Source organism: Streptomyces sp. NPDC006012, from assembly GCF_042871185.1.
Taxonomy (GTDB): domain Bacteria; phylum Actinomycetota; class Actinomycetes; order Streptomycetales; family Streptomycetaceae; genus Streptomyces.
Window position 1 is genome coordinate 1 of record NZ_JBIAIE010000004.1, and the last position, 452,165, is coordinate 452,165.

The window sequence follows — 452,165 nt, forward strand, 5'->3', positions numbered from 1 at the left end:
CTCCCCTCCACCAACCCCGCAGTCCTCGCCTTCCTGCGCGAACACGAGGACGACCTCGTCCTGTGCGTCCACAACTTCTCCCGCTTCGCCCAGCCCACGGAGCTGGATCTGGGCCGGTTCGGCGGGCGGCACCCGGTCGAGTTGTTCGGCGGGGTGCGCTTCCCGGCGATCGGCCGGCTGCCATATCTGCTGACGCTCGCGGGCCACGGCTTCTACTGGTTCCGGCTGCGCGCGGACGGTCCGCCGGGCGGAGCGTGAGGTGGCGTCGCGGCGCCCGGCGCCGAGCGGGCACCGCGCCCCTTCGAGGCGGTTTCCGCCGCCTCGCCCGGGGCACGCATCATTAACACCCCACCGGTTCGGGCGCCCCCGAGGCGACCACTCACTGGGGAAAGGACGTCACGTCATGGCGGAAACGGTCAGCACGTCCGGCCCGACAAGTCCCGCTCAGCTGCTCGCGTCCCTCGATCCGCTGCTGCGCGAGTGGCTGCCCGGACAGCGCTGGTTCGCGGGGAAGGGACGTCCGGTCACCGGGTTCTCGCCGGTGGCGGTCACCGAACTGCTGCCGCTCGCCCAGCTCCCGGCCCCGCCCGGCCAAGGCGACGCCCCCGCCGCCCGGCTCGGCCTGTACCACCTGCTGCTCCACGTCCACCAGCCGCCGGTACCGGGCGCCGCACCGCATCCCGGCGACTGCTACCAACTCCTCGTCGGCGCGCGCGAGGCACTGCCGCCCCGGCTGGCGCCCGCGCTGATCGGACACGTGGAACACGGCCCGCTCACCGGGCACACGGTGTACGACGCCCTGTACGACCCCCGGCCCGCCGAGCTGCTGCTCAAGGCGCTGCGCACCCGGGCCCGGGTCGGCGGCCTGCGCTTCGAGCGGGATCCGGACCAGGAGATACGCGACGGGCTGGCGGCCCGACTCCTGACCGTCGAGCAGTCCAACTCGTCGGTCGTCTACGGAGACACGTTCATCCTGAAGCTGTTGCGCCGGGTCGTGCCCGGCGTCAACCCCGATCTGGAGATACCGCTGGCCCTGGCCGGTGAGGGCTGCGCCCGGGTGCCCGCGCCGACCGCCTGGCTGCGGGCAAAGGCCGCGGGAGGGGCCGGCGAGTCCTACGTCCTGGCCGTGCTCCAGCCCTTCCTGCGGGGTGCCGCGGACGGCTGGGAGCTGGCGCTGCGCGCACTGGCCAAGGGCGAGGGCTTCGGGGCGCAGGCCCGGGAGCTGGGCCGGGCCACCGCCGACGTGCACCTCGCCCTCGCGCACGCGCTGCCCACGGCCACCCTGGGGCACAGCGGGCTGGAACCGCTGGTCGGCGGCATGGTCCGGCGGCTCGCGGCGGCGGTCCACGCGGTGCCCGCCCTGCGCCCCCACGAACCCGGGCTGCGGTCCGCCTACACCGCGCTGGCCGATCTGGCCGCCGAGGGACGTACCTGGACCGCCCAGCGCGTCCACGGCGATCTGCACCTCGGGCAGTGCCTGCGCGCACCGGACGGGCAGTGGTCGCTGATCGACTTCGAGGGCGAGCCCGCCCGGCCGCTGGCCGAGCGGCGCATGCCGCAGCCCGCGCTGCAGGACGTCGCGGGGATGCTGCGGTCCTTCGACTACGCGGCGCACTCGGCGGGCCCGCCGCACCCGGGCTGGGCCGCGACCTGCCGGGCGGCGTACTGCACCGGGTACGCCGAGGTCGCCGGGCGGGACCCGCGGGCCGACCCCGTACTGCTGCGGGCGTTCGAGACCGACAAGGCGGTCTACGAGGTCCTCTACGAGGCCCGCCACCGGCCCGACTGGCTGCCGGTTCCGCTGTCGGCGGTCCACCGCCTCGCCTCACCCGACCAGCCCTGACCCGCCCCGCGCCGAGGAGGCACCACCCGTGACCGACCGCCCCCCGTCCAGCGCTCCGGGCTCGCCGCCCCCGGAAGACCGGCGGCCCACGGCCGAACGGCCCGCCACGGTCGGCACGGCGACCGTCAGACCGGCGGTGAAGCAGCCCACCGCCGCAAGGGCCGCCGGACGGCCGGGCACCGCCGGCGCCGGGAGCGCCGTGTCCTGCGCCGTCGGCGGCGGCGACCGCGAGCGGCTGCTGAGCGGGACCCATCACGATCCGCACTCCGTGCTCGGGGCGCACCCGCTGGCCGGTGGGGTGGCCGTGCGGGTCCTCAGGCCGTACGCCCGGTCGGTCACCGTCGTCACCGACGGTCTGCGGGCCGGCCTGCACGACGACGGCGAAGGCTTCTTCTCGCTCCTGCTGCCCCTGCGTGAGGTCCCGGCGTACCACCTGGAGGTGAGGTACGAGGACGCCGCCGCCGTCCACCGGACCGAGGACGCCTACCGTTTCCTGCCCGTGCTCGGCGCCCTGGACCTGCATCTGATCCAGGAGGGCCGGCACGAGCAGCTGTGGCGGGCGCTGGGCGCCGAGCCGATGACGCACCAGGGCGTGCGCGGCACCCGCTTCGCGGTGTGGGCGCCGAACGCCCGGGGGGTACGGGTGGCCGGCGGATTCAATTTCTGGGACGGCACCGGGTACCCGATGCGCTCGCTCGGCTCCTCGGGCGTCTGGGAACTGTTCGTGCCCGGCGTCGGCGCGGGCGAACTGTACAAGTTCGAGATCACCCGCCCGGACGGCTCCCGGACCCTGCGCGCCGACCCGCTGGCCCGGCGTACCGAGGTCCCGCCCGCCACCGCCTCGATCGTGGACGCGTCGCACCATGTGTGGGGCGACGACGACTGGCTGGCGCACCGTACGGACGTCCCGGTGCACGAGGCGCCCCTGTCCGTGTACGAGGTCCACCTGCCTTCTTGGCGCCCGGGACTGACGTACCGTCAACTCGCCGACCAGTTACCCGCGTACTGCACCGACCTGGGCTTCACCCATGTGGAGCTGATGCCGGTCGCCGAGCATCCCTTCGGCGGTTCCTGGGGCTACCAGGTCACCGGCTTCTACGCGCCCACGTCCCGGCTGGGGACCCCGGACGACTTCAAGTACCTGGTGGACGCGCTGCACCGGGCAGGCATCGGCGTGATCATGGACTGGGTGCCCGCCCACTTCCCGCGCGACGACTGGGCGCTGGCCGAGTTCGACGGCCGCCCGCTGTACGAGCACGCGGATCCGCGGCGGGCCGCGCACCCCGACTGGGGCACCCTGGAGTTCGACTTCGGCCGCCGCGAGGTGCGCAACTTCCTCGTCGCCAACGCGGTGTTCTGGTGCGAGGAGTTCCACATCGACGGCCTGCGCGTCGACGCCGTGGCCTCCATGCTCTACCTCGACTACTCGCGCGGGCCGGGCCAGTGGGTGCCCAACGAGCACGGCGGCCGGGAGGACCTGGACGCGGTGGCGTTCCTCCAGGAGATGAACGCGACCGTCTACCGGCGCTGTCCCGGCGTCATGACCATCGCCGAGGAGTCGACGGCCTGGGACGGCGTGACCCGGCCCACCCATCACAGGGGGCCGAGCGGGTTCGGCGGTCTCGGGTTCGGGCTGAAGTGGAACATGGGCTGGATGCACGACTCGCTGGAGTACATCCGGCACGAGCCGGTGCACCGCACGTACCACCACCACGAGCTGACGTTCTCGATGGTGTACGCCCACAGCGAGAACTACGTCCTGCCCATCTCCCACGACGAGGTCGTGCACGGCAAGCGCTCACTGGTGTCGAAGATGCCCGGCGACTGGTGGCAGCGGCGCGCGGGCCACCGCGCCTACCTGGCCTACATGTGGGCCCACCCGGGCAAGCAACTCCTTTTCATGGGCCAGGAGTTCGCCCAGGGCGCCGAATGGTCCGAGGCCCACGGCCCCGACTGGTGGCTGCTCGACCCGGCCTACGGCGCCGAGCCCGACCACCGCGGCGTCCGCGACCTGGTCCGCGCCCTCAACACCGGCTACCGCGCCACCCCCGCCCTGTGGCAGCGCGACACCGACCCGGCCGGCTTCCAGTGGATCATCGGCGACACCCCGCAGGGCGCCGCCGACAACGTCCTCGCGTTCCTGCGGCTCGACGCGGAGGGGACGCCCCTGCTCGCGGTGTCCCACTTCTCCCCGGCCGTCCGCCACGACTACCGGCTCGGCGTGCCCGACGACGTCCCCGCCTGGCGGGAGATCCTCAACACGGACGCGGCCCGCTACGGCGGCAGCGGCGTCGGCCACCCGCAACCGCTCACACCCGAGCCACCCGGCCGGCACGGGCGCCCCGCGAGCATCCGGCTGACCCTGCCGCCGCTGGCTACGGTGTGGCTGGGGCCTGTCTGAGCCCCTCCGGCAGCGCCCCCGTGTACAGCACCCCCAGCCGCTGGGTGGCCCGGGTCAGGGCGACGTACAGGTCGCTGGTGCCGTACCGGGCCGGCTCCACCACCAGTACCGAGTCGAACTCCAGGCCCTTGGCCTGGCGCGGGTCCAGCAGGACGACCGTCCGGGTCAGGTCGGGTTCGGCCCCGGCCGTGACCCCGTCGAGCCGGGCGGCGAGCGTCCGGTGCAGGTCGCGGGGTGCGATCACCGCGAGCCGGCCCTCGGCGGGGGTCAGTTCGGCGACCGCCTTCCCGACGGCGCCCGGCAGGTCGTCGGGGACCTGCCGTACCCAGGGCCGTACGCCGGTCGAGCGGACCGAGCGGGGCGGTTCGAAGCCGGGGTGCTCGGCGCGGACCACGGCCGCGGCCAGGTCCATGATCTCGGTCGGGGTGCGGTAGTTGACGCCCAGGCGGGTGTGCGTCCAGCGGTCCGCGACGTACGGCGTAAGGATGTCGGACCAGGAGCCCACGCCCGCCGCCTCCGCCGTCTGGACCGGGTCGCCGACCAGGGTCATCGAACGGGTCGGGCTGCGCCGCATCAGCAGCCGCCAGGCCATCGGCGACAACTCCTGCGCCTCGTCGACGATGATGTGGCCGAACGCCCAGGTCCGGTCGGCCGCGGCCCGCTCGGCGGCGCTGCGGTGGTCGGCCTCCTCCTGCCGTTCGGCGAACCGCTCGGCGTCGATGATGTCGTGCGCGGACAGCACCTCGGAGCCCTCCGGATCGCCGTCCTCCTTGTCGTCGAACTCGAAGGTGCGGGAGGCGTAGGAGACGTCGAGGACGCCCTGTGCGTAGGCGACCTGCTCCTCCCGCTCCTGCTCGGCCCGGGCCCGCAGTTCGCGGTCGTCCACGCCGAGCAGTTCGGCCGCCTCGTCCAGCAGCGGTACGTCCGCCACGGTCCACGCCCGGGTCACCGGACGGCGGATCGCGGCGGCGTCCTCGTCGCTCAGGTACCCCTCGGGGTGGGCGAGGAAGCCGGCGAGCAGCCGCCGCGGGGCCAGCCGGGGCCACAACTGGTCGATGGCCGACCAGACCTCGGGGTTCTCGGCCAGCTCGTCACGGATCTGGGTGATGTCGCCGGGGTCGAGCAGGTTCGTACCGTCGAACGGGTCCGTGCCGATGCGTTCGGCGACCATGTCGGTGAGCGCGTTGAGGATGTGGCCCTCGAAGTGCTCGCGGGCCACGTTGTGCGGCAGCCCGGCGGCCCGGGTGCGTTCGCGGGCGACGTTCACCAGGCCGTCGTCGAGCATCAGGATCTCGCGGTCGTGCTCGATCGCGATCACCGGGTCGGGCAGCGCCTGCCGGTCGCGTACCGCGGCGGCGAGCGCGTCGGCCATCTCGGCGCGGCCCTTGACCGCCGCCGCCTGCGGGGTGTCCTGCGCGGTCGCCCGCACCCCGGGGAACAGTTCGCCGACCGTGGCCAGCAGCACCCCGGTCTCGCCGAGGGAGGGCAGCACCTCGCCGATGTAGCCGAGGAAGGCGGGGTTCGGGCCGACGATCAGGACCGCCCGGCGGGCCAGCAGTTCGCGGTACTCGTACAGCAGGTACGCCGCCCGGTGCAGCGCGACCGCGGTCTTGCCGGTGCCTGGGCCGCCCTCGACCACCAGCACCCCGCGGTACGGCGCCCGGATGATCTCGTCCTGCTCGGCCTGGATGGTCTGCACGATGTCGCCCATGCGGCCGGTGCGCGCGGAGTTGAGCGCCGCCAGCAGCACGGTGTCCCCGGCCGGGTCCTCGTGGCCGGTGCGGGTGGCGTCGCCGAGGTCGAGGATCTCGTCGTGCAGGGAGGTGACCCGGCGGCCGTCGGTGGTGATGTGCCGGCGCCGGCCGAGGCCCATCGGGGTGTGGCCGGTGGCCAGGTAGAAGGGGCGGGCGACGTCGGCACGCCAGTCGATGAGGACCGGCGTGCGCTCGGCGTCGTCGGTGCGCAGTCCGATGCGGCCGATGTGGTGGCTGGTGCCCGAGGCGAGGTCGATGCGGCCGAAGCAGAGCGAGCCGTCCACGGCGTTCAGCGCGGCGAGCAGCCCGGACCGCTCGGCGACCAGGATGTCCCGCTCCAGGCGGGCCTGCATGGGCTTGTCGCCCTGCGCGAGGGCGTCCACGACGGAGGTCTCGGTGTCGCCGCGCAGTGCGTCCACGCGCGCGTACAGTTCGTCGATGAATTCCTGCTCGCGACGCAATTCGTCGTCCGGAAATTCGCTGTTTGACAATTCCACTCCCGGCCGGATATACTGTGCTCAGTGAACTTCTCCGCGACCAAATTTCATGAAGTCGCGAACCACTGAATATACGCAAAGAAATCCCCCGAGCGCAATTGCTCGGGGGATTTCTTTCGTCGGGCCGCGCCGGTCTACAGCACCTCGGACAGCTCCTCCAGGAGCCTGCGCCGGGGGCGTGCCCCGACCATCGCCCGCACCGGCTCACCCGCCCGGAACACCATGAACGTCGGCATCGCCTGCACCTGGTGGGCGAGGGTGGTCGCCGGATTGGCGTCCACGTTCAGCTGCACCACCTTCAGCCGGCCGCTCGTCTCGGCGGCGAGCGCGGCAAGCACCGGCGCCATCTGCCGGCACGGCGGACACCAGTCGGCGGTGAACTCCACCAATACCGGCAGTTCGGATTCGAGCACCTCCGCCGTGAAATCAGCGTCCGTCACCTCGGCCACGCCGGCCGCCCTGCTCATCGTTCCCATCGTCGGTGCACTCCCAGTTCGCACTCGGGTTCCGGGCCACCCGGAACCAGCGCCCCGGCGGCCAGCGCCTCCGCGGACCGCTCCGCCTGCCGCAGTTGCCCGGCGACTTGCTCCCGCACCGTGTGCAACTGGCCGATGAGCGCGTCCAGCTCGTCCAGCTTGCGCCGGTAGACGGCGAGTGAGGCGGGGCACGAGTCGCCCGCCGGGTGCCCGGCCCGCAGGCACTCCACGAACGGCCGGGTCTCCTCCAGGTCGAACCCGAAGTCCTGCAACGTCCGGATCTGCCGGAGCAGCCGGAGGTCCCGCTCGTCGTAGGTGCGGTGCCCGTTGCCGTCGCGGCGCGCGGGCAGCAGCCCCCGTGCCTCGTAGTACCGCAGCGTCCGCGTGGTGGTGTCGGCCCGTGCGGCCAGCTCGCCGATGCGCATGTCCTCGACGGTAGGTCTTGACGTCGGGGTCAAGGCAACTGGCCGGCCCGCCGGAATTCCGGCGGGCCGGGGAGACAGGGGGACCCGTCGGCGGGGAACAGCGGACCGGACGGCCGGAACGGGGGAGGTCCGGCCGCCCGGGGACGGTGGCCGGACGCCCGGCCCGGGTTCAGGCCGGGCCGGGCGTCCGGAGCGGAGGGCACGGGCGGGGCCCGGTACGGAAGGTGGCGGGGCGCAGGTCGGCTACGGAAGGCGGCGGGGCGCAGGGCCCGTGGGCCAAGCGGAGGCCGGGGGCGAAGGACCGGGCACGAGCCCCGCGGACCAGGTGCGGCCCCCGCCCGGCAGACCGGACGCGGCCCCCGTGCGCGGGGCGCGGCGCCCGGCCCGCCGCGGCTGCTACGCCTTGACCAGCTCCTTGTCGCCGCCGCCGTTGCCCGGCTGTTCCGGGAGCTCGCCGAGCGCCGCCGCCTCGGCCTCGTTCAGCAGGGTCTTCTCGTCGAACGGCAGCTCGCCGGCGAGCACCCGGCGGACGCGGTCCTGGTCGATCTCCTTCGTCCAGGTGCCGATCAGAACCGTGGCGACGGCGTTGCCCGCGAAGTTCGTCAGGGCGCGGGCCTCGCTCATGAACCGGTCGATGCCGACGATCAGGCCAACGCCGTCGACCAGCGCGGGCTTGTGCGACTGCAGACCGCCGGCCAGCGTGGCGAGACCGGCACCGGTGACGCCCGCGGCGCCCTTGGAGGCGACCAGCAGGAACAGCAGCAGCGGGATCTGCTCGCCCACCGACATCGGGGTGCCCAGGGCGTCGGCGATGTACAGCGACGCCATGGTCATGTAGATCATCGTGCCGTCGAGGTTGAATGAGTAACCGGTCGGGACGGTGATGCCGACCACCGGCTTGCTGATGCCCAGGTGCTCCATCTTCGCGATGAGGCGCGGCAGCGCGGACTCGGAGGAGGAGGTGGACAGGATCAGCAGGAACTCCCGGGCCAGGTACTTCAGCAGCGTGAAGACGTTCAGCCCGGCGACCACCCGCAGCAGCGCGCCGAGCACCACGAAGACGAACAGGACGCAGGTGACGTAGAAGCCGAGCATCAGCACCGCGAGACTCTTCAGCGCGTCCACGCCGGACGAGCCGACCACCGCGGCGATGGCGCCGAAGGCGCCGATGGGCGCCGCCCACATCACCATGGCGAGGATGCGGAAGACGAGCCGCTGGATGTGTTCGACGCCGCGCAGCACCGGCTGGCCGAGCGGGCCCATCGCCTGCAGCGCGAACCCGGTGAGCAGCGCGATCAGCAGCGTCTGGAGCACCTGGCCCTCGGTGAAGGCGGAGACGAACGTGGTCGGAATGATCGACAGCACGAACTCCACCGGCGGCAGCGCTTCGCTGGACACCTGGTCGTGCCCGGTCGCCCTGACCGCTTCGGTCAGGTGCATCCCGTCGCCCGGGTGCAGCACGTTGCCGACGACGAGGCCGATGCCGAGCGCGACCAGCGACATCACGAGGAAGTAGCCGATCGCGATACCGCCGACCGCGCCGACCTTGGCGGCCTTGCGGACCGAGCCGATGCCCAGCACGATCGTGCAGAAGATGACCGGCGAGATCATCATCTTGATCAGGTTCACGAAGCCCGTGCCGACCGGCTTCAGTTCGACCCCGAAGTCGGGCCAGATGAGCCCCACCGCGATGCCGAGCGCCACCGCGATGATCACGGCGATGTACAGATAATGGGTGCGGTCCCGCTTCACGGCGGGTGCGGCAGGTGCCGTTTCGGGTGCGCTGGCGGCCACGGCTGCCCTCCTTGACGTCTTCGTCGGCATCACCGGCGTGCGGCTCACGTCCGGGGGATACGGGGGATACGAGGAATGCGGTGACTATCTCCCGGCCTGTGAGGCCGGTCACCCTTGCGTTCATTTAGTTCGCGCCGGCCGGGGAGGCACACTGACGCCATGCGTGTCCCCGCTCTGCCCCGTCCCCGCAGCCTGGCCGGCCAGCTGTTCGCCATGCAGGCCGTGCTGATCGCGGTCGTGGTCGCCGGGTACGCGCTGTTCACCTACCTCAACGACCGGGACCAGGCCGAGGACGCGGCGGTCCGGCAGGCCACAGCGGTGGCCCGCTCGATCGCGGACGCGCCCTCGGTACGGGAGGCGATGGGCACGGCGGATCCCACGGCCCTGCTCCAGCCGTACGCGCTCCAGGTCCAGCGGGACACCGGGGTCGACTTCGTGACGATCATGAATCCGAAGGGCATCCGCTGGACCCACCCGGACACCTCGCAGATCGGCGGGAAGTTCCTCGGACACATCGGCCCCGCCCTGGCGGGCCGCTCCTTCACCGAGACGTACACGGGCACGCTCGGCCCGTCCGTGCGGGCCGTCACGCCCGTCCGGGACGGCGAGCGGGTCGTCGGCCTGGTGAGCGCCGGAATCCGGGTCGAGGCGATCAGCCGGCGGGTGCAGGACCAGCTCACGGCCATGGCCGGCGTGGCGGGCTGTGCCCTGGCGCTCGGCGGCGCGGGCACGTACGTGATCAACGCCCGGCTGCGCCGGCACACCCACGGCATGAACGCGACCGAACTGAGCCACATGCACGACTACCACCAGGCCGCGCTGCACGCGGTGCGCGAGGGGCTGCTGATGCTGGACGGCCAGTTCCGGGTGGCCCTCATCAACGACGGCGGGCGGGAGTTGCTGGGCGTCGGCCCCGAGGAAGGGGTGGTGGGCCGGTCGGTGGCCGGTCTCAGGCTGCCCGCGCCGCTCACCGGGGCGCTGCTCGCCTCCGAGCCGCGCGTCGACGAGGTGCATCTGACCGCGGACCGGGTGCTGGTCGTCAACACCTCGCCGGTGTCCTCGGGCGAGCGCCGCGGCACCGTCGTCACCCTCCGGGACGTCACCCAGCTCCAGTCGCTCATGGGCGAGCTGGATTCCGAGCGGGGCTTCACCCAGGCGCTGCGCTCGCAGGCGCACGAGGCGGCGAACCGGCTGCACACGGTGGTCTCCCTGATCGAGCTGGGCCGCGCCGACGAGGCGGTGGAGTTCGCGACGGCCGAGCTGGAACTGGCCCAGGCGCTCACCGACCAGGTGGTGGCCGCGGTCGGCGAACCGGTGCTGGCGGCCCTGCTGCTGGGCAAGACGGCGCAGGCCAACGAGCGGGGCGTGGAACTGGTGGTGGCCCCGGAGAGCCGGCTGGACGACGGCCTGCTCCCGGAGCGTCTGCCGGCCCGCGACCTGGTGACCATCCTCGGCAATCTGATCGACAACGCGGTGGACGCGGCCCAGGGCAGCGTGGGTGCCCGGGTGACGGTCACGGCGTACACGGCGTGCGCGCGGGAGGCGGGCGGCGCCGAACTGGTGCTGCGGGTCTCCGACTCGGGCAGCGGGGTGGATCCCGACCACGCCGAGCTGGTATTCCAACGGGGATTCAGCACCAAGCCGGCCGGGCCGCAGGGCCGCGGGCTCGGCCTGGCCCTGGTGCGGCAGGCGGTCACCCGGCAGGAGGGCACGTTGACGGTGACGGAGAACGTCGAGGGCGGTGCGGACGGTGAGGGCGGTGCGGTGTTCGAGGTACGGCTGCCGCTCGGGACAGCGACGGCGACGGCGACGAGCGGGAACCCCCCGGTAAGCGCCCCAGGGAGAGGTCACGCATGACGGCGCACCAGCCCATCCGGGTCCTCGTGGTGGAGGACGACCCGGTCGCCGCGGACGCGCATGTGCTGTACGTGGGCCGGGTGCCGGGGTTCACCGCCGTCGGCAAGGCGCACACCGGGGCGGAGGCCCGGCGGGTGCTGGAGCGCACCCCGGTGGATCTGCTGCTGCTCGATCTGCACCTGCCGGACGTGCACGGCCTGCAGTTCGCCCGTGCGCTGCGCGCGGCCGGACACCACGCCGACGTGATAGCGGTGACCTCGGCCCGGGATCTGACCGTGGTGCGCGAGGGGGTGTCGCTGGGGGTGGTGCAGTACGTGCTGAAGCCGTTCACCTTCGCGACCCTGCGCGACCGGCTGCTGCGCTACGCCGAGTTCCAGGCGGCGGCCGGCGAGGCCAGCGGGCAGGACGAGGTGGACCGGGCGCTGGCGGTCCTGCGGGCACCGGGGCCGACCGCGCTGCCCAAGGGGCTGAGCGCACCCACCCTTCAGCGGGTCACGGCGGCCCTGCGGGAGCACGCCGACGGTCTGACCGCGACCGGTGTCGCCGAGGCGGCCGGCATCTCCCGCATCACCGCCCGCCGCTACCTGGAGCACCTGGTCGACACCGGCCGGGCCGCCCGCAGCCCGCAGTACGGCACGGTGGGCCGCCCGGAGTTGCAGTACCGGTGGGTCACGGGGCAGTGAGGCGGGCCGCCCGGCGGGCGAGGGCGGCGTGCCCGGTGGAGCCCGCCCGCTCGTAGTCCTCGGCGGCGCGCAGCCAGTGCGCCCGCGCCCGCACCGGGTCGCCCGCGGTCTCGTGGACGAGGGCGAGGGCGTAGCGGGTCTGGCCCGCCTCGTGCCAGTCCTGGAACCGCTCGCAGATCTCCAGGCCGCTCAGGCAGGCGGCGACGGCCTCCTCGGTCCTGCCCGCCGCGTTGAGCGCGACGGCGTAGTTGTGCCAGGCCCGGCCCTCGCGCGGGCAGTCGCCCAACTCCTGGTAGAGGTCCAGCGCACGGCGGAGCGCGTCGAGGGCCTCCGGTGTCCGGGCGGCCTTGCGGAGCGCCGGCGCCAGGTTGTTCCAGGCACCGGCCTCGCTGTACCGGTCGCCCGCCTGCCGCAACAGCTTCAGAGCGCACTGAAAGGCGGCTACGGCCTCATCGGGCCGGCCGGTGGCTTCGAGCACGGCGGCCGGGTTGGAGACGGCCATGCCCTTGCCGCCCGCGTGCCGCAGCTCGTGGTACAGGGCGACGGCCCGCCGGGCCGCCTCGAACGCCTCCCGCAGCCGGCCGCTCCCCCGCAGCATGACGCCCAACTGGTTCCAGGCGTCCGCCTCCCGGCGCCGGTCACCCGCGCGGTGCGCGGCGGCCCGGGCTGCCCGGAACACGCTTGCCCCGTCGTCGAAGTACCGCCTGAACCCGAGGTAGGCGCCGAGCACGGCGGCCAGTTCCACGGCGTCGGACGCGAGGTGCGGTTCGGCGGCCCACCCGGTCGCGGCCACCAGAGCGGTGCGTTCCTCGTCCAGCCAGGCCAATGCCTCGGTACGGTCCCGGAAGGGCGTGGCCGCCGGTTCCCCGGCCCCGTACCGCACGTGCGAGTCCGCCGCCCGGGCCCGCCGGAGGCAGAAGGCCAGCACCCTCGCCCGGCCGTCGGCACGTTCCGCGGCGGTGGCTTCCCCGGACGCGTACTCCCGGACCAGGTCGTGCAGCCGATGGCGTCCGCGGCGGCTCCCCCGTTCCACCAGGTGGGCGCGTTCCACGGCGGACAGCAGGCCCGGCGTGCCATCACCGGCACCGAGGGCGGCGGTGACGGCGTCGAGGTCCGACTCCTCGCCGGGCATGAGGGCGAGCAGGCGCAGCAGCCGTGCCTGCGCCGCGGGCAACCGCCGGTAGGAGAGGCCGAACGCGGCCCGCACGCTGCGCTCCCCGTCGTCCAGCAGGTCGATCCGGCTGCGGCAGTCGGCCAGTTCGGCGGCGAGTTCGTGAACGGGGCGCCCCGGCTCCCCGGACAGCAGGGCCAGGTCCGCCGTGGTCGGCGTGTGGTCGTAGCCGTGCAGGTCGACGAAGAGGGTGCCGCCGGGAAACCCGCCCCGCTCGCACGCCTGGTGCGCCGCCCGCAGCGCCAGCGCGGTCTTGCCGATGCCGCCGAGACCGGAGAGGACGATGACGGGCCCGGAGGCCGCATCGGGCCCCGGGGCCGCATCGGGCCCGGAGGCCGCATCGCCGGTGGCGGCGCGGGGCGAGGGGCCGAGGGCCGCCAGCAGGGCGCGCAGTTCGGGCTCACGGCCGGTGAAGCCGGGCGGCCCGGCGGGCAGGGAGTCGAGTGCGGTGGGGGCGGGTCCGTGCTGGTGCACCGTCTCGACCTTGCCGATGACCGGGCCGTGGAAGTCCGAACGGCCGAGGTCGATGTGGTCCCCGTACTCACCGCGCATCGTGCCCCCGCCCCTCGTCGGTCAGCGGACCACACCGTACGCCCCGCGTCACCCGGATCCGAGGTATCCCGCGTACGACAGGACCTGCCAGCCGAGTCCGAGCACCGCCAGGGCCTCCACGACCGACATCGCGAGCAGGCCGCCGCCAGTGGCTGCGGCGGCCCAGTAGACCGTGAGCCCGGCCAGCGGTACGAGGCAGAAGGCGAGCAGGTCGACGAGGCACTGGAGGGCCTTGCGGGTGCCGCGGCGGGCGTCGGTGCGGTGGGCCGACTCCCAGGCGAACGCCTCGTCGGTGTCCGCGAGCCGGGCGAGCCTGGGGCCGAGGTCCTCGCGGACGTAGGCGCCGATCGCGGAGATCTTCTGGTCGTTGACCAGGTAGGTCCAGCCGAGGACCACGCACACCGGCGGCAGCGCGAGCAGCATGGCGGGCCGCCCGGCCTGGGCCGCCGCGGCGACGACGGCGGCCACCACGGTGAGGGTGACGTACAGCAGGTTGTCCCGGAAGCCGATCCGGGTCTTCTGCTCGTCCTTGACGGTCTGGTACTCGGCGAGCAGCAACTGGCCCACGCTGACGTCTCGTTCCGGCACCGGCGCCCCTTCCCCCGGCAGTACCTTGACAGTGTGCCGCAGACCCCGCCCACCGCTCTCGTCCTGACCGCGCTCGCGCTGGAGTACGCGGCGGTGCGCGTCCATGTGGCCGGGCGCCGGGAACGGGTCCACGCGGGCGGCACCCGGGTCGAGGTGGGGCAGCTGCCCGGGAGTTCCTGGCAGGTGGCCGTGGCCGAGCTGGGCGAGGGCGCCAGGACGGCCGCCGCGCTCACCGCCCCGCTCATCGACTGGCTGCGCCCGCGGGCCGTCCTGTTCGTCGGCGTGGCGGGCGCCCTGAAGGACGACATCGCCCTCGGTGACGTGGTGGTGGGCACCAAGGTGTACGCCGTCCACGGCGGCAAGCAGACGCCCGAGGGCCTGCTGGTCCGGCCGGAGTCCTGGTTCGGCTCCAACGCGCTGGTGCAGGCGGCCCGTTCGGCGGTGCGGGACATGCCCGGCGTCCGCGCCCACTTCAAGCCGGTCGCCACCGGTGACGTGGTCCTGGGCGACGCCGCGTCCGGCCTCACCCGGCGGCTGCACGCGCACTACAACGACGCGGCGGCGATCGAGACGGAGGGGGCGGGGGCGGTCCACGCGGCCCATCTGAGCGGGCAGGTCGACGCGTTGGTCATCCGCGGCATCAGCGACCGCGCCGACGGGGACAAGCAGCGGGCCGACGCCGCGGGCTCCCAGCAGCGGGCGGCCGGGCAGGCGGCGGCCGTCGCGGTGGCGGTGCTGCGCCGGCACGCGCCGGACGACGGCGGCGGCACCGCTCACCCCTCGGATGACTCGGGGGGATCCTACGGCGGCGACCACATCGACTTCCGGGGCGCGACCTTCCACGGACCCGTCATCGGCAAAACGGTCGGCCCCGGCCACCGGGACGACAGACACCGTCGCTGACCGCACAGCGCACGGCGCCGCGACGATCTCGGTGAGCAATCCACCGCACATGCATTGACCTGGCTGGACCATTCCTCCTACCTTCACGGAACCACCAGGCCACAACGCCGTGCGCCCGTAGGAGGTCCTGCCCGTGCGTCCCACCGCTGCCCTCACCGCCCTCCTCTCCGCCGCCCTCGCCGCCACCGCGCTCACCGCGTGCGGCGGCGGATCCGGCAGCAGTCCGGACACCGTGAAGATCAGCTTCAAGCAGTCGACGGACAACTCCGTCAAGGTGATGGACACCTACCTCACCGGCATCAAGAAGCAGTTCGAGAAGCAGTATCCGGGCAAGAAGGTCGAGTTCGTGCCGATCAAGGCCGCGGACTCGGAGTACTACACCAAGCTCCAGCAGATGCTCCGCTCCCCCAAGACCGCGCCCGACCTGGTCTACGAGGACACCTTCCTCATCAACTCCGACATCACCAGCGGGTACTTGAAGCCCCTCGACCCCTACCTCGCCAAGTGGCCGGACTGGAACCAGTTCATCGACACCGCCAAGTCCGCGGCCCGGGGCGAGGACGGCAAGACGTACGGCGTCCCGGACGGCACCGACACCCGGGGACTCTGGTACGACAAGCAGGTGTTCGCGAAGGCCGGACTCCCGGCCGACTGGCAGCCGAAGACCTGGGACGACGTGCTGGCCGCCGCCCGCGCCGTCAAGGCGAAGGTGCCGGGCGTCATCCCGCTCAACGTGTACACGGGCAAGCCGGTCGGCGAGGCCGCCACGATGCAGGGCTTCGAGATGCTGCTGTACGGCACCGGCGACGGCTCCACGGATCCGCTGTACGACACCGCGTCCAAGAAGTGGATCACCGCGGGGCAGGGCTTCAAGGACGCGCTGTCGTTCGTCGAGACCGTCTACAAGGAGAAGCTCGGCCCGGACGTGCCGGATGCCCTCGACCCCAACATCATGACCCGGGTCCGCGGTGAACTCCTGCCCAAGGGCAAGCTCGGCATCGCCCTCGACGGCTCGTGGCTGCCGCAGGACTGGCTGCCGGGCAGCGGCCACGAGTGGCCCGAGTGGTCGAAGCGGCTCGGTCTGGCCGCCATGCCCACGCAAGCCGGCCAGGCCCCGGGCAAGGTGAGCATGTCGGGCGGCTGGACCTGGGCGATCCCCGCCAAGTCGGGCAACCCCGACCTGGCCTTCGACTTCGTCAAGGTGATGCAGACGAAGGCGAACGCGCAGAAGTGGTACATCGCCAACTCCGGCATCGCCGTCCGCAAGGACGTGGCGGCCGACCCCGCGTACGTGTCGGCGCAGCCCGGCATCAAGTTCTTCACCGACCTCGTGTCCAGCACGCACTACCGGCCCGCCTATCCGGCGTACCCGAAGGTCTCCACCGCCGTCCAGGAGGCGATGGAGAGCGTGACGACGGGCGACGCGTCGGTCGACGAGGCGGCGAGCGCGTACGACGACGCGCTGAAGGCCGCGACCGACAACCAGGTCACCGAGAAGTGACCGGCGGCTAACGGCCATGACCACCGCACCGCACCCGGGCCCGGGCCGGGCACCGGCCGCACCGGGCCCCGCGCCCGCCCGACCCGTGGCGCAGTCCCGTCCGCGCGGGCTGCTGCGCCCGCTCGGCCGGGCGCTGCCCGTGGCCCCCGCCCTGGTGGTCCTGCTGCTGTTCCTGGCGGGACCCATCGCCTACTGCGTCTACATCGCCTTCACCGACCTCCAGCTGACCGGCCAGGCGCACTCGTCGTTCGTCGGGTTCGCCAACTTCCGCCAGGCGTTCGGGGACGAGCAGTTCCTGAACGCCGTATGGCTGACGCTGGTGTTCACCGTGCTGTCGTCGCTGGTCGGCCAGAACACCCTGGGGCTTGCGCTGGCCGCGCTGATGCGGCGGGCCTCGAAGCCGGTGCGCACCCTGACCGGGGGCGTGGTGGTCACGGCCTGGGTGCTGCCGGAGGTCGTGGCGGGCTTCCTGCTGTACGCGTTCTTCCGCCGCGAGGGCACCTTGAACGCCCTCCTGGACTGGCTGCACCTGCCGTCCCAGAACTGGCTGTTCACGCTGCCGATCCTGGCCGTGTCGTTCGCGAACGTGTGGCGCGGCACGGCCTTCTCGATGCTGGTCTACTCGGCGGCGCTCGGTGAGATCCCGAAGGAGATCACGGAGGCGGCGGAGGTGGACGGCGCGGGCGGCTGGCGCCGCATGTGGCACATCACGCTCCCGATGATCCGCCGCTCCATCGGCACCAACCTGATGCTCAACACCCTGCAGACGCTGTCGGTGTTCGGGCTGATCTGGGTGATGACGCGGGGCGGTCCGGGCGACCGGAGCCAGACCCTGCCCCTGTTCATGTACGAGCAGGCGTTCCAGAACAGCATGATCGGCTACGGCACCGCGGTGGCCCTGCTGCTGCTCCTGGTCGGTTCTCTGTTCTCCGTGGTCTATCTGCGCCTGCTGCGGACGGAGGTCTGACGCCCCGTGCCCCGCCCCCTCGCCACCCGCCGCACCCGTCACCGGCTGGCCGCCGACGCCGGCCTGCTGGTCGTGGCCGCCGCGTTCGCGCTGCCGCTCCTGTGGGTGGTGCTGTCCGCCCTGGATCCTGACGCCGACCTCAGGGTGAAGGCCCCCGACGGGCTCACCCTGGACAACTTCGACGCCGTCCTGAACGCGGACGTCACCTTCACGCCGCTGCTCAACAGCTTCGTCCTGTGCGGCGGCGCGACGCTGCTGACGGTGGTGTGCGCGGTGCTGGCGGCCTATCCGCTGTCCCGGTTCCGCTCCCGCCTGAACCGCCCGTTCCTGCTGGCGATCCTGTTCGCCACGAGCCTGCCCATCACCGCGATCATGGTCCCGGTCTACGCGCTGTTCGTCCAGGTGAACCTGATCGACACCAGGCAGGGCACGATCCTGTTCTTCGCCGCCTCCCAGCTCCCGTTCGCCATCTGGCTGATGAAGAACTTCATGGACGGCGTGCCGAAAGAACTGGAGGAGGCGGCGTGGACGGACGGCGCGTCCTCGCTCCAGTCGCTCGTGCGGATCGTGCTGCCGCTGATGGGCCCGGGGGTCGCCGTCGTCACCGTGTTCTCGTTCGTGGCGATGTGGGGCAACTTCTTCGTCCCGTTCATGCTGCTGCTCAGCCCGGACCAGTTGCCCGCCTCGGTCAGCATCAACGAGTTCTTCGGCAACCGGGGGATGGTGGCGTACGGGCAGCTGGCCGCGTTCTCGGTGGTCTACTCGACGCCGGTGATCCTGCTGTACGTGCTGGTCGCCCGGCGGCTGGGGGGAGGGTTCGCGCTGGGCGGCGCGGTCAAGGGCTGACACCACACTCATGCACGGCGGCTGGGGCGGCGAAGCTGTGACCGCGGTCTTCCGTCCAGACGCCACGCCAGGACGGAAGACTGACGCGCCCACTCGTTGCACGACTGGGTGGCACGCCGGGATGAACAACGCCCAGCGGTGGGTGAGCGACGACCTGACCCGGGTAGCAACGCAGCTCCTGGAATTCGCCTTCGGGCAGTGGGGGCCGTTTCGTCATGCCCGGGTACGCTCCCGACCATGATTCGCGCTGTGATCTTCGACGTCGGCGAGACGATCACCCGAGATGACCGGTACTGGGCGGCCTGGGCCGACTGGCTCGACGTCCCCCGTCACACTCTCTCAGCCCTCGTCGGCGCCGTAGTCGCGCGCGGAGACGACAACGCCGAAGCACTGCGCCTGCTACGCCCCGGCATCGACATCCCCGCCGAGTACGCCGCCAGGGAAGCTGCCGACCGCGGCGAGTACCTCGACGAGAGCGACCTGTACGACGACGTCCGCCCCGCCTTCTCCGCACTCCGCGAACTCGGCGTTCGCGTCGTCGTCGCAGGCAACCAGACCGCCCGCGCCGGGGAGTTGCTACGCGGACTGGACTTGCCCGCGGACCTCATCACCACGTCCGGCGAACTGGGCGCGGCGAAACCGGCATCGGAGTTCTTCGAACGGGTACTGACGGCGGCCGGCCTGGACGCGGCGACTTCCTTGTACGTCGGCGACCACCCAGCAAACGACGTCGGCCCCGCACATGCCGCCGGGCTGCCCTCCGCGCATCTGCGGCGCGGCCCTTGGGGCAACCTCTGGGCTGGAACCTCGGAGGCGGCCTCGGCGGACTACCGGATCGACAGCCTGCTTGACCTCGTGGGGATCGTCTCTGCCTGACCTCCCTTACGAACCACCTGGGCAGCGATACGGTGGCAGATCCAGGACAGTTCGGGGGCCTACATGTCCGTACGTTCCGTCGGCGAGCGCATCGCCTACTACCGGAGCGTGGCACGCCCGCGAATGACACAGCAGCAGCTCGCCGATGCCGCATGCGTAGCACTGGGCACCATCCGCAAAATTGAACGCGGGGAGCGCGGTGTCAGCACCGACACCCTGGAAGCCATCGCGGACGCGCTCGGCGTCGACCCGGGGCGCCTGCTAGGTGACCGCGAGGTGACCCAGTCGCGAGTCCACGCCGCGCTGCCCGCTCTGTCCGGCGCGATCGCCGCCTACGACCTCCCCGACGACGCCCCTGTCCGCACACTGCCGCAACTGCGCGTGGCTGTCGAGGAGGCGGCCGGGTGGCGCCTGGCCGCGCAGTACACCCGGATCGCCCGGGCGCTCCCCGGCCTGCTACCGGAGCTGCTGCGCGGCTACCACGCAGCAACAGACGGCGAACGTCGTCAGTGGGCGGACCTGTTGGTGCGGGCGGCCCGTTCGGCAGACGCAGTCGCGTACAAGGCCGGCGCCAGGGACCTGTCCGCCCGGATGATCGAGCTGATGCGGTGGGCTGTCCCCGTCGCCGAGGACCCGGTGCTCACGTCGTCCGTCGCCTATGTGCGCACCGAGACGTTCTTCGTCGCCCGTGCGCATGCCACTGGGTTGCGTGCGCTTGAGGAAGCCATCGACGCCGCCCCCGCGCCGGACGGCACTCCGGCGACGGCCGCACGTGGCGCGCTGCACATGCGGGCCGCGGTCATCGCCGGCCGGGCGGGCGACGGGTCTGCGGCTGGCACGCACTTGTCGGAGGCCCGCGCCTTGGGCGACCGGGTCCGTGAGGACGTCTACTGCGGGACCGCGTTCGGCCCGGACTCCGTGCGCGTCCATGAGGTCTCGGTGGCGGTGAGCCTCGGCGACGAGCACGCGGGACGTGCCTTGGACGTCGCCCGCGAGTGGGCGCCTCCACACAGTCTCCCTGCGGAGCGACGGTCGGGGTTCTACATCGAGATGGGCCGCGCACAGCTGTGGGCCGGCCGTCCGGACGATGCGTTCGAGGCGCTGAAGGTCGCGCGGCGGATCGCGCCGCAGCACACCCGGGAGCATCCGTGGGTTCGGCAGGACGCGGCGACGCTGCGTCGGCTGAAGCGTGCGGACGCCGAAGACCTCAGCAACTTCGCGGAGTGGTGCGCGGCCACCTGACTACCCCTCACCGGGGTACTTGTGCCGTGCTGGTAGGGCCACCATCTGTCGCACGCGAATGCCGAGCAGCTGGGACCTGGGATGCCTGACGCACCCCTACCCCCGCCGATGGTCATAGACCGCGAAGTGAATATCGCCCGTCTTCACGGCCTGGCCTGCTTTCACTGCGGATCTGCCGCTGGGCTTTTGCGTAGGCAGGGAGAGTCGTCGTGCGTGGTGCGACTCGTATGTGGCCGGTCGTCACGTGCGAGTGCCGACGTGAGCAGCCCGAAATCCCGGCCGAAGGAAGTCCCGGCGACCGTGCGACTGGTCCCGGGGCGTGGCCGACTGGTGAAGGAGTGACATGCCGTACAGGATCGTCCGGCCGGTATACGGGGTGATCAGATGAGCAGCGCGCTTCAGGAAGTCCCCACCGAGGTTCTTGAGGTCCTGGCACTGCCCGCCCTGGACGGCCTCGCCGACGACAAGGTGCGCGGTGCCGAGTGCCTGTGGTGCGACAAACGGCTGACCGCCGACGCCGCCGTCGACTTCGGCCGGCAGCGCTCCCCCGTGGACGGCTCGTCGGCGGTTTCCGGGATGACCTGGTTCCCCCGGGCCTGCCGCGCCTGCGTCGCCGAACGCGCCCACCACGGCCTGTTCGCACACGCGCCGGCGTGCAGCCTGTGCCGGGCACAGGAAACGGCCGCCGGCTGCATCGTCGGCCGCAGCCTGTACCGACTGGTGAGGGACTGCCGACGATGACCCCGGACAAAAACCCCGCCCGCGTAAGGCCCCGACTCGACGGCTGCATGACCATCCGGGTCTACCAGGTCGACCGTCGCGGGAAGATCACCCGCGACGGCGGAAAGGTTGTCGTCACACCCGCCGCAGAACTGCCACCGCTCACGGACGGCTACCCGCCGTGCCAGTGCCCCCGACACCGAGGAGGCACCCGGTGAGGATCTGCCGCCGCTGCGACCAGCCCATCACCGGCCCGGCCGACGAGGTGTCCCCACTGCGCCCGACCGGCGCCTGCCCGACCGTTTACACCCACCCCGGTGGCCGTTGCCCAATGGTGCCCCAGCAGACCGCACCAACCGCCCCGCGCCCGGTGAGATGCCCCGTCAGAAGACCGACTCCGCCTCGTCCATCCGGTCCTTGGGCACCGTCTTCAGCTCGGTGACCGCCTCGGCGAGCGGCGCCATCACGATGTCGGTGCCGCGCAGCGCGGTCATCCGCCCGAACCGGCCCTGGTGCGCGGCCTCCACCGCGTGCCAGCCGAAGCGGGTGGCGAGCACCCGGTCGTACGCGGTCGGGGTGCCGCCGCGCTGGACGTGCCCGAGGATGACCGGCTTGGCCTCCTTGCCGAGCCGCCGCTCCAGCTCGTACGCCAGGGCCGTGCCGATGCCCTGGAAGCGCTCGTGGCCGTACTGGTCGATCTCGCCCTTGCCGTAGTCCATGGAGCCCTCGACGGGGTGGGCGCCCTCGGCGACGCAGATGACCGCGAACTTCTTGCCGCGGTCGAACCGTTCCTCGACCATCGCGACCAGGTCGCTCGGGTGGAACGGCCGCTCGGGCAGGCAGATGCCGTGGGCGCCGCCGGCCATGCCCGACTCCAGGGCGATCCAGCCCGCGTGCCGGCCCATGACCTCGACGACCATCACCCGCTGGTGGGACTCGGCGGTGGTCTTGAGGCGGTCCATCGCCTCGGTGGCGACGCCGACGGCGGTGTCGAAGCCGAAGGTGCGGTCGGTGGCGGAGATGTCGTTGTCGATCGTCTTCGGGACGCCCACGACCGGCAGGCCGGCGTCGGAAAGCATCCGGGCCGCGGTCAGGGTGCCTTCGCCGCCGATCGGGATCAGCGCGTCGATCCCGAACTCGCCGACCATGTCGGTGGCCCGCTCGCACGCCTCGCGCAGCCGGTCGCGCTCCAGCCGCGAGGAGCCGAGGATGGTGCCGCCGCGGGAGAGGATGCCGCTGACCGCGTCCAGGTCGAGGGTGCGGTAGTGGCCGTCGAGGAGCCCGCGGTAACCGTCCTCGAAGCCGATCACCTCGTCGCCGTAGTGCGTGACCGCGCGGTGCACGACCGACCGGATCACGGCGTTCAGGCCGGGGCAGTCGCCGCCTGCGGTGAGAACTCCGATGCGCATCCTGCTGTGTCTCCTGCTCGCTGTTGACGCCGGTGAGCAAGTCCGATTGTTTCATGGTCCGCAAGGGGGCAGAGCGGTGGCCCTGACAAGCGCATTATCCGCGGCCGAAGGTATTGTCAAGTGGGCGCCGCCCACCCGGACGGGCGGTTTTCTGCGCACCGGCCATATCGGGAGAATCTGCCTATCCGCGCATTTCCGGAATTATCGGAAATGCGCGAAATAAGGGACGGAGGGTACGTGTGACCCGCAGTGTGTACGTGACCGGGATCGACCGCGGCGACGGCCGCCAGGTCGTCGAGCTGGGCGTCATGGAGCTCCTGACCCGGCAGGTCGACCGGGTCGGCGTGTTCCGTCCGCTGGTGCACCACAGGCCCGACCGCCTCTTCGAGTTGCTGCGGGCGCGCTACCGGCTCGCCCAGGACCCGGCGACCGGATACGGCATGGATTACCACGACGCCTCCGCCCTCCAGGCCGAGCACGGCACCGACGACCTGGTGTCCGCCCTCGTCGACCGCTTCCACCTGGTCGCCCGCGACTACGACGTCGTCCTGGTCCTCGGCACCGACTTCGCCGACACCCAGCTGCCGGACGAGCTGTCCCTCAACGCCCGGCTCGCCAACGAGTTCGGCGCCTCGGTGATCCCGGTGGTGGGCGGCCGGGGGCAGAGCACCGAATCCGTCCTGGCCGAGACCCGCAACGCCTTCCGGGCGTACGCCGGGCTGGGCTGCGACGTGCAGGCGATGGTCGCCAACCGGGTGGCCGGCGAGGACCGCGACGAGATCGCCGAGCGGCTCACCGGCCGGCTGCCGGTGCCCTGCTTCGTCCTGCCCGACGATCCCGCCCTGGCGGCGCCGACCGTCGCGCAGATCGGTCGGGTCCTCGACGCCGAGGTGCTGCTCGGCGACGAGACGGGGCTGGCCCGGGACGCGCTCGGCTTCGTCTTCGGCGGTGCCATGCTGCCCAACCTGCTGGCGGCCCTGACCCCGGGCTGTCTCGTGGTGACCCCGGGCGACCGGGCCGACCTGGTCGTCGGCTCGCTCGCCGCGCACAGCGCCGGGACCCCGCCGATAGCCGGTGTGCTGCTCACCCTGGACGAGCGTCCCCCGGACGGGGTCCTCACCCTGGCCGCCCGCCTCGCCCCGGGCACCCCGGTGCTGTCCGTGGCCGGCAACAGCTTCCCCACCGCCGAGCGGCTGTTCTCGCTGGAGGGCAAGCTGAGCGCGGACACCCCGCGCAAGGCGGAGACCGCGCTCGGTCTGTTCGAGCGGTATGCCGACACCGGTGCCCTGCTGGAGCGGGTCTCCGCGCCGAGCAGCGGCCGGGTCACCCCGATGATGTTCGAGCACAAGCTCCTGGAGCAGGCCCGCGCGGACCGGCGCCGGGTGGTCCTGCCGGAGGGCACCGAGGAGCGGGTGCTGCGCGCCGCCGAGGTGCTGCTGCGCCGCGGTGTGTGCGACCTCACCCTGCTCGGGCCCGTCGACCGGATCCGCAGGCAGGCCGCCGACCTCGGCATCGACCTGCGCGAGGCCCAGCTGATCGACCCGGCCGCGTCCGAGCTGCGCGAGGTGTTCGCCGAGCGCTACGCCCGGCTGCGCGCCCACCGGGGCGTCACCGCCGAGCTGGCCTACGACGTCGTCGCCGACGTGAACTACTTCGGCACCCTGATGGTCCAGGAGGGCCTGGCGGACGGCATGGTCTCCGGCTCCGCGCACTCCACGGCGGCCACCATCCGGCCCGCGTTCGAGATCATCAGGACCCGCCCGCAGGCGTCGATCGTCTCGTCGGTCTTCTTCATGTGCCTCGCCGACAAGGTGCTGGTCTACGGCGACTGCGCGGTCAACCCGGATCCGGACGCCGAGCAGCTCGCCGACATCGCGGTCCAGTCGGCGGCCACCGCCCGGCAGTTCGGCGTCCAGCCACGGATCGCGATGCTGTCGTACTCCACCGGTACGTCCGGTGCCGGCGCCGACGTCGACAAGGTGCGCGAGGCCACCCGGCTGGTCCGGGCCCGGCGGCCCGACCTGAAGATCGAGGGGCCGATCCAGTACGACGCGGCCGTGGAACCCACGGTCGCCGCGGCCAAGCTGCCGGACTCCGAGGTGGCCGGGCAGGCGAGCGTGCTGATCTTCCCGGACCTCAACACCGGCAACAACACCTACAAGGCCGTGCAGCGCTCGGCCGGCGCGATCGCCGTCGGACCGGTGCTCCAGGGCCTGCGCAAGCCGGTCAACGACCTGTCCCGGGGCGCGCTCGTCCAGGACATCGTCAACACCGTCGCCATCACGGCGATCCAGGCCCAGCAGACCGTCCCGCCCCCGCACGAGGAGGCAGCCGCCCCGTGACCGCCCATCCCTCGCCCGCCGCCGCCCGGTCCGACGGGCCGCGCCCGGCCGGCCCCGCCTCCCGGGTCCTCGTCCTCAACTCCGGTTCGTCGTCGCTGAAGTACCAGTTGCTGGACATGGCCGACGGCGGCGGCCGGCTCGCCGTCGGCCTGGTGGAGCGCATCGGCGAGCGGACCTCCCGGCTGCGGCACACCTGCCTGGCCACCGGCAGGACGCGGCGGCACGACGGTCCGGTCGCGGACCACGACACCGCTCTCAAGGCCGTAGCCGGGGAACTGTCCCGGGACGGCATGGGCCTGGACTCGCCGGAGCTGGCCGCGATCGGGCACCGCGTGGTGCACGGCGGCCTGTTCTTCACCGAACCCACCGTCATCGACGACTCGGTGGTCACCGAGATCGAGCGGCTGATCCCGCTCGCGCCGCTGCACAACCCCGCGAACCTCACCGGCATCCGCACGGCCCGGGCGCTGCGCCCGGACCTGCCCCAGGTCGCGGTCTTCGACACGGCGTTCCACGCCACGATGCCGGAGTACGCGGCCCGCTACGCGATCGACACGAGGCTCGCGGACCGGTACCGGGTACGGCGCTACGGCTTCCACGGCACCTCGCACGCATACGTCTCCCGGGCCACCGCACGGCTGCTGGGCAGGGCACCGGAGGAGGTCAACGTCATCGTGCTGCACCTGGGCAACGGGGCGTCGGCCTCGGCCGTGCGCGGCGGGCGCTGCGTGGACACCTCGATGGGCCTGACGCCCCTGGAGGGACTGGTGATGGGGACCCGGTCGGGCGACCTGGATCCGGCCGTCATCTTCCATTTGCGACGCGTTGGCGGAATGTCCATGGACGAGATCGACACTCTTCTCAACAAGAGGAGCGGTCTGTTCGGCCTGTGCGGCGACAACGACATGCGGGAGATCCAACGGCGGATCGACGCGGGCGACGCCGGGGCACGGCTCGCCTTCGACATTTACGTGCACCGGCTGAGGAAATACCTCGGCGCCTACTACGCGGTGCTCGGCACGGTGGACGCGGTCGCCTTCACCGCCGGGGTCGGGGAGAACGCGGCACCGGTGCGGGCGGCGGCCGTCGAGGGCCTGGCGGGGCTGGGCCTGGCGGTCGACCCAGAGTCGAACACCGCGCCGGGCGACGGGGCCAGGCTCATCTCACCGGCCGGTGCGCGGGTGGCGGTGGCCGTGGTTCCGACGGACGAGGAATGGGAGATTGCCGCACAGACCTACGCTGTGGTGAGAAAGGGCGACTGAGGAATTCGACCGGCACTCGCCTGAGCGCGAACCCGCCCATTTGTTCCTTCCACCAGACGGAATATTCCGTAGCGAAACAAACCGATAGGATCGCCCCATGCGCCGTTCGAAAATCGTTTGTACTCTCGGCCCTGCGGTCGACTCCCACGAGATGCTCGTCTCCATGATCGAGGCGGGCATGAACGTGGCACGGTTCAACTTCAGCCACGGATCGCACGCCGAGCACCAGGCGCGGTACGACCGCGTCCGCGCCGCGGCCAAGGAGACCAACCGTGCCGTCGGCGTCCTCGCCGACCTCCAGGGCCCCAAGATCCGGCTGGAGACCTTCGCCGAGGGCCCGGTGGAGCTGGAGCGCGGCGACGAGTTCATCATCACGGCCGAGGACGTCCCCGGCGACAAGAACATCTGCGGCACGACGTACAAGGGCCTGCCGGGTGACGTGTCGCGCGGCGACCAGGTGCTGATCAACGACGGCAACGTCGAACTGAAGGTCCTGGACGTCGAGGGCCCCCGGGTGCGCACGATCGTCATCGAGGGCGGCGTGGTCTCCGACCACAAGGGCATCAACCTGCCCGGCGCGGCCGTGAACGTGCCGGCGCTCAGCGACAAGGACATCGACGACCTGCGGTTCGCACTGCGCATGGGCTGCGACATGGTCGCGCTGTCCTTCGTCCGGGACGCCCGGGACGTGGCCGACGTCCACAAGGTGATGGACGAGGAGGGCCGCCGCGTCCCGGTCATCGCCAAGGTGGAGAAGCCGCAGGCGGTCGAGAACATGGAGGACGTCGTGATGGCGTTCGACGGCGTGATGGTCGCCCGTGGCGACCTCGCCGTCGAATACCCGCTGGAGAAGGTCCCCATGGTGCAGAAGCGCCTGATCGAGCTGTGCCGGCGCAACGCCAAGCCGGTGATCGTGGCGACCCAGATGATGGAGTCGATGATCACCAACTCCCGCCCGACCCGCGCCGAGGCGTCCGACGTGGCCAACGCGATCCTGGACGGCGCCGACGCGGTGATGCTGTCCGCCGAGTCGAGCGTGGGCGCGTACCCGGTCGAGACCGTCCGGACGATGTCGCGGATCGTCGCCGCGGCCGACGAGGAACTGCTCTCCAAGGGCCTCCAGCCGCTGGTCCAGGGCAAGAAGCCGCGCACGCAGGGCGGTTCGGTCGCCCGCGCGGCCTGTGAGATCGCGGACTTCCTCGGCGGCAAGGGCCTGATCGCCTTCACCCAGTCCGGCGACACCGCCCGCCGCCTGTGCCGCTACCGCGCGGTCCAGCCGATCATCGCCTTCACCCCGGACGAGTCCACCCGCAACCAGCTGACGCTCAGCTGGGGTGTCGACTCCCACGTCGTCCCGATCGTGGACAGCACCGACGAGATGGTCGACCTGGTCGACCAGGAGGTCGCCAAGCTGGGCCGGTTCGACACGGGTGACACGTTCATCATCACCGCCGGCTCGCCCCCCGGGGTCCCCGGCACCACGAACATGGTCCGCGTCCACCACCTGGGCGGCGAGACCAAGTAACGAGCCCCACAAGGGCTTGGTACGACAGCGAGGGCGTCCCCTGTGACAGAGGGCACCCTCGCTGTTTCTCCGGGGTGCCGGTGGCCGGCTTCCCCGTGGGCCCATGCCGTGCCGTGTCACCGGCCGCGCACAGCACTGTGGCCCGGCCCCGCCTGGGCGGGCGGCCGGGCCACAGCTCGTGCGGCTCCCGAACGGGCTTGCGGAGGCGCTCAGTCGGTGGTGTACACGTGCATGCCGGGCACGTGCAGGCTGCCCCCGAACTGGGCGGCCTGGATCACCTTCACGTTGGTGAAATAGATCAGCGGGATGTTCAGCGGCGGCGGACTGTCCGGGCTGAACGTCACGGGGATCAGACCGAACAGGTTCCCGGAGATGCTCTCCGTGTACATCACCGTGTCACCGTCGCGGATCGTGGACGTCGAACCGGCCGCGGCCTGCACGTGGTAGGTCTTGCCCGCGTCCTTGTCCATAACCGTCTGGTGCAGGTCACCGATGTCGGTACCGCCGGAGATGACGTACTTCAGCACCTTCTTGGTGGTCCCGTTGGCGCACTTCACCTCGACGATGCCCTGGTAGTCGGCGTCTTTCAGGAGCAGCGAACTGGCGTCCAGGTGCCAGGGGTCGTCGGCCACCGGCAGTTTGTTGTCGACCCCGCCCGTGTCGTCACTGGCGAGAGGGCAGTCGTCGGAAGCGCTCGCCGACGGGCTGGGCGAGGCGAGGGAGCCGGCCGCCTCGTCCACCGTGTCCGTGGTGTCCTTCACCGTCTTGGACACCTTGCCGGTGGTGTCCTTGACGGTGTCCCCGACCGACTTGGTGACCTTGTCGACTGTGTCCTTGACGGTGTCGCCGGGCGTCTTGCCTCCCCCGGCGTCCTTGCCGTCGGCGGAATCCGTCGCGGAATCCGTCGCGGACGCCGACGGGGAGGGTGTGGGGCTCGCGCTCGCGCTCGGCGAGGAGTTCGTGCCCTTGGCGCCTCCGGTGAAGATGCCGGTGAGCGTGTCCCCGAGCGAGCCGAGCAGCCCGCCGCCCGCGGACGCCGACGGGCTGGGCGTGGCGGCGCCCGAGCCCGCGGCGCCCGAACCGCTCGCCGACGAGGCCGGCTTGGACGCGGACGGACGAGGGGTGGCCTTGTCGTCGGAACCTGAATCCGACGAAGAAGCCTTGCGCGACCCGTCCTTGGCGCCGCTGGCGGAGGCCGAGGGGCTGGGCGTGGCCTGGTCCGGGGACTTGCTCGCGCTGGGCGAACCGGACGGTGACGGCGAGGCCGAGGCCGAGGCCTCCGGCGACGCCTTCAGGGCCGTGACGCAGTCCTTGTACTCGTCGGCCGTCAGACTCTTCGACGACTTGGCCGACGCGTCGTTGTTGTCGGCGAGGGCGAGCGTGGACGTGAACCCCATGCCCATGATGACCGCCGTCGGCATCGCCACGGACGCTATCGCCTTGCCGGCGGGCATGTGGAACCTGGTGAACAGCGGCTTTCTCGGTGCCGCGTGGCGTGGCCCGGTTCTCGCACGGGACTCGTCCACATCGGTCCCGTGGGTCACCTCGTCAGCCGGCACTGTGCCTCCCGTTCGCGCCGTTGCGCGGGTTCGTTCCTGACAGGTCGTTCACCTCGTGGACCGGGCTCGCCGGACCGGTCGGCACCGCGTCGGCGGCGCCGCCCTCGCCCGTGATCCCCGCCGCGGCCGGCTGCGCTGCCACCGGTGCTCCCGGTCCCCACGACACGGCCATCGCCCCGCCGATCAGCGCGAGCAGGAAGCCGACGACGAAGCCGCCGAAGTTGGAGACGGGGATGGACACCAGTGCCAGCAGGATCGCGGCGACTCCCGCGAAAGTCCGTACGTGCTGCTGGAACCAGAGACTGATGCCCAGCACGACGAGGAGCACGCCGATGATCAGGGATCCGGCTCCCGCGGTGGTGGACATCGCAAGGGTCAGATGCCCGAGCTGGAGATGCGCGTACGGGAAGTACATGATCGGAAAGCCGGCGAGCAGGACGAACAGGCCGCCCCAGAACGGACGGGTCCCCCGCCAGGCGCGGAACTGCAGCCTCCGGCGAGTGAACTGGCCCGGCACGGCAGGAGTCTCGGCGCTCATGGAATACAGCTCCCTGGTACGGCATTGCTGTGGTGGTGATGTGCTCCGCGTGTGAAGACGCGGCCCGAGTGCGGACGGGCGGGGGCGCCTTCGGCTCCCCCGCCCGTCAGTGAGTGCTCAATAGCACTCGATTCCCTCGCCCTTGTCCCTGTGCAGCGACATGTGCAGACCGCTGAGCTTGAAGGTTCCGGCGGTGGTCGCCCACGCCGTCTGCTTCACGCCGACCAGGTCCGCGGACTCGGCCTGCTGGGCGAATCCGTTCGGATTCGCCTGCTCCTTGCCGCCCTTCATGCCCGGGCCCTTGCCTCCCTTGCCCGGGCCCGTGTCGCCGGCCGCCACGCCGATGTCGATGTTGTGGAACGTGGCGTCGGCCTGAAGGTCTTCAATGTCGATGTACAGGTTCTTGGCCTGGACCTGCTTGGACTCTTGCGGGCTGTCCCCCGCCTCCAGCCGCAGGGTGAAGTCGCCGAGCACCGGAATCGGGGTGACGACCGACTGGCACATCTTCTGGATCGTCGCGCTCTTGAACGACGAGACCGCGACGGGGTGACTCACCTTCTCACCAGAGAGGGTGTACCCCGAGTCGACCGCTCCGTACTGCGCGAAGCCCACGCCGTGGAGCGAATCCGCCGTCACCTTGAACGACTGCCCGGACACACTGAACGACGCCGCGAGAGCGCCCTGCCCGAGGGCCACACCTATGCATGCCGTGGCGGCGACGCTGGGCACCATCACCACAGCGAACCGCTTCCATCTGGTCCCGCCACGCACCTGGGACTCCATGTTTCCTCCTTCTCGGACGTACATCTCCTGGCCCGGACTCGCCCCCAGTCGGCGGGTTGGCCGGGCAGGGATGGGAGAAGTGCTACGTCCTCGGGAAGGAGAGCGCCTGCGCTCAGGGACACGTACCGCGCCCGAAATCACCGGCGTTCACCCCCGAGCGACAACCACTGGTCGCGCCTGACACGCATCACGCACAACCTTGCCGGGCAGGCTTCGCCGTGGTGACGAAGACCCCCCTGCCCTGGAGCCGGCGCCACTGCCGCCGACTCTGCTCGGTGGGGACCCAGTTGGTCCCGCGCCGCCGGCCGGCTGCCGGGGTACGGGAATGGACCGAGCGTCGCCGATCGTGGTGCATTCTGGCCGCGTGCACAAGGGGGTTCGTTACTGGCTAGTAACGACCGGATAACCGAAGCACGACTCAGTGATCCCAGAACGCGACACTCAGTCGTACTCAAGGGCAGAACAAAACCATTGACATCCGGGCCAAACCAGACAGACCAACTGCCCTGATTTACTCCGAGTAACAGCGGCCGCGATTGCCAAGATTTGGCAAAACGCGGCCGCCCTGACGTCCCGTCAGCGAATCCTTCACGCGGGCATCACATGCCCTTGCGTTTAGCAACTGGTCAGAGCACGACCCTCGCCCCGTCCGGGGCGCCGGTTCAGAACAGCGCCCGCGCGAGCGCCCTGCGCGCCCCGATGACCCGCGGGTCGTCCGCCCCGACCACCTCGAACAGCTCCAGCAGCCGGCGCCGCACGGCGTCCCGGTCCTCGCCCGCCGTGCGCCGCACGGTCTCGATGAGCCGCCCGAAGGCGTCCTCGACATGGCCGCCGACCAGGTCGAGGTCGGCCGCGGCGATCTGCGCCTGCACATCGGCCGGCTTCTCGGCGGCCTCCTTGCGCACCTGCTGGGGATCGGCGCCCTGCACCCGCTGGAGCAACTCGGCCTGGGCCAGGCCCAGTTTCGCCTCGGTGTTGCCCGGGTCGTCGCTCAGCACGTTCTGGTACGCCCGGACCGCACCGCCGAGGTCCCCCGCGTCCAGCGCCTGGACGGCGGCCTCCAGGAGGGCGTCGTAAGGACCGGCCGGCACCTCGGCCGGCTCGGCCTCGCCCTGCTCGGCGTCCGGGTCGACGCTCAGACCGGTCAGCCCGAAGCGCTCCTCGGCGACCTGCACCAACTGGTCGAGGGTCTGCCGGATCTGCTGCTCCGCGGCGGCCCCCTGGAAGAGGGGCAGCGCCTGTCCCGCCACGACGGCGAAGACGGCAGGGATCCCCTGGATCCCGAACTGCTGCATCAGCATCTGGTTGGCGTCGACGTCGATCTTGGCGAGCAGGAAGCGCCCGTTGTACTCGACGGCGAGCCGCTCCAGGACCGGGCTCAGCTGCTTGCAGGGCTGACACCACTCGGCCCAGAAGTCGATGACGACCGGCACTTCGGCGGAGCGCTGCAGGACATCGCGCTCGAAGCCCGCCTCATCGACGTCGATGACGAGATCGGCCGGGGAGACGGCCCGCGTTCCGCCCTGCCGGGCGGCTTCGGCGCGCGTCTGCTCGGCCTTGGCCTTGGCCTCCTGGGCCGCCTTGACCGCGGCGAGGTCGACGACGCCGCTCATGGACATGTTCCGTGGCTGCATGCGCCTATCCTCCCCCGTTCCCGTGCGTGTGTGAAAAGCGATGTGAAATGCGCCCTGTCCCGGCCCCACGCATCCGCTCGCCGTTCGCGTACGCGTTCGCCCGTGCACGTCCCGCGCCGGCTTTCGCTACGACCCGTAGCGTAATGCCTACCGGGGCCGCGGCGGCACCGCGGCCCGGTGATCTCCCTCACGGCCACACAGAACCCGCCCGTTATGGTCGGGGGATGCAGAGCCGCACCCCCGCCCCCCGCTCGGGCCGCCCGCGCAGCGCTGCCGCGGACGCCGCGATCCTGGCCGCGACCCGGCAGGCGCTGGTCGAGCTGGGCTGGTCGAGGCTCACCCTGGGGGACGTGGCGACGCGGGCCGGGGTTGCGAAGACGACGCTGTACCGGCGCTGGGCGGGCAAGAACGAACTCGTCGTGGACGCGGTGGCCGAACTCTTCGACGAACTCGAAGTGCCCGACCGCGGCAGCCTCGCCGCCGACGTCGAGGGCGTGGTCCGCCAGTTCGCCGCCCTGCTGGAGCTGCCGGCGGCGAAGACCGCTCTGATGGCGGTGGTGTCCGAGGCCACCCAGGACGCGGCGCTGCGCGTCCGGATCCGGGAGGCGATCGTGGACCGGCAGAAACGCCTGGTCGTCGAGGGACGCAGACGCGCCCAGGAGCGCGGCGAGCTGCCGCCCGACGACGGGGAGCCCGGGCCCCAGGTCGACCTGGTCTTCGACATGGTCGCCGGGGCGGTGGTGCACCGGACGCTCGTCTCCTGTGAGCCGGTCGACACCGACTGGGCGTCCCGTTTCACCGCGGTGCTCCTGCGCGGCCTCACGGCAGCGGCGGTCTGAGCAGGCCCGCACGGTCCGACACGGTCCCCGCGCCGGCGGTCTCCGCACCGTGCAGGCGGACGGCGCCGGACCCGGCACACCGCTCGGCGGTTCCACCGCGCGAGCCCGACGGCACCCGGCCGCGTCTCCCTTCCGCACGCCGCCCCCTCGCGAGAAGTTCACCCGCCGCGCGAGGACCACCCCCTTGCCTTCAATGACATGTCTCCGTCACTCTGAGCCTGGCCGTCTACTCGCATAGACAGCGTTCGGCCGGCCCCATCCCGCTCGCGCGTCACCCACCCTTCGCCACAGGAGGACCGAGTCACGTGAGACCCAGACCCCGTCGCGGCGCCGCCGCCGTCTCGATCGCCGCATCCCTCGTCGCCCTCACCGCCGGCCTGGCCGCCCCGTCGGCCGCCGCGGCGGACGGCGGCACCCGCACGCCCGCCTCCGCGGTCACCGCGGCCGAGGACGACGCCGCGCGTGCCGTCGCCGGCTCGCTGTCGCAGCGCGGGTGGAGTGCCCGCGTACGCGAGGCGGCGCTCGGCTCGCAGGAGGTGCCCGTCACCGGCCTCGCCGCCCGGGCCGGCAGCGGCCTGCAAGCCGTCCTGAAGGACGCGGACCGCCGGATCGTCGCCGCCAAGGGCCTCGCCCCCGACACCGGTTCCCTGCTGCGGCTGCGGCTCGGCGCCGACTCCATGCGCGCCGCCCTGTCCGCCGGGCGCACCCCGTGGGTGGCGGCTGCCGGACCGGACGAGGACGCGGCCACCGTCACCGCGTACGACAGCCACGGCCGCGCCCACACGCTCGACGCACGCACGGCGCCCCGGCAGCCGGTGTACGTCATCGACATCGACGGCTCCAAGGCCCTGTCGGCGGGCCTCGACGTGCTCGACCGGGAACTGGCCCGGCAGGGGCTGGCCTCCGGCGCCCCGCGCCCCTCGGCGCGCGCGGCCGGCGCCGGGTTCTGGACCACCAGGATCAATCAGGTGCGGCTCTCCGACGACGAGGAGCCCTGGATCAAGGGCGACGCGGAGATCTACACCCTCGTCACCGGCTTCGGCCAGGACGGCAAGGTGCGCGTCGATCCCGTCGACATGCCGTACCTCGACAACGACGGCGTCACGTACAGCCCGAACCAGATCCTGGTCAACTGGTCGCTGTACAAGTACAACCTGGCCGACGCCGTGATGATGGAGGACGACGGCAGCACCAACTACCAGGAGCTGGCCAAGGCCATCGCCTCGGTCCTGCTCACCATCGCCGACCAGGGCGTGTACATCCCGCTCGTGAACGCCGTGCTGGACGCCCTCCCCGACAACTGGTGGACGGACGACCCGGACTACGTCGACTCCTGGTACACCCTGGCGCGGGGCGACACCGGCACCCGCTACGGCGCCCGCGGCAACGGCTGGATGACCCTGGAACCGTACTTCGTGGAGCAGCTCTGAGCCGAACGGCGGCGCGGCCGGCGGGAAGGTGTCCCGCCGGCCGGGCGGCTGCCCAGGCGAGCAGCATGGGCGACCAGCCGTGGGCAGGCAGCGTGGGTGGGCCGCTCAGAACCCCGCGGGTTCCGTGTACACCCCCCACTCGTCCCGCAGCACGCCGCAGATCTCTCCGAGGGTCGCCTCGGCCCGTACCGCCTCCAGCATCGGCTCGATCATGTTGGCCCCGGAGCGCGCGGCGTCGAGCATCGCGGCCAGCGCGGAGCGCACCGCGGCGTCGTCCCGGGCCGCCTTGCGGGCGCCGAGCACCCGGACCTGTTCCCGCTCCACCTCGTGGCTGACCCGCAGGATCTCCAGGTCGCCGGTGACCGAGCCGGTGTGGACGTTGACGCCCACGACGTTCTTGTCACCCTTCTCCAGGGACTGCTGGTAGCGGAACGCGGACTCCGCGATCTCCCCGGTGAACCAGCCGTCCTCGATCCCGCGCAGGATCCCGGAGGTGACCGGACCGATCGGGTGGCGGCCGTCGGGGTGTGCCCGCAGACCCCGCTCCTTGATCTGCGCGAAGATCTTCTCCGCGTCGGCCTCGATCCGGTCCGTCAGCTGCTCCACGTACCAGGAACCGCCCAGCGGGTCGGCCACGCCCGCGACGCCGGTCTCCTCCATGAGCACCTGCTGGGTGCGCAGCGCGATCTCGGCGGCCTGCTCGCTCGGCAGCGCGAGGGTCTCGTCCAGCGCGTTGGTGTGCAGCGAGTTGGTCCCGCCGAGCACGGCGGCCAGCGCCTCCACGGCCGTACGCACCACGTTGTTGTAGGGCTGCTGGGCGGTCAGCGACACCCCGGCGGTCTGCGTGTGGAAGCGCAGCCACTGGGCCTTGTAGGTCTTCGCGCCGTACACGTCCCGCAGCCACCGGGCCCAGATCCGGCGGGCCGCGCGGAACTTGGCGATCTCCTCGAAGAAATCGACGTGCGCGTCGAAGAAGAAGGACAGGCCCGGCGCGAAGACGTCGACGTCGAGACCGCGCGAGAGCCCCAGCTCCACGTACCCGAACCCGTCCGCCAGCGTGTACGCCAGCTCCTGGGCGGCCGTCGACCCGGCCTCGCGGATGTGATAGCCGGAGACGGACAGCGGCTTGTAGGCGGGGATGCCGGCCGCGCAGTGCTCCATCAGGTCGCCGATCAGCCGCAGGTGCGGCTCCGGCTGGAACAGCCATTCCTTCTGGGCGATGTACTCCTTGAAGATGTCGGTCTGGAGCGTGCCGTTGAGGACGCCCGGATCGACCCCCTGCCGCTCGGCCGCGACCAGGTACATGCAGAAGACGGGTACGGCGGGTCCGCTGATCGTCATCGAGGTCGTGACGTCGCCCAGCGGGATGTCCTTGAACAGGACCTCCATGTCCGCCGCCGAGTCGACGGCCACTCCGCAGTGGCCGACCTCGCCGAGCGAGCGCGGGTCGTCGGAGTCGCGGCCCATCAGCGTGGGCATGTCGAAGGCGACGGAGAGCCCGCCGCCGCCCGCGGCCAAAATCATCTTGTAGCGCTCGTTGGTCTGCTCCGCGTTGCCGAACCCGGCGAACTGGCGGATCGTCCAGGTACGCCCCCGGTAACCGGTGGGATACAGGCCACGGGTGAAGGGGTACTCCCCCGGCCAGCCGATCCGCTCGAACCCGTCGTACGTGTCACCGGGCCGCGGCCCGTACACCGGCTCCACGGGATCGCCGGAGAGCGTGGTGAAATCGGCGTCGCGCTTGCGCGCGGCGTCGTACCGGGCCTGCCAGCGGCTGCGGCCCTCCTCAATGCCGTGAGCGTCCATACCGACAAATTTACTAGGACGTCCTAGTAACTGTCGACGGCTGAGCCGAATGCCACAGGGAACGGCACCCGGGGCCCGCGGGCAACGGCGCAGCCGTGCCGCGGGCCGGCCGGGTCAGGCCTTGGACGCGACCGCCGGCGCGGCAACGGCGCCCCTGGCCTCCAGCTCGCGGCTGATCCTGCGCTCCACGAAGAAGGCCGCCGTGGGCACGGTCCCGGCCAGCAGCACCCACAGCTGCTTGGCGACCGGCCACTTCGCCTTGGAGCCGAGGTCGAAGGCGCAGACCAGGTAGACCACGTACAGCCAGCCGTGTGCGATGGCGACCGTCGTGGTGAACTGTGCGGCGCCGTCGACGTGCAGCAGGTACTTCCCGATCATGCCGAGACACAGCAGGACCAGCAGCACACCCGTGACGTAGGCCAGGACGCGGTAGCGGGTCAGCACGCTCTTTTTCATGGGGCCGAGCGTATCGACCCGATCCGGGAGATCTTGCCCCGGGTCACTCCTCGAAATCGTGCGCGGCCACCCGCAACGGTCTGAGCATGGCGAAGATCTCCGCGCACTCCTCCGCGTCGTACGCGCCGAGCCCGAAGTCCATGGCCATGAGCGCCTCGGTGGCGGCCTCGACGACCTCGCGCCCCTTCTCGGTGATCACGGCGAGCGTGCCGCGCCCGTCGTTCGGGTTGGGCCGCTTGTCCACCAGGCCCGAGCCCACCAGCCGGTCGACGGTGTTCGTCACCGACGTCGGGTGCACCATGAGCCGCTCGCCGATCTTCGACATCGGCAGTTCGCCCGCCTTGGAGAAGGTGAGCAGCACCAGTGCCTCGTAGCGTGCGAACGTCAGCCCGTACGGCTTCACCACCGCGTCGACCTCGGCGAGCAGGATCTGGTGGGCCCGCATGATCGAGGTGATCGCGGACATCGACGGGACGTTGCCCCACCGCTGCTGCCAGAGTTCGTCGGCACGGGCGATGGGGTCGAAGGGGAGGCTGAGAGGCTTGGGCACGCTCTCGACCCTACCGGCCGGTCATATGCCGGTCAGCTCTGTCCCGGCTTTCGGTCGCCCGGTCCGCGGGAGCCGGTGCGCAGCCGTTCAGCGCCTTGGGGCACCGGCCCCGGGGTGGTCCGCCCGCACCCCGCCGCCTCGGCCGCCGGGCCCGCCGGCGCGGTGACCTCGCCCGGCGGGCAGGGGCGAGCCGGGTGCGGCGCGGATGGCACCGGTTCGGCGGCCCGTGCGGCGCAGGTGGTGGCGGTTCAGCGGCCCGCGCGGCGCAGGTGGTGGCGGACGGCGCGCTGGGCGACCGGGCCGAGTTCGTCCAGTGCGGCCATCAGGGCGCCGAGCTGTTCCAGGGCGTCCAGGGCCGCCTGGGCGCCCCGGTCGTCCACCCCTTCGTACAGTTCGATGCCGACGAAGGATGCGGCGACCGCCCGGGCGAGGCCCGCCGGGTCGGTCAGACCGGCGAGCGGGGTGGCCGCCAGGACCCGGGTGAGGACCGCCTCGATCTCGGTGATCCACAGGTCGAGGCCGGCCGCCGTGGCCGGGCCGAGGACCGCGTGGGTCTGGGCGCCGGCCAGCAGCTGTCCGAGCAGCGCGACCTGGCCGCCGGCCCGCTCCTGCTCGTGGATGGCGCGGCCGGTGGCCAGCAGGTCGGTGAGGGAGGTGACGGCGGCGAGGCGGCTGCGGTACCGGGCGACCGCCTGCTCCGCGCCGTAGCGGCAGGCGGCGGCGAGGAGTTCGTCCACCGAGCCGAAGTGGTAGAAGACGAGCGCCTGGTTGACCCCGGCCGCCGCCGCGACCGTACGGGCCGACGTCCCGGCGATGCCCTGTTCGGTGAGGGTCCGCAGCGCGCCCTGGAGGAGCTTGGTCTTCGTCTCCAGGGACTTCGCGGTCTGTGGGCTCATACGCGCGCCGCCCGGCGTACCGGGCGCGGGCCGGGGCGTTGCCGGACCGCCGCGGGGGCCGCCGCGGTCATGACGGGTTCTCCAGGGAGCACAGCAGGCGCGGGGCACGCGCGCGTGCGGGCGGGGTGCGCAGGCAGCGACGGGCGGCGGGGGTGCCGGACAGGGGCGCCTTGAACAGTGCGAGGGACATGGCGACGAGCAGCAGCAGCGGGCACAGGTACGCCACGGCGGGGCCCAGGGCACCGAACGGGCCGCCCGGGGAGCCCGGGGAGCCGAGCGCGAGGCAGGCGGCGCCCACGGTGAGCACGAGGGCCCGGACCAGCAGTTCGGCCAGCCAGTTCCGCAGGGCGCGCTCGGGGGTGATCCCGCGTTCCAGCCACAGCCGCAGCCGGTCGAAGGACCAGGCCGTCGCCCAGGCCAGCAGCGGGCGCAGCAGCAGCCGGTCGGCCCCCGCGCCGAGGGCGCCCCCGCGCGGGCGGTAGTCGAAGCCGGTGAGGAAGCGGACGCCGTCGCCGTCGGGGACGTAGCGGAGGTAGCCGCCGCCCTCGGTGATCGGGGAGAGGGGGTGCGCGGCGGCGAAGCGCAGGGCGGAGGCGCGGGTGCCGTCGGGCCGCTCCTTCTGCCCGGCGGTGACGCTGATGCCGCAGAGCGTGAGGAAGGGCAGCACGCGCGTGGCGTACCGGAACCGCCGGGGTCCGTCCGCGGGGCCCGGAAGAGGGGTGATCCGGGTGATCCGCAGGTCCCAGCGGCGGCGCTGGGCGGGATCCTGCGTACGGTCCCAGAGCGTGTCGAGACCGGCACGTACACGTGTCTCCGCGTAGAGCCCCACCTGAATTCCCCCAAGCCGGACCGCAGTTGACTGACCGCTCGACCACCGGACTGCAACGTACACCCGTTTGAGCGACCGCTCAAACTCCCGGACAGGCGGGCGTACGAGGGGAGATGAAGAACCCCGGCCCTGGAGGAGGCCGGGGTTCTCGTCGGGCCGGGATGCCCTTGGGGGTCGGGGTTCTCGTCGGGCCGGGGTTCTCGTGAAACCGGAATCCGCTGGGCCGGGGGCTGCCGGGCTCAGCCGGCCAGATGGCGTTCCACGGTCTCGACCTTGGAGGTGAGGCCGTCGGTGACGCCGGGCCGGATGTCCGCCTTGAGCACCAGGGAGACGCGCGGCGCACGCTTCTCCACGACCGCGACGGCGCGCTTCACGACGTCCATGACCTCGTCCCACTCCCCTTCGACGGAGGTGAACATGGCGTCGGTGCGGTGGGGCAGCCCGGACGCGCGCACGACGCGGACGGCGTCGGCGACGTACTCCCCGACGTCCTCGCCGACGCCCAGCGGTGTCACGGAGAAGGCGACGATCATGCGTTGACGACCCCTTCCTTGCGGGCGCGGGCGGCGATGACCGCATCCTCGGCCGCCCGGCGCAGCTTGCGCTCGGCGAAGAAGCCGCCGGTGGGCAGGACGGAGAGGACGAAGTAGAGGGCGGCGGTGCCCGGACTCCACTTGGCGCGGTTCCAGGCGTCGGCCCAGAAGATCACGTACAGGATGAACAGGACGCCGTGGATCGCGCCCAGCACGGGCACCGCGTTGAAGTCCGTGGTCCGCTTCAGCACGGAGCAGATGAGCAGGAGGAGGAAGGACACCGCCTCGGGGGCGGAGACCAGGCGGAGGCGGCGGAGGGCGGTGGCGGTCTTGATGTCCACGGGTCACCTTCGGTGGGAGTGGGGTCGGGCGGTTCGTGCGGTGCCGGTTTGTGAACGCAAGCACAAACGTTCACCCATTGTGGCAAACGGTGGAAACACCCTCGGGAGGGGGGCCGCCCGCGGGCACCGGTTCCACCCCGGCGGCGCACCCGCCCGCGGCCCGAACCCCTCCCCCGCCCGGCGCGCGCCCGCTACGGTCGCCGGGTGGCGATGTTTCGACTTGAAGGCAGCAGGGTGCTCGTCGTCGACATGACCGGTGACGCCGTGAAGGCGAAGAACGGGGCGATGGTCGCGTACGACGGGCGGATGAGTTTCAAGAAGCTGACCGGTGGCGGTGAGGGGCTGCGCGGCATGGTGACCCGACGGCTCACCGGTGAGCAGATGACCGTGATGGAGGTGAAGGGGCACGGTACGTGCTGGTTCGCGGACCGGGCCTCGGAGATCAACCTCGTCGATCTCCAGGGGGACAAGCTGTACGTGGAGTCGAGCAATCTGCTCGCGACCGATGCCGGGCTGCGCACGGGGACGACGTTCACCGGCCTGCGGGGCGCCTCGCAGGGCAACGGGCTGTTCACGACCACCGTCGAGGGCCACGGGCAGGCCGCGATCGTCTCGGACGGTCCCGCGGTGGTGCTGCGTGTGAGCCCGCAGTACCCGCTGACCGTCGACCCGGGTGCCTACATCGCCCACCAGGGCGACGTGCGGCAGTCCTTCCAGTCGGGGGTGACCTTCCGCACCTTCCTCGGCGAGGGCGGCGGCGAGGCGTTCCAGATCAAGTTCGAGGGGGACGGCCTGGTGTACGTGCAGCCGAGTGAGCGCAACACCGTCGCAGGGGATGTGTGAGATGGGGCTGCGCGAGGTCAATTCGAAGATGGTGGAGGCCACCGTGGTGCCCGGTCAGCGGCTGTACAGCCAGCGCGGCGCCATGCTCGCCTACCGGGGCGACGTCTCCTTCACGCCCAACATCCAGGGCGGCCAGGGCGGCCTGGTGTCGATGCTCGGCCGCCGGGTGGCGGGCGAGGCCACCCCGCTGATGACCGTGGAGGGCAGCGGCACCGTGTTCTTCGGGCACGGCGGCCACCATGTGCAGGTGATCAACCTCTCCGGCGACACCCTGTACGTGGAGGCGGACCGGCTGCTCGCCTTCGAGGGCACACTCCAGCAGGGGACGATGTTCATGGGCTCCCAGGGCGGGGTCATGGGGATGGTGCGCGGGCAGGTCACCGGGCAGGGGCTGTTCACCACCACGCTCAAGGGGCACGGGGCGGTCGCCGTGATGGCGCACGGCGGGGTGTTCGAGCTGGCGATCACGCCGCAGCGTCCGGTCCACGTGGACCCGCAGGCGTACGTCGCCCACCACGGCGACGTGCGCAACAAGCTGTCCGCCGCGCTGGGCTGGCGCGACATGGTGGGCCGCGGCAGCGGCGAGGCGTTCCAGCTGGAGCTGAGCGGGAACGGCACGGTGTACGTCCAGGCCTCGGAGGAGAAGCTGTGAGCAGGTACGGAGGTCCGGGCTCCGGGCCGGTGGTGTACGACCCGATGACGCTGCCCGCCGACGACAACGTCAACAGCTACACCTTCTGCGTGGAGCTGAAGAACGGGCAGTGGTTCCTGCAGAAGGGGAAGATGATCGCCTACTACGGGGCGATCGAGTTCAACGGCATCGGGCACGGGCGGCTGGACCGGCTGGTGCGCACGTCGTTCCATTCGCCGCTGCACGCGAGCGACTGGGTGGTGGCGGAGGGCTCGGGCAAGATGCTGCTCGCCGACCGGGCCTTCGATGTCAATTCGTTCGACCTGGACGACGGCAATCTGACCATTCGCGCGGGCAACCTGCTTGCGTTTCAGCCAAGTCTTGCGCTCAAACAGTCGATCGTGCCGGGTTTTCTTACTCTCATCGGAACCGGAAAGTTCGTGGCGGCGTCCAACGGTCCGGTGGTGTTCCTGGAGCCCCCGCTCCGGGTGGACCCGCAGGCACTGGTCGGATGGGCCGACTGCCCGTCCCCGTGCCACCACTACGACCACGGGTACCTGACCGGTGTCATGGGCGGCCTGCGGGCGATGACGGGCCTCGGCGGGGCCTCCGGCGAGGAGCACCAGTACGAGTTCGTGGGCGCCGGCACGGTGCTGCTCCAGTCGACCGAGAAACTGATGGCGGAGCAGTTCACGGGGGCCGTTCCGGACGAGCCCGGCGTGCCCGGCGGCGGGACCTCGGGCGGGCACGGACCGGGCCAGGGCGCACCGCGGCTTCCCGGACAGCTGGGGGACCTCCAGCGCCGCTTCGGGTTGTGAGGGATAGTCTGCGGAGTGTGACGTCGAACGCGCGCCCACGGTCACACCATCCCCATTAGTTCGCCTTTCAACCTCTTAGGTAGACTTCATTCATGGAGACCGAGACGGCCACGCGCTGGCTGACCGATGCGGAGCAGTGCGCCTGGCGCACCCACCTGGAGGTCAACAAGCTGTTGACGTACCAGCTCGAAAAGGATCTGCAGCCGTTCGGACTGACGATGAACGACTACGAGATCCTGGTGAATCTGTCCGAGTCCGAGGACGTACGGATGCGGATGAGCGACCTCGCGTCCGCCACCCTCCAGTCCAAGAGCCGGCTCTCGCACCAGATCACCCGCCTGGAGAACGCCGGCCTGGTGCGGCGCGAGAACTGCGAGTCCGACCGGCGGGGGCTGTTCGCCGTGCTGACCGAGCACGGCATGGAGACGATGCAGAAGGTCGCGCCGCACCACGTGGCATCGGTGCGCAGGCACTTCATCGACCTGCTGGCACCGGAGTCCCTGGTGGAGCTGGAGAAGGGGCTGAAGCCGATCGCCGAGCACCTGAGGGGCCAGCGGGGCCGCCCCTGAGCCCGCGGCGGCCGGACGGCGGGCCGGGCCGGTTCAGGTCCTGTCCGCCGCGGTACGCCGGATCGCGCCCAGGGCGGCCACGGCGGTCACCGCGCCCGTCAGCAGGAAGCACATCCCGATCGGCAGCCGCCCGGCGAGCAGCCCGGCGAGCGGCGCACCGCTCGAACTCCCGGCGTTGACAGCCGTGTTCACCCAGGCCCCCGCCTGGGTGCGGCGCCCCGCGGCCGCCGTCTCGTCGGCCAGCAGGTACGCGGTCGTCAGAGCGGGGGCGATGAAGACACCCGCGCAGGCCATGGCCACGGCGAGCGCGCCCAGGCCCGGTGCGAGGCCCGCCGCGGCCACGACCGCGCCGAGGCCCGCCGCGCACCACGGCAGGCGCACCCGGGCGGGGGCCCGCCAGTCGACGGCGCCGTTCAGCAGCCCGCCCAGCGCGCTGCCCGCCGAGAGCGCGGCCAGCATCCAGGGCACCACGGCGTCGTCGTACGCGTGGCGGGTCACGAAGGCCATCACCAGCAGCTCCACCGCGCTCAGCACGAGCCCGACCGCGGCGGCCACCACGACCGGGGCCGGCAGTCCCCGGCGGCCCGCGAACCGGCGGCGCGGCCGGTCCGTGCGGGCGGCGGGCCGGGCCCGCGGGCCGGCCACCGCCGGGGACGCCATGAACACGAGCGTGCCCGCCACGTTCAGCACGGCGCTCAGCAGCACACCACTGGCCGGCGGCGCGTACGGCACCAGCGCCCCGACCAGCACGGGACCGGTCACGAACACCAGTTCCTCGGCGACCCCGTCCAGGCTGTACGCCCGTTGCAGCAGCCGCCGGTCGGCGACGAGTTCGGACCACAGGGCGCGCATCGTGGGCCCGAGCGGCGGCGCGCAGGCGCCCGCGAGCGCGGCAGCCGCACCGATCGCCACCGCCGGCACCCCGGGGCGCCAGGTCAGCACCGCCAGGACGCACAGCAGGACGCCGTACACCGACGCCATGGGGACGAGGGCCCGGCGGGGACCGTGCCGGTCCACCAGGGCGGCCCGCAGCGGCAGCAGAAAGACGGTCGCGGCACCGAACAGGCCCATCACGGCACCCGCGACGACGTACGACCCGGTGGCCCGGGTGACGGAGAGCAGCACCGACAGCGACACCGTGCCGTACGACAGGCGGGCGACGAGGGCGGCGGCAAAGGTACGGCGCGCGTGCGGGACGCGCAGGACGGCGGCGTACGACGGCCGCGGGAGGGAGACGGGGCGCGACGGGGCGGGCGCGGACATGGGTGGGTTCCTCGGAACGAGCATGTGGGGCGGGGGCAACCGGAGCGCCGCGCAGGCCGACGGCCCGAAGGGCCGGGCACGGTACGCGCCGCCGTGGTGCGCGCTACGCCAAGGAGAGGAACATGCGGCTCAACGTACCAGCAGCCCAGGCACCCCGACCACGCGCCCGTGCGGCAACCGGTGGGCACCGAAGCGGCCGGTGCCCGGCCTCGGCCGTCGCGGACATCCCGGTCGGCGGCCCGCGCGGATCGAGCGGATCCGCCCTCGCCGGGCCGCCCGGGGCTCCGCTCCGGGTGAGGCCCGTCACTCGTCCGTGTCCGGCGCCCTGAGCACCGTACGGCCCAGCGCACCGGCATCCACCCGCCCGGAGCCCGCGTCCGCCGCCGCGGCGGCGCTCTCCCCCCGCTCTGCCCCGCACCCTGCGCGGGCAGGACGGCGCGTCAGCTGTCCGTGAGGCCCGCCACCAGTTGGTCCGCGGCGCCGTAGGGGTCCAGCTCGCCCGCGACGATGCGTTCCGCGAGGGCGGTCAGGTGGCGGTCGCCGGAGAGGTCGCCGATGCGTTCGCGCAGGGCCGTGACGGCGATCGTCTCGACCTCGTGGGCGGCGCGGGCCAGCCGGCGTTCGGCCAGCACGCCCCGCTCCTCCGTCCAGGCCCGGTGCTTCTCCAGCGCCTCGACGACCTCGTCGATGCCCTCCGCGCGGGAGGCGACCGTCTTCACGATGGGCGGGCGCCAGTCGCCGGGGCCGCGGGACTCGCCGAGGCCGAGCATGTGGTTCAGCTCCCGGGCCGTGGCGTCGGCGCCGTCCCGGTCGGCCTTGTTGACGACGTACACGTCACCGATCTCCAGGATCCCCGCCTTGGCCGCCTGGATGCCGTCGCCCATCCCGGGGGCGAGCAGGACGACGGACGTGTCGGCCTGGGAGGCGATCTCCACCTCCGACTGGCCGACGCCGACCGTCTCGACGAGGATCACGTCGCAGCCCGCCGCGTCCAGGACCCGGATCGCCTGCGGGGCGGCCCAGGCGAGTCCGCCGAGGTGGCCGCGGGTGGCCATGGAGCGGATGTAGACGCCCGGATCGGAGGCGTGCTCCGACATGCGCACCCGGTCGCCGAGCAGGGCCCCGCCGGAGAACGGGGAGGAGGGGTCGACGGCCAGCACGCCGACCCGCCGGCCCTCCTTGCGGTAGGCCGTCACCAGCGCCGACGTCGTCGTCGACTTGCCGACGCCCGGGGAACCGGTGAGGCCGATCACGTAGGCGCCGCCGGTCAGCGGCGCGAGCGCCGCCATGACCTCCCTGAGCTGCGGGGACGCCCCCTCCACCAGGGAGATCAGCCGGGCCACGGCCCGCGGCCGGCCGTCCCTGGCCTGGGCCACCAGAGAGGAGACGTCCTGCATCACTGCTCCGTTCGCTAGCTCGACGCGCCGGCTGCCTGCTGCCGTACGGGCGGACTTCAGGTCCTCGGTACCCGCACGATCAGCGCGTCACCCTGACCGCCGCCCCCGCACAGGGCGGCGGCGCCGACCCCGCCGCCACGGCGCTTCAGCTCCAGCGCCAGGTGCAGTACGAGCCGGGCACCGGACATGCCGATCGGGTGGCCGAGGGCGATGGCACCCCCGTTGACGTTCACCTTTTCGGTGGATACGCCGAGGTCCTTCATGGACTGGACGGCGACGGCGGCGAACGCCTCGTTGATCTCGATCAGATCGAGGTCCAAGACGTCCAGGCCGTCCTTCTTCAGGGCCTGCCGGATCGCGTTCGACGGCTGCGACTGAAGGCTGTTGTCCGGGCCCGCCACGTTGCCGTGCGCGCCGATCTCCGCGAGCCAGTCGAGGCCCAGTTCCTCGGCCTTGGCCTTGCTCATCACGACGACGGCCGCGGCGCCGTCCGAGATCTGCGAGGAACTGCCGGCGGTGATGGTGCCGTCCGCCGCGAAGGCCGGGCGCAGCCGGCCGAGCGTCTGAACGGTGGTGTCGCCGCGGATGCCCTCGTCCTGGCTGAACAGGACCGGGTCGCCCTTGCGCTGCGGGATCTCCACCGGGGTGATCTCGGCCTCGAAGACGCCGTTCTTCTGGGCGGTGGCGGCCCGCTGGTGGGAGAGGGCGGCGATCTCGTCCTGCGCCGGGCGGCCGATGCCGAGGCGCGTGTTGTGCTTCTCGGTTGACGCGCCCATGGGGATGGCCTCCCACGGGTCGGTCAGGCCGTCGTACGCCATGGCGTCGAGCATTTCGACCGCGCCGTACTTGTAGCCCTCGCGGGACTTCGGGAGCAGGTGGGGGGCGTTGGTCATGGACTCCTGGCCGCCGGCCACCACGATGTCGAACTCACCCGCGCGGATCAGCTGGTCGGCGAGGGCGATGGCGTCGAGTCCGGACAGGCAGACCTTGTTGACGGTGAGCGCCGGCACGCTCATGGGGATGCCGGCCTTGACCGCCGCCTGCCGGGCCGGGATCTGCCCGGCCCCGGCCTGGAGCACCTGCCCCATGATCACGTACTGGACCTGGTCGCCGCCGATCCCCGCACGGTCGAGGGCGGCCTTGATCGCGAAGCCGCCGAGGTCGGCTCCCGAGAAGGACTTGAGCGAGCCGAGCAGCCGTCCCATCGGAGTACGGGCACCTGCGACGATGACGGAGGTCGTGCTGTTCGTTGCGGACATGAGGTGCGATCCCCTTTCAGCTGCACAGAAGCTGAGGAGTGAACGAGGGTTTACATCGAATGTACTGAGGGCCGGTCGCGGCCGTCATCGGCCTTTCGGTGTGATCGCGCGCACGTTGCGTAACCACCTCCGGAGCGCTCCACTGATTCCATGCTGACGCGAATCGACCACATCGGGATTGCCTGTCATGACCTCGACGCAACGGTCGAGTTCTACCGGGCCACGTACGGCTTCGAGGTCTTCCACACCGAGGTCAACGAGGAACAGGGCGTACGCGAGGCCATGCTCAAGATCAACGATACGTCCGACGGCGGCGCTTCGTACCTCCAGCTGCTGGAGCCGGTCCGGGAGGACTCCCCGGTCGGGAAGTGGCTGGCGAAGAACGGCGAGGGCGTGCACCACATCGCCTTCGGCACCGCGGACGTGGACGCGGACGCGGCCGACATCCGGGACAAGGGCGTACGCGTCCTGTACCCGGAGCCACGGCGCGGCTCCATGGGGTCGCGGATCACCTTCCTGCACCCGAAGGACTGCCACGGCGTACTGACGGAACTGGTCACTTCGGCGCCTGTTGAGTCACCTGGGCACTGACCCGCGTACATAAGGGCCGGTAGGGTTGGGACCGGTCGCCCTGGAAGGCGGGGCGGCCCGGTCCTGCCGTCAAAGGTGGCATCTGCCGCGCGACGTCTGGCACGCACGCTCGCCGCGTTGCCAAAGGCCCTGGTAGCTCCGCTACGAGGACCTTCCGGCACCTTGCGGTCGGCTGCACCGGACACCGGGCGGTACGCCCTGTGGGCGTACGATTCCTCCTTTGCCGAAAGGACCACCGGGGTCCGGGTTTCGGGGGGCGAGCGCCGGGGCAGCAGAGCGCGCTCCGCCGTTGATCTGACACCATTCCCCGGGGGCCCCGTCCGGCGGACGGACGGAGCCCGTTCGGAGAAACTTGCGACCAGGGGACGGATGGGACCGCGCAGTGCGGGGCTACGAGAGCCAGGAGCGAGAGCCGGCGGCTGACGTCGACCACCTCTCTCGGTTCGAGGCCGAGATGAAGCGGCTGACGACCGAGCGGGAAAAGGCGATCCAGCACGCCGAGGACCTCGGCTACCAGGTCGAGGTGCTGCGCGCCAAGCTGCACGAGGCGCGGCGCACCATCATGTCCCGGCCGGCCTACGACGGCGGTGACCTCGGCTACCAGGCCGAGCAGCTGCTGCGCAATGCCCAGGTGCAGGCCGACCAGCTGCGCCAGGACGCCGAGCGCGAGCTGAGCCAGGTCCGCGCGCAGACCCAGCGCATCCTCCAGGAGCACGCCGAGCAGGCCGCCCGGCTCCAGGCAGAGCTGCACCAGGAGGCGGTCACCCGCCGCCAGCAGCTGGACCAGGAGCTGGCCGAGCGCCGCCAGACCGTCGAATCGCACGTCAACGAGAACGTGGCGTGGGCGGAGCAGCTGCGCGCCCGTTCCGAGTCGCAGGCCCGCCGGCTGCTCGACGAGTCCCGTGCCGAGTCGGAGCAGGCCATGGCCGCCGCCCGCGCCGAGGCCGAGCGGCTGACCGCCGCGGCCCGGCAGCGGCTCCAGGCCGACACCGAGAGCGCCCGTGCCGAGGCCGAGCAGTTGCTGCGCCGGGCCCGCACCGACGCCGAACGGCTGCTGAACGCCGCGTCCACGCAGGCCCAGGAGGCCACCGACCACGCCGAGCAGCTGCGCACCTCCACCGCGTCCGAGTCGGACACGGCCCGTCGGCAGGCCGGTGAGCTGAGCCGGGCCGCCGAGCAGCGGATGGCCGAGGCCGACACGGCGCTGCGCGAGGCGCGCAGCGAGGCGGAGAAGCTGGTCACCGAGGCGAAGGAGACCGCCGCCAAGGCACTGGCCGGCGCGGAGGCGACCAACGAGCAGCGCACGCGCACCGCCAAGGAGCAGGTCGCGCGGCTGGTCAGCGAGGCCACGAAGGACGCCGAGAACACCAAGGCGGAGGCCGAGCAGGTCGTCGCGGACGCCCGCACCGAGGCCGAGAAGATCGTCGCCGAGGCCGGCGAGAAGGCCCGTACGGCCACCGCCGAGGAGGCGGCCTCCCAGCTGTCCAAGGCGGCGAAGACCGCCGAGGACGTTCTGAACAAGGCGGCCGAGGAGGCCAAGCGGACCACCAAGGCGGCGGCCGAGGAGGCCGAGCGGATCCGCACCGAGGCGGAGACCGAGGCGGACCGGCTGCGCGCCGAGGCGCACGACATCGCCGAGCAGCTCAAGGGCGCGGCGAAGGACGACACCAAGGAGTACCGGGCCAAGACGGTCGAGCTGCAGGAGGAGGCCCGCCGGCTGCGCGGCGAGGCCGAGCAGCTGCGGGCCGACGCGGTCGCCGAGGGCGAGAGCATCCGGGCCGAGGCCCGGCGCGAGGCGGTCCAGCAGATCGAGGAGGCCGCCAGGTCCGCCGAGGAACTGCTGGCCAAGGCCAAGGCGGACGCCGACGAGCTGCGCCAGGCGGCCACGACGGACAGCGAGAAGGTCCGTACGGAGGCCATCGAGCGGGCGACGACGCTGCGCCGGCAGGCCGAGGAGACCCTGGAGCGCACCCGCACCGAGGCCGAGCGGCACCGCGCGGAGGCCGCCGAGCAGGCCGAGAAGGTCACGGCGGAGGCCGAGCGGGCCGCGCGCGAGCTGCGCGAGGAGACCGAGCAGGCGGTCGAGGCCCGGCGCACCGAGGCGGCCCAGGAGCTGACCCGGCTGCACACCGAGGCCGAGGACCGGCTTGCCGCCGCCGAGGAGGCACTGTCCGAGGCCCGCGAGGAGGCCGCCGGCATCCGCCGCGAGGCCGCCGAGGAGGCCGAGCGGCTGCGCACCGAGGCCGCCGAGCGGATCCGTACGCTCCAGCAGCAGGCGGAGGCCGAGGCGGAGCGGCTGCGCACCGAGGCCGCCGCCGACGCCTCGGCGTCCCGCGCGGAGGGCGAGGCCGTCGCCGTACGCCTGCGCTCGGAGGCCGCGGCCGAGGCGGAGCGGCTGAAGACGGAGGCGCAGGACACCGCCGACCGGGTGCGGGCGGAGGCGCAGGCCGCCGCGGAGCGGCTGGCCACGGAGGCGTCCGAGACGCTGGCCGCCGCCCAGGAGGAGGCCGTCCGGCGCCGCCGCGAGGCCGAGGAACTCCTCGGTTCCGCCCGCCAGGAGGCCGACCAGGAACGCGAGCGGGCCCGCGAGCAGAGCGAGGAGCTTTTGGCCTCGGCGCGCAAGCGGGTCGAGGACGCGCAGGCCGAGGCGGTCCGCCTGGTCGAGGAGGCCGACCGGCGTGCCACCGAGATGGTGGCGGCGGCCGAGCAGCACGCCCAGCAGGTCCGGGACTCCGTGGCCGGGCTGCACGAGCAGGCGCAGGAGGAGATCACCGGGCTGCGCTCGGCGGCCGAGCACGCCGCGGAGCGGACCCGGCGGGAGGCCGAGGAGGAGGCGGACCGGGTCCGCGCCGACGCCTACGCCGAGCGGGAGCGGGCCGGGGACGACGCGAGCCGGATGCGCCGCGAGGCCCAGGAGGAGTCCGAGGCGGCCCGCGCGCTCGCCGAGCGGACCACGGCGGAGGCGATCGCCGAGGCGGAGCGGCTGCGTTCGGACGCGTCCGCACACGCCCAGCGGGTGCGCACCGATGCCTCGGAGACCATCGCCGAGGCCGAGCAGGCCGCCGCGCGCACGCGTGCGGAGGCCCGCGAGGACGCCAACCGCATCCGCTCGGACGCGGCGACGCAGGCGGACACGCTGATCACCGAGGCGCGCAGCGAGGCCGAGCGGCTGCAGTCGGAGACCGTCGCCGAGGCGGAGCGGGTGCGGGCCGAGTCGGTCGCCCAGGCCGAGCAGCTGATCTCGGACGCGACCGGGGACGCGGAGCGGCTGCGGGCCGAGGCCGCCGAGACCGTCGGGTCGGCGCAGCAGCACGCCGAGCGGATCCGCAGCGACTCCGAACGGGTCAGGACCGAGGCGGAGGCGGAGGCGGAGCGGCTGGTGTCCAGCGCGCGCGACGAGTCCGACCGGTTGCTGGACGAGGCCCGCAAGGACGCCAACAAGCGGCGCTCCGAGGCGGCCGAGCAGGTCGACACCCTCATCACGGAGACCACGGCGGAGGCCGACAAGCTGCTCACGGAGGCGCAGCAGCAGGCCCACAAGACCACCGCGGACGCGGAGGCGCAGGCCGACACGATGGTGGGCGCGGCCCGCAGCGAGGCCGATCGGCTGGTGTCCGAGGCGACGGTCGAGGGCAACACACTGGTGGAGAAGTCCCGTACGGACGCCGACGAACTGCTGGTCGGTGCCCGCCGGGACGCCACCGCGATCCGGGAGCGCGCGGAGGAGCTGCGCGAGCGGCTCACGGGCGAGATCGAGGAACTGCACGAGCGGGCCCGCCGCGAGGCCGCCGAGACGATGAAATCGACCGGCGACCGCTGCGACGCGCTCATCAAGGCCGCCGAGGAACAGCTCGCCAAGGCGCAGGCGAAGGCCAAGGAGATCGTCTCGGAGGCCAACTCCGAGGCGGGCAAGGTCCGTATCGCCGCCGTCAAGAAGGCAGAGGGTCTGCTCAAGGAGGCCGAGCAGAAGAAGGCCACGCTCGTGAAGGAGGCCGAGGCGCTGAAGGCCGAGGCGATCCGCGAGGCCAGGCGCACGGTCGAGGAGGGCAAGCGCGAGCTGGAGATCCTGGTGCGCCGCCGCGAGGACATCAATGCGGAGATCTCCCGTGTCCAGGACGTCCTGGAGGCGTTGGAGTCCTTCGAGACCCCGTCGGCCGGCAAGGACTCGGGGGTCAAGGCGAGCGCGACGGTGGGTGCTCCCCGATCGGGTGGCAAGTCGTCAGAAGGCTAGCGGACAGGGCCCGTTCCGGTATGTTCTGGGGCCTTTGAGCAAGTCCTTGGCAAGCCGTCCACAGGTTAGCCACTCAAAAGGGGTGTCATTCTCCAGATCAAACACGCATCCGCTCGATGACACACCGCTTGGGCGCCTAGGATTCCACCTATCACCTCACCGGTCTCTTTCGACAGGAACCCCATGAGCGACACTTCCCCCTACGGCTTCGAGCTTGTGCGGCGTGGGTACGACCGCGCTCAGGTGGACGAACGGATCTCCAAACTCGTCTCCGACCGTGACAGCGCGCTCACCCGCATCACCGCTCTGGAAAAGCGCATCGAGGAACTGCACCTCGAAACGCAGAACGCCCAGGCTCAGGTAAGCGACGCCGAGCCGTCGTACGCAGGTCTCGGCGCACGGGTCGAGAAGATCCTCCGTCTCGCCGAGGAGGAGGCCAAGGACCTGCGCGACGAGGCCCGCCGGGCGTCCGAGCAGCACCGCGAGCTGGCCGAGTCCGCGGCCCAGCAGGTGCGCAACGACGCGGAGTCGTTCGCGGCCGAGCGCAAGGCCAAGGCCGAGGACGAGGGCGTCCGGATCGTCGACAAGGCCAAGAGTGACGCCTCGCAGCTGCGCTCCGACGCGCAGAAGGACGCGCAGTCCAAGCGCGAGGAGGCGGACGCCCTCTTCGAGGAGACCCGTGCCAAGGCCGCCCAGGCCGCCGCCGACTTCGAGACGAACCTCGCCAAGCGCCGCGAGCAGTCCGAGCGCGACCTGGCCTCGCGTCAGCAGAAGGCCGAGAAGCGCCTGGCGGAGATCGAGCACCGCGCGGAGCAGCTGCGTCTGGAGGCCGAGAAGCTGCGTACCGACGCGGAGCGCCGCGCCCGCCAGACGGTGGAGACGGCCCAGCGCCAGGCCGAGGACATCGTGGCCGACGCCAACGCCAAGGCCGACCGGATCCGCTCGGAATCCGAGCGCGAGCTGGCGGCGCTCACCAACCGCCGCGACAGCATCAACGCCCAGCTGACGAACGTGCGCGAGATGCTCGCCACGCTCACCGGCGCCGCGGTGGCCGCGGCCGGTTCCCCGACCGACGACGAGCCGATCTCCCGGGGTGTGCCGGCGCAGCAGTCGCGCTGACGCCCGTCTGTACACCGGCTGAACGGTGACGAAGCCCTCTGCCATTCCGGTGGCAGGGGGCTTCGTCGCGTCTTAGCGTGTCCGCATGATTGAGCTGGCGGGGCTGACCAAGCGGTACGGGGACAAGGTCGCGGTGGACGGCCTCACGTTCGCCGTGCGGCCGGGTATCGTCACGGGCTTCCTGGGGCCCAACGGCGCAGGCAAGTCCACGACCATGCGGATGATCCTCGGGCTCGACCACCCCACCGCGGGCGACGTCCGCATCGACGGCAGGCACTACGACCAGCTGACGGACCCCCTCACCTATATCGGGGCGCTGCTGGACGCGAAGGCCACGCACGGCGGACGGAGCGCCTACCACCATCTGCTGTGTCTGGCGCAGAGCAACGGGATCCCGGCCGGCCGGGTGAACGAGGTGCTGGACACCGTGGGGCTGACGGCGGTGGCCCGCAAGAAGGCCAAGGGGTTCTCGCTCGGGATGGGGCAGCGGCTCGGGATCGCGGGCGCCCTGCTCGGCGATCCGCGGATCCTGATGTTCGACGAGCCGGTCAACGGGCTCGACCCCGAGGGCATCCACTGGATCCGGAACCTGATGAAGGCGCTCGCGGCCGAGGGGCGGACGGTGTTCGTCTCCAGCCACCTGATGAGCGAGATGGCGCTGACCGCCGACCACCTCGTGGTCATCGGGCAGGGGCGGCTGCTCGCCGACACCTCCATGGCCGGTTTCATCCAGGAGAACTCGCGGTCGTACGTCCGTATCCGCACCCCGCAGCGCGAGCGGCTGCTCGACGTGCTGCACCAGGCCGGGATCACGGTCGTCCAGGCGGGTGGCGGCGCGCTGGAGGCGGAGGGCGGCAAGGCCGAGCAGATCGGCGAGCTGGCCGCCCGGCACGGGGTCGTGCTGCACGAGCTGAGCCCGCAGCAGGCCTCTCTTGAAGAAGCGTTCATGCAGCTGACGGCGGAGTCGGTGGAGTACCACGCGCACTCCGAGACCACTCCGGTCCCGCGGGACTGGGGTGCCGACTGGAAGGGAGTTTGAGCCATGGCGGCCGCGCAGGTCATCCGGTCCGAGTGGACGAAGATCCGGTCCGTGGCGTCGACGGTGTGGACGCTGTCCCTCGCCGTGGTCGTCACGATCGCCCTCGGCATGCTGATCTCCGCCCTGTCGCGGAGCCAGTTCGACGACATGCCCGCCCGGGAGCGGGTGTCCTTCGACCCCACGTACGTGAGTTTCGCGGGCATGACCCTGGGCCAGCTGGCGCTGATCGTGTTCGGGGTGCTGGTGGTGTCGAACGAGTACAGCACCGGCATGATCCGCACCTCGCTGGCCGCGGTCCCGCGCCGCGGTACGTTCCTGTTCAGCAAGATCGCGGTGGCCGCCGCGCTGGCCCTGGTGGTCGGCATGGCGACGAGCTTCGCCGCGTTCTTCCTCGGGCAGGCGATGCTCGGCTCCCACCGGACGCAGCTCGCCGACCCCGGGGTGCTGCGGGCGGTCGTCGGCGGCGGGCTCTACATGACCCTGATCGCCGTGTTCTCGATGGGCGTCGCCTCGATGCTGCGCTCACCGCTGCTGTCGCTCGGCATCCTGATGCCGTTCTTCTTCCTGATCTCGAACATCCTCGGCAACGTCGACGCCACGAAGAAGATCGGCCGGTTCCTGCCCGACCAGGCCGGCAGCCGGATCATGCAGGTGGTGCCCCGGGTGGACGACAGCCCCCCGTACGGGCCCTGGGGCGGCCTCGGCATCATGGTGCTGTGGGTGCTCGCGGCCCTGATCGGCGGTTACGCCCTGCTGAAGAAACGGGACGCATAGTGCTCGTGGGCCTTTGCAGTCCCTTGAGCGGAACCGTCAGCGCCCGGCTAAGCTCCTAACCCTTACGGGGGCGTTGCCCCGTCGTCCTGAACTGTTCGAGGCAAACCTTCCGATGGGGACCGGAGCATGATCGAGGCTGTCGGCCTGACCAAGCGCTACGGCGACAAGACCGCCGTCCACAACCTTTCCTTCCAGGTGCGGCCCGGGGCCGTCACCGGCTTCCTCGGGCCGAACGGCTCGGGCAAGTCGACGACCATGCGGATGATCCTCGGCCTGGACAATCCCACCGCGGGCTCGGTGACGATCGGCGGCTACCCCTACCGGAAGCTGCCGAACGCTCCCCGCCAGGTGGGCGCGCTGCTCGACGCGAAGGCGGTGCACGGCGGCCGGGCCGCCCGCAGCCACCTGCTCTGCCTGGCCCAGCTGTCCGGCATCCCGGCCCGCCGGGTGGACGAGGTCCTCGGCGTCGTCGGTCTCCAGGACGTGGCCGGCAGGCGGTCCAAGGGCTTCTCGCTGGGCATGGGCCAGCGGCTGGGCATCGCGGCGGCGCTGCTCGGCGACCCGCAGGTGCTGCTGTTCGACGAGCCGGTCAACGGGCTCGACCCCGAGGGCATCCTGTGGGTGCGGAACCTGATGAAGGCGCTCGCCGCGGAGGGGCGGACGGTGTTCGTCTCCAGCCACCTGATGAGCGAGATGGCGCTGACGGCCGACCACCTGATCGTCATCGGGCGCGGACAGCTGCTCGCCGACATGAGCGTGTCGGACTTCATCTCCGCCAACTCCGCCGACTTCGCGCGCGTACGGACGCCGGACACCGAGCCCAAACTGCGCGAGAAGCTGACCTCCGCGCTCACCGAGGCGGGCGGGCAGGTGCTGCCGGAGCAGGACGGCGCGCTGCGCGTCACGGGGCTGCCGCTCCCCCGCATCAGCGAGCTGGCGCACGAGTCCGACGTACGGCTGTGGGAGCTGTCGCCGCACCAGGCGTCGCTCGAAGAGGCGTACATGCGGATGACGCAGGGCGCCGTCGACTACCGCTCCACCACCGACCAGAGGGCGGGGCTCCAGCAGCCGCTGCCGCCCGGGGCGCAGCCGCCGATGCCGGTACCGGGTCAGGGCCAGCCGGGCTGGTACGCGCCGCCGGCGCCCCAGCAGGGCAGCCAGGCGTTCGCGATGCCTCCGGGACCGCAGGGGCCCGGCGGGGCGCCCAACGGGCCGTACGGCGGGCAGGGAGCGCCCGCCGGGCCGTACGGCGCGGCGGGGGGCACGCCCAATCCGTACAGCGCGCCGGCGCCCGCTGCGGGGCACCCGAACCCGTACGCCCAGCCGGCCCCGCAGCCGCCCCAGGCACAGCCGCCGGCGGGTGCGCCGGCCCAGCCCGCCGCCGACCCGACCGAGCCCGAGGACGCCCGATGAGCACCCACCAGCCCCCGATGCCCCAGGCAGTGCCGGACCCGGCCCTGCGGCAGTCGGCGCCCGACGGGTCGTACCCCGGTTACACCTCGCCGATCCCGGTGGTGCGCACGCACCTCGGGCATGCGCTCGCCTCCGAGTGGACGAAGATCAGGTCGGTGCGCTCGACCATGTGGACGCTCGGCGTGTTCGTCGTCCTCGTGGTCGGCATCGGCCTGCTGGCCGGTCTGCTGGTCAGCCGCGCGGCGTCGGACTCGTCCGGCGACAACTCACTGGCCCTCGGCTTCTTCGGACTGCTGCTGGGCACCATGTGCATCATCACGCTGGGCGTGCTGACCACGGCGTCGGAGTACGGCACGGGCATGATCCGTACGACGGTGACGGCCTGCCCCTCCCGAGTGCGGGTGCTGGCCGCGAAGGCGATCGTGTTCTTCCTCCTCGCCTTCGCCATCACCCTGATCTGCACCGTCGTCGTCGCCCTGGCGCAGACGTCCATGCTGGACAGCGTCCCCGGCGCGCAGCGGCCGACCGGTGAGGAATGGCTGAAGGGCACGGTGGGCGTCAGCCTGTACGTCGCGCTGCTCGGGCTGCTCTCGCTCGTCGTCGGGTCGGTCATCCGGCACTCGGCGGGCGCCATCACCATCATGATCGGCGTCCTGCTCGCGCCGCTGGTGATCGCGCTGTTCATGTTCTCGCAGTCGCTGGAGAAGGTGCGCGAGGCGCTGTTCGAGTACTCGATCCCGAACCAGATGGCCGTCTTCTACTCCAACTCGCTGAGCCGTTCCGGCCCGTCGGGCTGGGATCCGCTGTGGATCGCGCTGGGCGTGACAGCGGTCGTGTTCGCGGTGGCGTGCTTGCTACTGGAGAAGCGGGACGTTTAGCTCCGCTGGTGGGGCGGATGGTTTGGGTTCGCCCGGCGGTGGGGCTCGTTGGCGGCTGCTGGTGCGTCGTGGCTTGGCGCGCAGTTCCCCGCGCCCCTGCGGGGGCGTCCGGTGTCGGGGCCCGTACGTAGCGGCGGGCGCGTCAGGGCCCATGGGGCGGTAGGACTCGTAGGCGGCTGCGGGTGCGTCGTGGCTTGGCGCGCAGTTCCCCGCGCCCCTGCGGGGGCGTCCGGTGTCGCAGGTCGTGCCTAGGTGCGGGTACGTCGTGGCCGGGTGTGTGGTCCCCTGGTCAGAATTTCGGGACGTTTCTGGACCGCTGTACCCGTGTGGTGCGGCGGTCCTTCGCGTTCCAGCATGCCTTGTGCCAATGACGGCGGTCGTCGACGCCCGCGTGCTCCGGCCAGGCCACCACGTGCGGGACACCGGAAGCGATCACCTGGTCACAGCCGGGGCAGCGGTACGTCTTGCCCACAGCGCTGGCGCCGGCGACATGGCGCACGTTCCACTCCTCGCCCTGCCAGGACTCCGTGGACTGCCAGCCGCCGTAGCGGTCGGCGCGGTCGTCCTCGGCGCTCCGGCCGGACGAAGCCACACCCTTGGGGTCCTTGGGCCGGTTGCGACGCGGGGACACGGGACACCTCACGGGGCTGTACAGGAAGCAGGGGCCGCATCCAGCCTACGCGGCCCGCGCGGGGGTACGCGAAGGGCGTCAAACCGCATAAGTCACCGTCCAGAACCAGGCATTCTGCAGACAATCCGTACATCCCTCCCCGGGCCGTGTCCTTGGCACGTGTCGGCCGGTTATGCCGGGGTGGGGGAGCTCCGTGTCGGAGCCAGGAAAGCAGGAAACACCATGCACCTTGGAACTTTTGTGCTGGCCGCCCAGTTCCCCGGGCAGGGACAGGGGGAGGCGCTGCACCGGGCGGTCCGTTCGGCGGAGGCCGCCGAGGAAGCGGGGCTCGACGCGGTCTGGCTGGCCGAGCACCACTTCGTGCCGTACGGCACTTGTCCGTCCGCGATCACCCTGGCCGCGCTGCTGCTCGGCCGCACCCGTCGCATCCGGGTCGGCACGGCCGTCAGCGTGCTGCCCACGGCCCATCCGGTCGCCCTCGGCGAGCAGGCCGCGCTGCTCCACGTCACGAGTGGCGGGCGTTTCACCCTGGGCGTGGGCCGTGGCGGCCCTTGGGTGGACCTGGAGGTGTTCGGCTCGGGCCTGGCCGCGTACGAGCAAGGGTTCCCCGAATCACTCGATCTGCTGGTGCGCTGGCTGCGCGAACCGGCGGTCGCGGCCGCGGGCGAGCGGTTCGCCTTCCGCGAGGTGCCCGTGGTGCCCCGCCCGGTGGAGGCCCTGACGGACCTGCCGGGACCCGAGGTCGTGGTGGCCTGCACCTCGCGGGCGAGCGTGCGGCTGGCGGCCGAGCGCGGCCTCGCGATGCTGCTCGGGATGCACGTCGGGGACGAGGAGAAGGCCGAGATGATCGACGCGTGGCGGCAGTACGCGCACGCGGCGGGACGGCCCGCGGACGAGATCGCCGGCGCCGCCCATGTCTCCGCGGGCGTCTGCCAGATCACCGACCGGCGCACCGACGCCGTGGAGACGCTGCTGAAGTCGTTGCCGGGATGGCTGAAACAGGGCCTGGAGGCGCATGTGACCGTGGACGGCCGGAAGCGGGGGATGCGCGATCCCGTCGCCTACACCGAACTCCTCTGCGGGCTGCACCCGGTGGGCACCCCGCGGCTGTGCGCCGACCGGCTCGCGGCCACCTCCGAGCGGACGGGCATCTCCCGCTTCGCCCTGCTCGTCGAGGGTTCGGGCGACCTCGCGACGACGGAGGAGAACGTACGACGGCTGGGCACCGAGGTCCTCCCTCAACTGCGCTGACGCCGTTCTGCTCCCCTGTCGGGCGGGGAGCTTGCCGCCCCGGTACTGGTTGCACCTCCCGCGGGTGGAGCGGCAAGCAGGCAGCTCACATCGTCAGCAGTCCCGCAGTTCGGGCGACTGGTTGAGCAACTGGCCGCGCACCGAGGTGAAGCGGGCCAGCCTCTCGTCGGCCGAGGCGTCCAGCGGGAACACCGCCACGCGATGGCAGTTCTGGAATGCCAGCCGTACACCGAAGTGGCGCTGCAGCGCGCCGCGCATCGCGTCACTCGCGAGCGCACGCAGCAGTTGTCCGCGCGCCTGCTCGTCGGGCGGCGGCGTCTGGTTGTCGGCGAAGTCTCCGCCGTCCACCTTCAGCTGGGCCACCAGGGAGCTGATCATCTCCCATGCGTAAGGCAGGGAGGTCCGGACGCAGTCGACGAATTCGGCTTCGTCGACCTCGCCTCGCTCGGCCTGTTCGAGTAGGGCCGGTGAGACGTCGAGCGACATGGGTTCTCCTCTCGCACCCCCGAACAGCAGGGGTTGCCGGACAGGTAAGGGGAGCACGCGGCAACCGGACACGCTGAGTACACGTGCCGCGACCTCCCGTTCCTACGGTAGGCAACAGACGGTGACGCCACCACCAGAATGCGTACATGGATCGATCTCTTTGAGCACACAATCGGCCACGGATGAACAACTGTTTACACGGGCACGAGGGACGGCCCACCGTGACCCGGCCGGGGAGACGACGGGAGACCGGTGGGCGAATCGCGGGTGGCGGGGCGCGTCCAGTAGCGTTGCCGACCATGCGTCTCGTCATTGCCCGGTGCTCCGTCGACTACGCCGGCCGGCTCACCGCCCACCTCCCCTCGGCTCCCCGTCTGATTCTGGTCAAGGCGGACGGCAGCGTCTCGATCCACGCGGACGACCGGGCCTACAAGCCCCTCAACTGGATGTCGCCGCCCTGCACGCTGAAGGAGGAGACCGGGGACGCCGGGGACGGCGCCGGCGGCGTGTGGACCGTCATCAACAAGGCGGGCGAGAAGCTCATCATCACGATGGAGGAGATCCTCCACGACTCCTCGCACGAACTCGGCGTGGATCCCGGCCTGATCAAGGACGGGGTGGAGGCGCACCTCCAGGAACTGCTCGCCGACCGCATCGAGACGCTCGGCGAGGGCTACACGCTGATCCGCCGCGAGTACATGACGGCCATCGGCCCGGTGGACATCCTGTGCCGGGACGCGGCGGGGCAGACCGTCGCCGTCGAGATCAAGCGGCGCGGTGAGATCGACGGCGTGGAGCAACTCACCCGCTATCTGGAGCTGTTGAACCGCGATCCGCATCTCGCCCCGGTCCGCGGCGTCTTCGCCGCCCAGGAGATCAAGCCCCAGGCCCGGGTCCTCGCCACCGACCGGGGCATCGGCTGCCAGGTGCTGGACTACGACGCCCTGCGCGGCATCGAGGACGACAAGCTGCGGCTGTTCTGAGCCGCAGCGGCGCGGGCCGGATCCGGGGTACGGATCCGGCCCGCGCCGTCTCAGGCGATGTCTTCCCGGCCGCTCGCGACACCGCTCGTCCCCGCCGACGCGGTGGGCGGGGGCCCGCCGGCCGAGTCGGACATGGACGGCGAGGACGGCGGCGGCGGCGAAGTCGGTGGCTCGCTGGTCGGCGGCGGGGTGGACGGTGTCACGGGCGGTTTCGACGTCGACGGCCCGGAGGTCGGCGGTTTCGACGTCGGTGAACTGCTGGTGGACGGCTCGGACGGCGGGTTCGGCGTGTCGTGACCGCCCGAGCCGCCCGTCCCGCCGGGCTGGTCCGAGGCCCCGGTCGTGGCCGACGCCGACGGAGTCGGGGCGTCCGAGGCGCCGGGCGTGCCGCCGGAGCCCGGGCCGCTCGGTGTGGCGGTCGCCGCGCCGGTGGCGCCGCCGCCGTCGTCGTCCGGGGTGCCCGCGCCCGGGGCACCGTCGTCGGTGCCCTGGCCGGCGGACGGGCTGACGTCGATGGTGCCGGACGGGTTGTCGGCGCTGTCGTGGGACGTCATGCCGAGCGTCACCACCGTGCCGAGCACGGCTGCGAGCAGGACACCGGATCCGGCCGCCACGGCGTTGCGGCGGGCCATCCGGCGCAGCCTGCCCCCGCGGGACTCGGTCGCCGGAGCCGGAGCCGGAGCCGGGACCGGGGCGCCGATCCGCTGGGTGACGGCTGTGTCGCCGAACCGCGGTGCGGTGGACGGGAAGGCCGCCTGGACGCCGGCGGACGGCAGGACGGACTCGTCGTGGCGCGCGTCGGGCACCTCCTCGCCCGCGGTGGCTCCGACCGCGGGCACGCCCCCCGTACGGTCGACGACCAGGGCGAGGGCGCGGCGGCCGGCCACGGCACCGCGCTTGTCGGCGAGCGCGCCGCGCAGGCCGATGGACGCCTCCAGTTCGGCGCGGGCCCGGTCGAGTTGTCCGCCGCAGAGCGCGAGGATGCCCAACTCGTGGTGGAAGTAAGCCTGTTCGGCGACGTCACCGGCCAGCCGGGCGGCCTCGGCGCCGGACCGCAGCGCCCGCTCCCAGGCGCCCCAGTGCAGGCCCGAGGCGAAGGCGGGCGCGGCCGCGCGGGCGAGCTGCACGGCGGGGTTCGCCGGGTCCTCGCCGGGTGGCATGCCGACCGGCACCAGGACGGCCAGCGCGGCGAGCACCGCGTCGGCCTCGGCGCAGACCCGCTCGGGCGTGACCGAGGGGTGGCCGGCCCACCAGGAGTAGTGCTGGGCGGCGGCCAGGGCCTCGGTGACGAGGTCGTCGGCGTATCCGGCGGCCTCCAACTGCACCTGCACGCCCGCCGCGAGCCGGTAGCGGGGGCCGGCCGCGGAGACCAGTCCGCAGCCCGCGAGTTCGCCGAGCGCGGCGTCCGCGTGGGTGTCGCCGATCAGGGCGGGCAGGTGCGCCTGGTGCGGCAGCTCGCCGCCGAGCGCGACGGCGAACCGCAGCGTGGTACGCGCCGAGGCGCTCAGCCGGGACGCGAGCAGCGGCGCGGGCGCCGCGGCCTCGCCGAGGGACGGCAGGGGCACCGCGTCGGCGGCGCCGGCGTCCGCGCCGAAGGCCACCGGGCCGCCGCCCGGCTCGCCCGCGGGGCGTACGTTCTCGAAGACCCCGAACTCGTCCACGGCGCCGGTCTCGGCCCGCTGCCGGTCGCGCTGCCGCAGCAGGGCCGCGGCCTGGACGAACCGCAGCGGCAGGCCCTCGGACTCGAACCAGAGGTCGCCCGCCCAGTTGGCCTCTTCCTCGGTCAGGACGCGGCCGGCGGCCCGCTCCAGCAGGTCCGCGCTCGCGGCGCGGTCGAGGCCGGGAAGGAAGACCTCCTCGACGGTGGAGTCGGCGGACGGCGCGGGCACCTCGGGGGTGGCGGCGATCAGGAAGGCGCACTCGGGGGTGGCCACGAGCAGCTCGTCGAGGGCAGCCCCGCCGAACTCGATGTCGTCGAGGACGACCACGGCGCCGATCTCCCCGACCAGGCCGAACAGTTCCTCCCGCTCCGGCCGGTACCGGGGGGCGTCGTACACGGCGTGGAAGAGGTCGTACAGCAGCTCGCCCGCCGTGCGGTGGAAGCCGCTCAGGCGGACCACGCCGTCCGGGGCGAGGTCCGTGCAGTCCTCGGCGACGAGGTCGAGCAGGGCGGTGCGGCCGGACCCGGAGGGCCCGGTGAGGCGTACGGAGCGGCCGCGGGCCAGCAGCCGGACCAGGCGTTCCCGCTCGTCCTGGCGGGCCAGGAGCGGCAGCGTGGGCTGTGCGGGGCCCGGCGGCACGGGCGGCCGGGCGGCGCGGGCGGCCTCGGCCCGCTCGGCGGCGGTGAACTTCACGGGCCGGCCGGGCCGCTCGCCCGGCGGGCAGGGTTCGATCTCGCTGCCGTCGACGGGGTTGACCGTCAGCAGGTGGTCGCCGGAGACGAGCCGTACCGTGCGGACGGGCACGGGTGTGCTCTGGCCGAAGTCCGGAGTAAGGGATTCCCCGCGCGGGCGCGGGCGCGGCGTGAAGCCGTCGCCCCGGCCGTGGTCCTCGGGTCCCGGGTTGATCGGGTCCATAGGTGTCAAGCCCCCAAAAGCGTCGTGTGCCCGTGTCCGGCCCCTCCCGGCCTCCTGCACGCCGCGCTGTCGCTTCTGGTCCGGGCCCGCTTGAGGGTCGCGTGGCAGCGGGCGACCGCACCTTAAACCTTGGCACAGTGTCCACGGCAAGCCGGGGTACCGGACGGCCCGAGACATCACGGTCTCATGAGGATTGCGTACGACGTGGGGTTATGGGGCGTGCGCCCTGGTCCACCCCGTCGGCGGGCGCCGGGCTGCGGCATCACACCCGGGGCAGGGACTCGACCCCGATACCTCCCTCGATGGCCAGGATCCGGTGCAGCCGGGTGGCGACCAGCAGGCGCTGCATCTGGGGCGGAACACCGCGCAGCACCAGGCGCCGGCCGCAGCGGCCGGCCCGCCGGTGCGCCCCCATGATCACCCCGAGCCCGGTGGCGTCCCAGGAGTCGAGTTCGGACAGGTCGAGCACCAGGTCGCCGGCGCCGTCGTCGACGGCCGAGTGCAGGACCGTACGGGCGTCCGCCGCGCTGCGGACGTCGAGGCGGCCCCCGACGACCAGCTCGGCGTGGTCGCCCCTGATGTGCATATGCGCTCCCCGTGAGTGCTGCGGCGTACTCCCATGACAGTGCCAGTGCTGTGCACCGTCTGACTGCTTCAGTGGCATTCAGGTTGCCGTCTGTAAGCGAACCGATACCGAATTCACCCCCGGGGGTGATACCCCAGGGGCTTGTGCGGTCTCAGTGCTGCCACCCGACCGGATGTCAGTAGGTGTAGAAGCCCTGCCCGCTCTTGCGTCCGATGTCACCGGCGTCAACCATCCGGCGCATCAGCTCCGGCGGCGCGAACTTCTCGTCCTGCGACTCGGCGTAGATGTTGCCGGTGGCGTGCAGCAGGATGTCGACGCCGGTGAGGTCCGCCGTGGCGAGCGGGCCCATGGCGTGGCCGAAGCCGAGCCGGCAGGCCAGGTCGATGTCCTCGGCGGTGGCGACCCCGGACTCGTACAGCTTGGTCGCCTCGACGACGAGCGCCGAGATCAGCCGGGTGGTGACGAACCCGGCCACGTCCCGGTTGACGACGATGCAGGTCTTGCCCACGGACTCGGCGAACTCCCGTGCGGTGGCGAGGGTTTCGTCGCTGGTCTTGTAGCCGCGGACGAGTTCGACCAGTTGCATCATCGGCACCGGTGAGAAGAAGTGCACGCCGACCACCCGCTCCGGGCGCTCGGTGACCGCCGCGATCTTGGTGATCGGGATGGCCGAGGTGTTGGAGGCGAGCACGGCCCCGGGACGCACGAGCTTGTCGAGCGCGCGGAAGATCTCGTGCTTGACCTCCAGCTTCTCGAAGACGGCCTCGACGACGAGGTCGGCGTCGGCCGCGGCCTGAAGGTCGGTGGTGGCGGTGATGCGGGCCAGCGCGGCGTCGGCGTCGTGCGCCTCCATCCGGCCCTTGCCCACGAACTTGTCGTACGAGGCCCGGATCGCGTCGGTGCCGCGCTTGAGGGCCTCGTCGGTGACGTCACGCAGGACGACGTCCCAGCCCGCCTGAGCGGCGACCTGGGCGATGCCGGACCCCATGAGGCCGGCCCCGACGACGGCGAGCTTCCCTGCCACTCCGACTCCCCTCACCCGCTGTTCGCGTACGCTTCTCCGGCGGACCCTAGCGCCCCGGAGCCGCTGTGTGACCGGTAAGTAACGCGGGTCACGTCTCACTTGACGGACGTCACACCGGCAGCGGTCAGCGCTCGCCCCGCACGGCGTAGTTGAGCACCTTCTCGCTCAACAGCTCCTCGATGTCGTCGAGGAGGACGAGCACCTCACGTGATACTTCGTCCGGTTTGCGCCCGGTCATCATCTCACGACCGATATGAACGACTGCCGTCTGATGGACCCAGCAGAGCTGACCGGCGATCAGCCCGGGCAGGGGGTCGCCGTCGGCGGCGGCCGTCTCCGCCCGCAGGGTCCCCTCCAGGGCGCCCTGGATCTCCTGTTGCAGGGCCCAGAGCCGGGAGCGCAGCGGCGGCGACTCGTGGATGACCTGCATGAAGCGGCCGTAGCCGGTCATGAGGCCGACCCGGGGTGAGACCGCCTCGACCTCGGCGCGCAGTTCGCGCAGCACGGCGCGGGCGGCGGACTCCCCCGCGTCCCGGCCGCGCACCCAGCGGGCGAGCTGGTCGACGACGTCGGCGGACCGGTCGAAGAACAGGTCCTCCTTGGCCGGGAAGTAGTTGTAGACGGTGTTCACCGAGACGTCGGCCGCCTCGGCCACCTCCGCCATCGTCACCGTCACGAAGCCGCGCTCCAGGAACAGCCCGGTCGCGATGTCCGAGATCCGCTGCCTGGTCTCGCGCTTCTTCCGCTCCCTGAGCCCTTCCGCCATGCCCTCATCGTAGGTGCGCCGGGCACTCACTGGAGTGGCTGTAACTTTGGTGTCATTGCAAAATTGGTGAGGGTCTGTTTTTCTGGGCGGCATGGCAATCATCAGTACGGCCGGGCTGGCCCGTACCTTCCGGACGAAACACGGCCCCGTGGCGGCGGTGCGGGGCATCGACCTCACCGTCCGCCCGGGCGAGATCCTCGGCTTCCTCGGCCCCAACGGCGCGGGCAAGACGACCACCCTGCGGATGCTGACCACGCTGCTGCGGCCGACCGGCGGCGCGGCGACCGTGGCCGGCCACGACCTGGCCACGGACCCGGCCGGGGTGCGGCGGGCCTGCGGGTACGTCGCCCAGACCAGCGGGGTCGACGGGCAGCTCACGGTGCGGGAGGAACTGGTCACCCAGGGCCGTCTGTACCGCCTGCCGAAGTCCCGCGCCGTCGAACGGGCCACGGAACTCGCCCGCGACCTCGACCTCACCGGCCTGCTGGAGCGCCGGACGTCCACGCTCTCCGGCGGCCGGCGGCGCCGCCTGGACATCGCCATGGCCCTCACCCACCGCCCCCGGCTGCTGTTCCTCGACGAGCCGACGACCGGCCTCGACCCGGCCGCCCGCACCGACCTGTGGGACCTGGTCCGCCGGCTGCGCGACGAGCACGGCACGACGGTCTTCCTCACCACCCACTACCTGGACGAGGCGGACGCCCTCGCCGACCGCCTGGTGATCGTCGACCGGGGCGTGGTCGCCGCCGAGGGCACGCCGAGCGCGCTCAAGCTGCGGCACTGCGGCTCCCTCGACGCCACCCTCCAGGACGCCTTCCTCGCCATCACCGGCCGCGGTCCGTCCCCGGCCGCCCCCGCCCCCGTAGCCGTATAGGACCCGCCCGATGCTCCTGAACGACACCGCGCTCATCTACGGACGCTGTCTGCGCCAGTCGCTGCGCTCCCGTTTCGGTCTGCTGTTCGGCATCCTGATGCCGCTGCTGTACCTGGTCTTCTTCGGACCGCTGCTGACCCGGCTGCCGCTGGGGGCGCCGGGCAGCTCCTGGCAGGTGCTGGTCCCCGGCCTGCTGCTGCAACTGGGCCTGTTCGGCTCCCTGTTCGCGGGTTTCGCGATCATCATCGAGAACGGGCAGGGGGTGGTCGAGCGGATGCGGGTGACCCCGGTGAGCCGGCTCGCGCTGCTGCTCGGCCGGGTGCTGCGGGACGCGACCGTCCTCGTCGGCCAGGCGGTGCTGCTGGTGCTCGCCGCGGTGGCGATGGGCCTGCGGGCCCCGCTGCCCGGGGTGCTCATCGGTTTCGCGTTCGTCGCCCTGCTCACCGTCTCGCTCGGCTCGCTGTCCTACGCGTTCGCGATGAAGGTGAGCACGCCGCAGGAGTTCGGCCCGGTGGTCAACGCGGTCTCGATGCCGTCGATGCTGCTGTCCGGTCTGATGCTCCCGATGGCCCTGGCGCCGGGCTGGCTGGACCTGCTCTCCCGCTTCGTCCCGCTCCGCTACCTGGTGGACGCGGTGCGGGACGCCTACGTCGGCTCGTACGCCACGGACCGCATGCTGTACGGCGTCCTGGTCGCGGTCGGCTTCGCCGCGCTCGCCGTGACGGTGGGCACGCGGGTGTTCCGTACGGCTGGAGCGTGACGGCCGGGACGTAACTACGCTGGTCCCATGGTCAATCTGACACGCATCTACACCAGGACCGGCGACCAGGGCACCACGAACCTCGGCGACATGAGCCGGGTCGCCAAGACCGACCTGCGGATCGCCGCGTACGCGGACGCCAACGAGGCAGGCGCGGTGCTCGGCACGGCGATCGCGCTGGGCGGCCTCGACCCGGAGGTCACCGAGGTCCTCACCCGGGTGCAGAACGACCTCTTCGACGTGGGCGCGGACCTGTCGACCCCGGTGGTGGAGGACCCGGAATTCCCGCCGCTGCGGGTCGAGCAGTTCTACGTCGACCGGCTGGAGGCGGACTGCGACCGCTTCAACGAGCGGCTGGCGAAACTGCGCTCCTTCATCCTGCCGGGCGGCACCCCCGGCGCGGCCCTGCTCCACCAGGCATGCACGGTCGTCCGCCGCGCCGAACGCTCGACCTGGGCGGCCCTTGAGGCACACGGCGACCTCATGAACCCGCTCACCGCGACCTACCTCAACCGCCTGTCCGACCTGCTGTTCATCCTGGCCCGCACGGCGAACAAGGAGCGCGGCGACGTGCTGTGGGTCCCGGGCGGAGAACGCTAGGAACACCGCGGGGGCGCTGGGAGCGCCGGGTCCGCCCCGCGAACACCCGAAGGGGCGCGGGGACCCGCGCGACCAGCCCCCCACCCCGACCATGCCGGGGGAGCCCGCCCGGCCGGCGGCCCGTCACGCCCCGTCCCTCCCGGCCGAGCGCCCCGGTTCCCGCTTGGGAAACACCGTGTAGCTGACGGCGATCACCAGGTTGATGCCGATCAGCCACACCATCCTCGACTGCCACGCCCGCAGCGAACCGGTCTCGCCCGCACCGCCGACGTACCAGATCGCGGCCTGCAACAGGGCGATGGCGACGGCGCTGGCGACGATCCACCGCGCCGCCGTCCGCCACTCGTGGACCGCGCGGGCCATGCCGTACTTCGGCGGTTTCACCGGCGGCGGCCCGCCGGCGAAGCGATGGGCGACCCGGGCGTCGGCCCACGTGACCATGGAGTGCCCGAGACCCACCGTGAAGCCGATGTAGACGGCGGCCAGCCCGTGCCGCCAGTCCGGCTGCGCACCGTTCTTCAGGTCGATCGCGGTCACCGCGAACAGGACGACCTCCAGCAGTGGCTCGCACAGCAGCAGGGCCAGCCCGGTGCGCGGCATCCGCAGCACGTAGCGAAAGGCCAGTCCGGCTGCCAGCAGCACCCAGAAGGCCACCTCACAGACGATGATCAACCCGACGATCACGGTTCGCTCCCTTCGGTCACCTCTCAAGGCTCCCGGTCCCGGCCGCCGGTTTCGTCGTCGGCTGCGATGAACTCGTGGTACATCGAAAGATGCAGTCACCGACCCTTCCCCGGGCGCAGGCGCCCGTGCCGCGGACCGTGTTCACTGGAGGGCATGTCCCAGGCCCGCCCCCGCCCGCACCGTGACGACCTGCGCATCGCCGTGGGCGGGCTGGCCGGCGGGCTGCTGCTGTGGGCGTTCGGTGTCTTCAGCCGCGGGGGCTCGCTCGACCTGATCGTGTGGCCCGCGTCCTGGGCACCTCTGGTGCCGCTGGCCGTGATGGCGGCCTGCGCGCCGCTGCGCCGCGTCAGGCCCGGCCTCGGCCTGCTGCTCGGCACCGCCGCGCTGGCCCTGGACCTGCTGACCAGGGGCAGTATCGCCACCATCGTGCTGTACACGGACCTGGTGTACGCGGCCGTCCTGTACGGCTCCCCCGCCGCGGCCCGCCGCATCACCTGGATCACCGGGCTGCTCACCGTGCTCGGCGGTGTGCTGCCCGCCGCGCTCCTGCGCTCCGCGCAGGGGCTGCTCATCGGGGTCGCGGTGGGCGTCGTCGCCTTCGCGCCGGCCACCACCGGCTGGGTGGTGCGCAACCACCGGGACGCGGCCGAGGCGGCGCGGCTGCGGGCGGAGCAGACCGCGCTGCTCGCCGAGAAGGACCGCATCCAGGCGCTGCACGCGGAACGCGCCCGGGTGGCGCGCGAGTTGCACGACCTGGTGGCGGGGCATCTGTCCGCCATCGCCATCCACTCCACCGCGGCCCTGTCGATCGACGATCCCGCCACCTCCAAGGAGGCGCTCGGGGTGATCCGGGAGAACAGCGTCGAGGGGCTGGCCGAGATGCGGCGCCTGATCGGGATACTGCGGGACCACGACGGCGGCGGCGTGTCCGCCACCCCCACGCTCGACGGCCTGGCCGCCCTGGTCGACGGCGCCCGTGCGGGCGGCCTCGACGTCACCCTGGACGCCGACCACGGCCGGGTTCCGGTGCCCGTGGAACTCGCCGCCTACCGGATCGTGCAGGAGTCCCTGACCAACGCGCTCAAACACGCCGGCCCCGGCCTGGTCACGGTCCGCGTCGCCCACCGGGACGGCGCCCTCGACGTGCGGGTGACCAGCCCGTACGGCGGTGCGGACGGCCCGCGCGCCCCCGGTTCCGGCGCCGGTCTGATCGGGATGCGGGAGCGGGCGGCGCTGCTCGGCGGCGGTTTCGGCGCCGGGCCCGACGGCGCCGAGTGGACCGTACGCGCGACCCTTCCCGTGTCCGGAGGAGACCCCGAGTGATCCGTGTCCTGGTGGCCGAGGACCAGTCCGCCGTCCGTGCCGGGCTCGTGCTCATCCTGCGCAGCGCGGCCGACATCGAGGTGGTGGGCGAGGCGGCGGACGGCGACCGGGCGGTCGAACTGGCCCGGCGGCTCCGCCCCGACCTGGTGCTGATGGATGTGCAGATGCCGCGCAGGGACGGGGTGTCGGCGACCCGTGAGATCGTCGCGGAGCGGCTGGCGGACGTGCTCGTGCTGACCACCTTCGACCTCGACGAATACGTGTTCGGGGCGCTGCGCGCCGGGGCGTCGGGGTTCCTGCTGAAGAACGCCGAGGCGGGGGATCTGCTCGCGGCGGTGCGCACGGTGGCGCGCGGGGAGGGCGTCATCGCCCCGGCGGTCACCCGGCGTCTGATCACCGAGTTCGCCGCCCGGTCCCCGAGGGAACCGAAGGCCGATCCCGCGGTGCTGGACGCGCTGACGCGACGGGAGCGGGAAGTTCTGTCCCGGCTGGGCGAGGGGCTGTCCAACGCGGAGATCGCCGAGCGGCTCGACATGGCGGAGGGGACCGTGAAGACGCACGTCAGCCGTCTGCTGGCCAAGCTGGAGCTGCGCAGCCGGGTGCAAGCCGCGGTGCTGGCACAGGAGTTGGGGATCTAGCGACCGGCAGCGGGAGTGGTCCAGACCTATTGACCCGTGGTCCAGACCTTTCTATTCTCGCGGCACTGTGGGCGTGAAGGCTCAGTCACGCCCGCGACACCCACGGTCACCGATTCTGGCGCCCCGGTGGCCACAACAGAAGAGGAGGCGCAGGATGCGCTTCAGACACAGAGCCGCGGCAGGGTTCGCGACGCTGTTACTCCCTCTCGCCGGACTGGTCGGCCTCGCGGGCCCCGCGCAGGCCGCCGACTCCGCGACGGCCACCTACACCAAGGCCTCGGACTGGGGAACCGGCTTCGAGGGCAGGTGGACCGTCAAGAACACCGGTACCGCCTCGATCAGCTCCTGGACCATCGAGTGGGACTTCCCCTCCGGAACGTCCGTCACCTCGTCCTGGGACGCGGACGTCACATCGTCCGGCACCCACTGGACCGCCAAGAACAAGTCCTACAACGGCACCCTCGCCCCCGGCGCCTCGGTCACCTTCGGCTTCAACGGCGCGGGCACCGGCTCCCCGTCCAACTGCAAGCTGAACGGCGGCAGCTGTGACGGCAGCACGGTGCCGGGCGACAACCCGCCGTCCGCGCCGGGCACCCCGACCGCCTCGGGCATCACCGACACCTCGGTGAAGCTGTCCTGGCCGGCCGCGACCGACGACAAGGGCGTCAAGAACTACGACGTGCTGCGCGACGGCACCAAGGTCGCCACCGTGACGGCCACCTCGTACACGGACAGCGGTCTGACCGCGGGCACCGACTACTCGTACACCGTCCAGGCCCGTGACACCGCCGACCAGACCGGCCCGGCCAGTGGCGCGGTCTCCGTGCACACCACCGGCGGCGGCACCAATCCGCCCGTGGGCAACGCGGTCAAGCTCGGCTACTTCACCGAGTGGGGCATCTACGACCGCAACTACAACGTCAAGAACCTGGTGACGTCCGGCTCGGCGTCCAAGATCACGCACATCAACTACGCCTTCGGCAATGTGACGAACGGCCAGTGCGCGATCGGCGACTCCTACGCCGACTACGACAAGGCGTTCACCGCCGACCAGTCCGTCAGCGGGGTCGCCGACACCTGGGACCAGCCGCTGCGCGGCAACTTCAACCAGCTGCGGCAGCTGAAGGCCAAGTATCCGAACATCAAGATCTTGTACTCCTTCGGCGGGTGGACCTGGTCCGGCGGCTTCACCCAGGCCGCGCAGAACCCGGCCGCGTTCGCCGACTCCTGCTACAAGCTGGTGGAGGACCCGCGCTGGGCCGATGTCTTCGACGGCATCGACATCGACTGGGAGTACCCGAACGCCTGCGGTCTGAGCTGCGACGCCAGCGGCCGGGACGCCTTCAAGAACCTGATGTCGGCGCTGCGGGCCAAGTTCGGCTCCAGCTACCTGGTCACCGCGGCCACCACGGCCGACGGTTCCTCCGGCGGCAAGATCGACGCCACCGACTACGCGGGCGCCGCGCAGTACGTCGACTGGTACAACGTGATGACGTACGACTTCTTCGGCACCTGGGACGCCCAGGGTCCGACCGCCCCGCACTCCCCGCTCACCTCGTACAGCGGCATCCCCACCGCCGGCTTCAACACGGCCGACGCGATGGCCAAGTACAAGGCGCAGGGCGTGCCCGCGAAGAAGCTGCTCATCGGTATCGGCTTCTACGGGCGCGGCTGGACCGGCGTCACCCAGGACGCCCCGGGCGGCACGGCCACCGGACCGGCGGCCGGCAAGTACGACCAGGGCATCGAGGACTACAAGGTGCTCAAGACGTCCTGCCCGGCCACCGGCACGATCGCGGGCACGGCCTACGCGAAGTGCGGCAGCAACTGGTGGTCGTACGACACCCCGGCGACCATCGGCACGAAGATGTCGTGGGCCAAGAGCCAGGGTCTGGGCGGCGCGTTCTTCTGGGAGTTCAGCGGTGACACCGGAAACGGTGAACTGGTGAGCGCCATCAACAGCGGACTGTCGTAGAACCGTTCGCGGGTCCGTCGGGTCCCGCGACGTTGACGGTTCCCCCGGACCGCCGTCCGGGGGGACCCCCCGAAAAGCAAAGGGTGAATGTGGCTATGCCACATTCACCCTTTGTCCTGGCGGGGCTGCCTCAAGCCAGGCGAGGAAGCCGGTGAGCGCGTCTTCACTCATGGCCAGTTCGAGGCGGACGCCCCGGTGCATGCAGGCCAGGATGACGGCGTCGGAGAGCAGGGCCAGTTCCTCCTCTCCCTCCGGTACCCGGCGGCCGGCCACCTCGATCGCGGAACGCTCCAGGAGGCGGCGCGGTCGGTAGGCGTAGGAGAAGACGCGGTACCACTCGATGCGGTCGCCGTTGTAGCGGGCGACCCCGTAGCTCCACCCCTTGCCGCTGGTGTCGGATCTCTCCGCCACATCCCAGCGCAGTGAGCAGTCGAACGTACCCCCGGAGCGCTGGATGAGCCGGCGGCGCAGACCGAAGAGGAACAGCCCCACCACTACGAGCGCTACCACGACTCCGCACACAGTCAGAGCGAGGACCATCGGCACCGACCTCCTCGTCTCCTAGGTAACGGAACGGAAAAAACACCCACATCTGCCTCAGCCGCGGCTGGTGCCGGATCGCTCCGGTACCAGCCGCGGCTGAGTAACGTCTTCACACGACGCCCCGGGGCCCTGAGGCCCGGGAGCGTCCCCGGTCAGCGCGCTGTCGCCGCCCGCAGGCGGACGTCCGCGCGCCGCTCGGCGGTGGCGTCGCCCTCCGCCCGGGCACGCTCCAACTCGCGCTCCGCCCGCTGGACATCGATCTCGTCCGACAGCTCGGCGATCTCGGCCAGCAGCGACAGCTTGTCGTCGGCGAAGGAGATGAAACCGCCGTGCACCGCGGCGACGACCGTTCCACCATCACTCGTACGGATGGTCACGGGGCCCGATTCCAGCACACCGAGCAGCGGCTGGTGACCGGGCATGACACCGATGTCGCCGGACGTGGTACGCGCGACGACCAGAGTGGCCTCACCGGACCAGACCTGACGGTCGGCGGCGACCAGCTCGACGTGCAGCTCAGCAGCCAAGGGTGGCTCCTCGGGTCACCACCCGGCTGGGGTGCCGGGTGTTGGGGTCAATTCTAATGGGAGTGGAGAGAGGGGCCGGACACCCCCCTGACGGGATGCGTCCGCGCCCCTCTCGCACCGGCACCGGGCTCAGGAGACGCCCAGCTCCTTCGCATTGGCCTTGAGGTCCTCAAGGCCACCGCACATGAAGAACGCCTGCTCGGGGAAGTGGTCGTACTCGCCGTCGCAGATCGCGTTGAACGCGACGATCGACTCGTCCAGCGGCACGTCCGAGCCGTCCACGCCGGTGAACTGCTTGGCGACGTGGGTGTTCTGGGAGAGGAACCGCTCCACCCGGCGGGCCCGGTGGACGACCAGCTTGTCCTCCTCGCCCAGCTCGTCGATACCGAGAATGGCGATGATGTCCTGGAGGTCCTTGTACTTCTGGAGGATCGTCTTGACGCGCATCGCCGCGCCGTAGTGGTCCGCCGAGATGTAGCGCGGGTCCAGGATCCGGGACGTGGAGTCCAGCGGGTCCACGGCCGGGTAGATGCCCTTCTCCGAGATCGGACGGGAGAGCACCGTCGTCGCGTCGAGGTGGGCGAAGGTGGTGGCCGGGGCCGGGTCGGTCAGGTCGTCCGCGGGGACGTAGATCGCCTGCATCGAGGTGATCGAGTGACCACGGGTCGAGGTGATGCGCTCCTGGAGGAGACCCATCTCGTCGGCCAGGTTCGGCTGGTAGCCCACCGCGGAGGGCATACGGCCGAGCAGGGTCGACACCTCGGAACCCGCCTGGGTGAAGCGGAAGATGTTGTCGATGAAGAACAGCACGTCCTGCTTCTGGACGTCACGGAAGTACTCGGCCATGGTGAGGCCGGCCAGCGCGACGCGCAGACGGGTGCCCGGGGGCTCGTCCATCTGGCCGAAGACCAGCGCGGTCTTGTCGATGACGCCCGAGTCGGACATCTCCTCGATCAGGTCGTTGCCCTCACGGGTGCGCTCGCCGACACCGGCGAACACGGAGACACCGTCGTGGTTGTTGGCGACACGGTAGATCATCTCCTGGATGAGCACCGTCTTGCCGACGCCGGCGCCGCCGAACAGGCCGATCTTGCCGCCCTTGACGTACGGGGTGAGCAGGTCGATGACCTTCACGCCCGTCTCGAACATCTCCGTCTTCGACTCCAGCTCGTCGAAGTTCGGGGCCTTGCGGTGGATCGGCCAGCGCTCGCCGTCGTAGGTCTCGTCGACGTTCAGCACCTCACCGAGGGTGTTGAACACCTTGCCCTTGGTGAAGTCGCCGACGGGGACGGAGATGGCGGAGCCGGTGTCCGTCACCGGGGCCTGGCGGACCAGGCCGTCGGTGGGCTGCATGGAGATGGTACGGACCAGGCCGTCACCCAGGTGCTGGGCGACCTCCAGGGTCAGCGTCTTCTTCTCGCCCTCGTTCGCCGGGTCGGCGACGTCCACGTGCAGGGCGTTGTAGATGTCCGGCATCGCGTCGACGGGGAACTCCACGTCGACGACCGGGCCGATGACCCGGGCGACGCGGCCCGTGGCCGTCGCGGTCTCAACAGTGGTGGTCATTAGCGGTCACTCCCCGCGGTCGCGTCGGCCAGGGCGCTCGCGCCACCGACGATCTCGCTGATTTCCTGGGTGATTTCGGCCTGGCGGGCCGCGTTGGCAAGCCGGGAGAGCGTGTTGATCAGCTCGCCCGCGTTGTCGGTTGCCGACTTCATCGCGCGCCGCGTGGCGGCGTGCTTCGAAGCGGCCGACTGGAGCAGCGCGTTGTAGATACGGCTCTCCACATAGCGCGGCAGCAGGGCGTCGAGGACGTCCTCCGCCGAGGGCTCGAAGTCGAACAGCGGAAGGATCTCGCCCTTGGGCTGCTCCTCCGCGACCTCGTCGAGGCGCAGCGGCAGCAGTCGGGCGTCCAGCGCCGTCTGCGTCATCATCGACACGAACTCGGTGTAGACGATGTGGAGTTCGTCCACCCCGCCGTCCGCCGTCTCCTGCTCGATGGCCTCGATCAGGGGCGCCGCGACCTTCTTGGCGTCCGCGTAGGTCGGCTCGTCGGTGAAGCCGGTCCACGACTCCGTGACCTTGCGCTCACGGAAGTTGTAGTGGGCGAGCCCACGGCGGCCGACGACATACGTGTCGACCTGCTTGCCCTCGCGCTCCAGGCGCTCGGTCAGCTGCTCCGCCGCCTTGATGGCATTGGAGTTGAAGGCGCCGGCCAGGCCGCGGTCGCTCGTCAGGAGCAGGACCGCGACACGGGTCGGGTGGTCCGCCTCCGTGGTGAGCGGGTGCCTGGTGTTCGAACCGGTGCCGACCGCCGTGACCGCGCGGGTCAGTTCCTGCGCGTACGGCGTGGAGGCCACCACCTTGCGCTGCGCCTTGACGACGCGCGAGGCGGCGATCATCTCCATCGCCTTGGTGATCTTCTTGGTCGCGGTGACGGATCGGATGCGACGCTTGTAGACCCGGAGCTGGGCTCCCATGAGTCAGGTCCCTTCCTTACGTCACTTGGCGGCAGCGGCCGGAGCGTCCTCGCCGAGCAGCTTGCCGTCGGAGGTCTCGAACTGCTTCTTGAAGTCCACGATCGCGTCGGCGACGGCCGTCAGCGTGTCGTCCGACATCTTGCCGCCCTCCCGGATGGAGGTCATGAGGCCCTGCTCCTTGCGGTGCAGGTACTCCAGCAGCTCCTTCTCGAAGCGGCGGATGTCGGCGACCGGCACCTCGTCCATCCGGCCGGTGGTGCCGGCCCAGACGGAGACGACCTGGTCCTCGGTGGACATCGGCTGGTACTGGTCCTGCTTCAGCAGCTCGACCATGCGCTGACCGCGCTCCAGCTGAGACTTGGAGGCGGCGTCCAGGTCGGAACCGAAGGCGGCGAACGCCTCCAGCTCACGGAACTGGGCGAGGTCGACGCGGAGCCGGCCGGAGACCTGCTTCATCGCCTTGTGCTGGGCGGAGCCACCGACGCGGGAGACCGAGATACCGACGTTCAGGGCCGGCCGCTGACCGGCGTTGAACAGGTCGGACTCCAGGAAGCACTGGCCGTCGGTGATGGAGATGACGTTGGTCGGGATGAACGCCGACACGTCGTTGGCCTTGGTCTCGACGATCGGCAGACCGGTCATCGAACCGGCACCCATGTCGTCGGAGAGCTTGGCGCAGCGCTCCAGGAGGCGGGAGTGCAGGTAGAAGACGTCGCCCGGGTAGGCCTCGCGGCCCGGCGGACGGCGCAGCAGCAGGGACACGGCGCGGTAGGCGTCGGCCTGCTTCGAGAGGTCGTCGAAGATGATCAGGACGTGCTTGCCCTGGTACATCCAGTGCTGGCCGATGGCCGAGCCGGTGTAGGGCGCCAGGTACTTGAAGCCGGCCGGGTCGGACGCCGGGGCGGCGACGATGGTCGTGTACTCCAGCGCGCCGTTCTCCTCCAGCGCGCGGCGGACCGACGCGATGGTGGAGCCCTTCTGGCCGATGGCGACGTAGATGCAGCGGACCTGCTTGTTCGGGTCGCCGGTGCGCCAGTTGTCACGCTGGTTGATGATCGTGTCGACGGCCAGGGCGGTCTTGCCGGTCTGACGGTCGCCGATGATCAGCTGGCGCTGGCCGCGGCCGATCGGGGTCATCGCGTCGACGGCCTTGTAGCCCGTCTCCATCGGCTCGTGCACGGACTTGCGCTGCATGACCGTGGGGGCCTGCAGTTCGAGTGCGCGACGGCCTTCGGTCTCGACCTCGCCGAGGCCGTCGATCGGGTTGCCGAGCGGGTCGACGACGCGGCCGAGGTAGCCCTCGCCGACCGCGACGGAGAGGACCTCACCGGTGCGCTGCACCGGCTGCCCCTCCTCGACGCCGCTGAACTCACCGAGGACGATGGCACCGATCTCGCGCTCTTCGAGGTTCAGCGCGAGGCCGAGGGTGCCGTCCTCGAACTTCAGCAGTTCGTTGGCCATGGCCGAGGGCAGGCCCTCGACCTTCGCGATGCCGTCGCCGGCAAGGGTGACCGTACCGACCTCCTCGCGCGAGGCCGCGTCCGGCTTGTACGACTGGACGAAGTTCTCCAGCGCGTCCCGGATCTCCTCCGGCCGGATCGTGAGCTCCGCCATCTGGGTTCCCTGCTCTCCTTGTTGGGCCCGAAGTTTCACTTTGGGGGGATGGGGACTCCCCCCATCAGGAGGTGAATCCTCTGTACGGCCCAACCAGGGCCGCCATCAGTACGTACTGCTTATTGAGTTGCTGCTAGCCGGCCATCCGGCGGGCGGCATCCTCCAGCCGGTCGGCGACCGAGCCGTTGATGACCTCGTCCCCGACCTGCACCCGGATACCGCCGACGACCTCAGGGTCCACATCGAGGTTGAGGTGCATCGTGCGGCCGTAGAGCTTCGTCAGGGCGGCGCCCAGGCGCCGCTTCTGCGTGTCACTCAGCGGTACCGCCGAGGTGACGACGGCGACCATGCGGTCCCGGCGCTCGGCGGCGAGCTTGGACAGGGATTCGATTCCCGCTTCCAGGCTACGTCCACGCGGCGCGGTCACCAGGCGCGTCACCAGGCGCTCGGTGGTCGCCTCGGCCCGGCCGCCCAGCAGCCGGCGCAGCAGCTCGGCCTTGGCCGAGGTGCGGGCACTACGGTCGGTGAGCGCGGCGCGCAGCTCCGTGTTGGAGGAGACGATCCGGCCGAACCGGAACAGCTCGTCCTCGACGTTGTCGAGACGGCCGACCCGCTGGGCGGCCGTGAGGTCGGCCACGTCGGCCAGTTCCTCCAGCGCGTCCACCAGGTCGCGCGGCTGCGACCAGCGGGAGCGGACCAGGCCGGACAGCAGATCCGTGGCCGGGCCGCTGAGCTGGCCGCCCACCAGGCGCCGGACCAGCTCGGCCTTGGCCTCGCCGGCCTGCGCCGGGTCGGTGAGGACCCGACGCAGTGACACCTCGCGGTCGAGCAGCGCGGTGGCGGCCGCCAGCTCGTCGGCGAGCTGCGTCGCGTCCACGGACGTGCCGTCCGTCAGCGCGTCGAGCCGCTCACGTGCGGCTGCCAGTGCCTCGCGGCTCGCTCCGTTCATCGCGCGGCCTCGGCCTTCTCGTCAAGCTCGTCGAGGAAGCGGTCGATCACGCGGCTCTGCCGGGCGTGGTCCTCCAGAGACTCACCGACGAGCTTGCCGGCCAATTCGGTGGCGAGCTTGCCGACGTCCTGGCGCAGCGCGGACGAGGCGGCCTTGCGGTCGGCCTCGATCTGCGTGTGACCGGCGGCGACGATCTCCTCGCGCTGCCGCTGGCCCTCGGCCCGCATCTCGGCGATGAGCGAGGCTCCCTGCTCCTGCGCCTCCTGGCGCAGTCGCGCGGCCTCGTGCCGGGCCTCGGCGAGCTGTGCCTTGTACTGCTCAAGGACGCTCTGGGCCTCGGTCTGAGCGGCCTCGGCCTTCTCGATACCGCCCTCGATGGCCTCGCGGCGCTGCTCCAGAACCTTGTTGATGTTCGGAAGAAGCTTCCAGGCGAGGAAGCCGAAGACGATGACGAAGGCGATCAGGCCGATGACGAGCTCGGGGATCGGCGGGACGAGGGGATTTTCGCTCTCCGCCGCCGCCGCAATGAGCAACTGGCTCATGTCAGTGCCTTTCGTCTAGTCGGCTGGTCGTGGATCGCTAGATCACTTGCCGTAGACGAACGGCATGACCAGACCGATGAGGGCGAGCGCCTCACAGAAGGCGAAGCCCAGGATCTGGTTGGCGCGGATCAGGCCGGCCGCCTCGGGCTGGCGGGCCAGGGCCTGGGTGCCGTTGCCGAAGATGATGCCGACGCCGACGCCGGGGCCGATGGCGGCCAGGCCGTAACCGATGGAACCGAGCGAGCCGGAGACGGCGGCAAGGGTCTGGAGCATGCCAGTTCTTCCTTCTTCTTTACGGACCGGTGGGGGTTGGCCACCGGACGATCAGGGGGTTGGGTACGGGTCCTCAGTGGTGCTCGGCGAGGGCGCCCTGGATGTAGGTGCAGGTCAGCAGTACGAAGACGTACGCCTGCAGCGCCTGGATGAACAGCTCGAAGGCCGTCATCACAAGGGTCATGATGAAGCTGACGCCGGCGTAGGCGACGCCGATGCCGTTCAGCAGGTACCAGCTGGCGATGGTGAACAGCAGCAGCAGGGTGTGGCCCGCGAACATGTTCGCGAAGAGTCGCACCGCGTGGGTGAAGGGCCGCACGAGCAGGTTCGAGAAGAACTCGATGAGCATCGCCAGGGGCAACACCGGGCCGAGCGACTTGTCGTAGCCGGTGACGTTCTTGAAGAACCCGACGAACCCGTGCCGCTTGAAGGTCAGCGAGACCCACAGGACATAGACGACCAGGGCCAGGACCGCCGGGTAGGCGATGATAGACGTGACGGGGAACTGGGCGACCGGAATGATCGACCACAGGTTCATCATCCACACGAAGAAGAACAGCGAGACGATGAGCGGTACGTACTTCTCGCCCTCCTTCTTGCCGATCGTCTCGTACACGACACCGCGCCGGATGAAGTCGTAGCCCGACTCGGCCACCATCTGCAGCTTGCCGGGCACGACCTTCGGCTTGCGGAAGGCAGCCCAGAAGAATCCGACGACGATGATCGAACCGAGCAGCGCCAACAGCATCGGCTTGTTGAAGTACAGGTTGCTGTCGGCGTCGCCCCAGAGGGGCTTGAACAGGAACGAGTGCAGGCCCGGAGCGGGGAAGCCACAGCCATCGAAGATGTGGCAGTCGGTCTCGAAGGCGAGCACCTGCGTCGGGTCAGCACTCACCGCGGGCTCCTTCTGCGTGGCGCATGGGTACGGCAACCTCGTTGTGTCGGCGCGGCACACGGCCGCGGTTCGGCACCGGACTGGTGTTACGGATGTGGGGGCGGCTTGGGGGCATCTCGCCTCGCGATTGAGCAGGCGTCAGCTCAAATGCCCGCGCCCGCGATGCCGCAGTTGGCACCGGACGATAGCAGCATCTCTCAGGCGTCTTTATCCCGGCCCTACCTCTCACGACGAGTGACCAGTCGTCTCGGACCGGTCACCGGTCGGAGAAGGGGTCGAATCGGGTTGTACGTAGAGGATCTTGGACTTCATGTGTGCGCGCGTCTGCGCGGCGATCCAGGTGAGCGTGCCGACGACAAGTGTGAGCGCGAAGGCCCGCGGGTTGAACAGCGTCGTGTTCTTGAACGCCGCGACGAACACGAACAGCAGCAGGATCTGCGCCATGTAGAGCATCAGGCCCATGGCCTGGAACAGGTGCGGCAGCGATGCGGCGGTCCGCTGCAGGGCGTAGAGGCCGAGCCCCATGAAAAGAATCACGATGAGTGCCGCGACGACCGCCCCGAGCGCACCCTTGCCACCCGCGACCACCGCACTGACGACGGCGGCGAGCGCGCCGACGGCAGCCGTGGGCACGGCGGCCTGGGCCAGGGTCCGGACGTCATTGGACGGCATGGCGGCAACTCCGCTTTTCACAGGGGGCGTGGGGTGTCGTCATGGACGAGCGTAACCCCGGGCCGAGTGGGTCAGACCTCGCACCGATGGGCTGCGAAAACACGGTCCCTCGGCTCTGTCCGGGGTTCTCGTGAACCGTATCACAAACTATTTGATGAGGTCTTTACCTGGTAGGTGTGCTCGCCGTCACACATGAGAGTGAAGATGCGCGTCTGTGCAAAAACCCGGCGTACTTGTCTGGTATTAGGGGCTTTTGCTCCCCCACGACTTGGCAATGCTCTAGTCAGATTCTTACCTTGAGCGTCAGCGCGACGTACCGGCATTGCGCCTATCCAGGAGGCGCGAACGGGGTCCGACCGCGCTCGCTCCGTTGACCCCGTGCGCACCCACGGTGACCGGAGCGCGCTGTTCGTCCTCGGTCGGAGCCGCCGTCCGGCAGGGCTCGACGGCCTCCCGCGCCGCCCGCCGACGCCGGTAGCGCGGCGGCACGAAGCGCTCGGCCCAGCGCGGGGCGCGGGGCGTGAACCGCGGCAGCAGGAGCAGCCCCAGGCCGATCGCGCTGAGGAAGACCACGCCGAGCACGATCCACATGGACGCGGAGTTCACGGAGTAGGCCAGCGCCCCGAAGCCGATCAGCGCGGACCAGAAGTACATGATCAGCACCGCCCGGCTGTGCGAGTGGCCGATCTGCAGCAGCCGGTGGTGCAGGTGCCCGCGGTCGGCGGCGAACGGCGACTGGCCGTTCCAGGTCCGGCGGACGATCGCCAGCACCAGGTCGGCGGCCGGCAGCGCGATGATCGTCAGGGGCAGCAGCAGCGGGATGTAGACCGGCACCGTCTGGTGCACCGCCGCCTTCTCGGAACCGGTGAACAGGGCCAGCGCGTCCGGGTCGACCTGCCCCGTGATGGAGATCGCACCCGCGGCCAGCACCAGGCCCAGCAGCATCGAGCCGGAGTCGCCCATGAAGATCCGCGCCGGGTGCATGTTGTGCGGCAGGAAGCCCAGGCACATGCCCATCAGGATCGCCGCGAACAGGGTGGCCGGGGCGGCGGCCTCGATGCCGTACGAGTACCAGATCCGGTACGCGTACAGGAAGAACGCGGCGGCGGCGATGCACACCATGCCGGAGGCGAGGCCGTCCAGGCCGTCCACGAAGTTCACCGCGTTGATCGTGATGACGACCAGCGCCACCGTCAGCAGCGTGCCCTGCCACGGGGTCAGCGCGACGTTCCCGACGCCCGGGATCGGCAGCCACAGGATCGTCAGACCCTGCATGACCATCACACCCGCCGCGATCATCTGACCGCCCAGCTTGATCAGGGCGTCGATCTCGAACTTGTCGTCCAGCACGCCGATGAGCCAGATCAGCGCGGCCCCGGACAGCAGCGCACGCGGCTCGTTGGACTTGGTGAAGACCTCGTTGAGGTTGGTCAGGTGATCGGCCACCAGCAGGCCCGCGCACAGGCCGAAGAACATGGCGATCCCGCCGAGACGCGGAGTGGGCTCCCGGTGCACGTCACGGGCCCGGACCTCCGGCATCGCACCGGCCACGATCGCGAACTTCCGTACCGGCCCTGTCAGCAGGTAGGTCACCGCAGCCGTGACACAGAGCGTCAGCAGGTATTCACGCACAGGCTTCCCCACAGGTCTCGCTGGCCATCACAGCCCCACACCCTAGCGAGGGACGCATATGTGTGGGGACTTCCGGGTAGCGACGATGGTTGCACGCATGGCTGTGGAACAGGACACGGTCCTGCACCTACCTTCGCTCAGCCCGGATACGGCGGAAATCTACCGGCAAGCTCGCGGACCTCGTCACGGACCCCGGCCGGATCGAGGTCGCCGCGCAGCACTCCGGCCAGCAGCACACCGATTCTGGCCAGTTCCGCCTCCCTCATGCCCTGGGTGGTCACCGCGGCGGTGCCCAGGCGCAGCCCGCTGGCGTGCCCGTGCGGCAGCACACAGCTGTCGACGACCAGCCCGGCGGCGGCGAGCAGCCCCCGCGCGGCCCGCCCGTCGACGCCGAGCGGCGCCGGGTCGACGGTGATCAGATGGGTGTCCGTGCCACCGGTGGTCACGGCCAGCCCCTCGTCGGCCAGCTCGGCCGCCAGCACCCGTGCGCCCGCGACCACCTGACGGGCGTACGCGGCGAACGCCGGGCCGGCCGCCTCGCCGAACGCGACCGCCTTCGCGGCGACGGCGTTCATCTGGGCGCCGGCCTGGGTGAACGGGAACACCGCCCGGTCGACCCGCTCGGCCAGGTCGGCCCCGCACAGCAGCATCCCGCCACGCGGTCCGCGCAGCACCTTGTGCGTGGTGGCGCAGACGATGTCGGCGTACGGCACCGGGCTGGGCGCCGCCTTCCCCGCGACGAGCCCGATCGGGTGGGCGGCGTCCGCGATGAGGTAGGCGCCGACCTCGTCGGCGACCTCCCGGAAGAAGGCGTAGTCCAGGTGGCGCGGGTAGGCGATCGACCCGCACACGATCGCCTTGGGCCGGTGCGAGCGGGCCAGCGCCCGCACCTGGTCCTGGTCGATGAGCCCGGTCTCCGCGTCCACCCCGTACCCCACGAAGTCGAACCAGCGGCCGGAGAAGTTGGCGGGCGAGCCGTGGGTGAGGTGACCGCCGTAGGACAGCCCCAGGGCGAGGACGGTGTCCCCGGGGCGCAGCAGGGCGGCGTACGCGGCGAGCACGGCGGAGGAGCCGGAGTGCGGCTGGACGTTGGCGTGGGCGGCCCCGAACAGCGCCCTGGCCCGGTCGACCGCCAGCCGCTCGGCGACGTCCACCAGTTCGCAGCCGCCGTGGTAGCGGGCGCCCGGGTAGCCCTCGGCGTACTTGTTGGCGAGCGGTGAGCCCAGCGCCGCCAGCACGGCCGGTGAGGTGAAGTTCTCGGCCGCGCTGAGCTGGAGGGTCGTCGACTGCCGCGCAAGCTCGCCGAGCAGGATCTCGGCCACCTCCGGATCCTGCCGGCGCAGCGCATCGGTCTGTACGAGCGGGTGGGTGACCGGCATCACGGGCTCCCGGCGGTCGGCGGCGACGTACGTCCAATGTAGGCCCGGCGCTCAGGGGGTGCGCGGTCGCTACATCCGGGCGGGAACGCCCGTCAGGGCCGTGACGACGGGGTCCAGGGCCTCGTGTATCTCGTCGCCGATGGACCGGAAGAAGGTCAGGGGGGCGCCGTAGGGGTCGTAGACCTCGTCGGCCTCGGCCGTGGGCGCCAGCAGCCAGCCGCGCAGCGCGGCGGCCGCCCGGACCAGCGCGCGGGCACGCGCGACGAGCCCGTCCTCCAGCGGCGGCAGCGTCGTCGGGTCTATCGCGCGCACCAGCCGGGTGAACTCCTTCAGCGTGAAGGTCCGCAGCCCGGCCGAATGGCCCATGGAGATGACCTGGGCCCGGTGGTCACGGGTCGCGGTCAGCACCAGGTCGGCCCTGATCACGTGCTCGTCGAGGAGTTCCCGGCCGGTGAAACCGGAGGCGTCCGCGCCGAACTCGGCCAGCACGGCTTCCGCGTTGGCCTCCATCGGCGCCCCCTCGTGGCCCCAGGTGCCCGCGCTCTCCACGATCAGCCCGCCGCCCAGGATGCCGAGCCGTTCCATGACGAAATGCCGGGTGAGCCGCTCGGTGATGGGCGAGCGGCACACGTTTCCGGTGCTGACGTGGAGGATGCGGAAGGTGTCGCGGGGAAAGCCGAAGGTCGTCGTCTCCTCCACGCTGTACCCGGTTCCTATGCCGCCCATGGGGGTCCCCCCTGCCCGGGAGCAGCCGGGAGCGGGAGCCCGGGGGAGGTGTCAGGGGTCGTCAATTCGCCACCTCAAGGTCGGGTACGACCTTGCGCAGTTCCTCCGGGGAGAGCGCGCCTTCGCGCAGCAGCACGGGCACGTCGCCGGTGACGTCGACGATCGACGACGGCACGTTACCGGGGGTCGGACCGCCGTCGAGGTAGACGGAGACGGAGTCGCCGAGCATCTGCTGGGCGGCATCGCAGTCCTCCGGCGCTGGGTGGCCGGAGAGGTTGGCCGAGGACACGGCCATCGGGCCGACCTCGGTCAGCAGCTCGATGGCGACCGGGTGCAGCGGCATGCGCACGGCGACCGTGCCCCGGGTCTCGCCGAGGTCCCACTGAAGGGACGGCTGGTGCTTGGCGACCAGGGTGAGGGCGCCCGGCCAGAACGCGTCGACCAGTTCCCACGCCTTCTCGGAGAAGTCCGTGACGAGGCCGTGCAGGGTGTTCGGGGAGCCGATGAGCACGGGCGAGGGCATGGCACGGCCCCGGCCCTTGGCGTCCAGCAGATCGGCCACCGCCTCCGCGGAGAACGCGTCGGCCCCGATGCCGTAGACGGTGTCGGTCGGCAGGACCACAAGCTCGCCCCGGCGGACGGCGGACGCGGCTTCGCGCAGACCCGTCGAACGGTCCGTGGCGTCATTGGTGTCGTATCGCCGTGCCATGTCTAGCGGTCTCCTTCTGTTGTCGCTCGGGTCGCCTCCGGGGTGCCCGCGGCCGGCTCACCCGCTGCGGTGGGTGCAGGCGCCGGGATCACGGCAGGGCCCTGCGGGCGGTCGCGAACCGGGGGCGGTTGTTGAGGTCGGGGTGGTCGGCCGCGTCGGCCCAGCCCCGTTCCTCGGTGAAGATCCACGGCACCTGACCGCCCTGGGTGTCCGCGTGCTCGATGACCACGACGCCGCCGGGACGCAGCAGCCGGTGCGCGGCGCGCTCCAGGCCGCGGATCAGGTCGAGGCCGTCCTCGCCGGAGAACAGGGCCAGGTCCGGGTCGTAGTCGCGGGCCTCGGGGGCGACGTACTCCCACTCGGTGAGCGGGATGTACGGCGGGTTGGAGACGACGAGGTCGACCTGGCCGTCGAGGTCCCGGAAGGCGTCCAGGGCGTCGCCCTGGCGCAGGTCGACCCGGGAGCCCGCCATGTTCCTACGGGTCCACTGGAGGGCGTCCTCGGACAGTTCCACGGCGTGTACGCGCGAGCGCGGCACCTCCTGGGCGAGGGCGAGCGCGATGGCGCCGGAACCGGTGCACAGGTCGACGATGAGGGGCTCGACCACGTCCATCGCGCGCACCGCGTCTATGGCCCAGCCGACCACCGACTCGGTCTCGGGCCGGGGCACGAACACGCCCGGCCCGACCTGGAGCTCCAGATACCGGAAATAGGCCCGCCCGGTGATGTGCTGCAACGGCTCGCGCTGCTCGCGGCGGGCGATGACCTCCCAGTAGCGGGCATCGAAGTCGGCGTCCTTGACGGAGTGCAGCGCGCCGCGCTTCACGCCGTGCACGAACGCGGCGAGTTCCTCCGCGTCGTTGCGCGGCGAGGGCACGCCGGCGTCGGCGAGCCGCTGGGTGGCCTGCGCCACCTCCGCGAGCAGCACGCTGCGGGAGGTCGGGGGTCGCCCCCCAGAAGGTTGCTGCACGCTCGTCCTCCGGTGTTCGGTGCGTCGCCCAGTCGTCCTGAGCGCCTCAGGCGGCGGCCAGTTTCGCCGCCGAGTCCGCGTCGACACATGCCTGGATCACCGCGTCGAGGTCGCCGTCCAGGACCTGGTCCAGGTTGTACGCCTTGAAGCCGACGCGATGGTCCGAGATGCGGTTCTCCGGGAAGTTGTACGTACGGATCTTCTCGGAGCGGTCGACGGTGCGGACCTGGCTGCGCCGGGCGTCGGCGGCTTCCCTCTCCGCCTCCTCCTGCGCTTTGGCGAGCAGCCTGGAGCGCAGGATACGCAGGGCCTGCTCCTTGTTCTGCAACTGGCTCTTCTCGTTCTGGCAGGAGGCGACGACTCCGGTCGGGATGTGCGTGATGCGCACCGCGGAGTCGGTGGTGTTCACGGACTGGCCGCCGGGCCCCGAGGACCGGTAGACGTCGATCCGCAGGTCGTTGGAGTTGATCTCCACGTCCACCTCCTCGGCCTCCGGCGTGACGAGGACACCGGCCGCCGAGGTGTGGATCCGGCCCGCGGACTCGGTGGCGGGCACCCGCTGTACGCGGTGCACTCCGCCCTCGTACTTCAGCCGGGCCCACACGCCCTGTCCCGGCTGGGTCTGCCCGCGGGTCTTCACCGCGACCTGGACGTCCTTGTAGCCGCCCAGCTCGGACTCGGTGGAGTCGATGATCTCGGTCTTCCAGCCGACGCGTTCGGCGTAGCGCAGGTACATACGCAGCAGGTCGCCGGCGAACAGGGCGGACTCGTCGCCGCCCGCGCCCGCCTTGACCTCCAGGATGACGTCCTTGTCGTCGCTGGGGTCGCGCGGGACCAGCAGGAGGCGCAGCTTCTCGGTGAGTTCCTCGCGCTGCTTCTCCAGGTCCTTGACCTCGGCGGCGAACTCCGGGTCGTCGGCGGCCAGTTCACGGGCCGTCTCGATGTCGTCGCCGGACTGCTTCCAGGAGCGGTACGTGGCGACGATGGGAGTCAGCTCGGCGTAGCGCTTGTTGAGCTTGCGCGCGTTGGCCTGGTCGGCGTGGACCGACGGGTCGGCGAGCTGCTTCTCCAGGTCGGCGTGCTCACCGACGAGTTCCTCGACGGCCTCGAACATCTTGGGCTCCTGATACTGCTCGGAAAGCGGGAAGACGGGCGACCAAAAACGCCGGTCCCGGGCGTGCCCCGGTGAGGGGCACGGCCGTGGACCGGCGAATGGGGGCTCGCTACTTCTTGGAGCCGGCGGCAGCCTTGCCGAAGCGGGCCTCGAAGCGGGCCACACGGCCACCGGTGTCGAGGATCTTCTGCTTGCCCGTGTAGAACGGGTGGCACTCGGAGCAGACCTCGGCCCGGACGGTGCCGGACTCGATGGTGCTGCGCGTGGTGAACGACGCGCCGCAGGTGCAGCTGACCTGCGTCTCGACGTACGCGGGGTGAATGTCGCGCTTCAAGGTTTCTCCTAGTTTCCGGGAGGGCGCCGGGTCGCCGCTGCGGGGTGCGTGGGCGTGAACCGGAGCCGGCTCACCAGTCTGCCAGCACTGGGGCCATCCCCCAAAACCGGGGGTGTAGGGGATCTATTCCCCCCTTCCGGCCGGGGGTGCGTCCCAGGGGGTACCGTGCCGGCACCCGGGGCGAGTGGGGGCAAACGTGGCCGGTGCCGTGCCTTCGCCGGGGGCGAGTGGGGCCAAGCGGGCCGGTGCCGTGCGGGCGCCGGGGCGAGCGGAGGCAATCGTGGCCGCGCACGCCGTTCCCCGTGCCCCGCACCCCTCGCCTGCCTTCGGCGGCGGCGGGGTCAGTTGCTGACGACTCCTGCCGCGTCGCCGGTGGCCGTGCCCCGGGTGGCCGTCCTCGGGATGGGCCGGTCCTTCTTGAAGGCGTTCCAGACCAGCTGGGCCTTGGCCTTGTCGAGGAGGACGCGGTTGGGGTTCGCGGGGTCGTACTGGACCGGCATCGTGACCATGGTCATGTGCGACGCGCTGATGCCCTTGAGGCCCGCCGCGAAGCCCACCAGGGAGTTGACCGAACCGAGGTCGGAGTCGGCGGTGACCGCCATGGTGGCGGTGTCGGCGAGGCCGTACAGCTTCGTCGGGTCGGCCAGGACGCCGAGCTGCTTGACCTGGTCGGCCAGGGACTTGATGAAGGCCTGCTGGAGCTGGATGCGGCCGAGGTCGGAGCCGTCGCCGACGCCGTGCCGGGTGCGGACCAGCCCGAGGGCCTCGTCGCCGTTCAGCTTGTGGGTGCCTGCGGACAGGTCGAGATGGCTGTCCGGGTCGTCGATGGCCCGGGTCGTGGTGACGGTGACGCCGCCCAACTCGTCGACGAGCTTCTGGAAGCCACTGAAGTCGACCTCCAGATAGTGGTCCGTCCGGATCCCGGTGACGGACTCGACGGTCTTGACCGCGCAGGTGGCGCCGCCGGTGGAGTAGGCGGAGTTGAACATGGCGTCCGCCTCGGCCGGGTGGACGCCGCCCTTGGCGTCGGTGCACTCGGGGCGGTCGACCAGGGTGTCGCGCGGGATGGAGACCACGGCGGCCTTCCTGTGCCCCTCGTAGACGTGGACGATCATCGCCGTGTCGGAGCGTGCGCTGCCGTCGTCGACGCCGCCGCCGAGCTTCTTGTTGGCACCGGAGCGCGAGTCCGAGCCGAGGACCAGGATGTTCTCGGAGCCGTTGTCGACCTTCACCGGCCGGTCGGTGCCCAGGGCCTGGTTGATGTCGACGCTCTTGATGTTGCCGTTGAGCTTGACGTAGACATAGCCGGCGCCCGCGCCGCCCAGCACCACGACGCCCGCGGCCGTCCAGGCCGTGACCCGCAGGGCCGTGCTGCGCCCGGGGCGCCTGCCCCGGTGGTGCGGACTCTTGCTGCCGGACTCCGGTATACCGGGTCCGGGCGTGCTCTCGGCGGCCATGTGCTCCTCGGTCCTGGTCGGCTCGTTCGGTTGCCCCCTGCCGTCAGGGTCGGTGCGTGATGCCTGTCGCACCATCGTCGCTCCCGCCCGGTCAGACGGCGAAACCCGGGACACGGTTGCACCACGCACTGTGCCCGCCCTGTGAGCGGGCGGGCACAGTACGTAGGGTCACCTGCCGGATCTAGCGGGCCACCTGGGCTTTCAGCCCCAGATGTCGTACTGCTGGTAGCCGGTGCCGACCGTGATCCTTGTGGTGAAGATCTCGCTGGTCGCCTTGCCGGTGCCCCGGTACAGGTAGAGCGTCCCGCCCGGGCTGCGGGTCAGGAAGTCCGCCTTCCCGTCGCCGTTGACGTCGCCGACGGCGTCGAAGACGTTGTAGCCGGTCCAGGCCTTGCGGACCAGGACCCGCGCGGAGAACGCGCCGGTGCCGGCCTTGCCGGTGCCCTTGTACAGGTACAGGTCCCCGGTACGGCTGTTGCGGGCGAGCAGGTCGGCCCTGCCGTCGCCGTTGAAGTCGCCGTGGCCGCGGACCATGTTGAACTGGTTCCAGCCCGGGCCGACCTGCACGCGCGCGCCGAAGGTCCCGTTGCCCTTGCCCGGGTAGATCCACATGGTGCCGCCCGAGTCCACGGAGAGGACGTCGGGCAGGTAGTCACCGGTGACGTCACCGGGCGTGATGATGCGGGCCCGGGTCTTCCAGCCGGTGAAGATCTTTGTCTGGGCCCAGGAGCCGCTGGTCTGTGCGCTGTTGAGCACGAGGTGCTCCCAGTAGACGTCACCGGTGGAGGCCACCCGGTAGACAAGGTCCTGGTAGCCGTCGCGGTTGAGGTCGGCCTGCAGGATGACGTTGACGCCGCTGAAGTCGCCCCAGGAGACGCGGGAAGCGAGCGAGGTGCCCTTGGAGTCCAGCTCGTAGCCGACCTTGGTCGACGACTTGCGGGCGAACAGGTCGGCCTTGTTGTCATAGAGCCGGTTGAACAGGCTCAGGTTGGCGTCGTCGATCTGCGGGTACGCGGCACCAATGTAGGTGCTGACCTTCGTGAAGACGCTGTAGGCACCCTGGGCGACACAGTCCTGCACGCCCCAGGAGACGATGCCCACGATCCGGCCGCCGACCACGAGCGGGCCTCCGGAGTCGCCGTTGCAGGCCGTGGTGGTGCCGGTGTCGCTGCCGGTGGCGGGGGTGCCCGCGCAGACCATGTGGCCCTTGACCAGGTCCGAGCCGTAGGCGCCCGCGCAGGTGGTGTCCGACTGGACGGGCAGCGTGGCCGTCTTCAGGGTCTCGGAGATGTCCTCGGAGGTGGACGAGGTGCGGCCCCAGCCGTACACCTTGGCGCTGGTGCCCGAGGCGTAGGAGGCGGTGTCGCCGTACGTCGTCATCCGGATCGGCGTGGCCTTGACCGGGGCGGCCAGGGTGAGCACGGCGACGTCGTTGTCGGGGACGCCCCTGGTCGACACGGTGTACGACGGGTGGTTCCACTGGCGCAGGACGGCGGAGACGGTGCCGCCGTGGAGATTGGCACTGCCGTCGCTGTTGGCGGTGGGCAGCGAGGCGGTGGCAGTGATGACCACGGACCGGGTGGTGCTCCACTTGAAGCCCTTGACGCAGTGCGCGGCAGTGAGGATCTTCGTGGGCGAGATCACCGAGCCACCGCAGAAGAAGGCGACGTCGTCGCTGGTGCTGGCGGTGCCCTTGGTGTCGTCGTACCAGAGCTGGGCCATCCAGGGCGCCGAGGCGATGGTGGTCGTACCGCCACCGATGATCATCGGCGAGACGGCGGAGCCACTGCTCGACGTCTTCGTCGTGGCGCTCTTGCTGTCGACCGCGGCGACGGCGGCGGCTACGCGCTGCTTCAGAGTGGCCTGCGACGGCGTGCTGACGACCGGCTTGACCGTCGGCGTCGGCTGGGTGGCCGCGCTGGCGGAGGTCGACAGCAGCGTGACGACGGTCGCCGCGCCGGCGACGACGGCCGACAGCCCGAGGCGTATCCGGCGTCTGTGCCGGCCGCGGCCGGACATGGTGGTTGGCAAAGTCCCCCCAGATGAACTGGCGTTGGAAAGAGTGCATAGGCACACCCGTTCCTATCTGCGCCAAAAGGCCGGCCTCCGTCACACACCGACGGAAACCCGCATCCACCACCTGTGAGCCCCTCGCCGAAGGGGATCGAGCGCTCCGAGGGGGCGCGCCGTTGAGCGAGCGGGACTGGCGTGCGAGCGTCCACGAACGGCGCATCCTCCAGGCGCTGCAGGCAGTCCCGGAACCCACCCCCGCCAAGGTCCGCAAGAGCCTGAACGGCCTCGGCCACCTCGACGAACGCATCCACGGCCTCAAGCAGGACGGCAAGGTCACACGCTGCCACCTCGACCTGCGCGAAAAGGACGGCAGGCTCTGCGAGGCGGGTACGGCGGCGGGCAAGGGCTCGGATGTCACTCCGTGCATGGCTCACGCCGCCGGACCGCTCGCAGCCAGGAAGCCGCTGTCCGAAGGGACGTGACCGCCCGCCTTCCGCCGAGATTGGGATTTCGGCCGCGTCGGCGGACCGGATGCCCCGCCAGGCCCGAATGATTCCGAACGATCTGGACCACAGCAATGAACCCATCCACGGTCGCCGCAAACGCAGACGACCCTTTTCGCTTTGACGAAGCGGAGGTAAAGGGGCCGGATTGACACGACTGGAACCACCACACAACACAATTGGAACCACCACACAAAAGGCCGCCCCCCGCGGCTTGCGGGAGGCGGCCTTTTCTTTGTTCTACGACAACGCTCAGTCGCCGTTGCCGGGCGTCGGCGTCGTCTTCTGGATCTGCATCAGGAACTCGACGTTCGACTTCGTCTGCTTCATCTTGTCGAGCAGCAGCTCGATCGCCTGCTGCTGGTCGAGCGCGTGCAGCACCCGGCGCAGCTTCCAGACGACGGCCAGCTCCTCGTTGCCGAGCAGGATCTCTTCCTTACGGGTACCGGACGCGTCCACGTCCACCGCCGGGAAGATGCGCTTGTCGGCGAGCTTCCGGTCGAGCTTGAGCTCCATGTTGCCGGTGCCCTTGAACTCCTCGAAGATCACCTCGTCCATGCGGGACCCGGTGTCGACGAGCGCGGTGGCGAGGATGGTCAGCGAGCCGCCGTCCTCGATGTTGCGCGCCGCACCGAAGAACCGCTTCGGCGGGTACAGCGCGGTCGAGTCCACACCACCGGACAGGATGCGGCCGGAGGCGGGCGCGGCCAGGTTGTACGCGCGGCCCAGACGGGTGATGGAGTCCAGCAGTACGACGACGTCGTGGCCCAGTTCCACCAGGCGCTTGGCCCGCTCGATGGCGAGTTCGGCGACCGTGGTGTGGTCCTCGGCCGGGCGGTCGAAGGTCGAGGAGATGACCTCGCCCTTGACCGACCGCTGCATGTCGGTGACCTCTTCCGGACGCTCGTCGACAAGGACGACCATCAGGTGGCACTCGGGGTTGTTGTGGGTGATCGCGTTGGCGACCGCCTGCATGATCATGGTCTTGCCGGTCTTCGGCGGGGCCACGATCAGACCGCGCTGGCCCTTGCCGATGGGCGAGACGAGGTCGATGATCCGGGTGGTGAGGACGCCGGGGTCGGTCTCCAGGCGGAGCCGGTCCTGCGGGTAGAGCGGGGTCAGCTTGTTGAACTCCGGTCGGCCGCGGCCGTGTTCGGGCGCCATGCCGTTGACGGAGTCCAGGCGGACCAGCGCGTTGAACTTCTCGCGGCGCTCGCCTTCCTTCGGCTGACGGACCGCGCCGGTGATGTGGTCGCCCTTGCGCAGACCGTTCTTGCGGACCTGGGCGAGGGACACGTACACGTCGTTCGGACCCGGAAGGTAACCGGACGTACGGATGAAGGCGTAGTTGTCGAGGATGTCCAGGATGCCCGCGACGGGGATCAGGACGTCGTCCTCGGCGACCTGCGGCTCGGCGGCGATGTCGTCACGGCCCCGACGGCCCCGGCGGTCGCGGTAGCGGCCGCGACGGCCCCGACGGCCGCCCTCGAAGTCGTCGTCGTCCTGCTGACGGTCCTGGCGGTCCTGCCGGTCCTGGCGGCTGCCCTGCTGGTTCTGCTGCCGGTCCTGGCGGTCCTGCCGGTCCTGGCGGCCCTGGCCCTGCTGCTCGTCGCCCTTGCCGCGGCGGTCGCGGTCCCGGCCGCGCTCGCGGCGGTCACGCCGGCCGCGGCCCTCGCCCTCGGCGCCGTCGCCCTGCGCGGTGCCGCCGGACTGCTCGCCCGACGTCGCGGGCCTGGCGGCCGGCGACTCGGCCCTGGCGTCACTCTGCGCCTCGGCGGTCACGGTCTCGGGGCTGCCCGCCTCGGCGGTGACACGGCGCCGGCCGCGCTCGGCGGGGGCGTCGTCGGCGGCCGCCTGCTCGCCCGGTCCGGAGACCTTGGGAGAGGGCTGGCCGGGGATGTCGATCTGCTGCTGGCCCACGGCCTTGTCAGCGGCGGCCCCGTCCGTGGCCTCGGCCTTCTTGCCCGCCTCGTCGCCCGTACGGGTCCGGGACGTGGCCCGGCGCTTCGGCTTGGTCTCGGTGGCGTCCGCATGGGCGGCGGAGGAGCCACCTCCGGCCTGCGCCTCCTTGATGACCTCGATCAGCTGGCTCTTGCGCATGCGCGCCGTGCCCCTGATGCCGAGGCCGGATGCGACCTGCTGCAGCTCGGCCAGCACCATGCCCTCAAGGCCGGTACCGCGGCGCCGCCGGGAGCCAGCACCGCTGGCAGGCGCGGAGGCGTCCGTGGCGGGCGCGGCAGCGGTCTCCTCGACACGTGCGCCCATCAGATCGGTGGTGTCGCTCACGAAGGGTCCTTCCCTGGAGCGGACGTCGGCCTGTCTGGCTCGGCGACCGGTTGTGCTGTCCGGCTTCGGTCCTTGCTGTGTGAACCGTGCCGGGGCGGTGGTCCGCCAAAGCGGCGGAAGAAATATCTGGTGATGGCGCTTCCTTGAGCCGTGGCACCCAGTGTCACGTGGCGGGGTCGCACCGATTCCGGAGCGTGTCCGGCAATCCGCTCAATGTCCACGGGCGACGCACTGCCCAGGTACGACGTACGGAACACGGAATGGCTTGGGAGGCTCCCGGAAGAATGTCTGTCCCGGACGGGGACACGAAGCACCTCGCCATGGTGGGGTCGGGTGCAGACTTGAGGTTAACACTACCGGATCCAACAAACATTCCCCCTCTCCAAATCCGGCAACCGGGTGTCAGGTCGCAAGCGGCAGCACGCTCGCTCCCTGGATGTCGAGGCCCAGCCGGTTGGCGGCCCAGTCCACGCCCGCCAGGGCTTGCACCTTGTCGGCGGTGCCCGCGTCGGCCAGCGCCATGACGGTGGGTCCGGCACCGGAGATCACCGCGGGGATCCCATCGGCGCGCAGCCGCTCCACCAACGCGGCGCTCTCGGGCATGGCCGGTGCGCGGTACTCCTGATGGAGACGGTCCTCAGTGGCGGCGAGCAGCAGCTCGGGGCGCCTGGTCAGCGCCTCGACGAGCAGCGCGGCGCGGCCCGCGTTGGCGGCGGCGTCGACGTGCGGCACGGTGCGCGGGAGCAGACCGCGCGCGGTCTCGGTGAGCAGGGGCTTCGCGGGCACGAAAACCACCGGAACGATGGAATCGTCGGGCTCCAGCCTGATCGCCCGGGCGGCGCCCGCCTCCGTCCAGGAGACCGTGAAACCGCCGAGCAGACAGGCCGCCACGTTGTCGGGGTGGCCCTCGATCTCGGTGGCCAGTTCCAGCAGGACGGCGTCGTCGAGCCGGGCCTCGCCGCCTATGGTCACCGCCCGCGCGGCGACGATGCCGGCGCAGATGGCGGCGGAGGAGGAGCCCAGGCCACGGCCGTGCGGAATGCGGTTGGCGCAGACGATCTCCAGGCCCCGGGGCTGTCCGCCCAGCAGGTCGAAGGCGGTGCGCAGGGCCCGTACGAGGAGGTGGCTCTCGTCGCGTGCGAGTGTCTCGCTGCCCTCACCGGCGATGTCGATGTGCAACCCGGAGTCGGCCACCCGGACGACCACGTCGTCGTAGAGCCCCAGCGCGAGGCCGAGGGCGTCGAAGCCCGGACCGAGATTGGCGCTGGTGGCTGGAACGCGCACCCGGACGGCGGCGGCGCGGAACGCTGGACCGGCCATCGCTCGATGACTCTCCTTGAGCTGCGTGGTTGTCGAATGACATTCGATGCGTGCGTACGTGAGACCCCTCGGGCCGCGAAGAGAACGCGGCACCGCCCTCTGCGGAGGCATATGCGGCAGGCGGGTTCGGTACAGACTATCGAAGGAAGGTTCCGTGGCGACATAGGGCGCACAGGAGGCGCACGATGCGTGTCGCAAGCCCCCTGTGCACCCCTCGTCGGGAGTTCCCAGGTTAGGACGCCGGGCGGACCGGCCCGGCCGGCCCGTGGACGGGCCCCGCGGCCCCGTCCACGCAACAGCCCGCAGCCCCGACCGCAGCCTATTCCCACGGACCGAATCACAGGTGGTCTTCGATGGGTTCCGTCAGTTCCGTCGGTTCCTTCGGATTCGTCGGTTTCCCTCGGTGCGGTCGGTTCGCGGTCCGGACGCAGGGTTCACGGCTCCGGCCGCCCGCTCCTGCGGCCCGGCGTGTGCCGTACGAGGTCAGACGAGCCCCAGCCGCTGGGCCGCGGCCGCCGGGTCGACCGGTACGGTGACCGGCTGCGGGGCACCCGCGACGGCCCAGTCGGGGTCCTTGAGGCCGTTGCCGGTGACCGTACAGACGATGCGCTGGCCGGGGTCGACCCGGCCCTGCTCGGCGGCCTTCAGCAGACCGGCCACCGACGCGGCGGACGCGGGCTCCACGAAGACGCCCTCCTGCGCGGCCAACAGTCGGTAGGCACGCAGGATTTCACGGTCCGTCACCTCGTCGATGGCCCCGCCCGACTCGTCGCGCGCGCGAAGGGCGTGCTGCCAGGACGCGGGGTTGCCGATACGGATGGCGGTGGCGATGGTCGACGGGTCCTTGACGATCTCACCTCGCACGATCGGGGCGCTGCCCGACGCCTGGAAACCCCACATTCGGGGGGTCTTGGCGGACACACCGCCGGCGGCGTACTCCTGGTAGCCCTTCCAGTACGCGGTGATGTTGCCCGCGTTGCCGACCGGCAGCACATGGATGTCCGGGGCGTCGCCCAGCATGTCCACGATCTCGAAGGCGGCCGTCTTCTGCCCCTCGATCCGCACCGGGTTGACCGAATTGACCAGAGCCACCGGGTAGTTGTCGCTCAGCTTGCGGGCGAGCGTCAGACAGTCGTCGAAGTTGCCGTCGACCTGGAGAATCTTCGCGCCGTGCACCAGGGCCTGGCCCATCTTGCCGAGCGCGATCTTCCCCTGCGGGACGAGCACGGCGGAGACCATCCCGGCGCGCACCGCGTACGCCGCCGCCGAGGCGGAGGTGTTGCCGGTGGAGGCGCAGATGACCGCCTGGGCCCCCTCCTCCTTGGCCTTGCTGATGGCCATCGTCATGCCGCGGTCCTTGAAGGAACCCGTCGGATTGGCGCCCTCCACCTTCAGGTGGACCTCACATCCCGTGCGCTCGGAGAGCACCAGCGCGGGCACGAGCGGCGTGCCGCCCTCGCGGAGCGTCACGACCGGCGTGGTGTCGGACACCGGCAACCGGTCCCGGTACTCCTCGATGATTCCGCGCCACTGGTGGGTCATTGCTCGTTACTCCCCTTCAACCCGCATGATGCTGGCGACACCCCGCACGGTGTCGAGCTTGCGCAGCGCCTCGACGGTCCCGGACAGGGAGGCGTCGGACGCGCGATGGGTGACGACGACGAGGGAGGCTTCGCCGTCCGCCCTGCGCCCACCACCCTGTTCGGCGGCGGCCCCGTCGCCACCGCCCTGGTTCCGGCCCTGCTGCCGAACCGTGTCGATCGAGACACCGTGCTCGGCGAACACGGTGGCGACCTGAGCGAGCACACCCGGCTTGTCGGCGACGTCGAGGCTGATGTGGTAGCGCGTGACGACATCGCCCATGGGCGAGACGGGCAGTGCCGCGTACGCCGACTCGCCGGGTCCCGTGGCCCCGCCCAGCCGGTTGCGGCAGACGGCGACCAGGTCGCCGAGGACCGCGGAGGCGGTGGGGGCGCCGCCCGCGCCGGCGCCGTAGAACATGAGCCGCCCGGCGGCGTCCGACTCGACGAACACGGCGTTGTACGCGCCGCGCACGGAGGCAAGCGGGTGGTTCAGCGGAATCATCGCGGGGTGCACGCGCGCGGTGACCGACCCGCCGTCCTGGGCCCGCTCGCAGATGGCGAGCAGTTTGATGGTGCAGCCCATCCGGGTGGCCGAGGCGAAGTCGGCGGCGGTGACCTCGGTCATGCCCTCGCGGTAGACGTCGTCGATGCGTACGCGCGTGTGGAAGGCGATCCCGGCCAGGATGGCGGCCTTCGCCGCGGCGTCGAAGCCCTCGACGTCGGCGGTGGGGTCCGCCTCCGCGTATCCGAGGGCGGTGGCCTCGTCCAGGGCCTCCTGGTAACCGGCGCCCGTGGAGTCCATCTTGTCGAGGATGAAGTTGGTCGTGCCGTTGACGATGCCGAGCACCCGGTTGACCTTGTCCCCGGCGAGCGACTCGCGCAGCGGCCGGATCAGCGGGATGGCACCGGCGACGGCGGCCTCGTAGTAGAGATCCTCGCCGTTGTCCTCGGCGGCGGCGTGCAGTGCGGCGCCGTCCTGGGCGAGCAGCGCCTTGTTGGCGGAGACGACGGACGCGCCGTGCTCGAAGGCCGTGGTGATCAGGGTGCGGGCGGGTTCGATGCCCCCGATCACCTCGACGACGACGTCGATGTCGCCCCGTTTGACCAGGGCCATGGCGTCGGTGGTGACGAGGGCCGGGTCGATGCCCGCACGCACCCGGTCGGCCCGGCGCACGGCCACACCCGCCAGCTCCACCGGGGCTCCGATGCGGGCGGCGAGGTCGTCGGCGTGCGTCGTCATGATGCGCGCCACCTCTGAGCCGACTACCCCACAGCCCAGCAGCGCCACCTTCAGCGGACGCGTACGCATCATCCGACCTCGCTTCCTCATACCGTCGACGGTTGGACCAGTCTCACTCACCGGACGGGACTTTCTACCCTAGGTCCGGATCGTGAGACATCTATTTCATTTTCCCGGGACGGGAAACGGGAGATCTTCCGGCCCGCACCGCCTGTGTCCCGGCGCCACGCCCGCCGGCCCGTGACGCCGCCCTCCGGCGCCGCCGGCCGCCGTCTGCCCGCAGTTGTTCTCCGGCGGACAGAGGGGCACGCACGCCGGGCCCACGACGCAGAGCACCACCTGAGACCCGAGGCGGAACGCGACGCAGGACACGGCCGACACAGGAACACGGCATACGAGATGCCGCAGACCCCACCGTCCAGTGTCACCCGACGTCGAGCCGCAGCAGGTCCTCCTCGGTCTCGCGCCGGACGATCACCCGGGCCTCACCGTCGAGCACCGCGACCACCGGCGGCCTGAGCGCATGGTTGTAGTTGCTGGCCATGGACCGGCAGTAGGCACCCGTCGCCGGGACCGCGATGAGGTCACCCGGTGCCAGGTCGGCGGGCAGGAAGGCGTCCTTGACCACGATGTCACCGCTCTCGCAGTGCTTGCCGACCACCCGGCACAGCATCGGCTCGGCAGCGGATTCCCGGGAGACGAGGGCCACGCTGTACTCGGCGTCGTACAGCGCGGTCCGGATGTTGTCGGACATCCCGCCGTCGACGGAGACGTACGTCCGCAGACCGTCGAGCGGCTTGATGGTGCCGACCTCGTAGAGCGTGAACGCGGTGGGCCCGACGATGGCGCGGCCCGGCTCGACCGAGATGCGCGGGGTGCGCAGCCGCGCGGCATCGCAGGCACCGGAGACGATCTCGGTGAGCGCCTTGGCGATCTCGTGCGGCTCGCGCGGGTCGTCGTCGCTGGTGTACGCGATCCCGAGCCCGCCGCCCAGGTCGATCTCGGGCAGTTCGACGCCGTGCTCGTCCCGGATCTCCTTGAGCAGCCCGACCACCCGGCGGGCGGCGACCTCGAAGCCCGACATGTCGAAGATCTGCGAGCCGATGTGGCTGTGGATGCCGATGACCTCCAGCCCGTCCAGTTGCAGCGCCCGCCGCACCGCCTCGGCGGCCTGCCCGCCGGCCAGCGGGATGCCGAACTTCTGGTCCTCGTGGGCGGTGGCGATGAACTCGTGCGTGTGGGCCTCGACGCCGACGGTCACCCGGATCTGGACCTTCTGCCGCTTGCCCAGGGACTGTGCGATGTGCGCGACCCGCACGATCTCCTGGAACGAGTCGAGGACGATGCGGCCGACGCCGGCGCGCACGGCCCGCTCGATCTCCCCGGCGGACTTGTTGTTGCCGTGGAAGGCGATCCGCTCGGCAGGCATGCCCACGGACAGCGCGGTGGCCAACTCGCCCTCGGAGCACACGTCCAGATTGAGCCCTTCCTCGTGCAGCCAGCGCACCACGGCACGCGACAGGAACGCCTTCCCGGCGTAGAAGACGTCCGCGTCGTGCCCGAAGGCGGTGCGCCAGGCCCGGGCCCGGGCCCGGAAGTCGGCCTCGTCGAGGATGTACGCGGGCGTGCCGAACTCTTCGGCGAGTCGCTTGACGTCGATGCCGCCGACCGTGACCGCACCGTCCGCGTCGCGCCGTACGGTGTGGGCCCACACCTTGGGGTCGAGCGAGTTGAGATCGGCGGGCGGGGCCGCGTAGTGCCCCTCCGGCAGGACGTCGGCGTGCCGGGGCCCGGCGGGATGTGCGGAACGACTCATGACGGTGACTTTCTGTCTCTCAGGCTCAAGGCTTTCTCCGCCGCTTCACCGGGCTCTCGCCGGAAGCGCTCAGAGATGGTCGGGGGCGTCGATGCCGAGCAGGGACAGGCCGCCGGCCAGCACCGTCCCGGTGGCTTCGGCGAGCGCGAGCCGGGCGCGGTGGGCGGCCGAGGGTTTCTCCTCGCCGTGCGGCAGGACGGTGAGCAGGAACGGCAGCGCGACGTCGGCGACGACGACGAGATGCCGCGCGACCCGGTCCGGCGAACGGTGGACGGCGGCGGCGTGCAGGATCCGCGGGTAGTCCGCCAGGGCGGTGAACAGGGGGCGTACGGCAGTGGCCGACGAACGCGGTGAACCGGTGAGGCTTTCCCGCCCATCCGTGCTCACCCCCATCAGCCGGGCCGCCGCCAGGTCACCGGGCTCGGCACTGAACCCGAGACGAGCGGCGTTGCGGGTGAGGGCCCGGGTACGGGCGTGTGCGTACCTGATCCGGAAGAGGGGATTGCCCTCGCGCTGGACCAGGTGGTCGGCGGTGATCCGGGGCAGGTCGTGCGGGGCGGGGTGCAGCAGGGCCCAGCGGGCGGCGTCGGAGCCGAGCGGAGCGGGGTCCTCCGGGGCCGGCACGGGCCGCAGGTTCACTGGCTCGCTGTGCTCGACCTCGGCCCGGCCGCTCTGGGTGGCCACGATCCGCACCAGCGCGTCGGCGACGGCCTCGGCCCGCGCCTCGTACGGCACACGAAGCTCCACGACCTGCCCGGCGAGGCCGTCGCTGTGACCGTAGCCGGTCCCCCGGTCCCGGATCTCCCGCACGAGCGCACCGCCCGCCGCGGCGCCCGGCACCAGGCTGATGTTGATGAACCCGGGCCCAGTGACGACCACGTCCCCCACCCCCTGGGCACCGGCGAGATGGGGTAGCAGAATCTCGGCAACCCGCCGAGCGGGCTTCCCGGCCGACCGGGCGAGCTGCAGGGCGACATTGGTGGCGAAGTCCCCGCACCCCCCCGGCCCCGGCACGGTCACCACGACCTGCTCAGGCACGGTCACACACAGCTCACCCACCTCCACAGCACGACGCACCGCGTGCAACACGGTACGGGAGAGCTCGACGGGGGTCACGGAACAAGGGTAGGGGAGGAAAGAGACGTCCCCAGCCGCCTCGGGGAGGCCGGGGGCGGGATCAGCCGGGTCCGGGATCGGGAATGGGGAAGGTACGGGATCGGGGTCGGGGAACGTACGGGATCGGGACGGCGGAAGGTCGTGGGCGGGGCCGCGGAACGTTCTGGATGGGAGCCGCGGAAGGCCGTGCTCACGGGGTTTCTCTCATACGAACTGGAGGAACCCCCCGTCGCAGTGTCCGCAGTGACCGCCGTAGCCGTCACAACCGCCACCTGGCACCACCACCCGACGCCACCACTACGCGACATCACAGTCACCCGGCACCACGGCTACCCAACACCTCGGCTACCCGGCGCCATCACTACCTGGGGGAACTCCCCCGTCGACAACGACCCGGAGAATTCCCCCTACCCGGAGAACTCCGCATCGGCGGTACGCGCCCCATCCCCGGTATCAAGGCCGTCGGCCAGACGCTCGTCCCCCACGCCACCGCCGGAGCCGGCACCGAGATCATCAGCAAGGGTCTCGCGCCCGGCGCCCTCGGCGGCACGTCCCAGCGCTCCCCCTGCACCTTCGACCGCACTCGCGGACCCCAGCCCTCTCCCCCGCCCCAGCTCAAGCAAGTGGTGTACGAGCCGTACGAGTTCGGCGGGCTCGAAGGGCTTGGCGAGGAAGGCGTCGACTCCGGCGTCGAGCCCGCCATCGATCTCCTGCTCGGTACAGGCGCTGACGATGGCAAGGGGAAGATCATGAGTCCGGGGGTCGGCACGGAGCCGCGCGGCGGTACGCAAACCGTCCAACCGGGGCATCACGACGTCGAGGGTCACGACATCGGGCCGCACCTGATGAATGACATCCAGACACTCGGCACCGTCGGCCGCGGTCACGACCTCGATACCCTCCAGTTCGAGATTGACCCTGATCAGCTGTCGGATGACCTTGTTGTCGTCTACAACAAGCACCCGTCCCGAAGCGCCTGGCACACCTTGAGAGTAGGTCGGGACCGGCCACCGCGTCCGGCTTTTCCCCACTTCCACCCGTGCGAGCGAGCCCTCACCGCCCCCACCCACCGCAAACCCGTTCCTGATCACCCTGGAAGACCTGCTAGTGTTCTATCCGTCGCAGCGAGCAACAGCTCAAAAACCGACACGCCCCCGTAGCTCAGGGGATAGAGCAACGGCCTCCGGAGCCGTGTGCGCAGGTTCGAATCCTGCCGGGGGCACCTTGCATGAGGTGCCCGAAGACCCCGTCACCAGCGGAAACGCTGAGGCCGGGGTCTTGGCGTTTGTGCAGGCGTATGCGGGCCGAAGCGGCCGTATGTCGGGGTCCGTGGACGAGGCGTGGACGGGATCTTGAAGCATTCCCGCAGGTGACGAGACTCATTGGAGTCAAGCGGGCCCGCTCCCCGTTATGGTCGTCCCGGTCTTGCATCGTGCCGCCGGCGGGAGCCTGAGCCCTGACGGCATCGTGCCGTCTTCAGCCGCTGTCCGCGAGCGACCGAATGGACGAGTTGGGGGATCTCGTGGATGTAACCACGCTTGCCGTCGCGCTCATCGGCGTCGGGGGAACACTGGGCGGAACCCTGGGTGGAGCAGTGCTCAGCCAGCGTGTCACCCGGGAGCAGAACCAGCGTGCCGATCGTGAACGGGCGGAGGACCGCCACGACCGCGCGCAGGAAGCCAGACGCGACCTCTACGCCCGGCTGAACACTACGGCTCGTGCCTACCGGGTTGCTGCCCGAGACGCAGTACTGGCAGCCGAGCGCGGCGAAGGCGTCGACCCGGCAGCGCTCGACACCGCCAAGGAAGCATGGGCAGAGCAATACTCCCTGGCACAGATGGCACTGCCGAAGGACGTCCATCAGATCGCCTCGGCCCTCAACAGGGCGCTCGGGGTCGGGTACTCCGTCGTGAAGCAGTTGCCGAGCCGTCCTGACTCAGACGGGTCGTACGAGCGAGCCAAGGATTGGTTCAGCGGGCCACTGTCCGACGGGGTGTATCTGTTGCGAGTCGCCCTCCGCCACGACCTGGGCGTCGAGGTGGAGCCCGACTTCGACGACACTCGCGCTCGGTTGCTTACCACTCTCAACAGGGATCGGAACAGCCTTGCCCGCCAGCTCGCCTCAGAACAGGCCCAGGCCACTAGGCATGCTTGACAGGCAGGGCAAACGGCAAGGCCCCTGGGCGTCACCCCAGAGGCCTCGGGCACGATCAGGTGCCGTCACTCGTACTCGCGAAGCAGGTCCTCGATACGTCGGTTGGCAACGTCCTGCCGTCCGTCGAGACACTTCGCGTACCGGGTCAGCAGGACCTCAACGCTGTTTCCCGCGCGCTCGGCCACCTCGGTCGGGTCAACGCCGGCGTTGAGCCACGTCGACAGCGCCGAGTGGCGGAGGTCGTACGGCCGACTGGCGAGAGGCGAAGCCGCGACGGCTGGCGGCAGTGCGAGGAACCGCGCTTCCTGCCAGACGCGGTAGTACGTCGAGGAGGGGACGACCGCGCCCTTCTCGCTGAAGAACAACCGCCCGTCGTCGGCAGTGCCGAAGGTGGCGAGATGCTCGCGGATGACGGCGACGAGGTGGGGTGGAATGGGCACCCGTCTGACGTCCTCAGTCGGTCGGTTCTTCAGTCCGCGGTCGTCGTGGGTCTCCCCCGAGTCGGTCCACTGCTTGCCGACCGACGGACGAGTCCGGTGGAGCAGCGCCGATCCCCAGCCTTGTTCGGGGAGGTTCAGGTCTGTCTCGACGAGGCCGACCGCTTCAGCCGGCCGGAGACCGCCGAAGTACATCGCAGCGAAGAGACCCACTAGGCGCCGACCACGGGCCCGCCGGTAGCCACCCACGTAGGAGACGGCTGCCAGGAGATTTTGAGCCTGCTCAGGGTTCGCGACAACGCGAGGGTCAACCTGGTTAGAGACCTTCGGTTTCTGCCAACGGACGGCCGTGATCGGGTTTTCTCGCAACTCCCCCAGGTCGACGGCATAGTTCGTGGCGTTGACGAGAGTCCGCCGCTTACGCCGCACGGTTTCGGCTGCCGCGGCCGTGCCGTCGAGCTTGAGTTTCAGCGAGTCCAGCACCGCACGGGCCGTAGCCGGTTCAGCAAGATCGGCGAGAGGTCGCGATGCCTTCGACACCCAGTGAAGGACGTTCCGCACATCGTCCGGAACGTCTCGGTCATCGGGCCCCGGCAGGACGAAGGCCCAGTTGCGGAGCGCCTTGCGGATCACCTGGTCGGGCGGCCGTCCAGCCCTCTCGTCGAGGAGCTCCACTGTCACGCTGGTGAGCGATTCGTTGATGCCGTCGCGTGTATTGGGGGCGGCATGTGGCCACTTCATGGCGAGGTACCTGAGAGCGAAGTCGTACCAGGAGACGGCCGACTTCTTCTGTTCCATGGACCCCGGCAGCCCGGACGCCTCATCGAATTCCTCGCCGTCGCGCATCGCCCGCATGAGCTTCGCGCGATAGTGATCGGCGAGTGCCTTCGTACGGAAGGAGTCGGAGAAGACATTGCCCGTGACAGACCACCGGACGCCGTATGAGGGCGTTTTCGTATCACGCTTTCGTACGGCCCACACCTTCACGTCGAGTGACTTCACGCGGCGGCCTCCAGCTGCCGCAGCCACGTGGTGAAGTCACTCCGCCACACCCGGAGCTCCCCGTTGGGCAGCTTGAACGCGGCCGGCCCGTACCCCAACTCGCGCCAGCGGTAGAACGTCCGTCGAGAGACGTCACCCAGCTCATCCAGGACCTGGCGAACGCTCATCAGCTCGTCGCGACGGGAATCCACGTCGGTTCTCCTTCCGTTCCTGGGGCGGGTTCGAGGGAGGCGGCGAGCCAGGTTTCGGCGGTGCTGAGGCCCGTTCCGGCGAACACCCAGTGGGCGAGGACGAGCGTGGTTTCGTCGTCCTGCGGAACGGGCGGAGCCGCTTGGGCACGGCGCCATTCAGCGCGGGCGTCGCGGAGGGCGCCGAGGGTGGTGGAGTAGCGGCGGGACTTGGTGGAGAAGTGGCCGCGGAATCCGAGCATGTGCGCCCAGGCCCGCAGGCGAAGGTTTTCCAGGTCTTTGCGTGCGCCGAGGGTCCAGGCGGTGCGGATCATGCGCCGGGCGTGGTCGGTGATCCGGGCTCCTGCCAGCTCGGCCAGGAACCTGATCGGTCTGTCCAGGGTGCCGATCGCCGTTTCCGCGCCCTTGGTGGCGTACTTGGCGATGTAGGCGGCGACGGCTCGTTCGGTCAGCTCCTGGCCGTCGTCGAAGTCGGCGGAGCGGATCGGGCGGACGTCGAGCTGACGGCCGAAGACGAACGTGTGTGAACGGTCGTCGATCTCCGGTCCGTCGACGCGCGCCGCGGTGGCAGCCGCACGGATGGCGTCCGTCAGCAGCTCGGTTGTGGCCCAGGCCGGCGGATCCGTGTTGCCGCCCTCCGGCCCGTCGAGGCGGATCACGGCGTGGAAGTGAACGGCGCCGCGTTTCTGGTACTCGGCGACCTTGGCGAAGGAGATGCGGGCGTGGTCGCGGAAGGCGCGTTGGGTGAGCCCGGCCCGCTTGGCGACCTCACGGCGGAGGTAGATCGAGAAGCGCCGCCACAGGGCCCCGGCATGCGCGTTCCAGAGCACGGCCGCTTCGTAGTCGTAGGTGTCCGGGTCGAGGGGCGAGCCCAGGGCGGGGTCCTGGTCGTCGTGGCGGATACCGCAGCGGCAGGCACGCCCGTCGGTCCGGCGGTTGTGGACGGGGCCGAAGCCCGGGGCGGTGAAGGTGGCGAAGACGCGTGGGTGGGTGCCGACCTGTTCGGGGGTGCCTTTGCCACCGCGGAGTCCGGCGGTGATCAGGTGGTAGGTGTCTCGGCGGTAGGTCTCGGCGCAGGCCGCACAGCGTGTGGTGCGACGGTTGTTGCAGCGGACGAGAAGCTGTCCGGCGGGGAGGGTGCCGGAGTCGAGGTGGTGGAGGACTCGGCCGATCTCGCCGGTGGCCGTGTCTACGTCGTATTCGGTGCGGTGGCCGTCGAGGCGGATGGGGTGGGTGCAGCCGCCCAGACCGGAGAGTTGGCGGGCCAGTTCGGGCATGGTGCCGAGGGATGCCAGAAGGGAGAGTTCCGCCAGCGGAGGCGGAGTCTGCCGGGTGATGATGGGAGTTCCTTTCGGCCGTTTCAGCGGTTGGGAGAGACGGCCCCGGGGCGACGGGATGCTTGGCGGCTTGTTGTCGCCCCGGAGGCCGGTCAGCGCTTGTGGGCGCCGTTGAGGAGAGAGCGCAGGACGACGGCGGCGATGGCCACGGACACGGCCGAGATGGCGACGGCCGCCAGGAGGGCGGTCAGGACGACACCGACGACGACCACAGCAGCGACTGCACTGACTCCGACGCCCAGGTACGGGGCGACCGGACGGCCGGCGGAGGGAGCCGGAGCCCGGGTCTGCTGAGGCGTGACGGTCGTGGTCGGCGAGTGCGGGACGTCGGGCAGTTTGGGGCGGAGCATGGCGGATCCTCCTTGTCACTCGTGGGGGCCGTTGACGACGCCGACCCCGGAACGGGTGCCGGACTCGATGGCGGGGGCGAGGAAGGTGTGCGAGAGCCAGAAGCCGAACAGGGCGATCACGACGGCGACCCAGACACGGACGCCGAGGAACTTGATCGCGGCCCAGGCGATGACGCCCAGGACGAAGACGAGCGGGAGCGAGACGGTCACCGGGTTCTCCTCAGCGGGCGGGGCAGCGGTGGGTTCGGGCGGCGAGTTCGGCGGCGGCGCGGCTGTCGTAGTCGGTGGAGAAGCCGCAGCGTGGTGCGGTGCAGGCGGCGGTGTGCTTCTCGCGGCCCCGGCCGTCGTAGTACGTGCCGACCTGGACGGGGCCGATGCGGACGACGTTGCGGAAACGGCGGTTGGCGGTCATCAGCGGATCTCCTTGTCGGTTTCGCCGGTGAAGTCGGTGACGTGCGCGGCGAGCCAGCGCAAGATCTCCTCGCCCTCGTAGGTGTCGGCGGTGAGGATCACGGGTTCGGCGATGAGCACGGCTTCGGTGAGGCGGTTTTGGCGGGTCAGCTCGGCGGCGCGTTGCAGCGCGCGGAGCGTGGACGGACGCACGGGGGAAGTTCCTCCAAGGTCAGGTGAGTTGGGCGGCGATGGCTTCGGCGAGCGCCGGCGTGACGCCGAGACGTGCGCGGAGGGTCGGCGTGTCGATGGGGGTTCCGGTCCGGGCGTGGTGGTCGTCGGCGACCTTGCGGGCGTGGGTGACGAGGGCGGGCGGGACGGGTGTTGCCGGGGGCGGAGTCGGTTCCGCGGCGGGCAGTTCGGCAGTGGGCGGTTCGGTGGCGGGCGGTTCGGATGCCGAAGGAGCCGAGGGAGCCGACGGGGCGGCAGCAGGGTTCTCGTCGGTGACAGGTGCGTCCGGTGCACCCTCCGGTTTCGCTGATCCGTGAGCGAGGAGGGTGCCGCCGAGGAAGGCGATGGCGGGCCATCCGGCGACGAGGATGCGCAGCCAGGCCGGTACGGCGCCCAGGTCGAGCAGTCCGGCCGTGGCGACGTTGGCGCCGAGCGACGCGGTCAGCGCGATGAGGAACCAGCACCAGGCAGGTGCTTTGGCCCCGCCGGAACGGAGCTGCCGCCAGGCCGCCACCAGCAGCAGATCCACCGAGACCGGGTAGGCCCACGCTTTCCAGCCGTGCTGTCCGGCAGCCGAGGCCAGGTCGTGAAGGTGAGCGAAGGACAGCGCGGCGGCGATCAGGGCTTGGACGAGTACGGCGTCCATGCGGACCGGCAGCCGCTTCACGACTCCCCGTCCTGTTCCTGTTCCTCTCCGGTGGCCTGGGCGGCGGCGTAGGTCTCCAGGGCGGTGATGTAGTCGGCGCAGGCAGCAGACAGGGAACGGGCGAAGGACAGGTGATCGGCGATGGGCACCCGGGGGAACGCCGAGACCGCCAGGGAGTGGTCCTCACCGTCCAGGGTGAGGATCGGGGTGCGGGTCGTGCCGTACTGGTTGAGGCGGACGGTGGTGTTGCCGTCCGCGTAGAAGGCCATCGAGGCAGTCACGAGCGTTCCTCTCCGTTTTCGGGCATGGCGGGGTAGGGACGTGGCGCGGGACGACCGCGCCGGCCGTCGGGTCGGTGGGGGTTATTCGGTGACCGGGTAAGGGGAGGTGACCGGTCCGGAGTCCTTCACGGGCACGGGCGGGACGTACGGCCGGAAAGGCGCGAGCGCCGGAACGTCCGGGGTGAGGTGCGCGGACTCTCGGCACGTGGCCGCAGCGTCGGAGAGGGACAGGTACGGGGTCCGGATGCGGGACCAGCCGCCGGAGGTGTCACCGGCGACAGCCAGGCCGGGCCGTTCGGCAGCGATGGCGCAGGCCGCGAAGGGAGCTTCCGGCGCGATGTCGCCCAGCGCCATCTTGGCCGAGGCTTCATCGTTCACACGGTGGCAGACACGGCCGGTGAGCTGGGCCCGGAGCATGGTCGCGCCCTTGCCCAGCTCGGCGCCGAAGCGCTGCCCGCAGACCTCCAGATAGATGCCCGCGGCGCGGCCGAGCTGGGCGAGGCGGATGAGCTGGGTGACCATCTCGTCCCGCCGCTGCTCCTGCTTCCGCGTGGCGACGAGGAACAGTTCGGCCACCTCGTCGATGAACAGGACGATGGGAGCCGGGCGTTCACAGTCGGGCAGGCCCCAGATGTCCGAGGTGATCAGTTCATCGGGGGTGCCAGGTGCGAAACCCTGACGGCTCTTGATCAGGTCGTATCGGTCCTCCATCTCCTTCACGAGTACGGGAAGCAGCTCGGCCGCCTGGTTCTGGTCGGTCGCCAGGGCGGAGAGTCGGGCGGCGAACGGCGCCAGCTCGACCCCGCGCTTGCAGTCGATGCCGGCCAGGACCACGGGCTGAGCCGCCAGCCCGGTCAGCAGGTTGCGCAGGTACATGGACTTGCCGGACAGCGTGGCGCCGAGGACGAGTTCATGCGGTACGGCGCGATAGTCGCGGACGAACGCGGTCGCGTCCTCCCGCAAGGCCACCGGCACCCGCAACAGCCCGCCATCGAACCGGCGGCGGGGCATCCGCACCTTGCGCAAGACGTCGAAGCCGACGAGCCGCAGTTCGACGACCCCCGGCTTGACGTCCCGGACGTACACGGCGTGGACGCCCCAGGCGTGCCTGAGCCGTTCGGCCGAGGCCGCCACGTCCGCCGGTTCCTGGCCCGGAGCCAGCCGCAGCCGGATCCGTAGCCCGGTTGAAGTGGGTCGGATCAGACCCCGGCGAGGCGGGACAGGACGGATCTCCCGCCGGGTGATCGCCTTGACGGCCAGTGCCCGCCAGCGGGACGGCTCGACCGTCAGGCCGCAGGCGTCCATGGTCGAGGAGTAGGAGGCCAGCAGCCGGGCCACCGAGACCGGCAGCCCGACCGTGGACCAGTACGCCGCCGGGTGAGCGTGCCGGGCATAGGCCGCGCCGCCTATCGCAGCGAGCGCCCCGCCCAGTTCGGCCACCGTCGTCAGGTCGGTCACGTCGATCAGCCCGCCTGAGCCATCGGGAAGGCACCCGGAGCAACGGCGGTGGCCCGGTAGGCGATGCCGTGCCGCTGCTGGCCGTTGAACACGCTTTCCCACGGCCGGGCGATCAGCCCCGGCAGCGAAACCGGAGCGCCCACGGTCAGGCCCTCCGTCACACCGCTCTCGGGGATGGTGACCTGGATCAGGGACGACTCGCCCTCGTCGATGAAGACGACGCCGACGGTCATCAGAGCCTCACCGCTCACCGCGTCCTTGGCGATCTCACCGCTCTGCCGGTCGCGCAGCTTCGGCGCCGGGGCTTCGGTCAGCAGGATCGTCGCGGACGAGGCGTCGATACGGATCACACGCACAGGGATGTCTCCTTCAAAGGGTTGGCCAACCTGCCACCTGACAAGTTGACTTAGCAAGTTCGAAGTTAGAGATGCCAGGTTGACTTGTCAAGTGAGAACCGAGGGGAACCGCCCCTGAACGGGGCTCAGTTCAAGCGGTAGGTGTCTTCGAGTTCCTGTCGATCGGCAGGAAGCAGCACGTCAGAGACTTGCAACGCCTGTCCGGCGGCGTCGTACGCGATGACCAGGACACTCAGGACGGGCGTACCCGCCGGCATGCCGAGCAACTCGGCTTCATTGCTCTCCGGCAGCCGGGCCGAGACCCGTTCCGTCACGTTGTCGTAGCGGATCTTCTTCCGGGTCTCCAGATGTTCGCGCGTACTGCCGCTCAGGGACTCGGGATTGTCCAGCCCGGTGCCGTCGACCAGGCCGACGGGAAAGTACGACGAGACCAGTTCGACCGCTTCCCCGTCCTCTTCAACGAGGAACCGGCGTACGTGGACTTTGGCCCGCTTGGGCAACCCGAGTACGGAGGCGACGCGAGCGGGAACCGGGACCTGACCGACCTCGACGAGGCGCCCAGGAGTCTGCGACTCGTCGCGCTCCAGCGCCTCACGACCCCGGCGGTCCTTCTGTTCGACCACGGCCGGGCGCCCGCGCACGATCGTGCCGTATCCCTGCCGGGACTCCAGCCAGCCGTCCCGCTTCAGCAGCTCAAGAGCGCGTACGACGGTCGGGCGGGACATCCCGAAGGACTGCACCAGCTGGTTTTCGCTGGGGACGCGGGTGCCGGGCGGATACGTACCGTCCTCGATGCGGCCCTGGAGCGTCTGGGCCAGGCGTACGTACTTCGGTGGCTCCACTTCATACGCCATGAAAGCCGCCGCCTGTCGAGATTAGCCAAGTCAACTGGTCAACCAGACTAGCGGCTGTGCGATCGCCGCAATAGACGGGGGTCAGATCTCCCTCAGGGCCGCCATGCATTGGCCATCACGAAGGACACAACCGTACCGCCGAGGCGGCTCGGGCCGGAGTGCCACGAGTCGGCGATGGCGTCGACCAGGAGCAGGCCCCGTCCGTGCGCGTCGCTGGCATCCGGACGGCGTAACCGCACACTCGCCGGAAACCCAGGGTTGTGGACCTCCACGCGAAGCGAGGTCCCCTCACGGAACCACTCCACCCGCACGACCCACGATTCGTCCGACCGGCCGTAGAGGATCGCGTTCGTCACCAGTTCGGAGATCATCAGCGCGCAGTCGTCGACCGAGCAGGCCGGCTCATACGGAGCGATGAACTTCCGGAACCAGCGCCGAGCCATCGGCACGGAGTCCGGAAGCGGGTGCAAGGTCATCGCTCCAAGGAACTCCGGGCCGGGCCCGCTGCGCTGGTGAGTGCTGTCGCCCATCCGTGCTCACTCCCTGCCGGTGCCGTCGCAGTCGAGGCACCGTCGCTTTGATGTGGCACGGGCACGGTCGTTGACGGTGGAGAGCGCCAGCGTCGTACGTGAGCCGACGCGCTTCCAACCAGTCCCCCGGCATCCCCGGCAGGCTGAGCGCGCGTCCTGTTCGGGCCGCTTACTCGTCACGCCGTGCCCCCTTCCAGTCAAAGTGGCCTTAGCCACTTACTGGATAGTGGCATTAGCCACTCCCAACGCGCAAGCGGTCCAACGGAACTGGCAAGCCATCAGGTGAGCGGATACCCCTGTTCGAACGCCCAGCGGTTCGGCGGATACGTGGCTTCGGCGAACTCCAGCGGACGGTCCTGGAGATCGAAGACGACGTGATGAACGACCAGGACGGCCGATCCAGGCTCCAGCCGGAGGTCAGCCATCTCCTCGTCCGTCGCGGCGCGAGCACACATGCGGTCCTCGGCGTAACTTCCCTGACGCCCCGTCATGTTCTCGACGTACATCAGGGTGCCCTCCTGAATCCGCCCGGGATCCGTGAGCTTCGGCGCCCTCTGACCGACGTCCGCAGCAAACCACGAGGTGGACAGCGAGAGAGGCCCGTCCTGGTTGTTGGTCACACGCCGCCGATGCACGGCCCTGCGGTCCCTGGCCAGCCCCAACGCCTCAGCGACGTAATCCGGCGCCTCCAGCCAGCCGGCCGACGTGATGACCGCATACTCACCAGGGGTGTAGATCTTCCCCGTCTGCCGGGCCCGCCCGTACAACTCACGTGCCCGCCGGTTGACTTCCAGGCTTCGGACATACGTGCCCGATCCCTGCCGCTTCTCGACGAGACCCTGATGACTCAACGCCTCCAGCGACCGAGCCGCGGTCGGCCTGGACACCTTCCAGTCCGCCGCGAGTTGCCGCTCCGACGGGACCTCGTCGCCCGGCCGCAGGTCCCCCCGAAGGATCTGATCACGGATGAAGTGAGCGATCTGGAGATACTTCGGCTGAGCCTCCTCAATCTGAGGCATGCTCCCTCCCAATCTAAGTGGCTATGGCCTCTAGCCACTATAGGGTGAGTGGCCAACAATCGAACCCGTACGCTGGTCGGCATGACGCGGTTGATCGTCGCAGCAGGAGGAGGGGGCGACGCGGTCGCCGCCGCAATGCTTGACGTCGCCCTGTACGGCGGCGAGGACCAGGCGGTGATCCTCACGTACGCATGGGACCGCTTGCTCGTCGACCCGGTACCGGGCCCCCGCGGCGCCCACGACTTCACCGGCCTCAAGCAGCTCACCCCGTCCGTTTCGACGGTGCCGGCCGAGGCCCGCCCAATCGCACCGGCAGGCTCCACGCTGCCACGGCTCGCAGCAGACCTCCCGCACACCTTTGCGCTGCTCGACCCCCACCACGGCACCGAAGGCGTCACGCGCCAACTGGAAGAACTGATCGCCCTCTTGGAACCGGAGTCGATCGACCTCCTGGACGTGGGCGGCGACATCCTTGCGCGAGGCGACGAGCCGACACTGAAGAGTCCACTCGCCGATGCCCTCACCCTGTCCGCCGCCTGCCAGGTGAACGCGTCCATCCGCCTGTTGATCGCAGGCCCCGGCCTGGACGGCGAACTCTCACCGGACGACCTACGCCCGGTGCTCGGCCCCACCGTCCACACCCTCATGGCAAAGGACGTAGAACCGATCAGCGCGGTACTGGAATGGCACCCCTCCGAGGCAACCGCGATGCTCGCCGCAACAGCCCGAGGAATCCGGGGCACCTGCGAGGTTCGAGACGCCGGCCTCCCCGTTCCGCTGACTGACGAGGGGCCGAGGGTCCATGAGGTCGACCTGGACGACGCGTTGGGCCGCAACACCCTGGCTCGCGCCATCATGACGACCGCCGCCCTGGACGAGGTGGAGGCATACAGCCGGGAAGTCTGCGGCTTCTCAGAGATCGACTACGAGCGCAACAAGGCCGCGTGGCTGATGGACCAGCCGCCGGTGAAGCTCGACGCCGAAGCTGTCCTGTCCCAGCTCGGCCAGTTCGAGGCGGAGGCACGCCGCCGTGGAGTCACCCACACGACATTCCGCCACATCACCGAGGCACTGAACCTCAACGGCTCTCAGCGCAATTCCCTGCGCCGACTACTCATCAGCAGCCGCCCGCAGCAGTACGACACGCCCCTGTGGCGCATCACGACGGAGCCTGAGTAACAACTTTCTCTACGGGTTCAAGGCGGCTCGCTCCGCTCCCCGCGCGCGGCCCGGCCCCCGGCCGGGCCTGCGCTCCTGTCTCCGCCCCGCTCCAGCCCGGCCGGCGCCCGTACCGCGCGCACAGCAATCAGCAGCTTGCCGTCAGAGAAGGGGTACGTCGTGGCTGGGGCGGTCGGCTCCACGGCTTTAGGCAGCCACTTTGGCGCGAGCCTCGAAGATCATGGCCCCACCGTCGTGCTTTACCGGGCAGGTCCACAGACTGCCCGACGCGCCGGAAGCTTACGGGGCCATGATCACTCGCGCCAAAGCAGCTCCAGCCCAAAGCCGCTCCACCGACCGACGTCCCAGCACTCGGGCTACAGTGAGTAACTGTCTGGTCGCCCGCCAAAGAATCGGACGAACGCCGCGTGACTACTACGCAAGGCGCCCTCCTATACACTATCGCGACCACCCACGATCGTTTCGGCAGGGAACCAGTGACGCAGCAAAGCACACTCGATCTCGGTGTTACCTTCAGAGATAACAGGAATCAGGCCGTTCATAGCTGGTACCCCTATGTCGAGGGATTTTCTGCAGACTACGTACGCCAGAAACTCATTCAAAACGAAGGGGTTGCACATATTTACGACCCATTCGGCGGATCAGGCACGGTTCAAGTGGTCGCTTCTCATGCCGGCCTAAATTCCTCTTACTCAGAAATTAACCCTTTCATGTCCTTCGTGGCAGAGACAAAGGTCAACGCAGCGCGCGCAGCCAGGAGAAATCAATCCGAGTTCCAGACGGCGGCAAAGCAATTCCTGAAGCACCTGCAGTCCGACAGCCTCGAACATGAAGCGAAACTGATTGACCTATCGTCGTACCATGAAGCTTTCCCGAAGCGTGATTTCTTTGAAGAAGATCACCTTCGCATGCTACTCGCCATCAAGGATCTGGCCTGTCGGATTAGTGATGGCTGCGTATGGCTTCGTGACCTTCTACTGCTCGCTACTGCTTCCAATGCTGTGGCAAGCTCCCATATGACTCGCCGGGCGGATCTCAGGCGGCGACGGGCAAACGAATACGTTACGCGAGTCGTCAACGTCCAGAGTTTCGTCCACTCTTCCGTTACGCAAATGGTCCGCGACATCAATATGATTCCAGATCGGGCAGCCCCCATGGCCAAACTGTCCGAGGATTGCCGAGACGTTCGCCATGGTGAAGCAAACCAATTCGATCTGGCAATCACGTCACCGCCTTACCTGAATGGAACGAATTACTTCCGAAACACTAAAATTGAGCTGTGGCTCCTCGACTTCATCAAGGCTGAAAAAGAGCTTCCGGGACTGTGTCGAAAAGCCGTTACAGCTGGCATCAACAATGTCAGCAAGATTCGCAACCTGGAGCACACCTACGAAAGTGTCGAGGAGGTGGCATCAGCGCTCGACGTGGCTTCTCCAGACAAAAGGATCCCACTCCTGGTACGTCAATACTTCTCTGACATGACACAAGTATTCCAGGCGGTACAGCACAGCCTAAAGCCCGGTGGACAGTTTGTTTTTGACATTGGGGACTCCAAGTTTTACGGCGTGCATGTCCCCACGGATCGCCTACTTGTCCAGGTAGCTAAGGGCGTCGGGTTCGAAGTTGTATCTGACGAGGTGATTGCCCGCAGATATTCACGCGACCGCAGTGCGCTTCATCAAGTCGAAATCATTTTCCGAAAGGGCTGACTGTGAAGCGCTCTGACCTGAAAGCCGCGATCGACGATTTCCAATCAACACTTCCATACACTGAGGGCACATATGCAAGCCGCTCTTGGGGGCACAAGCTGCATTCCCTTTGCTCCTATCAGGGAAAATTCAAGCCGGCAATGGCCCATTGGCTTGTGAAGTCTTTCGCACCAGAAGGCGGCAGCGTTCTGGATCCCCTCGGCGGAGTGGGAACCGTACCTTTCGAGGCAGCCCTCCTAGGGAGAAGGGCGATCACGAACGACAAGAGTCCGCTCGCAGCTACTGTCGGCGCAGCTAAGATGAGCCCGCCCTCACTCGATGAAGCACTAGAGCAGATTTCCCGGCTGGAAAAGCAGATGCTGACAGTCGATCTCAGCGCCGACGACATCGCTGAAGCTGAATTCGGACTCAATGCATCAGTTTCTGCTTACTATCATCCCGAGACGCTGTTGGAAGTACTGAAGGCGCGTAAAGTCTTCCTGACGGACGGTGTACGAGGCGACGCTTTCATGTGGGCATCTCTGTTGCACGTCCTTCATGGCAATAGGCCGTACGCCCTGTCACGCACCTCCCATCCGATCACCCCATTCAATCCGACAGGCGAATACATCTATAAGTCGCTCATTGAACGATTGCAAAATCGGGTGACTTCTGCTCTTGCCGTACCACTGCCGCAGAACTTCGTACAGGGCGAAGCTCACCATGGTGACTTCAGGGAACTACCCAATAAAGTCACAGATCCGGTCGACGCGATTATCACTAGCCCTCCATTCATCGGGATGCGTTTCGATCGACCCAATTGGTTGAGAATGTGGTTTTGCGGCTGGAGCGCAACAGACTTCCACACCAAGAGTCTAGATTTCCTTGAGCGGCAGCAGAAAAAGTCGACCAATGTCTACGCCGAATTCTTCTCGACCTGTACCCAACTACTCGCACCTGGCGGCGTTATGGCGGTGCACATTGGAAGTGGCGGCCGGGGCGACCTAGTGGGAGATCTGCGGACTCTGGGGAAGGGTTACCTAGATCTCGTTGGGGAGTCGGTCGAAAACGTCGAGCAGGTCGCTAATCACGGCCTCAAAGATAAGGGCCTTACAAAGCACCACCATATGCTGTTTTTCCAACGAGTCTAGGCTTCTGAGAGTAGCGGTGAGCCTCGCTACGCCCGAGGCCCACCGTGCTTCATATCACTCGTCTAGCAGCCTTACAGTCGCAGCACGCGCGAGCAGATCCTCATAAATTTCCGGGCTCAACCGCTGAAGCTGCTCACCCAGATTGATTTCAGGGTGAATCTCCTGAACCTTTCGGGCTACTGAGAAGAAGGTTCTAGGTTCCCAAGTAGTGGCATATCCGATTATTTCATTAGTGATCTTTTCGAGCTGCTCCATGTTCACGCACTTATGAACAAGCTCACCATAAGGGAGTCCACAAATTCGCGAAAGCTCCCGGAGTTGCGACTCACTATAGAAATCTACCGGGAAGCGATCCTTCTTATTGTTATTGCATTCCGCGCATAGACATGTCGCATGTTCGTCGATCGGCCACAGATAGGCCAATGGACGCGTATGGTCTAGTTGCACTTGATTAAGCGAAATTTCCCTTTTGCAATTGAAACAACGCCGATCGAATCTTTCCCAGACTTGGGATTTGAGTCCCTCACCGGTCCGCCTTTTGATTTCTTGAAGGATACTAGACTCCTGCAGGAAAATCTTTCTTTCCCGCGTGATCACCGAAGACTCATGTAGCTGATCTACGGTACGGGATGGGTTGAAATCATCATTGATTCGCCATTTTTTACAGGACCTACACTCGTTCTGATGGCGAGTTCGCTTTGCATTGTGCTTGTGAAAAGCCAGTGATCCCAACTTTTTCATGTTGATCGGTAGAAGACGTCCACAGTAGGAGCACTTCTTCAGGTGCAGCCAACCCCCTTCCTCCGCCACGACTGAAGTAGTCGAGGGTGCCAGGTCTGCGTTGAGCGCGCTCGCGTGATCAAGGTAGTACGTTTCAGGGGCAATAGACCTGCCGGCCTCCAAAATGTCTTCGTGAGTTATCCCATCGGGGATTGCAGCAGGACCAATATCAAGCCCCCACACGTCTAGAGCATCTCCGCCAGTCCAGGACAGTTCCAGAGAAATCGGCCCTTGCTCATCTGCACTCAGCGCGAACCCAACTCGCGTGAAATCTGCAGAGAGGTTGAATACCCCGATCTTGGAAGTGTTGCCCTGGCTAAGCAGCGCCGTTAGCTCCAGAGGAGTCTCGGCGGCAATGTAGGCGCCAAAAGCTGCAAGCGTGCCGTATGCGGTGTCGGCAGTCGGTCCGGCCGTGAAGCTAAGGCGATTTTCCAAGTTCGCCCCAGAGTATACCCTTACACTTCGAACCTGATGAAGTTCCTGATAATCCCTTTTAGAGGCATATGCGTCATCTCGGGTGTGCTTCGCAAGGCGTCTCATGGCGGCTGATCGTAATCACCGTATGGACCATTCGTGGACGAAACTAGTCATCCGCCCGCCTCGTGCGGCTCTGACCTGCTGTCTTGTAGGAATAACACACGCCCTCCGGAGCCGTGTGCGCAGGTTCGAATCCTGCCGGGGGCACTTCGCATGAGGTGCCTAAAGACCCCGCGATCAGCGCGTTTGCTGAGTGCGGGGTCTTGTTGTTTGTGCAGCCGGATGCGGTCGGAAGCAGCCGTTTGCCAGTGATCACGTTGTAATGGCGTGTTGATCTTGAAGGGCCTCGCGGCAGGTCAGTGGGCATTCGGCGACCGCCTGAGCCTAGTCCTGCAGGCCCACATCACCGACGCGTTGATCTCCTCCGGAGACTCCCGTCATCAACCATGCTGCATAGCCACTGCGGCGAACAGAACAGCGGCCGCGCCAAGAACAAGCAGGTGCAGAGATCCTGCGATCCACAGTCGCAGCCCCATCAGCCCGCCGCCCACCACCACCGCTACGCAGCCGCTGATCCATGCCCCACGGCGCGCAGCATGAGCAGTGCGGATGCCGGGGGATCCGAAGTCATCACCCGAGAACATCACATGCATTCCGAGCCAGACGATGAGCATCGCCGACACCGGAAAAAGGGCGACCGCGAGCCCAAGATCCAACCACACCGAACGCCGCTGCATGCCCGTCAGCGTGCCGCCAACGCAGCAGATGCGCCTGAGTACAGGTACTCATCCTGGCCACCAACTGACACACCCTCTCGACCAGCCAGTGATCACACGCGATCGTCCGCACGTAAGTGAACGTACAAAAGCCCCGGACCAGACGGCCCAGGGCTCCCGTTCGTCGGTCATGTGGTTATGTCAGTCCGTGAGGTCGTCCCTCTCCCCCAGCCCCTGCATGATCCGGTCGTTCATCTCCTGCTCCTGGCCGTCGATGCACTTGGCGTAGATCTTCAGAAGGACGTCGACCGAGTGGCCGGCGCGAGCGGGGACCTCCGGCGCCGGGACTCCGGAGTTGAGCCACTGGGACACGCCCGCGTGCCGGAGGTCGTACGGCCGGAAGGCCAGAACCGAGGAGACCTGATCGGGCACGAGCGCCAGTTCCCGAGCCTGCTTCCAGGCGCGGGAGTACGACGACGCGGCGATCACGTTCCCCCGCTCGCTGGAGAACAGCCGGCCGTCCTTCGCCGTACCGAACTCCTTCAGGTGATCCAGGAGCAGACGCACCAGCGGAGGCGGGATAGGAACGATGCGCACCTCTCCGTGGGCCCGTTGCTTGAGCCCGCGCCGATCGTGCGCCTCCCCTGAGTCCGTCCAGGCCTTCCCCGCTGTCGGGCGAGTCTCCGTCAGCTCGATACGTCCCCACCCGGACGCTGGAAGCGTGCAGTCGGAGCGGCGAAAGCCCAGCGCCTCCCCCGGCCGCATGGCCGCGTAGTACAGGCAGCCGAAGAATGCCCGCAGCCGTCGACCGCTCGCCCGGTCGTAGCCGCCCACGTACGTGAGCGCGGTCAGAAGCTCCCGAGTCTGCCCTAGAAACCGCCCACCCGGAGACGGGCCTTTGCGATGTATATCGCGATGCTTCCTTCTCAGCCTCTGTCGGGCAGCTGTCCGTCCAAACTCGCAGGTCGGCCGCCCCATGCGGCACTCGCCGCATTGCCGGGGAGTTTGCGCAGGTGTGGGCCCTCCCCAGCGCCCAGAACATGGGAACGGGGTCTGGTAGACGCTTCCCATGTGGCGCGGATCCTGGCCAGACCCCTGATCATCCGAGCCGGCCGGGCCGGTCGGTCTGGCGGTCATCGGCGTCAGGTGCGGGTGAGGTCGGCCAGGAGTGCGGGCAGCAGGCGCTCCTCCATGACGGTTTGGCCCGACTCCCCCATGGCCTGCGCCAGTCGGGGGTCCCAGGGGCTGGCTGCGGGCGGGCCGCTGAGAGGTGTGGACTGGCCCTGGTCGAGGGCTTCCAGGTAGTCGGCGGTGGTCATGCGCCAGGGGCGGGCCCCGTGGCGTTCCACGGCGGTGGCGGTGATGCGCAGGCCCGCCCAGTCGAAGTCGGCCCGCCAGTAGAGCCGGGCTCCGGCGCGTACCGCGTCGGCGAGCAGTTTGTGACAGGCGGCGGACGGTACGCCCTCGGTGCACACCAGGGCCGCGCTCCCGGCTTCGAGTTCGGCGGCGGCCGCACGCAGGACGGCCGGGTTCTCGCACACGAAGATGTCATCGGCGGCGGGGACGACGGGGTCGGATGCGAGCTGGTGGAGGGTGAGCCGGAACGGGATGCCGAAGTCGGCGGCGTCGCGCAGCCAGTCGCAGACCACCGTGTCGCCCTCGGGGCGGATGCCCAGGACGAGGACCTGGCTGGCGAGGTCGTCGGCGATGGCGCCCGTGCTCTCCCACAGGGCGCGGCGTCCGGCCCTCGCGCGCGGGACGTCGTCGTCTGTGCGCTGGGCGAGGGCGCGTAGGACGAGCTGTTCGAGCGGGGTGCCGGGGACGAGGGCTTTGGTGTCGCCGGTGGCCCATTCGGCGAGGACCGGAAGCGGCAGGATGCGGGAGGGGTCCTCGGGGAGTTTTTCCAGGACACGCACCGCCGCGTCGATCAGGGGTGCGTCCCCGCGTCGCAGCAGGCGGGTCAGGGTGCCGTCGGCGGCGAGGCGGTCCAGCCAGAGGGCGAACCAGCTCTCGGTGGCGAGGCGGCTGGAGTGGGCGGAGGCCAGGACCTGTTCGCGGCGGGTGTCCTCGTCGGCGCGTTCGGCGGGCCGGTCGCGCAGGGGACCTTCCAGGTGTCCGAGTGTCTGGAGCAGGCCGGTGCCGTAGCGGTCGTACAGGTAGGTGTCGAGGGCGGCGAGAGGGACGGTGAGGCGCTTGGCGGTCTCGGGACGGTAGCGGCCGGTGACGCCGATGACGGTACGGCGTTCGGCCTCGCTGGGGGTGGAGAGGCCGATCTCGCCGTCGAGCGCGCCCGAGGTGCGCTCCAGCTTGCGGCGGGCGGTGGCCAGGAGCCGGGTCCAGCCCTCACCGCGCAGGTCCTCGTAGCTGTGCCGCTCAGTCGGCAACGGCGGCCTCCTTCGGCCCGGGTACGCGGCGGGTGCCGGGTGAGCCGAGGGCCTCGGTGAGGTCGCCGATGTCGTCGGCGAGTAGCTGCTCGCCGTCCCAGAGGAGCAGCAGCGCGGAGACGGTGTGGTCGATCGCCGAGTGCGCGAGGTCGTAGTGGGCGGCGGCGGGAACGGAGGCGTGTGCGGCCCACAGGTCGTAGCCGGTCATGAACAGGTCGAGGTCGAACTGCGCGGCCAGCGACAGCAGTTCGCCGCGGCCGGTGTCGTCGACGCCGGCGAACGCCTCGTCCAGGGCGAGCAGTCGCGGGGCGTGCGGGTGTGCGGAGTTGAGCATGGCGTGCGCGGCGGCGAACAGCGGCAGGTGCAGCGAGACGGACTGCTCGCCGCCGGAGAGGCGACTGTGCCGGGCACGGGTGAGCCGCTCCTCGCTTCTGTCGGGGCGTACGAGCTGGAAGGCGAACTGCCGCCAGCGGCGGTAGTCCAGCACCTGGGCCAGCAGTTCGCGGTAGGGCAGGTCGCGCTGGTGGGCGCGGGCGTTCTTGATCTGCGCGGCGAAGTGGGCGCGGATCCGGGCGAGCCCGTCGGGGCCGAGCCGCGCGGCGTCCGCGTCGAGGAGGGTGCAGACGGCGCGCTGCTCGTCGTCGAGGCCGTCGGCTAGCAGCCAGCTCACACCGACCGTCGTACCTGAGGACATCCTGCGTTCGCGCATGTCGGTGTTCATGCGCCTGATGAGGTCGCGGGCGTCGACCGTGCGGTCGTGGATCTGCTGGGCGAGCCGGGTGAGCAGGGCGTCCTCGAGGATGCGCTGCTCGGAATCGCTGAGCAGCTCGGCCTGGTCGCGGCGGTGCTCGGCGATCTTCTCGGCGAAGGAGGCGACGGGCAGCGGGCCTTCCTCGTCGGCGACGCGGACGACGATGACGCCGTCGGTGCCGTCCCATTCGGGCCGGTAGTCCTGTCCGGCGGCGGCGAGCTGGGCCTGCAGGTCGTCCAGGGCCTTTGTCAGGCGGGTGACGGACTGCTTGACGCTGTTCTCGGTGGGGGCGAGGTCGCGGGTCGCGGCCCGGATCGCCTCGTGGACCGATACCGCTGCGGCGGGCAGCTCCTGGCCCGCCCAGTCGGCCTCCTGGGCGGGCCAGTTGAGGCCGGGCGGGCAGCGCAGGATGTCGAGCAGCTCACGAGCCGCGTACGGGGCGAGGCCCCGGGCGGTTTCCTTCTCCTCGGAGGCGGCGACGGAGCGGGCCTCGGCCGCCGCGGTACGCCGGGCCTCGGCCGAGGCGGTGGCGGCGATGGCGGAATGCAGGGCGGCGGTGGCCGTCTCGGCCTCCCGGACCGCGCCGTCGAGGGCGTCTTCGGCCTCCTGCACCTGGCGCATCACCTCCTGCGCCTCCGCGCCGACGGCCTCCTGGAGGGCGTCGAGCCCCGCCGCCTCCTCGGCGTGGCGGCGGCGCGCGGCGCGCTCGGCGCCCAGGGCGGCTTCCTCGTCCTCGGCTGCCGCGGTCAGCCGGTCGGCGGCGGCTTCGGCGGCCTGCGACTGCCGAGCGTGTTCGCGGCGGCGGCCGGCGAGTTCGCGTACCGCCGTCTCGAAGGCGCGGGTGGCGGTCTCGACGGCGTCGACGCGATCAGAGGCGATGCCGTGCTCGGCGGCGGTGCGACGCAGGGTGCGCTCGGCGACCGAGCAGGCGGCCACGGCCTCGTCGTACGAGGCCTGGGCGGCGTCGGCGGCCTCGCGGGTGGCACGCAGCCGCGCCACGGCCTTGTCGAGTTCGCGCAGCGCGGTGGTGATGCCGGTGGTGCGGGGGAGGGCGGCACGGGCGGCGGCGTACGCCTCCAGCCGTGCATCGGTACGAGCCTGGGAACGTGCCAGCTCATCGAGGGCAGCGGCGAGTTCGGCGAGCAGGGCCTCACAGGCCGCGATACGGGCGGCGCGGCGGCGCTCGCGGGCGGTGGCGCCGACGTACTCGGCGTGCTCCTTGATGTGCGCGCCGACGACGACGCCGGCGACGTATCGGCCGTCCGGGGTGATCTGCGCGGTGCCGGAGCCGGGGTCGGAGGTGACGGCGACGGAGCGCAGGACGGCGGTGACGCGCGCGGCGGGGATCGGCGTGCCGTCCTCCGGGCGCAGCAGGTCGGCCAGGCTGGGTCCGTCGACGGGTGTGCGGGCGTGCAGGTAGCCGTCGCTGTGCCCGGCCGGCACGGGGGTGTCCTCGGCGGTGACGAGGGCGTCGAGGAGACCGGAGGCCTCCAGGGCTGCTTCGAGACCGGACTGTTGTTGCTCCGTCAGATGCTCGGCGAAGTCGACGAGTTGCCACAACGGCAGGCCGGCCTCCTGGGCCCGGTCGGCGGTGCGGCCGCGGGCGGCGGGAGGAGCGTCGTCGTGCTCGGCGGCGATGCGGTCGCGCTCGGCCTTGGTCTCGGCGCGGCGGCGTTCGAGGTCGGTGCGCCGACCGCGCAGGGCAGCCAGGGCGTCGCGCAGCTCCTGCACGGCGGGGGCAACGGCCTCGGTGTAGGTGTCGGGGAGGGTGGCTGCTTCCCCTTCGCCGGTGACGTTCTCGCCGGTGCGGTCGAGGGCTTCGGCGAGGCGGTCGACGGTGCCCTCGGAGAGGAGCGGGCCATGGGCCTGCGTCCACTGGGCGAGCGCTTCCTGCGCCGTGGCGCGGGCGGCCTTGACTGCCTGCTCGGCGTCGGTTTCCGCGGTTCCGGCGCCGCTGACCGCCTCCTGGGCGCGGTCGAGGGCGCCGCGGGCGAGGTCGCGGGTCTGCTCGGCGCTGCGGCAGTCCTGCTGGGCGGCGCGTAGGGCCCGCACGCCGTCGTGGCGAGCGGTGGCGAGCGCGGCGGACCGCTCGGCGAGCCGGGCGGGCTCGGCGTCGGCCGGGGTCCAGGCCATGCCCGCGGTGTGGGCGTGGTCGGCGACGGCGGCAGCGTCACGGGAGGCGGCGCCCTCGAGCTCGGTGGCAAGCTGGGCCGCGCGTTCGGCTTCGGCGCGGGCGCGGCCGGTGGCGGCGGTGCGGCGTTCGCGTTCGGCGGTGGCCTGCTGGGCGGTGTGCTCGCAGGTACGCACCAGACGTTCCAGGTCGGCGAGCTGCTCGATGGCCTGGTACGTGGCGGAGGAGCGCAGCTGGTCGAGGCGGGCGCGCAGGGCGGTGAGCGCGGCGTCGGTGGTCTCGGAGCCGGTCTCGGCGGCGGCCTGCTGCTCGCGGGCCGCCGCCAGCTCCGCTACGGCGTTGTCCAGGGCGGCGGTGCGGGCAGTGGTCTCGGTGCGGCGGGCGGTGAGTCGGTCAGCGGCCACGCGGGCGTGGACCCGCAGGTAGGTGGAGTAGCCGGCGAGGAAGGCCCGGGTGGCGTCGTCGGCGGCGGCCAGTCCCTCCAGGGTGCGTTGCACGGACTCCATGTCGTCGAAGGAGCGGGCGGCTTCGGCGATGAGGTCGTCGTCCAGCGGGCGCAGGCCCTCGGTGAGAGTGTCGGAGAGCTTGGCCGGGTCGAGGTTCTTGGCGAGCTGCGGGCGGCGCAGCGTGAGGATGAGGGTGAGCAGTTGCTCGTACCGCTCCCGGCCGAGGCCGAACAGCCGCTGGTCGACGGCGGCGCGGTAGTCGGTCGGGGAGGCGATCAGCTCGTGGCCGAGCTCGGCGGCGAGTTGCTTCTTCGTCATCGGCCGGTCGTCGTCGGTGAGGAGGGAGAAGTCCTCGCCGACGCGGCCGTCGGTGACGAAGTGCCAGCGGGCGGGAGTGTCCCGGTGGCGCTGGGCGTGCAGGCCGATGCCGCAGGTGACGGCCTCGCCACTGGTGCGGTGGGTGAATTCGATCCAGACGTAGCCGAGTGCGCTGTCCTGCCCGCGGAAGAGCAGGTTCGACTTCATCGTGCGGTCCTCGGCCGCGAACGGGTTGAGCCGCTTGGGATCGATACGGCCGTCGAGGACGAACGGGAAGAGCACTTCGAGGGCCTTGGTCTTGCCGGAGCCGTTGGGCCCGCGCAGCACCAGCCAGCCGCCGGCGAAGGAGAACTCCTCGTCCCGGTAGTCCCAGAGGTTGACGATTCCGGCGCGCGTGGGGACGTAACGGGTGGCGGGGGTGGGAGCGGAGGTGCTGGCCGGGGCGGGAGCGGAGGTGCTGGCCGGGGCGGGGGCCGGGGTGCTCACGGCGTCGGTTCCTTCACGGTGTCGTCGGCGGACAGGGTGGGCTGGGCGGCGGGCCGAGGGGCGGGCACACGGGACTTCACGCGGACGCTGACCCCGCGGTAGCGGGCAAGGAGCGGAAGCACGAGCACTCCGCCGTCGACGCGGGCGACCAGCGACAGGGCGGCCAGCAGGTCCAGGACCTGGGCGAGCAGCCGGTCCGGGTCCTCGCGCAGGTCGGCGGCAAAACCCTTGCCGTACTCGCCGATGATCTCCTTCAGCCTGCCGCGCAGCCAGGAGTCGGTGACGAAGGGGTAGCGGGTCTCCTCCGGCTCGTCGCCCTCCTCGTCGGCGGCCTCGTACAGCGTCTCCTCCTCGGGGGCGGAGAGCTCCGAGAGCAGTCCGCGCGCCGGAAGGGCCGCGTCGATGCGGCGGGCCCGGGCGGCGAGGCGTTCGGCGGCCGTCGGGGCGGGCAGCAGATCGGGGGCGTGCCGCCCGGTGCGCCGGGCGGCCTCGCTGATGCGGGCGCCGAGGAGCAGCGCGGCCTGGGCGACCGTGCCGCCACCGGGGAAACGGATGTCGGACAGTCTGCCGGAGGTGTCGACAAGCGCGACGCCCTCGGCACGGCGCTCCACGGCAAGGCCGGTCAGACGCTCCAGATCCTCGGCGAGCGAAGGAGCACGCAGCTGGCCGAGCAACTCTGCCTCGGCGTCGGCGTAGTACGCGACCGGGTTCTCCAGGACGAGACGGCGAGCACGGCGGGCCTGATCGCGGCGCTGCGCGTGGCGGCCCGTGGCCAGGCCCAGCGCGCTGCCGGAATCGAGGAGCGCGGTCACCGAGGTGAGGTGTTGCAGGACTCGGGTGGGCTGGTGGACGGCTATGAGAATCTCGCGGTCGATGTCGTACAGGGCCTCCGCACGCTCGGGGTCGCCGGCCCAGGCGGTGGCGGAGCCGTCGGTGAGGGCGAGGGCGCCGCGCTCGGTGAGCCAGGTGACGGCGTCGACGAAGGCGTCCCGGTCGGTCTTGCGAGTGGTGTCCAGGCCGAGGCCGTCGATGCGCGCGGCGTCGGCGGCGACCGCGTCGGCGAGTTCACCGAGGGCGACCTGCGCACCGTGGCGGCCGAGGGCGGCGAGGGTGAGGACGAGGAAGGCGTAGCGGCGCCGGTCGAAGGGGCGGCCGGCGCGGGTGACGGCGGGCCGCGTCGCGTCCAGGTGGTCCTGCACGCGCAGCAGCCGGGCGGTGTCGGCCGTGGTGACGAGCCGGTAGCCGAGGACCTCCATGAGGTCGGTGCGCAGCTGCTCGGCCCAGCGGCGCACGGTCGGCAGGGCCGTCCGGTCCGGGTACGAGGATGTGATCAGCGGATGCCGCAGGACCAGCCGTACGGATTTCTGGTATTCGGCGAGTTCGAGAGGTGAAACGTGCTCGGCAACACGCTCCCCCGCCCGTCGCCCACCGCCGCCCGGGGCGGAGGTGCTTCGCGCTGCACTCATGCCGTGACCTCCAGTCGCAGCCCGTCCAGGTGCAGGTTGCCGCGGACGGTGTGCACGGTGGTGGAACCCTCGACGGGGGTGAGGGTGAGGCGTACGCCGTGGGCGGAGCCGGAGGCGGCGCGGACGTTGCGGCTGGCCGGGACGCGAGCGGCGAGCGCCACGTCCATCAGCGCCAGCAGGACCCGCGTCTCGGCCTCGTCCAGCACCCTGCCGTGCGCTCCGTCCGCAGCGAGCGAGGCGGCGGCCGTGCGGCGCTCCGCCTGCTGCTTCAGCTGCTCGGCGCGCAGCCGTTCCCGCTGGGCTTCGTTGCGTTCGATACGGCCGGGGCCGTGCAGGCCGGGGCTGCGGCCGGACTGGACCAGGGTGCGCGCCAGCTCGACCGGTTCGGCATCCCACCAGGACGTACGTCCCGGGATCAGCTCGGGGTCTGCGTACGGGACGGCGATGTGGCGGGGCGCGCCGAGCCCGAAGGCGGCCTGAAAGAGGGCGTGCGCGTCCTCGTCGCTCTCGCAGGAGGTGAACCACTGGGCGAGGTGCCGCAGTTGGCTCTCCCGGCTCACCCCGCCGCGGCGGGCCTCGGTGACCCGGCGCAGCAGGGCGAGGACGGAGCGGATGGCGGTGACGGTGGCGTCCTGCAGCCGCTCGGCCTCGCTGTGCTCGCGCTCCGCGAACCAGTGGACGATGCCCTGCCACCGCTGTCGCCAGTCCTCGAGGCGTTCGGCGGGGCTGCGGAAGAGCCGTTCGTCGGCCTCGGCGGCGTGCTCGATCATCCGGTCGACGCCGTTGGCGGCGTTCTTCTCGACGGCCTCGGCGAGCAGCGGGGCGTAGCGGCCGAGTTCGGCGGTGAACTCCCGCATGTGCGCGAGCAGGGCGTCCTTGTGGGCGAGGAACACCTCGGGCCGGGTGTCGTTGGTCCGTGCCAGGTCGCCGAGCATCAGGTAGAACCGGGCGGCGCGCTGCGCCATCTCGCCCAGTACGGAGTCCAGGCGGCCGAGCTTGCGGTACACCTCCTCGGCGTCGCCGGCGGCATTGGCGTCGGCCAGCGCGTGAAGGTCGGCGAGGATGTCGGGGAAGACGAGCCGGGAGAGCTGGGCGTCCTCCAGCCGCGCGCCAAGTACGTCTTCGACGGCCCGGTACGCCCGGTAGCCCGCCTGGGTGAACTGGTAGACGTAGTGGCGGTTGCGGTACTCGGCGAGGTTCGCGGCGCGCGTCCCGTCGTACGACCGGTCGAGGACCTGCCAGTCGGCGAGCGCGTCGAGCAGCGGCTGCACGTCCCCGACGGCCGCCACGCCAGGATGGTCGGCGGCGAGCCGCTTCAGGAGCCCCGCCGCGTCCGAGGCGTGCAGCAGCACCTGGTAGTTGGCCCGCCCCCGGTCGAAAGCACGCAACAGCCACAGATATTCGTGGCGCTTCTCGGCTGCGGCGAAATGGAACAGCCGCAGCCGGTCGTCCAGGGTGAACGCGTCGATACCGAAGGCGTCCTCGTCGGCGGATTCCGGGGCCGCGGACTCGTCGGTCACAGGTGCGAGACTCTCTCGTTCGGTCAGGGACGGCATGAGCGACACCCAGTCTGCAGTACGGGCCACCGTCTCCATCAACGCGCTCCTCGCGCTGTGCTTCCTGTGCTACCGTGCGCCGCCCCGTACTGTGGTCAATCGCCGCCGACCTACCGGTTCAGCCGGACAACCGTCTCGATCGCCAACTGTCCGCCGCCGACCAGCGGTTCCGCCCGCCTCCATACTCCGAGTGCCCCGCCGGGGGCACCCAGTATGAGGTGCCCAAAGACCCCGTCACCAGCGGAAACGCTGAGGTCGGGGGCTTCGCGTTTGTGCAGGCGTATGCCGCTCCGAGAGGGCGCATGTCGGGCCAGGAGAAGCTCTTGAGTCCGTCGAGCCGGGCGTTCGGACAGGTCCGGTGGATCAACCGCGAGCTTTCGCTGTGCTTGTAGCAGGCCAGAGCGGGGACGGATAGGCGGCGACGGAAGCGGCCCTGCACGCGCACGACGGGAGTGCGGCCGCGGCGGGACCACGTACGGGCGGTAGGCGGCGTCACCGAGAATCCGGCCTCGTCCTCGAAGACGAGCCAGGCGTCGAGCGCCGCCACAGAGCACTCCCGCCCCAGCTGCCTGATACGCAGCACTGTGCGGCGGCCCGCACACAAATGGCTGTGGCCGCCACAGAGGGTAATTGTATGAGCGACGGAGAATCCATGGAGGAACAGCGAAGAAGATCTTGCGGATCCGCGCTGCTCAGCCCGGCGACGGCAAGGCCCCGGTGGCCGCCGAACCGGCGAAGCACGGCCGGCCCCAGTACGCTCGGTATGCATGGGTGATCCACGATGACCGCGCCTCCGCTGCCGGGCATACTCGCCGACCTGGCCCCGCTGCTCGACCACTGGGGCTATGCGGCGGTCGGCACCCTGATCTTCCTGGAGGACTTCGGTGTGCCGGTCCCCGGGGAGACCGTGCTGATCGCGGCTGCCGTGTACGCCGGGACCGGCAGACTGAACGTGGTTGCGGTCGCCGTGATCGCAGTGGTCGCCGCCGTACTCGGCGACAACGTCAGCTATGCCATCGGCCGGTACGGCGGCCAGCGTCTCGTGACCCGGTACGGCCGCTACGTGCTGCTCACCCCCGAGCGCGTCGCCAAGGCCTCGGGGTTCTTCACCCGGCACGGCGGCAAGGTCATCACCATCGCCCGCTTCGTCGAGGGCCTGCGTCAGGCCAACGGCATCATCGCCGGGCTCAGCGGGATGCCCTGGCACCGGTTCCTCCTCTTCAACACGCTCGGCGCGGTGCTGTGGGTGGGCGCCTGGGTGACCCTCGGCTACCTGGCCGGCAACCACATCGACACCCTGTATCCGGCCATCCAGCGTTACGAGTTGTTCGTGCTCGCCGCGTTGGCCGTCGTCCTGGCGGTCGTGGTCGGGCGCCATCTGATCCGCCGCCGTGCCCGTACCGCCGCGGCGTCGCCGCCCTCGCCCGCACGGGACGAGCAGGACACCACCTCGGCTCGTTGATCAGCACCTGGGAACCGGACGCGTAGTCGCATGCGGGCCGGTCACGACATGCGCGGGTCCCGCCACCGACGCACGCGGGCCCGGTCACCGACCTGTGCGGGTCGGGTCGGACGCACGCCCGCCGGGTCAGACGTGCGTGAGCAGGCGCTCCAGCGGGCGGGGTACGCGTTCCAGGTCGAGGTGGGCGACCAGTGCCTGTGCGTAGAGGGCCTTGCGGCCGCTGTGCGTGCCCATGAAGCGCCGCAGTTGGTGCTCCACCGGACGTTCCCGCTGGGCCGGCTGGCCCTGGAAGGTGTGGAAGGGGCGGGTCTCGCCCTGGGCCTCGATCACCTGCTGCACGCTCTCGGGCCCGAGGGCGCGGATCAGTTCGTCCTCCAGGTCGGCGACGCACACATGGAACCCCAGTGTCTCCAGGTGGGCGCGCGTGAGTCCGGTCCCGATCCCGACCCGCTCCAGATGACGCCGGAAATGCCGCTCCTCACCGATGTCGCAGAGGCCGGCCAGCGGGAGGCCGAGACCCGGAGGGCCGCACACGTTCAGGAAGCGTCCGATGTTCGTCGCGCCGCCGAGCGGAACGACGGCGATGCCCTCCGCCGCGAGGTCACGGCCGTAGCGCGTGGCCAGCGCTTCGAGCGCGGTCCGGTCGCTGTCCCCCTCGACGAGCACGACCGTCCGCACGCCGCCGGACAGCTCCCGCGCCAGCACGGCGGACGCATTCGCCGCCGCTCCGTCCGCAGCCCATGCGACCAGTGCCAGCCGGAATCGCCTCAACTCGTCCACGCGACCTCGCTTCCCGACGCCATCGTGGCACGGCCGCGATCCCGTACGCACGTACGTTTTCCGGGGGTGGTGCAGCTCTGGGGGCAGCGTCCGCCGGCCGGTCCCTCCGGGGGCAGAGTCCCTGGACACCAGTGACTACGGGATCAGATGCGTACCGTCGTCCTGCCACGCGTGCCACCCGCGGGGTTCCGGGCCGGCGCTTCGGCGGCCTCGGCCGGCGTGACGGTCCGCTAGCGGTCGGCGTCGGGCCGGGCGGTCGCGATGCCCTCCGCGCCGCGGGCAGCGGCCAGTTGGACGGCGAGGGCGCCACCCCGCCGGTGGCACCGTTGATCAGGATCGAGCGGCCGGTCTGCGGTCCCATGGCTTCGACGACGCCGAGCGCGGTCGTGCCCGCGGTCGGCAGCGCCGCCGCGATGTCGGCGGGCATGCCGTCGGGGACACGTTGCAGCGCCCCGTCTTCGGGGTGCTCCGTGACCACCGCGTACTCGGCGAACGTTCCGTGACCCAGGGGCGCGCGAGGAACTTGCCGTGCACGTGCCGTGACCGAGGGGCGCGCGGAGGAACTGGCCGTGCACGTGCCGTGACCCAGGGGCACGCGGAGGAACTGGCCGTGCACGATGTCGCCGGGCGCCGGCCCGCGCACCGCCTCCCCGGCCCGCACCACCCGGCCCGCGCCGTCCACGCCCAGGACGAGCGGGTACACATGCGGCATGCGGCCCTCGAAGCATCCCGCGGCGATGCCCGCGTCGATCGGGTTCACCGACGCCGCCGCCAGACTGCCGCGCCCGGAACCGCCGACGGCCCCCACGCGTGACCGCGGTCACTGGACGTCCGGTGAATCCGGAGGGAACTCTTGGTCATGGGATTCTTTGGACGGCCGTTCGAGTGCGATCCGCTGCCTAGCATGAGGCGATCGGCGTACGGTACGACCCCGGGAGGCTCCGGATGGTGTTGTCCGGCCTCACCTGGAGGTCGTGGCGGGTGTGGAGCGTCGCGGGCGTCGTCCTGGTGTGCCTGGTGGCCGGGGTCCTGGCCGTCACGCACGGGTCACGACCGGCCCACGCGGACTCCGGCCCTCTGCCGCACACCACCGTCGAGGTGTCGTCGAGCGGCTGCGGCCACGGCTGGGACGCGCCCGCGCCCGGTGTCCAGGTGTTCGACCTGCACAACACGACCGGCGGCTCCGCCGAGGTGTTCCTGGAGGATCCGCAGAGCCAGGCCGTCTACGGCGAGGTGGAGGGCATCGGCCCCGGCACGACACGGGAGCTGACCGTCCGGGTCGGCAGGGGTGCGTACGCCTTCAAGTGCATCCCCGACGACGCCGACGCCGTGACCGGGCCGACCGTCCGCATCACCGCGGGCCGCAGCGGTCCGTCGGCGGCCCCGGTCACCGAGCACGATCTGATTCCGCCGGCGCTCGCCTACCAGAAGTGGGTGGGCGGCGGGCTCGCCGACGTGGTGCGGCTCGCGACGAGGCTCCGGGGCGCCATCGACCGGGGGGACCTGGCCGCGGCGCGGACGGCCTGGCTGCCGGCGCACCTTCAGTACGAGCGGCTGGGCGCGGCGTACGACGCCTTCGGTGACGCGGACGCGCAGATCAACGGCACCGGCGCGGGGCTGCCCGGCGGGGTGCACGACAAGGACTTCGCCGGTTTCCACCGCATCGAGTACGGCCTGTGGCACGGCGAGTCCGCCGCCGGGCTGCGTGCTCCGGCCGCCGCCCTGGTGAAGGCGCTCGCGGGACTGCGGGACAGCTGGGCGCAGGCCCGGATGGACCCTGCCCAGCTGGGCCTGCGGGCGCACGAGATCCTGGAGAACACCGTGCAGTTCGAGCTGACCGGCCGCACCGACTACGGCAGCGGCAGCAATCTGGCCACCGCCGGTGCCAACCTGGACGGCACCCGCCAGGTCCTGTCCCGGCTGCGCCCCCTGCTCAGCACCCGGTACGCCGATCTGTCCGGTCTGGACAGCGGGCTGGACCGTGCGGGACACACCCTGGACGGATTCCGGCACGGCGGCGCGTGGACCCCGCTGAACCGGCTGAACCGCGCGCAGCGCGAGGACGTCGACGCTGTCCTCGGTGACCTGGTGGAGCGGCTGGCGTCGGTGGCGACCCTGTGCGATCCGCGGAGGACGGTGTGAGTACGGCCGACGGCACGGACGGAGTCGGCCGGCGCCGGTTCCTGCGCGGGGCGGCGCTCGCGGGTGCGGGGCTGGCCGCGGGGGGCGCCGCCGCGGCCGTCCCGGCGACCGCGTCCGACGCCACCGCCGGGACCGGCACGGAGGCGTCCTCCGTGGTCCCCTTCCACGGTGTCCACCAGCAGTCCGTGATCGCGCCGCCGCGCCGGACCAGTGTGTTCGTCTCCTTCGACGCGACCGCGCAGAGCCGGTCCGAGCTGACCGACGTGCTGCGCACCCTCACCGACCGGGCGCGGCTTTTGACCTCCGGCGGAACTCCCGCGCCGGTGGGTGTCACCGGCCCGCCCGGCGACTCGGGCATCCTCGGCGAGCGCCTGCCGTCCGGCGCGCTGGCGGTGACGGTCGGCGTCGGCGCCTCGCTGTTCGACGACCGGTTCGGGCTGACGGGGCAGCAGCCGCGCCGGCTGACCGCCATGCCCGCCTTCCCCGACGACGACCTGCGCCCCGACTGGTGCCACGGCGACCTCAGCCTGCATCTGCACGCCGACGACCACGACACCGTGCTGCACGCCCTGCGCGACATCGCCCGGCACACCCGCGGCGGCCTGCAGGTCCGCTGGCGGCTGGACGGCTTCAGCAGCCCGCCCCGCCCCACCGGCACCCCGCGCAACCTGCTGGGGTTCAAGGACGGCACGGCCAACCCGCCGACCACCGCCCGCGAGATGGACAGCCTGGTGTGGGTCGGCAAGGGCGCGGGCGAACCCGGCTGGGCGGTCGGCGGCAGCTACCAGGTGGTCCGGATCATCCGCATGCTGGTGGAGTTCTGGGACCGGGTCGCACTGAGCGAGCAGGAGCGGATGTTCGGCCGCTCCCGCGAGTCCGGCGCTCCGCTGGACGGCGACGCGGAGCACGACACCCCCGACTTCGCGGCCGACCCCAAGGGCGACGTCATCCCCCTCGACTCGCACATCCGGCTCGCCAACCCCCGTACCCCGGCCACCACCGACCAGCGGATCCTGCGCCGCCCCTACAACTACGACCTGGGCACGGACGGCAACGGCAACCTCGACATGGGCCTGCTGTTCTGCTGCTACCAGCAGGACGTCGTCCGGCAGTTCGAGACGGTGCAGAGGCGGCTGGCGGGCGAACCCCTCACCGACTACGTCTCACCGTTCGGCGGCGGCTACTTCTATGCGCTGCCCGGGGTGCGGGATGCGGCGGACTGGTACGGACGTGCCCTGCTCACCTGACCTGGTTCGGACAACTGCGAAGCCTGACCAGTCAACAAGCGGTCAAAGTTCGGCTCATTTTCCCTGACCCCTTGTTCACCCGGCCGCCACCACACTTCCGCCGGCCTGCCGCCGGGGCGGCGAAACATGCAGGGCCGTACAGCCACTGAATATTCGCCCGGAGGGTGAACGAGCATGGCCAGCAAGGCAAGCAGAACAACGATCAGGAGCCTGGGGGCGCTGGTGGGGGCCGCCGCTCTCGCCGTCCTCGGCGGCACGGCGCCCACCTGGGCCGCGGTGCCCGCCGGCCACGACCGCGGCAACCACCAGGACCACTCCTCGACGACCACCCCGATCAAGCACGTGGTCGTGCTCTTCGACGAGAACATCTCCTTCGACCACTACTTCGCCACGTACCCGAAGGCCGCCAACACCGACGGCACGACGTTCACGGCGGCGAAGAAGACCCCGAAGGACATCGACACCCTGGCGCACGCCGGGCTGCTGACGCAGAACCCGAACCAGTACGCGCCGAAGCGGCTCTCCCCGTCCCAGGCCATGACCTGCGACCAGAACCACTCCTACGGCGCCGAGCAGCTGGCCGCCGACGGTGGCAAGGCCGACAAGTACGTGGAGAACACCGAGGTCGACAAGTGCAGCGGCGGCCTGTTCGGTGAACCGGGCCTGGTGATGGACTACTACGACGGCAACACCGTCACCGCGCTGTGGAACTACGCCCAGCAGTACACGCTGAACGACCGCTCCTACAGCTCGGTCTACGGCCCCTCCACGCCCGGCGCGCTGAACCTGGTCTCGGGGCAGACGCACGGCGTGGTCTCCATGGACCCGTCCACCGGCACGGAGAACCCCAGGCAGACCTCGACGCCGGACGCGTACGCGGTCAAGTCGCCCGACGCGAAGGGCGTCGGCACGGTCATCAACGACCCGGACCCGGCCTACGACGACTGCTCCGGCAGCGGCCACAAGAGCACCAGCGCGCTGGCCTCGATGCAGGGCCGGAACATCGGCGACCTGCTCAACAAGAAGGACCTGAGCTGGGGCTGGTTCCAGGGCGGCTTCCGCCCGTCCACCGCCTGGGACGGCAAGGGCACCGACTACGCGCAGTGCGGCATCACGCACACCAACCTCGGTGGCGCGTCCGTGGTCGACTACAGCCCGCACCACAACCCGTTCTCGTACTACAAGTCGACGGCCAACCCGCACCACCTGCCGCCGAAGAACGTGGACGAGATCGGCCACAGCGGTCAGGCCAACCACAACTACGACCTGAGCGACTTCGACGCGGCCGCGAAGGCGGGCAGGCTCCCGGCCGTCAGCTTCCTCAAGGCCGGTCAGTACCAGGACGGCCACGCCGGCTACTCGGACCCGGTCGACGAGCAGCACTTCCTGGTCAACGAGATCAACGCCGTCCAGAGCTCGCCGCAGTGGAAGTCCACGGCGATCGTCGTCGCCTACGACGACTCCGACGGCTGGTACGACCACGCCTACGCCGTTCCGCGCAACGGTTCCACGGACACCTCGCTGGGCTCCAACGGCAAGTCCACCGACGGCACGGCCTGCCAGGACGGTCCGAAGGCGGCTGGCGGCTACGCCGACCGCTGCGGCCCCGGCACCCGGCAGCCGCTGCTCGTGATCTCCCCGTACAGCAAGGTCAACAAGGTCGACCACACCAGGACCGACCAGTCCTCCATCACCCGCTTCATCGAGGACAACTGGCGCACGGGCCGGATCGGCGACCACTCGTTCGACGCCGCCGCGGGCTCCCTGAACGGCATGTTCGACTTCCGGCACCCGAACGACAAGCAGGTGCTGCTGAACTCGGACGGTTCCGTCAAGTCCGTCGGCCCCATCCGCGACGTCGCCCCGATCGCCACGAGCATCGACGCGGGCCCGATGCAGAACACGGCGGCGACCACCGACAGCTCCGGTGACACCCTCCCGGTGTACCTCGGCGTGGGCGCGCTGCTGGCCGCCGGCGCCACGGGCACGTACTTCACGCTCCGCCGCAAGCACCGTGTGATCGCCTGACGACGAGCGTCCGGTGACGGACGCGGCCGGCACCGCCCGGCAGCCCGACGCCCCCGGCCGATGCATCGGCCCCTCCCCGGGGGAAAAAGGTCGGCTGCCGGGCGGTGCCTTTCCGTATGCTTCGCCTGCTTCGGCATACGGACGGGAGGGGAGCGGGAATGCCCGGGGACCGGTGGTGGGACAGCACGCTGTTCCGCGGCAGTGCGGCCTTCTACGAGCGCGGCCGGCTGCCGTACGCCCCGGGCTTCGCCCCGGCCCTGGCCGCCGCCCTCGGTCTGGACGGGCGGGGCCGGCTCCTCGACGTGGGCTGCGGGCCGGGCACGGTGCTGCTGGCCATGGCGCCGTACGTCGCCGAGGCGGTCGGCGTCGACCCCGACACGGACATGCTGGCCGAGGCGCGGCGCGGGGCCGAACGCCGCGGGGTGGCCAACGCCCGGTGGGTCGCTGCCCGGGCCGAGGACCTGCCGGCCGGTCTCGGCGGGTTCCGCGCCGCCGTGTTCGCGCAGTCCTTCCACTGGACGGACCGGGACCGGGTCGCCGCGGCCGTCTTCGGGATGCTGGAGCCGGGCGGCGCGTTCGTCGTCGTGAGCGACCTCAAGGACGGCTCCGGGGAGTCGGTGGCGCCGCCGGAACCGCCGTCGCCCGCGCATCCCGCGCCGCCCGGCGCGGAGATCCGTGCACTGGTGCGGCGCTATCTGGGGCCGGTGCGCCGGGCGGGCCGGGGCACGCTGCCGGAGGGCACGCCGGGACGCGAGGACCTGGTGCTGGCGCGGGCCGGGTTCGAGCCCGCCACCCGGCACGTCGTCCCGGGCGGACAGGTCGTCGAGCGCACCGCGGACTCCGTCGTGGCGTGGGTGTTCTCCCGGTCCTCCGCCGCACCGCACCTCTTCGGGGACCGGCTCGCGGAGTTCGAGCGGGACCTCCGGGCGCTGCTGCGGCAGGCGTCGCCCGGCGGCCGTTTCACCGAGTGCCTGCCGTCGACCGAGATCCGGATCTGGCGCACCCCCGCGGCGGGCGCCGCACCGCCGCCCGCTCCCGGGGACCGCCCCGCCCGGCCCTGAGCCGCCCGGCCCCGCGCAGCCGTCGGCCCCTGGAACCTGCCTTGACGGCGCTGACCGGACGGGCCCGGTCAGGAGTGCGGAAGGGCCGGCTCTGGCGGTCCGTCGCATCTTCATCTCCCCATGCGCAAAGATGAGTTGATCGATGTCCGCCGCCGCGTGCCGGTGTCCGGTGCGGGCGGGAGGACGGCGTGGGACGGAGGATCGTGACGTACACAGGAGCGCGCGGACGCGCAAGACAGGGGTCCGCAGTGGTGATCGTCTGTGCGGCACTGCTGGTGGGGTGCTCGGGCGGGGGGAACGACGCAGCCGGGCCGCGGGCCACTGCCGGTGCCTCCGCCTCGGCCTCGGCCGGCGGTGCGGCGGCCGGGTCCGGTCCGGCCGGGTCCGGGGCGGCCTCCGCGGGGTCGGGTGGCGGCAGCGGATCCGGGCAGCAGTCCGCCGGGGACGCGCGCTTCAAGGCCGATCCGGCGCGGCTGCCCACGAACCGGTCGCAGGCCGTGGAACTGCTGGGCGCCGTCACCGCAGGCCCCGACGCCTACGGGCCCGGCTACGAACGGCGCACCCCGTACCAGAGCGAGCCGGCCGGCTGGCCGGTCCTCGGCACCGACTGCGTCTGGCAGCAGCGGACACTTCCCGCCGGCGTGCTCGGCAGCCTCACCCACTACTCCCGGCTCCCGGCCACCGGCGGCAAGGGCGAGGTGCGCACCACCGCGACCGTCACCGTGCACCGCACCACCGCCCAGGCCGACCTGGAGATGTCCGAGACCCTTGAGGAGGCGCTGCGCTGTCCCGACCAGCAGTTGCGCGCCGACGAACAGATCATCGGCCTCAACTCGATCGGCTCCGGCTACGGCACGAACGGGAACACCTCGGCCGACGACGTCCTGCTGGAGGTCGGCAGTTACCGCAATCCCGAGATCGGCAAGGGGGACATGAACTACTTCTGGGACCAGGTCCGGCTCGGGCCGGTGACGATAGCCGTCGCCGTCCAGGGCGGCACCGGATATGCGCAGGGCGATCTGCTGACCGTGCAGGCACGGGCGGTCGCCGCCATGGAGACCGCGGTCCGCGGTGAACTGGGGGCCCGCACATGACCGACCGTTCCCTGCACTCGGGCGATCCCGCCTTCCTGGGCGGGCACCGGCTGCTGGCCCGGCTCGGCGAGGGCGGCATGGGTGTCGTCTACCTCGGCCGCGCCGACTCGGGGGCGCTCGCCGCCGTCAAGGTGATCCAGGCCGAGTACGCGCACGACGACGACTTCCGGGCCCGGTTCCGCCGCGAGGCGGACGCCGCCCGGCGGGTGGACTCCCCCTGGGTGGTCAAGGTCACCGGCGCCGATCCGGACGCCGCCCGGCCCTGGCTGGCGACGGTCTTCGAGCCCGGCCCGTCGCTCGCCGAGGCCGTCGGCCGGCACGGGCCGCTGCCCGCGCGGGCGGTGCGGGTGCTGGGGAAGGCGCTGGCCCGCGCGCTGGCCGCCGTGCACGAAGCCGGTCTGGTGCACCGGGACGTGAAGCCGGGCAACATCCTGCTCGCCGCCGACGGCCCCCGGCTGATCGACTTCGGCATCGCCCGGGCCGGCGGCGCGACCGCGCTGACCGCGTCGGACGTGATCGTCGGCACCCCCGGCTTCCTCTCCCCCGAGCAGGCCACGGGCGGCGGCGACCGGCTCGGTCCGGCGAGCGACGTGTTCTCGCTGGGCTGTGTGCTGGCGTACGCGGCGACGGGCCGGCCGCCGTTCGGCGCCGGCGCGGTGGACGGGCTGCTGTACCGGACCGTCCACGACGAGCCCGATCTCGGCGGGCTGGACGAGGAGTTGGCCGCCGTCCTGCGGCGCTGCCTCGCCAAGGACCCGGCCGACCGGCCCACGCCGGCCGGTGTCGACACGGCCCTGGTGGAGGACGTGCCGTCCGGGACGGCCGACTGGCTGCCCGCCGACGTCGTCCGCATGATCGCCGACCGGTCCGCGGAGATGCTGTCGCTGCCCGAGGTCGGGGCCACGATCGTCGAGGGGCCGGTGCGCGAGGGCGACCCGTCCCGGCGCCGGTTCCTGACCGTCGTCTCCGGCGGCGCGGCCGTTCTCGCCCTCGGCGGTGGTGCCGCGGCCTGGGCCGCGCTGCGCGGCGGCGGGCGGTCTGCGGCGGCGGAGCCCGGCTGGGCGATCGGGGTGCAGGCCGACCTCAGCGGCCCCGGCAAGGCGGCCGGTCTTGCGCAGCGGGACGGCGCCCGGATCGCGGTGGAGGAGTTCAACGCCCGCGCCGACCGGCCGTTCACCCTGCGGTTGACGTCGTCGGACGACCAGGGCCGGGCCGATCGTGCCGGGGCGGCGGCCCAGCGGCTCGTCGACGACACCGACGTCCTCGCGGTGATCGGGGCCGGCACCGACGCGACCACCCAGGCCGCCCTGCCCGTCTACGACGCGGCCCTGCTGCCCGTGCTCGGCATGACCGCCGGACTGAACCTCGTACAGAACACCCGTTCCTTCGTGCGCGGCCGGCCGCTGCACACCGTGGTCGCCATGAAGCTCGCCTTCCACTGGCAGACGACCAGCGCGGCCACACCGGTCGGCGTGCTGCTGGACCGCGGCGGCGCCGACGTCTCCTGGATGACCGTCCAGATGGTCAACTTCCTCGTCCGGCAGTACAAGGGCACGACGTATCCGCGGGTGGTGCCGGCCGGCACCACCGATCTCACCGGCGTACTGGCCGACATGCGGTCCGCGGGCATCAAGGCGTTCGTGTACGCGGGTCCGGTCGACGGAGCGATCCGGGCGGCGAAGGGGATGGCCGGCTTCGACGGGCCGAAGTACGCGGCCGAGCCCGCCCTCGACGCCCGGTTCGCCGCCGAACCGGCCGCCGCCGGCTGGACGGTGGTGGCGAGCGCGATCGGGCCGGGCGCGGCGGACGTCCGCTCGTTCGCCCAGACCTTCCGCGCACGGTACGGCCGCGGCCCCGGCTTCTGGGCCGCCGAGGGCTACGACGCGGCGAACCTGCTGATCCGGCAGCTCACCGCGACGGCGGGCAAGCGCCCCGCCCGCAAGGCGCTCATCGGCCCGCTGGGGAAGGCCCAGTACCGGGGCATCACCCGGGACTTCGCGTTCGCCGCCGCGGACGGGAGCCCGCCGACGCTGAAGACACCGGCCAGCTTCGTGCACCAGGTCCTCGACGGCGCGTTCCACTACCTGGGCCCGGCCCCGGACCAGGCACCACCGCCGAGGACGGCGTGACGGCGGCGCGGTCCGGGGCCCGGTGGTGATGCGGCCGCTGACCGCCGCCGACCCGGAGTCGGTCGGCGGCCACCGGCTGCTGGCCCGGATCGGCGCGGGCGGCATGGGCGTCGTGTATCTCGGCCGTTCCGACGGCGGCGCCCTGGCCGCCGTCAAGGTGATCCGCGCCGAGCACGCCGCCGACCCCGGCTTCCGGGCCCGGTTCCGCCGCGAGGCCGCTGCCGCCGCCCGGGTCGACGGCCGCTGGACGACGCCCGTGACGGCCGCCGACCCGGAGGCCGCCGGACCCTGGATCGCCACCGCCTTCGTCCCCGGGCCCTCGCTCGCCGAGACCGTCGGCGGGTACGGGCCGCTGCCCCCGGCCACCGTGCGGGCGCTCGGTGCCCGGCTCGCGGACGCGCTCGCCGCCGTGCACGCGGCCGGGCTCGTGCACCGCGACGTCAAACCCGGGAACGTCCTGCTCGCCCTCGACGGCCCCCGGCTGATCGACTTCGGCATCGCCCGGGCCAGCGGCGCCACCGCGCTGACCGCGTCGGACGTGATCGTCGGCACCCCCGGCTACCTCTCCCCCGAGCAGGCCCGGGCCCGTGCGGAGGAGGTGGGCCCGCCCAGCGACGTGTTCTCGCTGGGCTGCCTGCTCGGCTACGCGGCGAGCGGGCGCCCGCCGTTCGGCAGTGGCGGCGCGGTGGGCGCGCTGTACCGCACCATCCACGAGGCACCCGATCTCGACGGCGTCCCGGACGACGCGCTGCGCACGCTGATCGCCCGCTGCCTCGCCAAGGACCCGGCCGACCGGCCCACGGTGGCCCAGTTGCGCGCGGACCTGGGCGGGTCCGGGTCCGGCACCGACGACTGGCTGCCGCCCGGTCTGCCCGCGATGATCGCCGAACGTTCGGCGCAGGTCCTGAACCTGCCGGAGCCGGAGCGGCCCGCACCGACGGAACCCGCCTCGCAGCAGCCCGGACCGCCGGAGCGGTCCGTCTCCGGCCGGCGGCGTCTCCTGCTGCTGGGCGCCTCGACGGTAGGTGTGCTGGCCGCGGGCGGTGGCGGGGCCTGGCTGGTCGGCCGGCGGTCCGGGGCGGGGGCGAGCGGCCCCCGGCCCACCCGCACCGTCGCCGTGCAAGCCGATCTGACGGGCCCCGGCAAAGCGCTCGGCACTGCCGTCGTACGGGGTGTGCGGCTCGCCGCCGAGCAGCACAACGCCCGCGCGGACCGCCGCTACGACCTGGCCCTCACCGTCCTCGACGACCGCGGCGAGGCGGACCGGGCCAAGGAGCTGGCCAAGCGGCTGGTCGCGGCCGGCACGGCGTGCGCGGTGGTCGGACCGACGTCCGACGCCACCGCGCTCGCGGTCCGGGACATCTACAACGGCGCCCTGGTGCCGATGGTGACCGCGTGGGCGGGCGCCTACTCCCTCTACGGCATGAACTCGGTCACCGAGCCGGCCGTGTTCCAGGTCAGGCCGCCCGACTACGCGATGGCCCCGCCGCTCGTCCACTATCTCGGCAAGGTCAGCCGGGCCACCCGTACCGCGCTGATCGACGACCGGGCCACGCCCGACTACAGCTGGCAGCTCGCCCAGGCGCTGACGCGGCCGCTGTCGTCCGCCGGTTCGGTCCGCACGTACACGGTGGCCGCGGACGCGGACGACTTCGCTTCCGTGGCCGCGCAGGCGGCCCGGGCGCAGGCCGTCGTCTACTGCGGCAGTTCGCCGCGGCGGGCCGCCGCCTGCGCCCGCGCGCTGCGGTCGGCCGGATTCACCGGTACGCCCGCGGCGAGCGAACCGGTCCTCGGCCCCGGGTTCCTGGACGCGGCGGGCGCGGCGGCGGAGGACTGGGTCTTCGCCACGACGTTCGTGGACCCGGCGCGGATGAAGTCCGCGGCCGGTTTCGTCACTTCGTTCCGGCGGCGGTACGGCGTCCAGGAGGCCGGCCGGGGCGCGGCGGAGGCGTACGACGCGGCCGGTCTCCTCGCCAAGGCGCTGACCGGGATGGGCACGGGCCAGCTGGACACCGGCAGCCTGGCCCACCGGCTGCGCGCGCTGAAGTACCACGGCGTCACCAGGACCTTCGCCTTCCGCGCGGACACCGGCGCGGCGCAGGTGACCACGGGCCTGTTCCTGTGGCGGGTGGCGAACGGCGTTCCGTGGTTCCTCGGGCAGTACGAGGAGGTGCGGGCGGGCTCGGGCTCCGGCGCGGGCTCGGGGGGCAAGGCGTGACGGCCGTGGCCACCCGCCGCCCACCACGACGGCGCCCCGCGAGAGGTGCGGCACCCTGCGAGAGCCGGCGAACGCGGCTCAGGCGGTGTGCCTGCGGGACGCGGCGGTCTTCTTCGCCGTCGTCTTCTTGCACGCCGCCGCGTCCGCGGACGCGGACTTGGCGGACGCCTTCGTCGACGCCGTCGCCTTCTTGGTCCGGGCGGACTTGGCCGCCGGTTTCTTCCCGGCGGAGGCGGTCTTCTTCGCCGCCGCCGTCTTCTTCGCGGCGGCCGTCGTCTTCCGGGCGCCCGTCTCCTTCGGGGCCGCGCGGCCGGTGCGGCGCCGTGGCAGCGAGGTGACCTCGGCGTGCTCCGCCGGGCCGGCCACGGCCTGCCGCGCCCGTGCCCCCGGCTCCGCCGCTTCCTCGCCCCGCGACTCCTTGGCCGCCCGGACGCTGTTCTCCAGCGCGGCCATCAGGTCGAGCACCTTGCCGCCGGCGGCCGGGGCGGGTGCCTCGGGAGGCGACTCACCGGCCGCCTTCGCGGCGATGACCTCCTCCAGTGCCTCCCGGTACTCGTCGTGCAGATCCGCGAGGTCGACCTCGCCCAGGGTGTCCATCAGCGCGTCCGCGAGGTCGAGTTCCTTGTCGCGGACCTGGACGGGTGCCTCCGGGGCGACGCCCTCGGGGGCGCGGACCTCGTCCGGCCACAGCAGCCCGTGCATGGCGATGGCCTCGCCCACCACCCGCAGCATGCCCAGCCGCTCCCGGCCGCGCAGGGCGTACTTGGCGATGGCGACCTTGTTGCTGCGCTTGAGCGCCTCGCGCAGCAGGGTGTACGGCTTGGCGGCCGCGGCGCCGCCGGCCGCGAGGTAGTACGCCGAGCCCATCTGGAGCGGGTCGATCCGGTCGGCCGGTACGAAGGCCACGATGTCGATCGTGCGGGCGGTCGGGATCGGCAGGTGGGCGAGGTCGTCGTCGGAGATCGGGACGACGGTGCCGTCCGCGTCCTCGTACGCCTTGCCGATCTCCGCGCCGCTGACCTCACGGTCCTCCAGTTCGCAGAACTTGCGGTAGCGGATGCGGCCGCCGTCCTCGGTGTGGATCTGGCGGAAGGAGATCGAGTGGCTCTCCGTGGCGTTCACCAGCTTGATCGGGATGCTGACGAGACCGAAGGAGATGGCGCCGTTCCAGATGGATCGCACGTTCCACACCCTTCCTGCGGATTCCGGACGTTCCTGTGCCCGGTGTTCCTGTTTCAGGCGTTCCTGTGCCGGACGCGCCTGTTCCAGGCGGACCGGTTCCGGGCTTTCCTGGTGTTATGACAGTCGATATCTGAGAATGTCATCTTATGACGCCGATCACAGAGGTGGAGGGGCGACGGGTCGCGCTCAGCAACCTGGAGAAGGTGCTGTATCCGGCGACCGGCTTCACCAAGGGCGAGCTGCTGCACTACTACGCGACCACGTCCGCGGCGCTGCTCCCCCACCTCCGCGACCGGCCCGCGTCGTTCCTGCGCTATCCGGACGGGCCGGACGGGCAGGTGTTCTTCGCCAAGAACGTGCCGCCGGGCACGCCCGAGTGGGTGACGACCGCCGAGGTGCCCCGGTCGGAGGGGCCCGCCCGGATGGTGCTGGTGCAGAACCTGCCCTCGCTGATGTGGGCGGCCAACCTCGTCGCCGAGTTCCACACCCCCCAGTGGCTGGCCGGGGCCCCCGAGCGGGCCGACCGGCTGGTGTTCGACCTGGACCCGGGCGCGCCGGCGACGGTGGTGCAGTGCTGCGTGGTCGCCCGGTGGCTGCGGGAGCGGCTTGCGGCGGACGGGATCGAGGCGTACGCGAAGACCTCCGGGGCGAAGGGGCTGCATCTGCTCGCCGCGGTGCGCGGGGCCTCCTCGGAGGGGACCTCCGCATACGCGAAGGGGGTCGCCGTGGAGGCGGAACGGGCGCTGCCGCGACTGGTGGTGCACCGGATGACCCGGAGTCTCAGGCCGGGGAAGGTGTTCGTCGACTGGAGCCAGAACGCGGGCCGCAAGACCACGGCCGCGCCCTACACGCTGCGGGCCCGGACCGAGCCGACCGCGTCCACGCCCCTCACCTGGGGCGAGGTGGCGGACTGCCGGCAGCCGGAGCAGTTGGTGTTCCGGGCCCAGGACGTCGCGGCGCGGCTTTCGGATTTCGGTGACCTGATGGCTCCGCTGCTGGACCCGGCGCACGCCGCGGAGCTGCCCTGACGCAGGCCGGGTGGCTCACACCCGCAGCCAGGTGTTCCGGTCGCGGGCCATCGCGTGCAGGGCCTCCGCGTCCGCCGGTTTCAGCACCCCGCCGAGCCGGGCCAGCGCCCCGACCTCCTCGTCCCGCAGGACACGCACCCCGCGGGGCCGGACGGCGACGGTGACGTCCGCCGGGTCCACCAGGACGAGCACCGGACGGACCTCGGCGGTCAGGGCGTAGGAGGCGCGGTCGGCGTCGGAGCGGACCCGGCGCAGCACCGGGCACGCCTCGCGGCGGCCGAGCGCGACCAGCGGGTCGGTCACCAGGACGCGCTGCTTGCGGGCGTACAGGGTGTGCAGGGCGAAGATCCCGGCCGGTCCGATCAGCAGGTGGTGGATCCGGTCGCCGCCGGGCAGCGGGACGGAGTGCAGGACGTGCCAGCCGGCGCCGTCCAGGCCGTCCGGGCCGTCCAGTACCTCGCCGACCGTCTGCTCGGCCACGAGGGCGCGGCGCCGCGGGTCGGGACGCAGCCGCCGGGCCGGCCCCGGATCCCGGTCGAGGTCCACCAGCAGCGCTTCACCCGGGCGGTTCGGGGCCAGGTCGTCGTCCGGGTGCAGAGAGAGCCGGGCCAGTTCGGCGGGCGTCGGGACGGGCGGCGGGCCCACGCTCACCGGGCCGGTCAGGAACGGCTGCAGCACCGCCAGGACGTCCTGCCTGCGGTCCTCGCTGAGCAGGTTGACCCGGGCGGCCGCCCGGTCGTACCAGGCGATGCTCCTGCCGTCCTGGAGACAGACGTACAGCCGCTCCCGGCCCTGCCGCCGGTCCGGCACCACGCGCAGTCCGCTCATGCGCCATCACCCCTCGACCATGGAACAGGCGCGACGCTCCGGGAGCAAGGAGCAGGTTCCTGCAGCACCGGCCGGCAGCGCCCGCGGACGGGCGGCGCCACGGGCGTCCCGGCCGGCCGAGTAGCCTCTGCCATGTTGCGCCGTTCGGGTGCGCATAAAGGATTTACCGCCACATAAGGTGTATGGGGCCCCTCCGACCCCGAGCCCCAGGAGCACCGTGCCACGCCGTCCCCCCGCTCGCGCCGCCCGTACCGCGCTGACCGTCGCCCTGCTGTCGGTGGCGGCGGCCGCCTGCGGCGACACGGGCGGGCTGCGCGCCGCGGGCCCCACCCCGACCGCCGCCGGCCCGGCCAAGCTCTGGCCCGGCCTGCAGCCGGCGACCAGCCCCGCCTGGCCGTACGACGTGGCGAGCAGGGAGGCGGTACGGGGTGTCACGGTGACCGGGGACGACATCCGCAAGGCGGATCCGGTCGCCGTGGTACGGGCGGAGATCGCCGCGCACCCGGACAGCTACGGCTCGAAGGGCCCGTACCACGAGACGGCGAACCGGATCGCCGACTGTGCCGCGGGCGGGGACCGGAGCCGGTGCCCCCTCCTGCCGGCGTACTACCGCGACCTCACCGGTGACGGCCGCACCGAGTTGGCGCTCGGTTTCCGGCTGTACCCGACGAACCAGACGGCGATCCGCGTCTACACCGTGGAGAACCACCGGCTGGTCCAGGTCCTCGCCGACAACGACGCGATCCTCGGGGTCGAGCTGGCCGGGCGTACCGTGATCGTCCGCTCGCCCGCGGGGATCTCCGGGTACGAGTACCGCACGACCTGGACCTGGCAGCCGCAGCAGCGTGCGCTGGTGTTCGCCCGCGACGAGTTCCTGCGCACCGGCGGCGGCAGACCCGCCCGCACACCGCTGCCGTCACCGGGACCGTCGTCACCGGCGCCATCCGCATCGTCCTCCCAGGGATCCCGATGAGGCGGCCCGCGCTGCCCCCGTGGACCGGGACGCTCGCCGCGAAGGCCGGCGTCTTCATCGCGGTGATGTGCTGCGCGCTGGCCGCGCTGCTGGGCATCCTGGTGCACACCTCGGTGACCAACCAGACCGTCGGCCAGGCCCGGGACGAGGCGCTGGCCCGGCTGACCGACGCGTCCCAGGCGTACCGGTCCGGGGACGCGCTGCCACCGGGCGCCGGCATCGATCCGGCGGGGCTGCCCGAGTCGCTGCGGACCCTGGCGGCGGACGGGCAACGGGGCACGATGGTCACCCGGCTGCACGGACGGCCCACGATGTGGGCGGCGGGACCGGCCGCGGGTGGGCGGGCGCTCGCGGTGGAGGTCGACTACGCACAGCAGGCGAACACCATCGCCGGGCTCGACAACTCGATCCTGTGGTCGTCGGGGCTGGCGATCACGGCGACGCTGGCCGTCGGCGCGTTCGCGGTGACCCGGGTGACCCGGCGGCTGCACGGCACGGCGCAGGTGGCCCGACGGATCAGCGCCGGTGACCTGGACGCACGGGTGAACGACCCGCGGACGAAGGACCCGACGCACCGTCCGGACGAGGTGGCGGCGGTCGCCGCCGCGCTGGACTCGATGGCGTCGTCGCTGCAGGGCAAGCTGGAGAGCGAGCAGCGGTTCACCGCGGACGTGGCGCACGAACTGCGCACCCCGCTGACCGGGCTGCACGCGGCGGCCGAACTGCTGCCGCCGGGCCGCCCGACCGAACTGGTGCGCGACCGGGTCGCGGCGCTGCGGACGCTCACCGAGGACCTGCTGGAGATCTCCCGGCTGGACGCCGGGCGGGAACGGCTGGAGACGGACGCCGAGGAACTGGGGGTGCTGGCCCGGCGGGTGGTGCGGGCGTCGGGGACCGACACCGAGGTGCGGGTGGTCACGGACGTCTGGGTGGAGACCGACCGGCGGCGGCTGGAAAGGGTCCTGGGCAATCTCGTGACCAACGCGCACAAGCACGGGCGGCCGCCCGTGGTGCTGACGGTGGACGGATCGCTCGTCACGGTCCGGGACCACGGCGACGGTTTCCCGGACTACCTGATGGCCCACGGCCCCCAGCGGTTTCGCACGGAGGGCGGGACGACCGGACACGGGCTCGGCCTGACGATCGCGGCGGGCCAGGCGGAGGTGCTGGGCGCGCTCCTGGAGTTCACCAACGACACCGACGGCGGAGCCATCGCCCGTCTGTACCTGCGTCAGCCCCGATAGGCCCGCCGCACCTCTCCCACCGGCCACCCGCAGGGGCGCGCGGAACTGCGCCACCAGCCACCCCGCCCCGCAGGGGCGCGGGGAACCGCGCGACCAGCCGCCCCCGACCCGCGCGCGACACCGGACAGGCCCCTCCAGCCCACCCCGCCGAGCGCCGTCCGGCCGCCCCGCGGCACCGATGGCTCAATGTGACGGGCCGTCCGGAGACGGCACTTCTAGCGTGGCGGTTGACCGATCTGATGATTCGTCGACTTTCATCGTTTTCATCACTTTCACCGCTTTGACCCGCGCTCCCTCTCGGAGGTCCCCATGCGCCTGCGCTCCCCCCTCACCCGCGGCCTCGCCCGCGTCCTCGCCACGGCTGCCGCGTCCGGCGCCCTGATCACCGCGCTCGCCGCCGCACCCGCCACCGCCACCACTGCCGCCGCCCCGCACGGCGGCGACGGCCCGGGCCGTTACCGGGGCGTGGTCACCGCGATCGGCGGGCTGTGGCTGCACGACCGGCCGGGCCGCGACAGCCGCCGCATCGGCTTCGCCCAACAGGGCCAGATCGTCTCGATCTACTGCCAGTACCCCGGCGGCCCGGTGAACGGCAACCGCCTCTGGTACCTCCTCGGAGACCGCACCTGGGCCTGGGGCTCGGCCCGCTACATCCGCCTCCTCGGGCCCACGCCACGCTGGTGCTGACCGTCAAGGCGCACAAGGCTCCCGATTAGGTAGGTTCCGGACATGACGAAGGCCGGAACCTCCGTGGCGGCGGCCAGGACCCCCACCCCCGTCGTCCCCCTCCACCGGCGCCGCGGCATCGAGCTGACCCTCATCGTGCTGGCCGTCCTGCTGTCCGTGTACGGCTACTGCGCCGTCGGTCTCGCGCGCACCGGCGCCGTCCCGCCCGGCGCCGCCGGCTACGGCGCCGGGCTCGGCGTGCTCGCCCTGGGCGCGCACGCCGCGGTCCGGCTCCGGGCCCCCAGCGCCGACCCCCTGCTGCTGCCGATCGGCGTGCTGCTCAACGGCCTCGGCCTGGTGCTGATCTACCGGCTCGACCTGGAGACGCCCGGCGACCGGGCCGCGCCCGCCCAACTCGTGTGGTCCACGCTCGGCGTGGGGCTGTTCATCACCGTGGTCCTGCTGCTGCGCGACCACCGGGTGCTCCAGCGCTACGCCTACGTCAGCGGCGCGGCGGCGCTGGCCCTGCTGATGCTGCCGATCCTCTTCCCGGCGGTGAACGGCGCCCGCATCTGGGTCCGGCTCTCCGGATTCTCCATCCAGCCCGGAGAGTTCGCGAAGGTGCTGCTCGCGGTCTTCTTCGCCGCGTACCTGGCGGCCAACCGGGGCGCGCTCGCCTACGCGGGCCGCCGCGTCTGGTGCGTGCAACTGCCCACCGGACGGGTCCTCGGCCCGATCGTCACCCTCTGGCTGATCAGCGTCGGCGTGCTGGTCCTGGAGCGCGACCTGGGCACCTCGCTGCTGTTCTTCGGCCTGTTCGTGGTCCTGCTGTACGTCGCCACCGGCCGCACCGGCTGGATCGCGGTGGGGCTGCTGCTCGCCGCGGTCGGCGCGGTCGTGGTCGGCTGGCTGGAACCGCACGTGCACACCAGGATCGAGGACTGGCAGCATCCGTTCGCGACGATCGACGCGGGCCGGGGCCCCAACCAACTGGCGCAGTCCCTGTTCGCCTTCGCGGCGGGCGGTGTCCTCGGTTCCGGTCTGGGCCTCGGCCACTCCGTGCTGATCGGCTTCGCCGCCAAGTCGGACTTCATCCTGGCGACGGCGGGCGAGGAGCTGGGGCTCGCCGGTCTTTCGGCGATCTTCCTGCTGTACGGGCTGCTCGTGGAGCGCGGCTACCGGGCCGGCCTCGCCCTGCGCGACCCCTTCGGCCGGCTCCTGGCCACCGGCCTCGCCTCGCTCGTGGCGCTCCAGGTGTTCGTCATCGCGGGCGGGGTGACCGGGCTGATCCCGCTGACCGGCATGGCGATGCCGTTCCTGGCGCAGGGCGGCTCCTCGGTCGTCACCAACTGGACGATCACCGCACTGCTGATCCGGGTCAGCGACTCGGCCCGGCGACCCGGCGACCCGGAGGCGGCCCGATGACCCGGCACATCCGGCACGCCGCCGTGTTCTGCGCCCTGCTGCTCGCGGCGCTCCTGGTGAACGCCGCGCGAGTCCAGGTCGTCGAGGGACCGGGCTACGACGGCAACCCCGCCAACCGCCGTGCCACCATCGCCCGTTACGGGCAGCCGCGCGGCGACATCCTGGTGGCGAGTGCCCCGGTCACCGGCTCCCGGGACACCGGCGAGCAACTGCGGCACGAACGGACCTACCGGGACGGCCCGTTGTACGCCCCGGTCACCGGTTTCGCCTCACAGGTGTACGGGACGACGTTCCTGGAGCACGCGGAGGACGGCATCCTCTCCGGCTCGGACCCGCTGCTGTCGCCGTTCCCGCTGTGGAACGACGTCACCCGGGCACAGAGCGAGCCGGGCAACGTCGTCACCACTCTGGACCGGGCCGCGCAGGAGGCGGCCTACCGGGGGCTGGGCCGGCGCAAGGGCGCGGTGGCCGCCGTGGAGCCGTCCACCGGCCGGATCCTGGCGCTGGTCTCCAGCCCGTCGTACGACCCGGCCGAGCTGTCCGGCAACGACGCGTCGGTGACGGCGGCCTGGAACCGGCTCAACGACGACCCGGACAAGCCGATGCTGAACCGGGCCGTGCGGCAGACCTATCCGCCGGGCTCCACCTTCAAGGTGGTCACCGCCGCGGCGGCGCTGGACGCCGGGGTGATCCAGGACCTGGACCGGCCCACGGACTCCCCCGACCCGTACACGCTGCCCGGCACCCGGACGCGCCTGACGAACGAGGCGGACGGCTGTGCGGACGCCTCGCTGCGCGCGGCCTTCGAGTGGTCGTGCAACACGGTGTTCGCGAAGCTCGGCGTGGACGTCGGGGTCGCGGACATGGTGGCCACGGCACAGGGCTTCGGTTTCAACGACACCGATCTGAAGATCCCCTTCTCGGTGGCGCAGAGCACCTTCGACACCCGGGTCGACAAGGCGCAGCTGGCGCTGTCGTCGATCGGCCAGTACAACACGCGGGCCACTCCGCTGCAGATGGCGATGGTCGCGGCGGCCGTGGCCAACGACGGGCAGGTGCGCACGCCGTACCTGGTGGAGCGGACCACCCGCAAGGGCGGGGAGACGGTGGGTACGGCCGGCCCCCGCGCGATGCGCCAGGCGATGAACCCGGCGACGGCCATGCGGCTGAAGGAGCTGATGACCGGCGTGGTCCGGGAGGGCACCGGTGCCAACGCGGCCATCCCGGGGGCCACCGTGGGCGGCAAAACCGGCACCGCGCAGCACGGCGTCGGCAACGCCGGTGTGCCGTACGCCTGGTTCGTGTCCTGGGCGAAGGCCGACACCGCGCTGGAACCTCAGGTGGCCGTCGCCGTGGTGGTGGAGGACGCCTCCGCCGACCGGGGCGAGATCAGCGGCGCCGGCAACGCGGCGCCGATCGCCAAGGCGGTGATGCAGGCGGTGCTCGGCCGGTGAGCCGGCGACCGCCGGTCCGTCCCTCCGTCGAGTGATCACGACGGGCGGCCGACGCATCCTGCTCGCCGCGCCCGGAACTGCCTGCACCGCCCGGAGGTGCGGGGCCGCCGCGGCCCGGCGCATTCCCGTCGCGGCTCAGCGACGTCTCGCCGCAGCTCGGCGAAGGACCGCCGCAGCTCACCCTTGCCGCGTCCGGTCGGCTCGGTCCCGTACGGCGTGCCGGGCTTGTTGACGCCGGGTCAACAAGTTGTACGCGGGGGATTGACTCGCTTGCTGACAAGCAGTCTCATAAGAGCGAGAGGACTTACCCCGGGTAACGAGGTGACGGAGCCATGACGACCCTGACGGAAGCCGACGCGCTCGACGGACTGCGTGACGCACTCGGCCTGCTCAAGGACCGGGAGCAGGTGGCCGAGCGCCTGCTCGTCTCTTCCGCCAAGCACTCCTTCGATCCCGACAAGGAACTGGACTGGGACGCACCCTTCGAGGAGGGCAAGTGGTTCTGGCCGCCGGAGCTGGTGTCGCTGTACGGCACGCCGCTGTGGCGGCGGATGAGCGAGGAACAGCGGATCCTGCTCTCCCGGCACGAGGCGGCAGCGCTCGCCTCGCTGGGCATCTGGTTCGAGATGATCCTGATGCAGCTGCTGGTCCGGCACATCTACGACAAGGCAGCGACGAGCGCCCATGTGCGCTATGCGCTCACCGAGATCGAGGACGAGTGCCGGCACTCCAAGATGTTCGCCCGGCTGATCTCGCACGGCGGCACGCCCTGGTACCCGGTGGGCCGGGCGCACCTGGCCCTGGGCCGGGTCTTCAAGACCATCTCCACGACCCCGGGTTCCTTCACGGCGACGTTGCTCGGCGAGGAGGTCCTCGACTGGATGCAGCGCCTGACCTTCCCCGACGAGCGGGTACAGCCGCTGATCCGGGGCGTGACCCGGATCCACGTCGTCGAGGAGGCCCGGCACGTGCGCTACGCCCGTGAGGAACTGCGCCGCCAGATGGTGACCGCCCCGAAGTGGTCCCAGGAGTTCACCCGGGTCACTTCGGGTGAGTTCGCCCGGGTGTTCTCGGTGGCCTTCGTCAACCCGGAGGTCTACCCGAACGTGGGGCTGGACAAGCGGGAGGCGATGGCGCAGGTGAAGGCCAGCGGCCACCGCCGCGAGGTGATGCAGACCGGCGCGAAGCGCCTGACGGACTTCCTCGACGACATCGGGGTGCTCCGCGGCGCGGGCCGCAGGCTGTGGCGGTCGTCGGGACTGCTGGCCTGAGCGGTCACCGGGGACGGGATCACCCGCAACCAGCTCGGCCGGAAACGGTTACGCTGCCGGTCATGACCCCGCAGGCCCCCACCCCCGCCTACCGCCGGCTCAGCGTCGAGGAGCGCCGCAGTCAGCTCATCGAATCCGCGCTGTCACTGTTCGCGCACCGCAGGCCCGAGGACGTGTCCCTGGACGACGTGGCGGAGGTGGCGCGAGTCTCCCGGCCGCTGGTCTACCGGTACTTCCCGGGAGGCAAGCAGCAGTTGTACGAGGCCGCCGTCAGGTCCGCCGCGGACGAGCTGGAGCAGTGCTTCGACGAGCCCCGCGAGGGCCCGCGCCTGCTCCGCCTCACCCGCACCCTCGACCGCTACCTCACCTTCGTCGACGAGCACGACACCGGCTTCAGCGCCCTCCTCCAGGGCGGCAGCGTGGTCGAGACCAGGCGCACCACGGCGATCGTGGACGGCGTACGGCGGGCCGCCGCCGTGCACATCTACAACCACCTCGACATCACCGAGCCCGGTCCCCGGATGCGCATGACCGTCCGGATGTGGATCACCGCCGTGGAGGCGGCCTCGCTGATCTGGCTCGACGAGGACAAGCAGCCGCCCCTCGACGAACTGCGCGACTGGCTGGTCGACCAGTTCGTGGCCCTGCTGACGGTGACCGCGGGCCGGGACCCGCAGACGGCGGCGCTCATCGAAGCGCTCGCCGAGGATGGCTGACACTGGTCCCGTGAAGAGTCAGGACACCCCGTTCGAGGGCGGGCCCATGGACGGGCGCGTCCTGCCCGTGCTGCTGGGCCTCACCGGCCATCCCCCGAAGACGTACCGCATCCCGGTGCCGGACGCGCACGGCGGTCCGCCCACCGTCCTGGTGTACCGCCGGGTGCCCCGCGCGCACAGCAAGCGCCTCGGACTCGTGCAGGGCTGGAAGTACGTCCACGACGCCGACCCCGGCCGGACCTCAGGGCGGGGCGGTGCCCGCCATCGGTGGCCCTGGTCCCGCCCGGCGGCCGGCCCTGGTGCCACGCGGTCCGGCACACCGGACGACACCGACGGGTGACATGGTTGCGCCGAACCGCGCACACTCGGCGCGCGGTCCGCGCGCGCACCTCCGATACTCCCGCCACGGGGGCGAAGATATGACAAAACGCCCGCCCGCATCGGAGGTGATGTCGTGTCAGGAAGACTGCTGCGTCTGGTGGGTACGGCCCTGGTGGCGGCCCAGGCCGCCCTGGCGCCGCTACCCGCCGTGGCCGCACCGGACCAGCGGTCCGTGGCCGAGCTGCTGACGGACCTTCAGCGGCTGTACCGGCAGACCGAACAGGCCACCGAGACCTACAACGGCACCGCCGAGCAGCTGAAGCGGCAGCGCGCCGAGGTCGCACGCCTCGACGGGGAGCTGGCCCGCGCCCGGCTCTCCCTGCACGACAGCCGCCGGGACGCCGCGCGGCTCGCCCGGCAGCAGTACCAGAGCAGCACCGGCCTCTCCCCCTACGTACGGCTGCTGCTCGCCCGGGATCCGCAGCAGGTGCTCGACGAGGGGCACGTGATCGGGCAGCTGGCACGGGAGCAGGCGCAGACCGTGGACCTGCTCGAAGGCAGCGAGAAGAAGCAGGACGCCCTGGTCCGCAAGGCGCGCAAGGCCCTCGACGCACAGCTCCGGCTCGCCGAGCGGCAGCAGAAGCAGCGCAACGACGTCCGCACCCGGCTCGCCGGCATCGAGGAACTGCTCGCCTCGCTCAGCGCCGAACAACTCGCCGACCTCGCCCGCGTCGAAGCGGACACAGTCGCCGGCGCCCAGCAGAAGATCGTGACCTCCGGCGCGCTCAGCAGCGCGCGGGCGGCCCCGTCCGAGCAGGGCGACCGTGCGGTGCGCTATGCCATGGACCAACTCGGCAAGCCGTACCAGTGGGGGGCGGAGGGACCCGGGGCGTACGACTGCTCGGGGCTCACCTCGCAGGCGTGGGAGCACGCCGGCACGCCGATCCCGCGGACCAGCCAGGAGCAGTGGGCCCGCCTCGCCCGCGTCCCGCTGAACCAACTGCGCCCCGGCGACCTCGTCGTCTACTTCCCCGACGCCACGCACGTGGCGATGTACCTCGGAGACGGAAAGGTCGTCCAGGCCCCCCGCCCCGGCGACCGGGTCAAGGTCTCCCCGATCGCAAGCAACCCGATCCTCGGCGCGGTCCGCCCGGACCCGGCCGAAAACCCCGCCCGCCCCCGCACCCCGACAGCACGGCCAAAGGTCTAGCCACACGACGAACAGCGCGCGCCCCCGCCACCCCGAAGGGGCGCGGGAAACTGTGCGACAGGCCCCCGCCCACCCGCACGACCAACTACACGCCCACGCCCCAACGGCGTCTAATCCCCCGCGACAGAAGCCAAATACGCCGCTGTCTTCTCCGGCTCGTAGAAGTAGCTCTCGAAGTCCGCCGGATCATCGAACCCGTTGGCGAACCGACGCGCGACCGGCGCGAGCCGCCCGGCCGCCCCGATCAGCTCCAGAACATGACCGGGCGGCGCGGCAAGCATCGTGTTGGTCCACTTGGTGGCGTGCCGCGCCGAACCCCAGTACCGCTCGAAGGCGCGTCGCATCCAGACCTCGTCGAACTCCTGCTCACCGTGTTCGAGGATCGAGTCGAGGTAGGAGGCCGCGCACTTGGACGCCGAGTTGGAACCCTGGCCGGTGAGCGGGTCGTTGGCGACGACCACGTCCCCCACGCCCAGGACGAGACCGCCGCTGGGGAGCCGGCCGACGGGGTTGCGGACGGTGGGCGCGTAACGGCCCGCCAGCACGCCGCCCGCGTCGGTCAGTTCGGCCTTCCTGGCCCGCTCGTACTCCCAGGGCGTGAACTTCTCCATGAGGGCCAGGGTCAGGGACAGGTGCTCGCCCGGATCCCTGACACCGGCGAAGACGTCGAGGGGACCGCCCGGGACTCCTTCCCAGAACAGCATGTCCGCGCGGCCGTGGGGGGTCAGGGACGGGCTGACGATCAGCTCGCCGACGCCGGGGACGAGGTTGCAGTGGGCCGCGTCGAACTCCGGGTGCTCGGGATGCGGGCCCAGGTCGTGGACGTAGGCCACCGCCAGGGCGCGCTGCGGTTCGCGGTAGGGGGAGCGCTGCGGATCACGGGCGAACATGGACACCAGTTCGCCCTTGCCGGCCGCCACCAGCACCAGGTCGTAGAGGCGGGAGAAGTAGTCGAGGTCGCCGACCGCGGCTCCGTGGATGACCAACTGGCCGCCGCGCTGCACGAAGGTCTCCATCCAGCCGGCCATCTTCAGCCGCTGGTCGACGGACTGCGCGTACCCGTCGAGTCTGCCCACCCAGTTGACCGCCCGCTGCGAGGGGCCCGGGTCGAAGGAGCCGGAGGCGGCGACCGAGACGCCGATTCCTTCGATCTTCGGGGCCTGCGCCTCCCAGAAGTTCAGCCGGAGGTCGCGTTCGTGCTGGAGCGCCGTGTGGAACATGCACTGCGTCGACATGACCCGGCCGGAGCGGATCTCGTCGGCGGTCCGGTTGGACATCACGGTGACGTCGTATCCGTGGGACTGGAGCCCGAGCGCGAGCTGAAGCCCGGACTGGCCGGCTCCGACGACGAGTATCTTCCGCATGCGGGGGGATGCCTCCTGGAGAACTACGGTCGGCCTACGACTGCTCGGGGCTTTCCTCAAGCGCGTGGGCGACGAGGGCGAGCAGCGTCTCGATCACCGATATCCGGCGCCGCGCATCCATGATCATGACAGGTACGTGCGCGGGGACGCTCAGCGCCTCCCGTACGTCCTGCGAATCGAACGGCTCGCTGCCCTCGAAGTGGTTGACCGCGACGACATACGGCACCCCGCAGCTCTCGAAGTAGTCCAGCGCCGGGAAGCAGTCCTTGAGCCGGCGGGTGTCGGCGAGCACGACCGCGCCGATCGCGCCGCGCACCAGGTCGTCCCACATGAACCAGAACCGCTGCTGACCCGGCGTGCCGAACAGGTAGAGCACCAGGTCGTCGTCGAGCGTGAGACGGCCGAAGTCCATGGCCACCGTGGTGGTCCGCTTGGCCGGCGTGGCGGAGATGTCGTCCGTGCCCTCGCTCGCCTCGGTCATCAGCGCCTCGGTCTGCAACGGCCTGATCTCCGAGGCACAGGTGACCAGCGTGGTCTTGCCGACGCCGAAACCGCCCGCTATGACGATCTTGGTGGCGGCGGGCGGGCGGGTGCGATCCGTCTGCCAGGGCTTCAATTCCTCGTCGGACTCGACGAGGGGGACGACGCCGACGGCGTCAGAGACGACGGAGTCCACTCAACACCCTTTCCAGCAGGAATCTGTCCGGTCGGCCGGTGCCGTGACCGGTTCCGGTTCCGTACACGCGGATCTTTCCCTGGTCCGCGAGGTCGCTCAGGAGCACGCGGACCACGCCGAGCGGCATCTGCAGCAGCGCGGCGATCTCGGCCACCGTACGCATACGGCGGCACAGTTCGACGATGGCCCGCATCTCCGGCATGATCCGGCTGGTGCGGTCGCCCTGCGTCAGTTCCCTGCGCTCCTCGGCGGACTCCAGGGCCTCGGCGGCCGCCACGAACGTCTCCACGAGCAGGACGTGGCCGAAGCGGGTACGGCCGCCGGTGAGCGAGTAAGGGCGGACCCGAGCGGGTCTGCGGTCGCCTCCGCGGACCGGGAGCGACTTCGCAGCACTGCTCACCTGCTGCTCCCCGCCGCATCGGACTCCAGGGATTTTCGCAGTTCGCTGCGGAGTTCCGGGGTCAGCACATGGCCGGCCCGGCCCACGAACAGCGCCATGTGGTACGCCACCACGCTCATGTCGCAGTCCGCGGCGCCGTGCACGCCGAGCAGCGAGCCGTCGCTGATCGACATCACGAAGAGGCTCCCCTCGTCCATGGCGACCATCGTGTGCTTGACCGCACCGGAGTCCATCAGCTTGGCGGCGCCGAGGGTGAGGCTGCCGATGCCGGAGACGAGCGTGGCGAGGTCGGCGGCGGAGCCCCGCGGGCCGCTGTGGCGGGACTCGCCGGCCTCCCGCGCCTCGGCGCTGTGCGCGGGGTCGGAGGAGAGGAGCAGCAGGCCGTCGGAGGAGACCACCGCGACCGACAGGATGTCCGGCACCTCCTGGATGAGGTTCGCCAGCAGCCACTGCAGGTTACGGGCCTCACGGCTCAGTACGAAGGTGCTGGACGCGGTCAACTGCTTGCCTCCTCGACGGTGCCCCCCGTGGTTTCCTGGGCAGTTCGATCCGCGGGTAGGTCCGCGGGTGTGCTGGTCCCGGATGTCTCCCCGGCCATCTCCGCCGCGACCTCGCGTCGGCCGGCCTCCGCTCCGCGGTGGAAGCCGCCGAGTCTGCGGCGCAGCGCGTCGGCGTCCACGGAACCGGCCTGCCGCCGGGGTGCCTGGGCGGGTGCGGTGACCTTCGGGGTGCGCTTGGGCAGGCCCTTCGCGGTGAGCAGGTCGGGCGTGCGCTCGTGGGCCGCCTCGTCGCCGCTGCCGCCGTCGGTGGCCGGCGCAGGGACTCCGGTGTCCGCCGCGGGGGCGGTGGGAGCCTCGTGGGTGCTGTCGGCCGGCAGGGGGACCCCGGGCGCTTCCGTGGACCCGGAAGCCCCGGGCACGTTCACGGACCGGACGGTTTCCGACGCGTCCACGGACCCGGCCGTTTCCGGCGCCGGCGCAGACCGCACGGTTTCCGGCGCTTCCGCGGGGCCGGCGGTCCCGGGCACGGGGTGGCCCTGTGCCTCGTCGCGCGGTTCCGGTGCCGGGGTGCCCGGCCGGGCCGACGCGGCGGCGACGGCGGCGGGGTCCGGTACCAGCAGCTCCATCGTCGTCTCGGAGAACGTCTCCGGCGAGAGGGCGGGCTCCGGCACGGCGGCGTGCCCCACCGGACCGGTCCGGGGCTCCGTCGCCGCCGGGTGCTCCGGGACCGCCGAGTGCTCCGCCGTCCCCGCGGCCGGGTGCTCCGGGACCGCCGGGTGCTCCACAGTCCCCGCCGCCGAGTGCTCCGGGACCGCCGGGTGCTCCGCCGTCCCTGCGGCCGGGTGCTGCGCCGTCTCCGCCGCCGAGTGCTCCGCAGGCCCGGCGGCCCGGTGTTCCGAGGCCGCAGGCCCGGGCCCGGGCTCCGGCTCTGGCTCTGGCTCGGTCCGCGCGTGCGCGGGGTCGTCCGTGGCGGCCGCCCGGCTCACGGCGCGTTCCGCCAGCGCCACCAGCGGATCGCCGTCCGTCGCCCGGGCGTGCAGCACATTGGAGTTGACCTCGGCGTCCGCCCCGGGCAGCGAGACCGCCTGGGCGCCGTCGGCCGTGCCCGCCGCAGACGGGACCGCCGAGCCCGAAGTGCTCTCCAGCAGGTCCTGGGAGAGCACCACGACCGCGGTCACACCGCCCTGCTTCTGCTCGCGCAGCCGCACCCGGACACCGTGCCGCTGGGCGAGGCGGGCCACGACGTACAGGCCGAGCCCGAGGCCGTCCTCGCCGTCCTGGCCGTACGACATGTTCGGGTCGAATTCGGCGAGGCGGGCGTTGAGCCGGTCCAGGCGGTCGCCGGTCATGCCGATGCCCTCGTCCTGCACCGAGAGCATCACCTCGCCGTTCTCCAGCAGCCAGCCGGAGATCTCCACGGGCACGTCCGGCGGGGAGAACGAGGTGGCGTTCTCCATGAGTTCGGCGAGCAGGTGGGAGATGTCGTCCGCGGCGAAGCCGATCACCTGGGCGTGCGGGGGCAGCGCGGCGATGCGGACCCGCTCGTAGCGCTCGATCTCGCTGACCGCGGCCCGCACCACGTCGACCAGCGGCACCGGCCCCGGGTGGTTCACGACGCGCTCGGAACCGGCGAGGACCAGCAGGTTCTCGCTGTGCCTGCGCATGACCGTGGTGAAGTGGTCGAGCTTGAAGATCGTGGCGAGCCGGTCGGGGTCCTGTTCGCGTTCCTCCAGGCCCTCGATGACGGCGAGCTGGCGCTCGACCAGGCCGAGCGTGCGCAGCGCCAGGTTCACGAACGTGCCGCCGATGCCGGCCCGCAGCTGCTCCGCCTGCGCCTGGGAGACCTGGAGCGCGTCCCGCAGTTCCTGGCGCGCGTCGGCCATCTTCTGGCGCTGCCCGACCAGGTGCTTGCGGTCGGTCTCCAGGGTGGCGACGCGCTCGTGCAGGGCGACGGCGCGGGCGTGCAGGGTGTTGAGGGAGCGGACGGCCCGGGCGAACTCGTCGTTGCGGCCGGTGAAGGTGATCGGCTCCTCGGCGGTCGGGTCCTCCGCCTCGGCCAGCCGTGCCGAGCCGCGGCGCAGCACCGACAGCGGGCGGGTGAGGGTGCGGGCCAGCGCGGTGGCGACGCCGATGGTGACCAGCAGCAGGGCGCCCAGGGCGGCGGTGCGGATCTCCAGGTCGGTGACGTCGTCGTCGCGCAGCCGGGCCAGGTCCTGGGTGCGGCGGTGGTAGAGCGAGGACTCCGCGCCGCGCATCAGCTCGACGCGCGCGGACAGCGCGGCGTCCAGCTTCTTGGTACTGGTGGCCAGTTCGCCGTCGGAGAGCGTGGGCTGGTCGGTGAGGTCGGCCAGGTCCTTGTCGGCCGCGTCGGCCTCGGGTCCGGTGACCGTGGAGTCGTACGTCGTGACGGCCGCTGCGGGCGCCCCCTCGCGGAAGTCGGCGAGGGCGGCGTCGGCGCGCAGCCGGGCCTGCTGGGCGGCCGCGGTGAGGGCGTCGCGCTGCTTCTTGTCGGCGTCGGAGGTGACCGCGGCCGTCGTGGGCAGGCCGGTGATGGGGTCGATCACCGTCTGGGTGGTGCTCGGCACCTTCAGCGCGGCGAGGAGCAGCCCGCGGGTGGCGGCGGACTGCTGGACGGCGGTGTCCAGTTCGGCGAGGGCGTACGCTCCGGAGCCCGCCCGCGGTGGCATCTGCTCGGCCAATTGCTCGGCGAGCCGGTGCAGGTCGGTGATGACGGCGGTGTAGCCCTCGTGGGCGTCCAGCGCGGTGCCCTTGCCGGTGAGCGCGGCCTTGCGGACGGCGGCGATGGTGTCCAGTTCCGAGCGCAGCCCGGCGGGCGTGCCGGTGTCGGCGCGCAACTCCTCGACCTGCTGGTCGACGCGGGCGCCGCGGTCCTCGGACGGGGCCTTGGACTTGGGCCGGCCCGCCGCGACGAAGGAGGTGACCTCGTCGCGCTCGTCGGCGAGCGCGTGCGCGAGGGTCAGCGCGTTCTCGGTGCGTCCGGCTAGGTTCACCAGGTTCTGGGCGTCGCTCAGTTGCCCGGAGGCGGCGACCAGGGACGGGGCGCCGGCCCCGGCGACGGCCGCGGCCACCACGGCCACGGCGAGGATCAGCCGGTTGCGTACGTGGGTCGGGCGACCGGTGCCCACGGGGGTCCGCTCGGCGGCGCCCCCTTCGGAGGCCGGCTGCCTGCCTGTGCGCCGAGGCCGCTTCATCTGCACCGGTGCTCGCATTCTTGAACTCGTGTACCCATGGGCCCGGGTGGCATCCCGCCGTCCCGTTGATCGTCCCGATGCCGAGGTGATGTGTACACCCGGCGCGGACCGTCCGACCCTCCCAGTGCTGGTGGCCGACGGTCGTGCATCACCTGACCCGCCACCCGAAGGAGTGAACCCCGGAGGAGAGTTGACGGGCAAGTTCCTCCGGCATGGGCGGACGGGGGTCGCAGCGGGCCGGTTGGACGCGGACGGCTGGCTTTGGCAGTATTCGCTGCCACGTTTTCCCGGAGCGCGCCATTCCCCCGCAAAACAGGCGCCTGACCTGCGCGGCTGCGCGAATTCGGGGACCGTTGCCACCCTTCCGCAGTCCTTGTGAAGGGCTCGTGCAGACTGGCCGGATGCGTACTGACGTCGTTTCCGAGCCCGGCGACCCCGGCCGGCCCAACGAGGACTTCGCAGGTGTCGGCGTACCGGCCTCGGGCCAGGGTGGCTGGGTGGTCGTCCTGGACGGGGTGACCCCACCCAAGGACGGCACTGGCTGTCTGCATTCGGTCCCCTGGTTCACCGCGCGACTCGGCGGCGTCCTGATTGAACTGACCGTTTCCTACCGAGATCTGACGCTGAGGGAGATTCTCTCCCGGGCGATCGCCAGAACCGCCGACGCGCACGCGGACACCTGTGACCTTTCTCACCCGCGCACCCCGCAGGCGACCGTCGTCCTGGCCCGCTGGTCGGCGGACTCGCTGGAGTACCTGGTGCTGTCCGACTCCACCCTCCTGCTGGAATCCCCGGACGGCACGGTCACCCCGGTCCAGGACGACCGGATCGCCCGGCTGCCCCGTTCGTCCCTGGCCACCGACGCCGTCGCGGACGCCACGGTCCGCAACAAGGAGGGCGGTTTCTTCACGGCCGCCGCCGACCCGTCGGTCGCCGCCCGCGCGGTGACGGGGAGCGTGCCCCGCGACGAGGTCCGCGCCCTGGCCGCGCTGACGGACGGGGCGACACGCTGGGTGGAGAAGTTCCACGAGGGCGACTGGACGGACTGCTTCACTCTGCTGCGGAAAGAGGGCGCGCAGGCGTTGATCGACCGGGTGCGGGCCCTGGAGACGGCCGACCGCGAGGAGCGCAGGCATCTGGGACGCGGCAAGACCCACGACGACGCGACGGCGGTCCACGCCGAACTCCGGCAGCCCCGCACGCCCGCGGCACCGGATCGCGCCCCGCACGACCCGGCGACACCGCCTGCCTCCTCCGCCGCCCCCGCTCCCCCTGCTTCTACTTCTCGATGACCCCGTTCAGCTTGTGGAGCAGCCGGGCCAGTTCGGCCACCTCGCGCGAGTCCCAGTGGGAGAGCTGGCAGACGTACCGGGCCCGGCGCGCCTCGCGCACCCTGGCGACCCTGCGGCGGCCCTCGTCGGTCAGGTTCACCAGCCAGGCCCGGCCGTCCCCGGGGTCGGGCTCGCGGGCGACCAGGCCCAGTTCCTCCAGGGCCCGCAGCTGGCGGGACATGGTCGCCTTGCCGACTCCGATGTAGGCGGCGAGGTCGGTGGCGCGCTGCCGGCCCTGCTCGTCCAGCCGGATCAGCAGGCCGTACGCGGCCGACTCCAGGTCGGGGTGGACCTCGCGGGCCATCTCGCCCTGGCTGGCCCGGGCACGCCGCATCAGGACCGTCATCTCCCGTTCCAGCGACAGGAATTCCTGGTCTGTACCATCCGGCGACACCTGGGCGGGGGCCCGCCGTCCGTCGCCGTTCGCGTCCTCGTGCACGTCAGCACCCCTGATCAATTTCGCGGCCCTGAAAGTTTCTGCCAAGCGTCGCCATCGCCCCAGCTCCGTAAGTATTTCGCAGGCGTAGACCAACGGCAGCCTCCGGGGCCCCTTCCCACGGCCCGGTCTACGTGCGTAGCTTCTTTGCCAGGCCATTACTGGCATGCTCACGCCATACGGCCGAGTCGGTCGTCCGCGGTCCCCCCACCACACTCCTCGGAGGCACGCCAATGCCCGTGCTCAGACCCGGCACCATCCGCCGCAGGCTCACGGCCCCGTCCGTGACCCTGCTGGCCGCCCTGTCCCTCACCCTCCCCCTCACCAGCGCCCAGGCCGCCACCACCCCCGCGCGCGGCTCGGCCCACATGGGCATGGGCGTCCTGGCCCACGACGGCCGGAGCGGCACGCCCAGCACCGGAAACGTCACCCAGACCGAGGGCGTCGACGTCTCCGGCTACCAGGGCAACGTCGCCTGGTCGACGCTGTGGAACAGCGGCGTCAGGTGGGCGTACACGAAGGGAACGGAAGGGACGTACTACACGAATCCCTACTTCACCCAGCAGTACAACGGCTCGTACAACGTCGGCATGATCCGCGGCGCCTACCACTTCGCGACCCCGGACACCACCAGCGGCGCCACCCAGGCCAACTACTTCGTCGACCACGGCGGCGGCTGGTCCAAGGACGGCAAGACCCTCCCGGGCGCCCTGGACATCGAGTGGAACCCGTACGGCGCCGCCTGCTACGGCAAGTCGCAGAGCGCGATGGTGAGCTGGATCGCCGACTTCCTGAACACGTACAAGGCGCGTACGGGCCGCGACGCGGTCATCTACACGGCCACCAGCTGGTGGACCCGGTGCACCGGCAACTACGGCGGCTTCGCGTCCGCCAACCCGCTGTGGATCGCCCGCTACGCCTCCACCGTGGGCACGCTCCCGGCCGGCTGGGGCTTCTACACCATGTGGCAGTACACCTCCACGGGACCGACGGTCGGGGACCACGACAAGTTCAACGGGGCGCTGGACCGGGTGCAGGCACTCGCGAACGGCTGACCTCCGCGGGCAGGTGAAGGCCCGGGTTCCGGACGGAACCCGGGCCTTCCTTCATCCGGTGGCCTCCGTCACGCGGCCACCGGCACCTCGGCCTCCGCGCCGTTCGCGGCCGGCGACAGGGCCAGCTCCAGGACCTGGCGGACGTCCGTGACGGCGTGGACGTCGAGCTTGTCCAGCACCTCCGGCGGCACGTCGTCCAGGTCGGCCTCGTTGCGCTTCGGGATGATCACGGTCGTCACCCCGGCCCGGTGCGCGGCCAGCAGCTTCTGCTTCACACCGCCGATCGGCAGCACCCGGCCGGTGAGGGAGACCTCGCCGGTCATCGCCACATCGGTGCGCACCAGCCGCCCGGACAGCAGCGAGGCCAGTGCCGTGGTCATCGTGACGCCTGCGCTCGGACCGTCCTTCGGCACCGCACCCGCCGGGAAGTGGATGTGCACGCCCCGGTCCTTCAGGTCGCCGACCGGGAGTTCCAGTTCGGCGCCGTGCGAGCGCAGGAAGGACAGGGCGATCTGCGCGCTCTCCTTCATCACGTCGCCCAGTTGCCCGGTCAGGGTCAGGCCCGCCGCGCCCGTCTCCGGGTCGGCGAGGGACGCCTCCACGAACAGGACGTCGCCGCCGGCTCCGGTGACCGCGAGGCCGGTGGCCACGCCCGGCACGGACGTACGGCGCTCCGCCGGGTCCTGGGCGGACTCGGGTACGTGGTGCGGCCGGCCGAGCAGGTCGCGCAGGTCGGCCTCGTGGACGGTGAACGGCAGCTTCCGCTCGCCGAGTTCGTGCTGCGCGGCAACCTTGCGCAGCAGTCGGGCGATGGACCGCTCCAGGGTGCGCACGCCCGCCTCACGGGTGTATTCGCCGGCCAGCTTGCGCAGGGCGCTCTCGTCGAGCGTGACCTCGTCGTCCGCCAGGCCCGCCCGCTCCAGCTGGCGCGGGAGCAGGTGGTCACGGGCGATGACGACCTTCTCGTCCTCGGTGTAGCCGTCGAGCCGGACCAGCTCCATACGGTCGAGCAGGGCCTCCGGGATGGCTTCGAGCACGTTGGCGGTCGCCAGGAAGACGACATCGCTCAGGTCCAGCTCGACCTCCAGGTAGTGGTCCCGGAACGTGTGGTTCTGCGCCGGGTCCAGGACTTCGAGCAGGGCCGCCGCCGGGTCGCCGCGGAAGTCCGAGCCGACCTTGTCGATCTCGTCGAGCAGGACCACCGGGTTCATCGACCCGGCCTCCTTGACGGCGCGGACGATCCGGCCGGGCAGCGCGCCGACGTAGGTGCGCCGGTGACCGCGGATCTCGGCCTCGTCCCGGACGCCGCCGAGGGCGACCCGGACGAACTTGCGGCCCATGGCGTGTGCCACGGACTCGCCCAGCGAGGTCTTGCCGACTCCGGGCGGACCGACCAGCGCCAGCACGGCACCGCCGCGCCGGCCGCCGATCACACCGAGCCCCCGGTCGCTGCGGCGCTTGCGCACCGCCAGGTACTCGGTGATCCGCGCCTTCACGTCCTGAAGGCCCGCGTGCTCGGCGTCCAGGATCGCCTTGGCGCCCTGGATGTCGTACGCGTCCTCGGTCCGCTCGTTCCACGGCAGTTCGAGGACGGTGTCGAGCCAGGTACGGATCCAGGAGCCCTCCGGGGACTGGTCGCTGGACCGCTCCAGCTTGTCGACCTCCTTCAGAGCGGCCTCGCGGACCTTCTCGGGCAGGTCCGCGGCCTCGACCCGGGCACGGTAGTCGTCGGGCTCCTCGCTGTCCTTCTCGCCGTTCAGCTCGCGCAGCTCCTTGCGGACGGCTTCCAGCTGGCGGCGGAGCAGGAACTCGCGCTGCTGCTTGTCGACGCCCTCCTGGACGTCCTTGGCGATGGTCTCGGCCACGTCCTGCTCAGCGAGGTGGTGACGCAGTTGCCCGGTGGCCAGCCGGAGCCGGGCCACCGGGTCGGCGGTCTCCAGCAGTTCGATCTTCTGTTCGATGGACAGGAACGGCGAGTAGCCGGAGTTGTCGGCCAGCGCCGAGACGCCGTCGATGGCCTGCACCCGGTCGACGACCTGCCAGGCGCCGCGCTTGCGCAGCCAGGCGGTCGCGAGGGCCTTGTACTCCTTGGCCAGTTCGGCGACGTGGCCGGGCAGCGGCTCGGGCACCTGCTCGTCGATCCGGGTCCCCTCGACCCACAGCGCGGCCCCCGGTCCGGTGGTCCCCGCGCCGATCTTCACCCGGCTCCGGCCGCGGATCAGCGCGCCGGGGTCGCCGTCGGCCAGCCGTCCCACCTGCTCCACGGTGCCGAGCACACCGGTGCCCGCGTACGTACCGTCGATGCGCGGGACCAGCAGGACCCTGGGCTTTCCGGGTTCCGCCCGGGCGGCGGCCTGGGCGGCCTCCACCGCGGCGCGTACGTCCGGGTCATTGAGGTCCAGCGGAACCACCATCCCGGGCAGCACGACCTCGTCGTCGAGCGGCAGCACGGGCAGGGCGAGCGGTGTGAACGCCGCGGACTCAGCAGCCATGATCTCCCCTTCGGCAGTCAAGTTGAGCTATGCCGACTCAATGCTTGGCGCCGCCGGTATGTTCCCCACCCCCCGTTCGCCCAGAGCGATCAACCTCCCCGGGGCGCGGCAGCGGCGGTGCGCGAGCGGTGCCAGTACCGCACCAGGGGCCAGGTCGCGACGCCGATGACCAGCGAGATCAGGTGGCCCCAGCCGGTCATCGGATCCGTGAACGCGATCAGGCTCTGGGCGATCGTCGCGCCGATCAGGCCCAGCAGGATCCAGCGCAGCCAGGGAGCGACCAGCCCGGCCAGGGCGCCGGTGGCGGCGGCCACGCCGAAGCTGATGCCGTAGTCGAGCCGGTGCACAGAGGTGCCGGGCAGGTGTCCCGCCAGCACCGCGAACCCCACGGGCACCTCGGTCGCCAGGGTGGCCAGGATGTGCCCGAGCAGGAAGACACCGGCCGCGCGCAGGGCGCCGACCCGCCGCTCCAGCGCGGTGAGGACCAGCAGGAAGCCGAACGCGTACGGCGTGAGGACCCCGCCCGCGATCCACAGCGCGCTCGCCACCAGCACACCCATGGGGGCGCGCACCAGGTGGGCCACGTCCGTGCTGGAACCCTGCTGGAGGGCGTGCACGAGGGACGGGTCGGCGACGGCGGAGACCAGCGAGGTCACGGCGAGCACGGCCGCGTAGGCGAGGGTGAAGGGCGTAGCGGCCGGGGAGGGCAGCAGCAGCCAGGGCCTGCGGACGGACGGCAGCCGGACGGGCACGGCTTCGGCGGCCCGTGCCGCCTGCGGTGAACGCCGCTGTTGCGGCATCCCGTCCAGCAGCCCGGCGGTACGGGTGCCGGTGCCCGTACGGGTACAGGTGCCGGTGCCGGTGCCGAGCCGAGCCATGGCGTCCGGCGTCAGAGGCGGACCCGGGGCGTCCGGAGCCCAAGACGGACCGGAGACATCCGAATCCCAGGACGGACCCGGTACGTCCGAAGGCCGGTGCGGACCTGAGACGTCCGGTAGCGGCGTGGGCGGGGCCGTCGTCGCGGCCGCCGCGGTCTCGTCCACCGTGCGGCGCTCCTTCCGTTCCGCCCCACCCTTCGCGCCCCGGTGACCTCTGTCTATGACCGACGCCACCCGGGGCCCGGATTCACAGGAAGTACAGAGCCGCCGGCTGCGCCGAACGGGAACCACGACCGCGGGCCGAACGCTCGATCAGGTGACGCACAGGGGACACGCGGGTGGCGCACGCCCGGGCAGGGGGCCCGCGCGCGAGCGGATCCGCGGCCAGGCAGGGTTCAGCGGGTTCGTCGCGCTGCCCGCGGTGGAGGGGGGCGGCGCGCGGGAGGCCCCTGGCACCCTCCGCCGGTGCGGTCACCGCTGCCGGGCCGGACACGCGGGCGCGGTCCGGGGCACGGGGCGGGTTCGGGCGCGGTCCGGGGCGCCGGGACGGATCGGGCACGTTCCGGGGCGTCGGGCAGGATGGGGCCATGACCGCCGCCCACGACACTCTCGAAACTCCCGAAGTCCTGGACCGCCGCGAGGGCCCGTACGGAGAAGTGGTGCTGCGCCGGCACGGTGCGCTGCTGCAGATCATCGCCAACGGCTGTTTCCTGATGGACACCTCCGACGGCCGCTCGGAGCGGCTGCTCGTGGACGCCGCGCTGGACGCGCTGGACGAGCGGGCGGCGCCCGAGGTGCTGATCGGCGGGCTCGGCGTCGGCTTCTCGCTCGCACACGCCGCCGCGAACCCCCGCTGGGGCCGGATCACGATCGTGGAACGGGAACCCGCGGTCATCGACTGGCACCGCACGGGACCGCTCGCGGAGATGTCCGCCGCGGCCCTGGCCGATCCGCGGACCCACATCGTGCAGACCGACCTGGTGGCGTACGTGCAGGAGACCTCCGCCACGTTCGACGCGCTGTGCCTGGACATCGACAACGGGCCCGGCTGGACGGTCACCGAGGACAACGACGGGCTGTACGCACCGGCCGGACTGGCGGGCTGCGCACGGACGTTGCGGCCCGGCGGGGTGCTCGCCGTCTGGTCGGCCGAACCTTCTCCGGATTTCGAAGGATCCTTGCAGAATGCCGGGTTCCAACAGGTGCGTACCGAAGAGGTCCCCGTTGCCCGGGGCGTTCCGGACGCAGTGCATCTCGCCGTACGACCTGGATAGCGACGGCGCGGTCTGTCACCGTAATGTGCTTCCCTGACGCGGATCATTCAAGCGTCAATCGCAGTCATGGGATCACCCCACGGATTCCGGAAAGCACACTTCAGGGGCGGGCGATGGAGCAGACACATACCTCCCACAACGGCACGGCGACGGCCGGGCCGGGCGCGCAGCGCAGGGTCCTGGTCGTCGAGGACGATCAGACGATCGTCGACGCCATCGCGGCCCGCCTGCGCGCCGAGGGATTCCTCGTGCAGACCGCGGGCGACGGTCCGGCCGCCGTCGACACCGCCGAGGCTTGGCAGCCGGACCTGCTGATCCTCGACATCATGCTGCCCGGCTTCGACGGCCTGGAGGTCTGCCGCCGCGTGCAGGCCCAGCGCCCGGTGCCGGTGCTGATGCTCACCGCGCGGGACGACGAGACCGACATGCTGGTCGGGCTCGGGGTCGGGGCCGACGACTACATGACCAAGCCGTTCTCCATGCGTGAGCTGGCCGCGCGGGTGCACGTGCTGCTGCGCCGGGTGGAGCGGGCCGCGCTGGCCGCGGCGACTCCGCGGTCGGGCATCCTGCGCCTCGGCGAACTGGAGATCGACCACGCGCAGCGCCGGGTGCGGGTGCGCAGCGAGGACGTGCACCTCACCCCGACCGAGTTCGACCTGCTGGTCTGTCTGGCGAACACCCCGCGCGCGGTGCTCTCCCGCGAGCAGCTGCTCGCGGAGGTCTGGGACTGGGCCGACGCCTCCGGCACCCGGACCGTCGACAGCCACATCAAGGCGCTGCGCCGGAAGATCGGCGCCGAGCGAATCCGCACCGTGCACGGCGTGGGCTACGCACTGGAGACGCCGACGCCATGAGCGAGGGGCGGTCGGCCGCACGGAGGAGCGCCGTCGAACCCTGGGGCGGCGTACGCCCCTTCTCGATCAAGACCAAGCTGGGTGCGCTGGTCGTCATCTCGGTGCTGATCACGACAGGTCTGTCGATGATCGCGGTGCACACGAAGACGGAGCTGCGCTTCATCACGGTCTTCTCGATGATCGCCACTTTGCTGATCACTCAGTTCGTGGCGCTGTCCCTCACCGCGCCGCTGGACGAGATGAACGCGGTGGCCCGGTCCATCTCGCACGGCGACTACACGCGCCGGGTGCGCGAGAACCGCCGCGACGAACTGGGCGACCTGGCCCAGGCGATCAACGTCATGGCGGACGAGCTGGAGGCCCAGGACAGTCAGCGCAAGGAGTTGGTGGCGAACGTCTCACACGAGTTGCGCACGCCTATCGCGGGCCTGCGGGCGGTGCTGGAGAACGTCGTGGACGGCATCGCCGAGCCGGACACCGAGACCATGCGCACGGCGCTCAAGCAGACGGAGCGGCTCGGCCGGCTGGTGGAGACCCTGCTCGACCTGTCCCGGCTGGACAACGGGGTCGTGAAGCTGCGCAAGCAGCGGTTCGAGGTGTGGCCGTATCTGTCGGGTGTGCTGAAGGAGGCCAACATGGTCGCCTCCGCGCGCGCGGCCATCGCCTCCGGCTCGGGCAGCCACACCCGGACCGACGTCCATCTGCACCTCGACGTCTCGCCGCCGGAGCTGACCGTGCTCGCCGACCCGGAGCGCATCCACCAGGTCGTCGCCAACCTCATCGACAACGCGGTCAAGCACAGCCCGCCGCACGGCCGGGTCACCCTGAAGGCGCGGCGCGGGACGCATCCCGACTCACTGGACCTGGAGGTCCTCGACGAGGGGCCCGGCATTCCGCGCTCGGAGTGGCACAAGGTCTTCGAGCGGTTCAACCGCGGCGCCGTCAGCCGCCCGCACGGCCCGGGCAGCGACGGCGGTACGGGACTCGGCCTGGCGATCGCCCGCTGGGCGGTCGATCTCCACGGCGGCCGGATCGGAGTGGCCGAATCCGAGCGGGGCTGCCGGATCCTTGTCACTCTTCCGGGAGAGCCTTCTCTCCCAAGTTGACGTAAAGTTCGAAGCGGAACCTCAAGATCCACGCGCCGTCCGTCGGACAGGCGCGTGCGGTCCGGCCAGTCCTGCGCGGATGCGCGCCTCAGGGCGAGGCCCGGGCACCCCATTCGTAGCCGAACTACGCTTGTTTCCCGCCATTTGAAGGCTCGAAACCCGGTTTCTGATGTGACTTACACGACGATGAACCGGTCCGACCTGACCTTCACGGTCGCGGAGGCGTAGCCTTTATTCCCGCTGTCCATCACCTTGTGAAGCGGAAGAGGGCGGTTGCCGCCGTGTCGCCACAGTCAGCCAGTAATTCGAGCTCTCCCAGCCTCCGGCCGGGCGGTTCCACCACGACCGACGAGCCGGTCGGGAAGAATCCCGCAGCCGCGTTCGGGGCCAATGAGTGGCTAGTCGACGAGATCTATCAGCAGTACCTCCAGGACCCGAATTCGGTAGACCGCGCCTGGTGGGATTTCTTCGCCGACTACAAGCCGGGAGCGGCTGCCACCCCGGCCCAGGCGGGTGCTGCGGCCGCGGGGGCCGCAGAGACCACCTCCCCCACGGCTGCCCCGGCGCAGCCCGCCACGCCGGCCGCGCCCGCGGCCGCGGCGCCTGCTCCGGCCGCCCCCAGGCCCGCCGCCCCGGCTCCGGCCCCGGCCGCCCCGAAGCCCGCCGCCGCGGCCCCGGCCCCGGCCGCCAAGCCCGCGGCCGCGCCGGCCACCGCGGCCGCCGAAGGCCCCGAGTACCAGACGCTGCGCGGCCCGTCCGCGGCCGTCGCCAAGAACATGAACGCCTCGCTGGAGCTGCCGACCGCCACCTCGGTCCGCGCGGTCCCGGTGAAGCTGCTGTTCGACAACCGCATCGTCATCAACAACCACCTGAAGCGGGCCCGCGGCGGGAAGATCTCCTTCACGCATCTCATCGGCTACGCGATGGTCCAGGCCATCAAGGCCATGCCGTCGATGAACTGGTCGTTCGGCGAGAAGGACGGCAAGCCGACCCTCGTCAAGCCGCCGCACGTCAACCTCGGCCTCGCCATCGACCTGGTCAAGCCCAACGGCGACCGCCAGCTGGTCGTCGCGGCGATCAAGAAGGCCGAGACGCTGAACTTCTTCGAGTTCTGGCAGGCCTACGAGGACATCGTCCGCCGCGCCCGCGACAACAAGCTGACGATGGACGACTTCACCGGGGTCACCGTCTCCCTGACCAACCCCGGCGGCCTCGGCACCGTCCACTCGGTCCCGCGTCTGATGCCCGGCCAGTCGGTGATCATGGGCGTCGGCTCGATGGACTACCCGGCGGAGTTCCAGGGCACCTCCCAGGACACCCTGAACAAGCTCGGCATCTCGAAGGTCATGACGCTCACGTCGACCTACGACCACCGGGTGATCCAGGGCGCCGCCTCCGGCGAGTTCCTGCGCCAGGTGGCCAACCTGCTGCTGGGCGAGGAGCGCTTCTACGACGAGATCTTCGAGGCGCTGCGCATCCCCTACGAGCCGGTCCGCTGGCTCAAGGACATCGACGCCTCGCACGACGACGACGTCACCAAGGCCGCCCGCGTCTTCGAGCTGATCCACTCCTACCGGGTCCGCGGCCACGTCATGGCCGACACCGACCCGCTGGAGTACCGCCAGCGCAAGCACCCCGACCTGGACATCGTCGAGCACGGCCTCACCCTGTGGGACCTGGAGCGCGAGTTCGCCGTCGGCGGCTTCGCCGGCAAGTCGATGATGAAGCTGCGCGACATCCTCGGCGTGCTGCGCGACTCGTACTGCCGCACCACCGGCATCGAGTTCATGCACATCCAGGACCCGAAGCAGCGCAAGTGGATCCAGGACCGGGTGGAGCGCCCGCACTCCAAGCCGGAGCGCGAGGAGCAGCTGCGCATCCTGCGCCGGCTGAACGCGGCCGAAGCCTTCGAAACCTTCCTGCAGACGAAGTACGTCGGCCAGAAGCGCTTCTCCCTGGAGGGCGGCGAGTCCGTCATCCCGCTGCTCGACGCGGTGCTGGACTCGGCCGCCGAGTCGCGTCTCGACGAGGTCGTCATCGGCATGGCCCACCGCGGCCGGCTCAACGTGCTGGCGAACATCGTCGGCAAGTCGTACGCGCAGATCTTCCGCGAGTTCGAGGGCAACCTCGACCCGAAGTCGATGCACGGCTCCGGCGACGTGAAGTACCACTTGGGCGCCGAGGGCACCTTCACCGGCCTGGACGGCGAGCAGATCAAGGTCTCGCTGGCCGCCAACCCGTCCCACCTGGAGACGGTCGACCCGGTCATCGAGGGCATCGCCCGCGCCAAGCAGGACATCATCAACAAGGGCGGTACGGACTTCACCGTCCTGCCGGTGGCGATCCACGGCGACGCGGCCTTCGCCGGCCAGGGCGTGGTGGCCGAGACCCTGAACATGTCGCAGCTGCGCGGCTACCGCACCGGCGGCACGGTCCACATCGTCATCAACAACCAGGTCGGCTTCACCGCGGCCCCCGAGTCCTCGCGCTCGTCGATGTACGCCACCGACGTGGCCCGCATGATCGAGGCCCCGATCTTCCACGTGAACGGCGACGACCCGGAGGCGGTCGTGCGCGTCGCGCGGCTGGCCTTCGAGTTCCGCCAGGCGTTCAACAAGGACGTGGTGATCGACCTCATCTGCTACCGCCGCCGCGGTCACAACGAGTCGGACAACCCGGCCTTCACCCAGCCGCTGATGTACGACCTGATCGACAAGAAGCGCTCGGTGCGCAAGCTCTACACCGAGTCCCTGATCGGTCGCGGCGACATCACCCTGGAAGAGGCCGAGCAGGCCCTGCAGGACTACCAGGGCCAGCTGGAGAAGGTCTTCACCGAGGTCCGCGAGGCCACCTCGCAGCCGTCGGCGCCCGAGTCCGCGGGCTCGCAGGCGGCCTTCCCGGTCCCGGTCGGCACCGCGATCTCCGCCGAGGTCGTCAAGCGCATCGCCGAGTCCCAGGTCAACATCCCCGAGCACTTCACCGTCCACCCGCGGCTGCTGCCGCAACTGCAGCGCCGGGCGGCGATGGTCGAGGACGGCACGATCGACTGGGGCATGGGCGAGACCCTCGCGATCGGCTCGCTGCTGCTGGAGGGCGTCCCGGTCCGGCTGTCCGGTCAGGACTCCCGCCGCGGCACCTTCGGCCAGCGCCACGCGGTGCTGATCGACCGCGAGACGGGCGAGGACTACACGCCGCTGCTGTACCTGTCCGCGGACCAGGCCCGCTACAACGTCTACGACTCGCTGCTGTCCGAGTACGCGGTGATGGGATTCGAGTACGGCTACTCGCTGACCCGTCCGAACGCACTGGTGCTGTGGGAGGCGCAGTTCGGCGACTTCGCCAACGGCGCCCAGTCGGTCATCGACGAGTACATCTCGGCCGCCGAGCAGAAGTGGGGCCAGACGAGTGGCGTAGTGCTGCTCCTCCCGCACGGCTACGAGGGCCAGGGCCCGGACCACTCCTCGGCCCGCCCGGAGCGCTTCCTGCAGCTGTGCGCCCAGAACAACATGACGGTCGCGATGCCGACGCTCCCGTCGAACTACTTCCACCTGCTGCGCTGGCAGGTGCACAACCCGGACCACAAGCCGCTGGTCGTGTTCACCCCGAAGTCGATGCTGCGGCTCAAGGCGGCGGCGTCGACGGCGGAGGAGTTCACGAGCGGCGAGTTCCGGCCGGTCATCGGCGACGACTCGGTCGACCCGGCCGCCGTGAAGAAGGTCGTCTTCTGCGCGGGCAAGGTCTTCTACGACCTGGACGCCGAGCGCCGCAAGCGCGGGGTGACCGACACGGCGATCATCCGCATCGAGCGCCTGTACCCGCTGCCGGGTGCCGAGCTCCAGGCGGAGGTCAACAAGTACCCGAACGCCGAGAAGTACCTGTGGACCCAGGAGGAGCCGGCGAACCAGGGTGCCTGGCCGTTCATCGCCCTCAACCTGATCGACCACCTGGACCTGGCGGTCGGCGCCGACGTCCCGCACGGTGAGCGACTGCGCCGGATCTCCCGCCCGCACAGCTCGTCCCCGGCGGTCGGCTCGGCCAAGCGCCACCAGGCCGAGCAGGAGCAGCTGGTGCGTGAGGTGTTCGAGGCGTAGGTCTCGCGGCCCGTACGCGGAGGGGCCCGGTACCGGATCGATCCGGTACCGGGCCCCTCGGCATGCGCGCCCGATGCTCAGTTCTGCGGTTCGAAGTCCCAGTACGGCCTGTTGCGGGAGCGGGCCGAGATGGTGTGGATGTGCTGGGCGCCGAGGGTGGCGGCCAGGTCGGAGAGGGCTTCCTGCTCGGTCTTCTCGGCCTGCTGGCGGTCCCTGAGGGCCCGCAGGTCGGCCGCGTGGGCGACCCGCGCGGACAGGGTCAGGGGGTGGGTGCGGCCCAGCGTCTCGGTGGCGCGGGTGATCGTTTCCCTGCTCAGCTGCGTCGCGGACTCCGTCTCACCGACCAGGTTGCGCAGCGCGGAGGCGTTGATGGCGCAGCCCAGGGTGTAAGGGTGGTCGGCACCCACGGCCGCGGTCATGTCGGCGAGGGACTGCTCGATGAGCACGTGCGCGTGCTCGCGCTCACCGACGCTGCGCAGGACCAGGGCGTGGTTGGTGCGGGCTCCGGCGATGAACGGGTGCCCTTCGGGCAGGAGCATCTCGTAGCGGGCGATGATGGACTCGCCGGTCTCCCGGGCCTGGTCGATGTCACCGTGCTCGCGGGCGAAGCAGTTCTGGCTGACGGCGGCGGCCAGCGTGTCCAGGGCCGTGTCGCCGAGCTTGCGCTCGTAGCCCTCCAGGACGCTCGTCAGGAGTTCGCCCGCGTCGGCTCGCTTGCCGCCGCGCAGCCAGCACAGCGCCAGGTTGAGTTCGCCCCGCAGGGTCCCGGGGTTGTCCTTGCCCATGACGATCCGGGACTCGCGCACGTTCTTCGCCTGGACGGACTCGGCTTCGCCGTAGCGGCCGAGGAGTCTCAGGTTGACGGAGTAGGAGACCTCGGAGGACAGGGTCCAGGGGTGCCGGGCCTTCAGCACCAGACGGCGTGCCTCCAGGGTTCTGCGGTCCAGTTCCACGGCCTCCCCGTACTTGCCGAGGAGACGGAGGGTGAAGCCCATGTTGTTCAGGGCGTTGAGGGTCCGGGAGTCCTGGTCGCCCAGCAGTTCCTTGTAGGTGGGGTACAGCCACTGGTCGAGTTCGAGCGTCTCGTCGTAGCGGCCGAGGATGCGCAGGTCCGCGGCGAGTCCGGCGACCGTCCGCAGGTACTCCAGGTCGCGCTCGCCCCGTTCTTCGAGCAGCTGTTCCGCCGCGGCCCGCTCCAGGGCCTCCGTTTCGAGGACCCGGCCCGAGGAGCGCAGCAGGTTGGCGTAGTGGAAGGTGGCCTCCCAGACCCGCGGATGGGACTCGCCGAGCAGCTGCCGCCAGGCGTCCAGGGTCCGCTTGCCCAGCTTGGCCCCGGTGGTGTACTCGCCCGCGAACGACATGTAGCGCAGACAGTTGAGGACCATGCCCTGGACCCGCCGGTCCTTGCTCTTGAGGACGTCGGCGTACTTCAGGTGCGGGAGGATCTCGGCGTAGGTGTCCCAGTTGCGGGTGTCGGTGGGGCGGCCGGGGTCCGCCGCGGCGAGGGCCAGGCGGACCACGTCGATGTACTGCTGGCGGTTCTCGTCCGGCATGTCCTTGTGGACGATCTGGTGGACCATGCGGTGGAGGTAGACGGATTCGCCGGAGGAGGAGCCGCCGTTGGTCTCGTCGGCGGGGAACTCGTGGGACTCCAGGCGCACCACGGAGTACTGGCGCAGCTGGTTGACGGCCTTGTTCCACAGGAGCGGGTCGTCCAGGAGTCCGGAAAGCTCCTCGGGCAGTTCGTCGTGCGGCATCTCCTTCAGGAGGCGTACGGGGATGAAGCCGGGCGCGAAGAAGGTGCACAGCCTCAGCAGGGCGACCGACTCGGGGACGGTCTCGCGGAGTTTGTTCAGCAGTATCGACCACGCGGTCTGGAAGGCGACGGGGAAGTCCGCGGAGATCTTGACCACGTCCTGGTCGATGCCTCCCTCCAGCAGGGCGATGTAGCCGTCGACGGAGAGGGCGGAGTCGTTGAGCCAGCCGGCCGTCTGGTCGAGCAGCAGCGGCAGGTCCTCCAGCGCCTCCGCGAGCTGGTCGGCCTCGGGTTCGGTCAGCCGGGGGGCCCGGCGCCGGATGAAGGCCACGGACTCGTCGCGCGCGTAGACCGGTACTTCGAGGAGTTGGCTGTTGTGCTCGCCCCACTCCGGGTTGCGGGAGGTGATGAGCACGTGGCCCGGGCCGGTCGGGACGAGGTCCCAGATCTGGTCGGGTTCGTCGGCGCCGTCCAGGATCAGCAGCCAGCGGGAGTACGGTTCGCCCCGGCGCAGGGAGTCGCGCACGGCGCGCAGCCGCTCGCCGTACTCGGCGCCGGTCGACAGGCCCAGTTTGGGGGCGAGTTCGGCGAGCAGGCGGCGGTAGGTCACCCGGCGCTCGGCGTTGACCCACCACACGACGTCGTACTCGGAGCCGAACCGGTACACGTACTCGGCGGCGAACTGGGTCTTGCCGACGCCGGACATGCCGTGCAGCGTGAGGACGCCGGCGCCGGGCTCGCTGCCCTGGAGCAGGTGGTAGGCGTCGGTCAGCAGGCCGTCGCGGCCGGTGAAACGCGTGTTGCGGCGGGGCACGCCGCCCCACACCTCGGGCGTGGCCGCGGGGAAGCGCGGGCCGCGGTACGAGGCGTCCGTGACGGGTGCGTCGTCCGGCAGGTCGAGCCGGTCGAACAGGCGCCGTTCGGCCTCGTCCGCGCCCATGTTGGTCAGGTTGGCCGGTGCCAGGACGGCGCTGGCCATGGGCAGCGAGGCGTTGGTGATCGACACGGCGGCGAACCGGGACGCGTTCGGCACGACGACCTCGCGCAGCGCGGCGTTCCACTCCTCGTGGGAGCGCGGGCCCAGTTGGAAGTACCACTCGCTGACCAGGATGAGGATGCGGCCCTCGGCGAGTGCCAGGTCGCGGAGCAGGTTGACCAGCGGTTCCTCCGCCGGTGCGTCCCAGCGCAGGTACACGACGCGCAGGCCCTGCCGCTCCAGTCTGTCCCCGATCCACGCCGCCCAGGCCCGGTTGAACCCCGCGAAGCTGATCGTGACGGTCTGCCTCGCGTTCCCCCGCCCGGTCTGCCTGACCGGGTTACGAGCTTCAGACATGCAGCGGCCTCCAGCGCATAGTCATAGAATCCTAGAACCTCGGCGCGGCTCTGGGGAGTCCGACGACCTCATGAACGAACACCTCGGCTCGTCGATCTTTGCGCAGTACGCGGGGCGAGGACGGCGATTCAGCGATTCGTGGGCGGCGCCAGCGGGTGGCGTTGGGTCCACAGGGCGCGCGCCGCCTTCACATAGGCCTGGGCGCGCGCCGTGTGTCCCCTGGGCGCGGGATGGTCGGCCATGCGCTCGTACGCGACGACCATCTCGTCGACGAACGCCCGGCCCCGCACCGTGAGATGGGGCGAGCCGACGAGGGCCGGCAGCGCCGCCCCGACCTGGGCCCGGTAGCGGGCGTGCTGGATCCACGCGGAGGTGCTGCGCGGCCCGTCCCCCTCCTGCGTCAGCGCACGGCGCTGGAAGAAGTCGGCGAGCCCCAGATGCGCGTACGCGCCCTGGAGCAGTCCGTCGTACGGTCGCGGATCCGGCCGCCACGGCGCGAAGTAGCGTGCGGTGGAGTCGGCTCGGTGCAGGGTCACCATCTCCGCCAGGGCCGCGAGTTTGCAGTGCTGCAACTCGTGCACGAGGGTCGCGGCGAAGGCCACCGGCGTGGCCGGCACGCTGCTCAGCAGCGCGCCGAACGCCTCGTGCCGGGTCGCACTGCAGCTGCCGCGTCCGTCCGGGTCCGGCGGTGACTGGAGCGGGACGAGGCAGCGCAGCAGCGCGAGCGTCTCCGTGAGCCGGTGTTCGCCGCCCGTGCGCAGGACGGAGGCCACCGCGGACCACGCCTGCAGCCAGCGCTTGCGCTCGGTGTCGTCGGGTGCCGCACCCAGCGCGTGGCGACCGGGCCCGGGCGACGGCACGCGGTAGGGGTCGAGGTCCTCCAGGGGCATGGGCCGGGCACCGGGGAGCAGGCCGGGCAGCGCGTACGCCGACGTCCAGGCGGATGCGGCGGACCAGGCTCCGGTGTCGCGCTCCAGATGCACGACCACGTCCCGGGCACCGGGCCGGCGTAGGGTCAGGACACCGTTGTCGTGGACGGCTTCGACCGCCGTCTCGTCGGCGTCCGTGCGCAGGGCGCCCAGGGACGGCAGGGCGAGCAGGCCGTCACGGGGGGTCAGCCGGGTGCTGAAGGCGATCCCGGCGCGCGCGGCGGCCACCGCGGCCAGGGTGCTGAAGTAGGCCAGATCGCGGGCGAGTTCGCGCCGCTCCGCCTCCGTCGTGCCGGCCTTCCCCAGCCCGCGCCGGCAGCGCCCGGCCCACGGTCCCGTCAGCGGCTGGACGAGCCGCGCCCGTGCCGACGAGGGCCGGCCGCGCGCCCGGTCCGCCCGGTCCGCCTCGGCGAGCAGCGCCCAGTCCTGCCGCAGCCGGGTCCGCCCGGCGTCGGAGCACACCTGAGGTCCGGCCGTCTCTGCCGCGTCCAGCACTGCGCGCAGCAGGATCATGCGCCGGGTGTCCTGGTCGCGGACGAGGAGCGCGAGGGTGTCGGCGCCGCCCTCGGTACGGCCGAGTTCGGCGAGGGCCCGGTCGGGGACCTCCGGAAGCATCACGGGGTGCCCCCCTCGGAAGGGACCAGGACCGGACGGGCGGACCCGGCGTCCCGCGCCAGCCGTCCGGCCACGTGTCGGATGAAGATCTGCAGGTCCGCGCAGTACACGGAGGGGTTCCGGAAGCCGTGTCCGGCCCGGTACCGGTGGGCGTAGTGGCCGCCGCCGCACACGTCCAGCAGCGGGCAGGCCCGGCACTGCTGCGCCAGGGACGCCGCGCCCGCCTGCCGGGCGGCCACCCCGGGGTGGCCGAGGGCCTCGTCGAAGGCGTGCCGGAAGACGTCCAGGCCGGTGCGGGAGGCGCCCTCGTAGGCCGATTTGAGGGAGTCGACCTGTTCGATCGTTCCGTCGGTCTCCACCACGAGCGCGTCGAACGGGGCGAGGCCCAGGGACTCGGTGGCCGCGGGCAGGCCCAGCAGCAGCGCGAGGCACTCCTCGAAGAGTCGCACCCGGGTCTCCCGGCGCCCGGCCGTCCACCAGCGGTCGAACACCACGCACAGCCAGCTGCCGTGGCGGGCGCCCGCCCACTGCGGCGGGGGCGCGGACCAGTTGCCGTCGGGCAGCAGCAGGTCCAGTGCGGGCGGACGGAGTTCGAGCAGGGATTCGTACGTCTGAACCGGGTCGAGGGTGGCGTCGACGACGGTGAGGATGCCGGCGTACGACCGCGGGAAGCGCTCGGCCACCAGCCGGGCCCCGCGGACGGCGGCGGGCCAGGACGGGCGTCCGGCGTGGTCGAGTCGACGCGCGTTGTGCGCGGGCAGGCCGCCGTCGAGGCTGATGCCGATCCGGATGCCGTGCCGGTCGAGCACCGCGACGCGTCGCTCCGTCAGCAGCGTGCCGTTGGTCTGGACACTCGCCTGGACCGTGCAGCCGGCGGGGACGCGGGCGCGTACGTCGTCGGTGAAGCGGGCGAGGGTGTCCGCGCCCGCGAGCAGGGGTTCGCCGCCGTGCAGGACGAGGGAGACGGTCGTCAGGCCGTGGGTGCGGGCGTGCTCGGCGATGCGCTGGGCGGTGCGGGCGAGGACCTCGGGCGAGGCGGCGGCCGGGCGGGTGCGCCAGGTGTGGTCGGGGCCCTCGTAGAGGTAGCAGTAGCGGCAGGCGAGGTTGCAGCGCCCGTGCACCTTGACGATGAACTGCCGGAAGTGCGGAGGGGACGCGGACGCCGGAACGGGAGCCGTCTGTCCAGACACCCCGCACCCCCATGCCGTCCACTGGTTGTGGCCCGCATTCCCGGTCCGGGTACCGAGAGAAACCCGGCACGTCCGAAGTTGTCTCTTTCCGCTCGTTCTTCAGCTCACAAGGACCGGTTGAAGCCCCACAACATTTCGTTCGGCCGCTCGGCCCGTTCCCGCAGCTCGTCCAGCACCTCGCGCAGCACCGGGTGCTCGATCGTCCGCAGCTTCTCCAGATCCAGGTCCAGCAGATCCGGCAACGCCTCGTCGACCCCGGCCGGGGCCCCGTTCCGTTCCGTCATCCCTCGGTCCCCTCACTCCAGTTCCGCCAGCCGCTCCGCCGTGTCCCGCGCCGTCGGTCCGCCAACGCTCAGACTGCCGTCGGGAAGCCTGGACCACTCGCCGCGTGCCGCGCGATACGCCTCGCGGGCCGCCCGTGGCCGGGCCGCCGCTTCATAGGACATACCCCGCCAGTGGTGTGCCTGCGCACTCAGTTCCACCGCGTCCTGGCGGCCGCGGTCCGTCCGGGCCGTCTCCTCGGCCTCGTGGGCGGACTCCGCGGCCAGCCGGAAGGCGTCCACGGCGCCGTCCAGCCTGGTGGGGCGGTCCAGGCCGCGATAGGCCTCGTACTGGGCCTGCCCCAGCTCCAGGCGGCAGCGCGCGGCGAGCAGCGGCTCGTCCGCGTCGGCCGCCGCGAGCCCGAAGAGATACTCCGCCTCCCGCAGGTCGACCCGGTCGCCGCGCAGCCGGTACCTGAGGATCAGTGCCCGGCCCAGCAGCAGCAGCCGGAACGCCATGTGCTCGCTGCCCGCCGGCGTCTCGGACCGGCAGTCCCGCAGCACCCGCACCGCCTGGGACAGCGGGTCCCACGAGCGGACGCCGCTCTCCGACCCGGCCCGGCGCAGCAGCGTCTCGCCCCACTCGGCGAGGAGGTCGGAGTGGCCGGCCGCGTCCCTCGGCATGTCCGCGGCGGCGGTCGCGAAGGCGGCGGCGGCGTCCTGGAGCTGGCGCGGGTCGCCCGACTCGGCGTAGCGGGCGGCCCCGATCCGTCCGACGCGGATGTGCAGGGCCGCCCGCTGGGTGCGCCTGTGCGCCAGTGCCAACGCCTCCTCGACGCGGTCCTGGGCCTCGTCCAGGTCGCCGTCCGAGCGCAGCAGGGCGTCGACGAGGTCGAGGACGACCCGTACCCGGTCCCGGACCGGCGGCCCGGCCGTCCCCGCCGCCAGCGCGTCCCGCAGCGAGCGGGCCGCCTGCTCGGCGTAGCCGCGGGCCTGTTCCGGATCGCTCGTGGTGCCGGACAGGCGCAGCAGGATCCGGCCGTGCGCGAGCGGCAGCGCCGCCGGGCGGTCGCGGCGGTCCGGCCAGGCGTCGGCGAACGCCTCCAGCATGCCGACGGCGCCGTGCAGCAGCGCGCTGTCCCCGCCCAGGCGCCACTGCGCGTCCAGGGCGGCGACCCGCTCCAGGGTGAGCCGCAGCGCCTCCTGCGGGTCCAGGCCGGGTGCCGCGCAGGCGACCGCGTACTCCCGGTCCGCGCGGCGCAGCAGGTCGAGGGCGCCGGGCCGGTCGCCGCGGCGCCTGCGGTCGGTGGCCGCGGCGTGCAGCACCCGGGCCAGCGCGGCGCGTTCGTGCAGGGCGTGCGGGTGGGCGACGGCCCGCTCCGCGGCGGCCTCGGCCTCGCGCAGCAGTTCCGCGCCGCCCTGCACCTCCCACAGCCGCAGGGCGCAGCGCGCGTACTCCGCCCACAGCTCGGCGTCGGCCCCGTGCGGCTGCTCGTGCTCGGCGGCGCCGCGCAGCAGTTGTACGGCGTCGATCAGGTCCTGCACCATGCCCTCGTCGTCGAACCGGGCGAGCAGCGAGCGGGCGCGGGAGACCGCCGGGTGGGTGGGCCGCTCCCCGGTGGCGGAGCCGCCGTCCGTGCCGCCGTACATGCGGAACTGGTCGGGCAGCGGCATGAAGCGTTCCAGGACCCGGGCCGCGACCTCGGCGAAGGGCTGCGGGACCAGCGTGGCGTCGCCGTTGTCGCCGTTGTCGCCGTTGTCGCGGTTGAATCCGGCACCGGGTGAGTAGGCCCGTCCGGGGCCCGGCCCGGGCTCGCCGCCGAGCTGGGCGAGGGCCAGGGCGGGGAAGTTCGGTCCGCCCTTGCCGAAGCGCTGCTCGATGTAGGCGGAGCAGTGCTTGAGGACCAGGACGGCCTCGTCCCGGCCGAGCGTGGACAGCAGTGCCTCCAGGACGTCGGGCGGCATCTCGTACCACTGGACGCCGTCCGCACCGTGGTCCTCCCCGGCCCGGGTGACCAGGCCGGAGAGCAGGACCTCGGCGAGTTCGGAGGGCCCGGAGTCGGGCAGCATGGTCCGCTGCACGAGCTGCATCACCGGCAGGCACAGCGGGGCGGCGGCGAGGTAGACGGCGAGGCGGCCGGCGGCCGGGGAGGCGGCGGAGCGGAACCTGCTGACCCGCTCGACCGACGTCGGACGGCGGCCGGGCCTGGCCTGCGGCACGGGCGGCTGGTCCGCGCGCACCCAGCCCACGGCGCCCGCCACCGGACCGGCGCCCGCCCCGGACAGCAGCCGCGCCCACGCGCCGAGCGCCACCGGTTCCGGCGGCAGCACCGGCACCGGGAGGGCGCCGCGCGGGCCACTGAGCGGCGCACCGGACGGGGTGCGCACCCGCAGCGCCCCGGCACCGACCAGGGTCTCGCCACGGATCAGCTCGCCGTAGCTGACGGGAAGCCGGGTGCGGTTCCACAGGCGCTGCGGCAGCGGCTGCAGCACCGCGGCCGGGCCCTGCCGGGCCAGGTGGTGCAGGAGCCGGTGCGCGTGGCCGCTGTGCCACAGCGGTCCCGCGCAGTCGCTGACCAGCAGGGTGATACGGCGCCCCGTGGGGTCGCTCAGCCGGTCGGCGGTGTGCAGCGGGGCCGCGTGCACGTCGGGACTGCGGCTGACGGCGGGTTCGCCCTCCGGGTCCGCGTGCAGATGGCTGATCTGGATGTCCCCGAACGCGCCCAGCTGTCCGAAGACCTGCTGGAGTTCGGCGAACATCCGGTCCCAGACCCGCATCGAGGGCGAGGCGTCGAGGACCAGCTGCAGCCGGGCGTCGCCGCGGGTCACGGCGCGGTGGACGGGCAGGACGAGTCCGCCGGCCCGGGCGCTCAGTTCGGCGGTCGCCGTCTCGTCCAGCTGGGTGCGCAGCGGTGGAGCCGCGCTGCGGTAGCCCTGCAACGGCCGCAGGGCGCGCTGGAGTTCGAGGGGGGCGGGCAGCACGTGGGCGGCGGGCACGCCGACCGGCAGCGCCGTCACGCGGGCGGATCCGCGGGTGCGGTGGACGCCGTCCTGCGGCAACGGGTACAGGGAGACGTGCCGGCCGGGTCCGGCGGTGGCCGGCTGCGGTTCCGGCCGCCGCGGACGATGGTCCGCGTCCGGTGCGGGGACGGGCCGGCCCGACGGGAGGCCGCCGACCGTGCCCGGGGGCCGGGGGCCGGAACCGGCGGCCGGGTCCGCGGCGTCCTCTTCGTCAGCGGAACGTGACCAGCGGGCCAGCCAGAGGGCGTCGCTCAGGCTCTCGGCGTCCGGGTCGAGGCCGATCTCCCGCAACCGGCGGACCAGTTCGGCGACGGGGTCGCCGTCCTGGCCGCTCACCGGCCCCGGACCGGGTCGCGCCGCAGCGTCGGACATCGCCGCCTCACCTCGGACGGTCGAGTCGCTGGATGAGCTGGTCGGCGAGGCGGTCGCGGCTGGGCGGTGCGGCCGCGTCGGTGAGGTAGATGGCGTTCAGCAGTTGGTCGGCGGCGAGGAGTTCACTGCGCGAGCGCTCCAGGAAGTGGCCGATCAGGTCGTCTCCGGCGCGGGCCGCCTCGTCGCCGAGATGCGCCCGGACGAAGGTGGCGAGCCGGTTGTGGTCGGGCCGGTCCAGCTCCAGGTGGATGCAGCGGCGCATCAGCGGGGCCGGGAAGTCCCGTTCCCCGTTGCTGGTGAGCACGACGAACGGGAAGGCGCGGCAGCGCACCCGCCCGTCCCGGACCCGGACCTTCGTGCCGTCCGCGGTGAGCACCTCCGCCTCGCCGTCCGGCAGCCGGTCGGCGATGCGCTGCAGCTCCGGTATCTCGAACTCGCCCTCCTCCAGCACGTTCAGCAGGTCGTTGGGCAGGTCGATGTCGCTCTTGTCGAGTTCGTCGATGAGCAGCACGCGCGGGGTGTCCGAGGGGAGCAGGGCGGTGCCGAGCGGCCCGAGGCGGATGTAGCTGCCGATGGCCTCGACGGCCCCCGGGCTGCCGGCCGCGGCACCGTACCCGCCCTGCGCGGCGATCTGGACGTCCTGGAGCCGGGCGATGGCGTCGTAGTGGTACAGCCCGTCCTGGAGCGCGGAGCGGCTGACGATGGACCAGCGCAGGACGTGGCCGAGCCCCAGCTCGTACGCCACGGAGTGCGCGAGGGTGCTCTTGCCCGCGCCGGGGCTGCCGGTGACGAGCAGGGGGCGGCGCAGATAGAGCGCCGCGTTGATCATCTCCAGCTCCTCGGCGCCCGGCCGGTGGAGTTCGGCCAGGTGGCGGTGGGTGCCCAGCCTGCGGTCCCGGGAGCCGTCGCCGCCGTCCGCCGCCGCGTCCCGGCCGGAGAAGTCCCGCCAGGGCGGCGGCGGTGGCAGCCTGCTCATTCCGTCGTGGGGTTCCCCGGCGCCTCGGTAGATGAGCCACTCACTGGATTCGGTCATGATCCGGTCCTCGCCGTCACTCGGCCCACCCGGGCAGCCCCTTGCGTGTGCGTCACGGTCCGTCGAACGAGCATCACCGTATCGATCCACCGCCAGCCTGGTAAGGGGCCGGGCGGGGCGGGGAGGCCGACGCGCGGGCATCGCATCAGGGCGCCTCCAGCAGATCGCCGGTTCCGGGCAGCGGCTGACGCGGATCGTCGTACAGCAGCGCGATCCCGTCCGCCCAGAAAGCTTCCGTGAGCCCCTCGCGCACCTTCATGCGCAGGCCGTGCACCAGGTCGGGCAGCCGGGCCGCACCGTCCCCGTCGTCGACCGCCTTCTTGGCGCCCCGGTGGAACTCCCCGCACACGGCGTCGGGTTGGCTGCGCCAGCGGCGCCACAGGACCACCCCGAACCCGGCGCCCACGATCCGGCCGAGCGCGGCCGAGTCGTCGTCGTAGCGCCGGTCGCCGAACCGGCACAGCACCGGGACGGTGCGGGGCGCCAGGCCGCGCAGCTCCACCACGGGCGGCACCGGTTCGCGTACGCCGTCGTCGCAGTCGAGCACCTCGGCCTGCGCGTCGCGCGCGTGCAGCCGGTTCCAGCGGTCGAGGCGCTCCTCGTCGCCGTCCACGGCCGGCTCCCCGGACGGACCCGGCGGGTCCGCGCCCCGGTACGGACCCGGCGGCCACGACGACTCGTCGCCGGGCAACTGCTCGCGGTCCGAGCAGCGCAGGACGACCGGGCGCTGCGCGCCCAGCGGAGGGCCGCCCGGCCTCGGCTCCCATTCGTCCACGGCCAGTCCGAGCAGCCGGTGCGGCAGGGCCGCGTGCAGCGCCACGGGACGTCCGGGCTCGTCGCAGCGCCGGAATGCCTCGGCGAGGGGGGCGAGGACGTGCGTCGGCAGGTCGTCCAGGGGCGTCCGCTCGGCCTCGTAAAGCCGCGTGACCTCGCCGTCGGCGCGGGCCACGGAGATCGACCAGTCACAGCGATCGGGCTCCCAGCCCCGCGGCAGCACCTCCAGCAGCACGGTCGGCCCGGCCTCGGCGGCAGGCGCCGGTCCCCCGCCCGGCCAGTCGTGTTCCCCGCCCTCGGACGTCCCGCAGGAGTCGTCGGGCCCACGGAGCCGGCGCTGCCCGAGGTGCTGGGCGCGCTGGCGGGCGAGGCGGCTGCGATAGCCGGGGTCGAGCCCCGTCGAGGAATGCTTCACCCAGTCCCACAGGGACTGTTCGGCCTTCAGGTTGCTGGGCGTGGCGGAGCGCTCGGCGGCCATGACGAGCATCGCGTAGTCGAGGACCAGCTTCAGCGCACCGTCGCCGTCGGCGCTCTCGTAGAGCAGGCCCAGGCCGTCGCGCCAGCCGCGCGGCGCGGGGCTCAGCGACGGGGCCTGGAAGTTCGGCAGGGAGTCGAGGAGGTCCAGCAGCGCCCGGGTGGTGTCGGGCGGCGGCAGTTCGGCGAGCCGCCCGAGCAGTTCCCCGCGCCGGTCCGGGTCGAGCGCGCGGCCGGGCCGGGCGCCGAGTTCGCCCTGGAGGTCGGCCCAGGTGGGACGGCGGGATTCGCTGGGCTGCTGGCGGTCGCGGTGGTAGCGGTCGTGGGCGTGGAAGACGGCGTGGTAGACGTCGTCGTGCTCGGTGCGCACGGCGCCGGGCGGGACCTGGAGCGTCCGCAGGCGTTCGATGCCGGTGGAGGTACCGCCCGACCCGTTGTCGGCACGGGACTTGAGGACACCGATGACTTCGCCGCGCACCGGGTCGATCACGGGGCCGCCGGAGACACCGTTCGGCAGGTCGTTCTGCCCCAGTCTCATCTGCACCCCCGACGACCAGCCCCCGATGGTGCCCTGCACGGAGAGGAACCCGTCCAGGATCTGGAGCCGGCCTCCGGTCACGGTCCAGCCCGCGTAGAACACCCGGCCCTCGCCGTACTGGGCGATGGGCCGCTCGGAGCCGTACACGCAGTCGTGGCCGACGGGTTCACGCAGCCGGACCAGCGCGAGATCCGGGGCGGGCCAGCCGCCGTGGCCGCGCTGCTCGACGTGCTCGGGCAGGGTGGCCGCCACCCGCCCGGGAACGGCGGACGGCCCCTCCCCGGGCCCGCTCTCGTACACCACCGCCACTTCGCCTCCCTCCTCGCCGTGTACCACGTGCGCGCAGGTGAGAACCCAGTTCGGGGCGATGAAGAAACCGCTGCCGAGGAAGGTGTCGGGTTCGTCGAGGTCATACCCGACAGGCGTGCGATGAATGCGCACGGTGGCCGCGATGACGAGTTCACGCAGCGCATGGTGGGCGGCACGGGACCCGCCCGATGCGCCCCAGTCGTGCCGCTCGCTCATGCCCCGCCCCCACCGACCGACCCGTGAGCGCCCTCGTGCAACGGACCGCCGGTGAACGCACCCGGGTCCGGGTGATTGGCGGGGGCGAGTACGGGAAGGGCGGGGAGCGGCGGATTGTGCGGGGGATCCTGCGGGGACCGTCCGTCGGACACGGAGGTGTACGGGACCGGGGCGCCCTGCGGGGGCCGTCCGCCGGGTCCGGACGTGTACGGGACCGGGGCGCCCTGCGGGTCCTGGGCGCCGGCTGCCGGGTCACCCGATCGCCAGGAGCCCCGCGGGGCCGGGCCGCCCCCGGTGGAGGCCCGCGGCTCCGAGGCACCACGCGCGGGAGCCCGCCGGGCGGAGCCTCCGCTTCCGGGATCGCCCGGGAACGGGCCGTCGGCCGTCGGGCCCTGAGGGGCGCCGCTCGGCGAGGCCGGGGTACCGCTCGGCGGGGCCGGAGTGCCACTCGGCGGGGCCGGGTCAGGGTTGTGCGCCGTCGTGGGGTCCGGCGGGCCGTCGCCGGTCCACGTGAGGGTCACCGTGACGGCGGCCTTCGCCTCGCCGTCCGCCAGCAGCCCCACGACCTTGCCCGCCTTCGCGGTCAGCTCGATGCCGAACTGCACGCTCACCTCGTCCGGCCGCACCGCGCGCAGCGGACCGGCCAGCGACCGCGCGACACCGGTCACCAGCGAGTGCAGGCTCTCCACACCCGCCTCCACCCGTTCCGCGAAACCGGTGTCCGTGTACGACAACTCGCCTGTCGGCACGGACAGTTCCTCGGCCCCCGATATCCGGGCCCAGACCGGTGTACCGTCCGGCAGTTCGATCCGCGCTACCCGCGTCACTTCCCGAGCCATGCTGTTTCCCCCGTTCCCCCGAGTCCACACGTTCACACGGGGAAAGACTCCTTCCCCTCACCGGACACCTGAACCCCTCGGGCGGGACGTACCCCCCACCGTGGGGGCTTTCCGGCCTCGTCCGGCGTCCCTGACGTGCGCATCCCGCCCATTCCCCGGCAGCCTAGACGTCTCAGGGGGCTAGGAAGTCGAGCTGGCTCCTCGGTAGTCGGCTTGTAGGCCAGGAAACTGGCGAACTTCCAGTTCAGTTCCTCGTCGGGCTCCTGCACCAGCTGAGCGGTGATGGTGAATTCGGCCTGGTTCAGCAGTTCGGCGAGCTGGTCTGTGGGCAGCCGGTACGACGCGTACGACACGGGGTGGCCGCCATAGGCGTGTGTCGGCCGGCGGTGCCCACCGGTGCCTACGTGGCCAGCGAGGAGGAGATGTCCGCCGGGCGCCAGGGTGCGGTGGAACTCGGCGAACACGACCGGCAGCAGCTCCGGAGGTGTGTGGTGGGTGGAGTAGTACGCCAGGATGCCGCCGAGCGTGTCGTCCTCGATCTCCAGCGCGGTCATGGAGCCCACGGAGAAGCGCAGGTCCGGATAGGCACTTCGGGCCAGTTCGATCATCTTCGGGGACACATCGATGCCGAATGCAGAAACCCCGAGTCCGGCCATGTGCGCCGTCACTCTTCCGGGTCCGCAGCCCAAGTCCGCGACCGGTCCTCGGTCAGATGCCTGCACCAACTCGGCGAAGGCGCTCAGCATCGAGCGTGACAGGGCGTCCAGCTCAGACGGGGTCTTGACGAGGGCGACGTAGTCGTCGGCCACGACGTCGTACGACTCCCGGACCGCGGCAAGGTAGGAAGGCTCAGTCACGCGGTGAATCTAGACGGCCGCACTGACATGACCAGTTGCCCGGGCTTCCGGGTCACGCAGGAGCTGGGAGGAGCGGCGCGAAGGCACGTTGTTCGTCGAACGGCTGCCGGGTCTGCAGGCAGCGGTGGAGCTGTCCGAGGAAGCGGTTGAGCAGGTGGCGTTGGGCAGCGTTGTGCCATTCTCCGTGTTCGCGTCGGCGCCGGTAGTGGGCGTTGGCTCCGGGTGAGGCGGTGAGGGCTGAGAAGGCCCAGAGGAAACCGGCGTGCATGAGCCGGCCGAATGCGTCCTCGACGGCCGGGCGATGCCGGGCGTGCTCGGAGCGGAAGATGTCCCGCAGGCGCGCGGTCTCGGTGTCGAAGCTGCGGGTGCGGCCGCTGCGCTTGAGGGCGGCGCGCAGCTGGGCGAGGGTGAGTTTCGCCGCCTTCGCCGGGGTCGGGGCAAGGGTGCGGACCGTCCGGGCGTCTGCTCTGGTCAGGCCGCCTTCCTTGCCCTGGAAGGCGTGCAGGGTGGCGGGGTAGTACTCGCGCAACAGGGAGCGGACCTGGTTGGCGACCTGCTGGCGGCTCCAGACGGCGTCCTGCCGGGCTCGGGCCAGCACGGTGATGGCCTGGGCGAGTTCGCTGTCGGCGGGCAGTTGCCGGTGGGCGTGCATGTCGGTGCGCAGGATGTTCGTCAGGACCAGGGCGTCGCCCGGGTCGGACTTCTTGCGGCTGACACCGTGTCGGTCGCGGTAGCGGGAGGCGGCCAGCGGATTGATCGCGAAGACCTTGCGGTTGCTGCTGCGCAGGACGGCCACGAGCAGGCCACGACTGGTTTCGATGGCCACGGGTATGGGAGTCTCCGGGCTGTCGCCGTGTTCGGCCAACAGGTCCAGGAGCTTGCTGTAACCGGCCGCGTCATCGCTGATGCGAGCCTTGGCGAGCAGGGTGCCGGTGTCATCGACGACGGTGACGTCGTGGTGGCGCTCCGCCCAGTCGATGCCGCAGAAAACAGTCGAGCCATCCTCCCAGATCCGTTCATTTACGCAGGTCACGAGCACATGCGGGTCGCACAGCGTCCTAATCCCAGGACTCACAGGTCAGCCATCTCAGTAGCCGTTCGCGACACCAGCGCACCCCAGGGGCTCGGGCTGTCTGCAGAGCTCGCGGGCTCGCGGATGAAACAGGAGGTCGGCCCTGGGACGGGCTCGTGCCGTGCCGATCAACGTCCGGCCGACCGCCGGTAATTTCGCGAGCGGGTCTCCAGGACCATGAGGGCCGAAGGCGTTCCGCTGCCCGTTGTCGACCGCTCACCCAGCCCCTTGCGAAGACCGGACCAAGCCGCCTACACCCCGGATTAGGCTGGTACGCAGTCAGTACGCACACGTGACCATGCAGGAGAGCCCACCATGTACTTCACCGACCGCGGCATCGAGGAACTGGAGAAGCGGCGCGGCGAGGAGCAGATCACCTTCGAGTGGCTCGCCGAGCAGTTGCGGACCTTCGTCGACCTGAACCCCGACTTCGAGGTGCCCGTGGAACGCCTGGCCACCTGGCTGGCGCGACTGGACGACGAAGACGACGAGGACGACGAGTAGGCCGAGCAAGCAGGTCAGGCCGGTCAGACCGAGCAGGCCGAGCAAGCAGGTCAGAACCGTCGGAACGGCCGGCCGGTCAGAACGGATCGGCAGTCTCCGGCGCTCCCTCCCGCGGTTTCATCGGTGTCGCGCGCGACACCGATGGCCGCCGTCAGGGGCCGCCGCGCGGCACGGCCGCCCAGCTCACCCGCCCGACCCCGCCCACCAGCACCTCCCCGCACTCCGCAGCTCCCCGCACCCTCGATGCACCCCCACGTCCCCCCGCCCCCGTGCGCCCGCCGGTACCGCGCCCCCTTGTTGCCCCACGCGAGGACCGACCCCGCCCACCGTGGCTCCTCCCCTTCACCGCGGTCGCGCGTCCCACCCCTCATGCCGTCATGGCCGTACCGACGCGTGGGCTCGGACCCGAGGCGGTCGCTCCCCATCGCGTCGACCCCACGGCCGGGACGGCCTCGCACCACCCCGCCCCCTGGGCACGGCACGCATCGTTCCGCTCTCACCGGGCCGGCGGCTCGGACGGAATGCGAGGGTGCCGTCGAGGACCCGCGTGGCGGCTCGGTGAACGAGTGTCTTGACTTTGCGCGACCACGATATATCGTGTTTGAGGGAAGACGCGATATGGCGCGTCGCGTCGCCGTCGAGGAGGTCAGCACCATGTCCGAGTGGTCCGTCGCAGAGCCCACGAAGCTCGTCTTCGACGACCCCGTGCGCGAACTGCACGTACGCATCGTCAACGGAACAGTCAACGTCGTGGGCACGGACGAGGGTTCCGCCCGGCTGGAGGTCTCGCAGATCGAGGGCCCGCCCCTGGTGGTCACCCAGCAGGACGGCAACCTCACGGTGGCGTACGAGGACCTGCCCTGGAAGGGCTTCCTCAAGTGGCTGGACCGCAAGGGCTGGCGGCGCAGCGCGGTCGTCTCCCTCGCCGTCCCCGCGCAGTCCGGCGTGGAGGTGGGCGTGGTCGGCGCCGGCGCCGTGATCTCGGGCATCAGCGGCACATCGGTGGTCAAGGGCGTCACCGGTGACACGACACTCGTCGCCCTCTCCGGCCCGGTCCGGGCCGAGACGGTGTCCGGCAGCCTTGAGGCCCAGGCCGTCACGGGCGACCTGCGCTACCACTCCGTCTCGGGCGACCTGACCGTCGTCGAGGGTGCGGGCTCCTCCGTGCACGCCGAGTCGGTCAGCGGATCGATGATCGTCGACCTCGATCCGGACGGCCCCACCGATGTCCGGCTGATCAGCGTCTCCGGCGAGATCGCCATCCGGCTGCCGCACCCGGCGGACGCGGAGGTGGAGGCGAACACGGCCAGCGGCTCGGTCTCCAACGCCTTCGACGACCTGCGGGTGCACGGCCAGTGGGGCGCCCACAAGATCACCGGCCGCCTCGGCGCGGGCACCGGCAAGCTCCGGGCCACCACGGTCTCCGGCTCGATCGCTCTGCTGCGCCGCCCGCCGAAGGAAGACGAGGACATCGCCAGGGACGACGGCGAAGCGGATCCGGCCGCGTCCCAGCACACGTCGGGGGACAATTCCGCTTCCGGCCCGGCAGCCGACGCGACGAGCGCCCCGGCCGACGGCACGACCGACCAGAAGGTGCTCTGACATGCCTCCCGTCTTCGCCCACGGCCGTCTCCGCCTCTACCTCCTCAAGCTGCTCGACGAGGCGCCGCGCCATGGCTACGAGGTGATCCGTCTCCTTGAGGAGCGCTTCCAGGGGCTGTACGCACCGTCGGCGGGCACCGTCTACCCCCGGCTGGCCAAGCTGGAGGCCGAGGGCCTGGTCACGCACACCACCGAGGGCGGCCGAAAGGTGTACGCCATCACGGACGCGGGCCGCGCCGAACTGGCCGACCGCAGCGGGGAACTGGCCGATCTGGAACTGGAGATCCGCGAGTCGGTCGCGGAACTCGCCGCCGAGATCCGGGCGGACGTGCGCGGCGCGGCGGGCGACCTGCGCCGCGAGATGCGGGCCGCTGCCTCCGAGGCCCGGCGCGGCACCGGAACCCGATCCGCGGACCAGCCCCCCTTCGGGGAGTACGGCGACCTGGGCGACAAGGAGTCCTGGCGGGCGGCCAAGGAGGAGATGCGCCGCGCCAAGCAGGAGTGGAAGGAGCAGGCCAGGCGGGCGAAGGACGAGAGCCGCCGGGCCCGCGAGGAGGCCCAGCGGGCCCGGCACCAGGCCCAGGAGGCCCAGGCCCGGGCGCGCGTGCAGGCCCAGGAGGAGATGCAGCGGATCGCCCGGCGGGTCCAGGAGCGGGTACAGGACCACTTCGGGCGGGGCGACTGGCCCTCCGGGATGCGCGAGGGGCTGAGCGAACTCGCCAAGGAGTTCGGCGAGTTCGGAAAGGACTTCGGGAAGGAGTTCGGCAAGGACTTCGGTTTCGGCCGGTCCGGCCCGGACACGCGCGCGGGCACCGGATCGCGCACGGACGCAGGACCCAAGACCGGGACCCGCGATCCCGCACCCACCCCGGAGTACGAGCAGACTCCGGAGGATTTCCCGGCCGACTACATTCCGGCGTGGGCCCAGGAGGACCCCAGCGGCGACCCGGCCCGTGATCTGGACCGCCTCCTCGACCGCTTCCGCGACGACATCCGGGACGCGGCCCGCGACCACGGCGTCACCGCCGACCAACTGCGGGACACCCGCCGCCATCTGTCGGCGGCGGCGGCTCACATCGGGGTGATCCTTCGCCGCCCCCGCCCCTGACCACACCACCCGCACCCGGCCGCACTACACGCCCCCGTCCCCGCCCGGCTGCCCGCGCCCGTCACTGGCAGGCGGCGCGGGGCCGGAGCCGCACGGACACCCGCACCCGCACCCGGAGGCAACGGAGACTCGAAACCGGATTCCGAAAACGGACGCCCGAAAACGGAAACAGCCGGCCCACTCAGCACCGGAGTTCCCGGGCCGACGCCGAGCCGGAGGACCAACTCCCGGGGAGCGATGGGGTCCGTCAGCCCGCCTTGGCCTCCCCGTCGCCGTACAACACGCGTGTCAGGGACTCGTACGTCACTCCGTGGTCGGCGAGGATCTCGGCGGGCGCTCCGGGGCAGACCGTCAGCGCGATGAGGATGTGCTCGTCGCCGATATGGAGGTCCCGGCGGCCCACGGCGGTGCGCAGGGCCCGTTCCAGGACGTCCTTGGCGCCCCGGCTGAACGGGCGATGGCCCGACGACCACCACCCCCGGTCCCTGCGGTTGCCGGACATCGCTCCGACGCCGTGTGCCTCTTCGACCCGGTGGACGATCTCGGAGACGTCGATTCCGAGCCCGGCCAGCGCGTCGGCGTCCGCACGGGTGAGCCCGCCCCGGCGGCGGGCCTCGTCCAGCCCGCTCCGTACGGCTTCCTTGCGGTCGGCGAGCCCCAGCGCGGCCAGGGCGAAGGAGCCGCGGCTCCCCTCCCGGTCGAGCAGGGCGAGCAACAGGTGGTCGGCCTCGACGGTCCGTGCCCCCTCTCGCTGCCCGTGCTCCACGGCGCCCTGGACGACTTCGCGGGCGTGCCTGGTGAATCGTTCGAACATCACTGCCTCCCGTACTTCTTGTGCACGGCCTGTCTGCTGACCCCGAGTTCGGTGGCGATCTCCTGCCACGACCAGCCCTGATTGCGCGCGTTGCGCACCTGCACGGACTCCAGCTGCTCCAGCAGCCTGCGCAGGGCGACGACGGCCCGCAGCCCGACCCGCGGGTCGCGGTCGCCCGCGCGCTCGGCGAGATTGGTTGCTTCGGTCATGATGTCAACCTACGTTGACATGCCAGCAGCGTCAACCACGATTGACAAACGCCGACGGCCGACCCGGGAGCCGGGTCGGCCGTCGGCAGGGAGGTGAGGCCGCGGTCAGCCGTTGGTGAGCACGATCTTCCCGAACTGGTTTCCTGACTCCAGCCGTTCGAATCCCTCGCGGGCACGGTCCAGCGGCAGCACCTCGTCGATGACGGGGCGGACGCCGGTGGCGGCGCAGAAGGAGAGCAGGTCCTCCAGCTCGTCCTTGGTGCCCATGGTCGAGCCGACGACCTTGAGCTCCAGGAAGAAGATCCGGGTCAGCTCGGCGTGGGAGGGCCGGTCGCCGCTGGTGGCCCCGGAGATGACGATCGTGCCGCCGGGCCGCAGGGACTTGACCGAGTGGGACCAGGTGGCGGCGCCGACGGTCTCGATCACAGCGTCCACGCGCTGCGGCAGCCGCGCGCCCGACTCCACCGCCTCCACGGCGCCCAGCTCCACGGCCCGCTTGCGCTTCGCCTCGTCCCGGCTGGTGGCGAAGACCCGCAGCCCCGCCGCCTTGCCGAGCACGATCGCGGCCGTGGCGACCCCGCCGCCCGCGCCCTGCACGAGAACCGAGTCACCCGGCCGTACCCCGGCGTTGGTGAACAGCATGCGGTACGCCGTCAGCCAGGCCGTGGGCAGACAGGCGGCCTCCTCGAAGGACAGCTCCTTGGGCTTCGGCAGGATGTTCCAGGTGGGGACGGCCACCTGCTCCGCGAAGGTGCCCTGGTAGCGCTCGGTGAGGATGGACCGGGGTTCCTTGGGGCCGACGCCGTGGCCGGTCTGGCCGATGACGGAGTGCAGGACGACCTCGTTGCCCTCCTCGTCGACGCCGGCGGCGTCACAGCCGAGGATCATCGGCAGCCGGTTCTCCGGGAGGCCGACGCCCCGAAGCGACCAGAGGTCGTGATGGTTGAGGGAGGCGGCCCTGACGTCGACGGTGCTCCAGCCGGGGCGGGCCTCGGGGGCCGGGCGCTCCCCCAACTCAAGGCCGGAGAGCGGCTGGTCAGGGTCGATACGGGTGGCGTAGACAGCGAACATGGGCTTGACGATAGGTTCCCCGCCCCATACACGGAACCAGGCAGCGCTGTGACACATGCCTTCTTGCGCGCCGAGACGCCTCGGGGCTCCGCACCCTGCCCGCCGGCCCCGGAACCAGGACCAGGACCAGGACGGACGAGGGCAGGGTGTCCTGCACGCATGCACGTTTCCACCGGCACCCGTCCGACGACACGAACAGCTCACCGGCATCCGCCGACGGGAGCCCGGCGACCGAGTGCGGGCGAGACGGGTGCCGGCGAGAAAAGCCACTCGCCGACACCCGTCCACTGACATGCCCCGACCGACACCCAGGCTCACGCGCCCGCGCGCTGACGCAGCCGCGCGACCTCAGTGGCGGGCGACGCCCTCCGCCCGGGCCGCCGCGGCCACCGCCGCCGTCACCGCGGGGGCGACCCGCTCGTCGAACGGCGAGGGGATGACGTAGTCGGCGGCGAGATCGTCGCCGACGACCGCCGCCAGCGCCTCCGCCGCCGCGAGCTTCATCCCCTCGGTGATCCGGGAGGCCCGCACCTGGAGCGCGCCCGCGAAGATCCCGGGGAAGGCCAGCACGTTGTTGATCTGGTTCGGGAAGTCCGACCGGCCGGTCGCGACGACCGCCGCGTACTTGTGCGCGACGTCCGGGTGCACCTCGGGATCCGGGTTGGCCATCGCGAACACGAAGGCCCCCTTCGCCATCGAGGCCACCGCCGCCTCCGGGACCGTACCGCCGGAGACGCCGATGAAGACGTCCGCGCCCGCCAGCGCGTCCTCCAGGGAACCCGTGAGGCCCGCCTTGTTGGTGAACCCGGCGAGCTCCCGCTTGACCGGCGTCAGGTCGGCCCGGTCGGCCGACACGACGCCCTTGCGGTCGGCCACCGCCACGTCCCCGATCCCGGCCTCGACCAGCATCTTGGCAATGGCGACCCCGGCCGCCCCGGCGCCCGAGATGACCACCCGCAGGTTTCCGATCTCCCGTCGGCTCAGCCGCGCCGCGTTGCGCAGCGCGGCCAGGGTGACGACGGCCGTCCCGTGCTGGTCGTCGTGGAAGACGGGGATGTCCAGCCGTTCCTGGAGCCTGCGCTCGATCTCGAAGCAGCGCGGCGCGGAGATGTCCTCCAGGTTCACCCCGCCGAAGGACGGCGCGAGGCGGACCACGGTCTCCACGATCTCGTCGGCGTCCGTGCAGTCGAGCGCGATCGGCACCGCGTCGACCCCGCCGAACTGCTTGAACAGGATCGCCTTCCCCTCCATCACCGGAAGGGACGCCTGGGGACCGATGTCCCCGAGTCCGAGGACGGCCGTGCCGTCGGTGACGACGGCCACCACGGACGACTTCCACGTGTAGTCGTTGACCAGTTCCGGCCGCTCCGCGATCGCGGTGCACACGCGCGCGACACCGGGCGTGTAGGCGAGGGACAGGTCGTCCTTGTCACGGACCGGCACGGTGGCCTGCACGGCCATCTTGCCGCCGCGGTGAAGTGCGAAGGCCGGGTCGAAGGAATCGAGGGGCCCGGCCCCGCCGTCCTGATCCGCCTTGCTGTCGCTGCGAGGATTGACGATCTCCGCTGCCACTTGTTTACCCCTTAAGTGTTCATGGTGTGAGGGTGAGGGCCACTCCTGGTGAAGAGTGGGCGGGACCGCATACGACCCGGCTGACCTGTGCGTACGGGTCGTACGCGACGAGCGCGCCGCACACGCGCCCGGGAGCCCCGGATGAGGGGTGTAAAGAACCTTCTTACCCGACGGACGGGTCCGACGACGAGTTCACTGGGCAGCGGGCCGTCTCTGGGTACAGGGCCACGCTTCGTGGCGTGGCGCGCCGCACCGCGAAAAGAGACGATCTGAAGAGACGGCCTGAAGAGACCGCCCGACGGGACCGTCGGAAGACACCGCTCGAAGACGACGGCGCAAGCCCGAAATCGACGACCCAAGCCCGAGGACCGCGCCCCAAGCCCGAGGACGACACCTGCCTGCACCGCCCCGACGCCACCGCCCCGGCGGCTCGGGCCGCGGCGGGGGTCCGTCCGTGCGGAGGTCCGCCCGCACGACGACCGGCACCGGCACCGGCACCGGCACGCATTGATCACATGGCGAGACGCGCCGCAGATGTTCCGGACTTGTTCCGGTAGCCACGAAGGATGTCCGTAATCGGTCCGATTCGATGGAGCGACCTGCACGGTTCGAGGATCACCCGTTATCCGATTTTGACATAGTCGGTCGCCTGATTGGCGTAGCCACAGTGGCAAGATGCGTTAACCCACGAGGTCGCGACACCCAAAGGTGTGTGTTCTCGTCGACCCATCGGCATCATCATCCACTAGCCGGAGGAACCCATGGCCGCTCGCCCCACCCGTCGCACAACCGCCGCGCACTCCCGGCTAGCAGCGGCCGGTGCGATAGCGGTCGCAGGCACGCTGCTGCTGGCCGGCTGCGGTGACCAGACCGACAAGGGCGGCGACTCCACCGGTTCCTCCGCCTCGGCACCGCTCGCCGCCAAGCTCCCCAAGGACATCCGGGACGCGGGTGTCATCAAGGTGGGCTCGGACATCGCCTACCCGCCCGTGGAGTACATGCAGGACGGCAAGGCCGTGGGCATCGACCCGGACATCGCGGACGCCCTCGGCAAGCAGCTGGGCGTGAAGTTCGAGTTCCAGAACGGCAAGTTCGACAACCTCGTCGTCGGCATGCAGGCGAACCGGTTCAACGTGATCATGTCCGCGATGAACGACACGAAGGCCCGCCAGGACGGCATCGACTCGAACACCGGCCAGAAGGTCGGCGACGGTGTCGACTTCGTCGACTACTTCACGGCCGGCACCGCGATCCTCGTCCAGAAGGGCAACCCGAAGGGCATCAAGTCGCTGGACGACCTGTGCGGCAAGGTCGTGGCCCTGCAGAAGGCCACCACGTCCGAGGACATCGCCAAGGCGCAGACCAAGAAGTGCACGCAGGACGGCAAGAAGGCGATCACGCTCCAGACCTTCGACACCGACCCCGAGGCCCTGCTCCGCCTCAAGCAGGGCGCGTCCGTGGCGGACCTCAACGACTTCCCGGTCGCGGCCTACAACGCCAAGACCTCCGGTGGCGGCAAGGACTTCGAGGTCATCGGCGACCAGATCGAGGCCGGCCCGTACGGCATCGGCGTCAGCAAGAAGAACACCCAGCTGCGCGACGCCCTCCAGGCCGCCATGGCGGCCATCATCAAGAACGGCGAGTACGGCAAGATCATGGAGAAGTGGAACGTCACGGCGGGCGCCGTGACCGAGGCCAAGATCAACGGCGGTTCCTGAACGTCCGGCAGTACTGAACGAGCGAAGTACTGAAGGACTGAAGGGCAGCCACCGTGTCTGACACCGCCGACAAGATTCCGGCGCCGACCGTTCCGCCGGAGCAGATCAAGGCCATCCCGGTACGCCACTACGGCCGTTGGGTGGCCGGAGTGCTGGTCATCGCCGTCCTGGTGCTGATCGGCATGGCCTTCTCCAACGCGAAGATCAACTACAGCGTCATCCCGAAGTACCTGACGGACGGGACGATCCTCTCCGGGGCCTGGCACACGCTGTACATCTCCGTGCTCGCCATGGCGCTGGGCCTGGTCCTGGGCGTCGTCCTCGCCGTGATGCGGATGTCGTCGAACCCGGTGACCAGCACGGTCGCCTGGTTCTACGTCTGGTTCTTCCGCGGCACCCCGGTCCTGGTCCAACTGCTGCTCTGGTACAACATCTCGCTGGTGTTCCCCATCCTCAACCTGGGGTTCTACAAGGACGAGATGAACCAGGTCATGACGCCGTTCCTGACCGCGCTGCTGGGTCTCGGCCTGAACGAGGCCGCGTACATGTCGGAGATCGTCCGGGCCGGCATCCAGTCGGTGGACCTGGGCCAGACGGAGGCGTCGCACGCGCTGGGCATGACCCAGGGCAAGACGCTGCGGCGGGTGATCCTCCCGCAGGCGATGCGGGTGATCGTGCCGCCGACCGGCAACGAGTACATCAACATGCTGAAGACCTCGTCGCTCGCCTACGCGGTCCAGTTCAACGAACTGATCAAGCGGGCCACGGACATCTCCAGCACCTCGCTGGCCGTCGTCGAGATGTATTTCGTGGCGTCGATCTGGTACCTGATCCTCACCACGGTGTTCAGCATCGCGCAGTACTACGTGGAACGCCGTTACGCCCGCGGTTCGTCCCGCAGCCTGCCGCCGACACCGTTGCAGAGGCTCAGGAAGAACCTCCGCCTGTTCGGTTCGTTCCGTCGCCCGGAGGTGGCCCGATGAGCACTCTCAGCAAGGACACCGGCGGCGGCGCGGCCGGCGGGCCGATGGTCAGGGCCGAGGGCGTGCACAAGTCCTTCGGGCTCTCGCACATCCTCAAGGGCATCGACCTGGAGGTGAACCCGCGCGAGGTGTTCTGCATCATCGGACCCTCCGGCTCGGGCAAGTCCACCTTCCTGCGGTGCATCAACCACCTGGAGAAGATCAGCGCCGGACGGCTCTACGTCGACGGCGACCTCGTCGGCTACCGGCAGCGCGGCGACAAGCTCTACGAACTGAAGGAGCGGGAGGTCGCGGCGCAGCGACGGAACATCGGCATGGTGTTCCAGCGCTTCAACCTCTTCCCGCACATGACGGCGCTGGAGAACGTCATGGAGGCGCCGGTCCAGGTCAAGGGCGAGTCCAAGGCCGTCGCCCGGGAGCGGGCGCAGCGGCTGCTCGACCGGGTGGGGCTCGGCGACCGCACCGGTCACTACCCGGCCCAGCTCTCCGGCGGCCAGCAGCAGCGCGTGGCCATCGCCCGTGCCCTGGCGATGGAGCCCAAGCTGATGCTGTTCGACGAGCCGACCTCGGCCCTCGACCCGGAGCTGGTCGGCGAGGTGCTCGACGTGATGCGGGACCTCGCCGAGGACGGCATGACGATGATCGTCGTCACGCACGAGATGGGCTTCGCCCGTGAGGTCGGGGACTCGCTGGTGTTCATGGACGACGGGGTGGTGGTCGAGTCCGGCCATCCGCGCGACGTCCTGACCGACCCCCAGCACGAGCGCACGAGGGCCTTCCTGTCGAAGGTGCTCTGAGTCCTTCCTGCCGGAGGAGGTGCTCTGACTCCTCGGAGTCCTCTGAATCATCGGAGTCCTCTGAATCATCGGAGTCCTCTGAGTCATCGGAGCCCTCTGAGTCATCGGAGCGCTCCGCCCGAAGGTGCGCCGAGCGCTCCGCCCGAAGGCGGTCACCAGGCTCCAGGGGCTCCGCCGGAAGGCGGTCTCCGTGCTCCAGGCGTGCTCCACGCCGAAGCGGTCACCGGGGGCTGCAGGCAGTTCCTCGCCGAGGTGGTCACCGGGCTCCGAGCGGCGCCGCGCGAAGGCAGTCTCGCGGCCGGCCCCGCGGCGGGTCTCGCAGCCGGTCCCGCGGCGGACGACGACGGGCCGGCGGCACCGCCGGCCCGTCACAGACCGCTGACCGGCATGTCGCTGGCCCGGGCCCCGGGCACACCCGGGGCCCCACCACGGGGCCGGCCCCACCTACGGGCCCCGCCCCCGCCGCCCCGGGTACCGTCCGGCTACTTGAGCGCGAGCAGCAGCGTGTCGGAGGGCGAGCACCACACCGGGCGGGCCTCCGCGAAGCCCTTCTCGCGCAGTACGCGCGCGTGCCACGCAGCCGGCGGCATGTCGCCGTCGGCGTGCTCGCCGTAGATCTCGAAACGGCGGGCCGTCGGTCCGGCCAGGACCGGATCGTTCGCGGCCAGCTGCCACCACTCGGCCCAGTCGAGGGCGCCGGCGCTCTTGGCCTGATCCATGCGGGCGTGCCGCTGAGCGCGCTCGGCGGCGTTGATCCGGGGCGTGGTGTCGTCGATCATGTGGTCCGCGTTCATGAAGACACCGCCGTCGCGCACGAGGTCCGCGACACGACCGTAGAGGGCCGCGAGGGGGTCGCCGTGCAGCCAATGAAGGGCAGTGGCAGTCAGGACCGCGTCGTACGAGTCGTACGGCAGCAGCGACGGCCACTGCGGGTCCTTGAGGTCGGCGGTGACGAGGCTGACCCGTTCGTCGCCCGCGAAGGTGCCCTCGGCGATGGCGAGCAGCGCCGGGTCGAGGTCGACGCCGGTGCTGGTGGCCTGCGGGAAGCGCGTGAGCAGCCGGGCGGTGATGCTGCCGGTGCCGCAGGCGAGGTCGAGCACGCGCGGCGCGGTGCCGACGCAGGTCTCCACCATGTCGAGCATGATCGTGAAGCGTTCCTCGCGGTCGGGCATGTACCACTCCTGCTGCCGGTCCCAGCTCTCCTGCCAGGCCCGCCAGTCGGCGCCTGTGGCGACCGCGTACGCGTCCGTCATCGCAACCCCTCCACCGCGAAGGTCCGTAATACCCTGAAAGGGCGATCGTCTCTTACCCGATCGCATCCCCGACGATAGAGCTCCACCGTAAGGACTACAAGTGGAACTGGCCTATTACTCGGACTACGCCGTGCGCCTCGTCAACAGCGAGGAGCCGCTCCGGGGCAAGGACGCGCTCACCACGGTCGAGGCCGTCCGCGGCCTGTTCGGCGTCAACCAGTCGGCGGGCCGCCGCGCGACCGACGCCGACGTCACCCGCTTCCGCTCGGTGCGGGCCCGGTTGCGCGCCGTCTTCGAGGCCGCCGATCAGGGCGACGAAACACTGGCGGTCGACCTGCTGAACTCGCTGCTGCTGGAATTCCCGGTCAGCCCGCAGATCTCCGGCCACGATCACCGGGACGACGACGGCCGCCCGCTGTGGCACATGCACCTCGCCGACCACCCGTCGAACGCCACCGCGGGCTACGCGGCGACCGCCGCCATGGGACTGGCCTTCCACCTGACCGAGTACGGCGTGGACCGCCTGGGTCTGTGCCAGGCGGCTCCCTGCCGCAACGCCTACCTGGACACCTCGACCAACCGCTCCCGGCGCTACTGCTCGGACCGCTGTGCCACGCGCGCCAACGTGGCCGCCTACCGCGCGCGCAAACGTCTGGAGGCCGACCGGTCCGAGAACACCGGCCTGACCGCCGACCAGGCCCAGCCCACCAGTGCCAGCGGCGAACGCTGATCCTGTCTGCGCGGCCGCAGCCGCAGCCGGACCCGGCCGAGGACCAGTTCCTCCGGCACGACCCCGTAGTCGGTGCTGTCACCGCCCGCGTACGTGTTGTCCCCCAGCACCCACCAGCCGCCCTCGCGGCGTTCCACGGCACGCTTGACGACGAGCAGATCCTGCTGGAAGGGGTGGCGCAGGACCACGATGTCGCCTGGCCTGATCCGGGCGCCGTACCGCAGCACGAGCCAGTCCCCGTGATACAGCGTGGGCACCATGGACGGCCCCGACACCTCGGCCAGCCCGAAGGGCACGGCCCTCCCCCGGTCGATCTCCTGCGACAGCTCCGGCATCGCCGGCACCTCCCCGGTCCGTTCCTCCACCAGTCCCAGTCTGACCCTGGACTTTTGTCCTAAGCCCAAGGGGGCACTCGCGAAATCCCGCTTCTCAGGGAGTAATGTCCCACCTGAGAAGACGATCACGAGGAAGGAATGCTCCATGCTTTCCCGCCTGTTTGCCCCCAAGGTCAAGGTCAGCGCGCACTGCGACCTGCCCTGCGGCGTGTACGACCCGGCCCAGGCCCGCATCGAGGCGGAGTCGGTGAAGGCCGTCCAGGAAAAGATGGCCGGCAACGACGACCCGCACTTCCAGGCGCGTGCCACCGTCATCAAGGAGCAGCGCGCCGAGCTGGCGAAGCACCACGTCTCCGTGCTGTGGAGCGACTACTTCAAGCCGCCGCACTTCGAGAAGTACCCGGAGCTGCACCAGCTGGTCAACGACGCCCTGAAGGCCCTCTCGGCCGCCAAGGCGTCCAAGGACCCGGCGACGGGCCAGAAGGCCCTGGACTACATCGCCCAGATCGACAAGATCTTCTGGGAGACCAAGAAGGCCTGATCTCCTCATGCCTTCCGACCTGCGATTTCTTTGATCGCCTGGTCTCCCTTTCCGCACCCGGTCCCCGGGGCGCCGATCACGGTGTCCTGCTGGGGCCGGGTGCGGTTTTCTGTTCCGCGGCCCGGCCTGGCCCGGCCGCCTACGGTCAGCGCATGCGTGTCCGCTGGACCTACGCCGTCGTCGACCGGCCCGCCGGCTGCCCGCCGTTCGCGTACGACGCCGAGTGCGCCTTCTGGGCCGGACTGACCGGCTGGGAGCCGCCGGCCGGCTCGCTTCCCGAGTTCCGGGTACTGCGGCCGCCGCCGGGTCTGCCCGTCCGGATCCTGCTCCAGCGGCTCGCGGACGAGTGGCCCGCCGCCGCCCATCCCGGCCTGGCCTGGCCTGCGCGGACGTCGCGGCGGCCCGGGCGTGCCCGAGGCACACGGCGCCGCCGTCGTGGCCCACGGTCCGCACGGGACGGTGCTGCGCGACCCGGCGGGCGGCCGGTACTGCCTGACCCGGCGGGATCCGGAGACGGACGGTCCGCCGCCAGGGGTCTCCGCCGCCGCCAGGGGTCAGTGACGAGACAGGCTCGCGTACGCGCAGACCATGACGCCCGGTCCGGTGGGCAGGGACGAGGGCAGACTCGACGGTGCGGCCGGCGGAGCCGACGGCAGGGCGGGGGGCGTGGGCGGGCACCCGCTGTCGTCCCCGTCCGCCGCGGGCGGCGGTGCGGGCGTGGTCCGGGTCCGCTCCCAGACGTAGGGCTCCCGGGGGCCGGTCCCGGCCTGGAGCCAGAGGGTGAGCCCTCCCCCGCCGGCCACGGCCAGCGCCCACAGCGCCATCGCCCAGCGCCAGGTCCGGCGCCGTCCCCCCGGCACCGTCACGCCCAGGGCTCCACGTCCACCACGGCCGCGACCGGCACCGGTCCGTAGACGTGCGGGAACTCCTCGCCGTCCGGCTCCACCGCCTCCCACCGCACCGGTACGCCGAGGAGCGCCGGGTCCACGACCAGGACCACCAGGTCCTCGGGACGGTCGTACGAGCCGTACAGGAAGGCCGCCACGCGCGGGAGTTGGGCGCGGGAGGAGAAGTGGATGAACCCCACCTCCCGCAGCGTGCGGCCGCGGGTGGACATCTCATACGTGCCGCGCTCGCGGGCCGCGTCCCACAGGGCACGTTCCGTGATGTGGAGGATGTACGGGAGTTTCGGCATGGGGTCACGCTACGGCCTCCCCCCGGGCCGCCCGTGCCCGCGAGCGGTGCCCCCGCCGCCCGCCGGGACCGGAACGGCCCGGCGGGGCCCGGATCAGTGCCGCTTCGCGGGGTTCTCCCGCGGTCCGCGGTGGGTTCGCTCGTCGGCGGGACCGGCGCAGGCCGCGCAGTGGGGGTTGTGGCACGGGCCGGGGCCCCACACCGGAACCCAGGCGCCCAGGGTCTTGTGCCGCTTGACGACCGTTTTGACCGGCTGTCCGCAGACGGGACAGGTGTGTTCCTCGCTGTCCATGCCGACAGCGTAGGGCGGGCCCGGGACCGGCGCCCGCTGTGGCGGGTCCGGGGCCCGCCTGCTCCCGTCGCGCCCGGCCCTGCGGGAGTAGATCGACGGGAGTGGACGGGAGAAGACTGGTCCCGCGCGCCGCTGAGTGCACGGGACCGGCCGGGCCGGAGCCGTCGGGGGACGTGCGGGGTCAGGAGCCGCACACTCCCGTGCTGGCTCGGGGGCCTTTTCGCAGGCGGGCCGGTGCGCCTCAGCTGCTGCGCCGGGTGACGAACTCGGCCAGCGCGAGCAGGCCCCCGGCCGCCTCCGGATCGGGAACCGCGCGGACCAGTTCCTGCATCGCCCGGGACATCCGGTCGGCCGCCTGGACCTGGGCCCAGTCCCGGCCGCCCGCACGCTCCACGGCCTGCGCGGTCCGCTCCAGATCCTGCTCGTCGTACGGCCGTCCGTACAGCTCGGCCAGCTCGGCCGCCGCCGGGGTGCCGGACGTCAGGGCCGCGACCACCGGCAGGGACTTCTTGCGGACGGCTAGGTCGGCGCCGGCCGACTTGCCGGTGCGCTCCGGGTCACCCCATATCCCGATGACGTCGTCGATCAGCTGGAAGGCGAGCCCGGCCTGACGTCCGAACGCGTCCAGCGCCGCGACCACTTCGTCGTCCGCGCCCGCGTAGAGCCCGCCGACAGCGCAGGCGCAACCGATCAGCGCGCCGGTCTTGGCCTCGGCCATGACGAGCACCTCGTCGAGGCGGACCTCGTCGGGGGCGCGCTGCTCCATCGCCGTGTCCGCGTGCTGGCCCTCGCACAGCTCGACCACGCAGTCCGCGAGCCGGGCGGCGGCGGCCCGGGCCGCCGGATGCGGGTCCTCGGCGAGCAGCCGCAGGGCCAGTGCCTGCAAGGCGTCCCCGGCGAGGATCGCGTCGGGGACGCCGAACACCGTCCATGCCGTGGGCCGGTGCCTGCGTGAGGTGTCCCGGTCCATCACGTCGTCGTGCAGCAGGGTGAAGTTGTGCACCAGCTCCACCGCCGCGGCGGCCCGCAGGACCGCCGTGCGCGCCCCGGATCCGCCGAGTGCCGAGGCCGCGGTGAGGACCAGCGCGGGCCGGATGGCCTTGCCCGCGTTGCCCGCCGCCGGCGTGCCGTCCGCGTGCTCCCAGCCGAAGTGGTAGCGCGCGATCCGGCCCATGGCGCCGGGCAGCGACTCGACAGCGGCCCGCAGTTCGGGGTCGACCGACCCCCGGGCCCGGTCCAGGATGGCCGTGGCCTCGTGTCCGTCGGCCGCGGGCCCGCCCTCCCGGCCGCCACGCCGTGGCCGGTCCCCCGGCGCCGACGGGTCACCGGGCCGGGGCTCTCCGGCAGGGCACTGCTTCGCCTCCGTCACGAACTCGGCCATGGCTCCCCCTCGCGGAGTCCGCGGACAGTGGCGGTGCCACCCCGGCTGGGCTGGTGTCCCGAGGGTGTTCCCGCCCGGGTGGGCGGGAACACGGCCGCAAAGTGCGGAAACGTCACCTCCACCGGCCGATCTCGACGTTCTCCATGACGCCGAGCGCGTCCGGTACCAGGACCGCCGCCGAGTAGTAGGCCGTCACCAGGTAGTTGATGATGGCCTGCTCGTTGATGCCCATGAAGCGGACCGACAGGCTCGGCTCGATCTCGTCCGGGATACCGGACTGCCGCAGGCCGATGACGCCCTGGTCGTCCTCGCCGGTACGCATGGCGATGATCGAGGTCGTCCGCGCCTCACTGATCGGGATCTTGTTGCACGGGTAGACCGGCACCCCGCGCCAGGTCGGGATGCGGTTGCCGCCGATGTCCACGGTCTCCGGGACGAGCCCGCGCTTGTTCAGTTCGCGGCCGAACGCGGAGATCGCGCGCGGGTGGGCGAGGAACAGCTTGGTGCCGCGCCGCCGGCTGAGCAGCTCGTCCATGTCGTCCGGGCCCGGTACGCCGTCGTGCGGCTGGATCCGCTGGTCGTACTCGCAGTTGTGCAGCAGGCCGAACTCGCGGTTGTTGACCAGTTCGTGCTCCTGGCGCTCCTTCAACGCCTCCACGGTGAGCCGCAACTGCTGCTCGGTCTGGTTCATCGGCTGGTTGTACAGGTCGGCCACGCGGCTGTGGATGCGCAGCACCGTCTGGGCGATGCTCAGCTCGTACTCACGTGGCTTCGCCTCGTAGTCGACGAAGGTGTGCGGGATGTCCGGCTCGCCGGTGTGGCCCGCCGCGAGGTCGACCGCCTTCTCGCCGTATTTGTTGGTGCGCTGGGCGGGGATGGCACGCAACTGCCGCAGGTGCTCGCGCAGGGAGTCCGAGCGCTCCGCGACCTGTTCGAAGTCCTGACGGGACAGCATCAGCACGGTGCACGTCGTGCCCGCGCGGGCCGTGTACTCCCAGATGGCGTCCGGGTCGAGCAGCGCCTGGTCGCCGAAGTAGGCGCCGTCGGCGAGGACCCCGAGGACCGCGTCGTCGCCGTACGGACCCGTGCCCAGCTTCTCCACCCTGCCGTGCGCCAGCAGGTACACCTCGTCGGTCTGGCTGCCGAACGAGGCGATCACCTCGCCGGGGGCGAAGTCCCGCTGACGGCAGCGCTGGGCCAGTTCGGAGAGGACGTCACCGTCCTCGTACGCCCGCAGGGCCGGCAGTTCGCCCAGTTCGGCAGGGATCACCTCGACGCGGTCGCCGGTCTTCACAAAGGTGATGCGGCCGTCTCCGACCGCGTACGTCAGCCGCCGGTTCACGCGGTACGTGCCACCCTGCACATTCACCCAGGGAAGCGTCCGCAGCAGCCAGCGGGAGCTGATCTCCTGCATCTGGGGCGCGGACTTGGTGGTGGTGGCCAGGTTCCGCGCTGCCGCCGTGTCCAGAGACTGCTGCGGCCTGCCCTGATCCGTGCGGACCTCTTCGCCTACCGACATAGAGAATTGCCCTCCCAGTCTGCACCGGCACCGAACTGCGCCGGGCATCGGCCTTGCTCGCGACCAGCCTCCAGCACGGAGGGTTGCCACACCATTACCCGAAAGAGCGGGAATGGATCATCGCATTAGTGGGCAGAAGGAGGGCTCTTTCACGCCGGGCGGCGCCGGGCGTGCACGGTGTCCGGATCAACTCGGCACCCGGACCGAGGCGATGTCCGGATCGGCGTGATGCTCGGTTGGACTCGGCGCCCGGATCAACTCGGTGTCCGAATCGAGTCGCACACCACCCGAACGAAGTAGCCAAGACGCCTGATGTCACTAAAACTTACCGTAGCCGATCGGTCGCAACAAGTGACTGCAGGCCCGGTGTGAAGGAGGCGTCCATGGCCTCACCCATGTCCGCGACCCGTTTTCGGGACACTCTGAGAGCCGCGGGTGTCACGGTCGTCGAAGTCGGCGACTGGAAACATCACAATCGCAACCACAAGGGGCCGTGGGGGCCCGTCCACGGGGTGATGATCCACCACACGGTGACCCGGGGCAGCGCCCTGACCGTGGACATCTGCCGGGACGGGCACGCCGAACTGCCGGGCCCGCTGTGCCACGCCGTGATCACCAAGGACGGCCGGGTCCATCTCGTCGGCTACGGCCGCGCCAACCACGCGGGGCTCGGCGACGACGACGTGCTGCGCGCGGTGATCGCCGAGCAGCCGCTGCCCGCCGACCACGAGTCCGACACCGACGGCAACCGCTATTTCTACGGCTTCGAGTGCGAGAACCTCGGCGACGGGAAGGATCCGTGGCCCGCGGCCCAGCTGCGGGCGATCGAGAAGGTGTCCGCGGCGATCTGCCGCCACCACGGCTGGACGGAACGTTCCGTCATCGGCCATCTGGAGTGGCAGCCGGGCAAGGTGGACCCCCGTGGCTTCACCATGGGCTGGCTGCGAAAACGCGTCCGGGAACGCCTGAAGGGCTGACCGCCCGAAGCGCCTGAACGAACGGCCGGCGGGGCCGCCCCGGATCCCGGCTCCCCGGTCCCGGTCCCGCGTCCCTCAGTCCTGTCTTCCCCCGTCCCCCGCGTTCCTCCGGGGCCGCTGTCCGGCGCCCGGCGACAATGGTGCGATGGTCGGTCGTGTGTCTCTCGCTGCTCGTCTTCCGTCGCCCACCGAGGCCGTCGGTGACCGCCGGTTCGCCCGGCACGGTGTCCGGCTGCTGCTCAAGCGCGACGACCTGATCCACCCCGAGCTGACCGGCAACAAATGGCGCAAGCTGGGACCGAATCTGGCCGCGGCGAAGGGGCGGACGATCGTCACCTTCGGCGGGGCCTACTCCAACCACCTGCGGGCCACGGCCGCCGCGGGCCGCCTGCTCGGCCTGCCCACGGTCGGCGTGGTCCGCGGCGACGAACTGGCCGGCCGTCCCCTGAACCCCTCCCTGGCGCGGTGCGCGGCCGACGGTATGCGTCTGCACTTCGTCGACAGATCGACGTACCGCGGGAAGACGGACCCGCGCACCCTCGGCGCCCTGCTGCACGCGACGGGCGCCGAGGACGCGTACGTCGTCCCGGAGGGCGGCAGCAACGCCGAAGCCGTGCGCGGCTGCCAGGCCCTGGGGGAGGAACTGCGCGGCCACGCCGACGTCGTCGCGGTCGCCTGCGGCACCGGCGGCACGCTGGCCGGGCTCGCCGCCGGACTCGCGCCCGGACAGCGTGCCCTGGGCATACCGGTCCTCAGAGGCGGGTTCCTGGCCGCCGAGGTGCACGCCCTCCAGGAGGGCGCCTTCGGTGCCCGCCGCGGCTCCTGGTCGCTCGACGACCGCTTCCACTGCGGCGGCTACGCCCGCACCAGCCCCGAACTCGACGCCTTCGCCGAGGACTTCGAGCAGCGTCACGGCCTGCCGGTGGAACGTCTGTATGTCGCCAAGTTGCTCCATGGGCTGCTCGCCCTGACGGAGGAGGGCGCCTTCCCGCCCGGTACGACCGTCGCGGCCGTGATCACAGGCCGGCCCTTCCCCGAACCGTAGGCGGTCCGCCGCGGCCGGGGCATGACGGAGCGGCCGGCCACGGCGGCACCTGGCCAGTCAAGGCGGCACCGTGGCCGGTCACGCGTTCTCCGCGGCCTCTGCGGCGCCACCGAGCCACCCCGCCCGGCGGCCCGGCGGCGGCTAGGCCGCCTCCCGGTACGCCGCCGCCTCCTCCAGGTCCAGCCTGCGCAGCAGCGTGCGCAGCATCTCGTCGTCGATGTAGCGGCCGTCCCGCAGCCGTACGAAGACGTCGCGTTCGGCGCTGATCATCTCCCGGGAGAGCCTGCGGTAGGTGTCGTCGCTGCTCTCCCCGGTCACCGGGTTGACCGCGCCGAGCCGTTCCCAGACGGCGTTGCGGCGGCGTTCCAGGACCGCGCGGAGGCGGTCGGCGAGCGGCGGCGGCAGTGCGTTGCGCTCGTCGGAGAGCAGTTCGTCGAGGCGTGCCTCCGCGGCCCGGGACGCCTGCGCCTGGGCGTTGGCCTCGGTCAAGGTCTCCGCCTGCGGGTCGCGGCCGGGGAAGTCCAGCAACCGGATCAGCGGGGGCAGCGACAGGCCCTGCACCACCAGCGTCCCGATGACCGTCGTGAAGGTCAGGAAGAGGATCAGGTTGCGCTGCGGGAAGGGGTGTCCGCCGTGCACGGTGAGCGGGATCGAGAAGGCGATGGCCAGCGACACCACACCGCGCATCCCGGCCCACGCCGTGACCATCGCGCCCCGCCAGGTGGGTTTCGGCTCGCGCTGCCGGATCCGCGCGGACAGCAGCGGCGGCAGGAACGCCGCCGGATACACCCATACGAACCGGGCGGCGACCACCAGCAGGAAGAGGACGGCCGCGTACCCCGCGGCCGCGACGCCCTCGTACGCGCCGAGCCCGCTGAGGACGACCGGCAGTTGCAGTCCGATCAGGGCGAAGACCGCCGACTCCAGTACGAAGGCGACCATCCGCCAGACCGCGTCCTCCTGGAGCCGGGTGGCGAAGTCGACCTCCCACGCGCGGTGTCCCAGATAGAGCGCGACCACCACGACCGCGAGCACCCCGGAGGCGTGCACCTGCTCGGCGACGCTGTAGGCGACGAACGGGATCAGCAGGGAGAGCGTGTTCTGCAGCAGGGGTTCCTTCAGATGCGTACGCAACCAGTGCAGCGGCGCCATCAGCACCAGGCCGATGCCGACGCCGCCGACGGCCGCGAGCAGGAACTCGCCGATCCCGCCGAGCCAGGTGGCGCCCTCGCCGACGGCCGCCGCGAGGGCCACCCGGTACGCGGTGATCGCGGTGGCGTCGTTCAGCAGGGACTCGCCCTGGAGGATGGTGGTGATCCGGGCGGGCAGCCCGACCCGGCGCGCGACCGCCGTCGCCGCGACCGCGTCCGGCGGCGCCACCACCGCGCCCAGCACCAGGGCGGCGGTCAGCGGCATGCCGGGCACGATCAGATAGACCGCCCAGCCGACGACGAACGTCGCGAACAGCACGTACCCCACCGAGAGCAGCGCCACGGGCCGCAGCTGCGCCCGCAGGTCGAGGTACGAGCTGTCGCTCGCCGAGGTGTACAGCAGCGGGGGCAGCAGGAGCGGAAGGACGACATCGGGGGCGAGGGTGTACCCGGGCACCCCGGGTACGTACGAAACCGCCAGGCCGACCGCGACCAGCAGCAGCGGCGCGGGCACCGCGGTGCGCCGGGCCGCCCCGGCCACCGCCGCACTGCCCGCCACCAGCAACAGCAGCGGCATCACGTCCATGTCCTCGCCCCGCCCTCGTATTCCGCGCGGCCAGCCGCACACCCGTCGTAATCTGGCAATCATGAAACAGTGCACGCACGCCGACGCGCTGCCGCACCCGGAGCCGGGCCCCCAGAGCGGGACCTGCCCGGAGTGTCTCGCACAGGGCACGCATCCGGTGCAACTGCGGCTCTGCCTGAGCTGTGGCCACGTCGGCTGCTGCGACTCGTCGCCGGGGAGACACGCGACGGAGCACCACGAGCGGTCCGGCCATCCGGTGATGCGGACCTTCGAGCCGGGCGAGGACTGGCGCTGGTGCTTCGTCGACCACGTCCTCGTGTGACACTGCATGTCGACGGCCGGTTCGGACGGTTCGGCCGTCTGACGCCTGGGTACGTCAACCCGGCGCGCGCTCTTCCCATTTGGGCCCGCAGCCCCCTAGACACGGAGCGTATTCACAGCTTACCGTGAGTGACGCCAGGGGGTTGGGGTCGCGGGGACAGAATGTTCCGAGCGCGATAGCGTCACCGCTGAACCAGGAACCGCGTTACCCCCGAGGGGCGTCCCTCGGCCCTGTAAAGCTTGTACCACCTTGGAGGTGAGGGTGTCCCAGATCGCAGGCGAACCCGCGACCCAGGACTTCGTGGAAGTCCGGCTGCCGGCTGCGGGTGCCTACCTGTCGGTGCTGCGGACGGCCACGGCCGGACTCGCCGCCCGCTTGGACTTCACCCTGGACGAGATCGAGGATCTGCGCATCGCGGTGGACGAGGCATGCGCGATCCTGCTGCAGCAGGCCGTGCCCGGCTCGGTGCTCAGCTGCGTCTTCCGCCTCGTCGACGACTCGCTGGAGGTCACGGTGTCGGCGCCGACCACGGACGGGAACGCGCCCTCGCGGGACACCTTCGCCTGGACCGTGCTGTCGGCTCTGGCGGGCAAGGTCTCGTCGGCCGTCGACGAGGACAAGACCGTGTCGATCAGCCTGTACAAACAGCGCGGCGCGGGACCCGGGCCGGCGTGAGGAACGGGGACGGGCCGATGCGGGACGAGGAGCGCGGCACACGGGAGCTGCCCGCCACGGGCGAGGTCGCCCCGAGCGGATCTCGGCGCACGGCGGACGGCATCGACGGCATCCCCGAACAGGCCAGGCCGCATCCGGAGGACCACTCCGAGCAGGCCGGCCGGGACGGTGCCATGCAGAGCGCGCCTTCGGCGGGACGGACCGGGGTCGCCTCTCCGGTCCGGGCGGAGGCCAGGGCTCGGGGAAAGAACACGGGCGGGACGATGAGCGAGCACGAGCGATACTCCGGGGACGACGCGCCGGGCGCCCAGGGCGTTTCCCGCACGCAGCACGATCCTCAGGACCGCAGCGGGGCGCGCGCCATGTTCGTCGAGCTGCGCGGGCTCAAGGACGGCAGTCCCGAGTACGCGGAGCTGCGCAACCGGCTGGTCCGGATGCACCTGCCGCTCGTCGAGCACCTTGCGCGCCGGTTCCGCAATCGCGGCGAGCCGCTGGACGACCTCACCCAGGTCGCGACCATCGGCCTGATCAAATCCGTGGACCGGTTCGATCCGGAGCGCGGGGTGGAATTCTCGACGTACGCGACGCCCACGGTCGTCGGCGAGATCAAACGGCACTTCCGGGACAAGGGCTGGGCGGTGCGCGTCCCGCGGCGGCTGCAGGAGCTGCGGCTCGCGCTCACCACAGCGACGGCGGAGCTGTCGCAGCAGCACGGCCGCTCCCCCACCGTGCACGAGCTGGCCGAGAAGCTGGCGATCTCGGAGGAAGAGGTCCTGGAGGGGCTGGAATCGGCCAACGCCTACTCCACGCTCTCCCTGGACGTCCCCGACACCGACGACGAGTCCCCCGCGGTGGCCGACACGCTCGGGGCGGAGGACGAGGCGCTGGAGGGTGTCGAGTACCGCGAGTCGCTCAAACCCCTGCTCGAAGACCTCCCGCCGCGCGAGAAGCGGATCCTTCTCCTTCGGTTCTTCGGCAACATGACCCAGTCGCAGATCGCGCAGGAGGTCGGCATCTCCCAGATGCACGTCTCCCGCCTGCTGGCCCGGACGCTGGCCCAGCTCCGGGAGAAGCTGCTCGTGGAGGAGTAGGCCCGCGGGCACTCTCGCCGACGGCGGGAGCCGGTCGTACGGTCGCGGCGGCGGCCCTCAGTGGAAACGGGCCCGAGCCCGAAGGCGCAACCCGCCGGGGAACAGGGCCCGCCCCTCGGCGGCCTCCACCGCGCCACCAGGTCCGGCCACCCACCCGTGCACCGATCCCGTACGGCTCCCCGCCGCGGCCTCCCCGGACAGAACCCTCAGGGCTCCTCCCGGCGGCCCGGGCCGCGGATCCCGAGGGCCTGTGTGGTCTCGGAGTTGATCAGCAGGACCAGCGCCGCCACCGCCACCACCGCGAGGACGATGCCCGCCGGGATGGCCACGCTGTCGGCCGTGAGCAGGCTGTAGGCGATGGGCAGGGCCATGAGTTGGGTGATCACGGCGGGCCCCCGGCTCCAACTGCGGCGCAGCAGCAGCCCGCGCGCCGCGAGCAGCGGCAGCAGGGCCAGCACGATCAGGGTGATGCCCAGCGTGACGGCCCCCTGCCGGTCGTCCGGGGTACCGACGAGCCCGCGGACCAACGTCCACACGCCCCCGGCCAGCAGCGCGGCCCCCTCCAGTGCGGACACCGCCGCCGCCCAGGTCAGCCGGCGCGGACGGGGGCCGTCGGCGGCCACGGGGTCCGGGGTGGGGGTCTGCTCACTGCTCACCCCAGCAGGGTAGCCGTCGCCGTACCGCGCCCGGTGTCCAGGCCCGCGCCGCCGCCTCTTACCGGATCCCTACCTCGCTCTGGGCCCGGTACCACCCAGTAGGTACGCTGCACCCCATGCGTGCACTACTCGTGGTCAATCCGGCGGCAACCACCACAAGCGCACGTACGCGTGACGTACTGATCCACGCTCTGGCCAGTCAGATGAAGCTGGAGGCGGTCACCACCGAGTACCGGGGGCACGCGCGCGACCTCGGCCGGCAGGCCGCGGACAGCAACGACATCGACCTGGTCGTGGCGCTCGGCGGCGACGGCACCGTCAACGAGGTCGTCAACGGCCTGCTGCACGACGGCCCCGACCCCGAGCGGCTGCCGGGCCTCGCGGTGGTCCCCGGCGGATCCACCAACGTCTTCGCCCGTGCGCTCGGCCTGCCCAATGACCCGGTCGAGGCCACCGGCGCCCTGCTGGACGCCGTGACCATGGGGCGCCGGCGTGTCGTAGGGCTCGGGCTCGCCGCGGGCACCCCGGGCACCGAGGACGAGTCGGTCCCGGCCCGCTGGTTCACCTTCAACGCGGGGCTCGGTTTCGACGCGGGCGTCGTGGGCCGGGTCGAGCAGCAGCGCGAACTCGGCAAGACCTCGACCCACGCCCTGTATGTGCGCCAGGTGCTGCGGCAGTTCCTCGGAGATTCGAATCGCAGGCGCGGCACGATCACGCTGGAACGCGAAGGCGCGGACCCGATCAGGGATCTTGTCGTGGCGATAGTGTCCAACACGTCTCCCTGGACGTATCTCGGCAATCGCCCGATGTATACGTCGCCTAAGGCTGCGTTCGACAAAGGCATCGACGTATTGGGGCTCAGCCGCCTGTCCGCGGCCTCGGTTGCCCGCTATGGCACCCAGTTGCTCACTTCGTCCCCCGAGCGCGGACCCCAGGGCAAGCATGCCGTGTCCCTGCACGACATGGACCGCTTCACCTTGCAATCGAAGGTGCCACTGCCCCTTCAGATGGACGGCGACCATCTCGGACTGCGTACGAGCGTGACGTTCACAGGCGTACGCCGGGCACTGCGTGTGATTGTGTGAGCGGAATGGGCCAAAGTCCTTTCACTCGAACGTTTAGGCCAGGCTCCACCCCATGGAAGTACGGCTGTGACCTAGTCGACACCGAGGAATCAAAAAAAACTTTTCGGAAGGGGTTGTATCCGCCGCTGAGGTTTGCGAGTCTCTACGTGGCGATCGGGACGGCTTGAAACACCAGCCTCCATTGATCACCGGAACCCCTCTTCACACCACAGGACCACGCCAGGGAACCTGGCGGTCGGCCCTTCACTTGTTGAGGGATTCGTGAAAGCGTTCACATTCACAAGCAATCCGCACGTCATATCAAGAGAGGTAGCAGCCATGGACTGGCGTCACAACGCCGTTTGCCGCGAGGAAGACCCCGAGCTGTTCTTCCCCATCGGCAACACCGGTCCTGCGCTGCTGCAGATCGAGGAAGCCAAGGCCGTCTGCCGTCGCTGCCCGGTTATCGAGCAGTGTCTGCAGTGGGCGCTTGAGTCCGGTCAGGACTCCGGCGTCTGGGGTGGTCTCAGCGAGGACGAGCGCCGCGCCATGAAGCGCCGCGCCGCTCGCAACCGGGCCCGTCAGGCCTCCGCCTGACACTCCCACCCCGTAGGACGGCCTGAGCTTGGCGGCGCGTGCAGCGAGTACGCATCTCCCGCCCCCGAGCCGCAGCGCGCAGTACCCCCGATGCGCTTGAGAACCACCGCAACGAGCAAATGGCCTCGGACCCGACCAGGGTCCGGGGTCTTTTGCTGTGCGGGGCGGGGCCGCTGCCCGGCCCGGTGATGACGCCCGGGCCCGTCGGCTCCCGGCCCGCGAACGCGCCGTCCGCCGCTACTTCTGCGCCGGTACCGGAATGTCCAGAATCACCCGCGTCCCCCGTTCGGGCGCAGGCACCATATCGAACGTACCGCCCAACTCTCCCTCGACCAGGGTTCGTACGATCTGCAGACCGAGGTTGCCCGAGCGGTGCGGGTCGAAGCCCTCGGGGAGACCGACGCCGTCGTCCTGGACGGTGACGAGCAGCCGGGCCTCCTTGGGGGAGCCGCCGCGGACCGCCGACACCTCGACCGTTCCGGTGTCGCCCTCGCGGAAGCCGTGTTCGACGGCGTTCTGCAGGGCCTCGGTGAGGACCATCGACAGCGGGGTCGCCACCTCCGCGTCGAGGATGCCGAAGTGTCCGGTGCGTCTGCCGGTCACCTTGCCCGGCGATATCTCGGCGACCATCGCGAGCACGCGGTCGGCGATCTCGTCGAACTCGACGCGCTCGTCCAGGTTCTGGGAGAGCGTCTCGTGCACGATCGCGATGGACCCGACCCGCCGCACCGCCTCCTCCAGCGCCTCCCGGCCGCGCTCCGACTCGATGCGCCGGGCCTGCAGGCGCAGCAGCGCGGCGACCGTCTGGAGGTTGTTCTTCACCCGGTGGTGGATCTCCCGGATGGTCGCGTCCTTGGTCATCAACTCGCGTTCGCGGCGCCGCAGTTCGGTGACGTCCCGGAGCAGCACCAGCGAACCGACCCGGACGCCCTTCGGTTTGAGCGGGATCGCCCGGAACTGGATCACCCCGTCGCCCGACTCGATCTCGAACTCACGGGGCGCCCACCCGCTGGCGACCTTGGCCAGCGCCTCGTCCACCGGTCCCCGGGTCGGCGCGAGATCGGCGGTGGTGCGGCCGAGGTGGTGGCCGAGCAGGTCGGCGGCGAGGCCGAGCCGGTGGTAGGCGGAGAGGGCGTTCGGGGAGGCGTACTGGACGACGCCGTCCGCGTCGAGCCGGATCAGGCCGTCGCCGACCCGCGGCGAGGCGTCCATGTCGACCTGCTGGTCCGGGAACGGGAAGGAGCCCGCCGCGATCATCTGCGCCAGGTCGGAGGCGCTCTGCAGATAGGTCAGCTCAAGACGGCTCGGGGTGCGCACGGTCAGCAGGTTGGTGTTGCGGGCGATGACGCCGAGGACCCGTGACGCCCGGCGCACCGGGATCGACTCGACCCGGACCGGGACCTCCTCGCGCCACTCCGGGTCGCCCTCGCGCACGATCCGGCCCTCGTCCAGCGCCACGTCCAGCATGGGCCGCCGGCCGCGCGGGACGAGGTGGCCGACCATGTCGTCCTGGTAGGAGGTCGGCCCGGTGTTCGGACGCATCTGGGCGACCGAGACGTACCGGGTGCCGTCCTCGGTGGGAACCCACAGCACCAGGTCGGCGAAGGAGAGGTCGGAGAGCAGTTGCCACTCCGAGACCAGCAGGTGCAGCCATTCGAGATCGGAGTCGTCGAGGGCCGTGTGCTGACGTACGAGTTCGTTCATGGAGGGCACATCTGCGAGCGTACCCGGCGGTCTGTCGGCCCCGGAAACACCCGCGGGCCGCGGCGCCTGAGAGGGACCCTCAACCCTCCCGGCACCGCAGCCCGGAGCAACAACGGCCGCGGGGTGTGCGGTCCCGGCCGGCCGAAGGATGAGGAGCCGGGGCAGTCAGGGCAGAGAGCACCGGTTCCTCGGTCCGCCTTCCTGTGCGGGGAAGGCGGAAGTCTTCGGTTGTGCCGTACGGTCCTGCCGTACGCCGTACCTGGTTCATTGTGGACTAGACCACGTGGGTGTGTCCATGTGTCGGAGACTGTTCGTCAGCGGCGTTTCGCAGCCTGGCCCGGCCCGGTCGGGAACGGGGCCGGCCGGCCGGGGCGATTTCGGCCGCTGCCCCCACCCCCGGCTCACGGGCGGCGGCGCGTCCCTTTTAGGCTCCCCTGAGGGGCGGCGGCCGTACCGGGTCGCTGCTAGATTGGTCTAAACCACATGCACCCCCCAGCCCTCTTCAGAACGGCAGGCCCAGCGTGGAAGTTGTCATCGTCCCGGACGCCGCGGCCGGCGGCGAACTGATCGCCGAGGCCATGGCCCAACTCCTCGGGCACAAGCCCGACGCCGTGCTCGGCGTGGCCACCGGCTCGACCCCGCTGCCCGTCTACCAGGCGCTGACGGCGAAGGTGCGCTCCGGCGCCGTGGACACCTCGCGGGCCCGGATAGCACAGCTCGACGAGTACGTAGGGCTGCCGGCCGATCACCCGGAGTCCTACCGTTCGGTGCTGCGCCGGGAGGTGCTGGAGCCGCTCGGCATCGGGATGGACGCGTTCATGGGGCCGGACGGCGCGGCCGAGGACGTACCGGGCGCCTGCGCGGCGTACGACCGGGCGCTCACCGAGGCGGGCGGCGTGGACCTCCAGCTGCTCGGGATCGGGACCGACGGGCACATCGGCTTCAACGAGCCGTGTTCCTCGCTCGCCTCGCGCACCCGGATCAAGACGCTGACCGAGCAGACCCGGATCGACAACGCGCGGTTCTTCGGCGGCGACATCGAGCAGGTGCCGCACCACGTCATCACCCAGGGCATCGGCACCATCCTGGAGGCCCGCCACCTGGTGCTGCTCGCGACCGGTGAGGGCAAGGCGGACGCGGTCGCGGCGACCGTGGAGGGACCGGTGGCGGCGGTCTGCCCCGCCTCCGCGCTGCAACTGCACCCGCACGCCACCGTCGTCGTGGACGAGGCCGCCGCGGCCAAGCTGAAACTGGCCCACTACTTCCGGCACGCCTTCGCCGACAAGCCGGACTGGCAGGGCATCTGACCGGTCCCGGGCCGCCGCTCACGGACGAGGGCGCCGGGCTCCCTGCCGGAGCCCGGCGCCCTCGTGTGCCGCGGGCCGCTACCCGCCGACCACGATCTCCGCCGCCGCCCGCCCGCAGACGCGGGCCGCGCCGTGAGTGGCGATGTGCAGGGCGCCGCGCGGCGGGGCCTGCGGGACGCCCATCTCGACCACGACCGTGTCGGGGCGGGCCGCCAGCAGGGTGTCCAGGGCCGCCGTCATCCAGGGGTGCCGGTGTTCGTCGCGGACGACGGCGACGATCCGGCGGTCGCCCGCCGCGGCCAGCGCCACCGGGCCCGCCTCCGCGCCCGAGAAGCTTCCCGTCCGCGTGCCGGGCAGCAGCCGCTCCAGTTCCCCCGCGACACCCCATGGGGTCGCGTCGCCGACGGCGATGTTCATGGCCGGGGTGAAGGTGGCGACGTACGGGGCGCGGACCGGCGGCTCGTACCGGCCGGAGCGGGTCACCCCGAGCGCGCGCCGGGCCGCGACCAGACCGATGTCGTCGCGGGGCGCCTCCCCCGCCGGGCCGGCCTCGTTCCGGGCCGCGCCGGCCGTCCAGCGGGCCGTGGCGCGCACCCGCTCGGCGGCGTCGGCCAGCCGTTCCTCGGGCAGCTCGCCGGAGCGGACCGCGGCCACCAGGGCGTCGCGCAGCCGGCTCACCGTCGCCTCGTCGGACGGCCCGCCGCCCGCGCAGATCGCGTCGGCACCGGCCGCGATGGCGAGGACGGTGCCGCGTTCCATGCCGTAGGTGGCGGCGATGGCCTGCATGTCCATGCCGTCGGTGACGATCAGGCCGGTGTAGCCGAGTCCGCCGCGCAGCAACTCGGTCAGGATGCGCCCGGAGAGGGTGGCGGGGCGGTCCGCGTCCAGGGCCGGGACCAGGATGTGCGCGGTCATCACGGCCTGGGTGCCCGCCTCGATCGCGGCCCGGAAGGGGACCAGTTCACGGGAGTGCAGCAGGTCGGCGGAGACATCGACACGGGGCAACGCGTGGTGGGAGTCGACGGTCGTGTCGCCGTGTCCCGGGAAGTGCTTGGTGCAGGCGGCCACACCCGCCGACTGGAGACCGGTGACATAGGCGGCGACGTGCCGGGCCGCCAGGGCGGGGTCGGCGCCGAACGAGCGGACGCCGATGCCGGGGTTGGCGGGGTCGGTGTTCACGTCGGCCACCGGGGCCCAGTTGAAGTCCACCCCGCAGGCCGCGAGCCGGCGGCCGAGTTCGCGGGCCACGTCACGGGTCAGCGCGACGTCGTCGACGACGCCGAGCGCCCGGTTGCCGGGGAAGCCGGAGCCGGTGTGCACGTCGAGGCGGGTGACGTCGCCGCCCTCCTCGTCGACGGCGACCAGGATGTCGTCGCGCTCGGCGCGCAGCCGGGCGGTCAGGGCGGCGAGCTGCTCCGGCGAGGCGATGTTGCGGCCGAACAGGCCCACCGACGCCAGGCCCTCGTCCAGCCGGCGCAGCACCCAGTCGGGGGCGGTGGTGCCCTCGAACCCGGGCTGCAGGACGGCAAGGGCGTTGCGGGTGAGGGTGTCGGTGCCGCCGGCGAGTGTGGTCATCGGGGCGTCATCCCTTCACGGCGCCCGCGGTCAGACCGGCGGCCATCTTGCGCTGGACGAACAGGAACAGGACGACGATCGGCACGGCCATCATGGTGGCGCCGGCCATCATCGGCGCGTACTCGGTGCCGTGCTTGGTGGTGAAGTTGCCGAGCCACACGGTCGCGGTCTGGTTCTGCTGGCTCATCAGCATGAGGGCGTACAGGTACTCGTTCCACGCCTGGATGAAGGCGTAGACCGAGGTGGCGACCATGCCGGGGGCGAGCAGCGGGAAGACGACGCGGACGAAGGCCCCGGTGCGGGAGCAGCCGTCGACCATCGCGGCCTCCTCCAGTTCCCGCGGGATGTTGACGATGAAGCCGCGCAGCGTCCACACCGTGAAGGGCAGGATGAAGGTCAGGTACGTGATGATCAGACCGGTGAGCTTGTCGTACTGGTCCAGGTCGTTCAGCAGCAGGAAGACCGGGATGATCATGGCGACGAGCGGGATCATCTGCACCGCGAGGATGCCGACGATCACGATCTTCCGGCCGCGGAAGGCGAACCGGGAGATGGCGAGCGCGGCCAGCATGCCGACGACGACACCGATGGCCACGACGGACACGGAGACGATCAGGCTGCGCCCGACCGGTCCCCAGAAGTCGGCGATGTCCAGCGCACGGCGGAAGTTGGACAGGGTCAGCCCCGTGGGCAGCAGGCTGGGGTCCGGATCGATGGCGTCCTTGGCGGGCTTGAACGCCGTGTTGACCATCCAGTAGACGGGGAAGCCGACGACGAAGAAGACCAGGAGGCCGACGAGGTTCCAGCCGGACCGGGCCCCGCTCCTGCGCCGGCCACCGGTGGCGCCGGCACCCGCGCCGCTGATGCCGCTCGTACCACTCACGTCGCTCACGCTGCTCACGCTGCTCACTCAACGTCTCCGATCTTCAGCATCTGGCGCATATAGACGGCGACCACACCGAGCAGCAGCAGCACGGTGATCACGGCGATCGCCGAGCCCTGCGCATAGTCGTTGACCACGAAGGCGCGGTCGTAGGAGTAGGTGGTCAGCAGCTGGAACTGGGACTCGGGGTGGCCGTTCCGCATCACGAAGACCTGCGGGAAGACGCCCATGTCCCAGATGACCGAGAGGGTCGTGAGCATCACGATGATCGGCTTGAGGATGGGCAGGGTGACGTACCGGAAGACGCCCCAGGCGCCCGCGCCGTCGAGGCGGGCGGCCTCCTCCAGTTCCTTGGGCACCTGGGTGAGGCCCGCGCTGAGCGTGATGACCACGAAGGGCACGGCGCCCCAGATCACCAGCAGCATGATCACGGCGAGGCCCTGCGGACCGTTCGCGAACCAGTTGTGGCCGATCAGATCGACGCCCGGCAGTTTGCTCAGCACCGCGTTGAAGACGCCGTAGTCGGTGTCGAACAGCCATTTGAACACGGTGGTGGCGACGATGACGGGCATGCCCCAACTGGCCACCAGGGCGATGTTGACGAGGGTCTTCACCCAGCCGGAGACCCGCTGCAGCAGCAGGGCGACCAGCATGCCGAGGACCATCGTGAAGATCACCGAGCCGGCCGCGAAGATGATCGTGCGCAGCACGACCTGCCAGAACTCGCCGTCGCCGAGCACCTTGGAGAAGTTGTCGAACCCGACCGACTCGGCCGGCTGGAAGCCCCACAGCTGGGACTGCCCGAACTTCTGGAAGGACAGGGTGACCAGACGGACCAGCGGATAGCCCATGACCAGGGCGAGGACCACCAGGCAGGGAGCGAGCAGCGCCCAGGGGATGCCCGCGCCGCCGGACGTCCGCTTTCCGCGTGGCCGTTGGGTGCCGTCCGGTGGTGGCGCCTGCCGCGGCGGCGGCACCTTGGCAGGGGTGGTCGTGTCTGCGGCACTCATCGCGCGCTCCTCAGCGGTCCTTCTGGTCGTACGAGGTGGAATTCCCGTACGGAAGCCGGAATTCCGCACGAAGACCCGGGTCCCGGAGGGCCGCGCCGACGTACGGGGTCCGGGTCCCGGGGGCCGTGCGGCGCCGGACACCGCGCGGCCGTACGAGAAGCAGGGCCCCCGCCGCCCCCGGTCTTCCCCGGGGTCCACGGGGCCCTGCGCTCACGTCACTTGGTGTTGATCACCTTGTCGATCGCGGCGTCCGACGTCTTCGCGGCGGCCTCCACCGACTGCTTCCCGGTGCCGATTTCCTGCAGCATGGTCTGCAGGACCTGGGACTTCTCGATCTGGAGCCAGCCCGAGGCCATCGGGACGAACCAGCTGGACTCGGCCGCGGTGGCCGGGACGACGGTCGCCGGGTCCTTCTTCAGGGTCTGGAGGTCCGTCGTGTTGTTGGGCAGGTTGCCCTTCGCCATCAGGCCCTTCTGCCCGTCGGGGCCGGTGAAGGCGTTGATCCACTCGGCGGCGACCTCCTGGGCCTTGGACTTCACCGGGATGGCGAGGTCGGAGCCGCCGAGGAAGACCGGCATGTTCTTGCCGGACGGGCCGGGCATCACGAAGTTCTCAAGGTTGTCCTTGAGCTTTCCGGTCTTGTCGTTCTTCGGGTCGGCCGCGGTCGCGCCCTCCCAGGCGGCGCCGAAGATCATGCCGGACTTGCCCTGCCCGTAGACGATGTAGCGGTCGGACTCGTCCTTGGTCTTGTCACCGTGCATGTACTTGTCGATGACGTTCTTGAAGTCGGTGAGGCCCTTGAGGGACTCCGGCGAGGAGAGGGTGCCCTTCCAGGTGCCGCCCTCCTCCTTGGCGATGGCGCCGCCGGCGTCGTAGACGAAGGACATGGCCGCGTACCAGTCTCGGGTGGGCTGGTACCAGGCGCTGAACTTGTCGCCCTCCTTCTTCTGGATCTTCTCCAGGTCGGAGGTCAGCTCGTCGTAGGTCTTCGGGGTGGCCTTGATGCCGGCCGAAGTTGCCACGTCCTTGCGCCAGTTGGCGACCCGGCCGCCGGCGTAGTACGGGACGCCGAAGGTCTTGCCCTCGTACGTCACGGAGGCCTTGAGGCCGTCGAGCCAGGCGGAGGAGCTGGCGAACTTGGCCGGATCGACGGGCGCGAAGGCACCCTTGACCATGTAGCTCAGCATCTCGGTGTTGCCCATCTCGACCACGTCGGGGGCCTTGTCGGTGGCGAGGACGGCGTCCAGCTTGGTGTTCTTGTCCGGCCAGCCGTAGTACTCGTGCTTGATCTTGATGCCGGGGTGCTTCTTCTGCACCGCGGCGTCGGCGGCCTTCACGAGGTCGGGCCAGTTGTTCTGCGCGTCGACGGTCAGCCAGACGGTCAGCTCCTTGGCGTCCGCGCCGCCCGACCCGCCGTCCTTGTCGCCCCCGCACGCCGCGATGGAGAAGACCATGCCCGCGATACCGATCGCGGCTATCAGCTTGCGCTTCACGCCACCCTCCTCAGGGATGCCACAAACCCCCCTGCCTCCCCGCGGTCAGCGCCAGCGCTACGTACCGCCCATGGGGCCGGGACCTGGACCAATGGTGTAGACCAGTAGGGGGGAGCTTGGCCCAGACCAATTGGCCTGTCAAGGGTGTTCAAGCAGGCTCCGAGCGTCCGTGATCCGACCGAGATATGCAGAGACCTTTCATTCCGCAAGCGACAGATCGGACGGACCACTTCGGGCGAACCGCGGCCCCCCGGAGGGCCCTATGGACTAGACCAACGGGGGGTGCGACGGTATACAGAGGAGATCACGGACCGTTCGGGTGGCCTCCCGTCACACGATGCCGTGCCACGATGTGATCCGAGGCCGATGGGACATCGGTCGCATTCGGCACCCGGAGCCGGGAAGGCAGAACATGAGCACCGACGTCAGCAGTGCGGAGAACGAGGGTGGGGCGACCGTCCGTACCGCGCGCGTGCCCAAGTACTACCGCCTGAAGAAGCACCTGCTCGACATGACGCAGACGCTGCCGCCGGGCACACCGGTCCCGCCGGAGCGGACGCTCGCCGCCGAATTCGACACCTCGCGCACCACCGTGCGCCAGGCCCTTCAGGAACTGGTCGTCGAGGGCCGGCTGGAACGGATCCAGGGCAAGGGCACGTTCGTCGCCAAACCGAAGGTCTCCCAGGCGCTGCAACTCACCTCCTACACCGAGGACATGCGCGCCCAGGGCCTGGAGCCGACCTCGCAACTGCTGGACATCGGCTACATCACCGCCGACGACCGGCTCGCCGAACTGCTGGACATCTCGGCCGGTGGCCGGGTGCTGCGCATCGAGCGGCTGCGGATGGCCAACGGCGAGCCGATGGCGATCGAGACCACGCACCTGTCCGCCAAGCGCTTCCCGGCGCTGCGCCGCAGTCTCGTCAAGTACACGTCCCTCTACACCGCCCTGGCCGAGGTGTACAACGTGCACCTGGCGGAGGCCGAGGAGACCATCGAGACCTCGCTCGCCACGCCGCGCGAAGCGGGTCTGCTCGGCACCGACGTCGGCCTGCCCATGCTGATGCTCTCCCGCCACTCGCGGGACAAGGACGGCGACCCGGTGGAGTGGGTGCGGTCGGTCTACCGCGGGGACCGCTACAAGTTCGTCGCACGGCTGAAGCGCCCGCAGTAACGGGGCACCTGGGGCCGTGCGCGCGAGGTGGCGCGCACGCCGTTCCCGTTCCGCGCTCCGTCCGGCGCCGCGCGGGCGGGAGGACTCCCCGATGCGTACCGCGAACGTCACAGCCATCGCCGTATGGACCCTCGTCGCGATCGTCGGCGCGGCCGGCTGGTCCGTGCTCGCGCGCTTTGGGGAGAGGATGTCTCCGCCGCCCGGACGGCCGCGGCGGTTCTCGGATCCTACGGGAACTCCCCCCGTCCGGACCCCTGTTCGCCTCGTTCGTCGCACAGCGGGTCCCGGCACCGGGCGGCCGGGACCGCCGGGAAACGGATCCCGTGGACCCCTTCCAGGGCTTTCGCGACTGCCGGATCGCTGTTTGCTACCGAAACACCCGTAGGTCTTCCGCTGCCTCGGCACCGTAACCTACATTGCCTGCGCGTTAAGCCAGTTGATCAACGAGGGGATGGAGCCCAGGCATGCCGGATGCGCCCGAAGTGAAACAACCGGTGGTGACACCGGTGCGCGTGGTCATCGCGCTATGTCTCGTAGCGCCCTTCGTGGCGATGCTGTGGGTCGGCTCGTACGCCAAGATCGACCCCACCTTCATCGGGATCCCGTTCTTCTACTGGTACCAGATGTCCTGGGTGCTGATCTCCACCGCGCTGACCATGATCGCCTACTACCTGTGGCAGCGTGACCAGCGCGCCCGCAGGACCCGGAACGGAGGTGCCGCGAAGTGAACGGCGGCGTCAACGGCGTCGCGCTCGGCGTCTGCATCTTCTTCTTCCTTGTCGTCACGGTCATGGGCTTCCTGGCCGCGCGCTGGCGCCGGGCCGAGAACGAGCACAGCCTCGACGAATGGGGTCTCGGCGGCCGGTCGTTCGGCAGCTGGGTCACCTGGTTCCTGCTCGGCGGCGACCTGTACACGGCCTACACCTTCGTGGCCGTCCCGGCGGCGATCTACGCGGCCGGCGCGTCCGGTTTCTTCGCCGTGCCCTACACGATCATCGTCTACCCGCTGATCTTCACCTTCCTGCCGCGGCTGTGGTCGGTCTCGCACCGGCACGGCTACGTGACCACCTCGGACTTCGTGCGCGGCCGGTTCGGCTCCAAGGGCCTGTCGCTGGCGGTGGCGCTGACCGGCATCCTCGCGACGATGCCGTACATCGCGCTGCAGCTGGTGGGCATCCAGGCGGTCCTGGACGTGATGGGCGTGGGCGGCGGCGAGACCACCAACTGGTTCGTCAAGGACCTGCCGCTGCTGATCGCGTTCGGCGTACTGGCCGCGTACACCTACTCGTCGGGGCTCCGGGCACCCGCGCTGATCGCGTTCGTGAAGGACACGCTGATCTACATCGTCATCGCGGTGGCGATCATCTACATCCCGATGAAGCTGGGCGGGTTCGACGACATCTTCGCCAAGGCCGGCGAGGCGTTCGCCCAGACCAACCCGGCGACAGGGAAACCGCGCGGGGCGCTCGCGCCGCCGGCGGCGGGCCAGTGGACGTACGCCACCCTGGCGCTGGGCTCCGCGCTCGCGCTGTTCATGTACCCGCACTCGATCACCGCGACGCTGTCCTCGCGCAGCCGTGAGGTGATCCGCCGCAACACCACGATCCTGCCGCTGTACTCCCTGATGCTGGGCCTGCTCGCCCTGCTGGGCTTCATGGCCATCGCGGCCGGGATCAAGGTCGACAACGGCCAGCTGGCCATCCCGCAGCTGTTCGAGGACATGTTCCCGGACTGGTTCGCGGGCGTGGCGTTCGCGGCGATCAGCATCGGCGCCCTGGTGCCCGCGGCGATCATGTCCATCGCGGCCGCGAACCTGTTCACCCGCAACATCTACAAGGACTTCATCAAGCCGAACGCGACACCGGCGCAGGAGACCCGGGTCTCCAAGATCGTGTCGCTGCTGGTGAAGGTGGGCGCGCTGGTCTTCGTCCTGTCCATGGACAAGACGGTCGCCATCAACTTCCAGCTGCTGGGCGGCATCTGGATCCTGCAGACCTTCCCGGCCCTGGTCGGCGGCCTGTTCACCCGCTGGTTCCACCGCTGGGCGCTGCTCGCGGGCTGGGCGGTCGGCATGGTGTACGGCACGGTCGCCGCGTACGGCGTCGCCTCGCCCACGCAGAAGCACTTCGGCGGTTCCGCCAAGGAGATCCCCGGGATCGGCGAGATCGGCTACATCGGCACGACGGCGTTCGTGCTCAACGTCCTCGTCACCGTCGTCCTGACCTTCGTGCTGAAGGCCGTGAAGGCTCCTGAGGGCGTGGACGAGACGGCCCCGGAGGACTACACGGCCGACGCGGGCGACAGCGGCGTCCGGACAGATCTTCCCCCCGCGACCGCCGGCAACGGCCACTGAAAGACCGTCCCGAGGGGACACCGGGAACGACACGGACAACCGCACACCTCCCCCAGCGGGCCGCCGAAGCCAAGTGCAACGGCGGCCCGCTGCCACACCCACGACCCGCACGGAACGGCGGGCGCGGGAACCTGCGCGACCAACCACGCACGACCCGCACCCACCCAACCACCGCCACCCCCCGCAAGGGGCGCGGGGAAGTGCGCGACCAGCCGCCCACGACCCGCACCCGACCACCGAAGCCACACGACAACGGCGCCCCGCCCCCATCCCGCCAACGTCACTCTCCTCACCTGCCCGTTGACACTCCGATACGCCCGCGACACAACATCTAGGGGCGTCACCACAAGCCAGCACTAGATGTATGCTCATGCTCGCTGTCGCCGCAGGGGAATCCGGTGCGAATCCGGAACTGTCCCGCAACGGTGTACTCATGCGCGTATGCCCGTATACGCGCATGCAGGCTTCAGTCCGAGGACCTGCCGACAGTGCGCCCGGCCGTCCGGTCCGGGTGTCTGACGTCCGGGCCTCGTGGAATGGGCCGGCGGATACGTGCCGCTGTCTGCGCTCGTGTGCTGCCCCCTGCCCTCCCGCAAGGCCCCGTGCCGAGCGAGGGAGAGCCACACGTGACCATCGCGCCAGCCGATCCGGCTTCAGCCGTCCAGGCGACCGCCGTCCCCGAGGAGAGCGACGGTCCCGGTGCCGCGCTGCTGCGGACCCTGACCGAGCTGACCACCGACCTCCCCGACGCCGACCCCGGCCGGGTCGCCGCCGCCGCGCTGCGCGGCCGGTCCGCGCGGGCCGACGCCGAGGCCACCGCGGAGTTGCGCGAGCTGGCCACGGAAGCGGCCGCCGGGCTGATCTCGGAGGACCCCGCCTACTCGCGGCTGGCCGCCCGCCTGCTGACCCTCTCCATCCGGGCCGAGGCGGCCTCACAGGGCGTCACGTCCTTCGCCGAGTCGGTCGCCGTCGGCCACCGCGAGGGGCTCATCGCCGACCGCACGGCGGAGTTCGCCCGGCTGCACGCGGCCCGCCTCGACGCCCTGATCGACCCGGCCGCCGACGACCGCTTCGGCTACTTCGGCCTGCGTACCCTGCACAGCCGCTACCTGCTCCGTCATCCCCACACCCGCCAGGTCATCGAGACGCCCCAGCACTTCATGCTGCGCGTCGCCGCCGGCCTGGCCGAGGACCACAGTCCGCGCGCCCTGGCCGAGGTCGCCGCGCTCTACGGGATGATGAGCCGCCTCGACTACCTGCCCTCCTCCCCCACCCTCTTCAACTCGGGCACCCGCCACCCGCAGATGTCGTCCTGCTACCTGCTGGACTCCCCGAAGGACGAGCTGGACTCCCTCTACGAGCGCTACCACCAGGTGGCCCGCCTCTCCAAGCACGCCGGCGGCATCGGTCTGGCCTACTCCCGCGTCCGCTCCCGCGGTTCGCTGATCCGCGGCACCAACGGGCACTCCAACGGCATCGTCCCGTTCCTGAAGACCCTCGACGCCTCCGTCGCCGCCGTGAACCAGGGCGGCCGGCGCAAGGGCGCGGCGGCGGTCTACCTGGAGACCTGGCACTCCGACATCGAGGAGTTCCTGGAGCTGCGCGACAACACCGGTGAGGACGCCCGCCGTACCCACAACCTCAACCTCGCGCACTGGGTCCCGGACGAGTTCATGCGCCGGGTCGAGGCCGACGGGCAGTGGTCGCTGTTCTCCCCGTCGGACGTGCCCGACCTGGTCGACCTGTGGGGCGCGGAGTTCGACGCCGCCTACCGCCGGGCGGAGGCGGCCGGGCTCGCGAAGAAGACCGTCCCGGCCCGTGATCTCTACGGCCGGATGATGCGCACCCTCGCGCAGACCGGCAACGGCTGGATGACCTTCAAGGACGCGGCCAACCGCACCGCCAACCAGACGGCCGAGCCGGGCCACGTCGTGCACTCCTCCAACCTCTGCACGGAGATCCTGGAGGTCACCGACGACGGTGAGACCGCGGTCTGCAACCTGGGCTCGGTCAACCTGGGCGCGTTCGTGCGCGGCGGGGACATCGACTGGGAGCGGCTGGACGAGACGGTCCGCACCGCGGTCACCTTCCTCGACCGGGTCGTCGACATCAACTTCTACCCGACCGAGCAGGCCGGCCGTTCCAATGCCAGGTGGCGGCCGGTGGGCCTCGGCGTGATGGGGCTTCAGGACGTCTTCTTCCAGCTGCGGCTGCCCTTCGACTCCCCGGCGGCGCGCGAACTGTCCACCCGGATCGCGGAGCGCATCATGCTCGCCGCCTACGGGGCCTCCGCCGACCTCGCCGAACGGAGCAGCCCGCTGCCCGCCTGGGAGAAGACCCGTACCGCGCGGGGCGTGCTGCACCCCGACCACTACGGTGTGACGCCGGCCTGGCCGGAGCGCTGGGCGGCCTTGCGCGAGCGCGTCGCCCGCACGGGCCTGCGCAACTCGCTGCTCCTCGCCATCGCCCCGACCGCCACGATCGCCTCCATCGCGGGCGTGTACGAGTGCATCGAGCCGCAGGTCTCCAACCTGTTCAAGCGCGAGACCCTGTCCGGCGAGTTCCTCCAGGTCAACTCGTACCTGGTGCGGGACCTCAAGGAGCTGGGCGTGTGGGACGCCCGCACCCGCGAGGCGCTGCGCGACGCCAGCGGCTCGGTGCAGGACTTCGGCTGGATCCCCGCGGAGGTGCGCGCCCTGTACCGCACGGCCTGGGAGATCCCGCAGCGCGGTCTGATCGACATGGCCGCGGCCCGCACGCCGTACCTGGACCAGTCCCAGTCCCTGAACCTGTTCATGGAGACGCCGACCATCGGCAAGCTCTCCTCGATGTACGCCTACGCCTGGAAGCAGGGCCTGAAGACCACGTACTACCTGCGTTCCCGCCCGGCGACCCGGATCGCCCGCGCGGCCCAGGCGCAGCCCCGGCCGGCCGTCCCCGCGCAGCAGGTCTCCGATCCCGACGCCGTCGCCTGCTCGCTGGAGAACCCCGAGTCCTGCGAAGCCTGCCAGTGACCCCCGACCCGCACCCGACCACCACCTCTGGAGGACGGCGCACCGCGCCGACGGACATGACCCGCAACACCCATCTCCTCGACCCGGGCTTCGAGCTGACGCTCCGCCCCATGCGCTACCCGGACTTCTACGAGCGCTACCGGGACGCCATCAAGAACACCTGGACCGTCGAGGAGGTCGACCTCCACTCGGACGTCGCCGATCTCGCCCGGCTGACCCCCGACGAGCAGCACCTCATCGGCCGGCTCGTGGCATTCTTCGCGACGGGCGACTCGATCGTCGCGAACAACCTGGTGCTGACGCTGTACAAGCACATCAACTCCCCGGAGGCGCGGCTGTACCTGTCACGCCAGCTGTTCGAGGAGGCGGTGCACGTCCAGTTCTATCTGACCCTGCTGGACACCTATCTGCCCGACCCGGAGGACCGGACCGCGGCCTTCGCGGCCGTCGAGAACATCCCGTCCATCCGGGAGAAGGCGCAGTTCTGCTTCACCTGGATGGACTCGGTGGAGAAGCTGGAGCGCCTGGAGTCCCGGGCCGACCGCAGGCGCTTCCTGCTCAACCTCATCTGTTTCGCGGCGTGCATCGAGGGGCTGTTCTTCTACGGCGCCTTCGCGTACGTCTACTGGTTCCGCAGCCGGGGCCTGCTGCACGGGCTGGCCACCGGCACCAACTGGGTCTTCCGCGACGAGACGATGCACATGAGCTTCGCCTTCGACGTGGTCGACACCGTCCGCGAGGAGGAGCCGGACCTCTTCGACGACGACTTGCGGCAGCAGGTCACCGACATGCTGCGGGAGGCCGTGGAGGCCGAGCTGCAGTTCGCGCGCGACCTGTGCGGTGACGGCCTCCCGGGCATGAACACCGACTCGATGCGGCAGTACCTGGAGTGCGTCGCCGACCAGCGGCTGACCCGCCTCGGCTTCGCCCCGGTGTACGGCTCGGAGAACCCCTTCTCCTTCATGGAGCTGCAAGGGGTTCAGGAGCTGACCAACTTCTTCGAGCGGCGCCCGTCGGCGTACCAGGTGGCGGTGGAGGGCACCGTCGACCTGGACGAGGACTTCTGAGCCGCCTTGCTCCCGCCCCTCTCCTGGGCCTCCCTGATCTGCCGGTCGATGCGCCGTTCGCGCACGATGCCGAGCAGGGACGGGAGGGCCAGGAGGACGAGGATCGCGAGCACGGCGCCCATTCCGGTCAGGCCTTCGATCTGGTTTGTATTCATGGACACCACTGTCGTCCCCGTCACCCCCTGCCGACAGTGGCAGGACTGCCGCACACCCTCGAATTACTGCCAGGAACGAGGCACACTGGCAGCATGCTGAAGAACGTGGTGGCCGTTCTGCTGGACGGCGCGCACCCCTTCGAACTGGGCGTCGTCTGCGAGGTGTTCGGCATCGACCGCAGCGACGAGGGGCTGCCGACGTACGACTTCGCCGTGGTCTCGGCTCAGGGTCCGGCGCTGCAGACCCATGTCGGCGGGCTGACCCTCTCCACGCCGTACGGGCTGGAGCGGCTGGCCGAGGCCGACCTGATCGCCGTACCGGCGGGCAACGGGTTCGCCGACCGCACCTTCCCGCCCGAGCTGCTGGACGCCCTGGCGGCGGCGGCCGAGCGCGGGACGCGGGTGCTCAGCGTCTGCTCGGGGGTGTTCGTGCTCGGTGCCGCCGGGCTGCTCGACGGGCGGCGGTGCAGCGTGCACTGGCGGCACGCCCAGAACCTCGCTCTGCGCTGTCCGCGGGCGATCATCCAGCCGGACGTGCTCTACGTCGACGACGACCCGGTGATCACCTCCGCCGGGACCGCGGCCGGGATCGACGCCTGCCTGCACATCGTGCGCAAGGAGCAGGGCCCCGAGATCGCCAACAAGATCGCCCGGCGCATGGTGGTGCCGCCGCACCGGGACGGCGGGCAGGCCCAGTACATCGAGCGTCCGCTGCCCAAGCACCCGTGCGACACCGTCGGCGAGGTGCTGGCCTGGATGGAGGAGCACCTCGACGAGGAGACCACCGTCGAGCAGCTCGCCGATCGCGCGCACATGTCGCCGCGCACCTTCGCCCGCCGCTTCCAGCAGGAGACCGGCACCACCCCCTACCGCTGGATCCTGCGCCAACGCGTCCTGCTGGCCCAGGAGTTGCTGGAGCGCACGGACGAGACGATGGACTCGATCGCGGCCCGTACCGGCTTCGGCACGGCCGCCGCGCTGCGCCACCAGTTCGTCCGGACGCTGGCGACGACCCCGTACGCCTACCGGCGCACGTTCCGGGGCCCCGAGGCCGCGTGAACGTGCGCCGGTAGCAGCAGGCATCGCACACCGTCACCGGAGGCGGCGGGCCTGGCGCGCGGGGCCCGTCACCATTCCTCGGGGGTCAGCAGCAGACGCTGCGGGCGGAGCGTGATGCCCACCCGGGTCGCGTCGTCGGACCCGCTGACCTGCTTGAACCGGTACTTCGACGACAGCGCCGCGGTGATCAGGGTCAGCTGGGCCATCGAGAAGTGGTCGCTCGGGCACTTGCGGTTGCCCACGCTGAACGGGTTCATCGCGTGCTTCGGCACGTCCTTGGCCCGCTCCGGCAGCCAGCGGTCGGGGTCGAAGCGGAGGTTGCCGGCGTACGAACGGGCATCGCGCTGGACCGCGTACGGGCTGTAGACGATGTCCGCCCCGGCCGGAATGCGATAGCCGCCGAGCGAGGTGTCCCGCACCGCGCGCCGGGTCAATATCCATACGGCCGGACGCAGGCGCATCGCCTCGACGACGACATTGTTCGTGTGTCCGAGCGCCCGGACGTCGTCGAATCCGACCGGCCGGCCACCGGTGACGGATTCCACCTCGGCGCGCACCTTCTCGGCCTGTTCCGGGTGTTCGGCGAGCACCTGGAGCAGCCACATGATCGTGGAGGCCACCGTTTCACTGCCGGGGGTGAGTATCGCGACGACCTGGTCGTGGATCTCCTGTTCCCCGATGGGGTCGCCATTCTCGTCCCGGGCCGCCAGCAAAGCCGTCAGCAAATCGTCCGGCCTTTGCCCCGACGCGCGGCGTTCGGCGACGATCTCGTCGACCAGGAGGTGCAAGTCGGCCAGCGCCCGGTTGAATTCGCGGTTGGCCGGCAGGGGCAGCTTGTACAGCGGTCCGAGCGGCACCACCATCCGGCGGTACATACCGCGGAAGACGGTGGCGAGTGCCACGCACAACCGCTCGGCCCGCTCGTCCATGTACTCGCCGCGCAGCAGGCAGCGGGCGGCGATGCGCACCGCGATGCGGAAGGACTCCGAGGTGCAGTCGACGGTCTCGCCGGGCCGCCAGCGCTCGGTCAGCGCATGGGCCTCCTCCTCCATGATCGGTCCGTAGGCGGGGACCGCGTCGAGCCGGAAGGCGGGCTGGATGGTGCGCCGCTGGCGACGGTGTGTGGGCCCGTTGGCGGTGGCCACCCCCTCCTTGCCGAGGAGTCCTTCCAGAGACTCCCACAGCGGCCCGTCGATCTTGTAGTCGGGGCTGAGGGCCAGCGCTCCGGTGAGTTCCGGGGTGGTGACGGCGTACACCGTCTTCGGGCCGAGTTTCAGCCGTACGACGTCGCCGTGGTCGCGCAGTCGGGACATGAAGGCCAGCGGATCGCGGACCAGTCGCCAGCCGTGGCCCAGAACGGGCACACCACCGCCGGCCAGCGGTGGTTCGGGCAGTGGTGGCGACCCGGGGGTCAGGGGCCGCACTGACTCGACGGTCATTTCTCACCTGCCGCTTCGTTGTCGACGTACGGGGGCGTGGACCGGTCCGCCCAGCGGTCGACCGTGTAGCGGCCGGACTCGTGGTGGAACCAGTAGACCGAGCTGAACCAGTTGCGCATATTGCAGATGCAGGCCCGTACGGCGACGCTGAGTTCCTTTCCCTGCGTCGTTCCGTCGGCCAGGCCGTCGGCGAACCGTACGGCGGCGCGTTCCGCCTCGACGAATTCCGTAATGCATTCCTCGACACGTCGCCTGATTTCGCCGACCGCGTCTTCCAGCGTCATGCCCGCATGGGTGACGAGGCTGATTCCCAGATTGTGCACCTCGGCGCCCGCCAATTCCTTGGGCAGCGAGCAGAGGTCGTTGTACCAGGCGGCGAATTCCTGACTCAGCAGTGCCGGACGGCGGTATGCCGGGTCTTTCCGCACAGCATCGGGGAGTTCGAGTCCCGCGCTCGGCTCCAGCAGGTCCGTCCATATCCAGTGGGCGAAGGTCAGGCGCCGCAGAGCAAGGTATTCCTGGACGCCCGGGACATATCCCTCGGTGCGGTTGCGGAACTCGCGGTCGTACGCCTCGATCACCGAGTGGAAGTGGCGGGCGAACCGCGTGTTCCAGGTCGGCGTAAGGAAGGAGTACAGCCGCAGCATGCTGTCCGCGAACCCCGCGACCAGGGGATCCCGGTGGTTCAGATGGTGCCGTGGTGAATCGAGGGCCGTGTGCAACCGGGACTTCAGCCGCCGCCAGTCGGCCGGCCGGCCGTGCACGATGTCACGGTCATGGCGGTCGTCCCAGACGAAGAACCACGCGCTGTAGTCGGCAATGGCCTGCAACACGTCATCGGCGGCACCCATGTAGTACCCCGCCATCAGGTCCGTGTAGCACAGACCATCGGCATATTCCGCAACCTTGTCCGCCGACATGAGCCGCTTTTCGAGCAGCCAGAGGCGGGTCTTCTCCTGGAGCCTGGGCCAATACGGATGCAGTTGCCTGGGAAAGAACTCCTCGATCACCGGGAGAGCGAGCGACGGTGGCACTGCCACCGCCGTCGGCGTCGATGTGGTGCCGTGTGGGAATGCATGCACGAACTAACCCCTCTCAGCCGTCCGGTACGCACGCCCCTCCCGTTGTGCCGGGCGCGCGCGGTTGCGTATCCCGCGCATCCCATTCAGCACCACAACTGACCTGTCTGGGAACGGATTTGCTCCATTCACTCCCCCTGGCCGCCGAGATTCCCCTCTTGTACGACCCACTGCGGACCGCTACGCACGACGCCCGGCCAGGGTTCCCTGGCCGGGCGTCACAGTCGGCTGGTCGAGGCCCCGCGGGGCTCAGTCGTTGGCGACCACGGGGTAGCCCGGCTCACTCTCGGCCATCTGCCGCAGCGCGTCCTTGCGTTCACGCTTGGAGAGCCGGTCGATGTACAGGTAGCCGTACAGGTGGTCGGTCTCGTGCTGCAGACAGCGGGCGAAGTAGCCGGTGCCCCGCACCTTGATCGGGTTGCCCCGCTCGTCCTGCCCGGTCACCTCGGCATAGTCGGGGCGGGCCAGCGGCGCGTACGCGCTCGGCACGGACAGGCAGCCCTCGTTGCTGTCGTCCAGGTGGCGCCGGTCGGCGGGCAGGTCGACGAGGACCGGGTTGCAGACCACGCCGACGTGCCGCTCGCCCGTGTCGTCCCCGCAGTCGTAGACGAAGACCTTCAGGTCGACGCCGATCTGGTTGGCGGCCAGGCCCACGCCCTCGGCCGTGCGCTGGCTGGCGAACATGTCGGCGATCAGCTGCTGGAGTTCGTCGCCGAACTCGGTGACGTCCCTGCACTCCTTGTGCAACACCGGATTGCCGACGACCGTGATCGGCCGCGAGGTGCCGCGTTCCCGCCAGGCGACTTCGCGCTCCTCGGTGCCGTCGGTGTCGATGACGAAGCCCTCGTCGTCCACGGGGAGCACGCCCGCGTGCTGCTGATCGGTGTCCTGCTGCGCCATGACCGACGTATGCCTTCCTCAAAGAACGGGGGAAATGCTGCTGATACAGGGTACGTGCAAGCGCCCCTCGGTCGGCGCGGGACCGCATCGGTGTGCGACTCCTCCCCCAGCCCGTCCGGCGAACCGCCGGGAACCGCCAGGAGCCGCTGGAAACCACCACAAACCGCTAGCAGACCTCTTCGAGATCCCGCCAGTCCCGGGAGTCCGGGCTGTCCGCCACCCACCCGTCCAGCAGTCCCCGGACCAGTGAAGCCGGTGCGGCCACCCCGCACTCCCGCTCCGGTACCCACAGCTGGCCGTCCGTCCGGTGCCCGAGCGGCCCCGGATGTCCCGGCTCGCTGTGATCGTGCGGGTCGAGGTGCTCCCCGTCCCCCTCGTCGGACGGCATCCGCGACTCGGAGCACATCCGGCACAGCAGCCGCACCGACGACGACCAGTCCTCGGCGGCGAAGCCGGCGTCGGCGGCCAGCTGCTCCAGCGCGTCCCGGTCGGCCTCGGTGGCGGCCTCCAGCAGGACCACCCAGGTGGGCACCGGCGAGGGCGCCCACAGTTCGATCTCGTCGAAGACCGGATAGGCGTGCCCGGCGGCCGTGGTGCGCTCGCCGTGCGGCACCCCGTCGTGCAGGACGACCTCGCCCCAGCGGCGCCCCGACGAGGGAAGCGGGATGGACAGCACCTCCATCCGGGCCGGGTCGAGCCGCTTGCCCCACACCACCTCGGCCTCCCCCTCCGGGGACAGCCGTACGACCGCGCTGCCCAGCTCCATGCCGAGCGGTTCGCCCGAGGCGCCGCCCGCGGCCTTCGACCGGGCGGAGCCCCCGGGCACCAGCAGCCCGTACGCCTGCCAGGCGCGGTGGGCCAGCGGCCAGTCCTGAAGGGCGGTGGCGGCGATGCCGACGTTCCACCAGTCGGGCGCACCGGTCTCCCGGTCGAGCAGGGCCACGGCGCGCAGTCCGGCCGCACGGGCCTGCTCCCAGTCGTGCCGGAACTTGTGCAGCAGGGCGAGGTTGAACCAGGACTCGGACAGCCAGGGTTCCAGGTCGGCGGCGCGCGTCAGCAGCTCGCCCGCGTCCTCGTACCGGCCGTCACCGATGAGTGTGAACGCCCGGTCGGTGGCCTGCCGCCAGGAGGCGGAGGGCCGGTGCCGTCCCTTGCCGAAGATCCTCACGATTCCCGCCTGCCAGTTCCAGATCCGCTCAGTGGGCTGGCTTGTGCCCCCGGACACCCTCTCCCTCGCATCCAACCATGTACGGCGGGAGGGCCGCTCATTACCCATGGGTTACCCAGCGGCGGGCCGGGTCAGACAGCCCCGTCCGGCGTCCGCCCCCGCCCGGTCCTAGCCGCTCCCGTCCCGCGGCCCCGTCGCCCAGCACCCGCGCGAGCGATTCCACCACGTCCGGCGCGTAGTCCCCGGCGGTGCCCAGCCGCAGTTCCTCCAGCGCATCGAGCGGGGCGCCGGGACCGGCCTCCCGCGCCTTCTCCTCGTACGCGTTCACGGCCCGTATGATCCGCGCGGCCACCGGCTGCTCCCGGTACGGGTCGGCCTGCCGCTCCACGACCACGGCGACCTCGGCGTCCACCCCGGTCTGCCGTACGACGGCGCCGCCGAGCAGCGCTATCCGCCGTTGCTGTGCGGCGGGCAGCCCGGCGGTGGCCCCGGCCGGCACCGGGTCGACCAGGCTCAACTGCCCGATGTCGTGCATGAGCGCCGCGTACTCCAGCACGGTCAGCTCCGGCGAGGTCAGCCCGAGGTCCCGGCCGACGGCCCGGCTGAGCGCGGCGACCCGGTGGGCATGTCCGGCCGGGGTGTACCCGGCGGTCTCGGTGGCCCGGGCCAGGGAGGCGATGGTCTGCCGGTAGGTGGCCCGCACGGCGGCGTACCGGCGCAGCGAGAGCTGGGTGAGCAGGAGCGGCAGGCAGAACACGGGCAGCGCCCACAGGCCGACGGCGGCCACCGCGAGCGCCATCACCGCGCCCGTCGCGCACACCGCGGACCCGATCCCGGCCAGCCCGCGCAGTTCGTCCCGCAGCAGCGGGCCGAACGGCCACCGGGTGCGGGAGTGGGCCAGCGCGGCGGCCAGCACGGCGTCGCACAACGCGGTGAGCACGAGGAGGACGAGCAGCAGCACGGCGTGGGTGAAGCCGCCCCAGGCCCCGAACGCCCCGTCGCCGTGCAGGGGTTGGCAGCAGACGGCGGCGAAGCCGGTGGTGAGGACGCGGCGGGCCAGCAGATCGAGGGTGGCGGTCCGGCCGCACCAGATGTGCGGGACGCTGCCGAGCAGCGAGGCGGCGAGGACGACGGTGACGACCTGCGCGGCACGGACGGGGGTGCCCGCGCTCTGCGCCAGGCCGAACGCCTGGGACGCGGCCGGGTGCCCGGCCCCCTCGCCGAGCAGCGCGTACGACAGCGCGCCGGCCGCGCCGAGCGAGGCGGTCTCCCGGGCGTCGGCCCCGGTGACGGCGTCGGCCCCGGTGACGTGGACGGGGATGCCCGCCGCCCGGGCGGGTCCCGGACCCCGGGGGACGGTCAGCTCGCCGACGGCTATGAGCACGCCGAAGGCGAGGGCGGTCCCCCGCTGGTCGACGCCGGAGGCGAGGGTGACGGCGAAGGCGAGCGCGGCGAGCAGTGCGGCGGCGGCGTGGACCAGCCGGAGCGGGGTCACCGGTGGGCTCCGCGGGGGTCCGCGACGGGTTCGGCCGGTGGCACCGGGCAGCGCGGCTCGTCGGCGGTGACCGCGGGATGCCAGCCGTGCCGCCCCAGGGCCCGCGCCAGCGCGGCGACCATCCGCGGGTCGAACTGGGCGCCGGCACAGCGCTCCAGCTCCAGCAGGGCCGTCTGGACGGGCCGCGCCCGGCTGTAGGTGCGGGTGGAGGTCATCGCGTCGAAGGCGTCGGCGACGGCCACCACTCGCGCGCACTCGGGGATCTGGCCGCCCGCGAGGCCGTACGGGTAGCCGCTGCCGTCGAGCCGTTCGTGGTGGTGCAGGATCGCCGCCCGGGCCTCGCCGAGGAAGCAGATCCCGCGGACCATCTCGTGGCCGTACTCGGGATGCAGTTCGATCACGCGCCGCTCCTCGGGGGTCAGCGGCCCGTCCTTGCGCAGCAGTCGCGTCGGTACGCCCAGCTTGCCCACGTCATGCAGGATCCCGGCGAACCGCAGCATCTCGACGCGGTCGTCGTCCAGGCCCAGTTCCCGGGCGATCAGCACGGACGCCTGCCCGACCCGCTCGCTGTGGCCGCGCGTGTAGCCGTCCTTGATGTCGACGGCCTGCACGAGCGCACGGATGGTCGCCTGATGGGCCGCCCGCTCCCGGTGGTACTGCGCGAAGACCCACCAGGACACGCCCATCGGCAGCAGCACGAGCAGCGCGGCGACGGGCCCGTGCGGGCCGCGCCACAGCACGGCCATCATCAGCCCGGCCAGCCCGTGCACGGCGATCGGCGCGAGCGAGCGGGGCAGCAGCGCGCGCCAGGCGCGGCGTGCAAGGCCCGTGCCGAGCTGTCCCCACGGGGCGGGCGGCACGCCGACGCCCAGGGCGCGCAGGCCGCCGTCGAGCACGCCGAGGACGAGGCAGAAGACCGGTACGGCGGCGGCGACGGGCACGAGCGCGTACGGGAAGTCGGAGTGCACGACGGCGTCCCCGCCGCCGAGCCACCAGTGCACGCGGGCCGTCGCCCACACGGCCAGCGAGGAGTGGGCGGCACGCCAGATCCGGCGCAGCGCGCGGGGCCGGTCGGCGGGCGAGAGCAGCGCGCCGGGCACCGGTACGAACGCGGCGGCGGGCGCGGGCAGCAGGAAGGCACCGGCGAGCAGGACGGGGTGGAAGGTGCCGCCGAACCGGCGCCGGACGATCCGCTCGCAGACCGCGTACAGCACCGCGAGCAGGGTGATCACCCACCAGGGCGAGCGGACGTGGGGCAGGCGCAGCATCCCGATCACGGCGAGGGCGGCGACACAGGCGACGTACACGCGTGCGCGCGCCGGAACCGCCTCCATGACGCCCTCCCGCCCGACCAGCCCGTCCTGGCTCCGGAGCCTAGGACGCGGCCCGGGGGGCCCGTGGGCCCATACCGGACGGATTAGCACGTTCGGGTGATGACCCCGAAGTCAGGAAGGGAACCGGCCGAGCCGGCCGAGGCAGCGTCCCGGCTCGCGCGCGAACGGCGGGCCCGGTCAGCGCGGGCCCGGGCCGAGCGGGGTCAGGACTCCTGCGGGGTCGCCGTGACCTCGTGCTCCGGCACGACCTGGCCGGAGCGGATCAGGTCGATCCGCCCCATCACCTTGGCGCGCAGGTCGATCGGTACGTCATCATGGCCGCAGCACCGCTTGACCAGCTTCTTCACCGCCTGCTCCAGGCCGTACTTCTCCAGGCACGGCGAGCACTCCTCGAAGTGCTGCTGGAACTTGTCGAGGTCGGCTGCAGGCATCTCGCTGTCGAGGATCTCGTAGAGGTGGTCGAGTACCTCACTGCAGTCCGTGTCGTGCGGCTCTCCGCAGCTCATGAGCCCGAGCCTTTCGCGTCGTTCGACTCTGCGGCACCCGCCGGGACCAGTCCGCGATCGCGGGCGTAGTCCTCCAGCATGCCGCGCAGTTGCCGGCGGCCCCGGTGCAGCCGGGACATCACCGTGCCGATGGGTGTCCCCATGATGTCCGCGATCTCCTTGTAGGCAAAGCCCTCTACGTCAGCGAGGTAGACGGCGATGCGGAATTCCTCGGGGATCGCCTGCAGCGCTTCCTTGACGTCGGAGTCGGGCAGGTGGTCCAGCGCCTGCGACTCGGCGGAGCGCAGACCGGTCGACATGTGCGACTCGGCGCGCGCCAGCTGCCAGTCCTCGATCTCCTCGGCCGCGCTGCGCTGCGGCTCGCGCTGCTTCTTGCGGTACGAGTTGATGAACGTGTTCGTGAGAATCCGGTACAGCCACGCCTTGAGGTTGGTGCCCTCACGGAACTGGTGGAAGGACGCGTATGCCTTGGCGTACGTCTCCTGCACCAGGTCCTCGGCGTCGGCCGGGTTGCGCGTCATGCGCAGCGCGGCCGAGTACATCTGGTCGAGGAATTCCAGCGCGTCCCGCTCGAAGCGCGCGTTGCGCTGCGCGCTGGACTCCGCGCCGATGCCCTGGCCCTCGGGCAGCTCCGCCTGGCCGTTGCCGGTCCCTGCGTCGGTCCCAGTGACCGCACCCACCTCCTCAAGATCCCGGGTGGGGCCGTGACCGGACCCACTCGAATCGGAGGATAGAACACGACCCGTGCCTGCCGCCCCTCGAATCGGTGCCGTCTTGGCCGCGTGCAGCACCGTCCAGTCCAGGTCAGTGCGGCTGCTGTGGCTCGGGCAGATGGTCGAACCCATGCGGCGGACTTCCTCTCCCACGGTGTCGGTGCCGGCAAACCTCAGCACTCTGACCGCCACAACAGCGCGCCCACGCCCGGCATTCCCGCGCGTCACCCGAGTGACGCGGTCCACTCGGCGACCGCCTCGGTGACGATCTCCAGGGCCCGTTCCTGACCGGTTCCGGCGCGCTTGGGCACGGTGAAGCCGTGGTCGGCGTGGGGCACCTCGACGAGCCGGTACGCGCCCTCGGGGAACTCGGCCGGCCTGCCGAACGGATCGTTGCCGCCCTGGACCACCAGCGTGGGCACCCCCGCCCCCAGCAGTTCCGCGGCCCGGGACTTCTCGGGCCGGCCCGGCGGGTGCAGCGGGAAGCTCAGCGCGAGGACCGCGTGGGCGCCCAGTTCGCCGGCCGTGCGGCAGGCGACCCGGGCCCCGGCGCTGCGCCCGCCGGAGATCACCGGCAGTCCCGGTGCGGTGAGCGCGGGCCAGATCCCGCGCCAGCCGGTGTCGAGGGTCTTCGGCGCCGGGGCGACCTTGCGGCCCGCCACCCGCCAGGGCTGCTCGACGAGGGCCACGCAGACGCCCCGGTCGGGCAGCGCCGCCGCGAGCGCCCGCAGGTCCCGGGCCTCGATGCCGCCGCCGGCCCCGTGGCCCAGGGCCAGCACCAGCCGGGCCCGCGGGGTCCGGTGCCAGGTGACGCGGGCGTCCCCCGCGTCGGTGGCGATGGTCTCTGTGCTCCCGGTGATCTCTGTCGTCACATCAGAAGAGTGTGCCCTCTTCCGGGCCCGCCAGCTCCGTCAGCAGCTCCGGGCCGTTGTTGCGGACGCTGCTGACGGCCGTGGAGACCGGATAGGCGCGCATCAGGCCGTGCGGCGGCGGCTCCAGGAGGGAACACAGGTCCCCGACGTCCGTGCGGGACGGGTCGAGCCAGTCGTCCCAGCGGTCCGGGGTGAGCATCAGCGGCATCCGGGGGTGGATCTCGGCGAGGCTGTGCGGCCCGTCGGCCGGGGCCACGGCCAGCGGGGTGGTCTCCGCCTCCGTGGTGATCACCGAGCAGGTCGCCCACCAGGCCCGCGGATGGTCGTCGGGCAGGGTCCGGTCCCGCCAGAACTCGTACAGGCCGGCCATCGCGAAGACCGATCCGTCCGCGGGCAGCACGAAGTACGGCTGCTTGCGCGGGCGCTTCTTCTTCCCTTCGACCTCCAGGTCCCGCTCCTGCTGGCCGGTCACCCACTCGTAGTAGCCGTCGGCGGGCAGGATGCAGCGCCGGGTGGCGAAGGCACGGCGGTACGACGGCTTCTCGTGCACGGTCTCCGCGCGCGCGTTGATCATCCGGGCCGCGCCCTCGGGCGACTTGGACCAGGACGGCACCAGACCCCACCTGAGCCGGCGCAACTGGCGGACGGGACGCGGATCGCCGGCGTCCTTCAACGGACGGTCGAGCACGGCGTACACCTCTTTGGTGGGAGCCACGTTGTAGTCGGCCGCGATGGTCTCCTCGGGCTCGAACCTCTCGACTCCGAAGACTCCTGCGAGATCCCCGGGCCCACGACTGGCCGAGTACCGTCCGCACATCTGTATTCGCCCCTCCGGCCTGCGAAAACCCTGTTCCTGTGTCCGAGCCGTCCGGACACCTTCCAGGGTGGCAGACCGGTGGAGGTCGCGGGGCGGGCGGGCACGCGCGAGCAGCAGGGGGCCGGCACGGGGCGGGGCGGGGCGGGGCCGCCGGGGTGATCACAGGTGTCTCCCGGCCGGCGCACAGGGACCGCAGGGAGCCGGGAGCCGCGGACCACACCGCGGCTCCACGGCTGTGACCTGCACGTCTTCCATCCGGAACGATCGCTGCCGCAGCGGCGTCTCACCTACTGTCCGCACGCACGTGCCACACTGCCAGGCCGGCCGCCGCGGGCGGCGGAGCCACCGGCCCCGATCGCCGGGACCCGGCCGGCCAAACACCCGGTACGACCCGCTGGACCCGCACCAGCCGCAAGACCCGTTCGACCCGCCAGACCGTTCGACTGCCAGCCCCGTTCGACCAGCCAGAGGGAGCGACCGCCACACATGGACAGCACCGCATCGACCGCGCTGCCCGACCTCTGGGACCGGCTCTGGGGCACCCAGCCCGACCCGGCCCTGTGGATGGTGCTGGCCACCCTGGCCGCGGCGCTCGCCGTGGTCGTACCGCACGGGCTCTGGCGCGTCTCGCGCAACGCCGTCACCATCGCGCACGAGGGCGGTCACGGCCTGGTGGCGCTGCTCACCGGCCGGCAGCTCACCGGCATACGCCTGCACTCGGACACCAGCGGCCTCACCGTCAGCCGGGGCAAGCCGCACGGCATCGGCATGATCCTCACCGCGGCCGCCGGATACACCGCGCCCCCGCTGCTCGGCCTGGGCGGGGCGGCACTGCTGGCCGCCGGACACATCACCCTGCTGCTCTGGCTGGCCACCGCGCTGCTCGTCGCCATGCTGGTGATGATCCGCAACGCGTACGGAGTGCTGACGGTGGTTCTCAGCGGCGGCACCTTCCTGCTGGTGTCCTGGCTGGCCGGACCGCAGGTGCAGGCGGCGTTCGGGTACGCGGTGGTCTGGTTCCTGCTGCTGGGCGGGGTGCGCCCGGCCTTCGAACTCCAGGCCAAGCGGGCGCGGGGCGCGGCGGGAGACTCGGACGCCGACCAGCTGTCCCGCCTGACCCACGTCCCGGCGGGCCTGTGGCTGTTCCTGTTCCACGCGGTGTCGCTGTGCTCGCTGATCGGCGGGGGCCGCTGGCTGCTCGGGATGTGACCCGCCCCGGCGGCCGGACCCGCCCCGGACCGCTCCGGGACGGCCCGGAACGCACCGATGTCCGGCCTGGCCGCGAGGCGGATTCCCCCCGGCTGGACGGAGCCGGGAAGGGGCCGACGACCTGCCCCACGGCACCGCACCCGGACACCACCCGCCCACTAAAGTGGGGCCATGGCCCCGAACGAAGCACTCACCGCCCTCTGGCCCGCCCCGCACGCGAGCGGAGCCGTCGACGCGACGGTCCACGTGCCGGGGTCCAAGTCCGTCACCAACCGTGCCCTCGTCCTCGCCGCGCTCGCCTCCGAGCCGGGCTGGCTGCGCCGCCCGCTGCGCTCCCGCGACACGCTGCTGATGGCGGGCGCCCTGCGGGCCATGGGTGTCGGCATCGAGGAGGGGGTCGGCCCGGACGGCTCCGGCGAGGCGTGGCGGGTGCTGCCCGCGGGCCTGAGCGGCCCGGCCACGGTCGACGTCGGCAACGCGGGCACCGTGATGCGCTTCCTGCCGCCGGTCGCCGCGCTGGCCGACGGCCCCATCCGCTTCGACGGCGACCCACGGTCGTACGAGCGCCCCCTGAACGGGGTGATCGACGCCCTGCGCGTCCTCGGCGCCCGGATCGACGACGACGGCCGCGGCGCGCTGCCGCTGACCGTGCACGGCGGCGGCGCCCTGGAGGGCGGCCCGGTGTCGGTCGACGCCTCCTCGTCGTCCCAGTTCGTGTCGGCGCTGCTGCTCTCCGGACCCCGGTTCAACCAGGGGGTGGAGGTCCGCCACACCGGTGCCTCGCTGCCCTCGGTGCCGCACATCCGGATGACCGTCGACATGCTGCGCGGGGTCGGCGCCCAGGTGGACACCCCGGAGTCGGGCGGTGAGCCGAACGTCTGGCGGGTCACCGCGGGCGCGTTGCTGGGCCGCGACCTGACCGTCGAGCCGGACCTGTCGAACGCCCAGCCGTTCCTGGCCGCGGCCCTGGTCACCGGCGGCAAGGTGCTGGTCCCGGACTGGCCGGCCCGCACGACCCAGCCGGGCGACCGGCTGCGCGAGATCTTCACCGAGATGGGCGGCTCCTGCACGCTGACCGAGTACGGCCTGGAGTTCACCGGCTCCGGCGCGATCCACGGCATCGATGTGGACCTGGGCGACGTGGGCGAGCTGACCCCGGGCATCGCGGCGGTCGCCGCGCTCGCGGACTCCCCCTCGACCCTGCGCGGCGTGGCCCATCTGCGGCTGCACGAGACGGACCGGCTGGCCGCGCTCACCAAGGAGATCAACGAGCTGGGCGGTGACGTGACGGAGACCGCCGACGGCCTGCACATCCGGCCGCGCCCGCTGCACGGCGGCGTCTTCCACACCTACGAGGACCACCGCATGGCGACGGCCGGCGCGGTCATCGGCCTCGCGGTGCCGGGCGTGCGGATCGAGAACGTGGCGACGACGGCCAAGACCCTGCCCGACTTCCCCGATCTGTGGGCCGGGATGCTCGGGAACTGACGGGCAGGCCAAGATCATGCGCCGCTATGGCAAGCACACCGACGAGGACGACATCCGTACCCGCCCGAACCGCAAGGGCAACCGGCCGCGCACCAACATCCGGCCCAAGCACGAGGACGCCGCCGAGGGCATGGTCCTCACCGTCGACCGCGGGCGGCTGACCTGTCTCGTCGAGGACCGTACGGTCCTCGCGATGAAGGCCCGCGAGCTGGGCCGCAAGGCGGCCGTCGTGGGTGACCGGGTGGCGCTGGTCGGTGATCTGTCCGGCAGGAAGGACACCCTCGCGCGGATCGTCCGCATCGCGGAGCGCACCTCGGTGCTGCGCCGGACCGCGGACGACGACGACCCCTACGAGCGCGTGGTCGTCGCCAATGCCGACCAGCTCGCCGTCGTCACCGCCCTCGCCGACCCCGAACCCCGCCCCCGGCTGATCGACCGCTGTCTGGTCGCGGCCTACGACGGCGGTCTCGACCCGCTGCTGGTGCTGACCAAGTCGGACCTGGCCTCACCCGACAAACTCCTGGAGCTGTACGGCGACCTGGACATCCCGTACGTCGTCACCAGCCGCCAGGAGCTGGCCGACGGCGTCGCGGTGGAGCGGGTGCGGGAGCAACTGGCCGGCAAGGTCACCGCGTTCGTGGGCCACTCCGGGGTCGGCAAGACGACGCTGGTCAACGCGCTGGTCCCGGAGGAGCTGCGGCGTACGACCGGGCACGTCAACGCGGTGACCGGCCGGGGCCGGCACACCACCACGTCGGCGCTCGCCCTGCCGCTGGGCAACGGCGACGGCTGGGTCGTCGACACCCCGGGCGTGCGCTCCTTCGGCCTCGCCCACGTCGACCCGTCCCGGGTGATCCACGCCTTCCCCGACCTGGAGCCCGGCACCGCGGGCTGCCCGCGGGCCTGCAGCCACGACGAACCGGACTGTGCGCTGGACGCATGGGTGGCCGAGGGACACGCGGACCCGGCCCGCCTGTACTCTTTGCGCCGGTTGCTCGCCACGCGGGAACGCAGGGACGGCGACTGACCTCGGCAGTGTTTGCGGGGGTGCAGCTGTGGCAAGTGCATAATCGCACCGAGCCGGACATACGGGAGAGGACAGCACATGGCCTGGCTGCTGGTCGTCGTCGCCGGAATTCTCGAAACCGGCTTCGCGGTCTGCCTGAAGCTGTCGCACGGTTTCACCCGGCTGTGGCCGACCATCGCGTTCGCCTGCTTCGCCCTCGGCAGCTTCGGTCTGCTCACCCTCTCCCTGAAGAAGCTGGACGTCGGTCCGGCCTACGCCGTGTGGACCGGCATCGGCGCCGCGGGCACCGCGATCTATGGCATGGTCTTCCTGGGCGACCTGGTGTCGACGCTGAAGATCGTCTCGATCAGCCTGGTGATCATCGGCGTGATGGGGCTCCAGCTGTCGGGCTCCTCCCACTGAGCATCCGGCCGGATCCGCCGGTCACACGGGCTGGCGGTGCAGTGCGTCCCGCACCAGGTCGGCGATCCTGCCCTCCGCGGGCGGCGCGGCCACACAGGACAGCGCGAGCCGAACCACCAGTTCGCAGGACCGGAGCAGCTCGGTGCTGCCCGGCCGGACGGCACCGGACCCGGTGAGGGACGCCAGCGCCCGGTCCCGTACGATCCGCACGAAGTCGCCGGGCGACGGCAGCGGCCCGTCCGCGCGGCGCTGGGCCGGCGCGGCCGAGGAGGACGGCACCGCGGCGAGTGTCGGCGCGGGCAGCCGCTCGCTCCAGCAGCCGGTCAGCATGGCGCGCACGATCGGGTTGTCGCGGGCGACGGCGGCGGTCCACTCCACGGTGGCGGTGAGCCGGTCGCGCGGTTCGACGCCGTCGGCCAGGGCCCGTTCGACGCCCGCGAGATAGCCGTCGGCCTCCCGCCGCACGAGCGCCCTGGCCAGCCCTTCCTTGCTGCCGAACTCGTTGTACAGGGTCTGCCGGGACACGCCGGCCGCCGCGGCCACGTCCACCATGCGCACGGCGGACCAGGGCCGCTGCGCGAGCGCGCGGAACGCGGCGTCCAGCAGGTTTTCCCGGGCAGCAGGCATCGTCGCCTCCTGGGGTGAACGGCTTGGCGAACAGATTTGACGGGTGCCCTCGCACTGTCAAGGGTTCGCGTACGGGACGCCCGCCCGGGCAGCGATTGTCCGCCACCCCGCCACCCCGCCGGCCGCGGCCCGGGACCGGGCGGCGGCCCCGGTAGCCGGGCCGCGACCGGGCCGGATACGGTTCAGCACATGCCCGACTACCTCGACGACCTCCGCCTCGCCCACGTCCTCGCGGACGCGGCCGACGCCGCGACCACGTCCCGCTTCAAGGCCCTCGACCTCAAGGTGGAGACCAAGCCGGACATGACCCCGGTCAGCGAGGCGGACAAGGCCGCCGAGGAGTTGATCCGCGGTCAGCTCCAGCGCGCCCGCCCCCGGGACGCGATCCTCGGCGAGGAGTACGGCATGCAGGGCACCGGCCCCCGCCGCTGGGTGATCGACCCGATCGACGGCACGAAGAACTACGTACGCGGAGTCCCGGTCTGGGCCACCCTCATCGCGCTGACGGAGGCGGGCGAGGGGGGCTACCAGCCCGTCGTCGGCCTGGTCTCCGCCCCCGCGCTGGGCCGCCGCTGGTGGGCCGCGAAGGGCCACGGCGCCTTCACCGGCCGCAGCCTGTCCTCCGCGCACCGCATCCACGCCTCCGGTGTCTCCGCGCTGTCGGACGCTTCCTTCGCGTACTCCTCGCTGTCCGGCTGGGAGGAGCAGGGCCGGCTGGGCGGCTTCCTCGACCTCACCCGCGAGGTGTGGCGCACGCGCGCGTACGGCGACTTCTGGCCGTACATGATGGTCGCCGAGGGGTCGGTGGACATCTGTGCCGAGCCCGAGCTGTCCCTGTGGGACATGGCCGCGACGTCGATCGTCGTGACGGAGGCCGGCGGCACGTTCACGGGCCTCGACGGCCGCCCGGGCCCGCACAGCGGCAACGCCGCCGCGTCCAACGGACTGCTCCACGACGAGTTGCTGGGGTATCTCAACCAGCGCTACTGAGAAACACGGGGTGCGCGCACACGCCCCCGACCTGTTGCACGCGCCCCCTTGTTGACTCGCGCTTTGCCTGCGAGTCTGAGAGTCCCCCCATTTGTGAATTTGTGAATCCGGGAAGCGGCACTCCGTCGGTCTGCCGATCCGTCGACCGCGTGAAAGCGGTCGGCTCCTTGGCCCGCCGACCCGCTGAGGCACCGAACCCTTCGGTCCGTCGCACCGGGCGGACCGGCGGACCCGTCGGTCCGGCCCCGTCGAACCGCCGGCCCGGATTCCACCGGAGGTTTCTCCCTAGGAGGTGGCTCCATCCCATGCTCGTTCGTGACGCCATGAGCACGGTGGTCCTCACCATCGGTCCCGCACACACCCTCCGCCAGGCCGCCGCCCTGATGTCCGCGCGCCGGGTGGGCGCCGCCATCGTCCTCGACCCGGACGCCGGCGGCATCGGCATCCTCACCGAGCGTGACATCCTCAATTCCGTGGGCCTCGGCCAGAACCCGGACACGGAACGCACGCACGCCCACACCACCAACGACGTCGTGTTCGCCACCCCGACCTGGACCCTGGACCAGGCGGCGCACGCGATGGCACACGGCGGCTTCCGCCATCTGATCGTCCTGGACCACGGCGAGCCCGCGGGCATCGTCTCGGTCCGCGACATCATCCGCTGCTGGGCTCCGGTACGGCAGCGGGTGCCGGTCTGAGACGGCCGACGGGCCGGAGCCCTCGCTTGAGAGGCTCCGGCCCGCGCCACGGCAAACGGTCCAGTGCCGGTGATCAGCCGCGCAGGGCCTGGACCGCGGCCTCCAGCCGCTTGCCGAAGTCGTCGTCGGCCCGGCGGAAGTTGCCGATCGCGCGCTCGGCGATGTCGTCCCTGGACACCTGGGCGACGGCGCCCGCGAGATTGTCGATCAGGCGTGCCTTCTCGTCCTCGGACATCAGCCGGTAGAGGTTGCCCGCCTGCACGAAGTCGTCGTCCTCGGCGTGCGCGGGCGCCTCGTGGGTGCCGGTGGGACCGGAGACCGCGGTGGCCGCCCACAGCGGTCGGTCGGTCTGGGCCGGACCGCCGAAGCTGTTCGGCTCGTAGTTCTTCGCGCCCTTGTGGCGGCCGTCGTAGAGGAAGCCGTCCCGGGAGTAGGTGCGCGCCTCGGCGGCGTGCGGGCGGTTCACCGGGAGGTGGTCGGCGTTGATGCCGACGCGGTAGCGGTGGGCGTCACCGTAGGCGAACAGGCGGCCCTGGAGCATCTTGTCCGGGGACGGGCCGATGCCGGGCACGAAGTGCGCCGGGCTGAAGATCGACTGCTCCACCTCGGCGAAGACGTTCTCCGGGTTGCGGTTCAGCTCCAGCTTGCCGATCTCGACCGGCGGGTAGTCCTCGTGCGGCCACACCTTGGTGAGGTCGAACGGGTTGAAACGGTACGTCGCTGCGTCGGCCGCCGGCATGATCTGCACCTGCACGGTCCAGCTCGGGAACTCCCCGCGCTCGATCGCCTCCCGCAGGTCCCGCTGGTGGGAGTCGGGGTCCTGGCCGGCCAGCACCGCCGCGTCCCCGGCGGCGAGGTTCTTGATGCCCTGGTCGGTCTTGAAGTGGTACTTGACCCAGAAGACCTCGCCGGCCTCGTTGTTCCACTGGTAGGTGTGCGAGCCGTAGCCGTTCATGTGGCGGTACGAGGCCGGGATGCCACGATCGCCGAACAGCCAGGTCACCTGGTGGGTGGTCTCCGGGCTCAGGCCCCAGAAGTCCCACACGTTGTCGGGCTCCTGGGAGCCGGTGTACGGGTCGCGCTTCTGGGTGTGGATGAAGTCGGCGAACTTGAGGGCGTCCTTGACGAAGAACACCGGGGTGTTGTTCCCGACGAGGTCGTAGTTGCCGTCCTCGGTGTAGAACTTCAGGGCGAAGCCGCGCGGATCACGGACGGCGTCCGCCGCACCCAGGTTGCCGGCCACCGTCGAGAAGCGCAGGAAGGTCTCCGTCTGCTTGCCGACCTCGGAGAGGAAGCCCGCGCGCGTGTAGCGCGTGACGTCGGCGGTGACCGTGAAGGTGCCGTACGCGCCGGCGCCGCGGGCGTGCACCACGCGCTCCGGGATGCGCTCCCGGTTGAAGTGGGCCAGCTTCTCCAACAGCAACTGGTCCTGGACGAGCACCGGGCCACCGACGCCCGCGGTCTCGCTGTTCTGGTTGTCGGCGACCGGAGCACCGGCCTCCGTCGTGAGCGGTCCCTGCGTCACGTGCGCCTCCTGCGTCACTCGCCACTGATCTTGGTTCCTGGCCAAAGCCGAAATCGATCCTACAATGGACACTGTCTAAGTCAAATCTGGATCCAAAATCACACCTGGTCGCAACCTGGTCACCCTGAATGGTAGAGTGGTCATCATGAGTGACCTTCTGGAACGGCTGCGTGGACGCGGATGGCGGATGACCGCGCAGCGTCGCGTCGTGGCCGAGGTCCTGGACGGTGAGCACGTCCACCTGACGGCCGACGAGGTCCACGCCCGAGCCGTCACCCGACTGCCCGAGATCTCCCGCGCGACCGTCTACAACACCCTCGGTGAGCTGGTCTCCATCGGCGAGGTGCTTGAGGTCGCCACCGACAAGCGGGCCAAGCGGTACGACCCGAACGCGCACCGGCCGCACCACCACCTGGTGTGCGCCCGCTGCGGCTCGATCCGCGACGTCCACCCGAACGGGAACCCGCTCGCCGACCTCCCCGACTCGGAGCGCTTCGGCTTCACGGTCTCGGACGTCGAGGTGACCTACCGCGGACTGTGCCCGGACTGCGCGAGCGCCTGAGCAGGCCGGGCGAAGCCCACTGCGGCTCGGCGTCGGCCTGACGTGACACCGGACCGTATCGGCATGCGGTCCCGCCGCGGCGGAACCCTGTTCGGGTGAGCCGAGCGGTTGCGGGAGCGACCGGCCACGACGACGCAGACGATCGCGGCCCATCGTGGCACCCCGGCGGAGCGCCCGACACCCACCCCACAGCCCCCGCGCGAGCCCCGGCATCGACGGATGCCGGGGCTTTGTACTGCGTACGGGCTTCCTGAAACTGACGACCCGTCATATGGTCAACGGCGCCCACCAGTCCGTACCGCACTCCGCGAGGAGACGCCCGTGGGAGAGCCGTATCCGAAACTCCGAGCCACCGATCTGACCCGTACCTTCGGCCGAACCCCCCACCCGGTCGACGCCCTCGGCCCCCTCGACCTCACGGTCGCCGCAGGCGAGTTCGTCTGCGTCGTCGGCCCCTCCGGCTGCGGCAAGTCCACGCTGCTGCGTGTCGCCGCGGGCCTGCTGCGGCCCAGCACGGGCACGCTGGAGATCCGCACGCAAAGCCCCCACCCGGTCGCCATGATCTTCCAGGACTACGGCATCTACGACTGGAAGACGGTGCAGGCCAACGTGCGCTTCGGCCTGGACGTCCAGCGCGTTCCGCGCCGCGAGGCGAACGCCCGGGCCGCCGACTGGCTGGCCCGGCTGGGCCTCGCCGACTTCGCCCACGCCTACCCGGCGACGCTCTCGGGCGGCATGCGCCAGCGCGTGGCCATCGCCCGCGCCCTGGCCGTGGAGCCCGAACTCCTGCTCATGGACGAGCCCTTCGCCGCCCTCGACGCCCAGTTGCGCACGATCCTCCAGGACGAACTGCTGGAGATCACCCAGGCGCTGCGCACGACCACCCTGTTCATCACCCACAGCCTGGAGGAGGCGATCGTCCTCGGCGACCGCGTCCTGGTGATGTCCGCGCGCCCCGGCCGGATCATCGCCGAGCACCGGCCGCCGTTCCCGCGCCCGCGCACCGGCGACATCCGCTCGGCGCCGGCGTTCACGGCCCTCAAGGGCGAGCTGTGGGACCTGCTGCGCAAGGAGGCGGTGCCGGCATGACGACCGTGCTGCCCGACCGGGAGGCGGTCCTCGTCCGCCGGCCCGGCGCCCGCGAACTGCAACCGGTCCGCGCCCACCGCAGGCGCCGCACCCTCGAACTGTCCCTGGCCGTGGCCGTGCCGCTGCTCCTCGTCCTGCTGTGGCAACTCGCCGCGAGCATTGCCTGGATCGACGACCGGGTCTATCCGGCGCCGTCCGCCATCCTCGCCGACGGCTGGGACCGGGCGGCGGCCGGCGACCTGTGGCCGGACGTCTGGGCGACCCTGCGCCGCGTCCTCGCGGGCTACGCCGTGGGTACCGCGTCCGGTTATGTCCTCGGCCTCCTCATGGGTTCGCTCCCGCTGGTCCGGGCGGCCCTCGAACCGCTCCTGGACGCCCTGTACGTCGTACCGAAGCTGGCCCTGCTCCCCGTCTTCCTGAACATGTTCGGCCTGGGCGAGGGACCCCAGGTGGCCCTGGTCGCGGCCACCGTCTTCTTCTTCGTCTGGATCTCCACCATGTCAGCGGTGATCGCCGTCCCGGCCGGCCACCGGGACGCCGGGCGGGTCTTCGGCGCCTCGCCGTGGCAGATGTTCCGGCACGTCCTGCTGCCCGCCTCCCTCCCGGCGGTCCTGGTCGGCGCCCGGATCGCGGCGGGCGTGGCGGTCCTGGTGATCGTCGCCTCGGAGCAGATCGCCGCGTCGGACGGCCTGGGCCATCTGATCTTCGACTCGCGCGCGCTGTTCCAGAACGACGTCATGTTCGTGGGGATCGTCTGTGTGGCCGTGCTCGGGGTGGTCTTCTCCGAACTGGTACGGATCGCGGGCCGGCTGCTCACCCCGTGGGCGCCGCGGGACCGGGGACGGGGGCAGTCATGAGGAACCGTCGCACGTCCTGGCAGGGGACGGCGCTCGCCGTGGTCGCGGCCCTGCTGGCGGCGGCCGGCTGCTCGGCGCACTCCGGGAACGCCCGGCCGCGGTCCGGCACGGAACACCGCACGATCCGTCCGGTGGCCGGCTGCGCAGCGGCGTCCTGGACGGACCCGGCGGACCGCTCCGCCGACCGCGCCCCGGCCCGCTGCGAACCGCGGGCCCCGGCCGCCCGGCCGGCGGCCCAGCGACGGAAGCTCACCATCGCCACCGGGACGCTGAGCGCGGAGTACGTCGCGCCGCTGCAAGTCGCCGTCGACAAGGGAGAGTTCAAGGCGGAGGGGCTGGACGTCACGCTCCGGGTGCTGCCCACGCCGGACGCGCTTCCGCTGCTGGCCAAGGGGGACGTCGACGCGCTCTGGGCAGCTCCGGAGGCGGCCGTCATGAACGGCATCCGGGGCGGCTTCGACATCAGGTGGGTCGCGGGCAACTTCTCGCCCGACCCGGCGTCCAGGAGCGGGCTGTGGGTGAAGCTGGCCAACGGCGAGAGCGCGGCGCGGGTCCGGATGGCCGACCGCACCATGGGCACCATGATCGGCAAGGGTTCGGTGATCGCGTACCCCATGCAACGCGCCCTGGCCCGGCACGGCGGCGGACTGGACGAGATCCGCTACCAGCAACTGGGCTCGGCGGACGTGCTCACCGCCCTGCAGAACGGAGGCGTGGACTCGGCGTGGCTCCTCGACCCGGTGTGGCGCCGGGTGGACGGCGAGCAGGGCTACGCCTTTCTGGGCGGCCAGCCCCTCGGGGAGCCACTGGGCGGCATGCTGTACGGTCCCGCGCTGCTCCAGGACGACGTGGACGCCGGAGTGGCCCTGCTGAGGGCCTACATCCGCACGGTGAACACCTATTTCGCCGGGGACTACAAGAAGGACGCCGCCTTCGTCGCCTATCTGGCGAAGCTCCTGAAGACGGATCCGGCGGTCCTGGAGTCGACGCCGTCCCTGCGCATGGACTGGGAGATCAGGTCCGGCACGGTCACCCGGCTCCAGTCCGCCTACCGGGCGCAGGGCGTCGCCGAGGGCAAGGACCTGCCGGAGTCGGAAACGGTGGACCGGGCGCTGTACGAGGAGGCGGTGGGGCACGTCCCCTGATCCGGCCGGACACATGCTGAGGGGCCGGAACCCAGTGATGGGATTCCGGCCCCTCAGTTTCAGTAGCGGGGACAGGATTTGAACCTGCGACCTCTGGGTTATGAGCCCAGCGAGCTACCGAGCTGCTCCACCCCGCGTCGGTGAACACAACACTACGTGAGGGATCAGCTGGGAGGCAAATCGATTCCCGTGGCCCGTACGCGGGGCGCCGGGAGCCGATTCCGGCGCCTGGACAACAGGGCCACCGCGAACCGACTCACCCGCCCACCCCGCACGGCCCGCTCCCCCGGCATGGCCCGCCCACCCCGCACGGCCCGCCCACGCGACGCGGCACGCTGCCCGCCTACGCGGACAACTCCTCCCGCAACGCGTCCCTGAGCCGGGCGGCCCGTTTCGAGACCTCCGCCGGGCCCAGCGTCACCGCTCGGTCGGCCCAGCGCTGCCCCTCCACCAGGTCGCCCCGGCGGGCGCAGACGAGCGCCAGCCGCAGCGCCGCCCGGCCGTGACCGGCGTCGGCGGCCCGGGTCCACCACACCGCGGCCTCCGGCTCGCTCCCCTCCCGGGCCAGCAGCAGACCCAGATTGAACGCCCCGTTACGGGAGCCCGCCTCGGCCGCCTCCCGGTACCAGCGCGCCGCCTCCACGACGTCGCCGCGCGCGGCGGCCAGCATCCCGACCCGTACCTGCGCACGCCGGTGCCCCTGGGTGGCCGCCCGCTCGTACCACTCCTCGCACTCGGTCTTCTCGTGCAGCGACTCGCCCAGCTCGTGCGCGGGGGCCGGTGGCCGTCGGGCGTCCAGCAGGGCGGCCAGCCGGTACGCCGCCTCCGCGCTTCCGGCACCCGCCGCGGAGCGCAGATACCGCTCCGCGTCCTGCTCGTCCCCCTCCCGCAGCCGGGCGATCCCGACCTGCAACGCCGCCTCCGTGTGCCCGGCCGCCGCCGCCTGCTCGTAGCACCGCAGCGCCACCCGCTCCGCGCCCCGTCCGGCGTACAGGATCCCCAGGTTGAACGCGGCGTCCACGCTGCCCGACTCCGCCGCCTTGGAGAACCAGGGCTCCGCGCCGCTCGTGTCGCCGCCCTGCAACAGCAGGACCGCCAGCGCGTTCGCCGCCTCCCGGTGTCCGGCGTACGCGGCCCGCCGGTACCACTGCTCGGCCTGTCCGATCCGCCCCTGCCCGGCGCAGAGCAGCCCGAGGTTGTACGCGCCGTTGTCGTCCCCCGCCTCCAGCGCCGTCCGGTACCACCGCTCGGCGGTCTGCGGCTGACCACGCTCGGCGTACAGCGCGCCCAGCGCGTTCGCCGCGTTGCCGTCGCCGTCCTGCGCGGCCCGCAGCCACCACACCACCGCGCTCTCGGTGTCCCCGGCGTCCCGCAGCAGGAACCCGAGCGCACAGGCGGCCCGCGCCTCACCGTCCTTGGCGGAGGTCAGGTACCAGCGCCCGGCCTCCTTGAGTTCGCCCCGTCTCTCCAGGATCGCCCCGAGCTGCAGCGCGGCACGGCGGTGTCCGCGCGCGGCGGCCTGCCGGTACCACTGCTCGGCCTCGCCCTGGGCCGGCGCCCCGGAACCGCTCCCCCTCCTGGGGTCCTCCTCGCCTCCCGCGGCGCGGTCCAGCGTGCGTGCGAGCCGGTACGCCGCCTCGCGGTGCCCCCGCTCGGCGGCGGCCCGCATCCACTGTTCGGCCCCGCTCACGCCGCGGTGTTCCAGCAGGTCGGCGAGCGCGTACGCGCCCAGCACATGGCCCTGTTCGGCGGACTGGCGCAGCCAGTACTCGGCGGCCGGCTCGTCGCCGCGCTCGCGGTGGTGGCGGCCGAGTGCGTGCGCGGCGGCCGATGAACCGGCGACGGCGGCGATCCGCCACCACCCGGCGGCCTCGTCGGGGTATCCGCGCTGGTACAGGAGGACGCCGAGATTGTTGGCCGCGGCGCGGTCACCGGCGGCGGTGGCGGCACGCAGCTGGGGTTCGGCTGCGTCGAGATCGCCGCGGCGCAGCAGCATGGCCCCGAGGACGCTCATCGCCTCGACGTCGCCGGCCTCCGCGGCCAGCCGTCGACGCGCCTCCTCGGCGACCTCACCCGCCTCACCCGCTTCGCCTGCCTCACCGGTTACGCCGCTCACGTCACGGCCGGTGGACGGTACGACACCGGAAGACGGCTCGGGACCGACGGACCGTCCGACACCGGCCGGTTCCACGACACCGACCGGCTCCACGATGCCGGCAGGCTGCCCGTGGCCGGCGGAATGCACGAGGTCGGCAGACTGCCCAAAGTCGGCAGGCTGCGCAAAACGCCCTGTCTCCAACAGACTTGCCTTGTCCCCCATAACGTCCATCGTCGCACCACCTACACCCGGGGTACACCCCGGTATACCGCACCCCGTGAGGTCACTTCAGCGTTTTGTCGACATGCCCACAGAACGACAAGTCAAACACACATCTGCCAACCCCTCACGGCGGCACGGCGAGCGGCGCGTCGGGACATGCGTTCGCCGCGCATGCGCACACGTCGAAGGCCCGGATCCTTAAAGGATCCGGGCCTTCGACTTCAGTAGCGGGGACAGGATTTGAACCTGCGACCTCTGGGTTATGAGCCCAGCGAGCTACCGAGCTGCTCCACCCCGCGCCGTGTTCAGTAACCATAGCACGGAGATCACGGCGCGGGGTGCTTCTTGATCAGCCGCCCGGACTCGGGCTGCCTCCGGGACTCGGACTGCCGCCCGGACTCGGGCTGCCGCTCGGACTCGCTTCACCGGCCCCGCCGTTGCCGTTCTTGCTGCCGCCGTTCGCGCTGTCGGCTCTGGCCTGCGCCTCATCGGCCCGCCGGAGCGCGGACTCAAGGTCCTTCTGCGCCTTGCCGTAGGCCGTCCAGTCGTTGTTCTTCAACGCCTCCTGGCCTGCGTCGAAGGCCTTCTGAGCATCCTGCAGCGCTTGCTTGACCGTCGGATCGGACGATGTCGGCGGTGGATTGGCCGTGCCGGTGTCCGGCGGCGGAGTCGAAGCCTTCGCTCCGAACACCACGTTCAGAGCCTCGTCGAGGTTGTCCTCGAAGGCCGTCTTGCCTCCGTAGGTCACCAGAACCTTGCGCAGCAGCGGGTACTTGAGTCCGCCACCGCGTACGTAGACGGGCTCCACGTACAGCAGGCCGTCGTCCAGGGGCACCGTCAGCAGATTGCCGTACTCGACCTCGGAATCGCCGCCCTTGAGCAGTTTGATGGTCTGGGCGATGTTCTCTTCGGAGTTGAACTGGCTCTGCACCTGTTTGGGCCCGTCGACCGTCGTGCTCGTCGGCAGTTTCAGGATTCTGATCTTGCCGTAGTCCGGCGTGCCCGCCTCCGCGTCGACCGACATGAAGGCGCTGAGGTTGTCCCGGCCGTTGGGCGTGAACGTCGTCGACAGCGAGAACGCCTGCGACGCCTGGTCGGGCATCCGCATGCTCAGGTAGTACGGCGGCACCGCGTCGCCCGACTGGTTGGTCGGGTCGTCCGGGACCTGCCACACCTCGCTGCCGGTCAGGAACGTCTGCGCGTCCGTGACGTGGTAGCGGGTGAGCAGTTCGCGCTGCACCTTGAACAGGTCCTGCGGATAGCGCAGGTGCGCCATCAGGTCCTTCGAGATCGCAGACTTGGGCTCGACGGTGCCGGGGAACGCCTTCCTCCAGGTCTTCAGGACCGGGTCCTTGCTGTCCCACTCGTAGAGCTTGACCTCGCCGGTGTACGCGTCGACGGTCGCCTTCACCGAGTTGCGGATGTAGTTGACCTGGTTCTGCTGGGCCACCACCGCGCGCGAGTTGTTGGTCGCGGTCAGCGAGTCGGCCGTCGTGTCACCGAGGGTCGTACGCGAGGAGTACGGGAAGCTGTCCGTCGTCGTGTACGCGTCGACGATCCACTGGATGCGCCCGTCCACGACCGCCGGATAGGCGTCGCCGTCGATCGTCAGCCAGGGGGCCACCGCCTCGACGCGCTCCTTGGGCGTGCGGTTGTACAGGATCCGCGAACCGTCGCCGATCGCACCCGAGTAGAGGATCTGCGGCTCGTTGAACGTCACCGCGTACGCGGCGCGGTTGATCGGATTGGAGAGGCTGACCCCGCTCTTGCCCTGATAGCTGGTGGTCTTCTCCCCGTTGTCGTCGGAGTAGTCGATCTCCTTCTGGGGACCGCCGACGATCGAGTACGTGCCGGTCTTCTCGCCGTAGTAGATCCGCTGCTCATAGGTGCCGAGGTCGCCCTTGGACGGCAGGTCGGACTCGGTGAAGACCGGGCGCCCCCCGGAGTCGACCTCGGTGCCCTTGGCGGCGACCAAGCCGAAGCCGTGGGTATAACGGAAGTGGTCGTTGATCCAGTTGTTCTTCGGGATGCCGGCCAGGTTCAGTTCGCGCAGGCCGATGACGGTGTCCTGCTCCTTGCCGCCCTCGGAGTACCGGTCGACGTCGAGGTTGGTGGGGAACGCGTAGTAGTTCCACATCTGCTGGAGCTGCTGGAACGTCGGCGAGACGATGTTCGGGTCCATGATCCGGATGCTCGCCGTGGAGTCGACGTCGTTGCGCAGCTTCTCCTTGTCCGTGGTGCTGCTCGTGCCGTCGTAGTCGGTGACCTTGGCGTCGCCGATGCCGTACGCCTCACGGGTCGCCGTCAGGTTCTTCTGGACGTAAGGCGCTTCCTTGGCCTGCTCGTTGGGCTGGACCTGGAACTTCTGCACGATGGCCGGGTACAGGCCGCCGATGAGGATCGCCGAGAGGACCATCAGGCCGAAACCGATGAGGGGCAGTTGCCAGGTGCGCCGCCACAACGTGGCGAAGAACAGCAGCGCGCAGATGACGGCGATGCAGAACAGGATCGTCTTGGCCGGCAGGTAGGCGTTCGCGTCGACGTACCTGAGGCCGGTCCAGTTGCCGGTGGCCTTGAAGTCGCTGGACTTGACGGCCAGTCCGTACCGGTCGAGCCAGTAGGCGACCGCCTTCAGGGCGACGAAGATGCCGATCAGCACCGAGAGGTGCCCGGTGGCCGCGGCGGTGGCGCGCGCGCCCGGGCTGGTGACACGCAACCCGCCGTACAGGTAGTGGGTGAGCGCGGCGGCGACCACGGACAGGACCACGGCGGCGAAACCGAAGCCCAGCAGGAAGCGGTACCAGGGCAGGTCGAAGGCGTAGAAGGAGACGTCGAGGTGGAACTGCGGATCCGTCTGGTGGAAGGGCACTCCGTTGACCCACATCAGCCAGGTGCGCCACTGGCTGGCCGCGGACGCGCCGGCGATCAGGCCCACCAGGGCGGTCACGCCGAACAGAAGCCACTTCTTGAAGGGCGCGATGCCCATGCGGTACCGGTCGAGGCTCTGCTGCTCCATGGACATCGCGCTGAGCGGAGGCCGCAGCCGGTGCGCGAGCCAGATGTTGAAGCCGACCGCGATCGCCATCAACAGACCGAAGACGAAGAACAGTCCGATCTTCGTCCACAGTGTGGTGGTGAACACGGACGAGTAGTGCACCGACCGGTACCACAGCCAGTCCGTCCAGAAGCCCGCGAACATGGTGAACGCCATGCCGAGGACGGCAAGGACGCCCAGTGTCATGAGCACGGTCCGGACGCGCCGGGACGGGCGGCCCGCTCTGATCCGTGGCCCCGTCGGGCCTCCGCCGCGGTCCGGCATCTGGAATGCCAAGGTGCGCACCTCGAAGTTCGGTGTCGGTTCGATGTCGTTGCGTCGGGCCCCCGGGTTCGCGGACCGTCCGGTGGGCCCGCGGATCGCGGGCCCACACCTATGCAACTTACTCACCGTTTAAGCGGTTCCCGATTCCAGCTGGGAACGAGGCAGGATTGTGACCATGTCCAACACTCCCATGGCAGCGAACCCGCTCACCCGGGCCGTACTCGAAATCGACGAGTACGTATCCGGCCTCGGCTGGGACCAGCCCGCTCGCCTCTTCGCCCTCGTCGACACGGCGCGGCTGCGGGCCGAGGAACCCGCGCTCGCCACCCAGCTCGACCTGCCGGACGCGCCGGAGACCCCCTCCGGGCTCACGCCGATCGAGCAGGACGAGATCCCCGCGAGCAAGCCGCTCGACGACTTCCTCGGCACCATCGCCTGGCCCGACGCCGTGGCCGGCTGCGCACTCACGGTGGAGCGTCTGATGCTGCCGCCGTCCGTCGAGGCCCAGGTCCCGCAGGGGCTGGACGGCGCGAAGCTGACGGCGTGGGTGGCGAACCACCCCGAGCGCCAGGAGGTCCGGATGACGGTCGCGGTCCTGCGCGACGGCACCCGTGAGTCGGCCCTGCGGCTGCGCGAGAAGGACACCGCGACGGAGGTGCTCACCGGCCCCGCCCTGGTGCCGGGCCTGGCGGACGCGCTGACGGCGACGTTCGCGGACTGACGACGGCGTTCGGGGGCCTGCGGCGACGACCGCCGGATGACGCTCCCGACCGAGAATCGACGACGCGACCTGCGAGGGCCGGCCCGGGCTGCCGGACCGGCCCCTGGGGGACCCCTGCCGGTCAGGCACGTCCCCGGCGTGTCGGATACCTGTACGCCTACGTCTGCTTCACTGCCGGCTCTGCCCGGTGCGTGGGGTGCGGGGTGCGGCCGCTCAGCCCTTGGCCATGCACTTCGGCAGGGCGGCCGTGTCCCCGTTGCGGATGTCGGCCAGGGCGCCCAGGGCGTCCTTCATGGTCTTGACCTTCACGAGGGTCAGCCCGCTCGGGGTGTCCTTGGCCGCCGCGGCGCAGTTGTCCGCGGGCGTCAGGAAGTACTGGGCACCCTTGTCGCGGGCCCCGACGGTCTTCATATCGATGCCGCCGATCGGGCCGACCTTGCCGTCGTCGTCGATCGTGCCGGTACCGGCGACGAACTTGCCGCCGGTGAGGTCGCCGGGGGTGAGCTTGTCGTAGATGCCGAGCGAGAACATCAGACCGGCACTCGGCCCGCCCACGTCGGCGAGCTTGATGTCGATGGTGAACGGGAAGGTGTGGTCGGTCCCCGCGGAGATCCCCACGATGGCGCGCTCGGGCCCGGTGTCCGCGGACTTCTTCGTGGTGATCGTCACCTCCTGGGTGGCGGTCGGCTTCCGGTGCTGCTTCTCGGCGGCGGCCTGTTCCTTGGCCGGGATGATCGTGAAGACGGCGTCCTGCCCGGGCTTGTGCTTGGTCACCAGTTCCGCGACGTCGGACGGCTGCTTCACGGGAGTGCCGTCCACGGCCTTGACCACGTCACCGGCGTGCAGCCGGCCCTCGGCGGGAGAGTCCTTGACGACGGTGGAGACGATCACCCAGGACTGCACCGGGACGCCCAGTTCCTTCAGGGCGGCGACCTTCGCGCTCTCCTGGGACTGACTGAACTCCTCGGCGTTCTCCTGGGTGGACTGCTCCTCGGTCTGGCCCTCCGGGTAGAGCGTGTCGTGCGGCACGACCTTCTCGTCGTGCGCCAGCCAGCCGTAGACGGCCTCGACCAGGTTCATCTTGTAGTCGGCGCTGGTGACCCGGACCGTGGTCATGTTGAGGTGGCCGGTGGCCGGATATGTCTGGTGACCGGAGATCTGCAGCACCGGCTCGCCGTCGTGCTCCCCCAGGGTGTTCACCGTGGGTCCCGGGGACATCTCCGAGTACGGGACGGAAAGGAGCACACCCGCGCACAGGAGCGCGATCAGCATCAAGGTGGAGGCGAGCATCGTCGCGGTGCGGCGTGGCATGCTCCGACACTACGGGACGTCACTGTCAGCACAGCGTCAGGGCACCCCGCCCAGGATCCGCCCCCACCCGGGGTCTCACGAACCGGAGTGCGACCTCTCCATCGCCGCGCAGAACCGCGCATAGCCGTCCAGTTCGGGCCCGTCACTACGCGTCTTCCGGGTCCGATTGGCCCAGCTTCCCCACAGACCAGCGCCTATCGCGGCGACAAGCGGAATCAGCAACCAGGCAAGCACCGCCATGCCGACCTCCCAACCCCATGACCGTCCGCAACTTACTGATCAGCAGATTAACCATGCGCACTGACAACGCTCACGCCAGGGGTACGGTTACGCAACCGGAAGCTGCTCGGCAGTCGCGCCCCGTAGTCCGGGGACCGAACGGGACGTAGGCCGGGGACCGAACGCGCCGCATGCGAGGGCGAAGAATCTCCGCCGGCACCGTGCTGGTCCGGGGGCCGCCGTGCCGCGGCTATGCGCCCACCCACTCCTCGGTACCGTCGGAGAACGTCTGGTGCTTCCAGATCGGCACCTCGTGCTTCAGGTCGTCGATCAGCTTGCGGCAGGCCTCGAAGGCCTCCGCCCGGTGCGGGCAGGCCACCGCGACCACGACGGCGAGATCACCGATGCCGAGATCCCCCACCCGGTGCACCGCGGCAAGCGCCCGGACCGGGTACTCCGCGACGACCTTCTCGGCGATCCGGCGCATCTCGGCCTCGGCGCTGGGATGGCACGAGTATCCGAGCCGGTCGACGTCGGTGCCCCCGTCGTGGTTGCGCACCGTTCCCACGAACAGGGCGATACCGCCCGCCGCGGCGTCGCCCACTGCCTGGAACACCTCGTCCACGGAGAGCGCGGCCCGGCGGATGCCGATGAGCCTGATGGGATCCTGAGCCGCCTGCTCGCCGGGGTGAGCGTTCATGGGTTCCATGGGGCCATCGTGCCGCACCACGCGGAGAACCCGGAAGCGCGGGTTCGCGCGGTACGCGCGCGTACCGGTCGTCCACACGTCCAGAGCCTCCGCAGCGGGCGGGATCCGGTCAGATCCGCCGCCGTGCCTTGCGCGCCCGCCGGACCACGGCGGCCGCGCCCAGCAGGGCGACCGTCGCACCCGCGGCGCCCGCCGCGGTCGCGTCCTTGCGGCCGAGGCGCCGCCCGGCCACGGTGTGCCGCCCGGAGACCTCGTCCAGCAGTTCGGCGAGCACCTCCTCGTTGGTCCACCGGGGCCGCCATCCGGCATCGTGCAGCCGGCTCCCGCTGACCACCCAGGGGTACATCGTGTACGCCAGGTCCCCGGCCGGCGACGGAGTGAGCCCGATCCGGTGCAGCCGGGCCGCCGCCCCCAGGGCGACGGCCGACGGCAGCTCCATCCGCCGGATCCCGCTCAGCTCCTCGACCTCCTCCTGCTCCAGCCAGCCGTCGCACCCCACGGCCAGTTCCCCGTCGACCTTCTCCAGGACGGCGTACTCCAGCGCGCCGCACAGGTCCTCGACGTGGCAGAACTGCCAGGCGGGCCGGGAACCGGCCACCACGAGCAGCCGCGGCGACTCGAAGTACCTGGTCAGTGCCGTGTCGGTGCCGCCGACCAGGACGGCCGGCCGCACCACGGTGACGTTCAGCCCGGGATGCGCCCGCGGCGCGCGCCGGGCCAGCCGCTCGATCTCCAGCAGGTCCCCCACCCCGGTCGCCTCCGCGGTCGCCTTCAGTTCCGCGTCCTCCGAGAGGGGCAGTTCGTTGTCCGGCAGCGCCCCATAGACCATCGCGGAGGTGCACAGCACCACTCGGTGCACGCCGGCCGCCGCGGCCGCGGTCAGCACGGTCTGCGTGCCGCGCACGTTGTACGCCGTACGGGCCACCGCGTCGGTCTCCAGATCCAGGTCCAGCGCGAGGTGGACGACCACGTCCGCGCCGCGCAGCCGGTCCGCGATGGCCGGGTCCCGTACGTCGAGGATGTGCCACTGGGCCGCCGCGCACTCGCCGCGCCGCTCGTCGATCGCGACGACCTGCTTGACCTCATCGGACGCGGCGAGCCGCGCGGTGAGCAGCGCGCCGACCCCGGTCGCGGCGCCGGTGACCGCGACGACGGGCCCGCGCATGGCGGGTGGGGTTGCGTGGTTTCGCGCTGCGCGAACCTGCGGATCTGGGGAACTCACCAGGCGTCTCCAGCGGTTGTCTTCAGTACGTACCCGTAGGACGCGTACGTACCAGGTGGCATCCATCCTGCCGCAGGCCGACAGTCGGCGAAGCACCGAGGCCCGATCGGGTCTTGGTGTCTACGCTGGGTGGTGTTGTCGGGCAGCCGCGCCGTCGGAGACAACCGGCGGCCTTACCAGCCGAGGAATCCCGTGAGTGACACCCCATTCGGATTCGGCCTTCCGCCGGAGGAGCCGGAGAACGGCGACGAGGGCAAGAAGAAGGACCAGCAGAGCGGTGGTGAGCAGGGACCGGCCAACCCGTTCGGTTTCGGGCTGACCGGAGCCGGCGGCTTCGGCGGCCCGGGCGGCGACAATCCGTTCGCTGCCATGTTCGGTTCGCTGAACCCCACCGACCTGGGCGCCGCGTTCCAGCAGCTGGGCCAGATGCTCTCCTACGAGGGCGGCCCGGTGAACTGGGACATGGCCAAGCAGATCGCCCGCCAGACGGTCTCGCAGGGCACCCAGGACGGCGTCAAGGACGCGAGTGTCGGCCCCGCCGAGCGCTCCGCGGTCCAGGAGGCGGTGCGCCTGGCCGACCTGTGGCTGGACGACGCGACGTCCCTGCCGTCCGGTGCCGGCACCGCGGTGGCGTGGAGCCGCGCGGAATGGGTCGAGGCCACCCTTCCGGCCTGGAAGGAACTGGTCGACCCGGTCGCCGAGCGGGTCGGCGCGGCCATGGGCGACGTCCTGCCGGAGGAGATGCAGGCCATGGCGGGCCCGCTGATCGGCATGATGCGCTCGATGGGCGGCGCCATGTTCGGCACACAGATCGGGCAGGCCGTCGGCGTGCTCGCGGGCGAGGTCGTCGGCTCCACCGACATCGGCCTGCCGCTCGGCCCGGCGGGCAAGGCCGCGCTGCTGCCGCTGAACATCGAGGCGTTCGGCAAGGACCTGGGCGTCCCCAAGGACGAGGTGCGGCTCTATCTCGCGCTGCGCGAGGCGGCCCACCAGCGCCTGTTCGCGCACGTGCCGTGGCTGCGCTCGCACCTGTTCGGCGCGGTCGACGGGTACGCGCGCGGGATCAAGGTCGACACGGCCAAGCTGGAGGACGTCGTCGGCCAGTTCGACCCGCAGAACCCGGAGCAGTTGCAGGACGCCCTCCAGCAGGGCATGTTCCAGCCGGAGGACACGCCCGAGCAGAAGGCCGCTCTGGCGCGTCTGGAGACGGCGCTGGCGCTCGTCGAGGGCTGGGTGGACGCGGTGGTGCACACGGCCGCGAAACCGCGCCTGTCGTCCGCTGACGCCCTGCGCGAGACGCTGCGCCGCCGTCGTGCCACGGGCGGGCCGGCCGAGCAGACCTTCGCCACGCTGATCGGTCTTGAGCTGCGTCCCCGCAGGCTGCGGGACGCCTCCCGGCTGTGGGCGTCCCTCACGGACGCGCGCGGTGTCGACGGGCGGGACGCCCTGTGGGCCCATCCGGACATGCTGCCGACAGCGACCGACCTGGACGACCCGGACGGCTTCGTCCACCGGGAGCAGCTGGACTTCTCCGAGCTGGACAAGATGCTCGGCGAGGCGGCCGGCGGTCCGGCAGAAAAGCCGAACCTGAAGAAGGGCGACGCGAAGGACGACGCCGACGGCGCAGAGGGTGACGGCACCGAGTGAGTCTTCACGACGACGCGGTCCTCGTACTGAAGGCGTACGAGGACCAGGGAGAACTGCGCCAGTCCTATCTGGACCACCTCTCGGTGCACCCGGACGGCATGTGGAAGGCCTGCACCGCGGGGCATGTGACGGCGAGCGCCCTGGTGATCGATCCCGAGCGCGGGAGGGCGCTGCTCACGCTGCACAGGAAGCTGCGGATGTGGCTCCAGATGGGCGGTCACTGCGAGCCGGGGGACGTGTCGCTGGCAGCGGCGGCGCTGCGCGAGGCCACCGAGGAGTCCGGCATCGCCGGGCTCACCCTGCTGCCGGGCGGTCCGGTCCGCCTGGACCGGCATGCCATCCCGGCGCCCTGCCACTGTCACTTCGACGTCCAGTACGCGGCTCTGGCAGCACCGGGCGCGGCACACGCGATCAGCGACGAATCCCTCGACGTGCGCTGGTTCGGGTACGACGAGGTGGCCGAGGTGGCGGACATGTCGGTCGTCCGGCTGCTGACGGCCGCCCGCGCGCGTCTGTGAGCGCGGCCCGCGCGTGACGCGGGCCGCGGCGTCTCGCGCCGCACGCGCCCCGTGCGGCGGGAAAGGCGCAGGAGACTGCCCCAGGAAACGGGCGCCCCGGAACACATCGGCCCACGGGCCTTGTGCCCGTCGGCGCCCCGCGCCGGCGCTCAGCTCCAGACGTTCCCCTGGTTCTGTCCGTACGCCCCCTGCTGGCCCATGCCGAACTGTGCGGCGATGCCCGAGCCGATCGCTGCATGCTGCGGCGGCAGCAGTTCGCTGGGCTGCACGAGCGCGTAACCGCTGCCCATGAAACTCAGCTCCCAGCCCTCACCGGTGTTGCCCCGGCGCCGCCACACACCGGAGGAATGCGTCTGGGCCTGCATCTGGACGCGCAGGCCCGTGGACCAGGCGACGATCGCGTCGGCGTCGCAGTTGACGTACCGGTCGGGTGTCACCTGCATCATGAGCGGCACGCCCGAGGTCATGAGCGCGACCCGGCCGCGGCCGGTGATGTTGAGCTGGTACTTCCCGGACCCCGAGATGCCGTACAGGCTGTCCACGGCGATGACCTCGTAGTGCAGGGAGGAGTCCAGGGCGAGGACGTAGCTGCTGTCGACCGTCAGGCCCTCCCGCTCGACGTCGACCACATGGACGTACTGGGCGAGGTTGGCGAAGAAGACCGTGCCCTGCCCGTGGCAGCGCATCAGGTCCAGGCCCTCCCCGGTGTACGCACGCGCGTGTGCCTGGCCGGTGCTGCGGTACTCGGCGTCGAACTCGACGAGGCCCTGGTAGGCGACCATCGTGCCCTTGCGGGCGAGGACGTCGTCGTGGCCCTCCAGATTGACCCGGAGCAGCTGCTTGTTCTGCAGGCTCCAGCGCTCCTGGGTCTGCTGGTCGTTGTAGGCGAAAAGCGGGCTCTGCATGGCTCTTGGTCCCCCTCAGCTCCGGATCCGGAGGCGGTCGGTGCTGTCCTCGCTGGGTTGGACGACGACGATGCCCTGACCGGAGAAGGCCATCTGGAACGCCTCGCCGCTGCCCCGGCCGATCAGCGACTGCGCCTTGAAACTCCGCTTGCCCTTGACCTTGAGGTTCGGGGACCACGCGACGAGCGCGTCCGGGTCCACGTACGTCTCGTCCTCGCCACCGCCGCAGTCGACGACGATCGGCGTGCCCCGGGAGGTCAGGGCGACCCAGCCCTGCCCGGAGATCCTGGTGTTCCACAGGCCCTGTCCGGCGAACTTCGCGAGCCCCTTGACCCGCTCCACGCCCCAGGACAGCTGGGCGTCGAAGGCGAGCAGATTGGTGGCGTTGACGGAGATGCCGTCGCCGTCGAGGTTGATCACGACGACGTGCGCGCCGTAGTCGGCGAGGTAGAGCAGGCCGTCGCCGGAGCACTTCATCAGCGGCGTGCCCTCGCCGGTGACCCAGTCACGGGCGATCTGGCGGACGGCCGGCGGGTTGGGCTCGTACTGGACGAAGCCCTCGTAGGCGACCATGGAGCCCACGCGCGCGAGGAGGTCGTTCCCGGTCTGCAGGGCGACCTTCAGCATGTGGTCGCCGTGGTTCTCCATGCGGGCGGTGACCGGTGCGGGGGCGTAGCCCGCGAGCGGCTGGTTCATGACGGACTCCCTCAGACCTCGTACGGCTGGACGACGATGAAGTTGCCGGGTGCGCCCCGGAACTGCAGGTTGACGCCTTCGCCGGTGTCGCCCGGGTAGGCGTTGCGGCGCATGCGGACCTGGCTGGAGACGATCACCTGGGAGGCGGCCGACCAGGCGACCACCGCGTTGGAGTCGGCGAACGTGGTCGGGGTGACGGGCAGGACGACGGGCGTGCCGTGCGTCTTGACGATCACGGTGCCGGTCCCCTGGAACTGCATCGTGAACAGGGCTCCGCCGGGAATGCCGTGTCCCTCGATGCGCCGGACCTCGTACTGGAGGCTTTCGTCGAAGGCGAGGACGTTCTCGGAGGAGACGCAGATCGCGTCGCCCTGGAGTTCGACGGGGTGGAGTCGGGTGGCCTCCTCGGCGAGGAACACCTGGCCCCTTCCGGTGCAGCGCATCAGCTGCATCTCCTGGCCGGTGGCATTGCCCACGATCCGGCCGGCGAAGCCCGCGCCCTTGTAGCTGAAGTCGACCTTGCCCTGGTAGAGCACCATGCTGCCCTGCCGGGCCAGCACGGGCTGGTCGCCGATGCCGAGGTCGACCCGGATGAGCTTGCTGTTCTGCTGGGTCCAGCGCTGCCCGGTGGCCGTCTCCTTGAACTGCTGGAGCGCCGCGGTCACCCCGGCGGCGCCCTGGGGCGCTGTCCGCGGCACGGCGTAGGCCGCGGTCTGCGCGCCGGGAACCTGGCCGAGCGGGGGCTGCTGCCCGTAGCCGGGGGGCGGAGTCGGCTGCCCGTAACCGGGTGGCGGAGCGGGGTGGCCGTAACCGGGTGGTGCAGCGGGGGCGGGCGGGGCCGGGGGCTGGCCGTAGCCGGGCGGCAGGGGTGCGCTCGGAGTGCCGGGCGGGCCGTAGGGCGCGGGGGCCGGGGGCGGCACGGTGCCGCCGGGCGGCGCGGCCAGGGGGGCGGCGACGGTCGGCGCGGCATACACGTCGGGCGCCGGGGCGGAGGGCGGGTGCGGCGTGACACCCGGCGGGGGTGTGAAGCCCTGCGGGGCGGGAGCCGGTGCGGGGGCCGGGGCGGGCGCGGGTGTCTGAGCCGTGGCGGCCGGAGCCGGGGCGGACGCGTGGGCCGGGGCCGCCGGGACGCCGAACGCGGGCGGGGCGGAGGTCTGGGCGGGCGGGGCGAAGCCGGGAACGGCGCCGGCCTGCGACTGCTGCGAGGCATCCTCGGGAGCCTCCTCCAGCACCTCACCGCCGAAGTTCTTCAGCAGCGCTTCGAGACCGCCGTCAAAGCCCTGGCCGACGGCCGCGAACCGCCACACGTCCTTCAGGTAGAAGTCGCCCAGCATCACGGCCCGTTCGGTGGAGAATTCCGATCCGTCGAACGCGTAGCGGGCCACCTCCTCGCCGCCCGCCACGATGCGGATGTATCCGGGCTGGACCTGCGACATCTGCCCGGCGCCGTCGATGGTCGCCGTGAACGACAGCTTCTGGATCTGCGACGGGATCCGCTCCAGCGTGACCCGGAAGGACTCCGTGTCCCCCGCCTGGGCACCCAGCAACTGGATGGACTCCTCAGGGGACTTCGGCTGGTTGAAGAAAATGAAGTACCGGTCGTCCGAGAGGCGTTCGTCGACGTCGAGACCGAAACAGCTGATGTCGAAGCTCAGTCCTGGGGCGGAGATCTGCACCCCTACGTACAGATCCGTGCCCGCGGTGAGCTCGTTGATCCTTGCCTTGTGGCCGCGCTGGAATTCCCTGACCATGCGTAACGACCGTCCCCCATCCCGGATACAAGTGCGTCGCGCCAGGCTAACGGCAAACTCCGACATCGGACGAAGCCGGTAGGGACCCGGTGCACAACCGCCTTCCGGGACGCGGCGGGGGCCGCTCCGGAGGTCCGTTCACTCGTCCTGCACGCCGGGTCCATGCGGCAGCCGGTCCGCCGCGGCCACCCCTTCCAGGTAGCCGCGCGCCCGCTCGGTCCGCGGGTATGCCTCCAGCAGCCGCCAGAACCGCGGCCCGTGCCCGGGCACCAGCAGATGCGCGAGTTCATGACAGAGCACGTAGTCGATGACGTACTCGGGCATGCCCTGGAGGCGGTGCGAGAGCCGGATGCTGCCCTCGGCGGGGGTGCAGGAACCCCATCGCGTGTTCTGATTGGTGACCCAGCGTACCGAGGCGGGCCGGGCCCGGCCCTCGAAGTACTGGTCCGACAGCCGCTGGGCCCGCTCGGACAGTTCCGCGTCGCCCAGCACCCGCCGGTTCTCCTGGGCGGCGAGTTTGTCGAGCATGAGGGTCACCCAGCGTCGCTCCTCCGCCTCGGACATGCGGGCGGGGATCAGCACGACGGTGCGATCTCCCTCGCGGTACGCGGAGACCGTCCGGCGGCGCCGGGCGCTTCTGCGGACCTCGATCGCGCTCGTCCCCGAGCTGCTCGGCGGCTGACTCGTCGTGCTGCGCTGTGGCTTTCCGGCGCGGTGCGGTGGGTCGGCGGGCACGCCCTGACGTTACCCGCTGCACATGGGGGAAGTCCCGGGTCCGGGACGGATCAGTGCCGTTCCCCCACCATGCGTCTGATTTGTACGACGAATATCCACCACCTGTGGACAACTTTCGGCGGCGACTCGGTGCGGTGGGCATGCTGGCACTCGTCGGCGAGACATGACCGGTCCCGTCCGGCACAGGAGACACACAGGGAACTTTTCTGGATCTTGAGGAACAACGAGGAATCATCCAGTAACCAGGAATCACCGGGCAATACGGGGGAAAAGATGCATCCGATGATGAAGCCTGCGTTCCGCCGGGGCTGGCGCGACCTCAACACCGTGCAGTTCGGCATGACACCGGCGCACGCGCTGACACTGGGTCCGGTGGACACGGCGACAGGCAGTTTTCTGGAACTGCTCAACGGCACGCGGGGACTGCCGCTCCTGCGCGACGAGGGGCACCGGATGGATCTGCCCGGCAACCAGGTCGACGCGCTGGTCCGCCGGCTCGCCCGGGCCGGACTGCTCGACGACGCGCGCGGCGGCGGGCCGGCGGGCGCGGCCCTGCGGGAGAGGACAGACCTGCTCGACCGGCTGCGCCCCGATCTGGCGTCGCTCTCCCTGACGACCTCCGAGCCGGGTGACGCGATCGACCGCCTGGCCGCCCGCCGTTCTCTACGTGTACAGGTCAGAGGCGTCGGCCGGGTCGGCGCCGTCCTCGCCTCACTGCTGTCCGGCGCGGGGGTCGGCGAGGTCGACGTGCGCGACGGCGGCCAGGTCGAGCCGTGGGACGTCGCCCCGGGCGGGCTGTCGGCAGAGTCGGCGGGCGAGCGCCGGGACGAGGCCGCGCGGCAGGCGGTCCGCAGGGCGGCGCCCCACCGCCCACCGCGCCGCACCCGCACCTGGCCGTCCCCCGCCGAGGACCCCGGCTTCTCCCTGGTGATCCTCGCACCGCGCGACGACGTCCTCGTGCACACCCCGGACCCGGCCGCCGCCGAGCCTTTCCTGATCTCCGGAACACCCCACCTGTACTGCGGCGTCGTGGAGGCGACCGCGGTCGTCGGGCCGCTCGTCCTACCGGGCGAGACCGGTTGCGCCGGCTGTCTGCACCAGCACCGCACGGACCGGGACCCGGTCTGGCCCCGCCTGGTCGCGCAGTGGCGTTCCGGCCGGGCCCGTCCGGTGGCACCCTGCGACCTGGCGCTGGCGGCCACGACCGCCGGGCTGGCGGCCGCGCACGCGCTGGCCTTCCTCGACGGGGAGCCGCCGTCGAGCACGGGCGCACGCTGGGAGGCCGCGCTGCCGGGGCTGCAATGGCACGCGCGGCCCGTCCCACCTCATCCCGCATGCCCCTGCGGGGCCGCACGGCGAGGTAAGGAAGAACACGTCTCCACGCAGGGGGAACCACACGAGACAATGGGGGAGCATCGGCCGTCGACTGAGCAACGAGGCACCATGGACGCAGCGAGGCCGGCTGGGACTTGGAGGGCGCATGTCTGATCTTCCCCGCAAGGCGGTCACCCGGACCGCCAAGCTCGCCGCGCTCCCGCTCGGCTTCGCCGGCCGGGCGACCTGGGGCCTGGGCAAGCGGATCGTGGGCGAGTCCGCGGAGATCGTCGGCCGCGAGCTGCAACAGCGGACGGCGGAACAGTTGTTCAAGGTCCTCGGCGAGCTGAAGGGCGGTGCGATGAAGTTCGGGCAGGCCCTCTCGGTCTTCGAGTCGGCGCTGCCCGAGGAGGTCGCCGGCCCCTACCGGGCAGCCCTGACCAAGCTCCAGGAAGCGGCTCCCCCGATGCCCACCCGCACCGTGCACGCGGTCCTGGAGGCACAGCTCGGGGCGGACTGGCGCGAGCTGTTCTCCGAGTTCGAGGACAAACCGGCCGCGGCGGCTTCGATCGGCCAGGTGCACCGGGCGGTGTGGCGCGACGGCCGCGAGGTGGCGGTCAAGGTGCAGTACCCCGGAGCCGGCGAAGCCCTCCTGTCCGACCTGGGTCAATTGAGTCGATTTGCCCGCCTCTTGGGGCCTCTCGTTCCCGGCATGGACGTCAAACCGCTGATCTCCGAGCTGCGGGACCGCGTCTCCGAGGAGCTGGACTACGGGCTGGAGGCCCAGGCCCAGCAGGCACACGCGGACGAGTTCCGGGACGACCCGGACGTGGTGGTCCCGGCCGTCGTGCACCAGTGCGACCAGGTACTGATCACCGAGTGGATCGAGGGAATCCCGCTCTCCGAGGCGATCACGGACGGTACGCAGGAACAGCGGGACCGGGCCGGTCAGCTCCTGGCCCGCTTCCTCTTCTCAGGTCCGGCCCGCACCGGACTCCTGCACGCCGACCCGCACCCGGGCAACTTCCGTCTGCTCCCCGGCATCCCCGAGGACGAGGGCGAGTGGCGCCTGGGCGTGCTGGACTTCGGCACCGTCGACCGCCTCCCCGGCGGTCTGCCGACACCGATCGGCGACGCTCTGCGCATGACCCTGGACGGCGAAGCCGACGAGGTCTACGACATGCTCCGGGCCGAGGGCTTCGTCAAGGACTCCATAGAACTGGACCCGGACGCCGTCCTCGACTACCTCCTGCCGATCATCGAACCGGCCCGGGTGGACGAGTTCACGTTCACCCGCGCCTGGATGCGCAGCCAGGCGGCCCGGATCGCCGATCCCCGCTCCCCCGCCTACCAGCTGGGCAAGCAGCTCAACCTGCCGCCTGCCTACCTCCTGATCCACCGTGTGACGCTGAGCACCATCGGCGTCCTGTGCCAACTGGGCGCGACGGTGCGGCTGCGGGAGGAGCTGGATGAGTGGCTTCCCGGGTTCGGCCCCGAGGAGGACCCGACCGTGCAGGAGCCGGCCGCACAGGCGTGAGCCCGTTCACCACGAGGACGAGTCCAGCCGGCCCTCGATCGCTCTGAGGTGTTCCCGGGAGCAGCGGTCGCAGAAGTACTGACGGACACCGTTCTCCACCGAACAGGTCCAGGTCACGGGCTGGGGGGCGGCAGAGGGGGTGCCACAACGGGCGCACACGAGGGGATGGGGCGCCATGGTGGGGCCGCCGTGGTCACCGTCTTCGGAAAGACTCGTCACTCGGTGACGATAACTCCACGGCGGGGCTGGACGAGCGCAACGCACCGCAGGGGCCGGTCCGTTCGGACGGACCGGCCCCCGCGGGGAGGCTTCGCCTCCCTGGACCGGGAGGCCACCGCTTCAGGTGTGACCGGCTACTGCATCACTGCCATGGCGAGTGCACGGCGGGCGCGCAGCGAGGCGCGCTCGGCCCGGCGCTGCATCCGCCGGGCGGTCGCCAGGCGCAAGGCCCGGCGCTCCCGGTCGGCATCGTGCAGCCGGTCGTGCATATGCGCACGAGCCAGGGCTTCTGGGATGAGTTGCATCTCTCGGGTCCTGTTCTGACGCGAGTCGATCGCGCCGGTGGTGGTGAAATCCTGGGTCGCGAAGCCAGTGGGCTCGCTGGTTGACGGCTTCATCGGGGCCTGCTTCTTGGGGTCGAGCGTGAGGGGGCGATCGATGGTTCCCGGGATGTTCATGCCATGACCGGGTTCTTGCGCGGGCGGCCACGGGGCCGCTTCCGGGCGACGACGACACCCTGGACGAACAGCTCGCCGCCCCAGACGCCCCAGGGCTCACGCCGCTCCTTGGCACCGGCGAGGCATGCCTCGATCAGCGGGCAGGTACGGCAGAGGGACTTGGCGTACTCGACGTCCGCCGGCGACTCCGCGAAGAAGACTTCGGGGTCGTAGGAACGGCAGGGGACGGGTACGCCGAGGTTCTCGATGGCGTCGTCGAGCGCGGTGAGCGCAGTGAGCGGAATCAAGGCGGAGTCCTCCGTGGGGACGGGCGGGGAGATCGTTTCTGAAGGCGGTACGGACGGGGCGTGCGCTTCGAGTTGCACGGTTCGTCTTCCTCGTCTGGTCGGTCCGGTCTGGTTGACCGGGTTTCGGCTTGGTACCGGGTTCTTTTCCTGTCCCGAGGCCCCTTCGTTCCGTCGTCCCTGTTCGGGGAAAACAGAAGGGCCGCGGATCCCGGATGGGGTTCCGCGGCCCTGAAGGCGCCGGCCTGATCAATCAGGCTGGATCACTCCAGGGTTCTGGCCCACGGAAGGCCCACATCAGGTGGTGCTGCGTCGCCTGCTTCCGGAATCCGGCACCGGCCGCTGCAAAGGCATAGGTCTGCGCCTGTGCCGCCGCTGCTTCCAGTGCCTTGGTCGGTCGTTCGTTGCGCTCATTGACGGGAAGACCCGCGAGAGACACAGAGGACGCCGGCCGTGCGACACGAATGCCGGACAGACCGGTGGCCAGGGACGAGGCGCCGAGCATGCACGAGGAGACGGCCGAGCGATCGGTCAGTTTGGCCACGCTGACGGAATCGACACTGGTGCTGATGTTGATGGTGATCACTGGACTCGCCTCCTCTCGGCGTCTCGGGGACTGGGGTGAACCAGTCCGCTCAGATATGCAAGTAGAACACGGAATCAGTGCCTCCGAGAAGGCCGCTGTTTCCGTGCCTAGAACCTATGGGGATTGCCGGGCCATGCGCAAACTGTTTTTTCGACGAGTTCGCATCAGTCGCGTCCGCCTTCTTCCCCGACACTCCGGCCTGCGCAGATGGCCAGAACCTCGGCCCCGTAGAGCTTGAGCTTGCGGGCCCGGACGCCGGGGATCCGGGACAGCTCGGGATAGTCGTCGGGCACGGACTCGGCGATGGCCATCAGTGTCCTGTCGGTGAACACACAGAAGTCTGGCTGGCCGGTTCGCCGTGCCTGCTCCGCACGCCACTCGCGCAGCCGCTCGTAGATGCCCTCGTCCATGTCGGACGGGCAGCCGTCGCAGCGCATCAGTTTCATCTCGCCGGCATCGGTGAGCGTGCAGCCGCAGACCCGGCACCGGGCCGGGGTGCGCTGGGTACGCCGGGGCGCGGGCGCAACACCCGTCGCCGCGCCCCGCTCGACACCACCCGGGGCGCCGCCCGCCGAACGGCCGACCGTGCCCGTGGAACCGGGGCGCAGACCGTCGAGAAAACGGCTCGGTCTGCGGCTGGGACGACCGCCGGGGGACCGGGCGAGCGACCAGGAGACATACAGCCGCTCCCGCGCACGGGTCACACCGACGTAGAGGAGCCGGCGCTCCTCCTCGACCTGTTCGTCGGTCTTGGCGTAGCTGATCGGCATCATGCCCTCGGCGACGCCGGCCAGGAAGACGACGTCCCACTCCAGCCCTTTGGCCGCGTGCAGTGAGGCGAGGGTGACCCCCTGGACGGTCGGGGCGTGCTGGGCGTTCGCCCGCTCGTCGAGTTCCGCCACGAAGTCGCTCAGGGTGGCGCCTGCCCGGGCGGCCGCGAAGTCGTGCGCCAGACCGACCAGGGCCGCCAGGGATTCCCAGCGCTCCCGGACCGCTCCGGAGCCGGCCGGGGGCTCGCTGGTCCAGCCCTCCCCCGACAGGACCGCGCGCACCTGGGAGGGCAGGTCCACGGCGTCGTCCAGCAGCTCGTCGTTACCGCCGAAGCGGGCCGCGCCGCGCAGTTTGATACCCGCCTTGCGCACCTCGGGACGGTCGAAGAATCGCTCGGCACCCCGCAACTGGTAGGACACGCCAGCGTCGGCGAGGGCCTGCTCGTAGGTCTCGGACTGGGAGTTCGTACGGAACAGGATCGCGATCTCCGCGGCCGGAACCCCGCTGTCGATGAGTTCACGGATGCGGCGGGCCGCGCCCTCGGCCTCGGCGGGCTCGTCCGCGTACTCGGTGTGCACGGGCTCCGGGCCCGCGGCCCGCTGGGAGACCAGCTCCAGGCGGTGGTCGGCGGCCCGGCCGTGGGCCTGGGCGAGCAGGCCGTTGGCGAGGCGCACGACCTGGGGGGTGGAGCGGTAGTCGCGGACCAGCTTGACGACGGTGGCACCGGGATGGCGGACCCGGAAGTCGAGGAGGTGATCAGGGGTTGCCCCCGTGAACGAGTAGATCGTCTGACTGGCGTCGCCGACCACGCACAAGCTGTCCCGGTTGCCGAGCCACAGCTCCAGCAGCCGTTGCTGGAGGGGGCTGACGTCCTGGTACTCGTCGACGACGAAGTGCTGGTACTGGGCGCGGACCTGCTCGGCCACGTCGTGCCGGTCCTGCAGGATCGCGACCGCCAGCAGCAGGACGTCCTCGAAGTCGATGACCGAGCGGTCCCGCTTGAGGTCCTCGTACGCCGAGTAGAGCTGGGCGATCTCGGCGGCGTCACGGGGCGTCTCACGGCCGGCCTTGGCGACGGCGAGCGGATAGTCGCCGGGGATCGTCTGGGTGACCTTGGACCATTCGATCTCGGCAGTGACATCGCGCAGCTCGCCCCGGTCGAGGCGGATGCGGCAGGCGGCGGCCGCGTCCGCGACGAGCGAGGCCTTGCGGTCGACCAGCCGCGGCATGGCACCGCCGATCGCCTTCGGCCAGAAGAACTGGAGCTGACGCAGCGCGGCGGAGTGAAAGGTGCGGGCCTGGACACCCTGCGCGCCGAGCTGGCGCAGGCGGCCGCGCATCTCGCCGGCGGCACGGTTGGTGAAGGTGACCGCGAGCACGGTGGACGGCTGGAGTATGCCCGCCCGCACTCCGTAGGCGATGCGATGGGTGATCGCCCGTGTCTTGCCCGTGCCGGCCCCGGCCAGCACGCACACCGGGCCGTGCAGGGCGGTGGCCACCTCGCGCTGCTCGGGGTCGAGCCCTTCGAGCACCGCGTCGGCCGAGTCCGGTGCCTGCGGGAAGAGGGTGGAGTGCGTTGCTGCTGTCACACGGCCATGCTGCCAGGTCGCCGGAGACGCCTGAGGCGGTTGTCCACAGGCAGACCCTTGCAGTCGTATTAATGCGGCAGGAGCCGTGTCCGGTTAATGCGGCAGGAGCCGTGTCCGGCCGATGCGGCGGGGGTGTCCGGCCGGACACCCCCGGCGGGAATGCCGGCCCGATGACGTACGTTGCCCCAGCGGGCCACCTACCCCGAGTTGCCAGAGGAGCGCGACGAGATGCAGGGCACTGTGACGATGTACAGCACGACCTGGTGCGGCTACTGCCGTCGGCTGAAGAGTCAGATGGACCGGGAGGGCATCGCGTACACCGAGATCAACATCGAGCAGGATCCCGAGTCCGCCGCGTTCGTGGAGAAGGCGAACGGCGGGAACCAGACTGTGCCGACGGTTCAGGTAGTGCCCTCCAGCGGCGGGACTGAGGTCGTGATGACGAACCCGAGCCTTGCCCAGGTGAAGCAGGCGCTCGGCGTCTGACCCACATGACACACACGACCCCCGACCGGCCTGGCGCGGGATCGGGGGTCTTTTGCATGCCCGGCCTGTACGAGGCCGACCTGACGGTAGCGTGATCGACATGGCGGCCAGAGGTGAGGCGCTGGTCGGAGGCATGGCGAACGCGGAGGGCGGTCTTTCGCCGGGGTGGGTCGGTGGAACGCCCGGCACCGCACAACGCACATGCCCTCCATGCCCACCGCCTCGCGCTGAAAGAGCAGGGCTTCGACGCGACTCCGACTCCCGTGGGGCTCACCGCTGACGGTCGTGACCAGTTGGCCTTCACTCCCGGCGACGTAGCTCTGCCACCGTGTGCGAGGCGAACGGTAAGGGCCTGATCTCCTGCAAAGAGGGATTCGACGTTTCGCAGCCGTGGGGCAACCATCGCCAAGATCCTGGCAGTGGTCGCAGAGGCCCACGGCTCAGGACATCGCTCGTATCCGTGCGGTGGCAGGCGAGAGCACGACCCGGCTGCCGGACCCGAAGCCTCGGGGAGCCAGGTGGACGCCGACCACAGTGAGCCGTATTGGGCAGCCGCTCGCTGCTCGGGGAGTACGCACGTGCCGATGGCACTGTGGTCCGCGACGGTGACGGAACACCCGTCATGCGGTCTGAGCCGGTGCTGAACGAGGAGGCAGGCACGTCGACGTCGAGGGGTGGCGGTCCCGGCCGGACCGCCACCCCTTCGGTGTCTTGGACGCGCCGCTGCGCCCGGTTCTCAGACGAAGCTGCGGGTGGGCAACGGCTTGCCGTACCACAGTTCGATGAGGCGGGCGGCGATGGAGATGCCGTACGGCGGCTGCACCTCGCCGGACTCGAAGGCGGCCCGCAGTTCCTCGCGGGAGAACCAGCGCGCCTCGTGGATCTCGTCACCGTCGACCTCGATGGCGGTCGAGGTGGCGTGGGCCATGAATCCCAGCATCAGGCTGGACGGGAACGGCCAGGGCTGGCTCGCGACGTACTCGACCGGGCCGACGGTGATGCCGGCCTCCTCGAAGACCTCGCGGCGCACCGACTGCTCGATGGACTCGCCGGGCTCGACGAATCCGGCCAGCGTGGAGAAGCGGCCCTCGGGCCAGTGGACCTGACGGCCGAGCAGGATGCGGTCCTCGTCGTCGGTGACGGCCATGATCACGGCGGGGTCGGTGCGCGGGTAGTGCTCGGCGCCGCAGGCCGGGCAGCGGCGGATGTGTCCCGCGGCGGCGATCACCGTGCGCTCACCGCAGCGCGAACAGAAACGGTGGGTGCGCTGCCAGTTCTCCAGGCCGACCGCGTGCACCATCAGGCCGGCGTCGCGCGGCGACAGGAACAGACCTGCCTCGCGCAGCCCGGCCGGGCGGGCGGACTGGTCGATACGGCCGGGCAGCGAGTCCTTCTGGAGTGCGAAATAGCTCACCCCGTCCTCGTCGGTGCCCAGGAAGTAGCGGTGCGCCTCGGTGAGAGGGGCCTCGAAGGACGGGGTCATGACGAGTTCGGTGCGGCCGTCCGCCGTCTCGTCGATGAGGACCTGGCCGCCGGAGACCACGAAACAGCGGGTGGTGGGGTGACTCCACGCCGCCGCGAGCCATGCCTCGTCGAGGCGGTGGTGGGCGGCACGGTCGATGCCGCTGGGAGCGGTGAGCGAGATGGGTCGGTCGGCGGATTGGTCGGTCCAGGTGGTCACGGGTGCTTCCAACTCCCCCAGTGGAACGGTTGGGTTCGGCAGGTGGTTCAGCGGGACGAAGGGCGGGAGGGAACCGGGTCGGGCGGGTGCGGTGCGGGCAGGGTGGTCCTTCCAGTGTGCCGCGCGGGCGCAGCCGCTCCGCGCCGCGTCGTTTCAGGGCTCATGGCGCCAGTTCTCCGCCAGGTCGGCCCACAGGTAGGCGCTGGTCTCGACGCCCTTGAGGAGCAGGTCCAGCTCGACCTTCTCGTTGGGTGCGTGCCAGCCGTCGGAGGGTACGGAGATGCCCAGGAACAGCACGGGGGCGTCGAGGACCTCCTGAAGGCCGGCGGCCGGACCTGAGCCGCCCTCGCGGGTGAAGCGGACGGGTTTGCCGAAGGCTCGGCCCATGGCGCGGGCGACGGACTGCAGGGCGGGGTGGTCCAGCGGGGTCAGGCACGCGCGCGTGGCGCTGCCGAAGTCGATCTCGCAGCGAATCCCCTCGGGTACCTGGTCCGCGGCCCAGACCCGGACGGCCTTCTCGATGTGGTCGGGGTCCTGGCCCGCGACCGTCCGGAAGGAAAGCTTCACCATCGCCGAGGACGGGATGATCGTCTTGTTCCCGGGGCCCTGGTAGCCGCCGCCGATGCCGTTGACCTCGGCGGTGGGGCGTGCCCAGACACGTTCCAGGGTGGTGTGTCCGGCTTCGCCGTGGGCGGCGTGCGACTTGGCGGTGCGCAGCCATTGCGGCTCGTCGAAGGGCAGTTCGGCGAAGAGTTCCCGCTCGCGGTCGGTGAGTTCGACGATGCCGTCGTAGAAGCCCGGGATCGCCACGCGCGCGTGCTCGTCGTGCAGGGCGGCGACGAGACGGGCCGCGGCGGTGGCCGGGTTGGGTACGGCGCCGCCGAAGGAACCCGAGTGGATGTCCTGGTCGGGTCCGTACAGCCGGATCTCGCACTCGGCGACCCCCCGCATGCCGGTGCAGACGGTCGGGGTGTCCGCGGACCACATGCCGGTGTCGGAGACGATCACGGCGTCGGCGGCGAGCCGGCCGGCCCGCTCCTCGATGAGCGCCTGGAAGTGCGGAGAGCCGGCTTCCTCCTCGCCTTCGATCAGCAGCTTGAGGTGGACGGCGGGGGCGGTGCGGCCGGTGGCCGCGAGGTGGGCGCGGACGCCGAGTGTGTGGAAGAACACCTGGCCCTTGTCGTCGGCTGCCCCGCGCGCGTAGAGGCGGCCGTCCCGGACGACGGGCTCGAACGGCTCGCTGTCCCAGCCGTCCGCGCGGGCGGCCGGCTGGACGTCGTGGTGGCCGTAGACGAGGACCGTGGGTGCCTCGGGATCGTCCGCGGGCCACTCGGCGAAGACAGCGGGGGCGCCCGCGGTCTCCCAGACCTCGGTGGTGGGGAAACCGGTCTCCTTGAGCTTGGCGGCGAGCCAGTCGGCGCTGCGCCGTACGTCGGGTGCGTGGTCCGGCTGGGCCGACACGGACGGGATGCGCAGCCACTCCGCGAGGTCGTCCAGGAACACGGGACGGTGCTGCTCGATGTACGCGCGGACGGCGTCGTCCGGGGTCTGGCTCATGACATCGAGCCTATCGGCCCGTACGGGCATCCTGATCGGGCTGTTCGTCACACCGGGGACTCGGGCCGCGGCTCCCCGGTGAGCAGCCTTTCGAGCGCCGCCCGGTCCGGCAGGCCGGCCGGTCGTACGACCTCGCCGCTGCGTACGTACAGGAAGGCGGCGGTGACGGATTCGGGCGGTATGTCCTGTTGCTCGGCCCAGGCCAGCCGGTACACCGCGAGCTGGAGCGGGTCGGCGGTGCGGCCGCGGCCGGTCTTCCAGTCGATGATCTCGTACGTCGCCGTGTCGCCGTCGCCGTTCTTGTAGACGGCGTCGATCCGGCCTCTCACCAGACGCCCGGCCAGGGCGAGCTGGACCGGGACCTCGACGCGGTAGGGCGTACGGCGTGCGTACTCGGTGCGTTCGAACGCCTCCTTGAGCGCTTCAAGGTCACGCTCGTCGGCGATCTCGGCGTCGGTGCCGGGCAGCTCCTCCGGCTCCAGCATCGGCAGCGTCAACTCTTCGTAGCGGGCCTCCACCCACGCGTGAAAGCGGGTGCCCCGGCGCGCGGCCGGTTGCGGTGGGCGCGGCATCGGGCGGGCGAGTTCCTGTGCGAGCCCGTCCGGGTCGGCGGCCAGGCGCAGCACCTGGGTCGCGGTCAGCGTGGCGGGCAGTGGGACGTCCGTCACACGCTCCCGCGCGCGCAGCAGTTCTCCGGTGAGCGCGTCGAGATCGCGGTCCCAGGAGGCGACGGTGCGGGCTTCTTCGGGGGTGAGGTCGGTGTGCTCGGGCCCGCGTACCGGCGGGGCGGGCGCGGCTGCCTGGTGCGGGACCGTCGGACGGTCGGCGGACCACTCGTCCCATCCGGCCGGGTCTTCCGCGAAGGGGGGCTCGTCCTCGTAGGGAGCGAAGGGGGGCTCGTCCTCCCCGCGGGCGGCGTGGGAGGACTCGCCGTCGTAGGGGCCGTGAGGGGGATGGCCGTCGTAGGCGTCGTGAGGCGGCTGGTTCTCGTGGGGGCCATGCGGGGAATCGGCGTCGAAGGGTGCGTCGTCGTCCGGCGGCGGGGGCCAGTCAGGGTCGTCGACGGTGCCGGCGGCGTGCAGGGCCTTCGGCCGGCCGGCCGGGTGGGAGGGGAGGCCGTCCAGGTCGGCGAGGACCGTCTCGGCGGCAGCCCGGCGGCGGGCCAGGGCGTCGTCGTCCAGGGGCAGCGGCCAGGCCCGGTCGGCGGCCGCCTCGTGCAGGACCGGGTTCTCCTCGCCCTCTTCGGGTTCGTCCGCCCATGCCTCGATCTCGCCGTACCCGGCGGCGCAGTGGTCGTGCAGCGCCCGCAGGAAGTCGGAGGGGCCGCGGGGCTTCTTCTGGGCGGGTCCCCACCAGTGGCCGGAGCCGAGGAGCAGCGAGCGGGGACGGGTGAAGGTGACGTAGCCGAGGCGGAGTTCCTCGGTGTGCTGGTGGTCCTTCATGTCCTCGTGGAAGGCCCTCATGCCCCGCGAGTCCCAGTTCGCGATGTCGGGCAGGGTGTCGGCGTCGCCGCGCAGCCCGTGCGGCAGGACCTTGGCCTGCGAGGTCCACTTCTCCCGGCCCTGGGTGCTGGGGAAGGTGCCGCTGACCAGGCCGGGGACGGCGACGACGTCCCATTCCAGGCCCTTGGACCTGTGGGCGGTGAGTACCTTGACGGTGTTCTCGCCTCCGGGGAGGGCGTTGTCGAGACCCTTTTCGTACTGGGCGGCGGTGCGCAGGAAGCCCAGGAAGGCCAGCAGTGTGGCCTCGCTCTCGCCCGCGGCGAAGGAGGCGGCGACGTCCAGGAAGTTCGACAGGGTCTCGCGGCGGCGGGCCGCGAGGGCGTTCGGGGACGCGGACAGTTCCACCTCGAGGCCGGTGACGGCGAGGACGCGGTGCAGGACGTCCATCAGCGGGTCGGACAGGGAGCGCCGCAGTTCGCGCAGTTCGGCGGCGAGGCGGGCGAAGCGCACGCGCGCGTCCGCGGAGAAGGGCAGCCCGTCGTCGGTGCCGTCGCCGTCCATGGGGGACTCCAGGAAGGTGTCGAGCGCGTCCGCGAGCGATATCACCTCGGACGGGTCGATCCCCTCGACGGCCTCCGCGAGCCTGCGGTCGGGGTCGTCGTCGGCGCCCACGCGCGCGTGGGACACGAGAAGGCGGGCGCGTCGCCCCAGCAGGGCGAGGTCGCGGGCGCCGATCCGCCAGCGCGGGCCGGTCAGCAGGCGCACCAGGGAGGCGTTGGCGCCCGGGTCCTGGAGGACTTCGCAGACGGCGACGAGGTCGGCGACCTCGGGCAGGTGCAGCAGTCCGGAAAGACCGACCACCTCGACGGGGATGTCGCGGGCGACGAGCGCGCCCTGGATCTGGGCGAAGTCGGTCGCCGTGCGGCACAGGACGGCGATCTCACCGGGTGCCTTCCCGGTGCGTACGAGGTGGGCGATGGAGTCGGCGAGCCAGGCCATCTCCGCGCCGTGGGTGCGCAGCAGGGCGCAGCGGACCGTGCCGTCCCGCTCGGCTCCGGGGGCCGGGCGAAGGGCCTGCACGCCCGCGTGCATCGCGCGCAGGGGTTCGGCGAGGTCGTTGGCGAGGTCGAGGAGGCGACCGCCGCTGCGGCGGTTCTCGCTGAGCGCCTGCCGGGTGGCGGGACGGCCGTCGGGGTGCGCGAAGTGCTCGGGGAAGTCGTCGAGGTTGGCGACGGAGGCACCGCGCCAGCCGTAGATCGCCTGGCAGGGGTCGCCGACGGCGGTCACGGGATGGCCGGTGCCCCCGCCGAACAGCCCGGCCAGCAGGACCCGCTGGGCCACCGAGGTGTCCTGGTACTCGTCGAGCAGCACCACCCGGAACTCGTCGCGCAGCACCCGGCCGACCTCCGGGATCGCGGCGAGGTCGGCGGACAGCGCGATCTGGTCGCCGAAGTCGAGCAGGTCGCGCTCGCGTTTGGCGGCCCGGTAGCGCAGCACCAGGCCGGCGAGTTCACGGCGGGCCGCGGCCGCCTCGGGGACCTTGCGCAGGTCGGCGTTGGTGAGTTTTGCGCCCTCCAGGGTGCGCAGCAGCCCGGTGTCCCAGGTCCGCAGGTCCGCCGGGCCCACGAGGTGTTCGGAGAGTTCGGCGTCGAGCGCGAGCAGGTCGCTGACCAGGTCGGCGAAGGAGCGGGTGAGCGCCGGGTAGGGGCCGGGGGCTTCGCGCAGCACGCGCGCGGCGAGCTGGTATCGGGTGGCGTCGGCGAGGAGCCGGGACGTCGGCTCCAGCCCGATGCGCAGGCCGTGGTCGGCCAGGAGGCGGCCGGCGAAGGCGTGATAGGTGGAGATGACCGGCTCCCCCGGCGGGTTGTCCGGGTCGATGACGTCGGGGTCGGTGACACCGGCGTTGATCAGCGCCTTGCGGACGCGTTCGGCGAGCTCTCCGGCGGCCTTGTTGGTGAAGGTCAGGCCGAGGACCTGTTCGGGGGCGACCTGGCCGGTGCCGACCAGCCAGACCACGCGGGCCGCCATGACCGTGGTCTTGCCCGACCCGGCTCCGGCCACGATCACCTGCGGGGCGGGCGGCGCGGTGATGCAGGCCGTCTGCTCCGGGGTGAACGGGATGCCGAGCAACTCCTTGAGCTGCTCGGGGTCGGTGATACGAGCGGGCATGACGCAGAGGCTATCGGCGGGCACTGACATCGATGCCGGTACTCAGGTTCCGGTGGTCGTGACTCGGACACCGGCTGACGCGAGTCGACGCGGGGATCGGCCGGCCGGGGCCCGTGGGGCATGGGCCGGCCCGGTTCGGCCCGGGTGACGCGCCAGGTCACCGCTGCGTGTCCTGACCGGACGGCGCAGCGATTGCGTACGGCACAGCGGTTGCGTACGGCGCGGCAGTTGCGTACGACACAACGGTGCGCACGGCAGACAAGCGCACGCGGCAGAGCGGTACGCGCGTCACCGCAGCACGGCAGTACGGGCAGTACGTACGTGACGGCGGTCACGTACGCGACGCACCGTACGACGCGGCCGTACGCGGTGGTTCACTCGACCACGTGCCGCCCTTCGGGGCGCGCGCTGCAGGACGTCCGGAACGCGCAGTGGGTGCAGTGCTGGCCGGCGGTCGGTGCGAACCGCTCGTCGAGGACCTTGCCGGCGGCGGTGGCGAGCAGTTCGCCGATCCACTCGCCCGCCAGGGGCTCCTGGGCCTGCACCTTCGGCAGGCTCTCGCCGCCGTCCCGTTGGGCGGCGCCCTGCCTGAGGTGGACGAGTTCGGCGCCGCCCGGTTCGGGGCGCACGCCGTCGAAGGCGTCGTCCACGGCGCCCTCGCGGACGGCGAGCTGGTAGACGGCCAGCTGGGGGTGACGGGCCACCTCCGCCGTGCTGGGCGCCTGTTTGCCGGTCTTGAAGTCGACCACGTAGGCGCGTCCTTCGCCGTCCGTCTCCACGCGGTCCATCTGGCCGCGGACGCGCACCTCGAACTCGCCCGCTTCCAGGGTGACGTCGAAGTCGTGCTCGCTGGTCACCGGCTTGCGCCCGGCCCGGACACTGTTGGAGTCGACGTGCCACGTCAGGAAGCGTTCGAGCGCCACGCGCGCGTGCTCCTTCTCCTGCGCCGACTTCCAGGGCGCGTCGAAGGCGAGCGCGTTCCACACCGACTCCAGGCGCTCCATCAGGACGGAGAGGTCGGCCGGAGTGCGCCCCGAGGCGACTTCGTCGGCGAGGACGTGCACGACGTTGCCGAAGCCCTGGGCGGTGGTGGCCGGTGCGTCGGCCTTCACCTCGCGGCCCAGGAACCACTGGAGGGAACAGGTGTTGGCGAGCTGGTCGAGGGCGCTGCCGGACAGCACGACGGGCTGGTCGCGGTCGCGCAGCGGCACCCTGCTGATGGTCGGTTCGAACATGCCCCACCAGCGTTCCGGGTGCGCCGACGGGACCAGCGGGCGGCCTTCCTCGTCGCCGAGCGCGGCGAGCCGGGCCAGGCGGCGGGCGGCGGCCTCGCGCAGACCTGCGGAGGCACGCGGGTCGACCGTGGTGGCCCGCAGTTCGGCGACCAGCGCGGCCACCGACAGAGGGCGGCGGGGGCGGCCGGTGACGTCCCTGGGGTCGACGCCCAGTTCGGCGAGGAAGCGGGAGGGCCGGTCGCCGTCGTCCGCGGGCGCCTGCACCGCGGTGACGACAAGACGTTCACGCGCGCGCGTGGCTGCCACGTAGAACAGCCGGCGTTCCTCGGCGAGCAGCGCACCCGGGGTGAGGGGTTCGGCGAGCCCGTCGCGGCCGATGCGGTCGGCCTCCAGGAGGGAGCCGCGGCGGCGCAGGTCAGGCCACAGTCCTTCCTGGACTCCGGCCACGACGACCAGGCGCCACTGAAGGCCCTTGGCACGGTGGGCGGTCATCAGCTGGACGGCGTCGGGGCGCACGGAGCGCTGGGCGAGGGTGTTCGCGGCGATGTCCTCGGCGTCGATCTCTTCCAGGAAGTTGAGGGCGCCCCGGCCGCCGGTGCGCTCCTCCGCCCGCGCGGCGGTGTCGAACAGGGCGCACACGGCGTCGAGGTCGCGGTCGGCGTTGCGGCCGGCTGCGCCGCCGCGCCGGGCGGTCCGGGCCAGGCGGGCGGGCCATGGCGTGCCCTCCCACAGGTCCCACAGCGCCTCCTCGGCGGTGCCGCCGCCCGCGAGGCGTTCCCGGGCCTTCTTCAGCAGCGCACCGAGACGCTGTGCGCCCCTGGCGTACGCCGGGTCGTGCGTGACCAGCCGCTCGGGCTCGGCGAGCGCCCGCGTGAGCAGTTCGTCCGAGGGCGGCGGCAGCGGGTCGCCCGCGGCCCTCTCCTCCTCGCGCAGGGCCCGGCCGAGCCGGCGCAGGTCGGCGGCGTCCATGCCGGCGAGCGGGGAGGCGAGCAGGGTCAGCGCGGTCTCGGTGTCGAGCCAGGAACTGCCGGCGCGCGGGGTCTCGCCGGTGCCCTCTCCGGAGGGCTGTTCCACGGAAGGATCCGCTCCGCGGACCGGCTCCGTGCCGGTGGGTTCCTCGTCCTCTCGTACCCCCCCTGAGCCCGGCCGCGCCACCTCTGCCGCCGCGACCGCCCGGAGCGCGGTCAGCAGCGGTGCCACCGCCGGCTCGTGGCGCAGCGGCAGCTCGTCGCCGTCGATGTCGAGGGGTACCCCGGCCGAGGTGAGGGCCCGGCGAACGGTGGGGATGGTGCGGGACCCGGCGCGTACCAGGACCGCCATGTCGTTCCAGGCGATGCCGTCCTCCAGGTGCGCCCTGCGGAGGATGTCGGCGATGTTGTCCACTTCGGTGCCTGCCGTGGGGTACGTGTAGACCTCGACGCGGCCGGTGTCGCGCACCGGGACGAGTTCGCGATGGGCGCGTACCTTGTCGGCCGGGAGCCGGGTCAGGGGCATGCGCCGGGCCAGCAGGCGGGTCGCGGCCAGCAGGACGGCTCCGGAGCGGCGGGAGGTCCGCAGCACCTCCACGGGCGCCGGACGGCCGTCCGCGCGCGGGAAGGCCGCCGGGAAGCCCAGGATTCCGTTGACGTCGGCGCCCCGGAACGCGTAGATCGACTGGTCGGGGTCGCCGAGGGCGATCAGGGTGCGGCCGCCGCCGGCGAGGGCGTGCAGCAGGCGTATCTGGGCCGGGTCGGTGTCCTGGTACTCGTCGACGTACACGGCGTCGTACCGGGCAGCGAGACGGGCCGCGGCCTCGGGGCGGCCCGTGAGCAGCACCGCGCGGTGGACGAGTTCCGCGTAGTCGAGGACGCCCTGCAGATCGAGCACGTCCAGGTATTCGGCGAGGAAAGCGGCGGCGGCCTGCCAGTCTGGGCGGCCGATGCGGCGGGCGAAGGCGTCCAGGGCGGCGGGGCCGAGGCCCAGTTCCCGGCTGCGGGCGAGAACGGCACGGACCTCGTCGGCGAAGCCGCGGGTGGTCAGGCAGGCCCGCAGTTCGTCCGGCCAGCGCACATGGGCGAGGCCGAGCCGCTCCAGGTCCGGCTGGCCCGCGAGCAGGTCGCGGACGGTCACGTCCTGCTCGGGACCGGAGAGCAGCCGCAGTGGTTCCGCGAACAGGTCGCTGTCCTGGTGGGCACGGACCAGGGCGTAGGAGTACGAGTGGAAGGTGGTCGCCCGGGGCGCGCGCGCCGCGCCCACGCGCCGGGCCATGCGGTCGCGCAGTTCGGTCGCGGCCCGGCGGCTGAAGGTCAGCACCAGGATCCGCTCGGGGTCCGCGCCACGGGCGATCCGCGCGGCCACGGACTCCACCAGCGTGGTGGTCTTGCCGGTGCCGGGTCCCGCGAGGACCAGCAGGGGTCCGGACCGGTGGTCAACCACCGCGCGCTGGACGGCGTCCAGACCAGGGGGCTCCGGTTCGGCCGGCGGGGTGCGGACCAGTCGGTAGGCGCCACTGCTCCCCTGCCGCGCCTCGGGGTGCGGCAGGTGTCTGGTGGTGGAGGAGGAGCTCACGTGGTTCGCCGGTCCTGGTATTCGTACTCGTCTGGCTGTCCCGCGCGCGGGGTGGTGGACGCGGGGTGAGAGGGACGCGTGTGGCCGACGCTACGCCGACGCCCGGTGCGGAAGCAGCGCTTCTGCCTCTTCCCACACGGCACTCGCGTCCCACGCCTCACGAACGTACGGCATGCCGCGGACGTCTCCCGTGTCCCTCGTACGGGCCACCGGTTCCCCCAAAGGGCCTTCCATGGCGGAAGCTGTCAGGTGTGACCCTGTGCGCTCTCGCCGCCGTCCCACCGGGCCCGTCTCATGTCGAGTCGCGGCAGGTGGCCCTGGGCGGCCCTGCTCGCCTCCTTCAGCGGCGTGCTCTCCGCGCGGTAGTGGCCGAGCGCGCGCAGTTCGTGGCCAGCGAGCAGCGCTCCGTCGGCCCGCACGACGCGCCACCACGGCACGGCTCCCCCGTAGAGGGCCATCACCCGGCCGACCTGGCGCGGCCCGCCCTCCTCCAGCCACTCGGCGACGTCCCCGTAGGTCATGACCCGCCCGGGCGGGATCCGTTCGGCGACGTCGAGGACCCGCTCGGCGTACTCCGGCAGCGCGTCCGGATGCTCCTCGTCGGGTGCCCGGGCCGAAAAGCTCTCCTCGCTCATTCGCCCCATCCTGCCGCACCCCACCGACAACGTGACGCGAGCGGGGCGGCGCCTGCCCCTCGCTCTCCGGCGACGTTTCCGACACACTGTGCGCTCCCGCAATTGCACCCTGACGACACTGTGTGTCGGAGGGCCATGCCACCATCGTGCGGGCGGTGACCGGTGATACGAGACCAAGAAGAGGCGATGAAGCAGCAGGGCGTGCACGCCGAGGGCGCGGAGGGCACCTCCGCCGCAGGGGCGCGCCCGGACACCGCCGGGACGCACGGCACGAGCCCCGCCGAGGACACGGACGGCACCGGCACCGCACCCGGGAACGACTGCCCTGACGACGCGCACATCGAGGAGGTCGAGGGCGACGAGCCGCTCCTCCCCGCGCGCGTGCACCGTCCTTCCGACCTGCTGCGCCTCCTGGTGGGCGTGCTGGCGATCGTCGTGCTCCTGGCCGTCGCCGCCTTCGCCCACGGCACCACCTCGGGCCTGGAACAGGACATCAACAAGGGCACCGGCCAGGCACCCGATCTGCTGATCAAGATCGCGGGGCTGGCGTCGAGCATCGCGATCCTCCTGGTGCCGGTCGCGTTCGCGATCGAGCGACTGATCAAACGGGACGGACTGCGCATCGCCGACGGCGTCCTGGCGGCGGTCCTCGCGCACGGCGTGACGCTCGCCACCGACCTGTGGGTCGCCCGGGCCGCCCCGGGCTCGATCCAGGAGGCGCTCACCCAGCCGTCCCCGGGCAACGTCCACGCGCTGACCGACCCGGTGCACGGCTATCTGGCCCCGGTCATCGCGTACATGACGGCCGTCGGCATGTCCCGCAGACCCCGCTGGCGTGCCGTGCTGTGGATCGTGCTGCTGCTCGACGCGTTCTCCATGCTCGTCACCGGCTATACGACGCCGTTCTCGATCATCCTGACGGTGCTGATCGGCTGGACCGTCGCCTACGGCACGCTGTACGCGGTCGGTTCCCCGAACGTCCGGCCCACCGGGCAGACGCTGATGGCGGGCCTGCGCCGCGTCGGCTTCCACCCGGTGACCGCCGCCCGCGAGGAGACCCCGGACGCCGAGAACGGCGACCGGGGGCGGCGCTACTTCGTGACCCTTGAGGACGGCCCGCCGCTGGACGTCACCGTGGTCGATCGCGAGCAGCAGGCGCAGGGCTTCTTCTACCGAGCGTGGCGGAATCTGACCCTGCGCGGCTTCACCACCCGTTCGAGCTTCCAGTCGCTGCGCCAGGCGCTGGAGCAGGAGGCACTGCTCGCGTACGCCGCCATCGCGGCCGGCGCCAACGCGCCCCGGCTGATCGCCACCTCCGAGCTGGGCCCCGACGCCGTCATCCTCGTCTACGAGCACACCGGCGGGCGCACGCTCGACTCACTGGCCGACGAGGAGATCACCGACGAGTTGCTGCGGCTGGCCTGGCACCAGGTCCAGTCTTTGCAGTCGCGACGAATCGCGCACAGCGGACTCGCCGGGGACGCGATACTGCTGGATCCCTCGGGTTCGGTGGTGCTCACCGATCTTCGCGGGGGCGAGATCGCGGCCGGAGATTTGCTGCTGCGTATGGATATCGCCCAGCTGATGACCACCCTGGGGCTCCGAGTGGGCGCCGAGCGGGCGGTCGCCTCCGCGGTCGGCGTCCTCGGCCCCGACGCCGTCGCCGACTGCCTGCCGATGCTCCAGCCGATCGCACTGACCCGCTCCACGCGCGCGACGCTGCGCAAACTGGCCCGCGAACGAGCGCAGCGCGAGCGCGAAGCGGTCCTGGAGGCGTCCCAGCAGGCCAAGCAGGCCCGTCTGGAGGCAGCCCCGGAGGACACCAGGCCCGCCCTGGAGAAACCCGACAAGAAGACGGTCCGCGCCGAGCAGCGGGCCGAGAAACGGGCCATCGACGAGGCCCTGGAAGAGGCCCGCGAGGAGGATCTGCTCACCCAGATCCGGCACCAGGTACTGCGGATCAGGCCGCAGGCGCCCGTGGAACCCGCCCGGCTGGAACGGGTTCGTCCGCGCACGCTGATCAGTTTCATCGCAGGCGCCATCGGTGCCTACTACCTGCTGACCCAGCTCACGCACATCCAGTTCGCCACCCTCTTCGCGCAGGCCCAGTGGGGCTGGCTCGCCGCGGCGGTGGCGTTCTCGGCGCTCAGCTACGTCGCCGCCGCGATGGCACTCCTGGGCTTCGTGCCCGAGCGCGTGCCGTTCGTGCGGACCGTGGCGGCGCAGGTCGCCGGGTCGTTCGTGAAGATCGTGGCGCCGGCCGCGGTCGGCGGTGTGGCCCTCAACACGCGCTTCCTGCAACGCGCCGGGGTGCGCCCCGGGCTCGCGGTAGCGAGCGTCGGCGCGTCCCAGCTGTTCGGGCTCGGCTGCCACATCCTGATGCTGCTGTCCTTCGGCTATCTGACCGGCACCGAGAAGACCCCGTCCCTGTCGCCGTCCCGTACGGTCATCGCCGGCCTGCTGACGGTGGCGGTGCTCGTGCTCGTGGTGACCTCGGTGCCGTTCCTGCGGAAATTCGTCCTCACGCGCGTGAGGTCACTGTTCGCGGGTGTCGTGCCACGCATGCTCGACGTGCTGCAGCGCCCGCAGAAGCTGATCACGGGCATCGGCGGCATGCTGCTGCTCACCGCCTGCTTCGTGATGTGCCTGGACGCCTCGATCCGCGCGTTCGGCGACGAGTCGACCTCGCTCAGCATCGCCAGCGTCGCCGTCGTCTTCCTCGCCGGCAACGCACTCGGCTCCGCCGCACCGACCCCGGGTGGCGTGGGCGCCGTGGAGGCCACGCTGACCGTCGGCCTGATCGCCGTCGGGCTCCCCAAGGAGGTCGCCGCTCCGGCGGTACTGCTGTTCCGGCTGCTCACGCTGTGGCTGCCGGTGCTGCCGGGCTGGCTGGCCTTCAACCACCTCTCGCGCCGGGGGTCCTTGTAGGCGGGAGCCCTGTAGCCCTGTAGGCGAGGAGGGTCCCTAAAAGCGGGAATTCCTGTTAGGCGTGGGCACGGCAAGCGGGGGCGCGTCACGTGGGGCGGTCGGTACCTCGTACGGCCCGCGTCCCGCGCGCCCGGGCACGCGTGCCCGCAGGATGGGTTCATGAGTCCCTCCCGGATCCGCACCGCCCTGGCTGCCGCCGCCCTGCTGCCCGCCCTGCTCGTGGCCTGCGGTGGCGGTTCGAAGGACGGGAATCTGCTGGCCCAGAAGCTGGACTGGAAGGACTGCCCGGCTCCCTCCCAGGCCCAGGGAGGCGGCAACCCCCCGTCGCCGCTGCCAGGAGGCGGCACGTGGCAGTGCGCCACCATGGAGGCCCCCCTGGACTGGAGCAACCCCAAGGGCGACACCATCGGGATCGCCCTCATCCGGGCAAGGGCCAACGGTGACCCGGGCAAGCGGATCGGCTCGCTCATCTTCAACTTCGGCGGCCCCGGTGGCAGCGGCGTCACCTCGCTGCCCGCCTTCGCCGGCGACTACGCGAAACTGCGCACCCGCTACGACCTGGTGAGTTTCGACCCGCGCGGGGTCGGCCGCAGCGATCCCGTCAAGTGCAAGAGCGACGCCCAGCTCGACGAGTACTTCCAGCAGGACGCGACGCCCGACGACAGCGCCGAACGCGCCCAGCTCGTGAACCGCACCAAGCAGTTCAACGCGGCCTGCGAGAAGAACTCCAGGAGGACTCTCCCGCATGTGCGCACCACGGATGCCGCCCGCGACATGGACCTGATGCGCCAGGTTCTGGGCGACAGCAAGCTGCACTACTTCGGCATCTCGTACGGCACCGAACTGGGCGGCGTCTACGCCCACTTGTTCCCCAAGAACGTGGGACGGGCCGTCTTCGACGGAGTCGTTGACCCCACCAAGAACCCCGAGCAGAGCGCGCTGGGGCAGGCCAAGGGCTTCCAGCTCGCGCTCGACAACTTCGCCGACGACTGCACGTCGAAGGTCGAAGAATGCCCGATCGGGGACACCGCCCAGAACGTCAAGGACCGCATCGCCAAGCTGCTCAAAGACCTCGATAAGAAGCCGATCCCGGGCAGCTTCCCGCGTCAGCTCACCCAGACCGACGCCACCAACGGCATCGCGCAGTCCCTGTACTCCAAGGACTTCTGGGAATACCTCACCGCGGGCCTGGAGGAGGCGTACGACGGCGACGGCAGGATCCTCATGCTGCTGTCCGACTCGATGAACGGCCGCAACCAGAACGGTGAGTACAGCAACATCGTTCCGGCCAACATCGCCATCAACTGCGCCGACGACAAGCCGCGGTACACCGTCGACGACATCAAGCAGAAGGTGCCGGAGTTCCGCGCCGCCTCCCCGCTGTTCGGGGATTTCCTCGCGTGGGGCATGCTGAGCTGCACCAACTGGGCGGTGCCGGGTGCCGCCGACCACCCCGATGTGAGCGCACCGGGATCCGCGCCGATCCTGGTCGTGGGGAACACCGGCGACCCCGCGACCCCGTACGAGGGCGCGCGGAGGATGGTGGACGCGCTCGGCAAGGGTGTCGGCGTCGAGCTGACGTACAAGGGGCAGGGGCACGGCGCGTACGACAGCAAGGACAAATGCATCCAGAGTGCCGTGAACTCCTATCTACTGGACGGGAAGGTGCCGACGGCAGGCACCGTCTGCTCCTGACTCCGCCCGTCCTTACCCGGCCGTCCTCGGCCGTCCGCCCCTCCTCCCTCCCCGTCCCTCCCTAGCCCTCGCCCGGCTGCCCGAACTCTCGTCCTGACTTCCTCACCCCCTACCAAAGTCGCAGGTCAAACGGTTATCCACAGGCCGAAACGGGCTTTGCTCGATGCGCCTACTATGGCCTGACCGCTCTCCGCGACCGACATGCGGAGGGCTTGCGAGGGGGGTGCACAGGGTGCGTTTCGTACGGTGGACGGCCGCGGTGGCGGCCACGGTGCTGATGGCCGGATGCGGTGGCGGACCATCCGACGGCAAAGACGGCGGGGGCGAGGGGAAGGACCGGTCGTCGACGGCGCCGACCGATGCGTCCACCGCGGGCCTGCCTTCTTCGCTCACCTCGCAGAAGCTCGACTGGGGCCGTTGCAAGGCCACCGCGGACTCCGCGGCGCCCGACGCCGAGTGGCGGTGCGCCACGCTCAAGGCGCCCCTGGACTGGGGAAAGCCGGACGGGAAGACGATCGGTATCGCGCTTATCCGGGCTCGGGCCACCGGCGACGACCGCGTCGGCTCGCTGCTGATCAACTTCGGCGGACCGGGCGGCTCGGGCGTCTCGTCGATGCCGTACTTCGCCGACACCACCGCCAAGCTGCGCGAGCGGTACGACCTGGTGAGCTGGGACCCGCGCGGGGTCGGGGCCAGCGAGGGGGTCCGCTGCCGCGGTGACCAGGACATCCAGGCCGCCGAGGCGGTGGACACCACCCCGGACACCCCGGCCGAGGAGAAGGCGTACTTCAAGGACGCCGGGGACTTCGCCAAGAGCTGCGCGCGCGCCGCTGGGACGCTGCTGGCACATGTCTCGACGACCGACACCGCCCGCGACATGAACCTGATGCGCCTGGTCCTCGGCGACACCCGGCTGCACTACTTCGGCATGTCCTACGGCACCGAGCTCGGCGGTGTCTACGCCCATCTGTTCCCCAAGAACGTGGGCCGGATGATCCTGGACGGGGTCGTCGACCCGACCGTCGACTCAGTGGGGCAGTCCGAGAACCAGGCGCGCGGGTTCCAACGGGCCCTGGACGACTACCTGAAGTCCCTCGGGGAGGACCCGCGAAAAGGGACGCAGAAGATCGTGGAGCTGCTGGACCGGCTCGACGCCAAGCCGCTGCCGACGTCGTCCGGACGTGGACTCAACCAGTCGCTCGCGCTCACCGGCATCGTCCTGCCGCTGTACAGCCAGACCCGCTGGCCCGAACTGACCGACGCCCTGAAGGCGGCCGAGCAGGGCGACGGCTCAGGACTGCTGTCCCTCGCCGACGAGTACGACGAGCGTGACTCCGCGGGGCGGTACGGCACGTCGTCCCAGTCACAACGGGTCATATCGTGCTTGGACGACAAGCGGCGGCCCTCGCCGGAGGACGCGAAGAAGGTACTGCCGGAGTTCGACAGAATCTCGCCGGTCTTCGGAAAGTTCCTGGGCTGGGACACGGCCGGCTGGTGCTACGACTGGCCGGTGGCCGGGCAGTTCGACACCCCGCAGGTCAGTGCGCCGGGTGCGGCCCCGATCCTGCTGGTCGGCAACACCGGGGACCCGGCGACGCCGTACGAGGGCACCCGCAGGATGGCGGACGAGCTGGGCAAAGGTGTCGGTGTGGAGCTGACCTGGAAGGGCGAGGGACACGTGGCGTACGGCAGCGGGAGCGACTGCGTCGATGCGACGGTCGACGCCTACCTGCTGGACGGGAAAGTGCCGAAGGACGGCAAGGTCTGCTCGTAGCGGCGCCCGGAGCGCCGGCCAGGGGCGGCCGGCCGCGGGCAGTCACAAGGGGCCCGGCACGCGCGGTGCCGAGCCCCTTCGGGACCGGGGTAGGCGTCGGCCTAGTAGACCGGCTTGTCCGGCTCGATCTGGTTGACCCAGCCGATCACGCCGCCGCCGACATGCACGGCGTCGGCGAAACCGGCGGACTTCAGTACCGCGAGCACCTCGGCGCTGCGCACACCCGTCTTGCAGTGCAGGACGATCTTCTTGTTCTGCGGAAGGCTCTCCAGGGCGGTGCCCATGAGGAACTCGTTCTTCGGGATCAGCTTGGCACCCGGGATGGAGACGATCTCGTACTCGTTCGGCTCACGGACGTCGATGATCTCGATGTTCTCGCCGTCGTCGATCCACTCCTTGAGCTGCTTGGGAGTGATCGTCGAGTCGGCGGCCGCCGCCTGGGCCTCCTCGGAGACGACGCCGCAGAAGGCCTCGTAGTCGATGAGTTCGGTGACGGTGGGGTTCTCACCGCAGACCGCGCAGTTCGGATCCTTGCGGACCTTCACCTGGCGGTACTGCATCTCCAGGGCGTCATAGATCATCAGACGGCCGACCAGCGGCTCGCCCGTGCCGGTGAGGACCTTGATCGCCTCGGTGACCTGGATGGAGCCGATCGACGCGCACAGCACGCCGAGGACGCCGCCCTCGGCGCAGGACGGAACCATGCCGGGCGGCGGGGGCTCCGGGTAGAGACAGCGGTAGCAGGGACCGTGCTCGGACCAGAACACCGATGCCTGGCCGTCGAAGCGGTAGATCGAACCCCACACGTACGGCTTGTCGAGCAGCACGCACGCGTCGTTGACCAGGTAGCGGGTCGCGAAGTTGTCCGTGCCGTCGACGATCAGGTCGTACTGGCTGAAGATGTCCATCACGTTGTCGGCCTCAAGCCGCTCCTCGTGAAGGATCACGTTCACGTACGGGTTGATGCCCTTGACGCTGTCGCGCGCGGATTCGGCCTTGGAGCGGCCGATGTCGGCCTGGCTGTGGATGATCTGGCGCTGCAGGTTCGACTCGTCGACCTCGTCGAACTCCACGATGCCGAGCGTGCCGACGCCCGCCGCGGCCAGGTACATCAGCGCCGGCGAGCCCAGGCCACCGGCGCCCACGCAGAGCACCTTCGCGTTCTTCAGCCGCTTCTGCCCGTCCATCCCGACATCAGGGATGATCAGGTGGCGGGAGTACCTGCGGACCTCGTCTACGGTGAGCTCAGAGGCTGGCTCAACCAGGGGTGGCAGCGACACGGGGACTCCGTTGATCGGTCAATCACTACAGTGCTTCCGTCAACAACACTGCCACGGCTTTTTTCATTCCGAGACACCCGTTCCGGTGCGCGAGACGTTGCCGTCCCATTGGCCGGGCATGTACACGCGGGTGCGCGCACGGCCCGGGAGCACCACGCCGTCGCGAGGCGTTCTCCCGGTGTCCGGTGGGACGCGGGTCAGATTCGGCATGCGGCCTCCATCCAGATGTCGGCGAGGGATTCTTCGAGGTTGATGCGGGGCCGCCAGCCGAGCCGGTCGCGCGCCGTGCGCACGTCGGCCTGCTGCCAGTTGCCGCAGCCGTCCGGATACGGGTACGCCATGGGCGCCGCGTGGTCGGGATCGGTGCGGGGGTGTCCGATGGCCGCGCGCAGGGGGCCGGGAGGTCCGTCGAGTTCGTGCAGGGCACCGCCGTATCCGGCGACGCGGGCAAGGACCGCGGCGGCGTCCCGGAGCCGGACGGCACGGCCGGAGCCGATGTTGATGACACCCTGTGCGGCGGAGAGCGACGCAGCATGCACGGCGCGGGCCACGTCGCGTACATCGACGAAGTCGCGCTGGTTGCCCAGCCCGCCGAGCTTCAGTTCGCCGTCGCCCGCCTGCATGGCGCGGCGCATGGCTTCGGCGAGCCGGCCGAGCGGCGAACCCGCCGGGGTGCCGGGTCCGGCGGGCGAGAACACGCGGAGCACGACGGCGTCCAGGCCCGATCCGAGGACCAGTTCGGTGGCGGCGAGCTTGCTCACGCCGTACGGGCCTCCGGGGCGGGGCACGGCGTCCTCGGCCGTGGAGGAGCCGGGCTGGCTGGGTCCGTACTCCGAACTGCAGCCGATCTGTACCAGGCGGGCGCCGCAGCCGCTGCGGCGCAGTGCCTCACAGACCGTGGCGACGGCCACGGTGTTGTGCCGGGTCAGTTCGCGGGCACCGCCGCGGGTGGCGCCCGCGCAGTTGACGACGACTCCGGGGTGGACCGCGTCCAGGAAGCGGGTGAGCGCGCCGGGGCTGCCGGTCGCGAGGTCGAAGCGGACGTCGGCGTCGTCGCCCCGGCCGAGCGCGGTGAGCTGGACGGCTGGGTCGGCGAGCAGGCGGTCGGCGACGAAGCGGCCGAGGTAGCCGTTGGCTCCGATCAGCAGGACCCTCATCGTTCGGCTCCCGGGGTGGGCGCTCCGGCTGCTCCGGTGGCTCCGGATGCTCCGGGTCGGGAGGTGGTCATCTGGTCTTCTCCTTCACGGGGGTGATGCGGTCCGAAGAGGTGATGCGGTCGCCTCCGGCGGTGGGGCCGGACGCCTGCGAGTGGATTCACGTCTGTTCCCCGGCCGGGGCGTGGGCCGAGGCCCGGGTCAGGGTGCGGCTCGCGTGAAGCAGCAGCGACACGGCGGCTGCCGCGCAGGCGAGCGTGGGAACACTGCCCGGGCCCCAGGCGTCCACCAGGTCTTCGACGGGAATGGCCAGGAAGGCGCACCCGGGAAGACGGCCGGTGAGGACCAGGGCCGGTGCCAGTGCCTCGGTCGCCGCCGCAGCCGCCAGCGCAAGGGTCGCGGGATGCGGAAGGTGGTGGACGGTGAGGAGGCGGGACAGCAGGAGGAGGGAGCCGAGGGCGAGTGTTCCGGGGTAGGCGGCGGGCTCGTGCAGCACTGCGCCGGACAGGGCGGTCAGCGCGGTGAGCACGCACAGGAACAGGGCGAACGTGCCGAACAGCAACGGCCGTACGGTGGCGGCGAACTCCTCCAGGCCGCGGCTGTCGGCGAGTCTGCGACGTGTGTGCGTGGTGAAGAGGTGGACGCTCCAGGCGGCCGGGGCGCAGGCCAGGGTGAGGGCCAGGACGGGCGCGGCGGTCAGGGGCCAGGGGCCGTCCGCGGTGCCGTCCGGCAGTCCGTCGGGGCCGCCGGAGAGGGCGGCGCCGAGCAGTCCGTCGCCGAAGAGGGAGTAACCGAACAGCCACCAGACCGATGTGCGGGTGGGGCCTGACGGACGCCAGACGTGCAGGCCTGGGGGTGTGCCCAGCGGGCCGCGGCGGAGTACCGCCCGGATGCCGAACGCCACGGCGAGGACGCCGACGGCGGCCACCGGGATGCGCGCGTGGCCGTGGGTGAGGTGGAGACCCGCAAGGGTGAGCCCGCACAGGGTGCCGGGCAGGAGGGCGCGCAGGGCCCAGCCGGCGCGCACCCGGCCGGCGTGGGCAGCCCGGCCGGCCGGGGCGGGCCGGGCGGGTGGCGGGGGCGAGTCGCTGTCGCGGGGGACGCGTACGTACATCTCCTCGGCGAGCGAGAAGACGTCGCGGTGGCGGCAGTGGGCGGCGGTGCGGTCGGTGACGCCGTGTGCCTCCAGGCCGGCGGCGATCTCCAGCGCGTCCACGGCCCGTTCGCACAGGTCGCGGTGCCGGTGCATCAGCGCCTTCACGGGGTCCGCGACGCCGCGCCGGGCGGCCGACCGGCGTTTCACGGCCGTAGGCGCCCGGTCCGCGTCGTTGTCGCCGCCCCCGCCGGACGGCCGTTCGCCGGTCGTGGCACCGAAGGCCGCTTCGGACACCCCTGAGACCTCCGACGCTTTCGACGCCTCCGATGCCTCCGATGCCTCCGGCACCCCGGACGCCCCAGGCCCTTCTTTGGATGCCTTGGTCGCGGCTCCGGATACCGCTCCGGATACTGCCCCGGAATCCGAACCAGGCGTCAAGCCGGATTCCAGACCTGCCGCCGAACCTGGGGCGGAGCCTGACCCGCTCTTGGCTTCCGGTTCCGTCACGGTTACCGGCTCGCTCATAGCTAGCGGTCCGCTCATGGCATCCGGCTCGCTCATGGCATCCGGTTCCTCCCGGTTCCTGAGCAGCCAGCCCTGCGAGTCGGCGTTCCAGGCGCCGGGGCTGGCGGGGGTTCCGGGACGGTCCAGTTCGCCGAGGCCGGTCATCGGGCGCCCTCCGTGACGGCCAGCGGGACGACGGGTACTGGAGCGGCGGGTGCTGAGGCGACGGGCGCCGGGGCAGCCGGTACCCGTGCAGTCGTCCCGGTGGCCCAGCCGGGCGTGCCGTGGGCGAGGACCCGGCTCGCCTGGCCGGTCCAGTGGCCGGGGATGTGCGCCTCGGCCGGGGCAGCGAACGGCAGGGGTTCGCCGGCGTCGTCAAGCAGCACGCGCCGCACCGGGGAACGCGAGACGATCTCCAGGTAAATGCCGTGAAATGCCGCGACGTTCTGCTCGACGGTGAACAGTTCGAGCGCGCGGGCGCGGGCCGCCGCGCCCAGGCGTGCACGGCGCTCGGGATCGTGCAGCAGCGCCACGCACGCCGCGGCGAAAGCCCGCGGATTGCGCGGGGGTACGACGAGGCCCGTACCGCCGATGACCTCGACCACCGCACCGACGTCCGTGGACACCGTCGCCCGCCCGCAGAACATGGCCTCGACCAGGCCGACGGGGAAGCCCTCGACGACGCTGGACAGGACGACCACGGAGCCGGAGGCGTACGCGTCGGCGAGGGTCGGGGCCTCCGGGCCGCCGATGGCGTCGAAGGAGACGGGGTTGTCCCCGACCGCGTGCGCGCCGTCCGCCTCGTCCGGGAAGAGTTGCGCCGCGAGGGACCGGCAATGGCCCAGGTGGGCCCGGCCCTCCGGATCACCGGCAGTGCCCACGGCCGTGCTTACGATCCGCAGTCGGGCCGTGGGCCGCGCCCTGCGCACCTCCGCGAAGGCGTGCAGCAGCGAGACCAGATCCTTGCCGGGCTCCACCCGGCCGACCCACACCAGGGTGTCCGGGTCGGCGCGTTCCTGGTCCTCGCCGACCTCGGCGAAACGGGCGGCGTCCATGCCCGGGTAGACCGTGCGGATCTTGGCGGGGTCCGCGCCGCAGCGCTCCTGCCAGCGGCGGGCGTGCGTGTTGCCGGGTGTGAGGAGCGTGGCCCGTGCGTAGGTCTCGGCGGCGAGCCGACGCTGGAAGGCGGCCAGCAGCGCCCGTACGGCGGGGGCCTCGGTGCCGGTGCCTGCGGTCAGGTAGTGCGAGCGCAGCCGCACGCCGTACTCGGTCACCAGGAGCGGCACGCCGAAGAAATGGTGGGCGAGCAGGCCGGGCAGGGCGGCGGGGCCGCCGGAGGTCGCGTGGCACAGGTCGACGGAGCCGAGACCGTCGTCCTCGTACCAGTCGAGGGAGAGGGGGCGCAGGGCGCGTTCGAGGTGTGCCGCGACGGTGAGGAGGTCGGGGACGCCTGCCCCGCGCGCCGTGTGCGACGCACCGGGCGCGCGGCAGACTCGCTCCAGCGCGCGCACGGCGGCCTCGGAGCGGAGTGCGCCGACGAGTCCGCCCTCGTCGCGGGCCAGCTCCGCGAGCCCGTACAGGCCGCTGGCGAAACGGTCCGCCTGATCGTCCGAGCCCAGGCAGACGGCGATCGCCAGATCCTCGTAGCACGTGGCGAAGCGCCGGCGCGCGCGCCGTCCGTGGCGGGACCCGTCGTGCTCGGCCGTCCACAACGGTGCCGTGCGTACGCGGCTGACCTGCGGCGGGAGCGGGAGCCAGCCGTCGTCCTCCTGCTGCCTGCTGCGGCTGAGCGCGTAGAGGTCGAACTCGTGCTGCCCGAGCCCGTGCACGAGCCGGTCGCACCAGCGTCCCGCGTCACCGCCGACATACGGATAGCCACCCTCCGTAAGCAGTCCGATGCGCATGTGTGCACCCCCGATCTCCCGTTTGGGGAGCCACCGTTGCCCGGTGGCTCGCAGCGGGACGAACGTATGCGGACAAGGCAGTGGCGCGACGGACGGTTGTCCGTCGCGCCACCAAAAGGGGTGAACGGTCGTAACTTTCGCGTGCGCGCGGCGTTCCGTCGCGCTAAGGGATCGTGCGGATACGAACCGTCATGTCGCGACCGGTTCACGCCGGGCCGCCCGGCGCCGGGCGGCGGCCTCGGGGTCGAGGGCGGGCACCGCGGCCAGGAGTTGCTTGGTGTACGGGTCCTGCGGGAAGTCGTACACCTCGTCGGCGGGCCCGGACTCGACGACGCGGCCCCCGCGCATCACCGCGACCCGGTGGCTGACCCGGCGGACGACGGCGAGGTCGTGCGCGACGAAGACCAGCGCGATCCCGAATTCCCGCTGCAACTCGCCGAGCAGGGCGACCACCTGGGCCTGGGTGGTGACGTCCAGCGCGGAGACCGGCTCGTCGCAGACGATGACGCGGGGGTCGGCGGCGAGCGCTCGGGCGATGCCCACGCGCTGGCGCTGGCCGCCGCTGAACTCGTGCGGATAGCGGTCGTAGTGCGCCGCTTCGAGCCCCACGCGTTCCAGCAGGTCGCGCACCCGTCCCCGGATGCGCGCCTCGTCCTTCCGGGCCTCTCGGCCTCGTGCGCGCAGCGGGTCGGCTATGGACTCTCCCACGGTGCGGCGGGGGTTGAGGGAGGAGACGGGGTCCTGGAAGACCATCTGCACGGCCGGGTTCACCCCGGTGTGCGGCCGTCCCGCGTAGTGGATCTCGCCCGCCGTCGGCTCCAGCAGGCCGACCAGCATGCGGCCCAGGGTCGTCTTGCCGCTGCCGCTCTCCCCCACGACGCCGAGGGTCTCGCCCCGGCGGACCGTGAGGGAGACGCCGTCCACGGCGCTGACGGCCCGCTTGCCCCGGCCGAAGACCTGCCGGAGTCCGACCGCCTCCAGGACCACCTCGCCGGCGGCACGGGACACGTCCTCCTCGCCGACGGCCGGAGACACGTCCTCCTCGCGGATGGCCCGGGATACGTCATCCTCCCCGGCGGCCCGGGACACGGCGTCCTCGGCGGTACCAGGGACGACCTCGCGCGCGCCGACGCCCGAAGAGTCCGCACCCGCACCCCTAGCCGTGGCCGCACCCGCAGCCGCGCCCTTGGCCGACGCCTCCGGATCAGTAGCCGTAGCCGTGCGCGTACTCGTCCCCGTACCCGCACTCGTCCCCGTGGCTGTCCCCGTACCAGTGCCCAGGGCCGTCACCCGTGTCTCAGGCGTGCCCGGGGCCTGGCCTCGCGCCGCGTGCACGCGCGGGACCGCGGCGAGCAGTTCACGGGTGTACTCCTGTGCGGGCGCCGCGAGGACCGTGCCGACCGGGCCGTGCTCGACTGCCTCGCCGTGCCGCATGACCAGTACCTCGTCGGCGCTCTCGGCGGCGACGCCCACGTCGTGGGTGACGAGCAGCAGGCCCATCCCGGTCTCTTCGCGCAGCGTGTGCAGCAGGTCGAGGATCTGCGCCTGGACGGTCACGTCCAGCGCGGTGGTCGGCTCGTCCGCGATCAGCAACTCCGGTGCGCAGGCCAGCGCCATGGCGATGAGCGCGCGTTGGCGCATGCCGCCGCTGAACTCGTGCGGGCGCGAGCGGGCCCTGCGCCGGGCGTCGGGGATCCCCACCCGGTCGAGCACTTCGACGGCACGCGCGCGTGCCGCTCGCCGCGACGCGCGCGCGTGCGCGCGATGCACCTCGGCGATCTGGTCGCCGATCGCGTAGTACGGGTCGAGAGAGGAGAGCGGGTCCTGGAACACCATGGCGGCCGTCCCGCCGCGCAGCCGCCGCAGTTCCTCGTCGGAGGCCCGCTGCACATCGGTCCCGGCGACCAGGACGGAGCCGCCGACCCGGGCCCCGGTGTCCCGGTGCAGGCCCAGCAGGGCGCCCGCGACCGTGGACTTGCCGGAGCCGGACTCGCCGACCAGGGCCAGCGCGGCCCCGCGCGCCAGCCGGAAGGACAGCCCGGCGACCGCCCGTACGGATCCGAACTCGACTGTGAGGTCGGTGACTTCCACCAGGCTCATGCGAGCACCACCCGTCGGTCGGCCAGCGCGTACAGCACGTCCGCGACGGCGTTGGCGATGACTACGAAGAAGCCGATGACCAGGACCATGCCGACGATCACCGGCAGGTCGACGACGTTGACCGCGTGCACCAGTTCCTGGCCGATGCCGGGCAGGCCGAAGAGGGTCTCGGTGAGCACGGCACCGCCGATCGCGCCGCCGACGTTGTTGGCGTTCAGCGCGATGACGGGGGCGAGGGCGCCGCGCAGCGCGTGCCGTCCGACGACGGACCGCTCGCCGATGCCGTAGGCACGGAAGGTGCGGATGTGGTCCTCCGCCAGCGTCTCCAGCATCGCGGCCCGGGTGAGCCGGGCGAACGCCGCCGCCTCGATCAGGGCCAGCGACAGCCACGGCAGCAGCAGGTTCCACGCCCACTGTTCGGGGTCGTCGGCGAAGTTCACGTACTGCGGGAAGGGCAGCAGGTGCAGCTCGCCGCAGACGACGATCATCAGCACGAGACCGATGACGAACACCGGGGTCGCCGTGCCCGCGAGGGTGACGGCGGTCAGCAGGCGCTCGGAGATGCGCCCGCGCCGCCAGGCGGACAGCACGCCGGTGCCGACTCCGAGCAGGAGCCACAGCACCATCGCGCCGAGCACCAGCGACAGGCTGACGGGCAGCTTGGCCAGGATGATGTCCAGGACCTGCCGGCCCGTCTGGTACGACAGCCCCAGGCAGGGGGCCGAGCAGTGCTCGACGGACACCCCGGTCGAGTAGTCCTGGCCGACGAAGAGGCCCTGCAGGAAGTGGCCGTAGCGGACGTACAGCGGATCGTCGAGCCGCAGTTGCTGGGCGACCTGGTGCACCTGTTCCGGTGAGCAGCGCGGGCCGCAGGTGATCTGGGCGACGTTGCCCGGGGTGGCGTAGAAGACGACGTAGACGATCACCGAGATGGCGAGCAGGGTGACGACCGTGCCGACGGCGCGGCGCAGGACGAAACCGCCGAAGCCGCTCATGCGGTTTCCTCCTTCACGTTCGCGCCGGACCCGCGCGCGTCCCCACGGGACTCGCTCACGTCCTTGCCGAGCCCAGGGGCGTCCCCGCTGGACCCGCTCGCGTCCCTGCGCAACCCCGTCACATCCCGCCCGGCCCCGCTCGCGGCGTCGCGAAGCGCACCCACGTCGTCGCGAAGCGCACCCGCATCCCCGTGAAGCCCGCTCGCGTTCTTGCGCGAGCCGCGTCCGCGGCCCGTGCCGACGCGCAGGCGGGAGGCGGCGCGCGGGTCGAGGGCGGTGCGCACGCCGTCGCCGAGGACCGTCAGCGCGAGGACGGTCAGGAACAGGGCGCCGGCCGGGAGCAGCAGGTACTGGGGCGCGGCCTCGTACCAGACGTCGGCCGAGGTGAGCATCTGTCCCCAGGACGGCGTCGGTGGCTTCACACCGACGCCGAGGAAGGACAGGGCCGCCTCGACGGTGATGTTGGCGGGCACGAGCAGTGCCGCGTACGTGATGACGGGCGCGGCGAGGCCGGGCAGCAGTTCGCGGCGGGCGACGTGCCAGGCGCCCCAGCCGCTGAGCCGCGCCGCGGCGACGTGGTCGAGCCCCTTGAGCGTGAGTGTCTGGGCGCGCACGATCTTGGCGATGTTGCCCCAGCCGATCAGGCCGATGACCAGGGTGACCAGGACGGTCCGCGGGAAGGTCGACGGCACGATCGCGAGCAGCGCCAGTGCCATGATCATCAGCGGCATGGCCACGATGATGTCGGTGGCCCGGCTCAACAGTTGATCAACCCATCGGTTGCCGAGCGCGGACGCGACGCCCACGGCGACGCCGAGCAGGATCTGCAGCAGGGTCGCGGTCAGCGCGACGCCCAGGGAGACGCGCGCCCCGTGGACCAGGCGCGCGAACAGGTCGCGTCCGGTCTGCGGTTCGACCCCCAGCCAGTGGTCGCCGCTGATCCCGCCGAACGGGCCGACGGGCACGCCACCGCGCGCGGAGTCGACCAGGGACGGATGGTAGGTGGTGGGGTCCTGGCCCTCGATGACGGTGAGCAGCGGCGCACCGAGCGCGACCAGGACGAGCAGCGCGACGAGGACCGCCGCGACGAGGGCGGCGCGCTGCGTTCGCAGGCGCCGCCAGAACAGGCGGGCCCCGGATACCTCCGGGACGGTGGTGTCCGTCCCGGAGGTCCGGGAGGACCCGGCGGCCGGTACGGCCGTGCTCATGGCTGTGCTTCGTTCATGACTATGTCGGCCCGCCCGCCCTACTTGACCGCGACCTGGGAGATGTCGAGGACACCGGTCCAGTCACTGATCACGATGTTCTTGACGTCCTTGCCGTACAGACGCTTGTAGACGGGGTGGAACAGCGGTACGACCAGGGCCTGTTCGGCGATCTTCTGGTCCAGTGCACCCCACCGCTGGGCCGCCGCATCAAGATCGGTCAACTTGTTGATCGCGTCAATCTCGTCATTGACGGACTTGTCGTCGAGCAGGCCGGTGTTGAAATTCGCGCCGTCCTTGACGATCTGACGACCGTCGAAGATCGGGGCGAGGAAGGGGCCGCCGGACGGCCAGTCGGCACCCCAGTGGGCCAGGAAGAAGCCCGGCTCCGTCTTGCCGCCCTGGACCTTGTCCGCATAGTCGTTGTCCTCCAGGCCCTGGAGCTTGACGGTGATGCCGGCCTTCTTGAGCGCGTCCTGCACGGCGGTCGCGATCTCCGGGCTGGTCTCGAAGTTCTTGCTGTTGGAGTGGGTCAGGGTGATGGCGAGCCCGTTCGGGTGACCCGCCTCCTTCAGCAGTTCCCTGGCCTTGGCCGGGTCACCGGCCGGGCCCGCCGGGAACAGGTCGTAGGGCGTGTAGCCGAAGGACTTCTGGTTCGGCAGGAAGGTGGTCGCGGGCTCGGCGAGGGCCGATCCGCCGGCCGCGTTGATCACCGACGAGCGGTCGATGGCGTACGAGATCGCCTGCCGCACCTTCGGGTCGTCGAACGGCTTGACCGTCGGGTTGAAGGCGAGGTAGTTCGTGTAACCGAAGTGGCCGGTGCCGACCCGCGCGGCCAGTTCCTTGTCACCGGTGACCTTGGCGAGTTCGGCGGGTCCGAGGTTGGTGTCCGTGGTGACGGCGGCCGCGTCCGTGGCCTGGGACGCCGACAGCCGCTGGTTGATCACCGAGGAGTCGAGCCCGGACTGTACGTCGATGGTGTCCGGGTAGGCCTTGCGCTCGTCGTCGGTGGCGGCCGACCAGTGGGGGTTGCGCTCCAGGGTCAGGTGCTCGCCGTCGTTCTCGTTCTTGACGACCTTGTAGGGGCCGGACGAGAGCGGGTGCTCCTCGTACTTGGCACCCGTGTCCTTGCTCTTGGGGACCGGCGCGAACTGCGTCTGGGTGGCCAGGTAGGGGAACTCGCCCTCGGGCTTGTTCAGATGGAAGACGATCGTCCGGTCGTCCGGTGTCCCGATCGACGACAGCCCCTTCTTGTCCTTGTACGGCCCCTGGTAGCCGGCCGCGCCGACCAGCCAGTCCCGCAGGTACGGGGCGCCGCCGGAGAGTTCGGGGGCGAAGGACCGCTCTATGCCGTACTTGATGTCGGCCGAGGTGATCGGGGTGCCGTCCTCGTACGTGAGGCCCTGCTTCAGGGTGTACGTCCACACGGTCGCGTCCTGGTTCGGGCGCCCGGTGTCGGTGGCGAGGTCGGGTACGACCTGGGAACCGTCGGCGCCGTTCGCACGGTTGCGGGTGGTGAGCGTGCGGAAGACCAGGGACGGGACGTTGCCGCCGCCGGAGGTGTAGAGCCGGGCGGGGTCGAAGTTCTGCTGCGGGGTGGAGTTCAGGACCGTGAGCGTGCCGCCCTTGTGGGGCGCGGAGCCGGCTTTCGGCCCTTTGGCATCGTTGTCCTCCGGCCCGCAGGCGGCGGCGCCCGCTGCCACGACCAGGCTGACGGCTGCCGCTGCCACACGGCGCGCGGTGAGGGACGGATGACGCATCGGAATGACGACCTCTCGGTTGGTGTCGAGGATTCCTCGAACGGCGGGACAGCTCGCGCCACGAGGGCGGGACTGCCCGAATAGCGAGACAAGGGGACAAGGGGTGAGACGCAGCAGAACAGACGTCCACCCGGCGCCGGGTCGTCGAAAAGCTCCGTGCTGTCGGCACGGGCCACAGGAGTGGTGAATCAGGTCGCGACGCGAACGCCAGGAGCGGGCGTCAGCGACAGTCGATGTCGGCTACGCAGAGCGCGGTCACGCCGATCAGCGCCAGCTCGATGGCGGCGCAGGTGACGACGGCATGACAGGACCACATGAGCAGAAATATGAACGAACATCTTGCTCATGTCAATGTGACGACAGGTGCGGGGGTCAACTCCCGGGATAGGGCCAGGGGTTGGCCAGGCAGTGGATCCCGTCATGGTCGAGGAACTTGGTCTGCTGCTGCATGACCGGGGCCAGTTCCCCGCTCTTCTCGCAGCTGACGTGGTTGTGGCCGAGCCGATGGCCCACTTCGTGGTTGATCAGCATCTGCCGGTAGGCGTAGATCTCGTTCCCGTAGGTCTTACTGCCCTGGGCCCATCGGTAGGCGTTGATCACCACGCGCTGGGTGGCGGCCGAGTCGCAGGAAACGTTGTCCACGGTGGTGTCCAGGCCGGACTTGGCGCACCACTCGGCGGTGGTGCCGGGGCTGGCCAGGGTGATGACGAAGTCGGGCTCGCCGGAGGAGATGCGCTCGAAGGTGCGCCCGCCGCCGTGCGCCCAGCTGCGGCGGTCGTTGAGCGTCTTCTGCACCGCCTGGGCGAAGAGTCCGCCGTCCAGGCCGAGCCCCTGCTCGACGTCCACGCGGTAGGTGTACTTCTGGCCCGTGCCCGGCGCCTTGGCGAAGCCGGGAACCGCGTCGAACTTGCCCGACCCCTTGAGCGTGGCACTGAGCGGGTACTTCGTGGCCATCTTCTGCGCGTACGTCGGCGCGACCACGCGGGGTGACGCGGACGGGGTGGTCCGGCCGTCGCGCGAGGCCGGCTCTCGGGCGTCACGCGCCTGGTCAGTGGCGGACTGGGGCTGGACCTGGGCGTCGTCCGGGTGGTCGGCGACCTGTCCCGCCACGATCACCGCGAGCACGGTGGTGACGGCAGCGGCCGCGATCCCGGTGAACGCGCGGCCCATGCCGCCCTTGCCGGGTGCGGGCGGACCGGTCGGGAGGTCGTCGTCGGTGCCGTCCGCGGGGCGCGCGCCGATCCCGTCCGCCGCGAGGGCGGTGCTGCCGTACGGTTCGGCCTGCCGCGCGCCGGCCTCGGCCTCGGTGTGCAGTGCGAACGCCTCGTCGCCGGCGCTGTCGAAGGCGTCGAGGTACTCCTGCCGTGGCCCGCCCGGCCTCCGGGACCGCTGCCGCGGCAGGGTGGCGCCGGGGCCCGCGGCGGCCGGCCCCGGGGCGCCCGAGGGCCCCGCACCGGGCTGTCCCGCGAACTCGCCCCAGCCGCCGCCCGCTTCACGCTGCTCGGGATGCCCACCACGAACGGGCGGGACGCCATGGGCGGGCGTTCCGTCCGACGGCCGGGGGACCCCACGGGCCGGAGTGCCACCCGGCACTCCCGGAAAGCCGTGTGCGGGCGTTCCGTCAGGCAGCCGCGGAGAACCGTGCGCGGGAGTGCCGTCCGGCGGGCGGGGAACCCCACCGGCCGGAGTGCCACCCGGCACTCGTGGGAAACCGTGTGCGGGCGTCCCGTCCGGCGTACGTTGAACCCCCCGCGCGGGGCTCTCGCCGTTCGGCCGGGGAAAGCCACGCCCGGGCGGGCCGTCGGCCGATGGCCGCCGTTGCCCGGGGAACGGTCCCTGTGCGGGGCCGGAGGGCGGCCCCGGCGCGGCGCCGCGCCGGGGCGCCTGCGCCGGTACGCGGTCCGCGTCCGGGGCCGCGCCGCCCGGGGCACCTGCCGGTGCCTGCGGGCCCGGTGCCGTGTCTCCTGCGGTTATGTCGTTGTCGCCCCTGGAGGCGGACCCGCGGCGGCTGTGACGTCCCACCTCGCCCCTCAGCTCCCCGCGTCCGTGTCGTCTTCGTGGTCCGTGTCGACCCCTCGGTCGTGCCTGTCGCCCCTGTCGTCCTCGACGGCGCGCGCGGTCTGCCCGGCTGCGCCGACGGGGACTGCGGCGTCGCCGGAGGCCGGGGCACCGGTTTTGCCGGGTCGCCGGGTCGGGGCCGCATGCACACCGGCTCGGTCGCCGTGCCCGTCCTCCCCGGTCAACTCCCGCACCTCCCGCAGAAGTTCCCGGAACGCCTCGGCCACCGCCTCAGGGTATTCCATCATCGCCACGTGCCCGGCCTCCGGCAGCGAGAGCAGCCGGGAGCCGCGGAAGGAGCGGGCCGCCTTCTGGGACATGCGGTAGCTGACGAGCTGGTCGCGTCCGCCGTAGACCAGCAGGGTCGGGGCGAGTACGCGCTCGGCCTGGCGCCACAGCCCGTGCTGGCCGCCCAGCGTGTACGCGTTCACCAGCCCGCGCGCCGAACGCGCCACCGCGTCCCAGAAGTACGGCATCTGCAGCCGCCGCTCCAGCTCCTCCACGGCGTACCGGAACGCCTCCGGGGTGACCCGCCCGGGATCGCCGTAGCAGAGCCCCATGACGCCACGGACCCGCTGTTCGGGCGACCACTCGCGGGTGATCCGGGTGAACAGCGGGGCCACCCCGGGCACGCCCAGCAGGGCCGTCGGCACGGCGGTGCGCTGCACCCGCAGCTCCGGAAGGGCGGGGGAGACCAGTGTGAGGGTGCGGACGAGATCCGGCCGGACCGCGGCGATCCGGGTGGCGACCGTGCCGCCCAGGGAGTTCCCGAAAAGGTGGACCGGGCCGCGCCCGGCCGCGTCGAGGTAGCGGATCACCACGCGCGCGTGCCCGGTGACGGAGTAGTCGCCGTCGTCCGGCGGCGGGGAGTCGCCGAAGCCCGGCAGGTCGACCGCCTCGCTGTCGACGGTGCCGTCCAGGGCGGCCATCAGTGCCGACCAGTTCTGCGAGGAGCCGCCGAGGCCGTGCACGTACAGGGCGGGCGGCGCGTCCTCGCGCGTGGGCGGCCGCGAGCGGATGGCGAGGGTCGCCCCCGGCAATTCGAACGACACGAGCCGCTCGCCGTCCTCGACTCTGGCGAGCGCCACCCTCGGAAGCACACTGGAGGCCGGTACGAACGGCGACTCGGTCGAAGACATGCGGCAATGTTACGAGACGATCACGTTGTGGCTCATGTGTTCGCCGTCACAGGCATGGGTAGGGCTCGGGCGTGTCGCCGGGCGCGAACCCCGCATCTCCCGGCGATCCATGGCATAGCGTCCGTATCGGGTGTCTCATACGCTCGTACCGAGGCACCCGAATATGGCCCCCGCTTCTTCCGGGGACGTTCGTTGGAAGGGAGCCCGTCATGGCCTACGACCCCACCGATCCCGACGTGATCGAGGATCTGGAGGCGGCCCGCGGCGTTCCGGAGATCGACGTCGAGGCTCCCGAGGGGGACGCGGCGGAGCAGCGTGCGGACGTCGCACCGGAACGCGACACTCCGCTGACCGACGCGGACCGGGACCGCGCGAACGAGGCCGACCTCATCGAACAGGCGCGTGTCGTCTCCTTGGACGAGGATGACTACCGCTGAGACCGGCACACGGACACAGAGACAGGCACAGAGACGGACATAGGGATGGACACGGGGTCGGACATACGGAGTGACCTGCCCCTTTTGCGGCGCCTTGATCGGCTTCCACCACCGTCCCGTCCGTGAAATTCTGCGCTCGCACCGCGCACACCACGGTTACCGAAAAGTACGATGGCCGCGCGGCGCACACCGCAGTGGGACGATTTGGGAGGCGGCGTGACAGCCATCGAGCAGACAGAGGCGGCACGCCCGCGGGGCACGCGCCTGCCGCGCCGTGCCCGACGCAATCAGCTCCTGGGCGCCGCTCAGGAGGTGTTCGTGGCGCAGGGCTACCACGCTGCGGCGATGGACGACATCGCCGAGCGGGCCGGCGTCAGCAAGCCGGTGCTCTACCAGCACTTCCCGGGCAAACTCGACCTCTACCTCGCCCTGCTGGACCAGCACTGCGAGTCCCTGATCGAGGCGGTGCGGGGTGCGCTCGGCTCGACGACCGACAACAAGCAGCGGGTCCGGGCGACGATGGACGCCTATTTCGCGTACGTCGAGGACGACGGCGGGGCCTTCCGGCTGGTCTTCGAGTCCGATCTGACGAACGAGCCCGCGGTGCGCGAACGCGTCGACAAGGTCACCAAGGACTGCGCCGAGGCGATCTGCGAGGTCATCGCCGAGGACACCGGCCTCTCGCGCGCGGAGTCGATGCTGCTGGCCTCCGGCCTGGGCGGGCTCGCCCAGGTGGTCGCCCGCTCCTGGCTGCACAGCGACCGGAGCGTGCCGCGCGACCAGGCGGTGCAGTTGCTGGCGTCGCTGGCCTGGCGGGGCATCGCCGGCTTCCCGCTGCACGGCAGCGAACAGCACCTCTGATCCGCCCGGTCCCGGGTGATCCGCACGGGCCCGCGCTTGTTCCCGTTCGCTGTTCGCTCCTGGCGTTCTCGCGTGCTGCGTGTACGTCCCCTCACCGGGCTAATGTGTGCTGGGTACGGCGCGCAGGGTCGCGCACTTCACTGACCGTCGGAGGGACATAGCCGTGGAGGTCAAGATCGGCGTGCAGCACGCGCCCCGCGAGATCGTTCTGGAGAGCGGTCTCAGCGCGGAGGAGATCGAGCGCGTGGTGGCCGATGCGCTGTCCGGCAAGTCGCAGCTGCTGAGCCTTGAGGACGAGCGCGGCCGGAAGATTCTGGTCCCCGCGGACCGCCTGGCCTATATCGAGCTGGGCGAGCCCGCTGCCCGCAAGGTGGGCTTCAGCGCGCTGTAGTCCGTACGCGGGACGCCGCCCGGCACCGGGCGCTCCCGCCGCAGGCCCGGACGAGGGACCCGGTGGCAGCTTGCCGCCGGGTCCCTCGCGCGCGTACGGCGTGCGCGGGTGCCTCACACCGAACGCACAAGGCCCGCACAGCGGAGGATTGCGTTCCGCAGGCCACGGGTAAGACGGGCTACGACCTCGTCGAAGCGCCGGCCGGCCTGTGGGAAGGACCCGTCATGATCCTGGAAGCTCTCGGCTCCGCCCTGGTCGGTCTGGCCCTGACCACCGCGGCGGTGCACCGGCTGTCCCACCGGCTGCCCGCCCGCCTCCTGGTCTTCTGCACGGGTGTCGCCGGAGCCCTGTTCGGCGACTTCGTCACGCACACGGCGCTGGGCCCCGGCCCGGTCCTGCTCAGCCTGCTCGGCGCGGCGGTCGTCTCCGCGGCCTCGCTGTCGCTGCTGCTCCGCCCGGCCGGAGGGCTGAGCCGACGCTCCGCCCCGGCCTGACCGCTCCCTGCCGACGGCGCCCCGCCCCCACGCCGACCGCACCCACGACGACCGCACCCACGACGACCGCACCCACGACGACCATGCCGACGGACGGAACCCGCGGGCAGACGCAGCCGTCGACCGGGCGCCCGGTCATGCAGCGCGGCCGGTCATGCAACTCCTCAGATGCACTGGTCAGGGGCACTGGTCAGGCGGCCAGCCCCAGAGCGGCCATGCGCTTGGTGTGCGCCTCGGTGATCCGGGAGAACATCCGGCCGACCTCCGCGAGGTCGAACCCGTCCGCGACCCCGCCGACGAGCATCGTGGACAGCGCGTCCCGGTCGGCCACGACCCGCTGGGACTGCGACAGCGCCTCGCCCATCAGCCGCCGTGCCCACAGCGCGAGCCGGCCGCCCACCCGCGGCTCCGCGTCGATCGCCGCGCGCACCTTCTCGACGGCGAAGCTGGCGTGCCCGGTGTCGTCGAGGACCGCCAGGACGAGCCCGCGTGTGTCGGCGTCCAGCCGGGCCGCGACCTCCCGGTAGAAGTCACTGGCGATCGAGTCGCCGACGTACGCCTTGACCAGGCCCTCCAGCCAGTCCGACGGCGCCGTCTGGCGGTGGAAGCCGTCGAGCGCCGCGACGAACGGCTCCATCGCGCCGGTCGGCTCCTCGCCGATCTCCCGGAGCCGGTTGCGCAACTGCTCGAAGTGCTGGAACTCGGCCGACGCCATCTTCGCCAACTCCGCCTTGTCGGCCAGCGTGGGCGCCAGCTTGGCGTCCTCCGCGAGGCGCTCGAACGCCGCCAGCTCGCCGTACGCGAGCGCGCCGAGCAGGTCCACGACCGCGGCGCGGTACTGCGGTTCGGCGGAGGCCGTGGCCCAGTCCTGGGCGGCGACTCCGGTGGCGGCCTCGGCCGGGGGGTCCTCGTGGTCAGCCTTGTCAGAGCTCGTCATGAAGCGCACAATAGCCCGCCCGCAGGATCGTGGAAGTACCTGCTCAATCACTGTGATGGCGACTACGTGACCAAATCGGCCATCGCATATGCACGATTCCGGGGTATGGTGGTAATGCGCCTGCTGGGCACTCCGTCGTAGCGCGACGCCGTTTCCGGTCAGGCCGCACGCATGAGGATGCCCGGTCGGTGGCCCGATCGGCTCCGACCCGACAGCTCTCCACGGCCGTACGGCACATTGCGTACGACGTTCGGAGGGACCCTCAGCGGCGAGAGCGCTAGAGCGTCGGCAGAGGTCCCGTGTCACACGGCTTGCCCCCGCGGTTCGCCCGGCAGGCGGCCGATGTCCCTGGCACGGTCCGACACGACCCCCGCGCTCGCCTCGCGCCGCGCACACAGAAGAGGCAGCACCCTGACTACGACGTTTCGAGAACTCGGGATCCTTCCCGAGACCGCCGAGGCCCTGGAAGCCGTCGGCATCATCACGCCCTTCCCGATCCAGGAGATGACGCTTCCCGTCGCCCTCTCCGGGACGGACGTCATCGGCCAGGCCAAGACCGGCACCGGCAAGACGCTGGGCTTCGGCCTCCCGCTCCTGGAGCGGGTGACCGTGCCCGCCGACGTCGAGGCGGGCCGGGCCGCGCCCGAGGCGCTCACCGAGGCGCCGCAGGCGCTCGTGGTCGTCCCCACCCGCGAGCTGTGCACGCAGGTCACCAACGACCTGCTGACCGCGGGCAAGGTACGCAACGTGCGGGTGACCGCGATCTACGGCGGCCGGGCCTACGAACCCCAGGTGGAAGCCCTCAAGCTGGGCGTCGACGTGGTCGTCGGCACCCCGGGCCGCCTGCTCGACCTCGCCGGGCAGAAGAAGCTGAACCTGAAGCACGTCAAGTGCCTGGTCCTGGACGAGGCCGACGAGATGCTCGACCTGGGCTTCCTGCCCGACGTCGAGAAGATCATCGACATGCTCCCGGCCAAGCGGCAGACGATGCTGTTCTCGGCGACCATGCCGGGCGCGGTGATCGGCCTCGCGCGTCGGTACATGTCCCGGCCCACGCACATCCGCGCCACCGCGCCGGACGACGAGGGCGCGACGGTCGCCAACATCAAGCAGTTCGTCTACCGCGGTCACTCCATGGACAAGCCGGAGATGATCGCGCGCATTCTCCAGGCCGACGGCCGCGGACTGGCGATGATCTTCTGCCGGACGAAGCGGACGGCGGCGGACATCGCCGAGCAGCTCCAGCGGCGCGGTTTCGCCTCCGGCGCGGTCCACGGCGACCTCGGCCAGGGCGCCCGCGAGCAGGCGCTGCGCGCCTTCCGCAACGGCAAGGTCGACGTCCTCGTCTGTACCGACGTCGCCGCGCGCGGCATCGACGTCGAGGGCGTGACCCACGTCATCAACTACCAGTCCCCCGAGGACGAGAAGACGTACCTGCACCGCGTCGGCCGGACCGGCCGGGCGGGCGCCAAGGGTACGGCGATCACGTTCGTCGACTGGGACGACATCCCGCGCTGGCAGCTGATCAACAAGGCGCTGGAGCTGGGCTTCAACGACCCGGTGGAGACGTACTCGACCTCCCCGCACCTCTTCGCCGACCTCGGCATCCCCGAGGGCACCAAGGGTGTCCTGCCGCGCTCCGAGCGCACCCGCGCGGGTCTGGAGGCGGAGGAGCTGGAGGACCTCGGCGAGACCGGCGGCCGCGGTGCGCGCGGTCGCGGCGGGCGGAGCGGCGGCCGGAGCGAGTCCCGGCCCGACGAGCGCGAGCGCCCGGCCCGCACACCGCGCCGCCGTCGCCGTACGCGCGGCGGAACACCGCTCGACTCCGCGCCGGCCGGGTCCGGCACGGCACCGGGCGGCTCCGTGGCACCGGACAGCGCCGAGACCGGCGCGGAGGAAGCGACGGCGGCCCGTACGCCGCGCCGCCGTCGCCGCATGCGCGGCGGGGCGCCCGCGGAGCCGGCGGCGGTCAGCTCCGTGGAGCAGTCACCGGCCACCGAGCCGGCCCAGGCAGCACAGGCCGCCGAGGCCGCGCTGACGACGGCGGAGGGTCCCGCGGCGGTCGAGACCGCCGAGCCGCAACCACGCCGCCGCCGTACGCGCAAGACGTCGGAACGGTCGGTGGCGCCGGCCGAGACCAGCGCCACCGAGGCGGTCGTCGCCCCTTCGGCCGTCGTCGAGACCGCCGCGGCTCCTGTCTTCGTCCAGCCGGAAGCGGCCGTCGAAGCCGTCGCCGCGGCAGCCGTGGCGACGCCGGACGCGGAGGCGGAGGCCAAGCCTCGCCGCCGTACGCGCAAGGCGGCAGCGGCCGCCGAGGTCGCGGTGGACACCGTCGAGGCCGCTGAGGCGAAGCCCAAGGCCCGCCGTACCCGCAAGACCGCCGCCGCGCCGGTCGCCGTCGTGGACGGGGACGGTGCGGCCGACGCCGTGGTGGCCGACGCCGCCACGGACGCCGCCAAGCCGCGTCGCCGTACGCGCAAGACGGCCGTGGCCGCCGAGGTCGCGGTGGACACCGCCGAGGCCACGGAGGCGAAGCCCGAGCGCAGGACCCGCAAGGCGACCGCCGCTGCCGCCCCCGCCGAGGCACCCGCAGCGACCGTAGAAGCCGAGGCGAAGCCGAAGCGGACCCGCAAGACCACGGCCACGGCCGAGGCCGCTGTGGACACCGCCGAGGGTGTGGCCGCCAAGCCGAAGCGCACCCGCAAGGCTGCGACCGCCGAGGTCACCGCGGACGCGTCGGAGGCGACCGCCGAGGCCAAGCCGAAGCGGACCCGTAAAACCGCCGCGGCCACGGCTGCGGCGGAGACGGCGGTGGACACCGCCGAGGGTACGGAGGCGAAGCCGAAGCGCACCCGGAAGACGGCCGCGGCCGCCGTGGACGCCACCGAGGCCGCGGAGACCACGCCGAAGCGCACGCGCAAGACGGCCGCCGCCGCTGCCACGGACGGTGAGGAGGCGGCGCCCAAGGTCCGTCGGACCCGGAAGGCCGCCGCCGAACCGGCGAGCGCCGGCATCCCGGCGCAGGCCACCGAGGAGCCGGAGGTCAAGCCGAGGCGGCGCACGCGCAAGGCCACGGCCGAGGCGGCACCGGTCGCTTCCGCGACCACCGACGGCAGCTCCGAGGCGAAGCCCAGGGTCCGCAGGACCCGGAAGGCCACCGCGGCGGCGGAGACCCCGGAGTCCTGACCGCCTGACCCGGCACCCCAGTCCGGTCGAACCCCGACGGCCCGGCCCGCTCCCCGCGGGACCGGGCCGTCGGCGTGGCGGGCATCGGCGTGGCGGACCGCCGCTGGGCCTGGCTGTCGGTGGGGCGGGCCATCGGCATGGGTGGGCAGTTGACGTGACGGGCCGCGGTGGGCCGGGCCGTTGACGTGGCGGGATTCACCTTCGCTCCTCCTGCCTGCCCTCCTCCCGACCGCGCCCGCCCGCTAGCCTCTGGGGCATGAGCAGGCCGCCTTCCTTCGTCCCGCCGCCCGGCACCCGCGCCTACGCGTTGCACACCGCGCGTGGTGAGTTCGCCGTGGTCGACTCCCCCGTGGCCGACGGTGTTCAGCCGCGGGGGGTGGCGCTGCTGCTGCCCGGGTTCACCGGGAGCAAGGAGGACTTCAACCCGCTGCTCGTGCAGTTCGCGCGGCGCGGCTACCGGGCGGTGGCCGTCGACGGACGCGGACAGTACGAGTCGGACGGCCCGCAGGACGACGAATCCGCCTATGCGCAGGCGGAGCTGGCACGGGACGTGCTGGCGCAGGCCGCGGCGCTCGATACCCCGGTGCATCTGCTGGGCCACTCCCTGGGCGGGCAGATCGCGCGCGCGGCGGTGCTCCTCGACGCCGTTCCGTTCCGCTCGCTGACCCTCATGGCCTCCGGGCCGGCCCAGGTCTCCGTCTCCCAGCAGCAGCGCGTGAAGCTGCTGCGGGACGCCCTCGCCGTGCTGTCGATGGCCCAGGTGTGGGAGGCCATGCAGGCCATGGAGCCGCCCGAGGAGACCGAGGTCGACGGCGGCCCGGACGACCGGACACAGCTGCGGCTGCGCTGGCTCGGCAACAAGCCGGCCCAACTGCTCGCCACCGGCCGCCAGTTGTGCACCGAGCCGGACCGCGTCGGTGAACTCGCCGCCGTGACGCTGCCGTTCCACGTGCTGTCCGGCGCGTCCGACGACACCTGGCCGGTGCCGCTCCTCGACGACATGGCCGTACGCCTCGGGGCCCACAGGACCGTCATCGCGGGCGCGGAGCACTCCCCCAACACCGACCAGCCACTGGCGACGGCCCGCGCCCTCGCGGACTTCTGGGACCGGACGGGCGCGGACGGCTGACCCGGCGGAGGACGGCGGCACCGCACCGGTCGCCGTGTCAGCCGTACGGCGTCACCGCGTCAGTACTGCGTCCGCAGGTGCTCCCAGAAGCCGTCCCGCAGCGCGCGTCTCAGGTCCGCCTGGCCGCGCAGCGAGTACTGGAGCAGCGCTTCCGCGTCGACCAGCAGATCCTGATCGACCGAGCCGGGCAGATAGGGGTGGCCGGGCAGCAGCTCCATCAGGTTCTCCCGGCCGCGGGCGGACAGCCACTTCGCCGCGATCTGGGCGCCGACGAAGCGTACGTCCTCGCGCGTGGGCCGGGACCCCGTGCCCTCGTAGGCGGGGGCGGTGCGCCGGGAGACGTACGGCTTGAAGAAGTCCAGGTCGAAGGTGCGCTGGCTGTCGACCTCCCAGAGCAGGGGCTCCGCCTGGTTGCGGCCCTCGGGTGCCTCGATGCCCCAGAGGTGGACCCGGGCGCCGTAGCCCTGGGCCGCCTCCACCGCGGAGACCAGGTCCTCGTCGCCGCCGATGAGCGCCGCGTCGCTGATGGCGCGGTGCCGGGCCAGGGACTCCAGGTCGGTGCGGATGAGTGAGTCGACGCCCTTCTGCTGGTTGTTGGCGTTCAGATTGCCGAGGCGGACCTTCACGTCGGGCAGTTCCGCGATGGACTGCTGCTCGGCGGTGTGGATACGGCGCCGGGCGCCGTCGTACCAGTAGACCCTGAGCAGCCTGCTGTCCGCGAAGATCGTGCGGGCGCGGTCGATGAGCGCCTCGATCATTCCTTCCGCGTCGAGGTCGAAGGCCCGGCGGTCCTCCGTCCCGGCCACCAGGCGTCCCGCGGCCGCGTAGAGGTATCCGGCGTCGACGAAGATCGCGTGGGTGGAGGGCGTCTTCGCCACTTCGGCGAGCATGCGCTGAAGCAGCTCGTTCGTGCGGTCGATGCGGGCTTGGATGCCGGTGAGGTCGTCATTCATCACCTCCATTGTCCCGGCGGTCACGCAGCGAACACAACCGGTCCCGGTCGGTCTTGCAATCAGCTCTTACCTATCAGTACTTAGCCGTTCGAAAATTTTCCTTAGCGTAGGGAATGTTTGTACCGCGCATCCCGTTGAATCAGACAGAACGAAGAGACGAAGGGAGAGGCCATGCGCTTCGAGATCATGCGACTCGACGAGGTCGACGGAACGCCCGTGGACAGCACTGTCGTGGATGCCGCCTCCGTCAACCGGATCGTGCAGCAGGCCGCCGCCATCGGACAGCGGCTGTGGATCCGGCCCGCCGAGAGCCAGACCTCGTAACGGTCGACGACGACGGTCGACGGCGACGGTCATCGTCGCCGAGAACTTCGGAGCCCCCGCACGGCAGGACTGCCGGACGGGGGCTCCGCGCGTTCGGGACGGGTGTCAGACCCCGCCGGTCCCGAGGACGGGGGCGGCGCCGGTCGCTCGCCGGACGATCTCGCCGTACACCTCGGGATCGGTGGTGTACGCGCCGAGCGCCACGGTCTTCCGGCTGCCGTGGTAGTCCGAGGAGCCCGTGACCAGCAGCCCCAAATCCTTCGCCAGGCCGCGCAGCCGGTCGCGGGCGTCGACGTCGTGGGCGACGTGGTCGATGTGGTCGACCTCGATGCCGTCGAGTCCGGCCGCGGCCATCTCGGCGATGGCGGACTCCGGCACCGTACGCCCGCGCTTGGCGGCGGCCGGATGCGCGAAGACGGTGACGCCGCCGGCGGCCTTGACCAGCCGGATGGCCTCGAACGGGTCGGTCTCGTGCTTCTCCACGAAGGCCCGGCCGCCGTCGGCGAGCCACTCCTCGGTGAACGCGTCGCTCACGGTCGGCACGACTCCCAGCTCGACGAGCGCGGACGCGACGTGCGGCCGCCCGACGGAACCGTCACCGGCGATCCGCTTCACCTGCTCCCAGGTGATCGGGACGCCCAGTTCGGCGAGCTTGGCGATCATGCTCTGCGCCCGCGGCACCCGGTCGTCCCGGACCAGCTCGCGCTCGGCGAGCAGGGCGGGCTCCCCGGGGTCGAAGAGGTAGGCCAGCAGGTGCATGGAGATGCCGTCGATGCGGCAGGACAGCTCGGCGCCCGGGACGAGGGTGAGCCCGGCCGGGAGCGCGGCGACGGCCTCGGCGTACCCGCGGGTGGTGTCGTGATCGGTCAGGGCGACGACGTCCAGACCGGCCGCGGCGGCGTGGCGCACCAGTTCGGCCGGGGTGTCCGTGCCGTCCGAGGCCGTGGAGTGGCAGTGCAGGTCGATACGCACGAAGCAGGCTCCAGGCGGAGACGGGACCAGGGGATCAGCTAAAGCATAACGGCGGCGGTCAGGGCTTCAGGAGCCTCGGGGACAGCGCACCGCAGGGCACCAGGTCCAGTTCGGCGCCCGCGTCCCGCAGGTCGGTCAGCACCAGTTCGTCGTACATGATCAGCCCCGTCTGCTCGGGCCACACCACCGCCCACAGCCACAGCCCGCGGGCCTCGCCCGCGAAGACGGCACGGTCGCCGGGGGCGCCGGTGACATGCCACAGGGGGGCCGGCCGGCCGGCCGCCAGCACCTTGGCCTGGGGCGGTTTCTCGACGCTCAGATACGGTCCCGGGTCCGGACCCTCGATGCCGGCGTAGTACGCACCGAGGCCGACCCCCAGTTCCTCCGCGACCAGGATCAGTTCGCCGATGCCCCCCAGCGGGCCGGGTCCCGAGCACGCCACCGCGGTCGCCCGGCCGCCGCTGCGGTCGTCGCCCGCGCAGGCCACGCCGGTGAACAGCCAGCCGACCGGCAGCGGCCAGGGCATCCACACCGGTACCTGCGTGCGCTGGACCACGACGCTGAGCGCCTCGACGCTGGGCGGGATGACGGGCTGCAACGGGTGCACCGTCCCGTGCACGTCGCACTGCCAGGAGTCGGCGAAGAGTCCGGGAGCCCTGACCCGGCCCCCGCACTTCGGGCAACTGGGTTCGCCCCTCATAGGGCCCCACGGTCCTACCCGCGCTCGCCCACGTCAAGGACGATCACCCGTCCGGGCGGATTCCTCGGCCCGAGAAACTAGATGTATGTCACATTAATTAGGGGCGCTAACTTAGCAGGTGCCTAGGGCGACGCGCGATGGACGGCCCCTCCGGGGGCCGGTGTCCGGGTGGGAGTACACATGGACGGAGCGCGGCGGCCGACGGAAGCGCCGCCGCGATCCTGCTGTACGAGTCCGCGCTCGGCCTCGGCATGGCCTGCGGCCCGCTGCTGGGCGCGGTGTTCGGCAACGCCAGCTGGCGCTACCCGTTCTGCGGGACGGCCACCCTGATGGCGGTCGGCTTCCTGTGCATCACTGCGTTCCTGAAGGAGCAGCCCAGGCCCGCCCGCAGGACCGCGCTGCTCGACCCGCTCAGGGCGCTCGGCCACGGCGGACTCGCCTCGGCGGCGGCCTCGGCGTTCTTCTACAACTACACGTTCTTCACCGTGCTGGCCTTCACCCCGTTCGTGCTGAACCTGTCCCCGTACCGCTCGGGCGCCGTGTTCTTCGCGTGGGGCCTGCTGCTCGCCGTCTTCTCGGTGCTCGTGGCCCCGCGGGCGCAGCAGCGGTTCGGTTCGGTTCGCTCAAGGTGCTCGGCGCCTCGCTGGTGCTGCTCGCCGCGGACGTGCTCGTGCTCGGCTACGGCGACCACACCACGGCCGTCGTCTGCACCATCCTGTCCGGCGCGTTCATCGGCGTGAACAACAGCGTCTACACCGAACTGGCCCTGGGCGTCTCGGACGCCCCACACCCGGTGGCGAGCGCCGGATACAACTTCGTGCGCTGGTTCGCCGCGGCGGCGGCTCCCTACTTCGCGCCGAAGATCGAGAGGTGGACCGACAGCCGCGTCCCGTTCGCGGTGGCGGCGGTCACCGCGCTGCTCGGCGCGGCCATGGTCGTCGTACGGCGCAAGGCGCTGTCCGCCGAAGCCGCGGAGCCGGAGACCCGGCAGGCCGCGGAGGACGGAGTCGGCGTCTTCGCCAACTGAGCCCTTCCGGCCAGGATTCGGTGAGATCCGTCACTCGCGGCCGGGCTCCCGGCCGGACCCGGTCAGTCGAGCGGGACGGCTGCGCGGGCGGGGTCCCGCAGATCCGTCCCGTTCGTCAGCCAGCGCTCCTGGAGGGCCTGCGCGCCGTGCACCCGCTTCCAGGCGGCCTCGTTCGCGGTCATCGGCAGCAGCGGCAGGAACCGTACGGGATCCCTCGGCACGTCCAGCTCCAGATCCTCGACCAGTCCGCCGGGCTCGGCGACCAGGACGGAGCTGAAGGGTGCGCCCGGCCACAGCGGGCCGCCCACGTCGAGGGAACCGCCGGGAGCCACGATCACACCCTCGACCTGTGGTGAAGCGGCCAGTACGGCGAGCGGGCGGAGCACCTTGTCGGTGTCGGCGCGACCGGCGCGGACGGACAGCACCAGCTCGGCGCGCGGGCCTTCGACGGGGTCGGCGAGCAGCGCCGCGGGATCCGTCATGGGCTGGGCGGACATGCCGAGCGTGGCGTAGCGGACGATGTCCCCGTCGGGGTCGCGGTCATGGAAGCGGAGCACCTCGATACGGTCCGTGCCGACGAAGGTGACGGCCGCGCGCGCGTCCGGTGCGCCCAGAGCGGTCGTCAACCGGGCCTCGACCAGAGGAAGAACATCAACCATGCGGTGAATATAGAACTCGTCAGTGCCGGGCAAAGCGGCGCCTTGACACTGCGGTCGGCTGATACTCTTGGCCGGTGGTTCGGGCAGCACGCAGAAGCGTCGCATCGAGTCCCGACACCTGTGAGACTCCCCGACGGGGAATGGACCGTCCCTTACGAGGGACTGGCTGGAGGAGGTGGGGCTGTCATGGATCGAAGTCGACCGTGCAGTACCACTCGCTCTTCCGGTCGTTGATGTAGCCCGTTCCTGATCTGGTCTGCTGGCACCTCTCGCGCTCGCGCCGTCGTCCGTGCCCTCGGAAGAGCACGTCGTTCTGTTCTGCCTGATCTGTTTGATCTGAATCAGCAGCGAAGCTCGCCACCGCGACGGTGCGGTGCTCCCCGCTTTGTGGACGTGCCAAACATGCGCACCGAGGACGTCCATATTCCGGGCAGTTTCAGCCGTCACAACGGCCCTCTCGCGCTTCGCCGCTCACCGCGAAGGAGAGCTCGCCATGTCGATGATCCGCGACCTGCGTGCCGTGGTCCGCCCCTCCCGTCCCTCGCTGCGCAAGGCCGCGCCGCGCCGGGACAGCCTGGTCTACGACACCACCCGCGATCCCGCGACCCCCTCCGCCATCGTCGACTGCGCCGTCTACCGCGACGGCGCACGCGTCGAGAGCGCGAAGCCGCTGAGCCCGCACGAGGCGATGCGCCAGGTGCGGCGCGACGGCGGTTTCGTGTGGATCGGCCTGCACGAACCGACGGAGGCCGAATTCGCCGGTATCGCGGGCGAGTTCGGGCTGCACCCGCTGGCCGTGGAGGACGCGGTGCAGGCACACCAGCGGCCGAAGCTGGAGCGGTACGACGACTCGCTGTTCACCGTCTTCAAGACCGTGCACTACGTCGAGCACGACCAGCTCACCGCCACCAGCGAGGTCGTGGAGACCGGCGAGGTCATGTGCTTCACCGGCCGGAACTTCTTCATCACCGTCCGGCACGGCGGGCAGGGGTCGCTGCGGACGCTGCGGCACCGGTTGCAGGACGACCCGCAGTTGCTCGCCAAGGGGCCCTCGGCGGTGCTGCACGCGATCGCCGACCACGTCGTCGACGGGTATCTCGCGGTCGCGGACGCGGTACAGATCGACATCGACGAGGTGGAGACCGAGGTCTTCTCGCCCGGCCGCAAGGGCGGGGTGTCGCGCGGCGTGGACTCGGCGCGGATCTACCAGCTCAAGCGCGAGGTCCTGGAGTTCAAGCGCGCCGTCTCGCCCCTGCTGCGGCCCATGCAGTTGCTGAGCGAGCGGCCGATGCGGCTGATCGACCCCGAGATCCAGAAGTACTTCCGGGACGTGGCCGACCATGTCACCCGGGTGCAGGAGCAGGTCGTGGGCTTCGACGAACTGCTCAACTCCATCCTCCAGGCCAACCTGGCGCAGGCGTCGGTCGCGCAGAACGAGGACATGCGGAAGATCACGGCCTGGGCCGCGATCATCGCCGTACCGACGATGGTGTGCGGCGTGTACGGCATGAACTTCAAGTACATGCCCGAGTTGGAGTGGAAGTACGGCTACCCGCTGATCATGGGCATCACGGCCACCCTCTGTCTGACCATCCACCGCACGCTCAAGCGCAACGGCTGGCTGTGACGGCGACGGCGGCCCCGGCCGCGGGGCGGCTGGCTAGGCTGGACGCATGACAACCGAGCTGCTCGATGGGGCCCTCGTCGAGGAGGCCACGAAGAAGTCCGGCCTCGTCTGGGTCCGCGGCGCCGAGGCGCCCGCGGCACGCGCGCTGTGGCACGTGTGGCACGACGGAGCGGTGTGCCTGGTCGGCGACGGACCCGGGGAACAACCGCTGCCCGGCCTCACGGACGGCGGCACCGCCGAGGTGACCGTACGCAGCAAGGACAAGGGCGGCCGGCTGGTCGGCTGGACGGCGACGGTGGCCGAACTCCCCGCGGGGTCCGAGGGGTGGGAGACGGCCGTGGCCGAGCTGAAGGGCAAGCGGCTCAACGCGCCCGACGGCGAGGCCATGACGGACCGCTGGGCCCGCGAGTGCCGGGTGCTCCGTCTGACGCCGACCGGGGCGACGGCCCCGCTGCCGGACGGCCCGCTGGCCGAGCCGCCGCTGCCGACCCCGGCGACGACCCGCCGCCCGGTCCCCGCGGGCCTGCCACGGCTGCTGGCCAGGCGTGGCAGGGGCGGGAGGCATGACAGGGGCGACAAGGGCGACAGGCGCAAGTAGGGCGCGGGGGCCAGTCGGACCATGGGACGCGGCGCGACCGGTGAAACCGGGCGCCGCGCGCCCGGCTAGGACGCCGGGAGCTGTTTGCCGTAGTCCACGGTGTCGGCCTTCGACGGCTCCTTGAGGGTGAAGCCCTTGTCCCAGTCGGAGAAGCTGAGCGTCCCCGCGCCGCCGGCCCGGGCCAGGTTGAGCGGGTACGGCTTGCCCTCCAGGGAGACGTCAAGGGTGCCGCCGGCGCCCTTGTCGCCGGTGATGCGGATGGTGCGGACCCCGGACTGCTCGTGGTGGCCGTCGGTCGTCAGGTCACCGTGCAGCGTCAGCAGCCCGTCGAGGAGTACGTCCTTGTCCGTGAAACCGCTGAACTTCTTGTAGGCCGGGTCGCCGTGCGGCACCTTCACGTACTTGCCGTCCAGCTTGTCCGCGCTCGCCGCGTCCCCGCCCTTCGCGCCGGCGCCGTCCACGTGACGCCAGAAGTCCACGTCGGCCTTCAGATACAGCTGGTCGCCGATCCGCAGCAACTGGAAGGCCGCCCCCTTGGAGGTGACCGAACCGGTGCCCCCGTCGGCATTCAGCCGCATGTCGAGCTGGTACGTCTTCCCGCTGGCCACCACGGTCCCCGACAGGCGCAGCGCCCCGGCCGAGTCCGCCGCCGACCGGGTCCTGGACTGGATCTGGCCGGCGGACAGTCTGCCCACTCCGTTGGTGCCCGCGTCCGGATCCTCACTGCACCCCGTGACCCCTGTCGCCCCGGCCACGGCCAGGGTGGACATCGCGGTCACCAACGCGGCCCGGCGAACACGGCCCGGCGGAATCACGGTCACAGGCGGGGCTGCCTCTCTGCTGGAACCTGAACGGCGTACGGCAGCGTACCCGGGGCCGTCGGCGTGTGCCGGAGCCAGTCCGTCCGGACCGCTCACCAGGGCGTATCCGATCGGTACGGGCTAGCCTGATCCACACCGAGCGGGCAATTCGGAAAGGGGATGAGGAAAGGCGCGATCATCGGCATCCCGCCCGCGCCCAGGAAACCCAGGAACCCCAGGAACCCCAGGAAGCACAAGAAGGCCCAAGGAAGCCGAGGAAGCACAGTCATGGCAGCCGGCGCCCCCCGGATCTTCGTCTCGCACCTCGCCGGGATCCCCGTCTTCGACCCGAACGGCGACCAGGTGGGCCGTGTGCGGGACCTCGTCGTCATGCTGCGCGTCGGACGCCGTCCGCCGCGCCTGCTCGGCCTGGTCGTCGAACTGTCCACCCGGCGCCGCATCTTCCTCCCCATGACCCGGGTGATCAGCATCGAGTCCGGCCAGGTCATCACCACCGGGGTGCTCAACGTCCGGCGCTTCGAACAGCGGCCCACCGAACGGCTCGTCTTCGGGGAACTGCTCGACCGCCGTGTCACGCTCGCCGAGAGCGGCGAGGAGGTCACCGTCCTGGACCTGTCGGTGCAGCATCTGCCGGCCCGCCGGGACTGGGAGGTCGAGCGCGTCTTCGTGCGCAAGGGGCGCAAGGGCGGCGCCTTCCGCAGGCGCGGCGGCGAGACGCTGACCGTGGAGTGGTCGGCCGTGGACGGGTTCTCCCTGGAGGAGCACGGGCAGGGCGCCGAGAACCTGCTCGCCACCTTCGAGCAGTTGCGCCCCGCCGACCTGGCCAACGTGCTGCACCACCTGTCCGCCAAACGGCGTGCCGAGGTCGCCGCCGCCCTGGACGACGACCGTCTCGCCGACGTCCTGGAGGAACTGCCGGAGGACGACCAGATCGAGATCCTCGGCAAACTCCAGGAGGAACGGGCCGCCGACATCCTGGAGGCCATGGACCCGGACGACGCGGCCGACCTGCTCGGCGAACTGCCCGAGGACGACAAGGAGCGGCTGCTGAGCCTGATGCAGCCGGCCGACGCGGCCGACATGCGGCGCCTGATGTCCTACGAGGAGCACACGGCCGGCGGGCTCATGACCACCGAGCCGATCGTGCTGCGGCCGGACGCGACCGTCGCCGACGCCCTCGCCCGCGTCCGCAACCCCGATCTGTCCCCGGCCCTGGCCGCCCAGGTCTACGTGTGCCGGCCGCCCGACGAGACCCCGACCGGCAAGTACCTGGGCACCGTCCACTTCCAGCACCTGCTGCGCGACCCGCCGTACACCCTGTGCAGCTCGCTGGTCGACGACGACCTGCAGGTCCTCGCCCCGGACGCGTCGCTGCCGGTGGTCGCCGGGTTCTTCGCGACGTACGACATGGTCGCGGCGCCGGTCGTCGACGAGTCCGGGTCGCTGCTGGGCGCGGTGACCGTGGACGACGTCCTGGACCACCTGCTGCCCGACGACTGGCGGGAGACGGAGTTCCACCTGGACGAGGGGAGGGCCGCGCATGGCACCTGAGCGCGACGGCGCCCGCGAGCGCACCCCCGCGGGCGCCACCGCCGCCGGCAGGCGGTCCCGTGCGCCCCGTCTCTACCGTCTCGACCAGCCGCGCCCGCGCCGGCGCCGGATCACTCCCGAGTGGGACCCGGAGACCTTCGGACGGCTGTCGGAGCGGGTCGCCCGGTTCCTCGGCACGTGGCGCTTCATCGTCTGGATGACGATCGTCATTGCGGTGTGGCTGGTGTGGAACATCACCGCGCCGCACTTCCTGCGCTTCGACCCGTACCCGTTCATCTTCCTGACGCTGGTGCTGTCCCTCCAGGCGTCCTACGCGGCCCCGCTGATCCTGCTGGCGCAGAACCGGCAGGACGACCGCGACCGGGTCAACCTGGAGCAGGACCGCAGGCAGAACGAACGGTCCATCGCGGACACCGAGTACCTGACCCGGGAGATCGCGGCGCTGCGGATGGGGCTGGGCGAGGTGGCGACCCGGGACTGGATCAGATCCGAGCTCCAGGACCTCCAGGACGAGATCGTGGAACACCGGACCTCCACCGTGCCGGAAGACGGTTCCTGACGTTCAGGCCGGACGAACGCCGTAACATCGTCCTTGTGACTCCGCCTCTCCCGAAGGAGCGGCTTCTCACTCGAACGCTTCCGCGTCCTCATGACGGACAAGCCCTGTCCAGCGCCTTGCGGCACGGGCAGGAGACTAGTAGTGAAGGAAGACCGATGGCTGCCGACAGGCCTGATGTCACCCCCACGAATGACAGTGTGCGCGAAGCACTGGCGACGGTGAACGACCCCGAGATCAACCGGCCCATCACCGAACTGGGGATGGTCAAATCGGTACAGATCGGCGCGGACGGAGCGGTCGCGGTCACCGTGTACCTGACGGTTTCCGGCTGCCCGATGCGCGACACGATCACTCGGCGCGTGACGGAGGCGGTCTCCCGGGTCGACGGTGTCACCGGCGTCGCCGTCACCCTCGACGTGATGAGCGACGAGCAGCGCAGGGAGCTGGCGGCGTCGCTGCGCGGCGGCCAGGCCGAGCGCGAGGTCCCGTTCGCCAAGCCGGGCAACCTCACCCGGGTGTACGCGGTCGCGTCCGGCAAGGGCGGCGTCGGCAAGTCCTCGGTCACGGTGAACCTGGCGGCGGCGATGGCGGCCGACGGTCTGAAGGTCGGTGTCGTCGACGCCGACATCTACGGCCACAGCGTGCCGCGCATGCTGGGCGCCGACGGGCGGCCCACCCAGGTCGAGAACATGATCATGCCGCCGTCCGCGAACGGCGTGAAGGTCATCTCCATCGGCATGTTCACCCCGGGCAACGCCCCGGTCGTCTGGCGCGGCCCGATGCTGCACCGTGCGCTCCAGCAGTTCCTGGCGGACGTGTACTGGGGCGACCTGGACGTCCTCCTGCTCGACCTGCCGCCGGGTACGGGCGACATCGCCATCTCCGTCGCCCAGCTGATCCCGAACGCGGAGATCCTGGTCGTGACGACGCCGCAGCAGGCCGCGGCCGAGGTGGCCGAGCGCGCGGGTTCCATCGCCGTCCAGACCCACCAGAAGATCGTCGGCGTGGTCGAGAACATGTCGGGCCTGCCCTGCCCGCACTGCGGCGAGATGGTCGACGTCTTCGGCACGGGCGGCGGTCAGACGGTCGCCGACGGCCTGTCCCGCACGACCGGCACGACGGTCCCGGTCCTCGGCAGCATCCCGATCGACGTCCGCCTCCGCGAGGGCGGCGACGATGGCAGGCCGGTGGTCCTGACCGACCCGGACTCCCCCGCGGGCGCGGCTCTGCACGCAATCGCCGGCAAGCTGGGCGGCAGGCAGCGCGGCCTGGCGGGCCTGTCCCTGGGCATCACCCCACGCAACAAGTTCTGATCCCCCAGCACCGAATCCGAACCCCAGGAGCCCGCACCCGGAAGGGACGCGGGCTTCTGGGATTCCGGGAGGGACGCGGGGATCCCGGGTTCCCGAACAAACGCGGCCCACTGGAGCCCCGATAGGGGCGCGGGGAACTGCGCGCCCAGCCACCCACAACCCGCACCAGCCACCCCACCGCAACGCCCCCGCTCCACCCCACTAACCGCCCCCACCCCACCGGCATCGGGGCGCCGAACCCACCCGAATACGGCGCCCCGAGCCCCCGCCAAGCCCCGCCGGCTAGGCGTACGCGCGGATGTCCTTGATCATGGCGAAGCCAAGCCCGTACGCGCTCATCCCCCGCCCGTACGCCCCCAGATGCACGCCCTCCCGGGTGGAACCCGCGAGCACCCAGCCGAACTCGGACTCCCGGTAGTGGAAGGACACCGGCGCACCGTCCACGGGCAGCGACAGCGTCGACCACACCGGAGCGGACAGATCGTCGGCGAGCGCCCAGGCGGTCTCCGTCTGCTGCTCCAGCCACTCGTCCCGCAGGGTGTGGTCCATCTGGCCCGGCCAGGTGAACGACAGCAGTCCCACCCCGGCCAGCCAGGCCGCCGAGGAGACCGACGTGGCCTCCAGCAGCCCGGTGCCGTCGGCGCTGCGCCGGGACGGGTTCGCGGCGACGGTCACCACGACCGCGAACTTCTCCCGGGGCTCGCCCGCGGAGCCGACCGCGTACTCGTTCTTGACGGAGGGTTCGTCGCCCTGCCCGATCGACCCGTGCTCGACCGCGCCGTCCGCCGCCGTACCGACCTGCATCAGCCAGCGCGGCCCCGTGAACGCCTCGTCGAGGCCGTACCAGGGGAAGGGCGCCAGCAGGTAGCCGTCGACCGTGCGCCGCGCGGCGGAGAGCTGCCGTCGGCCCTCCGCGGCCGACGCCTGCGCGACCGCCCCACTTGTCGTCTCCATGTGCCGGACGCCTCCTCGCTCTCGTCGGACCGGGGCGGCCCGCCCCCCTTCGGGCGTACTCGTCCGGTCCGCACAACAACTCGGCAGCATATCCACACCGGTCCGGGCAGCCGGGAAATCACCCGGTGCGTGGGTCGCGCGGACGGCGGGTTCAGGTCACACGCACGACGTGCACGGTATGAAACAGATCACGTCCCGATGCGCAGTCGCATCGGGACGTGGGGTGTGCGGCGGCGTGCCGCGGGTACGGCCGTACGGTCAGGTGGCGTCCGCGTCGAAGGGCGGGCGGTCGTCCTTGCCCGCGTCCTCGGGCTTCTTGGTCATGTCGACCCGGCCACCGGAGCTCCCCGAAGAACCCGCCGACGACGAAGACGACGAGCTGTCGCCGTCGCGGCTGTTGACCGCGTCGGTGACCTCGGCCATCTCCTTCTTCAGATCGAAGCCGTTGCGGATCTCCTTCAGTCCAAGATCGTCGTTGTCCAGCTGCTTGCGGATGAACGTCTTGGGGTTGAGATCCTCGAACTCGAAGTCCTTGAACCCGGGACCCAGCTCGCTGCGGATGTCTTCCTTGGCGCTCTCGGAGAATTCCCGGATCTTGCGGATCGTCCGCATGACGTCCTGGATGACCTTGGGGAGCTTGTCCGGACCGAAGATGAGCACGGCGAGCACGACGATCGTCACCAGCTCTAGCGGTCCTATGTCATTGAACACCTGAAGCTCCTTGCGATGTCCTCGGTCCTCGGCCCTCGGGTGTCGGTGCGGGTGTTTCCGTGGTCCGGGCCGGGTCCACGGTACCCGGCGTTCCCGTCCGACCGGTACTGTCCCAAGGTGAGGTTTCTGTCAGTTCTGCTCTGACGAGCCGAGTACCAGCGACATCCGTTTCTCCTCGCCGCCGCGTTGCACGGTCAGGACGAGGCGGTCGCCGGGGCGGTGGGCACGGATCCTGACGATGAGCTCGTCGCCCGAGTGGACGCGCTGCCGGTCGACCTCGGTGATGACGTCACCCGCCCGGAGCCCGGCCAGGTCACCGGGGCCGCCGGTGGTGACGGCGGGGCCGTCACTGCCCTCGGTGCTGATCCGGGCGCCGTCGCCGGTGTAGGCCATGTCGAGCGCGACCCCGATCACCGGGTGGGTCGCCCGGCCGTCGTTGATCAGTTCCTCGGCGACCCGTTTGGCCTGGTTGACGGGTATGGCGAAGCCCAGCCCGATGGAACCGGCCTGGCCGTCCAGGGTGTCGGAGCCGTCGTCGGCGGAGCGGATGGCGGAGTTGATGCCGATGACCCTGGCCTGCGTGTCGAGGAGTGGGCCGCCGGAATTGCCCGGGTTGATGGGCGCGTCGGTCTGCAGCGCGTCGACGTACGACACCTTGCCGCCTTCGCCGCTCTCGCCGCCCGCCGTGATGGGCCGCCCCTTGGCGCTGATGATGCCCGAGGTGACGGTGTTGGCGAGGTCGAAGGGGGCGCCGATGGCGACCACAGGGTCACCGACCTGCACGTTGTCGGAGTTGCCGAGCGGCAGGGGCTTGAGCCCCTGTACGCCCTTGACCTGGACGACCGCCAGGTCGTAGCCGCTGTCCCGGCCGACCACCCGGGCCTTGGCGCTCTCGCCGCCGCTGAACGCCACCGTTATGTCGCCGCCCGGCCCGGCGGGCTCGACGACATGGTTGTTGGTCAGGATGTGGCCGTTCGTGTCGAGGACGAAGCCGGTGCCGGTGCCCTGTTCGCCGCGGCCGGCCACGTGGAGCGTGACGACGCTCGGCAGGGCCCTCGCGGCGATCCCGGCCACGCTGCCGGCCGGCCGGTCGGCGGGCTCCCGGCCCGCCTGCGGCAGATGGACCTCCGAGATTCCGCCGTTGCGCTCCAGATACGCCCCCACGAGGCCGCCGGCGCCACCGCAGACCAGGGCCAGCGCCAGGGCACCACCGACCAGCGCCCGCCGCACCCGGCGGCGACGCTGCCCCTCGGTGAGCACGACGGCACCGCTCTGCTGGAACGGGGCGAGGGCCAAAACCGGGGCCGGGGCTGGGGCCGCCCAGGGGTCGTAACGGTGCCAGGGGCCCGGCTGCGGGTCCTGGTCCGGGTATGGCTGCGGGTTCGCGTCCTGGCTCGGGTACGGGTCCTGGCCCTCGTTGAGGTACGGGTACGAGTCCTGGTCCTGGCCGGAGTGCGGGTCAGGGTCCGGCAGGAGGTGCGGGTCCGCCGGCGGAACCGGATCCGCGGGACGGCCGGCGAAGCCGGTGGCCTCCGAGGTAGGCGCCGGGATTTGGGCGGGAACGGCAGAGCCAGGGGCTGACACCTCCGCCGGCGGCGGGGCGGGGGCCGGGGCCGCTTCCGCCGACGGCGGGGTCGCGGCCGGGGCCGAAGCAGCCGCGCCCGGCCCCTCCGCCGCCGCTGGAGCCACCACCGGGGCCGGAGCCGCAACCACCGCACCAGAACCGGAGGCAGTCACCGGGACCGGGACCGCGTCCAGGCCGGCCGCGCCATGGCCCGGGCCCGCATCCGCGACGGCCGTGCCGTGTACCGGGGTCGTCGCGGGGTGCCGGACCGGCGGAGCGGGCGCCCAGGGGCCGGGCTCGCCGTAGGGCGGGGTGCTGTACGGATCAGGGTCGTGCAGGGGCTTGTCCCGACCGGCGGGCTCCTGGACACGGCCGTCGTCGCGCTCCGGTCGGGCGCCCGCCTCCGCGGCACCTTCAGGCTCGGCGTCACCGCGCGCGGCACCCGTGCTCTCGATGGCGACGTTCCCGGCGTCGGCCCCGGCGGTCGGCCGGGCCAGTTCGAAGTCGCCTTCGGGTCCGGCGGCCGGTGTCGGTGTGTTCTCCGCTGCCTCCCCGGGCGGGGCCGGCTTCCGCTCGTCCATGCTCTCCCCACAGCTGCCGTGGCCGGGCGCTCGGGCGGCCCGCCGCGCATCGTCGGCCCCCGTACCCGGGACGGCACCGCGGGCACGGCCTCACAGGATTCAACCAGGTTCGCGGGCAGCCGCGCAGTCGCCGGTCAGGGAGCCGGGCGCGCGGAGGGAGCGACTGAGGAAGCGGGGGACGAGGAGGAAGAGAGGGTCGTGGAAGGAGACAGGGAGGGGACGGACGGGACGGACGTCATGTCGGAGACGGGTACGGCGAGCAGGCCGGTCGGGGCCAGCCCGGGGGCGGTGGACCAGGAGACCAGGGAGATCGGCGGGGTCCCGAACGGACGTATCAGCGGCGCCAGGTGGGGTGCGTCCGCCTCCACCACCGGGGGCGGCTCCTGAGCGGGTACGCCGGGCAGCAGCGGCGCGGACATCGAGGTCAGCACGAGCGGTGTCTCACCCACCCGAGTGCCCTGGCCGAACGGAACGGCAGGGCGGCGGCGCTGGGCCTCGGAGGCCGCGGACGCCCCCGTACCCGCCGTGCGTGCCGGTGTCACGCTGCCGGTGCCCCCGCGGGCGTCCGCCACTGTGTCACTGGGGAGACCGGCGGTGACACCGCCGAGAGCCACCGCGGCCAGCGACACCGCCCCGGCGGCGGCGAACGCGAACCGCTTGCCGCGCGAGGCGGACCGGTCCGCGGTGCCGGGGCGGCCGACGAGGTGGATGCGGAAGCCGCGGTCCTCGTCCGTGCACGGGGCGAGCGGGCCCACCGGGACGTAGCTGAACTCGAACCGGTCCTCCCGGCCGACGTCGAAGATTCCCGGCGCGGAGCCGCCGGGGAACGCGCCGTCCAGCGGTGAGCCGCCGTGCGTGCCCCCGCCGCTGGCGGGAAGCCCTTGCAGGCGCGCCAGGAAGCTTTCGGAGGGCGGTGGCGGTGCTGTCTCCGCGAAGACGTGCTTCAGCTGCCGCTGGGCGTTCACCTCGGCCTTGCACCGGGCGCAGGTGGCCAGGTGCGCGAGGACGCGCTCGCGCGCGTCATGACTCAGCTCTCCGTCCACCAGGGCGGAGAGCCGGTCTCCTAGATGCTCCTCTGCGAGGTGTCCCTCCGCAGGTTTCGGTCGTGATCCACTCACGCGGTCGCGCCCCCTCCTCCCAGCGCCGGAACACGGGGTACGAAGGAACGGCGCCCGGCGGCCCGGGCCTGCGGGGAGCGGTGGGCGAGGGCCTTGCGCAACTGCGAGCGGCCACGGTGGATACGGGAGCGGACCGTGCCGAGCTTCACGCCGAGGGTCGCGGCGATCTCCTCGTACGACAGTCCCTCGATGTCGCACAGCACGACCGCGGCGCGGAACTCGGGCGCGAGGGTGTCGAGGGCCTGTTGGACGTCCGCGTCGAAGTGTGCGTCGTTGAAGACCTGGTGCGGTGTTGGTTCGCGGCTGGGCAGGCGCTCGGCCGCGTCGTCGCCGAGTGCGTCGAAGCGGATGCGCTGCTTGCGCCGGACCATGTCCAGAAAGAGGTTCGTGGTGATGCGGTGCAGCCAGCCCTCGAAGGTGCCCGGCGTGTACGTCGACAGGGAACGGAAGACCCGGACGAAGACCTCCTGGGTGAGGTCCTCGGCGTCGTGCTGGTTGCCCGTGAGACGGTACGCGAGGCGGTAGACCCGGCCGCTGTGCATGCTGACGATCTCCTCCCACGTGGGCGGAGTCCATGCCTGCCCGTCCGCGTCGGTGGCGAAGGTCGCGGTCTGGGTCCCGCCCGCGGCGGATTGGCCGGCGTGGCTGTGGTCAGCAGCGGTGTCGTTCACGGATTTCGGCTTGCCCGCCGACCCGAGGAAGCGCCGAAGCACTCCTCCCCGATCCTCAGGCGCAGCCGCACCTCCCCTGTCGGCTCTGGTGGTGTCCAGTGGAGCCCCTACCATAGCCACCTCGCCCGTTAGCTCCGGATAAGTGGTTTTACGAGAATTTGATCTGGGCTGATACGGCTCATGCGGCTGCGTCAGCGCTTCCTCGTCGTCCCTGTCCACTCCTGCCCCCCCGTGTTCCCCCGCCGCTCTCGTTCTCCCCCCTTTAAACGCACGGTCCCATCAGCGGGTTCCCGGGCCAACGGATACAGTCACGCCCAGGCAATCACGGGGACGGGAGAGGGCCATTACCGGCAACCGGCAGACGAGCTGGGCGTTCGCCGACGCCTTTGTCGCCGAGGACGACGCGCTGCGCTGGGCCCGGGAGCGGGCCCGCGAGGCAGGGCTGCGCTCGGTGACGCCCAGCACGGGCGCCGCGCTGCGAATGCTCGCCGCCACCGTGGACGCCAAGGCGGTGGCGGAGATCGGCACCGGCTGCGGGGTGTCCGGACTGCATCTGCTGCAGGGCATGCGCCCGGACGGCGTGCTGACCACCGTGGACCCGGAGCCGGAGCACCAGCAGTTCGCCCGGCAGGCGTTCCGCGCCTACGGCTTCGCCAGCAACCGGGCCCGTTTCATCCCGGGCCGCGCCCTGGACGTGCTGCCCCGGCTGGCCGACGCGGGCTATGACCTCGTCTTCTGCGACGGTGACCGGCTGGAGTACCTCGACTACCTAGCTGAATCGTTGCGCCTGCTGCGGCCGGGCGGCCTGGTGGCCTTCGAGGGCGTCTTCGCCAGTGGCCGGACCGTGGATTCGGGTCCGCAGCCCACCGAGGTGCTGCGGCTGCGGGAGCTGCTGCGCACGGTGCGCGAGATGCCCGAGCTGATGCCGTCGCTGCTGCCGGTGGGCGACGGGCTGCTCTGCGCCGTCAAGCGGTGACCGGGAATGCGGCTGCCCCGGCACCGCAGGTGTGCCGGGGCAGCCGAAAGAGTATGGTCGCTTCCGCGTCAGACGACGACCTTCTTGAGGGCGTCGCCCAGTGCCTCGGCCTCGTCAGGGGTCAGCTCGACGACGAGCCGACCGCCGCCTTCGAGCGGAACGCGCATGACGATGCCCCGCCCCTCCTTGGTCACCTCGAGCGGGCCATCGCCCGTCCGCGGCTTCATGGCCGCCATGCTCGTTCCCCTTCCTGAAACCAGCTCATCGTCTGCCGACGGCCCCGGAAGGGGCACGCGCGCTCCGGAAGAGACCCGCGGCACCGGCATCGAACACATTGCTTCCAAGCCATTATCCCGCATCCCAGGACCCGATGACCAACATCAGTCGGCATCGCTTGGACAACGCGCGCGAGCAAAACCACCCAATTCGGCGATGTGGCTGCGATACTGCGCCACCGCACCGCCGCCCCTGGCGCGATCCCGCCGGGAATTGCTTGACGCAGGTCACACGTCGGGTCCGCCCCCGGTGCGGAGATCTCCGCCATGCTGTCCTCGGACAGGGCGTACCAAGCGGTACGTCAGGACGGCGACACCGGAGGGGATCTCCCATGGCCGACACCGTGCTGTACGAGGTGAGCGACGGGCTCGCGACGATCACGTTGAACCGCCCCGAGGCGATGAACGCGATGAACGTCACGGCCAAGGTCGCCCTCCGGGAGGCGGCGCGGACCGCGGCCGACGACGACGCGGTGCGGGCCGTGCTGCTGACCGCCGCCGGGGACCGGGCGTTCTGCGTGGGCCAGGACCTCAAGGAGCACGTCGGGCTGCTGGCCGCCGGGTCGGAGCAGACGATGACCACCGTGCGGGAGCACTACAACCCGATCGTGCGGGCGCTGGCCGGCGCGCCGAAGCCGGTCGTCGCGGCGGTGAACGGGGTCGCGGCCGGGGCCGGGTTCGGGTTCGCGCTCGCGGCGGACTACCGGGTGGTGGCCGAGACCGCCGCCTTCAACACGTCGTTCGCGGGTGTCGGGCTGACCGCCGACTCGGGCATCTCCTGGACGCTGCCCCGGGTGGTCGGCCCGAGCCGCGCCACCGACCTGCTGTTCTTCCCGCGCAGCATCACGGCGCAGGAGGCGTACGAACTGGGCATCGCGAACCGGCTGGTGCCCGCGGACCAGCTGCGGACCGAGGCCGAGAAGGTGGCCCGGGCCCTCGCCGAGGGGCCGACGGTGGCGTACGCGTCGATCAAGGAAGCCGTGGCGTACGGGCTCACGCACACCCTCGACGAGACGCTGGAGGAGGAGGGCGTACTGCAGACCAGGGCGGGCCTGTCCGAGGACCACACCATCGCGGTGAAGGCGTTCGTGAACAAGGAGAAGCCCAAGTACCTGGGCCGCTGAGCGCTCCGCGGACGGACGTGACGGGCGGTCGTCCGGCCGTCGTCCGGCCGTCGTCCGCCGGTCCGCGGCGGCCTCGGGCACGATCGCGCGGTTGCCCGATCGCCCGGTTGCCCGCGCCCTTCGGGGCGCGGTCATCGGCTCCCGTCGTGCGCGTGGCCCCGTCGGGCACATGGCCCATGCCTTGCGCGGGACCTGTGCCGTACGCATGGCCTATGCCGTGCCGCGCGGGTTCCCGGCGCGGGATCCGGTGGGCCGGCCGCTGCCGGCCGGGGCGGTGCGGCTGACGCACGCCTCCAGGTGGTCGTCGACCAGGCCGCATGCCTGCATCAGCGCGTACGCCGTGGTCGGGCCGACGAAGCGCAGGCCCCGTTTCTTCAGGTCCTTCGACAGGGCCGTCGACGCCGGGGTGACCGCGGGAACGTCGGAGACCGTCTTCGGGGCCGGGCGGGTCGCCGGGTCCGGTGCGTACGACCAGATCAGGGTGTCCAGCTCGCCCGGGGACCAGTCGGCGAGCACGCGTGCGTTGCCGACCGTCGCGTCGATCTTGGCACGGTTGCGGATGATGCCGGGGTCGGCGAGGAGCCGTTCGCGGTCCTCTTCGGTGAAGGCCGCGACCTTCTGGATCCTGAACTCGGCGAACGCGGCCCGGAAGCCCGGCCGGCGGCGCAGGATGGTGATCCAGGACAGGCCCGACTGGAACGCCTCCAGGCTGAGCCGCTCGAACAGGGCGTCGTCGCCGTGGACCGGCCGGCCCCACTCCTCGTCGTGGTAGGCCACGTAGTCCTCGGTGGACAGCGCCCACGGGCAGCGCAGCGCGCCGTCCGGGCCGGCCACGGCGGTGCCGTCGGTCATCGCAGCTCCCCCGGGTCCGCGGGCTTGTCCAGCCGGATGTGCCCGGCGGTCCGGGCGCCGGCCAGGGCGGACTCCAGGTCGGCGATGCGGGCGTCCCGTTCCGCGAGTTCGGCGGCGACGCGGCCCAGGGCGTCGTCCACGTCCGCCATCCGGTAGCCGCGGACGGTGACCGGGAAGCGCAGCGACTCCACGTCCGCGTGGCCCACCGGGCGGTCCACGGGCAGCGGGTCGTGCAGCCGCTGCGGTGCCGCCTCCGGCAGCGGGCTGCGCTCGCCGCCGCCGACCACGGCCAGCGTCACCGCGGCGACCACCACGGCGAGCGCGATGACCAGGAACAAGAACATAACCATCGCCGGCTCCCCAGGCTCGGTGTGCTCGATGCACCCGATGTGCTCGGTGTCGAAAGTGTCAGGGTCCGATCGTGCCATGCGAGTCTGACAGTTAGGGTCACAGGCGGCTCCGCAGCGGGACGTACCGGGATGGGTGCGGGGTGGTACCTGGATGTACGAGGAGAGGTCACAGGGGATGCTCAGGCTGGGCAAGCGGGAATTCGGGCCGCACGAGCAGGTGATCATGGCGATCGTGAACCGGACCCCGGACTCCTTCTACGACCAGGGGGCCACCTTCCGCGACGAACCGGCGCTGGCGCGCGTGGAGCAGGCGGTGGCGGAGGGCGCGGCGATCATCGACATCGGCGGGGTCAAGGCCGGTCCCGGCGAGGAGGTCACGCCCGAGGAGGAGGTGCGGCGCACCGTCGGTTTCGTGGCGGAGGTACGGCGCCGGTTCCCGGACGTGGTCATCAGCGTGGACACCTGGCGGGCCGAGGTGGGCGAGGCCGTGTGCGCGGCGGGCGCGGATCTGCTGAACGACGCGTGGGGCGGCGTGGACCCCGCTCTCGCGGAGGTCGCCGCGCGGCACGGCGTGGGCCTGGTGTGCACGCACGCCGGCGGTGCGCGGCCGCGGACCCGGCCGCACCGGGTGGCGTACGAGGACGTGATGGCCGACATCCTCCGGGTGACGGTGGGACTGGCCGAGCGTGCGGTGGCGCTCGGGGTGCCGCGGGAGTCGGTGCTGATCGATCCCGGGCACGACTTCGGGAAGAACACCCGGCACAGCCTGGAGGCGACCCGGCGGCTGGACGAGATGGTGGCCACCGGATGGCCGGTGCTGGTGTCGCTGTCCAACAAGGACTTCGTCGGGGAGACGCTGGACCGGCCGGTGAAGGAGCGGGTCGTGGGCACGTTGGCGACGACCGCGGTCTCGGCGTGGCTGGGGGCGCGGGTGTACCGGGTCCACGAGGTGGCCGAGACCCGGCAGGTGCTCGACATGGTGGCGACGATCGCGGGCTGGCGTCCGCCGGCGGTGGCCCGGAGGGGGCTGGCGTAGCCAGGCGCCCCTCCGGCAGCGCGCAGGCTCACTCAAGGGCGCGCTCGATGTGCTCGATGTGCAGAGTCCGAGCCTCCGGGCCGATGGGGTACGACACCCGGAGAGGAGTATCCGCCGCGCCTCGGCAGGGGGTACGGCGGCCTGCGTGCGCCCGAGAGCGCGGTCGCGTTCCAGGCGGGCCGGTGCCGGGCGTCCTCAAGGTCTTCGAGTTCCGCCGGCCGGATGAGGACAGCGGTCGGGATACCGCGGTCCGTCAGGATGCGCCCTCCGGGCCGGTCCTAGCGCGCCGCCTCCTTCGACACCAGCTCGACCGCCTCCGCCACGTCGTCCGTGACGTGGAACAGGAGCAGGTCCTTCTCCGCGGCCTTGCCCTGGGCGACGAGGGTGTTCTCCAGCCAGGAGACCAGGCCGCCCCAGTACTCGCTGCCGAACAGCACGATGGGGAAGCGGGTGACCTTCTGGGTCTGGACGAGGGTGAGGGCCTCGAAGAGTTCGTCGAGGGTGCCGAGGCCGCCGGGCAGGACCACGAAGCCCTGGGCGTACTTGACGAACATCATCTTGCGGACGAAGAAGTAGCGGAAATTGAGGCCGATGTCGACGTAGGGGTTCAGCCCCTGCTCGAAGGGCAGCTCGATGCCGAGGCCCACCGAGATGCCGCCCGCCTCGCAGGCGCCTTTGTTGGCCGCCTCCATGGCGCCGGGGCCGCCGCCCGTGATCACCGCCCAGCCCGCTTCCACGAGGCCGCGGCCGAGCCGCACACCGGCGTCGTACTCGGCCGAGTCCACCGCCGTCCGCGCCGAGCCGAACACGCTGATCGCGGGCGGGAGTTCGGCCAGGGTGCCGAAGCCCTCGATGAACTCCGACTGGATGCGCAGCACCCGCCAGGGATCCGTGTGCACCCAGTCCGAGGGGCCGCCCGCGTCCAGCAGCCGCTGGTCCGTGGTGCTCTCCGTGACCTGGCCGCGACGCCTCAGGACCGGCCCCAGGCGCTGCTCCTCCGGCGGCTTCGTCCTGCCCTCCGGGCTCCCAGTGGCCATATGCACTCCCTCCGATTGCCGTCTTTTCACCTCAGCGTAGATGGGTGCGGGTTACGCGCGGGGGACCTCGGCATGTCCGCCATGAAGCGCCACGCCGCCCACACGTCTCCTGCCGTCCGCCTCGGTCATTCCGTCAGCCACGCCCGCAGGCGGGCCTCACCTGCCAGGATCTTTTCGATTTCTACCCGTTCGTCCCTTTTGTGCGCCAAGTGCGGATTTCCGGGGCCGTAGTTGACCGCGGGGATGCCCAGCGCCGAGAACCGGGACACGTCCGTCCAGCCGTACTTCGGCCGTACCTGGCCGCCGACCGCCTTCACGAAGGCCGCAGCCGCCGGATGGGACAGCCCCGGCCGCGCGGCTCCGCCGTGGTCGTCCACCACGAACTTGGCCACCCCGCAGTCCGCGAAGACCTCCCGGACGTGGGCGACCGCCTCCTCCTCCGTCCGGTCGGGCGCGTAGCGGAAATTGACGGTGACCGTGCACTCGTCCGGGATGACGTTGCCGGCCACGCCGCCGCTGATGCCGACCGCGTTCAGACCTTCTCGGTACTCCAGGCCGTCGATCACCGGGTGCCGCGGCTCGTACGCCGCCAGCCGGGCCAGGATCGGGGCCGCCGCGTGGACGGCGTTGGCGCCCATCCAGGCGCGCGCCGAGTGGGCCCGCTCGCCCGCCGTGCGCAGCAGGACGCGCAGGGTGCCCTGGCAGCCGCCCTCGACCTCGCCGTCCGAGGGTTCGAGCAGCACCGCGAAGTCGCCCCGCAGCCACTCCGGATGCGCCTCGGCCAGGTGCTTCAGCCCGTTCAGATCGGCCTGGACCTCTTCGTTCTCGTAGAAGATGAAGGTCAGGTCGTGGTTGGGGGCGGGGACCGTGGCCGCGATCCGCAGTTGCACGGCGACGCCCGACTTCATGTCGCAGGTGCCGCATCCCCACAGGACGCCGTCGGCGTCGAGCCGGGACGGAACGTTGCCGGCGATCGGGACCGTGTCGATGTGGCCGGCCAGGATCACCCGCTCGGGACGGCCCAGGTCCGTCCTGGCGATCACGTTGTTGCCGTACCGGTCCACGGTCAGGTGCGGCAGGGCGCGCAGGGCGGCCTCGATCGCGTCGGCGAGCGGTTCCTCCGTGCCGCTCTCGGAAGGGAAGTCGACGAGTCGTGCGGTGAGCGCGGCGGCGTCCAGCGTGAGATCGAGCGAGGTGTCGGCCATGGCACCGACCCTAACGCTCCGCCGCGCGGTGGACGGTCCACGCCGGTTACTCCACGGAGTCTCCCAGTCACACACAGCTCCAGTACCTTGTACGCGTGTCAGCGCCGCCCCCTCGTCCCGCCAAGCGCCGCCGCCTCGTCCGCTTCGTTGCGGCTCTCGCGGTCCTGTGCGCGCTCGCGGGCTATCTCGTCGTGCAGTACGTCACCGGCGGTACCGCGCGGGCCTGCAAAGTGGTCGCGGCCGGCAGCAATCCCACGGCGTACCGGTTCACGCCCGAGCAGGCGGTGAACGCGGCGACCATCACCGCCGTGGGCACCGGGCGGGGCATGCCCGAGCGGGCCGTGACGGTCGCACTGGCGACCGCGCTCCAGGAGTCCGGACTGCACAATCTGGGGCACGGCGACCGGGACTCGATCGGCCTGTTCCAGCAGCGGCCCTCGCAGGGCTGGGGCACCGAGAAGCAGATCATGGACCCGGCGTACGCGGCGGGGGCCTTCTTCGAGCACCTGGCCAAGGTGCCCGGCTACACCCGGCTGCCGGTCACGGTGGCCGCGCAGCGCGTGCAGCGCAGCGGCTTCCCGGAGGCGTACGCCAAGCACGAACAGGACGCCGCGCTGCTGGCCGCGGCCCTGACCGGGCGGACGGCGGCGTCGCTCACCTGCCAGGGACGGCCCGCGGCCGGCGCGCGGACCGCTGCCATGGGCACGGGCGACGGCGCGGGCGCGGCCGCCGAAGCGCTGCGGGCCGCGCTGGTCCGGGACTTCGGACCGGCGGAGAACCTGCAAGAGGCGGGCGCACAGGTGGGCAGGGCGGCCCGGCCGTCACCGAAGCCCTCGCCGACGGTGACCGCCCGCGCACGGGGCCGGACGACCACCCTGCCGGTGCCGGGCGGCACGAAGACCGACGCGGCCGGACGCAGCGAGCTGGAGCGGGGCTGGCAGCTCGCGCAGTGGGCGGTGGCCAACGCCTCCGCGCTGCACATCCGGCAGGTGTCCTACGCGGGACGGCAGTGGTCGGCCGGGAGCACCGACAGCCAGTGGCGGCCGGTCGCCGCGGCGGGCGCACCGAGCGCGGACCGGCCCACGGGGTCGGTCCGGATCATGACCGGACACTAGTGCGGAGCCTCACCCTCCGGGGTCATGGCGTGCGGGTTGGGACGGACGGGCGGGCAGGTGTACGGGCGGCCGTTCCGGCGAACCGGAAAGCCCTTGGAAATGCGGTGATGTAAGGATCCTGCACACACACGAACGAGGCACCCTTTGCCCGTTTTTATCCACAACTGATAATGCGATGCGTTATCAATTCTTTACCTTGTGCCTCCGCAACCTTCACGGGCTTCGAGCGGTAGTCACTGCGTCCGAGCCCGGACGACGGCCGACACCGGCCGGTCAACTCCCGGGCTGGGTCCGACACTTCACCAACCTCCCGTCGAATGGAGCATCATGTCCCTCCCCCTGACCCGCCGGATCGCCCGTGCCGCGCTGCTCGTCGCAGCGGGAGCGGCAGCCGGGGTCGGTGCGGCCGGCTCCGCCAGCGCGGCGCCGAGCCTCCCGGCCACCCCGAACCTCGGCGGGCTGACCGCCCTGGACGGGGCGAGCGTCGGCAACACGGTCGACGGCGCGACCCAGCACATCACCGGGGTCGTCGGCGAAACGGGCGGCAAGGCGATCCAGAAGACGGTGCCGGCCGCGGGCAAGACCGGCGGCCAGGCCGTGAAGAAGACGGCACCGGTGGCGCAGAAGGCGGCGGGCGACGCGGCCGGCTCCGCCGGCACCATCCTCGGCGAGACGGCCCAGTCGGCCACCAAGGGCGGACTGCCGACGGACTCCCTCACCAAGGGCGGACTGCCGACCTCCCAGCTGCCGGTGCAGGGCCTCCCGCTGGGCGGCTGACGCCACACCGCCCGGCCGAACGATGAACGGGGTCCAGGACACGTCCTGGACCCCGTAGCCGTACCACGCCCCCACCGACCCGACCCGGAAAACCGCACACCGACGCCCGCCCAGGCGCGCGGGGCACCACACGACCAGCCACAACACCACCGCCCCCTAGGGGCGCGGGGAACTGCGCGACCAGCCACAACACCACCGCAGCCGGACAACGGCACAAACCCCCGCCCCGGATGCCCGCGTCCAACAGCCCGCGCAGCGAATCAGGCGGACAACCGCCCCACCGCCGCCGCCACCCGCTCATCCGTGGCGGTCAGCGCAACCCGTACGAAGTTCCCGCCCGCCGTGCCGTAGAAGTCGCCCGGCGCGACCAGGATGCCCCGGTCGGCGAGGTGGGCGACCGTGTCCCAGCAGGACTCGCCGCGGGTGGCCCAGAGGTACAGACCCGCCTCGCTGTGCTCGATCCGGAAGCCGTGGCCGAGCAGTGCCTCGCGCAGCGCCGTGCGGCGGGCGGCGTAGCGCTCGCGCTGCTCGTGCACGTGCGCGTCGTCGCCCAGGGCCGCGACCACCGCCGCCTGGGTCGGCGCCGGGGTCATCATGCCGCCGTGCTTGCGGATCTCCAGCAGAGGGGCCAGCACGGCCGGATCGCCGGCCAGGAAGGCGGCCCGGTAACCGGCCAGGTTCGACCGCTTGGAGAGGGAGTGGACGGCGACGACCCCGTCGTAGGAACCGCCGTTGACGTCCGGGTGGAGCACCGAGACCGGATCGGCTTCCCAGCCCAGTTCGAGATAGCACTCGTCGGCGACGACCAGGACGCCGTGCTCGCGGGCCCAGGCGACGATCCGGGTCAGCTCCTCCTTGGCCAGCACCCGGCCCGTCGGGTTCGACGGGGAGTTCAGCCACAGCAGCCGCAGCCCCGTGGGGTCCAGCTCCGTCGGGTCGTCGTAGGTCTCGTGCCGGGCACCGGCCAGGCGGGCGCCGACCTCGTACGTCGGGTAGGCCAGGCGGGGGTGGGCCACCCTGTCGCCGGGGCCGAGGCCCAGCTGGGTGGGGAGCCAGGCGACGAGTTCCTTGGAACCGACCACGGGCAGCACGTGCCGGTGGGTGACGTCCCGGGCGCCGAGCCGGCGTCCCAGCCAGCCGGTGATCGCGTCGCGCAGTTCACCGGTGCCCCAGACGGTCGGATAGCCGGGCGAGTCGGCCGCGGCGGTCAGCGCCTTCTGGATCAGCTCGGGGACCGGATCGACCGGGGTGCCGATGGAGAGGTCGACGATGCCGTCGGGGTGCGCGGCGGCCGTCTTCTTGTACGGCTCAAGGCTGTCCCAGGGGAATGCGGGAAGCCGGTCGCGAAGCGTTCCCGCCCCGAAAGAGCGGGCGCGGGCGTCGGGCGCGGGGTCGGTCGGTGCGGACACGGTTACGGGCTCACTTTCGTCGGTACGGCAAACGCCTCGGCCCCGTACGGCGGCGATCAGGCCGTACGGGACCGAGGCGGCGGTGAGGATCCCCCGGTTCGGGCGGAGTCGGGGGCCGCTGGCCGTCGTGGTGGTGCTGGATTACCCGGCCTGCGGCGGCAGCGCGGCAATGAAGGGATGGTCGCGCTCGATCAGCCCCAGCTTGCTGGCGCCGCCGGGAGAACCCAGCTCGTCGAAGAACTCGACGTTCGCCTTGTAGTAGTCCTTCCACTCCTCCGGCGTGTCGTCTTCATAGAAGATCGCCTCGACCGGGCAGACCGGCTCACAGGCACCACAGTCGACGCATTCGTCCGGGTGGATGTACAAGGACCGCTGGCCCTCGTAGATGCAGTCGACCGGGCACTCCTCGATGCACGCCTTGTCCTTGACGTCGACACAAGGCTGCGCGATGACGTAGGTCACGCTGTCGTTCCTCCTCGATTGGGCGCCGGCGGGCCTCCTCAGGCTCCGCCGCCTGGCGCGCGGGAGCGCGGCGTCGTCGATGCCCAGCACCTAGTATCTCCGTTCTTGGGCATGATCCGAACAGGAGGGGTGAACTGACCAGTGGAAATCTCTGCCGCCGGACGCCTCAAGGTCAATATCACCCCTGCTGACGTGGGTAAACGGGTCTCCATACGACGCTTGATCGAACCCGGTCGCGCCACCCGGAAGTTCACCGACACGGTGGGTTTTCTCACATCGTGGAACGACGGTGTGCTGCTGGTCACACGGAAGGACGGGGAGGTCGTCCGGGTCCCGGAAGCCGCGCTGGTCGCGGGCAAGACCGTGCCGGCCGCCCCGGCGCGACGCCGGGGCCCCGCCGCCACGTACCGGGAACTCGCGCTCGTCTCCGCGCGGGCCTGGCAGCCGGTGGAGAGCGAACGGCTCGGCGAGTGGCAGCTGCGCGCGGCGGCCCAGGAGGTGCCGCGCCCGGCGCACGGTGCGCCGTCGCCCGCCCGCCGGGCGGGCTTCACCCGGCGGGCCAACAGCGTCCTGCCGCTCGGCGACCCGGGCCTTCCGCTCGACGTGGCACTGCCGGCCGTACGACGCTGGTACGGGGAGCGTGGACTGCCCGCGTACGTGCAGACCGCGACCGGCGCCGCGGGCACGCAGGAATCGCTGTGCGCGGAGCTGGAGCGGCAGGGCTGGGTACGCGAGGTGAGCGCCGAGCTGTGGACCGGGGCGCTCGGGCCGGTCGCGGACCGGGCCGACGGCACCGGAGTGGTCCTGTCCCGGACGGTGGACGGGACCTGGCTGAGCAGATACCAGCGCAAGGGGGTGAGTGACGTGGCCCTGCGGGTTCTGGGCAGCGGGCCCTCGGTGTGGTTCGCGACCGTGCCCGGTGCGGACGGGGACGGCCCGGCCGCGATCGGCCGGTGCGTCGTGGACGGGCGATGGGCCGGATTCGCCGCCGTCGAGGTGGATCCGGGGCAGCGCAGGCGGGGGCTGGCCAGCACGGTGATGGCCGCGCTGGCCCGGCGGGCCCTCGACGAGGGCGCCTCGGCGGGCTGGCTCCAGGTCGAGGCGGACAACACGGGGGCGCGGGCGCTGTACGAGGGTCTCGGCTTCGCCGCGCACCACGCCTACCACCACTACCGGGAGCCGGACGGCTCCGGCGCCGGGTCGCGGAGCGGACCGTCATGACCGGGCGCGAACCGGCCATGCGTCCGCCGTACCCGCCGTCCCCGGAGCGCTCGGCCGAGGTGCGGCGGCGGTTCGCGGCCGAGGCGCGGTCCGAACGCCCCGACCTGTCGATGCTGTGCCTGCTGCTCGGCGCGGAGGCGGACGGCGCGCTGGACGAGCCGGGCCTGGACGCGGCACAGCTGGAACTGGACCAGCTCGCGGGGCAGCTGCCGTACCGGCCGGGCGGCCCCTCGGCCTGGGCCGAAGCGCTGCACCGGCTGCTCGGGGAGCGGCACGGGTTCCACGGCCTCGCCGCGGACTACCGGCGGCTGGAGTCGTCGCTGCTGCACGGAGTGCTCAGGCGGCGGCGCGGGCTGCCGATCCTGCTGTCGGTGGTCTGGATGGAGGTGGCCCGGCGGGCGGGGGCCCATGTGTACGGGGTGGCGTTGCCCGGGCACTTCGTCGTGGGGTTCGGCACGGCCGAAGAACAGGTGCTGGCCGACCCCTTCGACGGCGGCCGGGTGCTCACCGGTACGGACACGGAGCTGCTGGTCGCCGGGGCGACGGGGGCGCCGCTCGAACCGTCCATGCTGGTGCCCGCGGCGCCGCTCGACGTCGTCGTACGGATCCTGAACAACGTCCGGGCGTGGGCGGCGGCCCGGCCGGAACGGTCGGACGTGGCGCTGTGGCCGGTGGAGCTGGGGCTGTTGCTGCCCTCGCACCCGGCACGGCTGCGGTACGAGCGGGCGCAGCTGCTGGTTCAGCGCGGGGAGTTCTGCGCCGGGGCGGCGGAGCTGGACGCGTACGCGGAGGTGCTGGAGGCGGCGGACGAAGCGGGGGCGGGACGGGTGCGGCGGCAGGCGAACGCGGCGCGGGCGTTGTTGAACTAGCGGGGGTTTGTCAGGGGTGGTCGACTTGCCCGCCCCGTTGGGTCCGAGCAGCGCCACGGTCTCCCCCGGACGCAGCGCGAGCGACAGCCCGTCCACGGCCCGTACGGTCCCGTACACCTTGCTCACCTGATCGAACCCGGCCACGGAGGTGGTGGCGAGTGCCGGTGTCGCCGTCATGGCGTCCATGCTGGCGGCGGGGGCCGGACGCGCGGCGGTGCCAGGGGTCCTGACCCCCGGATGACAGATGTCATACGCGGCCGTGAAACCACGTGTGGGGGCGCCCGGCACGCACCGGGCGCCCCCACACGGCCGGACCAGGACCGATCATCGGGGTCCTGGCCGGTCAGGCGCCTACTTCGGGTCGGTGTCGATGACGGCGACCCGGTTGGTCTTGCTGGTCAGCGCGGTGCGCAGGGCGCCGTAGACGTCCTGCGGGGTGACGGGGGTCTTCGCGCCGTTGGCCCGGGTGATGAGCACGCCGTCGAAGGTCTGGCCGTAGAGGTCCTGCAAGGCGGTCAGGTCGGGCTTGTCGACCAGTTTGCCGTTGACGGCCGTGACCCGGAGGAACTTCCACAGGGAGTTCTGCGGGCTCAGCGGGACCGAGTGCGCCGCGTCCGTCTGCACGGTGACGGTCTGCGACATCGCGGGCTCGGCGAACTCCTTCATCTCCCGGTCGACCTCGGCTTTCGAGACCGCCGGCTGCTGGGCGGTGGTGGGCACGGTCACCGGGGACGCCGTGCCGGTCTCCACCAGCGTGCGGTACGCCTGCTCGACCGACTGGGCGGACTGGCCGGCGTCGATGCCCTTGCCGGGCTTGCCGTAGACGGCGACGGCCTTGCCGGACACGAACTTGATCGTGCCGTCGGCGACCGAGCCGGACGCGCCGCCGACCTCCTTCAGGGCGGCCTGGAGCTTTTCCTCGTCGACCGGCATGACCGGCTGGATCTCACGCTTCTGGCCGAACAGGGTGCCGATCACGGACACCGGGTTGTAGTCGCTCTGCGCGGCCGCGCTCACCGTGGCCTGGTAGTCGAACTGGAGGCCCGCGTTGCCCGGGTCGAGCGTGACGGTCCTGCCGTCCACCGACAGCTTCAGCGGTTTGCCGACCCGGCTGCCGAAGGTGTCGTCGAGCTTGTTGACGGCGTTGTCCCGGGTGCCGCCGCCGATGTCGACGCCGAGCACGGTGGTGCCCTTGGGCACGTCGGAGTGGTTCATCAGCAGTCCGGCGCCGTAGACACCGGCGCCGAGGACGACCACGACACCGCCGAGCAGCACCAGCTTGCTGCGGCCCTTCTTCTTCTTGGGCTGGGACCGCGGCACGTTCTGCGCGACCGGCTCGGGCAGCTTGGGGACCGTGTGCGGCACCGGTCCCTCGGCGGACCCGCCCGGCGCGAACGGGCTGCCCGGGCCCGGTTGGACGACCGGGATGCCGCTGGTGACGGTGTGTCCGGAGACGTTGTCGACGCCGGCGCCGTAGCCGGGCGCGGGCGGCTCCGGTACCTGCTTCTGCGGGGTGAGGATGGCGGTGTCGTCGCTCAGTCCGCCGCCGGGGCCGGGGTGCGCCCCGACACCGGCGCCGGGACGCACCCCGGGTCCGCCCGGTCCGGCGAGGGCACCGGGGGCCGCGGGGCCGCCGCCGTCCGGGCCGCCGAAGGGCCCGCCCGGCGCCAGGCCGTGGTCGCCCTGGTCGCTCGGGCCGCCGACGGCGGGCGGCACCAGCGGCCCGTCCCCGGTGACCGGTCCACTGGTCGGGCCGGCGGGTTGGCGGGGCCCGGTGAAACCTCCGGAGCCGCCGGGTCCGCCCTGGCCGTGCGGGCGGTCGGAGCCGTTGCGCTCGGCGCCGCCGGGCCCGTTCTCCACGAAGTACGGCAGGTCGTCGCGGCGCGGCTCGCCGGGACCGTCCTGGCCGGGCCGCGGGCCGCCGCCCAGCGGGACCGCGGCGAACGCCTCGGTCACGTCGAAGGAGCCGGTGCCGCCGCCGTGTCCGGGGGCGACGGGTCCGCCGGTGGCACCGGGCAGCCCGGCGCCCTTGCCTGCGCCGCCGCCCGGCCGGGTGGCGCCGGGCGCGCTCATCGCGCCGACGACTCCGCCGGGCCGGCCGCCGCCGCCCGGCCGGGGCGCACCGGGCGCCCCGGCCGCCGGGCCGGTGGCGGGCGTGCCGCCGGCCGCCGAACCGCCGGGCACCTGAGCCGCGTTGCCGCTGCCGCCGCCCGGACCGCCCTTGGCCGGGCCGGACTTGCGGGGGGCGAACCAGTCGCTGGTCTTCTCCTGGGCCGCGGGGGCGGGCTCGGCCGGGGCCTCGGCGGGGCTCGGGGGCGGCGGGGCGGAGGCCGGCTGCGGGTCGCCGTCGGTGCCGGGGCCGTCGGTCTCCGCGACGGGCGTACGCACGACGACCGGCGGGATGGGCCGCGACCCGGGGATGTTGATCCGGATCCGGGTCGTCAGCGTGGTCTCGGTCTTCCGTTCCTCCGGCTGCGTGGCCGAACGGCCCGCGTCCGGGCCGCCGTCGGCTGCCATGGGGGTCCCGTACGGCGGTGTGCCCGAGGGGTATGCGGCTCCGCCGTGCCCGTTGGGCCCGGAGGACGGAGTGTCAGTTTCACGACTCAAGGCAGGTTCTCCCGGTTGACTCCGCCGCCCATGACGACCTCTGCGTGGGGGTCCCCCCGGCTCGCGCGCAGACGAACGCTCGGGGGAGGCATGGCGGCGCGCACCACCATACTGGGCACGCCGAGCCCGCATCCCCTGACCGCTGGGGAAACCCCCACCGGACTCGCACGTGCGCCGCCCGGCGAAGTGGTACGTCACTTGCCAAGTCGGACTCAGCCGCCGCCGTGCGGCCGACCGGGGCCGAGGGTGGCACAGATCACAGCTACGACCATCCCGCCGAGCAGAAAGAGGTACGAGCCGACGCCCGCGCCGAAGAGGAAGTCGCCTTCCGGCCGGCTGGCGGTGAGCAGCATGACGGCGACGATCCAGCCCGCCACGGACGCGATCGCCCCGGCCCGCGAGGCGAGGGCACGGGCCGCGCCGAGGAACAGCCCGGCGGCACCGGCCAGCGCGAGCAGCAGCCCGCCCGGGAACCAGCCGCTCTGCACCAGGGCCCCGGCGAGTGCCACCAGGGCGCCGAGCACGAACAGCCCGGCGTAGGCCGCGATCCGCCGGGCGGAGGGGCGTTGCAGCGGCTGGGCCATCATCGGTCCGTGCTGCTGCGGCTGCCGGGGTTGCTTGGGCGGCTGGGGCTGCTGGGGTCCGGCTCCGCTCATGACGTCCCCTCCTCCGGGCCGACCCCGGCGAACAGGTCGGTCTCCGGTGCGGCGGGCCGCGGCCCGCGCACCAACTCGTAGTGCTCGGTGGTGAACAGCGGTTGCGCCAGATCGTTGGAGAGCGCGAACCAGGGCTCGGCGACGGTGATCTGGGTGGCGTGGGCGCGCATCGCAGCGGCCTTGGCGGCGGCGTGCGCGGCGCCGTCGACAGCGGTGGTGATCCGGTCGTCGTCCACCACGCCGGGCAGGTCGTCGACGTCGGCGCTCTCGGCGAAGGGCAGTCCGGGCAGTTCGTCCCGCAGCCGGGCGAAGGCGGACTCGGCGACGGAGCGCGGGACGCGGTTCCAGTAGACCTTGGGGACGCTCCAGCCGTTACCGGCGGCCAGTTCCACGGCGCGCATGGCGACCCGGTGGGCCTGGATGTGGTCCGGATGCCCGTATCCGCCGTTGTCGTCGTAGGTGACCAGGACCTGGGGACGCACCTCGCGGACGACCTCGGCGAGCAGCCCTGCGGCGGCGTCGAGGTCGGCCTGCCAGAAGCAGCCGGGGTCGTCGTTGTCGGGCAGTCCCATCATCCCGGAGTCGCCGTAGCGGCCGGCCCCGCCGAGCAGCCGTACGTCCTCGACGCCCAGCTCGCGCATGGCGGCCCGCAGCTCGGTCAGCCGGTGCGCGCCGAGGGCGGGCCCGGTCAGGTGCCGCAGCTGGGGCGGAATGACCTCGCCCCGCTCGCCCAGGGTGCAGGTGACCAGTGTCACCTGGGCGCCCTGGGCCGCGTACCGGGCCATGGTGGCGCCGTTGTTGATCGACTCGTCGTCCGGGTGGGCGTGCACCAGCAGCAGACGCCGGGCCGGGGGTTCTCCCGGCCGGAGACCGGAAGAGGACTGTTCCGTCATGCGCCCCACCCTACGAGGGCCGGACTCCTGCCCCTACCCGCCGCCGCCTCGTCGTCGTCGAGCACGTGGGCCACGGCGAACGGGATGCGCTCGATCCCCGGTCCCTGCGTGTCCCCCTTTCCTGTCCCCGCATGTCCCCTCTTTCCTGTTGCCGCATGTCCCGTGGCCGCCTGGAGGAGGGCCGGTGCGGGATACCCGGGGCACGGCACGGCGGGAAGGGGTCTACGGGGCGCTTTCGGTTTCGGCGTCGTCGTCGCCGCGGGGCGCTCGGCGGGCGGGTGGGGGGCGTGCCCGGTCTCGCGTTGCCCGGTCTCGCGTTGCCCGGTGCCGGGCTGGTTGCAGGAGACGGTGCGGGTGACGATGCGGCCCCCGGGGACGCGTTCGCGTGCACGGCGCAGATAGCCGTGGGCCTCCAGTTCGCGCAGGGCGGCGGCGATACGGGTCGCGCCCTCGGGGAAGCGGCAGGCGAGGGTCTTGATGTCGATGCGGGCGCCCTTGGGCAGCGACTGGATGTGGCAGGCCAGTCCGATCGCGAGCAGGGACAGGTCGGGGTGTTGGGTGAGGTGGTTGCCGATCACCGTGAACCGGGTGGTGTGGCGGGTGTTGTCGTGCGTCAGGCCGCCGGTGCGCGAAGCGGCTTGCCGGTTCGGGTGACTGTTCCCGGCAACCCGGGACTGGGCGCGCGGGGGCGCGCTAGGGTTCTGGGTATCCATCGGGAAGGTCCTTGCTTCCTCGGCGGTCAGGCCCTCGCACTGGGAAGCCACTCCCGGCGGGGGCCGTCGCATGTCTGCGGTTGTGTTGCGCCGAGCGCAGGACAGTCAACGGGCCTAAAATCCAGTTGAGTTGGCGAGGTTCACTCGCCCGGGTGAGCGTGTGCGGCGGGCGGGAGGGGTGGGGCTTGGCCGGGTTCTTTCTCGCCGTGCTGGTCCTTGGGAGAAGGCGCCCCTTCCGCCGGAGCAAGGGCGCCCGGGTTCCGGCGGGAGGCGGGCCTCGGCCCCGGCCCGGAGCGGCGGATTCCTGATCGCCCTCGCCCCGGGTGGGGACGCACACCTACGGTGAACGGCGAAGAGTGCGGGACGGCGCAGGGGGACGGCGAGACCGTCCGGCTCAGTAGCGGGGCGTCCGGCTGAGGCACGAGACGACCCGGCTCAAGAACAGGACGTCCGGCTCAAGAGCGGGGCGGCCGGCTCAGGGACGAGAGGGCCACCACTCCGCGCGCCGTCCGCGTCCGCGACTCCGGGTACGCCGAAGCCGGCCCCGCCGCCGGCTCTCGCCGGGAGCCTGGGCCGGCTTCCTTGTGTACGCGTCCGGAGGCTGAAGGCTGAACCAGCCCCGGCGCACCGTGCGAACGCGGCCGGGCTCCGGGCGCGCTGCGCCGTCGGAGCCCACCCACGCGGCGGATCAGAACTTGATGCCGCCGATCATGCTGGCGACGTTCGTCGTCAGTTCGCTGATCGTGGGCGCGATGGTGGAGGAGGCGAGGTAGAAGCCGAGCAGCATGCAGATGGCGGCATGGCCGCCCTTCAGTCCTGACTTCTTGATCAGCAGGAAGACGATGATCGCCAGCAGCACCACCGCCGAAATCGAGAGTGCCACGGCGGCTCACCTCCAAAGATCCCAGGGACACGGGGGGTCGGACTATGCGGTATGTGGATCAGTTGTCGTGCGGAACAGCAAATCCATACGCAAGCCAGCAGGTTCATACCCACTCAGCGGTAGTGATCATAACTTTCCGTACTCGCGCATCGGTCGGCGCACGGCCGCACAAGGGGGCGCATGGCCAATATGGTCAAGGCATGACGACCGACCCAGAATCCTTCCCCCGCCGACAGGCCCGGACCCAGCGGTTCACCCTCGGCGCCCCGCGCGCGTTCACCGTGGCGCCCGACGGATCCCGCGTCGCGTTCCTGCGCTCGAATTCCGGTACGGAACGGGCGAACTCGCTGTGGGTGCTCGACCCGGCGGACGGCCAAGAGCGCCTCGCGGCCGACCCGTACGCCCTGCTCGGCGGCGCTGCCGAGCATCTCTCGCCCGAGGAGCGGGCCCGCCGTGAGCGCAGCCGCGAGGGCGGGGCCGGCATCGTCGGCTACGCCACCGACGCGGCCGTGGAGTTGGCTTCTTTCGCGTTGTCAGGGCGGCTTTTCACGGCGGAACTGCGGGCCGGCACGGCGCGCGAACTCCCGGTTCCCGGGCCGGTGATCGACCCGCGCCCCGCGCCCGACGGACGGCATGTCGCGTATGCCGCGCAAGGCGCCCTGCGGGTGGTGGACGCGGCAGGCGAGCACGACCGGGCGCTGGCGGAGCCGGAGTCGGAAGGGGTCGCCTACGGACTTGCCGAGTTCATCGCGGCCGAGGAGATGGGGCGGGCGCGGGGCTTCTGGTGGGCTCCGGAGTCGGACCGGCTGCTCGTGGCGCGGGCCGACGACACGCCGGTGCAGCGCTGGTGGATCGCCGACCCCGCCCGGCCGGAGCGTGAGCCACACCACGTCGCCTACCCGGCTGCGGGCACCGCGAACGCGGACGTACAGCTGTTCGTGATCGGTCTGGACGGGGCCCGCACGGAGGTCGTCTGGGATCGCGCGCGCTATCCGTATCTGGCGCGTGTGCACTGGTCAGAGGCGGGTGCGCCGCTGCTTCTCGTACAGGCGCGCAACCAGCGCAGCCAGCTGTTCCTGGCCGTCGACCCGGACTCGGGGACGACCCGGATGGTGCACGCCGATGAAGATCCAACTTGGCTTGATCTCTTCCCCGGGGTGCCGTGCTGGAGCCCGTCGGGACAGCTCGTGCGGATCGCGGACGAGGGCGGCGCCCGGGTCCTCGCGGTGGGCGAACGCCCGCTGACCGGGGCGCAGTTGCACATTCGTGCGGTGCTCGACGTGAGCGCCGAGGACGTGCTGGTCGCGGCCTCCGCCGGGGCGGAGGCGGATCCCGCTCGCCAGTCCGCCGAGATCGGCGAGGTGCATGTCTACCGGGTGAACGAGCTGGGCGTGGAGCGCCTGTCGCGGGAGCCCGGGGTGCACACGGCGGTGCGCTCCGGAGGTGTGCTGGTACTGGTCTCGGCGACGCTCGACCGGCCGGGCGCGCGGTACCAGGTACTGCGTGACGGAAAACCGACGGTGACTGTCCTGTCATATGCCGAAGACCCTGGTTTGTCCCCGCGCGTGACGTTGACAGAGGGGGGCGCACGCCAAATTCCGTGCGCCGTGCTTATGCCACGGGACTACCACTCCGACACTCCCCTGCCCGTGCTCCTCGACCCCTACGGCGGCCCGCACGGACCCCGGGTGGTCGCCGCGCACAACGCCCATCTGACCTCGCAGTGGTTCGCCGACCAGGGTTTCGCGGTGGTCGTCGCCGACGGCCGCGGCACCCCCGGCCGCTCGCCGGCCTGGGAGAAGGCGGTGCACCACGACTTCACCGTCACCCTCGACGACCAGATCGAGGCGCTCCAGGATCTTGCCAGGACCCTTCCGCTGGACCTGAGCCGGGTGGCGATCCGCGGCTGGTCCTACGGCGGCTACCTGGCCGCCCTCGCCGTGCTGCGCCGCCCGGACGTCTTCCACGCGGGCGTCGCGGGCGCCCCGGTCACCGACTTCCGGCTGTACGACACCCACTACACCGAGCGCTACCTCGGCGACCCGGCCGAGGAGCCCGAGGCGTACGCCCACAGCTCCCTCGTCACCGACGACGGTCTGTCGGCCCCGGCCGACCCGCACCGTCCGCTGATGATCGTGCACGGACTGGCCGACGACAACGTGGTGGTCGCGCACTCGCTCCGGCTGTCCTCCGCGCTGCTCGCCGCGGGCCGCCCGCACGAGGTGCTGCCGCTGTCCGGCGTCACGCACATGACGCCGCAGGAACAGGTCGCCGAGAATCTGCTGCTGCTCCAGGTGGACTTCCTCAAGCGCTCCCTGGACCTGGCATAACGGGGCGAACACCGACAGAACGCTTTAACACTCAGGCAACTTCACGGAAGCGGTACCGATATACGGTCCCGGGAAGCTGAACAGCGTACGGCCGTGCGGGTGCCGTGAAACGGGCCGGGGTGCGCCATGTCACCCCGGCCCGTTGCCGTGCCCCTCCTCCACCGGCACCACCTGCTTCTCCTCGGCGAAGAGACAGGCCGAGGCGTGGGCCGCCGGCGAGGACGCGCCGCGGTATGCGTCCGGGACGGCGAGCGGCGGCACCTCCAGGGCGCACCGCTCCCGCGCCTTCCAGCATCGGGTGCGGAACCGGCAGCCGGAGGGGATGTCCGTCGGGGACGGCACGTCGCCCGTCAGCATGATCCGCTCGCGGTGCTCCCGGGCCGCCGGATCGGGCACCGGCACCGCGGAGAGCAGCGCCTGGGTGTAAGGGTGCGTCGGATGGTCGTAGATCTCGGTGTCGCTGCCCGTCTCCACGATCCGCCCGAGGTACATCACCCCGACCCGGTCCGAGATGTGCCGCACGATCGACAGGTCGTGCGCGATGAAGACATAGGAGAGGCCGAACTCCTTCTGGAGCCGCGCCAGCAGATTGATCACCTGTGCCTGGACCGACACGTCCAGCGCCGACACCGGCTCGTCCGCGACGATGACCTCGGGGCGCAGCGCCAGTGCCCGCGCGATGCCGATGCGCTGCCGCTGCCCCCCGGAGAACTGGTGCGGGTAGCGGACCGCGTACTCCGGATCGAGGCCGACCACGTCCAGCAGTTCCCGCACCCGGCCGCGCCGCTCGCCCTTGGGGACGGCCTCCGGATGGATCTCGAACGGCTCCCCGACGATGTCGCCCACCGTCATCCGCGGGTTGAGGGAGGTGTACGGGTCCTGGAAGACCATCTGGATGTTGCGCCGTACCGCCTTCAGGGCCCGGCCGGTCAGCCGGGTGATGTCCTCGCCCTTGAACCGGATCGAGCCGGCCGTCGGCTGTTCCAGGCTGCACAGCAGCCGGGCGAGCGTCGACTTGCCGCAGCCCGACTCGCCGACCAGGCCCAGGGTTTCGCCCCTGGCCAGCGCGAAGTCGACGCCGTCGACCGCCTTCACCGCGCCGATCTGCTTCCTGAAGAGGATGCCGCGGGTGAGCGGGTAGTGCTTGACGAGGCCGCTGACCTCCAGGATCGGCTCAGCCATGCAGGCACTCCCGCCAGAAGTGGCAGGCGCTCGTCCGGTCCTGGCCCGCGCTGTACGGCGGCGGCTCGTCCGTCCGGCACACGTCCCGCGCCAGCGGACAGCGCGGGTGGAAGGCGCAGCCGGACGGGAGGTGCATGAGGTTCGGCGGCTGGCCCTTGATCGCGTAGAGTTCCCGGCCCTTCTGGCCGAGGCGCGGGACGGAGTCCAGCAGTCCCCGGGTGTAGGGGTGCGCGGGCGCCTTGTAGATGTCGTGCACCGGGGCCGATTCGACGATCCGGCCCGCGTACATCACGGCGATCGTGTCGGCGACGTCCGCGACCACGCCCAGATCGTGGGTGATCAGGACGAGCCCCGTGGCGGACGCGCGCTGCAACTCGGCGAGCAGGTCCATCACCTGGGCCTGGACGGTCACGTCGAGGGCGGTGGTGGGTTCGTCGGCGATCACCAGGGCCGGTTCCAGCGCCAGCGCCATGGCGATCATGATGCGCTGGCGCATGCCGCCGGAGAACTGGTGCGGATAGTCGCGTACGCGCTGCGCGGCGCCCGGGATGCGCACCCGGTCCATCAGCTCGACCGCCCGCACCCGGGCGTCCTTCTTCGACAGGCCGCGGTGCACCACGAACATCTCGCCGAGCTGGTCGCCCACGCTGAGCACCGGGTTCAGGGCGGACAGCGCGTCCTGGAAGATCATGGCGAGTTCGGCGCCGCGGATCCTCCGCCGCTCCTCCTCCTTCAGTTTCAGCAGGTCCCGGCCCCGGAAGAGGATCTCGCCGCCGGTGATCCGCGCGGGCGGCACGTCCAGGATGCCCAGGACGGCCTGCGCGGTCACCGACTTGCCGGAGCCGGACTCGCCGAGCACGGCGAGGGTCCGGCCCGCGTCCACCTGGTACGAGACGCCGTCCACGGCCCGGGCGACGCCGTCCCGCATCCGGAACTCCACGTGCAGATCACGCACTTCGAGCAGCACGCCGGCTCACCTCAGCCTCGGGTCGAGGGCGTCGCGCACCGCGTCGCCGAGCATGATGAACGCGAGCACGGTCAGCGCCAGGGCTCCGGCGGGCCACAGCAGCACGTGCGGGGCGTTGCGGATGAACGGGGAGGCGGCGGAGATGTCGATCCCCCAGGAGACGCTGGGCGGTCTGAGACCGACGCCGAGGTACGACAGGGTCGCCTCCAGTGCGATGTAGGTGCCGAGCGCGATGGTCGCCACCACGATCACCGGCGCGACGGCGTTGGGTGCGATGTGCCGCAGCAGGATGCGGGCGGGCGAGGCGCCGAGCACGCGGGCGGCCTGCACGTAGTCGTTCTGCCGGGCGGTGATCACCGCGCCGCGCGCGATGCGGGCGATCTGCGGCCAGCCCAGCAGCACCATGAATCCGACGACCGGCCAGACCGTGTTGCCGGGCACCACGGACAGCAGCACCAGACCGCCGAGCACGACCGGGATCGCGAAGAACACGTCGGTGACCCGGGACAGGACGGAGTCCCACACGCCGCCGAAGAACCCGGCGAGCCCGCCGAGGACCGAGCCGAGGACGGCCACCCCGAGGGTGGCGCAGACGCCGACCGTGACGGAGGCGCGGGCGCCGTACACGGTCCGCGTGTAGACGTCGCAGCCCTGCCCGTCGAAGCCGAAGGGATGGCCGGGCCGGGAACCCTCCTGGGCCATGACGAGGTCGCACTTGAGGGGGTTGCCCGAGGTGATCAGCGCGGGCCACAGGGAGATCGCCACGAGGAAGAGGATGACCAGGCCACAGGCGAGGAAGACGGGGTTGCGGCGCAGGTCGCGCCAGGCGTCGGACCACAGGCTGCGCGGTCTGCCCCGGGGGCCGGTGCCCGCGGGCCCGCCGGGCGCGCGCTCCAGCGTGGCCGCCTCGCCCGTCGCGAGGTCCATCGCGGCGCCCATGCCCGCCGGGGAGACGGCACCCTCGGAGTCGTACTGCTCAGGCATAGCGGATCCTCGGATCGAGTACGGCGTACAGCAGGTCGACCAGCAGGTTGGCGATCAGGAAGATCAGTACGAGGACGGTGACGAAGCCGACGACGGTCTGCGTGTTCTGCCGCAGGATGCCCTGGTAGAGCTGGTAGCCGACGCCGTGGATGTTGAAGATCCGCTCGGTGACGATCGCGCCGCCCATCAGGGCGCCGATGTCGGCCCCGATGAACGTGACGACGGGGATGAGGGAGTTGCGCAGCAGGTGCCGGGTGATGATCCGGCGCCGGGGCAGGCCCTTGGCGACGGCGGTGCGGACGTAGTCGCAGCGCCGGTTCTCCGCGAGGGAGGTGCGGGTCAGCCGGGTGACGTAGGCGAGCGAGACGGAGGCCAGGACGAGGCCGGGCACGATCAGTTCGCCGACGGCGGCCCCGGGCGACACCGACGGTCTGATCCAGCCCCACTCGACGCCGAGCAGCAGTTGCAGCAGCAGGCCGGTGACGAAGGTCGGTACGGAGATGACGACCAGGGTGGCCAGCAGCACGCCGGTGTCGACGGGCCGCCCGCGGCGCAGTCCGGTCACCACGCCCAGTGCGATGCCGATGACGACCTCGAAGAGGACGGCGACGACGGTCAGCCGGACGGTGACGGGGAACGCCGTGGCCATCAGCTCGGTGACCGGCCGGCCGTCGAACGCCGTGCCGAAGTCGCCGGTGAAGACGTTCCCCATGTACGTCAGGTACTGCCGCCACACCGGTCGGTCGAGTCCGAACTCCCTTCTGAGCTGGGCGGCGGTCGCCGGATCGCACTGCCGCTCGCCGCACAGCCCCGCGATCGGGTCGCCCATCACGTTCACCATCAGGAAGATCAGCAGCGTGGCCCCGGCGAACACCGGGATCATCTGGACCAGCCGCCGGACGACGTAGCGCCCCATGGCGGCTCAGCCGACCTTGATCTGGTCGTAGACGGGGACGCTGAACGGATTGAGCGTCACCTGCGACAGCCGCGGCGAGTAGCCCGCGCTGCCGTTCTGGTACCAGAGCGGAATGGCGGCCATGTGGTCCCGGACCACCCGCTCGGCCTGCTGGAAGCCGGCGATGGCCGCGGCGGTGCCGGTCTCGGCGTTGGCCCGGTCGACGAGCCGGTCGAAGTCCGCGTCGGACCACTTGCCGTCGTTGGCGGAGGCGTCGGTGTAGTAGAGCGGCTGGAGGAAGTTCTGGATGAGCGGGTAGTCCATCTGCCAGCCCGCCCGGAACGGTCCGGTCATCCGGTGCCGGGCGAGCTGGTTGCGGAAGTCGGCGAAGGTGCCCACCGGGTTGCCGACGCAGGCCCGGTCGTCGCCGAGCGCGTTGTTGATGGAGTTGCACACGGCGTCCACCCAGTCCCGGTGCGAACCGGTGTCCGCGTTGTAGGTGATCGTGACCTGTCCGCCGGGGATCCCGCCGCCCTCCTTGATCAGTCTCCTGGCCTCGGCGGGGTCGTGGTCGCAGGCCCTGCCGCACAGCCCGGCCTGGAAGCCGCCGGCGGCGCCGAGGACCGGTGACGTCCAGTCGGTGGCCGGGGTGCGGGTGCCGCGGAAGATCGTGTGGGTGATCTGCCCGCGGTCGATCGCCATGGACAGTCCGGTGCGCACCTTCTGGGCGCCCGGCGTGTTCCAGTCCTTGTCGTAGTAGGGGAAGGCGAGGGTCTGGATGATGCCGGCCGGGGTGTTGATGTAGCGGTCGCCGAGGTCGCTGCGGACGTTCCTGAGCTGGGCGGCCGGGATGTCGTCGACCAGGTCGAGGTTGCCGGCCAGCAGATCCGTGTAGGCGGTGTTGCCGTCGGTGTAGACCTTGAGGTCCACGCCGGCGTTGCGGGCCTTGTCCGCGCCGGGGTAGCGGTCCCACTTCCGCAGGGACATCTGGAAGCCCCGGGTGTAGGAGTCGATGGTGTACGGCCCGTTTCCGACGGGTTTTCGCAGCCAGGCCGCGTGGTCGGTGAAGAACGCCCGCGGCAGCGGCGCGTAGGCCGTGTAGCCGAGGGTGTCCGGGAAGCTGGAGAACGTCTGGTTCAGCCGGACCGTGAAGGTGCGGTCGTCGACGGCCGTGAGTCCGACGAGGGTGTCGGCGTGCTGGGCGCCGCCGGCGGGGTGGACCTGGTCGTAGCCGTCGATGTAGCGGAAGAAGTAGGCGTTGCGCTGGTTGTTGCGCAGGCTCGCGCCGTAGTTCCAGGCGTCGACGAAGGACTGCGCGGTCACCTTCTCGCCGTTGGAGAAGGTCCAGCCGTCCTTGAGCGTGATCCGGAAGTTCCGTGAGTCCGGGGTGTCGATCCGCCGCGCCAGCATGTCGGTGGCCCGGCCGGTCGTCGAGTCGTACTTCTTCAGGCCGCGGAAGATCATGTCGAGGACCTTGCCGCCCTGGACCTCGTTGGTGTTCGCCGGCTCCAGCGGGTTCTGCGGGTCGCCCCAGGAGGCGCTGAGCACTCCGGGCGGGGACGCGCCGTCGGCACCGCCGCCGCAGGCGGTCGCGGCGAGCGCCACCGCCACCGCGCCGGTGGCCCATTTCGCCCGCGTGGCTGAGCGCATGGCGTGCCTCCTCCGTGAGCACCCGATCCCGTACCGGTCCATATCAGACCAAATCACATGAATTACTGGCATTCCGCACAGGAGAGGGACTTTCGGGAGCCCAGGTCATCCGGATGCGCGAGGCGCCGGAGCGCGTCGCCGAGACCGCCCGCGGAGGACGCAACAGATCTTCACGCTCCGATACCGAACCGTTGGAATTGCGTCTCGCCGGTGTACGGATTTCGACACAACGGCGTCCGCATATCGAACTCGTTGCCTGATTCACCCGATTAGTCCGTTGTGAAACACGGATTGATTACGGCGCGCTACCCGCGTAGCTAAAGAATGGTCAAGTCCAAGCAAATAACGTAAAGAGAAAGCCAAGGCGTGTGGGATTTTATTGACCTTGCGCGAATTGCGTTGAAAAAGTCCGGCGTAGCCCGTAGGGGAGCGTGCCCTGCGGAGTCATCAGAACCTCCCCTGGGCCAGGAGCACCATGACCCCCCCAACTACATCTTCGGCTGTCCCGCTAGAGGTGACCGACGAGACCGCCGAACAGCCGGCCTCGCCCGGCACCCCTCGGGGCGCCGAGAGCCGATCTCCGGGACAGCTGGCCTGGAGACGCTTCAAGCGTGACCGCGCGGGCGTTATATCGGCTTGTATCGTGATCTTCTTCTTCGTGATCGCGATAGCGGCACCGGTCATCTCGAAGCTGTACGGGAAGAACCCGTACACGACCTACGCCAGCCAGGACCCGAACCTGCTCAATGCCTTCTCCTACCCCGCAGGGCCCAACGGTGGCATCAGCTCGTCGTTCTGGTTCGGCATCGAGCCCCAGCTCGGCCGGGACGTCTTCACGTTCCTGATCTACGGCATCCGCACCTCGCTGGGCATCGCCATCGCCACCGCCCTGCTCACCATGGTGGTCGGCGTCATCGTCGGCATCACCGCGGGTTATCTGGGCGGCAAGACCGACTACCTGGTCGGACGGATCATCGACATCCTCCTGTCGTTCCCGTCGACGCTGTTCTTCATCGCGTTCATGCCGGTCGTCTACGGCCTCTTCGTCGCTCCCGACGACAACATCCCGACCTGGCTGCGCGTGGTCGCGCTGATCGTGGTCCTCTCCGCCTTCGGCTGGGCCACCATCGCCCGTCTGCTGCGCGGACAGGTGCTCGCCATGCGCGAGCGGGAGTTCGTGGAAGCGGCCAAGATCACGGGCGCGTCGCCGATGCGCATCGTGTTCAAGGAACTGCTGCCCAACCTGTGGACGCCGATCATCATCCAGGCGACGCTGCTGGTCCCGACCCTGGTGACCACGGAGGCGGGCCTCGCCTTCCTCGGCGTCGGCATCATCGACCCCACTCCGGACTGGGGCGTGATGATCCAGCGTGGCGCCCAGTTCTACACCGAGGACTTCACCTACCTGCTCTTCCCGGGCCTGTCCATGGTGATCTTCGTCGTCGCCTTCAACCTGTTCGGCGACTCGGTACGCGACGCGCTCGACCCGAAGTCCAAGCGGTAGCGCCACCCCCAACGCCCCCGGCCCGGCCCAATGAAGTCCCGGCTGCCGTCCATCCAGATCTGATCCGTATAGGCAGGCTCAGCATGTCCTTTTCCCGCAGAAACTTCATGATCGCCACCGGTGTGGTCGCGGCGTCCACCACCGTGCTGAGCGCCTGTGGCAACGGCGATTCCGGAAGCGGGGGGTCGAACGACGTCCCGTCGGTCGCCAAGGCCAAGACCCAGAACATCCCGGTCGGCACCAAGGCCGACTCCGTCGGCCCGGCGCCGGAGGTCACGGGCGCGGTCAAGGGCGGGATGGTCTACGGGCTCGACCAGTTCGACATGGACCACCTGGACCCGGCCCAGATCTACGTCCAGACCGAGAGCGCCATCACCGTGCCGATCATGCGCGCGCTCACCGGCTACAAGATCGACGAGAAGGGCGGCTGCACGCTCGTCGGCGACGTCGCGACCGACCCCGGCACGATGAAGAACGGCGGCAAGACCTGGTCGTTCACCATCAAGGACGGCATCAAGTGGGAGGACGGTTCCGACCTCTCCATGGACGACGTCCGCCACACCTTCGAGCGGCTGTTCGCCGACTTCATCACCGAGGGTCCGCGCTACGTGCAGCAGTGGCTGGTCGGCGGCGACAAGTACAAGGGCCCCTACGACGGCAAGAGCCTCGCCTCGGTCGAGGTCTCCGGCAAGACCGTCACCTTCCACCTCAACGAGGCCCGCGCCGACTTCAACTACACGCTGGCCATGCGCGGCTACTCCCTGGTGCCGAAGAAGCAGGACAGCAAGGAGAAGTACGACAAGCAGCCGTTCTCCTGCGGCCCGTACCGGATCGAGAGCCGCAGCATCGGCAAGTCGATGACCTTCGTGCGCAACACGCACTGGGACGCGAAGACCGACCCGATCCGCAACGCCTACCCGGACAAGTTCCTCTTCCAGTTCGGGTTCCAGAACATCGCCTCCACCGACCGGTACATCGCCGACAAGGGCAATGACCAGTACGCGATGTCGATCTTCAACGAGGTCGCGCCCGAGCGCACCGCGCAGGTCCTCACCAACGCGACCCTGAAGAAGCGCGTCCTCACCCAGGTCGACCCGGTCACCTACTACTGGCCGATCAACATGACCCGGATCAAGGACGTCAAGGTTCGCCAGGCCATCAACTTCGCCTGGCCGCACCAGCAGCTGCAGACCATCCGCGGCGGCCGGGCCACCTCCGAGATCGCCAGCACGATCTTCAGCCCGGTCACCCCCGGCTACGCGAACTTCGACCTCTACGAGGCGGACACGAAGCCCGCCGGCGACCCGGCCAAGGCCAAGGCGCTGCTGAAGGAGGCCGGCAAGGTCGGCCAGAAGCTGGTCATCGCCTACCAGCAGTCCGACAACTCGGTGAAGCAGGCCGTCGCGATCAAGAACGCGCTGGAGGCGGCCGGCTTCCAGGTCGTCAACCAGCAGATCGACAAGTCGACCTTCTACACCCAGGTCGGCAAGATCGACAACGGCTTCGACCTGATGGCGGCCGGCTGGAGCCCGGACTGGCCGAACGGCTACTCGGTCTTCTACCCCTGCTGGAGCGGCAAGAACGTCGGCAACGGCCGCAGCAACTACGCCCAGCTGAACGACCCGAGCGTGAACAAGGCGATCGACGCCGCTGCCAAGATCAGCGACGCCACGGCCGCCAACAAGGCGTGGGGCGCCGTCGACCGGCAGATCATGGAACTGGCCGCGACGGTTCCCGACTACCACGCCATCCGCAACTGGATGCACGGATCGAAGATCGGCAACGTCATCTACGACGCCGGCAACACCTGCATCGCCCTCTGCAAGCTCTACGTGGCGAAGTAAGCGAGCACCCTCCCCGGGGGCGGCCGGCTGTCCGGCCGCCCCCTCCGGCCCACCCCCCTAGCCCCGGCGACGGCGCCCCGTCCGGAAAGTCACGCCCCATGTTCCGCTTCCTCGTCCGCCGCGTATTCGGCGCGCTGGTCATCCTGTTGATCATCAGCGCCGTCACGTTCTGGCTTTTCTACGCCGTTCCGCGTGACCCCGCCCAAATGTCCTGCGGCAAGAACTGCACGCCCGACATGCTCCGGCAGATCCAGCACAACCTGGGCATCGACCACCCGATTCCGGTGCAGTACTGGGACTGGCTCAAGGGCATCTTCGTCGGACGTGACTATGCGGGCTTCGGCCACTGCGACGCGCCCTGCCTCGGCTACTCGTTCGCCAACCGCGAGCCCGTGCTCGGCACGATCATGGACCGGCTGCCGCTGACCCTGTCGCTCGCCTTCGGCTCCGCCGTCGTCTTCCTGATCCTCGGCATCGGCGCGGGCATGCTGGCCGCCGTCAAGCAGGGCAAGTGGCAGGACAAGGCGGCCAGCTCGGCGTCGCTGATCGCCTCCTCGCTGCAGATCTACTTCGTCGGCTACATCGCGATGTACTTCCTCGTCGCGAAGCTCGGCTGGCTGAACAACCCGTCGTACACCCCCCTCACCCAGAACCCGGCCTCCTGGGCCGCCGGCCTGCTGCTCCCCTGGCTGGTGCTGGCCCTGATCTGGACCGCCAACTACACCCGTATGACCCGGTCCCAGCTGGTCGAGACACTCACCGAGGACTACGTCCGCACGGCCCGTGCGAAGGGACTGTCCCGGCGCAGCGTCTTCTTCCGGTTCGCCTGGCGCGGCGCGATGGGTCCGATCGTCACCATCTTCGGCATCGACATGGCCACCCTCATCGGCGGCGCGATCATCACCGAGAACACCTTCAGCCTCCAGGGCGTCGGCCGGCTCGCGGTGGACTCCGTGGACAAGAGCGACCTGCCCATGCTGCTCGGCGTGACCGTGCTGGCGGCCGGGGCGATCGTGTTCTTCAACATCATCGTCGACGCCGTCTACGCCTTCATCGACCCGCGGATCCGGCTCGCCTGACCTCCGCACCGGTCCCGTCCCTCTCACCGCCCACCCGGCGACCCCCGCATCACCCCCCAGGAGCGTCCCCCGTGACGAGCACCGATCAGCAGCCGTTCCTCTCCGTCAAGGACCTGAAGGTCCACTTCTCCACCGAGGACGGCATCGTCAAGGCCGTCGACGGGCTCAGCTTCGACCTCGCCAAGGGCCGGACGCTCGGCATCGTCGGCGAATCCGGTTCGGGCAAGTCGGTCACCAACCTGACCATCCTCGGCCTGCACAACCGCGAACACACCACGATCAACGGCGAGATCCTGCTCGACGGCAAGGAACTCCTGACCGCCCGCGAACGGGAGCTGGAGCGGCTGCGCGGCAACAAGATGTCCATGATCTTCCAGGACGCCCTTGCCTCGCTGTCGCCGTTCCACACCGTCGGCACCCAGATCGGTGAGGTGTACAGCAAGCACACCGGCGCCTCCAAGAAGGAGGCCCGGGCGCGCGCCGTCGAGATGCTGCGCCGGGTCGGTATCCCGCAGCCGGACGTGCGGGTGGACGACTACCCGCACCAGTTCTCCGGCGGTATGCGCCAGCGCGCGATGATCGCCATGGCGCTGGTCTGCGACCCCGAGCTGCTGATCGCCGACGAGCCGACGACGGCCCTGGACGTGACCGTGCAGGCGCAGATCATGGACCTGCTCAAGGACCTCCAGCAGGAGTTCGGCACCGCGATCATCTTCATCACCCACGACCTCGGTGTCATCGCCGACATAGCGGACGACGTCCTGGTGATGTACGGCGGCCGGTGCGTGGAGCGGGGCTCGAAGCGCGAGGTGCTGGGCGCCCCGCAGCACCCGTACACCCTCGGTCTGCTCAGCTCCATGCCGAGCCTCGACGGCGCGGTCGACGTGCCGCTCACGCCGATCCCCGGCTCGCCGCCCTCGCTGCTGAACCCGCCCACCGGCTGCCGGTTCCACCCGCGCTGCGCCTTCGCGGACAAGGTCGCCGGCGGACGGTGCTCCAGCGAGCGACCGCTGCTCGAACTGGTCGACGGCCGGGGCTCGGCCTGCCACCTCACCTTGGAGCAGCGCGCCGACCTCTTCGCCGGATCCCGGCACCACTGACGGACACGAGACGGGACTTCACGATCATGAGCAATACCAGCCCCCTCCTGAACGTCACCGGGCTGACCAAGCACTTCCCGGTCAAGGGTGGTTTCCCGATCCGCCGCACGGTCGGGCACGTCCAGGCCGTCGACGGTCTCGACTTCCAGGTCGCCGAGGGCGAGAGCCTGGGCCTGGTCGGCGAGTCCGGCTGCGGCAAGTCGACCACCGGCCGCCTGATCACCCGGCTGCTGGAACCGACCGCCGGCACGATCTCGTACCGCGGCCAGGACATCACCCACGCCAGCCGCAGGCAGTTGGCACCCGTACGCTCCGAAATCCAGATGATCTTCCAGGACCCGTACGCGTCCCTGAACCCCCGTCAGACGGTCGGAAAGATCATCTCCGGTCCGATGGAGATCAACGGGATCAACCCGCCCGGCGGCCGGGAGAAGCGCGTCCGGGAACTCCTGGAGATCGTCGGTCTCAACCCGGAGCACTTCAACCGCTTCCCGCACGAGTTCTCCGGCGGCCAGCGCCAGCGCATCGGCGTCGCCCGCGCGCTCGCCCTGGAACCGAAGCTGATCGTCGCGGACGAGCCGGTTTCCGCCCTGGACGTCTCCATCCAGGCCCAGGTCGTCAACCTGCTCCAGAAGGTGCAGCAGGAACTCGGCATCGCCTTCCTGTTCATCGCCCACGACCTGGCGATCGTGCGGCACTTCTCGCAGCGCGTCGCCGTCATGTACCTCGGCAAGATCGTGGAGATCGCCGAGCGCGCCGATCTGTACGACAACCCGCGCCACCCCTACACCCGGGCCCTGCTGTCCGCCGTCCCCGAGGCCACGGTGGACGACGGGACGCCGGCCCGCGAGCGCATCCGCCTGGTCGGCGACGTACCGTCCCCGATCAACCCGCCCTCCGGCTGCCGCTTCCGCACCCGCTGCTGGAAGGCGACGGAGAAGTGCGCCACCGAAGCCCCGCCGCTGCTCCACGTCGAGGGCAACCGGCCCGGGCACCTGACCGCGTGCCACTACCCCGAGTCGCCCGCGGCGGTTCCGGGTCCGCGCCACGCCAAGAACCCCCGGGAAGCGGCCTGACACACCCCTTTTCGTCAGCCGTCTCCCGCGGAACGGACATTCACCGGCCCATTGACCCGAGCCCATGAGGTCCGCTTCCAGGGGACGAAGGCCCGCGCCTCCCCGGCGCGGGCCTTCGCCGTTGGGGGCGGTTTCCTTGCATGGTTCGGTACGGCTTGGTATGGTTCGGCACTTCTGATGGCGACTTGACATGGCTTGGTACGATTTGAGGTTGCTAGGTGCGGCTTCGGTGCAGGTCGCAGCTCGGTGAAGGTAGTGGTTCGGTGCAGTTCGTGGTTCAGCAATGAACAAAATGAGGGTGGTTCCTCTGGGAGCCGTTCAGCCAGGTGTGGCACACTGCGCCGGTGGTCGATCATTCGTTCGCCGATCTCTCACTCGCCGCGCTGTACGACGGGCTCAACCCGTGGGGGCCCGGGGACGACTTCTACCTGGACCTGGTGATGGCCGCGGGCTCCGTGCTCGACGTCGGCTGCGGGACCGGGCGGCTGCTGCGCCGGGCCCGCGGACGCGGGCACCGGGGCCGGCTGCTGGGGCTCGACCCCGCCGCCGCGATGCTGGTGCAGGCACGGCGTGCCGCCCCTGACGGGGAATGGGTGCTCGGCGATCTGCGGTCCCGGCTGTGGGGCGGCGAGTTCGACCTCGTCGTGATGACCGGGTACACCTTCGAGACGCTCGTCGGGGACGAGGAACTGCGGGCCGGCCTGCGGGCCGTCCGGGCTGCGCTCGCCGAGGGCGGGCGGTTCGTGTTCGAGACGCGGGATCCCGCTGCGCGTGCGTGGGAGACCTGGGGCCCGGACCGGGTGCGGGAGACCACCGGGCCCGACGGCAGGGCCGTACGGGTGTGGCGCGAGGTACGCGAGGTGCGGGGCGGTCCCGCCGGAGACCGGGTGACCTTCACGGAGACCTTCGAGGGCGTGAGCGGTGACGGGGCCCGGGTGGGCCGGGCCGCGTTGCGGTTCCTCGACAAGGAACGGCTGGCCGGGTTCCTCGCCGAGGCGGGGCTTCAGGTGGTGGAACAGTACGGGGACTGGGAGCGGGGGCCGGTGGTCTCCGGTGGCCCGGAGATGATCACGGTCTCCACCGGTTCGCTGCGCTCGGCCTGACCGGGTGGCTTTCGGGTGCGGGTGCGCTGTGGCTGGTCGCGCCGTTCCCCGCGCCCCTTTCAGGAGCGTTGCGCTCGGCCCGGAACATACGTTTGCCGCTCCGCTGCAGGGGCCCTAACGAGGGCCGCTCCCCTCGCCCTTTCAGGGCTCGGGGAGCTTGCCGGTTTCTGGTCGGGTGTCGGTGCGCTACGCGGGGTCCTGGTCTTCCAGGGCCGCCAGGGCCGGGTCCAGGACGATGTCCTCCTCGCGGGCCTCGATCGTCGGGTCCTCCGGGAAGTGGCAGGCCGTCAGGTGGCCGGCCTGGTTGCCGGAGATCTGGAGCAGGGGCGGCTCCTCGGTGGCGCACTTCTCCGTCGCCTTCCAGCAGCGGGTGCGGAAGCGGCAGCCGGAGGGCGGGTTGATCGGGGACGGTACGTCGCCGGCCAGCCGGATCCGCTCGCGCCCGTCGGTCTCGGTGTCCGTGAGGTTCACCTCGGGGACGGCCGAGAGGAGGGCGTGGGTGTAGGGGTGGCGGGGGCGGGAGTAGATGTCGTCACGGTCACCGACTTCGATGATCTTGCCGAGGTACATGACGGCGACGCGCTGCGAGAAGTGCCGCACGATCGCCAGGTCGTGGGCGATGAACAGGAAGGCGATGCCGAGTTCCTGCTGCACCTGCCGCAGCAGGTTGACGACCTGGGCCTGGATGGAGACGTCCAGGGCGGAAACCGGCTCGTCCGCGACGATCAGCTTCGGTTCCAGGGCGAGCGCGCGGGCGACGCCGATGCGCTGGCGCTGGCCGCCGGAGAACTCGTGCGGGAAGCGGTTGAAGTGCTCCGGGTTGAGACCGACGATCTCCAGGAGTTCCCGGACGCGCTTCTCCCGGCCGCCGGGCGGGTTGATCCCGTTGATCTCCATCGGACCGGAGATGATCGTGCCGACCGTCTGCCTCGGGTTGAGCGAGGAGTACGGGTCCTGGAAGATCATCTGGATCTCGGAGCGGACCGGGGCGAGTTGCCTGCGGCTGGCGTGGGAGATGTCCTGGCCGCGGTACGAGATCGTGCCGGCGGTCGGTTCCAGCAGCCGGGTGATCAGGCGGCCGGTGGTCGACTTGCCGCAGCCGGACTCGCCGACCAGGCCCAGGCTCTCGCCCTCGGCGACCTGGAAGTCGAGACCGTCGACGGCCTGGACGTGCCCGACCGTGCGGCGGATCGGGAAACCCCCCTTGACCGGGAAGTACTTCTTCAGTCCCGTCACGGTCAGCAGCGGCTCCCCCGCCGAGGCCGCGACGCCCTCGCGAGGGGTGGGAAGGACGAGGTCCTCTGTCATGACGATGTCCTCCTAGCCCAGACGGGGCTTGATCTCTTCGATGAAGATGGTCCGCTTCTGCTCCGCCGTCAGATGGCAGGCGGCGGCACGGTCCGGTGCCAGCAGCGGGTTCTCGTCGACGCAGCGGGTGCCGCCGACCCGGTCCTGGAAGGTGCAGCGCGGGTGGAACCGGCAGCCGGACGGCGGGTTCAGCAGCGACGGCGGCGAGCCGGGGATCGGCGTGAGCGGCGTGTCGATGTCCGAGTCCAGGCGCGGCATCGAGTTCAGCAGGCCCCAGGTGTACGGGTGCTGCGGCGCGCGCAGCACGTCGTCGACGGTGCCGCGCTCCACCGCCCGGCCCGCGTACATCACCATGATGTCGTCGGCCATGTCGGCGATGACACCGAGGTCGTGGGTGATGAAGACGATCGCGGAACCGAACTCCTGCTGGAGGTTCTTGAGCAGGTCGAGGATCTGCGCCTGGACCGTCACGTCGAGCGCGGTGGTCGGCTCGTCGGCGATGAGCAGGTCGGGGTCGCAGACCAGCGCCATCGCGATCATCGCACGCTGGCGCATACCGCCGGAGAACTGGTGCGGGTAGTCCTTCGCCCGCTCCTTGGGGTTGGGGATGCCGACCTTGGCCAGCATCTCCACCGCACGCTCCCACGCGGCCTTCTTCGAGGCGCCGGTGTGCTTCCTGAACGGCTCGGCGATCTGCCGGCCCACGCTGTAGAACGGCGACAGCGCGGTCAGCGGATCCTGGAAGATCATCGCCATCCGGTTGCCGCGGAGCTTCTCCAGCTCCCGCTGCGAGGCGGTGATCAGCTCCTTGCCGTCCAGCAGGATCTCGCCGTCGATGGTGGTGGTCAGCGGGTTGTGCAGGCCGAGGATGGTCAGGTTGGTGACCGACTTGCCCGAGCCGGACTCACCGACGATGCCCAGGGTCCGACCGCGCTGGACATCGAAGGAGAGGCCGTCGACCGCCTTCACGGGACCGTCCTCGGTGGAGAACGTCACCTGCAGATCGCGGACCGAGAGGAAGGTCTCCTCCGATGCCGGGACCGGTGCGCCCTCGGTCTTGGTCAGTGTGCTCACGGTGGTGGGTTCTTCCTAGGAGAGCCGGACGCGCGGGTCGATGAAGGCGTAGGCGACGTCGGTGAAGATGTTGATCATCAGGATGAAGAAGGCACCGAACAGCATGACGCCCATCGTCAACGGCAGGTCCTTGGTGGTCGCGCCCTCCACCGCGAGCTGGCCGATGCCCTGGAGCGAGAAGGTCAGTTCGGTGACCACGGCGCCGCCGAGCATGGCGCTGACATCGATGCCGAGGACCGTCACGATCGGGATCATCGAACCGCGCCAGGCGTAGCGGAAGAAGACGTACTTGTTCGACATGCCCTTGGCCCGCGCGGTGCGGACATGGTCCTCGGAGAGCTGCTCGATCATCGAGGAGCGGGCCATACGGGTGTACTGCGCGGTGAAGATGGTCGCCATCACGCACACCGGGATGGACATGCCGACGAACCAGCCGACCGGATCCTGGGTGATCGGGACGTACTTGGGGTCTTCCATCCAGCCCGTGCTGTAGACGAGGACGGTCAGGACGATCGGGCCGAGGAAGTAGATCTGGAAGGAACTGAGCACCATGGAGGCGCCCGTGGCGATCTTGTCCACCAGGGTGGCCCGCCGGTAGGCGGCGAGCATGCCGGCCCCCACACCGACGATGAGGAAGACGATCGCTCCGCCGACGGTCAGCGTCAGGGTCAGCGGGAACCGGTCCATGATGGTGCTCCACACCATGTCGCCCGAGTAGAACGACACGCCCAGGCAGGGCGCCGAACAGTGGCCGGTGGGGTAGTCGCGGCCCGTGACGATGCCGGACATGAAGTCCCAGAACTGCTGGGCCAGCGGCAGATTGAGGCCCAGTGCGTCCCGGATGTCCGCCAGCCGCTGGGGCGAGCAGTCCTTGCCGCAGGCCAGGGACGCGTAGTCGGAGGGCGCGGCGACGAACAGGAAGAACGTGGCCGCTCCGATGAGGAACAGCGTGACGACGGCACCGACCGCGCGCCGGAGGATGAACTGAAGCATGGCGGGCTGACTGCTCTCTGCGGTGACAGTGGGAAGAGGTCTTTGACCCCGGGGCGGGGGCCCGCTCCGCCTGGTGCGGGCCCCCGCGACCGACCGGGGAGCGTTACGACTTCAGGTACAGGCGGTTGATGTCGAGGAGGCTCGACACCGAGCCGTACCGCGTACCGCCGACGTTGGAGCCGGACAGCTGGAACTGCTTCGTGTACCACAGCGGAGCCGCCGGGATGACGTTCTCCAGCAGGTAGTGCTGGGCTTCCTTCCAGGTCGCCGCCGCCACGGTGGGCTCCTGGGTCAGCGCCTTCTTGATGAGGGCGTCGACCTTCGGGTCCTTGACGTGCGAGTAGTTCGGGCTGCCGTCGGTGACCTGGGTGCCGTCGAAGATCGGCGTGACGACCGTGCCGGGGGACGGCCAGTCCTGGCCCCACCCGGAGATGTACATGTCGTACGGGTTGTTGAGCTTGCCGATCTGCTCGTAGTAGCTGGCGGAGTCGACCTCCTTGGAGACGATCTTCAGGCCGACCTTGGTCAGGGCGTCCTCGATGGCCACCTTGCGCTTCTGACCGGCCTCGCTGTTGGCGTAGGCGAAGACGAGGGTCTTCTCCGAGGCCGGGACGTCCTTGAGGATCTCCTGGGCCTTGGCGATGTTGCCCTGCGGGGTCTTCAGTCGGCCGAAGGGGTCGTAGGCCGGCTCGTAGCCCGGCAGCGTCGGGGCGAAGTAGTTCGGGGCCACGTCACCGCCGTAGGCACCGCCCTCGCCCGCGATGAGGGACTTGGAGTTGACGGCGTAGGTGACGGCCTCGCGGACCTTCTTGTCCTTGACCCGGTCCAGGTTGAAGCTGAGCTGCATGACGAAGGGCTGGTAGCCCTTGACCGTGCGCTTGCTGACCTCGGGGTTGCCGATGACGTCCTGGATCTGGGTCGACTCGACGCCGTTGGTGAGCTGGATGGCGTTCTTGTTGTCGCCCTGGTCGGCGATCAGACGCTTGGTCTGGGTCGACTCGGTGACACCGAACTGGATGTTGAAGGCGTCCGCGTACTGGTGGCGCACGGAGTCCGTCTTCGGGTCCCAGTTGGTGTTCTTCACCAGCTTCATGGCCTTGCCGATCTTGTTCTCGGCAATCTTGTACGGGCCCGTGGAGACCGGGGCCTTGTCGTACCTCTCCCTGGTGTCGTCCTTCTCCGGCACGATCCCGTAACCGGCCATGGCCAGCGTCTGCGGCAGGTCGGGGCGCGCGGTGCCGAAGTGGAAGACGACCGTCTTGTCGTCCGGGGTGTCCAGGACGGAGGCCGGCAGGTGCTTGGAGCCGAAGCCGCCGTCGGGCAGCGCCTTGCGGTAGTCCGGGCCGCTCAGCCAGCTCTGGAGGTAGGTCGGGCCGTCGAAGATGAACTTCGCGTAGGTGCGCTCGACGGAGTGCCGGACGTCGGCCGAGGTGATCGGGTTGCCCTTCTCGTCCTTGATGCCGTCCTTCAGGGTGAAGGTCCAGGTCTTGCCGCCGTCCGTGGACTTGCCGGAGTCGGTGGCGAGGTCGCCGACGACCGAGACGTTGCCCTTGTCGTCCTCCTGGAACTGGGTCAGCCGACGGAACAGCAGGTTGGCGACCTGACCGGCGTCGTTGACGTAGATCTGACCCGGGTCCAGGTGGGAGAGTCCCGCCTCCTGGTAGACGGTGATGGTGCCGCCGCTCTTGGCGCCGGGCACCTCCTCGGCGGGACCGGTCGAGGCGGCCGAGTCGGCGTAGGTGACCGCCTTCGACTGGACCGAAGCCTCCTTCTGGTCCTTCTTGGAGTCCGTGCCGGACTTGCCGCCCTCGTTCTTGGAGCAGGCCGTCAGAACGAGGGAGCCCGCCGCCAGGGCGACCACGACGGCGCGTGCCGTGCGTGAGCTGTGAGACATCATGTGGCTAATCCACCTACCTGTCGGTTGTTATCCATGAGTACTGCCAGGCGCTGGCCGGCGGGCCGAGCGGGGGCGGCAGTCACCCCCCACCAATGGACGTGCTATCGACCGGACTTGGGGTCGAAGGCGTCCCGTACGGAGTCTCCGAGGAGGTTGAAGCAGAGAATGAAGATCACCAGCGCCACACCGGGGAAGAACATGAACGCCGGGTCCTGCTCGGCGTACCGGGCTCCGACGGCGAACAGGCGTCCCCAGTCCGGGGTGGGCTCGACGAAGCCGACACCCGCGAAGGAGAGGAAGGCGATGGTGAGGATGGTGCTGGGCAACTGGTACGTGAACTGCACCAGGATGGGTGTCACGACGTTGGGCAGGATCTCCTTGCGCACGATCCGCCAGGGCGAGGCGCCGGAGACCCTCGCGGCCTCGACGAACTCCCGCTCGCGCAGCGAGAGAACGGTGGACCGGACGATGCGGGCCATGCCCATCCAGCCGAGCAGCCACAGCACGATCAGCATGGCCAGTGCGCGGAAGTAGGTGGGCGTCTCCTCGCGCGGGTCCACGAAGAACGACGTCACCACGGGCATGAAGGCGATGAAGAACAGCTGCGACGGGAAGGAGAGGAAGAAGTCGGTGACCCGGCCGATCCAGTAGTCGGTACGGCCGCCGAAGTATCCGCCGATCAGGCCGATGATCACGCCCGTCACCATCAGCAGGACGGTGATGCCGAGGGACATGAACAGCGAGGTGCGCATGCCGTACACCAGCATCGCGAACAGGTCGCGGCCGTACTGCGGTTCGACGCCGAACCAGTGGTCGCCGGAGACGCCGCCGAGGTAGCCGAGCGGCAGTCCGAAGTCGTCGAGCACGGGTTTGTCGGCGTACGTCGGGTCCTGCCCGTACAGCGTGTACGGGTTGGTGCCGGAGAGCTTCACCAGCAGGGGCGCGAGCAGGGCGATGGCGAAGAAGGCGATCACCACCACGGCAGTGATGACACCCGTGCGGTCCCGCCGGAAGCGGAGCCACATCAGCTGGCCGGGAGAGCGGCCCACGAGCTCGGCGTTGCCGGACTTCGTCTTCGGCCCGGGATCGCCGTCGACGACCGAAGTCCCGCTGCCCTCAATGTCGATAGGACTTGTCACTGTTCGTCCGTTTCACAGTTATGGGTGCCAGTGACGCCGGGGTACCGCTACGGGCGCGAATCCGCAGTCGGACGCGCGTAGCCGAACCGCCGCACTGAACGATCGGAGGATGCCTCAGAGGTGGTCGCCGGACAGGCGCTCGGAGCTGCGACGGACAGACCGTGCGAACGTGACCCACCTGGTGCTCGCGACACCGCGCATGGGTGTTCCTCCTATGACTTCACGTGTTCACCAACAGGAGAGGGTTTCCGACTGTCCTCCGACACCCCTGACGGAGGGTCAGGCACCCCCTGGTGCTCGCGAGTCGAGCGCTGTCCCCACAGCGCGAGACCCATTGACCCGAGCGCTACGCGGCTAACTATCTGCCATGGGTAAGAGGCCGGACCACTGTTCTTAAATCTCAATTCAGTCACGGCTCGTACGTAGACCTTCCAAAATGTGGACAAACTGTCTGCCCGAAGAAGGCCGCGAAACGGACGTGTTACATGGCTATCGGGCAGAGATCTCCGCATGCCGGACATCAGAGCCCGAAAAAGGAGTTGAAAAAGGCCCGGGCGTTCCCTCAGCGGGGAACGCCCGGGCCGGGCCCAGGGGCGAGTTTCGGTCAGTCGTGCTTGGCGCGGCTCGCGGCGCGGGCGCGCTCGCGGGCGTCCAGGTTCACCTTGCGGATGCGGACCGCCTCCGGGGTCACCTCGACGCACTCGGTGTCGCGGCAGAACTCCAGCGACTGCTCCAGCGACAGCTTGCGCGGCGGCACGATCGACTCGGTCACGTCGGCCGTCGACGAGCGCATGTTGGTGAGCTTCTTCTCCTTGGTGATGTTCACGTCCATGTCGTCGGCGCGCGAGTTCTCGCCGACGATCATGCCCTCGTACACCTCGGTGCCCGGGTCCACGAACAGCACGCCGCGCTCCTGGAGGTTCGTCATGGCGAACGCGGTGACGGAACCGGCCCGGTCGGCGACCAGCGAACCGTTGTTGCGGGTCTGCAGCGGGCCGAACCACGGCTCGTGGCCCTCGTGGATGGAGTGGCCGATGCCGGTGCCGCGGGTCTGGGTGAGGAACTCCGTACGGAAGCCGATCAGGCCGCGCGAGGGCACCACGAACTCCATGCGGACCCAGCCCGAGCCGTGGTTGGACATGTTGTCCATGCGGCCCTTGCGGACGCCCATGAGCTGGGTGACCGCGCCCATGTGCTCCTCGGGCACGTCGATCGTCATGCGCTCGACCGGCTCGTGGACCTTGCCGTCGACGTCCTTGGTGACGACCCGCGGCTTGCCCACCGTCAGCTCGTAGCCCTCCCGGCGCATCATCTCGACCAGGATGGCGAGCGCCAGCTCGCCGCGGCCCTGGACCTCCCAGGCGTCCGGGCGCTCGGTGTCCAGGACGCGCAGCGAGACGTTGCCGATCAGCTCGCGGTCGAGGCGGTCCTTGACCTGGCGGGCGGTGACCTTGCGGTCCTTGACGGCCGCCTTGTTGTCGGCGCCCTTGCCGGTGCCGCCCCGGCCGACCAGCGGCGAGGTGTTGGTGCCGATGACCATGGAGATCGCGGGCTCGTCGACCGTGATCAGCGGGAGCGCGATCGGGTTCTCGGGGTCGGCCAGGGTCTCGCCGATCATGATGTCCGGGATGCCGGCGACGGCGCAGATGTCACCGGGCCCGGCCTTCTCGGCGGGCTTGCGGGTGAGCGCTTCCGTCATCATCAGCTCGCTGATGCGAACGTTGCTGACGGAGCCGTCGCGCTTGATCCAGGCGACCGTCTGGCCCTTGCGCAGCTCGCCCTGCTCGACCCTCAGCAGCGCGATGCGGCCGAGGAAGTTGTCGGCGTCCAGGTTGGTGACGTGGGCCTGGAGCGGGGCCTCCTCGTCGTAGACGGGGGCCGGGATGTGCTCCAGGATCGTGGAGAAGAACGGCTCCAGGCTGGTGGAGTCGGTCGGCACGGTGCCGTTGTCCGGCTTGGTCAGCGAGGCGATACCGTCCCGGCCGCACGCGTACACGATCGGGAACTCGATCTGCTCCTCGTCGGCGTCCAGGTCGAGGAAGAGGTCATAGGTCTCGTTGACGACCTCGTCGATCCGGGCGTCGGGCCGGTCGGTCTTGTTGATGCAGAGGATGACCGGCAGCCGGGCCTGGAGCGCCTTGCGCAGCACGAAGCGGGTCTGCGGCAGCGGGCCCTCGGAGGCGTCCACGAGCAGCACGACGCCGTCGACCATCGACAGACCGCGCTCGACCTCGCCGCCGAAGTCGGCGTGGCCGGGGGTGTCGATGATGTTGATGGTGATCGGGTCCCCGCCGTCCTTGGGGTGATATTTCACCGCCGTGTTCTTGGCGAGGATCGTGATGCCCTTCTCACGCTCCAGGTCGTTCGAGTCCATGACGCGGTCGTCGACCTGTTCGAGCTGGTGGGCGGCGAAGGCACCGGCCTGCTTGAGCATGGCGTCGACGATGGTCGTCTTGCCGTGGTCGACGTGGGCGACGATGGCGACGTTGCGGATGTCGTGACGCGTAGTGGTCACAGCCATAGTGCGGCGTACTCCCGGGGTGTGAGGAAGGCCCTGCGCGTCGGTAGGTGCGACGCGGGCCCTGCCGGGCTTGACACGCCACGGCCTCACCCCATGTTACGTGGCGCCGCGACAAGCGTCCGCCGCAGGCCCGGCATCTCAGCTCGCGGACGGTCTCGGCGGCGCCTGCGCACCCTTCTTCAGGAAGCCCATGTCCTCGTAGACGGGTGTCTGGAAACCGAAGGATCCCGCGTTGACCAGGTTCTTCCGTACGGCGGTGAGCTGCGGGCGCTGGTAGATCGGCAGGGAGCCGGCCACGGCCCAGATCCGGGAGTCGGCCTTGCGGATCAGCGAGCGGGACTCGTCCTCGTCGAGGGTGGCGACGGCCTGGTCGAACATTTGATCGATCTGATCGGTGCCGACCCGGGTGTAGTTCTGCTCGATGTTCACCGAGCCGTCGGCGGCAGGGAGCGGCTTGCCGTAGATCGGGCGGGCGTCGGTGGCGGGGAAGGCGGTGGACGGCCAGGAGTACAGGGCGAGGTCGAACTGACCGGAGGCGATGTGGTCCTTGAAGTAGCCCTCGTCCGGGACCTTGCTGATCTCCGTGCGGATGCCGGCCTTGTCCAGCATCTGCGCGATCCGGTCGGCGACGGTCCGCAGGGACTCCGAACCGGCACCCGAGGGGACCACGAAGCGCAGCGAGAGCGCCTTGCCGTCCTTGGCGAACGGCCCGGACACGGCGGCCGGGGCGGCGGTGCCCCGCGGGGCGTACGCGCCGGGCGCACCACCCTGCGGCGGATGCTTGTCGGTGTGCCGTTCGCCCTCCTGCGCGAGGCGCCTGGCGCTCTCGCCGCCCGTCTCCCCCACGCCCTGCTTCTCCGCGAGGTCCCCGGGCTCCTTGGAGTCCTCCCCGTCGCCCTTGAGCGGCGACTTGGCGTCCTCCCCGTCGTCCTGCCCGTCGTCCTGCCGGCCGGTCGCGCCGCCCTCCTCGTCGTCCTGCGCCGCCGCCCCGGTGTCCTCGCCGTCGTCCGTGCGCGGCGCCTTGTCGTCGTCCTCGCCGACGACGTACGCGCCGTCCTGGCCGCCCTCGGACTCGGCCTGCGACCCGGCCGCCTTGTCCGGCTTCTCCTCCTTGACCGGTCCGCCGCGCACCCATCCGGCGTCCCCGAGCAGCGCCTGCGCCTCCGCGGCGTCCTGGGTGCCCAGGGAGCCGCTGCCGTCGGTGTAGGCGGGCTGGCCGGAGAGGGCGAGGTGGCTGCCGACCGGATCCGCAGGCAGGCCGAGCGGGCCGAGCACCGCCTTGGCCAGCGCCTTGCGGTCGATGGCGCGGGCGACGGCCCGGCGGACCCGCTCGTCGGCCAGGGGACCGCTGGAGCCGTTGAGGGCGAGCTGGGTGTAGGCGGGCTCCAGGGACTTGCGGATCTCGATGTCGCGCAGGGCGTTCTGCTCGCGCAGATACGTCGTGATCTTCTCGCGGAGCTTCGTCGTGCCCTCGGGCAGCCCCTTGGCCGGCAGGCCGTGCGCCAGCGCCCAGGAGCGCAGCTGCTTCGCGGAGGTGCGGCCCGCCCCGAGGACGGGGGCGCCGCCGCTGCCCTGGGCGGCGAGGTTGATCCGCTCGACGTCCGCGGGGTCGATGTCGGCCAGCTCCACGGTGCCGTTCGCCAGCGCGGTGGCCCGCTGGTCACGGGGCACCGCCCGGAGCACCAGCTCGGACAGCTTCGCGGGCCGCCCCCACCAGCGCGGGTTGCGGGTGAGGACGATGTCCTTGGCCTTGCCGTCGATCTTTTCGAGGCGGAACGGCCCGGCGGTGACCGGCAGCTCCCGGCGCGCGCCGTCGTTGAAGGCGTCCGGGGTCCCCATGATGTCCTTCGGGTACAGCGGGGAGAACAGCGCCTTCCAGTCCGCGTACGGACGGTTGAAGGTGACCCGGACCTCCAGGTCGTTCGCGCCGCGCTCGATCTTCTCGATGCGGTCGTAGCCGGCGTTGCGGGCGGTCCAGTACGCGGTGTCCTTGCCGGACAGGGCACGCCACTGGGCGGCGAAGTCGGCGGCGCCGATCTCCCGGCCGTCGCTCCACACGGCCTGCTGGTTCAGTTTGTACAGGACGACCTGACGTGGTTCGGTCTCGATGACCTTGGCCGACTCCAGATAGTCGGCGTTGCTCACCGGGCTGCCGTTGGCGTCGCTGTGGAACATCGACGGCAGAACAGCCTGCGCGACCCGGTTCGTACCCGTGTCGGCATCGGCCTGGAAGCTGTTCAGGGTCTCCGGCAGCGCGTCCACGGCCCAGTGCAGGGCGCCTCCGTCGGCGACCTGGTCACGGGTGGTGGCGGCGATGTCCTGTCCGGCCAGCGGACGGCTCGCCTCGTCGTCGGAGCTGCAGCCGGCGAGGACGGACACCGCGAGCGCACCCGCGGTGAGGAAGGCGGCCGAGCGTGAGATCGCGCGCGGTCCGACGCCGTCGTGGGACATCTTGCTACCTCCGGGGAGCCCGGTGACAAAGGTGGGTTCTGATCACGTTTGGCGGTATTTTGGTGCTGATCAGATCTACGGACCCACTGAAGAGGAAAGGGTTCGCCAGCCGGGGGCGACACGGCGGCGGGGGCTCACAAGCCCACCCGTGCGGCGCAACACGCGCCCGGCGCAGACAGAGCGCGTGCGGGCGTGCGGCAGTGGCACACGATCCGCCAATCGCTGCACATGGCTTCACATCTGCAGGTGTGACGCGCAACACTCGCAGGCGCATGAACGTTGCCGCCTTGGACCACGAGGTCCGGGAAAGTGAGGTCACGTCATGTCCGTGCACGACGACCTGACGTCAGTCCAGCGCAACCTCGACGACCTGTTCCGGTGCGTCGGACGCCTGGAGCAGCAGTTCGGGAGCGGCGGCCTGGAGATACGCCGCATCCGCGCCGACGCCGAGCACCTGCGCGAGAGCGTGGCGCTGCTGTGCGAGGCGGCACCCCGGTTCGCCGAGCCGCGCCGCCCCGATCTCGTCACCATTCCCGACACGCCGTACGACATGAGCCTGTGGACGGACTCGGACGACGAAGGTCTGGGTGCCCGCGACCGGCACGCACCCTAGGCAGTCACCGCAGGCCCGCCACCCCGACCCGACCGGAGTCCCCCATTGGCCACTGGTACGGAACCCCCTAGCACCGGCGGCGTACGCACCGGCACCCGTGCCGCCATCGCCGCCCCGCACCTGCGGACCGACCGCTGGTGGCTGGCGCCCGCCGTCACCGCGGCCGGTCTGTTCGCCTTCGTCGTCTACTCGACCTGGCGGGCCTTCGCCAACGCCGACTACTACGCGGCGCCGTACGTCTCGCCCTTCTACTCGCCCTGTCTCGCCCAGAACTGCGAGCCGATGCGCGGCGGTCCCAACGGCGACCTCTTCGGCAGCTGGTGGGGGATCTCCCCGGCGATCATCATCCTGATCTTCCCGCTCGGCTTCCGCCTGACCTGCTACTACTACCGCAAGGCGTACTACCGCAGCTTCTGGGCGTCCCCGCCGGCCTGCGCGGTCGCCGAGCCGCACAAGAAGTACACCGGCGAGACCCGCTTCCCGCTGATCCTGCAGAACGTCCACCGGTACTTCTTCTACGCCGCACTGCTGGTCGCCGGGGTCCTCACCTACGACACCGTGCTGTCCTTCCGGGACCAGCACTACCGGTGGGGCCACATGGGTCTCGGCACCCTGGTGTTCCTCGCCAACATCGTGCTGATCTGGGCGTACACCCTGTCCTGCCACTCCTGCCGGCACATCGTCGGCGGCAAGCTCAAGCACTTCTCCAGGCACCCGGTGCGCTACCGGGCCTGGCAGTTCGTCGGCCGGCTCAACGCCCGCCACATGCAGCTGGCCTGGGCGTCGCTGGTGAGCGTGGCACTCGCCGACTTCTATGTCTTCCTGCTCGCCTCCGGCGCCTTCGACGACCCGCGCTTCTTCTAGCGCTTCTTCCAGATTGGGGTAGGAACTGCTGATGTCCGTGGTCGACCGACAGGAGTGGGACGTCGTCGTGGTCGGCGCCGGTGGCGCCGGACTGCGCGCCGCGATCGAGGCGCGGGAACGGGGCGCCCGTACGGCGGTGATCTGCAAGTCGCTGTTCGGCAAGGCGCACACGGTGATGGCCGAGGGCGGCATCGCGGCGGCCATGGCCAACGTGAACGAGCACGACACCTGGCAGGTGCACTTCCGCGACACCATGCGCGGCGGAAAGTTCCTCAACCAGTGGCGGATGGCCGAGTTGCACGCGCGGGAGGCCCCGGACCGGGTGTGGGAGCTGGAGACCTGGGGTGCGCTGTTCGACCGTACGAAGGACGGCAAGATCTCGCAGCGCAACTTCGGCGGCCACGAGTACCCGCGCCTCGCACACGTCGGCGACCGCACCGGCCTGGAGCTGATCCGCACCCTCCAGCAGAAGATCGTCGCCCTCCAGCAGGAGGACCACCGGGAGACCGGCGACTACGAATCCCGGCTGAAGGTCTTCCAGGAGTGCACGGTCACCCGGATCCTCAAGGACGGCCGCCGCGTCTCGGGCGTCTTCGCCTACGAACGCGAGACCGGCCGCTTCTTCGTCCTGAGGGCGCCGTCCGTGGTGATCGCCACCGGCGGCATCGGCAAGTCCTTCAAGGTCACCTCGAACTCCTGGGAGTACACCGGCGACGGACACGCCCTGGCGCTGCTCGCCGGGGCACCCCTCCTCAACATGGAGTTCGTGCAGTTCCACCCGACGGGCATGGTCTGGCCGCCGTCCGTGAAGGGCATCCTCGTCACCGAGTCGGTGCGCGGCGACGGCGGGGTCCTGCGCAACTCCGAGGGCAAGCGGTTCATGTTCGACTACATCCCCGACGTCTTCAAGGAGAAGTACGCGGAGTCCGAGGAGGAGGGCGACCGCTGGTACGAGGACCCTGACCACAACCGGCGTCCCCCCGAGCTGCTGCCCCGCGACGAGGTGGCCCGTGCCATCAACTCCGAGGTCAAGGCGGGCCGCGGCACCCCGCACGGCGGGGTGTTCCTGGACGTGTCGACCCGGATGCCCGCCGAGGTGATCCGGCGCCGGCTGCCGTCCATGTACCACCAGTTCAAGGAGCTGGCCGACGTCGACATCACCGCGGAGGCCATGGAGGTCGGGCCGACCTGCCACTACGTGATGGGCGGTGTCGCGGTCGACTCCGACACGGCGGCGGCGCGCGGCGTACCCGGGCTGTACGCGGCCGGCGAGGTGGCGGGCGGCATGCACGGCTCCAACCGGCTCGGCGGCAACTCGCTCTCCGACCTGCTGGTGTTCGGACGCCGGGCCGGACTGCACGCGGCCGAGCACGCGGCGGCGGGCGACGACCGTCCCCGGATCACCGACGAGCAGGTCGAGGAGGCGGCGGCGGAGGCCCTCGGCCCGTTCTCCGCAGCCGACGGCACGAGCGCGGCGGCCGGGGACGGCACGGCGGAATCCGGCCCGCCCGAGAACCCGTACACCCTCCACCAGGAACTCCAGCAGACCATGAACGACCTGGTCGGCATCATCCGCCGCGAGGGCGAGATGGCACAGGCCCTGGAGAAGCTGGCCGGGTTGCGGGTACGCGCCCGCCGGGCCGGTGTCGAGGGGCACCGCCAGTTCAACCCGGGCTGGCACCTCGCCCTCGACCTGCGGAACATGCTGCTGGTCAGCGAGTGCGTGGCCCGCGCGGCGCTGGAGCGCACGGAGTCCCGCGGCGGCCACACCCGCGAGGACCACCCGACGATGGAGCGCGCCTGGCGCAACGTCAATCTGCTGTGCACGCTCGCCGACCCCGTCGGCGCGGACCGCGACCCGGCCCGCGACCGGATCGCCCTCACCCGCGAGACCACCGAGCCCATCCGCCCCGACCTGCTCGCCCTGTTCGACAAGGAGGAGCTGGTCAAGTACCTCGCCGAAGAGGAGCTGTACGAATGAGCAGCTACGAGGCCCGTTTCCAGGTGTGGCGGGGCGATGCCGAGGGCGGCGGCCTTGAGGACTTCCGGGTCGAGGTCAACGACGGCGAGGTGGTCCTGGACATCGTGCACCGCCTCCAGGCCACCCAGGCATCCGACCTGGCGGTGCGCTGGAACTGCAAGGCGGGCAAGTGCGGTTCGTGCTCCGCGGAGATCAACGGGCGGCCCCGGCTGCTGTGCATGACCCGCATGTCGGTCTTCGACCGCGACGAGACGATCACCATCACCCCGCTGCGCGCCTTCCCGGTGATCCGCGACCTGGTGACGAACGTCGGCTTCAACTACCAGAAGGCCAGGGAGATCCCGTCGTTCGTACCGCCCGCGGACCTGGGCCCCGGCGAGTACCGCATGATGCAGGAGGACGTGGACCGCTCGCAGGAGTTCCGCAAGTGCATCGAGTGCTTCCTGTGCCAGGACACCTGCCATGTCGTGCGGGACCACGAGGAGAACAAGAAGGCGTTCGCGGGCCCGCGCTTCCTGATGCGCGTCGCCGAACTGGACATGCACCCGCTGGACTCCGCCGCCGAAACCGGCCTGGACCGCCGCACCACGGCCCAGGACGAACACGGCCTCGGCTACTGCAACATCACCAAGTGCTGCACCGAGGTGTGCCCCGAAGGCATCAAGATCACGGACAACGCGCTGATCCCCATGAAGGAACGGGCGGTCGACCGGAAGTACGACCCGCTGGTGTGGCTGGGGGCGAAGATCAGGCGGCGGTCTTAGCCGGGCGGGGTCCTGGACGGGCGGGTCCGAAAGGGCAAGTCCCGGCACGGTGGGCACCAGGATCCCCAGACACGATTATCACCGAGTGGACTCAACCACTCACGACCCACCGGCTCGACTGGATCCCCTACGAACCTGCTGGCTTTGACCGGTCCCCGGAGAAGAGTAAGCACGAGAAGGAGAAGGCGCGTGCCTTCGTCCGTCGGTGGAGGACAGATCCACCATTGCATGCCGTGCTATTTGCCGGTTGGCTTGCGGCGCACCTGTCGCCGTATTTACGGAGTGCGATCCTTGCGGATCCATAGACGAGCGCGCGACTGAATCACTTTGCGCGTTCGGGGGTAGCGCGACCCCGGCGTCGGCAGGAATTTGATGCAGCCACGCTAGAACAGCACCGTCAGGCCCAGAAGACCGTGCCGGTTCTTGAGGGTCCACGGGCGAGTGCGCGACTGAATCACTTTGCGAGTCCGCGGATTGCGCGACCCCGGCGTCGTGATGAACGATGTCCAGCCGTGACTGCAGTGCAGCATCATCCGACCCGTCATACCGTGAAAGTGCACCAAAATTAAACCCCAGTCGGTACACTGTGTGCAGCAATTCGGCATCTCCACCCAGACGTTCCGCGCGCCAGCTGGCCTGGCTATTCACATAACCCCAGTCATATTCTTCCTCCTCCTTGCCGGCATCCACAGCCGCTTTCCACACCTGATGCAACTGCTCATCGTTTCCTCGCAAGCTCACCGGCGAGGCGGACAACAGGCACCTCCAGTCAGCGGTCTCTTCCAGTACCTCCCGCTGCTCCGGAGAAAGCCCCTTGACATCGGCGGAAAGGTTCCTCAACGGCATAGTCGCTCCACAGGCAGAAGACGGGATCCCCGCGCACGACAACGTCTCAGCTGTCCGTACGGTTCAAGAGGACGCATCATCGAGCCACGACCGCTTCTGCAACCTGACAGGTGGACCGGACTGCCGCTACCGGTGAGACGAGTGCGCACACCGAGCACGCCGGAGACGCACGGACGTGGCAGTCCCGACGAATCCATGCGCACCCTTCGTGCGCTGCCCGGCCCACCGCCCACAGACCCATCACGGTCCCCGGCTTCCTGCGCCGGTAAGCGGGGTCGGTGACTGTCGAGTACAAGTAATGAGCCGACTCGTTCAGCTCGTCCTCCGTTCAGCCCCACGAGGGCGTCTGGCCCCTCGTCCCCGGCGAGGACCCACACGTCACCGTCGGGATCCTCCGCCTGCCGAGCGAGTTCCGCCACGCTCTCCCGCCAGCTCGGAAGGCCGGGAAACGGCCCGGGTGCCGCTCGGCGAGGCGGGTTCCCACGGTGCCGGAGTCGAACTCGCCCGTGAGGTGCAGCACCGTCTCCACGCGGTCTATCGGCCGGAGGTCGAGGGCACCGTTCCAGGGCGACCCGTCACCTTCTCCGCGAGGGTCCCTGCGTTGGGCCCGGCTGAGCCCACGGTGAACGTGGGGATGAGTTGTTGGCTGCCGACGGCTCGGACGAGTTGCCGCGGGGATACGTTGCCCGGACGGCCGCCGCACGTGGGTTTTGTCCTGCGGCAGCCTGCTGCCGCGCAGCCAACCGCCGTGACGCCTGCCGGTCCAACTGCTGACTTGCATGATTTTCTGCCACGCCGAACCGATCCCGCCACCGATTCAACACCTGTTGCTCATGAGTCCGCTGTGTCGGGTCCTGGGTCTGTTCCGACCGCTGCCACTCCCTGTTCCATGCCTCCTGCCATTGCGTCACCGCTTGCGCCACTGCGACCTCTTCCTCAGCTATGGCACCGCGCCACTGCTCCTGATAGGCGAAGAGGCTGTCTGCCGACATCGCCCCCCTGCGAATGAGCTCCCAGCCCCCTTGGTCCGTCGTCCGCAGTAGCCGGGTCCAAGCCTGCTCAACCGCCCCAAAGCTCTCTGCCAGCGAGATCTCTGTCGGATCTTCCGGTACCTGTCCCGTCGGTGATGACACTTACGTTCCTCCCGAGAACCAACGGGATCCGCATCCCGTACCGATACAAGTGAACATCGTCGCCTCGCGCACTCACCGATGGGGTGTGCATGAACCTCCCATCAGATCAACTCAGTTGCCCGTACAGTTCAGGAGAATGCGTCGTCGCGCCACAACCGCTTCTGCAACCCGGTAGTCGGCCCCGGTGGCCACGCCAGGGGGCCGACCGTGCGCACACCGAAGGCTCCAGGAGACGCACAGGGCCCGTCGAAAGGCTCCCTCGGTCACCTCCGGCCGGACCGCCACAAGGTGGTCCGGCTGATCGAGCCACACCCGCTCGCCGTCGGCGTCCACGGTGAGCCCGAACCGCTCGAACCCCGGTTTCCGCGGCTCCCCCGACCAGCGGCAGGCGGTTTCGATCTCGTCCCAGAGTCTTCGGGGACCGGCACGCCGCGTCAGCGAGCCGGGGTCTTCGGGTCCCCTCCGGCAAGGAGGGACAGGGCTCCGGCACCGGGCACTACCGCAGAGGCGGACGGTGCCCGGCGGGACACGCCCCACTCGTTCAGCCGTTCCGCAACCCACGCGTGAGCGACGGTGAACGACCGGGCGAGGGATGTGATGGACTCACCGTCCCGGTAACGCAGGATCACCTCCGTACGGTTCTCGACGAACCCGGCCTGCGCGGCACGCACCTCGGCCCTCGTCCGGCGCGGCATGCGTCCGCGGAAGACACGTTGAGCCGGACGGCGGTGCAGGTGCGCTTCGTAGCGTTGGCGGCGCGGGACCCCCCAGTCGTCGAGCCGGAGCGTCAGCCAGCTGGGGGTGACGCCGTACACATCGGCGATCCTGCGCACCGGCTCCCCGGTCCGGTACCGCTCGATGATGATGTCCTTGTCCGCTCGGGCGATCCCGCGCGCTGCGGCTTTCTCGGTTTGCGTCGGGCGGCGCACGGGCCTGCCTCCAAGGGTTCTCGGTGAGTACGTACGGCGAGTGGGGCAGCGGCGCGGGCGAAATCCGCCCCGGACGGCCGGTTCCGGCTCTCGGTTCACGCCGGGCCCTCCCGCCACATCACCCACGGACGTTCGATCACCTCGGCGTAACTGGTGTGCTCGGGATGCTCGCGCAGGTGGTCGAAGGCCCATTTCTGCGGCTCGCCCGGGTTCTCGCTCGACGGGGACTTCGCCGCGCACGCGGTGTCGTCGCCGGTGAGCGTGAGACACCGGAGGACGTAGGTGGTCGGTGGGGCGTCGTCGTCCCGGTCGGGCCGTAACGTCCATTTGAAGAACGCGAAGTTGCGTCGGGTCAGAGCGCTCACAGCAGTTCACCCCGACTTCGTGCGTTCGCCCGGGCGTTCTCCGCGTGCAAGCGCTGCTCCGGGCTCGCCGGCTGCACGTCGGCGGGGTCGGCGTCCCATTCCCTGCCGCCGGTGACGGGGCGAAGAGACCACACCCCGCACCATTCGCCGCGGAACTCGCCCACTATGCCCCGCCCCGCGTCGTGAAACAGCGTCCCCACGGCAGGCACCGCCGGGACGTTCGTGGGTCCAGTCGCTCCCGCCCATTCCTGGCCGGGGGATGTCTGGCTGCTCATGGCCGTCCCCTCGCTTTCACCGGGTGATCTCTTCACCTCTAAGCAACCGCACGACCACGCTCAGCGGTAGCTTGGAGTCCGGACCAGGACTTGAAAGCCTTGAAAGTGCGCGGGGAGTCGGGGCGATGAGAAAGCGGGAACCGAACGCAGGATTGGCCCGGTTGGTCAGCGAGGCGGGCTGGACGCACGCCCAGTTGGCGCGGCAGACCAACGCCGTCGGCACAGAGACGGGCATCCCGTTCCGCTACGACGAGTCCGCCGTCACCCACTGGCTGAACGGGACGGTGCCACGGGAACCCGCACGGCGGTGCATCCTCGAAGCCCTGCGGCGAAAACTGAACCGGCACGTCACCTACGCCGAGGCGGGATTTCCGTCCCCCAAGGGCGGCTCCCCGTCCACCGCGGACGACACCGTGGAAGGGGTGGTCGAACTGGGCCGACAGGACATGGACCCCTCACGGCGCGGCGTCCTCGGCGCCGGGCTGTTCTCGGTCGCGCTCACCATTCCCGGCTGGCAGGACGTCGTAGGGCGGCTGGAGGCGTTCGGGACCGGACGGGTGGCCCGCATAGGGATGCCGGAAGTCCGGACGGTCATCGACATGACCACCAAGGTGTCCGAGCTCGACGACCAGTTCGGCGGGCGCCACGCACGCCCCATGGCCGCTGCGTTCCTGGTCAACACGGTGGCCGGCTACTTACGCGCGGACGCGCCGGACGACGTGCGCAAGGCGATGATGGCCGCTGCCTCGGGCCTCTGCTACCTCACTGGCTACATGGCTGTCGATGAGGGGCTGCACGGACTCGCACAGCGCTACTACGTCAAAGCCCTTGAGCTGGCGGGAGCGGCGGAAGATCATCTCACGTACTGCACCACGCTGCGGGGCTTGAGCGTCCAAGCCGTCGATCTCGGCCACGGCAGGCGAGCCATGGACCTCGCGGACGCCGCTGCTGCGGCCTCCCCCGCTGCGGGTCCCCGGCTGCGGGCCTTCATCGCCGGTCAGCAAGCCCACTCAGCCGCACAGACGGCTGACCGTACGGGTGCGCTTCGGTACATCCGCGAGGCCGAGGCGGCCATGGACCGGGCCGAATCACGCACCGGGACATTTGGTGCGTACGATCCAGCGGCTCTCAACTACCACATCAGCCAGGTCCGTTACGAACTAGGTGACCGGGCCGGAGCCGTCGACGCCCTGAAGGAGGCGGACCGGCTACGACACGGCGTCTACCGGCGTACCCGAGTACAGCGCCGCGGCCTCCTGGCCGAACGCCAACTGCAGGCCGGGCATCTTGAGGCCGCCTGCGCGACATGGACATCCGCCCTGGACGAGTGGCCCATGGTGCAGTCCGGCCGTGCCGACGACCGTATGCGGACCATGGTCAGGATGATCAGACCGCATGTCCGAAACGCTCATGCGCGAGCCCTCTACGATCGGGCGCGCGTCCTCCTTCCCAGGTCAACGCGCTGACGGCGAAGTCCCGTTACCCCGCCCCGGGAGGCAGCGGGGAGCGGTTGCGGCGAACGGTCCCGGGCCGGAGTCCGTCCAGCGCCCCGCCCGCCCGCCCCCGCCACCGCGGCGTCCCGCAGACAGGCGGACAGGGCGAGACCCTCTCGGTCCCGCCCCGTCCGCTCAGCCGGGTGTGACGGATTCCGTCAGCCGGTCAGCCGTCAGCGCAGCGTGTACGCCGTGGGGATGGTCTGCTTGACGGTGTTGCCCTGGCTGTCGGTCGCGCTGATGCGCAGACCGACGCCCTTGGCGGCCTGGTCCTTCCTGGGGTTCTTGATCATCGTGGTGAAGGTGTTCTTTCCGGCGGCGCTGGTGGCCACCGGGTGCCAGGTGCTGCCGCCGTCGAAGGTGGTCTCCGCCTTCAGGGAGGTCACCTTGGGCAGGTCGGTGAGGCGCGGCTGGTAGTAGCCGACCACGGTGATCTCGTGGTTCTCCCCGGCCTTGACGGTGTTGTCCAGGGCCAGACCGAAGTCGTACCGCAGGAAGATCAGCGGCTCCGGACGGCAGGCGGCGTCGTTGCTGTCGACCGCGTCACCCATGCACGGGCTCAGCTTGGGGGCGTCGTCCTTGGTCGCCTCGGCCGAGGAGTACTGCCAGACCGTCTTGACGTCGTCGGTGTTCGTCTCGAACGTGTACCGGGCCGACTTGGCCGGCAGGTCGTAGGAGATGAGGTCACCGCCCTTGCAGCCGGCCAGCGCCAGCGTGGCCGCGGCGGCGAGCACCATCAGGGCCCCTCTGCGGCGCCGTGTTGCAGGCACACCCGTGTTCATCGTGTTGGTCTCCTTAGCGGGTCTGCGTGCCGTCACAGAGTCGAGTAGTTCTCGTCGGGGAGGTGCTGTGCCTGCCGCTCGATCTCCTGACCGGAGGCGTCCAGCAGCCTGAAGTCGCAGATGTAGTCGAGGTTCGGCAGGGTGGCCGAGGGGGTCGGCCCGCAGGTCGGGATTGCGGCGAAGTCATTCGTGAGCAGCTCGTCGTCGACGATGCCGATCAGTGCCTGGCGACCGCCGTCACTGCCCGTCAGGTAGACGGTGGGGTAGAAGGTGTCACCCTGGCGGCAGCCCGAGCACGGTCCGGCCGCCACCTCGAAGCCGGACTTGGTCTTCACCTGCGGCACGGCCCCCGGTACGGCGGGCCCCGCGTTCAGGTGGATGTCGTTCCGGCCGGTGGTGATCAGGTCGTTCGCTTCGGAGCGGTTGTGCGCCAGGAAGGAGTCCGCTCCGGGCTCGGCCCAGGAGGCGCTGAACCGGCTGATCGCGTCGTCCTGCCGCTTGATGAAGGTGGTCATGGACTGCTGCGTGGCCGGGTGCGGCAGGCTCACCTGCGAGGCGTTGGGGGTGGCCTGAAGGAACTGCATCCAGGACAGCTGGTGGACGATTCCGGGCCGGGTCGCGTGGAAGTGGATGTCGATCCGGTCGAGCTCGTCCTTTCCGACCCGGTAGGTGTTCTCCTTGATCTGTCCCTCGTCGTGGTACCTGGCGGCGTACGCCCTCGGTACGACGCTGCCGCCGAGGCTGATCTCGACGCGCGACCGGTTGATCCGCTTGATCAGGGCTTCGGCCTGGGCGTAGGGCACCGTCACGACGGGCACGGCGGTGTACGGCTGGATGGCCGGGCAGCTCTGCGGCCCGTCCACGCACTGGTCGAGAGTGTTCGGGCGGCCCAGCGAGGTGAGATCCGGTGCCGCGACCAGCACGCCGACGGCGCCGGCGGCGGCAGCGGCGGCCACCCGCTCGTCCCGGAGCTGGACGAAGTCGCAGGTCCCCGTGCAGATGTCGGCCGGTGTCAGGAGTACGAGCTTGCCCCGGACGTCGGCCTTCGCGAGTTCGGTGGCGGTCCCGGAGCCTGCCTGGACCACCTGCAGCCGTCCCTTGAGGGGCAGCCGGGGAACCTTGATCGCGGCTTCCCGGAAGCGCGGATCACCGTTCTCGTTCAGCCACATCTGCGTCTCGCTCAGCGAGGCGTCCGGGGTCCCGTAGCGGGCGGACAGGCCGACGGGGGCACCGCCGCCGGTGGCCTGCATGGTGACGACAGGCGTCGTCCGCGAGCTGTAGAAGTCGTGGGTGAGGGAGCCCATGGTCACCTTGCCGGTGGGCAGCGTCCACCAGTTCGGTTCGGCGGCGGTGTACTCGGCCGAGGCCACCGTGCCAGCGGTCCACGCCCCGGTCGCCGAGACCCGGTTGACGACGTCGGACGCCATGTAGGTCTCGGTGGTCTCCGGGTACTGCACGCTCAGCGGCTTGGCCTTGCGCAGGTCCAGGGTGACCGTGGTCGCCTTGGTGAGGCTGACCTCCGGTGCCATCGGCTGGGCCTGCTGCCACTCGCCGGCCGCGTTCCGCCATCTGACCGGCATCTGCACCGCGTAGGTGCCACGGAAGAGCTGCTGGGTCACGGTTTCGGCGCCGACGGCGCTGTCCGGGAGGGTGTGCAGGTACACCTGGTCGTCGACCGGTGTGAACGTGGCGGTGCTGTACCGCACGTCGGTGGCGCCCGCCGGGGCGATGACGTTCAGGGTCAGCGGGAACTTCTCGGCCTCGACGAAGGTGTGGATGCCCGAGGTCAGCCGTATCGCGCCCGAGTCGTCCCGGGCGTTGATCATCCCGTTGTAGGCGCCGTAGGGGCCGTCGGTGCCGAGCACCCCGCTGTCGAGCGTCACCGACACGTCGGCGGACCCGCCTGCGGGAACGACCACCTTGTCCGTGCTGAGGGTGAACATGCCTGCCGCGGCGGGCCGGCCGTCGGCGAAGGAGACCGGCATCGTGAGATGCAGCGTGATCGCCTCGTCACCGCTGTTGGTGTAGGTGATCTTCTTCGTCGCCGGCGCGGCCGGGTAGGTCAGGCGGCCGAAGTTCAGGTTGCCCTTCGGGACGATCCGCGGGTTGGTCGCGGTCGCCAGGTCGACCCGGCCCCGGCCCTGGTCGTACATGTTGTGCCCGAGGTCGGTGGCCGTGTCCATCAGCAGCGTCTTGATCTGCTGACCGGTCAGGTCGGGATGCTGCTGGGCGACGATGGCCGCGGCACCGGCCACGTGCGGCGTCGCCATCGAGGTCCCGCTGGCCGTGGTGTAGTACTTGTCCACCGGCGTGCCCATGGTGGTGCCGGCGGCGCGGGCCGCGATGATGTCGACGCCCGGCGCCGCGATGTCGGGCTTGGCGGCGCCGTCCCCGAGGCGCGGTCCGCTGTTGGAGAACGTGGCCATCTCGTCGTTCCTGTCGACGGCGGCCACGGTCAGCGCGTCGTCGGCGGAGCCCGGGGAGACGACCTTCTGGTGGACGAAGCCGGAGTTGCCGGCCGCGACCACGAACAGGGTCCCGGTGCTGCGGCTGAGGTTGTTGAGTGCCTGGCTCTCCGGGTCCGTGCCGTCGGTGGGCTCACCGCCCAGGCTCATGTTGACGATCTTGGCCCCCGAGTGGGCGGCCCAGTCCATGCCCGCGATGATCCCGTCGTCGGGACACTGCCCGTTGTCGTCGCAGACCTTGCCCACCAGCAGCTTGGCGCCGGGTGCGACGCCCTTGCGCAGTCCCTTGGACGCGGCGCCGCTGCCGAGGACCGTGGAGGCCACGTGGGTGCCGTGCCCGTGCCCGTCCTTGGCGCCGGTGGGGCTGCCGGTGAAGTCGACCTGCCCGGCGATGCTCGCGGACACGTCCGGGTGGGTGGCGTCGATACCGGTGTCCAGTACCGCCACGGTCACGCCGGTGCCGTCGTAGCCGCGTTCCCAGGCGACCGGCGCGCCGATCTGCGGGACCGAGTGCTCAAGGTCGATGTGGGACAGGCCGTTGAGCCAGACCTTCTTGACCCCGGCCAGGGAACCGGCGGACCGGGCGGTGGCCGGCGTGGCGGCCGTCTTGCCCCGCACCTCCTGCCACCAGCGTCCGTCCTCGGCGATGTTCAGCGAGCGGCCGTTGATGCTCGGCAGGGCCCTTCCACCGGACGCCCCGGCGACCTTCCGCGTCCTGGCGGCCTCGTCCGTGCCGGTGTAGGAGACGAGCACCGGCACGGTGCCGCCCCGGCCGGCCGCGGCGAGCGTCACCAGCTGGCTCAGGTCGAAGAGTCCCCAGTCGAGCATTCCCTTGCTGACCAGCGCGAAAGCGTCGTCCGGAACGACGTACAGCTTGCCCTGGCGGGTGAACGTGCGGAAGACGACCGGCAGTCCGTCGGGCCGGGCCGCGCTCTCGGTGTCGCGGACGACCGGATTGCCCTTGGCGTCGACACCGACGTGCACCCTGTCGCCGGTGATCAGGGTGACCGGGACGGACCCGCCGGCCGCGGAGACGGTCCGCGCCAGGTCGGTATCGGCGGTCTTGGCCGAACTGTTGGTCTGTGCGGCACCGGAGGGCGGAGTCTGCCGGGCCGGGTCGGCGGCGTGGGCCGCCGTCGTCGACACGAGCATGCCGAAGACGGTCAGACCGACGGTCACCGCGCCCCAGCGTCTGCCGACGCGCCTTTTTGAGCTTGGGCTCATCTATGGGTCTCCTGTGAGAGGAATGACGGGGAACAGGGAGAGGTTCGGCGTGGAGGCATGCCGGACGTCGGCGTCCGGACTCCCGTCGCGGGCCGGGACTCCCGGCCTTCACCGGCCGGCCCGCTCTCTCGGTGCCTCGCGCCGCCGGCCGTCACCGACCGACCACGAACCTCCGCGCTACAGGGGTTCGTATTCGCCGACGTCGTCGGCACCGGCCCCCGCGCCGTCGGTGGTGGCGGCGTCCGCCGGGTCGGACGACGATCCGGAGGGCACCGTTTCACCCCGGGCGCAATGTCCCGGTTCGCAAGGGTTGCCTTCTGGCACGGACGTCGGTGGTTCAGCGGGCAGCATGGCGACGAGTGTGCGATCGGGCCGGCCGCCGGCACGATCGGTCAGATGCGGGATTTAATCCCGCCGCCCGTTCACCGACTTTTCTTCGTCCCCCGGACGGTGTCCGGAATTCACTCGTCGCCGGGGGGGTCTTGTCCCAGTTCGCCTACGAGGCCGGACTCGACGACCCGGACCGCGAGTGCGGTGCGCGAGGTCACATCCAGTTTGCGCATCGCCGACTTCACCTGGCTGGCGACCGTCTGCGCCGACACCACCAGGGCGTCGGCGATCTGCCGGTTGGTCAGCCCCTCGACCAGCAGCCGGGTCACTTCCAGCTCGCGCGGCGAGAGCCGGTTGCCGTAGCCGGGACGCCCCCGGCCGCGGGTCACCGCGGAGAGGTCCCCGCCCCGCGTGGCGAGGAACCGGATGATCCGGTCGGCGTCGTTGTGGGCGCCGAGTTCCGACAGTTCCTGCGCGACGTCGGACAGCAGCGGCAGCCCGGCCTCGTCCCGGCCGTCCGCGAGCAGGCAGCGGGCGGAGCGCTCCCGGGCGAGCAGCGCGTCGTACGGGCGCGGCAGCGCTTCCCAGGCGGCGGCGGCACGGGCGAACAGCGTGACGGCGTCCGCGAGGCGGCCGTCGCCTTCCGCCAGGAGCGCGCGGCACAGCACCAAGGACGCCTGCGGCGCCGGAGCGTCCCGGTCGCCCAACCCCTTCGCGAAGGCGTTCACCACGTCCGCGGCCCGGCCGAGCCGGCCGGCGGCGACCAGCGCCGCGGTGCGCGCCGGGGCGAACTCGACGGCACGGGACCACAGGCCGCCGCCGACGGCGATCTCGGCGGGCTGGTCGGTGAGGCGGAGCGCCTCGTCGACGTCACCGTCGCGCAGGGACAACTGGGCCAGCGCGGCCGAGGCTTCGATGCGTTGCTGGTCGTCGCGCCCGGCGAAACGCAGCCGCTCCTTCGCCGCGTCCAGGTCTCCGGCGGCGGCCTGCAGCAGGCCCGCCACGAGTGCCGCCTCGGACCGGTCCTTCAGCCGTACCCCGCTGTCGTCGTCGACCAGGCGTGCCGTCCGCTCGGCCAGTCCCGACCAGGCGCCGGTGAACCAGTCGAGGTGGGCCCGGGAGGAGGCGATGCTGTCCAGGTAGTCCAGGAGCTGGTGGCGCTCGGCGAGGGCCCCGGCCCTGGCCAGCCGCGCCCTGGCCTCGTCGTACCGTCCCCACCGCGTCGCCTCCTCGCCGACGTTCGTGTGGCCTATCGCGACGACGGACGCCTCTCGCGGGTCCAGGACGGCGTCCGGGATCTCGCGGGCCGCGGCCCAGCCCGCCTCCTCGCCCAGCATGAGCAGCGCGAACGCGCGTTCCACGGACAGCCGCAGCCGGTCGAGGGAGGCCATCGACTGCGACAGCGGCGGCGCCTCCTGCAGCCACCGCAGGTGCTCCGCGACCGGCCGCGGGTTCCCCAGGGGCAGCGCCAGCAGCACCCGGGCGCGCGCCGTCTCCGGTGATTCCGGCGACAGGTGGGGCACCGCCGCGAGGATCTCGCGGCGGCCCGCCTCGATCTCGCCCGCCACCATGAGCACCCGGCCGACCTGGAAGCGGACCAACGCCTGCGCCACCGGCGTCAGTACCTGGCCGCTGAGCGCCGCCCGCAGCGATTCGATGATCGCCGAGTACGGGTCGGAGCCGGACAGCGCCTGGAACTGGATCTTCGTCACCAGCCGTACCAGCGCCGCGGCGGGGAGCGGGACGCTGGTGACCAGACTGTGCATCAGCAGCGCCGAGGTGGCCACATCCCCGGACTGGACGCAGAGGTCGGCCGCCTCCTCGGTGTACCGGCACGCGGCCTCCGCGTCGCCGGCCAGCCGGAAGTGCCGGGCCAACTGCGCCACGGGGGGCCGTGGCCACTGCTCCAGCGCCCGGCCCGCCCGCAGGTGCATGGCACGCAGTTCCCCGGCGGGGATGGCGTCGTACACGGCATGACAGGCCAGCGAATGCCGGAACGACCACTGGCCGGGCCGGTCCTCGCGCAGCAGCCCGCAGTCGAGCGCTTCGGCCGCCTGCGCCGCGAACCGGTCCTCGGGCAGACCGGTGACGGCGCGCAGGGTCGCGTAGTCGGACGGGCCGGACAGCACCGACACCGCGTAAAGGACGGTACGGGTGCCGGGCTGGAGCCGCTGGACGCGTTCCAGCATGGCGTCCCGGATCGTGGGCGGAACCTCGATGCGGTCCAGTCGGCGCCGTGCCCACCCGCCGTCCTGGCGGATCAGGTCGGCCCGGTCGTGCATCAGCCGAACCGATTCCTCCATCGCCAGCGGCACGCCCTCGGTGCGGGCGTGCAGAAAGGCCGCGAACTCGCTGGAGACGTGCTCGCCGGTCAGCATCGACGAGACGAACGAGGCGGTCTCGCCGACATCCAGCGGGCCCAGCGGCAGCCTGGTCAGACGGGCGTCGGAGGGCAGCCGGGAGGACAGCCGCAACAGCAGGGAGTCCGGCGGCACTTCGTCCCGTCGGAAGGTCAGCACCACGCTCACCGGCTGCGGCCGGCGGGAGACCAGGAACAGCAGGAATTCGAGGGTCGCCTCGTCGGCCCAGTGGACGTCCTCCAGTGCGAGGACCGCCGCGTCGAGCCGGCCGAGGATCTCGGCGAACGCGCGGAACAGCCGGTGCCGGGCGGCGGTGGCGTCCTCCAGTGCCTCCGGAGCCGGCGGCAGGTCGTCGGCCCACTCGGGAAACAGCGGACGCAGCGCTCCGCCCAGCCCGCTCAGCCGCAGCCCGGCAACGTCGTCGACGCCGTCGCGCACCGCGTCCACCACCGCCCCGAGCGTGTACGGCACCCGCAGCTCCAGGCAGGCACCGACCAGGGCACGCCGCCCCCGCTCCGCCTCGGACGCCAGGAACTCGCGCAGCAGCCGGGTCTTGCCGATGCCCGCCTCGCCGTCGACCAGGACGACCGCGGGGGTGCGTCCGAGCGCCGATCCGAGCGTGTCCAGTTCCTCGTCCCGGCCGACGAAGTGCGGCGGGGACAGCGCCGGGAGCCGACCGCCGTCCGTACGGACCCCTCCAACCACCGCCATGTCCCCTCAGCCGACCGCCGGTACGCAGCGCCGACTTTATCCCGGGCGATTATGCGGGCAGAGGCGGCGTCGTGGCGTGCACTGGGGCGACGCCGACAACGACGGCCGCAAGATGGTGAAACGTCCGCTAAGTCCGAAGTATTGGAGCAGATCTCGCCAGAAAAGACCGGTTCAGATCTTGTCGGTCGTGCCGTTGCCGATCTGCCGTCCGCGGTCGGCCGGCCGCGGCCCCGTCCGCACGGCCGGCCACGGTGACCGCGTGGCCGCGCGCCGGCTCCGCCGGCCCGCGGCCACGTCCCGGGGGACCGGGCGTTGCGGAACAGGAGCGCCGTCCGCGGCCCGGCGCAATCCGCTCAGCCCGCCCATCCCTGCCGATAGTGCCGCCAGTCCTCCTCCGTCGCCGCGAAGTCGACGTACAGGGCGACGCCGAAGCGGGTGCGGTCGGGGGCTGTGCGGGACAGGCCCAGGCGAACGCCGCGGACGGCGGCCGGGACGGTCTCGGCGTGCGCCCAGTGGCCGAAGCGGTTCTCGCTGAAGAAGGGCAGGCCCATCAGGAGGTCGGTGGACTGAGGGGTGACCTCCAGGGCCAGTGAGGTCTGCTGGGCGACATAGCCGCCGTACAGGCTCTGCAACGGCTGCATGGTGTCGTACGACATGACGGCGATCTGGTCCACCCGGCGTGCCACCTGGCCGAAGAACTCCTGCGACCACCACTTGGGGTGACCGGTGACCGCGCCGAAGACGGAGTGGAGGGCGGGCAGCGGGTCGATCTGGTGGGCGGCGACGGAGAGCAGGGCGTCGTGCTCGCGGGTGAGGCGGTGCAGGTCGTCCAGGAGGGCGAGGTAGTCGCGGTCACCGGAGTGCAGCGGCTCCAGGTCGAAGTGGGCGCCCTCGAACCCCGCCGCGAGAATCTGCCGGGCGGAGCGGACGACGGCGGTCCTGGTCGCCGGGCGCTCCAGGCGCAGTCCGTCGGGGCTTTCGGTGGCCAGGACGTCGCCCAGCCATGCCTGCACGCGGACGCTGGGGAGTTCGCGGTGCATGGCGGCGATCAGCCACGCGGCCTTCGGGTAGGCGGACGCGGGGAGCGTGCCGTCGTGTTCCAGCGGGCCGGAGTGCACGTACAGGTCCCGGATGCCGGTGCCGTCCAGTCGCCGGGCGAGGGCCGCGACGTCGGCGTCGTCCTTGCGGCCGTCCACCCAGGCGTGGCCGAGCCAGAGGGCGTCCCGGCCCCGGGTGTAGGTGCCGTCGGCCGGGTCCCCCGCGTAGTTCACCCGCAGCGCGATGCCCGCGGCGAGAAGGGGGAGCAGGACGAGGAGGGCCAGGGTGCCGGCCGCCCACCGCAGCCACCGCCTGCGCCGCGGCCCCCGAACCGTGGCGGACTCCGCTGCCGGTGCCGACTCCGGTGCCGGCTCCGATGCCGGCTCGGGCTCCGCTGCCGGCCCGGGCTCCGGTGCCGGTCTGGATTCCGGTGCAGGTTCCATGGTCATGCCGCTCCCCTGTCGTCGTCCCCGTGCCGTCCCGCCGTCCCGCCGTCCCCTGCCGTCGCCTCGTCCCCCGCGCGTATCCACCCCGCTCGCGGAGCCGGGCAGCCGCCCATACGCTCCGAAATGTGACGTCATCCGTGTTCCGGGGCCGGCCCAGGCATGCCGCGTCGTACATATCCGTGCGGGTGGCGCACACCGTGCTGGGCGGTTCCGTCTCGGTCGCGTGGCTGGTGTTGCCGGTGATGACGATGGGTACCCAAGATCCGGTTCCCGCGGTGCGGGCCGGACCCGTGGCCGAGGCCGGAGCCGCCACGCCGGAACAGCACGCGCCGGAACAGCAGCGGACGTCCCCGGCCGACCTCGTCGTACCGCTGGTGGCCGTGGGCGCGGCGGGGGTCCTGGCGGGATACGCATACGTACGGCGCACCCGGCGGGCCCGGACCCGCACGACACCCGGGTCCGCGTCCGCGGAGCCGCCCGCGCACGCCCCCGTCGTGTCCGACCGGCAGGCCCGGGCCGCGCTGGTCGGGGCGGACGACGCCGTACGCACCAGCCGGGAGGAACTGGCCTGCGCCGCCGCCCGGTCGGGGGACGCGGCCGTGGAGCCGTTCACCCGGGCGCTGCGGGCGGCCGAGACCGAGCTGTCGGCCGCGTTCGCGATACACCGGCGCTACGAGGAGGGTCTGCCGGGCGACCCGGACGCCCGGCGGCAGGCGCTCGTGGGGGTGCTGGGGCGGTGCGCGGAGGCCGGGCGGCGGCTGGACGCGGAGACGGCCGGGTTCGACCGGACGAGGGCGCTGGAACGCGACGCGGGCAGGGCGGCGGAGGCCGCGGAGGGGCGGGTGCGGGAGCTGGCCGGGCGGGCGGCGGACGCGGAGGCGACCTCCGCCCGGCTGGTCGAGCGCCATGGGCCGGCGGCCGTCGAACCCGTCCAGGGCTACGCCGTACAGGCCAGGGACCGGCTGGCGTTCGCCGCGGCGCAACTCGACCGGGCCCGTCAGGCGGCCGGTGCGGGCGAGACGGCGCGGGCGGTCCGCGGGCTGCGCGCGGCCGAGGGCGCCCTCGGCCAGTCGGACGTCCTCGTGACCGGGGTGGAGCGGCTGTCCCATGACCTGCGTGAGGCCGCGGCGCTGGTACCCGCGGCACTCACCGGCGCCGAAGCGGCGCTGGCCGACGTCCGCAGGGGCGCGCGGACCTGGGGGTACGGGTACGCCCCGGTCGAGCGAAGCCGGGCGCGCAGGCGACCCCCCGGCCGCAACGGCACCGTGGCCGGTCGCAACGGCGGCACAGTCGGTCGCAACAGCACCGTGGCCGGCCGCAACGGCGCCACGGCCGAGCGGCGACCGCCCGCTCCGCCCGCTCCGGTCCCGCCGCCGAAGCAGCTCGTTCCGGTGGGCGAGCTGCGTGCCCGGCTGGCGCACGCCGACACCGTGCTGGCCGCCGTACGGCAGGAGCTGACCGGCGGGCCGTACGACCCTCTGGACGCCCTGCGGCGGATCGCGCGGGCCGTCGAGGCGGTCGGCGAGGGCCGCCGGGGCGTCGTGGCGCTCGCCGGGTTCCGGGTCGCGTGCAGCGCCGCCGGGGCCGCCGAGGACTTCGTGGCCACCCACCGGGCGGCGGTGGGCGCCGAGGCGCGCACGCTGCTGGCGGACGCGGTACGGCGGCTCGCGCAGGGCGGCATCCAGGACGCCGACGAACTCGCCCGCGCGGCCCGGACCCTCGCCGAGCGGGACGTGCGCGTCCACGGGACCCCGTACGCCGGGGCGGCCGGGCACGACCTAGGACTGGCCGGTGCCGTCCTCGGCGGTGTCCTGCTCGGCGAGGACCCCGACGGCGGCCCTCCGGCGAGCTTCGGCGGGCCGCTCACCCGGGGCCGGTTCAGAACAGGCTGAGCAGCGCCTCCGCCGGGTCCGTCAGGGCGTTCTCCCCGTCGGGGAGCGGAAGTTCGAACCAGACCGTCTTGCCGTGCGGCGTCCGCCGGGAACCCCACGCCGCGCTGAGCAGGCCGACCAGTTGCAGGCCCCGGCCGCCCTCGTCGGTGTCCCGGGCCCGGCGCCGGCGCGGCTGGACCAGACCGGCGTCCCAGACCTCGCAGACCAGGGTGCGGTCCAGCAGCAACCGGAGCCTGATCTCGCCCTCGCCGTAGCGCAGCGCGTTCGTCACCAGCTCGCTGACCAGCAGCTCCGTGGTGTCCACCAGGGGTTCCAGGTCCCAGCTGAGCAGTTGGCCGCGCGCGTACTCGCGGGCGCGGCCCACGCTGCGCGGCTCACGCGGCAGCGTCCAGTCGCCGACCGACTCGGCGGGCAGTCCCTGCACCCGGGCCATCAGCAGCGCGATGTCGTCCTCGCCGTGGTGGGTGTCGAGGGTGCTGAGGACGCGGTCGCAGATGTCCTCCAGGTTGGGACGGCCGTCGGCGCGCGGCGCCGCCGCCGGGGAGCGGGGGTCGGGTGCGGGTCCGGCCGGGTTGGTCAGCGCGCCCACGAACGCCTGAAGGCCCTCGTCCAGCGGATGGTCGCGGGATTCGACGAGTCCGTCGGTGTAGAGGGCGAGCAGCGCGCCCTCGGGCAGGTCGACCTCCACCTCCTCGAAGGGTTCGCCGCCCACGCCGAGCGGCATGCCCGGCGGCACGTCCAGCATCAGTGCGGCCTCGCCCGGTTCCACCAGCACCGGCGGCAGGTGCCCCGCGTTGGCGAACGTGCAGCGTCGGGTCACCGAGTCGTACACGGCGTACACGCACGTCGCGAGGTAGACCTCGGAGAGGTCCGCGTCCCGGGGCTGGCGGGCCGTGCGGGTGGCCTGCTGGATACCGCCGGGCGTGCCGAGGCCGCGGGCGATCTCGTCCAGCGCGGACAGCACCTCGGCGGGCTCCAGGTCGAGCAGCGCCAAGGTGCGTACGGCCGTGCGCAGTTCGCCCATGGCCACCGCGGCGCGCAGACCGCGGCCCATCACGTCGCCGACGACCAGCGCCGTGCGGTGCCCGGGGAGTTCGATGACGTCGAACCAGTCGCCGCCGACCTCCGTGGCCGCGTTGCCCGGCAGATAGCGGCAGGCGATGTCCAGGCCCGACGCCTCCGGGTCGCCGGGCGGCAGCAGGGACCGTTGCAGCATCAGCGCCCGCTCGTGCTCCCGGCGGTACAGGCGGGCGTTGTCGATGGAGACCGCGGCACGTGCGGCCAGTTCCACCGCGAGGTCGCGGTCGCGGTCGCCGAACGGTTCGCTGCCCTTCGCCCGGGAGAACTGCGCGAGGCCGACGACCGTGTCGTGGGCCACCATCGGGACGGCCAGCGTGGACTGGACGAGGCCGCCCTCCTCGGCGGGGACGGACTGCGGACGGGCGGCGCGCAGGGCGTCCGCGCAGGGCGAGTTGAAGGGGTAGTGGTGGACGGCGCCGACCGCGACGGGCGAGCCGCTGCCGACGAACGGCGCTCCGGAGACCGCGCTGGCGAAGGCGACCCGGCGCAGGTCGGCGCTGCCGTCGGCGAGGCCCGGCGGGGTCTCGTCGCCGGCCAGCAGCCCCTGGTAGAGGTCGACGCTGGCGAGGTCGCAGAAACCGGGGACCACGACGTCGAGGAGTTCGCGGGCGGTGGTCTCCAGGTCGAGGGAGTTCCCTATCCGGGCGCCCGCCTCGTTCAGCAGGGCGAGATTTCGCCGGGCGGCGGCGGCCTCGCGGGCGGCGGCCCGGCGGGCCGTGATGTCCGTGCCGAGCCAGGCGATGCCGAGCGGGCGGCCGGTGCCGCTCTGGACGCGATAGAGGTTGACGGACCAGTGCCGACGCTCGTCCGAGCCCTGGACGAAGCCCGTGACGTGCATGTCCGCGATGGATTCGCCGGTCTCCAGGACCCGGCGCAGGGTGGCGGCGACCCGTTCCGCCTCGCCCCGCGGCAGATAGTCGTGGACCCCGCGGCCGCGGTGGTCGCCGGGTCTGCCGCCGAAGAGGTCGGCGATCCGCGCGTTGACGCGCCGCACCCGCAGGTCGGTGTCGATCAGCAGGAAGCCGAACGGGGTTTGGCCGAAAATCGCCCGCGAGGCACCGAGGTCGGTCTCGATTCCGCGCAGGGTGCGGAGGTCGACCACGATGCAGACGGCGGCCCGTTCGCCCTCGGCGGTCCTGGTCGGCATGACGTACACCTCGGCGAGGCCCTCCTCGCCCGGCCCGCCGGCGTACTCGTCGGGCAGCCGGAAGGGGACCGTTCCGGTCCACTCCCGTCCGTCGAGGATCTCGGCCATCTTCCGCAGGCCGCGCTCACGCTGGTCGGGGGCGACGAAAGCCGCGATGGGGTCCAGGCCCACGGCACGCTCGGCGGGGATCCCGAAAAGCCGCTCGGCCCGCAGGCTCCACTGGTCGACGAGCCCGTCGGGGCCGATCGAGAAGGAAGCCACGTTGAGGTGGTCGTAGAAGGAGCCGGGCGGACTGCTGTGCCACAGGCCGTCGCCGGGCGCCGTGGCAGCCGCCACGCCCCGAACCCTCGCGCCGTCCGACGGGTCCTCCGACTCCGTGGCCCTCGCTGGTATCTCGCTCACGCGAACCGTCCCCTCCAGCTCACCGCGCCCGGTACCGGTCACCAGAGGCGGCTGCCCGCAGTATCCAGTACTTCGGGGCCGCACGGCACGGTGTTCACGATCACAACCTGGTCCGGGCGGTATTCGGACCGGGTCGCGACAACACTTTCAGTCTTCTAACCAGGGAACACGCCGTCGAATCACGTCCTCCGGCAACCATCGCCGGACGGCCGTCGCACAGGGACGGTCCGACAGGGCGTGTACAGCGGCTTCTCTCCCGTCATGCATCAGCACCTTCCGTATTCCACACACCGGTTGCCCGCCGCACCGGCGCACACCGGCGCACACGCGCACGGCAACGCGCACCGCCGCATGAATCCCCGCCGAACGGCGGACGGGCACCAACCGGGCGCCGACAGGGCGCCGGACGGGCAGCGGCCAAAGGGGCACGAGTAACTGGACACCCGGCCACGACATATCTAAATCCGGATAAAAGACCATCAATCACTCGATAAGGGTGGATGGGTACATAACTACCCGTGGGGCGCCCCCGCCAAGCCGTACAGCAGCCCGTCACGGGTGAACCCGTCCGCCTCCCTCCGAGCGGACTCCCCCGCGCGGACGGACCCGTCGCCCCCTGGCCTGTCCGGGCGGATCCGTCACCCCCCGTCCGGGGGCCCTTCACCGCCCTTCCAGCGGAGCGCTCAGCTCGAACCACACCGTCTTCCCCTGGTCCGCCGGCCTGGTCCCCCAGCGACGCGACGAGTTCGCGACCAGTTGGAGACCGCGGCCACTCTCGTCGTCGGGCCGCGCCACTCGCTCGCACGGCGGGTCGGGCAGCGGGTCGGACACCTCCACCCGCAGCGCCGCACCGAGCCCCGCGCGGCGGACCAGACGGACCCCGATGGGCCCCGTCGCATGCCGCAGCGCGTTGGTCACCAGCTCGCTCACCAGGAGTGCCGCGACATCGGCGAGGCCGTCGAGGCCCCAGGCCCGCAGCTGCTCGCGGACCGCGCGGCGGGCCGTGCGTACGGCCCCGGGGTGCGCCGGAAAGGTCCACTCGGCGCAGTCGCCCTCGGTGTCGATCACGCCGATCACCTCCCCAGGCAGCGAACCCACCCATGTCCGGTTTCGTGGGGCTATTGGGCACATACCCGATATCCGGGACCCAGTACCGTCCGGGAAGGTGTGCAGTGGCGCGAACGGCGTACGGGACGCTCAGCGGGCGTCCGGCGCCGGCAGGCCCACCACCTCGCGCACCGCGGGGACGTCCTGGTCGAGCCAGTCCACGTCCCAGACCTCACCGGGGGCGAGGTGGCGCAGCGCGTCGTGGTCCTGGAGGGGCGCGGGGGCCGCGGAGCCGGGCCGCAGCCGGGCGGTCCACACCTGGAGCACGTACGGGCTCCTCAGCGGCCACTCCCCCGGGACGCGCGCGACGACCTCGGCGTCGACGCCGAGTTCCTCGCGCAGTTCGCGCACCAGGGCGTCCTCGGGCCGCTCACCGGGTTCGACCTTGCCGCCGGGCAGTTCCCAGCGTCCGGCGAGGTCGGGGGGCGCGCTGCGGCGCGCGGCGAGCAGCCGGTCGCCGTCGAGCAGGGCGGCCGCCACCACCACGATCCGTTCCGTCATGCGCCGGAGCCTACGGGACCGCCGTGCGGGTCAGTTGCGGGTGGCGCCGCCGTGCTGGCCGACGCGCTCGACCCAGTAGAGCTGTCTGTGCCCCCGGTCGTCGAGGCTGTCGGCTATCTGCTGGGCCTCGTCGCGCGTCGCGTACCTGCCCACGCGGTAGCGATTGCCGTTGTCGTCCTGCCGTATGACGAGCCAGGGCAGGGTGACCGTGTCGTCGCTCATCGCGCCTCTCCACTGCCCATCGCCCCGCCCTCTAAGGAAACCGCAATCCGCATATGCCCGAGCGTACGCCTAACCTTCACTGTGCGAATACGGCTTTTCACAAAGAGGTACGCAACCAGCCAGAACGCCGGGGGCGCGCGTTGTTGAACGCGCCCTCCGTGCGTTCCGGTGCGGAAGGTCGCCGGATTTCGCGGTCCGCGGGGGCCACCTGCACGGACGGCCGGATCCCAACGGCGCGCGGCAGCCCGCGGATCCAGGATGGCAGGAGATGAACGCCCGGGGGGCGTGCGCTACTTCACAGGCAGGTGGTACGAAACCCGGTACCGGTCGGCGGGAATGACCACGTCGGCCGTCTCGACCGGACGGCCCGAGGCGTAGTACGTGCGCTGGAGGACCAGGACGACGTGTCCGGGGACGCCGCCGAGCACGTGCAGTTCCTCGGCGAGGCCGGGGCGGGCGCCGACCTCCTCGGTGACGTTGTCGACGATGACGTCGATGGCGCGCATGCGCTCGACGACGCCCATGCCGCCGAGCGGGCCCTCCTCGGGCAGCATCACGGGCGTGCGCCCGGTGACGGCCAGGGGCTCCCAGGAGGTGGAGAGCATCATCGGCTCGCCGGCGTCCCGGAAGAGGTACTTGGTGCACATCACGCGGTCGCCGGCCCGGATGCCGAGCCGGTCGGCGATGGCGCCGCTCGCCTCGGTCTGTTCGGTGCGGGACTCCCAGGTGCCGCGGGCGGCGATGTCGGCCTGTTCCTGCCGGAACGGCGTGGCGCCGCCGTCCGGCCGGAACCCGGAGCGGGCCACTCGCCGCGGCACCGGCCGCTCGCGCACATAGGTCCCCGAGCCGGAGCGGCCCTCGACCAGGCCCTCGGCCATCAGCACCTTGCGCGCCTCCAAGGCGACCGTGTCCGAGACGCCGTACTCCTGGCGGATCCGGGCCTGCGAGGGGAGCCGGGTGTGGGGCGGCAGTGAACCGTCGACGATCTTCTTGCGGAGATCCCCCGCAACCCGCAGGTACGCCGGCTGCTCACCGAAAGTCACTGGCCGCTCCCATCAGGTTGTACAGACAGCTACAGAGTGGCAACCGTGGGTTGAGCCGTGCAAGCAAAGGCCAGAGAATCACTCGATGTGATTACTCCCCGCCTGGGAGGGCCGTGCCCAGGCATTTTCTCCCCTCTCCCGCCGCGATCACACCTCCATTCCGGTGCTGCCCGAGTCACCGCCCGCGCGGCTGCCGCCCTCCTCGTACGGCGGCGGGGTCGTGGCCAGCCCCAGAGCCTTGCGTGCCGTGACCGCCCGGTCCGGTTCGAGCAGCCGCAGGCCCTTGTCGTAGTGCGCGTAGAAGGTGTCCGCGTCGGTGGCCCCGGCCGCCTTCGACCACTCCGCGCGGGCCTTGTCGAGGTCGTCCGCGAGAGACGTCATCGGCCCTTCCGCGGCCTGCGGCCAGTCGCGCCCGCGCAGCGTCCCGGCCTGCTGGGTCAGCGCCGTGGTGACGCGGCGTGCCCACGCCCGGTGTCCGGACAGGTCGTCCTCGACGTACTGCTCGGGCACCGAGTCCAGGGCGGCATTCAGCACGTGCGCGGTCTTCAGATAGGCGATCTGGTCGGAGTCGAGGACGGTCTCGTCGTTGCGCAGCGGGCCGGTCAGCTTCTCGCCCTCGGTCGTGTTGCCGAACAGGCAGGTCACCAGGCGGTCGTCGGCCGCCCAGCTCTGCCGGGTGGGCACCAGGTAGTACACGTCCACGTCGTCCGGGACGGCCCAGGCGTCCATCGCGTAGCTGTCCTGGAGCCCGTAGCAGCGGCTGCCGGCGGTCTCGTCCAGCGAATCCTGCCCCGGGTAGGGGCCGTTCGGCAGGTGGAGGGAGGCGAACACCTCGGCGTCGTGCGCCTCGGCGCAGGCGACCTTGGTGAGGTCGTACGTCTCGCCCTGGAGGGCGCCGCCCGGCGCGTTGAAGCACTCGCCCTTGGACAGCGAGAAGACCGCGCTGTCGCGTGCGCCGTCCTTGACCCCCTGCCAGAACTCGCCCGCCCCGCCGGTGCCCAGCAGCAGCGCCCACAGCACGAGCCCGATCACGGACAGCACGGAGCCGGCGACGGCCAGGCCCGTCCCACGCTCACCGCGCCGCTTGATCTGCCGGAGGGCGATCGTCCCCAGGACCAGCCCCACACCCGGCAGGCAGCACAGGATGCCGAGGACGAGGGAGGAGATGGCCAGCCCGTTGACGGGCGCCGCCTGGCCGTAGGGGCCCAGGCCCGCTCCCCACGCGAGGTGGGGCGGCTGCCCCTGGGGACCGTGCGGGTACGGCTGCTGCCCGTACGGGCCTTGCGGATAGGGGCCTTGGGAGTACGGACCTTGGGGATACGGGCCCTGGGGATACGGGCCGTGCGCGTACGGATCCTGCGGATGCGCATCCGGCGGATACGGACCCGGCTGCGGGTGCTGCCCTTCGGGCTGGTGCGGGCCGGGGGGCGGAGGTATGGACACCGGTACCGTGCTCCTGGTTCGAACGGCAAAAGCGCGAACTGACGTACGACTTCGCGCATCGTAAGCGCGGTCCGGGCGGGGGCGGAATCCGTCCGCACCGCACGACGGCCCCGCCGCGCCGGTACGCGGCGGCCTGCTCACCGCCCCGGCCCGCGGCGGGAGCGAGCGGAGAGAGCGCGCTTCGGTTGCGCTTCGGTCCCGGAGCGTGCGGCGGCGGGCGGTCCTCCGGCTCGGTGACGGGCGGCTCTCCGGTCCGGTGGCGGGCGGCCCCGCCCGTCAGTCGTACGGGACTTCCTCGACCACGTTCTCCCCGAAGCGCCAGGAACCCCGGTTGCCGAACGCCTCGGCGCGCAGCCCCATGTCCCGGCCGATCCGGGCGGCCCGCCGGTGCGAGACGTCCGGGTAGTCCTTCGGGTGCACCCGGACGTAGCCGCTCCGGTCGGCGGGATACGTGCGCAGCGCCTCGCGCAGCCGCTCCTCCTGCTCGTCCGGGGTGCCCCGGCCGGCGGCCGGGCACGCCTCCCGCGGACCGGCGCCGGTCTTCGGCGCGTCCTGCTCGCCGCGCCGCGTGGCGTCCCCTCCGCGCCAGGCCATCCACCCGACGGCGGCGAGCGCGGCGAGAACGAGCAGCCCCGCGCCGGCCACGTCACCGGTGGCGTCCGCCTGACCCGGTGTCTGGGGGCGGAGTTCACCCCGGGGGTCCTCGATCACCCTGATGTGCTGTCCGACGTCGAACCGGTCCGACCTGACCTTCAGGGCGGGACCGGGAACCTCCGTGCCGTCCGGATGCTCCACCTCGTAGTTGTGGCCGCGGGGCTGGCGCCCCTGCGCCGAGTCACGCCACTCCTTCACCACGATCACGGTGGTCTCCACGCCGCGCTGCTGGAGGATGAGGTCGTCGCGGACCACGGAGGTGACGTACGCGGTCATGGCGGACGCGAACACGATGAACAGGGCCGCGGAGACGCTGTACTCCCAGGCGCCCAGCCCGGCGAGGAGCACGATCAGCACCACCCCGTGCCCGATCCACAGGAGCATCTGGCCGACGGACCCGATGTCGTCCGCGAGCAGGGACATCACCCAGATGGCGGCGAGCACGTAACAGCCGGTGCCGATCGCCAGCGGCACGCGGTAGCGCATCCGGATCGCTCCCACCTCACCCTCGTCGCCGGCGCTCACGTCCGCCTCCCTGTCCCGGCGCCTTCCCGCGACCGGCCGCCCGTGGCGCCGCCGGACCCTTCCCCACGAGACGCGCCGCATAATCGGGGCCGTCAACCTCCGCGGCCCACCACCGCCCGCAGGCAGGTACCGGCGGCGGGCGGGGTCGCGGTCCGGCCGCCCTCCCTGCCCCTGACGGGGTGTCAATACTCGGCGGCCGTTCGCCGGGAGGCGGCCGGTGGCCCGGGGGCTACGCCTCGGGGACCGTCGACTCCCGGGCGACGAGATGCGGGCGCAGCCGCCGGGAGCGGACGTCTTCCTCGCGCAGCCGCCGCAGGAGCAGGTCCATGGCCTGGCGGCCCATGTCGAACATGGGCGAGTGGACCGTGGTGAGCGGGACCGGGATCTCCGCGGCGACGGGGATGTCGTTGTAGCCGACGACGGCCACGTCCGTACCCGGCCGCAGTCCGTGTTCCCGCAGCGCCCCTATGACCCCGATCGCGGCGGTGTCGTTGACGGCGAAGATGGCCGTGGGGCGGGGGCTCAGCCGCAGCAGCTCGGCGCCCGCCGCGTGCCCGCCGGCGTTGTCGAAGCGTGAGTGGAGTATGTACTCCGGGGGCAGCGGCAGGCCGGCCTTGGCGTAGTGGCGTACGAACCCGGCGGTCCGCTCCGCGCCGGTGCTGGCGTAGGGCTCCCCCGCCACCACCCCGACCTGCCGGTGGCCGAGTGCCAGCAGGTGCTCGGCGGCCAAGCGCCCGCCGAGCAGGTCGTCGGTGGTGACCGACAGATGGCCTTTCAGGCGGCGGGAGACCAGGACGTAGGGGATGTTCCGGTCGGCGAGCGTCCGGACCAGCTCGTCGCCGTCGAGCCGGGCGTCACCCAGCACGATGCCGTCCACGCGGCGGGCGAGGAGTTCTTCGAGGCGCTCACGCCGCAGGGCGGGGTCGTCGGTGGTGTTGACGACGAAGGTGTTGTAGCCGTGCCCGGCGGCCTCCGCGTCCAGGCCCTCGTAGATGCGCGCCAGGACGAAGTCGGTCAGCCGCGGGACCAGGACCCCGAAGACCCGGCTGCGGCCGGTGCGCAGGGCGGTGGCCGCGGGATCGCGCTGGTAGCCCAGCTCGGCGGCGAGCGCGCGGATGCGTTCCGCGGTGGCGGCGCTGATGCCGGGCGCCCCGGGAGTCAGCGCCCGGGACACGGTCGAGACGTGCACCCCCGCACGGGCGGCCACGACGGCCAGGGTGACGGTGCTGTCGGGGGGCGGCGGGGCGGCGGTCACACGACGTTTCTATCGCATCGGCCCGGCGGCCGGGAAACCGCGGTCCACATCACCCCTTGTTGTCCCGCAAAGGATTGCATAGAGTCCTCGCAATCGTTCTCGCAAACGTTCGCGCGAACGTTTGTGCAAAGGATTGCTCACCTGTGCGCCCACCGGCCGTGGAGGTACCCGTGACCCGTTTCCGTCTGATCGCCACCGGCGGCACCATCGCGAGCCGCCGGTCGGCACAGGGCCTGCTGGCCGAGGCCACCGGCGCGCAGCTCCTGGCGGCGAGCGAACTGGGCGCCCTGGAGGTGGAGGTCGACGACCTCACCACCAAGGGCAGCTACGCCTTCACCCTGGGCGACCTCCTGGCGCTCGCCCACCGCGTCCGCGACGCACTGGCGGACGGCGTGGACGGCGTGGTCGTCACCCACGGGACCGACACCATGGAGGAGTCCGCCTTCCTGCTGGACCTCTTCCACGCGGACCCGCGGCCGGTCGTGCTCACCGGCGCGCAGCGCCCCTTCGACAGCCCGGCCCCCGACGGTCCGGCCAACCTCGCGGACGCGTTCGCCGTGGCGGGCAGTCCCCAGGCCCGGGCGCTCGGGCCGCTGCTGGTCTTCGACGGGCTGGCCTGGCAGGCCCGGGGGGTCCGCAAGGTGGAGACCCTGACCGCCGCCGCCTTCGGGGCACCCGGACACGGCCCCTGCCTGCGCGTGACGCACGACCGCGTACTGCCGCTCGGCACCCGGCGCCGGCCGCCCGCCCTCGACCTGGACGCCGTGCGGGAACTGCCCCGGGTCGACGTCGTCGCCGCCTACGCCGGGGCCGACGGAGCGCTGCTGGAGGCCGCGGCGGCCGCCGGGGCCGGCGGCGTCGTGGTGCAGGCGCTGGGCGCGGGCAACGCGTCCCCGGCGATGACGGCCGCCGTGGCCCGGCTGACCGACCGGGGCATCGCGGTGGCGGTGTGCAGCCGGGCGTTCAGCGGCCCGGTCACCCCGTTGTACGGCGGGGGCGGCGGCGCGGATCTCGAACGCGCCGGCGCGGTTTTCGCGAGTGATCTGAGCCCCTGGCAGGCCAGATTGCTACTTTCCGTATCAATTGCGCATGAACCGGAAGATCCCGGAGCCCATTTCAGACAGTGGCTCGACCAAGAGGCGTCCGCCGGGGCCCACGTCCGGCAGAGGTCCGACGGCGCCCGCACATCAGAGCAAGGAGCATCATGAGCAAAGAGATCTTCGTGTCCTTCGGTGTGGACATCGACGCGGTGGCCGGGTGGCTCGGCTCGTACGGCGGAGAGGACTCCCCCGACGACATCTCCCGCGGCATGTTCGCCGCCGAGGTCGGCGTGCCGCGGCTCCTCGAACTCTTCCGCCGCAACGGCCTCACCCAGACCTTCTTCTGGCCGGGGCACTCGATCGAGACCTTCCCCGAGCAGTTCGACGCCTGTGTCGCCGCCGGGCACGAGATCGGTGTGCACGGCTACTCGCACGAGAACCCGATCGCGATGAGCCGCGAACAGGAGTCGGCGGTCCTGGACCACTGCATCGGCCTCATCCAGTCGCGCACCGGCCGCCGGCCCACCGGGTACGTCGCGCCCTGGTGGGAGTTCTCCCCGGTGACCAACGAACTGCTGCTGGAACGCGGCATCAAGTACGACCACTCCCTCATGCACCGCGACTTCGAGCCGTACTACGTCCGCGTCGGCGACAGCTGGACCAAGATCGATTACGATGCGCCGGCCGAGTCGTGGATGAAGCCGCTCGTCCGCGGCCGGGAGACCGGCCTCATCGAGATCCCGGCCAACTGGTACCTCGACGACCTGCCACCGATGATGTTCATCAAGGCCAGCCCCAACAGCCACGGCTTCGTCAACCCCCGCGACATCGAGTCGATGTGGCGCGACCAGTTCGACTGGGTGTACCGCGAGAGCGACTACGCGGCGTTCACCATGACCGTCCACCCCGATGTCTCCGGCCGGCCCCAGGTGCTCCTCGCCCTGGAACGGCTGATCGAGCACATCGGCTCCCACGAGGGCGTCCGCTGGAGCACCTTCGACGCCATCGCCGACGACTTCGCCCGGCGCCACCCCCGAGAGGTCTGAGCCATGGCCTCCTCCACCTCCGCACCGGCCTCGGACGTCCCGGCCTGGGAACGCCCCGTATCGTCCCGGTCGCTGATGCGCATATCCGCCGTGTGCTTCCTCGCCTGGGTCGTGTCGGTCTACGACTACACCCTCTTCGGCACCCTGCTGCCCAAGATCGCCGACAGTTTCGGCTGGTCCACGGCGCACGCCACCAACGTCGCCACCTGGGTGACGGTCGGCACCTTCGTCATCGCGCTCAGCGTCGGCCCGCTGCTGGACCGCGTCGGCCGCAAGCGCGCCCTGGTGATCGCCATCCTCGGCGCGGCGCTCAGCTCCGGGTTCACCGGCCTGGCCGCCGGCGCCGTCTCCCTGGTCGTGATCCGCGCCTTCTCCGGGTTCGGCTACTCCGAGGAACTCGTCAACACCGTCTACCTCAACGAGATGTACGGCAAGGCGCGCAGCCGCGGCTTCATGTACAGCTTCGTGCAGAGCGGCTGGCCGGTGGGGGCGCTGCTCTCGGCGGGGCTGACCGCCGCGCTGCTGCCCACCCTGGGCTGGCGCTGGTCCTTCGTCGTCGCCGTGGTCCCCTCCGTACTGGTCGCCCTGGCCGCCTGCCGGCTGCCCGAGTCGCCCGCCTTCGCGGCCCTGAAGGAGATCCGCCGGCTGAAGGCCGAAGGGGACACCGCCGCGGCCGACGAGTTGTCCCGACGGATGGGTATGACGGTGTCCGGCGAGGCCAAGGCCACCCTGCGCGACGTGTTCGCGCCGGGGCTGCGACGCCACACCGTCTGCCTGTCGCTGGCCTGGCTGTTCAACTGGATGGCCATCCAGGTGTTCTCGGTGCTCGGCACCACCGTCCTCACCCAGGGCAAGCACGTCTCCTTCAGCAACGCGCTGCTGGTCCTGGTCCTCGCCAACGCGGTCGGCTTCGCCGGCTACCTGGCCCACGGCTGGATCGGCGACCGCGTCGGCCGCCGCGCCACCATCATCGTCGGCTGGACCATCGGCGCCGTCCTCACCGCGCTCATGCTGCTGGGCCCCGACAGCAGCGCCTTCGTCATCCCCCTGTACGCGCTGTCGCTGTTCTTCCTGACCGGCCCCTACGCGGCCCTGCTGTTCTACATGGGCGAGTCCTTCCCCGCCCAGGTCCGCGGCCTCGGCCCGAACGTGGCGCACACCATGGGCCCGGTCGGCGCGATCGCGGGCTCGGCACTGCTGACCGGCCTGCTCAGCGCCGGGACCTCGATGGTCGTGGCGGCCCTGATCGCCGGCTCGGCCTTCATGCTGGCCTCGGGTGTGGTCATGCTCGGCACCAACCGGGTGGACCAGGGCGAACGGACCGCGGCGCCGCGCCTGCACACCGAAGGAGCCGTCTCATGACCGCGCCCGGGCAGTCCGCTCCGGCCCGGGACGACGGCCTGGCCGGCCAGGTCGCCGTCATCACCGGCGGCGCGAGCGGCATCGGCCGGGCACTGGCGGTCGCCTACGCCCGCGCGGGCGCCGTCAGCGTGCTCGGCCACTACCCGAAGGACCCGCACGACGTACGGCAGACGGTCCGCGAGGTCGAGGCCGCCGGCGGCCGGGCCCTGGCCGTCGACGTCGACATCCGCGACCCCGAGCAGGCCGACGCGCTGGCGCAGGCGGCCGTGGACCACTACGGCCGGCTCGACATCGCCGTGGCCGCGGCCGGGATCCTGCGCCGCGCCCCGCTCGCCGACCTCAGCGACCGGGCGTGGGACGACATGCTCTCCGTCGATCTCACGGGCGTACTGCGCCTGTTCCGCTCCGCCGCCCGCGTGATGACCGGTCCGGGCGCCATGGTCGCCGTCTCCTCCATCGCCGGCGGGGTCTACGGCTGGGACGACCACGCCCACTACGCTGCCGCGAAGTCCGGCGTACTGGGGCTGTGCCGCTCCCTGGCCGTGGAACTCGCCCCGCGGGGCATCCGCGTCAACTGCGTCATTCCCGGCCTGATCGAGAGCCCGCAGTCGCTCGACCCGGTCAACTCGCTGGGGCCCGAGGGCCTGGCCGAGGCCGGCCGGATCATCCCCTGGGGACGGGTGGGCTCCACGGACGAGGCGGCGCGCACCATCCGTTTCCTCACCGGCGCCGACGCCGCCTATGTGACCGGGCAGCAACTCGTCGTCGACGGCGGCCTCACCGTCCGCTGGCCGAGCTGAAGGAGTCCTGTATCGCCATGAGTCAGTCACTGAAGCAGCGCGTCGCCGTCGTCACCGGCGCCGCCAGCGGGATCGGTGCGGCCGTCGCCGACGCCTACGCGGCCGAGGGCGCCCGCCTCTTCCTCGCCGACCGCGACCTCGACGGCGCCGAGGCGACCGCGGCCCGGGCACGGGCGGCAGGCACCACGGCGACGACCCACCGGGCCGACCTCACCGACGCGGACGCCACCCGCACGATGATCGACACGGCACACCGGGAGTTCGGACGCATCGACATCCTCGTCAACTGCGCCGGGCTGCTCACCGAGGTGCCGTTCGTCGACATGCCGGTGCGCCTCTGGGACGAGATGATCGACGCCGACCTGCGCAGCGTGTTCCTGTGCTGCCGCTGGACGGCGCCCCTCATGGTCCGCCAGGGCAGCGGCCGCATCATCAACGTCTCCTCGCAGCTCGCGCTGAAGGGCGGCGAGGGCCTGGTCCACTACTCCGCGGCGAAGGCCGGGGTCATCGGCCTCACCAAGGCCCTGGCCCGCGAACTCGCCCCGCACGGCGTCCTGGTGAACGCCATCGCCCCCGGCCCCATCGAGACCCCGCTCGTCGCCGGGATCAGCGAGGACTGGAAGCGGGCGAAACGCGCCGAACTCCCCCTGGGCCGCTTCGGCGTACCGGCGGAGGTGGCCCCGACCGCCGTACTGCTCGCCGGTGACCCCTCGGGCAACCTGTACGTCGGTCAGGTCCTCGGGCCAAACAGCGGCGACGTGATGCCCTGAACACCCGCAGGAAGGGGAAGCATGTGCGGCGCGTGCGGTAGCGGTACGGTCCGTCCGCCCTGGGAGGTCGCCTTGGCGGGCGACCGCCCCGCGGACCGGCGGCGACGCGCGGCGGCCGCCACCGAGGCGACGGGCGGCCGGGTCGGGGTCGCTCCCTGGGGCGCCGCCGGATACCTCGTCACCCCGCGGACCGGCCCCGCACGACACGTACCCGACCTCGACCGGCTCGCCGCCTGCCTCCTCCCGCACCTGCGCCGGCCCCACCCGCTGCCGGAGTGCCCCGCCTGCCCGCACGAGGCGGCACGCCACCGGGTGGACCTGCCCGCCGAGCCGGACCCGCAACGCCTCGCCGTCTGGGCGGCGCTGGCCGGCGCCCACCGCGGCGCGGGGCCGCTGAGGATCGAGATCCAGGTGCCGGGTGCCCCGCCTCCGCCCGCGTCCGCGGCACTCGAACACCCGTCGGACGGTGCACCGGTACGGGTACGCCCCGGCGGCACCGCCCGGCCGTGCGTCGTACTGTGCGGACCGCACGCAGGGGAGTTCGCGGCCGATCTGCGTCGGCACCTCGGCACGGTGCGGCGGCACGACGCGAGCGCGGCCCCCGCCGGGTAAGGGGCCCGCCGAACGGACCGCCCCGGGGCCCTTCGGATCTCCGGACTCCGGCGGGCGGCCTTCTCCTTCCGGTCGGGACCGGCTGGAATGGCGGGCATGAGCAGAGGCATATCCCGTGCGGGAGCACGCAGCCGACAGCTGCACCGGATCGTCGACCGCCGGGAACGCCCGGGACGCCGGGATCCACGACGACGGCTTCGGTCACCCCTGGGGGCACTTCGCCCGGGACAACGCCGCGGGGCACCCCGGCGGGTCGGCGTCCGGCGGACCGTGACCGCTCCTGCCGACGGCGCGGGAAGCCCGGCCCACTGGCTGGGTTCCTTCGCGGCGGTGCTCCCGGGACTGGCGGCGGTCGCCGCGCTGGTCTTCACCTGGGTCTCCGTCGCCCAGGTCTCCGACGAACTGGCCATTTCCGAGCAGGGGCAGATCGCCGACCGGTACGACACGGCGGTGGAAAACCTGGTCGACGCGTCCGTGGACGTACGCAGAGGGGCCATCTACTCGATGCAGAGCATCATGACGGACTCCCCCCGAACTCAGCCTTCCGTGATCGACATGCTGTCCAAGTACGTCCGTGACCGCGCGACCAAGAACCTGAAGACCACGGAGAAGTCCCCGGACATCCAGGCGGCTCTGTACGCGTTAGGGAATCGCAACCCCGCCCAGGACGGGAAAGCCGTCATCGACCTCAGGGGCGCCTGCCTCAAAGAGGCCAAGCTCGAAGGCATGAATCTGGCCGACGCGGACCTCAGGGGAACGGTCCTGTCCGGCGCCAACGCCGAGAAGGCGATTCTTTCCGGTGCGAATCTGGAACAGGCCGTGCTGACCGGGGCGGACCTGACCGGAGCCGATCTCTCCCATGCGGAGGTGTCGAAGGCCGATCTGAAGACGGCCGTCCTTGCCGACGCGGCTCTGAAGAACGCCCTGTTGGTACAGGCCGACCTCCGGGACGCGGACCTGAGGGGCGCGAACCTGAGCGGGGCGGACCTGAGCGACACGAACCTGAACGGGGCAGGTCTGACCGGCGCGAACCTGAGCGGAGGGGACCTGAGCGACACGAACCTGAACGGAGCGGATCTGAGCGGAGCGGACCTGGAAGGCGCGCATCTCACCGGGCTCACCTGGAACGACACGACCACCCTCACGGGGGTGCACCGGCCGGAAGGTGACCTCCTCGACGACGCACCCGGCGCGACGCGGCAGCCGTCGCCGTCCCGGACGCCCGACCCGCCCGACCGGGCGGACCCGTCGTGACGGGGGCCATCCGGCGCGGGCGCGGTGAGGCGGTGTGCCTCGCCGCGCCCGGGCACGACCTGCGTCGGTTCGCCTAGCCCTTCGTCACCAGGAAGACCGGGTTGGTCAGGGCGGCCATCGGGCCGAACATCAGGGCGTCGCCCATGGTGTTGCCCTGGCCGGGGCTGCCGTCCGCCATCGGGTGGCGCACCTCGGCGCGTACGTACGACGCGAGCGAGGCGGTCGTCCGCCACACCACCGTGCCGGAGCCGGAGGCGCCCACCGACTCCTGGTGCATCTGGCCCTCGTCGGTGATGAAGCGGACGGTGCCGCCCGGCACGCCCTCGACGTCGAGGCGGACGTCGACCGGCGCGTCGGCGGGGACGCTCAGCGTCTCGCCGATGCCGGCCTGCTTGCCGTGGCCGGTGGCGGTGAAGGTCAGCTTGACGGAGGACGACTCCGCGATCCAGCTCCGGCCCGCGCGGATACCGGCCATGACGGCGTCGGTGGCCAGGTCGTCCGCCTGGACGACGTTGTGCGGCAGACCGATGACGTTCGGCGCGCTGTGCGCGTCGCTGTTGCCCATGGCCGGGAGCCAGCGCTTGCCGGTGCGGACGGCCTCACCGAGCTTCTGGTCCCAGGTGCTGACCGCGTGCTCGTCGTCGTAGGTCCACGGGCCGGTCCACACCTCGGTGGCGTCGGCGTCGTCGAAGCCGAACTTCCACTGGCTGGCGATGTAGGCGCAGTACATGTGCGCGGGGACCACGAGACCGCCGCCGCGGTGCACCTGGCGTGCGAAGCGGCCGAAGTCGTCGTCGCGCGAACGGTAGCGCCAGTCGATCCACTCACCGGGCGGGAGGCCGAGGGCCAGCCAGTGACCGTTGCGGGTGGTGACCTCCTCACCGGTCATGATCAGCAGGTCCGGTCCGGCGTACTCGCCCCACACCGCGTGCGAGGACGAGGTGTTGTGGTCGGTGGAGACCATGAAGTCCAGCCCGGCGGCGCGCGCACCGGCGGCGACCTCGCTCGGCAGCCGCTTGCCGTCGGAGTAGACGGTGTGCAGGTGGCAGTCGCCGCGGTACCAGTCACGGCCGCGCCCCTTGGCCCGCTGCGGCGGGTAGTGCTTCACGTGGGCGGGCCCGGGCTCGCCGTACGTCAGGGTCACCTGGACCCGGTAGTTCAGGCCCTGCGGCGCCACCTGGTAGGGGCCGAGCACGACGTGCCAGGTACCGGCGTCGACCGGGCCGGGCAGGTACCCCGGCGTGGCGTCGCTGTTGCTGATCTCGAACGAGGTGCGGGAACCACCGGACCAGCCGCGGAAGCCACGGCCGCCGAGGGCGATGCCCCGCTCGTCGAACACACCGATGTCGCAGGAGTTGCCCGGGGTGCCGGAGGGCACGGACGGCTTGTCGTACGAGTACGAGACCGCGATCTTCTGCACGCCCCTGGGGACCTCGACCGGGAGGTAGACGAAGTCCGCGACCCCGGTCTCCAGGAACCCGCTGATGGTGCGGGTCACGTCACCGGTGGTCGGCGCGGAGCCGCCGTCGGCCGCCTGCGCGAACGACACCGGGGCCAGGGTGAGGGCAGCGGCGCCGGCCATCCCCACGGTGAGCAGCCGCCGCCGTCCGAGGCCGGCATCCGAGCCGCCGTCGGCCACGGCGTCGGACGGGAGCGGGTTGACGTTTTGCTCGCAATGTCCGTCAAGACACATATTGCCCTCTGCAAGATCGGTGATCGGTGCTCGATGAACACACCGGAAGCCCTCAGACACTGATCGGATGCAGTGGACGGCGGGTGATATCAGAATGAAGGGTTTGCGGACACCGGGCATAGAGCTGCAAAGACGTGCTATCGGAGCGATCCGGCCACGGTGAGTGAGCAGACGGCGGGCGAGACCCGGGGGCGTCGCGCCGGGCCGCACGGATGCACCGGCCGGCTCACTGCACCCTCGCCCTCACCCCGCACCCACACCCCGCCGTGTCCATGCCATTGACAAAGTGCGGACGAGCCTGAAATCTGTCACCCAAGAGCCGCAAAATATCTATGAGTTGACGCAAAATCACAACTTTGCTGGGTGGTGTCGCCTGCCAGGCAGTGCCGCCCGCACGGGCCGCCCCGCGCCCGGATCCCCGGACAACCGCGTCACGCCTCACACATCACCTCACGGCCCGGCACACCACCGGCGCCACCCCGCACCCCCACCACCGCCAACACCCCGCACCACCCGTCCGTCGTATCACCGTGCTCCCACCCCCAGTCGTCCCCTGCCAAGGAACGAGGACGCCATGAGACGGAAACGATTCGGCCTGCGGACGATCACCGGCCTGCTGCTGGCCGGCCTGATCACCGTGGGCCTCCAGCCCGTTGTCGCGAGCGCCGCGGAGGTCGCCGCCGAAGCCCCCGCCCAAGCCCCCGCGGGACCCAACCTCGCGCTCGGCAAGAGCGCCACGGCCGGCGGTTCCCACGGCAGCTATCCCGCCGCCGACATCACCGACGGCAGCCAGCAGAGTTACTGGGAGGGCCCCGCCGGGTCCTTCCCGCAGTGGGTCCGCGTCGACCTGGGCTCCGCCGTCGAGGTCGACCAGGTCGTACTGAAGCTGCCCGCCTCCTGGGAGGCGCGGAGCCAGACCCTCGCCGTCGAGGGCAGCACCGACGGCTCGGCCTTCAGCACGCTGTCCGCCTCGGCCGCCACCCGCTTCGACCCGGCCGCCGCGGGCTCGGCCACCGTCGGCCTCGCCGCCCGCGCCGTGCGCTACGTCCGGGTCCAGGTGAGCGCCAACACCGGCTGGAACGCGGCCCAGCTGTCCGAGCTGGAGATCTACGGCACCGGGGGCGGCGACCCCACGGCCCCGCCCCTGGACGGCGGCAACCTGGCCCAGGGCAAGCCGATCGAGGCGTCCTCGACCACCCAGAACTACACGGCGGCCAACGCCAACGACGGCCAGGCCACCAGCTACTGGGAGTCCGGCGGCCACCCCGCCACGCTCACCGTCCGGCTCGGTGCCGACGCCGACGTCACCGGGGTCGCGGTCAAACTGAATCCCGACCCGGCCTGGGCGGCCCGGACCCAGACCATCGAGGTCCTCGCCCGTGCCCAGGCGGCCACCGGCTTCACCTCCGTCAAGGCCGCCGCGGTCTACAGCTTCAACCCGGCGACCAATGCCAACACCGTGACCGTCCCGGTGACCGGGCGCTATGCCGACGTGCAGCTCAAGTTCACCGCCAACTCCAGCGGATACGGCGCGCAGGTCGCCGAGTTCGAGGTGATCGGGACGGCCGCCCCCAACCCCGACCTGGTGGTGAACGACCTGTCCTGGACGCCGGCGTCGCCCGACGAGACGGACACCGTCACCGTTCAGGCGACCGTGCGCAACGCGGGCACCGCCGCGTCCCCGGCCTCCACGGTGAACGTCAGCGTGGACGGCACCGTCGCCGGCAGCGCCCCGGTCGGCGCCCTCGCCGCCGGCGCCACCGCGACCGTCCCGGTGGGCATCGGCAAACGGGCCACCGGCAGCTACACCGTCTCCGCCGTGGTCGACCCCACGGACACCGTGCCCGAACTCGACAACACCAACAACAGCCGCACCGCCACGAACAAACTGACCGTCGCCCAGGCCCCCGGCCCGGACCTGGAGGTCACCGGCGTCACCACCAACCCGGCCAGCCCGGCCGCGGGCGCCGCCGTCTCCTTCACGGTCGCCGTGCACAACCGGGGCACCGCGGCGGTTCCGTCCGGCACGGTCACCCGGCTGGTGGCCGGCGGCCAGACCCTGGGCGGCACCGCGGGCGCCATCGCCGCGGGCGCCACCCAGCAGGTCGCCATCGGCGGCACCTGGACCGCGACCAGCGGCGCCGTCGTACTCGCGGCCACCGCGGACGCCACCAACACCGTCGCCGAGACCAACGAGACCAACAACGTGTTCTCCCGCTCGATCGTGGTCGGCCGCGGCGCCGCCGTGCCCTACGTCGAGTACGAGGCCGAGCAGGGCAGCTACACCGGCACCCTGCTGACCACCGACCAGAAGCGCACGTTCGGCCACACCAACTTCGCCACCGAGTCCTCCGGCCGCCAGTCGGTGCGGCTCACCGCCACCGGCCAGTACGTGCAGTTCACCTCCACCAGCCCGGCCAACTCCCTCGTGGTCCGCAACTCCGTCCCGGACGCCCCGGGCGGCGGCGGCCAGGAGGCCACCATCAGCCTCTACGCGAACAACACCTTCGTCCGCAAGATCAACCTGACCTCCAAGTACAGCTGGCTGTACGGCAGCACCGACTCGCCCGAGGGCCTGACCAACACCCCGCAGGGCGACGCGCGCCGCCTCTTCGACGAGTCGAACGCGCTGCTCACCCAGACCTACCCGGCGGGCACCACCTTCCGGCTGCAGCGCGACGCCGGTGACACCGCCGCGTACTACGTCATCGACCTGGTCGACCTGGAGCAGGTGGCGCCGCCCGCCGCGCAGCCCGCGGGGTGTGTCTCCATCACCGAGTACGGGGCCGTCCCGAACGACGGGCTCGACGACACCGACGCTCTCCAGCGCGCGGTGACCGCGGACCAGAACGGGCAGATCGACTGCGTGTGGATCCCGGCCGGCCAGTGGCGCCAGGAGCAGAAGATCCTCACCGACGACCCGCTCGACCGGGGCCAGTACAACCAGGTCGGCATCAGCAACGTCACCATCCGGGGCGCCGGGATGTGGCACTCCCAGCTCTACACCCTCACCCCGCCGCAGCAGGCGGGCGGCATCAACCACCCGCACGAGGGCAACTTCGGCTTCGACATCGACGGCAACACCACCATCTCCGACATCGCCATCTTCGGCTCGGGCACCATCCGGGGCGGCGACGGGGGCGCCGAGGGCGGAGTCGGGCTCAACGGCAGGTTCGGCAAGAACACCAAGATCAGCAACGTCTGGATCGAACACGCCAACGTGGGCGTCTGGGTGGGCCGCGACTACGACAACATCCCCGAGCTGTGGGGACCCGCCGACGGCCTCCAGTTCAGCGGGATGCGGATCCGCGACACCTACGCGGACGGCATCAACTTCAGCAACGGCACCCGCAATTCATCGGTGGAGAACTCGTCCTTCCGCACCACCGGTGACGACGCCCTCGCCGTGTGGGCCAACAAGTACGTCAAGGACCAGTCGGTCGACATCGGCCACGACAACCACTTCCGCAACAACACGATCCAGTTGCCCTGGCGCGCCAACGGCATCGCGGTCTACGGCGGCTACGGCAACACCATCGAGAGCAACCTCGTCTACGACACCATGAACTACCCGGGCATCATGCTGGCGACCGACCACGATCCGCTGCCGTTCTCCGGGCAGACCCTCATCGCCGACAACGCCCTCCACCGCACCGGCGGCGCGTTCTGGGGCGAGGCCCAGGAGTTCGGGGCCATCACCCTGTTCGCCCAGGGCCAGAGCATCCCGGGGGTGGTGATCCGGGACACCGAGATCCATGACTCGACGTACGACGGGATCCAGTTCAAGTCCGGCGGCGGCACGGTGACCGCGCAGATCAGCAACGTCACCATCGACAAGTCGAACAACGGCTCCGGGATCCTCGCCATGGGCGGCGCCCGGGGCAGCGCCACCCTGTCCGACGTCACCATCACGGGCTCGGCCGAGGGCGACATCCTGGTGGAACCGGGCTCGCAGTTCGTGATCAACCAGGGGGTGAAGGGCGCCGGCGGCGGGCGTTGACCTTGGGCTCCGCCAGGGGACAGCGGAGATACCCCACTCGGCCCCGCCGGGCTCCGGCCCGGCGGGGCCACTCACGTCCGCCTCACGCGCCGGCCGCACCGGGCCCGACGGTCGCCGCGCGGTGTGCCGCTCGGCCTCTCCTCCCCCTTCCTGCACGGGCCGATTGCTCAGCTTTGCGGCTCCGGCAGAACCCGGTCCACCAGGGTGTCAAGACGCTCCTCGAACACCTGCCGGGCGTCCGGTGCGACGGTGGCCAGGGCGACCATGGCCGTCACGATGACGTCGACCAATTCCTTCTGGACGTCGGGCCAGGTGTGGGTGAGGCCCTTCCTCGGGTTGGCTCCGAGGACGCCGTGCACGGCCTCCACGACCTCGCCGAACTCCTCCCCGATCTTCAGTACGCGCAGCAGCCGCGTGTCCGCCGATCCGGCATCGCCGGTCTCGTCGTCCAGCCACTGCCGGATCCGGTCCACCTGCTCCCAGGTGCGGTCTCCCATGGAGTTCTCCTCGCTCGATGGTCAGAACAGCGCGGGTGCCGGGTCGGCGGCCCGCTCAGGGACGGTCACGGTCAGCGGCTTCACCGGGTGAAGGGCCAGCGACACCGACAGGGCCGAGTGATCCGTCAGCCGGTCCGGCCCGGTCCGTACGTCATGCACGTACGTGCAGGCCCGAAGCACGCTCGCCAATACCGCGGACACGTGCGCGTGGTCATAGCGGTAGCCGTCCCCGGTACGGCCGACCCAGGAGTATTCGGCCGCCCGCGGGTGCAGTGCACGGAAAGCGTCCCGGTAGCCGGACTGACCCAGCCACTCGTAAAAGCCGTACTCGAATGGCTGGAAGAACCTGTATCGGGGTATGTGGGCGGGTTCCAGGAGGTTGAAATCGCCCAGAACCAGGCGCAGCGAGTCCTCGGCCTGCGGGATGCCTGCGCGACACTGGTCGAGGAACGTCCGCTTCCTGGTCTTCTTTGCGTCCGTCGCGTCCCGGGACGGTACGTACAGGCCGATTACGTCGAGCTGTCCCTCATCCGTGTCGACGGTCACGGAGACACAGCGGTGCGGCAGGTAACCGGTTTCGGCAGTGCCGGGCCGCGTGGCCAGCCGGGAGACGACCATCACGCCGCGCTCTCCTCGTGCGGGCCGCGGAAACGCCACGTCGTACCCGGCTGCCGTGAACCGGCGGGCCAGGAATTCGCATCCGGCGCTGTCGGCGGTCTCCGTGAGCACGAGAACGGGCTCCGGCCGGGCGGCCAGGTACGCGAGTTGACGCTCCGCCCGCTCCCGCCCCGGATTGTTCAAGTTGAACGTCAACACGTCCAAGGTGGTCATGCGCGGCCCCGTTCTGTCAGACATGATTCTTGATCGCCTCGACGACCGCGCGAGCGACATCCTCCGGCCGGGTCGACGAGGCGTCCAGTTGCAGGACGCGGACGCCCGCAGCCATGAGGAACCTAGCGGTGTCGTAGTAGTAGGCGCATTCACGCTCGGTTCCTCGCGGTTCGCGCTCGTACCGGCTGTGCGTGCCGCGCGCCTCCAGCCGCTCGGTGATGACATCCACCCGTGCGTTGATGATGACGGCCAGGTCAGGCATGTCCGCGTGCCTGTTCAGCTCCCAGACCGTGTCACGCGGGACACCGTCCATCACCTGAAGCGCAAGGGAAGAGGGCACGTAGCGGTCGCACACCACCACGTCACCGCGGGCCAGAGCCGGCCTGATCTCGTGCTCCACGTGCCGATAGCGGTCGGCGGCGATCAGGCATGCCATGCTCATCCCTCTGTATTCCTCGGTGCCGTGGCGGGCGAGCTGCCCGAGCGGGCTGTCACTGGGCTCCCGGGTTGCGTACACAGAGTGGTCCGCCTCCCGCAGTTGCCGCACCAAGGCCGCGGTGACGGTCGACTTCCCTACCCCGCCCGGACCGTCAAGGGTGACGAAGCGGGCCCTCATGAGACACCGACCACGGGCAGCACGTGGGGCTGCCGGGGAACGACTGGGCACAGCTCCGTGTCGACCGCGCCGATCCGCTGCCCGGAGGCGACCACCGCGGCGGGACAGCCTTTGCCGCATCCATCACTCAGCGAACAACTGCCACAGGTCGGGTTGTCGCCGACCGTCCAGCGCTCGTGGAAGCGGTAGGCGTCGAGCCGGGCCGCGATGTCGCCGTGCTCCCACACGTTGCCGACGATGAAGTCCGTATCCGGATGCCGACTCGCCTTGGTTCGGGCGGCGAACACGAGATAGGGGCATACGGTGACCTCACCCTTGGTGAAGACGTAGATGATCGTCCCCGCCTCGCAGCCCGCCAGTGGCCTGCCGTCGTTCGGGAACCGAATGTTCACCAGCTCAAGGCCCTCGTCGGCGAACGGTGCGGTCAGTTCGGCGATGTGCCGCATGCGGTCGTCCGGCCGTCGGAGCTTCTGCGCCCCCTTGGCGGCGCCGCGGCCCATCTCCCCCAGGGGGTTCATCAGCACGTACTTCGCGCCGTGCTCCCTGGCGAACGCGCACAACTGAGCGTGCTCCTCGTCCTCGGCGAGATTGTTCGGCGTGCACAGCAGTCCCTGAAGGATGCCGGCCCGGGCGAACCGCCTGACGGTCTCGACGGTTTCGGCGAAGCCCTCCGGGCGGCCTCGGAAGACCCCGTGAGAGTGGGCCGAGAAGCCGTCGAGGGAGACATTCATGTGAGCGCCCATGTCCGCGAGGTGACCGATCTGTTCGTCGGTCACGATCGTGGCATTCGTGCAAACACCAACATCCATGCCCACGTCGTGAAAGGCAGCGGCGACGTCGACCAAGTCCTCATGCATGAAGGGCTCGCCGCCCGTCAGGGTGACCCGGTTGACGCGTGCCTCGGCGAGCCGGGGGATCAGCCGGCCACGGATCAAGTCGAGCGGCATGTACTCGCCGCGCTTCGTCGCGGACACGAAGCAGTGTTTGCAGCTCTCGTTGCACGGCTCGCAGATCTGGATGAGTGCTTTTCGGTGGGGAGAGTCGACGGAGGTACGGAAGTAGCACGAGACGGCCTGTCCGGCCGTGATGAGGGTACGAGCGGTCAAGGGAACCTCCCGGTAACGGTGTGTCATGAGCAGGGGGAGCGGTGATGAGGGCCCTGGTACTGGCGGCAGGGGACCCTGTCAGAGCGCAAGTGCCGGCCGAGTGTCCATGCACGGCTCACCGCGGTCCGTCGGCGATCAGCACGCCGAGCCAGGCGACGAGTGCCACCACAGTGAGCACGTAGATGATCTGGACGGTCGTGGTGGCGAACGGATGCAGGCCGGCTGCCGCGGCGGCGTCGGAGGGGGCATCGTCCGGAGCCACATCCGCCCAGACCCGTTTGCCCCACGCGAGAGGCTCCGTTCCCCACCGTTCCGACAGCGCTTCGACGAGCGCCAGTCCCCGGCCGTTGTCGTCCTCGGCGCCTGCGGTCTTCCGTACCGGCGGGCTCTGGCACTTGTCGATCACCTCCACCCGTACGGTCCCGGGCCCCCGATGCCGAATCGTCAGCCTGAACACGCCGTGCCGCGCGTGCCGGACGGCGTTCGAGGCCAGTTCTGAAACGATCAGCTCGGCCGCGTCCACCAGATCCGGTAAGTCCCAATCGGCCAGGGTCCGGCGGACCAGTCGGCGGGCCGCCGGTACCGACGCGGCTTCACGAGGCAGGCAGACGGACACCACCGGGGAGCCGTCTTCGGCCACCAGGACGCGGCGGCTCGGCTCACCGTCGTGCTCCGGGAAAGGGTCAAGCATGGGAGCCTCCCGCACCGTGACGGTGCTGCCGCTCGTGGATCCCGGCGAGTGCCCGGCAGGACAGTGCCAGGTCTTCGGCGCGTTCAGCGGCTTCCCGATCGGTGGGCGCCGGTTCGGCCGCAAGCACCTTCCGGACGCGGTCGAGGAGCCACTGCGTCGTTCGCCGGTCGTAGGAGTCCTCTTCATCCGTGAGGGCTTCCATGACGTACCGGATCAGGTCTTCGACGTACACCCGCAACTCCTCGACCAGCGGATCCAGCCGGTCCCGCGGCGGCACCTTCTCCGGCAGGTCACGCGTCAGGAGCAAGACCTCGCTCCACGTCCGGTGTGCACGCTCCAGGTCGATGACCGCCGACTCGCGGGACATGGGCTCCGGCTTCGAAATGCCGGCCGCCGTGCGAGGGCCGCCGTGCAGGACGAGCTGAGACACCGCCTGGTCGTCGCCCAGAAGCCCCGGCTCGCGCATGGGCACCGTCCAGTGCGAGACCACCAGGCGCTCGATGGCCAACCACCGCACGGTGCCGGGCGTGGCATGGCCTTCGGCTTCTCCGACTATGCCTTGGTCGTCAGCACGAGCCGATGCGGTGCGTACGCCGCTTTGCGTTCCCGGTTCAGTCATCTGCGTGTCTGCTCTGGACATCATCACGCCTTGCGTCTGGGAGTTTTGACGGCCGTCCACGGCACTCGCCGTGCGGGAGCAGGTTGGGTTCTCACCAAATCCCGGCACGGGGGCCAAGCGGCCAACAACCAGACAACCCGCGTCTGCCGCCTCCTGGTTAGGACGATGAGGAGTACGACCGGCAGACCGCCCTAGGTGGATTTGACCCTGCTCTCCTGACGAAATGCGTTCACGAAGCTACGGTGCGTACATGAACGCCGCACGCAACACGGTTCTTGAAGCGTGGATGAAAGAACACGGGTACAGCTCCAACGGCTTAGCCGAAGCGGTCAACAAGGCCCAAGAGCGGCTGACCGGACGATTCGGCGGCCACGACGGCTCATCGGTCCGGGCCTGGAAAGCGGGCCGGGTCCGATGGCCGAAATCAGCGACCCGCAAGGCACTTGAAGATGTCACCGGCCTGCCTGCGACCGCCTTGGGGTTCGTGCCCCGTGGCCGGACTCCGGCCACGCCATCCCCACCGCAGGAGGATCCCGACGTGAACCGCCGAACCCTGGTCGGTGGCATGACCGCCGCCGCTGTTGCGGCAGCGGTCCCCGGCACTGCTGCACCCCGCCGTATCGGTATGAGCGACGTCGAGCGCCTGCAACGCAGGTTCTCCGAGGTCATCGTCAGTGATGTCCGGCACGGCGGGAAACTCGGCATCGAGCAACGGGCCGCCGCGCTCGCCGACGAGGCGCTGAACCTCCAGAACGCCGGCGGCGCCAGCCAGCGCGTACGGAGCAACCTGTACGCGTGCGCGGCATCATTCCGGTCCTCAGCAATGTGGGCGGCGATCGACGGCCGCCGGTACGACGATGCGCAAAGGCACATGCGCGTGGCTCAGGCGCTCGCTGAGATGTCCGGCGATCAGGCGATCAAGTTCCGCATCTGGAGTCATGCGGGGAGCATGTACCGGCACATGGGACGCCCCGCGGACGCCCTCGCGTCGAACGATGTCGCGCGCGGGCTGCACATCGCGCGCCGAGATCCTTTGTTTGCCTGTCTGGGGCATGCCCGCCAGGCCGCAACCTATGGCCTCGTCGGTGACGCCCCAGCTGCGCAGCACGCTCTCGGCCGCGCTCAGGACGCCCTCGGCCGCGCCGACCGGGACGCCGTTCGGCCAGTGTGGATGACCGCGGTCCGCGACGGAGCAGAGTTTGAGACGCTTGCTCTCGCCGCGCACCTTCGTCTCGGGAACTTCGCACAGGCCGAAACACACGCTCATCGGAGTCTGACCCTGCTCCGCCCCCTGATGTTGCGGGACCGCGCGATCAACACAGCCCGGCTCGCCGTCGCCCAACTCGGGCAGGGCGAAGTGGACTCAGCTGTCGCCACGGCGATGAAAATCCCCGCCGAGATCGCTGCCCACGCCCGGGTGACACAGACGCTGCAACAGTTCGGGGACGCGCTGCGCGCCACCGCACCGAGCAGTCCCAGCGTCCAGACCTGGGCCGACCACACAGCCAGTCGGAGGACCACCACATGACATCGGCTCCTGCCATCGACCTGCGCACGTTCACTGCTCTCAACGCCGTACGCGATGATCTCGTCGACGTGTAGGCCGACGTCCGCACTCCGCTGCTACACCTGCCGAACCACGCGGTCACCGCCTTCTGTGAACGCCTCGACCGGCACGGCACGGAACCGGGATTCGTGGCCACCCTCGCCTACGCAGGCGATTTCCCAGTCGGCTTCGCCTACGGCAACACCATCGAATGCGACGATCGCTACTGGCAGCGCATGAGCCCGCCTCCACCAGAGAAACACACCGAGTTTCCAGCCATGGCCTTGAAAGAGGGCGGCGTTCGACTGGCATGGCGAAAAACCGGCACCGCCCGACGTATCCACGACGCCCTTCTGGCCGCGCGCGACGAACCGTACGTCACACTCATGGTCAACCCTGCCGCTGGGCACGGGAGGGTTCACGCCCTCTACGAGTCGTGGGGGTACGAGGACATCGGCCGAAGCCAGCCCTCACCGGCCTCGCCGGTCCTCACGGTGATGATCCGCACAACCCGCTGACAGACCTCCAAAGCACGAACACCCGGGAACTCCTCGGTGCCCTGGGAGGCTTCGCCGCGCGCGGCGGTCCTACGGCAGCGCGCTCGTGCAGGTCGTGGAGCAGTTTGGACAGCGGGGAACTCTCGAAGCGAGGGCGACGGGAGTTGGCAAGTATCCGGTACGCGATCCGCCTAGCTGAGGCGTGAGAGGAGCCCGACGGTGTCCGAGGACCTGACCGACCTGACCGCGGTGGCCCGCTTTCTCTACGAGGCGGGAACCTTGAAGCAGACCAAGCGCAGTGGGTGGTGGATGGCCGGCATCAAGGACCCGGAGTCGGTCGCCGACCACTCGTGGCGTACCGCCGTGATCGCCACGGTCATCGCGAAACTCGAAGGAGCCGACCCGGCACGTGCCACGTTCCTCGCCGTCTGGCACGACAGCCAGGAAACCCGCACCGGCGATGTCAATCACCTCGGCAAGAAGTACGGCGCCGAACAGGCCGCACCCGAGGCTGTCACCGCCGAACAGGTCTCCGGCATGCCCGCGGTTCTCGCCGACGCGGTCAAGGAACTGGTGGCCGAGTACGAGGCCAAGGAGACCGCGGAAGCACAGTGTGCACGGGACGCGGACAAACTTGAGTGCATGATCCAGGGAATTGAGTACCGCGACCAGGGCTATGCCAACGCTCAGCGGTGGATCGACAACAGCCGGGGACGGATCATCACCAAGAGCGGGCAGGCGCTCGCCGACGCAGTACTGGAGACGGGCTCCCTGGACTGGCTCCGCGCCGCCCTCGGCGAGAGGACGAACTGAGTTCACGTCTCATAGCTCTGCCGATGTCGGCCTCGCCGGAGTGGTTCGGCCGCGCGGTCCCCAGCAGACGTGTCGGCATCTCGCCGTAGTGGACCGGCTGTACCGTACGGGCGCGTGGACGCGGGGCGCAGGCCCCGAGCCGTATCCGCTGGCCGAGGGCTGCCAGGACCATCTGCTGGCACTGGCGGTCGAGGAGTCGGCGCGTACGAGGGCGCCGGTGACGACCGCGGTGGAGGCGTGGGCGGCGGGCTGACCGGCCGCCCGGAAAGCCGGTGGCGGAGCCGTTCCGCCGACGACGAGAACGGCGGTCCCGCCCGCGCCCGCCGCGGGAAGCTTCAGCCGCGTGGTTCGTCGCGGACCGCGTCGCGCGTGCGGTCCTCGGTGTCCGTATCGGTGTCCGTATCGGCGGCCGGCGCCCTGCGGCGGACCACCATGACGACCAGGGCGGTGATGGCACTCACTGACATGGCGAGGCCGCCGAGACTGGTGGCCGTGCCGGTCACCCAGTGCCAGGCGTCCTTGGCCCGCGAGGTCCAACCGGTGTCGCCGGGCGGCGGTGCCACCTCGACCCGCGCGGTGACGGGCGGCTTCTCGATCAGCACGGTGTCGCTGTCGCCCAGGTAGGCGGTCACCGTCAGCGCGATGCTGACCTTCCCCGCGCGCGCCGCGCCCACGTCCCACATCCAGGTCGCGCTGTCGCTCTTGGACAGGACGTTCTGCCGCTCCGACGACAGCGCTTCGCACCGCACCCCGGCACCCGAACAGTGCAGTTTCACGCCGATCTGCCCACCCGCGCTCACGGGGGACTCCGCTTCACCCGGCCCGGCGCTGCGCCAACTGCCGAGGACCTGGACCTGGAACGGGCTCGGCTCCGCACCGGCCACGAGTTCCAGGCTCCGTGCGTCCGTGTAGACGAGCTGGCCCTGGAAGAGTTCCTTGCGTGCCAGCTGGATCTCCTCGACGTAGGGCTGCTGCGCCCCCGCGGGAGGGGCTTCACGCTTGGCCAGCACCGTGAGCGAGACCCCGACGGCGAGCATCGCCGCCAGCACGGAGGCGAGTGCGCAGGAAATCCTCGATCCCGGACCCCCCGTTGCGATCATGGCTCCTCGCGGATGTCGAATACCGCCGTACGTCCTACCCGCCGGACCCTATCGAGTGCGAGCGCGGCGGCGGGGAGAACCGGGAGCATCGGGCCACCGGGCGGCGGGACCAGAGGAAGACCGAAGACCGACGGAAAACCGGGGGAGGAAGACTGGGCGAGTGACGTCGGGCGAGAACGGCACGGCACGGCTCGAAGGGCCGGGCGGGCGGCGCTGGGTCACTTCCGGGGATCCTCGTCTCCGGCTCCCTCGGCAGCCCCCCTTTCCCCGGCGCCGCGCGCGATCGTCTCCGCCAGTGGTTCCGTCTCCAGGACCGCACCCGCGGGGCTGGGCGGATTGACGTACAGCCGGTGTCCTGGCGGTAGTTGGGGCAGCAGGTCGGCCATCGTCCGGTGGGTGTAGGCGAAGCCTCCCACGACGGCGAGAAGCGCGGGGGAGCTGAAGACGGGGACCACGGGGGTGCCGTCCGAGGCCGTGGCGGTCACCGGCGTCCCGTCGGGCCGGGTCAGCACCGCGAGTTCGGCGGTTGTCAGGGCCTCGGCCACGTCCTCGGGCGGGCCGTAACCGGTGACGGCGCGTTGGAGCGCGGCGTCCACCGGGTCCGTGGGCTCGGGCCAGCCGAGGACTTCCGGGGAGGGACGGTAGGCGTCGTTGTCCTCCCACTCCTCGATCTCCCCGCCGGGTCCGCAACGCCACCGGCCGACCACGGCGAAGCCGGGCGGCACGCCCTCGCCCTGCCAGCCCGGATCGATCGCGCTGATCCAGCGGTCCGGCACAAGCCGAGCGGCTCTGACGACGTCCTCGGGCGGCTCCGGCGGTTTGGGCGGCTCCGGCAGCTTCGGCGGCTCGGGCCGGGCGTCCCGGAGGGGCCACGCGGTCCAGGCGGCCCGGGCAGCCAGGGTGGCCCGGGCCGTGTGGCCGGTCAGGGCCGGTGTGGTGCCGGTATCGGTGTCATCGGCTCCGCTGGGGTAGCCGATGTGATGCGGTGTGGTCACGGGCTGACGCTGTGGCTGCGACGGGCGCTGCGGATGGTGCTGCGGCTGCACGGGGGCGTCCTGACGGTGGGAGAAGGGCACAGGGATCGTGGTCGGGCCGGCGCTGGTCCGGCGGCCCGGACGGGGCGAAGTGCCGTACGACACCTCCCGGTCCGGTGATCGCGATGCGGAGGCCGAGGTCGGACGCGGCCAGGGCGGCGCCCGTCTCCGTGACGGTGACCCGGCTGTCGTCCCACTGCCGCAGCAGCCGGTAGCGCTGGGCGAGAGAGAGGGTGACCTCCCCGGGCGACAGCCCTCCGGCGAGCCCGGCGTAGCCGCGCTGCTCCCCCGTCACCGGCACCCGCAGGGCGTCCAGTTCGGCGGTGGTCAGCCTGCGGCCCGGGCCGGCCCAGGTGTCGGAGGCGAGGTGCGGGGCGTAGCGTCCCGCGCCGGGCTGGGCGAGCCGGGACTCGACCCAGCGGTGGAACGCCTCGCCGGCGTCCGGCCGCGCAAGCAGGGCGCCCAGACCCGGGCGGTGCAGACGGCCGAGCGCGTAGATCCTCAGTGCCTCCGCCAGGGCCCGGGGCAACCAGTCGTCTCTGTCCGTCACCTGCCGCAAGGTCAGCTCGGGGTCCGCCGGGCCGGTGGCGGACGGCTGCTGCGCCCACGGGGCCGCGGTGACGGCACTCGGCACGGGGACGGCGGACCGTATCGCGGGAACGGCAGACCGTATCGCGGGAACGGCAGACCGTATCCCGGGGACCGCGGGCGGATCCCCCGCGGTCGGCGCGGTGGCGCTTGAGGTGTCGGCCGGGTTCGTGGGCGGCAGCGCGAGCGCCTTGGGGCTGCTGGAACCCCAGTCCGTGTACCGGTCGGACGACGGCGAGGCCAGCTCAAGGCTGGTGATCCCCTGGGCCGGGTCGTCCCGGAGTTCCAGCGGGCGCCGGGCCTCGATGGTCACCCGGCCGGCGAAGTCCCGGCTCGTGAGGAGATCACGGAGTTTCCGGTCGGCAGTTCCCAGACCCACGGGAACGACACGGACCTTGCTGACCGACGTCCGCCGCCGCATCACCGGATCATGGCGGATCAGCTCGGCGATCTCCTCATAGGGGACCGACCGGGTCGTACCGTCGGGCCACGGCATGGCGACCGTGTCCGGCTCCGCGCCCGGACCAAGGACCACCACATAGGGCTCGCCCCGGCTCGGCCCCTCGGTCCACGGCGTCGGATGCTCCGACGCCTGACGGCGACCGGTCGGATCGACCACCGTGTACCGCCCGGTCTCCAGCCGGCCGGGGACCGCGCGCGGCGACCAGTTCCGCCCCACGACCACATCACCCGTCGAGACGACCCGGGTGCTGTCGTCCAACGCGCCCTGCCGCTGCAGATCGAAGGCGGCGAGCGCCGTCGGACTGTGGACGTCACGGCCGATCGCCGCCGCCCCGACCGCGGTCCACAGCAACGCGTCCCGGTACGCCGGATCACGCGGATCCGCCCCCGCCGGCAGATGCAGCACCCGCCGCGTGAGCGCAGCCGCGTCCGGATGCCCGTCCACCGCCTCGACCGCCCTGATCACCGCCCACAGCAACGCCCGGCGATCAGCCGGCGTGACGCGCTCGCCCGCCGCGATACCCAGCACCTGACGGGCCCGCTCGTCCGGATCGCCCGACGCCGGCAACACCTCGCGCGCCCGGTCCACCGCGGGCAGCGCGACGAACTTGGACAACCCGGCCTGGCCATCGGCGTCCAGAGCACGACGCGCCGCCCGCAGCGTGGCCCGTACCTCACCCGGATCCAGCGGCCGGGGCGAAACCGGACCGGCCGCCGACGACTGCCCCGTACGCGCCCACACCACCCGCTCCAGCAGGTCGAGCGTGAACACACCGCCGCCGGCGTAGTCCAGGTCCTGCCGCCGCATGACCTCCACGGCGCCCAGGCCCCTCAGCACCTCCCGGTACGCGGCGCGATCGTCCTCCACCGAGGCCCCGAAGATCTCGCGCCCGGCGCGCACCAGCCGCAGCGCGGCCTGACGCCGTTCCCCCGCGTCGAGCCCCGGCTCGTCCAGACCCGCGAGGCGAGCGACCTCGTCCAGGTCTTTCCCCTTCGGCTCCGGTCGCGCCTCCTCCCAGCCCGCCGATGTCCCCTGAACCGTCGTGTCTATCCCGTACGCGGCCCGCGAGCCTTTCGGCCAGAGGACGTGTGACCGCTTCGGGCCGTAGACCCTGCGCTCGTGCTCGTTGGCCAGGTCGCCGATCACGGACAGTGCCGCGAGGCGGTCGGCGACGAAGGGCGTGGGGCTGTCGTAGCCGACGACCTCACCACTGGGCAGAGCCCCCGACCAGCACGAGAGGTGGACGATCGGAACATGCCGGGGAAGCTTGCGCAGACTGGGCCGCCGGCTGAGGAAGCGCGCGGTCGACGGACCCGGCAGCTCCCTGCTGCGGGAATCCGTGTCCGTCACGTCGCTCAGGCCCGGCCTGCCGTGCATCCACGCGATGTACGCCTGGCCCCGCCACGGCACGGGGTACGGGCCGCCGACCGGCTTCTCGGTGACCGGATCGATGGCGTACCACTCGGTGGCCGTCAGCAGTTCCGCGGCACCCCATTCGCGCGTCCGCCGATCGGCGGCGCCCATCACCATCCGGCCGGCCGGACGCCAGTCGAGCGGCAGGGCCACGCTCTCGATCTCGTCGGCGTGCACCGAGGCCCCGTCAACCGTCCGGAGATGGGGCGACGTAGCGGACTCTTCGTCGGCCCAGTCGTCCGGCTCGCTGCGCAGCCATGTGCCCAACGGCGCTTCGCTGTCCCGGTCGTCCAGCACATTGATACGTCGGCGGGAAGTCTGCGGGTCATGGCCGAGCATCGCCGTTCCCGTGTGCGCCCACACATTCCGCCCGGTACGGAACGAGGACCGGCGAGGCAGATCCAGCCCCATGTCGCCCGCCTTCGGCGACACCAGCACCACCGGAACGGCCGGGTCCACACCCGCCAGAGCCGGATCCATGGCGAGCAGCTCGGCGAACACCTCCTCCGAGACCGCCCACTGCCTGCCGTCCGGCAACGCCAGCTCGACCGCCTTGTGGTCACCGCCCGCGGTGGCCACCACGAACGACCGCGTCTTGCCCGGACCCGACGTCCACGGAACCGGGCGGGCAGTGCTGCTGAAGTTCTGCAACTGCACCACGTGGTATGCCGAGGCGTCGATCTCCCCGCCCGACCGGTTCGTCCACTGACGGCCTTCGACGGACCCGTCCGCCCCGGTCAACAGGGTGGCGCCGGAGAACAGACCCTGCCGTCTCAGATGGAAAGCGGTCAGCGCGGCGGCGCCGGTGTCCAGCCGCTCGTCCATCGCGTCGGACACCAGGTCGTACAGGGGGCGCAGCCGGTCCGGCACCGCGCCGGTGCCAGACCTGGTCCCTGGGCCGGGGGTCCCCAGCGGGCTCGGACGCACGGGGTGCTGCCCGGAGCCGGGGCCCGACGTCGGACGGGGCATCAGCAGGTCAGCGACGTCGTCGAGGCTCTGGGCAGGGGGCTGCGGGTCGATGACGTCGAGCCGCGGGAACAACCGCTCCAGCCTGTCGAGCACTCGTGACCGGGAGGACCACTCGACGTCGATGACCGCCCGGCGCCGTGCGCCGCCCCGCCCGCCCGTGTCGGCAGCGGTGCCGCTCCCGCTCTCCGGAGCGGTACGGCCCCCGCTGCGCACCTCGATCGTGAAGTCGTCGACCCCGACGTCCCTGCCCCGGCGCACCGCGGCCGACGCAGCCAGTTCGCGGCCGATCGCGGCGCGCAGCGCGTCGGCCACGGCCTGCGCCCGGAGCCGGCCGGTCCGCTCAGCCTGCCGGGCGGCTCCGGAACCGATGGCGAACCGGGGGCCGTTGCCATGGCCGGTGACGGTGACCGGGGGAACACCGAGTCCGGCACTCAGATCGCGCAGCCCGGTGGCCACGATCCGCTTCGCGTGCAGGTCGATCTCCCGCAACGCGGCCTCGTCGAGTTTCTTGTCCTTCTCGGTGAATTCGACGTACGGCCGGAACGGAATCCGGATCGGCACGGCGGCGGTCACCGCGAGCGCGGCAGCCGGGTGCTGTGCGCTCGCCGCTTCGGGAGTGGGCACGTCTCCGGCCGGCGGGGAACTCCGCAGCGGGGACTTCGTGGTGGCCGGGACCGGCGCGCGTCCGGCGTCACGGACCGGGGCGGGCTCCTTGGCGGTCGGCGGGACATCGGCCGGGCCGGCGATGTCGCCCCGCTCCTGGGGCCGGGGACCGAGATCCTCGCGGAGCCGCCCGGCGAGTTCCCCGGCCGCCTTCCATGACCCGTCGCTCGCCACCAGCAGGTCGGCGACCTGGCGTACGGCACCCCGGTACCGGTCCCCGGCGTACCGGGGGTCGGCGGGAGCGGAGTCCGGGTCCGCTTTCGTGATCAGCCGGACGGCCCTGCTCCAGGTCCGCCGGATGTCCCGCCGGGAGGTGTCCGGGTCGGCGTCGAGCACGCTGTTCGTGAAGTCCGTGTACGCCGTGTCCCAGAGCCGTGTGCTCGCGCGGGCGGCGACGGCATGCAGTTCCTGGGGCCAGTCGTCGGTGCCGAGCATCAGCTTCCGGAGCCGGTCGACGGGCCCGTCGGCGTGGTAGAGGCCCACGGGATCGGCGATGCCGAGACCCGAACGGTCGGCCGGGAGGTCACCGTCCGTCACCTGCTGGGCGATCCAGCGGCGTTGGGCCTCGTCCAGATGCACGACCGGGACGGTGGGCGCGGGCGGGTCCGTTTCCCGGCCCCGGTTGTCCCGTCCGTCGTTCTCCGGGAGGTCGAAGGAACGCCCGCGGCCGTCGGTACGGCCGCCCTCGGCGAACGGGTCGGTCGACGCCGTCTTCGCCGAGGCCACGGTCATGGCCGGTGTCCCGGTCGTCTCCGGTGTTGTCGAGGCCGTCGCCGCCGGTGCCCCGGTCATCCGCTCCGACGACGTCACCAACGGCGGGGGCGGCGGCGGAGTCGTCGGCGCGGGGGGTGCGGGTGCCACGGGTGCCGCGAGGGGTGCGGCTGGCGCGGCCGGTGCAGGTGGTGCGGGAAGCGAGCGGGGCAGGACGGACAGGTAGGAGCCGCCCTGGCGGTACACGGTGGCCTCGCGGAGCGGTTCGGTGGTGTACGGCCCGGCGCCGGAGAACCGCCGTGCGCTGCCGTCCTCCTCGACCACCGTCAGGTTCGCGCCCAGGGTGCGCGCGGTCACCGACGCGGCCAGCACGGCCGTGGCCGCGTCCCAGTGACGGGCCCGCTGCACATGGAGCTTGACCAGGCTGTGCCGCTGGAACGGGCTGAGCTGCTCGCGTACGGCGGGGGTCAGGCGCCCCCCGGCGGCCTCGACGGCCGCGCGCAGACCGGGGTCGCGCAGGGTGCGGAACGGGATTCTGGTCTGCAACTCCCGCATGTGGAACACCGCGTCCGGGTCGAGGGCCGCGTCGGCGGGCAGATCCGGGCTGTGGGCGACCCGTTCGGCCAGCCGTATGTGGTTCACGGGGCGTCCGCCGAGGGAGTGGGCGACGGCGGCGAAGAAGCCGTTGCCGTCCACGTCCGGCCGGTGCAGGTCGTACACCTGGGTCCGGCCGTCAGGGGTGGTGGCGGTCAGAGTGCGGTGGTCGGTGGCTGCGTCGAAGCGTACGAGGGGCCCCGCCGGGTCCGGCTCCCAGGGCGGGCGGGCGTACGCCGGGCGGACCCCCTGACCGGCGGTGGCGGCGCCGTTCCCGGTCCCGTCCCGCTTCCCGTCGGCCCTCCTCCCCCTGTCGTTCTTCCCGTAGGGCCTCGTCCTCCCGTCGGCCCGCTGCTTCCCTTCGGCGTTCCGCCCGTCGGCCCTCTTCCTGCCGTCGGCCTGCTTCTCCCCCTTCTTCGTCCGGCCCTTTTTGGGGGCCGGTGCCTTGGTCTCGCTGTTCGCGGGTGGCGGGGTGAAGACGACCTCGGCCGGTTCGGCGGTGGTGCCGAGCCGCATGCGGCCGTCCACGGTGGCGTTGAGCTGGTGCCAGCGGGTCAGCCGGTCGGCGCCCTCGCGCACCCGGACGTACTCGTCGGCCAACTCCTCCGCTGTGGTGCGCGCGGTCTCCAGTCGCCCGGTGAGAACGTCCAGGTGGTTCTGCGCGGCGTCCCGGGCGGCCTGGGCTGCGGTCACCTCGGCGGCGGCCGCCCGCCGCAGGTCCGACAGCCGGCTCTCGGCCCGTTCCAGCTGCTGGGCCTGGAGTTCGGCCCAGCCGTCGTGGGCGGGGTCGGCGGACCGTACCTCGTCGTGGAGGTGGAGCAGGACCGCGCGCGCGTTGACGATCTGCGGCAGGTTCTCGGGATTGCGGGTGGTGACCGCGGCCAGGTTCCGCTGCGCCTGTTCCAGCGCCGCCTCCAGCCGCGGTCCCTCGCCGCGGCGCAGGTCCCAGTACCTCTTGTCGGCGGCCGTCCACTCCTTGTCCGCCTTGGTGACCGCGTCCCACGCCCTGGAGACCTTCGGCGGGAAGCGGGTGTCGTCGATGAGGCCGAGGTCGCGGGCGACGTCCTCGCGCACCCAGGCCAGGACGGCCGTCTGTGTCTCCACCGCCTGCGGCGCCCGTCGGGTGCCGCCGAACGGGCTGCGCAGCAGCCGTACCGCCCCGCTGTCCTTCACATGGTGGTGGACCGCGGCCACGGTCAGCCACGTGGTGGGGACGGCGAAGAGGAACGAACGCGTGGTGTTCGGCTTGACGTTCACCGAGGACAGCCGGTCACCGCTCGCGGTGAACGCGTCGGAGTCGGTGGACGAGTCGCCGGGGCCGGAGGCTCCCATCTGGTTGTAGCCGGTGTCCTGGGTGGACGTGAGCGGGCCGCCGCCCAACGCGGACTCGGTGGTACCGACGCGGGCCGCGGACATGCCGCCGGCCTGCAGGTGCCGGGTGGCCGCCTCGTGCTTCATCCCGTCGGTGACGGTCAGCAGTTGGGCCCCGTGGAAGTCGGGCTTGCTGTACAGCGTCAGGTCGCCGTCCGCGCCGCCGAAGAAGCCCCGGTCGGTCAGGCCCGGCACCTGGTATCCGCCGGGATTCAGCGTGTCGTCGTAGAACGAGGTCAGCGCCCCGTTGCCGGTGCCGTCCTCCAGGTTCTGCGCGGAGCCGGTGCCGGCTCGGGTCAGCGGGGTGTCCAGCGCCTTCGCCATCAGAGCGGCGCTCGGGCGGCCGGTTCGCGGTACGTCGATGGCGGCGTCGTACGCGCCGGCCAGCGCCAGCGTGTTGGCGGTGTGCAGTTGGTCGAGGCCGACGATCCGGCGGACCTTGAACCCGTTCGCGGGCAGGGTGAACGGCTTCGTGCTGCCGTCGCGCGGATGCCGCACGTCGTGCCAGCCGCCCTCGCCCAGGGTGCGCGGCACGGCCACCTTGCGGGGGGTGCCGGGCGGGGCCAGGACCGGCGGGGCGAGCGGGTCGGCCGCCTGGGCCTCGCCGTCGGCCGGGGCCGGCGGATCGGGGCGCATCAGGCTGAGCGGGTAGTGCTCGATCAGGTCGCCCACGTCGCCTTCGGAGACGATGGACAACCGGCGCCGGCCGGTGGCCTTCCGCACCCACCGTCCGGCACGCTTGCTGATGCCGTCCCCCGTGGCGGCCGTGTTGCCGGAGGTGGCGGCAGCGGCGATCGTTGCGGAATTACCGGCGGTCGTCGCGGCGCTGTTGCCGGTCCTCGCCGTGCTGCCGGTCCTCGCCGTGTTGTTGCCGGTCGTCGCCGTGTTGCGGGTGTCCCTGGTGCGGTCGGGGACCCCCGTGTCCGTGATCTCCAGGCTGAGGCGGAGCCGGTAGCGGGTGACGTACTCGCCGTGTGCCTGGGTGGTCGTCGCCGTGGCGATCCGCACCCCGCCCTCGGCCTGGTACTGGGTCACGTTCTGCTGGGTGGAGCCGATCTCCGAGTAGGTGGGACCCGCCGCCCGTACCGTCTCGTTGCCGGTGTGCACGCCCTCGGTGACGACCGTCCCGATGCTGGCGCCCGAGGCCCGGTCACGGCCCTCCTGGACGGTCTGCGCCGCCTGCCGGTGCTCCTCCAGGTCGACGCTGTGGCCGAGGCCCCCGAACCCCGGGCCGCCGGCCTCGGTGCGGGGCACCCGGACCGGGATCAGTTCCGCACGCGCCCTGGCCCGCCGGGAGCCGATCCAGAACTGCGCGGTCTGCGAGCCCCAGCGGCCGACGCCCGCCGTCACCGAGGAACCGGTACCGACCATCTCCTTGCCGAGCGCCCGCACCACCCGCTCCGACACCAGCCGCATGACGGTGTCCCGGTCCGCCTTGGACAGCCCGAGCGGGCGCAGCTTGCCGTCGAAGTCGGCCAGCACGGACGCGGTGTGCAGGGAGTTCACCGGGAAACTGCCGAACGGGTTGTCCAGCAGCCAGGGCTGCGGCGACCAGGAACGGCGGGTGTAGAGAGGTACGCCGCCGTCACGGCCCGTGCTCCAGCGGTCGGTGAGCAGGCCCAGTCGGTAGGCGCTCCGCTCCGGGACGTGCGCCGTCCAGCCGTTGTCGATCAGCACCCGGCGCCCCGCGGTCCCGGCCAGCCGGCGCCACATGTGACGCCGGCCGGACATCCGCTGACCGATCGTGGAGGAGGCCGCCGCGATCTCGTGCTGGACGTCACCCGTCACCAGGACCTGACGGTTGAAGTCCTTGCGGTTGATCTCGGCGACGGCGTTGCGCAGGACGACGGACACACGGGAGCGGTCGAGCCGGTACGGGCTGATGGCCACACCGTAGGTGCCGGACAGGCCGGGCCCGGCGTCCTGGGCGTGGAGATAACCGAGCTGGCCGCCGAAGAACAGGGAGCTGGTGCGGGAGTTGCGGCCGGCGACCGCGCCGACCCCGCCGATCGTGGTCTCGGTGTTCACCGGGACGGCACCGGTGAGCGCGGTGATGGTGCCGGGCACGATCCGGGTGCGGTGCGCGACGACCGAGGAACGGTTCAGGTACGGCGCCTTGTCCCACAGCCCGGCCACCCGCCAGGCCAGCGGGCTGGAGCTCTGGTCGAAGTTGGCGGTCAGGTACTGGCTCTGGAAGGCCCGCATCACCGCGTCGTGCGAGGGGGCGCCCTCCTGCGCCAGGAGCCACGAGTTGCCGGACGCCTCCTCCAGCGTCTCCTGGGCGGCTTTGACGAGCCCGGGGTGGGAGGTGACGGCCAGGGTGAGGAAGGGGTGCTTCTGGTACGCCGGGACCGGGCGGCCCGCGGCCTGCCGGAACAGGGCGGGGGTGGCCAGCGCCAGATCACGGGCATCCCGGGGCGGCATGCGCAGCGGCCGGGCGTAGCGGGCGCTCGGGGTACGGGGGGTGACGGGCCTGCTGGGGGTGTGCTCCACCGGAATGCTCATCAGCACCCGGCCGACCACCGGTGTCCGGCCGGGCGAGCCCGGCCCGATGAGGGGGCTTTCCTGCTCGGCGAAGACGAAGGGCTGGGTACCCAGCACGTTCAGGAAGAGGGTGCCGCGCAACAGGCTGCGGAACCGCCAGAAGCCGCCCCGCCGGGCGGTCAGGGTGAGCTGGTAGCTGTAGAGGTGCGAGCCCTTGGTGCCGATGGACATGGCCTCGTGCGTGACGCTCGGCCCGTACGAGCTGTCGGAGTCCTGCCGGACGCCGTACCGTCCGCCGAGCGACGCCGTGCCCGCGTGCATCGGCATGCCGATGGTGTCGGTGTCGGAGTCGCGCACCGAGACCAGGCCCTCGGCGCCGAAGTGCAGACCGCGTCCGCCGCCCTGCTGCCCGCCCAGGTTCTCGCTGCCGGGCGCGCTGAACCGCAGCCGCAGATCCTGCTGCGTTCCCTCGAACCGCCGCCCGGTCAGCTTGCCGTCGATCCACACGTACCGCAGCCCCCGGCTGATCCGGCCGGAGTCGACCAGCGCGATCCGCAGGCCGGTGGTCCTCATGGCTTCGAGGTTGCCCGCCATGCTGTGGTGGGTCAGCGTGTTGAGCACCTCCAGGGAGTTGGAGAGCACGATCTGGAAGTGGTCGGCGTCGCGCCAGCGCGGGTTGCGCGGGTTGAGTTCGGCGAGCGGGGCGACCAGGTCCGGGTGGACCCGGGCGACCTCGTCCAGCATCCGCTCCGCGGCGTGTTCGGCGAAGGTGCGCTCACGGCCGCCGTAGAGCCGGGTGACGGCGCCGTCGGCGAAGGTGAACTCCTCCGGGCGGGCCATGCCCAGCGTCGTCGGGTCGTCCTCGGTCAGATACGGCGGCGCGGCGGGCTCGGCGGCGCGCGGCGGACCGCCGAGGCCGGCCAGCCGGCGGGCCTCTGTGGCGGTCATCCGCTCCACGGCCCAGGTCTGGAAGGTCCGGCTGCGCGGCGGCAGGCTCCAGGTCTGCGGCGGGTTCTTGCGCAGCTTGCCCCGCCGCCCCCGCCCGTCACCGCGCTGGTCGGGCAGTGGGGCCTTGGTGTCGGGCGGCGCGGTGACGGTGATCGTCTTCTGGACGACGTACACCCCGGTGGGGTCGCCCTTGGCCTGCCCCGCGGTCTTGACGGCGCCGGTGCCGCCGGTCGTGGAGGTACGGCTGCGGGAACTCCCGTAACGGGTGTTCAGGCCGAGCAGCACCCTGAGGTCGAACCTGCCCTGGCTCAGGCCGAAGAGGTGGAAGGCGGGGCCGACCGCGCCGCCGATGTCGAGGTTCGAGGACCGGCCCACCACCCGCTCGTTGCGGACCGTCGCCTGCATGATGTCGCGCAGCTCGGCGGCCCTGGTCTCGCTGATCCGGATCGCGTCGCCGGAGCGGACCTCCACGGAGAAGACGCCGAGCGGCGACTGACCTGCCGAGTCACGGAAGAGGGGCGGTGTGGTGGTCTGCCCGGCGTTCAGGGTGCGGCTCATCCGGTGGAAGCCGTCCGTGGAGAAGAAGTCGCTCAGCTGCGAACCGGCGACGCTGTCGGACTTGACCCCGGCCTGTCGCAGCGTCCAGTCACGGACGTGCGCCAGCGGGCCGAAGGCCTCGGTGCCGACCAGGCGGAAGGAGGGACGGCCGCCCAGGTCCATTCGCTCGGGCAGCGACTCGGGGAGCCGGGTGTCGTGGGTGAGGCTGTCGGCGAGCCGGATGGCCACGCCGTCCCGGACGGCGAAGCCGAAACCGGCCGCGCGCCCGCGGCCCGGCCCGACGGCCTTGCCCGTGTCGTCGACGGGACGGCCCCGGCGATCGGTGACCGTGGCCTCGTACCAGACGTCCCCCAGGTGAGAGTGCGACCCGTCGGTGGTACGGGTCTCGGCCTGGTTGAGCACCTGGTTCTGCATGTTGTACTGGGCCCGCTTGCCCCAGGACTTGCGGAAGTGGAACCGCCCCCAGACGTGGAACTTCTCCTTGGCGGGCCCCAGCGGCACGGTGGGCACCAGCGAGGTGGACGTACTGTTCACGGCGGCCCGGCCGGTGGCGCTGACGTACCGCTGCATGGTGTCCAACTTGACCGGATTGGCGTAACCGAAGGTGAACCGGGACCAGTTCCCGTACGGGCGGGCCCTGACCGTGACCACCCGGGTACGGCCGTCGACGGTGCGGTAGGTGAACCGCTTGCCGTCGCCGGAGAAACCGCGCGGATTGCGTTCCAGCGCCCACAGCACGTCGTCCTGGAGACTCCGCTGCGGGGTGCGCCGCCGGTTCTTGGAGGCGGCGGGAACCAACCGCCCCCGGAGCCCGCCGACGATCTCCGCCGCGACCTGGTCGCGCCCGCGCAGCTCGGGATCGCTCTGACCGAGCGTGTAGGAGCGGGCCCGGACGTCGGCGGGCAGGCCGGGCAGCAGGGAGTCGATGCCGCCCATGTAGGCGGGCAGCCGGGAACCGTCGGTGAACCGCACCGGTCCGCCGCCGTCCACGGGAGCGGGCGGCAGGTCCCGGTCGATGCGCGGCGGTCGCCGCCGGTCGAGGTCCTGGCCCACCCAGGCGGGCAGCCGGGTGCCGTCGGGGCGGCCGGTCGCCGGGCCCGACACGCGCGGTGGTGGAGGAGGCGCGGGGGCGTCCTCCGGGACGGTGGTCAGCGGGGTGCGCCCCGCGCGGCTGAGCGGCGGCGCGGGGGGCCGGGATCCGCCGCCGGGGGCGCGGGAGGGGGTGCGGGCGGAACGGGGGGTGCCGGGGGAGGTTCCGTCTGGGGCGGTTCCACTGGTGGAGGTCCCGCCGGTGGAGGTCCCGTCGGTGGAGGTCCCTCCGGAGGGGGTTCCGTCGGTCGTGGTCGGGGGTGCGGGCGGGGGCGGCGCCTGCCGCTCGGTCGACTGCGTGGCCGGTGGTGCGGACGGTGCGGCGGGCTCGGCGGCCGACGCCTTGACCGCGGGCACCGCCCGGCGGGCTGTCTTCACTGTCCGGCTGTTGCGGAACAGTTCGCCGTCCTTGATCCGCTTCGGTTCCATGGCCGCGCCGAAGCGGTGGTCGAGATCGGCCTGCTGTTCCACCAGCGTCCGGAAGTCGCTGAAGTAGTAGTCCGTCCCCGGCGTCTCGCGGGTCCCGGTGGTGTGCGGCGCGGGGGCGGGAGCCGACGACGTCGGAATGGCATCCGCGGCGGTGGGGGTGGCTGAGGTGGTGGGGATCTGCCTCGCTCCCGCGCTGCCGCCGCCGGGCATCTCCGTGTCGAAGTCCTCGTCGCCGCCCTGGGCGTTCTGGTTGCGCCCGAGGGTGCCGTCGTGCAAACCTCCGGCGTACTGGCCGGCACCCCCGGCATTTCCGTTTACATGCCCGTTTACAAGCCCATTGACATGGCCGCCGGTATTGCCGTTGGTACGGCCACCGACATGACCGTCCACAGGGCCCTGGGCGTTAGCGCCCGTGCGGATGGACGGCATGGCCTCTGGCCATGCGTCAGGTTCGAGCGGCATCGGCTAACCCCGTCGGCCGCCGTCGCAGTTCCCGCTGACGCCGTACTCACCCGACAGCCGACCGGCGTCGCCGGCGATGCCGCCCTGGGTGCCCCGCACGGTCCCGAGGTCCATCAGGATCGCTCCGCCGGTCCGTCCGAGCACCTCGCCGGGGGCCTGGAGGGAGTCTGTGACGGAGTCCCGGTTCCGCAGGAAGTCCTCGCGGATCGTGCGCCCGTTGCCGCCCTCGCCGGTCCAGCCGGTGTCGGCCATGACGGTCCTGAACGAACCAAGGAGGCCCCGGGTGTACGTACCCAAGTCCGTGATCGTGGCCTGGCCCTGATGGATCTTCTCGGGATCCACGCCGAAGGTGCCTTCGCCGCCCACACCTGCCTCCTCGGTCTCGACCAGTACCCCCGATGACGCCGCTGAGCAGCGGCGAAGCGTCCCGCCGACGGGACCCATCGGCTCGCCCTGCGAGCCCACCGTGACCTCCACCGAGCCGTCCTCGGAGACCACGGAGGACATCAAGGCCCTCATCTGCCGCTCGGCCTCCGCCACGGCGGCCGGTACCGGCCGCCGTGCTCCACCAGGCTCGAATCGAGGGTGCCGATCCCAGAACCGGAGAGGACGTCGAAGGCCGCCGTCCCCCTCGGGTCCTCCGCCGCCGCGTTCGCCCTGCCGACGGCCGCGCTCGCCACGCCGGAGCCCGCGTCGCCCCGGTACGAGGATCCGCCGCTCGGCCCGAGACCCGAAGTTTCCGATGACTGCCGCACACCGGTCTCGCTCACGCTGCCCCTCCTCTGCTCCGCGACGTCACTGGCGCCTCTCCGGCCGGTCGAACCGCCGCGCGCCGGACAGCGGCGTGACGCTTGCCGGTTCAGGTACCGAGGCGGAAAACCGAAGGAGCGTCTGACGCAATTCCCGACCACATTGGCTACTCACCTAATCGTAAAGAACACCAATTTGACCATGCAACAGTTCCCACCCCAAGGCACACAAGCATTAATGCCACGGCCCCTTTCATTCACCTTCTCGTCATCTTTCGGCATCCCGGACAACACTTTCAAAAAGTCAACTCGACTGTGAAATAAGGGAGTTGCTGTCAATGGCCTCAGTTCGACGGCGCGGACGACTCCGAGCGTGACCGGCCGCGGTCGGACCACCCCGCACAGGGGTGCGGGGAACGGCACGACCGGCCACCCGCCGTCGCGGGCGGCTCGACGGCGGAGCCCCGTCCGGCACGGCGCCCGGCTCCGCCGGACGGCGATGGGACGGCGGGGCGGCGCCGCAGGTCCAGCGCCCGCAGGTACCCGTACACGCCGCCGTCCCGCAGCAGTCATGACCGCACTCCGCGCGGACGGCAGGTCAGTGAGCGGCGAAGTCCTGCACCCACATGCGCCGGTAGGACGGTCCGTGCACGGCGACACCGGTGTGGCGGTAGGCGCAGTTGAGAATGTTGGCCCGGTGATCAGGGCTGCGCAGCCAGCCCTGGACGGCCTCTTCGGCGTCGTGCGGGCCGAGGAAGATGTTCTCGCCCGCCAGGTGCCAGCGGTAGCCGGCTTCGCGAATACGGTCGCCCGGACGTGAACCGTCGGAGCCGACGTGCGAATAGCGGTCGTGCCCGACCAGGTCGCGGGCGTGGCGGCGGGCCGCCCGGCCGACCGCCGCGCTGAGGCGCAGCGGGCGGCAACCGGCTTTCACGCGGGCCTCATTGGTCAGTTGCAGCAGACGGGTCGCCGCGCCGCCCCCGCGCGGACGGGCGGTCGCCGGGTTCCCGAAGGCCAGGACCGAGGCCAGCAGCAGGGCCACAACGGTGATCGTTTTTCGCATGGAGCCTCTCTTCGCGGCAGGGTCGGCCCCGCGTGGACACGTCGTGGAACTGGGGCCGGGCGGGGCGGAGACCGCTCCGCCCGGGGCGCCGGGCGGGCCGGGACCTGGGAACACGGGGAGGAAGGGGACGGCACCCGGCCCGCGCAGCCGGCCGGGAGCGCCGCCCGGGTCAGGGATTTCCCAGCGGCCGTGACGTATGCGCCTCCCCTGTGCGGTGCACCACTGTGGGTGACGGGGTGTCCCCCGGTGAGGGACGACTCCGCACGTCTGACCCCGGCTGACGAACACCAACTCCGGTATCCGACAGGCGACTTCGCGACCGCCGGGGCCCGTACCCGAAGGAAGGTGTGCACCGGCGGGTGCCGGGGGCTCGGTCACGGCTCGAACGTGTGCCGCGTACCGACCCGCTCCGGGAGGAGGCGCCGACCGGCGGGGGAGGTCGGATCGTTTCGCCGGCAGCCGGATCCCCTCGCCTTGGCCTATCGAGATCGCCACGAAGGCAGCGTGACTTCCGTGGAGAGCCGGATGCTCGGAGACGGGCACGTCCGGTTCGGTGAGCGGCTTGGGGAAACGGGCCCGGAGAGACCCGGGTACCGCGCCCCAAGCCGACTCTCCTTCACCAGCGTCGACTATGAATGGGCAGCAGAGCGCGCCGCCAGGGGAACGGCGACCCTCCTCGTTCAACCCAACCCCCACCTCGGGCTTCAGCCCGAGCACCTGACCGAGGTCACCGCGTGGATCTCGCAGTTACCCACAGCCCGCGCCGCCTGACGACTGATGCCCTCGCTGCCACGAGCAGCGAGGGCATCAGGTTGCGCTGTGGGTTCTGACAGCCTGGGCGCCGTTCAGTTTCTGAACACGACCACCGTTCAGAAACTGAACGGAAGGCACCGCTTCCTCAGGGAACGAGTCGGGCGTTCCCCGAGGGAACCCTTCCGCTGTTCCCTCGGGGGAGCATGTCGCACGGGGAGGGCGACGAAGCGGCGTAGCCGCTCCCCCGCACGCTGACGGAAGTCAGCACGCTGCGGACCCTGCACGGACGGCAAAGGCCGCCCAACCCGCTCCGCCGCAGGTCAGACGGCCTTTCGCCGGACGTATCAGACGTTGAACCGGAACTCCACAACATCCCCGTCCTGCATCACATAGTCCTTGCCCTCCATCCGCGCCCGGCCCTTGGCGCGGGCCTCGGCGACCGAGCCCGCCTCCACCAGGTCGGTGAAGGAGATGACCTCGGCCTTGATGAAGCCCTTCTGGAAGTCGGTGTGGATCACGCCGGCCGCCTCGGGGGCCGTGGCGCCCTTCTTGATGGTCCAGGCGCGGGACTCCTTGGGGCCGGCCGTGAGGTACGTCTGCAGGCCCAGGGTGTCGAAGCCGACGCGGGCGAGGGTGGCCAGGCCCGGTTCCTCGGCGCCGACGGACTCCAGGAGTTCCAGCGCGTCCGCCTCGTCCAGTTCGGCGAGGTCCGCCTCCAGCTTGGCGTTGAGGAAGATCGCCTCGGCGGGGGCGACCAGGGCGCGCTGCTCGTTCTTGAAGTCGTCGTCGGTCAGTTCGTCCTCGTCGACGTTGAAGACGTAGAGGAACGGCTTGGTGGTGAGCAGGTGCAGGTCGTGCAGCAGCTCGGCGCGCTCGCTGCCCTGGACGATGCCCTGCGTGAAGAGGGTGTCGCCCTTCTCCAGGATCTCCTTGGCCTCCTCGACCGCCTTGACCTTGGGCGCGACGTCCTTCTTGATCCGGGACTCCTTCTGGAGGCGCGGCAGGACCTTCTCGATGGTCTGCAGGTCGGCGAGGATCAGCTCGGTGTTGATCGTCTCGATGTCGTCCTTGGGCGAGACCTTGCCGTCGACATGGACGACGTTCTCGTCCTGGAAGGCCCGGATGACCTGGCAGATCGCGTCGGACTCACGGATGTTCGCGAGGAACTTGTTGCCCAGGCCCTCGCCCTCGGAGGCTCCCCGCACGATGCCTGCGATGTCGACGAAGTCGACGGTGGCCGGGAGGACGCGCTGCGAGTCGAAGATCTCGGCCAGCTTCGTCAGGCGCGGGTCCGGGACACCGACCACACCGACGTTGGGCTCGATCGTGGCGAACGGGTAGTTGGCCGCCAGCACGTCGTTCTTGGTCAGGGCGTTGAACAGGGTCGACTTGCCGACATTGGGCAGGCCGACGATTCCGATCGTGAGCGACACGTTGCGACTTCCCGTACGTGAGTGGGCCAGGGGGCCAGGAGTCCGGCCGATCCACCAGTTTACGGCGTGGCGGACCCGGCCCCGGCGCTGCCGTCGAACACAGAGGCAAGCTCCGCTCCACGGCGTGTCTGTAGGGCCATTCGGCACATTAACCGACCTAAGTTGGTCCAGTGGAGCAACACAGGACGCGACCCTCGCAGCACGGACCGCGACGCGGCACGCCATCGACGCGGCTGCCGCCCCAGGCCAGGCGGGGTCCGGCGGGCGTACGGCCGCCCGCCCAGCGGCCGGCGTCTCCGCCGCGGCCACCGGGCCTGATGCCGGGCCCCCGGCTGACCGGACTCGGCGCGGGACTGTTCTGCGCGGTGCTGATGTTCCTGCTCGGCTGCCTCGACCAGTTGCTGTTCGGGGCATCTTTGACCGGGTACGGCGTGCTGTTCCTGCCGGTGTGCGCGCTGACCGCGCTGTGGGTGCGCGGGGCCGACCTGCTGACGGCTCCGGTCGTGGTGCCGATCGCCTTCCCGGTGGGGCTGCTGCCCGTCGCCGACAGCGGTGGCGGGATGCTGGGCCGGCTGATGGGGCTGGTCACGGCGCTCGCCACGCAGGCCGGGTGGCTGTACGGGGGGACGTTCATCGCGAGCGCGATCGTGATCGTACGGCGGATCCGGCTGGTCAGACGCCGGCGACGGGCCTGAACGGCCGGAGCCCCCGCCCAGCACCACCTTGACCCGGCTCACCCGACCAGCACCACGTCAACCGCCCTTCCGCGGCGGGCGCCGCCCCGCGCCAGGCGTCGCCCGAACCGGACCTCAGTGCCGTGAGGCGTGCATCGCCGCGCCCACGATCCCCGCGTTGTTCTGCAACTGCGCCGGGACGATCTCCGCCCGCACACCCTTGATGAGGGGCAGGAACTTGTCCGCCTTGCGGCTGACACCGCCGCCGACGATGAACAGCTCCGGGGAGAACAGCATCTCGACGTGCGCGAGGTACTTCTGCACCCGCCGCGCCCAGTGTTCCCAGGTCAGCTCCTGGTCGTCCTTGGCCTTGCTGGAGGCCCGCTTCTCCGCTTCGTGACCGCCCAGCTCCAGATGGCCCAGCTCGGTGTTGGGCACCAGAGCGCCGTCGACGAACAGGGCGCTGCCGATGCCCGTACCGAAGGTGAGCAGGATGACCGTGCCGCCGCGGCCGCGGCCCGCGCCGAAGCTCATCTCGGCCACACCGGCCGCGTCCGCGTCATTGACGACCGTGACCTCGTGGCCGCCCAGCCGGTCGCTGAACAGGGCGCGCGCGTCCGTGTCGATCCAGCTCTTGTCCACGTTGGCAGCCGTACGGATCGTGGCGCCGCCGCTGACCACGCCCGGGAACGTCAGCCCGACCGGGCCCGTCCAGCCGAAGTGGTCGACGACCTGCTTGACGCCGTCGGCCACCCCGTCGGGCGTCGCCGGGTGCGGAGTGAGCACCTTGAAGCGCTCCTGAGCCAGGTCGCCCCGCTTCAGGTCAACGGGCGCTCCCTTGATCCCGGATCCGCCGATGTCCACGCCGAAGATCTGCATGGCCCCACGTTACGACGGACGACTGACAGTCACTCGCCGAGCGGTCCGCCGCTCACGCGTCCGCCGTACCCGACCCGCCGCGCTGGGCGACCAGGGTGGCCGCCTCTTCCCGCAGGTCGCGGCGCAGCTCCTTGGGGAGCGAGAAGGTGATGGACTCCTCCGCCGCCCGCACGATCTCCACATCCGCGAAGCCGCGTTCCGCGAGCCATTCCAGGACCTGCTCGACCAGGACGTCCGGAACGGAGGCACCGGAGGTCACACCGACCGTGCTCACGCCCTCAAGCCATGCCTCGTCGATCTCGCTCGCGAAGTCCACCAGGTACGCCGCACGCGCGCCCGCGAGCTTGGCGACCTCCACGAGCCGCTTGGAGTTGGAGGAGTTGCGGGAGCCGACGACGACGACCAGATCCGCTTCTTCGCCCATCTGCTTGACGGCGAGCTGGCGGTTCTGCGTCGCGTAGCAGATGTCGTCGCTGGGCGGCGAGAGGAGCTGCGGGAACTTGTCCTTCAGCGCGTCCACGGTCTCCATGGTCTCGTCCACGGAGAGCGTGGTCTGCGACAGCCAGACCACCTTGGACGGATCACGGACCGCCACCTTGGCGACGTCCTCGGGGCCGTCGACGAGCTGGATGTGGTCCGGGGCCTCACCGGAGGTTCCGATGACCTCCTCGTGGCCCTCGTGCCCGATCAGGAGGATGTCGTAGTCCTCGTCGGCGAACCGGACGGCTTCCTTGTGGACCTTGGTGACCAGCGGGCAGGTGGCGTCGATGGTGGCGAGCCGGCCGTGCTCGGCCTCCTCGTGGACGACGGGGGCCACGCCGTGCGCCGAGAACATCACGATGTTGCCCGGCGGCACCTCCTCGGTGCGCTCGACGAAGACGGCGCCCTTCTTCTCCAGGGTCTGGACGACGTATTTGTTGTGCACGATCTCGTGCCGTACGTAGATCGGGGCCCCGTACTGCTCAAGGGCCTTCTCGACGGCGATCACGGCGCGGTCCACGCCGGCGCAGTAGCCCCGGGGGGCGGCGAGCAGGACACGGCGGCCAGGCAAGGCAGTCATGGCAACCATCGTAAGGCCGCGCCCCGGCGGGCCGGAGGGCGCCCGGGGCATGGGCCGCGAGGACGCCGGATTGTCACCGGGGCCCGTTACTCTCGCGGCATGGCTGTGAACACGTCCGCTGAGACCCCGCTGCCCGTCGGTGAGGTGTCACGGCTCATCGGGGGATGGATCGACCGGCTCGGCGCGGTGTGGGTCGAAGGGCAGATCACGCAGTTGTCGCGGCGGCCCGGCGCGGGCGTGGTCTTCCTGACGCTGCGCGACCCGTCGTACGACATCTCGGTGAGCGTGACCTGCTACCGGCAGGTGTTCGACGCCGTCGCCGATGTCGTCGGCGAGGGCGCGCGGGTCGTCGTGCACGCGAAACCGGAGTGGTACGCCCCGCGCGGGCAGCTGTCGCTGCGGGCCGCCGAGATACGGCCCGTGGGGGTCGGCGAGCTGCTGGCCCGGCTGGAGCAGCTGAAGAAGACCCTGACGGCGGAGGGGCTGTTCGCGCCGGAGCGCAAGCGCCGGCTGCCCTTCCTGCCGCAGCTCGTCGGCCTCGTCTGCGGTCGTGCCTCCGCGGCAGAGCGGGACGTGCTGGAGAACGCCCGCCACCGCTGGCCCGCCGTCCGCTTCGAGGTGCGCAATGTGCCCGTGCAGGGCGTGCACGCGGTGCCCCAGGTCGTGCAGGCGGTCAAGGAGCTGGACGCGCTCGACGCGGTGGACGTGATCATCGTCGCCCGGGGCGGCGGCAGCGTGGAGGACCTGCTGCCGTTCTCCGACGAGCAACTGGTCCGCGCGGTCGCCGCCTGTCGTACGCCGGTGGTGTCCGCGATCGGCCACGAGCCCGACAACCCGCTGCTGGACTTCGTCGCCGACCTGCGCGCCTCCACGCCGACCGACGCCGCGAAGAAGGTCGTCCCGGACGTGGGCGAGGAGCTGGAGCGGGTGCGGGTGCTGCGGGAGCGGGCGCGGCGGTGCGTGCAGGCGCTGGTCGAGCGGGAGGAGCGAGGTCTTGCGCATGCGCTGGCCCGGCCCTCGATCGAGGATCCGCACCGGATGGTCGACCAGCGGGCGGACGAGATCGGCGCGCTGCTCGACCGCGGCCGCCGCACCCTGGGCCACCACCTCGACCGCGCCGACTCCGAGCTGACGCACACGCACGCGCGCGTGGTGGCCCTCTCCCCCGCCGCGACGCTCAAGCGCGGGTACGCGGTACTGCAACGGGCCGACGGGCACGTGGTGCGTGACCCGCAGGAGGTGACGGCGGCCGAGGCACTGCGGGCACGGGTCGCCGAGGGCGAGTTCACGGTACGAGTCGACGCTTAGGGTGAACGGATGACCGGCAAGGTGGAAGAGGCGCTCTCGTACGAGCAGGCGCGGGACGAGCTGATCGAGGTCGTACGGCGGCTGGAGGCGGGCGGCACGAGCCTGGAGGAGTCCCTCGCGCTCTGGGAGCGCGGCGAGGAGCTGGCGAAGGTGTGCCGGCGCTGGCTGGAGGGCGCCCGGGCCCGGCTGGACGCCGCCCTCGCCGAGGAGGAAGAGGACGGAGACGGGGACGGGCAGGGGGAGCGGACGGCCAGCGGCGGGTAGGGGCGCAGCCACGAACGAGAACACCACC

The 452,165-nt window shown here is 71.3% G+C and carries 371 protein-coding genes, 3 tRNA genes, 9 pseudogenes and 1 riboswitch; of the genes and pseudogenes, 157 read left to right on the top strand and 226 right to left on the bottom strand.

All coding sequences use genetic code 11. The features are described 5' to 3' along the window. The 3 genes from ACFYPJ_RS09475 to glgB form a co-directional block, all read left to right on the top strand. A partial coding sequence (locus tag ACFYPJ_RS09475) for an alpha-glucosidase C-terminal domain-containing protein (protein WP_389013017.1) occupies positions 1-258 on the top strand: 258 nt, incomplete at its 5' end. Positions 259-403: 145 nt separating this feature from the next. Then, the gene (locus tag ACFYPJ_RS09480) at positions 404-1,843 is read left to right on the top strand and encodes a maltokinase (RefSeq protein WP_389013019.1); all 1,440 of its coding nucleotides are present in this window, start codon (positions 404-406) and stop codon (positions 1,841-1,843) included. 136 nt (positions 1,844-1,979) lie between these two features. Beyond that, complete coding sequence (gene glgB, locus ACFYPJ_RS09485) at positions 1,980-4,244, top strand: 1,4-alpha-glucan branching enzyme (RefSeq protein ID WP_389013976.1); 2,265 nt, start codon at positions 1,980-1,982, stop codon at positions 4,242-4,244. On the opposite strand, the gene ACFYPJ_RS09490 is transcribed toward glgB, so the two are convergent. The 4 genes from ACFYPJ_RS09490 to ACFYPJ_RS09505 all read right to left on the bottom strand — a co-directional run bounded on the left by ACFYPJ_RS09490 (position 4,219) and on the right by ACFYPJ_RS09505 (position 9,220). Continuing rightward, positions 4,219-6,489 (bottom strand): HelD family protein, encoded by a 2,271-nt coding sequence (locus tag ACFYPJ_RS09490; protein ID WP_389013022.1) that lies wholly within the window; start codon positions 6,487-6,489, stop codon positions 4,219-4,221. The two genes, glgB and ACFYPJ_RS09490, sit on opposite strands and share 26 nt — an antisense overlap. 140 nt (positions 6,490-6,629) lie before the next feature. Further along, a complete protein-coding gene (locus ACFYPJ_RS09495; protein WP_389013025.1) occupies positions 6,630-6,962 on the bottom strand; it encodes a thioredoxin family protein in 333 nt (110 codons plus the stop codon). Continuing rightward, positions 6,959-7,396: a MerR family transcriptional regulator gene (locus tag ACFYPJ_RS09500; protein WP_389013028.1), complete on the bottom strand. Its 438-nt coding sequence runs from the start codon at positions 7,394-7,396 to the stop codon at positions 6,959-6,961. Before ACFYPJ_RS09500 ends, ACFYPJ_RS09495 begins: the two co-directional genes overlap by 4 nt. Positions 7,397-7,792: 396 nt before the next feature. Then, positions 7,793-9,220, bottom strand: coding sequence for a cation:dicarboxylate symporter family transporter (locus ACFYPJ_RS09505; RefSeq protein WP_389013979.1), 1,428 nt, complete (start codon positions 9,218-9,220; stop codon positions 7,793-7,795). Positions 9,221-9,349: 129 nt separating this feature from the next. Here ACFYPJ_RS09505 and ACFYPJ_RS09510 point away from each other — a divergent pair, with 129 nt between their 5' ends. Beyond that, the gene (locus ACFYPJ_RS09510) at positions 9,350-11,047 is read left to right on the top strand and encodes an ATP-binding protein (RefSeq protein ID WP_389013031.1); all 1,698 of its coding nucleotides are present in this window, start codon (positions 9,350-9,352) and stop codon (positions 11,045-11,047) included. Further along, a complete protein-coding gene (locus ACFYPJ_RS09515; RefSeq protein WP_389013034.1) occupies positions 11,044-11,730 on the top strand; it encodes a response regulator in 687 nt (228 codons plus the stop codon). Before ACFYPJ_RS09510 ends, ACFYPJ_RS09515 begins: the two co-directional genes overlap by 4 nt. On the opposite strand, the gene ACFYPJ_RS09520 is transcribed toward ACFYPJ_RS09515, so the two are convergent. Together ACFYPJ_RS09520 and ACFYPJ_RS09525 are read right to left on the bottom strand one after the other, a co-directional pair. Then, a complete protein-coding gene (locus ACFYPJ_RS09520; protein WP_389013036.1) occupies positions 11,717-13,453 on the bottom strand; it encodes a tetratricopeptide repeat protein in 1,737 nt (578 codons plus the stop codon). The two genes, ACFYPJ_RS09515 and ACFYPJ_RS09520, sit on opposite strands and share 14 nt — an antisense overlap. 48 nt (positions 13,454-13,501) lie before the next feature. Next, positions 13,502-14,041 (bottom strand): hypothetical protein, encoded by a 540-nt coding sequence (locus ACFYPJ_RS09525; protein ID WP_389013039.1) that lies wholly within the window; start codon positions 14,039-14,041, stop codon positions 13,502-13,504. Between the two features lie 33 nt (positions 14,042-14,074). Between ACFYPJ_RS09525 and ACFYPJ_RS09530 the strand changes: the two genes are divergently transcribed. From ACFYPJ_RS09530 to ACFYPJ_RS09560, 7 genes are all read left to right on the top strand, one after another. Then, the gene (locus ACFYPJ_RS09530) at positions 14,075-14,944 is read left to right on the top strand and encodes a 5'-methylthioadenosine/S-adenosylhomocysteine nucleosidase (RefSeq protein ID WP_389013041.1); all 870 of its coding nucleotides are present in this window, start codon (positions 14,075-14,077) and stop codon (positions 14,942-14,944) included. A gap of 133 nt (positions 14,945-15,077) precedes the next feature. Then, positions 15,078-16,445 carry an extracellular solute-binding protein gene (locus tag ACFYPJ_RS09535; protein ID WP_389013044.1) on the top strand — a complete coding sequence of 456 codons (1,368 nt, stop codon included), beginning with the start codon at positions 15,078-15,080 and terminating at the stop codon, positions 16,443-16,445. A 16-nt stretch (positions 16,446-16,461) separates the two neighbouring features. Beyond that, positions 16,462-17,412: a carbohydrate ABC transporter permease gene (locus ACFYPJ_RS09540; protein WP_389013047.1), complete on the top strand. Its 951-nt coding sequence runs from the start codon at positions 16,462-16,464 to the stop codon at positions 17,410-17,412. Positions 17,413-17,418: 6 nt separating this feature from the next. Further along, positions 17,419-18,258 (top strand): carbohydrate ABC transporter permease, encoded by an 840-nt coding sequence (locus ACFYPJ_RS09545; protein ID WP_389013050.1) that lies wholly within the window; start codon positions 17,419-17,421, stop codon positions 18,256-18,258. A 237-nt stretch (positions 18,259-18,495) separates the two neighbouring features. Beyond that, a complete protein-coding gene (locus ACFYPJ_RS09550; RefSeq protein ID WP_389013053.1) occupies positions 18,496-19,134 on the top strand; it encodes an HAD family hydrolase in 639 nt (212 codons plus the stop codon). A gap of 63 nt (positions 19,135-19,197) precedes the next feature. Further along, positions 19,198-20,376, top strand: coding sequence for a helix-turn-helix domain-containing protein (locus tag ACFYPJ_RS09555; protein WP_389013056.1), 1,179 nt, complete (start codon positions 19,198-19,200; stop codon positions 20,374-20,376). Positions 20,377-20,760: 384 nt separating this feature from the next. Continuing rightward, positions 20,761-21,117: a hypothetical protein gene (locus tag ACFYPJ_RS09560; protein ID WP_389013059.1), complete on the top strand. Its 357-nt coding sequence runs from the start codon at positions 20,761-20,763 to the stop codon at positions 21,115-21,117. 362 nt (positions 21,118-21,479) lie between these two features. Here ACFYPJ_RS09560 and ACFYPJ_RS09565 read toward each other — a convergent pair whose 3' ends face one another. Beyond that, a complete protein-coding gene (locus tag ACFYPJ_RS09565) occupies positions 21,480-22,505 on the bottom strand; it encodes an ATP-dependent 6-phosphofructokinase (RefSeq protein ID WP_389013062.1) in 1,026 nt (341 codons plus the stop codon). A 239-nt stretch (positions 22,506-22,744) separates the two neighbouring features. Between ACFYPJ_RS09565 and pta the strand changes: the two genes are divergently transcribed. The 3 genes from pta (at position 22,745) to pyk (ending at position 27,634) form a co-directional block, all read left to right on the top strand. Continuing rightward, the gene (pta, locus tag ACFYPJ_RS09570; protein WP_389013065.1) at positions 22,745-24,847 is read left to right on the top strand and encodes a phosphate acetyltransferase; all 2,103 of its coding nucleotides are present in this window, start codon (positions 22,745-22,747) and stop codon (positions 24,845-24,847) included. Then, a complete protein-coding gene (locus ACFYPJ_RS09575) occupies positions 24,844-26,109 on the top strand; it encodes an acetate kinase (protein ID WP_389013067.1) in 1,266 nt (421 codons plus the stop codon). The genes pta and ACFYPJ_RS09575 overlap by 4 nt, the downstream gene beginning before the upstream one ends. Before the next feature lie 97 nt (positions 26,110-26,206). Continuing rightward, positions 26,207-27,634 carry a pyruvate kinase gene (pyk, locus tag ACFYPJ_RS09580; RefSeq protein ID WP_389013070.1) on the top strand — a complete coding sequence of 476 codons (1,428 nt, stop codon included), beginning with the start codon at positions 26,207-26,209 and terminating at the stop codon, positions 27,632-27,634. 209 nt (positions 27,635-27,843) lie between these two features. Here the strand turns inward: pyk and ACFYPJ_RS09585 are convergent, their stop codons facing one another. The 4 genes from ACFYPJ_RS09585 to ACFYPJ_RS09600 form a co-directional block, all read right to left on the bottom strand. Further along, positions 27,844-29,193, bottom strand: a complete 1,350-nt coding sequence (locus ACFYPJ_RS09585; protein WP_389013072.1) for a hypothetical protein — start codon at positions 29,191-29,193, stop codon at positions 27,844-27,846. After that, a complete protein-coding gene (locus ACFYPJ_RS09590) occupies positions 29,183-29,731 on the bottom strand; it encodes a DUF6114 domain-containing protein (RefSeq protein ID WP_389013075.1) in 549 nt (182 codons plus the stop codon). Before ACFYPJ_RS09590 ends, ACFYPJ_RS09585 begins: the two co-directional genes overlap by 11 nt. A 117-nt stretch (positions 29,732-29,848) precedes the next feature. Then, entirely contained in the window at positions 29,849-30,514 is a 666-nt protein-coding gene (locus ACFYPJ_RS09595) for a DUF6230 family protein (RefSeq protein ID WP_389013077.1), read from the bottom strand. A 662-nt stretch (positions 30,515-31,176) separates the two neighbouring features. Then, entirely contained in the window at positions 31,177-32,148 is a 972-nt protein-coding gene (locus tag ACFYPJ_RS09600) for a tetratricopeptide repeat protein (RefSeq protein WP_389013080.1), read from the bottom strand. Between the two features lie 224 nt (positions 32,149-32,372). On the opposite strand from ACFYPJ_RS09600, the gene ACFYPJ_RS09605 reads away from it, so the two are divergent. Both ACFYPJ_RS09605 and ACFYPJ_RS09610 read left to right on the top strand, forming a co-directional pair. Continuing rightward, the gene (locus ACFYPJ_RS09605) at positions 32,373-32,987 is read left to right on the top strand and encodes a TetR/AcrR family transcriptional regulator (protein ID WP_389013082.1); all 615 of its coding nucleotides are present in this window, start codon (positions 32,373-32,375) and stop codon (positions 32,985-32,987) included. Positions 32,988-33,292: 305 nt separating this feature from the next. Next, positions 33,293-34,417 carry a DUF3103 family protein gene (locus ACFYPJ_RS09610; RefSeq protein ID WP_389013085.1) on the top strand — a complete coding sequence of 375 codons (1,125 nt, stop codon included), beginning with the start codon at positions 33,293-33,295 and terminating at the stop codon, positions 34,415-34,417. Positions 34,418-34,522: 105 nt separating this feature from the next. On the opposite strand, the gene ACFYPJ_RS09615 is transcribed toward ACFYPJ_RS09610, so the two are convergent. The 7 genes from ACFYPJ_RS09615 to ACFYPJ_RS09645 form a co-directional block, all read right to left on the bottom strand. Next, entirely contained in the window at positions 34,523-36,223 is a 1,701-nt protein-coding gene (locus ACFYPJ_RS09615; protein WP_389013088.1) for a methylmalonyl-CoA mutase, read from the bottom strand. A gap of 114 nt (positions 36,224-36,337) precedes the next feature. Continuing rightward, positions 36,338-36,679: a DUF3817 domain-containing protein gene (locus tag ACFYPJ_RS09620; RefSeq protein ID WP_389013091.1), complete on the bottom strand. Its 342-nt coding sequence runs from the start codon at positions 36,677-36,679 to the stop codon at positions 36,338-36,340. Between the two features lie 43 nt (positions 36,680-36,722). After that, positions 36,723-37,229, bottom strand: coding sequence for a MarR family winged helix-turn-helix transcriptional regulator (locus tag ACFYPJ_RS09625; RefSeq protein WP_389013094.1), 507 nt, complete (start codon positions 37,227-37,229; stop codon positions 36,723-36,725). 248 nt (positions 37,230-37,477) lie between these two features. After that, complete coding sequence (locus ACFYPJ_RS09630; RefSeq protein ID WP_389013097.1) at positions 37,478-38,125, bottom strand: TetR/AcrR family transcriptional regulator; 648 nt, start codon at positions 38,123-38,125, stop codon at positions 37,478-37,480. Between the two features lie 67 nt (positions 38,126-38,192). Further along, positions 38,193-38,954: an SRPBCC family protein gene (locus ACFYPJ_RS09635; RefSeq protein WP_389013100.1), complete on the bottom strand. Its 762-nt coding sequence runs from the start codon at positions 38,952-38,954 to the stop codon at positions 38,193-38,195. Between the two features lie 239 nt (positions 38,955-39,193). Then, positions 39,194-39,487 carry an MTH1187 family thiamine-binding protein gene (locus ACFYPJ_RS09640; protein ID WP_389013103.1) on the bottom strand — a complete coding sequence of 98 codons (294 nt, stop codon included), beginning with the start codon at positions 39,485-39,487 and terminating at the stop codon, positions 39,194-39,196. Continuing rightward, complete coding sequence (locus tag ACFYPJ_RS09645) at positions 39,484-39,828, bottom strand: DUF3817 domain-containing protein (protein WP_389013106.1); 345 nt, start codon at positions 39,826-39,828, stop codon at positions 39,484-39,486. The genes ACFYPJ_RS09640 and ACFYPJ_RS09645 overlap by 4 nt, the downstream gene beginning before the upstream one ends. Positions 39,829-40,038: 210 nt before the next feature. Here ACFYPJ_RS09645 and ACFYPJ_RS09650 point away from each other — a divergent pair, with 210 nt between their 5' ends. The 4 genes from ACFYPJ_RS09650 to ACFYPJ_RS09665 all read left to right on the top strand — a co-directional run bounded on the left by ACFYPJ_RS09650 (position 40,039) and on the right by ACFYPJ_RS09665 (position 42,689). Beyond that, entirely contained in the window at positions 40,039-40,671 is a 633-nt protein-coding gene (locus tag ACFYPJ_RS09650; RefSeq protein WP_389013982.1) for an AIM24 family protein, read from the top strand. Between the two features lies 1 nt (position 40,672). After that, complete coding sequence (locus ACFYPJ_RS09655; RefSeq protein WP_389013985.1) at positions 40,673-41,323, top strand: AIM24 family protein; 651 nt, start codon at positions 40,673-40,675, stop codon at positions 41,321-41,323. Continuing rightward, the gene (locus tag ACFYPJ_RS09660) at positions 41,320-42,120 is read left to right on the top strand and encodes an AIM24 family protein (RefSeq protein WP_389013109.1); all 801 of its coding nucleotides are present in this window, start codon (positions 41,320-41,322) and stop codon (positions 42,118-42,120) included. The genes ACFYPJ_RS09655 and ACFYPJ_RS09660 overlap by 4 nt, the downstream gene beginning before the upstream one ends. 92 nt (positions 42,121-42,212) lie before the next feature. Continuing rightward, complete coding sequence (locus ACFYPJ_RS09665) at positions 42,213-42,689, top strand: MarR family winged helix-turn-helix transcriptional regulator (RefSeq protein WP_389013112.1); 477 nt, start codon at positions 42,213-42,215, stop codon at positions 42,687-42,689. A gap of 33 nt (positions 42,690-42,722) precedes the next feature. Here ACFYPJ_RS09665 and ACFYPJ_RS09670 read toward each other — a convergent pair whose 3' ends face one another. The 3 genes from ACFYPJ_RS09670 to ACFYPJ_RS09680 all read right to left on the bottom strand — a co-directional run bounded on the left by ACFYPJ_RS09670 (position 42,723) and on the right by ACFYPJ_RS09680 (position 46,608). Then, complete coding sequence (locus tag ACFYPJ_RS09670; protein WP_389013115.1) at positions 42,723-43,952, bottom strand: MFS transporter; 1,230 nt, start codon at positions 43,950-43,952, stop codon at positions 42,723-42,725. A 440-nt stretch (positions 43,953-44,392) separates the two neighbouring features. Next, positions 44,393-45,349, bottom strand: a complete 957-nt coding sequence (gene meaB, locus ACFYPJ_RS09675; RefSeq protein WP_389013118.1) for a methylmalonyl Co-A mutase-associated GTPase MeaB — start codon at positions 45,347-45,349, stop codon at positions 44,393-44,395. Between the two features lie 56 nt (positions 45,350-45,405). Beyond that, positions 45,406-46,608, bottom strand: coding sequence for an acetyl-CoA C-acetyltransferase (locus ACFYPJ_RS09680; RefSeq protein ID WP_389013121.1), 1,203 nt, complete (start codon positions 46,606-46,608; stop codon positions 45,406-45,408). A gap of 150 nt (positions 46,609-46,758) precedes the next feature. Between ACFYPJ_RS09680 and mce the strand changes: the two genes are divergently transcribed. From mce to ACFYPJ_RS09715, 7 genes are all read left to right on the top strand, one after another. Beyond that, on the top strand, positions 46,759-47,199 hold the full coding sequence (gene mce / locus ACFYPJ_RS09685; protein ID WP_389013124.1) for a methylmalonyl-CoA epimerase: 441 nt from the start codon (positions 46,759-46,761) through the stop codon (positions 47,197-47,199). Between the two features lie 382 nt (positions 47,200-47,581). Then, positions 47,582-51,430 carry a polarized growth protein Scy gene (gene scy, locus ACFYPJ_RS09690; protein ID WP_389013127.1) on the top strand — a complete coding sequence of 1,283 codons (3,849 nt, stop codon included), beginning with the start codon at positions 47,582-47,584 and terminating at the stop codon, positions 51,428-51,430. A gap of 183 nt (positions 51,431-51,613) precedes the next feature. Further along, a complete protein-coding gene (locus ACFYPJ_RS09695; RefSeq protein ID WP_389013130.1) occupies positions 51,614-52,549 on the top strand; it encodes a cellulose-binding protein in 936 nt (311 codons plus the stop codon). 85 nt (positions 52,550-52,634) lie between these two features. After that, positions 52,635-53,588: an ATP-binding cassette domain-containing protein gene (locus tag ACFYPJ_RS09700; protein WP_389013133.1), complete on the top strand. Its 954-nt coding sequence runs from the start codon at positions 52,635-52,637 to the stop codon at positions 53,586-53,588. Between the two features lie 3 nt (positions 53,589-53,591). Then, complete coding sequence (locus tag ACFYPJ_RS09705) at positions 53,592-54,362, top strand: ABC transporter permease (RefSeq protein ID WP_389013136.1); 771 nt, start codon at positions 53,592-53,594, stop codon at positions 54,360-54,362. 126 nt (positions 54,363-54,488) lie between these two features. Further along, the gene (locus ACFYPJ_RS09710) at positions 54,489-55,775 is read left to right on the top strand and encodes an ABC transporter ATP-binding protein (RefSeq protein WP_389013138.1); all 1,287 of its coding nucleotides are present in this window, start codon (positions 54,489-54,491) and stop codon (positions 55,773-55,775) included. Then, complete coding sequence (locus ACFYPJ_RS09715) at positions 55,772-56,653, top strand: ABC transporter permease subunit (RefSeq protein ID WP_389013141.1); 882 nt, start codon at positions 55,772-55,774, stop codon at positions 56,651-56,653. Before ACFYPJ_RS09710 ends, ACFYPJ_RS09715 begins: the two co-directional genes overlap by 4 nt. A 289-nt stretch (positions 56,654-56,942) precedes the next feature. Here ACFYPJ_RS09715 and ACFYPJ_RS09720 read toward each other — a convergent pair whose 3' ends face one another. Continuing rightward, positions 56,943-57,284, bottom strand: coding sequence for an ATP/GTP-binding protein (locus ACFYPJ_RS09720; RefSeq protein ID WP_389013144.1), 342 nt, complete (start codon positions 57,282-57,284; stop codon positions 56,943-56,945). 222 nt (positions 57,285-57,506) lie between these two features. On the opposite strand from ACFYPJ_RS09720, the gene ACFYPJ_RS09725 reads away from it, so the two are divergent. Next, positions 57,507-58,535 (top strand): LLM class flavin-dependent oxidoreductase, encoded by a 1,029-nt coding sequence (locus tag ACFYPJ_RS09725; protein ID WP_389013146.1) that lies wholly within the window; start codon positions 57,507-57,509, stop codon positions 58,533-58,535. A gap of 93 nt (positions 58,536-58,628) precedes the next feature. Here ACFYPJ_RS09725 and ACFYPJ_RS09730 read toward each other — a convergent pair whose 3' ends face one another. Next, positions 58,629-59,021 (bottom strand): SCO5389 family protein, encoded by a 393-nt coding sequence (locus ACFYPJ_RS09730; RefSeq protein ID WP_389013149.1) that lies wholly within the window; start codon positions 59,019-59,021, stop codon positions 58,629-58,631. Positions 59,022-59,320: 299 nt separating this feature from the next. On the opposite strand from ACFYPJ_RS09730, the gene nucS reads away from it, so the two are divergent. Continuing rightward, on the top strand, positions 59,321-60,004 hold the full coding sequence (gene nucS / locus ACFYPJ_RS09735) for an endonuclease NucS (RefSeq protein WP_389013151.1): 684 nt from the start codon (positions 59,321-59,323) through the stop codon (positions 60,002-60,004). A gap of 50 nt (positions 60,005-60,054) precedes the next feature. Here the strand turns inward: nucS and ACFYPJ_RS09740 are convergent, their stop codons facing one another. From ACFYPJ_RS09740 to ACFYPJ_RS09755, 4 genes are all read right to left on the bottom strand, one after another. After that, positions 60,055-62,580, bottom strand: coding sequence for an ATP-binding protein (locus ACFYPJ_RS09740; RefSeq protein WP_389013988.1), 2,526 nt, complete (start codon positions 62,578-62,580; stop codon positions 60,055-60,057). Between the two features lie 262 nt (positions 62,581-62,842). Then, positions 62,843-63,166, bottom strand: a complete 324-nt coding sequence (locus ACFYPJ_RS09745; RefSeq protein ID WP_003997851.1) for an STAS domain-containing protein — start codon at positions 63,164-63,166, stop codon at positions 62,843-62,845. 175 nt (positions 63,167-63,341) lie between these two features. Then, a complete protein-coding gene (locus ACFYPJ_RS09750) occupies positions 63,342-64,190 on the bottom strand; it encodes a 3-hydroxyacyl-CoA dehydrogenase family protein (protein ID WP_389013155.1) in 849 nt (282 codons plus the stop codon). Positions 64,191-64,314: 124 nt separating this feature from the next. Continuing rightward, entirely contained in the window at positions 64,315-64,956 is a 642-nt protein-coding gene (locus ACFYPJ_RS09755) for a TetR/AcrR family transcriptional regulator (protein WP_389013158.1), read from the bottom strand. 91 nt (positions 64,957-65,047) lie between these two features. Between ACFYPJ_RS09755 and ACFYPJ_RS09760 the strand changes: the two genes are divergently transcribed. The 3 genes from ACFYPJ_RS09760 to ACFYPJ_RS09770 are packed head-to-tail and all read left to right on the top strand — an operon-like array spanning position 65,048 to position 67,190. Continuing rightward, entirely contained in the window at positions 65,048-65,830 is a 783-nt protein-coding gene (locus ACFYPJ_RS09760; protein WP_389013160.1) for an ABC transporter ATP-binding protein, read from the top strand. A gap of 10 nt (positions 65,831-65,840) precedes the next feature. Beyond that, on the top strand, positions 65,841-66,590 hold the full coding sequence (locus tag ACFYPJ_RS09765) for an ABC transporter permease (RefSeq protein ID WP_389013163.1): 750 nt from the start codon (positions 65,841-65,843) through the stop codon (positions 66,588-66,590). Positions 66,591-66,617: 27 nt separating this feature from the next. Next, on the top strand, positions 66,618-67,190 hold the full coding sequence (locus tag ACFYPJ_RS09770) for a cob(I)yrinic acid a,c-diamide adenosyltransferase (protein WP_389013165.1): 573 nt from the start codon (positions 66,618-66,620) through the stop codon (positions 67,188-67,190). 123 nt (positions 67,191-67,313) lie between these two features. On the opposite strand, the gene ACFYPJ_RS09775 is transcribed toward ACFYPJ_RS09770, so the two are convergent. After that, on the bottom strand, positions 67,314-67,874 hold the full coding sequence (locus tag ACFYPJ_RS09775; protein ID WP_389013168.1) for a hypothetical protein: 561 nt from the start codon (positions 67,872-67,874) through the stop codon (positions 67,314-67,316). Between the two features lie 153 nt (positions 67,875-68,027). Between ACFYPJ_RS09775 and ACFYPJ_RS09780 the strand changes: the two genes are divergently transcribed. The 3 genes from ACFYPJ_RS09780 (at position 68,028) to ACFYPJ_RS09790 (ending at position 71,810) form a co-directional block, all read left to right on the top strand. Further along, complete coding sequence (locus ACFYPJ_RS09780; RefSeq protein WP_389013170.1) at positions 68,028-69,197, top strand: sensor histidine kinase; 1,170 nt, start codon at positions 68,028-68,030, stop codon at positions 69,195-69,197. After that, positions 69,194-69,835 carry a response regulator gene (locus ACFYPJ_RS09785; RefSeq protein WP_389013174.1) on the top strand — a complete coding sequence of 214 codons (642 nt, stop codon included), beginning with the start codon at positions 69,194-69,196 and terminating at the stop codon, positions 69,833-69,835. Before ACFYPJ_RS09780 ends, ACFYPJ_RS09785 begins: the two co-directional genes overlap by 4 nt. Positions 69,836-69,989: 154 nt before the next feature. Next, the gene (locus ACFYPJ_RS09790) at positions 69,990-71,810 is read left to right on the top strand and encodes a glycosyl hydrolase family 18 protein (RefSeq protein ID WP_389013177.1); all 1,821 of its coding nucleotides are present in this window, start codon (positions 69,990-69,992) and stop codon (positions 71,808-71,810) included. Between the two features lie 93 nt (positions 71,811-71,903). Here ACFYPJ_RS09790 and ACFYPJ_RS09795 read toward each other — a convergent pair whose 3' ends face one another. From ACFYPJ_RS09795 to ACFYPJ_RS09885, 19 genes are all read right to left on the bottom strand, one after another. Next, positions 71,904-72,350: a DUF2550 domain-containing protein gene (locus tag ACFYPJ_RS09795; RefSeq protein ID WP_389013179.1), complete on the bottom strand. Its 447-nt coding sequence runs from the start codon at positions 72,348-72,350 to the stop codon at positions 71,904-71,906. 155 nt (positions 72,351-72,505) lie between these two features. Further along, the gene (locus ACFYPJ_RS09800) at positions 72,506-72,880 is read right to left on the bottom strand and encodes a F0F1 ATP synthase subunit epsilon (protein ID WP_389013182.1); all 375 of its coding nucleotides are present in this window, start codon (positions 72,878-72,880) and stop codon (positions 72,506-72,508) included. Positions 72,881-73,009: 129 nt separating this feature from the next. After that, positions 73,010-74,446 (bottom strand): F0F1 ATP synthase subunit beta, encoded by a 1,437-nt coding sequence (atpD, locus tag ACFYPJ_RS09805; RefSeq protein WP_389013185.1) that lies wholly within the window; start codon positions 74,444-74,446, stop codon positions 73,010-73,012. After that, positions 74,446-75,360 (bottom strand): F0F1 ATP synthase subunit gamma, encoded by a 915-nt coding sequence (locus tag ACFYPJ_RS09810; RefSeq protein ID WP_389013188.1) that lies wholly within the window; start codon positions 75,358-75,360, stop codon positions 74,446-74,448. The genes atpD and ACFYPJ_RS09810 overlap by 1 nt, the downstream gene beginning before the upstream one ends. 21 nt (positions 75,361-75,381) lie before the next feature. Next, positions 75,382-76,974 carry a F0F1 ATP synthase subunit alpha gene (gene atpA / locus ACFYPJ_RS09815; RefSeq protein WP_389013191.1) on the bottom strand — a complete coding sequence of 531 codons (1,593 nt, stop codon included), beginning with the start codon at positions 76,972-76,974 and terminating at the stop codon, positions 75,382-75,384. A 133-nt stretch (positions 76,975-77,107) separates the two neighbouring features. Next, positions 77,108-77,923: a F0F1 ATP synthase subunit delta gene (locus tag ACFYPJ_RS09820; protein WP_389013194.1), complete on the bottom strand. Its 816-nt coding sequence runs from the start codon at positions 77,921-77,923 to the stop codon at positions 77,108-77,110. Then, positions 77,920-78,465 carry a F0F1 ATP synthase subunit B gene (locus ACFYPJ_RS09825; protein WP_389013197.1) on the bottom strand — a complete coding sequence of 182 codons (546 nt, stop codon included), beginning with the start codon at positions 78,463-78,465 and terminating at the stop codon, positions 77,920-77,922. Before ACFYPJ_RS09825 ends, ACFYPJ_RS09820 begins: the two co-directional genes overlap by 4 nt. A 42-nt stretch (positions 78,466-78,507) precedes the next feature. Further along, positions 78,508-78,738 (bottom strand): ATP synthase F0 subunit C, encoded by a 231-nt coding sequence (gene atpE / locus ACFYPJ_RS09830; RefSeq protein WP_376530358.1) that lies wholly within the window; start codon positions 78,736-78,738, stop codon positions 78,508-78,510. Positions 78,739-78,811: 73 nt separating this feature from the next. Continuing rightward, on the bottom strand, positions 78,812-79,633 hold the full coding sequence (atpB, locus tag ACFYPJ_RS09835) for a F0F1 ATP synthase subunit A (protein ID WP_389013200.1): 822 nt from the start codon (positions 79,631-79,633) through the stop codon (positions 78,812-78,814). Positions 79,634-79,858: 225 nt separating this feature from the next. Beyond that, positions 79,859-80,305, bottom strand: a complete 447-nt coding sequence (locus tag ACFYPJ_RS09840; RefSeq protein ID WP_389013202.1) for a hypothetical protein — start codon at positions 80,303-80,305, stop codon at positions 79,859-79,861. A gap of 303 nt (positions 80,306-80,608) precedes the next feature. Further along, complete coding sequence (locus ACFYPJ_RS09845; protein WP_389013205.1) at positions 80,609-81,937, bottom strand: MraY family glycosyltransferase; 1,329 nt, start codon at positions 81,935-81,937, stop codon at positions 80,609-80,611. A gap of 137 nt (positions 81,938-82,074) precedes the next feature. Further along, a complete protein-coding gene (gene glyA, locus ACFYPJ_RS09850; RefSeq protein ID WP_389013208.1) occupies positions 82,075-83,316 on the bottom strand; it encodes a serine hydroxymethyltransferase in 1,242 nt (413 codons plus the stop codon). 69 nt (positions 83,317-83,385) lie between these two features. Then, complete coding sequence (locus tag ACFYPJ_RS09855) at positions 83,386-84,042, bottom strand: protein-tyrosine-phosphatase (protein WP_389013211.1); 657 nt, start codon at positions 84,040-84,042, stop codon at positions 83,386-83,388. Positions 84,043-84,103: 61 nt separating this feature from the next. Further along, entirely contained in the window at positions 84,104-84,751 is a 648-nt protein-coding gene (locus tag ACFYPJ_RS09860) for an L-threonylcarbamoyladenylate synthase (protein ID WP_389013214.1), read from the bottom strand. Positions 84,752-84,839: 88 nt separating this feature from the next. Beyond that, positions 84,840-85,679 carry a peptide chain release factor N(5)-glutamine methyltransferase gene (gene prmC / locus ACFYPJ_RS09865; RefSeq protein ID WP_389013217.1) on the bottom strand — a complete coding sequence of 280 codons (840 nt, stop codon included), beginning with the start codon at positions 85,677-85,679 and terminating at the stop codon, positions 84,840-84,842. Between the two features lie 88 nt (positions 85,680-85,767). Then, positions 85,768-86,835, bottom strand: a complete 1,068-nt coding sequence (gene prfA / locus ACFYPJ_RS09870) for a peptide chain release factor 1 (protein WP_389013220.1) — start codon at positions 86,833-86,835, stop codon at positions 85,768-85,770. Between the two features lie 109 nt (positions 86,836-86,944). Then, entirely contained in the window at positions 86,945-87,169 is a 225-nt protein-coding gene (rpmE, locus tag ACFYPJ_RS09875; RefSeq protein ID WP_100568051.1) for a 50S ribosomal protein L31, read from the bottom strand. Positions 87,170-87,510: 341 nt separating this feature from the next. Beyond that, entirely contained in the window at positions 87,511-88,626 is a 1,116-nt protein-coding gene (locus ACFYPJ_RS09880; protein ID WP_389013224.1) for an LCP family protein, read from the bottom strand. A 201-nt stretch (positions 88,627-88,827) separates the two neighbouring features. Then, positions 88,828-90,645 carry a trypsin-like serine protease gene (locus ACFYPJ_RS09885; protein WP_389013227.1) on the bottom strand — a complete coding sequence of 606 codons (1,818 nt, stop codon included), beginning with the start codon at positions 90,643-90,645 and terminating at the stop codon, positions 88,828-88,830. A 170-nt stretch (positions 90,646-90,815) separates the two neighbouring features. Here ACFYPJ_RS09885 and ACFYPJ_RS09890 point away from each other — a divergent pair, with 170 nt between their 5' ends. Beyond that, entirely contained in the window at positions 90,816-91,121 is a 306-nt protein-coding gene (locus tag ACFYPJ_RS09890; RefSeq protein ID WP_389013230.1) for a hypothetical protein, read from the top strand. Between the two features lie 273 nt (positions 91,122-91,394). Here ACFYPJ_RS09890 and rho read toward each other — a convergent pair whose 3' ends face one another. The 7 genes from rho to ACFYPJ_RS09925 all read right to left on the bottom strand — a co-directional run bounded on the left by rho (position 91,395) and on the right by ACFYPJ_RS09925 (position 101,534). Continuing rightward, on the bottom strand, positions 91,395-93,428 hold the full coding sequence (gene rho / locus ACFYPJ_RS09895) for a transcription termination factor Rho (RefSeq protein WP_389013232.1): 2,034 nt from the start codon (positions 93,426-93,428) through the stop codon (positions 91,395-91,397). 402 nt (positions 93,429-93,830) lie between these two features. Beyond that, a complete protein-coding gene (gene thrB, locus ACFYPJ_RS09900; RefSeq protein WP_389013235.1) occupies positions 93,831-94,748 on the bottom strand; it encodes a homoserine kinase in 918 nt (305 codons plus the stop codon). A gap of 483 nt (positions 94,749-95,231) precedes the next feature. After that, positions 95,232-96,290 carry a threonine synthase gene (thrC, locus tag ACFYPJ_RS09905; protein ID WP_389013238.1) on the bottom strand — a complete coding sequence of 353 codons (1,059 nt, stop codon included), beginning with the start codon at positions 96,288-96,290 and terminating at the stop codon, positions 95,232-95,234. Positions 96,291-96,296: 6 nt separating this feature from the next. Beyond that, complete coding sequence (locus ACFYPJ_RS09910) at positions 96,297-97,643, bottom strand: homoserine dehydrogenase (protein WP_389013241.1); 1,347 nt, start codon at positions 97,641-97,643, stop codon at positions 96,297-96,299. A gap of 352 nt (positions 97,644-97,995) precedes the next feature. After that, positions 97,996-99,387, bottom strand: a complete 1,392-nt coding sequence (gene lysA / locus ACFYPJ_RS09915; protein ID WP_389013243.1) for a diaminopimelate decarboxylase — start codon at positions 99,385-99,387, stop codon at positions 97,996-97,998. 69 nt (positions 99,388-99,456) lie between these two features. Beyond that, positions 99,457-100,503, bottom strand: a complete 1,047-nt coding sequence (gene nrtL / locus ACFYPJ_RS09920) for an ArgS-related anticodon-binding protein NrtL (RefSeq protein ID WP_389013245.1) — start codon at positions 100,501-100,503, stop codon at positions 99,457-99,459. Between the two features lie 407 nt (positions 100,504-100,910). Then, positions 100,911-101,534, bottom strand: coding sequence for a response regulator (locus tag ACFYPJ_RS09925; protein WP_389013990.1), 624 nt, complete (start codon positions 101,532-101,534; stop codon positions 100,911-100,913). Positions 101,535-101,653: 119 nt separating this feature from the next. Here ACFYPJ_RS09925 and ACFYPJ_RS09930 point away from each other — a divergent pair. After that, positions 101,654-101,725, top strand: a tRNA-Arg gene (locus ACFYPJ_RS09930). Positions 101,726-102,004: 279 nt separating this feature from the next. Next, positions 102,005-102,658, top strand: a complete 654-nt coding sequence (locus ACFYPJ_RS09935) for a hypothetical protein (RefSeq protein ID WP_389013247.1) — start codon at positions 102,005-102,007, stop codon at positions 102,656-102,658. A gap of 65 nt (positions 102,659-102,723) precedes the next feature. Here ACFYPJ_RS09935 and ACFYPJ_RS09940 read toward each other — a convergent pair whose 3' ends face one another. The 14 genes from ACFYPJ_RS09940 to ACFYPJ_RS10005 form a co-directional block, all read right to left on the bottom strand. Then, the gene (locus ACFYPJ_RS09940; protein ID WP_389013249.1) at positions 102,724-104,097 is read right to left on the bottom strand and encodes a tyrosine-type recombinase/integrase; all 1,374 of its coding nucleotides are present in this window, start codon (positions 104,095-104,097) and stop codon (positions 102,724-102,726) included. Continuing rightward, positions 104,094-104,264 carry a helix-turn-helix transcriptional regulator gene (locus ACFYPJ_RS09945; RefSeq protein WP_389013993.1) on the bottom strand — a complete coding sequence of 57 codons (171 nt, stop codon included), beginning with the start codon at positions 104,262-104,264 and terminating at the stop codon, positions 104,094-104,096. The genes ACFYPJ_RS09940 and ACFYPJ_RS09945 overlap by 4 nt, the downstream gene beginning before the upstream one ends. After that, a complete protein-coding gene (locus ACFYPJ_RS09950; protein WP_389013251.1) occupies positions 104,264-105,562 on the bottom strand; it encodes a replication initiator in 1,299 nt (432 codons plus the stop codon). The genes ACFYPJ_RS09945 and ACFYPJ_RS09950 overlap by 1 nt, the downstream gene beginning before the upstream one ends. Before the next feature lie 152 nt (positions 105,563-105,714). After that, a complete protein-coding gene (locus tag ACFYPJ_RS09955; protein ID WP_389013254.1) occupies positions 105,715-105,972 on the bottom strand; it encodes a SpdD protein in 258 nt (85 codons plus the stop codon). A gap of 15 nt (positions 105,973-105,987) precedes the next feature. Next, positions 105,988-106,182 carry a hypothetical protein gene (locus ACFYPJ_RS09960; RefSeq protein WP_389013257.1) on the bottom strand — a complete coding sequence of 65 codons (195 nt, stop codon included), beginning with the start codon at positions 106,180-106,182 and terminating at the stop codon, positions 105,988-105,990. Between the two features lie 10 nt (positions 106,183-106,192). Further along, entirely contained in the window at positions 106,193-106,384 is a 192-nt protein-coding gene (locus tag ACFYPJ_RS09965; protein WP_389013260.1) for a mobile element transfer protein, read from the bottom strand. Next, positions 106,384-106,575, bottom strand: a complete 192-nt coding sequence (locus ACFYPJ_RS09970; RefSeq protein ID WP_389013263.1) for a hypothetical protein — start codon at positions 106,573-106,575, stop codon at positions 106,384-106,386. Before ACFYPJ_RS09970 ends, ACFYPJ_RS09965 begins: the two co-directional genes overlap by 1 nt. 19 nt (positions 106,576-106,594) lie before the next feature. Further along, positions 106,595-107,260 carry a DUF2637 domain-containing protein gene (locus ACFYPJ_RS09975; protein ID WP_389013266.1) on the bottom strand — a complete coding sequence of 222 codons (666 nt, stop codon included), beginning with the start codon at positions 107,258-107,260 and terminating at the stop codon, positions 106,595-106,597. Next, positions 107,257-107,520 carry a hypothetical protein gene (locus ACFYPJ_RS09980; protein ID WP_389013268.1) on the bottom strand — a complete coding sequence of 88 codons (264 nt, stop codon included), beginning with the start codon at positions 107,518-107,520 and terminating at the stop codon, positions 107,257-107,259. Before ACFYPJ_RS09980 ends, ACFYPJ_RS09975 begins: the two co-directional genes overlap by 4 nt. 81 nt (positions 107,521-107,601) lie before the next feature. Beyond that, positions 107,602-108,978, bottom strand: a complete 1,377-nt coding sequence (locus ACFYPJ_RS09985) for an FtsK/SpoIIIE domain-containing protein (protein ID WP_389013271.1) — start codon at positions 108,976-108,978, stop codon at positions 107,602-107,604. Positions 108,979-108,983: 5 nt separating this feature from the next. Then, positions 108,984-109,334, bottom strand: a complete 351-nt coding sequence (locus tag ACFYPJ_RS09990; protein WP_389013274.1) for a hypothetical protein — start codon at positions 109,332-109,334, stop codon at positions 108,984-108,986. Positions 109,335-109,459: 125 nt separating this feature from the next. Next, positions 109,460-110,188, bottom strand: coding sequence for a GntR family transcriptional regulator (locus tag ACFYPJ_RS09995; protein WP_389013276.1), 729 nt, complete (start codon positions 110,186-110,188; stop codon positions 109,460-109,462). A 92-nt stretch (positions 110,189-110,280) separates the two neighbouring features. Then, positions 110,281-110,718 carry an ATP-binding protein gene (locus ACFYPJ_RS10000; protein WP_389013279.1) on the bottom strand — a complete coding sequence of 146 codons (438 nt, stop codon included), beginning with the start codon at positions 110,716-110,718 and terminating at the stop codon, positions 110,281-110,283. Between the two features lie 278 nt (positions 110,719-110,996). Beyond that, positions 110,997-111,737 carry a GntR family transcriptional regulator gene (locus ACFYPJ_RS10005; protein WP_389013281.1) on the bottom strand — a complete coding sequence of 247 codons (741 nt, stop codon included), beginning with the start codon at positions 111,735-111,737 and terminating at the stop codon, positions 110,997-110,999. Between the two features lie 135 nt (positions 111,738-111,872). Here ACFYPJ_RS10005 and ACFYPJ_RS10010 point away from each other — a divergent pair, with 135 nt between their 5' ends. From ACFYPJ_RS10010 to ACFYPJ_RS10020, 3 genes are all read left to right on the top strand, one after another. Then, positions 111,873-112,916, top strand: coding sequence for a DUF1152 domain-containing protein (locus ACFYPJ_RS10010; RefSeq protein WP_389013996.1), 1,044 nt, complete (start codon positions 111,873-111,875; stop codon positions 112,914-112,916). Between the two features lie 407 nt (positions 112,917-113,323). Beyond that, positions 113,324-114,625: a restriction endonuclease gene (locus ACFYPJ_RS10015; protein WP_389013284.1), complete on the top strand. Its 1,302-nt coding sequence runs from the start codon at positions 113,324-113,326 to the stop codon at positions 114,623-114,625. 2 nt (positions 114,626-114,627) lie between these two features. Next, a complete protein-coding gene (locus ACFYPJ_RS10020) occupies positions 114,628-115,755 on the top strand; it encodes a hypothetical protein (protein WP_389013287.1) in 1,128 nt (375 codons plus the stop codon). Positions 115,756-115,809: 54 nt separating this feature from the next. Here ACFYPJ_RS10020 and ACFYPJ_RS10025 read toward each other — a convergent pair whose 3' ends face one another. From ACFYPJ_RS10025 to ACFYPJ_RS10060, 8 genes and pseudogenes are all read right to left on the bottom strand, one after another. Then, entirely contained in the window at positions 115,810-117,075 is a 1,266-nt protein-coding gene (locus ACFYPJ_RS10025) for an HNH endonuclease (protein WP_389013290.1), read from the bottom strand. Positions 117,076-117,452: 377 nt separating this feature from the next. Beyond that, positions 117,453-117,749 (bottom strand): hypothetical protein, encoded by a 297-nt coding sequence (locus tag ACFYPJ_RS10030; RefSeq protein WP_389013292.1) that lies wholly within the window; start codon positions 117,747-117,749, stop codon positions 117,453-117,455. 180 nt (positions 117,750-117,929) lie between these two features. Beyond that, a pseudogene (locus tag ACFYPJ_RS10035) lies at positions 117,930-118,595 on the bottom strand (tyrosine-type recombinase/integrase); the annotation flags it as partial. A 275-nt stretch (positions 118,596-118,870) separates the two neighbouring features. Then, positions 118,871-120,112, bottom strand: coding sequence for a TIGR02679 family protein (locus ACFYPJ_RS10040; protein WP_389013295.1), 1,242 nt, complete (start codon positions 120,110-120,112; stop codon positions 118,871-118,873). Continuing rightward, complete coding sequence (locus ACFYPJ_RS10045) at positions 120,102-124,244, bottom strand: TIGR02680 family protein (RefSeq protein WP_389013298.1); 4,143 nt, start codon at positions 124,242-124,244, stop codon at positions 120,102-120,104. Before ACFYPJ_RS10045 ends, ACFYPJ_RS10040 begins: the two co-directional genes overlap by 11 nt. Then, entirely contained in the window at positions 124,241-125,710 is a 1,470-nt protein-coding gene (locus ACFYPJ_RS10050; RefSeq protein ID WP_389013301.1) for a TIGR02678 family protein, read from the bottom strand. The genes ACFYPJ_RS10045 and ACFYPJ_RS10050 overlap by 4 nt, the downstream gene beginning before the upstream one ends. Continuing rightward, entirely contained in the window at positions 125,707-127,296 is a 1,590-nt protein-coding gene (locus tag ACFYPJ_RS10055) for a TIGR02677 family protein (RefSeq protein WP_389013303.1), read from the bottom strand. The genes ACFYPJ_RS10050 and ACFYPJ_RS10055 overlap by 4 nt, the downstream gene beginning before the upstream one ends. Before the next feature lie 262 nt (positions 127,297-127,558). Beyond that, positions 127,559-127,762: pseudogene (locus ACFYPJ_RS10060) on the bottom strand (DDE endonuclease); the annotation flags it as partial. 285 nt (positions 127,763-128,047) lie between these two features. On the opposite strand from ACFYPJ_RS10060, the gene ACFYPJ_RS10065 reads away from it, so the two are divergent. Then, positions 128,048-128,728 (top strand): DedA family protein, encoded by a 681-nt coding sequence (locus ACFYPJ_RS10065; RefSeq protein ID WP_389013306.1) that lies wholly within the window; start codon positions 128,048-128,050, stop codon positions 128,726-128,728. A 126-nt stretch (positions 128,729-128,854) separates the two neighbouring features. Here the strand turns inward: ACFYPJ_RS10065 and ACFYPJ_RS10070 are convergent, their stop codons facing one another. Continuing rightward, the gene (locus tag ACFYPJ_RS10070) at positions 128,855-129,433 is read right to left on the bottom strand and encodes a TOPRIM nucleotidyl transferase/hydrolase domain-containing protein (RefSeq protein WP_389013308.1); all 579 of its coding nucleotides are present in this window, start codon (positions 129,431-129,433) and stop codon (positions 128,855-128,857) included. Continuing rightward, positions 129,330-130,316 (bottom strand): alcohol dehydrogenase catalytic domain-containing protein, encoded by a 987-nt coding sequence (locus ACFYPJ_RS10075; RefSeq protein WP_389013311.1) that lies wholly within the window; start codon positions 130,314-130,316, stop codon positions 129,330-129,332. The genes ACFYPJ_RS10070 and ACFYPJ_RS10075 overlap by 104 nt, the downstream gene beginning before the upstream one ends. A gap of 137 nt (positions 130,317-130,453) precedes the next feature. On the opposite strand from ACFYPJ_RS10075, the gene ACFYPJ_RS10080 reads away from it, so the two are divergent. From ACFYPJ_RS10080 to ACFYPJ_RS10110, 7 genes are all read left to right on the top strand, one after another. Then, positions 130,454-131,650 (top strand): EfeM/EfeO family lipoprotein, encoded by a 1,197-nt coding sequence (locus ACFYPJ_RS10080; RefSeq protein ID WP_389013314.1) that lies wholly within the window; start codon positions 130,454-130,456, stop codon positions 131,648-131,650. Further along, complete coding sequence (gene efeB / locus ACFYPJ_RS10085; protein ID WP_389013317.1) at positions 131,647-132,897, top strand: iron uptake transporter deferrochelatase/peroxidase subunit; 1,251 nt, start codon at positions 131,647-131,649, stop codon at positions 132,895-132,897. Before ACFYPJ_RS10080 ends, efeB begins: the two co-directional genes overlap by 4 nt. Before the next feature lie 174 nt (positions 132,898-133,071). Further along, entirely contained in the window at positions 133,072-134,925 is a 1,854-nt protein-coding gene (locus tag ACFYPJ_RS10090; RefSeq protein WP_389013320.1) for a phospholipase C, read from the top strand. A 158-nt stretch (positions 134,926-135,083) separates the two neighbouring features. Continuing rightward, positions 135,084-135,986, top strand: a complete 903-nt coding sequence (locus tag ACFYPJ_RS10095; RefSeq protein WP_389013323.1) for a class I SAM-dependent methyltransferase — start codon at positions 135,084-135,086, stop codon at positions 135,984-135,986. Between the two features lie 248 nt (positions 135,987-136,234). Then, complete coding sequence (locus ACFYPJ_RS10100) at positions 136,235-137,080, top strand: hypothetical protein (RefSeq protein ID WP_389013326.1); 846 nt, start codon at positions 136,235-136,237, stop codon at positions 137,078-137,080. Then, on the top strand, positions 137,077-139,209 hold the full coding sequence (locus tag ACFYPJ_RS10105) for a bifunctional serine/threonine-protein kinase/ABC transporter substrate-binding protein (RefSeq protein WP_389013328.1): 2,133 nt from the start codon (positions 137,077-137,079) through the stop codon (positions 139,207-139,209). Before ACFYPJ_RS10100 ends, ACFYPJ_RS10105 begins: the two co-directional genes overlap by 4 nt. 28 nt (positions 139,210-139,237) lie before the next feature. Further along, positions 139,238-141,427 carry a bifunctional serine/threonine-protein kinase/ABC transporter substrate-binding protein gene (locus ACFYPJ_RS10110; RefSeq protein WP_389013331.1) on the top strand — a complete coding sequence of 730 codons (2,190 nt, stop codon included), beginning with the start codon at positions 139,238-139,240 and terminating at the stop codon, positions 141,425-141,427. Positions 141,428-141,505: 78 nt separating this feature from the next. On the opposite strand, the gene ACFYPJ_RS10115 is transcribed toward ACFYPJ_RS10110, so the two are convergent. Next, the gene (locus ACFYPJ_RS10115) at positions 141,506-142,609 is read right to left on the bottom strand and encodes a Ku protein (protein WP_389013334.1); all 1,104 of its coding nucleotides are present in this window, start codon (positions 142,607-142,609) and stop codon (positions 141,506-141,508) included. Positions 142,610-142,755: 146 nt separating this feature from the next. Between ACFYPJ_RS10115 and ligD the strand changes: the two genes are divergently transcribed. Further along, entirely contained in the window at positions 142,756-143,637 is an 882-nt protein-coding gene (ligD, locus tag ACFYPJ_RS10120; RefSeq protein ID WP_389013337.1) for a non-homologous end-joining DNA ligase, read from the top strand. A 15-nt stretch (positions 143,638-143,652) separates the two neighbouring features. Here the strand turns inward: ligD and ACFYPJ_RS10125 are convergent, their stop codons facing one another. Then, a complete protein-coding gene (locus tag ACFYPJ_RS10125; protein WP_389013340.1) occupies positions 143,653-144,465 on the bottom strand; it encodes a nuclease-related domain-containing protein in 813 nt (270 codons plus the stop codon). 217 nt (positions 144,466-144,682) lie between these two features. Between ACFYPJ_RS10125 and ACFYPJ_RS10130 the strand changes: the two genes are divergently transcribed. The 9 genes from ACFYPJ_RS10130 to ACFYPJ_RS10170 all read left to right on the top strand — a co-directional run bounded on the left by ACFYPJ_RS10130 (position 144,683) and on the right by ACFYPJ_RS10170 (position 153,745). Further along, entirely contained in the window at positions 144,683-145,438 is a 756-nt protein-coding gene (locus ACFYPJ_RS10130; protein WP_389013343.1) for a hypothetical protein, read from the top strand. Then, on the top strand, positions 145,435-146,682 hold the full coding sequence (locus tag ACFYPJ_RS10135) for an ATP-binding protein (RefSeq protein ID WP_389013345.1): 1,248 nt from the start codon (positions 145,435-145,437) through the stop codon (positions 146,680-146,682). The genes ACFYPJ_RS10130 and ACFYPJ_RS10135 overlap by 4 nt, the downstream gene beginning before the upstream one ends. Before the next feature lie 309 nt (positions 146,683-146,991). Continuing rightward, positions 146,992-147,369 carry an SH3 domain-containing protein gene (locus ACFYPJ_RS10140; protein WP_389013348.1) on the top strand — a complete coding sequence of 126 codons (378 nt, stop codon included), beginning with the start codon at positions 146,992-146,994 and terminating at the stop codon, positions 147,367-147,369. Between the two features lie 42 nt (positions 147,370-147,411). After that, entirely contained in the window at positions 147,412-148,773 is a 1,362-nt protein-coding gene (locus ACFYPJ_RS10145) for an FtsW/RodA/SpoVE family cell cycle protein (protein ID WP_389013351.1), read from the top strand. After that, positions 148,770-150,227 (top strand): penicillin-binding transpeptidase domain-containing protein, encoded by a 1,458-nt coding sequence (locus ACFYPJ_RS10150; protein WP_389013354.1) that lies wholly within the window; start codon positions 148,770-148,772, stop codon positions 150,225-150,227. The genes ACFYPJ_RS10145 and ACFYPJ_RS10150 overlap by 4 nt, the downstream gene beginning before the upstream one ends. A gap of 332 nt (positions 150,228-150,559) precedes the next feature. Beyond that, the gene (locus ACFYPJ_RS10155; RefSeq protein ID WP_389013357.1) at positions 150,560-151,498 is read left to right on the top strand and encodes a diiron oxygenase; all 939 of its coding nucleotides are present in this window, start codon (positions 150,560-150,562) and stop codon (positions 151,496-151,498) included. 62 nt (positions 151,499-151,560) lie between these two features. After that, the gene (locus ACFYPJ_RS10160; RefSeq protein ID WP_389013359.1) at positions 151,561-152,214 is read left to right on the top strand and encodes a TetR/AcrR family transcriptional regulator; all 654 of its coding nucleotides are present in this window, start codon (positions 151,561-151,563) and stop codon (positions 152,212-152,214) included. 10 nt (positions 152,215-152,224) lie between these two features. After that, positions 152,225-152,554: a hypothetical protein gene (locus tag ACFYPJ_RS10165; protein ID WP_389013362.1), complete on the top strand. Its 330-nt coding sequence runs from the start codon at positions 152,225-152,227 to the stop codon at positions 152,552-152,554. A gap of 114 nt (positions 152,555-152,668) precedes the next feature. Further along, entirely contained in the window at positions 152,669-153,745 is a 1,077-nt protein-coding gene (locus ACFYPJ_RS10170) for an NlpC/P60 family protein (RefSeq protein ID WP_389013365.1), read from the top strand. A gap of 110 nt (positions 153,746-153,855) precedes the next feature. Here ACFYPJ_RS10170 and ACFYPJ_RS10175 read toward each other — a convergent pair whose 3' ends face one another. The 5 genes from ACFYPJ_RS10175 to ACFYPJ_RS10195 are packed head-to-tail and all read right to left on the bottom strand — an operon-like array spanning position 153,856 to position 159,903. Then, positions 153,856-155,109, bottom strand: a complete 1,254-nt coding sequence (locus tag ACFYPJ_RS10175) for a styrene monooxygenase/indole monooxygenase family protein (RefSeq protein ID WP_389013368.1) — start codon at positions 155,107-155,109, stop codon at positions 153,856-153,858. A gap of 34 nt (positions 155,110-155,143) precedes the next feature. Next, positions 155,144-155,785, bottom strand: a complete 642-nt coding sequence (locus ACFYPJ_RS10180) for an ATP/GTP-binding protein (protein ID WP_389013371.1) — start codon at positions 155,783-155,785, stop codon at positions 155,144-155,146. After that, a complete protein-coding gene (locus ACFYPJ_RS10185; protein ID WP_389013374.1) occupies positions 155,766-156,185 on the bottom strand; it encodes a DUF742 domain-containing protein in 420 nt (139 codons plus the stop codon). The genes ACFYPJ_RS10180 and ACFYPJ_RS10185 overlap by 20 nt, the downstream gene beginning before the upstream one ends. Beyond that, positions 156,182-156,685, bottom strand: a complete 504-nt coding sequence (locus ACFYPJ_RS10190; RefSeq protein ID WP_389013376.1) for a roadblock/LC7 domain-containing protein — start codon at positions 156,683-156,685, stop codon at positions 156,182-156,184. The genes ACFYPJ_RS10185 and ACFYPJ_RS10190 overlap by 4 nt, the downstream gene beginning before the upstream one ends. Next, positions 156,682-159,903 (bottom strand): nitrate- and nitrite sensing domain-containing protein, encoded by a 3,222-nt coding sequence (locus tag ACFYPJ_RS10195; RefSeq protein ID WP_389014000.1) that lies wholly within the window; start codon positions 159,901-159,903, stop codon positions 156,682-156,684. Before ACFYPJ_RS10195 ends, ACFYPJ_RS10190 begins: the two co-directional genes overlap by 4 nt. Before the next feature lie 395 nt (positions 159,904-160,298). Between ACFYPJ_RS10195 and ACFYPJ_RS10200 the strand changes: the two genes are divergently transcribed. Further along, entirely contained in the window at positions 160,299-161,189 is an 891-nt protein-coding gene (locus ACFYPJ_RS10200; RefSeq protein ID WP_389013378.1) for a protein phosphatase 2C domain-containing protein, read from the top strand. On the opposite strand, the gene ACFYPJ_RS10205 is transcribed toward ACFYPJ_RS10200, so the two are convergent. Further along, positions 161,176-161,667 (bottom strand): MarR family winged helix-turn-helix transcriptional regulator, encoded by a 492-nt coding sequence (locus tag ACFYPJ_RS10205; RefSeq protein WP_389013381.1) that lies wholly within the window; start codon positions 161,665-161,667, stop codon positions 161,176-161,178. The genes ACFYPJ_RS10200 and ACFYPJ_RS10205 overlap by 14 nt on opposite strands. Before the next feature lie 230 nt (positions 161,668-161,897). Between ACFYPJ_RS10205 and ACFYPJ_RS10210 the strand changes: the two genes are divergently transcribed. Beyond that, positions 161,898-162,719 (top strand): lysozyme, encoded by an 822-nt coding sequence (locus tag ACFYPJ_RS10210; protein ID WP_389013384.1) that lies wholly within the window; start codon positions 161,898-161,900, stop codon positions 162,717-162,719. Between the two features lie 68 nt (positions 162,720-162,787). Here ACFYPJ_RS10210 and lon read toward each other — a convergent pair whose 3' ends face one another. Together lon and ACFYPJ_RS10220 are read right to left on the bottom strand one after the other, a co-directional pair. Next, complete coding sequence (gene lon / locus ACFYPJ_RS10215; RefSeq protein WP_389013386.1) at positions 162,788-165,211, bottom strand: endopeptidase La; 2,424 nt, start codon at positions 165,209-165,211, stop codon at positions 162,788-162,790. An 89-nt stretch (positions 165,212-165,300) separates the two neighbouring features. Next, positions 165,301-166,089, bottom strand: coding sequence for a rhomboid-like protein (locus ACFYPJ_RS10220; protein ID WP_389013389.1), 789 nt, complete (start codon positions 166,087-166,089; stop codon positions 165,301-165,303). Positions 166,090-166,676: 587 nt separating this feature from the next. Here ACFYPJ_RS10220 and ACFYPJ_RS10225 point away from each other — a divergent pair. The 4 genes from ACFYPJ_RS10225 (at position 166,677) to ACFYPJ_RS10240 (ending at position 173,414) form a co-directional block, all read left to right on the top strand. Then, positions 166,677-167,363, top strand: a complete 687-nt coding sequence (locus tag ACFYPJ_RS10225) for a spermidine synthase (RefSeq protein ID WP_389013391.1) — start codon at positions 166,677-166,679, stop codon at positions 167,361-167,363. 113 nt (positions 167,364-167,476) lie between these two features. Then, positions 167,477-168,217, top strand: coding sequence for a response regulator transcription factor (locus tag ACFYPJ_RS10230; protein WP_376530531.1), 741 nt, complete (start codon positions 167,477-167,479; stop codon positions 168,215-168,217). Further along, a complete protein-coding gene (locus ACFYPJ_RS10235) occupies positions 168,214-169,323 on the top strand; it encodes a sensor histidine kinase (RefSeq protein ID WP_389013394.1) in 1,110 nt (369 codons plus the stop codon). The genes ACFYPJ_RS10230 and ACFYPJ_RS10235 overlap by 4 nt, the downstream gene beginning before the upstream one ends. A 281-nt stretch (positions 169,324-169,604) precedes the next feature. Beyond that, positions 169,605-173,414, top strand: a complete 3,810-nt coding sequence (locus ACFYPJ_RS10240) for a multifunctional oxoglutarate decarboxylase/oxoglutarate dehydrogenase thiamine pyrophosphate-binding subunit/dihydrolipoyllysine-residue succinyltransferase subunit (protein WP_389013397.1) — start codon at positions 169,605-169,607, stop codon at positions 173,412-173,414. Positions 173,415-173,491: 77 nt separating this feature from the next. Here ACFYPJ_RS10240 and fxsT read toward each other — a convergent pair whose 3' ends face one another. The 10 genes and pseudogenes from fxsT to ACFYPJ_RS10290 form a co-directional block, all read right to left on the bottom strand. Further along, entirely contained in the window at positions 173,492-176,503 is a 3,012-nt protein-coding gene (fxsT, locus tag ACFYPJ_RS10245) for an FxSxx-COOH system tetratricopeptide repeat protein (protein ID WP_389013400.1), read from the bottom strand. A 128-nt stretch (positions 176,504-176,631) separates the two neighbouring features. Further along, positions 176,632-178,047: an aKG-HExxH-type peptide beta-hydroxylase gene (locus ACFYPJ_RS10250; RefSeq protein ID WP_389014002.1), complete on the bottom strand. Its 1,416-nt coding sequence runs from the start codon at positions 178,045-178,047 to the stop codon at positions 176,632-176,634. Beyond that, positions 178,047-179,237 carry an FxsB family cyclophane-forming radical SAM/SPASM peptide maturase gene (locus tag ACFYPJ_RS10255; protein WP_389013403.1) on the bottom strand — a complete coding sequence of 397 codons (1,191 nt, stop codon included), beginning with the start codon at positions 179,235-179,237 and terminating at the stop codon, positions 178,047-178,049. Before ACFYPJ_RS10255 ends, ACFYPJ_RS10250 begins: the two co-directional genes overlap by 1 nt. 104 nt (positions 179,238-179,341) lie before the next feature. Further along, positions 179,342-179,521, bottom strand: a complete 180-nt coding sequence (gene fxsA / locus ACFYPJ_RS10260) for an FxSxx-COOH cyclophane-containing RiPP peptide (protein WP_389013406.1) — start codon at positions 179,519-179,521, stop codon at positions 179,342-179,344. A 12-nt stretch (positions 179,522-179,533) separates the two neighbouring features. Then, positions 179,534-182,890, bottom strand: a complete 3,357-nt coding sequence (locus ACFYPJ_RS10265) for an SAV_2336 N-terminal domain-related protein (RefSeq protein ID WP_389013408.1) — start codon at positions 182,888-182,890, stop codon at positions 179,534-179,536. Between the two features lie 7 nt (positions 182,891-182,897). Further along, entirely contained in the window at positions 182,898-183,923 is a 1,026-nt protein-coding gene (locus tag ACFYPJ_RS10270) for an AAA family ATPase (RefSeq protein ID WP_389013411.1), read from the bottom strand. 145 nt (positions 183,924-184,068) lie between these two features. Next, positions 184,069-186,234: a trypsin-like peptidase domain-containing protein gene (locus tag ACFYPJ_RS10275; RefSeq protein WP_389013413.1), complete on the bottom strand. Its 2,166-nt coding sequence runs from the start codon at positions 186,232-186,234 to the stop codon at positions 184,069-184,071. A 341-nt stretch (positions 186,235-186,575) separates the two neighbouring features. Next, positions 186,576-187,073 (bottom strand): annotated as a pseudogene (locus ACFYPJ_RS10280) (CU044_2847 family protein); the annotation flags it as partial. A 209-nt stretch (positions 187,074-187,282) separates the two neighbouring features. Continuing rightward, positions 187,283-187,930, bottom strand: a pseudogene (locus ACFYPJ_RS10285) (class I SAM-dependent methyltransferase); the annotation flags it as partial. Positions 187,931-187,982: 52 nt separating this feature from the next. Then, positions 187,983-188,942: an IS110 family transposase gene (locus tag ACFYPJ_RS10290; RefSeq protein WP_389014005.1), complete on the bottom strand. Its 960-nt coding sequence runs from the start codon at positions 188,940-188,942 to the stop codon at positions 187,983-187,985. Between the two features lie 375 nt (positions 188,943-189,317). On the opposite strand from ACFYPJ_RS10290, the gene ACFYPJ_RS10295 reads away from it, so the two are divergent. The 3 genes from ACFYPJ_RS10295 to ACFYPJ_RS10305 all read left to right on the top strand — a co-directional run bounded on the left by ACFYPJ_RS10295 (position 189,318) and on the right by ACFYPJ_RS10305 (position 192,216). Then, complete coding sequence (locus tag ACFYPJ_RS10295) at positions 189,318-189,506, top strand: DUF6104 family protein (RefSeq protein ID WP_389013416.1); 189 nt, start codon at positions 189,318-189,320, stop codon at positions 189,504-189,506. Positions 189,507-190,160: 654 nt separating this feature from the next. Continuing rightward, on the top strand, positions 190,161-191,108 hold the full coding sequence (locus ACFYPJ_RS10300) for a DUF4097 domain-containing protein (protein WP_389014008.1): 948 nt from the start codon (positions 190,161-190,163) through the stop codon (positions 191,106-191,108). Position 191,109: 1 nt separating this feature from the next. Continuing rightward, positions 191,110-192,216, top strand: coding sequence for a helix-turn-helix transcriptional regulator (locus tag ACFYPJ_RS10305; protein WP_389013418.1), 1,107 nt, complete (start codon positions 191,110-191,112; stop codon positions 192,214-192,216). Positions 192,217-192,463: 247 nt separating this feature from the next. Here the strand turns inward: ACFYPJ_RS10305 and ACFYPJ_RS10310 are convergent, their stop codons facing one another. From ACFYPJ_RS10310 to ACFYPJ_RS10325, 4 genes are all read right to left on the bottom strand, one after another. Further along, positions 192,464-193,030: a Clp protease N-terminal domain-containing protein gene (locus ACFYPJ_RS10310; RefSeq protein WP_389013420.1), complete on the bottom strand. Its 567-nt coding sequence runs from the start codon at positions 193,028-193,030 to the stop codon at positions 192,464-192,466. Further along, positions 193,030-193,239: an HTH domain-containing protein gene (locus ACFYPJ_RS10315; RefSeq protein ID WP_389013423.1), complete on the bottom strand. Its 210-nt coding sequence runs from the start codon at positions 193,237-193,239 to the stop codon at positions 193,030-193,032. The genes ACFYPJ_RS10310 and ACFYPJ_RS10315 overlap by 1 nt, the downstream gene beginning before the upstream one ends. A gap of 105 nt (positions 193,240-193,344) precedes the next feature. After that, positions 193,345-194,310 carry a zinc-binding dehydrogenase gene (locus ACFYPJ_RS10320; protein WP_389013426.1) on the bottom strand — a complete coding sequence of 322 codons (966 nt, stop codon included), beginning with the start codon at positions 194,308-194,310 and terminating at the stop codon, positions 193,345-193,347. A gap of 348 nt (positions 194,311-194,658) precedes the next feature. Beyond that, positions 194,659-195,882, bottom strand: coding sequence for an NADP-dependent malic enzyme (locus ACFYPJ_RS10325; protein ID WP_389013429.1), 1,224 nt, complete (start codon positions 195,880-195,882; stop codon positions 194,659-194,661). A gap of 761 nt (positions 195,883-196,643) precedes the next feature. Between ACFYPJ_RS10325 and ACFYPJ_RS10330 the strand changes: the two genes are divergently transcribed. From ACFYPJ_RS10330 to ACFYPJ_RS10340, 3 genes are read left to right on the top strand one after another with little or no spacing between them, the layout of a single operon-like run. Next, positions 196,644-197,600 (top strand): ABC transporter substrate-binding protein, encoded by a 957-nt coding sequence (locus tag ACFYPJ_RS10330; RefSeq protein ID WP_389013432.1) that lies wholly within the window; start codon positions 196,644-196,646, stop codon positions 197,598-197,600. A gap of 53 nt (positions 197,601-197,653) precedes the next feature. Next, positions 197,654-198,583 carry an amino acid ABC transporter permease gene (locus tag ACFYPJ_RS10335; protein WP_389013435.1) on the top strand — a complete coding sequence of 310 codons (930 nt, stop codon included), beginning with the start codon at positions 197,654-197,656 and terminating at the stop codon, positions 198,581-198,583. Beyond that, positions 198,580-199,380 carry an amino acid ABC transporter ATP-binding protein gene (locus ACFYPJ_RS10340; RefSeq protein ID WP_389013438.1) on the top strand — a complete coding sequence of 267 codons (801 nt, stop codon included), beginning with the start codon at positions 198,580-198,582 and terminating at the stop codon, positions 199,378-199,380. Before ACFYPJ_RS10335 ends, ACFYPJ_RS10340 begins: the two co-directional genes overlap by 4 nt. Before the next feature lie 482 nt (positions 199,381-199,862). On the opposite strand, the gene ACFYPJ_RS10345 is transcribed toward ACFYPJ_RS10340, so the two are convergent. Further along, positions 199,863-200,633: a class I SAM-dependent methyltransferase gene (locus tag ACFYPJ_RS10345; protein WP_389013440.1), complete on the bottom strand. Its 771-nt coding sequence runs from the start codon at positions 200,631-200,633 to the stop codon at positions 199,863-199,865. 100 nt (positions 200,634-200,733) lie between these two features. On the opposite strand from ACFYPJ_RS10345, the gene ACFYPJ_RS10350 reads away from it, so the two are divergent. Further along, positions 200,734-201,363, top strand: a complete 630-nt coding sequence (locus ACFYPJ_RS10350; RefSeq protein WP_389013442.1) for a CGNR zinc finger domain-containing protein — start codon at positions 200,734-200,736, stop codon at positions 201,361-201,363. Here ACFYPJ_RS10350 and sodX read toward each other — a convergent pair. Next, a complete protein-coding gene (gene sodX / locus ACFYPJ_RS10355; RefSeq protein ID WP_389014011.1) occupies positions 201,267-201,698 on the bottom strand; it encodes a nickel-type superoxide dismutase maturation protease in 432 nt (143 codons plus the stop codon). The genes ACFYPJ_RS10350 and sodX overlap by 97 nt on opposite strands. 145 nt (positions 201,699-201,843) lie before the next feature. Here sodX and sodN point away from each other — a divergent pair, with 145 nt between their 5' ends. Next, entirely contained in the window at positions 201,844-202,239 is a 396-nt protein-coding gene (gene sodN / locus ACFYPJ_RS10360; protein WP_389013445.1) for a superoxide dismutase, Ni, read from the top strand. Positions 202,240-202,793: 554 nt separating this feature from the next. Here the strand turns inward: sodN and ACFYPJ_RS10365 are convergent. The 5 genes from ACFYPJ_RS10365 to ACFYPJ_RS10385 form a co-directional block, all read right to left on the bottom strand. After that, positions 202,794-203,105, bottom strand: a complete 312-nt coding sequence (locus ACFYPJ_RS10365) for a hypothetical protein (RefSeq protein WP_389013447.1) — start codon at positions 203,103-203,105, stop codon at positions 202,794-202,796. Further along, complete coding sequence (locus ACFYPJ_RS10370; protein ID WP_389013450.1) at positions 203,102-203,434, bottom strand: DUF952 domain-containing protein; 333 nt, start codon at positions 203,432-203,434, stop codon at positions 203,102-203,104. Before ACFYPJ_RS10370 ends, ACFYPJ_RS10365 begins: the two co-directional genes overlap by 4 nt. Before the next feature lie 93 nt (positions 203,435-203,527). Next, entirely contained in the window at positions 203,528-203,725 is a 198-nt protein-coding gene (locus ACFYPJ_RS10375) for a hypothetical protein (RefSeq protein WP_389013452.1), read from the bottom strand. A gap of 241 nt (positions 203,726-203,966) precedes the next feature. Then, positions 203,967-205,106 (bottom strand): family 2 encapsulin nanocompartment cargo protein polyprenyl transferase, encoded by a 1,140-nt coding sequence (locus ACFYPJ_RS10380; protein ID WP_389013455.1) that lies wholly within the window; start codon positions 205,104-205,106, stop codon positions 203,967-203,969. A 112-nt stretch (positions 205,107-205,218) separates the two neighbouring features. Then, complete coding sequence (locus ACFYPJ_RS10385; protein WP_389013457.1) at positions 205,219-206,625, bottom strand: family 2B encapsulin nanocompartment shell protein; 1,407 nt, start codon at positions 206,623-206,625, stop codon at positions 205,219-205,221. A 383-nt stretch (positions 206,626-207,008) separates the two neighbouring features. On the opposite strand from ACFYPJ_RS10385, the gene ACFYPJ_RS10390 reads away from it, so the two are divergent. Next, on the top strand, positions 207,009-207,602 hold the full coding sequence (locus ACFYPJ_RS10390; RefSeq protein WP_389013460.1) for an N-acetylmuramoyl-L-alanine amidase: 594 nt from the start codon (positions 207,009-207,011) through the stop codon (positions 207,600-207,602). A 145-nt stretch (positions 207,603-207,747) separates the two neighbouring features. After that, a complete protein-coding gene (locus ACFYPJ_RS10395) occupies positions 207,748-208,647 on the top strand; it encodes a 1-aminocyclopropane-1-carboxylate deaminase/D-cysteine desulfhydrase (protein WP_389013463.1) in 900 nt (299 codons plus the stop codon). A gap of 141 nt (positions 208,648-208,788) precedes the next feature. Here the strand turns inward: ACFYPJ_RS10395 and ACFYPJ_RS10400 are convergent, their stop codons facing one another. After that, positions 208,789-210,384 (bottom strand): Na+/H+ antiporter, encoded by a 1,596-nt coding sequence (locus ACFYPJ_RS10400; protein ID WP_389013467.1) that lies wholly within the window; start codon positions 210,382-210,384, stop codon positions 208,789-208,791. Positions 210,385-210,445: 61 nt separating this feature from the next. On the opposite strand from ACFYPJ_RS10400, the gene ACFYPJ_RS10405 reads away from it, so the two are divergent. From ACFYPJ_RS10405 to ACFYPJ_RS10415, 3 genes are all read left to right on the top strand, one after another. Beyond that, on the top strand, positions 210,446-210,706 hold the full coding sequence (locus ACFYPJ_RS10405) for a UBP-type zinc finger domain-containing protein (protein WP_389013470.1): 261 nt from the start codon (positions 210,446-210,448) through the stop codon (positions 210,704-210,706). A gap of 261 nt (positions 210,707-210,967) precedes the next feature. Beyond that, positions 210,968-211,381 (top strand): anti-sigma regulatory factor, encoded by a 414-nt coding sequence (locus ACFYPJ_RS10410; protein ID WP_389013472.1) that lies wholly within the window; start codon positions 210,968-210,970, stop codon positions 211,379-211,381. Between the two features lie 17 nt (positions 211,382-211,398). Beyond that, on the top strand, positions 211,399-212,472 hold the full coding sequence (locus tag ACFYPJ_RS10415) for an RNA polymerase sigma factor SigF (protein WP_389013475.1): 1,074 nt from the start codon (positions 211,399-211,401) through the stop codon (positions 212,470-212,472). A 206-nt stretch (positions 212,473-212,678) separates the two neighbouring features. On the opposite strand, the gene ACFYPJ_RS10420 is transcribed toward ACFYPJ_RS10415, so the two are convergent. Then, positions 212,679-213,128 (bottom strand): hypothetical protein, encoded by a 450-nt coding sequence (locus tag ACFYPJ_RS10420; RefSeq protein WP_389013477.1) that lies wholly within the window; start codon positions 213,126-213,128, stop codon positions 212,679-212,681. Positions 213,129-213,244: 116 nt separating this feature from the next. Here ACFYPJ_RS10420 and ACFYPJ_RS10425 point away from each other — a divergent pair, with 116 nt between their 5' ends. Both ACFYPJ_RS10425 and ACFYPJ_RS10430 read left to right on the top strand, forming a co-directional pair. Beyond that, positions 213,245-214,213 (top strand): diacylglycerol/lipid kinase family protein, encoded by a 969-nt coding sequence (locus ACFYPJ_RS10425; protein WP_389013479.1) that lies wholly within the window; start codon positions 213,245-213,247, stop codon positions 214,211-214,213. 318 nt (positions 214,214-214,531) lie between these two features. Continuing rightward, a complete protein-coding gene (locus ACFYPJ_RS10430) occupies positions 214,532-214,789 on the top strand; it encodes a WhiB family transcriptional regulator (RefSeq protein ID WP_003992873.1) in 258 nt (85 codons plus the stop codon). Between the two features lie 237 nt (positions 214,790-215,026). Here the strand turns inward: ACFYPJ_RS10430 and ACFYPJ_RS10435 are convergent, their stop codons facing one another. Beyond that, complete coding sequence (locus ACFYPJ_RS10435) at positions 215,027-216,493, bottom strand: sensor histidine kinase (protein WP_389014013.1); 1,467 nt, start codon at positions 216,491-216,493, stop codon at positions 215,027-215,029. Between the two features lie 521 nt (positions 216,494-217,014). Here ACFYPJ_RS10435 and nagB point away from each other — a divergent pair. Then, the gene (gene nagB / locus ACFYPJ_RS10440) at positions 217,015-217,800 is read left to right on the top strand and encodes a glucosamine-6-phosphate deaminase (RefSeq protein ID WP_389013483.1); all 786 of its coding nucleotides are present in this window, start codon (positions 217,015-217,017) and stop codon (positions 217,798-217,800) included. A gap of 78 nt (positions 217,801-217,878) precedes the next feature. Here the strand turns inward: nagB and ACFYPJ_RS10445 are convergent, their stop codons facing one another. The 4 genes from ACFYPJ_RS10445 to ACFYPJ_RS10460 all read right to left on the bottom strand — a co-directional run bounded on the left by ACFYPJ_RS10445 (position 217,879) and on the right by ACFYPJ_RS10460 (position 222,761). Further along, positions 217,879-219,375, bottom strand: a complete 1,497-nt coding sequence (locus ACFYPJ_RS10445) for a glycoside hydrolase family 3 protein (RefSeq protein WP_389013485.1) — start codon at positions 219,373-219,375, stop codon at positions 217,879-217,881. Positions 219,376-219,382: 7 nt separating this feature from the next. Then, a complete protein-coding gene (locus tag ACFYPJ_RS10450; protein ID WP_389014016.1) occupies positions 219,383-220,258 on the bottom strand; it encodes a carbohydrate ABC transporter permease in 876 nt (291 codons plus the stop codon). Positions 220,259-220,281: 23 nt separating this feature from the next. Beyond that, entirely contained in the window at positions 220,282-221,268 is a 987-nt protein-coding gene (locus tag ACFYPJ_RS10455; protein WP_389013486.1) for a carbohydrate ABC transporter permease, read from the bottom strand. A gap of 215 nt (positions 221,269-221,483) precedes the next feature. Continuing rightward, positions 221,484-222,761 (bottom strand): extracellular solute-binding protein, encoded by a 1,278-nt coding sequence (locus tag ACFYPJ_RS10460; protein ID WP_389013487.1) that lies wholly within the window; start codon positions 222,759-222,761, stop codon positions 221,484-221,486. 412 nt (positions 222,762-223,173) lie between these two features. Here ACFYPJ_RS10460 and ACFYPJ_RS10465 point away from each other — a divergent pair, with 412 nt between their 5' ends. From ACFYPJ_RS10465 to ACFYPJ_RS10485, 5 genes are all read left to right on the top strand, one after another. Further along, positions 223,174-223,935: a GntR family transcriptional regulator gene (locus ACFYPJ_RS10465; RefSeq protein ID WP_389013490.1), complete on the top strand. Its 762-nt coding sequence runs from the start codon at positions 223,174-223,176 to the stop codon at positions 223,933-223,935. A 464-nt stretch (positions 223,936-224,399) separates the two neighbouring features. Beyond that, the gene (locus ACFYPJ_RS10470; RefSeq protein ID WP_389013492.1) at positions 224,400-224,663 is read left to right on the top strand and encodes a DUF3311 domain-containing protein; all 264 of its coding nucleotides are present in this window, start codon (positions 224,400-224,402) and stop codon (positions 224,661-224,663) included. Beyond that, positions 224,660-226,288: a monocarboxylate uptake permease MctP gene (mctP, locus tag ACFYPJ_RS10475; protein WP_389013495.1), complete on the top strand. Its 1,629-nt coding sequence runs from the start codon at positions 224,660-224,662 to the stop codon at positions 226,286-226,288. Before ACFYPJ_RS10470 ends, mctP begins: the two co-directional genes overlap by 4 nt. A gap of 389 nt (positions 226,289-226,677) precedes the next feature. Further along, a riboswitch (cobalamin riboswitch) is annotated at positions 226,678-226,768 on the top strand. A 146-nt stretch (positions 226,769-226,914) separates the two neighbouring features. Next, complete coding sequence (locus ACFYPJ_RS10480) at positions 226,915-229,302, top strand: ribonucleoside-diphosphate reductase subunit alpha (protein ID WP_389013498.1); 2,388 nt, start codon at positions 226,915-226,917, stop codon at positions 229,300-229,302. Positions 229,303-229,358: 56 nt separating this feature from the next. Continuing rightward, entirely contained in the window at positions 229,359-230,369 is a 1,011-nt protein-coding gene (locus tag ACFYPJ_RS10485) for a ribonucleotide-diphosphate reductase subunit beta (protein WP_389013501.1), read from the top strand. On the opposite strand, the gene ACFYPJ_RS10490 is transcribed toward ACFYPJ_RS10485, so the two are convergent. Beyond that, a complete protein-coding gene (locus ACFYPJ_RS10490; protein ID WP_389013503.1) occupies positions 230,282-230,524 on the bottom strand; it encodes a hypothetical protein in 243 nt (80 codons plus the stop codon). The two genes, ACFYPJ_RS10485 and ACFYPJ_RS10490, sit on opposite strands and share 88 nt — an antisense overlap. A 93-nt stretch (positions 230,525-230,617) precedes the next feature. On the opposite strand from ACFYPJ_RS10490, the gene ACFYPJ_RS10495 reads away from it, so the two are divergent. Beyond that, positions 230,618-231,583, top strand: a complete 966-nt coding sequence (locus tag ACFYPJ_RS10495; protein WP_389013506.1) for a helix-turn-helix domain-containing protein — start codon at positions 230,618-230,620, stop codon at positions 231,581-231,583. Positions 231,584-231,651: 68 nt separating this feature from the next. Here the strand turns inward: ACFYPJ_RS10495 and ACFYPJ_RS10500 are convergent, their stop codons facing one another. The 10 genes from ACFYPJ_RS10500 to ACFYPJ_RS10545 all read right to left on the bottom strand — a co-directional run bounded on the left by ACFYPJ_RS10500 (position 231,652) and on the right by ACFYPJ_RS10545 (position 241,906). Next, positions 231,652-233,022, bottom strand: a complete 1,371-nt coding sequence (locus ACFYPJ_RS10500) for a cytochrome P450 (RefSeq protein WP_389013509.1) — start codon at positions 233,020-233,022, stop codon at positions 231,652-231,654. Next, a complete protein-coding gene (gene cyc1 / locus ACFYPJ_RS10505; protein WP_389013511.1) occupies positions 233,019-234,104 on the bottom strand; it encodes an epi-isozizaene synthase in 1,086 nt (361 codons plus the stop codon). The genes ACFYPJ_RS10500 and cyc1 overlap by 4 nt, the downstream gene beginning before the upstream one ends. Positions 234,105-234,350: 246 nt before the next feature. Further along, positions 234,351-235,001 carry a peptide deformylase gene (def, locus tag ACFYPJ_RS10510; RefSeq protein ID WP_389013515.1) on the bottom strand — a complete coding sequence of 217 codons (651 nt, stop codon included), beginning with the start codon at positions 234,999-235,001 and terminating at the stop codon, positions 234,351-234,353. 166 nt (positions 235,002-235,167) lie between these two features. Then, positions 235,168-236,169: a tetratricopeptide repeat protein gene (locus ACFYPJ_RS10515; RefSeq protein WP_389014019.1), complete on the bottom strand. Its 1,002-nt coding sequence runs from the start codon at positions 236,167-236,169 to the stop codon at positions 235,168-235,170. 100 nt (positions 236,170-236,269) lie between these two features. Further along, positions 236,270-237,664 carry an HD-GYP domain-containing protein gene (locus tag ACFYPJ_RS10520; protein ID WP_389013518.1) on the bottom strand — a complete coding sequence of 465 codons (1,395 nt, stop codon included), beginning with the start codon at positions 237,662-237,664 and terminating at the stop codon, positions 236,270-236,272. Then, positions 237,661-238,998, bottom strand: a complete 1,338-nt coding sequence (locus tag ACFYPJ_RS10525) for an HD-GYP domain-containing protein (RefSeq protein WP_389013520.1) — start codon at positions 238,996-238,998, stop codon at positions 237,661-237,663. The genes ACFYPJ_RS10520 and ACFYPJ_RS10525 overlap by 4 nt, the downstream gene beginning before the upstream one ends. 203 nt (positions 238,999-239,201) lie before the next feature. After that, positions 239,202-239,504 (bottom strand): mycothiol system anti-sigma-R factor, encoded by a 303-nt coding sequence (gene rsrA / locus ACFYPJ_RS10530; RefSeq protein WP_389013523.1) that lies wholly within the window; start codon positions 239,502-239,504, stop codon positions 239,202-239,204. Beyond that, positions 239,501-240,184, bottom strand: a complete 684-nt coding sequence (gene sigR, locus ACFYPJ_RS10535; RefSeq protein WP_389013526.1) for an RNA polymerase sigma factor SigR — start codon at positions 240,182-240,184, stop codon at positions 239,501-239,503. Before sigR ends, rsrA begins: the two co-directional genes overlap by 4 nt. Positions 240,185-240,441: 257 nt before the next feature. Continuing rightward, complete coding sequence (locus ACFYPJ_RS10540) at positions 240,442-241,089, bottom strand: alpha/beta family hydrolase (protein ID WP_389013529.1); 648 nt, start codon at positions 241,087-241,089, stop codon at positions 240,442-240,444. Between the two features lies 1 nt (position 241,090). Next, entirely contained in the window at positions 241,091-241,906 is an 816-nt protein-coding gene (locus tag ACFYPJ_RS10545) for an SOS response-associated peptidase (RefSeq protein ID WP_389013531.1), read from the bottom strand. Positions 241,907-242,392: 486 nt separating this feature from the next. Here ACFYPJ_RS10545 and ACFYPJ_RS10550 point away from each other — a divergent pair, with 486 nt between their 5' ends. The 4 genes from ACFYPJ_RS10550 (at position 242,393) to ACFYPJ_RS10565 (ending at position 246,032) form a co-directional block, all read left to right on the top strand. Continuing rightward, positions 242,393-243,115: a M50 family metallopeptidase gene (locus tag ACFYPJ_RS10550; protein ID WP_389013533.1), complete on the top strand. Its 723-nt coding sequence runs from the start codon at positions 242,393-242,395 to the stop codon at positions 243,113-243,115. A 171-nt stretch (positions 243,116-243,286) separates the two neighbouring features. Then, entirely contained in the window at positions 243,287-244,603 is a 1,317-nt protein-coding gene (gene aroA / locus ACFYPJ_RS10555) for a 3-phosphoshikimate 1-carboxyvinyltransferase (RefSeq protein ID WP_389013536.1), read from the top strand. A 16-nt stretch (positions 244,604-244,619) separates the two neighbouring features. After that, complete coding sequence (gene rsgA / locus ACFYPJ_RS10560; RefSeq protein WP_389013539.1) at positions 244,620-245,630, top strand: ribosome small subunit-dependent GTPase A; 1,011 nt, start codon at positions 244,620-244,622, stop codon at positions 245,628-245,630. A gap of 78 nt (positions 245,631-245,708) precedes the next feature. Further along, positions 245,709-246,032, top strand: coding sequence for a DMT family transporter (locus ACFYPJ_RS10565; protein WP_389013542.1), 324 nt, complete (start codon positions 245,709-245,711; stop codon positions 246,030-246,032). A gap of 21 nt (positions 246,033-246,053) precedes the next feature. Here the strand turns inward: ACFYPJ_RS10565 and ACFYPJ_RS10570 are convergent, their stop codons facing one another. Next, entirely contained in the window at positions 246,054-246,659 is a 606-nt protein-coding gene (locus ACFYPJ_RS10570) for a TetR/AcrR family transcriptional regulator (protein ID WP_389013544.1), read from the bottom strand. Between the two features lie 189 nt (positions 246,660-246,848). Between ACFYPJ_RS10570 and hisN the strand changes: the two genes are divergently transcribed. Beyond that, entirely contained in the window at positions 246,849-247,649 is an 801-nt protein-coding gene (hisN, locus tag ACFYPJ_RS10575) for a histidinol-phosphatase (protein WP_389013547.1), read from the top strand. Between the two features lie 305 nt (positions 247,650-247,954). Beyond that, positions 247,955-248,347, top strand: coding sequence for a cyclic nucleotide-binding/CBS domain-containing protein (locus tag ACFYPJ_RS10580; RefSeq protein WP_389013550.1), 393 nt, complete (start codon positions 247,955-247,957; stop codon positions 248,345-248,347). 73 nt (positions 248,348-248,420) lie between these two features. On the opposite strand, the gene ACFYPJ_RS10585 is transcribed toward ACFYPJ_RS10580, so the two are convergent. Next, positions 248,421-249,872, bottom strand: a complete 1,452-nt coding sequence (locus ACFYPJ_RS10585) for a catalase (RefSeq protein ID WP_389013552.1) — start codon at positions 249,870-249,872, stop codon at positions 248,421-248,423. A 145-nt stretch (positions 249,873-250,017) separates the two neighbouring features. Between ACFYPJ_RS10585 and ACFYPJ_RS10590 the strand changes: the two genes are divergently transcribed. From ACFYPJ_RS10590 to ACFYPJ_RS10605, 4 genes are all read left to right on the top strand, one after another. Beyond that, positions 250,018-250,434: a Fur family transcriptional regulator gene (locus tag ACFYPJ_RS10590; protein ID WP_389013555.1), complete on the top strand. Its 417-nt coding sequence runs from the start codon at positions 250,018-250,020 to the stop codon at positions 250,432-250,434. Between the two features lie 321 nt (positions 250,435-250,755). Then, a complete protein-coding gene (locus ACFYPJ_RS10595; RefSeq protein WP_389013558.1) occupies positions 250,756-251,523 on the top strand; it encodes an ABC transporter ATP-binding protein in 768 nt (255 codons plus the stop codon). Next, positions 251,520-252,380: an ABC transporter permease gene (locus tag ACFYPJ_RS10600; RefSeq protein WP_389013561.1), complete on the top strand. Its 861-nt coding sequence runs from the start codon at positions 251,520-251,522 to the stop codon at positions 252,378-252,380. The genes ACFYPJ_RS10595 and ACFYPJ_RS10600 overlap by 4 nt, the downstream gene beginning before the upstream one ends. Then, on the top strand, positions 252,377-253,525 hold the full coding sequence (locus tag ACFYPJ_RS10605) for an ABC transporter substrate-binding protein (protein ID WP_389013563.1): 1,149 nt from the start codon (positions 252,377-252,379) through the stop codon (positions 253,523-253,525). Before ACFYPJ_RS10600 ends, ACFYPJ_RS10605 begins: the two co-directional genes overlap by 4 nt. A gap of 63 nt (positions 253,526-253,588) precedes the next feature. On the opposite strand, the gene ACFYPJ_RS10610 is transcribed toward ACFYPJ_RS10605, so the two are convergent. The 4 genes from ACFYPJ_RS10610 to ACFYPJ_RS10625 all read right to left on the bottom strand — a co-directional run bounded on the left by ACFYPJ_RS10610 (position 253,589) and on the right by ACFYPJ_RS10625 (position 259,164). Further along, positions 253,589-253,662, bottom strand: a tRNA-Met gene (locus ACFYPJ_RS10610). 206 nt (positions 253,663-253,868) lie between these two features. Next, entirely contained in the window at positions 253,869-255,845 is a 1,977-nt protein-coding gene (locus tag ACFYPJ_RS10615; RefSeq protein ID WP_389013566.1) for a tetratricopeptide repeat protein, read from the bottom strand. A 225-nt stretch (positions 255,846-256,070) separates the two neighbouring features. Continuing rightward, a tRNA-Met gene (locus tag ACFYPJ_RS10620) sits at positions 256,071-256,144 on the bottom strand. A 50-nt stretch (positions 256,145-256,194) separates the two neighbouring features. Continuing rightward, positions 256,195-259,164, bottom strand: a complete 2,970-nt coding sequence (locus tag ACFYPJ_RS10625; protein ID WP_389014021.1) for a UPF0182 family protein — start codon at positions 259,162-259,164, stop codon at positions 256,195-256,197. 175 nt (positions 259,165-259,339) lie between these two features. Here ACFYPJ_RS10625 and ACFYPJ_RS10630 point away from each other — a divergent pair, with 175 nt between their 5' ends. After that, positions 259,340-259,885, top strand: coding sequence for a PPA1309 family protein (locus ACFYPJ_RS10630; protein WP_389013569.1), 546 nt, complete (start codon positions 259,340-259,342; stop codon positions 259,883-259,885). Between the two features lie 213 nt (positions 259,886-260,098). Here ACFYPJ_RS10630 and ACFYPJ_RS10635 read toward each other — a convergent pair whose 3' ends face one another. The 3 genes from ACFYPJ_RS10635 to ACFYPJ_RS10645 form a co-directional block, all read right to left on the bottom strand. Further along, complete coding sequence (locus ACFYPJ_RS10635) at positions 260,099-261,196, bottom strand: PDZ domain-containing protein (RefSeq protein ID WP_389013571.1); 1,098 nt, start codon at positions 261,194-261,196, stop codon at positions 260,099-260,101. Between the two features lie 469 nt (positions 261,197-261,665). Next, positions 261,666-262,124 carry a molybdenum cofactor biosynthesis protein MoaE gene (locus tag ACFYPJ_RS10640; protein WP_389013574.1) on the bottom strand — a complete coding sequence of 153 codons (459 nt, stop codon included), beginning with the start codon at positions 262,122-262,124 and terminating at the stop codon, positions 261,666-261,668. A gap of 109 nt (positions 262,125-262,233) precedes the next feature. Continuing rightward, positions 262,234-263,346, bottom strand: a complete 1,113-nt coding sequence (locus ACFYPJ_RS10645; RefSeq protein WP_389013577.1) for an SDR family oxidoreductase — start codon at positions 263,344-263,346, stop codon at positions 262,234-262,236. A 192-nt stretch (positions 263,347-263,538) separates the two neighbouring features. Here ACFYPJ_RS10645 and ACFYPJ_RS10650 point away from each other — a divergent pair, with 192 nt between their 5' ends. Both ACFYPJ_RS10650 and ACFYPJ_RS10655 read left to right on the top strand, forming a co-directional pair. Beyond that, positions 263,539-264,993: a zinc-dependent metalloprotease gene (locus ACFYPJ_RS10650; RefSeq protein ID WP_389013579.1), complete on the top strand. Its 1,455-nt coding sequence runs from the start codon at positions 263,539-263,541 to the stop codon at positions 264,991-264,993. Beyond that, a complete protein-coding gene (locus ACFYPJ_RS10655) occupies positions 264,990-265,511 on the top strand; it encodes an NUDIX hydrolase (protein WP_389013582.1) in 522 nt (173 codons plus the stop codon). Before ACFYPJ_RS10650 ends, ACFYPJ_RS10655 begins: the two co-directional genes overlap by 4 nt. Before the next feature lie 149 nt (positions 265,512-265,660). Here ACFYPJ_RS10655 and ACFYPJ_RS10660 read toward each other — a convergent pair whose 3' ends face one another. The 4 genes from ACFYPJ_RS10660 to ACFYPJ_RS10675 form a co-directional block, all read right to left on the bottom strand. Continuing rightward, entirely contained in the window at positions 265,661-266,416 is a 756-nt protein-coding gene (locus ACFYPJ_RS10660) for an AIM24 family protein (protein WP_389013585.1), read from the bottom strand. A 15-nt stretch (positions 266,417-266,431) separates the two neighbouring features. Then, complete coding sequence (locus ACFYPJ_RS10665) at positions 266,432-267,112, bottom strand: AIM24 family protein (RefSeq protein ID WP_389013588.1); 681 nt, start codon at positions 267,110-267,112, stop codon at positions 266,432-266,434. Between the two features lie 11 nt (positions 267,113-267,123). Next, positions 267,124-268,863: a TerD family protein gene (locus ACFYPJ_RS10670; protein ID WP_389013591.1), complete on the bottom strand. Its 1,740-nt coding sequence runs from the start codon at positions 268,861-268,863 to the stop codon at positions 267,124-267,126. Positions 268,864-269,001: 138 nt separating this feature from the next. Then, a complete protein-coding gene (locus ACFYPJ_RS10675; protein ID WP_389013594.1) occupies positions 269,002-269,598 on the bottom strand; it encodes a M48 family metallopeptidase in 597 nt (198 codons plus the stop codon). 273 nt (positions 269,599-269,871) lie between these two features. On the opposite strand from ACFYPJ_RS10675, the gene ACFYPJ_RS10680 reads away from it, so the two are divergent. Continuing rightward, positions 269,872-271,086, top strand: a complete 1,215-nt coding sequence (locus tag ACFYPJ_RS10680) for a TOMM precursor leader peptide-binding protein (RefSeq protein WP_389013597.1) — start codon at positions 269,872-269,874, stop codon at positions 271,084-271,086. Beyond that, positions 271,079-272,449, top strand: coding sequence for an ABC1 kinase family protein (locus ACFYPJ_RS10685; protein WP_389013600.1), 1,371 nt, complete (start codon positions 271,079-271,081; stop codon positions 272,447-272,449). The genes ACFYPJ_RS10680 and ACFYPJ_RS10685 overlap by 8 nt, the downstream gene beginning before the upstream one ends. A gap of 353 nt (positions 272,450-272,802) precedes the next feature. Here the strand turns inward: ACFYPJ_RS10685 and ACFYPJ_RS10690 are convergent, their stop codons facing one another. The 4 genes from ACFYPJ_RS10690 to ACFYPJ_RS10705 form a co-directional block, all read right to left on the bottom strand. After that, positions 272,803-273,126, bottom strand: a complete 324-nt coding sequence (locus tag ACFYPJ_RS10690) for a hypothetical protein (protein WP_389013604.1) — start codon at positions 273,124-273,126, stop codon at positions 272,803-272,805. After that, the gene (locus tag ACFYPJ_RS10695; protein WP_389013607.1) at positions 273,123-273,491 is read right to left on the bottom strand and encodes a WhiB family transcriptional regulator; all 369 of its coding nucleotides are present in this window, start codon (positions 273,489-273,491) and stop codon (positions 273,123-273,125) included. The genes ACFYPJ_RS10690 and ACFYPJ_RS10695 overlap by 4 nt, the downstream gene beginning before the upstream one ends. Before the next feature lie 172 nt (positions 273,492-273,663). Continuing rightward, the gene (locus ACFYPJ_RS10700; protein WP_389014024.1) at positions 273,664-273,987 is read right to left on the bottom strand and encodes a hypothetical protein; all 324 of its coding nucleotides are present in this window, start codon (positions 273,985-273,987) and stop codon (positions 273,664-273,666) included. 173 nt (positions 273,988-274,160) lie between these two features. After that, positions 274,161-276,356 (bottom strand): ATP-dependent DNA helicase UvrD2, encoded by a 2,196-nt coding sequence (locus tag ACFYPJ_RS10705; RefSeq protein WP_389013610.1) that lies wholly within the window; start codon positions 276,354-276,356, stop codon positions 274,161-274,163. Between the two features lie 228 nt (positions 276,357-276,584). Here ACFYPJ_RS10705 and ACFYPJ_RS10710 point away from each other — a divergent pair, with 228 nt between their 5' ends. Continuing rightward, positions 276,585-276,842, top strand: a complete 258-nt coding sequence (locus ACFYPJ_RS10710) for a mycoredoxin (RefSeq protein ID WP_128127492.1) — start codon at positions 276,585-276,587, stop codon at positions 276,840-276,842. A 100-nt stretch (positions 276,843-276,942) separates the two neighbouring features. After that, a pseudogene (locus tag ACFYPJ_RS10715) lies at positions 276,943-277,171 on the top strand (aminoglycoside phosphotransferase family protein); the annotation flags it as partial. Between the two features lie 407 nt (positions 277,172-277,578). Here ACFYPJ_RS10715 and nudC read toward each other — a convergent pair. The 5 genes from nudC to ACFYPJ_RS10740 form a co-directional block, all read right to left on the bottom strand. Continuing rightward, positions 277,579-278,523, bottom strand: a complete 945-nt coding sequence (gene nudC / locus ACFYPJ_RS10720; RefSeq protein ID WP_389013613.1) for an NAD(+) diphosphatase — start codon at positions 278,521-278,523, stop codon at positions 277,579-277,581. A 153-nt stretch (positions 278,524-278,676) separates the two neighbouring features. Further along, positions 278,677-280,080 carry a dipeptidase gene (locus tag ACFYPJ_RS10725; RefSeq protein ID WP_389013616.1) on the bottom strand — a complete coding sequence of 468 codons (1,404 nt, stop codon included), beginning with the start codon at positions 280,078-280,080 and terminating at the stop codon, positions 278,677-278,679. Positions 280,081-280,127: 47 nt separating this feature from the next. Further along, positions 280,128-283,691 carry a UvrD-helicase domain-containing protein gene (locus ACFYPJ_RS10730; RefSeq protein WP_389013619.1) on the bottom strand — a complete coding sequence of 1,188 codons (3,564 nt, stop codon included), beginning with the start codon at positions 283,689-283,691 and terminating at the stop codon, positions 280,128-280,130. Between the two features lie 374 nt (positions 283,692-284,065). Further along, positions 284,066-287,473, bottom strand: coding sequence for an ATP-dependent helicase (locus tag ACFYPJ_RS10735; protein WP_389013621.1), 3,408 nt, complete (start codon positions 287,471-287,473; stop codon positions 284,066-284,068). Positions 287,474-287,718: 245 nt separating this feature from the next. Continuing rightward, a complete protein-coding gene (locus ACFYPJ_RS10740; RefSeq protein ID WP_389013624.1) occupies positions 287,719-288,108 on the bottom strand; it encodes an MGMT family protein in 390 nt (129 codons plus the stop codon). A gap of 186 nt (positions 288,109-288,294) precedes the next feature. Here ACFYPJ_RS10740 and ACFYPJ_RS10745 point away from each other — a divergent pair, with 186 nt between their 5' ends. The 3 genes from ACFYPJ_RS10745 to ACFYPJ_RS10755 all read left to right on the top strand — a co-directional run bounded on the left by ACFYPJ_RS10745 (position 288,295) and on the right by ACFYPJ_RS10755 (position 294,505). Beyond that, a complete protein-coding gene (locus ACFYPJ_RS10745; protein WP_389013627.1) occupies positions 288,295-291,036 on the top strand; it encodes a lysylphosphatidylglycerol synthase domain-containing protein in 2,742 nt (913 codons plus the stop codon). 159 nt (positions 291,037-291,195) lie between these two features. Then, complete coding sequence (locus ACFYPJ_RS10750; RefSeq protein WP_389013630.1) at positions 291,196-292,731, top strand: alpha/beta hydrolase; 1,536 nt, start codon at positions 291,196-291,198, stop codon at positions 292,729-292,731. Positions 292,732-293,008: 277 nt separating this feature from the next. Continuing rightward, on the top strand, positions 293,009-294,505 hold the full coding sequence (locus ACFYPJ_RS10755; RefSeq protein ID WP_389014026.1) for an alpha/beta hydrolase: 1,497 nt from the start codon (positions 293,009-293,011) through the stop codon (positions 294,503-294,505). A 101-nt stretch (positions 294,506-294,606) separates the two neighbouring features. Here ACFYPJ_RS10755 and moeZ read toward each other — a convergent pair whose 3' ends face one another. From moeZ to ACFYPJ_RS10810, 11 genes are all read right to left on the bottom strand, one after another. Next, positions 294,607-295,785 carry an adenylyltransferase/sulfurtransferase MoeZ gene (moeZ, locus tag ACFYPJ_RS10760; protein WP_389013633.1) on the bottom strand — a complete coding sequence of 393 codons (1,179 nt, stop codon included), beginning with the start codon at positions 295,783-295,785 and terminating at the stop codon, positions 294,607-294,609. Between the two features lie 197 nt (positions 295,786-295,982). Beyond that, the gene (locus ACFYPJ_RS10765; RefSeq protein ID WP_389013636.1) at positions 295,983-296,942 is read right to left on the bottom strand and encodes an NAD-dependent epimerase/dehydratase family protein; all 960 of its coding nucleotides are present in this window, start codon (positions 296,940-296,942) and stop codon (positions 295,983-295,985) included. A gap of 157 nt (positions 296,943-297,099) precedes the next feature. Continuing rightward, the gene (locus ACFYPJ_RS10770; RefSeq protein ID WP_389013639.1) at positions 297,100-298,329 is read right to left on the bottom strand and encodes a hypothetical protein; all 1,230 of its coding nucleotides are present in this window, start codon (positions 298,327-298,329) and stop codon (positions 297,100-297,102) included. 371 nt (positions 298,330-298,700) lie between these two features. Continuing rightward, the gene (locus tag ACFYPJ_RS10775) at positions 298,701-300,443 is read right to left on the bottom strand and encodes a DUF3492 domain-containing protein (protein WP_389013642.1); all 1,743 of its coding nucleotides are present in this window, start codon (positions 300,441-300,443) and stop codon (positions 298,701-298,703) included. Positions 300,444-300,632: 189 nt separating this feature from the next. After that, positions 300,633-302,543 carry a dipeptide ABC transporter ATP-binding protein gene (locus ACFYPJ_RS10780; protein WP_389013644.1) on the bottom strand — a complete coding sequence of 637 codons (1,911 nt, stop codon included), beginning with the start codon at positions 302,541-302,543 and terminating at the stop codon, positions 300,633-300,635. Continuing rightward, positions 302,540-303,538 carry an ABC transporter permease gene (locus tag ACFYPJ_RS10785; protein WP_389013647.1) on the bottom strand — a complete coding sequence of 333 codons (999 nt, stop codon included), beginning with the start codon at positions 303,536-303,538 and terminating at the stop codon, positions 302,540-302,542. Before ACFYPJ_RS10785 ends, ACFYPJ_RS10780 begins: the two co-directional genes overlap by 4 nt. Beyond that, positions 303,535-304,746 carry an ABC transporter permease gene (locus tag ACFYPJ_RS10790; protein WP_389013650.1) on the bottom strand — a complete coding sequence of 404 codons (1,212 nt, stop codon included), beginning with the start codon at positions 304,744-304,746 and terminating at the stop codon, positions 303,535-303,537. Before ACFYPJ_RS10790 ends, ACFYPJ_RS10785 begins: the two co-directional genes overlap by 4 nt. Positions 304,747-304,784: 38 nt before the next feature. Next, a complete protein-coding gene (locus ACFYPJ_RS10795; RefSeq protein WP_389013653.1) occupies positions 304,785-306,503 on the bottom strand; it encodes an ABC transporter substrate-binding protein in 1,719 nt (572 codons plus the stop codon). Positions 306,504-306,723: 220 nt separating this feature from the next. Further along, positions 306,724-306,819, bottom strand: a complete 96-nt coding sequence (locus ACFYPJ_RS10800) for an Ms4533A family Cys-rich leader peptide (RefSeq protein ID WP_389013655.1) — start codon at positions 306,817-306,819, stop codon at positions 306,724-306,726. A 56-nt stretch (positions 306,820-306,875) separates the two neighbouring features. Continuing rightward, a complete protein-coding gene (locus tag ACFYPJ_RS10805) occupies positions 306,876-308,525 on the bottom strand; it encodes a DUF3152 domain-containing protein (RefSeq protein ID WP_389013659.1) in 1,650 nt (549 codons plus the stop codon). An 8-nt stretch (positions 308,526-308,533) separates the two neighbouring features. After that, positions 308,534-309,700 (bottom strand): alpha/beta fold hydrolase, encoded by a 1,167-nt coding sequence (locus ACFYPJ_RS10810; RefSeq protein ID WP_389013662.1) that lies wholly within the window; start codon positions 309,698-309,700, stop codon positions 308,534-308,536. A gap of 209 nt (positions 309,701-309,909) precedes the next feature. On the opposite strand from ACFYPJ_RS10810, the gene ACFYPJ_RS10815 reads away from it, so the two are divergent. The 4 genes from ACFYPJ_RS10815 to ACFYPJ_RS10830 all read left to right on the top strand — a co-directional run bounded on the left by ACFYPJ_RS10815 (position 309,910) and on the right by ACFYPJ_RS10830 (position 311,883). Then, the gene (locus tag ACFYPJ_RS10815) at positions 309,910-310,137 is read left to right on the top strand and encodes a hypothetical protein (protein ID WP_389013665.1); all 228 of its coding nucleotides are present in this window, start codon (positions 309,910-309,912) and stop codon (positions 310,135-310,137) included. Positions 310,138-310,353: 216 nt separating this feature from the next. Further along, positions 310,354-310,998, top strand: coding sequence for a TetR/AcrR family transcriptional regulator (locus ACFYPJ_RS10820; protein WP_389013668.1), 645 nt, complete (start codon positions 310,354-310,356; stop codon positions 310,996-310,998). 163 nt (positions 310,999-311,161) lie between these two features. After that, the gene (locus ACFYPJ_RS10825) at positions 311,162-311,389 is read left to right on the top strand and encodes a DUF3107 domain-containing protein (protein ID WP_389013671.1); all 228 of its coding nucleotides are present in this window, start codon (positions 311,162-311,164) and stop codon (positions 311,387-311,389) included. A 224-nt stretch (positions 311,390-311,613) separates the two neighbouring features. After that, a complete protein-coding gene (locus ACFYPJ_RS10830; protein WP_389013674.1) occupies positions 311,614-311,883 on the top strand; it encodes a hypothetical protein in 270 nt (89 codons plus the stop codon). 190 nt (positions 311,884-312,073) lie between these two features. Here ACFYPJ_RS10830 and ACFYPJ_RS10835 read toward each other — a convergent pair whose 3' ends face one another. Beyond that, positions 312,074-312,829: a ferritin-like fold-containing protein gene (locus ACFYPJ_RS10835; protein WP_389013677.1), complete on the bottom strand. Its 756-nt coding sequence runs from the start codon at positions 312,827-312,829 to the stop codon at positions 312,074-312,076. A gap of 495 nt (positions 312,830-313,324) precedes the next feature. Here ACFYPJ_RS10835 and ACFYPJ_RS10840 point away from each other — a divergent pair, with 495 nt between their 5' ends. Then, entirely contained in the window at positions 313,325-316,006 is a 2,682-nt protein-coding gene (locus tag ACFYPJ_RS10840; RefSeq protein WP_389014029.1) for a DEAD/DEAH box helicase, read from the top strand. A 256-nt stretch (positions 316,007-316,262) separates the two neighbouring features. Further along, positions 316,263-317,135 (top strand): alpha/beta fold hydrolase, encoded by an 873-nt coding sequence (locus ACFYPJ_RS10845; RefSeq protein ID WP_389013680.1) that lies wholly within the window; start codon positions 316,263-316,265, stop codon positions 317,133-317,135. Between the two features lie 59 nt (positions 317,136-317,194). Here the strand turns inward: ACFYPJ_RS10845 and ACFYPJ_RS10850 are convergent, their stop codons facing one another. After that, positions 317,195-318,088 carry an NYN domain-containing protein gene (locus tag ACFYPJ_RS10850; RefSeq protein WP_389013683.1) on the bottom strand — a complete coding sequence of 298 codons (894 nt, stop codon included), beginning with the start codon at positions 318,086-318,088 and terminating at the stop codon, positions 317,195-317,197. Positions 318,089-318,259: 171 nt separating this feature from the next. Here ACFYPJ_RS10850 and ACFYPJ_RS10855 point away from each other — a divergent pair, with 171 nt between their 5' ends. After that, positions 318,260-318,412 (top strand): hypothetical protein, encoded by a 153-nt coding sequence (locus ACFYPJ_RS10855; RefSeq protein WP_376529819.1) that lies wholly within the window; start codon positions 318,260-318,262, stop codon positions 318,410-318,412. A 105-nt stretch (positions 318,413-318,517) separates the two neighbouring features. On the opposite strand, the gene ACFYPJ_RS10860 is transcribed toward ACFYPJ_RS10855, so the two are convergent. Together ACFYPJ_RS10860 and ACFYPJ_RS10865 are read right to left on the bottom strand one after the other, a co-directional pair. Continuing rightward, positions 318,518-319,384: a PHP domain-containing protein gene (locus ACFYPJ_RS10860; RefSeq protein WP_389013687.1), complete on the bottom strand. Its 867-nt coding sequence runs from the start codon at positions 319,382-319,384 to the stop codon at positions 318,518-318,520. A 58-nt stretch (positions 319,385-319,442) separates the two neighbouring features. Next, positions 319,443-320,084, bottom strand: coding sequence for a DUF6758 family protein (locus tag ACFYPJ_RS10865; protein ID WP_389013690.1), 642 nt, complete (start codon positions 320,082-320,084; stop codon positions 319,443-319,445). Positions 320,085-320,275: 191 nt separating this feature from the next. On the opposite strand from ACFYPJ_RS10865, the pseudogene ACFYPJ_RS10870 reads away from it, so the two are divergent. After that, a pseudogene (locus ACFYPJ_RS10870) lies at positions 320,276-321,111 on the top strand (MFS transporter); the annotation flags it as partial. Between the two features lie 62 nt (positions 321,112-321,173). Here ACFYPJ_RS10870 and ACFYPJ_RS10875 read toward each other — a convergent pair. Further along, on the bottom strand, positions 321,174-321,770 hold the full coding sequence (locus ACFYPJ_RS10875) for a suppressor of fused domain protein (RefSeq protein WP_389013693.1): 597 nt from the start codon (positions 321,768-321,770) through the stop codon (positions 321,174-321,176). A gap of 493 nt (positions 321,771-322,263) precedes the next feature. Here ACFYPJ_RS10875 and ACFYPJ_RS10880 point away from each other — a divergent pair, with 493 nt between their 5' ends. Both ACFYPJ_RS10880 and ACFYPJ_RS10885 read left to right on the top strand, forming a co-directional pair. Next, positions 322,264-323,397, top strand: coding sequence for a magnesium and cobalt transport protein CorA (locus ACFYPJ_RS10880; RefSeq protein WP_389013696.1), 1,134 nt, complete (start codon positions 322,264-322,266; stop codon positions 323,395-323,397). Between the two features lie 46 nt (positions 323,398-323,443). Continuing rightward, positions 323,444-323,995 carry a hypothetical protein gene (locus ACFYPJ_RS10885; protein ID WP_389013699.1) on the top strand — a complete coding sequence of 184 codons (552 nt, stop codon included), beginning with the start codon at positions 323,444-323,446 and terminating at the stop codon, positions 323,993-323,995. Between the two features lie 65 nt (positions 323,996-324,060). Here the strand turns inward: ACFYPJ_RS10885 and ACFYPJ_RS10890 are convergent, their stop codons facing one another. After that, complete coding sequence (locus ACFYPJ_RS10890; protein WP_389013702.1) at positions 324,061-324,816, bottom strand: hypothetical protein; 756 nt, start codon at positions 324,814-324,816, stop codon at positions 324,061-324,063. A 267-nt stretch (positions 324,817-325,083) separates the two neighbouring features. Here ACFYPJ_RS10890 and ACFYPJ_RS10895 point away from each other — a divergent pair, with 267 nt between their 5' ends. From ACFYPJ_RS10895 to ACFYPJ_RS10905, 3 genes are all read left to right on the top strand, one after another. Next, on the top strand, positions 325,084-326,367 hold the full coding sequence (locus tag ACFYPJ_RS10895) for a magnesium transporter MgtE N-terminal domain-containing protein (protein ID WP_389013705.1): 1,284 nt from the start codon (positions 325,084-325,086) through the stop codon (positions 326,365-326,367). Beyond that, positions 326,357-326,926, top strand: coding sequence for a DUF1003 domain-containing protein (locus tag ACFYPJ_RS10900; RefSeq protein ID WP_389013708.1), 570 nt, complete (start codon positions 326,357-326,359; stop codon positions 326,924-326,926). The genes ACFYPJ_RS10895 and ACFYPJ_RS10900 overlap by 11 nt, the downstream gene beginning before the upstream one ends. 155 nt (positions 326,927-327,081) lie before the next feature. After that, on the top strand, positions 327,082-328,239 hold the full coding sequence (locus ACFYPJ_RS10905) for an Mrp/NBP35 family ATP-binding protein (protein ID WP_389013711.1): 1,158 nt from the start codon (positions 327,082-327,084) through the stop codon (positions 328,237-328,239). A gap of 282 nt (positions 328,240-328,521) precedes the next feature. Here the strand turns inward: ACFYPJ_RS10905 and ACFYPJ_RS10910 are convergent, their stop codons facing one another. From ACFYPJ_RS10910 to sigE, 5 genes are all read right to left on the bottom strand, one after another. Continuing rightward, positions 328,522-329,193 (bottom strand): hypothetical protein, encoded by a 672-nt coding sequence (locus tag ACFYPJ_RS10910; RefSeq protein WP_389013714.1) that lies wholly within the window; start codon positions 329,191-329,193, stop codon positions 328,522-328,524. 258 nt (positions 329,194-329,451) lie between these two features. Then, positions 329,452-329,904, bottom strand: a complete 453-nt coding sequence (locus ACFYPJ_RS10915) for a sec-independent translocase (RefSeq protein ID WP_389013717.1) — start codon at positions 329,902-329,904, stop codon at positions 329,452-329,454. 129 nt (positions 329,905-330,033) lie between these two features. After that, the gene (locus ACFYPJ_RS10920; RefSeq protein WP_389013720.1) at positions 330,034-332,049 is read right to left on the bottom strand and encodes a trypsin-like peptidase domain-containing protein; all 2,016 of its coding nucleotides are present in this window, start codon (positions 332,047-332,049) and stop codon (positions 330,034-330,036) included. A gap of 134 nt (positions 332,050-332,183) precedes the next feature. Beyond that, positions 332,184-333,167: a zf-HC2 domain-containing protein gene (locus ACFYPJ_RS10925; protein ID WP_389013723.1), complete on the bottom strand. Its 984-nt coding sequence runs from the start codon at positions 333,165-333,167 to the stop codon at positions 332,184-332,186. Then, positions 333,164-333,880 carry an RNA polymerase sigma factor SigE gene (gene sigE / locus ACFYPJ_RS10930; RefSeq protein ID WP_389013726.1) on the bottom strand — a complete coding sequence of 239 codons (717 nt, stop codon included), beginning with the start codon at positions 333,878-333,880 and terminating at the stop codon, positions 333,164-333,166. The genes ACFYPJ_RS10925 and sigE overlap by 4 nt, the downstream gene beginning before the upstream one ends. Positions 333,881-334,181: 301 nt before the next feature. Between sigE and ACFYPJ_RS10935 the strand changes: the two genes are divergently transcribed. After that, positions 334,182-334,814: an O-methyltransferase gene (locus ACFYPJ_RS10935; protein ID WP_389014032.1), complete on the top strand. Its 633-nt coding sequence runs from the start codon at positions 334,182-334,184 to the stop codon at positions 334,812-334,814. A gap of 68 nt (positions 334,815-334,882) precedes the next feature. Here ACFYPJ_RS10935 and ACFYPJ_RS10940 read toward each other — a convergent pair whose 3' ends face one another. Next, complete coding sequence (locus tag ACFYPJ_RS10940; protein ID WP_018544333.1) at positions 334,883-335,050, bottom strand: DUF3117 domain-containing protein; 168 nt, start codon at positions 335,048-335,050, stop codon at positions 334,883-334,885. Between the two features lie 371 nt (positions 335,051-335,421). Between ACFYPJ_RS10940 and ACFYPJ_RS10945 the strand changes: the two genes are divergently transcribed. Next, entirely contained in the window at positions 335,422-336,213 is a 792-nt protein-coding gene (locus tag ACFYPJ_RS10945; protein WP_389013729.1) for an enoyl-CoA hydratase/isomerase family protein, read from the top strand. A 210-nt stretch (positions 336,214-336,423) separates the two neighbouring features. Here ACFYPJ_RS10945 and ACFYPJ_RS10950 read toward each other — a convergent pair whose 3' ends face one another. Together ACFYPJ_RS10950 and ACFYPJ_RS10955 are read right to left on the bottom strand one after the other, a co-directional pair. Further along, complete coding sequence (locus ACFYPJ_RS10950; protein WP_389013732.1) at positions 336,424-337,065, bottom strand: DNA-3-methyladenine glycosylase I; 642 nt, start codon at positions 337,063-337,065, stop codon at positions 336,424-336,426. Further along, positions 337,062-337,415, bottom strand: a complete 354-nt coding sequence (locus tag ACFYPJ_RS10955) for a DivIVA domain-containing protein (RefSeq protein WP_389013735.1) — start codon at positions 337,413-337,415, stop codon at positions 337,062-337,064. Before ACFYPJ_RS10955 ends, ACFYPJ_RS10950 begins: the two co-directional genes overlap by 4 nt. Before the next feature lie 175 nt (positions 337,416-337,590). Between ACFYPJ_RS10955 and folP the strand changes: the two genes are divergently transcribed. Further along, positions 337,591-338,451 (top strand): dihydropteroate synthase, encoded by an 861-nt coding sequence (gene folP, locus ACFYPJ_RS10960; protein WP_389014035.1) that lies wholly within the window; start codon positions 337,591-337,593, stop codon positions 338,449-338,451. A 278-nt stretch (positions 338,452-338,729) separates the two neighbouring features. Here the strand turns inward: folP and ACFYPJ_RS10965 are convergent, their stop codons facing one another. Together ACFYPJ_RS10965 and dapE are read right to left on the bottom strand one after the other, a co-directional pair. Next, the gene (locus tag ACFYPJ_RS10965; RefSeq protein WP_389013737.1) at positions 338,730-339,488 is read right to left on the bottom strand and encodes a TIGR00730 family Rossman fold protein; all 759 of its coding nucleotides are present in this window, start codon (positions 339,486-339,488) and stop codon (positions 338,730-338,732) included. A gap of 125 nt (positions 339,489-339,613) precedes the next feature. Further along, a complete protein-coding gene (gene dapE / locus ACFYPJ_RS10970; RefSeq protein WP_389013740.1) occupies positions 339,614-340,693 on the bottom strand; it encodes a succinyl-diaminopimelate desuccinylase in 1,080 nt (359 codons plus the stop codon). A 95-nt stretch (positions 340,694-340,788) separates the two neighbouring features. Here dapE and ACFYPJ_RS10975 point away from each other — a divergent pair, with 95 nt between their 5' ends. Further along, positions 340,789-341,808: a heavy metal transporter gene (locus ACFYPJ_RS10975; protein WP_389013743.1), complete on the top strand. Its 1,020-nt coding sequence runs from the start codon at positions 340,789-340,791 to the stop codon at positions 341,806-341,808. A gap of 327 nt (positions 341,809-342,135) precedes the next feature. Further along, the gene (locus ACFYPJ_RS10980) at positions 342,136-342,585 is read left to right on the top strand and encodes an ATP-binding protein (RefSeq protein WP_389013746.1); all 450 of its coding nucleotides are present in this window, start codon (positions 342,136-342,138) and stop codon (positions 342,583-342,585) included. A 260-nt stretch (positions 342,586-342,845) separates the two neighbouring features. Here ACFYPJ_RS10980 and ACFYPJ_RS10985 read toward each other — a convergent pair whose 3' ends face one another. Together ACFYPJ_RS10985 and fdxA are read right to left on the bottom strand one after the other, a co-directional pair. Then, positions 342,846-343,994, bottom strand: coding sequence for a bifunctional succinyldiaminopimelate transaminase/glutamate-prephenate aminotransferase (locus tag ACFYPJ_RS10985; protein ID WP_389013748.1), 1,149 nt, complete (start codon positions 343,992-343,994; stop codon positions 342,846-342,848). Between the two features lie 141 nt (positions 343,995-344,135). After that, the gene (gene fdxA, locus ACFYPJ_RS10990) at positions 344,136-344,456 is read right to left on the bottom strand and encodes a ferredoxin (protein ID WP_130443832.1); all 321 of its coding nucleotides are present in this window, start codon (positions 344,454-344,456) and stop codon (positions 344,136-344,138) included. 141 nt (positions 344,457-344,597) lie between these two features. Between fdxA and ACFYPJ_RS10995 the strand changes: the two genes are divergently transcribed. Further along, entirely contained in the window at positions 344,598-345,677 is a 1,080-nt protein-coding gene (locus ACFYPJ_RS10995; protein ID WP_389013752.1) for a GNAT family N-acetyltransferase, read from the top strand. Then, positions 345,674-346,546 carry a tetratricopeptide repeat protein gene (locus ACFYPJ_RS11000; RefSeq protein ID WP_389013755.1) on the top strand — a complete coding sequence of 291 codons (873 nt, stop codon included), beginning with the start codon at positions 345,674-345,676 and terminating at the stop codon, positions 346,544-346,546. Before ACFYPJ_RS10995 ends, ACFYPJ_RS11000 begins: the two co-directional genes overlap by 4 nt. 9 nt (positions 346,547-346,555) lie before the next feature. Here ACFYPJ_RS11000 and ACFYPJ_RS11005 read toward each other — a convergent pair. The 6 genes and pseudogenes from ACFYPJ_RS11005 to ACFYPJ_RS11030 all read right to left on the bottom strand — a co-directional run. Beyond that, a pseudogene (locus ACFYPJ_RS11005) lies at positions 346,556-346,732 on the bottom strand (ATP-binding cassette domain-containing protein); the annotation flags it as partial. Between the two features lie 165 nt (positions 346,733-346,897). Next, the gene (locus tag ACFYPJ_RS11010; protein WP_389013758.1) at positions 346,898-349,153 is read right to left on the bottom strand and encodes a hypothetical protein; all 2,256 of its coding nucleotides are present in this window, start codon (positions 349,151-349,153) and stop codon (positions 346,898-346,900) included. Between the two features lie 212 nt (positions 349,154-349,365). After that, the gene (locus ACFYPJ_RS11015; protein WP_389014038.1) at positions 349,366-349,740 is read right to left on the bottom strand and encodes a DUF6113 family protein; all 375 of its coding nucleotides are present in this window, start codon (positions 349,738-349,740) and stop codon (positions 349,366-349,368) included. 65 nt (positions 349,741-349,805) lie between these two features. Beyond that, the gene (gene mshB / locus ACFYPJ_RS11020) at positions 349,806-350,702 is read right to left on the bottom strand and encodes an N-acetyl-1-D-myo-inositol-2-amino-2-deoxy-alpha-D-glucopyranoside deacetylase (RefSeq protein ID WP_389013761.1); all 897 of its coding nucleotides are present in this window, start codon (positions 350,700-350,702) and stop codon (positions 349,806-349,808) included. A 137-nt stretch (positions 350,703-350,839) separates the two neighbouring features. Further along, positions 350,840-351,415: pseudogene (locus ACFYPJ_RS11025) on the bottom strand (helix-turn-helix domain-containing protein); the annotation flags it as partial. A gap of 688 nt (positions 351,416-352,103) precedes the next feature. Further along, entirely contained in the window at positions 352,104-352,298 is a 195-nt protein-coding gene (locus tag ACFYPJ_RS11030; protein ID WP_389013764.1) for a hypothetical protein, read from the bottom strand. Positions 352,299-352,498: 200 nt separating this feature from the next. Between ACFYPJ_RS11030 and ACFYPJ_RS11035 the strand changes: the two genes are divergently transcribed. Then, complete coding sequence (locus ACFYPJ_RS11035; RefSeq protein ID WP_389013767.1) at positions 352,499-354,628, top strand: prolyl oligopeptidase family serine peptidase; 2,130 nt, start codon at positions 352,499-352,501, stop codon at positions 354,626-354,628. A 129-nt stretch (positions 354,629-354,757) separates the two neighbouring features. On the opposite strand, the gene ACFYPJ_RS11040 is transcribed toward ACFYPJ_RS11035, so the two are convergent. The 5 genes from ACFYPJ_RS11040 to ACFYPJ_RS11060 are packed head-to-tail and all read right to left on the bottom strand — an operon-like array spanning position 354,758 to position 360,306. Further along, positions 354,758-355,810 carry an ABC transporter ATP-binding protein gene (locus ACFYPJ_RS11040; protein WP_389013770.1) on the bottom strand — a complete coding sequence of 351 codons (1,053 nt, stop codon included), beginning with the start codon at positions 355,808-355,810 and terminating at the stop codon, positions 354,758-354,760. Continuing rightward, positions 355,803-356,777 (bottom strand): ABC transporter ATP-binding protein, encoded by a 975-nt coding sequence (locus ACFYPJ_RS11045; protein WP_389013773.1) that lies wholly within the window; start codon positions 356,775-356,777, stop codon positions 355,803-355,805. Before ACFYPJ_RS11045 ends, ACFYPJ_RS11040 begins: the two co-directional genes overlap by 8 nt. 6 nt (positions 356,778-356,783) lie before the next feature. Further along, positions 356,784-357,761 carry an ABC transporter permease gene (locus ACFYPJ_RS11050; protein ID WP_389013776.1) on the bottom strand — a complete coding sequence of 326 codons (978 nt, stop codon included), beginning with the start codon at positions 357,759-357,761 and terminating at the stop codon, positions 356,784-356,786. Beyond that, complete coding sequence (locus tag ACFYPJ_RS11055) at positions 357,754-358,677, bottom strand: ABC transporter permease (RefSeq protein WP_389013779.1); 924 nt, start codon at positions 358,675-358,677, stop codon at positions 357,754-357,756. Before ACFYPJ_RS11055 ends, ACFYPJ_RS11050 begins: the two co-directional genes overlap by 8 nt. A 6-nt stretch (positions 358,678-358,683) precedes the next feature. Beyond that, complete coding sequence (locus tag ACFYPJ_RS11060; RefSeq protein WP_389013782.1) at positions 358,684-360,306, bottom strand: ABC transporter substrate-binding protein; 1,623 nt, start codon at positions 360,304-360,306, stop codon at positions 358,684-358,686. Between the two features lie 475 nt (positions 360,307-360,781). Here ACFYPJ_RS11060 and ACFYPJ_RS11065 point away from each other — a divergent pair, with 475 nt between their 5' ends. The 6 genes from ACFYPJ_RS11065 (at position 360,782) to ACFYPJ_RS11090 (ending at position 368,012) form a co-directional block, all read left to right on the top strand. Then, the gene (locus tag ACFYPJ_RS11065) at positions 360,782-361,810 is read left to right on the top strand and encodes an ABC transporter permease (protein ID WP_389013784.1); all 1,029 of its coding nucleotides are present in this window, start codon (positions 360,782-360,784) and stop codon (positions 361,808-361,810) included. Between the two features lie 83 nt (positions 361,811-361,893). After that, entirely contained in the window at positions 361,894-363,654 is a 1,761-nt protein-coding gene (locus ACFYPJ_RS11070) for an ABC transporter substrate-binding protein (RefSeq protein WP_389013787.1), read from the top strand. A 98-nt stretch (positions 363,655-363,752) separates the two neighbouring features. Next, entirely contained in the window at positions 363,753-364,733 is a 981-nt protein-coding gene (locus ACFYPJ_RS11075) for an ABC transporter permease (protein ID WP_389013790.1), read from the top strand. Between the two features lie 71 nt (positions 364,734-364,804). Beyond that, positions 364,805-365,833, top strand: a complete 1,029-nt coding sequence (locus ACFYPJ_RS11080; protein WP_389013793.1) for an ABC transporter ATP-binding protein — start codon at positions 364,805-364,807, stop codon at positions 365,831-365,833. A gap of 26 nt (positions 365,834-365,859) precedes the next feature. After that, a complete protein-coding gene (locus tag ACFYPJ_RS11085) occupies positions 365,860-366,909 on the top strand; it encodes an ABC transporter ATP-binding protein (protein ID WP_389013796.1) in 1,050 nt (349 codons plus the stop codon). A 344-nt stretch (positions 366,910-367,253) separates the two neighbouring features. Further along, complete coding sequence (locus ACFYPJ_RS11090) at positions 367,254-368,012, top strand: class I SAM-dependent methyltransferase (RefSeq protein ID WP_389013799.1); 759 nt, start codon at positions 367,254-367,256, stop codon at positions 368,010-368,012. A 186-nt stretch (positions 368,013-368,198) separates the two neighbouring features. Here ACFYPJ_RS11090 and ACFYPJ_RS11095 read toward each other — a convergent pair whose 3' ends face one another. From ACFYPJ_RS11095 to ACFYPJ_RS11125, 7 genes are all read right to left on the bottom strand, one after another. Next, a complete protein-coding gene (locus ACFYPJ_RS11095) occupies positions 368,199-369,320 on the bottom strand; it encodes an ABC transporter ATP-binding protein (protein ID WP_389013802.1) in 1,122 nt (373 codons plus the stop codon). 12 nt (positions 369,321-369,332) lie between these two features. Continuing rightward, positions 369,333-370,394, bottom strand: a complete 1,062-nt coding sequence (locus ACFYPJ_RS11100; protein ID WP_389013805.1) for an ABC transporter ATP-binding protein — start codon at positions 370,392-370,394, stop codon at positions 369,333-369,335. Positions 370,395-370,409: 15 nt separating this feature from the next. Continuing rightward, entirely contained in the window at positions 370,410-371,387 is a 978-nt protein-coding gene (locus tag ACFYPJ_RS11105) for an ABC transporter permease (protein ID WP_389013808.1), read from the bottom strand. Positions 371,388-371,490: 103 nt separating this feature from the next. Beyond that, positions 371,491-373,284 carry an ABC transporter substrate-binding protein gene (locus tag ACFYPJ_RS11110; protein WP_389013811.1) on the bottom strand — a complete coding sequence of 598 codons (1,794 nt, stop codon included), beginning with the start codon at positions 373,282-373,284 and terminating at the stop codon, positions 371,491-371,493. Positions 373,285-373,385: 101 nt separating this feature from the next. Then, entirely contained in the window at positions 373,386-374,423 is a 1,038-nt protein-coding gene (locus ACFYPJ_RS11115; protein WP_389013814.1) for an ABC transporter permease, read from the bottom strand. A gap of 604 nt (positions 374,424-375,027) precedes the next feature. Then, complete coding sequence (gene typA / locus ACFYPJ_RS11120; protein WP_389013817.1) at positions 375,028-376,944, bottom strand: translational GTPase TypA; 1,917 nt, start codon at positions 376,942-376,944, stop codon at positions 375,028-375,030. Between the two features lie 138 nt (positions 376,945-377,082). Beyond that, entirely contained in the window at positions 377,083-379,395 is a 2,313-nt protein-coding gene (locus ACFYPJ_RS11125; RefSeq protein ID WP_389013819.1) for an ABC transporter substrate-binding protein, read from the bottom strand. A gap of 322 nt (positions 379,396-379,717) precedes the next feature. Between ACFYPJ_RS11125 and ACFYPJ_RS11130 the strand changes: the two genes are divergently transcribed. The 4 genes from ACFYPJ_RS11130 to ACFYPJ_RS11145 are packed head-to-tail and all read left to right on the top strand — an operon-like array spanning position 379,718 to position 383,617. Continuing rightward, positions 379,718-380,008 carry a hypothetical protein gene (locus ACFYPJ_RS11130; RefSeq protein ID WP_389013822.1) on the top strand — a complete coding sequence of 97 codons (291 nt, stop codon included), beginning with the start codon at positions 379,718-379,720 and terminating at the stop codon, positions 380,006-380,008. A 45-nt stretch (positions 380,009-380,053) separates the two neighbouring features. Continuing rightward, positions 380,054-380,872, top strand: a complete 819-nt coding sequence (locus tag ACFYPJ_RS11135) for a hypothetical protein (protein ID WP_389013825.1) — start codon at positions 380,054-380,056, stop codon at positions 380,870-380,872. A 31-nt stretch (positions 380,873-380,903) separates the two neighbouring features. Beyond that, entirely contained in the window at positions 380,904-382,853 is a 1,950-nt protein-coding gene (locus ACFYPJ_RS11140) for a fumarate reductase/succinate dehydrogenase flavoprotein subunit (protein ID WP_389013828.1), read from the top strand. Beyond that, a complete protein-coding gene (locus ACFYPJ_RS11145) occupies positions 382,850-383,617 on the top strand; it encodes a succinate dehydrogenase/fumarate reductase iron-sulfur subunit (RefSeq protein WP_389013831.1) in 768 nt (255 codons plus the stop codon). The genes ACFYPJ_RS11140 and ACFYPJ_RS11145 overlap by 4 nt, the downstream gene beginning before the upstream one ends. Before the next feature lie 2,413 nt (positions 383,618-386,030). Here ACFYPJ_RS11145 and ACFYPJ_RS11150 read toward each other — a convergent pair. Both ACFYPJ_RS11150 and ACFYPJ_RS11155 read right to left on the bottom strand, forming a co-directional pair. After that, complete coding sequence (locus ACFYPJ_RS11150; protein WP_389013834.1) at positions 386,031-386,525, bottom strand: hypothetical protein; 495 nt, start codon at positions 386,523-386,525, stop codon at positions 386,031-386,033. Between the two features lie 95 nt (positions 386,526-386,620). Further along, the gene (locus tag ACFYPJ_RS11155) at positions 386,621-386,890 is read right to left on the bottom strand and encodes a hypothetical protein (protein ID WP_389013837.1); all 270 of its coding nucleotides are present in this window, start codon (positions 386,888-386,890) and stop codon (positions 386,621-386,623) included. Positions 386,891-387,290: 400 nt separating this feature from the next. Between ACFYPJ_RS11155 and ACFYPJ_RS11160 the strand changes: the two genes are divergently transcribed. Then, the gene (locus tag ACFYPJ_RS11160) at positions 387,291-388,631 is read left to right on the top strand and encodes a tetratricopeptide repeat protein (RefSeq protein WP_389013839.1); all 1,341 of its coding nucleotides are present in this window, start codon (positions 387,291-387,293) and stop codon (positions 388,629-388,631) included. Positions 388,632-388,831: 200 nt separating this feature from the next. Here ACFYPJ_RS11160 and ACFYPJ_RS11165 read toward each other — a convergent pair whose 3' ends face one another. The 4 genes from ACFYPJ_RS11165 to ACFYPJ_RS11180 form a co-directional block, all read right to left on the bottom strand. After that, positions 388,832-389,440: a hypothetical protein gene (locus ACFYPJ_RS11165; protein WP_389013841.1), complete on the bottom strand. Its 609-nt coding sequence runs from the start codon at positions 389,438-389,440 to the stop codon at positions 388,832-388,834. Between the two features lie 32 nt (positions 389,441-389,472). After that, positions 389,473-393,129, bottom strand: a complete 3,657-nt coding sequence (locus tag ACFYPJ_RS11170; protein WP_389013844.1) for a S8 family serine peptidase — start codon at positions 393,127-393,129, stop codon at positions 389,473-389,475. 461 nt (positions 393,130-393,590) lie between these two features. Continuing rightward, complete coding sequence (locus tag ACFYPJ_RS11175) at positions 393,591-396,530, bottom strand: ATP-binding protein (protein ID WP_389013847.1); 2,940 nt, start codon at positions 396,528-396,530, stop codon at positions 393,591-393,593. 353 nt (positions 396,531-396,883) lie between these two features. Continuing rightward, entirely contained in the window at positions 396,884-398,017 is a 1,134-nt protein-coding gene (locus tag ACFYPJ_RS11180; protein WP_389013849.1) for a hypothetical protein, read from the bottom strand. A gap of 122 nt (positions 398,018-398,139) precedes the next feature. Between ACFYPJ_RS11180 and ACFYPJ_RS11185 the strand changes: the two genes are divergently transcribed. After that, positions 398,140-399,906 carry a hypothetical protein gene (locus ACFYPJ_RS11185; RefSeq protein ID WP_389013851.1) on the top strand — a complete coding sequence of 589 codons (1,767 nt, stop codon included), beginning with the start codon at positions 398,140-398,142 and terminating at the stop codon, positions 399,904-399,906. On the opposite strand, the gene ACFYPJ_RS11190 is transcribed toward ACFYPJ_RS11185, so the two are convergent. The 8 genes from ACFYPJ_RS11190 to ACFYPJ_RS11225 form a co-directional block, all read right to left on the bottom strand. Beyond that, the gene (locus tag ACFYPJ_RS11190) at positions 399,893-402,535 is read right to left on the bottom strand and encodes a SpoIIE family protein phosphatase (protein ID WP_389013854.1); all 2,643 of its coding nucleotides are present in this window, start codon (positions 402,533-402,535) and stop codon (positions 399,893-399,895) included. The two genes, ACFYPJ_RS11185 and ACFYPJ_RS11190, sit on opposite strands and share 14 nt — an antisense overlap. Before the next feature lie 660 nt (positions 402,536-403,195). After that, complete coding sequence (locus tag ACFYPJ_RS11195; protein WP_389013857.1) at positions 403,196-403,633, bottom strand: ATP-binding protein; 438 nt, start codon at positions 403,631-403,633, stop codon at positions 403,196-403,198. 99 nt (positions 403,634-403,732) lie between these two features. Beyond that, complete coding sequence (locus ACFYPJ_RS11200) at positions 403,733-404,143, bottom strand: (deoxy)nucleoside triphosphate pyrophosphohydrolase (RefSeq protein WP_389013860.1); 411 nt, start codon at positions 404,141-404,143, stop codon at positions 403,733-403,735. Between the two features lie 30 nt (positions 404,144-404,173). After that, positions 404,174-404,365, bottom strand: coding sequence for an SPOR domain-containing protein (locus ACFYPJ_RS11205; RefSeq protein ID WP_389013863.1), 192 nt, complete (start codon positions 404,363-404,365; stop codon positions 404,174-404,176). A gap of 290 nt (positions 404,366-404,655) precedes the next feature. Next, positions 404,656-405,408 carry a GntR family transcriptional regulator gene (locus ACFYPJ_RS11210; protein WP_389013865.1) on the bottom strand — a complete coding sequence of 251 codons (753 nt, stop codon included), beginning with the start codon at positions 405,406-405,408 and terminating at the stop codon, positions 404,656-404,658. A 147-nt stretch (positions 405,409-405,555) separates the two neighbouring features. Further along, entirely contained in the window at positions 405,556-406,851 is a 1,296-nt protein-coding gene (locus tag ACFYPJ_RS11215) for a DUF4190 domain-containing protein (protein ID WP_389013868.1), read from the bottom strand. 276 nt (positions 406,852-407,127) lie between these two features. Then, a complete protein-coding gene (locus tag ACFYPJ_RS11220; RefSeq protein WP_389013871.1) occupies positions 407,128-408,030 on the bottom strand; it encodes a hypothetical protein in 903 nt (300 codons plus the stop codon). Between the two features lie 229 nt (positions 408,031-408,259). Next, the gene (locus tag ACFYPJ_RS11225; protein ID WP_389013874.1) at positions 408,260-409,285 is read right to left on the bottom strand and encodes a LacI family DNA-binding transcriptional regulator; all 1,026 of its coding nucleotides are present in this window, start codon (positions 409,283-409,285) and stop codon (positions 408,260-408,262) included. A 170-nt stretch (positions 409,286-409,455) separates the two neighbouring features. On the opposite strand from ACFYPJ_RS11225, the gene ACFYPJ_RS11230 reads away from it, so the two are divergent. The 8 genes from ACFYPJ_RS11230 (at position 409,456) to ACFYPJ_RS11265 (ending at position 416,169) form a co-directional block, all read left to right on the top strand. Continuing rightward, the gene (locus ACFYPJ_RS11230) at positions 409,456-410,493 is read left to right on the top strand and encodes an asparaginase (protein ID WP_389013877.1); all 1,038 of its coding nucleotides are present in this window, start codon (positions 409,456-409,458) and stop codon (positions 410,491-410,493) included. Next, positions 410,490-411,371 carry a polysaccharide deacetylase gene (locus tag ACFYPJ_RS11235; protein WP_389013880.1) on the top strand — a complete coding sequence of 294 codons (882 nt, stop codon included), beginning with the start codon at positions 410,490-410,492 and terminating at the stop codon, positions 411,369-411,371. Before ACFYPJ_RS11230 ends, ACFYPJ_RS11235 begins: the two co-directional genes overlap by 4 nt. 3 nt (positions 411,372-411,374) lie before the next feature. Further along, entirely contained in the window at positions 411,375-412,733 is a 1,359-nt protein-coding gene (locus tag ACFYPJ_RS11240; protein ID WP_389013883.1) for an MFS transporter, read from the top strand. Then, positions 412,730-413,533, top strand: coding sequence for an SDR family NAD(P)-dependent oxidoreductase (locus ACFYPJ_RS11245; RefSeq protein ID WP_389013886.1), 804 nt, complete (start codon positions 412,730-412,732; stop codon positions 413,531-413,533). Before ACFYPJ_RS11240 ends, ACFYPJ_RS11245 begins: the two co-directional genes overlap by 4 nt. Positions 413,534-413,550: 17 nt before the next feature. Continuing rightward, entirely contained in the window at positions 413,551-414,303 is a 753-nt protein-coding gene (locus ACFYPJ_RS11250; protein WP_389013889.1) for an SDR family NAD(P)-dependent oxidoreductase, read from the top strand. A 72-nt stretch (positions 414,304-414,375) separates the two neighbouring features. Further along, on the top strand, positions 414,376-414,915 hold the full coding sequence (locus ACFYPJ_RS11255; protein WP_389013892.1) for a hypothetical protein: 540 nt from the start codon (positions 414,376-414,378) through the stop codon (positions 414,913-414,915). 115 nt (positions 414,916-415,030) lie between these two features. Next, the gene (locus ACFYPJ_RS11260; protein WP_389013894.1) at positions 415,031-415,189 is read left to right on the top strand and encodes a hypothetical protein; all 159 of its coding nucleotides are present in this window, start codon (positions 415,031-415,033) and stop codon (positions 415,187-415,189) included. Continuing rightward, positions 415,186-416,169, top strand: coding sequence for a pentapeptide repeat-containing protein (locus ACFYPJ_RS11265; protein WP_389013897.1), 984 nt, complete (start codon positions 415,186-415,188; stop codon positions 416,167-416,169). Before ACFYPJ_RS11260 ends, ACFYPJ_RS11265 begins: the two co-directional genes overlap by 4 nt. 73 nt (positions 416,170-416,242) lie before the next feature. Here the strand turns inward: ACFYPJ_RS11265 and ACFYPJ_RS11270 are convergent, their stop codons facing one another. Continuing rightward, positions 416,243-417,751 carry a CehA/McbA family metallohydrolase gene (locus ACFYPJ_RS11270; protein WP_389014041.1) on the bottom strand — a complete coding sequence of 503 codons (1,509 nt, stop codon included), beginning with the start codon at positions 417,749-417,751 and terminating at the stop codon, positions 416,243-416,245. 685 nt (positions 417,752-418,436) lie between these two features. On the opposite strand from ACFYPJ_RS11270, the gene ACFYPJ_RS11275 reads away from it, so the two are divergent. Further along, a complete protein-coding gene (locus ACFYPJ_RS11275; protein ID WP_389013900.1) occupies positions 418,437-421,862 on the top strand; it encodes a CARDB domain-containing protein in 3,426 nt (1,141 codons plus the stop codon). 167 nt (positions 421,863-422,029) lie between these two features. On the opposite strand, the gene ACFYPJ_RS11280 is transcribed toward ACFYPJ_RS11275, so the two are convergent. From ACFYPJ_RS11280 to ACFYPJ_RS11305, 6 genes are all read right to left on the bottom strand, one after another. Further along, the gene (locus ACFYPJ_RS11280) at positions 422,030-422,359 is read right to left on the bottom strand and encodes a MazG-like family protein (RefSeq protein WP_389013903.1); all 330 of its coding nucleotides are present in this window, start codon (positions 422,357-422,359) and stop codon (positions 422,030-422,032) included. A gap of 21 nt (positions 422,360-422,380) precedes the next feature. Then, on the bottom strand, positions 422,381-423,190 hold the full coding sequence (locus ACFYPJ_RS11285; protein ID WP_389013906.1) for an endonuclease/exonuclease/phosphatase: 810 nt from the start codon (positions 423,188-423,190) through the stop codon (positions 422,381-422,383). Between the two features lie 16 nt (positions 423,191-423,206). Next, the gene (tmk, locus tag ACFYPJ_RS11290; protein WP_389013909.1) at positions 423,207-423,806 is read right to left on the bottom strand and encodes a dTMP kinase; all 600 of its coding nucleotides are present in this window, start codon (positions 423,804-423,806) and stop codon (positions 423,207-423,209) included. Next, a complete protein-coding gene (locus tag ACFYPJ_RS11295; protein ID WP_389013912.1) occupies positions 423,803-424,912 on the bottom strand; it encodes a radical SAM protein in 1,110 nt (369 codons plus the stop codon). The genes tmk and ACFYPJ_RS11295 overlap by 4 nt, the downstream gene beginning before the upstream one ends. 115 nt (positions 424,913-425,027) lie before the next feature. Further along, a complete protein-coding gene (locus tag ACFYPJ_RS11300) occupies positions 425,028-425,603 on the bottom strand; it encodes an ATP-binding protein (protein WP_389013915.1) in 576 nt (191 codons plus the stop codon). Next, complete coding sequence (locus ACFYPJ_RS11305; RefSeq protein ID WP_389013918.1) at positions 425,596-426,282, bottom strand: DUF6415 family natural product biosynthesis protein; 687 nt, start codon at positions 426,280-426,282, stop codon at positions 425,596-425,598. The genes ACFYPJ_RS11300 and ACFYPJ_RS11305 overlap by 8 nt, the downstream gene beginning before the upstream one ends. Before the next feature lie 190 nt (positions 426,283-426,472). Between ACFYPJ_RS11305 and ACFYPJ_RS11310 the strand changes: the two genes are divergently transcribed. The 4 genes and pseudogenes from ACFYPJ_RS11310 to ACFYPJ_RS11325 all read left to right on the top strand — a co-directional run bounded on the left by ACFYPJ_RS11310 (position 426,473) and on the right by ACFYPJ_RS11325 (position 429,331). Further along, entirely contained in the window at positions 426,473-427,750 is a 1,278-nt protein-coding gene (locus ACFYPJ_RS11310; RefSeq protein WP_389013921.1) for an XRE family transcriptional regulator, read from the top strand. Further along, positions 427,747-428,286, top strand: a pseudogene (locus tag ACFYPJ_RS11315) (GNAT family N-acetyltransferase). The gene ACFYPJ_RS11310 and the pseudogene ACFYPJ_RS11315 overlap by 4 nt, the downstream one beginning before the upstream one ends. Before the next feature lie 198 nt (positions 428,287-428,484). Further along, positions 428,485-429,078 (top strand): HD family hydrolase, encoded by a 594-nt coding sequence (locus tag ACFYPJ_RS11320; RefSeq protein WP_389013924.1) that lies wholly within the window; start codon positions 428,485-428,487, stop codon positions 429,076-429,078. Between the two features lie 88 nt (positions 429,079-429,166). Then, a complete protein-coding gene (locus ACFYPJ_RS11325; protein WP_389013925.1) occupies positions 429,167-429,331 on the top strand; it encodes a hypothetical protein in 165 nt (54 codons plus the stop codon). An 82-nt stretch (positions 429,332-429,413) separates the two neighbouring features. Here the strand turns inward: ACFYPJ_RS11325 and ACFYPJ_RS11330 are convergent, their stop codons facing one another. The 7 genes from ACFYPJ_RS11330 to ychF form a co-directional block, all read right to left on the bottom strand. Continuing rightward, on the bottom strand, positions 429,414-430,178 hold the full coding sequence (locus ACFYPJ_RS11330; protein WP_389013928.1) for a hypothetical protein: 765 nt from the start codon (positions 430,176-430,178) through the stop codon (positions 429,414-429,416). Between the two features lie 218 nt (positions 430,179-430,396). After that, positions 430,397-431,173, bottom strand: coding sequence for a type VII secretion system-associated protein (locus ACFYPJ_RS11335; RefSeq protein WP_389013930.1), 777 nt, complete (start codon positions 431,171-431,173; stop codon positions 430,397-430,399). Further along, the gene (locus ACFYPJ_RS11340; protein ID WP_389013933.1) at positions 431,130-443,768 is read right to left on the bottom strand and encodes a lonely Cys domain-containing protein; all 12,639 of its coding nucleotides are present in this window, start codon (positions 443,766-443,768) and stop codon (positions 431,130-431,132) included. The genes ACFYPJ_RS11335 and ACFYPJ_RS11340 overlap by 44 nt, the downstream gene beginning before the upstream one ends. A 189-nt stretch (positions 443,769-443,957) precedes the next feature. Further along, positions 443,958-444,461 carry a hypothetical protein gene (locus ACFYPJ_RS11345; protein ID WP_389013936.1) on the bottom strand — a complete coding sequence of 168 codons (504 nt, stop codon included), beginning with the start codon at positions 444,459-444,461 and terminating at the stop codon, positions 443,958-443,960. Positions 444,462-444,469: 8 nt separating this feature from the next. Next, positions 444,470-444,724: a hypothetical protein gene (locus ACFYPJ_RS11350; RefSeq protein WP_389013939.1), complete on the bottom strand. Its 255-nt coding sequence runs from the start codon at positions 444,722-444,724 to the stop codon at positions 444,470-444,472. Between the two features lie 577 nt (positions 444,725-445,301). Beyond that, complete coding sequence (locus tag ACFYPJ_RS11355) at positions 445,302-445,766, bottom strand: CAP domain-containing protein (RefSeq protein WP_389013941.1); 465 nt, start codon at positions 445,764-445,766, stop codon at positions 445,302-445,304. 1,097 nt (positions 445,767-446,863) lie between these two features. Beyond that, a complete protein-coding gene (ychF, locus tag ACFYPJ_RS11360; RefSeq protein WP_389013944.1) occupies positions 446,864-447,952 on the bottom strand; it encodes a redox-regulated ATPase YchF in 1,089 nt (362 codons plus the stop codon). A 170-nt stretch (positions 447,953-448,122) separates the two neighbouring features. Between ychF and ACFYPJ_RS11365 the strand changes: the two genes are divergently transcribed. Then, positions 448,123-448,647 (top strand): DUF6542 domain-containing protein, encoded by a 525-nt coding sequence (locus ACFYPJ_RS11365; RefSeq protein ID WP_389013947.1) that lies wholly within the window; start codon positions 448,123-448,125, stop codon positions 448,645-448,647. A 114-nt stretch (positions 448,648-448,761) separates the two neighbouring features. Here the strand turns inward: ACFYPJ_RS11365 and ppgK are convergent, their stop codons facing one another. Beyond that, the gene (ppgK, locus tag ACFYPJ_RS11370) at positions 448,762-449,505 is read right to left on the bottom strand and encodes a polyphosphate--glucose phosphotransferase (RefSeq protein ID WP_389013949.1); all 744 of its coding nucleotides are present in this window, start codon (positions 449,503-449,505) and stop codon (positions 448,762-448,764) included. A 52-nt stretch (positions 449,506-449,557) separates the two neighbouring features. Beyond that, positions 449,558-450,574, bottom strand: a complete 1,017-nt coding sequence (locus ACFYPJ_RS11375) for a 4-hydroxy-3-methylbut-2-enyl diphosphate reductase (protein ID WP_389013952.1) — start codon at positions 450,572-450,574, stop codon at positions 449,558-449,560. Between the two features lie 90 nt (positions 450,575-450,664). Between ACFYPJ_RS11375 and xseA the strand changes: the two genes are divergently transcribed. After that, a complete protein-coding gene (gene xseA, locus ACFYPJ_RS11380; RefSeq protein WP_389013954.1) occupies positions 450,665-451,873 on the top strand; it encodes an exodeoxyribonuclease VII large subunit in 1,209 nt (402 codons plus the stop codon). Positions 451,874-451,882: 9 nt separating this feature from the next. Continuing rightward, positions 451,883-452,137, top strand: a complete 255-nt coding sequence (locus ACFYPJ_RS11385; RefSeq protein WP_389013956.1) for an exodeoxyribonuclease VII small subunit — start codon at positions 451,883-451,885, stop codon at positions 452,135-452,137. Positions 452,138-452,165: the final 28 nt, after the last annotated feature.

What these genes read in the sequence shown, in the direction of transcription:
- ACFYPJ_RS09665 (WP_389013112.1), top strand. Translation starts at nt 42,213, where the DNA reads ATGGAGACCGAGACGGCCACGCGCTGGCTGACCGATGCGGAGCAGTGC.
- ACFYPJ_RS10950 (WP_389013732.1), bottom strand. Translation starts at nt 337,065, where the DNA reads ATGACCGACGGCACCGCCGTGGCCGGCCCGGACGGCGCGCTGCGCTGC.
- ACFYPJ_RS11375 (WP_389013952.1), bottom strand. Translation starts at nt 450,574, where the DNA reads ATGGTTGCCATGACTGCCTTGCCTGGCCGCCGTGTCCTGCTCGCCGCC.
- ACFYPJ_RS10155 (WP_389013357.1), top strand. Translation starts at nt 150,560, where the DNA reads ATGACGACCCTGACGGAAGCCGACGCGCTCGACGGACTGCGTGACGCA.
- ACFYPJ_RS10370 (WP_389013450.1), bottom strand. Translation starts at nt 203,434, where the DNA reads ATGCCGAAACTCCCGTACATCCTCCACATCACGGAACGTGCCCTGTGG.
- ACFYPJ_RS10315 (WP_389013423.1), bottom strand. Translation starts at nt 193,239, where the DNA reads ATGACCGAAGCAACCAATCTCGCCGAGCGCGCGGGCGACCGCGACCCG.
- ACFYPJ_RS09705 (WP_389013136.1), top strand. Translation starts at nt 53,592, where the DNA reads ATGGCGGCCGCGCAGGTCATCCGGTCCGAGTGGACGAAGATCCGGTCC.
- ACFYPJ_RS09770 (WP_389013165.1), top strand. Translation starts at nt 66,618, where the DNA reads ATGGTCAATCTGACACGCATCTACACCAGGACCGGCGACCAGGGCACC.
- sodN (WP_389013445.1), top strand. Translation starts at nt 201,844, where the DNA reads ATGCTTTCCCGCCTGTTTGCCCCCAAGGTCAAGGTCAGCGCGCACTGC.
- ACFYPJ_RS11180 (WP_389013849.1), bottom strand. Translation starts at nt 398,017, where the DNA reads ATGACCATGGAACCTGCACCGGAATCCAGACCGGCACCGGAGCCCGGG.
- ACFYPJ_RS09695 (WP_389013130.1), top strand. Translation starts at nt 51,614, where the DNA reads ATGAGCGACACTTCCCCCTACGGCTTCGAGCTTGTGCGGCGTGGGTAC.
- ACFYPJ_RS10580 (WP_389013550.1), top strand. Translation starts at nt 247,955, where the DNA reads ATGCTCGTTCGTGACGCCATGAGCACGGTGGTCCTCACCATCGGTCCC.
- ACFYPJ_RS09820 (WP_389013194.1), bottom strand. Translation starts at nt 77,923, where the DNA reads ATGAACGGAGCGAGCCGCGAGGCACTGGCAGCCGCACGTGAGCGGCTC.
- ACFYPJ_RS10865 (WP_389013690.1), bottom strand. Translation starts at nt 320,084, where the DNA reads ATGAGGGGCGAACCCAGTTGCCCGAAGTGCGGGGGCCGGGTCAGGGCT.
- ACFYPJ_RS10815 (WP_389013665.1), top strand. Translation starts at nt 309,910, where the DNA reads ATGGCCTACGACCCCACCGATCCCGACGTGATCGAGGATCTGGAGGCG.
- ACFYPJ_RS09505 (WP_389013979.1), bottom strand. Translation starts at nt 9,220, where the DNA reads ATGCCGACGAAGACGTCAAGGAGGGCAGCCGTGGCCGCCAGCGCACCC.
- ACFYPJ_RS11330 (WP_389013928.1), bottom strand. Translation starts at nt 430,178, where the DNA reads ATGATCGCAACGGGGGGTCCGGGATCGAGGATTTCCTGCGCACTCGCC.
- thrC (WP_389013238.1), bottom strand. Translation starts at nt 96,290, where the DNA reads ATGACCCACCAGTGGCGCGGAATCATCGAGGAGTACCGGGACCGGTTG.
- typA (WP_389013817.1), bottom strand. Translation starts at nt 376,944, where the DNA reads ATGGCTGTGACCACTACGCGTCACGACATCCGCAACGTCGCCATCGTC.
- ACFYPJ_RS09500 (WP_389013028.1), bottom strand. Translation starts at nt 7,396, where the DNA reads ATGCGCATCGGCGAGCTGGCCGCACGGGCCGACACCACCACGCGGACG.
- ACFYPJ_RS11110 (WP_389013811.1), bottom strand. Translation starts at nt 373,284, where the DNA reads ATGATGTCTCACAGCTCACGCACGGCACGCGCCGTCGTGGTCGCCCTG.
- fxsT (WP_389013400.1), bottom strand. Translation starts at nt 176,503, where the DNA reads ATGTCTGAAGCTCGTAACCCGGTCAGGCAGACCGGGCGGGGGAACGCG.
- ligD (WP_389013337.1), top strand. Translation starts at nt 142,756, where the DNA reads ATGACGCCGATCACAGAGGTGGAGGGGCGACGGGTCGCGCTCAGCAAC.
- ACFYPJ_RS10955 (WP_389013735.1), bottom strand. Translation starts at nt 337,415, where the DNA reads ATGGTTATGTTCTTGTTCCTGGTCATCGCGCTCGCCGTGGTGGTCGCC.
- ACFYPJ_RS09700 (WP_389013133.1), top strand. Translation starts at nt 52,635, where the DNA reads ATGATTGAGCTGGCGGGGCTGACCAAGCGGTACGGGGACAAGGTCGCG.
- prfA (WP_389013220.1), bottom strand. Translation starts at nt 86,835, where the DNA reads ATGTTCGAGGCCGTCGAGGAACTCGTCGGTGAGCACGCCGACCTGGAG.
- ACFYPJ_RS10905 (WP_389013711.1), top strand. Translation starts at nt 327,082, where the DNA reads ATGGCTGCCGACAGGCCTGATGTCACCCCCACGAATGACAGTGTGCGC.
- mshB (WP_389013761.1), bottom strand. Translation starts at nt 350,702, where the DNA reads ATGACGGAACAGTCCTCTTCCGGTCTCCGGCCGGGAGAACCCCCGGCC.
- ACFYPJ_RS10605 (WP_389013563.1), top strand. Translation starts at nt 252,377, where the DNA reads ATGAGGAACCGTCGCACGTCCTGGCAGGGGACGGCGCTCGCCGTGGTC.
- ACFYPJ_RS10885 (WP_389013699.1), top strand. Translation starts at nt 323,444, where the DNA reads ATGACAACCGAGCTGCTCGATGGGGCCCTCGTCGAGGAGGCCACGAAG.
- ACFYPJ_RS09495 (WP_389013025.1), bottom strand. Translation starts at nt 6,962, where the DNA reads ATGAGCAGGGCGGCCGGCGTGGCCGAGGTGACGGACGCTGATTTCACG.
- ACFYPJ_RS10230 (WP_376530531.1), top strand. Translation starts at nt 167,477, where the DNA reads ATGGAGCAGACACATACCTCCCACAACGGCACGGCGACGGCCGGGCCG.
- ACFYPJ_RS09520 (WP_389013036.1), bottom strand. Translation starts at nt 13,453, where the DNA reads ATGCGCGGTGAGTACGGGGACCACATCGACCTCGGCCGTTCGGACTTC.
- ACFYPJ_RS10740 (WP_389013624.1), bottom strand. Translation starts at nt 288,108, where the DNA reads ATGAGCGAGGAGAGCTTTTCGGCCCGGGCACCCGACGAGGAGCATCCG.
- ACFYPJ_RS10415 (WP_389013475.1), top strand. Translation starts at nt 211,399, where the DNA reads ATGCGGGACGAGGAGCGCGGCACACGGGAGCTGCCCGCCACGGGCGAG.
- ACFYPJ_RS10945 (WP_389013729.1), top strand. Translation starts at nt 335,422, where the DNA reads ATGGCCGACACCGTGCTGTACGAGGTGAGCGACGGGCTCGCGACGATC.
- ACFYPJ_RS10320 (WP_389013426.1), bottom strand. Translation starts at nt 194,310, where the DNA reads ATGTTCGCTGTCTACGCCACCCGTATCGACCCTGACCAGCCGCTCTCC.
- glyA (WP_389013208.1), bottom strand. Translation starts at nt 83,316, where the DNA reads ATGCCGGTCACCCACCCGCTCGTACAGACCGATGCGCTGCGCCGGCAG.
- ACFYPJ_RS10000 (WP_389013279.1), bottom strand. Translation starts at nt 110,718, where the DNA reads ATGGGCGACAGCACTCACCAGCGCAGCGGGCCCGGCCCGGAGTTCCTT.
- ACFYPJ_RS09910 (WP_389013241.1), bottom strand. Translation starts at nt 97,643, where the DNA reads ATGATGCGTACGCGTCCGCTGAAGGTGGCGCTGCTGGGCTGTGGGGTA.
- ACFYPJ_RS10550 (WP_389013533.1), top strand. Translation starts at nt 242,393, where the DNA reads ATGGACAGCACCGCATCGACCGCGCTGCCCGACCTCTGGGACCGGCTC.
- ACFYPJ_RS09795 (WP_389013179.1), bottom strand. Translation starts at nt 72,350, where the DNA reads ATGGTCCTCGCTCTGACTGTGTGCGGAGTCGTGGTAGCGCTCGTAGTG.
- ACFYPJ_RS10625 (WP_389014021.1), bottom strand. Translation starts at nt 259,164, where the DNA reads ATGCCGGACCGCGGCGGAGGCCCGACGGGGCCACGGATCAGAGCGGGC.
- ACFYPJ_RS10485 (WP_389013501.1), top strand. Translation starts at nt 229,359, where the DNA reads ATGACCCGCAACACCCATCTCCTCGACCCGGGCTTCGAGCTGACGCTC.
- lysA (WP_389013243.1), bottom strand. Translation starts at nt 99,387, where the DNA reads ATGAGTCGTTCCGCACATCCCGCCGGGCCCCGGCACGCCGACGTCCTG.
- atpD (WP_389013185.1), bottom strand. Translation starts at nt 74,446, where the DNA reads ATGACCACCACTGTTGAGACCGCGACGGCCACGGGCCGCGTCGCCCGG.
- ACFYPJ_RS09765 (WP_389013163.1), top strand. Translation starts at nt 65,841, where the DNA reads ATGCTCCTGAACGACACCGCGCTCATCTACGGACGCTGTCTGCGCCAG.
- sodX (WP_389014011.1), bottom strand. Translation starts at nt 201,698, where the DNA reads ATGCCGGAGCTGTCGCAGGAGATCGACCGGGGGAGGGCCGTGCCCTTC.
- ACFYPJ_RS11250 (WP_389013889.1), top strand. Translation starts at nt 413,551, where the DNA reads ATGAGTCAGTCACTGAAGCAGCGCGTCGCCGTCGTCACCGGCGCCGCC.
- ACFYPJ_RS09935 (WP_389013247.1), top strand. Translation starts at nt 102,005, where the DNA reads ATGGACGAGTTGGGGGATCTCGTGGATGTAACCACGCTTGCCGTCGCG.
- folP (WP_389014035.1), top strand. Translation starts at nt 337,591, where the DNA reads ATGCTCAGGCTGGGCAAGCGGGAATTCGGGCCGCACGAGCAGGTGATC.
- ACFYPJ_RS10780 (WP_389013644.1), bottom strand. Translation starts at nt 302,543, where the DNA reads ATGAGCCTGGTGGAAGTCACCGACCTCACAGTCGAGTTCGGATCCGTA.
- ACFYPJ_RS11105 (WP_389013808.1), bottom strand. Translation starts at nt 371,387, where the DNA reads ATGCTTCAGTTCATCCTCCGGCGCGCGGTCGGTGCCGTCGTCACGCTG.
- ACFYPJ_RS09595 (WP_389013077.1), bottom strand. Translation starts at nt 30,514, where the DNA reads ATGGAGTCCCAGGTGCGTGGCGGGACCAGATGGAAGCGGTTCGCTGTG.
- ACFYPJ_RS10025 (WP_389013290.1), bottom strand. Translation starts at nt 117,075, where the DNA reads ATGAGACGCCTTGCGAAGCACACCCGAGATGACGCATATGCCTCTAAA.
- ACFYPJ_RS09755 (WP_389013158.1), bottom strand. Translation starts at nt 64,956, where the DNA reads ATGGCGGAAGGGCTCAGGGAGCGGAAGAAGCGCGAGACCAGGCAGCGG.
- thrB (WP_389013235.1), bottom strand. Translation starts at nt 94,748, where the DNA reads ATGGCCGGTCCAGCGTTCCGCGCCGCCGCCGTCCGGGTGCGCGTTCCA.
- ACFYPJ_RS09860 (WP_389013214.1), bottom strand. Translation starts at nt 84,751, where the DNA reads ATGGCACGGCGATACGACACCAATGACGCCACGGACCGTTCGACGGGT.
- ACFYPJ_RS10385 (WP_389013457.1), bottom strand. Translation starts at nt 206,625, where the DNA reads ATGTCGGTAGGCGAAGAGGTCCGCACGGATCAGGGCAGGCCGCAGCAG.
- ACFYPJ_RS11165 (WP_389013841.1), bottom strand. Translation starts at nt 389,440, where the DNA reads ATGAACACGGGTGTGCCTGCAACACGGCGCCGCAGAGGGGCCCTGATG.
- ACFYPJ_RS11245 (WP_389013886.1), top strand. Translation starts at nt 412,730, where the DNA reads ATGACCGCGCCCGGGCAGTCCGCTCCGGCCCGGGACGACGGCCTGGCC.
- ACFYPJ_RS10910 (WP_389013714.1), bottom strand. Translation starts at nt 329,193, where the DNA reads ATGGAGACGACAAGTGGGGCGGTCGCGCAGGCGTCGGCCGCGGAGGGC.
- pyk (WP_389013070.1), top strand. Translation starts at nt 26,207, where the DNA reads ATGCGCCGTTCGAAAATCGTTTGTACTCTCGGCCCTGCGGTCGACTCC.
- ACFYPJ_RS11285 (WP_389013906.1), bottom strand. Translation starts at nt 423,190, where the DNA reads ATGACCACCTTGGACGTGTTGACGTTCAACTTGAACAATCCGGGGCGG.
- ACFYPJ_RS09885 (WP_389013227.1), bottom strand. Translation starts at nt 90,645, where the DNA reads ATGTCCGGCCGCGGCCGGCACAGACGCCGGATACGCCTCGGGCTGTCG.
- ACFYPJ_RS10160 (WP_389013359.1), top strand. Translation starts at nt 151,561, where the DNA reads ATGACCCCGCAGGCCCCCACCCCCGCCTACCGCCGGCTCAGCGTCGAG.
- ACFYPJ_RS10795 (WP_389013653.1), bottom strand. Translation starts at nt 306,503, where the DNA reads ATGCGTCATCCGTCCCTCACCGCGCGCCGTGTGGCAGCGGCAGCCGTC.
- ACFYPJ_RS09515 (WP_389013034.1), top strand. Translation starts at nt 11,044, where the DNA reads ATGACGGCGCACCAGCCCATCCGGGTCCTCGTGGTGGAGGACGACCCG.
- rsgA (WP_389013539.1), top strand. Translation starts at nt 244,620, where the DNA reads ATGCGCCGCTATGGCAAGCACACCGACGAGGACGACATCCGTACCCGC.
- ACFYPJ_RS10640 (WP_389013574.1), bottom strand. Translation starts at nt 262,124, where the DNA reads ATGGAACCCATGAACGCTCACCCCGGCGAGCAGGCGGCTCAGGATCCC.
- ACFYPJ_RS10150 (WP_389013354.1), top strand. Translation starts at nt 148,770, where the DNA reads ATGACCCGGCACATCCGGCACGCCGCCGTGTTCTGCGCCCTGCTGCTC.
- ACFYPJ_RS11175 (WP_389013847.1), bottom strand. Translation starts at nt 396,530, where the DNA reads ATGGCGGTGGTTGGAGGGGTCCGTACGGACGGCGGTCGGCTCCCGGCG.
- ACFYPJ_RS10680 (WP_389013597.1), top strand. Translation starts at nt 269,872, where the DNA reads ATGCATCCGATGATGAAGCCTGCGTTCCGCCGGGGCTGGCGCGACCTC.
- ACFYPJ_RS10665 (WP_389013588.1), bottom strand. Translation starts at nt 267,112, where the DNA reads ATGAACCAGCCGCTCGCGGGCTACGCCCCCGCACCGGTCACCGCCCGC.
- ACFYPJ_RS09965 (WP_389013260.1), bottom strand. Translation starts at nt 106,384, where the DNA reads ATGACCGCCAACCGCCGTTTCCGCAACGTCGTCCGCATCGGCCCCGTC.
- ACFYPJ_RS10810 (WP_389013662.1), bottom strand. Translation starts at nt 309,700, where the DNA reads ATGTCTTCGACCGAGTCGCCGTTCGTACCGGCCTCCAGTGTGCTTCCG.
- ACFYPJ_RS10830 (WP_389013674.1), top strand. Translation starts at nt 311,614, where the DNA reads ATGATCCTGGAAGCTCTCGGCTCCGCCCTGGTCGGTCTGGCCCTGACC.
- ACFYPJ_RS11240 (WP_389013883.1), top strand. Translation starts at nt 411,375, where the DNA reads ATGGCCTCCTCCACCTCCGCACCGGCCTCGGACGTCCCGGCCTGGGAA.
- ACFYPJ_RS11055 (WP_389013779.1), bottom strand. Translation starts at nt 358,677, where the DNA reads ATGGGGCGCTACGTCGTCCGGCGGCTGGTCCAGATGATCCCGGTGTTC.
- aroA (WP_389013536.1), top strand. Translation starts at nt 243,287, where the DNA reads ATGGCCCCGAACGAAGCACTCACCGCCCTCTGGCCCGCCCCGCACGCG.
- ACFYPJ_RS09560 (WP_389013059.1), top strand. Translation starts at nt 20,761, where the DNA reads ATGAGCAGCGCGCTTCAGGAAGTCCCCACCGAGGTTCTTGAGGTCCTG.
- ACFYPJ_RS10800 (WP_389013655.1), bottom strand. Translation starts at nt 306,819, where the DNA reads ATGTGGTCCTGTCATGCCGTCGTCACCTGCGCCGCCATCGAGCTGGCG.
- ACFYPJ_RS10345 (WP_389013440.1), bottom strand. Translation starts at nt 200,633, where the DNA reads ATGACGGACGCGTACGCGGTCGCCACAGGCGCCGACTGGCGGGCCTGG.
- ACFYPJ_RS10210 (WP_389013384.1), top strand. Translation starts at nt 161,898, where the DNA reads ATGCCCGTGCTCAGACCCGGCACCATCCGCCGCAGGCTCACGGCCCCG.
- fxsA (WP_389013406.1), bottom strand. Translation starts at nt 179,521, where the DNA reads ATGACGGAACGGAACGGGGCCCCGGCCGGGGTCGACGAGGCGTTGCCG.
- ACFYPJ_RS09740 (WP_389013988.1), bottom strand. Translation starts at nt 62,580, where the DNA reads ATGGACCCGATCAACCCGGGACCCGAGGACCACGGCCGGGGCGACGGC.
- ACFYPJ_RS11300 (WP_389013915.1), bottom strand. Translation starts at nt 425,603, where the DNA reads ATGCTTGACCCTTTCCCGGAGCACGACGGTGAGCCGAGCCGCCGCGTC.
- ACFYPJ_RS10670 (WP_389013591.1), bottom strand. Translation starts at nt 268,863, where the DNA reads ATGGTCAGGGAATTCCAGCGCGGCCACAAGGCAAGGATCAACGAGCTC.
- ACFYPJ_RS11065 (WP_389013784.1), top strand. Translation starts at nt 360,782, where the DNA reads ATGACCCCCCCAACTACATCTTCGGCTGTCCCGCTAGAGGTGACCGAC.
- ACFYPJ_RS10980 (WP_389013746.1), top strand. Translation starts at nt 342,136, where the DNA reads ATGTCCCTCCCCCTGACCCGCCGGATCGCCCGTGCCGCGCTGCTCGTC.
- ACFYPJ_RS11060 (WP_389013782.1), bottom strand. Translation starts at nt 360,306, where the DNA reads ATGCGCTCAGCCACGCGGGCGAAATGGGCCACCGGCGCGGTGGCGGTG.
- ACFYPJ_RS11355 (WP_389013941.1), bottom strand. Translation starts at nt 445,766, where the DNA reads ATGCGAAAAACGATCACCGTTGTGGCCCTGCTGCTGGCCTCGGTCCTG.
- ACFYPJ_RS10305 (WP_389013418.1), top strand. Translation starts at nt 191,110, where the DNA reads ATGCCTCCCGTCTTCGCCCACGGCCGTCTCCGCCTCTACCTCCTCAAG.
- ACFYPJ_RS10465 (WP_389013490.1), top strand. Translation starts at nt 223,174, where the DNA reads ATGAGCACCGACGTCAGCAGTGCGGAGAACGAGGGTGGGGCGACCGTC.
- ACFYPJ_RS10250 (WP_389014002.1), bottom strand. Translation starts at nt 178,047, where the DNA reads ATGCTTCCGGAGGTCCCCGACCGGGCCCTCGCCGAACTCGGCCGTACC.
- ACFYPJ_RS10425 (WP_389013479.1), top strand. Translation starts at nt 213,245, where the DNA reads ATGCGTGCACTACTCGTGGTCAATCCGGCGGCAACCACCACAAGCGCA.
- ACFYPJ_RS10200 (WP_389013378.1), top strand. Translation starts at nt 160,299, where the DNA reads ATGCGTACTGACGTCGTTTCCGAGCCCGGCGACCCCGGCCGGCCCAAC.
- ACFYPJ_RS10845 (WP_389013680.1), top strand. Translation starts at nt 316,263, where the DNA reads ATGAGCAGGCCGCCTTCCTTCGTCCCGCCGCCCGGCACCCGCGCCTAC.
- ACFYPJ_RS09630 (WP_389013097.1), bottom strand. Translation starts at nt 38,125, where the DNA reads ATGAGCCCACAGACCGCGAAGTCCCTGGAGACGAAGACCAAGCTCCTC.
- ACFYPJ_RS10300 (WP_389014008.1), top strand. Translation starts at nt 190,161, where the DNA reads ATGTCCGAGTGGTCCGTCGCAGAGCCCACGAAGCTCGTCTTCGACGAC.
- ACFYPJ_RS10745 (WP_389013627.1), top strand. Translation starts at nt 288,295, where the DNA reads ATGAAGCAGCAGGGCGTGCACGCCGAGGGCGCGGAGGGCACCTCCGCC.
- ACFYPJ_RS11160 (WP_389013839.1), top strand. Translation starts at nt 387,291, where the DNA reads ATGAGAAAGCGGGAACCGAACGCAGGATTGGCCCGGTTGGTCAGCGAG.
- ACFYPJ_RS10710 (WP_128127492.1), top strand. Translation starts at nt 276,585, where the DNA reads ATGCAGGGCACTGTGACGATGTACAGCACGACCTGGTGCGGCTACTGC.
- ACFYPJ_RS10635 (WP_389013571.1), bottom strand. Translation starts at nt 261,196, where the DNA reads ATGCCACGCCGCACCGCGACGATGCTCGCCTCCACCTTGATGCTGATC.
- ACFYPJ_RS10840 (WP_389014029.1), top strand. Translation starts at nt 313,325, where the DNA reads ATGACGCTTCCCGTCGCCCTCTCCGGGACGGACGTCATCGGCCAGGCC.
- ACFYPJ_RS10105 (WP_389013328.1), top strand. Translation starts at nt 137,077, where the DNA reads ATGACCGACCGTTCCCTGCACTCGGGCGATCCCGCCTTCCTGGGCGGG.
- ACFYPJ_RS10895 (WP_389013705.1), top strand. Translation starts at nt 325,084, where the DNA reads ATGGCAGCCGGCGCCCCCCGGATCTTCGTCTCGCACCTCGCCGGGATC.
- ACFYPJ_RS10730 (WP_389013619.1), bottom strand. Translation starts at nt 283,691, where the DNA reads ATGCCCGCTCGTATCACCGACCCCGAGCAGCTCAAGGAGTTGCTCGGC.
- ACFYPJ_RS10790 (WP_389013650.1), bottom strand. Translation starts at nt 304,746, where the DNA reads ATGAGCACGGCCGTACCGGCCGCCGGGTCCTCCCGGACCTCCGGGACG.
- nucS (WP_389013151.1), top strand. Translation starts at nt 59,321, where the DNA reads ATGCGTCTCGTCATTGCCCGGTGCTCCGTCGACTACGCCGGCCGGCTC.
- ACFYPJ_RS09565 (WP_389013062.1), bottom strand. Translation starts at nt 22,505, where the DNA reads ATGCGCATCGGAGTTCTCACCGCAGGCGGCGACTGCCCCGGCCTGAAC.
- ACFYPJ_RS09640 (WP_389013103.1), bottom strand. Translation starts at nt 39,487, where the DNA reads ATGATCGTCGCCTTCTCCGTGACACCGCTGGGCGTCGGCGAGGACGTC.
- ACFYPJ_RS10405 (WP_389013470.1), top strand. Translation starts at nt 210,446, where the DNA reads ATGAAACAGTGCACGCACGCCGACGCGCTGCCGCACCCGGAGCCGGGC.
- ACFYPJ_RS11140 (WP_389013828.1), top strand. Translation starts at nt 380,904, where the DNA reads ATGTCCGTGGTCGACCGACAGGAGTGGGACGTCGTCGTGGTCGGCGCC.
- ACFYPJ_RS09730 (WP_389013149.1), bottom strand. Translation starts at nt 59,021, where the DNA reads ATGTCGCTCGACGTCTCACCGGCCCTACTCGAACAGGCCGAGCGAGGC.
- meaB (WP_389013118.1), bottom strand. Translation starts at nt 45,349, where the DNA reads ATGCAGGACGTCTCCTCTCTGGTGGCCCAGGCCAGGGACGGCCGGCCG.
- ACFYPJ_RS10495 (WP_389013506.1), top strand. Translation starts at nt 230,618, where the DNA reads ATGCTGAAGAACGTGGTGGCCGTTCTGCTGGACGGCGCGCACCCCTTC.
- ACFYPJ_RS09840 (WP_389013202.1), bottom strand. Translation starts at nt 80,305, where the DNA reads ATGCCGTCCAATGACGTCCGGACCCTGGCCCAGGCCGCCGTGCCCACG.
- ACFYPJ_RS10225 (WP_389013391.1), top strand. Translation starts at nt 166,677, where the DNA reads ATGACCGCCGCCCACGACACTCTCGAAACTCCCGAAGTCCTGGACCGC.
- ACFYPJ_RS10090 (WP_389013320.1), top strand. Translation starts at nt 133,072, where the DNA reads ATGGCCAGCAAGGCAAGCAGAACAACGATCAGGAGCCTGGGGGCGCTG.
- ACFYPJ_RS09590 (WP_389013075.1), bottom strand. Translation starts at nt 29,731, where the DNA reads ATGAGCGCCGAGACTCCTGCCGTGCCGGGCCAGTTCACTCGCCGGAGG.
- ACFYPJ_RS10615 (WP_389013566.1), bottom strand. Translation starts at nt 255,845, where the DNA reads ATGGGGGACAAGGCAAGTCTGTTGGAGACAGGGCGTTTTGCGCAGCCT.
- tmk (WP_389013909.1), bottom strand. Translation starts at nt 423,806, where the DNA reads ATGAGGGCCCGCTTCGTCACCCTTGACGGTCCGGGCGGGGTAGGGAAG.
- ACFYPJ_RS10855 (WP_376529819.1), top strand. Translation starts at nt 318,260, where the DNA reads ATGCGCTTCGAGATCATGCGACTCGACGAGGTCGACGGAACGCCCGTG.
- ACFYPJ_RS11200 (WP_389013860.1), bottom strand. Translation starts at nt 404,143, where the DNA reads ATGACGGAACGGATCGTGGTGGTGGCGGCCGCCCTGCTCGACGGCGAC.
- ACFYPJ_RS11270 (WP_389014041.1), bottom strand. Translation starts at nt 417,751, where the DNA reads ATGGCCGGCGCCGCTGCCCTCACCCTGGCCCCGGTGTCGTTCGCGCAG.
- ACFYPJ_RS11235 (WP_389013880.1), top strand. Translation starts at nt 410,490, where the DNA reads ATGAGCAAAGAGATCTTCGTGTCCTTCGGTGTGGACATCGACGCGGTG.
- ACFYPJ_RS10965 (WP_389013737.1), bottom strand. Translation starts at nt 339,488, where the DNA reads ATGGCCACTGGGAGCCCGGAGGGCAGGACGAAGCCGCCGGAGGAGCAG.
- ACFYPJ_RS09780 (WP_389013170.1), top strand. Translation starts at nt 68,028, where the DNA reads ATGTCCCAGGCCCGCCCCCGCCCGCACCGTGACGACCTGCGCATCGCC.
- ACFYPJ_RS10110 (WP_389013331.1), top strand. Translation starts at nt 139,238, where the DNA reads ATGCGGCCGCTGACCGCCGCCGACCCGGAGTCGGTCGGCGGCCACCGG.
- ACFYPJ_RS10545 (WP_389013531.1), bottom strand. Translation starts at nt 241,906, where the DNA reads ATGTGCGGACGGTACTCGGCCAGTCGTGGGCCCGGGGATCTCGCAGGA.
- def (WP_389013515.1), bottom strand. Translation starts at nt 235,001, where the DNA reads ATGGCGCAGCAGGACACCGATCAGCAGCACGCGGGCGTGCTCCCCGTG.
- ACFYPJ_RS10125 (WP_389013340.1), bottom strand. Translation starts at nt 144,465, where the DNA reads ATGAGCGGACTGCGCGTGGTGCCGGACCGGCGGCAGGGCCGGGAGCGG.
- ACFYPJ_RS09950 (WP_389013251.1), bottom strand. Translation starts at nt 105,562, where the DNA reads ATGCCCGAACTGGCCCGCCAACTCTCCGGTCTGGGCGGCTGCACCCAC.
- ACFYPJ_RS09655 (WP_389013985.1), top strand. Translation starts at nt 40,673, where the DNA reads ATGGGGCTGCGCGAGGTCAATTCGAAGATGGTGGAGGCCACCGTGGTG.
- ACFYPJ_RS11310 (WP_389013921.1), top strand. Translation starts at nt 426,473, where the DNA reads ATGAACGCCGCACGCAACACGGTTCTTGAAGCGTGGATGAAAGAACAC.
- ACFYPJ_RS10340 (WP_389013438.1), top strand. Translation starts at nt 198,580, where the DNA reads ATGAGCACTCTCAGCAAGGACACCGGCGGCGGCGCGGCCGGCGGGCCG.
- ACFYPJ_RS10470 (WP_389013492.1), top strand. Translation starts at nt 224,400, where the DNA reads ATGCCGGATGCGCCCGAAGTGAAACAACCGGTGGTGACACCGGTGCGC.
- atpE (WP_376530358.1), bottom strand. Translation starts at nt 78,738, where the DNA reads ATGCTCCAGACCCTTGCCGCCGTCTCCGGCTCGCTCGGTTCCATCGGT.
- ACFYPJ_RS10455 (WP_389013486.1), bottom strand. Translation starts at nt 221,268, where the DNA reads ATGAGTGCCGCAGACACGACCACCCCTGCCAAGGTGCCGCCGCCGCGG.
- ACFYPJ_RS10175 (WP_389013368.1), bottom strand. Translation starts at nt 155,109, where the DNA reads ATGCGGAAGATACTCGTCGTCGGAGCCGGCCAGTCCGGGCTTCAGCTC.
- ACFYPJ_RS09745 (WP_003997851.1), bottom strand. Translation starts at nt 63,166, where the DNA reads ATGCACATCAGGGGCGACCACGCCGAGCTGGTCGTCGGGGGCCGCCTC.
- ACFYPJ_RS10880 (WP_389013696.1), top strand. Translation starts at nt 322,264, where the DNA reads ATGTCGATGATCCGCGACCTGCGTGCCGTGGTCCGCCCCTCCCGTCCC.
- ACFYPJ_RS10390 (WP_389013460.1), top strand. Translation starts at nt 207,009, where the DNA reads ATGGCCTCACCCATGTCCGCGACCCGTTTTCGGGACACTCTGAGAGCC.
- ACFYPJ_RS10940 (WP_018544333.1), bottom strand. Translation starts at nt 335,050, where the DNA reads ATGGCGGCCATGAAGCCGCGGACGGGCGATGGCCCGCTCGAGGTGACC.
- ACFYPJ_RS10900 (WP_389013708.1), top strand. Translation starts at nt 326,357, where the DNA reads ATGGCACCTGAGCGCGACGGCGCCCGCGAGCGCACCCCCGCGGGCGCC.
- ACFYPJ_RS10755 (WP_389014026.1), top strand. Translation starts at nt 293,009, where the DNA reads ATGGCCGGATGCGGTGGCGGACCATCCGACGGCAAAGACGGCGGGGGC.
- xseA (WP_389013954.1), top strand. Translation starts at nt 450,665, where the DNA reads ATGGCTGTGAACACGTCCGCTGAGACCCCGCTGCCCGTCGGTGAGGTG.
- ACFYPJ_RS11125 (WP_389013819.1), bottom strand. Translation starts at nt 379,395, where the DNA reads ATGTCCCACGACGGCGTCGGACCGCGCGCGATCTCACGCTCGGCCGCC.
- ACFYPJ_RS10565 (WP_389013542.1), top strand. Translation starts at nt 245,709, where the DNA reads ATGGCCTGGCTGCTGGTCGTCGTCGCCGGAATTCTCGAAACCGGCTTC.
- rsrA (WP_389013523.1), bottom strand. Translation starts at nt 239,504, where the DNA reads ATGAGCTGCGGAGAGCCGCACGACACGGACTGCAGTGAGGTACTCGAC.
- ACFYPJ_RS10750 (WP_389013630.1), top strand. Translation starts at nt 291,196, where the DNA reads ATGAGTCCCTCCCGGATCCGCACCGCCCTGGCTGCCGCCGCCCTGCTG.
- ACFYPJ_RS10500 (WP_389013509.1), bottom strand. Translation starts at nt 233,022, where the DNA reads ATGACCGTCGAGTCAGTGCGGCCCCTGACCCCCGGGTCGCCACCACTG.
- ACFYPJ_RS09880 (WP_389013224.1), bottom strand. Translation starts at nt 88,626, where the DNA reads ATGGCCGCCGAGAGCACGCCCGGACCCGGTATACCGGAGTCCGGCAGC.
- ACFYPJ_RS10400 (WP_389013467.1), bottom strand. Translation starts at nt 210,384, where the DNA reads ATGGACGTGATGCCGCTGCTGTTGCTGGTGGCGGGCAGTGCGGCGGTG.
- ACFYPJ_RS10220 (WP_389013389.1), bottom strand. Translation starts at nt 166,089, where the DNA reads ATGGCTCGGCTCGGCACCGGCACCGGCACCTGTACCCGTACGGGCACC.
- ACFYPJ_RS09480 (WP_389013019.1), top strand. Translation starts at nt 404, where the DNA reads ATGGCGGAAACGGTCAGCACGTCCGGCCCGACAAGTCCCGCTCAGCTG.
- ACFYPJ_RS10010 (WP_389013996.1), top strand. Translation starts at nt 111,873, where the DNA reads ATGCTTGACGTCGCCCTGTACGGCGGCGAGGACCAGGCGGTGATCCTC.
- ACFYPJ_RS10265 (WP_389013408.1), bottom strand. Translation starts at nt 182,890, where the DNA reads ATGTCCGACGCTGCGGCGCGACCCGGTCCGGGGCCGGTGAGCGGCCAG.
- ACFYPJ_RS10660 (WP_389013585.1), bottom strand. Translation starts at nt 266,416, where the DNA reads ATGCAGAGCCCGCTTTTCGCCTACAACGACCAGCAGACCCAGGAGCGC.
- ACFYPJ_RS11050 (WP_389013776.1), bottom strand. Translation starts at nt 357,761, where the DNA reads ATGCCTGAGCAGTACGACTCCGAGGGTGCCGTCTCCCCGGCGGGCATG.
- ACFYPJ_RS11385 (WP_389013956.1), top strand. Translation starts at nt 451,883, where the DNA reads ATGACCGGCAAGGTGGAAGAGGCGCTCTCGTACGAGCAGGCGCGGGAC.
- ACFYPJ_RS09955 (WP_389013254.1), bottom strand. Translation starts at nt 105,972, where the DNA reads ATGCTCCGCCCCAAACTGCCCGACGTCCCGCACTCGCCGACCACGACC.
- ACFYPJ_RS09945 (WP_389013993.1), bottom strand. Translation starts at nt 104,264, where the DNA reads ATGAGCGTTCGCCAGGTCCTGGATGAGCTGGGTGACGTCTCTCGACGG.
- ACFYPJ_RS10235 (WP_389013394.1), top strand. Translation starts at nt 168,214, where the DNA reads ATGAGCGAGGGGCGGTCGGCCGCACGGAGGAGCGCCGTCGAACCCTGG.
- ACFYPJ_RS09600 (WP_389013080.1), bottom strand. Translation starts at nt 32,148, where the DNA reads ATGCAGCCACGGAACATGTCCATGAGCGGCGTCGTCGACCTCGCCGCG.
- ACFYPJ_RS11040 (WP_389013770.1), bottom strand. Translation starts at nt 355,810, where the DNA reads ATGGCTGAGCCGATCCTGGAGGTCAGCGGCCTCGTCAAGCACTACCCG.
- ACFYPJ_RS09510 (WP_389013031.1), top strand. Translation starts at nt 9,350, where the DNA reads ATGCGTGTCCCCGCTCTGCCCCGTCCCCGCAGCCTGGCCGGCCAGCTG.
- ACFYPJ_RS10375 (WP_389013452.1), bottom strand. Translation starts at nt 203,725, where the DNA reads ATGGACAGCGAGGAACACACCTGTCCCGTCTGCGGACAGCCGGTCAAA.
- ACFYPJ_RS10065 (WP_389013306.1), top strand. Translation starts at nt 128,048, where the DNA reads ATGACCGCGCCTCCGCTGCCGGGCATACTCGCCGACCTGGCCCCGCTG.
- ACFYPJ_RS10005 (WP_389013281.1), bottom strand. Translation starts at nt 111,737, where the DNA reads ATGCCTCAGATTGAGGAGGCTCAGCCGAAGTATCTCCAGATCGCTCAC.
- ACFYPJ_RS09555 (WP_389013056.1), top strand. Translation starts at nt 19,198, where the DNA reads ATGTCCGTACGTTCCGTCGGCGAGCGCATCGCCTACTACCGGAGCGTG.
- ACFYPJ_RS09715 (WP_389013141.1), top strand. Translation starts at nt 55,772, where the DNA reads ATGAGCACCCACCAGCCCCCGATGCCCCAGGCAGTGCCGGACCCGGCC.
- ACFYPJ_RS10765 (WP_389013636.1), bottom strand. Translation starts at nt 296,942, where the DNA reads ATGAGGGTCCTGCTGATCGGAGCCAACGGCTACCTCGGCCGCTTCGTC.
- ACFYPJ_RS10630 (WP_389013569.1), top strand. Translation starts at nt 259,340, where the DNA reads ATGTCCAACACTCCCATGGCAGCGAACCCGCTCACCCGGGCCGTACTC.
- ACFYPJ_RS10685 (WP_389013600.1), top strand. Translation starts at nt 271,079, where the DNA reads ATGTCTGATCTTCCCCGCAAGGCGGTCACCCGGACCGCCAAGCTCGCC.
- ACFYPJ_RS10330 (WP_389013432.1), top strand. Translation starts at nt 196,644, where the DNA reads ATGGCCGCTCGCCCCACCCGTCGCACAACCGCCGCGCACTCCCGGCTA.
- ACFYPJ_RS11280 (WP_389013903.1), bottom strand. Translation starts at nt 422,359, where the DNA reads ATGGGAGACCGCACCTGGGAGCAGGTGGACCGGATCCGGCAGTGGCTG.
- ACFYPJ_RS10875 (WP_389013693.1), bottom strand. Translation starts at nt 321,770, where the DNA reads ATGGTTGATGTTCTTCCTCTGGTCGAGGCCCGGTTGACGACCGCTCTG.
- ACFYPJ_RS10275 (WP_389013413.1), bottom strand. Translation starts at nt 186,234, where the DNA reads ATGAGCGAGCGGCACGACTGGGGCGCATCGGGCGGGTCCCGTGCCGCC.
- ACFYPJ_RS10785 (WP_389013647.1), bottom strand. Translation starts at nt 303,538, where the DNA reads ATGAGCGGCTTCGGCGGTTTCGTCCTGCGCCGCGCCGTCGGCACGGTC.
- ACFYPJ_RS10030 (WP_389013292.1), bottom strand. Translation starts at nt 117,749, where the DNA reads ATGCAGCGGCGTTCGGTGTGGTTGGATCTTGGGCTCGCGGTCGCCCTT.
- ACFYPJ_RS10570 (WP_389013544.1), bottom strand. Translation starts at nt 246,659, where the DNA reads ATGCCTGCTGCCCGGGAAAACCTGCTGGACGCCGCGTTCCGCGCGCTC.
- mce (WP_389013124.1), top strand. Translation starts at nt 46,759, where the DNA reads ATGCTGACGCGAATCGACCACATCGGGATTGCCTGTCATGACCTCGAC.
- ACFYPJ_RS10270 (WP_389013411.1), bottom strand. Translation starts at nt 183,923, where the DNA reads ATGACCGAATCCAGTGAGTGGCTCATCTACCGAGGCGCCGGGGAACCC.
- ACFYPJ_RS10600 (WP_389013561.1), top strand. Translation starts at nt 251,520, where the DNA reads ATGACGACCGTGCTGCCCGACCGGGAGGCGGTCCTCGTCCGCCGGCCC.
- ACFYPJ_RS10725 (WP_389013616.1), bottom strand. Translation starts at nt 280,080, where the DNA reads ATGAGCCAGACCCCGGACGACGCCGTCCGCGCGTACATCGAGCAGCAC.
- ACFYPJ_RS11145 (WP_389013831.1), top strand. Translation starts at nt 382,850, where the DNA reads ATGAGCAGCTACGAGGCCCGTTTCCAGGTGTGGCGGGGCGATGCCGAG.
- ACFYPJ_RS11275 (WP_389013900.1), top strand. Translation starts at nt 418,437, where the DNA reads ATGAGACGGAAACGATTCGGCCTGCGGACGATCACCGGCCTGCTGCTG.
- ACFYPJ_RS10690 (WP_389013604.1), bottom strand. Translation starts at nt 273,126, where the DNA reads ATGAACATCCCGGGAACCATCGATCGCCCCCTCACGCTCGACCCCAAG.
- ACFYPJ_RS10490 (WP_389013503.1), bottom strand. Translation starts at nt 230,524, where the DNA reads ATGAATACAAACCAGATCGAAGGCCTGACCGGAATGGGCGCCGTGCTC.
- ACFYPJ_RS10395 (WP_389013463.1), top strand. Translation starts at nt 207,748, where the DNA reads ATGGTCGGTCGTGTGTCTCTCGCTGCTCGTCTTCCGTCGCCCACCGAG.
- lon (WP_389013386.1), bottom strand. Translation starts at nt 165,211, where the DNA reads ATGGCTGCTGAGTCCGCGGCGTTCACACCGCTCGCCCTGCCCGTGCTG.
- ACFYPJ_RS09760 (WP_389013160.1), top strand. Translation starts at nt 65,048, where the DNA reads ATGGCAATCATCAGTACGGCCGGGCTGGCCCGTACCTTCCGGACGAAA.
- ACFYPJ_RS09810 (WP_389013188.1), bottom strand. Translation starts at nt 75,360, where the DNA reads ATGGGAGCCCAGCTCCGGGTCTACAAGCGTCGCATCCGATCCGTCACC.
- ACFYPJ_RS09995 (WP_389013276.1), bottom strand. Translation starts at nt 110,188, where the DNA reads ATGGCGTATGAAGTGGAGCCACCGAAGTACGTACGCCTGGCCCAGACG.
- ppgK (WP_389013949.1), bottom strand. Translation starts at nt 449,505, where the DNA reads ATGCAGATCTTCGGCGTGGACATCGGCGGATCCGGGATCAAGGGAGCG.
- ACFYPJ_RS11070 (WP_389013787.1), top strand. Translation starts at nt 361,894, where the DNA reads ATGTCCTTTTCCCGCAGAAACTTCATGATCGCCACCGGTGTGGTCGCG.
- atpA (WP_389013191.1), bottom strand. Translation starts at nt 76,974, where the DNA reads ATGGCGGAGCTCACGATCCGGCCGGAGGAGATCCGGGACGCGCTGGAG.
- ACFYPJ_RS11035 (WP_389013767.1), top strand. Translation starts at nt 352,499, where the DNA reads ATGACGACCGACCCAGAATCCTTCCCCCGCCGACAGGCCCGGACCCAG.
- ACFYPJ_RS10080 (WP_389013314.1), top strand. Translation starts at nt 130,454, where the DNA reads ATGGTGTTGTCCGGCCTCACCTGGAGGTCGTGGCGGGTGTGGAGCGTC.
- ACFYPJ_RS10095 (WP_389013323.1), top strand. Translation starts at nt 135,084, where the DNA reads ATGCCCGGGGACCGGTGGTGGGACAGCACGCTGTTCCGCGGCAGTGCG.
- ACFYPJ_RS11345 (WP_389013936.1), bottom strand. Translation starts at nt 444,461, where the DNA reads ATGTCCTCCGTGGTCTCCGAGGACGGCTCGGTGGAGGTCACGGTGGGC.
- ACFYPJ_RS10850 (WP_389013683.1), bottom strand. Translation starts at nt 318,088, where the DNA reads ATGAATGACGACCTCACCGGCATCCAAGCCCGCATCGACCGCACGAAC.
- ACFYPJ_RS10145 (WP_389013351.1), top strand. Translation starts at nt 147,412, where the DNA reads ATGACGAAGGCCGGAACCTCCGTGGCGGCGGCCAGGACCCCCACCCCC.
- ACFYPJ_RS10050 (WP_389013301.1), bottom strand. Translation starts at nt 125,710, where the DNA reads ATGAGTGCAGCGCGAAGCACCTCCGCCCCGGGCGGCGGTGGGCGACGG.
- ACFYPJ_RS11130 (WP_389013822.1), top strand. Translation starts at nt 379,718, where the DNA reads ATGTCCGTGCACGACGACCTGACGTCAGTCCAGCGCAACCTCGACGAC.
- ACFYPJ_RS09790 (WP_389013177.1), top strand. Translation starts at nt 69,990, where the DNA reads ATGCGCTTCAGACACAGAGCCGCGGCAGGGTTCGCGACGCTGTTACTC.
- ACFYPJ_RS10435 (WP_389014013.1), bottom strand. Translation starts at nt 216,493, where the DNA reads ATGAACGAACTCGTACGTCAGCACACGGCCCTCGACGACTCCGATCTC.
- ACFYPJ_RS11015 (WP_389014038.1), bottom strand. Translation starts at nt 349,740, where the DNA reads ATGATGGCCCAGCCGCTGCAACGCCCCTCCGCCCGGCGGATCGCGGCC.
- ACFYPJ_RS09650 (WP_389013982.1), top strand. Translation starts at nt 40,039, where the DNA reads ATGTTTCGACTTGAAGGCAGCAGGGTGCTCGTCGTCGACATGACCGGT.
- ACFYPJ_RS11075 (WP_389013790.1), top strand. Translation starts at nt 363,753, where the DNA reads ATGTTCCGCTTCCTCGTCCGCCGCGTATTCGGCGCGCTGGTCATCCTG.
- hisN (WP_389013547.1), top strand. Translation starts at nt 246,849, where the DNA reads ATGCCCGACTACCTCGACGACCTCCGCCTCGCCCACGTCCTCGCGGAC.
- ACFYPJ_RS10135 (WP_389013345.1), top strand. Translation starts at nt 145,435, where the DNA reads ATGAGGCGGCCCGCGCTGCCCCCGTGGACCGGGACGCTCGCCGCGAAG.
- ACFYPJ_RS09725 (WP_389013146.1), top strand. Translation starts at nt 57,507, where the DNA reads ATGCACCTTGGAACTTTTGTGCTGGCCGCCCAGTTCCCCGGGCAGGGA.
- ACFYPJ_RS10380 (WP_389013455.1), bottom strand. Translation starts at nt 205,106, where the DNA reads ATGGCCGAGTTCGTGACGGAGGCGAAGCAGTGCCCTGCCGGAGAGCCC.
- ACFYPJ_RS10920 (WP_389013720.1), bottom strand. Translation starts at nt 332,049, where the DNA reads ATGGACGAGCGGAAGCCGGCCCCGCCCGGGGAGGCAGCGGAGAACACA.
- ACFYPJ_RS11205 (WP_389013863.1), bottom strand. Translation starts at nt 404,365, where the DNA reads ATGAGCGACGACACGGTCACCCTGCCCTGGCTCGTCATACGGCAGGAC.
- ACFYPJ_RS09710 (WP_389013138.1), top strand. Translation starts at nt 54,489, where the DNA reads ATGATCGAGGCTGTCGGCCTGACCAAGCGCTACGGCGACAAGACCGCC.
- ACFYPJ_RS11095 (WP_389013802.1), bottom strand. Translation starts at nt 369,320, where the DNA reads ATGACAGAGGACCTCGTCCTTCCCACCCCTCGCGAGGGCGTCGCGGCC.
- ACFYPJ_RS09825 (WP_389013197.1), bottom strand. Translation starts at nt 78,465, where the DNA reads ATGAGCCAGTTGCTCATTGCGGCGGCGGCGGAGAGCGAAAATCCCCTC.
- ACFYPJ_RS11170 (WP_389013844.1), bottom strand. Translation starts at nt 393,129, where the DNA reads ATGAGCCCAAGCTCAAAAAGGCGCGTCGGCAGACGCTGGGGCGCGGTG.
- ACFYPJ_RS10140 (WP_389013348.1), top strand. Translation starts at nt 146,992, where the DNA reads ATGCGCCTGCGCTCCCCCCTCACCCGCGGCCTCGCCCGCGTCCTCGCC.
- ACFYPJ_RS09615 (WP_389013088.1), bottom strand. Translation starts at nt 36,223, where the DNA reads ATGGACGCTCACGGCATTGAGGAGGGCCGCAGCCGCTGGCAGGCCCGG.
- dapE (WP_389013740.1), bottom strand. Translation starts at nt 340,693, where the DNA reads ATGGCCGACACCTCGCTCGATCTCACGCTGGACGCCGCCGCGCTCACC.
- ACFYPJ_RS11085 (WP_389013796.1), top strand. Translation starts at nt 365,860, where the DNA reads ATGAGCAATACCAGCCCCCTCCTGAACGTCACCGGGCTGACCAAGCAC.
- ACFYPJ_RS11000 (WP_389013755.1), top strand. Translation starts at nt 345,674, where the DNA reads ATGACCGGGCGCGAACCGGCCATGCGTCCGCCGTACCCGCCGTCCCCG.
- ACFYPJ_RS09855 (WP_389013211.1), bottom strand. Translation starts at nt 84,042, where the DNA reads ATGGGCGGCATAGGAACCGGGTACAGCGTGGAGGAGACGACGACCTTC.
- ACFYPJ_RS10445 (WP_389013485.1), bottom strand. Translation starts at nt 219,375, where the DNA reads ATGACCACACTCGCCGGCGGCACCGACACCCTCACCCGCAACGCCCTT.
- ACFYPJ_RS10310 (WP_389013420.1), bottom strand. Translation starts at nt 193,030, where the DNA reads ATGTTCGAACGATTCACCAGGCACGCCCGCGAAGTCGTCCAGGGCGCC.
- ACFYPJ_RS09670 (WP_389013115.1), bottom strand. Translation starts at nt 43,952, where the DNA reads ATGTCCGCGCCCGCCCCGTCGCGCCCCGTCTCCCTCCCGCGGCCGTCG.
- ACFYPJ_RS10295 (WP_389013416.1), top strand. Translation starts at nt 189,318, where the DNA reads ATGTACTTCACCGACCGCGGCATCGAGGAACTGGAGAAGCGGCGCGGC.
- ACFYPJ_RS09680 (WP_389013121.1), bottom strand. Translation starts at nt 46,608, where the DNA reads ATGTCCGCAACGAACAGCACGACCTCCGTCATCGTCGCAGGTGCCCGT.
- ACFYPJ_RS09620 (WP_389013091.1), bottom strand. Translation starts at nt 36,679, where the DNA reads ATGAAAAAGAGCGTGCTGACCCGCTACCGCGTCCTGGCCTACGTCACG.
- ACFYPJ_RS10430 (WP_003992873.1), top strand. Translation starts at nt 214,532, where the DNA reads ATGGACTGGCGTCACAACGCCGTTTGCCGCGAGGAAGACCCCGAGCTG.
- ACFYPJ_RS10775 (WP_389013642.1), bottom strand. Translation starts at nt 300,443, where the DNA reads ATGCGCATCGGACTGCTTACGGAGGGTGGCTATCCGTATGTCGGCGGT.
- ACFYPJ_RS09540 (WP_389013047.1), top strand. Translation starts at nt 16,462, where the DNA reads ATGACCACCGCACCGCACCCGGGCCCGGGCCGGGCACCGGCCGCACCG.
- ACFYPJ_RS10525 (WP_389013520.1), bottom strand. Translation starts at nt 238,998, where the DNA reads ATGGAGGCGGTTCCGGCGCGCGCACGCGTGTACGTCGCCTGTGTCGCC.
- ACFYPJ_RS09605 (WP_389013082.1), top strand. Translation starts at nt 32,373, where the DNA reads ATGCAGAGCCGCACCCCCGCCCCCCGCTCGGGCCGCCCGCGCAGCGCT.
- ACFYPJ_RS09550 (WP_389013053.1), top strand. Translation starts at nt 18,496, where the DNA reads ATGATTCGCGCTGTGATCTTCGACGTCGGCGAGACGATCACCCGAGAT.
- ACFYPJ_RS10590 (WP_389013555.1), top strand. Translation starts at nt 250,018, where the DNA reads ATGAGTGACCTTCTGGAACGGCTGCGTGGACGCGGATGGCGGATGACC.